Origin of the sequence: Streptomyces sp. B5E4, from assembly GCF_039871555.1 — a bacterium.
Classification (GTDB): domain Bacteria; phylum Actinomycetota; class Actinomycetes; order Streptomycetales; family Streptomycetaceae; genus Streptomyces.
Window position 1 is genome coordinate 230,687 of the sequence record NZ_JBDPMI010000001.1, and the last position, 403,016, is coordinate 633,702.

337 protein-coding genes and 9 pseudogenes (1 of these 346 cut by a window edge) are annotated in these 403,016 nt (G+C 73.8%); 189 read left to right on the forward strand and 157 right to left on the reverse strand.

Features of this window, described 5'->3' with window-relative positions:
- On the forward strand, positions 1-272 hold the end of the coding sequence (locus tag ABGA99_RS00900) for an MMPL family transporter (protein ID WP_347578891.1). It extends 1,933 nt beyond the left edge of the window; 272 of the gene's 2,205 nt are visible here — the last part of the coding sequence; its start codon lies off the left edge, out of view; it ends in the stop codon at positions 270-272.
- 294 nt (positions 273-566) lie between these two features.
- Positions 567-2,654 carry a helix-turn-helix transcriptional regulator gene (locus ABGA99_RS00905; RefSeq protein ID WP_347578892.1) on the forward strand — a complete coding sequence of 696 codons (2,088 nt, stop codon included), beginning with the start codon at positions 567-569 and terminating at the stop codon, positions 2,652-2,654.
- On the opposite strand, the gene ABGA99_RS00910 is transcribed toward ABGA99_RS00905, so the two are convergent.
- On the reverse strand, positions 2,603-5,008 hold the full coding sequence (locus ABGA99_RS00910) for a LuxR C-terminal-related transcriptional regulator (RefSeq protein ID WP_347581940.1): 2,406 nt from the start codon (positions 5,006-5,008) through the stop codon (positions 2,603-2,605). The genes ABGA99_RS00905 and ABGA99_RS00910 overlap by 52 nt on opposite strands.
- A gap of 613 nt (positions 5,009-5,621) precedes the next feature.
- Between ABGA99_RS00910 and ABGA99_RS00915 the strand changes: the two genes are divergently transcribed.
- Positions 5,622-6,512: an aromatic prenyltransferase gene (locus ABGA99_RS00915; RefSeq protein ID WP_347578894.1), complete on the forward strand. Its 891-nt coding sequence runs from the start codon at positions 5,622-5,624 to the stop codon at positions 6,510-6,512.
- An 18-nt stretch (positions 6,513-6,530) separates the two neighbouring features.
- Here ABGA99_RS00915 and ABGA99_RS00920 read toward each other — a convergent pair whose 3' ends face one another.
- Together ABGA99_RS00920 and ABGA99_RS00925 are read right to left on the reverse strand one after the other, a co-directional pair.
- Entirely contained in the window at positions 6,531-7,196 is a 666-nt protein-coding gene (locus ABGA99_RS00920) for a response regulator transcription factor (RefSeq protein WP_347578895.1), read from the reverse strand.
- A complete protein-coding gene (locus ABGA99_RS00925) occupies positions 7,193-8,323 on the reverse strand; it encodes a sensor histidine kinase (protein WP_347578896.1) in 1,131 nt (376 codons plus the stop codon). Before ABGA99_RS00925 ends, ABGA99_RS00920 begins: the two co-directional genes overlap by 4 nt.
- Before the next feature lie 290 nt (positions 8,324-8,613).
- Here ABGA99_RS00925 and ABGA99_RS00930 point away from each other — a divergent pair, with 290 nt between their 5' ends.
- The 11 genes from ABGA99_RS00930 (at position 8,614) to ABGA99_RS00980 (ending at position 20,814) form a co-directional block, all read left to right on the forward strand.
- On the forward strand, positions 8,614-9,885 hold the full coding sequence (locus ABGA99_RS00930; RefSeq protein ID WP_347578897.1) for an aspartate kinase: 1,272 nt from the start codon (positions 8,614-8,616) through the stop codon (positions 9,883-9,885).
- Between the two features lie 16 nt (positions 9,886-9,901).
- Complete coding sequence (locus ABGA99_RS00935; protein WP_347578898.1) at positions 9,902-10,732, forward strand: 2-amino-3,7-dideoxy-D-threo-hept-6-ulosonate synthase; 831 nt, start codon at positions 9,902-9,904, stop codon at positions 10,730-10,732.
- A gap of 54 nt (positions 10,733-10,786) precedes the next feature.
- Complete coding sequence (locus tag ABGA99_RS00940; RefSeq protein ID WP_347578899.1) at positions 10,787-11,890, forward strand: 3-dehydroquinate synthase II; 1,104 nt, start codon at positions 10,787-10,789, stop codon at positions 11,888-11,890.
- Positions 11,891-11,901: 11 nt separating this feature from the next.
- A complete protein-coding gene (locus ABGA99_RS00945; protein WP_347578900.1) occupies positions 11,902-12,762 on the forward strand; it encodes an amidohydrolase family protein in 861 nt (286 codons plus the stop codon).
- Complete coding sequence (locus ABGA99_RS00950; protein ID WP_347578901.1) at positions 12,759-14,078, forward strand: AMP-binding protein; 1,320 nt, start codon at positions 12,759-12,761, stop codon at positions 14,076-14,078. Before ABGA99_RS00945 ends, ABGA99_RS00950 begins: the two co-directional genes overlap by 4 nt.
- A gap of 10 nt (positions 14,079-14,088) precedes the next feature.
- Positions 14,089-15,294 carry an FAD-dependent monooxygenase gene (locus ABGA99_RS00955; RefSeq protein ID WP_347578902.1) on the forward strand — a complete coding sequence of 402 codons (1,206 nt, stop codon included), beginning with the start codon at positions 14,089-14,091 and terminating at the stop codon, positions 15,292-15,294.
- The gene (locus ABGA99_RS00960) at positions 15,294-16,079 is read left to right on the forward strand and encodes a 2,3-dihydro-2,3-dihydroxybenzoate dehydrogenase (RefSeq protein ID WP_347578903.1); all 786 of its coding nucleotides are present in this window, start codon (positions 15,294-15,296) and stop codon (positions 16,077-16,079) included. The genes ABGA99_RS00955 and ABGA99_RS00960 overlap by 1 nt, the downstream gene beginning before the upstream one ends.
- Positions 16,080-16,121: 42 nt before the next feature.
- A complete protein-coding gene (locus ABGA99_RS00965) occupies positions 16,122-16,823 on the forward strand; it encodes an SDR family oxidoreductase (protein ID WP_347581941.1) in 702 nt (233 codons plus the stop codon).
- Between the two features lie 189 nt (positions 16,824-17,012).
- The gene (locus tag ABGA99_RS00970) at positions 17,013-17,348 is read left to right on the forward strand and encodes a DUF485 domain-containing protein (RefSeq protein WP_347578905.1); all 336 of its coding nucleotides are present in this window, start codon (positions 17,013-17,015) and stop codon (positions 17,346-17,348) included.
- Positions 17,345-19,090 (forward strand): Na+:solute symporter, encoded by a 1,746-nt coding sequence (locus ABGA99_RS00975; protein WP_347581942.1) that lies wholly within the window; start codon positions 17,345-17,347, stop codon positions 19,088-19,090. The genes ABGA99_RS00970 and ABGA99_RS00975 overlap by 4 nt, the downstream gene beginning before the upstream one ends.
- Before the next feature lie 116 nt (positions 19,091-19,206).
- Positions 19,207-20,814, forward strand: coding sequence for an FAD-dependent monooxygenase (locus ABGA99_RS00980; RefSeq protein WP_347581943.1), 1,608 nt, complete (start codon positions 19,207-19,209; stop codon positions 20,812-20,814).
- Between the two features lie 141 nt (positions 20,815-20,955).
- On the opposite strand, the gene ABGA99_RS00985 is transcribed toward ABGA99_RS00980, so the two are convergent.
- The 4 genes from ABGA99_RS00985 to ABGA99_RS01000 all read right to left on the reverse strand — a co-directional run bounded on the left by ABGA99_RS00985 (position 20,956) and on the right by ABGA99_RS01000 (position 26,784).
- A complete protein-coding gene (locus ABGA99_RS00985) occupies positions 20,956-22,443 on the reverse strand; it encodes a vanadium-dependent haloperoxidase (protein ID WP_347578908.1) in 1,488 nt (495 codons plus the stop codon).
- 335 nt (positions 22,444-22,778) lie between these two features.
- Positions 22,779-24,302 carry a PQQ-dependent sugar dehydrogenase gene (locus tag ABGA99_RS00990; RefSeq protein ID WP_347578909.1) on the reverse strand — a complete coding sequence of 508 codons (1,524 nt, stop codon included), beginning with the start codon at positions 24,300-24,302 and terminating at the stop codon, positions 22,779-22,781.
- Between the two features lie 80 nt (positions 24,303-24,382).
- Positions 24,383-25,378: a hypothetical protein gene (locus ABGA99_RS00995; RefSeq protein WP_347581944.1), complete on the reverse strand. Its 996-nt coding sequence runs from the start codon at positions 25,376-25,378 to the stop codon at positions 24,383-24,385.
- A gap of 821 nt (positions 25,379-26,199) precedes the next feature.
- Positions 26,200-26,784 (reverse strand): LacI family DNA-binding transcriptional regulator, encoded by a 585-nt coding sequence (locus tag ABGA99_RS01000; protein WP_347581945.1) that lies wholly within the window; start codon positions 26,782-26,784, stop codon positions 26,200-26,202.
- Positions 26,785-26,938: 154 nt separating this feature from the next.
- On the opposite strand from ABGA99_RS01000, the gene ABGA99_RS01005 reads away from it, so the two are divergent.
- The 12 genes from ABGA99_RS01005 (at position 26,939) to ABGA99_RS01060 (ending at position 38,840) form a co-directional block, all read left to right on the forward strand.
- Positions 26,939-27,376, forward strand: a complete 438-nt coding sequence (locus ABGA99_RS01005; protein WP_347578966.1) for a TIGR02611 family protein — start codon at positions 26,939-26,941, stop codon at positions 27,374-27,376.
- A 552-nt stretch (positions 27,377-27,928) separates the two neighbouring features.
- Entirely contained in the window at positions 27,929-28,276 is a 348-nt protein-coding gene (locus ABGA99_RS01010; protein ID WP_347581946.1) for a hypothetical protein, read from the forward strand.
- 64 nt (positions 28,277-28,340) lie between these two features.
- Positions 28,341-29,120, forward strand: coding sequence for a GntR family transcriptional regulator (locus tag ABGA99_RS01015; protein ID WP_027740871.1), 780 nt, complete (start codon positions 28,341-28,343; stop codon positions 29,118-29,120).
- A gap of 214 nt (positions 29,121-29,334) precedes the next feature.
- Positions 29,335-29,952, forward strand: coding sequence for a glucose-6-phosphate isomerase family protein (locus ABGA99_RS01020; RefSeq protein WP_347581947.1), 618 nt, complete (start codon positions 29,335-29,337; stop codon positions 29,950-29,952).
- 2 nt (positions 29,953-29,954) lie between these two features.
- On the forward strand, positions 29,955-30,983 hold the full coding sequence (locus tag ABGA99_RS01025; RefSeq protein WP_347578915.1) for an ABC transporter substrate-binding protein: 1,029 nt from the start codon (positions 29,955-29,957) through the stop codon (positions 30,981-30,983).
- Positions 30,984-31,034: 51 nt separating this feature from the next.
- Positions 31,035-32,549 carry a sugar ABC transporter ATP-binding protein gene (locus ABGA99_RS01030; RefSeq protein WP_347581948.1) on the forward strand — a complete coding sequence of 505 codons (1,515 nt, stop codon included), beginning with the start codon at positions 31,035-31,037 and terminating at the stop codon, positions 32,547-32,549.
- A complete protein-coding gene (locus ABGA99_RS01035) occupies positions 32,546-33,751 on the forward strand; it encodes an ABC transporter permease (RefSeq protein ID WP_347578917.1) in 1,206 nt (401 codons plus the stop codon). The genes ABGA99_RS01030 and ABGA99_RS01035 overlap by 4 nt, the downstream gene beginning before the upstream one ends.
- Positions 33,748-35,238 carry a xylulokinase gene (gene xylB, locus ABGA99_RS01040; protein WP_347581949.1) on the forward strand — a complete coding sequence of 497 codons (1,491 nt, stop codon included), beginning with the start codon at positions 33,748-33,750 and terminating at the stop codon, positions 35,236-35,238. The genes ABGA99_RS01035 and xylB overlap by 4 nt, the downstream gene beginning before the upstream one ends.
- Entirely contained in the window at positions 35,235-36,251 is a 1,017-nt protein-coding gene (locus tag ABGA99_RS01045; protein ID WP_347581950.1) for an NAD(P)-dependent oxidoreductase, read from the forward strand. The genes xylB and ABGA99_RS01045 overlap by 4 nt, the downstream gene beginning before the upstream one ends.
- Positions 36,248-36,970: a bifunctional 4-hydroxy-2-oxoglutarate aldolase/2-dehydro-3-deoxy-phosphogluconate aldolase gene (locus ABGA99_RS01050; protein WP_347581951.1), complete on the forward strand. Its 723-nt coding sequence runs from the start codon at positions 36,248-36,250 to the stop codon at positions 36,968-36,970. Before ABGA99_RS01045 ends, ABGA99_RS01050 begins: the two co-directional genes overlap by 4 nt.
- The gene (locus tag ABGA99_RS01055) at positions 36,967-37,908 is read left to right on the forward strand and encodes a shikimate dehydrogenase (RefSeq protein ID WP_347581952.1); all 942 of its coding nucleotides are present in this window, start codon (positions 36,967-36,969) and stop codon (positions 37,906-37,908) included. Before ABGA99_RS01050 ends, ABGA99_RS01055 begins: the two co-directional genes overlap by 4 nt.
- A complete protein-coding gene (locus ABGA99_RS01060; protein ID WP_347578922.1) occupies positions 37,905-38,840 on the forward strand; it encodes an aryldialkylphosphatase in 936 nt (311 codons plus the stop codon). The genes ABGA99_RS01055 and ABGA99_RS01060 overlap by 4 nt, the downstream gene beginning before the upstream one ends.
- Before the next feature lie 104 nt (positions 38,841-38,944).
- Here the strand turns inward: ABGA99_RS01060 and ABGA99_RS01065 are convergent, their stop codons facing one another.
- Positions 38,945-39,643: a TetR/AcrR family transcriptional regulator gene (locus ABGA99_RS01065; protein WP_347581953.1), complete on the reverse strand. Its 699-nt coding sequence runs from the start codon at positions 39,641-39,643 to the stop codon at positions 38,945-38,947.
- A gap of 21 nt (positions 39,644-39,664) precedes the next feature.
- Between ABGA99_RS01065 and ABGA99_RS01070 the strand changes: the two genes are divergently transcribed.
- A complete protein-coding gene (locus ABGA99_RS01070; RefSeq protein WP_347581954.1) occupies positions 39,665-39,946 on the forward strand; it encodes a hypothetical protein in 282 nt (93 codons plus the stop codon).
- Here the strand turns inward: ABGA99_RS01070 and ABGA99_RS01075 are convergent.
- The 10 genes from ABGA99_RS01075 to ABGA99_RS01120 form a co-directional block, all read right to left on the reverse strand.
- Positions 39,943-41,097, reverse strand: a complete 1,155-nt coding sequence (locus ABGA99_RS01075) for an XdhC/CoxI family protein (protein WP_347578925.1) — start codon at positions 41,095-41,097, stop codon at positions 39,943-39,945. The genes ABGA99_RS01070 and ABGA99_RS01075 overlap by 4 nt on opposite strands.
- A gap of 14 nt (positions 41,098-41,111) precedes the next feature.
- Complete coding sequence (locus tag ABGA99_RS01080) at positions 41,112-43,298, reverse strand: xanthine dehydrogenase family protein molybdopterin-binding subunit (protein ID WP_347581955.1); 2,187 nt, start codon at positions 43,296-43,298, stop codon at positions 41,112-41,114.
- Positions 43,295-44,278 (reverse strand): xanthine dehydrogenase family protein subunit M, encoded by a 984-nt coding sequence (locus ABGA99_RS01085; RefSeq protein ID WP_347578927.1) that lies wholly within the window; start codon positions 44,276-44,278, stop codon positions 43,295-43,297. The genes ABGA99_RS01080 and ABGA99_RS01085 overlap by 4 nt, the downstream gene beginning before the upstream one ends.
- The gene (locus ABGA99_RS01090; protein ID WP_347578928.1) at positions 44,275-44,901 is read right to left on the reverse strand and encodes a (2Fe-2S)-binding protein; all 627 of its coding nucleotides are present in this window, start codon (positions 44,899-44,901) and stop codon (positions 44,275-44,277) included. Before ABGA99_RS01090 ends, ABGA99_RS01085 begins: the two co-directional genes overlap by 4 nt.
- 238 nt (positions 44,902-45,139) lie before the next feature.
- The gene (gene recQ / locus ABGA99_RS01095; protein WP_347578929.1) at positions 45,140-46,969 is read right to left on the reverse strand and encodes a DNA helicase RecQ; all 1,830 of its coding nucleotides are present in this window, start codon (positions 46,967-46,969) and stop codon (positions 45,140-45,142) included.
- A 63-nt stretch (positions 46,970-47,032) separates the two neighbouring features.
- On the reverse strand, positions 47,033-48,037 hold the full coding sequence (locus ABGA99_RS01100) for a proline racemase family protein (protein ID WP_347578930.1): 1,005 nt from the start codon (positions 48,035-48,037) through the stop codon (positions 47,033-47,035).
- 96 nt (positions 48,038-48,133) lie between these two features.
- The gene (locus ABGA99_RS01105; RefSeq protein WP_347581956.1) at positions 48,134-49,498 is read right to left on the reverse strand and encodes an NAD(P)/FAD-dependent oxidoreductase; all 1,365 of its coding nucleotides are present in this window, start codon (positions 49,496-49,498) and stop codon (positions 48,134-48,136) included.
- Positions 49,495-49,812, reverse strand: coding sequence for a (2Fe-2S)-binding protein (locus ABGA99_RS01110; protein ID WP_347578932.1), 318 nt, complete (start codon positions 49,810-49,812; stop codon positions 49,495-49,497). Before ABGA99_RS01110 ends, ABGA99_RS01105 begins: the two co-directional genes overlap by 4 nt.
- On the reverse strand, positions 49,799-50,995 hold the full coding sequence (locus tag ABGA99_RS01115) for an FAD-dependent oxidoreductase (protein ID WP_347578933.1): 1,197 nt from the start codon (positions 50,993-50,995) through the stop codon (positions 49,799-49,801). The genes ABGA99_RS01110 and ABGA99_RS01115 overlap by 14 nt, the downstream gene beginning before the upstream one ends.
- A 64-nt stretch (positions 50,996-51,059) precedes the next feature.
- Entirely contained in the window at positions 51,060-51,695 is a 636-nt protein-coding gene (locus ABGA99_RS01120; RefSeq protein ID WP_347578934.1) for an XRE family transcriptional regulator, read from the reverse strand.
- A 260-nt stretch (positions 51,696-51,955) separates the two neighbouring features.
- Between ABGA99_RS01120 and ABGA99_RS01125 the strand changes: the two genes are divergently transcribed.
- Positions 51,956-53,074, forward strand: coding sequence for an N-acetylmuramoyl-L-alanine amidase (locus tag ABGA99_RS01125; protein WP_347578935.1), 1,119 nt, complete (start codon positions 51,956-51,958; stop codon positions 53,072-53,074).
- 115 nt (positions 53,075-53,189) lie between these two features.
- On the opposite strand, the gene ABGA99_RS01130 is transcribed toward ABGA99_RS01125, so the two are convergent.
- The gene (locus tag ABGA99_RS01130; RefSeq protein WP_347581957.1) at positions 53,190-53,885 is read right to left on the reverse strand and encodes a hypothetical protein; all 696 of its coding nucleotides are present in this window, start codon (positions 53,883-53,885) and stop codon (positions 53,190-53,192) included.
- Positions 53,886-54,067: 182 nt separating this feature from the next.
- On the opposite strand from ABGA99_RS01130, the gene ABGA99_RS01135 reads away from it, so the two are divergent.
- The 3 genes from ABGA99_RS01135 (at position 54,068) to ABGA99_RS01145 (ending at position 58,907) form a co-directional block, all read left to right on the forward strand.
- Positions 54,068-56,380, forward strand: coding sequence for a serine/threonine-protein kinase (locus ABGA99_RS01135; RefSeq protein ID WP_347581958.1), 2,313 nt, complete (start codon positions 54,068-54,070; stop codon positions 56,378-56,380).
- A gap of 67 nt (positions 56,381-56,447) precedes the next feature.
- Entirely contained in the window at positions 56,448-56,903 is a 456-nt protein-coding gene (locus ABGA99_RS01140; RefSeq protein WP_347581959.1) for a hypothetical protein, read from the forward strand.
- Between the two features lie 543 nt (positions 56,904-57,446).
- Entirely contained in the window at positions 57,447-58,907 is a 1,461-nt protein-coding gene (locus ABGA99_RS01145) for a multicopper oxidase domain-containing protein (RefSeq protein ID WP_347581960.1), read from the forward strand.
- Between the two features lie 144 nt (positions 58,908-59,051).
- On the opposite strand, the pseudogene ABGA99_RS01150 reads toward ABGA99_RS01145, so the two are convergent.
- A pseudogene (locus ABGA99_RS01150) lies at positions 59,052-59,564 on the reverse strand (hypothetical protein); the annotation flags it as partial.
- Between the two features lie 169 nt (positions 59,565-59,733).
- Here ABGA99_RS01150 and ABGA99_RS01155 point away from each other — a divergent pair.
- From ABGA99_RS01155 to ABGA99_RS01175, 5 genes are all read left to right on the forward strand, one after another.
- Positions 59,734-61,218, forward strand: a complete 1,485-nt coding sequence (locus ABGA99_RS01155) for a glycoside hydrolase family 76 protein (protein ID WP_347581961.1) — start codon at positions 59,734-59,736, stop codon at positions 61,216-61,218.
- A gap of 64 nt (positions 61,219-61,282) precedes the next feature.
- Positions 61,283-62,347 (forward strand): cobalamin-independent methionine synthase II family protein, encoded by a 1,065-nt coding sequence (locus ABGA99_RS01160; RefSeq protein WP_347578941.1) that lies wholly within the window; start codon positions 61,283-61,285, stop codon positions 62,345-62,347.
- A gap of 357 nt (positions 62,348-62,704) precedes the next feature.
- Positions 62,705-63,589 (forward strand): universal stress protein, encoded by an 885-nt coding sequence (locus tag ABGA99_RS01165; protein WP_347581962.1) that lies wholly within the window; start codon positions 62,705-62,707, stop codon positions 63,587-63,589.
- An 83-nt stretch (positions 63,590-63,672) separates the two neighbouring features.
- Positions 63,673-64,770: a chemotaxis protein gene (locus tag ABGA99_RS01170; RefSeq protein ID WP_347578943.1), complete on the forward strand. Its 1,098-nt coding sequence runs from the start codon at positions 63,673-63,675 to the stop codon at positions 64,768-64,770.
- Between the two features lie 114 nt (positions 64,771-64,884).
- Complete coding sequence (locus tag ABGA99_RS01175) at positions 64,885-65,457, forward strand: dihydrofolate reductase family protein (protein ID WP_347578944.1); 573 nt, start codon at positions 64,885-64,887, stop codon at positions 65,455-65,457.
- A 55-nt stretch (positions 65,458-65,512) separates the two neighbouring features.
- On the opposite strand, the gene ABGA99_RS01180 is transcribed toward ABGA99_RS01175, so the two are convergent.
- Both ABGA99_RS01180 and ABGA99_RS01185 read right to left on the reverse strand, forming a co-directional pair.
- Positions 65,513-65,704, reverse strand: a complete 192-nt coding sequence (locus ABGA99_RS01180) for a DUF397 domain-containing protein (RefSeq protein ID WP_347578945.1) — start codon at positions 65,702-65,704, stop codon at positions 65,513-65,515.
- A complete protein-coding gene (locus ABGA99_RS01185) occupies positions 65,701-66,549 on the reverse strand; it encodes a helix-turn-helix transcriptional regulator (RefSeq protein ID WP_347578946.1) in 849 nt (282 codons plus the stop codon). Before ABGA99_RS01185 ends, ABGA99_RS01180 begins: the two co-directional genes overlap by 4 nt.
- Before the next feature lie 166 nt (positions 66,550-66,715).
- Between ABGA99_RS01185 and ABGA99_RS01190 the strand changes: the two genes are divergently transcribed.
- Positions 66,716-67,462, forward strand: coding sequence for a hypothetical protein (locus ABGA99_RS01190; RefSeq protein ID WP_347581963.1), 747 nt, complete (start codon positions 66,716-66,718; stop codon positions 67,460-67,462).
- A 285-nt stretch (positions 67,463-67,747) separates the two neighbouring features.
- The gene (locus ABGA99_RS01195; RefSeq protein ID WP_347581964.1) at positions 67,748-68,206 is read left to right on the forward strand and encodes a hypothetical protein; all 459 of its coding nucleotides are present in this window, start codon (positions 67,748-67,750) and stop codon (positions 68,204-68,206) included.
- 263 nt (positions 68,207-68,469) lie between these two features.
- Here ABGA99_RS01195 and katG read toward each other — a convergent pair whose 3' ends face one another.
- The 3 genes from katG to ABGA99_RS01210 form a co-directional block, all read right to left on the reverse strand.
- The gene (katG, locus tag ABGA99_RS01200; protein ID WP_347581965.1) at positions 68,470-70,701 is read right to left on the reverse strand and encodes a catalase/peroxidase HPI; all 2,232 of its coding nucleotides are present in this window, start codon (positions 70,699-70,701) and stop codon (positions 68,470-68,472) included.
- Positions 70,702-71,055: 354 nt separating this feature from the next.
- Positions 71,056-72,141, reverse strand: coding sequence for a magnesium/cobalt transporter CorA (gene corA / locus ABGA99_RS01205; RefSeq protein WP_347578950.1), 1,086 nt, complete (start codon positions 72,139-72,141; stop codon positions 71,056-71,058).
- Positions 72,142-72,255: 114 nt separating this feature from the next.
- Positions 72,256-73,614 carry a family 43 glycosylhydrolase gene (locus tag ABGA99_RS01210; RefSeq protein ID WP_347581966.1) on the reverse strand — a complete coding sequence of 453 codons (1,359 nt, stop codon included), beginning with the start codon at positions 73,612-73,614 and terminating at the stop codon, positions 72,256-72,258.
- 257 nt (positions 73,615-73,871) lie between these two features.
- Here ABGA99_RS01210 and ABGA99_RS01215 point away from each other — a divergent pair, with 257 nt between their 5' ends.
- The 8 genes from ABGA99_RS01215 to ABGA99_RS01250 all read left to right on the forward strand — a co-directional run bounded on the left by ABGA99_RS01215 (position 73,872) and on the right by ABGA99_RS01250 (position 84,444).
- Complete coding sequence (locus ABGA99_RS01215) at positions 73,872-75,074, forward strand: ROK family transcriptional regulator (RefSeq protein ID WP_347578952.1); 1,203 nt, start codon at positions 73,872-73,874, stop codon at positions 75,072-75,074.
- 16 nt (positions 75,075-75,090) lie between these two features.
- Positions 75,091-75,903 carry an ABC transporter permease gene (locus ABGA99_RS01220; protein ID WP_347581967.1) on the forward strand — a complete coding sequence of 271 codons (813 nt, stop codon included), beginning with the start codon at positions 75,091-75,093 and terminating at the stop codon, positions 75,901-75,903.
- On the forward strand, positions 75,900-76,679 hold the full coding sequence (locus ABGA99_RS01225) for an ABC transporter ATP-binding protein (RefSeq protein WP_347578954.1): 780 nt from the start codon (positions 75,900-75,902) through the stop codon (positions 76,677-76,679). Before ABGA99_RS01220 ends, ABGA99_RS01225 begins: the two co-directional genes overlap by 4 nt.
- 62 nt (positions 76,680-76,741) lie before the next feature.
- Positions 76,742-77,725: an aliphatic sulfonate ABC transporter substrate-binding protein gene (locus tag ABGA99_RS01230; protein WP_347578955.1), complete on the forward strand. Its 984-nt coding sequence runs from the start codon at positions 76,742-76,744 to the stop codon at positions 77,723-77,725.
- Positions 77,722-79,191 carry a sulfatase-like hydrolase/transferase gene (locus tag ABGA99_RS01235; RefSeq protein ID WP_347581968.1) on the forward strand — a complete coding sequence of 490 codons (1,470 nt, stop codon included), beginning with the start codon at positions 77,722-77,724 and terminating at the stop codon, positions 79,189-79,191. The genes ABGA99_RS01230 and ABGA99_RS01235 overlap by 4 nt, the downstream gene beginning before the upstream one ends.
- Positions 79,188-81,557, forward strand: coding sequence for a family 43 glycosylhydrolase (locus ABGA99_RS01240; protein WP_347581969.1), 2,370 nt, complete (start codon positions 79,188-79,190; stop codon positions 81,555-81,557). Before ABGA99_RS01235 ends, ABGA99_RS01240 begins: the two co-directional genes overlap by 4 nt.
- 143 nt (positions 81,558-81,700) lie before the next feature.
- On the forward strand, positions 81,701-83,323 hold the full coding sequence (locus ABGA99_RS01245; RefSeq protein ID WP_347581970.1) for a phosphodiester glycosidase family protein: 1,623 nt from the start codon (positions 81,701-81,703) through the stop codon (positions 83,321-83,323).
- Positions 83,324-83,424: 101 nt separating this feature from the next.
- A complete protein-coding gene (locus ABGA99_RS01250; protein WP_347581971.1) occupies positions 83,425-84,444 on the forward strand; it encodes an alpha/beta hydrolase family protein in 1,020 nt (339 codons plus the stop codon).
- Between the two features lie 79 nt (positions 84,445-84,523).
- Here ABGA99_RS01250 and ABGA99_RS01255 read toward each other — a convergent pair whose 3' ends face one another.
- Positions 84,524-84,925 (reverse strand): helix-turn-helix domain-containing protein, encoded by a 402-nt coding sequence (locus ABGA99_RS01255; RefSeq protein ID WP_347578960.1) that lies wholly within the window; start codon positions 84,923-84,925, stop codon positions 84,524-84,526.
- A gap of 110 nt (positions 84,926-85,035) precedes the next feature.
- On the opposite strand from ABGA99_RS01255, the gene ABGA99_RS01260 reads away from it, so the two are divergent.
- The 5 genes and pseudogenes from ABGA99_RS01260 to ABGA99_RS01280 form a co-directional block, all read left to right on the forward strand.
- Positions 85,036-85,881 carry an NAD(P)H-binding protein gene (locus ABGA99_RS01260; RefSeq protein ID WP_347581972.1) on the forward strand — a complete coding sequence of 282 codons (846 nt, stop codon included), beginning with the start codon at positions 85,036-85,038 and terminating at the stop codon, positions 85,879-85,881.
- Positions 85,882-86,034: 153 nt separating this feature from the next.
- Positions 86,035-86,883, forward strand: a pseudogene (locus ABGA99_RS01265) (helix-turn-helix transcriptional regulator).
- Positions 86,880-87,071: a DUF397 domain-containing protein gene (locus ABGA99_RS01270; RefSeq protein ID WP_347578962.1), complete on the forward strand. Its 192-nt coding sequence runs from the start codon at positions 86,880-86,882 to the stop codon at positions 87,069-87,071. Before ABGA99_RS01265 ends, ABGA99_RS01270 begins: the two are co-directional and overlap by 4 nt.
- Before the next feature lie 193 nt (positions 87,072-87,264).
- Complete coding sequence (locus ABGA99_RS01275; RefSeq protein WP_347578963.1) at positions 87,265-87,855, forward strand: hypothetical protein; 591 nt, start codon at positions 87,265-87,267, stop codon at positions 87,853-87,855.
- 887 nt (positions 87,856-88,742) lie between these two features.
- Positions 88,743-89,571: pseudogene (locus ABGA99_RS01280) on the forward strand (IS256 family transposase); the annotation flags it as partial.
- Between the two features lie 496 nt (positions 89,572-90,067).
- On the opposite strand, the gene ABGA99_RS01285 reads toward ABGA99_RS01280, so the two are convergent.
- Both ABGA99_RS01285 and ABGA99_RS01290 read right to left on the reverse strand, forming a co-directional pair.
- Entirely contained in the window at positions 90,068-90,460 is a 393-nt protein-coding gene (locus tag ABGA99_RS01285) for a carboxymuconolactone decarboxylase family protein (RefSeq protein WP_347576113.1), read from the reverse strand.
- Between the two features lie 367 nt (positions 90,461-90,827).
- On the reverse strand, positions 90,828-91,667 hold the full coding sequence (locus tag ABGA99_RS01290; protein ID WP_347576112.1) for an oxidoreductase: 840 nt from the start codon (positions 91,665-91,667) through the stop codon (positions 90,828-90,830).
- A gap of 170 nt (positions 91,668-91,837) precedes the next feature.
- On the opposite strand from ABGA99_RS01290, the gene ABGA99_RS01295 reads away from it, so the two are divergent.
- The 3 genes from ABGA99_RS01295 to ABGA99_RS01305 all read left to right on the forward strand — a co-directional run bounded on the left by ABGA99_RS01295 (position 91,838) and on the right by ABGA99_RS01305 (position 96,930).
- Entirely contained in the window at positions 91,838-92,383 is a 546-nt protein-coding gene (locus ABGA99_RS01295) for a TetR family transcriptional regulator (protein WP_347581973.1), read from the forward strand.
- A 2,095-nt stretch (positions 92,384-94,478) separates the two neighbouring features.
- Complete coding sequence (locus ABGA99_RS01300; protein ID WP_347576110.1) at positions 94,479-95,870, forward strand: glycerophosphodiester phosphodiesterase family protein; 1,392 nt, start codon at positions 94,479-94,481, stop codon at positions 95,868-95,870.
- Positions 95,871-96,132: 262 nt separating this feature from the next.
- Positions 96,133-96,930 carry a hypothetical protein gene (locus ABGA99_RS01305; protein WP_347576109.1) on the forward strand — a complete coding sequence of 266 codons (798 nt, stop codon included), beginning with the start codon at positions 96,133-96,135 and terminating at the stop codon, positions 96,928-96,930.
- A 57-nt stretch (positions 96,931-96,987) separates the two neighbouring features.
- Here ABGA99_RS01305 and ABGA99_RS01310 read toward each other — a convergent pair whose 3' ends face one another.
- A complete protein-coding gene (locus tag ABGA99_RS01310) occupies positions 96,988-97,821 on the reverse strand; it encodes a peptidoglycan DD-metalloendopeptidase family protein (RefSeq protein ID WP_347581974.1) in 834 nt (277 codons plus the stop codon).
- Positions 97,822-97,868: 47 nt separating this feature from the next.
- Entirely contained in the window at positions 97,869-99,137 is a 1,269-nt protein-coding gene (locus tag ABGA99_RS01315; protein ID WP_347581975.1) for a hypothetical protein, read from the reverse strand.
- 186 nt (positions 99,138-99,323) lie between these two features.
- Between ABGA99_RS01315 and ABGA99_RS01320 the strand changes: the two genes are divergently transcribed.
- From ABGA99_RS01320 to ABGA99_RS01350, 7 genes are all read left to right on the forward strand, one after another.
- On the forward strand, positions 99,324-100,328 hold the full coding sequence (locus ABGA99_RS01320; protein WP_347576106.1) for a winged helix-turn-helix domain-containing protein: 1,005 nt from the start codon (positions 99,324-99,326) through the stop codon (positions 100,326-100,328).
- 139 nt (positions 100,329-100,467) lie between these two features.
- The gene (locus ABGA99_RS01325; protein ID WP_347581976.1) at positions 100,468-101,049 is read left to right on the forward strand and encodes a phosphoesterase; all 582 of its coding nucleotides are present in this window, start codon (positions 100,468-100,470) and stop codon (positions 101,047-101,049) included.
- A complete protein-coding gene (locus ABGA99_RS01330; protein ID WP_347576104.1) occupies positions 101,046-102,611 on the forward strand; it encodes an alkaline phosphatase D family protein in 1,566 nt (521 codons plus the stop codon). Before ABGA99_RS01325 ends, ABGA99_RS01330 begins: the two co-directional genes overlap by 4 nt.
- Positions 102,612-102,908: 297 nt before the next feature.
- A complete protein-coding gene (locus ABGA99_RS01335) occupies positions 102,909-103,280 on the forward strand; it encodes a cell division protein SepF (protein ID WP_347576103.1) in 372 nt (123 codons plus the stop codon).
- A gap of 109 nt (positions 103,281-103,389) precedes the next feature.
- A complete protein-coding gene (locus tag ABGA99_RS01340; RefSeq protein ID WP_347581977.1) occupies positions 103,390-104,631 on the forward strand; it encodes an ATP-binding protein in 1,242 nt (413 codons plus the stop codon).
- Between the two features lie 114 nt (positions 104,632-104,745).
- Positions 104,746-105,684 carry a GNAT family N-acetyltransferase gene (locus ABGA99_RS01345; RefSeq protein ID WP_347581978.1) on the forward strand — a complete coding sequence of 313 codons (939 nt, stop codon included), beginning with the start codon at positions 104,746-104,748 and terminating at the stop codon, positions 105,682-105,684.
- Positions 105,685-105,735: 51 nt separating this feature from the next.
- Positions 105,736-106,530 carry an SDR family oxidoreductase gene (locus ABGA99_RS01350; protein WP_347581979.1) on the forward strand — a complete coding sequence of 265 codons (795 nt, stop codon included), beginning with the start codon at positions 105,736-105,738 and terminating at the stop codon, positions 106,528-106,530.
- A 98-nt stretch (positions 106,531-106,628) separates the two neighbouring features.
- On the opposite strand, the gene ABGA99_RS01355 is transcribed toward ABGA99_RS01350, so the two are convergent.
- A complete protein-coding gene (locus ABGA99_RS01355) occupies positions 106,629-106,850 on the reverse strand; it encodes a hypothetical protein (RefSeq protein WP_347576099.1) in 222 nt (73 codons plus the stop codon).
- Between the two features lie 74 nt (positions 106,851-106,924).
- Here ABGA99_RS01355 and ABGA99_RS01360 point away from each other — a divergent pair, with 74 nt between their 5' ends.
- From ABGA99_RS01360 to ABGA99_RS01375, 4 genes are all read left to right on the forward strand, one after another.
- Positions 106,925-107,329 carry a nucleotide pyrophosphohydrolase gene (locus ABGA99_RS01360; RefSeq protein WP_347581980.1) on the forward strand — a complete coding sequence of 135 codons (405 nt, stop codon included), beginning with the start codon at positions 106,925-106,927 and terminating at the stop codon, positions 107,327-107,329.
- A gap of 8 nt (positions 107,330-107,337) precedes the next feature.
- Positions 107,338-108,264 carry a homocysteine S-methyltransferase gene (gene mmuM, locus ABGA99_RS01365; protein ID WP_347576097.1) on the forward strand — a complete coding sequence of 309 codons (927 nt, stop codon included), beginning with the start codon at positions 107,338-107,340 and terminating at the stop codon, positions 108,262-108,264.
- 87 nt (positions 108,265-108,351) lie between these two features.
- Entirely contained in the window at positions 108,352-109,896 is a 1,545-nt protein-coding gene (locus ABGA99_RS01370; protein WP_347581981.1) for a 3' terminal RNA ribose 2'-O-methyltransferase Hen1, read from the forward strand.
- Positions 109,893-112,571: a polynucleotide kinase-phosphatase gene (locus ABGA99_RS01375; RefSeq protein WP_347581982.1), complete on the forward strand. Its 2,679-nt coding sequence runs from the start codon at positions 109,893-109,895 to the stop codon at positions 112,569-112,571. Before ABGA99_RS01370 ends, ABGA99_RS01375 begins: the two co-directional genes overlap by 4 nt.
- Positions 112,572-112,629: 58 nt before the next feature.
- Here ABGA99_RS01375 and ABGA99_RS01380 read toward each other — a convergent pair whose 3' ends face one another.
- A complete protein-coding gene (locus ABGA99_RS01380; RefSeq protein WP_347576094.1) occupies positions 112,630-113,679 on the reverse strand; it encodes an aldo/keto reductase in 1,050 nt (349 codons plus the stop codon).
- A 217-nt stretch (positions 113,680-113,896) separates the two neighbouring features.
- On the opposite strand from ABGA99_RS01380, the gene ABGA99_RS01385 reads away from it, so the two are divergent.
- The 4 genes from ABGA99_RS01385 (at position 113,897) to ABGA99_RS01400 (ending at position 119,516) form a co-directional block, all read left to right on the forward strand.
- Complete coding sequence (locus ABGA99_RS01385; RefSeq protein WP_347576093.1) at positions 113,897-115,138, forward strand: arginine deiminase; 1,242 nt, start codon at positions 113,897-113,899, stop codon at positions 115,136-115,138.
- A 74-nt stretch (positions 115,139-115,212) separates the two neighbouring features.
- Positions 115,213-116,211: an ornithine carbamoyltransferase gene (gene argF / locus ABGA99_RS01390; RefSeq protein WP_347581983.1), complete on the forward strand. Its 999-nt coding sequence runs from the start codon at positions 115,213-115,215 to the stop codon at positions 116,209-116,211.
- 153 nt (positions 116,212-116,364) lie between these two features.
- Entirely contained in the window at positions 116,365-117,192 is an 828-nt protein-coding gene (locus ABGA99_RS01395; RefSeq protein ID WP_347576091.1) for an enoyl-CoA hydratase family protein, read from the forward strand.
- Between the two features lie 5 nt (positions 117,193-117,197).
- Positions 117,198-119,516 carry a bifunctional salicylyl-CoA 5-hydroxylase/oxidoreductase gene (locus ABGA99_RS01400; RefSeq protein WP_347582078.1) on the forward strand — a complete coding sequence of 773 codons (2,319 nt, stop codon included), beginning with the start codon at positions 117,198-117,200 and terminating at the stop codon, positions 119,514-119,516.
- A gap of 52 nt (positions 119,517-119,568) precedes the next feature.
- On the opposite strand, the gene ABGA99_RS01405 is transcribed toward ABGA99_RS01400, so the two are convergent.
- From ABGA99_RS01405 to ABGA99_RS01420, 4 genes are all read right to left on the reverse strand, one after another.
- The gene (locus ABGA99_RS01405; RefSeq protein ID WP_347576090.1) at positions 119,569-121,020 is read right to left on the reverse strand and encodes a catalase; all 1,452 of its coding nucleotides are present in this window, start codon (positions 121,018-121,020) and stop codon (positions 119,569-119,571) included.
- A 32-nt stretch (positions 121,021-121,052) separates the two neighbouring features.
- Complete coding sequence (locus ABGA99_RS01410; RefSeq protein ID WP_347576089.1) at positions 121,053-121,880, reverse strand: alpha/beta hydrolase; 828 nt, start codon at positions 121,878-121,880, stop codon at positions 121,053-121,055.
- A 195-nt stretch (positions 121,881-122,075) separates the two neighbouring features.
- Positions 122,076-122,912, reverse strand: a complete 837-nt coding sequence (locus ABGA99_RS01415) for a PaaX family transcriptional regulator C-terminal domain-containing protein (protein WP_347581984.1) — start codon at positions 122,910-122,912, stop codon at positions 122,076-122,078.
- Between the two features lie 9 nt (positions 122,913-122,921).
- On the reverse strand, positions 122,922-124,559 hold the full coding sequence (locus ABGA99_RS01420) for an AMP-binding protein (RefSeq protein WP_347576087.1): 1,638 nt from the start codon (positions 124,557-124,559) through the stop codon (positions 122,922-122,924).
- 204 nt (positions 124,560-124,763) lie between these two features.
- On the opposite strand from ABGA99_RS01420, the gene ABGA99_RS01425 reads away from it, so the two are divergent.
- The 10 genes from ABGA99_RS01425 (at position 124,764) to ABGA99_RS01470 (ending at position 138,865) form a co-directional block, all read left to right on the forward strand.
- On the forward strand, positions 124,764-125,933 hold the full coding sequence (locus tag ABGA99_RS01425) for an acyl-CoA dehydrogenase family protein (protein WP_347576086.1): 1,170 nt from the start codon (positions 124,764-124,766) through the stop codon (positions 125,931-125,933).
- An 80-nt stretch (positions 125,934-126,013) separates the two neighbouring features.
- Complete coding sequence (locus ABGA99_RS01430; protein WP_347576085.1) at positions 126,014-126,412, forward strand: RidA family protein; 399 nt, start codon at positions 126,014-126,016, stop codon at positions 126,410-126,412.
- Positions 126,413-126,566: 154 nt separating this feature from the next.
- On the forward strand, positions 126,567-127,463 hold the full coding sequence (locus tag ABGA99_RS01435; protein WP_347576084.1) for a hypothetical protein: 897 nt from the start codon (positions 126,567-126,569) through the stop codon (positions 127,461-127,463).
- 36 nt (positions 127,464-127,499) lie between these two features.
- Positions 127,500-129,548, forward strand: coding sequence for an ATP-binding protein (locus ABGA99_RS01440; protein WP_347576083.1), 2,049 nt, complete (start codon positions 127,500-127,502; stop codon positions 129,546-129,548).
- On the forward strand, positions 129,535-131,142 hold the full coding sequence (locus tag ABGA99_RS01445) for a hypothetical protein (RefSeq protein ID WP_347576082.1): 1,608 nt from the start codon (positions 129,535-129,537) through the stop codon (positions 131,140-131,142). The genes ABGA99_RS01440 and ABGA99_RS01445 overlap by 14 nt, the downstream gene beginning before the upstream one ends.
- An 86-nt stretch (positions 131,143-131,228) precedes the next feature.
- Positions 131,229-132,053, forward strand: coding sequence for an SAM-dependent methyltransferase (locus ABGA99_RS01450; protein ID WP_347576081.1), 825 nt, complete (start codon positions 131,229-131,231; stop codon positions 132,051-132,053).
- A gap of 172 nt (positions 132,054-132,225) precedes the next feature.
- Positions 132,226-134,940 carry an aconitate hydratase AcnA gene (acnA, locus tag ABGA99_RS01455; RefSeq protein ID WP_347576137.1) on the forward strand — a complete coding sequence of 905 codons (2,715 nt, stop codon included), beginning with the start codon at positions 132,226-132,228 and terminating at the stop codon, positions 134,938-134,940.
- A 461-nt stretch (positions 134,941-135,401) separates the two neighbouring features.
- The gene (ngcE, locus tag ABGA99_RS01460; RefSeq protein WP_347581985.1) at positions 135,402-136,823 is read left to right on the forward strand and encodes an N-acetylglucosamine/diacetylchitobiose ABC transporter substrate-binding protein; all 1,422 of its coding nucleotides are present in this window, start codon (positions 135,402-135,404) and stop codon (positions 136,821-136,823) included.
- Between the two features lie 44 nt (positions 136,824-136,867).
- A complete protein-coding gene (locus tag ABGA99_RS01465; protein ID WP_347581986.1) occupies positions 136,868-137,899 on the forward strand; it encodes a sugar ABC transporter permease in 1,032 nt (343 codons plus the stop codon).
- A gap of 36 nt (positions 137,900-137,935) precedes the next feature.
- Positions 137,936-138,865 carry a carbohydrate ABC transporter permease gene (locus tag ABGA99_RS01470; protein ID WP_347581987.1) on the forward strand — a complete coding sequence of 310 codons (930 nt, stop codon included), beginning with the start codon at positions 137,936-137,938 and terminating at the stop codon, positions 138,863-138,865.
- Between the two features lie 81 nt (positions 138,866-138,946).
- On the opposite strand, the gene ABGA99_RS01475 is transcribed toward ABGA99_RS01470, so the two are convergent.
- Together ABGA99_RS01475 and ABGA99_RS01480 are read right to left on the reverse strand one after the other, a co-directional pair.
- Positions 138,947-139,981 (reverse strand): hypothetical protein, encoded by a 1,035-nt coding sequence (locus tag ABGA99_RS01475; RefSeq protein WP_347581988.1) that lies wholly within the window; start codon positions 139,979-139,981, stop codon positions 138,947-138,949.
- Positions 139,972-140,589 carry a hypothetical protein gene (locus ABGA99_RS01480; protein ID WP_347581989.1) on the reverse strand — a complete coding sequence of 206 codons (618 nt, stop codon included), beginning with the start codon at positions 140,587-140,589 and terminating at the stop codon, positions 139,972-139,974. Before ABGA99_RS01480 ends, ABGA99_RS01475 begins: the two co-directional genes overlap by 10 nt.
- 478 nt (positions 140,590-141,067) lie before the next feature.
- On the opposite strand from ABGA99_RS01480, the gene ABGA99_RS01485 reads away from it, so the two are divergent.
- The 7 genes and pseudogenes from ABGA99_RS01485 (at position 141,068) to ABGA99_RS01515 (ending at position 149,012) form a co-directional block, all read left to right on the forward strand.
- Positions 141,068-142,273, forward strand: coding sequence for an ROK family transcriptional regulator (locus ABGA99_RS01485; RefSeq protein ID WP_347576134.1), 1,206 nt, complete (start codon positions 141,068-141,070; stop codon positions 142,271-142,273).
- A gap of 130 nt (positions 142,274-142,403) precedes the next feature.
- Positions 142,404-143,513 (forward strand): sugar ABC transporter substrate-binding protein, encoded by a 1,110-nt coding sequence (locus ABGA99_RS01490; protein WP_347576073.1) that lies wholly within the window; start codon positions 142,404-142,406, stop codon positions 143,511-143,513.
- Positions 143,514-143,633: 120 nt separating this feature from the next.
- Entirely contained in the window at positions 143,634-144,425 is a 792-nt protein-coding gene (locus ABGA99_RS01495; protein WP_347576072.1) for an ATP-binding cassette domain-containing protein, read from the forward strand.
- Positions 144,422-145,756 (forward strand): sugar ABC transporter permease, encoded by a 1,335-nt coding sequence (locus ABGA99_RS01500; protein WP_347576071.1) that lies wholly within the window; start codon positions 144,422-144,424, stop codon positions 145,754-145,756. The genes ABGA99_RS01495 and ABGA99_RS01500 overlap by 4 nt, the downstream gene beginning before the upstream one ends.
- A gap of 217 nt (positions 145,757-145,973) precedes the next feature.
- Complete coding sequence (gene dxs / locus ABGA99_RS01505; RefSeq protein WP_347581990.1) at positions 145,974-147,932, forward strand: 1-deoxy-D-xylulose-5-phosphate synthase; 1,959 nt, start codon at positions 145,974-145,976, stop codon at positions 147,930-147,932.
- Positions 147,933-147,990: 58 nt separating this feature from the next.
- Positions 147,991-148,215 (forward strand): annotated as a pseudogene (locus ABGA99_RS01510) (PadR family transcriptional regulator); the annotation flags it as partial.
- A complete protein-coding gene (locus ABGA99_RS01515) occupies positions 148,212-149,012 on the forward strand; it encodes a transmembrane domain-containing protein (protein ID WP_347581991.1) in 801 nt (266 codons plus the stop codon). The pseudogene ABGA99_RS01510 and the gene ABGA99_RS01515, both read left to right, overlap by 4 nt.
- Positions 149,013-149,117: 105 nt before the next feature.
- Here the strand turns inward: ABGA99_RS01515 and ABGA99_RS01520 are convergent, their stop codons facing one another.
- The 6 genes from ABGA99_RS01520 to ABGA99_RS01545 all read right to left on the reverse strand — a co-directional run bounded on the left by ABGA99_RS01520 (position 149,118) and on the right by ABGA99_RS01545 (position 156,147).
- Positions 149,118-149,507: an NTP pyrophosphohydrolase gene (locus ABGA99_RS01520; RefSeq protein ID WP_347576068.1), complete on the reverse strand. Its 390-nt coding sequence runs from the start codon at positions 149,505-149,507 to the stop codon at positions 149,118-149,120.
- Positions 149,508-149,586: 79 nt separating this feature from the next.
- A complete protein-coding gene (locus ABGA99_RS01525; RefSeq protein ID WP_347581992.1) occupies positions 149,587-151,719 on the reverse strand; it encodes a 3-hydroxyacyl-CoA dehydrogenase NAD-binding domain-containing protein in 2,133 nt (710 codons plus the stop codon).
- Entirely contained in the window at positions 151,716-152,960 is a 1,245-nt protein-coding gene (locus ABGA99_RS01530; RefSeq protein ID WP_347581993.1) for an acetyl-CoA C-acyltransferase, read from the reverse strand. Before ABGA99_RS01530 ends, ABGA99_RS01525 begins: the two co-directional genes overlap by 4 nt.
- A 124-nt stretch (positions 152,961-153,084) precedes the next feature.
- On the reverse strand, positions 153,085-154,344 hold the full coding sequence (locus ABGA99_RS01535; protein WP_347576065.1) for an HRDC domain-containing protein: 1,260 nt from the start codon (positions 154,342-154,344) through the stop codon (positions 153,085-153,087).
- A 105-nt stretch (positions 154,345-154,449) separates the two neighbouring features.
- The gene (locus ABGA99_RS01540) at positions 154,450-155,142 is read right to left on the reverse strand and encodes a response regulator transcription factor (RefSeq protein ID WP_101420844.1); all 693 of its coding nucleotides are present in this window, start codon (positions 155,140-155,142) and stop codon (positions 154,450-154,452) included.
- Between the two features lie 309 nt (positions 155,143-155,451).
- Positions 155,452-156,147, reverse strand: a complete 696-nt coding sequence (locus ABGA99_RS01545; protein WP_347581994.1) for a DUF3000 domain-containing protein — start codon at positions 156,145-156,147, stop codon at positions 155,452-155,454.
- Between the two features lie 191 nt (positions 156,148-156,338).
- Here ABGA99_RS01545 and hemE point away from each other — a divergent pair, with 191 nt between their 5' ends.
- The 3 genes from hemE to ABGA99_RS01560 all read left to right on the forward strand — a co-directional run bounded on the left by hemE (position 156,339) and on the right by ABGA99_RS01560 (position 159,984).
- Positions 156,339-157,346, forward strand: coding sequence for a uroporphyrinogen decarboxylase (hemE, locus tag ABGA99_RS01550; RefSeq protein ID WP_347576133.1), 1,008 nt, complete (start codon positions 156,339-156,341; stop codon positions 157,344-157,346).
- A 126-nt stretch (positions 157,347-157,472) separates the two neighbouring features.
- Positions 157,473-158,207, forward strand: coding sequence for a TIGR04222 domain-containing membrane protein (locus ABGA99_RS01555; RefSeq protein WP_347581995.1), 735 nt, complete (start codon positions 157,473-157,475; stop codon positions 158,205-158,207).
- A gap of 154 nt (positions 158,208-158,361) precedes the next feature.
- On the forward strand, positions 158,362-159,984 hold the full coding sequence (locus ABGA99_RS01560; protein WP_347581996.1) for an alpha/beta hydrolase: 1,623 nt from the start codon (positions 158,362-158,364) through the stop codon (positions 159,982-159,984).
- Between the two features lie 22 nt (positions 159,985-160,006).
- Here the strand turns inward: ABGA99_RS01560 and hemQ are convergent, their stop codons facing one another.
- Entirely contained in the window at positions 160,007-160,753 is a 747-nt protein-coding gene (gene hemQ / locus ABGA99_RS01565; protein ID WP_347581997.1) for a hydrogen peroxide-dependent heme synthase, read from the reverse strand.
- Positions 160,750-162,195 (reverse strand): protoporphyrinogen oxidase, encoded by a 1,446-nt coding sequence (gene hemG / locus ABGA99_RS01570; protein ID WP_347581998.1) that lies wholly within the window; start codon positions 162,193-162,195, stop codon positions 160,750-160,752. The genes hemQ and hemG overlap by 4 nt, the downstream gene beginning before the upstream one ends.
- Before the next feature lie 256 nt (positions 162,196-162,451).
- On the opposite strand from hemG, the gene ABGA99_RS01575 reads away from it, so the two are divergent.
- Complete coding sequence (locus tag ABGA99_RS01575; protein WP_347581999.1) at positions 162,452-163,423, forward strand: DUF4349 domain-containing protein; 972 nt, start codon at positions 162,452-162,454, stop codon at positions 163,421-163,423.
- A 41-nt stretch (positions 163,424-163,464) separates the two neighbouring features.
- A complete protein-coding gene (locus ABGA99_RS01580; RefSeq protein WP_347576058.1) occupies positions 163,465-164,871 on the forward strand; it encodes an FAD-dependent oxidoreductase in 1,407 nt (468 codons plus the stop codon).
- Between the two features lie 179 nt (positions 164,872-165,050).
- On the opposite strand, the gene ABGA99_RS01585 is transcribed toward ABGA99_RS01580, so the two are convergent.
- Entirely contained in the window at positions 165,051-165,824 is a 774-nt protein-coding gene (locus tag ABGA99_RS01585) for a peptidyl-tRNA hydrolase (protein ID WP_347582000.1), read from the reverse strand.
- 66 nt (positions 165,825-165,890) lie between these two features.
- On the opposite strand from ABGA99_RS01585, the gene ABGA99_RS01590 reads away from it, so the two are divergent.
- Positions 165,891-166,568, forward strand: a complete 678-nt coding sequence (locus ABGA99_RS01590; protein WP_347576056.1) for an AIM24 family protein — start codon at positions 165,891-165,893, stop codon at positions 166,566-166,568.
- Between the two features lie 67 nt (positions 166,569-166,635).
- Here the strand turns inward: ABGA99_RS01590 and ABGA99_RS01595 are convergent, their stop codons facing one another.
- The 3 genes from ABGA99_RS01595 to zapE all read right to left on the reverse strand — a co-directional run bounded on the left by ABGA99_RS01595 (position 166,636) and on the right by zapE (position 170,348).
- Positions 166,636-167,565, reverse strand: coding sequence for a polysaccharide deacetylase family protein (locus tag ABGA99_RS01595; RefSeq protein WP_347582001.1), 930 nt, complete (start codon positions 167,563-167,565; stop codon positions 166,636-166,638).
- A 124-nt stretch (positions 167,566-167,689) separates the two neighbouring features.
- Positions 167,690-169,051, reverse strand: a complete 1,362-nt coding sequence (locus tag ABGA99_RS01600) for an alkaline phosphatase PhoX (RefSeq protein ID WP_347576054.1) — start codon at positions 169,049-169,051, stop codon at positions 167,690-167,692.
- A 103-nt stretch (positions 169,052-169,154) separates the two neighbouring features.
- Positions 169,155-170,348, reverse strand: coding sequence for a cell division protein ZapE (gene zapE, locus ABGA99_RS01605; RefSeq protein ID WP_347576053.1), 1,194 nt, complete (start codon positions 170,346-170,348; stop codon positions 169,155-169,157).
- 65 nt (positions 170,349-170,413) lie between these two features.
- Here zapE and ABGA99_RS01610 point away from each other — a divergent pair, with 65 nt between their 5' ends.
- The 4 genes from ABGA99_RS01610 (at position 170,414) to msrB (ending at position 173,700) form a co-directional block, all read left to right on the forward strand.
- The gene (locus ABGA99_RS01610) at positions 170,414-171,181 is read left to right on the forward strand and encodes a pyrimidine reductase family protein (RefSeq protein WP_347582002.1); all 768 of its coding nucleotides are present in this window, start codon (positions 170,414-170,416) and stop codon (positions 171,179-171,181) included.
- 106 nt (positions 171,182-171,287) lie between these two features.
- Positions 171,288-171,755 (forward strand): indole-3-glycerol phosphate synthase, encoded by a 468-nt coding sequence (locus tag ABGA99_RS01615; protein ID WP_347576051.1) that lies wholly within the window; start codon positions 171,288-171,290, stop codon positions 171,753-171,755.
- A 114-nt stretch (positions 171,756-171,869) separates the two neighbouring features.
- On the forward strand, positions 171,870-173,279 hold the full coding sequence (gene murC, locus ABGA99_RS01620) for a UDP-N-acetylmuramate--L-alanine ligase (protein ID WP_347582003.1): 1,410 nt from the start codon (positions 171,870-171,872) through the stop codon (positions 173,277-173,279).
- A gap of 1 nt (position 173,280) precedes the next feature.
- Positions 173,281-173,700 carry a peptide-methionine (R)-S-oxide reductase MsrB gene (gene msrB, locus ABGA99_RS01625; protein ID WP_347576049.1) on the forward strand — a complete coding sequence of 140 codons (420 nt, stop codon included), beginning with the start codon at positions 173,281-173,283 and terminating at the stop codon, positions 173,698-173,700.
- Positions 173,701-173,766: 66 nt separating this feature from the next.
- On the opposite strand, the gene ABGA99_RS01630 is transcribed toward msrB, so the two are convergent.
- The 8 genes from ABGA99_RS01630 to ABGA99_RS01665 all read right to left on the reverse strand — a co-directional run bounded on the left by ABGA99_RS01630 (position 173,767) and on the right by ABGA99_RS01665 (position 183,035).
- Positions 173,767-174,948 carry a hypothetical protein gene (locus ABGA99_RS01630; RefSeq protein ID WP_347582004.1) on the reverse strand — a complete coding sequence of 394 codons (1,182 nt, stop codon included), beginning with the start codon at positions 174,946-174,948 and terminating at the stop codon, positions 173,767-173,769.
- Positions 174,949-174,968: 20 nt separating this feature from the next.
- Positions 174,969-175,997 (reverse strand): 2-hydroxyacid dehydrogenase, encoded by a 1,029-nt coding sequence (locus tag ABGA99_RS01635; RefSeq protein ID WP_347582005.1) that lies wholly within the window; start codon positions 175,995-175,997, stop codon positions 174,969-174,971.
- Positions 175,994-176,662 (reverse strand): histidine phosphatase family protein, encoded by a 669-nt coding sequence (locus tag ABGA99_RS01640; RefSeq protein ID WP_347576046.1) that lies wholly within the window; start codon positions 176,660-176,662, stop codon positions 175,994-175,996. Before ABGA99_RS01640 ends, ABGA99_RS01635 begins: the two co-directional genes overlap by 4 nt.
- Positions 176,659-178,206 carry an FGGY family carbohydrate kinase gene (locus ABGA99_RS01645; protein WP_347582006.1) on the reverse strand — a complete coding sequence of 516 codons (1,548 nt, stop codon included), beginning with the start codon at positions 178,204-178,206 and terminating at the stop codon, positions 176,659-176,661. Before ABGA99_RS01645 ends, ABGA99_RS01640 begins: the two co-directional genes overlap by 4 nt.
- Positions 178,203-179,744, reverse strand: a complete 1,542-nt coding sequence (locus ABGA99_RS01650; RefSeq protein ID WP_347576044.1) for an FGGY-family carbohydrate kinase — start codon at positions 179,742-179,744, stop codon at positions 178,203-178,205. Before ABGA99_RS01650 ends, ABGA99_RS01645 begins: the two co-directional genes overlap by 4 nt.
- A 4-nt stretch (positions 179,745-179,748) precedes the next feature.
- A complete protein-coding gene (locus tag ABGA99_RS01655) occupies positions 179,749-180,999 on the reverse strand; it encodes a sugar ABC transporter permease (RefSeq protein WP_347582007.1) in 1,251 nt (416 codons plus the stop codon).
- On the reverse strand, positions 180,996-181,832 hold the full coding sequence (locus ABGA99_RS01660) for an ATP-binding cassette domain-containing protein (protein ID WP_347576042.1): 837 nt from the start codon (positions 181,830-181,832) through the stop codon (positions 180,996-180,998). Before ABGA99_RS01660 ends, ABGA99_RS01655 begins: the two co-directional genes overlap by 4 nt.
- A 126-nt stretch (positions 181,833-181,958) precedes the next feature.
- On the reverse strand, positions 181,959-183,035 hold the full coding sequence (locus ABGA99_RS01665) for a sugar ABC transporter substrate-binding protein (RefSeq protein ID WP_347576041.1): 1,077 nt from the start codon (positions 183,033-183,035) through the stop codon (positions 181,959-181,961).
- A gap of 396 nt (positions 183,036-183,431) precedes the next feature.
- On the opposite strand from ABGA99_RS01665, the gene ABGA99_RS01670 reads away from it, so the two are divergent.
- The gene (locus tag ABGA99_RS01670; protein WP_326800407.1) at positions 183,432-184,208 is read left to right on the forward strand and encodes a DeoR/GlpR family DNA-binding transcription regulator; all 777 of its coding nucleotides are present in this window, start codon (positions 183,432-183,434) and stop codon (positions 184,206-184,208) included.
- A gap of 27 nt (positions 184,209-184,235) precedes the next feature.
- On the opposite strand, the gene ABGA99_RS01675 is transcribed toward ABGA99_RS01670, so the two are convergent.
- From ABGA99_RS01675 to ABGA99_RS01695, 5 genes are all read right to left on the reverse strand, one after another.
- The gene (locus tag ABGA99_RS01675) at positions 184,236-184,772 is read right to left on the reverse strand and encodes a DUF5709 domain-containing protein (protein WP_347582008.1); all 537 of its coding nucleotides are present in this window, start codon (positions 184,770-184,772) and stop codon (positions 184,236-184,238) included.
- 2,749 nt (positions 184,773-187,521) lie between these two features.
- Entirely contained in the window at positions 187,522-188,814 is a 1,293-nt protein-coding gene (locus ABGA99_RS01680; protein WP_347582009.1) for a globin domain-containing protein, read from the reverse strand.
- A gap of 19 nt (positions 188,815-188,833) precedes the next feature.
- Positions 188,834-189,289: a GNAT family N-acetyltransferase gene (locus tag ABGA99_RS01685; RefSeq protein WP_347576132.1), complete on the reverse strand. Its 456-nt coding sequence runs from the start codon at positions 189,287-189,289 to the stop codon at positions 188,834-188,836.
- A gap of 96 nt (positions 189,290-189,385) precedes the next feature.
- Positions 189,386-191,452 (reverse strand): polysaccharide pyruvyl transferase family protein, encoded by a 2,067-nt coding sequence (locus tag ABGA99_RS01690; protein WP_347582010.1) that lies wholly within the window; start codon positions 191,450-191,452, stop codon positions 189,386-189,388.
- Positions 191,449-192,831 carry a hypothetical protein gene (locus ABGA99_RS01695; RefSeq protein ID WP_347582011.1) on the reverse strand — a complete coding sequence of 461 codons (1,383 nt, stop codon included), beginning with the start codon at positions 192,829-192,831 and terminating at the stop codon, positions 191,449-191,451. The genes ABGA99_RS01690 and ABGA99_RS01695 overlap by 4 nt, the downstream gene beginning before the upstream one ends.
- 279 nt (positions 192,832-193,110) lie before the next feature.
- On the opposite strand from ABGA99_RS01695, the gene prcB reads away from it, so the two are divergent.
- Positions 193,111-193,947 carry a proteasome subunit beta gene (prcB, locus tag ABGA99_RS01700; RefSeq protein ID WP_347576036.1) on the forward strand — a complete coding sequence of 279 codons (837 nt, stop codon included), beginning with the start codon at positions 193,111-193,113 and terminating at the stop codon, positions 193,945-193,947.
- Positions 193,948-194,046: 99 nt separating this feature from the next.
- Here prcB and ABGA99_RS01705 read toward each other — a convergent pair whose 3' ends face one another.
- The 3 genes from ABGA99_RS01705 to ABGA99_RS01715 all read right to left on the reverse strand — a co-directional run bounded on the left by ABGA99_RS01705 (position 194,047) and on the right by ABGA99_RS01715 (position 196,314).
- Positions 194,047-195,009 carry an aminoglycoside phosphotransferase family protein gene (locus ABGA99_RS01705; RefSeq protein WP_347582012.1) on the reverse strand — a complete coding sequence of 321 codons (963 nt, stop codon included), beginning with the start codon at positions 195,007-195,009 and terminating at the stop codon, positions 194,047-194,049.
- 36 nt (positions 195,010-195,045) lie between these two features.
- Positions 195,046-195,270, reverse strand: coding sequence for a DUF397 domain-containing protein (locus ABGA99_RS01710; RefSeq protein WP_347576034.1), 225 nt, complete (start codon positions 195,268-195,270; stop codon positions 195,046-195,048).
- A gap of 285 nt (positions 195,271-195,555) precedes the next feature.
- The gene (locus ABGA99_RS01715) at positions 195,556-196,314 is read right to left on the reverse strand and encodes a trypsin-like serine protease (protein ID WP_347576033.1); all 759 of its coding nucleotides are present in this window, start codon (positions 196,312-196,314) and stop codon (positions 195,556-195,558) included.
- Positions 196,315-196,528: 214 nt separating this feature from the next.
- Between ABGA99_RS01715 and ABGA99_RS01720 the strand changes: the two genes are divergently transcribed.
- The 3 genes from ABGA99_RS01720 (at position 196,529) to ABGA99_RS01730 (ending at position 199,512) form a co-directional block, all read left to right on the forward strand.
- Positions 196,529-197,119, forward strand: a complete 591-nt coding sequence (locus ABGA99_RS01720; protein ID WP_347576032.1) for a 3'-5' exonuclease — start codon at positions 196,529-196,531, stop codon at positions 197,117-197,119.
- Positions 197,120-197,307: 188 nt separating this feature from the next.
- Positions 197,308-198,609 (forward strand): SAV2148 family HEPN domain-containing protein, encoded by a 1,302-nt coding sequence (locus ABGA99_RS01725; protein WP_347576131.1) that lies wholly within the window; start codon positions 197,308-197,310, stop codon positions 198,607-198,609.
- 147 nt (positions 198,610-198,756) lie between these two features.
- The gene (locus ABGA99_RS01730) at positions 198,757-199,512 is read left to right on the forward strand and encodes an exonuclease domain-containing protein (RefSeq protein WP_347576031.1); all 756 of its coding nucleotides are present in this window, start codon (positions 198,757-198,759) and stop codon (positions 199,510-199,512) included.
- A 189-nt stretch (positions 199,513-199,701) separates the two neighbouring features.
- On the opposite strand, the gene erm is transcribed toward ABGA99_RS01730, so the two are convergent.
- Positions 199,702-200,598 (reverse strand): ErmE/ErmH/ErmO/ErmR family 23S rRNA (adenine(2058)-N(6))-methyltransferase, encoded by an 897-nt coding sequence (erm, locus tag ABGA99_RS01735; RefSeq protein WP_347576030.1) that lies wholly within the window; start codon positions 200,596-200,598, stop codon positions 199,702-199,704.
- Positions 200,599-201,085: 487 nt separating this feature from the next.
- Between erm and ABGA99_RS01740 the strand changes: the two genes are divergently transcribed.
- The gene (locus tag ABGA99_RS01740; RefSeq protein ID WP_347576029.1) at positions 201,086-201,847 is read left to right on the forward strand and encodes a nucleotidyltransferase domain-containing protein; all 762 of its coding nucleotides are present in this window, start codon (positions 201,086-201,088) and stop codon (positions 201,845-201,847) included.
- A 69-nt stretch (positions 201,848-201,916) separates the two neighbouring features.
- The gene (locus ABGA99_RS01745; protein WP_347576028.1) at positions 201,917-203,182 is read left to right on the forward strand and encodes an MFS transporter; all 1,266 of its coding nucleotides are present in this window, start codon (positions 201,917-201,919) and stop codon (positions 203,180-203,182) included.
- 60 nt (positions 203,183-203,242) lie between these two features.
- Here the strand turns inward: ABGA99_RS01745 and ABGA99_RS01750 are convergent, their stop codons facing one another.
- A complete protein-coding gene (locus ABGA99_RS01750) occupies positions 203,243-205,138 on the reverse strand; it encodes an ABC transporter ATP-binding protein (protein WP_347576027.1) in 1,896 nt (631 codons plus the stop codon).
- Positions 205,139-205,295: 157 nt separating this feature from the next.
- On the opposite strand from ABGA99_RS01750, the gene ABGA99_RS01755 reads away from it, so the two are divergent.
- Entirely contained in the window at positions 205,296-206,897 is a 1,602-nt protein-coding gene (locus ABGA99_RS01755) for a penicillin-binding transpeptidase domain-containing protein (RefSeq protein ID WP_347576026.1), read from the forward strand.
- An 81-nt stretch (positions 206,898-206,978) separates the two neighbouring features.
- Here the strand turns inward: ABGA99_RS01755 and ABGA99_RS01760 are convergent, their stop codons facing one another.
- A complete protein-coding gene (locus ABGA99_RS01760; protein ID WP_347576130.1) occupies positions 206,979-207,515 on the reverse strand; it encodes a DUF1707 and FHA domain-containing protein in 537 nt (178 codons plus the stop codon).
- Positions 207,516-207,661: 146 nt separating this feature from the next.
- Between ABGA99_RS01760 and ABGA99_RS01765 the strand changes: the two genes are divergently transcribed.
- On the forward strand, positions 207,662-208,144 hold the full coding sequence (locus tag ABGA99_RS01765) for an NUDIX domain-containing protein (RefSeq protein ID WP_347576025.1): 483 nt from the start codon (positions 207,662-207,664) through the stop codon (positions 208,142-208,144).
- A gap of 190 nt (positions 208,145-208,334) precedes the next feature.
- Here the strand turns inward: ABGA99_RS01765 and ABGA99_RS01770 are convergent, their stop codons facing one another.
- On the reverse strand, positions 208,335-208,955 hold the full coding sequence (locus tag ABGA99_RS01770) for a LysE family translocator (RefSeq protein WP_347576024.1): 621 nt from the start codon (positions 208,953-208,955) through the stop codon (positions 208,335-208,337).
- 99 nt (positions 208,956-209,054) lie between these two features.
- Between ABGA99_RS01770 and ABGA99_RS01775 the strand changes: the two genes are divergently transcribed.
- Positions 209,055-209,978, forward strand: a complete 924-nt coding sequence (locus tag ABGA99_RS01775; RefSeq protein WP_347576023.1) for a bile acid:sodium symporter family protein — start codon at positions 209,055-209,057, stop codon at positions 209,976-209,978.
- Here the strand turns inward: ABGA99_RS01775 and ABGA99_RS01780 are convergent.
- A complete protein-coding gene (locus ABGA99_RS01780) occupies positions 209,905-211,074 on the reverse strand; it encodes an alpha-hydroxy-acid oxidizing protein (protein WP_347576022.1) in 1,170 nt (389 codons plus the stop codon). The two genes, ABGA99_RS01775 and ABGA99_RS01780, sit on opposite strands and share 74 nt — an antisense overlap.
- Entirely contained in the window at positions 211,071-213,365 is a 2,295-nt protein-coding gene (locus tag ABGA99_RS01785; RefSeq protein ID WP_347576021.1) for an MMPL family transporter, read from the reverse strand. Before ABGA99_RS01785 ends, ABGA99_RS01780 begins: the two co-directional genes overlap by 4 nt.
- A gap of 320 nt (positions 213,366-213,685) precedes the next feature.
- On the opposite strand from ABGA99_RS01785, the gene ABGA99_RS01790 reads away from it, so the two are divergent.
- Positions 213,686-214,270 carry a hypothetical protein gene (locus tag ABGA99_RS01790; RefSeq protein ID WP_347576020.1) on the forward strand — a complete coding sequence of 195 codons (585 nt, stop codon included), beginning with the start codon at positions 213,686-213,688 and terminating at the stop codon, positions 214,268-214,270.
- Positions 214,270-214,764 carry a hypothetical protein gene (locus ABGA99_RS01795; protein ID WP_347576019.1) on the forward strand — a complete coding sequence of 165 codons (495 nt, stop codon included), beginning with the start codon at positions 214,270-214,272 and terminating at the stop codon, positions 214,762-214,764. The genes ABGA99_RS01790 and ABGA99_RS01795 overlap by 1 nt, the downstream gene beginning before the upstream one ends.
- 106 nt (positions 214,765-214,870) lie before the next feature.
- Here the strand turns inward: ABGA99_RS01795 and ABGA99_RS01800 are convergent, their stop codons facing one another.
- The 8 genes from ABGA99_RS01800 to ABGA99_RS01835 form a co-directional block, all read right to left on the reverse strand.
- Complete coding sequence (locus tag ABGA99_RS01800; protein WP_347576018.1) at positions 214,871-215,803, reverse strand: ABC transporter permease; 933 nt, start codon at positions 215,801-215,803, stop codon at positions 214,871-214,873.
- Positions 215,790-216,593 carry an ABC transporter ATP-binding protein gene (locus ABGA99_RS01805; protein ID WP_347576017.1) on the reverse strand — a complete coding sequence of 268 codons (804 nt, stop codon included), beginning with the start codon at positions 216,591-216,593 and terminating at the stop codon, positions 215,790-215,792. The genes ABGA99_RS01800 and ABGA99_RS01805 overlap by 14 nt, the downstream gene beginning before the upstream one ends.
- A 33-nt stretch (positions 216,594-216,626) precedes the next feature.
- Positions 216,627-217,745 carry an ABC transporter substrate-binding protein gene (locus ABGA99_RS01810; RefSeq protein ID WP_347576016.1) on the reverse strand — a complete coding sequence of 373 codons (1,119 nt, stop codon included), beginning with the start codon at positions 217,743-217,745 and terminating at the stop codon, positions 216,627-216,629.
- 184 nt (positions 217,746-217,929) lie between these two features.
- Positions 217,930-218,325, reverse strand: coding sequence for a rhodanese-like domain-containing protein (locus tag ABGA99_RS01815; protein WP_347576015.1), 396 nt, complete (start codon positions 218,323-218,325; stop codon positions 217,930-217,932).
- A complete protein-coding gene (locus ABGA99_RS01820) occupies positions 218,325-218,828 on the reverse strand; it encodes a cysteine dioxygenase family protein (protein ID WP_347576014.1) in 504 nt (167 codons plus the stop codon). The genes ABGA99_RS01815 and ABGA99_RS01820 overlap by 1 nt, the downstream gene beginning before the upstream one ends.
- A gap of 364 nt (positions 218,829-219,192) precedes the next feature.
- Positions 219,193-220,002: an ABC transporter ATP-binding protein gene (locus tag ABGA99_RS01825; RefSeq protein WP_347576013.1), complete on the reverse strand. Its 810-nt coding sequence runs from the start codon at positions 220,000-220,002 to the stop codon at positions 219,193-219,195.
- A gap of 3 nt (positions 220,003-220,005) precedes the next feature.
- The gene (locus ABGA99_RS01830) at positions 220,006-221,022 is read right to left on the reverse strand and encodes an ABC transporter substrate-binding protein (RefSeq protein ID WP_347576012.1); all 1,017 of its coding nucleotides are present in this window, start codon (positions 221,020-221,022) and stop codon (positions 220,006-220,008) included.
- Positions 221,023-221,102: 80 nt separating this feature from the next.
- Positions 221,103-221,984, reverse strand: coding sequence for an ABC transporter permease (locus ABGA99_RS01835; RefSeq protein WP_347576011.1), 882 nt, complete (start codon positions 221,982-221,984; stop codon positions 221,103-221,105).
- 328 nt (positions 221,985-222,312) lie between these two features.
- Between ABGA99_RS01835 and ABGA99_RS01840 the strand changes: the two genes are divergently transcribed.
- The 5 genes from ABGA99_RS01840 (at position 222,313) to ABGA99_RS01860 (ending at position 226,616) form a co-directional block, all read left to right on the forward strand.
- Positions 222,313-222,873: a GNAT family N-acetyltransferase gene (locus ABGA99_RS01840; RefSeq protein WP_347576010.1), complete on the forward strand. Its 561-nt coding sequence runs from the start codon at positions 222,313-222,315 to the stop codon at positions 222,871-222,873.
- A gap of 345 nt (positions 222,874-223,218) precedes the next feature.
- Positions 223,219-224,913, forward strand: a complete 1,695-nt coding sequence (locus ABGA99_RS01845; RefSeq protein ID WP_347576009.1) for a nitrite/sulfite reductase — start codon at positions 223,219-223,221, stop codon at positions 224,911-224,913.
- Positions 224,910-225,107 (forward strand): hypothetical protein, encoded by a 198-nt coding sequence (locus tag ABGA99_RS01850; protein WP_027741032.1) that lies wholly within the window; start codon positions 224,910-224,912, stop codon positions 225,105-225,107. Before ABGA99_RS01845 ends, ABGA99_RS01850 begins: the two co-directional genes overlap by 4 nt.
- Entirely contained in the window at positions 225,104-225,808 is a 705-nt protein-coding gene (locus ABGA99_RS01855) for a phosphoadenylyl-sulfate reductase (RefSeq protein WP_347576008.1), read from the forward strand. Before ABGA99_RS01850 ends, ABGA99_RS01855 begins: the two co-directional genes overlap by 4 nt.
- Before the next feature lie 52 nt (positions 225,809-225,860).
- On the forward strand, positions 225,861-226,616 hold the full coding sequence (locus ABGA99_RS01860; protein WP_347582013.1) for a sirohydrochlorin chelatase: 756 nt from the start codon (positions 225,861-225,863) through the stop codon (positions 226,614-226,616).
- A 653-nt stretch (positions 226,617-227,269) separates the two neighbouring features.
- On the opposite strand, the gene ABGA99_RS01865 is transcribed toward ABGA99_RS01860, so the two are convergent.
- Positions 227,270-227,560: a hypothetical protein gene (locus tag ABGA99_RS01865; RefSeq protein WP_347582014.1), complete on the reverse strand. Its 291-nt coding sequence runs from the start codon at positions 227,558-227,560 to the stop codon at positions 227,270-227,272.
- Positions 227,561-227,859: 299 nt separating this feature from the next.
- Positions 227,860-228,005, reverse strand: a pseudogene (locus ABGA99_RS01870) (transposase); the annotation flags it as partial.
- 20 nt (positions 228,006-228,025) lie between these two features.
- Between ABGA99_RS01870 and ABGA99_RS01875 the strand changes: the two are divergent.
- Positions 228,026-228,721, forward strand: coding sequence for an Hsp70 family protein (locus ABGA99_RS01875; RefSeq protein ID WP_347582015.1), 696 nt, complete (start codon positions 228,026-228,028; stop codon positions 228,719-228,721).
- Positions 228,722-228,838: 117 nt separating this feature from the next.
- Positions 228,839-228,946: pseudogene (locus ABGA99_RS01880) on the forward strand (ATP-binding protein); the annotation flags it as partial.
- A 163-nt stretch (positions 228,947-229,109) separates the two neighbouring features.
- Here the strand turns inward: ABGA99_RS01880 and ABGA99_RS01885 are convergent.
- The 3 genes from ABGA99_RS01885 to ABGA99_RS01895 form a co-directional block, all read right to left on the reverse strand.
- Complete coding sequence (locus tag ABGA99_RS01885; protein WP_347576005.1) at positions 229,110-230,129, reverse strand: peptidylglycine alpha-amidating monooxygenase; 1,020 nt, start codon at positions 230,127-230,129, stop codon at positions 229,110-229,112.
- A gap of 68 nt (positions 230,130-230,197) precedes the next feature.
- Positions 230,198-231,556 carry a GAF domain-containing protein gene (locus ABGA99_RS01890; protein ID WP_347576004.1) on the reverse strand — a complete coding sequence of 453 codons (1,359 nt, stop codon included), beginning with the start codon at positions 231,554-231,556 and terminating at the stop codon, positions 230,198-230,200.
- A gap of 281 nt (positions 231,557-231,837) precedes the next feature.
- Complete coding sequence (locus ABGA99_RS01895) at positions 231,838-233,493, reverse strand: acyl-CoA dehydrogenase family protein (protein ID WP_347576003.1); 1,656 nt, start codon at positions 233,491-233,493, stop codon at positions 231,838-231,840.
- On the opposite strand from ABGA99_RS01895, the gene ABGA99_RS01900 reads away from it, so the two are divergent.
- On the forward strand, positions 233,476-234,744 hold the full coding sequence (locus ABGA99_RS01900) for a YihY/virulence factor BrkB family protein (protein ID WP_347576002.1): 1,269 nt from the start codon (positions 233,476-233,478) through the stop codon (positions 234,742-234,744). The genes ABGA99_RS01895 and ABGA99_RS01900 overlap by 18 nt on opposite strands.
- 16 nt (positions 234,745-234,760) lie before the next feature.
- On the opposite strand, the gene polX is transcribed toward ABGA99_RS01900, so the two are convergent.
- On the reverse strand, positions 234,761-236,578 hold the full coding sequence (gene polX, locus ABGA99_RS01905) for a DNA polymerase/3'-5' exonuclease PolX (RefSeq protein ID WP_347576001.1): 1,818 nt from the start codon (positions 236,576-236,578) through the stop codon (positions 234,761-234,763).
- A gap of 215 nt (positions 236,579-236,793) precedes the next feature.
- Between polX and rsgA the strand changes: the two genes are divergently transcribed.
- Complete coding sequence (gene rsgA / locus ABGA99_RS01910) at positions 236,794-237,912, forward strand: ribosome small subunit-dependent GTPase A (RefSeq protein WP_347582016.1); 1,119 nt, start codon at positions 236,794-236,796, stop codon at positions 237,910-237,912.
- A gap of 70 nt (positions 237,913-237,982) precedes the next feature.
- Here rsgA and ABGA99_RS01915 read toward each other — a convergent pair.
- Both ABGA99_RS01915 and ABGA99_RS01920 read right to left on the reverse strand, forming a co-directional pair.
- Positions 237,983-238,165, reverse strand: a pseudogene (locus ABGA99_RS01915) (TetR family transcriptional regulator); the annotation flags it as partial.
- A 7-nt stretch (positions 238,166-238,172) separates the two neighbouring features.
- Positions 238,173-239,168 (reverse strand): helix-turn-helix domain-containing protein, encoded by a 996-nt coding sequence (locus ABGA99_RS01920; protein WP_347576128.1) that lies wholly within the window; start codon positions 239,166-239,168, stop codon positions 238,173-238,175.
- Positions 239,169-239,268: 100 nt separating this feature from the next.
- On the opposite strand from ABGA99_RS01920, the gene ABGA99_RS01925 reads away from it, so the two are divergent.
- On the forward strand, positions 239,269-241,572 hold the full coding sequence (locus ABGA99_RS01925; RefSeq protein WP_347582017.1) for a protein phosphatase 2C domain-containing protein: 2,304 nt from the start codon (positions 239,269-239,271) through the stop codon (positions 241,570-241,572).
- A gap of 33 nt (positions 241,573-241,605) precedes the next feature.
- On the opposite strand, the gene ABGA99_RS01930 is transcribed toward ABGA99_RS01925, so the two are convergent.
- The 3 genes from ABGA99_RS01930 to ABGA99_RS01940 form a co-directional block, all read right to left on the reverse strand.
- Entirely contained in the window at positions 241,606-244,740 is a 3,135-nt protein-coding gene (locus ABGA99_RS01930; RefSeq protein ID WP_347582018.1) for a glycoside hydrolase family 38 C-terminal domain-containing protein, read from the reverse strand.
- 94 nt (positions 244,741-244,834) lie between these two features.
- Entirely contained in the window at positions 244,835-245,863 is a 1,029-nt protein-coding gene (locus tag ABGA99_RS01935; protein WP_347582019.1) for a DUF2637 domain-containing protein, read from the reverse strand.
- A 112-nt stretch (positions 245,864-245,975) separates the two neighbouring features.
- On the reverse strand, positions 245,976-246,875 hold the full coding sequence (locus ABGA99_RS01940) for a (2Fe-2S)-binding protein (RefSeq protein ID WP_347582020.1): 900 nt from the start codon (positions 246,873-246,875) through the stop codon (positions 245,976-245,978).
- A gap of 183 nt (positions 246,876-247,058) precedes the next feature.
- Here ABGA99_RS01940 and ABGA99_RS01945 point away from each other — a divergent pair, with 183 nt between their 5' ends.
- Entirely contained in the window at positions 247,059-247,646 is a 588-nt protein-coding gene (locus ABGA99_RS01945) for a GntR family transcriptional regulator (RefSeq protein ID WP_347575995.1), read from the forward strand.
- 46 nt (positions 247,647-247,692) lie between these two features.
- Here ABGA99_RS01945 and ABGA99_RS01950 read toward each other — a convergent pair whose 3' ends face one another.
- On the reverse strand, positions 247,693-248,664 hold the full coding sequence (locus ABGA99_RS01950; protein ID WP_347582021.1) for an acetylxylan esterase: 972 nt from the start codon (positions 248,662-248,664) through the stop codon (positions 247,693-247,695).
- Between the two features lie 135 nt (positions 248,665-248,799).
- Positions 248,800-249,798 (reverse strand): LacI family DNA-binding transcriptional regulator, encoded by a 999-nt coding sequence (locus ABGA99_RS01955; protein ID WP_347582022.1) that lies wholly within the window; start codon positions 249,796-249,798, stop codon positions 248,800-248,802.
- A 139-nt stretch (positions 249,799-249,937) separates the two neighbouring features.
- On the opposite strand from ABGA99_RS01955, the gene ABGA99_RS01960 reads away from it, so the two are divergent.
- Genes ABGA99_RS01960 through ABGA99_RS01970 form a run of 3 tightly spaced genes read left to right on the forward strand, consistent with a single transcriptional unit; the run spans position 249,938 to position 253,845 of the window.
- Entirely contained in the window at positions 249,938-250,690 is a 753-nt protein-coding gene (locus ABGA99_RS01960; protein ID WP_347582023.1) for a sugar phosphate isomerase/epimerase, read from the forward strand.
- A complete protein-coding gene (locus ABGA99_RS01965; RefSeq protein WP_347582024.1) occupies positions 250,687-251,796 on the forward strand; it encodes a Gfo/Idh/MocA family oxidoreductase in 1,110 nt (369 codons plus the stop codon). Before ABGA99_RS01960 ends, ABGA99_RS01965 begins: the two co-directional genes overlap by 4 nt.
- A gap of 33 nt (positions 251,797-251,829) precedes the next feature.
- A complete protein-coding gene (locus ABGA99_RS01970) occupies positions 251,830-253,845 on the forward strand; it encodes an FAD-dependent oxidoreductase (protein WP_347575990.1) in 2,016 nt (671 codons plus the stop codon).
- A gap of 33 nt (positions 253,846-253,878) precedes the next feature.
- Here the strand turns inward: ABGA99_RS01970 and ABGA99_RS01975 are convergent, their stop codons facing one another.
- Positions 253,879-254,817 (reverse strand): LysR family transcriptional regulator, encoded by a 939-nt coding sequence (locus tag ABGA99_RS01975; protein WP_347582025.1) that lies wholly within the window; start codon positions 254,815-254,817, stop codon positions 253,879-253,881.
- A gap of 24 nt (positions 254,818-254,841) precedes the next feature.
- Positions 254,842-255,330 carry an Lrp/AsnC family transcriptional regulator gene (locus tag ABGA99_RS01980; protein WP_347575988.1) on the reverse strand — a complete coding sequence of 163 codons (489 nt, stop codon included), beginning with the start codon at positions 255,328-255,330 and terminating at the stop codon, positions 254,842-254,844.
- Positions 255,331-255,445: 115 nt separating this feature from the next.
- Here ABGA99_RS01980 and ABGA99_RS01985 point away from each other — a divergent pair, with 115 nt between their 5' ends.
- Positions 255,446-256,357 carry an EamA family transporter gene (locus ABGA99_RS01985; RefSeq protein ID WP_347575987.1) on the forward strand — a complete coding sequence of 304 codons (912 nt, stop codon included), beginning with the start codon at positions 255,446-255,448 and terminating at the stop codon, positions 256,355-256,357.
- Between the two features lie 96 nt (positions 256,358-256,453).
- On the opposite strand, the gene ABGA99_RS01990 is transcribed toward ABGA99_RS01985, so the two are convergent.
- Entirely contained in the window at positions 256,454-257,236 is a 783-nt protein-coding gene (locus ABGA99_RS01990; RefSeq protein WP_347575986.1) for a hypothetical protein, read from the reverse strand.
- Positions 257,237-257,699: 463 nt separating this feature from the next.
- Positions 257,700-259,499, reverse strand: a complete 1,800-nt coding sequence (locus ABGA99_RS01995) for a PucR family transcriptional regulator ligand-binding domain-containing protein (RefSeq protein WP_347582026.1) — start codon at positions 259,497-259,499, stop codon at positions 257,700-257,702.
- Between the two features lie 274 nt (positions 259,500-259,773).
- Between ABGA99_RS01995 and ABGA99_RS02000 the strand changes: the two genes are divergently transcribed.
- The 5 genes and pseudogenes from ABGA99_RS02000 to ABGA99_RS02020 all read left to right on the forward strand — a co-directional run bounded on the left by ABGA99_RS02000 (position 259,774) and on the right by ABGA99_RS02020 (position 265,481).
- Positions 259,774-260,673: an FAD binding domain-containing protein gene (locus tag ABGA99_RS02000; RefSeq protein ID WP_347582027.1), complete on the forward strand. Its 900-nt coding sequence runs from the start codon at positions 259,774-259,776 to the stop codon at positions 260,671-260,673.
- Entirely contained in the window at positions 260,673-261,152 is a 480-nt protein-coding gene (locus ABGA99_RS02005; RefSeq protein WP_347575983.1) for a (2Fe-2S)-binding protein, read from the forward strand. The genes ABGA99_RS02000 and ABGA99_RS02005 overlap by 1 nt, the downstream gene beginning before the upstream one ends.
- Positions 261,152-263,542 carry a xanthine dehydrogenase subunit D gene (gene pucD, locus ABGA99_RS02010; RefSeq protein WP_347582028.1) on the forward strand — a complete coding sequence of 797 codons (2,391 nt, stop codon included), beginning with the start codon at positions 261,152-261,154 and terminating at the stop codon, positions 263,540-263,542. Before ABGA99_RS02005 ends, pucD begins: the two co-directional genes overlap by 1 nt.
- 376 nt (positions 263,543-263,918) lie before the next feature.
- Positions 263,919-264,206: pseudogene (locus ABGA99_RS02015) on the forward strand (NCS2 family permease); the annotation flags it as partial.
- Positions 264,207-264,236: 30 nt separating this feature from the next.
- On the forward strand, positions 264,237-265,481 hold the full coding sequence (locus ABGA99_RS02020; protein ID WP_347582029.1) for an XdhC/CoxI family protein: 1,245 nt from the start codon (positions 264,237-264,239) through the stop codon (positions 265,479-265,481).
- On the opposite strand, the gene ABGA99_RS02025 is transcribed toward ABGA99_RS02020, so the two are convergent.
- Positions 265,451-265,981, reverse strand: a complete 531-nt coding sequence (locus tag ABGA99_RS02025; RefSeq protein WP_347582030.1) for a methyltransferase domain-containing protein — start codon at positions 265,979-265,981, stop codon at positions 265,451-265,453. The two genes, ABGA99_RS02020 and ABGA99_RS02025, sit on opposite strands and share 31 nt — an antisense overlap.
- Before the next feature lie 22 nt (positions 265,982-266,003).
- Complete coding sequence (locus tag ABGA99_RS02030) at positions 266,004-267,059, reverse strand: endonuclease/exonuclease/phosphatase family protein (protein ID WP_347582031.1); 1,056 nt, start codon at positions 267,057-267,059, stop codon at positions 266,004-266,006.
- A gap of 176 nt (positions 267,060-267,235) precedes the next feature.
- On the opposite strand from ABGA99_RS02030, the pseudogene ABGA99_RS02035 reads away from it, so the two are divergent.
- Positions 267,236-267,769, forward strand: a pseudogene (locus ABGA99_RS02035) (crosslink repair DNA glycosylase YcaQ family protein); the annotation flags it as partial.
- Here ABGA99_RS02035 and ABGA99_RS02040 read toward each other — a convergent pair.
- Both ABGA99_RS02040 and ABGA99_RS02045 read right to left on the reverse strand, forming a co-directional pair.
- The gene (locus ABGA99_RS02040; RefSeq protein WP_347575978.1) at positions 267,681-267,995 is read right to left on the reverse strand and encodes an SAV_915 family protein; all 315 of its coding nucleotides are present in this window, start codon (positions 267,993-267,995) and stop codon (positions 267,681-267,683) included. The pseudogene ABGA99_RS02035 and the gene ABGA99_RS02040 sit on opposite strands and share 89 nt — an antisense overlap.
- A gap of 243 nt (positions 267,996-268,238) precedes the next feature.
- Positions 268,239-269,405, reverse strand: a complete 1,167-nt coding sequence (locus tag ABGA99_RS02045) for a class I SAM-dependent methyltransferase (RefSeq protein WP_347575977.1) — start codon at positions 269,403-269,405, stop codon at positions 268,239-268,241.
- Positions 269,406-269,655: 250 nt separating this feature from the next.
- Here ABGA99_RS02045 and ABGA99_RS02050 point away from each other — a divergent pair, with 250 nt between their 5' ends.
- Positions 269,656-270,006, forward strand: a complete 351-nt coding sequence (locus ABGA99_RS02050) for a VOC family protein (RefSeq protein WP_347575976.1) — start codon at positions 269,656-269,658, stop codon at positions 270,004-270,006.
- Positions 270,007-270,028: 22 nt separating this feature from the next.
- Here the strand turns inward: ABGA99_RS02050 and ABGA99_RS02055 are convergent, their stop codons facing one another.
- Positions 270,029-270,883 (reverse strand): helix-turn-helix transcriptional regulator, encoded by an 855-nt coding sequence (locus ABGA99_RS02055; RefSeq protein ID WP_347582032.1) that lies wholly within the window; start codon positions 270,881-270,883, stop codon positions 270,029-270,031.
- 131 nt (positions 270,884-271,014) lie between these two features.
- On the opposite strand from ABGA99_RS02055, the gene ABGA99_RS02060 reads away from it, so the two are divergent.
- The 3 genes from ABGA99_RS02060 to ABGA99_RS02070 are packed head-to-tail and all read left to right on the forward strand — an operon-like array spanning position 271,015 to position 275,079.
- Positions 271,015-272,688: an AMP-binding protein gene (locus tag ABGA99_RS02060; protein WP_347582033.1), complete on the forward strand. Its 1,674-nt coding sequence runs from the start codon at positions 271,015-271,017 to the stop codon at positions 272,686-272,688.
- Positions 272,685-274,301 carry an AMP-binding protein gene (locus ABGA99_RS02065; RefSeq protein WP_347582034.1) on the forward strand — a complete coding sequence of 539 codons (1,617 nt, stop codon included), beginning with the start codon at positions 272,685-272,687 and terminating at the stop codon, positions 274,299-274,301. The genes ABGA99_RS02060 and ABGA99_RS02065 overlap by 4 nt, the downstream gene beginning before the upstream one ends.
- Before the next feature lie 28 nt (positions 274,302-274,329).
- Entirely contained in the window at positions 274,330-275,079 is a 750-nt protein-coding gene (locus ABGA99_RS02070; protein WP_347582035.1) for an MBL fold metallo-hydrolase, read from the forward strand.
- A gap of 6 nt (positions 275,080-275,085) precedes the next feature.
- Here ABGA99_RS02070 and ABGA99_RS02075 read toward each other — a convergent pair whose 3' ends face one another.
- From ABGA99_RS02075 to ABGA99_RS02090, 4 genes are all read right to left on the reverse strand, one after another.
- Positions 275,086-276,090 (reverse strand): MsnO8 family LLM class oxidoreductase, encoded by a 1,005-nt coding sequence (locus ABGA99_RS02075; RefSeq protein WP_347575971.1) that lies wholly within the window; start codon positions 276,088-276,090, stop codon positions 275,086-275,088.
- Between the two features lie 24 nt (positions 276,091-276,114).
- Positions 276,115-276,822, reverse strand: a complete 708-nt coding sequence (locus tag ABGA99_RS02080; protein WP_347575970.1) for a response regulator transcription factor — start codon at positions 276,820-276,822, stop codon at positions 276,115-276,117.
- A 29-nt stretch (positions 276,823-276,851) separates the two neighbouring features.
- On the reverse strand, positions 276,852-278,315 hold the full coding sequence (locus ABGA99_RS02085) for a histidine kinase (RefSeq protein WP_347582036.1): 1,464 nt from the start codon (positions 278,313-278,315) through the stop codon (positions 276,852-276,854).
- A gap of 116 nt (positions 278,316-278,431) precedes the next feature.
- Positions 278,432-279,211 carry a hypothetical protein gene (locus tag ABGA99_RS02090; RefSeq protein WP_347575968.1) on the reverse strand — a complete coding sequence of 260 codons (780 nt, stop codon included), beginning with the start codon at positions 279,209-279,211 and terminating at the stop codon, positions 278,432-278,434.
- A 168-nt stretch (positions 279,212-279,379) separates the two neighbouring features.
- Between ABGA99_RS02090 and gcl the strand changes: the two genes are divergently transcribed.
- The gene (gene gcl / locus ABGA99_RS02095; protein WP_347576127.1) at positions 279,380-281,158 is read left to right on the forward strand and encodes a glyoxylate carboligase; all 1,779 of its coding nucleotides are present in this window, start codon (positions 279,380-279,382) and stop codon (positions 281,156-281,158) included.
- 91 nt (positions 281,159-281,249) lie between these two features.
- On the opposite strand, the gene ABGA99_RS02100 is transcribed toward gcl, so the two are convergent.
- The 5 genes from ABGA99_RS02100 to ABGA99_RS02120 form a co-directional block, all read right to left on the reverse strand.
- Complete coding sequence (locus tag ABGA99_RS02100) at positions 281,250-282,173, reverse strand: 2-hydroxy-3-oxopropionate reductase (protein WP_347575967.1); 924 nt, start codon at positions 282,171-282,173, stop codon at positions 281,250-281,252.
- A gap of 60 nt (positions 282,174-282,233) precedes the next feature.
- Positions 282,234-283,055: a TIM barrel protein gene (locus ABGA99_RS02105; protein ID WP_347575966.1), complete on the reverse strand. Its 822-nt coding sequence runs from the start codon at positions 283,053-283,055 to the stop codon at positions 282,234-282,236.
- Positions 283,056-283,264: 209 nt separating this feature from the next.
- Entirely contained in the window at positions 283,265-283,873 is a 609-nt protein-coding gene (gene vanX / locus ABGA99_RS02110) for a D-Ala-D-Ala dipeptidase VanX (protein WP_347575965.1), read from the reverse strand.
- On the reverse strand, positions 283,870-284,910 hold the full coding sequence (gene vanA-Sc, locus ABGA99_RS02115; RefSeq protein ID WP_347575964.1) for a D-alanine--(R)-lactate ligase VanA-Sc: 1,041 nt from the start codon (positions 284,908-284,910) through the stop codon (positions 283,870-283,872). The genes vanX and vanA-Sc overlap by 4 nt, the downstream gene beginning before the upstream one ends.
- Positions 284,903-285,823 carry an NAD(P)-dependent oxidoreductase gene (locus tag ABGA99_RS02120; RefSeq protein ID WP_347576126.1) on the reverse strand — a complete coding sequence of 307 codons (921 nt, stop codon included), beginning with the start codon at positions 285,821-285,823 and terminating at the stop codon, positions 284,903-284,905. The genes vanA-Sc and ABGA99_RS02120 overlap by 8 nt, the downstream gene beginning before the upstream one ends.
- A 347-nt stretch (positions 285,824-286,170) precedes the next feature.
- Between ABGA99_RS02120 and murF the strand changes: the two genes are divergently transcribed.
- Positions 286,171-287,514, forward strand: coding sequence for a UDP-N-acetylmuramoyl-tripeptide--D-alanyl-D-alanine ligase (gene murF, locus ABGA99_RS02125; protein ID WP_347576125.1), 1,344 nt, complete (start codon positions 286,171-286,173; stop codon positions 287,512-287,514).
- Between the two features lie 113 nt (positions 287,515-287,627).
- Here the strand turns inward: murF and ABGA99_RS02130 are convergent, their stop codons facing one another.
- Positions 287,628-288,827 carry a peptidoglycan bridge formation glycyltransferase FemA/FemB family protein gene (locus ABGA99_RS02130; protein ID WP_347575963.1) on the reverse strand — a complete coding sequence of 400 codons (1,200 nt, stop codon included), beginning with the start codon at positions 288,825-288,827 and terminating at the stop codon, positions 287,628-287,630.
- Positions 288,828-289,020: 193 nt separating this feature from the next.
- Between ABGA99_RS02130 and ABGA99_RS02135 the strand changes: the two genes are divergently transcribed.
- The 4 genes from ABGA99_RS02135 to ABGA99_RS02150 all read left to right on the forward strand — a co-directional run bounded on the left by ABGA99_RS02135 (position 289,021) and on the right by ABGA99_RS02150 (position 293,198).
- A complete protein-coding gene (locus ABGA99_RS02135; protein ID WP_347575962.1) occupies positions 289,021-290,115 on the forward strand; it encodes a HAMP domain-containing sensor histidine kinase in 1,095 nt (364 codons plus the stop codon).
- Positions 290,116-290,237: 122 nt separating this feature from the next.
- The gene (locus ABGA99_RS02140; protein WP_347575961.1) at positions 290,238-291,485 is read left to right on the forward strand and encodes a histidine kinase; all 1,248 of its coding nucleotides are present in this window, start codon (positions 290,238-290,240) and stop codon (positions 291,483-291,485) included.
- Positions 291,486-291,537: 52 nt separating this feature from the next.
- A complete protein-coding gene (locus ABGA99_RS02145; RefSeq protein WP_347582037.1) occupies positions 291,538-292,539 on the forward strand; it encodes a sensor histidine kinase in 1,002 nt (333 codons plus the stop codon).
- Positions 292,536-293,198 (forward strand): response regulator transcription factor, encoded by a 663-nt coding sequence (locus ABGA99_RS02150; protein WP_347582038.1) that lies wholly within the window; start codon positions 292,536-292,538, stop codon positions 293,196-293,198. The genes ABGA99_RS02145 and ABGA99_RS02150 overlap by 4 nt, the downstream gene beginning before the upstream one ends.
- Positions 293,199-293,322: 124 nt before the next feature.
- On the opposite strand, the gene ABGA99_RS02155 is transcribed toward ABGA99_RS02150, so the two are convergent.
- Positions 293,323-293,991 carry a response regulator transcription factor gene (locus ABGA99_RS02155; RefSeq protein ID WP_347582039.1) on the reverse strand — a complete coding sequence of 223 codons (669 nt, stop codon included), beginning with the start codon at positions 293,989-293,991 and terminating at the stop codon, positions 293,323-293,325.
- A 313-nt stretch (positions 293,992-294,304) separates the two neighbouring features.
- Entirely contained in the window at positions 294,305-295,423 is a 1,119-nt protein-coding gene (locus ABGA99_RS02160) for an FAD-dependent monooxygenase (RefSeq protein WP_347582040.1), read from the reverse strand.
- A gap of 121 nt (positions 295,424-295,544) precedes the next feature.
- On the opposite strand from ABGA99_RS02160, the gene ABGA99_RS02165 reads away from it, so the two are divergent.
- The 6 genes from ABGA99_RS02165 to ABGA99_RS02190 are packed head-to-tail and all read left to right on the forward strand — an operon-like array spanning position 295,545 to position 299,572.
- Complete coding sequence (locus ABGA99_RS02165) at positions 295,545-295,817, forward strand: hypothetical protein (RefSeq protein WP_347575956.1); 273 nt, start codon at positions 295,545-295,547, stop codon at positions 295,815-295,817.
- The gene (locus ABGA99_RS02170) at positions 295,814-296,203 is read left to right on the forward strand and encodes a helix-turn-helix domain-containing protein (RefSeq protein WP_347575955.1); all 390 of its coding nucleotides are present in this window, start codon (positions 295,814-295,816) and stop codon (positions 296,201-296,203) included. Before ABGA99_RS02165 ends, ABGA99_RS02170 begins: the two co-directional genes overlap by 4 nt.
- Positions 296,204-296,259: 56 nt before the next feature.
- The gene (gene uraD / locus ABGA99_RS02175) at positions 296,260-296,772 is read left to right on the forward strand and encodes a 2-oxo-4-hydroxy-4-carboxy-5-ureidoimidazoline decarboxylase (protein WP_347582041.1); all 513 of its coding nucleotides are present in this window, start codon (positions 296,260-296,262) and stop codon (positions 296,770-296,772) included.
- A gap of 2 nt (positions 296,773-296,774) precedes the next feature.
- A complete protein-coding gene (uraH, locus tag ABGA99_RS02180; protein ID WP_347582042.1) occupies positions 296,775-297,176 on the forward strand; it encodes a hydroxyisourate hydrolase in 402 nt (133 codons plus the stop codon).
- A 3-nt stretch (positions 297,177-297,179) separates the two neighbouring features.
- On the forward strand, positions 297,180-298,154 hold the full coding sequence (gene pucL / locus ABGA99_RS02185) for a factor-independent urate hydroxylase (protein ID WP_347582043.1): 975 nt from the start codon (positions 297,180-297,182) through the stop codon (positions 298,152-298,154).
- A gap of 41 nt (positions 298,155-298,195) precedes the next feature.
- Complete coding sequence (locus tag ABGA99_RS02190; protein ID WP_347575951.1) at positions 298,196-299,572, forward strand: 8-oxoguanine deaminase; 1,377 nt, start codon at positions 298,196-298,198, stop codon at positions 299,570-299,572.
- Positions 299,573-299,660: 88 nt separating this feature from the next.
- Here the strand turns inward: ABGA99_RS02190 and ABGA99_RS02195 are convergent, their stop codons facing one another.
- The 4 genes from ABGA99_RS02195 to ABGA99_RS02210 all read right to left on the reverse strand — a co-directional run bounded on the left by ABGA99_RS02195 (position 299,661) and on the right by ABGA99_RS02210 (position 303,767).
- On the reverse strand, positions 299,661-300,431 hold the full coding sequence (locus tag ABGA99_RS02195; RefSeq protein ID WP_347575950.1) for an SIS domain-containing protein: 771 nt from the start codon (positions 300,429-300,431) through the stop codon (positions 299,661-299,663).
- Positions 300,432-300,495: 64 nt separating this feature from the next.
- Positions 300,496-302,097, reverse strand: coding sequence for a malate synthase A (gene aceB / locus ABGA99_RS02200; protein ID WP_347582044.1), 1,602 nt, complete (start codon positions 302,095-302,097; stop codon positions 300,496-300,498).
- A 166-nt stretch (positions 302,098-302,263) separates the two neighbouring features.
- Positions 302,264-302,917 (reverse strand): NTP transferase domain-containing protein, encoded by a 654-nt coding sequence (locus ABGA99_RS02205; RefSeq protein WP_347575948.1) that lies wholly within the window; start codon positions 302,915-302,917, stop codon positions 302,264-302,266.
- Positions 302,918-302,975: 58 nt separating this feature from the next.
- Complete coding sequence (locus ABGA99_RS02210) at positions 302,976-303,767, reverse strand: IclR family transcriptional regulator (RefSeq protein WP_347575947.1); 792 nt, start codon at positions 303,765-303,767, stop codon at positions 302,976-302,978.
- Between the two features lie 173 nt (positions 303,768-303,940).
- Between ABGA99_RS02210 and allB the strand changes: the two genes are divergently transcribed.
- Positions 303,941-305,302 (forward strand): allantoinase AllB, encoded by a 1,362-nt coding sequence (allB, locus tag ABGA99_RS02215; protein ID WP_347582045.1) that lies wholly within the window; start codon positions 303,941-303,943, stop codon positions 305,300-305,302.
- Positions 305,299-306,393: an allantoicase gene (gene alc, locus ABGA99_RS02220; RefSeq protein ID WP_347575945.1), complete on the forward strand. Its 1,095-nt coding sequence runs from the start codon at positions 305,299-305,301 to the stop codon at positions 306,391-306,393. The genes allB and alc overlap by 4 nt, the downstream gene beginning before the upstream one ends.
- Before the next feature lie 294 nt (positions 306,394-306,687).
- Here alc and ABGA99_RS02225 read toward each other — a convergent pair whose 3' ends face one another.
- The gene (locus tag ABGA99_RS02225; protein WP_347575944.1) at positions 306,688-309,396 is read right to left on the reverse strand and encodes a beta-N-acetylglucosaminidase domain-containing protein; all 2,709 of its coding nucleotides are present in this window, start codon (positions 309,394-309,396) and stop codon (positions 306,688-306,690) included.
- Between the two features lie 236 nt (positions 309,397-309,632).
- Between ABGA99_RS02225 and ABGA99_RS02230 the strand changes: the two genes are divergently transcribed.
- A complete protein-coding gene (locus tag ABGA99_RS02230; protein ID WP_347582046.1) occupies positions 309,633-310,604 on the forward strand; it encodes a sugar kinase in 972 nt (323 codons plus the stop codon).
- Between the two features lie 83 nt (positions 310,605-310,687).
- On the forward strand, positions 310,688-311,308 hold the full coding sequence (locus ABGA99_RS02235; RefSeq protein WP_347575942.1) for a 2-dehydro-3-deoxyphosphogluconate aldolase: 621 nt from the start codon (positions 310,688-310,690) through the stop codon (positions 311,306-311,308).
- A gap of 31 nt (positions 311,309-311,339) precedes the next feature.
- Here ABGA99_RS02235 and ABGA99_RS02240 read toward each other — a convergent pair whose 3' ends face one another.
- Positions 311,340-312,347, reverse strand: a complete 1,008-nt coding sequence (locus ABGA99_RS02240) for a Gfo/Idh/MocA family oxidoreductase (protein ID WP_347575941.1) — start codon at positions 312,345-312,347, stop codon at positions 311,340-311,342.
- 98 nt (positions 312,348-312,445) lie between these two features.
- On the opposite strand from ABGA99_RS02240, the gene ABGA99_RS02245 reads away from it, so the two are divergent.
- The 8 genes from ABGA99_RS02245 to ABGA99_RS02280 all read left to right on the forward strand — a co-directional run bounded on the left by ABGA99_RS02245 (position 312,446) and on the right by ABGA99_RS02280 (position 319,772).
- On the forward strand, positions 312,446-313,210 hold the full coding sequence (locus ABGA99_RS02245) for a GntR family transcriptional regulator (protein ID WP_347575940.1): 765 nt from the start codon (positions 312,446-312,448) through the stop codon (positions 313,208-313,210).
- Between the two features lie 164 nt (positions 313,211-313,374).
- On the forward strand, positions 313,375-314,376 hold the full coding sequence (locus ABGA99_RS02250) for a sugar ABC transporter substrate-binding protein (RefSeq protein WP_347575939.1): 1,002 nt from the start codon (positions 313,375-313,377) through the stop codon (positions 314,374-314,376).
- Complete coding sequence (locus ABGA99_RS02255; RefSeq protein ID WP_347575938.1) at positions 314,373-315,419, forward strand: ABC transporter permease; 1,047 nt, start codon at positions 314,373-314,375, stop codon at positions 315,417-315,419. Before ABGA99_RS02250 ends, ABGA99_RS02255 begins: the two co-directional genes overlap by 4 nt.
- Complete coding sequence (locus ABGA99_RS02260) at positions 315,416-316,276, forward strand: ATP-binding cassette domain-containing protein (protein WP_347575937.1); 861 nt, start codon at positions 315,416-315,418, stop codon at positions 316,274-316,276. The genes ABGA99_RS02255 and ABGA99_RS02260 overlap by 4 nt, the downstream gene beginning before the upstream one ends.
- A gap of 214 nt (positions 316,277-316,490) precedes the next feature.
- Complete coding sequence (locus ABGA99_RS02265) at positions 316,491-317,612, forward strand: ROK family glucokinase (RefSeq protein ID WP_326799238.1); 1,122 nt, start codon at positions 316,491-316,493, stop codon at positions 317,610-317,612.
- A gap of 65 nt (positions 317,613-317,677) precedes the next feature.
- Positions 317,678-318,220 (forward strand): hypothetical protein, encoded by a 543-nt coding sequence (locus ABGA99_RS02270; protein ID WP_347575936.1) that lies wholly within the window; start codon positions 317,678-317,680, stop codon positions 318,218-318,220.
- A gap of 21 nt (positions 318,221-318,241) precedes the next feature.
- Positions 318,242-318,886, forward strand: coding sequence for an MBL fold metallo-hydrolase (locus tag ABGA99_RS02275; protein ID WP_347575935.1), 645 nt, complete (start codon positions 318,242-318,244; stop codon positions 318,884-318,886).
- 94 nt (positions 318,887-318,980) lie between these two features.
- Positions 318,981-319,772, forward strand: coding sequence for an exodeoxyribonuclease III (locus ABGA99_RS02280; protein ID WP_347582079.1), 792 nt, complete (start codon positions 318,981-318,983; stop codon positions 319,770-319,772).
- A gap of 30 nt (positions 319,773-319,802) precedes the next feature.
- Here the strand turns inward: ABGA99_RS02280 and ABGA99_RS02285 are convergent, their stop codons facing one another.
- A complete protein-coding gene (locus ABGA99_RS02285; RefSeq protein WP_347575934.1) occupies positions 319,803-321,614 on the reverse strand; it encodes an SGNH/GDSL hydrolase family protein in 1,812 nt (603 codons plus the stop codon).
- A 177-nt stretch (positions 321,615-321,791) separates the two neighbouring features.
- Between ABGA99_RS02285 and ABGA99_RS02290 the strand changes: the two genes are divergently transcribed.
- Positions 321,792-322,238 (forward strand): DUF6278 family protein, encoded by a 447-nt coding sequence (locus tag ABGA99_RS02290; protein ID WP_347582047.1) that lies wholly within the window; start codon positions 321,792-321,794, stop codon positions 322,236-322,238.
- A 21-nt stretch (positions 322,239-322,259) separates the two neighbouring features.
- On the opposite strand, the gene ABGA99_RS02295 is transcribed toward ABGA99_RS02290, so the two are convergent.
- Both ABGA99_RS02295 and ABGA99_RS02300 read right to left on the reverse strand, forming a co-directional pair.
- A complete protein-coding gene (locus tag ABGA99_RS02295) occupies positions 322,260-323,006 on the reverse strand; it encodes a GntR family transcriptional regulator (RefSeq protein WP_347575932.1) in 747 nt (248 codons plus the stop codon).
- A gap of 133 nt (positions 323,007-323,139) precedes the next feature.
- Complete coding sequence (locus ABGA99_RS02300; protein WP_347575931.1) at positions 323,140-323,883, reverse strand: hypothetical protein; 744 nt, start codon at positions 323,881-323,883, stop codon at positions 323,140-323,142.
- A gap of 149 nt (positions 323,884-324,032) precedes the next feature.
- Here ABGA99_RS02300 and ABGA99_RS02305 point away from each other — a divergent pair, with 149 nt between their 5' ends.
- From ABGA99_RS02305 to ABGA99_RS02320, 4 genes are all read left to right on the forward strand, one after another.
- On the forward strand, positions 324,033-325,505 hold the full coding sequence (locus ABGA99_RS02305; protein WP_347582048.1) for a hypothetical protein: 1,473 nt from the start codon (positions 324,033-324,035) through the stop codon (positions 325,503-325,505).
- 129 nt (positions 325,506-325,634) lie between these two features.
- A complete protein-coding gene (locus tag ABGA99_RS02310) occupies positions 325,635-326,477 on the forward strand; it encodes a nitrilase-related carbon-nitrogen hydrolase (protein ID WP_347575929.1) in 843 nt (280 codons plus the stop codon).
- A gap of 68 nt (positions 326,478-326,545) precedes the next feature.
- Positions 326,546-327,772 (forward strand): aspartate aminotransferase family protein, encoded by a 1,227-nt coding sequence (locus ABGA99_RS02315; RefSeq protein ID WP_347576123.1) that lies wholly within the window; start codon positions 326,546-326,548, stop codon positions 327,770-327,772.
- A gap of 251 nt (positions 327,773-328,023) precedes the next feature.
- Positions 328,024-328,599, forward strand: a complete 576-nt coding sequence (locus ABGA99_RS02320) for a response regulator transcription factor (protein WP_347582049.1) — start codon at positions 328,024-328,026, stop codon at positions 328,597-328,599.
- Positions 328,600-328,761: 162 nt separating this feature from the next.
- Here ABGA99_RS02320 and ABGA99_RS02325 read toward each other — a convergent pair whose 3' ends face one another.
- The 4 genes from ABGA99_RS02325 to lanKC all read right to left on the reverse strand — a co-directional run bounded on the left by ABGA99_RS02325 (position 328,762) and on the right by lanKC (position 335,771).
- Positions 328,762-330,552, reverse strand: coding sequence for an ABC transporter ATP-binding protein (locus ABGA99_RS02325; protein WP_347582080.1), 1,791 nt, complete (start codon positions 330,550-330,552; stop codon positions 328,762-328,764).
- Between the two features lie 230 nt (positions 330,553-330,782).
- A complete protein-coding gene (locus ABGA99_RS02330) occupies positions 330,783-332,759 on the reverse strand; it encodes an ABC transporter ATP-binding protein (RefSeq protein WP_347582050.1) in 1,977 nt (658 codons plus the stop codon).
- A 95-nt stretch (positions 332,760-332,854) separates the two neighbouring features.
- On the reverse strand, positions 332,855-332,971 hold the full coding sequence (locus ABGA99_RS02335) for a SapB/AmfS family lanthipeptide (protein WP_018837057.1): 117 nt from the start codon (positions 332,969-332,971) through the stop codon (positions 332,855-332,857).
- Between the two features lie 22 nt (positions 332,972-332,993).
- Positions 332,994-335,771: a class III lanthionine synthetase LanKC gene (lanKC, locus tag ABGA99_RS02340; protein ID WP_347582051.1), complete on the reverse strand. Its 2,778-nt coding sequence runs from the start codon at positions 335,769-335,771 to the stop codon at positions 332,994-332,996.
- 277 nt (positions 335,772-336,048) lie between these two features.
- Between lanKC and hydA the strand changes: the two genes are divergently transcribed.
- From hydA to ABGA99_RS02355, 3 genes are read left to right on the forward strand one after another with little or no spacing between them, the layout of a single operon-like run.
- Positions 336,049-337,449, forward strand: coding sequence for a dihydropyrimidinase (hydA, locus tag ABGA99_RS02345; RefSeq protein WP_347575925.1), 1,401 nt, complete (start codon positions 336,049-336,051; stop codon positions 337,447-337,449).
- Between the two features lie 50 nt (positions 337,450-337,499).
- Entirely contained in the window at positions 337,500-338,519 is a 1,020-nt protein-coding gene (locus tag ABGA99_RS02350; RefSeq protein WP_347575924.1) for a TIGR03842 family LLM class F420-dependent oxidoreductase, read from the forward strand.
- Between the two features lie 9 nt (positions 338,520-338,528).
- Positions 338,529-340,088, forward strand: a complete 1,560-nt coding sequence (locus tag ABGA99_RS02355; protein ID WP_347575923.1) for an NCS1 family nucleobase:cation symporter-1 — start codon at positions 338,529-338,531, stop codon at positions 340,086-340,088.
- A 60-nt stretch (positions 340,089-340,148) separates the two neighbouring features.
- Here the strand turns inward: ABGA99_RS02355 and ABGA99_RS02360 are convergent, their stop codons facing one another.
- Positions 340,149-340,907, reverse strand: coding sequence for a Sir2 family NAD-dependent protein deacetylase (locus tag ABGA99_RS02360; protein WP_347582052.1), 759 nt, complete (start codon positions 340,905-340,907; stop codon positions 340,149-340,151).
- A 44-nt stretch (positions 340,908-340,951) separates the two neighbouring features.
- Positions 340,952-341,440 carry a VOC family protein gene (locus ABGA99_RS02365; protein ID WP_347575921.1) on the reverse strand — a complete coding sequence of 163 codons (489 nt, stop codon included), beginning with the start codon at positions 341,438-341,440 and terminating at the stop codon, positions 340,952-340,954.
- Positions 341,441-341,557: 117 nt separating this feature from the next.
- Between ABGA99_RS02365 and ABGA99_RS02370 the strand changes: the two genes are divergently transcribed.
- From ABGA99_RS02370 to ABGA99_RS02390, 5 genes are all read left to right on the forward strand, one after another.
- A complete protein-coding gene (locus ABGA99_RS02370; RefSeq protein ID WP_347582053.1) occupies positions 341,558-342,418 on the forward strand; it encodes an inositol monophosphatase family protein in 861 nt (286 codons plus the stop codon).
- Between the two features lie 101 nt (positions 342,419-342,519).
- A complete protein-coding gene (locus ABGA99_RS02375) occupies positions 342,520-343,935 on the forward strand; it encodes an NAD(P)/FAD-dependent oxidoreductase (protein ID WP_347575919.1) in 1,416 nt (471 codons plus the stop codon).
- A 189-nt stretch (positions 343,936-344,124) separates the two neighbouring features.
- Entirely contained in the window at positions 344,125-345,648 is a 1,524-nt protein-coding gene (locus tag ABGA99_RS02380; protein WP_347582054.1) for an AlkA N-terminal domain-containing protein, read from the forward strand.
- A gap of 5 nt (positions 345,649-345,653) precedes the next feature.
- Positions 345,654-346,139 carry a methylated-DNA--[protein]-cysteine S-methyltransferase gene (locus ABGA99_RS02385; protein WP_347582055.1) on the forward strand — a complete coding sequence of 162 codons (486 nt, stop codon included), beginning with the start codon at positions 345,654-345,656 and terminating at the stop codon, positions 346,137-346,139.
- A 143-nt stretch (positions 346,140-346,282) separates the two neighbouring features.
- Complete coding sequence (locus ABGA99_RS02390) at positions 346,283-347,410, forward strand: glycerate kinase (RefSeq protein WP_347576121.1); 1,128 nt, start codon at positions 346,283-346,285, stop codon at positions 347,408-347,410.
- An 83-nt stretch (positions 347,411-347,493) separates the two neighbouring features.
- Here the strand turns inward: ABGA99_RS02390 and ABGA99_RS02395 are convergent, their stop codons facing one another.
- Complete coding sequence (locus ABGA99_RS02395) at positions 347,494-348,453, reverse strand: LysR family transcriptional regulator (protein WP_347575916.1); 960 nt, start codon at positions 348,451-348,453, stop codon at positions 347,494-347,496.
- Between the two features lie 105 nt (positions 348,454-348,558).
- On the opposite strand from ABGA99_RS02395, the gene ABGA99_RS02400 reads away from it, so the two are divergent.
- Positions 348,559-350,562: a M4 family metallopeptidase gene (locus tag ABGA99_RS02400; protein ID WP_347582056.1), complete on the forward strand. Its 2,004-nt coding sequence runs from the start codon at positions 348,559-348,561 to the stop codon at positions 350,560-350,562.
- A gap of 117 nt (positions 350,563-350,679) precedes the next feature.
- Here ABGA99_RS02400 and pssA read toward each other — a convergent pair whose 3' ends face one another.
- From pssA to ABGA99_RS02445, 9 genes are all read right to left on the reverse strand, one after another.
- Positions 350,680-351,528, reverse strand: coding sequence for a CDP-diacylglycerol--serine O-phosphatidyltransferase (gene pssA, locus ABGA99_RS02405; RefSeq protein ID WP_347575913.1), 849 nt, complete (start codon positions 351,526-351,528; stop codon positions 350,680-350,682).
- Positions 351,515-352,168: a phosphatidylserine decarboxylase gene (locus ABGA99_RS02410; protein WP_347575912.1), complete on the reverse strand. Its 654-nt coding sequence runs from the start codon at positions 352,166-352,168 to the stop codon at positions 351,515-351,517. Before ABGA99_RS02410 ends, pssA begins: the two co-directional genes overlap by 14 nt.
- 166 nt (positions 352,169-352,334) lie before the next feature.
- Positions 352,335-353,552: an acyl-CoA dehydrogenase family protein gene (locus tag ABGA99_RS02415; protein WP_347582057.1), complete on the reverse strand. Its 1,218-nt coding sequence runs from the start codon at positions 353,550-353,552 to the stop codon at positions 352,335-352,337.
- Entirely contained in the window at positions 353,552-354,070 is a 519-nt protein-coding gene (locus tag ABGA99_RS02420) for a MaoC family dehydratase (RefSeq protein ID WP_347582058.1), read from the reverse strand. The genes ABGA99_RS02415 and ABGA99_RS02420 overlap by 1 nt, the downstream gene beginning before the upstream one ends.
- A gap of 1 nt (position 354,071) precedes the next feature.
- Positions 354,072-355,046 carry a CoA ester lyase gene (locus ABGA99_RS02425; protein WP_347582059.1) on the reverse strand — a complete coding sequence of 325 codons (975 nt, stop codon included), beginning with the start codon at positions 355,044-355,046 and terminating at the stop codon, positions 354,072-354,074.
- On the reverse strand, positions 355,043-357,067 hold the full coding sequence (locus ABGA99_RS02430) for a protein meaA (RefSeq protein ID WP_347575908.1): 2,025 nt from the start codon (positions 357,065-357,067) through the stop codon (positions 355,043-355,045). The genes ABGA99_RS02425 and ABGA99_RS02430 overlap by 4 nt, the downstream gene beginning before the upstream one ends.
- Positions 357,067-358,485, reverse strand: coding sequence for a crotonyl-CoA carboxylase/reductase (gene ccrA, locus ABGA99_RS02435; protein WP_347582060.1), 1,419 nt, complete (start codon positions 358,483-358,485; stop codon positions 357,067-357,069). Before ccrA ends, ABGA99_RS02430 begins: the two co-directional genes overlap by 1 nt.
- A gap of 372 nt (positions 358,486-358,857) precedes the next feature.
- On the reverse strand, positions 358,858-359,655 hold the full coding sequence (locus ABGA99_RS02440; RefSeq protein ID WP_347582061.1) for a TetR family transcriptional regulator: 798 nt from the start codon (positions 359,653-359,655) through the stop codon (positions 358,858-358,860).
- A gap of 80 nt (positions 359,656-359,735) precedes the next feature.
- Entirely contained in the window at positions 359,736-361,559 is a 1,824-nt protein-coding gene (locus ABGA99_RS02445) for a 3-hydroxybutyryl-CoA dehydrogenase (RefSeq protein ID WP_347582062.1), read from the reverse strand.
- A gap of 421 nt (positions 361,560-361,980) precedes the next feature.
- Here ABGA99_RS02445 and ABGA99_RS02450 point away from each other — a divergent pair, with 421 nt between their 5' ends.
- Positions 361,981-362,592 (forward strand): HEAT repeat domain-containing protein, encoded by a 612-nt coding sequence (locus tag ABGA99_RS02450; protein WP_018837082.1) that lies wholly within the window; start codon positions 361,981-361,983, stop codon positions 362,590-362,592.
- Between the two features lie 81 nt (positions 362,593-362,673).
- On the opposite strand, the gene ABGA99_RS02455 is transcribed toward ABGA99_RS02450, so the two are convergent.
- Positions 362,674-363,732: an Rv2578c family radical SAM protein gene (locus ABGA99_RS02455; protein WP_347582063.1), complete on the reverse strand. Its 1,059-nt coding sequence runs from the start codon at positions 363,730-363,732 to the stop codon at positions 362,674-362,676.
- A 309-nt stretch (positions 363,733-364,041) separates the two neighbouring features.
- On the opposite strand from ABGA99_RS02455, the gene ABGA99_RS02460 reads away from it, so the two are divergent.
- The 9 genes from ABGA99_RS02460 to ABGA99_RS02500 all read left to right on the forward strand — a co-directional run bounded on the left by ABGA99_RS02460 (position 364,042) and on the right by ABGA99_RS02500 (position 374,441).
- A complete protein-coding gene (locus ABGA99_RS02460; protein ID WP_347582081.1) occupies positions 364,042-366,540 on the forward strand; it encodes an MFS transporter in 2,499 nt (832 codons plus the stop codon).
- A 219-nt stretch (positions 366,541-366,759) separates the two neighbouring features.
- Positions 366,760-367,593, forward strand: a complete 834-nt coding sequence (locus ABGA99_RS02465) for a M55 family metallopeptidase (RefSeq protein WP_347575903.1) — start codon at positions 366,760-366,762, stop codon at positions 367,591-367,593.
- On the forward strand, positions 367,586-368,953 hold the full coding sequence (locus tag ABGA99_RS02470) for a M20/M25/M40 family metallo-hydrolase (RefSeq protein WP_347575902.1): 1,368 nt from the start codon (positions 367,586-367,588) through the stop codon (positions 368,951-368,953). Before ABGA99_RS02465 ends, ABGA99_RS02470 begins: the two co-directional genes overlap by 8 nt.
- Positions 368,954-369,058: 105 nt before the next feature.
- A complete protein-coding gene (locus tag ABGA99_RS02475; protein WP_347582064.1) occupies positions 369,059-372,037 on the forward strand; it encodes a prolyl oligopeptidase family serine peptidase in 2,979 nt (992 codons plus the stop codon).
- A 71-nt stretch (positions 372,038-372,108) separates the two neighbouring features.
- The gene (locus tag ABGA99_RS02480; protein WP_347575900.1) at positions 372,109-372,336 is read left to right on the forward strand and encodes a LapA family protein; all 228 of its coding nucleotides are present in this window, start codon (positions 372,109-372,111) and stop codon (positions 372,334-372,336) included.
- A gap of 214 nt (positions 372,337-372,550) precedes the next feature.
- A complete protein-coding gene (locus ABGA99_RS02485; RefSeq protein ID WP_347575899.1) occupies positions 372,551-372,898 on the forward strand; it encodes a hypothetical protein in 348 nt (115 codons plus the stop codon).
- A 10-nt stretch (positions 372,899-372,908) separates the two neighbouring features.
- The gene (locus ABGA99_RS02490; protein WP_347575898.1) at positions 372,909-373,481 is read left to right on the forward strand and encodes an endonuclease domain-containing protein; all 573 of its coding nucleotides are present in this window, start codon (positions 372,909-372,911) and stop codon (positions 373,479-373,481) included.
- 7 nt (positions 373,482-373,488) lie between these two features.
- On the forward strand, positions 373,489-373,860 hold the full coding sequence (locus ABGA99_RS02495; RefSeq protein ID WP_347575897.1) for a glyoxalase superfamily protein: 372 nt from the start codon (positions 373,489-373,491) through the stop codon (positions 373,858-373,860).
- Between the two features lie 26 nt (positions 373,861-373,886).
- Complete coding sequence (locus ABGA99_RS02500) at positions 373,887-374,441, forward strand: GNAT family protein (protein ID WP_347575896.1); 555 nt, start codon at positions 373,887-373,889, stop codon at positions 374,439-374,441.
- Between the two features lie 3 nt (positions 374,442-374,444).
- Here the strand turns inward: ABGA99_RS02500 and ABGA99_RS02505 are convergent, their stop codons facing one another.
- Both ABGA99_RS02505 and ABGA99_RS02510 read right to left on the reverse strand, forming a co-directional pair.
- Positions 374,445-374,792, reverse strand: coding sequence for a VOC family protein (locus tag ABGA99_RS02505; protein WP_027770346.1), 348 nt, complete (start codon positions 374,790-374,792; stop codon positions 374,445-374,447).
- A 77-nt stretch (positions 374,793-374,869) separates the two neighbouring features.
- Positions 374,870-375,670 carry a methyltransferase domain-containing protein gene (locus ABGA99_RS02510; RefSeq protein ID WP_347575895.1) on the reverse strand — a complete coding sequence of 267 codons (801 nt, stop codon included), beginning with the start codon at positions 375,668-375,670 and terminating at the stop codon, positions 374,870-374,872.
- Positions 375,671-375,832: 162 nt separating this feature from the next.
- Between ABGA99_RS02510 and ABGA99_RS02515 the strand changes: the two genes are divergently transcribed.
- The 3 genes from ABGA99_RS02515 to ABGA99_RS02525 all read left to right on the forward strand — a co-directional run bounded on the left by ABGA99_RS02515 (position 375,833) and on the right by ABGA99_RS02525 (position 378,544).
- Complete coding sequence (locus ABGA99_RS02515) at positions 375,833-376,075, forward strand: DUF6158 family protein (protein ID WP_101420675.1); 243 nt, start codon at positions 375,833-375,835, stop codon at positions 376,073-376,075.
- A 139-nt stretch (positions 376,076-376,214) separates the two neighbouring features.
- Entirely contained in the window at positions 376,215-377,516 is a 1,302-nt protein-coding gene (locus ABGA99_RS02520; RefSeq protein WP_347575894.1) for an aminotransferase class I/II-fold pyridoxal phosphate-dependent enzyme, read from the forward strand.
- On the forward strand, positions 377,513-378,544 hold the full coding sequence (locus tag ABGA99_RS02525) for an MBL fold metallo-hydrolase (RefSeq protein WP_347575893.1): 1,032 nt from the start codon (positions 377,513-377,515) through the stop codon (positions 378,542-378,544). Before ABGA99_RS02520 ends, ABGA99_RS02525 begins: the two co-directional genes overlap by 4 nt.
- Positions 378,545-378,594: 50 nt before the next feature.
- Here ABGA99_RS02525 and ABGA99_RS02530 read toward each other — a convergent pair whose 3' ends face one another.
- Both ABGA99_RS02530 and ABGA99_RS02535 read right to left on the reverse strand, forming a co-directional pair.
- Positions 378,595-379,230 (reverse strand): VTT domain-containing protein, encoded by a 636-nt coding sequence (locus ABGA99_RS02530; RefSeq protein ID WP_347576119.1) that lies wholly within the window; start codon positions 379,228-379,230, stop codon positions 378,595-378,597.
- Between the two features lie 2 nt (positions 379,231-379,232).
- The gene (locus tag ABGA99_RS02535; protein WP_347582065.1) at positions 379,233-380,015 is read right to left on the reverse strand and encodes an MBL fold metallo-hydrolase; all 783 of its coding nucleotides are present in this window, start codon (positions 380,013-380,015) and stop codon (positions 379,233-379,235) included.
- Positions 380,016-380,164: 149 nt separating this feature from the next.
- Here ABGA99_RS02535 and ABGA99_RS02540 point away from each other — a divergent pair, with 149 nt between their 5' ends.
- Complete coding sequence (locus ABGA99_RS02540) at positions 380,165-382,636, forward strand: phage holin family protein (RefSeq protein WP_347582066.1); 2,472 nt, start codon at positions 380,165-380,167, stop codon at positions 382,634-382,636.
- A 37-nt stretch (positions 382,637-382,673) separates the two neighbouring features.
- Here ABGA99_RS02540 and ABGA99_RS02545 read toward each other — a convergent pair whose 3' ends face one another.
- On the reverse strand, positions 382,674-383,630 hold the full coding sequence (locus ABGA99_RS02545) for a LysR family transcriptional regulator (RefSeq protein ID WP_347582067.1): 957 nt from the start codon (positions 383,628-383,630) through the stop codon (positions 382,674-382,676).
- Between the two features lie 251 nt (positions 383,631-383,881).
- Here ABGA99_RS02545 and ABGA99_RS02550 point away from each other — a divergent pair, with 251 nt between their 5' ends.
- Positions 383,882-384,307 (forward strand): hypothetical protein, encoded by a 426-nt coding sequence (locus ABGA99_RS02550; protein ID WP_347575889.1) that lies wholly within the window; start codon positions 383,882-383,884, stop codon positions 384,305-384,307.
- A gap of 16 nt (positions 384,308-384,323) precedes the next feature.
- On the opposite strand, the gene ABGA99_RS02555 is transcribed toward ABGA99_RS02550, so the two are convergent.
- The 3 genes from ABGA99_RS02555 to ABGA99_RS02565 form a co-directional block, all read right to left on the reverse strand.
- A complete protein-coding gene (locus tag ABGA99_RS02555; protein ID WP_347582068.1) occupies positions 384,324-386,435 on the reverse strand; it encodes a sulfatase in 2,112 nt (703 codons plus the stop codon).
- Between the two features lie 230 nt (positions 386,436-386,665).
- Positions 386,666-388,777: a sulfatase gene (locus tag ABGA99_RS02560; RefSeq protein WP_347575887.1), complete on the reverse strand. Its 2,112-nt coding sequence runs from the start codon at positions 388,775-388,777 to the stop codon at positions 386,666-386,668.
- Between the two features lie 146 nt (positions 388,778-388,923).
- On the reverse strand, positions 388,924-389,796 hold the full coding sequence (locus ABGA99_RS02565) for a helix-turn-helix transcriptional regulator (RefSeq protein WP_347575886.1): 873 nt from the start codon (positions 389,794-389,796) through the stop codon (positions 388,924-388,926).
- A 73-nt stretch (positions 389,797-389,869) separates the two neighbouring features.
- On the opposite strand from ABGA99_RS02565, the gene ABGA99_RS02570 reads away from it, so the two are divergent.
- On the forward strand, positions 389,870-390,178 hold the full coding sequence (locus tag ABGA99_RS02570) for a 4a-hydroxytetrahydrobiopterin dehydratase (RefSeq protein WP_347575885.1): 309 nt from the start codon (positions 389,870-389,872) through the stop codon (positions 390,176-390,178).
- Positions 390,179-390,210: 32 nt separating this feature from the next.
- Here ABGA99_RS02570 and ABGA99_RS02575 read toward each other — a convergent pair whose 3' ends face one another.
- The 4 genes from ABGA99_RS02575 to ABGA99_RS02590 all read right to left on the reverse strand — a co-directional run bounded on the left by ABGA99_RS02575 (position 390,211) and on the right by ABGA99_RS02590 (position 394,928).
- Positions 390,211-390,936 carry a tyrosine-protein phosphatase gene (locus ABGA99_RS02575; RefSeq protein WP_347582069.1) on the reverse strand — a complete coding sequence of 242 codons (726 nt, stop codon included), beginning with the start codon at positions 390,934-390,936 and terminating at the stop codon, positions 390,211-390,213.
- Between the two features lie 102 nt (positions 390,937-391,038).
- A complete protein-coding gene (locus tag ABGA99_RS02580) occupies positions 391,039-391,866 on the reverse strand; it encodes an aldo/keto reductase (protein WP_347582070.1) in 828 nt (275 codons plus the stop codon).
- Positions 391,867-391,973: 107 nt separating this feature from the next.
- Complete coding sequence (locus tag ABGA99_RS02585; RefSeq protein ID WP_347575882.1) at positions 391,974-393,797, reverse strand: long-chain fatty acid--CoA ligase; 1,824 nt, start codon at positions 393,795-393,797, stop codon at positions 391,974-391,976.
- A gap of 270 nt (positions 393,798-394,067) precedes the next feature.
- On the reverse strand, positions 394,068-394,928 hold the full coding sequence (locus ABGA99_RS02590) for an NAD(P)-dependent oxidoreductase (RefSeq protein WP_347575881.1): 861 nt from the start codon (positions 394,926-394,928) through the stop codon (positions 394,068-394,070).
- A 132-nt stretch (positions 394,929-395,060) separates the two neighbouring features.
- Here ABGA99_RS02590 and ABGA99_RS02595 point away from each other — a divergent pair, with 132 nt between their 5' ends.
- Positions 395,061-395,900 carry a helix-turn-helix transcriptional regulator gene (locus ABGA99_RS02595; protein ID WP_347582071.1) on the forward strand — a complete coding sequence of 280 codons (840 nt, stop codon included), beginning with the start codon at positions 395,061-395,063 and terminating at the stop codon, positions 395,898-395,900.
- Here ABGA99_RS02595 and ABGA99_RS02600 read toward each other — a convergent pair.
- Complete coding sequence (locus ABGA99_RS02600) at positions 395,890-397,335, reverse strand: lipase maturation factor family protein (protein WP_347582072.1); 1,446 nt, start codon at positions 397,333-397,335, stop codon at positions 395,890-395,892. The two genes, ABGA99_RS02595 and ABGA99_RS02600, sit on opposite strands and share 11 nt — an antisense overlap.
- Positions 397,336-397,537: 202 nt before the next feature.
- Here ABGA99_RS02600 and ABGA99_RS02605 point away from each other — a divergent pair, with 202 nt between their 5' ends.
- Positions 397,538-398,119 carry a M23 family metallopeptidase gene (locus ABGA99_RS02605; RefSeq protein ID WP_347575878.1) on the forward strand — a complete coding sequence of 194 codons (582 nt, stop codon included), beginning with the start codon at positions 397,538-397,540 and terminating at the stop codon, positions 398,117-398,119.
- 54 nt (positions 398,120-398,173) lie between these two features.
- Here the strand turns inward: ABGA99_RS02605 and ABGA99_RS02610 are convergent, their stop codons facing one another.
- From ABGA99_RS02610 to ABGA99_RS02625, 4 genes are all read right to left on the reverse strand, one after another.
- Complete coding sequence (locus ABGA99_RS02610; protein ID WP_347575877.1) at positions 398,174-401,077, reverse strand: BTAD domain-containing putative transcriptional regulator; 2,904 nt, start codon at positions 401,075-401,077, stop codon at positions 398,174-398,176.
- A gap of 281 nt (positions 401,078-401,358) precedes the next feature.
- Positions 401,359-402,225: a thioesterase family protein gene (locus ABGA99_RS02615; protein WP_347575876.1), complete on the reverse strand. Its 867-nt coding sequence runs from the start codon at positions 402,223-402,225 to the stop codon at positions 401,359-401,361.
- Positions 402,222-402,836, reverse strand: a complete 615-nt coding sequence (locus ABGA99_RS02620) for a TetR/AcrR family transcriptional regulator (RefSeq protein WP_347582073.1) — start codon at positions 402,834-402,836, stop codon at positions 402,222-402,224. The genes ABGA99_RS02615 and ABGA99_RS02620 overlap by 4 nt, the downstream gene beginning before the upstream one ends.
- A 46-nt stretch (positions 402,837-402,882) precedes the next feature.
- Positions 402,883-403,016, reverse strand: a 134-nt coding sequence (locus tag ABGA99_RS02625) for a formate dehydrogenase accessory sulfurtransferase FdhD (RefSeq protein ID WP_347582082.1), incomplete at its 5' end; no start/stop codon positions are given.

Sequence of the window (403,016 nt, forward strand, 5' to 3'; positions counted from 1 at the left end):
GGCTGGCGCGGACCGCCAAGGTCATCACCGCCGCCGCGGCCATCATGATCGCGGTCTTCACCACCTCCCTGCTCGGCCACGACGTGTCCGTCAAGCAGATCGGCCTGGGTATGGCCGTCGCGGTGTTCATCGACGCCACCATCGTGCGGATGGTGCTCGTGCCCGCGGTGATGGAGCTGTGCGGCAAGACCAACTGGTGGATGCCCGGCCGCCGGGCACCGGAGACGCCCCCGGCACCCCCGGCCGAGGTCGGGGAAGAGGCGAAGGTCTGACCTCTTCCCGTTACGCCGGGCGGGGAATCCCATAACCGGGATCCCCCGCTTCGGCATGGCGTATTTCCGGTATTTCCGCACGCCTTTTTGTCCCATGAATTGTTGCCCGGTCAATGGCAAGTAAAGGGTATGTCATCTTATGGAAAAGATGGGTACTCCCTTGAATCTTTCGCCAAGTCGGCACCAAGTGCAGACCAAGACCACGGGTTGAAAATCAAGGGGAACGCGAGTCGAGAGGAGGGCACTGTAACGGCTGAGTAAGTCCCGGGATATACCTGGATAGTCGGGGGCAATATGACTACGTGGTCGAAGAAGGGGACGAAGAAGCCGGAGACGATACCCGGAGACGCCGGACCTTACGGGCGTCCGCAGCCGGGGCCGGTGCACGCCGAGGCGAACGAACGGTTTCTGGGTGAGCTGCTCGGCGCCGATCCGGACGACGAGTTGCGCGTCCTGGCGGCGGCAGCCGGTGAGAACGGCCGATTACTGGCCGAGTTGGCGTACGGGCTGGTGGACGAGGGCCTGGTGGCTCTGTATGAAGGAACGGTTCGGCTCGTGGAGTCGCGGACTCCGCGCTGTGTACCGGCGTTTGTGAAGAGGGCGCTCGGCGAGCTGAGCCCCGGCTGCCAGGAGTTGCTGAAGATCGCCGCACTGCAGGGGCGGTCGTTCCTCCTTGAGGATGTCTCCCGGATGCTGAACCGCCCGCTCGCCACCCTGCTCGCGCCGCTGGACGAGGCGATGTCCGCGGGCTTCGTCGAGGCGACGGAGCGTCAATTCGTATTCCGCAGCGACTTCTTGATGCGCGGCGCGGTCGCCGCCATTCCCGCTCCCGCGCGCGGTGCGTTGCAGCGCGAGGCGAGGCACCATTCCGGACGCAGTGCGGAGGAAACAGACCGAAGATCGTGGGTACCCGAGTACCCGGCTCAGCGGTTCGCCGTGGTGGCGGAGGGCGACGGCGGCCCCTATTCACGGGCACACGGGCTGATCATGAAGGGAAGGGTGGTCGTCGGCACGGATCTCGCACAACGCACCCTCGCCGCCCCGGGAATTCCCGCCGCGGACCGGCTCGACGCCGAGGCGTCGGCGCTCCTGGGCGCCCTGCTCCTGGGCCGGGAGGAGGCCGGGAACCGGGCCCGGGAGATCCTGCGGGCGCGGACGGACGAGCCGGACGACGTCGCCGCGCTGATGGCGCTGACGACGCTGTCCCACCTGAGCTGGCGGGCCGGCGAACTGGCCGAGGGCATCAGGCTGGGCCGCGCCGCGGTCCGGTACTGCGGTGCCGCCGACCCCCTGTGGCGGCTGCACTTCCGCCTCGAACTGGCCGCCAAGCTCACCGACCTGCGCGAGTTCGACGAGGCCGAGGCGCTGGTCGACGAGGCCGAGGCCGGGCTGTACACGCTGTCCGCGGACGTCTGGCACGCCGCGCCGGCCGCGCTGCGGGCCCGGCTGTTCCTGGCGGCCGGCCGGTTCCGGGACGCCCGCCGGCACGCGGAGCTGGTCACCGCGGCGACGGAGCAGAACGCCGTCCCCGCGCTCGTGCCCCTCGCGTACGCCGTGCTGGCCGCCGTGTCCCTCTACACCGGCGACCTGCCGACAGCGACCGACCACCTGGAGCGGGCTTGCGCGGATCCCGCGCACGACCGGGAGATCCAGCGCTCGCCGCGGTACGCCTGGACGGAGGTGCGGCTCGCCGTCAGAAGGGAGGGGCCCCGCGCGGGCGTCGCCCTGCTGTCCGGCACATACGACCGGCTTCCGGCGGAGCGCCGGCTGTACGTCGAGGACCCGGCCGCCGCCGCGTTCCTCGTCCGGCTCGCGCTCGACACCGACGACGCCGGCCTGAAGCACACCGTGCTCGACACCGTGAACGGGCTCGCCGGGGACAACCCCGGCATCTCCGTCGTCAGCCTCAGCGCGCTGCACGCCAACGCGGTCGCCGAGCGGGACGCCTCGGGGCTCGCGCACATCGTGGCGCAGTCACCCGACCCCCTCTCCATCGCCCTGGCGACCGAGGAGCTCGCCAGGCTGCACGCCGGGCAGGCGCCGGCGCCCCGGCCGCGGGCCGTGCCCGGCCCGCCCGACGTCGCGGCGGTGGTCGCCGACGGCGCCGCCGGGCACCGGCACAACTCCTGCTGGGTCGTGCTGTCCGACATGGAACGGCGCATCGCCTACCTGGTCAGCGTCGGGATGACGAACCGGCAGATCGCCCGGCGCGTCCATCTCTCGGCGCACACCGTCAACTACCACCTGAGGAAGATCTACAAGAAGCTGGGCATCGGCACGCGTGTCGAACTCGCCCGCGAGGCCGCCACGTACTCCGGCGCCGCGGCCATCTACTCGATCACCGAGGACAAGCGCGGCTCGGGGCCCGCGGCGGCGAGCTGACGCGAGGCGGCCGTGCCCTCGGGCACGGCCGCCTCGTGCGCCAGGAACTGCTTGGTCAGCTCGACGCGGCTGTTGATGTCGAGCTTGGCGAAGACCCGCCGCAGATGGCTGTCGACGGTGTGGGGCGACAGGAAGAGCACGCCGGCCGCCTCCCTGTTGGTCCTGCCGTCGACGATGGCACGTACCACGCGCAGCTCCGCGCCCGTCAGGCTCTCCCAGCCCGACTTGGGCCGCTGCGTCCCCAGCGCGGCCCGCGCGTGCGGCACGCCGAGGCGGCGCAGCCTGCGCTGCACCCGGGCCGTGTCGCGCTGGGCGCCGCAGTCCAGATACAGATCCGCCGCAGCCGCGAGGAGCCGCGCGGCGACGTCCTTGTGCCGGCCCCCGTTCCCCCGGGCCGCGTCCTCCAGCGCGCCACCGGCCGCCAGCGGCCGGCCGGCGAGCCGGTACAGCTCGGCGGCGCGCTGGAGGGCGTCCGGGTCGTCGTCCAGGACGCCGTCCGCGTGCGCGGCGCCGGCGGCCAGGGAGGTCACGTCCGGGTTGTGCGCTGCCAGCCGCCGGGCGAACCCGGCCGCCTGCGCGGCCTCGTCGCCCAGCCCCATCTGCCCGGCCAGGCGTACGAGCGTCGCCGCCGCCGTCGGCGCCTCGGCGAACAGCAGCGGATCCGGCGCGGCGCCCTGCTCGGCGTCGAGCAGCGAGCGGACCGTCATCGCCGCCCGTCCGCTGGCCGCGTGGAACTGCGCCAGCGCCCAGTCCAGCCGCGGCTTCACGGCCGCCGCGGCGGCACCGGCGGGCCGCTCCGCCATCCGCAACTGCTGGCTGGCGGTGGCGAGATCGCCGCAGTGCATGCTGATCCGGGCCAGCACGAGCCGCGCGGGCAGCAGGTCCTCAGGCGGCGTCCGGTCGGCCAGGCCCAGCGCCGTCTCGGCCTCGGCGCGCGCCTCCTCCAGCCGGCCCGTCGCCGCCAGCAGTTCGGCGCGGTGGCCGTGCCACAGGCCCCGCGCCCACGGCCCGCCGTCCCGTCCGGCCTCCCGCCGGACGGCGTCGCAGACCGCCGCAGCCTCCTCGAAGGCGTCGGCGGCGACGAGGGCCCGGACCAGCCACGTCCACAGCGGGCGCGCGCACACCGCGCAGCCGGCCGCGGTCGCGGCCTCCGGCCGCCCGGCGGCGGGACGTTCAGGCGCGGTCACGGGGTGCGCGGCGCCCGCCGAACCGGCCGAACCGGACGTGTCGGCCGCGCCGGTCACGTCCGGCACGTCGACACCGGCGCGTACGGCGACCTCCGCGAGCCGCGCGGCTTCTGCGGTGCGCCCCGCGCCGGCGAGCAGCCGCAGGGCGCGCGCGAGGGTGCCGGGCGCCGCGTCGAAGCGGTCCGCCAGCGCCGCCACCACCCGTGCCACCGGGCCCGTGCAGCCGCACCCGGGCCGCTGCGGCGCGGCGGGGGAGTCCTCCGGCGGTACGGGGTACGGCTGTTCGCGGTGCCCGTCCGCTACGCCCTCCGGGGCGCCGGCCGGCACCGTCGCGGGCGCCGGGAGCGCCACCGCGGCCGGCTCCGGCCGCCGGAACACCGGGTGCCGCAGCGCCTCCGCGAGCACCCCGTGCGCGAACGCCAGCTTTTCCCCGTGCCGTTGCAGCAGCCCGGCCCGCACCGCCTCGTCCACTCCCGCCACCGGAGCCCCCGCCACCGGCGCGACCCCCGGCCCGCCGAGCGCCGCCGCGGCCTCGGCGGCGGTGAACGCCGCACCGACGCCCGCGCCGGCCACCAGCAGCCGCCCCACCGCCGCCGGCAGTTCGTCGAGCAGCCCCCGGACGACGCCGAGCACGTCGTCGGGCAACTCCTCGCCCAGCACCGCCGCCGTACCGTCCACGAACACCACCCGACCCGCGGTGACCAGCGCGTCGAACACGCCGGCCAGCAGCCAGGGGTTGCCCCCGCAGCGGGCCGCCCAGTCGAGCACGGAGGAGTCCGGCTTGGCGCCCAGCAGCCCCGTGCACAGCTCCGCCACCGCCTCGTTGTCCAGCGCCCCGAGGTGCAGCCGGACCGCGTCGCCGTCGATCAGCCGGTCGACGGCGTGCTGCGCGAGCGACCGTGCCGCCACCGACCGGCGCGTCAGCAGCCACAGCACCGGCGACCCCGCGAGCGACTGCACCAGCCCCCGGAGCGCCAGCCCGCCCATGTCGTCCACCAGGTGCACGTCGTCCAGCAGGACGACGACCGGATGCCGGTGCGCCGCGATCTCCACCAGCTCACCGACCCGGTCCATCAGCCGGAACGGGTTGCCGTCCGGCCGTACCAGGTCGTCCACGTCCCTCTCGGCCGACAGCACCCGCCGCAGGTAGTTCAGTAACAGGTGCACGGGCAGCGGCTGCCCTGCCCCACCGGCTACGCCCCCTGCCCCACCGGCTACGCCCCCTCCCCCACCGGCTACGCCCCCTGGCCGACCGGCTACGCCCCCTCCCCCACCGGCTACGCCCCCATTGGCGGGGGTGCCCCCACTGGCGGGGGTGCCCCCACTGGCGGGGGTGCCCCCATTCGCCCCGGCGCGCCCGGACACCACGGTCAGTCCGCGCTCCGCACCCTCCCGGGCGGTCGCCTGGAGCAGCCGGCTCCGGCCGATGCCCAGCGGCCCTTCGACGACGACGCAGCCGCCCGTGCCCCGCGCCGCGGCGTCCAGATGGCCGCCCAGCACGGACAGCGTGCCCTCTCGCCCTACGAGTGGTGCCATGATCGCTCCCGCGGTGCCGTGGAGAACCCTCGAACACGAGCCATGAGCCTTGCCGTTTATGGTCATCGAGCGGCATTGGCGGGTCAATGAAATCCGCCCCGACAACTCGGGTAGCCCCCACTACCCGTACGGGTAGTGGGCCGGGCCGCCCGGCGGGATTACTTTTTACGTATCCGATTTACGGTGCATTCGCAGCACCCCCGATACGTACAGCAATACATTCCTCGCCGACCAAGGGGTTCGTATGTCCGCAACCGCCGAGATGGACGAGCTGTACTCGGTCATCGAGCAGTCCGCCCGGACGCTCGGCGTGCCGTGCGCGCCCGCGACGGTACGCCCGGTCCTCGCCGCGTACGCCGACGCCTTCGGGCACGACGCGACCGTCGTCGCCTTCCGCGTCGCGACCGGCCGGCGGCACGCCGGCGAGCTGGACTGCCGCTTCACGACCCACCCCGAGCAGCGCGACCCGTACGCCGCCGCGCTCGCCGCCGGTCTCACCGGGCCCACCGACCACCCCGCGGGCGCCGTGCTCGCCCAACTGCGGGGGCGCTGCCGGGTCGACAGCCACGGCGTCGACTTCGGTGTCGTCGGCGGCTTCAAGAAGGTCTACGCCTTCTTCACCCCCGACGATCTCCAGGAGGTCGCCAAGTTCGCAGACCTGCCCGCCATGCCGCCCGCCCTGGCCGCACACGCCGGCTTCTTCGCCCGCCACGGCCTCGCCGACCGCGTGGGCGTCGTCGGCGTCGACTACCACCACCGCACCCTGAACGTGTACTTCAACGACGTGCCCGCGGGCCTCTTCGAGCCGGAGACCATCACCGCGACGCTCCGCGAGCTGGGCATGGCGCCGCCGAGCGCGCACATGCTCAAGCTCGGCCGGGAGGCGTTCGGCCTGTACGTCACCCTCGGCTGGGACTCGCCGGGCGTCGAGCGGATCTGCTACGCGGTGACCACCCCGGACCTGGCCACGCTGCCGGTCCGGGTGGAGCCGGAGATCGAGCGGTTCGTACGCGGCGTCCCGGCCGGAGACGGCGACCGCAAGTTCGTCTACGGCGTCGCCGTGGCGCCCGGGGGCGAGTACGACAAGCTGGAGTCGCACTACCGCTGGAAGCCCGGGACGATGGACTTCATCTGAGGGACCCGCCGCGGCCGGTCACCGGCCGCGCGGGGTCACCAGCCCGGACTCGTAGGCGATGACCACCAGCTGGGCGCGGTCGCGGGCGTGCAGCTTGAACATCGCCCGGTTGATGTGGGTCTTCGCGGTCAGCGGGCTGATCACCATGCGGTCGGCGATCTGGTCGTTGGACAGCCCCTGCGCGGCCAGCGCGACGGACTCGCGCTCCCGGTTGGTCAGCTCCTCCAGACCGCGGACGGCCGACGGGTCCAGCGGCGGCTGGGACACGTACTTGTTGATGAGCCTGCGGGTGATCGAGGGCGCCAGCAGCGCGTCGCCGCGGGCGGCCACGCGCACGGCGTGCAGCAGGTCCTCGGGCAGGATGTCCTTGACCAGGAACCCGGCCGCGCCGGCCCGCAGCGCGTTGAACACGTTCTCGTCCAGGCCGTAGTTGGTCAGGATCACCACGTGGATGTGGGCGAGCGCCGGGTCCGCGGCGATCTGCCGGGTCGTCTCGATGCCGTCCATCACCGGCATCGACAGATCCACGAGCGCGAGGTCCGGCAGGTGCGCACGCGCCAGCGCCAGGCCCTCCTTGCCGTCGCCCGCCTCCGCCACCACCTCGATATCGTCCTCGGCGTCGAGCAGGGCGCGGAACCCGCTGCGCAGCAGCGGCTGGTCGTCGAGCAGCAGCACACGGATCACGGGATTCTCGCCACGGGTAGTTCGGCCTGGACGGTGAAGCCGCCCTCGGTGCGCGGCTCGGCGCGCAGGCTGCCGCCGAGGGCGGTGACGCGCTCGCGCATCCCCAGCAGCCCGACGCCGGGCTTGGGCGCGGTGCCCGGCCGGGCCGTCCCGTCGTCGTCGATCCGGATGGCGAGGGCGTCGGGGCGGTAGGAGATGCGGATCGAGGCGGTGGAGGCCGCGGCGTGCCGGGCGGTGTTGGTCAGCGACTCCTGCACGATCCGGTAGGCGGTACGGCCCACCGCCTCGGGCACCTCGTGCCGCTGCCCCTCGATCGTGAGCGTCGTGTGCAGCCCTATCCCGTGGGTACGCTCCACCAGCTCCGGCACCCGGTCGAGCCCGTGCGCCGGGGCCTGTTCGGCCTCGTCGCGCAGCGTCTCCAGAGTCGCGCGCAGCTCCCGGGTCGCCTCCCGGCCCGCCTCCTGGATCGCGAGCAGCGACTCGGGGACGTCCTCGCCGCGCTTGCGGGCCAGATGGACGGCGACCTCGGACTGCACCTTGATGATGGAGATCTGGTGGGTGAGCGAGTCGTGCAGCTCCCGTGCTATGTGCAGCCGTTCCTCGCTGGCGCGCAGCCGCGCGGTCTCCTCGCGGGTGCGCTCGGCCTCGTCCGCCCGCCGCATCGCCTGCCGCAGCGCCTCGCCGGCGGCGCCGGCGGCGACCAGCCAGGCGAGTTCGAGCACGCCGCGGGCCTGCGCGTAGGCGTCGCCCGCGCCGTCGCCCGGGTAGGCCATCACGGCGTACGGGAGGCTGAGCACCAGCACGACGCTCACCCCGACCGTGACGATCCGGTGCCCGGAGCGTACGGCGGCGTAGACGGCGAACAGATAGGCCACCGCGGGCACGTCGAAGCCCGCGGCGTTGTAGCCCACCACGCACAGGGCGGTCACGGCGAGGATCGGCACGGGGGCCCGCGCACTGCCGGCCAGGGCAAGGCCGCTGGTCACGAGCAGCCCGTAGCCGAGCAGGTCGAGCTTCGTGGCGGCGTGGTCCCCGGAGAGCGCGGTGATCAGCAGCACGGCCGCCACGCAGACCGCGATCACCAGGCTTCTCGCCCGGGCCCAGACCTTGGACAGCCGGGCGCTCATACGAGCACCATAACGGCAGTTCCCGGCTTCCGCGTACTGCTTGCGGAGGAGTATCCGACTACCGCGGTCACAGTAGTTTGACGGGCGGTACGGCGACGGCGGCACCCGGCGAATTCCCGCGGCCCGCAATACCGTATGCGCACCGCCGCCATCGCGTATTCGCGGTAACGCCCGTTCGCCATGGCGTGACCCACTGAATTCGACGCCACTATCCGGGCGAGTAGTGGGCCGGGAGGAAAGCCGCGCTTACTGTCGTGCCATACCGGGTCGACGAAGGCGGTGAAACGGCGGTGGCTGTGCTCGTCCAGAAATACGGCGGTACCTCGTTGCAGACGCTCGACCGCGTCCGCCGCGCCGCACTGCGCATCGAGGAGGCGTGGCGGCGCGGCCCGTCGGTGGCCGTGGTCGTCTCCGCCCGCGGCGGCCGTACCGACGAACTCCTGCGGCTGGCGGCCGACGTCGGCGCCCCGGCCGCGTCCCGCGAACTGGACCAGTTGCTGGCCGTGGGCGAGGCGGAGTCGGCGGCGCTGATGGCCCTGACCCTGGGCGCCATGGGCGTGCCGGCGGTCTCGCTGACCGGCGCGCAGGCGGGTGTCCGCACCACCGACCGGCACGGCGACGCACTCGTCTCCGGCATCGGTGCCGAGCGGGTACGGGCGGCGCTGGCCGGCGGGCGGGTGGCCGTGGTCACCGGGTTCCAGGGCGTCGACCGCGCGGGCGACGTCGCGACCCTGGGCCGTGGCGGCTCCGACACCACCGCCGTGGCGCTCGCGGCGCGGCTGCGCGCGGCGAGGTGCGAGATCTACACCGACGTGGACGGCGTGTTCAGCGCCGACCCCCGGGTGCTGCCCGCCGCCCGCTGCCTGCCGTGGGTCGACCCCGGCGTGATGGCGGAGATGGCGTTCGCGGGCGCCCGGGTCCTGCACACCCGCTGCATCGAACTGGCCGCCATGGAAGGGGTCGAAGTGCGCGTGAGGAACGTGTCGTCGCAGGCGCCCGGGACGACGGTCGCCGAGCGGCAGGACGACCGCCCGCTGGAGACCCGGCGGGCGGTCGTCGCGGTCACCCACGACACCGACGTCGCGCGGGTGCTCGTGCACTGCCGCGACAGCCGCCGCGACCTCGCGCCCGACGTCTTCGACGTGCTGGCCGCCCGGGGGACCGTGGTGGACCTGGTGGCCAGGTCGGGCCCGTACGAGAACGAGTTCCGCATGGGCTTCACGATCCGCCGCAGCGAGGCCGGCCGGGTGCGCGACGCGCTGCACGAGGTCGCCGCCTCCTTCGGCGGCGGCGTGCACTTCGACATGGACGTCGGCAAGGTCTCCGTCGTCGGCATGGGCCTGCTCAGCCGGCCGGAGTACGCGGCCCGGCTGATGGCGGCGCTGGCCGCCGCCGGGATACCGACGAGCTGGATCTCCACCTCCCAGACGCGGCTGTCCGTGATCGTGCCCCGGGAGCGCACCGTCGACGCCGTGGAGACCCTGCACCGCGCGTTCGACCTCGCCGGACCGCCGCCGGACGGCGCCGCGCCCGCGGCTTCCGGCCGCTCCGCCACCGTTTGAGAGAGGCAGGACACAAGTGGCTGTACTCAACGCTTCGTTCGGCCGCGGGCTGCGCCTGCGACGCCTCTTCCGGCAGGGCGACGGGCGGCTGCTCGTCGTCCCCCTCGACCACTCCGTCACCGACGGACCGCTGCGCCCCGGCGAACTGGACCCGCTGCTGGGCGAGCTGGCCGGCACCGGCATCGATGCCGTCGTACTGCACAAGGGCACGCTGCGCCACCTCGACCACGGCTGGTTCGGCGGCATGTCGCTGATCCTGCATCTGAACGCGAGCACCAGGCACGCCCCGGACCCGGACGCCAAGTACCTGGTGGCGCACGTCGAGGAGGCGCTGCGGGCGGGCGCCGACGCCGTCAGCGTGCACGTCAACCTCGGCTCGCGCCAGGAGGCCCGGCAGGTCGCCGACCTGGCCGCGGTGGCGGGGGAGTGCGACCGCTGGAACGTACCGCTGCTGGCCATGGTCTACGCCCGCGGACCGGAGATCGGCGACGCGCACGCGCCGGACCTGGTGGCGCACGCCGCGCTGCTCGCCGCCGACCTCGGCGCCGACGTCGTCAAGACCGACTACGCGGGCACGCCCGAGGAGATGGCCGACGTCGTACGGGCCTGCCCGATCCCCGTGATCGTGGCCGGCGGCCCGCGCGCGGCCGACTCCGACGCGGTCCTGTCGTTCGTCTCCGACGCGCTGCGCGGCGGCGCGGCCGGGGTGGCGATGGGGCGCAACGTCTTCCAGGCCGAGAAGCCCGGCCGGATGGCCGCGTCGATCGCCCGGCTGGTGCACGGCCCCGGCCACGCCCCGGGCCGTACCGGCGCGACCGGGGGAGACCGGCTCGCCCTCACCACGTGACGCCCCGCCCGTTCCGCCCGATCCCCGCCGACCGACCGCTCTGAGGAGAGATCCGTGAAGCTGTGCTGGCTGGACATCCGTGCCGCCGACGGGGCCAAGGAGGCCATCGTCGAAGAAGCCATCCACCAGCGGGTCGACGCCATCGTGGCGGCCGACCCCGCCGACCTGGAGCCGCTGCCCCCGACGGTGAAGAAGGTGCTCTTCCCGCTCGGCAGGCCGCTGCCGGAGAAGCTGGAGCCCGCCGACCTCGTCATCGTCGACCCCGCCCGTCACGGCGACCCCGCCGCCCTCGCCCACGCCCACGCGGGCGTGGAGTTCGGCCGCTACGTCGAGATCACCGACGCCGCCAGCCTGGACGACGCCTGCCGGGCCGCGCGCCACGACCGGTGGAGCCTGCTGGACTTCCGCGACCCCACCAAGATCCCGCTGGAGATCGTGCTCGCCGCCGCGGCCGGGGCCGAGGGCAGCATCGTCACCCGGGTCGCCGACGTGGAGGAGGCGGAGATCGTCTTCGGCGTCCTCGAACACGGCTCCGACGGCGTGATGCTCGCCCCGCGCGCACCCGGCGAGGCCACCGAGCTGAAGGCCGCCGCGGTCACGCGGGCGGCGGACCTGGCGCTGGTGGAGCTGGAGGTCACCGGCATCCGCCGGGTCGGCATGGGCGAGCGGGCGTGCGTGGACACGTGCACCAACTTCCGGCTGGACGAGGGCATCCTCGTCGGCTCGCACTCCACCGGCATGATCCTGTGCTGCAGCGAGACCCACCCGCTGCCGTACATGCCGACCCGCCCGTTCCGCGTCAACGCCGGCGCGCTGCACTCGTACACGCTCTCCGCCGAGGGCCGCACCAACTACCTGAGCGAGCTGTCCTCCGGCGGCAAGGTGCTCGCCGTCGACTCCGCGGGCAGGACCCGCGTGGTCACCGTGGGCCGGGTCAAGATCGAGACGCGGCCGCTGCTCGCCATCGACGCGGTCGCGCCGTCCGGGGTGACGGTCAACCTCATCGTGCAGGACGACTGGCACGTACGGGTCCTCGGACCCGGCGGCGAGGTGCTCAACGTCACCGACCTGACCGCCGGCACGAAGGTGCTCGGGTATCTGCCCGTCGAGCAGCGGCACGTCGGCTACCCCATCGACGAGTTCTGCATCGAGAAGTGAGCGGTGCTGCGATGAGCGCACAGCCCGTGCTGGACTTCCACGTACGCCTCGCGCCCCGGCCGGGCGCCCTCGGGCGGCTGCTCGCGGCACTGGACGGCTGCGGGCTGGCGCGCGCGGTGGTCTGCGCCGGCGGCACGATCGACCTCGACACGCTCGCCCGCCAGCTCGTCGACGGCGGGCACGTCGAGACCGACGCCGACAACGACGCCGTGCTGGCAGCCTGCGCGAGCGCCGGTGAGGGCGTAGCCGGTGGGGATGGGGGTGCCCCCGCCAGTGAGGGCGTAGCCGGTGGGGATGGGGGTGCCCCCGCCAGTGAGGGCGTAGCCGGTGGGGGAGGGCGGCTGGTGCCCTTCTGGTTCGCCAACCCGCACCGCCCGCCCGGCGCGTACCGCGAGCGGGCCGCGGAGTTCCGCGGGCTGGAGATCTCGCCCGCCGTGCACGGCGTCGCGCTCACCGACCCGCGCGTCACCGCGCTGGTGGAGGTCGCCGCCGACAGCGGCCACCCCGTCTACACCGTGTGCCTCGCCCGCCCCGGCGCGGGCGTCGCCGACCTCGTCACCCTGGCCCGCCGGTTCCCGCGGACCGACTTCGTGCTCGGGCACAGCGGCATCGGCAACATCGACTTCCACGCGCTCGCCCTGATCCGCGACGAGCCCAACATCCTGCTGGAGACCTCCGGCGGCTACACATGCGTGGCCGAGGCGGCGATCGACCGGCTGGGCGCCGCGCGCGTGGTGTTCGGCTCCGAGTACCCGCTCCAGCACCCGGCCGTGGAACTCGCCAAGTTCACGGCGATCCGCACTCCGCCCGCGCAGTGGCGGCAGATCGCCTGGGAGAACGCACACCGACTACTGGGGGAGGAGAAACCGTGATCGACGCACCGGCGAGCCTGCCGCACATCGGCCAGTGGAACGGCCCCGAGGAACTGCGCGGACTGCAGGAGAAGCAGCTTCCGCAGACCGTCGCCTGGGCCGCCCGCTCGGCCTTCTACCGGCCCCGCCTGGCCGGCGCCGCCCACCTGCCCGCGACCGCCGCCGACCTCGCGGGACTGCCGCTGACGACCAAGCAGGACCTGCGGGACAACTACCCGTACGGCATGCTCGGCGTCCCGAAGGAACGGCTGGCGACCTACCACGAGTCGAGCGGCACCGCCGGCCGGCCCACGCCCTCGTACTACACCCGGGAGGACTGGCTCGACCTCGCCGAGCGCTTCGCGCGCAAGTGGATCGGCATCTCCGCCGCGGACGTCTTCCTGGTACGCACCCCGTACGCGCTGCTGCTCACCGGCCACCTCGCGCACGCCGCCGCCCGGCTGCACGGCGCCACCGTCGTGCCCGGCGACAACCGGTCGCTGGCCATGCCGTACGCCCGCGTGGTGCGCACCCTGCACGACCTGGACGTCACCCTCACCTGGTCGGTGCCGACCGAATGCCTCATCTGGGCCGCCGCCGCCGGCGCCGCGGGCCACCGCCCGGGCGCCGACTTCCCCGCGCTGCGCGCGCTGTTCGTCGGCGGCGAGCCGCTGACGACCGCCCGCCGCGAGCGGATCAGCCGGCTGTGGGGGGTGCCGGTGATCGAGGAGTACGGCTCCACGGAGACCGGCAGCCTCGCCGGGGAGTGCGAGTACGGACGCATGCATCTCTGGGCCGACCGGGCGCTGTTCGAGGTGTACGACCCGCAGACCGGGAACGTCGCCGCGGAGGGCACGGGGCAACTCGTCGTCACCCCGCTGTACCGCGAGGCGATGCCGTTGCTGCGCTACAACCTGGAGGACGACGTCGAGGTCGCGTACGACGACTGCGACTGCGGCTGGCACCTGCCCACCGTCCGCGTCCTCGGCCGGGCCGCCTTCGGCCACCGCGTCGGCGACGCGCGGGTCACCCAGCACCGGCTGGAGGAGGTCGTCTTCTCCCTCCCCGACACCTACGGCGTGTACTTCTGGCGCGCCCGCGCGGAACCGGTGTCGCTGCGCATCGAGATCGAGGTGCCACCGGAGCACCGCGTGCACGCCGAGGCGGCGCTCACCGCGGCCGTACGCGCCGAGTTCGGCGTCGACGCCGATGTCACCGGGCTGCCGCCGGGGTCGCTGATCCCGCGCGAAGCCCTCACGAACATGCCCGACGTGGTCAAGCCGCGCAGCCTGTTCGGCCCCGACGAGGACTGGAGCAAAGCGCTCCTCTACTACTGAGGAGGAAGGCATGTCGCAGATGAGGGTGGCCGTCGTCGGCGCCGGGATCGCCGGCCTCGCCTTCGCCGCCGCCCTGCGCCGCGGCGGGGTGGACTGCCACGTCTACGAGCAGGCGGACCGGCTCGCCGAGGTCGGCGCGGGGGTGCAGGTGGCGCCCAACGCGACCCGGCTGCTGCACCGCCTGGGCCTGCGCGCCCGGCTGCGGGCCGCCGCGGTCGTCCCGGAGGCGATCGAGATGCGGCGCTGGGACGACGGCCTGATGCTCCAGCGCACCCCGCTGGGCGACAGGTGCCTGCGCCGCTTCGGGGCGCCGTACTACACCGTGCACCGCGCGGACCTGCACGCCGCGCTGCTGTCCGGGCTGCCGCCGGACCGGCTGCACCTGGGCGCCCGGCTCGTCGCCGTCACCCAGGACGAGGCGGAGGCGCGGCTGCACCTGGCCGACGGGCGGACGGTCGCGGCCGACGCGGTGGTGGGTGCGGACGGCATCCACTCGGCGGTGCGTGAGTGGTTCGTCGCCGACTGGCCGCGCTACTCGGGGCAGACGATCTACCGCGGTCTGGTGCCCGCCGAGCGGGTGCCCCACCTGCTCGCCGAGCCGCGGGTGCGGCTGTGGTTCGGCCCTGACCAGCACTGCGTGTGCTACCCCGTCTCCGGCGGCCGGCAGATCAGCTTCGGCGCCACCGTGCCCGCCGCCGCCTGGGAGGTGGAGTCCTGGTCGGCCCGCGGCGACACCGAGGGGCTGCGGGCGGCGTACAAGGACTGGCACGAGGACGTCGTCCGGCTGCTCGACGCGGCGCGGACGGTGAGCAGATGGGCCCTGCACGACCGCGACAGCATCGACCGGCTCGGCTGGGGCCGGGTGGCCGTCATCGGTGACGCCGCACACCCGATGCTGCCGTTCCAGGCGCAGGGAGCGAACCAGGCGATCGAGGACGCCGTCGTCCTCGCCCGCTGCCTCACCGACGCGGGACCCGCCGCGGGACGGGACGGGCTGCGCGCCGCCGTGCGCCGCTACGAGCAGCTCCGCCTGCCCCGTACGACCCGGATCCAGCGTCAGTCCCGCGCCAACGCCGAGACCTTCCACCTGGCCGACGGCGCCGCGCAGCGGCGCCGCGACACCGGCTCCCTCGCGGAGCCGGGGCTGGACCGGCACCAGTGGCTCTTCGGCTACGACGCCGAGCAGGCACTCGCCACGACCGGCAGGAGAAGATGATGGAACTGACCGGAATCGAGTCGACCGTCGCCCTGGTCACCGGCGCGGCGCAGGGCATCGGCGCGGCCGTGGCCACGACCCTGGCCGCCGCCGGCGCGCACGTCGCGGCGGCCGACCGCAACGCGGAGAAGCTCGCCACGGCCGTCGCCAAGCTGGCGGCCGAGGGCGTGCGGGCGCGCGGCTACGACGTCGACGTGTGCGACAGCGCGGCGGTGGACGCCGCCGTCGCGCGCGTCGAGGACGAGCTGGGGCCCGTCGGCATCCTCGTCAACGCCGCCGGCGTCATGCACACCGGCCGCGTCGTCGAACTGCGGGACCGGCAGTGGGCGGAGACCCTCGCGGTCAACGCCGGGGGCGTGTTCCACGTCTCGCGCGCGGTGGCGCGGCGGATGATCCGCCGCGGGCGCGGCGCGATCGTCACGGTGGCGTCGAACGCCGCGGGCGTGCCGCGTACCGAGATGGCCGCGTACGCCGCTTCCAAAGCCGCGTCCGCCCAGTTCACCCGCTGCCTGGGCCTGGAGCTGGCGGGCCACGGCATCCGCTGCAACGTCGTCTCGCCCGGCTCGACGGACACCCCCATGCTGCGCGCGATGCACGACGACGACCCGGAGCTGCGGGAGGTCGTCGAGGGCATGCCGGCCGAGTACCGCGTGGGCATCCCGCTGCACAAGCTCGCCCAGCCGCGGGACGTGGCCGAGGCCGTCGCGTATCTGGTCTCCGACCAGGCGGGCCATGTCACGATGCACGACTTGTACGTGGACGGCGGCGCCTCCCTGCACGTATGACGCCGCCGTGCCCACCCGGCCCCCGAGGAAGGGAACAGCACCGTGTCGGATCGCACTCACGTCGTCGTCGTCGGCGGAACGTCGGGCATCGGGCGGCACTTCGCCCAGACCTGCGCCGACCGCGGCAGCGACGTCGTCATCACCGGCCGCGGTGAGGACCGCACCAGGGCCGCCGCCGACGAGATCGGCGGCCGCACCCGCGGGCTCGCGCTCGACCTGGCGGATCCCGGGGCCGCCATCGCCGCGCTGGCCGGGGTCGAGCGTGTCGACCACCTGGTCCTCACAGCGCTCGACCGGGACCAGAACACCGTGCGCGACTACCGCCCCGCCGCCGCCACCCGGCTGCTCACCGTCAAGCTCACCGGCTACACCGCCGTCCTGCACGCCCTCGCCCCCAGGATGCCGGAACACGGCGCGGCCGTCCTGCTCGGCGGCCTGGCCAGCCACCGCCCGTACCCGGGCTCCACCACCGTGACCACCGCCAACGGCGGCATCGCCGCCCTGGTGCGGACCCTGGCGTTCGAGCTGTCGCCGATCCGCGTCAACGCCCTGCACCCGAGCATCGTCGCCGACACCCCGTTCTGGAGCGACAAGCCGGCCGCGCGCGCCGCCGCGGAGCACAAGGCCCTCACCAAACGGCCGGTGACGATGTGCGACTGCACCCATGCGATCACGTTTCTGCTGGAGAACCGCGCGATCAACGGCGTCAACCTGAACATCGACGGCGGCGACGTCCTCATCTGACGACGCCTCTCCCGTATTTCGGAGAAGCCCCCGGACACGTGAATCCGCCGCTCGCGGTCACGCCAATGCGCGTGCCGCGCCGGAAGACCGCGTGAATGGGTCATGCCCGCCGGTGGACGACGCCCGAGAATGCAATGTGACCGCCACGTCAGGGCGTCCGCGTCCAGACGTCCCCGTCCAGGAGGTGTCATGAGTTCGACGGACTCGCCGGCGGGCGGCGACCGCTATGTCGCCGTACACGGCAGCGCCGGGTTCAAAACCCTGCAGCGTAAAACGAATTCGTTCCTCATCCGGGCGAGCGTGCTCTTCTTCGGATGGTGGTTCACCGGGACGTCGCTGGCCGCATTCGCCCCCGGATTCTTCCGGCAGGAGATAGGCGGCCCGGTCAATGTCGGGCTGCTGTTCATGTTCCTGACGTTCGTCGTCGTCGTGACGGTCTGCGCCGGTTATCTGCGCTACGCCGCGAACCGGCTCGACCCCTTGACCGACCAGGTCCGGGCGGAGTTGGAAGGAGAGCAGCGATGAGCACGATCCTCGCCGACCCGCCGCCGCCCATCGACAACACCTGGGCGGTGCCCGAGATCGCGATACCCGCGACCATAGCCGCCGCCGTGGCCGTGTACTTCGTCGTCAAGGCGGTACGCGACAGCGTGCGCACCCCCGACGACTTCCTCATCGCCGGCCGGCGGATCGGGCCCGTACAGAACGCCATCGCGCTGGCGTCCGCGCCGCTCATGTACTCCACCCTGTTCATCATCACCGGCCATATCGCGCTCAACGGCTACGACGCCGCGATGCTGCTGACCGCGTTCACCACCTCGATGGTGCTCGGCGTGCTGCTCTTCGCCTCGCCCATCCGCAACCTCGGCGGACACACCCTCGGCGACATCTTCGCGATGCGCGCGGAAGAACGCCAGGCGCGCAAGGCGGCGGCGGTCGTCACCCTGCTGATCTACGGGATGTTCACGATCATCAGCCTCGCGGCGATCGCCTTCATCTTCAACCGCTGGTTCGGGCTGGACAACGTCGCGGGACTGGGCCTCTCGGTCCTCGTCGTCGGCCTCGTCACCGTCCTGTACGCGTACATGGCCGGTATGCCGGGCGTCACCCGGCTGCTGGTGTTCAAGGCGATCCTCACCCTCACCGTCGTGGTGGTGCTGACCCTCCTGGTGCTCGCGAAGTTCAACCTGAACGTCTTCGACATCCTCGACAAGGCCGAGGCCAACCGCGAGGACGTCCCCGCCGGCTACGACCTGCTCGGCCCCGGCCGCGAGTTCGGCGAGGGCCAGCACCGGCTGGTCCACCTCTCCAAGCTCTTCTGCGTCGCCGTCGGCGTCGCCGCCATCCCCTTCCTGTTCATGCGCAACTTCGCCACGACCAGCGGCAAGGACGCCCGCCGCTCCGCCGGCTGGGCGTCCGTGATCGTCGTGGGCATCTACCTGTGCATGTCCGTCGTCGGCTTCGCCTCCGTGGCGGTGCTCGGCTCCGAGCGGATCGGCGTGATCAAGGCGCACCGCGACATCAGCCTGCCCAAGCTCGTGGACGAGGTGGGCGGACCCTTGATGGTCGGAGTGCTCGCGCCGATCGCCCTGCTGACGATCGTCGGCGTCTACGCGGCCCTGCTCATCAACGCGGTCACCTGTGTCACCAAGGACCTCAACGTCGTACGCGGCCGCAAGCCGGCCCCGGCCGACGAGCTGAAGGACATCCGCCGCAACACCCTGCGGATCGGCATCGTCTCCGTGCTCGTCGGCGTCGCGATGCTCCCGGTGCGCACCCACATCTTCATCCCGACCTCCATCGACCTGGCGGGCACCGCGATCCTCCCGGCCGTCGTCTACGCCCTGTTCTGGCGCCGGTTCAACACCTCGGGGCTCAAGTGGATCGTCTACGGCGGCACGGCCCTGCTGTTCTTCCTGGTGATCTTCTCCAACGGCGTGACGGGCCCGGACGACGCCATCTTCCCCGGCCACGACATCAAGTTCGTCGACATCGAACCCGGGCTGATCACCGTGCCGGCCGGGTTCCTGCTCGGCTACCTCGGCTCGATCGCCAGCAAGGAGCGCAACGACGCGGCCTTCGCCGAGATGCAGGTACGCGCCCTGACCGGCGGCCTCGCACCGGACGCCCGCAAGGAGGCGGCCCGCGGCGCGGCGACCGGGGCCGCCGGCTCCCCGAACGGGCAGCACCCGAACGGCCGGGGCCCCGGCACCGGCGGCCCGGACGACCACGGCAACCAGCCCCGTACGCCCAGCGAAGCCCGCTGAGCCCGCCGGGCCGCGCGGCCTGCCGAGCCCGCTGAACCTGCTGAGCCACCACCGAACGACAACTGCGACAGTGTGGGGCGGCCCGGGTGCCGCCCCACACGTCTGGGGAGGCATCCGTGGATCCCGCACCGGTACTCGTCGTGGGCGCCGGCCCGGTCGGCATGGCAACGGCTCTGGCGCTCGCGCGCCAGGGGGTCCGGTGCGTCCTCGCCGACCAGGGCTTCGAGACCTCCGTCCACCCCAAACTCGACTACGTGAACTCCCGCAGCATGGAGTTCTTCCGCCAACTCGGCCTCGCCGACGGCATCCGAGCCGCCGGCGTCGCCTCCCGGCACCCGGCCGACGTCATCTGGTCCACCGGGCTGGCCGGCCGGCCGCTCACCACCTGGGCACTGCCCTCCGTCGACGAGGAGCGGCGGCGCATCGCCGCGTACGACGACGGCACCCGGCCCGCCGAACCCGGCCAGCGGATCTCCCAGATCGACCTGGAGCCCGTGCTGCGCGCCCACTGCCGCCGCAGCCATCTCGTCGACCTCCGCCCCGGCCTGCGGTTCGACACCCTCACCCAGGACGACCAGGGCGTGACCAGCAATCTGCGCGACGTCATGACCGACGAGCGGATCCGGATCAGGTCCCGGTACGTGATCGGCTGCGACGGCGCGTCGAGCCGCGTCCGCGCCGTCCTCGGCATCGGCGAGGACAGCTTCGGCGTCCCCGGGCTGCCCGGCGCGTTCATGGTGCACTTCAAGAGCCGCGACCTGGCGTCCCTGCACCGGCACGGCCCGTTCTGGCACTACTTCGCCTTCCGCTACGTCGTCATCGCCCAGGACGAGAAGGACACCTGGACCGCGCACGTCAACGGCGCGCACCCGGACGAGTTCGCCACCCCGCCGGCCGATCCGGCGGGCTTCCTGCTGGCGACCCTGGGCACCGAGCTGAAGATCGACAAGGTGCTGCTGACCTCCCGCTGGCGCCCCGGCTTCATGCTCGCCGACCGCTACCGCGCCGGCCGCGTCCTGCTCGCCGGCGACGCCGCGCACCGCATGTTCCCCACCGGCGCGTACGGCATGAACACCGGCATCGGCGACGCGATGGACGTGGCCTGGAAGGTCGCCGCCCTGGTCCGGCACACCGGCGGCCCGGCGCTGCTCGACAGCTACGAGACCGACCGCCGGCCCGTCGGGCTGCGCACCATGCGCACCTCGCACCGGCACATCGGCGTGCACATGAAGGCCGGTCAGCTGCTGCGCGACGGCGTCCCGCCCGCCGCCGTGGCGGAGTTCCTGGACGGCGAGCGCGGCGAGAACGAGTACCGCGGCGTCGAACTCGGCTACCGCTACGACGACTCGCCCGTCGTCTGCCACGAGGACGGCCCGGCGCCCCCCTGGACGCCGGAGGCGTACACCCCGACGACCTGGCCCGGCAGCCGCCCGCCCAGCGTGCTGCTGACGGACGGGACCCCCCTGTTCGCCCTGTTCGCCACGGAGTTCACCCTCGTCGACTTCGCCGGCGACGGCCGCGCAGGGCCGCTGCTGCGCGCCGCCGCCGCGCAGGGCGTGCCCGTCCGGCACGCGGTGGTATGGGACGCGCGGGCCCGCGAGCTGTGGGAGCGGGACCTCGTCCTGCTCCGCCCGGACCACCACGTGGCGTGGCGCGGCAACCGGGCGCCCGCGGACCCGGGCGCGGTGGTGCGGCGCGTACGGGGCGCGGACCCGGCCCGCTGACCCGGTCCGCCGAAGGCCGCCGCCGGGAGGGCCCGTAGGGCCTTCCCGGCGGCCGCTCGTGGCGAACGGCGCCGGCCGCCGACGGGGTGGAGGTCACCCGCCGGCGGCCGGCGCCGGGTCTTCGCGGCGCTCGCGCGGCCCTCAGCCGCCGTTCACCTTCCGCTGGACGAACTCGTAGCTCATGTCGCCGATCTCGGGCGCGTACTGCTCCGCGGCCTCGACCGAGGACCGGAAGTTCTCACCCGCCCAGATCCGGCTCTCGCCGCAGTCGTCGGCGAACTCCGTCCAGCTGTTCCACTGCAGCGAGACGTCGGCGGCCGGGGTGACACCCGGCTCGACCAGCGAGGAACCCTTCGGGAAGGCGGCGGTCACCTTGATCTGGTCGGTGCCCGTGAACTGCCGCACCTGCGCGGCGAAGGCGAGGCAGAGCGCGGAGCTGGCGGACGGGTATTCGGGGTGGTCGGCGGAGAGGGAGTCCAGATAGCCCTGCCACTCGCGGCCGGTGATGTCGTCGACGGTGCCCTGCCCGGGCCCGCCCCACGCGGTCACCTTCCGGTCCCCGTACAGGTAGCCGATCGCGCTGCCCGGGCGCACCGAGTCGAACGTGCGCTTGTAGTGCCAGGTCGCGATGGTGACGTCGATGAACGCCACGTCCGACATGGTGATGTAGTGCACGGTCTGCTCGGTGTTCAGCTTGCCCGCCAGCACCACCGGCGTGCCCGCGTACTGGCCGAAGGTGAGCACCTTGTCGTTGAACAGCTCGGCGGTCATCTTCTGCTCGTCGGTCAGGTTCGCCGACGCCTTGAGCACCTCGTCCGCCTGCCGCTGGTAGGCGCGGCGGTTGTCGTGGTTGCTGTTCACCGGCGGGGAGACCTTGAACTCGGTGGGGCTGTCGTACGTGAACGGCTTCACCCTGCCGTAGTACGGGGTCGCGAACTGCTGGTCCTTGTAGACGTCCCGGGTCGAGGACGTGCCCGGCTGCCAGCGTGACGGATTGCGCAGCTCGTAGGCGGAGTTGACGGGCCTGTAGCCGGTGTAGTCCGCATAGGGCTTCTTGTTGTACGTGCGGCCGCCCATGCCGCCGTCCCGGTTGCTGCCGTCGTCCTGCCGCGCCGCCATCGCGTTCCTGGCCGCGAGGATGCCGATGCCGCTCGGCGTGGTCGGATCCGCGGCCGTGGCGTCGGGATCGAGACCCGCCGCGTCCATCATCTCGATCCACCGGTCCTTGTACTCCGGCAGCAGGGCGTTCAGCGAGGTGAACGCGGCGTATGTGACCGCGATGTTCTGGTTGCGCGTGGTGTGCTCGGACTCCGGGCGGCGCGGGATGTCGGAGAAGATGCCCTTCGCCGTGGGGTGATAAGGCGCGATGGCGTCGAACCACGGCATTTCGATGAGCATCGCGTGATCCACGGTCAGCGACACCGCGCGACCCGAACTCTCCTCGCGCGACACCCGCTGGAACTTCGGATACACGACTTCCATCAGCACGTTGTCATGGTCGATGTCGAAGCCGTCGTCCTGCGACGACGCCGGCACCGCACTCGTCAGGGTCCCCGTCAGCGCCGCCGCGGTGGCGATGGCCACCGCATATCCCAGGCGCCGGCTCCGCAGCCGTGTCACTTTCGCCACCGGACGATCTCCTTGTTCGTGCGTGGGGTGGATTCCGCAAATGGGCGCACCGTATTCGGCAAACGAATTGCACACTGATCAAGGAGGCTAGACCTGCGTTCACCCACCGGTCCACTGCTCGATCGGGTAGTGGGCACTACCCGTGCTGGAGCATGTGCGGATGTTGCCCGCGCGGCGGCCGCCGGGAAGAATTCCGCCCTGAATACGGTCCGGTCCGGCCGGAGTTCGGCCGGAATCCGGCCGGGGCGTGGAAACACCGCAAACGGGCGCGGGCGCCGGCCGGGCTGCCGGGCCCGGCGCCCGCGCCCGTTGCGTACGGGCCGGTCTCCCGCCGGCTACGGCAGCGCGGGGCCGCGCGTGCCGGTGACCTTCCAGACCTTGCCGTTCGCCTTCGCCAGCAGGTACAGCTCGCCCGCCGTGTCCTGCCCGAAGCGCAGGTCGACTCGGGTGTCGCCGGCCAGGTCCTGCGCCGTGACCGGGTCTCCGGTGGCGGCGTCGAAGAGCCGGAGCCGGTGGATCGTGGCCATCTCGGCGCCGCGGTTCATCTCGCTCGCCCTGGTGCCGAAGACGCGGCCGTCGACGAGGTCGCCGAAGACATAGGTGCCGCGCAGCTTGTCCAGGTCGTCACCGCGGTAGACGAAGCCGCCGGAGACGGCCCGGCCGACGTCGGAGGTGCAGTTCCAGTCGGCCGGCGGGTCGTGGTCGTAGGCGGCCACGGGGTAGGTGTAGCCGTACGTGGCGTCGTCGGGCGGCAGCGGCTTGTACGCGTTACACGGATCGGCCGGGTTCTTGTCGAAGACGAACGGGCCCTCGCGCTCGCTCCAGCCGAGGTTGTCCCCGGCCCGGACCTCGTAGACCGACTCGATGGCGTGCTCGCCGATGTGGCCGAGGTACAGCCGGTTCTCGCCGCCGGTGTCCCAGCTGAAGCGGTGCGGGTCGCGGAAGCCGTAGGCGTAGACCTCGCCGAGGGCGCCGGGGCGGTCGGCGAAGGGGTTGTCGGCGGGGACGCCGTACGCGCCGTTGGCGCTGTCGCTGCCGCGGGGGTCGATCCGCAGCAGCTTGCCGTGCGGCAGCGCGAGGTTCTGCGGCTCGGTGGTGCGCACGCCGGTGCCGCCGTCGCCCACGGCGAGGTACAGCTTGCCGTAGTCGGCGCCGCCCTTGCGGGCGGTGGGGTTGAAGGCGATCTGCTGGATGCCGTGGATACGGCCGTTGAAGCCGAGGCGCAGCACCTCGCGGCGGGTGCCGGAGAAGGTGCCGGCCCCCGGGTCGTCGGCGGTCCACTCGGTGATGATGCCGTGGTAGCCGGTGTTGGGCTGCGGGGTGAGGTCCGGCTGCTTGTCGGTGGTGGAGGCCAGTTCCGTGTGCACGGTGTAGAAGATGCCGTTGCGCGCGAAGTCGGGGTGGAAGGCCGCGTAGCCGAAGCCCTGGCCGAGGCCCTGACCGGAGAAGAACTGCGGCGCGAAGGTGGCGCCGACGTCGAGGTACGTGCGGGGCTGCTCGCCGTCCTCGACGAGGTACAGCTTGCCGTTGAGGTCGGGCACCGCCTTGCGGCCGGAGCCGTCGGGGAGTTCGGTGAGCGCGTTGATCCGGGCGTGCCGCATCAGCCGTGGGTCGGTCGGCGGGGGCGTCGGCTCCGACTCGGGGAACTGCGCGTACTCCTCGACGACGAGGCCGAGCTTGGCGGGTACGGGCTTGGGGAGGAGGTTGTCGCCGGGCGCGGCGGCGCCGGGGCTCGCGCTCGGCGCGGCGGTCGGCTCGGTGCGGGCCTCGGCGGGGGCGGTGAGGAGGGCGGTCGCGGCCACGGCCGCGGCGAGCGCGGGAGCGAGGAGGCGGGGCTTTCGGCGGGCGGGTCGGGGCATGCCGGGCTCCGTTCTGGGGGTGCGGTTGCGCGTGCGCTGCGTACGGGGGTGGCGGAGGACGTACGGGAACGGGTGGCCGCTCAGGGCCGGGGCGAGACCATCAGCCGGTACTGCGCCCGCACCTGCCCGTCGGTCAGTTCGCGGTCGAGGAACATCAGGCTGTCCATGCGGCAGTTGCAGGGATTGCCTTCCCGGGTGTTCTGCGGGTAGCTCCCGCCGATCTTGATACCCGCGGGATCCGTGGGCGAGGCGCGGTGCTCACCGGGCCCGCCGACCTGCCACGGGTCGCCGGGGTCGGTGGAGAAGCCGTCGAGGCGTTCGCCGTTGCGGAACAGCGCCATGGTGCCGTCGGAGTAGTCGAACGTCGCCGCCAGGAACACCCACTCGTCGGGCGGCAGCAGCCGGCGCCAGTCCTCGGCGGCGGCGAACGTCTGCGAGGCACCCTCGTCGATCCGGCGGCCCAGCGCCACGAGCCGCAGTTCGCCGTCCACCTGGATCAGCTCCAGCAGGGCCCGCACGCCGTGTCCGTCGGAGTTGCCGGCGAGCACGCCGGCCAGGCCGACGGCGCCGTAACGGTCGTCGGGGTTCGCGGTGTGGGAGTTGGGGGCGGGGTTGTCGCCGGTCATCTTGAACCAGCCCATGACGGTCGCGGCCTGGGCGCCGTTGAACGCGCGCATGCTCGGCACGCCCCCGGGGCGGTAGACGCCGGCCTTCCAGTCGTCGTTCCCTGCGGTGGCGGGGGAGACCTGGGCGGTCTGCAGCGCGGACCCGGCACCCGGGAACGCCTGGTCGGGCACGCGCATGCCGGCGCCGCCGTTGACGAGTGCGATGTCGGTGCCGGAGCGGCCCCGGTCGCGTTCGAGGGCGGGATCGCCGGGGACCGGATGGCCGAAGTCGTAGTACGCGACGAGGCCGGGCCCGAGCGCCGGCAGCACGACGGGCGCCCCCCGCCCCGCCGCCTCTGCCGCCTCCTCGCTCTGCACCGCCTGCACGGGCCCCGCCGCGAGGGCGGTCAGGGCCAGCGCCGCGGCCGCCGCGACGACCCGCGCGGCAACGCTCCCGCTGTGCTTCCGCATTGCGTCATCTCCCCTGCCAGAAGAGGACTCCAGGATTCTCGGTAAGCGCTTGCTGCGCGCCTTGCGGACCGTATCCGCGCGACGTGACCCCGTCAAGCGGTCGCGGCTCCGCCGCGGGCAACCGGGGGAGCCCGGCACCGGGCACTCCGCGGGGGCACGGGAGCAACAGGTGCTGATGCCGGTGGGGCCGGTGGGGGCGTGCCGGAACACGTTGCCGTAGCCCGGGTGAGCTGAGCAGCGGCGGATCAGACCCAACTCCCCGAGGGCGAAAGGGACCTGGGAGGTCGGGTGCCAGGTGCCTGGGCGCGGGGCGGTGTCACGGGCCGGCCGGGTGGTGCGACGAGGGCCGGAGGCAGAGCCGGGGCGCGCGGTGCCTTGGCCGCACCCCCGATGCCGCGGCCGGGCGGCGCCCGTTGGCCCTGCCCTTCTTCCCGGCCGTCCGAGCCGGCTCCGTCCCCCTGTTCCGGACAGCGTGCGGGAGCGGGACATGAGCAGCCCCACGGCGACGCCGAGGGCGCTGCCGGCGGACCACGAGACCACGCCCCGGCCGAGCGTCGCGGTGGCGTCGGAGCACAGGGTCTCGCGCAGGTTCGACGCGCTGTCCCACACCTTGCCGGGCGCGGGGAAACTTCAGCGGGTCGATGGCGTCGGTGGCGGTGGTGAACGGCCACCACAGGAACAGCGCCAGCGCGATCACGGCCAGCGGACAGCGCCGGTCCCGCCAGCCGCCGCGCGGAGCTCTTCGGCGTACGGGACGGCCGGTCCGGCGCCGCGGGCGGGCGTACGGGAGTCGTCTCAGGCAGCGTCATCGGCCGTCTCCCTCAGCAGATGGGCGATGCGCAGGCGCAGTTGCTGGAACTCGGCTCGCCGCGGACGTCGAGGTCCCGGGGCCGGTCGAAGGGGACCTCGACGATCTCGCGCACCTCCGAGACGACGCTGGTGGCGCCGGCTCCCGGCACCTCCGCGTCGACCAGCACGAAGGGGATCCCCGCCAGCATCTCGGCGGTGTCCGGGGCCGGCGAGGGCGCACCGGCGGCGTAGACGACGCCGTCGACGGCCCGCGACCGGATCATGTTCGGGTGGAGGCGCTCGCGCTCGACCTCGAAGGCGGTGTTGCCGAAGACGACGTGGTAGCCCTGCTCCAGGGAGACGTCCTCGACGACCTTGGCGAGGTCGGCGAAGAAGGTGTTGCTGATGTCCGGCACGATGAGGCCGACGATCTGGGAGGCGCCGCTCTTGAGCGTCTGCGCCGCGCGCCGTGGCACGTAGCCCAGCTCGGCCATCGCCTCCCGGACGCGCTTGAGCACGCTGGGGCTGACGGGCCGCTTGCCGGACAGGGCGTGCGACACGGTCGTCCTGCTGACGCCCGCACGGGCAGCGACATCCGCTATGACCGGTCGTGCCATCCCGTTAGGGGTGCGCGGCCGGCGGGATGGCGGGCGTACACCCTGGGGAGGAGAAGGCCCCCGTACGACGGTCCATCGGGTGGACGGCCGGGGGTGCCTCACCCCGTAACGTGTGCCCATGGATGTCGAGCGTGGCGATCAGGGGGACAAGAGAATGGACAAGGCCGACACCGACGCTCCGGTGGCGAAGCTGGACGAGCCGGAGAAGCCGGGCACTCCGGAGCACCGGGCATGGGGGTCCAAGGCGCCGAGCTTCATCCAGCGCTCGCGCGCGCTGCACGTGAGCTGGCAGGTCGGGGTCTTCATCGTGGGCCTGGCCATCGTCGGCGGCGGCATCATCCTGCTGCCGCTGCCGGGTCCCGGCTGGCTGGTGATCTTCGCGGGCATGGCGGTGTGGGCCACGGAGTTCGTGTGGGCGCAGATAGTCCTGCACTGGACGAAGCGGAAGGTCACCGAGGCCGCACAGCGCGCCCTCGACCCGAAGGTCCGCCGGCGCAACGCCATCCTGACGGCCGTCGGCCTGGTGATCTGCGGTGTGCTGCTCGGCATCTACCTGTACGAGTTCGGCTTCGAGATGCCCTGGAAGGTCTGACGGCCCCGGGTCGAACGGTCCGAGGCGCGCGAGCCCCGTCACGCACGGTCCCCGTCCCGCGCGCCTCTTCCCCGGCCCCGGCAGGCAGCCACCGCGCTGCGTGCCGGGGCCGGGTTCTCCATGGGCGCGGCCCCACGTGCTTCCCCGGGGTGCCGCGGGGTGACTGCGCCGCGGGCGCGTTCCCGCCGTGACGGCGCGACTCCTGCCAGTCCCGGTCCGCGTCCCGTGTGACTCGCCACGGGGTCCCGGCGAGCGGCTCACGCGTAGTGCGCTCCCGCGCCCCGCGGGCCCCGTCTCCCCTGCCTGTCCCCGGTCTTGGCGCGACGGCCGCCGGACGGGTGCGTCCTCGCCGCGACCGAGCGAGGTCCGTCAGGGGCGGTCCCCTCCGCGCCCCCGGCGGGCCGCTGCCCGGTTCCGTGCGTTCCCGGCGTGACGGCGCGACCCCCGTCAGCCCTCGGCCCCCGTCGCGCACCGCCCCGTCGCATCCCCCTTCCCGTCTCCCGTCTCCCTGCGCCCTTCCGTGCCCCGGCGGGCGCGCTGCAGCCGGAGCTGATGCCGAACGAGGACTACACGTTCGCCATCGAGCGGGACGCCACCGGCTACACCCTGGAGGCGAGCGGCAACTTCGCGCGCTCCGGCGAGCAGACGCTCCGCTTCCACCGGCCGTTCGTCGTGAACGACGCGCCGATCTGGCACTACAACACCAGGCCCGAGGAGTATGACGGCCGGTCCGACGGCGACCTGGTGCAGAACGACAAGAACGGCAGCACCACCTGGCCGGACCAGTGGCCGCAGGGCTCCGCCTATCCCGACTCGTTCGTGATCGGTGATCTCTACACCCACGTCTACGAGGGCAGCGCCGGCCTCACCGACCCGAAGACGTTCGTGCCGGCCGACTGAGGAGGCGAGGGAGAGGGGCGCCCGGCGGGCGATCGGGCCGAGAGGGTTGTTATCCTCTCATGACATGCAGTCAAGTATCGATCGTTCGTCGCTGCTCCCCTTCTACCACCAGCTCAAGCAGATTCTCCTGGGCGAGATGGAGAGCCGCGAGCTGGGCCCCGGCGACCGGCTGCCGGGGGACCACGAGCTGTGCGAACGCTACGGGGTCTCCCGGACCGTCGTCCGCCAGGCCCTGGCCGAGCTGGAGTCCGAAGGGGTCATCGAGCGGATCAAGGGCCGCGGCACCTTCGTCGCCCACCCCAAGACCCCCGAGGGCCTCGTCCAGTCCCTCACCGGGCTGTACGAGGACGTCGCCGCCCGCGGCGGCCACCTGCGCAGCCAGGTCCGCCGGCTCGAAGTGGTCCCGGCGGACGCACAGGTCGCGGGGGCGCTGGAGGTGCCGCCGGGGCATCCGGTGATCGTCATCGAGCGGCTGCGGTTCGTCGAGGAGGAGCCGTGGGTGCTCACGATCACCCACGTCCCGCAGGAGGTCGCCCCGGGACTGGTCGACGAGGACCTGACCCAGGAGTCGCTGTACGCGCTGCTGGAAGGCCGCTTCGGGGTACGTCTCGTGCAGGGCCGCCGCTCGGTGGAGGCGGCGGTGGCCTCCGCGGAGCTGGCCCGCAGCCTCGGCGTCAACCGGGGCGCCCCGGTGCTCGTCCTGCGCAGCGTCAGCGTCGGCGAACAGGGCCGCCCGGTGGAGAGCTTCGTCGCCTTCCACCGCGGCGACCGCAGCCGCTTCGAGGTGGAGCTGTCCCGCCAGTCGGGCGCCCCGCCCCGCCCGCTGATGATCGTCACCGACTGACGCTCCCGGGCCGTACCGTCCCGTACGGCCCGGACCCGACCCGACCCACGCGGCCGGTCTGCTCACCCGAGCGGGCCGGCCGCGACGCGTGCGCGCGGGGAGTGCGATCGTCTGCTGTAGGGGCCATTGACATCCTGACCGTACAGGATGTCAAATGACCTGGCCGTCACGCTGACGCCCCCGGAAGCAACCCGCACGACCCCAGGAGGAAACGGTGCCGTCATACGCATCGCCCCCCATCGAGCCGACGCTCCTCACCTTCGAGCCCGAGGCCGGCGGCATCAGCCCCTCGGGCCCGGTGCTCACCCGGCGCATGTCCGACCTCGACGGCCTCTTCGCCGACGGCGACGCCTGGCGCGCCGCGGTACGGGACGGCGGTGACCCCGTCGTCTACGACGTCGCCTCCTCGCCCGTACCGGAGGCGGAGGGCGAGCTGCCGCAGTCGATCACCACGATCCGGCCCGGCACGGTCGGGGGCGAGTTCCACATGACCAAGGGCCACCAGCACCCCAACCCGCAGGGCGAGATCTACCTCGGCCTCGCCGGCACCGGCGGTCTGCTGCTCTTCGACGGCGACCGGCCGCGGTGGATCGACATGTACCCGGGTGCCATCGGCTACATCCCGCCGGGCTGGGCGCACCGCAGCGTCAACACCGGCGGCGAGCCGTACCGCTTCCTGGCCGTCTACCCCGGCAACGCCGGGCACGACTACGGCTGGGTCCTCGACCACGGCATGGGCTACCGCGTCCGGCGCGCCCCGGACGGCGCCCCGCCGCTGCTCGTCCCCTTCACCGCTTCGTCCCCCAGCACGTCCCCTAGCAACCAGGAGTAGCCATGGCGCGCATCCGTTTCGTCTCCTCGGGGGTGGCCGCCGCGCTGGCCGTCGTCTTCGCGGCCGGCGGCGTCGCCGCCGGGAAGGCGGCGTTCGACGACTCCGGCTCCTCGTCGGGCGGCGGCGCCGCGGTCGGCGGCACCAAGGTCGACGTCATCACCAAGGCCACCGACTCCGACTTCTGGCAGTCGATGCTCGCCGGCTCCAAGCAGGCGGGCGACGACTTCGGCATCGATCTCGGGCTCTTCGGCCCGACCTCGGAGACCGATATCGAGGAACAGGTCAGCCTGGTGGAGAACTCCATCTCCCGGGGCGCCGACGCCATCGTGCTGGCCTCGAACTCCTCCACCGCGCTCAACGGCGCGGTGGACCGGGCCCGCGACGCCGGCATCAAGGTGATCACCGTCGACAACGCGATCACCACCGAGTCCGAGGGCTTCATCGGCACCGACAACGTCAAGGCGGGCGAGCAGGCCGGCGTGCGCATGTGCGAGCTGCTCACCGACAAGGGCCAGAAGGACGGCAAGATCCTCCACGAGAGCTCGGCCTCGGGCCAGCAGGTCCTGGTCGACCGGTTCAACGGCTTCAAGAGCGGTCTGGCCGCCGAGTGCCCCGACGCCGAGATCATTCAGACCTCCGTCAACGACAACGACCTGAACAAGGCCGTCTCCCAGGTCAACGATGCCCTCACCGCGACGCCCGACCTGGCCGGGGTCTTCGCCGACAACAACACCTCCGGCACCGGCGCCGCCAAGGCCGTCGCCGAGCGCAACGCCGGCGACCGCGTCGCGGTCGTCGCCTTCGACTCCGACCCCGCGGAGATCGCCGGCGTACGCGACGGGTCCATCGACGCGATCATCGTCCAGAACCCGTTCTTCTTCGGCTACCAGGGCGTCGTCGAGGCCGCGATGGCCGCCGGCGACAGCACCCCGCCGGTCCGGCTCGACCCGGGCGCCGTCGTCATCGACAAGTCGACCGTGGACGAGGCGCAGTTCGAGCAGCTTCTCAACCCGCCCAAGACCAAGGGCTGAGGGCCGGCCATGGCAACCCCCGAGTCGAGCCCCCTGGTCAGCCTGCGGGGCGTGGGTAAGAGCTATCGCGCCGTGACGGCGCTGGCCGCCGTGGACCTGGACATCGCACCGGGCGAGGTGCACTGCCTCGCCGGCGAGAACGGCGCCGGAAAGTCCACCCTGATCAAGGTGCTGACCGGCGCGGTGGCCCGCGACGGCGGCGCGTACCGGGTGCTCGGCCGCGAGATGCGCACGCACGTCACCCCCGCGGAGGCGCGCGCCGCCGGCATCGGCGTGGTGTATCAGGAGCTGAGCCTGATGCCCGAGCTGACCGTGGCGAGCAACCTGAGCATGTTCGGGATGCCCGGTCGGGCCGGCTGGGTCGACCGCCGCCGGCAGCGCGCGCAGGCCGGGGAGATGCTGGCCCGCGTCGGCCTGGCCGATCTGGACCCCCGCACGCGCGTGTCGGAACTGACCACCGCCACCCGGCAGTTGGTCGAGATCGCCCGGGTCCTCGGCCACGACGCGCGGCTCGTCGTCTTCGACGAGCCGACCACCGCGCTGTCCGCGCAGGAGGCGGACGCCCTGCTGGCCCGCATCGCCACGCTGCGGGACGAGGGCGTCTCGGTCCTGTACGTCACCCACCGGCTGGAGGAGATGTTCGCCGTCGGCGACCGGGTGACGGTGCTGCGCGACGGCCGGGTGGTCGAGACCCGGCCGATGTCGGACTACGACGAGGACTCCCTCGTGCAGTCGATGGTCGGCCGCCGGATCGAGAACCTGTACCCCGGCGAGCGCCCGGACCCCGGCGACGTACGGCTGGAACTGCGCGGCCTCCGGCCCGCCGGCTTCCCCGCGCCGGTGGACCTGACCGTACGCCGCGGCGAAGTCGTCGGCCTGGCCGGGCTGCTCGGCTCCGGGCGCACCGAACTGCTGCGGGCCGTCTTCGGCGCCGACCCGGTGCTCGGCGGCGAGATCCTGGTCGACGGCCGCCGGGTCGGCGCCACCTCCCCGCGCGCCGCCGCACGGGCCGGGCTCGGGCTGCTGCCCGAGGACCGCAAGGAGTCCGGGCTGCTGCCGGGCCTGAGCATCGAGAAGAACGTGGCCATCGCCAGCCTGCCGCGCACCGGCACCTTCGGTGTCCTGCGCCGCCGCCGGATGCGCGAGCACGTCACCGCCGCCTCCGCGGGTCTGCGCATCAAGCTCGGCGACTGGAGCGACCCGGTCTCCTCGCTCTCCGGCGGCAACCAGCAGAAGACGCTGGTCGCCCGGTGGCGGGCCACCGGCGCCAAGGTGCTGCTGCTCGACGAGCCCACGAAGGGCGTCGACGTCGGCTCCAAGGCCGACATCTACCAGGTGATCGCCGAACTGGCCGCGGACGGCCTGGCGATCGTGGTCGTCTCCTCCTACCTCCCCGAACTGCTGGGCCTGTGCGACCGCGTCGAAGTGGTGCGCCAGCGCCGGCTGGTGGGCTCGCTGCCCGCCGCGGAGGCCACCGAGGAGGCCGTGCTGCGGCTGGCGAGCCCCGTGGGCCCGGCGGCCGCCGCCCCCGCCGAACCTTCCGCACCGTCCCTGGAGAACCGATGACCGACCTCGCCAGAGCCACCGCCCCCGCCGCCGGCGGCGGCACATCCAAGGGCATCCGGTTCGGCAAACGCCCCGCCCGGCAGCCCGCCGACAGGGAGATCCTGCGCCTGGGCCAGGTGCTGGGCCGGACCTCCGGCGGCATCCCCGTGCTGCTGGTGCTGGCCTTCGCCCTGACCATGTCCACCGAGTCGTTCCTCACCGGCACCAACCTGGACAACCTCGGCCGGCAGGTGTCCATCTTCGCGATCATCGCCGTCGGCCAGCTCATCGTCATCCTCACCGCGGGCATCGACCTGTCCGTCGGCTCGGTCGTCGGCCTGTCCGGCATCGTCGCCGCCAAGGTGGTCTACGACACCGGCGGCGGACTGCCCCTCGTGGGCGCGGTGCTCCTCGCGCTGCTCGTCGGCGCCGCCGCCGGGCTGATCAACGGCGTGCTGGTGGCGTTCCTCAAGATGCCGCCGTTCATCGTGACGCTCGGCATGATGGGCGCCGCCCGCGGCGCGACCCTGCTGCTCAGCGACGGCCGCACCGTGCAGCCGCTGCCCGACGGCTTCGCCGAGATCGGCGGCGGCAGCCTGCTGGGCATCTCCCATCTGACCTGGCTGATGGTGCTCATCACGGTGTTCTTCGCGCTGCTGCTGCGCCGCACCGTCTGGGGCGAGTACGTCTACGCCGTCGGCTCCAGCGCCGAGTCCGCCCGGCTGACGGGCGTGCCCGTACGCCGCGTGCTCGTCAGCGCGTACGTGCTGTCCGGCACCCTGGCCGCCGCGGCCGGCGTGCTCCTCGCCTCCCGCCTCGGCAACGGCGTGCCGACCTCCGGCAACGGCTACGAACTCCAGGCCATCGCCGCCTGCGTGATCGGCGGCGCCAGCCTCTTCGGCGCCAAGGGCAGCGCGCTCGGCGCGCTCGTCGGCGCGCTGGTCGTCGGCATGCTCAACAACGGCGGCACGCTGCTGGGCATCGACCCCTTCTGGCTGCAGATCGTCATCGGCGTGCTGATCCTCGCCGCCGTCGCCACCGAGCACGTCCACAACCTGCGCCGCGGCGGCAAGGCCAAGCCGGTGGCCGACGGGCAGCCGCCGGGAGGACCGGAACAGCCGGGCGGGCCGGGACCGGCGGGCGGCACGGCGCAACCGGATACGGGGACCGCGGGCAACGAGACTGCCGGGGAGCCGACCCCGACGAAACGAGCGGCACCATGATCATCGCGCACGATCTCGGCACCACCGGTGACAAGGCCTCGCTGCACGCCGACGACGGCACCCCGGTGGCCGCCCTGACCGAGCACTACGGCACCGACTTCCGCGCCGGCGGGGTCGCCGAGCAGGACCCCGAGGTGTGGTGGCGGGCTGTGTGCGCCGCCACCCGGCGGCTGCTGGAGCACACCGGCGTACGCCCCGCGGAGGTCGCCGCCGTCGGGTTCAGCGGCCAGATGATGGGCGCGGTGCTGCTCGACTCCGCGTACCGGCCGGTGCGGCCCTCGCTGATCTGGGCCGACCACCGCAGCCAGGAGCAGGCCGACCGGCTGATCGCCGCGCTGGGTGCCGAGCGGGCGTACCGCCTGCTCGGCCACCAGCTCCACCCCACCTACTCCCTGACCAAGGTGATGTGGGTACGCGACCACGAGCCGGAGACCTTCGCCCGGGTGGCCCACGTCTGCCTGGCCAAGGACTACGTCGTGCACCGGCTGACCGGCGTGCTGGCCACCGACCGCTCCGACGCCTCCAGCACCAACGCCTACGACCAGCCCGCCGGCGCCTGGTCCGCCGAGGTGCTGGCCGCGGCCGGCATCGACCCCGCGCTCTTCCCCGAGATCGTGCCGTCCACCACCGTCGCGGGACCGCTGCTCCCCGAAGCCGCGGAGGCCACCGGGCTGGCCGCCGGCACCCCCGTCGTCCTCGGCGGCGGCGACGGCCCGCTGGCCGCCCTGGGCGCCGGGGTCATCGACCCCGCCGACGGCGCGTACACCTACCTCGGCTCGTCCTCCTGGGTCTCGCTCTCCGCGGAACGGCCGCTGCACGACCCGCGGATGCGCACCATGACCTTCGACCACGTCGTCCCGGGACGCTACGTGCCGACCGCGACCATGCAGGCGGGCGGCGCGTCGCTGGACTGGGTGGCGGAGGTGCTCCGTCCCGGCCAGGGCGGGGACCGCTTCCCCGACCTGCTCGCCGCGGCGGCCGACGCCGACACCGCGGGCCTGTACTTCCTGCCGCATCTGCTCGGCGAGCGCTCCCCCTACTGGAACGCCGCCGCGGCCGGCGCGTTCCTCGGCCTGACCCGCCACCACCAGGAGGCCCACCTGACCCGCGCGGTGCTGGAGGGCGTGGCGTTCAACCTCGCCACCTGCGTCGGCGCGTTCCGCGAGGCCGGGCACCCGGTCGACCGGGTGGACGCGATCGGCGGCGGCGCGGCCAGCGACCTGTGGCTGCAGATCCTCGCCGACGTCTGGGGCGCCACCGTGCGCCGCCGCAGCATCGTCGAGGAGGCCAACAGCCTGGGCGCCGCCGTCACCGCGGGCGTCGGCGCGGGCCTCGTCGACGGCTTCGCCGTCGCCCGCGACCTGTCCGAGGTCACCGCCGAGTTCACCCCGGACCCCGGACGGCACGCCGACTACCGGCGGCGGCACGCGCTGTTCCTGGAGGCGTACGAGCGGCTGGAACCGTGGTTCGCGAAGGAGAAGCGATGAGCGGGAGCACCAGAAGTACGGCCGGCACGGCACCCGTGGTGCTGGTGACCTCGCGGTCCTTCGGCAGCGGCACCGCGCCCGTCGAGGACGAACTCGCCGCCGCCGGGCTGCGCGTGGTGCGCGGCTCCACCGTCCACGACCCGGCCGAGCTGGCCCCGGTGCTGGCCGGCGCCGTCGCCTGGATCGCCGGCACCGCGCCGGTCACCGACGCCCATCTGGCCGCCGCGCCGGGGCTCAAGGTCCTCGCGCGCTACGGCGTCGGCGTCGACAGCGTCGACCTGGCCGCCGCCGCCCGCCGCGGCGTCACCGTCACCCACACTCCCGCCGCGAACAGCGACGCCGTCGCCGACCTGGGCCTCGCGCTGCTCCTCGCCGCGCTGCGCGGCGTCGCCGCCGGCGACCGGGCGGTGCGCGCCGGGTCCTGGCAGCCGCGCCGCGGCCGGGAGCTGGGCACCCTCACGCTCGGCGTCGTCGGCCTCGGCCGGGTCGGGCGCGGGGTGGCGCGGCGCGCCGCCGGGTTCGGCACGGAGGTGCTGGGGCACGACCCGTACCTGGACCCGGTGGTCTTCGAGGTGCTGGGCGTCCGGCGGACGCCGCTCGCGGAACTTGCCGGGCGGTGCGATGCGGTGAGCCTGCACGCCCCCGGCGGCACCCGGGTGGTCGACGAGCGGTGGCTCGCCGGGGCCAGGCCGGGGCTGATCGTCGTCAACACGGCGCGGGCCGACCTCGTCGACGAGCACGCCGTCGCCGCGGCGCTGCGGGACGGCAGGCTGGCCGCGTACGCCGCCGACACCCTCACGGGCGAGGGCGGCGCCGCCGCCGAAAGCCCGCTGCTGGCCGCGGAGTTCGCCGACCGGGTGGTCCTCACCCCGCACCTGGGCGCGCAGACCGTCGAGGCGGTGGACCGGATGGGCGCGGGTGCCGTACGGGCCGTCCTCGACGTGCTCGCCGGCCGCGTGCCCGCGCACCCCGTACCCCTGCCCGTACCCGCCACCGAAGAGAGCGCACCGTGACCACCCAGCAGCCCTCCGCCGACCCCGCCGACCCCGCCGCGCCCCCGTCCCCGCTCGCCGGCCTGCGCCGCGCCGGCGTCGTCGCCGTCCTCCGCGCGCCCACGCCGGACGGCGCGCTGGCCGCGGTGGCGGCGCTGGTCGACGGCGGCGTCACCGGCATCGAGATCACGTACTCCACGCCCGATGCGCCCGCGGTCATCGCCGAGGTACGCGCCCGCCACCCCGAGGCGCTGGTGGGCGCGGGCACCGTCCTCACCCCCGCGCAGGCCGCCGCCGCGGCCGACGCCGGCTCGGCGTTCCTGGTCAGCCCCGGTACCACGCCGGAACTGGCCGCCGCCATGCTGGACACGGGCCTGCCCGTGCTCTGCGGCGCCCTGACCCCCAGCGAGGTCATGACCGCCACCGCGCTCGGCGTGCACGCGGTCAAGGTCTTCCCCGCCTCCCTCGGCGGTCCCGGCTATCTCCGCGCGCTGCGCGGCCCCTTCCCGGACGTGCCGCTGGTGCCGACCGGCGGGGTGTCCGCCGGGAACCTGGCGGAGTGGTTCGGCGCCGGCGCGCTGGCCGTCGGGGCGGGCGGCGAACTGGCCTCCGCGGCGCACATCGCCGCCGGGCGCTGGGATGCGCTGACCGAACGGGCCCGGGCGTTCGCCGCGGCGCTGGCGAAGGTCCGCCGGGGGACGTCCGACGCGGCCGGCCCGGGTGCGGAGGCGGTCCGTTGAGCACACCGACCGGCACCGCCACCGCTGCGGACACCGCGGCCATGGCCTTCGTCGGCGTCAGCACCGGCGAGTCGTCCATCATGCGGATCTTCCCCGAGTGGGCCCGCCTCCTCGGCCTGCCCACCGCCCGGCTCGTCGGCTTCGACCTGCCGCCGGACGCGGAACCCGCCCGCTACCGGGCGGTCGCCGAGCGGATCAGACGCGACCCGCTGCTCCTCGGCGCGCTGATCACCACGCACAAGATAGGTGTGTACCGGGCGGCCGCCGACCTCTTCGACGAGCTGGACGACTTCGCCAGGCTCTGCGGCGAGGTGTCCTCCGTCTCCAAGCGGGACGGCCGCTTCGTCGGCCACGCCAAGGACCCGCTGACCGCGGGCCTGGCCATCGAGGAGTTCCTCGCGCCCGGCCACTTCGCCGCCACCGGCGGCGAGTTGCTGTGCCTGGGCGCCGGCGGCGCCGGCACCGCGATCGGCTACTACCTCGCCCGCCGCCCCGACGCCCCCGCCCGCATCGTCTGCACCGACCGCTCCGCCGACCGGCTCGCCGAGCTGGCCGACGTGCTCCGGCGCGGCGGCGCGGACCCCGCCCGGCTGCGTACCGTCGTCACCGAGGGCCACGCCGACGACCTGCTCGCGGCGGCACCGCCCGGCACCCTCGTCGTCAACGCCACCGGGCTGGGCAAGGACCGGCCGGGATCGCCGCTCTCGCCCGCGGCGCGCTTCCCGCGCGGGGCCGTGGCGTGGGAGCTGAATTACCGGGGCGCGCTGCCCTTCCTGCACGCGGCCCGCGGCCAGGCCGCGGAGCGGGACCTCGACGTCGTCGACGGCTGGCGGTACTTCATCCACGGCTGGTCCCAGGTGATAGCGGAGGTGTTCGGCCTGACCCTGGACGCCGCGACCGTCGACCGGCTCTCCGCCGCCGCCGAGGCCGTACGGTGAGCGTCCGCACCGTCCTCGGCGACCTGCCCGCGGACCGGCTCGGGCGGACCGACTACCACGAGCACCTCTTCCAGGTCTCGCCGCTGCTGCCCGGCGACGAGCTGGACGACGAGGCGCGCAGCGGGCAGGAGGCCGCGTACCTGCGGGCGGCCGGCTTCACGGCGATGATCGAGGCGACCCCGGTGGGCCTGGGCCGCGACCCGGCGGGCGTCGCCCGTATCGCGCGGGCGACGGGGCTGCACATCGTGCACACCACCGGCGCCCACCGCGAGCCGCACTACGCGCCGGGACACCCGCTGCTCGCCATGGCGGAGGCGGAGCTGGCCGCGCTGTTCACCGCGGAACTCACCGACGGCATGTACGCGGACGCGGACCTGACGGTACGGACCGGGCCCGCCGTCCGCGCCGGGATCGTCAAGGCCGGCGCCGGGTACTGGTCGGTGTCCCCGTTCGAGCACCGGGTGCTCGCGGCGGCCGGCGCCGCCCACCGGGCCACCGGGGCGCCGGTGATGGTGCATCTGGAGTACGGCAGCGCGGCGTTCGAGGTGCTGGCGGAGCTGGCCGGACACGGGGTGCCGGCGCACCGCGTCGTTCTCGCGCACGCCGATCGCAACCCCGACCCCGGGCTGCACGCGGAGCTCTGCGCGGCCGGGGCGTACCTCGGCTACGACGGCGTGGCCCGGCACCGCAACCACCCCGACTCCACCGTGCTGGCCTGCCTGCTGGCCACCGCGGAACGCGCGGGCCCGGACCGGCTCGTCCTCGGCGGCGACGTGGCCCGCCGCAGCCGTTACCGCGCCTACGGCGGCATGCCGGGCCTCGACTATCTGCCGCGCCGCTTCCTTCCGCGCGTCGCGGCCGGGGGCGGCGACGCGCTGGCCGACGCCGTCACGGTGGCCAACCCGGCGCGGCTGCTGGACTGGGCCGGCTGATCCGGCGCCCGCCCCACCGGGCTGGGCGCAACCTGAGACGGGATCAGAGCCCGGAGACGGCTCGCCGGTACGGGTTCGCGCGCGGAGCAGGGCGGACGCGGCGTTCAGTCCGCGGTGGCGATGCGGTCCAGCCACTCGGTGAGCAGGGCGCGTTCGGGGTCGGTCAGGGAGGTGGTCTGCGGGAGGGCGGCGCGCAGTGCGACCGCGTGGCCGACCACTCCGCCGCCGTCCGGCTGTGTGCGCCGGGGGGGATCGGTGGTGACGGTGGCGATGACCGACTCCCGGGCGAGGACCGAGAGGGACATGTCGCGCGTATTCTCGGGCTGCGAGATCAGCGTGAGCGTCACGCCACGCCCGGTGGAGTGGACGAGGAAGGCGGCCCGGTCCTCGCTCATCCGCAGACGCCCCGCTGCGGCGATGCGACTGATCATGCCGGCCAGGACCGCGGATGCCTCCCGTGCGGCCGAGGGCTCGGTGCCGGGCCGCTGGTCGCCGTAGATCAGGGTGTAGAACGCGGGGTTGGCCAGGCCGAAGCCGACGTGGAGATCCCATCCGCGGCGCAGGTCCGCCACCGGGTCGTCGGTCGGCTGTCCGGCGGTCTTGCTGCGCAGGTAATCCGCGAAGCCGTGGCTCGCGACGGCGTCCAGCAGTCCCTGCTTGTCCCCGAAGATGCGGTAGATGGCCGGGGCCTGGACGCCGGCCGCCGCGCTGACCGCACGGGTCGACACGGCGTCCCCGCCGCCCTCGGCGAGCAGGGCGGCGGCCGCCTCGATGATGCGGTCGCGATTGTTCCTCGTCTCCATGTTTCCAACGTTAACAGAAAAATGCTATCAATTATCTCGCCCCTCGGGGTCGCCTACGCCGGCGGCTCGCTCTGGATGGGCGCGCTCGGCGGGCAGCGGCTCTGGCAACTGCCGGTCGACGGCCCCCGGGCGGCCGGCGATCCGATCGCCCATTACGTCGGCGAGTACGGCCCCATCCGGACGGTCGGAACCGCGCCCGACGGCTCGCTGTGGATCACGACGTCGAACACCGACGGAGCCACCTGGGGCGGCACCGAGCCCCGGCCCGGCGACGATCGCATCCTGCGGATCGTCCTCTCCTAGCGGAAGCCCGGGATCCGTGCCGGTGCCGCCTCGCGGTGGAGGGGACCGGCGGTCCCGGACAGGCGGAGCCCGTGGTGCCCGTGGCGCAGCAGGAGTATTTCGGCCGCGATGGAGACCGCCGTCTCCGCCGGGTCGGCGCCGCCGAGGTCGAGTCCCACGGGGGAGCTGAGCCGCGCCAGCCGGCCGGCGGGAAGTCCCGCCGCCCGCAGTGCCGCGATGCGCTGGGCCACGCTGCGCCGGGAGCCCATGGCGCCGACGTAGGCCAGATCCGTCTCCAGGGCGGCCGTGAGCAGCGGTATGTCGAACTTCGGATCGTGCGTCAGCGAGACGACCACGGTGCGGTCGTCGATGCGCCGCTTCTCGGCTTCGTCGGCGAAATGGCGGTGCGGCCAGTTCACGACGACCTCGTCGGCGTCCGGGAAGCGCTCCGGGGTGGTGAACACGGGGCGGGCGTCGCAGACCGTGACGCGGTAGCCGAGCAAGGCGCCCTGGCGGGCGAGAGCCGAGGCGAACTCGCCCGCACCGTAGATCAGCATGCGGGGCGGGGGAGCAAGGCAGTTGACGAAGATCCGCGGGCCGTGCGCGCAATCCGCTCCGGCCGCACCGGGGCGGACGGTGGCGGAGCGGTTCTGGGCCAGCAGCCGGCGGGCCGCCGAGGCCGTCTGCGCGTCGAGGACGGGGCTGCCGGTGCTGCCCGCCGCGCCGTCGGCCCAGCAGACCAGGTGGCCCCCCGGTCGTGCTTCCGGCCACGACGGGTCGGCTTCGACGACGGTCGCCAGGGCGACGGGAGTCGCGGATCTCAGGTGCCCGAGGAGGACGTTCAGTTCGGGAAAGGACCGCCGGTCGACGCGCTCGACGAGGACCTCGATGGTGCCGCCGCACGTCAGACCGACGGCCCCGGCGTCGGAGTCGGCCACTCCGTAGCGTTCGAGCACGGCGGTGCCGTCCGCGACGGCCTGCTGGGCCAGGTCGTGGACGGCGCCCTCGACGCAACCGCCGGAGATGCTGCCGGTGACCCCGCCGTCCGGGGCGCAGATCATGATCGCTCCGGGCCTCCGCGGGGCGGAGCCGAAGGTGGACACGACCGTGGCCAGTCCGCACGGGGTGCCCGCCTCCCACAGCCGGTGCAGTCGCTCCCACAGGGCGTTCACCGTGTGCGCGCCCCTCACAGCAGCTTGTCCGGGGTGATGGGCAGGGCGCGGATCCGGCGCCCGGTGGCGTGGTAGACGGCGTTGCCGATCGCCGCCGTCATCCCGGTCCCCGGGGTCTCGCCGAAGCCGCGTGCCCCCAGTGCCTCCTGCTGTACAGGGTCGGGTTCGTCGAGGAACACCGTCTGGATGCGGGGGATGTCGGCGTTGACGGGCACCAGATAGCCGGAGAGGTTCGGATGGACGACCCGGGCCCGGTGGGGGTCGACCAGGGTGTGCTCGGTGAGGGCGAAGCCGACCGCGCAGACGGCGCCGCCGAGGGCCTGGCTGCGCAGGGTTCTGCGGTTGAGGACGCGGCCGGCGTCGTACGCCCCGGCCATGCGGGTCACCCTGACCCGCCCGGTCCTGGGATCGACGCGCACCTCGGCGAATTCCGCGCCGACCGAGTAGCCGGGAGGGATGGGCACGGGGTCGGTGGTGGCCTCGACCGCTCTGCCGTGCCGGGCGAGGACGGTACGGATGCGTTCCCGGCGCCGGGGTTCGCCGGTCACGTACAGGATCCCGTCCCCCGCGGTGACCTGCTCGGCCGCGACACCGTGCAGGGGGGAGCGGGGGTCGGCGACCGCGATGCCGATCAGCGATCGGCGGGCAGCGGTGCAGGCCCGGGCGACGGCGGCCCCCACGCCGGGGACGGTGGCGGACGCGACGGACATGAAGGCGAAGGGATAGTCGGTGTCGCCCAGTTCGAAGCCGACGTCGTCCAGGTCCAGACCCAGGGTCTGCGCGGCGATCTGGGTCATGACCGTGTAGGTCCCGGTGCCGATGTCGTGGGTGCCGGCCTGGACCACCGCCCGCCCCGCGGTGGAGAGGACCACCCGGGCGCCGGCGCCCGGCCTGCCGCCCGTCGTGTGCGCCGCGGTGGCCATGCCCCAGCCGATCAGGGTGCTGCCGTCGCGCATCGACCGCGGACGCGGATCGCGTTCGCTCCAGCGGAACATGGCCGCTCCGCGCCGGTAGCACTCGATGAGGTGCCTGCTGCCGAACGGTTCGCCGGTCTCGGGGTCGACGGCCGTGTGGTTGCGCAGCCTGAGTTCGACGGGGTCCATGTCCAGCGCGTAGCTCAGTTCGTCGAGGGCCGACTCCAGCCCGAAGGAGCCGACGGACTCCGGTGGCCGCATGAAGCTCGGCGCGGACAGGTCGAGCCGGACCGCCCGCTGGGCGACGTGCACGTGGGGGCAGGCGTACAGCACGCGGGTGGAGTGGCTGGTGGAGAAGATGCCCTGCTCGGTGCGGGTGACCTGGTGGGTGCTGACATGGTCGATGGCGGTCAGGGTGCCGTCCCGCCTGGCTCCGATCCGCAGGCGCTGGTGGGCTTCGCCGCGGTGCCCGTTGGAGGTGAAGGTCTGGGCGCGGGAGAGCACCAGCTTCACCGGGCGCCCCAGCTCCCGGGCGACGGCGGCGGTGAGCAGGGTGTGCGGCCAGACCGGGCCCTTGGCGCCGAAGCCCCCGCCCAGGAACGGCGAGAGCACACGCACGTTGCCGAGGGGGAGGTCCTCAAGCGCCTCGGAGACGCAGATCCTGGTGGCGTGGCCGCCCTGGGCGGACTCGTACACCGTCACCCGGCCGCCGTCCCAGACCGCGGTCGTCGTGGACGGTTCGAGGGGATTGTGGTGGTGCATGGGCGTGGTGTACGTGACGTCGACGCTGACGTCGGCGTCGGCCAGCCCTGCCGCCACGTCCCCGCGGGTCGTCTCGTTGGGGCCCGCCAGGCCGGGCGGAGGCACGAAGGCGTCGTCGAGCGCGTCGGCGACGGCGGAGCGGGGCCGGCGGGTGTCGTAGGAGACGTCGATGAGCGTGGCGGCGTGCTGGGCCTGCTCCAGTGTCCCGGCGACGACGTAGGCCACGGGCTGCCCGCTGTGGTGGATGTCCGTCTCCTGGAGGGGGATGGAGCTCTTGAGGTAGCTGAGGTACGTCGGCCGCGTGAGGCGCGGCATGTTCCGGTGGGTGAAGACGGCGACCACCCCGGCCGAGCGCTCGGCCTCTTCGGTGTCGATGCCGGTGATCCGACCGCGGGCGACGGTGCTCGTCGCGAGGAAGCCGTGCAGCGTCCCGCCGACCACGGCATCCGCGGCGTAGGTGGCCGTGCCGGTGACCTTGGCGCGACCGTCGATCCGGGGAACGGGACTGCCTACGATCCGGCTCATCGGTCGCCTCCCAGGGCGTCGAGGACGTCGGCGAGGGCGCGCTGCACCAGCTCGACCTTGAATCCGTTGTGCTCGCGCGGCTCGGCGCCGCGCACCAGATGCCGGCCGGCCGCGGCGACCGCGGCGCCGGTCAACGGCCGGCCGCGCAGGGCGTCCTCGGCCGCGGCCGAGCGCCACGGACGGGGCGCGACCCCGCCGAAGGCGAGCCGGACGTCGGTCACCACCCCCTCCCGGAAGGCCAGCGCGGCTGCCACGGAGACCACGGCGAACTCGAACGAGGCCCGGTCGCGCAGCTTCAGATACCGGGAGGTGCGGGCCGCGGGGGAGAAGGGAACCTCGACCCCGGTGATGATCTCGCCGCGGCGCAGGGCGGTTTCCCGGTGCGGGGTGGAGCCGGGCAGGAGGTGGAGGTCGGCCAGTGCGATCGAGCGCCGGCCCGCGGGTCCGAGGGTGAGCACGAGGGCGTCCACAGCGGTGAGTGCGACCGCCAGATCGGAGGGGTGCACGGCGATGCAGTGGGAACTGCCGCCGAGGATCGCGTGCCGGCGGTTCTGCCCGTCGATGGCGGGGCAGCCGCTGCCGGGCATGCGCCGGTTGCACGGGCTGCCGCTGTCCCGGTAGTACCCGCAGCGGGTGCGCTGCATGAGGTTGCCGCCGATCGTGGCACGGTTGCGCACCTGGGGGGACGCCGAGGCGAGCAGAGCCTGGGAGACCGCCGGGAAGCGTTCGCGGACCACCGGGTGATCTGCGACCGTCTGCATCCGGGCGGTGGCCCCGATGTGCAGCCGTCCGCCGCGCAGTTCGACGCCGGAGAGGGGGAGACCGCCCACGTCCACGACCAGGTCGGGAGCGAGGACGCCGTCCTTCATCAGGTTCGTCAGCTCGGTGCCCCCGGCGATGAACGCCGCTGCGTCGCGGGAGGCGACCAGGCCGGCGGCCTCGGACGGGCCCGAGGCGCGTACGTAGTCGAAGGGCTTCATCGTCCGGCCCTCCTGGCCGCGTCCCGCACGGCGTCGACGATGTTCGGATAGCAGCCGCAACGGCACAGGTTTCCGCTCATGTGCTCCCGGATCTCGTCGTCGGACCGGGCGTGGCCCTCGTCGATGCAGGCGACGGCGGAGAGAATCTGCCCGGGGGTGCAGAATCCGCACTGGAAGGCGTCCCGCCGGATGAAGGCCGCCTGCACGGGGTGGAGTTCGTCCCCGTCGGCCAGGCCCTCGATCGTCATGATCTCCCGGCCGTCCTCCATGACGGCGAGCGTCAGACAGGACGAGACACGGCGGCCCTCGACGAGGACCGTGCAGGCGCCGCACTCTCCCCGGTCGCAGCCCTTCTTCGTGCCGGTGAGCCCCAGCCGCTCGCGTAACGCGTCCAGGAGGGTGACCCGGGGCTCGACGGTGACCCGGTGCGCCTCGCCGTTGACGCGGAGCGTGATCTCGGCCGTCGGGTCCGGGGGAGCGGTGGCCCCGGCTTCCCCGGCGGCCGCGACCGCGGGGGCGGTCATGCCGCCCGCCGCGACCAGCTCGGTGGCGGCGACGCCGCCTGCTTTGAGCACGCTGCGGCGGCTGTGCCCGGCGGTGGTGATGTGCTCGTGCTCGGACATATGTCTGCATCTCCTGGATCGCCCCGACACGCTGTTTCCGTGGATAACGGAAGCATGTTAACGTCGGAACGGTCAAGGTGATAACTCAGAACTGTTTACATTGATACCGCCGTCGCGCGAGGGTCCAGGGCCGCTGTCCTTTGCTGCCCGCGCCCGCGCCCCTGCCCGTGCCCGTGCCCGTGCCCCTGCCCGGGATCCGGCTCGCCGGGACCCGGCCCGAGGCAGGGGCCGCCCGGTCTCAGCCGGCGTCGTCCTCCGCGACGACCGCCAGGATCTGCTCGCCGTACTTCGCGAGCTTGTTCTCGCCGACGCCGCTGACCGAACCCAGCGAGGCGAGCGAGCCGGGGCGCTCGGTGGCGATCTGCCGCAGCGTCGCGTCGTGGAAGATCACGTACGCGGGCACCCCCTGTTCCTTGGCGGTCGCACCCCGCCACGCGCGCAGCCGCTCGAAGAGCGACGCCGCCTCCGCCGGCATGTCGACGGCCTCGGCGCGCTTGGCCCCGGACTTCGCCTTCGCGGCCTTCGCCGCCCGCTTGGGCTCGCTGCGCAGCGGCACCTTGCGGCCCCGGTACAGAACCTCGTCGGCTTCCTCGGTGAGCACCAGCGTGCCGTAGTCGCCCTCGACGGCCAGCAGCCCTTTGGCGAGCAACTGCCGTACGACACCGCGCCACTCGTGCTCCGCGAGGTCGTCGCCGACGCCGAAGACGGAGAGGGTGTCGTGGTCGTGCTGGATGACCTTGGCGGTCTTGCGGCCCATCAGGATGTCGACGACCTGCCCGGCGCCGAACTTCTGCCGCCGCTCGCGGCGCAGCCGCACCACCGTGGACAGCAGCTTCTGCGCGGCGACCGTGCCGTCCCACGACTCCGGGGGCGCGAGGCACGTATCGCAGTTCCCGCAGGGGGATCCGCTCTGGCCGAAGTACGCGAGCAACTGGGAGCGCCGGCAGTCGATGCTCTCGCAGAGCGCGAGCATCGCGTCGAGGTGCGCGCTCGCCCGCCGCCGGTGCGCGTCGTCGCCCTCGGAGCCGTCGATGAGCTTGCGCTGCTGCACCACGTCCTGCAGCCCGTACGCGAGCCACGCGGTGGACGGCTGGCCGTCGCGGCCGGCGCGGCCCGTCTCCTGGTAGTACCCCTCGACGGACTTGGGCAGGTCGAGATGGGCGACGTAGCGCACGTCGGGCTTGTCGATGCCCATGCCGAACGCGATGGTGGCGACGATCGCCATGCCCTCCTCGCGCAGGAACCGCGACTGGTGCTCGGCGCGGGTCGCCGCGGGCAGCCCGGCGTGGTAGGGCAGCGCGTCGATCCCGTTGCGTACGAGGAAGTCCGCGGTGTCCTCGACGGACTTGCGCGACAGGCAGTAGACGATGCCGGCGTCGCCCGCGTGCTCGCTGCGCAGCAGCTCCAGGAGCTGCTTCTTCGGCTCCCGCTTGGGCACGATGCGGTACTGGATGTTGGGCCGGTCGAAGCTGGCCACGAAGTGCCGCGCCTGCTCCAGTTGCAGCCGGCCCGCGATCTCCGCGTGGGTGGCCTTGGTCGCCGTCGCGGTCAGCGCGATACGCGGCACGTCGGGCCAGCGCTCGGAGAGCGCGGACAGCGCGAGGTAGTCGGGCCGGAAGTCGTGGCCCCACTGGGAGACGCAGTGCGCCTCGTCGATGGCGAAGAGCGCGATGGTCCCGCGGTCGAGCAGCCGCATGGTGGACTCCACCCGCAGCCGCTCGGGCGCCAGATAGAGCAGGTCGATCTCCCCGGCGACGAACTCGGCCTCCACCATCCGCCGCTCGTCGGGATCCTGCGTGGAGTTGAGGAACCCGGCCCGCACCCCGAGGGCGCGCAGTGCGTCGACCTGGTCCTGCATGAGGGCGATGAGCGGCGAGATCACCACACCGGTACCGGGCCTGACCAGCGCGGGAATCTGGTAGCACAGCGACTTGCCGCCGCCGGTGGGCATCAGCACGAGGGCGTCCCCGCCGCCCACGACATGATCGATGATCTCCTGCTGCCCCTCGCGGAACGACTCGTAGCCGAAGACCTTGCTGAGGACCTGCAGCGCCTCGGTGGAACTCATCGGTCGAGTTTATGCCCCACCACCGACACCCCGCGGGGAGACCACCCGACCGGGCCCGGCCCGCTAGAGGGTGAAGCCGGCGGGGAAGGGGTCTTCGGGGTCCAGGAGGTACTGGGACATGCCCGTGATCCAGGCGCGGCCCGTGACCGTGGGGATCTGGGCGGGCAGGCCGGCGATCTCCGTCTCGGCTTCCAGGCGGCCCGTGAACAGCGTGCCGAGCAGCGACTCGTTGACGAAGTCCGCGCCCAGCTCCAGTTCCCCGCGCGCGTACAACTGCGCCATCCGCGCCGAGGTGCCCGTCCCGCAGGGGGAGCGGTCGAACCAGCCCGGGTGGATCACCATCGCGTTGCGCGCGTCCGCGGAGCCGCCCGCCGGCGGCGCCGTCAACTGGACGTGTTTGCAGCCCGAGATCCCCGGGTCGGCCGGGTGCACCGGCCGGTTCCGCTCGTTGATCGCGTCCATGATCGTCAGGCCCGCGGCCAGCATCCGCTCCTTCTCCGCCTTCGCGAACGGGATGCCCAGGCTCTCGACCGGCAGGATGGCGTAGAAATTGCCCCCGAACGCCATGTCGTACGTGACCCGCCCCACCCCCGGCACCTCGACCGCCGCGTCCAGCTCCAGCGCGAACGACGGCACGTTGCGGAACGTCACCGACTCCGCCCGGCCGCCCGAGACCGCGACCCGGGCGATCACCAGCCCCGCGGGCGTGTCCAGCCGGACCTCCGTGACCGGTTCCGTGACCGTGACCATCCCGGTCTCCACCAGCACCGAGGCCACCCCGATCGTGCCGTGCCCGCACATCGGCAGCAGGCCGGACACTTCGATGTACAGCACGCCGTAGTCGGCGTCCGGCCGGGTCGGCGGCTGCAGGATCGCGCCGCTCATCGCGGCGTGCCCGCGCGGCTCGTTCACCAGCAGTTGCCGGATGTCGTCCAGGTGCTCGGCGAAGTACGCGCGGCGCTCGGCCATCGTGGCGCCCGGCACCACCCCGACGCCGCCGGTGATCACCCGGGTCGGCATGCCCTCGGTGTGCGAGTCGACGGCCGTGAAGTAACGGGAGGCACGCACGTCACACCCCCGCCGGGTGGGCCGGGACGGCTGTGTCCCACGTGTGCTGCGGCATGGCGGTCTCCTTGAGGTGGCGGTGTCGCATACGGACGGCGGTCACGTTCCCGGCTCCGGGCCGGCGGGCGGCGGCTCCGCCAGCTCGCCCAGCCTCACCGGCGAGGCGATCGGGCGCCGCGCGAACGCCGCCGCGTCCGGCATGCCCGTCAGACAGGCGACGCTGGGGCCGCACACACGGCCCTGGCACGGGCCGAGCCCCGCCCTGCTGACCAGCTTCACGGCCCGTACCCCGAGCGCTTCGCGCTCCTGCACCGAGCGGCGCAGCTCGCCGTACGGGACCTCCTCGCAGCGGCACACGAGGGTGTCCTCCGCCAGCCACGTACGCCACCCGTCCCGCACCGGGTACGCCCGCGCCAGCGCCGCGGCGAACCTGCGCCCGGCCCGTACCCGGCGCAGCGCCGCCGCCGGGTGCGCCGGGCGGGCGCCGAGGAGCCGGGCCGCGGCGACGCCCGCGACCTCGCCCTCCGCGGCGGCCGGGTCCGCGCCGCCGACGCCCGTCAGCTCGCCCGCCGCGAACACCCCCGGCACCGACGTGGTCTGGGCGGCGTCGACCGCGACGAACCCGCCGTCGAGCGCGCAGCCCGCGGCGACGGCGGTCTCCACCTGCGGGACGAACCCGAAGCCGACGCACACCGCGTCGGCGGCCACCCGCCGCTCGCTGCCCGGTACGATCCGCCAGCCGGCGTCGAGGCGTGCGGTGGTGACCGCCTCCACGCGGTCCGTGCCGTGGGCGGCGACGACCGCGGTGCGGCGCCGGTACGGGATGCGGTGGCGGGCCAGCAGCGCCGCGTAGCCGGCGAGTTCGCCGGACTTGCGCCACCCGGCGACGGCGTCGGCGGGCCGGCGCAGCCAGGCCGTGACCGGCTCGGCGGCCTCCAGCACCCCGGCCACCTCGGCCCCGACCGCCGTCAGCGACGCGGCGACCGGCAGCAGGAACGGCCCGGTGCCGGCCAGCAGCACCCGCTCGCCGACGCGCACGCCCTGCCCCTTCGCCAGCGCCTGCGCGGCGCCGGCGGTGAAGACGCCCGGCAGGTCCCAGCCGGGGAACGGCAGTGCCCTGTCGTACGCCCCGGTGGCCAGCACCAGCGCGCGGGTCCCGACGCTGCGCCCGGTACGGCCCGGGCCGTCGGCGGGTCCGGTGCGCAGGTGCACCCGGTGCCCGCCTCCGGGCACGGGCTCCACCGCCCAGACGACGGTGTGCGGCAGATACTCGACGCCGGGCGGCGGCGCGAACCGGTCGCGGCCGGTGAGGGAGTTCTGCCGGTGGTACTGCCCGCCGAGTGCGGCGCCGGAGTCCACGAGCAGGACGCGGACGCCGAGCCGGGCCGCGGCTCCGGCGGCGGCCATCCCGGCTGGCCCGCCGCCGATGACGACGACGGGTCCGTTCACGTCGGGCTCGGTCACGCCGGCAGCTCCGCGCCGTCCTGGGTGCGGATGTCGTCGCCCTCGCGGACGAGGCGCTGGCAGGCGCGGACGTCGGGGGCGCCGTTGACGACGACGAGGCAGTCGTGGCAGACGCCGATCCCGCAGAAGACGCCCCGCGGGCGGCCGCCGCCGCGGGTCGTCCGCCAGGAGACCCGGCCCAGCGCCAGCAGCAGCCCGGCGACGGTGCGCCCCGACTCGGTGACCAGTTCCTCCCCGTCGACCCGCACGATCACCGGACCCTCGCCCCGCCCCGCGGGGGCTCCCGCTCCCCGCCCCCGGCTACGCCGACTCATCCGCCGCCTCCGCCTCCCTCATGACCCCCGGCCGGTCCACCCGGAACGGCTCCGCGTCCACCTCCGGCGTCCGCCCCGTGAGCAGATCCGCCAGCAACCGCCCCGTGCCCGCGGCCAGCCCGATGCCCGCGCCCTCGTGGCCCGTGGCGTGCCAGAGCCCGGGGCGGCGCGGGTCCTCGCCGATCACCGGCAGGTGGTCGGGGACGTAGGGCCGGAAGCCGCCGTACGCGCGGATCACCGGCACGCCGGCGAGTACGGGGAAGAGCCCGACCGCCTTGCGCGCCAGCTCCCGCAGCACCGCCACCCGCACCGTCTCGTCGAAGCCGGCCCGCTCCCGGCTGGAGCCGATGAGCACCGTGCCGGACCGCGTCGCCTCCACCACGGTCGACGTCTGCAGGTCGGCGGTGCCGCCGGCGACCGCGCCGACGTAGTCGGCGTCGTAGACCTTGTGCCGCACCGTGCCCGCCGGCAGCGCGGCTGTGACGAGTACCAGCCCGCGCCGCGGCAGCACCGCGACCGGCGCGCCCGCCGCCGCGGCGAACCGGCCGGCCCACGGGCCGCAGGCGTTGACGACCGCGCGGCACGGCACCGTGCCCCGGTCGGTGCGCACGCCCGTGACGGCGCCCCCGGCGCCGGTCACGACCCCGTGCGCGGTGACGCCGGCCCGTACCCGCCCGCCCCGCTCCCGGACCGCGGCCAGCAGCGCGGTCGTCGCGAGCACCGGCTGCAACTGGCCGTCCTGCGGGTAGTACACGGCCGCCGTGACGTCCGCGGTCAGGTACGGCTCCAGCGCCCCGGCCTCGGCGGGGGTCACCGGCTCCGCCCGTACGCCCGCGGTGCGCTGGGCGGCGGCGAAGTCCGCGAGCGCGCCGGCCGCCGCGGGCGTGGTGGCGACGACGAGGCCGCCCTTGGCCTCCCACTCCGCCTCCGCGCGGCGCGGGCCGAGCAGGTCGCGCAGTTCGGCGAGCAGATGAGGCCAGCGGCGGCGGGATTCCCGGGCGAGGGCCAGCTCGGGTCCCGGCCCCTTGTCGGAGACCAGGACGTTGCCCTCGCCTGCGGCGGTGGTGCCGCTCGCGGGTGCGCGGCGGTCCAGCACGGTCACCGAGAGCCCGGCGGCGGTCAGTGCCTCGGCGCAGGCGGCGCCGATCACACCGGCGCCCACGACCACGACGTCGTACGCCATCTGCCGCCCCCCTCCGTTCATTAAAACGAACGCCAACGAGCGTATGGAGGGCGCCGATCGGCGGTCAAGCCCCTGGTTCGGGGAGGCGTTGTGCGTTTTGTCGCGGCGCCGGCACGGCGCACGAGGCGACCGGGGGCACCGGGTGCGCGGCGGCCGGGTACTCCAGCATCAGCACCGAGAGCACCGGGCCTTCGACGGTCTCGTAGACGTGCGGGGCCGCGGCCGGGAAACAGACGTAGTCGCCGGGGCCCAGCTCGTACGGCGCCTCCGGCGGGCCCACCCGGAGCCGTCCGGAGGTGACGACGACGTGCTCGCGCCCCGGGTGGCCCGCCGAGTGCTGCACCTCGCCGGGGCGCACCCGCTGGTCGTACAGCTCGACGACCGTGTCGGTGAGGTCCATCCGGCGCAGCATCCGCAGGTCGACGGCGTTGCTGCTGAGCACGTCGAGGCCGGCCGAGCGCACCAGCAGCACGTCCGGGTCCTCGCGCTCGGTGAGCAGCGAGGACACGGGCACCTCCAGAGCGTTCGACAAACTGAACACCGTCTCGATGGTGGGGTTTCCGGTGCCGGACTCCAACTGCGACAGCGTGCCCTTGGCGATCCCGGAGGCGCGCGCCAGCCCGGAGAGGGAGAGCCCCGCCCGGGCGCGCAGCGCCCGCAGATTGGCCCCGAGCACCCGGCCTGCCTGTTCCCGTACCACCGGACCTCCTCGACAGTCGTGCGAGAGGCTACCCCGCGCCCGGCGAGGCGACGACGAGCGTCAGGGCTATTCGCGTATCGTCGTTTTCATTGGTCGGCCCTTTGGCGCGGGAGTTGGCCTCAATTCCCCGTGCAATAGGGGCCGTTGTTACTCAGGGGTTGTCGTGTGCATGCCTTGGATGTTTTCATGGCCGACCGGACAGCGCGCGCAGAATCCTTGATCCCCCCACATCCACCCCCCACCTGAAGAAGGAGACCAGGATGGCAGCACATCCGGGTTTCGACCGCCGCGCCCTGCTGCGCGGCGGACTGACCGCCTCCGCGGCCGGAGCGCTCGGCCTCGGCGCGGCGGGGCTCGCACACGCCGCGCCCAGGTCAGCGGCCACGGCCGCGTCGGCCGCGGCCCCCGCCTCGCTGCGCGGCGCCCGCGCGCTCGCAGCACCCGAGCCGCGTATCTACGGCACCGCGGAATGGGGTGCCCGACCGCCGAACTCCGAGATTGTGGTCCTCGACCACGTGCCGACGTACATCGCGGTCCACCACACCGCGGAACCGGGTAACAGCGAGGATTACTCGCTCGAACACGCCATGGAAATCTGCCGGTCCATCCAGAACTTCCACATGGACACCCAGGGATGGGGCGACACCGGCCAGCAGTTCACCATCAGCCGCGGCGGATACTGCCTCGAAGGCCGGCACGAGAGCCTGGACGTCGTGCGCGGCGGCACCCGGCACGTGCAGGGCGCCAACGTCGGCGGCCGCAACAGCGAGGTCATCGGCATCGAGAACGAGGGCCTCTACACCGAGGTCGACGTGCCCGCCGCGCTGTGGGACTCGCTCGTCGCGATGGTCGCCTGGATCGCCGGGCAGTACGGGCGGCCGGTGGAGAACATCATGGGCCACCGCGACTTCAACTCCACCGAGTGCCCCGGCGAGGTGCTCTACGGCCGCCTGCCGGAGCTGCGCGACGCGGTGGCCGGGGTGCTCGGCGCCCCGAAGCCCGAGCGGGCGGCCGTCTGGCCGCTGCTGCGCCCCGGCGACAGCGGCTCCGTGGTGCGCGCGGCGCAGCACCTGCTGCGCGCCCGCGGGTTCACCGGGCTGCCGGCCGACGGGATCTTCGGGCCGTCGACGAAGCGGGCCGTGGCCAAGCTGGCCGAGGACAGCGGCGTCGAGCGGCACTCCTGCTCGGCGCAGTTCCACCAGCGCAAGGACGAGACCGGCTACCTCGGCTCGGACATCTGGCCGCTGATCACCCCGCGCGGGCGCGCCGGGACGAACGGCGAGGTCGCCAAGGCCGTGGAGGCGCTGCGCGGCCGCGGGCGGCGGGCGCCGTCGGGCCGGGAGCTGGACGCGGCGGTGTGGAAGCAGTTGCTGTCCTGACGGCCTGATCGCGTACGGAACGGGCGCGGCCCCGCGCCCGTTCCGTACGGCCCAAAAACGGCGAGCGGCACCGCGACCGCCGCGCCCCCCGGCAACGGCGCGGCGGTCGCCGGTGTCAGCGGCGGCCCGTCACGAACGGGCGGAGCTCGTCGGCGAGCGCGTCGCTCGTCACCAACTGGAAGTCTTGGGCCGGATACAGGGCCGAGTCGGGGCACGTCTCCTCGGGCGTGGTCGTGCCGTCCAGCGCGAACTCCGTCACCTGCTCACCCGTCGCGGCCTCGAAGACCCGGAAGACGTAGCGCGCGCTCTGCACGTCGTACTCGCCGTCGCCGGAGTTGTGCGAGCCGCCGAGGTAGGTGCAGGTGCCGACCTTGCGACTCGGGTGGTCCCGGTCGTCGTACTGGCAGACCACCAGCCGGGTGTCGTCGGTCGCGAAGGCCGCCGTCCAGTCGCCCGGCAGCTGGGGCGGCTCGCTCTCGTCGACGGCGATGTCGTCCTTGAACAGCACGGCCGGATGCGGCCCGGGGCCCTTGTAGGCCGGGCCGCCGGGAAGGTACGCCTTCACCTTGCCGGCCTCGAACGGCTCCGTGAAGTCGCACGCCTCCTCGGCGCTCCGGACGGCCTGGTGCGCCGGCGGCGGAGGTGTGCGCGGCAGCGGATCGGGCGAGGGGGACGGGCGCGACGACGCCTTCGCGTCCCCGCCCCCGCGCCTGTACACGTCCCCGTCGCCTCCGGTGCAGGCGGCGGGCCCCGCCAGTCCGGCGACGGCGAACACCACGAGCCCGGCCGCCCCGCGCCGCGTACGTCCCACGATGCCCGCTCCTCCCGCCACGATCCGCCCGCACCCTACCGCCCCGGACCCGGGACGGGTCCCCGTCCGCAACGGTGATGCGCGCGCACCTGCCGCCAAGGTCAACTACTGGTGGCGTCTTGGTGGTTGGGTAGGGGCGGGTAGTGCCGGAGGGTGTGGTCCGGCACGGAAGGAGGAGCGCTGTGGAGCCGCTGGCGGCTGGGGATCCCGCGCGGGTGGGCGACTTCGTGCTACGGGGCCGCCTGGGCGCGGGCGGCATGGGGGAGGTGTTCCTCGGCCGGTCGCCCGGCGGGCGGGCGGCGGCGGTGAAGGTGGTGCACGCCCATCTGGCGCGGCAGCCCGAGTTCCGCAGCCGGTTCCGGCGGGAGGTGGCCGCCGCCCGGTCGGTCAGCGGGGCGTACACCGCGCCGGTGATGGCGGCGGGCCCCGAGGACGATCCGCCGTGGATCGCCACGCTCTACGTCCCGGGCCCCTCCCTGGCCGACGCCGTACGCGCGGCCGGGCCGTTCCCGGAAGCCTCGGTGTGGCCGCTGGCCGCCGGGCTGGTCGAGGCGCTGCAGGCCATCCATGCCGAGGGGCTGCTCCACCGCGACCTCACGCCCGCGAACGTGCTGCTGGCCGCGGACGGCCCGCGGGTGATCGACTTCGGGATCTCCCGGGCCCTGGACGCCACCGTGCTCACGGGGACCGGAGCGACCATCGGCACGCCGGGCTTCATGTCCCCGGAGCAGGCCCAGGACGGTGACGTCCGGCAGGCCGGCGACGTCTTCTCCTTCGGCGCCGTCCTGGCCTACGCCGCCGGCGGCGTCGAGCCGTTCGGCCACGGCGCGCCGTTGGGCGTCCTGCACCGCGTGGTCACGGCCGAGCCGCGGCTGGACGAGGTGCCCGAGCGGGTACGTACCCTCGTCGCCGCGTGCCTGGCCAAGAACCCGGACGACCGGCCCACCCCCGCAGAACTCCTCGCCCTGATAGCCGCGGACTGGGATCCGGGCGACGACTTCCCGGGCGCACCGCCGTGGCCGGACGCCGTGGCCGACCTCATCCAGGCCCGCACCGTGCCCCCCACCGCGCGCGCCACCGAGCCCGGCGACGGCCCGCCGCCCCCGCACGACGCGCCCACGGCCACCGCGCCCCCGCGCTATACCCCCACGGAGCCGGGCGCGCAGCCGCCGGAGCCGGAACCCCCGCCCGCCACCGCCGCCTCCGGTCGCGTACCGAAGGCCGACCGTCCCCGCGCGCTGCGCCGCCGCCACCGGCAGGCACTCAAGATCGGCAGGTCGGGCGAGCACGAGGAGTCCGCCCGGCTGCTGGCCGAGCTCGTCGCGGACCGCAGCCGGGTGCAGGGGCCCGACCATATCGACGTCCTGTACACCCGCCAGCACCACGCCGCGGCCGTCGCGGAGTCGGGCCGGGAGGCGGAGGCCGCGGGTCTGCTGGGCGATCTCGTCCCGGAGTTCGTCAGCCGGCTGGGACCGGACCACCGGAGCGTCGTGACCACCCGCCGGGCCCACGCCGAGGCCCTCGGGAACGCGGGCCGGCACGAGGAAGCCGTGCGCCTGCTGGCCGACGTCATCCCGGACTCCGTACGCGTGCGGGGCCCCGACCACCCCGACACCCTGCTCACCCGCCACCTGCACGCCTGCAACCTCGCGGACACGGGGGACTACGCGCAGGCCGCCCGGCTGTTCGCCGTTCTCCTCGACGACCGGATCCGCGTGCACGGACGCAACCACACCAAGACCCTGGTCGCCCGCATGATCCACGCCCACTACGTCGGAGAGGCGGGGGACCACGCGGAGGGCGCGCGTCTGATGGCCGGCCTCATCCCCGACCTGAGCCGGATACGCGGCCGCGACCACGCCGAAACCCTGGCCGCCCGCGGGAGCCGGGCCCGCCATGTCGGAGAGGCGGGGGAGCACGCGGAGTCCGCCCGCCTGTACGCGGAACTGGCCGCCGACACCGCCCGCGTCCTGGGACCCGACCACGACGACACCTTGCTGGTGCGCCAGCGCCACGCCTCGCAGCTCGGCACGTCGGGAGACCACCTGGAGGCGGCACGGCTGTACGCCGGACTGGCCGTCGACCGCGCGCGCGTCCAGGGCCCCGATCACTACGACACCCTGCTGGCCCGCCACCTGCGCGGGTGGGAGCTGGGCGAGGCGGGGGAGCACGCCGAGGCGGCGCGGCTGCTGGCCGAGGTCGCCGCCGACTGGGCGCCGGTCGTGGGTCCCGACCACGCCGACACCCTCAACGCCCGCCATTCGCACGCCCGTCACGTCGGTGCGGCCGGAGAGCACGCCGAGGCGGCCCGGCTGCTGGCCGCGGTCGCGACCGACTGGGCGCGCGTCGGGGGCCCCGACCACCCGGAAGCCCTGGCCGCCCGCGATTTCCAGGCGTACCACCTCGACGAGGTGGGGGAGCACGAGGAGGCCGACCGGCTGAGGGCCGAAGTCGCCGCGTACCGCGCCCGTACCGAGGGAGAGCCGGCGGCCTGACCCACCGCGCGGCGCCACCCCGGCCGGGATCGGGCCGCCGGTACCCGGCCGCCGGCATCCGGTTCGGGTGACCGGGACGGCCGGTCCGGCGACGGCGGGCGGAACGGTGGCCGGGCACCCACTTCAGGAAGAACTGCGACCGGTTGCCCGCCCCGAACTCCGCCGCGAGGTCCGGCACTTCCCGCCCGCGGACGACGTGGTGCAGCCGCGCCTTCTCCAGCGGCATGTTCACCGGCATCGCGACGCCGTTGTCCGCCGCCGCCGGCAGCACGCGCCGCTCGGCGGCACGCGTGCGTACGGAGTAGTGCACCTGGACGAAGTCGATGTCGCCCCGCTCGATCCAGTCGGCCAGCACGTCGAAGTACGCCGGCTCGTGGTGGGTGACCCCGAGGGCGCGGATGCGGCCCTCCTGTTCCAGGCGTGCAGCATCGGCAGGACGCAGTCGATGTCGACCAGGCTGTGCACCTGGACGACGTCGAGCGGCCGGCCGCGCGCCGCCGCCTCGGCCGACCGTCAGGAATGAGTAAAGAAGCCGTCAAGAGATGACCGGGCGGGGGCGGGTGGAGGCAAAAGTTCCGCCGGGTCCGCCCTCGGACGCCGGTGGGCCGCCCGCCGCTCGTCCCGCCGCCCACCTGCGCCGGGGCGCCGTTCGCCGCCGCCGCGCCGGCCGGATCCCGCGCGCGGCCCCGCCCGGCCTGCCTTCATGTCGTTGAAGAATAAATCAGTCTGCTTCGGGCTTTGCCGCCATCCCTCCTGCATGAAATCAAGTCAGTCCCAAGTGGGGCGTTCCATACTGCCGACGCGAGGTGCGAGTCGCTCACACCTCCCTGTCGATCCGTTACGGATCCCGCTGAACCCGTTGCGGGCCGGGCCCAAAGGCTCCCGGACCCGGCCCGCACCGGTGACCGCACGGACTGTCCACGGCCCGGGTGACACGGCCTCGGAACCGTCTGGACGCCACGAACCCCCCATCCCTCCCACACCCCCGAATTCCGGCCGCCACAACGCTGTGGCGATCAGGCGATCCGGGGCGCACACAGTTCACAGTTCACTGGAGGCAACTTTCATGGTGAGTCGGCGCAGGGTGCTCGCCGCGGGTATGGCGACCGCGTGCACGGGCGTGACCGGAGCGGCGTTGGTGCCGCTGGCGACCACACCGGCCGGGGCCGAGCCCGCCGCCGCGGAGCCGGCGGCGAACGCCGCGCTCGCTGCCACGCCCTTCACCCAGCCCATGCCGCGGCCCACGGTGCTGTCGCCGGTGTCGACGGGCGGCGGCGTCGACGTCTACGTCATGACGATGCAGCCGGCGACCGCGGAGATACTTCCCGGCATCCAGTCGCAGGTGCTCACGTTCAACGGCAACTTCCCCGGCCCGCTGATCAAGGCGCGCCGCGGCCGGCCCGTGGTCATCCAGCAGCGCAACCGGCTCGACGTGCCCGCCTCGGTGCACCTGCACGGCGGGGAGGTGGACCCGCAGCACGACGGCCAGCCGATGGAGACCATCGCCCCCGGCGCGGACCGTACGTACTACTACCCCAACACCCAGCCGCACGCCTCGCTCTGGTACCACGACCACGCCCACCACATCGAGTCGGAGAACGTCTACCGCGGGCTGTCCGGCCAGTACCTCCTCACCGACGAGGTCGAAGAGGCCCTGCCGCTGCCCACCGGGCAGTACGACCTGCCCATCGCCATCCGCGACGCCAACGTGGACGCGACCGGCCTGCACTACACGATGGGCGATCGGCAGCGCTCCACGATGATCGCCAACGGCAAGGCGTACCCGTACGTCCAGGTCGCCGCCCGCAAGTACCGCGTCCGGCTGCTCAACTGCTCCAACCAGCGCTTCATGGAGCTGCGGCTGGAGGACGGCAGCGAGATGATCCAGATCGGCTCCGACGGCGGGCTGCTGCCGCGCCCGTACCCCACCACCGCCATCCCGCTGTCCGCCGCCGAGCGCGCCGACGTCGTCATCGACTTCTCCCGCTACCCCGTCGGCAGCAGCGTCGTGCTGAAGAACACCGGCGGCTTCGGCAGCCCCGAACTCGTCGGCCAGGTACTGCGCTTCGACATCGTCCGGACGGCGAAGGACGGCAGCCGCGTCCCGGACGTGCTGCGCGAGCTGCCGCCGCTGCCGCAGCCGACCGCCGAACGCACCGTCACCCTGCGGATGGACGAGGACGGCCGGCCGCACCCGCAGGCGTACATCGACGAGAAGCTGTACGACCCGGCCCGGGTGGACCAGCAGATCCGGTTCGGCGCCAGCGAGATCTGGACCGTCAGGAACCTCAACCAGATCGCGTGGCACAACTTCCACATGCACCTCGTCCAGTTCCGTGTCCTGGAGCGCAACGGCCAGGCGCCGGGTCCGGGCGAGGCGGGGCTGAAGGACACCGTCAACCTGCGCCCGAACGAGACGATCAAGGTGCAGGCGACGTTCGACACCCACCGGGGCTCGTACGTCTACCACTGCCACATGCTCGACCACTCCGCGATGGGCATGATGGCGACGATGAAGATCGCCTGACCGAGGGGCCCGTCGACGCGCCGGCCGGGGGGCCCTCCCCGGCCGGCTCCGTCCTACGGTGCCCAGGGCGGTGCCACGGACCAGGTGGTGTCCTCGGTGAAGGTGGCCGGGTCGTCCCAGGGGTGGCCCGCGCGCGAGCTGAGTGAGCACGGGCCGCTGCACGCCGTCGACCTCGGCGAGGCCGACGGAGCGCATGCCGGCGTAGCTGCCCACGGTGTCGGCCGGGGTGCCGTCGGCGGCGAGGAGTTCCACGGTCACGTCGTAGAGGAACGGATCGTCGGGGGACCACAGCCGCGGGTCCGCTACGCGTACGGAGAACCGGCTGCCCGCCGGTCCGGTGGCGGTGCCGACGACGGTGCCGCCGTCGCGGACGGTGACGCGCCCGGTGTGGCCGGCGGGACCGGCGTCGCGGCCGGTGACGGCGAAGTCCCAGATGCCGTTGAGGTTGGCCCAGTCGGGGCGGGTGAGCTGGGGGCGCGGGTACTCGGGCAGCGGGGTGTCGACGGGGACGTCGCCGGTCCGGGGGGTGGTCATGGGCGGCGGCTTGGGCGTCCAGTCGGCGGCGCCGGCGCGGTCCCCGGTGGCGGCGGGCGCGGCGGTGAGGCCCGTACCGAGGAGGGCGGCGACGAGGGCGAAGACGGCGGCGGACGCCCGCAGGCGGCCGCGTAACCGGCGTGCTCGTGGGGGAGTGGGCACGGGGTTCTTCCGGCTCTACAACGTGATAAAGAAGGGGCTCACGTCGTGCGACACCACCACCCGGGCGCGCCGTCCAGACCCGGGGCCGACGTCATTGACGTAAACATGACATCCGGTCACTCTGGTGCCTATGAAGCGCTTAGCGACGCTGACGGCGACGGCGGCGCTGGCCGCCGGCTCCCTGGCCGCCGGCTCCCTGGCCGCCGTTCCCGCCCCCGCATCCGCGGCGCGGCCCGCCCCCGCCGCGACCGCACTCGCCCTGATCTGCAACGTTTACTGCGACGCCCGCGACCCCGCCCAGGCCGCCCGCGACCGTACCGCCGTCACCACGACCCTCTTCTCCCGCACCCTCGCGCTGCACGTGGACGACGACAGCGCGATGGGCTGGGCGACGATCGCCAACGGCAGCCCCGGCGACGAGGTCTGGCTCGACCGCTCCTTCGACGGCGGCCGCACCTGGGCCTCCGGCAGCCGGCTCGGCAACACGAGCATCCCCGCCGGCCAGCGCGGCTGGCGCACCGGCATGTACAACGTCGACGACTGGGCGAACCGCGGCGTCGGCGCCCTGCGCGCCTGCGGCAAGGCCGCCGACCGCCCCGACATCGCCTGCACCCCCTGGGCCCGCAGCACCTGGAACGCCTGGGACCGCAGAACCGCCGCCGCCACCGCGCAGATGTCCTTCTACGACAACGCCACCGGCCTCTTCGCCACCACCGGCTGGTGGAACTCGGCCAACGCGCTGACCGCCGTGATCGACAACATCCGCGTCAGCGGCATGCGCAGCTACGAGTACGCCATCGCGACCACCTACGACCGCCAGCTCGGTGCCCACCAGGGCCGGTTCCGCAACGACTACATCGACGACACCGGCTGGTGGGGCCTGGCCTGGATCGCCGCGTACGACCTGACCGGCGACCGCCGCTACCTCGACACCGCCCGCGCCGACGCCGACCACATGGCCGCGTACTGGGACGACCGCTGCGGCGGCGGCGTGTGGTGGAGCCAGGCGAAGACGTACAAGAACGCCATCTCCAACTCCCTCTACATCCACCTCAACGCGGCCCTGCACAACCGCATTCCGGGCGACAGCGCGTATCTGAAGCGGGCGCGCGACGGCTGGACCTGGTTCCAGGGCACCGGCATGATCAACGGCTCCTCCCTGGTCAACGACGGCATCGACCTGGGCACCTGCCGCAACAACGGCCAGCCCGTCTGGTCGTACAACCAGGGCGTGCTGCTCGGCGCCCTCACCGAACTCCACCGTGCCACCGGCGCGGACGCCCTCCTCGCGACCGCCCGACGCCTCGCCGACGCCGCCACCACGGCCCCCTCGCTGCACACCGCGGACGGCATCCTCCGCGACCCCTGCGAGTCGGGCGACTGCGGCGCGGACGGCCCGTCCTTCAAGGGCGCCCACGTCCGCGGCCTGGGCAAGCTCAACGCCGCCCTGCCCGACCACCCGTACACCGGCTACCTCGCCCGCCAGGCGGACCGCGCCCACACCGCCGACCGCAACGCGCTCGACCAGTACGGCCTGCGCTGGTACGGCCCCCTGGACAAGACGGACGCGGCCCGCCAGCAGAGCGCGCTGGACCTGATGAACGCGGCCCCCTAGCGGGGGCCGCCCCGCACACTCGTTCTCTCTTGCCGGGACACGGGGGGCTTCCTATGGTCCGCGCATGAGTATCCCCACTGAGCCGATCGGCAGCATCCCCCGGCCCCCAGCCCTGCAGCAGGCTCTCGGTGCGCATGCCCAAGGGCGGTTGAGCGACGAGGAGTTGACAGAGTTACAGCAGCAGGCCGCGGCGGACACGCTCGCCCGCCTGCAGGCGCTGGGCTGCCCGGTCCTGGTCGACGGCGAGCAGGCCAAGCCCAGCTTCGCCACCTATCCGATCGCGGGCCTGGCCACCCTCGCGCCGCACGGCGTCACCATCCCGTTCGCCGACGGCCACGTCCGCCAGTTCCCGCACCTGACCGCGGGGCCGTTCCGCTACGCGATCCGTGCGGAGTCGTATCTGCGCGCCGCCCGGCGGCACACCGGCCTCCCTCTCAAGCAGGCGGTCATCGCACCCTCGGCGCTCAGCCTGCTCTACCCGGCCGAACCCGTCGCCGGCTACTCCCGCGAGGCGTTCCTGAGCGACCTGGCCGACGAGGCCGAGGCCGACATCCGCGGCTGCCTCCAGGCGGGCGCGCACGCGGTCCAGCTCGACTTCACCGAGGGCCGTCTCTCCCTCAAGCTCGATCCGAGCGGCGCGCTCCTGGACGACCTGCTGGCCCTCAACAACGAGGTGCTGGGCCGGTTCGGCGAGACGGAGCGGGCCCGTCTGGGGGTGCACACCTGCCCGGGAGGGGACCACGATTCCACCCACAGCCTGGACGTCGACTACGCCGGACTGCTGCCCAAGCTCTTCGGGCTGAAGGCCGGCAACTTCTACATCCAGTTGGCCAGCGAGAGCGACCCCGAACGCGTCCTGCGCATCATCGCCGACCAACTGCGCCCGGGTATCCGGGTGTTCATCGGCGTGACCGATCCGATCAGCCCCGAGGTGGAGACGCCCGAGCAGGTACGTGACCGCGTGCTGCTCGCGGCCCGCCACATCCCCGTCGACCAGCTCGGCACCTGCGACGACTGCGGCTTCTCGCCGTTCGCCGACGACACCTCCACCTCGCGCGACCTGGCCTTCGCCAAGATCGAGGCGAGGGTGCGGGGGACCGACCTGGCGGCCGAGGCGCTCGGGCTCTGAGCCGGGCACCGACCCGGAGCCGCAAAGGGGCCGGGCCGTGCCGGCAGACCACGGTCCGGCCCCCGCGGCGCCCGCGGGGGCCGGACCCGCCGGAGGGGCGGTGCTGTCCGGCCGCCGCTCCGGGAACGGCTTCGAAGGCGACGGAGCGTCGCCCCCCGACCGGAGCCCGGACAGCTCCCTGATCCTCGCGATCGTCTCCTCCCCGGCCCCACCCACCTGCGGCGGGCCCCGGTGGCCGCGGTCACCCGACTGCGGGCGCAGCGCTGGTGTGTCCGGCGCCGGTGGCACAGGCTCGGGTCAGGACCCCGGGTGTGCGGCCCGCGGGAGGCGAGTGGCGCGGGAACGGAGAGTGGCGGGATGGAGACTGCGCCGGTCGTCGTGGGCGTGGACGGCTCCGCGGCGGGCCTCGACGCGGTCGCGGTCGCCGCGCGGGAGGCGAAGCTGCGCGGGTGCCCCGTGCGGGTCGTGCACGCGTTCCTCTGGCCGGCTTTCGGCGCCTATCCCGGCGCCGCCGCGATGCTCCCCGGGGACACCGCGCTGCGCAAGGAGGCCGAGAAGGTCGTCGACGACGCCGTGGCGCACGCCCGGACGTCGGAGCCCCGCGTCAAGGCCGACGGTGCCGTCGTGACCGGCGAGGTCATGGAGGCCCTGGTCAAGGAGACGAAGACCGCGCAGTTGGCGGTGGTCGCCGGCCGCGGCCTCGGTGCGTTCACCCGGCTGCTCGTGGGCTCGACGGCGGTCCATCTGTCCGCGTACGGCCACTGCCCCGTGCTCGTCGTACGGGGTGGCGGCGCCCGCCCCGACGGTCCGGTGCTGCTGGCCGTCGACGGCTCGCCGGCCGGGGCCGCCGCCGTCGAGTTCGCCTTCGCCGAGGCGGACCGGCGGCGCGCGGGACTCGTCGCGCTGCACGTCTGGAGCTCCTGGACCAGGTACTCGCCGCGGCCGGGCGGCCCGGCCCGGACCGAAGCGGACGGGCCGGCCGCGGCGGGCGACCGGGTGCTCGCCGAGGCGCTGGCGGGCGCCGAGAAGTCGTACCCGGACGTACCGGTCGAACGTACCGCCGTCGAGGGCTCGGCCCGCGAACTGCTCATCGAGGCCAGCAAGGACGCCGGCCTCCTCGTCACCGGCGCCCGCGGCCACGGCGGCTTCGCCGGGCTGCTCCTCGGCTCGGTCAGCCACGCGCTCCTGCAGCACGCGCGCTGCCCGGTCGCCGTCGTACGCGGCGCGGGTGAGCGCCCCTGACCCGGCTCCGACCCAGCTCTGAACTGGCCCTGACCGGCCCTGACACCCGCCGTACCGACGGCCGGAGGACCTGGAGAGGCACGATGGACACCTCGCTCACCCCCTCGGCGCTCGCGGAGCTGCGCGAGCGGCGCCCCTACCCCGCCGTGTCGATCACGCTGCCGACGCACCGGCGCGCGCCCCGCAACGCGGAGGACTCCGTACGGCTGCGCAACGTCCTCGCCGAGGCCGACCGGCAGCTCGACCGCGACCCCGGCGTGACCCGCGCGGCCCGCGAGGAGATCCGCGCGCAGCTCGCCGCGGCCGTCGAGGAGACCGACCTCTCCCTGGCACTCGACGGCCTCGTCATCTTCGCCACCGTGGCCGAGCACCACGTGTTCGCCCTCCCGCGCGCCGTCCCCGAACGGGTCGTGCTGGCCGACTCGTTCCTCACCCGCAACCTGGTGGCGGCCTACGCGGCGCAGCGCCCGTACTGGGTGCTGTCCCTGGCCGCCGACCGCGTCACCCTGTGGAGCGGCTCGGGCGAGCACGTCACCGAGGCCACCGCCGACGGCTTCCCGATGACCCGGACCCTGGAGAACCCGGACGCGGAGCGCGAGGAGCGGATCGGGGACACGCCCAGCACGTTCCGCGACGAGGAGGTCCGCATCTTCCTCCGCGACGCCGACGCCGCGCTGCACGCCGTTCTCGCCAAGGACCCCCGGCCCCTCTACGCCACCGGCGCGGACGCCGCCCTCGCCCTCCTCGCCGACACCGGCACCGCCGCTGCCACCGCCGTCCACATCCCCCACGGCGGCCTGGCCCAGGGCCCCCCGGACGCGGTCGCCAGGACCGTCGCCCCCGCCCGGGCCACGCAGGCGCGCCAGCACGCCGCCGCGGCCATCGCCGCCCTGGACGACGCCCGGGGCCGCCGGGCCTTCGCGGGCGGCGTGGACGAGGTGTGGTCGAAGGTCTCCGACGGCCGCGTCCACCGTCTCGTCGTCGAGGAGAACTACCGCATCACCGTCCGCTCGGCCGACGACGACCACCTCGTCCCCGCCGAGGACGACGACCCGCAGGCCCGCCACGACATCGTGGACGAGATCGTCGAGCAGGCGCTCGACACCGGCGCCGACGTCACGTTTGTCCCCGACGACGCCCTCTCCGACAACGGCCGTATCGCGGCGGTGCTGCGCTACTGAGCGGCATGCGTACGGCGAGCGATGACTTCCGGCCGTGGGTGCCGTCGTAAAGGATGACCGCAAGCGGCGCGGGGCCACCCGCCGCAGCCATCACCGGACCAGGAGCTACCGACAATGCGCACTCTCATCAGCACCGCCTTCGTCTCCCTCGACGGCGTCATGGAGGCCCCGGGCGGCGAGCCGGGCTACCGCAACTCCGGCTGGACCTTCAAGGAGGTCGACTTCCTCCCCGAGGCGTACGAGCTCAAGGGCCGGGAGCAGGAGGAAGCCGGCGCACTGATGATGGGCCGGGTCAGCTATGAGGCGTTCAGTCCGGTGTGGCCGGGCATGGAGGAGTTCGCCAGATACAAGGTCCTGCCGAAGTACGTCGTCTCCACCACCCTCGCCGAGGACGACCTCGTCACCGACTGGGGCGACATCACCATCCTGCGCTCCCTCGACGATGTCGCCGCGCTGAAGGAGACAGAAGGCGGCCCGATCATCGTCCACGGCAGCGCCACCCTGAACCACCACCTCTCCGACGCGGGCCTCATCGACCGCTACCACCTGCTGGTCTTCCCCCTGCTGCTGGGCGCGGGCAAGCGCCTGTACAGCGACACCTCCAAGGACACCCAGAAGCTGAAGCTGGTCGACCACGAGGTGTATGCCAATGGCCTGCAGAAGAACGTCTTCGACGTCGTCCACTGACGCCCACGCGCCACCGCCCGCGCTGCCGGACACGGCTGCACGGGCGGTGGGTACCTCAGAGTTCGACGGCCTTGGCGAAGGCGACGAAGTCGGCCCAGGCGGCGGGGGTCAGGGTGAGCTGACCGCCGTCCCGGTCCTTGGTGTCACGGACGTGGACGGCCCGCGGTGTGATCGCGACCTCGACGCAGTTGTCGCCCTGGGTTCCGCTGTAGCTGCTCTTGAACCAGTCCAGCTCAGTCCTGCTCATAGGTCTCCTCGCATCTGCTCCAGCAGCTCCACGCTAGCCTCGCGGTCAAGCGCCTGGGAACTCAGCCTTGAGTAGCGCTGCTGCAGCATACCGACGTCTGACGGCCTGCTGATCAGGTTGCTTGAGAGCTGCCCCTCGGAGTACCCGAGCCAACGGTGCTCGCTGGTCTCGGCGAGGTAGAGAGAGCCGTCGGGCCCCGCGTGGTTCTCCTTGCGCAGCGGCATCACCAGGATCTCGATGTTGCGTCGCTGGCCGAGGGAGACCAGGCGGTCGAGGAGCGTGCGGGTGACCTCTGTCCCGCCCATCCGCCGCTCCAGCAGCGATTGTTCGAGGACGAAGCCGAAGTAGGTGTTCGGCCGGTCGTCGAGAACGACCTGCCGGTCCAGCCGACCGGCCACTTGGCGCTCGATCTGCTCCTCCGTGAGCGGCGGCAGCCCGGTGTCCAGGATCGCCCGGATGTACGGCTCGGGTTGCAGCAGCCCCGGGACGGTACGGCACTCGTATGCGTACAACGTGAGAGCGTCCTCTTCGATCGCCGCCCAGTGTTGGAACCTTGACGACAGCCCCACCTTCCTTGTCAGACTCCTGCGCGCCGCATCCAGCATCCTCGCGGCGAACTCCCCCAGGGGCTTCTCGGACAGCGGGGGAAGCTGCTTCGGCGGAAACCGCCGTCCCTGCTCGATGCCCGCGATGTAGTGCTGGGAATACCCCACCTGCTCGGCCAACTGCTCCTGCGTCAGCCCCGCCTCGTCCCTGAGCACCTTCAATACCGCTCCGAACGTCTTCAGGGAGTCCGACACCTCCGGCTCGCCCCCATACAGCCCGCCATTGCCCACGCTCCCCATGCCCGGCCACCTCTCCCGTGTCACTGCCGGAACTCCAACCCCGCCATGATTACGTTCCGTCACTGATCCGGTCCAGTCGGTAACCCACCCATGAGCAGTTGTACGGGTTGAGTGGCAGCCCCGGATGTCACCGGCCGCCCCGAGCCCGGCCCTCTAGGCTTCCGCCATGACGCTCGGGTACTGGGAACGGCACAGCTTCGACGACCCGGCGGTGACGGCCGAGCGGGACGAACTGCTCAAGTCGGCGGACCGGAACCCGGATCCGTGCACCGCCTTCCTTGACCTGCTGCGTTCCGGGCGGCGGGACGCGGTGTGCACAGCGCTGGAGTACTTCCACTACCAGGACCGGCAAGCCCGGTGGGGCTTCGGCAATCCGCTGGACGAGTACGCCGCAGAGGTGCTGGACCGCGCCCGGTGGGTCCTGCGGGGGACGCCGCTGCCGGAAGCGCGAGGGCAGGACCGGGCCAGCGCGCTGTGGGCGATCCAGAACCACGCCGAGGCTGCGGACGCCCCGCTGATCACCGCGGCGCTGCGCGCCGTGAACGGTGACGTCGTCGACGACGGCGCCGTGTCCGCCGCCGGGCAGTGCCTCTACGCCTGCGATGTCCCCGAGGACCGCGAACTTGTCGCCCAGCTCGGTGCGATGGCTCTGGACGAGGATCGCCCGCTGCGAATCCGCGTGGCGTGCGCAAGGGCGCTGGGCTCGGCGGAGTCCGACCAGGCCGCCGAACTCGCGGTACGGCTGACCGGCCTCCCGGAACTCGAACTCCAGACGGCCGGCGCCCTTGTCCTCACCGCCCACCTCGACACGTACCGCCCCCTCCTCGAACGCCTGGTGGCCACCTGGTCCTCCCACACCCCGGAGGTGGAGGACATCCGCGTTGCCCTGGAGGAGGACCAGGTTGACGCGTGAGGTGCTCATAGCCCTCAGACCCCTTGTTCGTGGGCCCGGCGATTCTCGGCGCGGACGGTCCGACGGGGAGGTTCACGGACGAGGCGGGGGAACTGCGCTGTCAGGAGCAGGGGTTCGGGGGCCGGAGGGCGTGACCGGTACTACGGGGTGACACCAGCCCTAAGGGTCGGAGGGGGGGTTACCCCCACCAGGACCGGGGGGAACCCGGATCGTGCCGGGGCCGGATGATCCGTAACTTCGAGGGTGTCATCGCACCGGCGGTGCACACCGACCTCGGAGGACACCGTGATTCAGCTCCCCAGCCGCCCGGCCGTCGCGGCGTTCGCCCGGTTCGTGGTCTGCGGTGGCGGTGTCGGTCTGGCCTCCAGCGGTGCGCTCGTGCTCCTCGACGGCGCCATGCCGATGATGGTCGCCAACGCGCTGATCACCGTGGTCTCGACGCTGCTGGCCACCGAGCTGCACGGCCGGGTGTCGTTCCGCAGCGAGTGCGGGGGCTTGCGCGTCCACCTGCAGTCTGCGTTGACGGTCGCCGTCAGCTACGCCTTCACCACCGCCGCGCTGCTGGTGCTGCACGCGATGCAGACGAACCCCTCGGTCGTCACCGAACAGGCGGTCTACCTCTGTGCGTCGGCCCTGGCGGGCATAGGCCGCTTCGCGGTCCTGCGCGCCGTCGTCTTCGCCGACGACCGCCGCACCCGCCGGACCCCGGCCCTCGCCCGGACGTCGGTGACGATGGCCGCGTAGCGACTCGGCACGGTCGGGACCCGGCTCTCCAGGGGCGTCAGCCGGTCCGGTGCCGAAGTTCCAGGCCCGTGGGGCGCCGACCGGGGCGGATTCCGCCCAGGGTGTTGTCCCTTCGACCACCATCCGGTCCCACGACAGGTGCGTGATCCTCGGCGAGCGCATGGTCCCCGACGGAGAACCCGGGGCTCCCGAAAGCCGCCGGGCCGGCCCCCTCCAGAGGAAGGGGCCGGCCCGGACGGGTCACAGCAGGGTCGGACCGCGGTTCAGCTCCGGTCGAACCGGTCCAGGGTCATGACCTTGTCCCACGCCGCGACGAAGTCGTGGACGAACTTCTCCTTCGCGTCGTCGCTCGCGTACACCTCCGCCACCGCGCGCAGCTCGGAGTTCGAGCCGAACACCAGGTCCGCGCGCGTGCCCGTCCACTTGACCTCGCCGGTGGCCGGGTCGCGGCCCTCGAAGAGCTGGCCGTCGCCGTTGGCGGACGTCCAGGTGGTGTCCAGGTCGAGCAGGTTGACGAAGAAGTCGTTCGTCAGCGTGCCCGGGGCCTCGGTGAGGGCACCCTGCGCGGACTGCTGGTGGTTGGCGCCCAGGACGCGCAGGCCGCCGACGAGGACGGTCATCTCCGGGGCGGTCAGGGAGAGGAGGTTGGCGCGGTCGAGGAGCAGGTACTCGGCCGGCAGGCGGGTGTCCTTGCCCAGGTAGTTGCGGAAGCCGTCCGCGGCCGGCTCCAGCGCGGCGAAGGACTCGGTGTCCGTCTGCTCCTCGGTGGCGTCGGTACGGCCCGGAGCGAACGGCACCTGGACCTCGACGCCACCGTCCTTGGCCGCCTTCTCGACGCCCGCGGCACCGCCGAGGACGATCAGGTCGGCGAGCGAGATCCGCTTGCCGCCGGACTGCGCCGCGTTGAACTCCTCCTGCACGCCCTCCAGGGTGCGCAGCACGCGCGCCAGGCGGTCGGGCTCGTTGACCTCCCAGCCGATCTGCGGCTGCAGCCGGATCCGGGCGCCGTTGGCGCCGCCGCGCTTGTCGCTGTCGCGGTACGTCGACGCCGACGCCCACGCCGTGGAGACCAGTTCGGAGACCGACAGGCCCGACTCCAGCAGCCGGGCCTTCAGCGCCGCGACGTCCGCCGCGTCGACCAGCTCGTGCGTGACCTCCGGCAGCGGGTCCTGCCAGATCAGGTTCTCGGCCGGCACCTCCGGGCCGAGGTAGCGCACCTTCGGGCCCATGTCGCGGTGGGTGAGCTTGAACCAGGCGCGGGCGAAGGCGTCCGCGAACTCCGCGGGGTTGTCCTTGAAGCGCCGCGAGATCTGCTCGTACGACGGGTCGACGCGCAGCGACAGGTCCGTCGTCAGCATCGTCGGGGCGTGCCGCTTCGACGGGTCGTGGGCGTCGGGCACGGTGCCCGCGCCGGCGCCGTCCTTCGGCCGCCACTGGTTCGCGCCCGCGGGGCTCTTGAACAGCTCCCACTCGTAGCCGAAGAGAATCTCGAAGAAGCTGTTGTCCCAGGTGGTGGGGGTGTCGGTCCAGATGCCTTCGAGGCCGCTGGTGATCGCGTCGCCGCCCTTGCCGCTGGCGTGGCTGCTGATCCACCCCAGGCCCATGGCCTCGACCGGCGCGCCCTCGGGGGCCGGGCCGACGGCGTCGGCGGGGCCGTTGCCGTGGGTCTTGCCGAAGGTGTGGCCACCGGCGATGAGGGCGACGGTCTCCTCGTCGTTCATCGCCATCCGGCGGAAGGTCTCACGGATGTCGCGCGCCGCGGCGATCGGGTCGGGGTTGCCGTTGGGGCCCTCCGGGTTGACGTAGATGAGGCCCATCTGCACGGCGCCGAGCGGGTTCTCCAGCTCGCGGTCGCCGCTGTAGCGGCTGTCGCCGAGCCATTCGGTCTCGGGGCCCCAGTACACGTCCTCCTCGGCCTCCCAGACGTCCGCGCGGCCGCCGGCGAAGCCGAAGGTGGCGAAGCCCATCGACTCCAGCGCGACGTTCCCGGAGAGGATCATCAGGTCGGCCCAGGACAGGCTCTGGCCGTACTTCTGCTTCACGGGCCACAGCAGCCGGCGGGCCTTGTCGAGGTTGCCGTTGTCCGGCCAGCTGTTCAGCGGGGCGAAGCGCTGCTGGCCGGAGCCGGCGCCGCCGCGGCCGTCGTGGATGCGGTACGTACCGGCGCTGTGCCACGCCATCCGGATGATCAGCGGGCCGTAGTTGCCGAAGTCGGCCGGCCACCAGTCCTGCGAGGTCGTCAGCACCTCGGCGATGTCCCGCTTGACCGCCGCCAGGTCCAGGCTCCGGAAGGCCTCGGCGTAGTCGAAGTCCTCGCCGAGGGGGTTGGACGCGGGCTGGTTCTTGGTGAGGATCTTCACGTTCAGGCGCTCGGGCCACCACTGGCGGTTGCCGCCGCCCTGGGTCGGGTGCGGGGCGCGGCCGTGCGCGACGGGGCAGCCTGCCGCCCCCTGCGGGTCGGTGTCGGTGACGTGTGCTTCAGGCTTGTCGGCCATGAAAATCCTTCCGGACCGTGCGGTTGAGGGTGCGGTGCTCGGGAGCCGCGGGGCGGAGGAAGTGCGGAAGTGCCGGGGCAGCCGTGCGTGAACCGTGCCGTATGGCCGGTTTACGCCTGGACGCGACCCTCGAACCGGGCTCCGGGCAGCCGTGCGGTTCGAAACGGCGGCGTACGCGCATGTCGGAGTCTTCGTCTCCTGCCGTACGAGGTCTTCCTGTTTCCTGTGGCTGTCGCCGACTCCGATCCTACGGTGGACAGATTCTAAGTCAAGAAGGACGCCAACTTCGTATCGGATCGGAGTAGCGGCCACCCGTCGGATTCGGACAGCTTTCCCCGGACCCTGCCACGGGCCTCAGAGCCAGCCGTTGCGGCGGAAGCCCCGGTGTACCACGTAGCACGCCACTGCGATGACCAGCAGCGTCGCCGGATACCCGTAGACCCATTCCAGCCCCGGCATGTGGTCGAAGTTCATCCCGTACACCCCGCACACCATGGTCGGGATCGCGATGATCGCCGCCCATGCCGTGATCTTCCGCATGTCCTCGTTCTGCGTCACGGTCACCTGCGCCAGATGCGCCTGGAGGATGGAGTCCAGCAGCGCGTCGTACGACGTGATCTGGTCGGTGATCCGCTGCAGGTGGTCGGCCACGTCCCGGAAGTAGGCCCGGATCCCCGGCGCGATGTGCGGCATGGGGCTGGTGGCGAGGCGCTGCAGCGGCCGGTCCAGCGGGGCGACAGCCCGGCGCAGCTCCAGCAGCTCGCGCTTGAGCTGGTAGATCCGGCCCGCGTCGCCGCTGCGGGCGTGCTCGCTGAAGACGGCGGACTCCACGTCGTCGATGTCGCGCTGCACCGCGTCGGTCACCGCGAGGTAGTCGTCGACGACGTGGTCGGCTATCGCGTGCAGCACCACCGCCGGGCCCTGGGCGAGCTGCTCCGGCGACGCCTCCAGCGCCTCGCGCAGCGGGCCAAGCGAGCCGTGCGGCCCGTGCCGGATGGTGATCACGAAGTCCGGTCCGGCGAAGACCATCAGCTCGCCGGTCTCGACGACCTCGCTGGTCGCGGTCAGCTCCGCGTGCTCGACGTAGCGCACGGTCTTGAAGACCGCGAAGAGCGTGTCGTCGTACTGCTCGACCTTGGGCCGCTGGTGCGCGTGCACCGCGTCCTCGACTGCCAGCGGATGCAGCCCGAACAGGTCCGCGAGCCCGGCGAACTCCTCCTGCCGCGGCTCGTGCAGCCCGATCCACACGAAGCCGTGCCCGCGCCTGCGCACCTGCCGCAGCGCCTCGGCGGCCGGGCAGTTGCCCTGCTGCTGGCGCGCGCCGTCCAGATACGACACGCAGTTCACCACCGCGCTGCCGAGCGGCGAGCGGGCGTGGTGGCTCAGGTCCACGGTGCGCCGGGGTGCCCGGCGCACCACGTGGCGGAGGCTTTTGATCATCGACACTGCGGGCTCCTTCGGCGGACCGGTGCCAGTCTGCCACCGGTCCGCCGCGCCCCGGGCCCGGTGGCGGCGATCACCCGCGGGCCGGGGAGGGGGAGCGGGGGAGCGCGGTCAGTCCGCGGCCGTACGCCCCCGGCGGCGCTGCACGTAGATGCGCCCGTCGCGTCCGCCGGTCCACTCCAGGCGTACGACGCCGGGGACCGCGGCGTCGGCGATGCGGGCGGGGTCGGCCCAGTAGCCGAAGTTGGGGTTGCGGAAGAACGTGGCCCACAGTTGGCCGCCCGCGTCGGCGAAGAAGTTGTTGTGCCCGGCGCCCACGCCCGCGGTCCAGCGCTTGGAGTACGGGCCCTCGAGGCGGTCGGCAACGGCCACCACCGCGTCGTACTGGTACTGCACGCGGCCTGCCCCGCCCGGTTCGTACGCGTGCCGCGTGCTGCCGTACGCGTCGAGCGAGGCCCGGTTCCAGGCGGCGTGCAGCAGGAAGTACTTCCCGCGGTGCCTGAAGATGTACGCGCCCTCCAGATACGGCTCGGGGGAGTAGCGCTGCTGCTCGAAGCGCGGCAGGTCCGTCGTCGGGACGATGTCCTCCATGTCGTCTCGGAACTTCGCGTACAGGTCGTTGTGGAGGACGAGCCAGGCGTCGTCGCCCTCGCTGTACAGGCTGCCGTCGATGTGGTGGTACGCGCCCGGCTCGATGAACGACGGGCCGCCCTTGACCGGGTCGCCGAAGGGCTTGTCGAGATTGCCCTCGACCAGCCGGTACGGACCCTCCACGCCGCCCTCGCTCACCAGCATGAACGAGCCGACCAGACGCGAGTGGTCGCCCATGCACGCCACGATGTACCAGCGCCCGCGGAAGTAGTGCACCTCCGGCGCCCAGGCGTTGGCGCGCTTGCCGAACATGTCGTCGTGCCAGTACTCCTGCCACGGCGCGACGACGGTCCGCCCCGGCCGGTTCTCGCCGGCGAACTCCGGCGACCACACCTTGCCCTTCTCCGCCTCCGGCCGGATGCCGGTGGTGTCCGCCAGCCGCCAGGGCCCGCGCAGGGAGCGGGCCGTCCAGACGAAGATGCCGTCGTTCCACGGGCTCGCGGTCGTCAGCCCCGGGACGCGGGTGGTGCCGGTGGCGACGTACAGCGGACGGCCGCCGACGTCGAAGCAGTTGACGTACGTGTCGCGCATCCACACCACGCCGCGCTCCTCGTCGCGGGGGCGCAACTCCAGGGGAAGCACGAAGGAGTTGTCGTCGCGCGGCCACAGGTCGGCGCGGGTGTCGGCGAGCCCGTACGGCTCGGGGTCCGGCCAGTTCCCCGGGGCGCTGCCGCCACCGGCCGCCGGGGCGTCCGCGGCATCGGCGGAAGGCGCCGCGGACGCCGGTACGGGCGCCAGCGCCGCCACCGCTCCGACGGAGCCGGCGCCGGCCAGCAGGGACCGCCGGCCGATGGACGAACCGCTCGCTGAGTGGGTCATCTTCTCTCGTCCTCCCTCGTCGTGCCGCTCGCGCCGGCGGCCTGGCGCACAGCATGCGAACGCCCGAAGATTTTCGTCAACAGGTCGGAAAAATAATCCGGCCGGGCCTCGCGGCCGACCCTGCCCGCGCCCCGGAGCATCGCCGCAGGTCACGCACGATCCATCGTGCGGCAGGTGCAACGGAGTTTTGTGACGGGAGTCTTGCGGGGGTGTGTTTCTTTTTTCCGACCTGTTGACGAAAAACTCGGGGCGTCCCCATGCTGTCGGCCATGCACCCCTCCGCAGGCCCCCTCTCCCGCCTCCGCCGCGAGCACGAAGAGCTCGTGCTCTCCCTGCTGCGCAAGCACGGCCCGCTCAGCCGCGGCGAACTCGGGACCCGCTGCGGGCTGTCCCGCACCACGCTCTACGACATCGTCGGCGACCTCATCGCCAACGGCGCCGTCGTCGCCGCCGTGCCGCTGGCCGAGGAGCGGCGCCGGGGCCGGCCCGTGGAGAAGCTGTCCCTCAACCCCGACGCCGGGCAGGCCCTCGGCATCGACTTCGCCCGCCGCGCCGTCCACGTCGCCGCCGTCAACGTCGCCCACGAGATCGTCGGCTCCGCCAGCGAACAGCACGCCCCCGACCTGTCGTGGGAGGAGCGCGTACGGCTCGCCGAACGGCTCGTCGGCACCCTGACCGGTGGCGTGCTGCGTCTCGGCGCGCTCGACGCCATCGGCGTCGGCGTCGTCGGCCCCATCGGCGCCCCCGGCGACCTCACCGCCGGCGACCGGCGCCTCGACGTGCTGTCGGACCTGCTGCGCAAGAGCTTCGGCGTGCCCGTACTCCTGGACAACAACACCCGCCTCGCCGCACTCGCCGAAGCCACCTGGGGCGCCGCCGCCGACGACGCCGACGTCCTCTACCTGCGCGTCTCGCACGGCGTCGGCGGCGGCCTCGTCGTCGGCGGCTCACTGCACCGCGGCGCCTTCGGGCTCTCCGGCGAACTCGGCCACGTCACCGCCGTACCGGCCGGCGCGCCCTGCGAGTGCGGCGGCACCGGCTGTCTGGAGACCGTCGCCTCCGTCGGCGCCGTCCTGGACGCCTACCGCGCCGCCGGCGGCCGCGCCGACGACCTCGCCGCGTTCACCGCCGCCCTCTCCGCCGGCGACCCCGCGGCCCGCGCCGTCCTGGCCGTCGCCGGCGCCCACATCGGCACCGTGCTCGCCGCCGTCTGCAACGCCATCGGACCCGGCGTCATCGTCATCGGCGGCGAACTCGCCCGTACCGGCGAGGCGCTCACCGGACCCGTCGAGAAGGCACTCGGCGCCCACATCATGCCCGCCTCCCGCGACCGCGTGGTGCTGCGCCCCGCGACCCTCGGCGCCACCGGCGGCGCGCTCGGCGCCATCGCGCTGGTGCTGCACGAATCCCCCCTGCTCTCCCACTACCCCGCAGACGCCGGTCCCCAGGACGACGCGTGAGACGAACGAGGTACGTATGGCCGTGATCACCACACCCCGCAAACGGGCCGCCCGGCCACGCACGCGCCGCAGCGAGCGGCGCGGCCAGGTCCGCTCCCTCGTACTGAACCTCATCGCCCTCGCCGTGGGCGTGGCCGTCTGGGCGGTGCTGGCCGCGCTCAACGTCGAGAGCCTGCCCGGGCCGCTCGCCGTGGCGCAGAAGGCCGGCGACCTGATCGCCGACGGCACCCTCGCCGACGACCTGCTCGCCAGCCTGCGCCGCGTCTTCACCGGCTTCGCGCTCGGCACCGCGCTGGCGATCCCCGTCGGGTTCCTCATGGGCTGGTACCCCACGGCCCGCGGGCTGCTGGAGCCGTACGTCCAGTTCTTCCGCACCATCCCGCCGCTGGCGCTCATCCCGCTGGCGATCGTGCTCATGGGCATCGGTGAGACGCCGAAGGTCTTCGTCATCTTCCTGGCGGCGTTCCTGTCGTGCGTCGTCGCCGCCTTCCAGGGCGTGGTCGACGTCGACCGCACCCTCATCAACGCCGCCCGGGTCCTCGGCGCCTCCGACCGCGTGATCTTCCTTAAGGTCGTGATCCCGGCGTCGACCCCGTTCATCCTCGTCGGCATGCGCATCGGCCTCGGCGCCGCCTGGGCCACCGTGGTGGCCGCGGAGCTGATCGCCGCCCAGGAGGGCCTGGGCTTCCGCATGCAGCACGCCCAGACCTACTACGACCTCGACACCATCTTCGTGGGACTCATCACCATCGGCGTGCTCGGCCTGCTCATGGACCGGCTGCTGCTGCTCGCCGAGCGGCGTCTCACCGGCTGGCAGGAGCGCAGATGACCGAGAAAATCTCCTTCCGGGACGTCGTGAAGACCTTCCCGATGAAGGGCACCGACTTCACCGCGCTGAACGGGGTGTCCCTGGACATCGCCGACCGCGAGTTCGTCACCGTCGTCGGCCCCTCGGGCTGCGGCAAGTCCACCCTGCTCAACATGGCCGCCGGGCTCGCGGAGCCCACCTCGGGCGACGTCCTGGTCGACGGCGGCCCCGTCACCGGGCCGGGCCCCGACCGCGGCGTGATCTTCCAGCAGTACGCCCTCTTCCCCTGGCTGACCGTGCGGCGGAACGTCGAGTTCGGGCTGAAGCTCGCCGGCCTGGCGGCGGACGAGCGCCGGAAACGGGCCGGCAACGCCATCGAACTCGTCGGCCTCACCGACTTCGCCGACGCGCTGCCCAAGACGCTGTCCGGCGGCATGAAGCAGCGCTGCGCCATCGCCCGCGCGTACGCGGTCAACCCGCAGGTGCTGCTGATGGACGAGCCGTTCGGGGCGCTGGACGCGCTGACCCGGGTGCAGTTGCAGGACCAGCTCCTGGACACCTGGAGCCAGGACAAGCGCACCGTCATGTTCATCACCCACGACGTCGACGAGGCGGTCTACCTGGCCAGCCGGGTGGTGGTGATGGCCGCCCGCCCCGGGCGCATCCACCGGATCGTCGACGTCGGCCTGCCCTATCCCCGTACCGAGGAGATCCGGCTGTCGCCCGAGTTCGGCCGGATACGCAACGAGGTCTGGCACTCCGTCTACCACCAGGGCACCGCCCCGGCCGCAGCCTGACCCGCACCCCACGCCCGTACACCTCACAGGACTTCAGCACGACCCGAAAGGACCACTGCGCCATGCGTGCGACCCGTCGTACCCTCGCCCTCTCACTCACCGTAGCGCTTATATCACTCCCGGTCGCCGCCTGCTCCGGCGACAGCGGCGGCGGTGACGGCTCCACCGTCCGCTTCGGCTACATCAACGACTACAACGGCGCCAGCCTGCTGGCGATCGCCGAGAAGCAGGGCCTGTGGGAGAAGGCCGGCCTCGACGCCGAGGTCTCCGTCTTCAACAACGGCCCCATCCAGATCCAGGCCCTCGGCGCCGGCGACCTCGACTTCGGCTACATCGGCCCGGGCGCCATGTGGCTGCCCGCCTCCGGCAAGGCCGACGTCGTCGCCGTCAACACCCTCGGCTACGCCGACCGCGTCATCGCCCAGCCCGGCATCACCTCCCTCGCCGGCCTGAAGGGCAAGAAGGTCGGCGTCCCCGAGGGCACCTCCGGCGACATGGCGCTGGGCCTCGCCCTCCAGGAGGAGGGCATGTCCCTCGACGACGTCGAGAAGGTGCCGATGGACCCCGCGACGATCGTCTCCGCGTTCTCCTCCGGGCAGATCGACGGCGCCGGCCTCTGGTACCCGATGATCGACGAGATCAAGGCCAAGGTCCCCGACCTCGAAGAGGTCGCCAGCACCCGCGACTTCGAGGACAGCTACTTCCCCAACGCCTTCGTCGCCGGCACCGGCGTCGACCCGGAGCTGACCACCAAGGTCGTCGGGGTGCTGCAGGAGGCCAACGACTGGCGCTTCGAGAACCCCGAGGAGTCCGTCGCCGACACCGCCGCGATGCTCAAGCTCGACGAGGAGAAGGTCGAGGCCGACGCCGCCAACCAGGAGGTGCTGGCCACCAAGGACCTCGTCGCCAAGACCGAGGACGGCACGGTGGCCGGCTGGCTGAACGACCTCGCCGAGTTCTTCGTCGGCACCGGCCAGCTCGACCAGGCCCCCGACCCGGCGGAGTACTACCGCGGCGATCTCTACACGAAGGCGTCGACCAAGTGAACCTGCTGTTCCTGATGACCGACCAGCACCGCGTCGACACCCTGGGCTGTTACGGCAACCCGCACGTCGCCACCCCCCACCTCGACCGGCTCGCCGCCACCGGCACCCGGTTCGAGAGGTGCTACACCCCCACCGCCATCTGCACCCCCGCCCGCGCCAGCCTGCTCACCGGCCAGGCGCCGTTCCGCCACCGGCTGCTCGCCAACTACGAACGCAACGTCGGCTATCTGGAGGACCTGCGCGACGACGCGTTCACCTTCCCCGGCGCGCTCGCCGAGCGCGACTACCAGCTCGGGCTCGTCGGCAAGTGGCACGGCGGCACCCACCGCAACGCCGCCTCCTACGGCTTCGACGGACCCGACCTGCCCGGCTGGCACAACCCCGTCGACCACCCCGACTACCTCGCCTACCTCGACGAGCGGGGGCTGCCGCCGTACCGGATCTCGGAGCCGGTCCGCGGCACCACCCCCAACGGCAACCCCGGCAACCTGCTTGCCGCCCGGCTCCACCAGCCGGCCGAGGCCACCTTCGAGCACTACCTCGCCACCCGCGCCATCGAGCACCTGGAGACCTACGCGGCGACCGGCCGCCCGTTCTTCCTCGCCACCCACTTCTTCGGCCCGCACCTGCCCTACCTGCTGCCCGACGAGTACTACGACATGTACGACCCCGCGCTCGTCGAGCTGCCCCCCTCGATCGCCGAGACCTTCGAGGGTAAGCCTCCCGTGCAGCGCAACTACAGCGCCCACTGGACCTTCGACACCCTCCCCGTCGACGTCACCCGCAAGCTCATCGCCGTCTACTGGGGCTACGTCACGCTCATCGACCGGCAGATCGGCCGTATCCTCGCCCGCCTCGACGAACTCGGCCTCACCGAGGAGACCGCGGTGTTCTTCACCGCCGACCACGGCGAGTTCACCGGCGCCCACCGCCTCCACGACAAGGGCCCGGCGATGTACGAGGACATCTACCGCATCCCCGGCATCGTCCGGGTCCCCGGTGCCCCGCCGCAGGTCAGGGACGAGTTCGTGACCCTGACCGACTGCACCGCCACCCTCTTGGAGCTGGCCGGCTGCGACACCGCGCCCGCCGTCGACAGCCGCAGCCTGCTGCCGCTGGTCCGCGGCGAGCACCCGGAGTGGCCCGCGGAGCTGCTCGCCGAGTTCCACGGCCACCACTTCCCGTACCCGCAGCGCATGATCCGCGACGACCGCTACAAGCTCGTCGTCAACCCCGAGTCCGTCAACGAGCTGTACGACCTGGCGGCCGACCCGCACGAGCTGACCAACCGCTACGCGCACCCCGAGATGCTGCCCGTACGCCGCCGGATGCTGCGCCGGCTGTACGACCTGCTGCGCGAGCGCGGCGACAACTTCTACCACTGGATGACGCCGATGTACGACGTCGGCGCCCTCGACTACGACCCGACCCTCAGCGCATTCGAACCGGAAGGAACCACCGCATGAGACGGACGTGGACACGGACCGCGCTGCTGCTGTGCGCGCTCCTGGCGGGACTGCTGCCGCTGTCGTCGGCGACGGCCGCGGACCCGGCGCCCGCCCCGGACCCCGCTCCGTCCCCGGCCCTAAAGGGCGCGCCCGGGACGTACGCCAACCCGGTCACCGACGGTGTCGTCGACACCTTCCCCGACCCGGTGACGATCCGCGGAAAGGACGGCTACTGGTACGCCTACGGCACCCAGAACCCCGTGTTCCAGACCGGCGGTGAGCAGGGCGAGCGGATGCTGCCGATCCTGCGCTCCGCCGACCTGGCGACCTGGGAGTACGCCGGCGAGGTCTTCACCCCCGAAACCCAGCCCGACTGGCACCGCGGCTCGCGGCTGTGGGCCCCCGACATCCGCTACAACGACGGCCGGTACACCCTCTCCTACTCCGTCCCCGGCCGCGACACCGTCGGCGCCGCCACCGCGCCCACCCCGACGGGACCGTGGACGGACACCGGGCCCGTGCTGCCCGCGCCCAGCGGCTGCCCCACCGGCGGCATCGACCAGGCGCAGTTCACCGACCGCGACGGCAAGACGTATCTGTACTGGGGCAGTTACGACATCCTGTGCGTCGCCGAGATGAACGCCGATCGGACCCGCATCACCGGCGAGGTGACACAGGTCGCCCAGGGCCGGCGCATGGAAGGCGCGTTCGTCGTCCGCCGCGACGACTTCTACTACCTCTTCTACTCCGACGCCGGCTGCTGCGACGGCGCGTACAGCGGCTACCAGGTCAAGGCCGGCCGCTCCACCAGCCCCACCGGGCCGTTCCGCGACGACGAGGGCGTCGACCTGATGGCGCCGACCAGCAAGGGCGCCCTCGTCCTCGGCGCCAACGGCAACCGCTGGATCGGCCCGGGGCACAACGGGCTGGCCACCGACCTTGCCGGCCAGGACTGGCTCGTCTACCACGGCATCCCCGCCGACAACCCCGACCTCGACCGCTTCCCGGAGCTGCCCGACCGCCAGCTCACCCGGCGCCCGATGCTCATGGACCGGCTCGACTGGATCGACGGCTGGCCCGTCGTCCGCGCCGGCGCCGGGCCCTCCGAGGGCCCGCAGCGCGCCCCCGTCACCGACTGGGACGCCGGCGGCACCTTCGCCGGCGGCTCCCTCGACGGCTGGCGCACCGAGGGCGCCGGGACCGGCGGCTGGTCGGTGGCGGACGACGCCGACTCCGGCCCGTACGCGACCCACGGGGGCGGCGCCGAGGCGGCGTTCCTCGTCACCGACGGGACCGCCCCGCGGGACCTGCGCGCCGAGGCGGATCTGCGGGTGGCCTCCGCGGACGGGGCGGCGGGCCTGACCGTCGCCTACCGCGACCCGCGCAACCACACCACCGCCTGGCTCGACCGCGCGCGCGGCGCGCTGGTCACCGACGTCGTCGTGAACGGCCGCAGCCGCGGCGAGCAGGTGACGCCGCTGCCCGCCTCGTACGACTGGGACTCCTGGCACAACGTCACCGCCGAGATCCGCGGCGGCCGCATGAGCGTCGAGGTCAGCGGCGACCGGCTGCGCGACGCCGTCGCCGCCCAGGAGCGCAGGCTGCCCGGGGCCGCCACCAGGACCGGCGCGGTCGGCACCGCGGCGCGCGGCGGCGGCGCGGCGGCCGACAACGTCGGCGCGGCACGGCTCTACGAGCCGGTCACCGAGCGCGTACCCGAGCCCGCCACGGGGCGGCTGCTGCCCGGCCACAGCGACGAGTTCGACTCCGCCGCCGTGCCCGGCACCGGGCCCGGCTCCCCGTGGCGGTGGCTGCGCGGCCCGGCGGCCGGGGTGGGAGCGGAGGGCGGCGAGCTGGTGTGGCCCACGCAGAACGGCGAGCTGCACCTGAAGAACAACACCGCCTCCGTACTGCTGCGGGACGCGCCGGAAGGCGACTACACCGTCACCACCAAGGTCGACTTCGACCCCGCGCAGCCCAACCAGCAGGCCGGACTGCTCCTCTACGCCGACGACGACAAGTACTTCAAGATGACCCACTCCGCGCTGCCGCTGAACCGCGGCGGCGGCACGGTGCTCGACGTCAGCGAGTTCGGCAAGGAGGGCGGGCGCCCCACCACCTCACCGCCGACGCCCGTCGCCCACGCGCCCATGTTCGGCGGCCCCACCGCCGACACCATGTGGCTGCGGCTGTCGTACCGCCACGACGGGGACGACGGCGAGCACGAGGTGCGCGCGGCCACCAGCCGTGACGGCCGCACCTGGGTGCACAACGGCGTGTGGACACTGCCCGGGGACGAGCGGCTGCGGATCGGGCTGGTGTCGATGAACAAGGAAGGGGCGGTCGCGAAGTTCGACTACGTACGTACCCACCGGAGCCGGTGATCGCAGGCTGATCGGTCCCGACGTCTTGACGATCGGCCCGGCCGCGCTCACCGTTGCTGAGGCTGGTCCACCGGCCCCGCCGGCACCCCTGGTGCCTGCGGGGCCGCCTCGTGCGTCCCCCGTACGTCCTCGGAGAGGTCCTTGTGAACAGCAAAATGCTCGGCGCGGGCACGGTCCTGGCGCTCCTCGCCTCGGTCGCGGCGATGCCGTCGTCGTCGGCGTCGTCCGCACCCTCCGCCCCGGCGGCGGCCACACCGCTGCCCCTGGGCGACCCCGGCCTGACCGAGACGCGGACCACCGAGACGCTGCAGCCGGGCGTCACCCTCACCCGCATCGTGCGCGGCGCCGGCAGCCCGCAACTGCCGTGGACGGTCGAGGTGTCCATCCCCGGCGGCACCGGCTCGCCCGACCCCGACGCGCCGCCCGCCGCCCTGCGGGACCGGGCCAGTGCCGGGGAACTGGCCGCGAAGCTCACCGGCGACGGCTTCGCCGCCCGCGCCGAGGAGGTCACGACGCCCGCCGTCGCCGACTTCGCCGGGGGCACCCTCGGCTGGCGGGTCCGGGTCGGCGCGTTCGACGGGCAGAGTGCCGCCAACGCCGAACGGGCCCGGCTGGTCGCCGCCGGATACGCCGGCTCCGCCGCGTACACCGGCTGGGACGGCGACCCCGGCGTCCGCGGCACCTGGCGGGTGGACGTGCTGACCGTCGACCCGCGCGCGTTCCGCGGCGGCCTCGTCGCCTCGTACGGGCCGGACCTGGAGAACCGCGAGAAGACCAGCGAACTGACCGCCGCGGCGGGCGCGACCGCCGGGGTCAACGCCGGGTTCTTCGTCCTCGACCCGCGAGCCGGCGCCCCCGGCGACCCCGCGGGCGCCAGCGTCTACGACGGCCGCGTGCTCAGCGAGTCCGTGGGCACCCGGCCCGCGCTGGTGCTGCGCGACTCCGCCCGCGGCACCGGCGTCACCCGGCTCGGCTGGCAGGGCCGCGTCTCCGCCGGCGGCGGCGTGCTGCCGCTGGACGGCATCGACCGCGTACCGGGCCTCATCCGCAACTGCGGCGGCACCGATGACGACACCCCGACGGCCCTCCCGCGGCACGACGTGACCTGCACCGACGACGACGAAGTCGTCGCCTTCACCGAGGAGTACGGGGCCCGCACCCCCGCCGGCGACGGCACCGAGGCCGTGCTCGACGCCCGCGGCCGGGTCGTCGAGGTGCGCACGCCGCGCGGCGGCCCGCTGCCGGCCGGGGGCACCTCCGTCCAGGCCACCGGCGCGCACGCCGATGAACTGGCCGGCCTCGCGCGCCCCGGCGAGAAGCTGCGGATACGCCACGGGCTGCGCGACGACCGCGGCCGGACCCTCGCCACCCCGCCCGGCACGGCGGTCGTCAACGGCGGCCCCGAACTCGTCCGCGACGGCCGCACGCACGTCACGCCGGCCGCGGACGGCATGGTCCAGCCCGGCAACCCGAGTTTCTACTACGGCTGGATGCACAAGCGGAACCCGCGCACCCTCGCCGGTGTCGACGCCGCGGGACGCACCGTCCTCGTCACCGCCGACGGCCGCGCCACGGACTCCCTCGGCCTCAGCATCCCCGAGAGCGCCGACGTCGCCCGCGCCCTGGGGCTGCGCGACGCCGTGAACCTCGACGGCGGCGGATCGACCACGATGGCCGTCGGCGGCGAGGTGATCAACGACCCGTCCGACGCGGCGGGGGAGCGCCCGGTCGGCGACGCGCTGCTGATCCTGCCGCAGCGGCGCTGAGGTCGCTCTTCCACCGCGAGATCACGCACGCCTTTCCACCGCGAGAACCCGCACGTCCGAACCCGCACGTCCAGCGACCCACACCACCAACGGGAGCCGCCATGACAGCAGTTCAGACCGTGAGAAACCGCTTGCTGCTCATCCTCACCGCCCTGCTCCTCACCCTCGTCCCCGCCGCCCCGTCGCTCGCCGCGGCCGCCCCGGAGGCCCCGGAAGCCGCCGCGAAGGGCGGCGCCCGGGGTGACGCCGAGGTCGTCGGCGTCACCCGGGTCGGCGAGCGCCTGGTCGACCTGTCGGTACGGTCCCCTGCCCTCGGCGGCCGCACCGTCCCCGTACGCCTGCTGACGCCCGACGGCTGGGACCCGGAGGAGTCCGGGCAGAAGTGGCCCACCCTGTGGCTGCTGCACGGCTGCTGCGGCGACTACACCTCGTGGACGTCCGCGACCGACGTCGAGGAGACCGACGACCTGCGCGACGTCCTCGTCGTCATGCCCGAGGCCGGCTGGAACGGCTGGTACAGCGACTGGTGGAACTTCGGCGCGGGCGGTGACCCGGCGTGGGAGACCTTCCACACCGACGAGCTGCGCCGGCTGCTGGAGAGCGACTGGGGGGCCAGCGCGAACCGCGTGGTGGCGGGCCTGTCGATGGGCGGCCAGGGCGCGCTGATGTACGCGGCCCGGCACCGCGGCATGTTCCGGGCCGCCGCCGCCTACTCCGGCGCCGCGCACCCGCTGCTCAACGACGAGTCCGTCAACCGCATCATGGGCTTCTTCGCCGGCCGCGGCGACGACCCCCGCCGCGTCTGGGGCGACCCGGTCGACCAGCGCGCCATCTGGCAGGCCCACGACCCGTACTACCTGGCGAAGAAGCTGAAGTCGACGCCGGTCTACCTCTCCTGCGGCGACGGCACGGCAGGACCGCTCGACCCGCCCGGCGCCACGGACGCCCTGGAGGCGGACTTCAACCGGCAGAACCAGGCGCTGGCCGCCGAGCTGAAGCGGGTCGGCGCCAAGAAGGTGATCACCAACCTCTACGGGCCCGGCACCCACCGCTGGGCGTACTGGGAGCGGGAGTTGCACGCCTCCCTGCCGATGCTGCTGGGAGCGCTGAAGGTGCGCTGACGGGAGGCTCCGGATGCGGGCAGCGGGCCGCTTGCGGCGGCCCGCTGCCCGCAGCGGCCGGTGCGGACCGCGCTCGCGGTCAGGCGCGGGGAGACCCCGCGTCGTCGTAGCGACGCCGGGCCTGTTCGACGTGCGTGAGGTGGGTGCCGGCCCACTCGGCGAGGTGGGCGAAGAGGGGCGCGAGGCTGCTGCCGAGTTCGCTGATCTCGTATTCGACGCGCGGCGGCACCTCGGGGTGGTAGGTGCGGACGACCAGGCCGTCGCGCTCCAGTTGGCGCAGGCGCTGGGTGAGCACCTTGGGGGTGATGCCGTTGATGCGCCGCTCCAGTTCGACGAACCGCTGGCGGCCGAAGGCGTGGAGGGACCAGAGAATCGGCGTGGTCCACCGGCTGAACACGATGTCCACCACCGGAGAGACCGGGCAGGCCAGCACCGGGTCGGTCGCGGAGCCCGCTGCCGGCCAGTTCGTCTCGGTCTCCACGGCTTCCACCTCTCCGAGAGAGAGTCACTTTCTTCTAGGTACCTACTATATCGACGTTGTTAGCGTCCCCGTCATTGCACGAACCTCTGGGAAAGACGTGGGAGCAGACAATGATCGTGGTGACGGGTGCCACCGGGAACGTCGGCCGGCCGCTGGTGCAGGCCATGGTGGAGGCAGGGCAGGAGGTGACGGCGGTGTCCAGGGGGGTGACCCCGGTGGACCTGCCGGCGGGGGCCGGACACGTGCGGGGCGACCTGGCCGCGGCGGAGACCCTGCGGCCCGCTCTCCAGGGGGCCGAAGCCCTGTTCCTGCACGACGGCGGCGCAGGCGGCCACGGCCTCGACCCGCGGGCCCTCCTGGACGTGGCCAGAGGCGAAGGGGTCCGGCGGGTGGTGCTGCTCTCCTCACAGGGCGTGGCCACCCGGCCGGAGTCGCACTCGCACGGAGGCGTCATGCGGGCGATCGAGGAAGCGGTGCGCGAATCCGGTCTGGCCTGGACGATCCTGCGGCCCGGCGGCTTCGCGTCCAACGCCTGCGCCTGGGCGGAGTCGGTGCGTGCCGAGCGGACCGTCGCCGCGCCGTTCGGTGACGTCGGTATCCCGGTGATCGATCCGGCGGACATCGCGGGGGTGGCGGCCGTTGCGCTCGGCAAGGATGAACATGACGGACAGATCTACGAGTTGAACGGACCGGTCGCCGTCACGCCCCGGCAGCAGGCCGAGGCGATCGGAGCGGCCCTGGGCGAGCCGGTGCGATTCGTGGAGCTGACCCGGCAGGAGGCGCACCTACGGATGGCCGCGTTCCTTCCCGAACCCGTCGTGGAGACCACGCTTGCCGTCCTCGGCGAGCCCAACGCCGCCGAACTGCGCCTCAGCCCGGACGCCGAACGCATCCTCGGCCGCGCACCCCGCCCCTTCGCGGAGTGGGCCCGCCGCAACGTCGAAGCCTTCCGGTAGGAGGGGGCGAACGGGCCTTCGGCGCTTCCATGAGCCCGTACAGGACCCGCCCAACCGCCGGTTGGGCGGGTTACTCGCTGGGCTGGTGCAGTCGCGGTCCGTAACCATGGCGGTGCCGGAGTGCCGGCAGTGACACATGAGAGGTGGCCGGACATGGGGAAAGTCGGCAACGTCAGCCTGTACGGGGGCGAGTCGGAGGCGGCGGACAATCTCAAGACCTTCGGGGCGATGCTGAAGGTGCTCCGGGACGAGGCGGGGCTGACGCAGGAGGCGTTGGCCGACGGCCTGGGGTAGTCGGTGGAGCACATCTCCAAGATCGAGCGGGGCGGCCGGTTCCCGCCGAGGGGCCTGGACAGGCTGGCGGAGGAGGTGCTGGGCCCGCTGGCGGCGAGGCTGCTGAGGGAGACGCGCCTGAGCCTGACGAGGAAGGCGGGCCTGGCGTCGCGGTTCAGGCACTGGGCGGTGATCGAGCAGGAGGCGCTGACGCTGTACGCGTACGAGTGCCGCACGATTCCGGGGCTACTACAGCCCGAGCCGTACATCCGCGCCGTTTTCGAGGTCGTTCTTCCCCCGCTGGTCGAAGAACAGATCGAGCAGCGGGTCGCGGCAAGGCTGGAGCGGCAGGCCGTGCTTGACCAGCGGCCGAACACGTTCTTCGGCTTCATCCTGGAACAGGCGCTGCTGGACCGGCAGAGGGGCGGCGTGGAGGTCACCCGCCGCCTGCTCGACCACCTGCTTGCGACAGGCGAACGCCGCAACGTCGAGATCCAGGTGATGCCGCGACGCATGGAGAACCACGCCGGGGGAGACGGCTCTCTCTACCTCGCCGAAACCGTCGACCACAAGTGGCTTGGCTACTCCGAGGGGCAGCGGTCGAGCAATCTGATCAGCGACCTGGCCGATGTGGGTATGCTCCAGCGGCGCTACCGGAAGCTCAGTTCCCAGGCGCTCAGCCACGAAGCTACGGTGGACTTGTTGCAGCAGATGCGAGGAGACCTATGAGCAGGATCGGACCGGAGTGGTTCAAGAGCAGCTACAGCGGTGGCGATGGCGACAACTGCATCGAGGTCGCCGTCACTCCGCAGGCTGTCCTCGTCCGTGACACCAAGGACCGGGAGGGCGGTCAGCTCTCCGTGGCCCCCGCGGCCTGGGCCGACTTCGTCGCCTTCGCCAAGGCCGTCGAACTCTGAGCACCACCGTCCGTGCGGCCGTATCCCGGCCGCACGGACGGCACAGGCCGCAGCCTGCCGTGTCCGGCCGACCGGACCCCCGATCGAGCAAGAGGACTGCCTTTTCGCCTACGCGCAGTGCGGTCTTCGGTGTCAGCCCCGGGCGGTAGCGTGCGCCCCGCATGCAACCTCTCGATTCCGCACCGGGGATGACATGACCGACGCCTACTCGCCCGTTTCCGAACTGAACTTGCTCAAGGAGTTCTCCGACGGGCCTGGAGACGCCTACTTCTCGGACGGTTTCGAGTTCTACCGGTACGGCCGACCCGACGCCGGTCTGGTGGAGACGCTGAGCCCGGAAACGCGGGAGGAGGAGGCGCGAGGTCACCTCGACCGGCTCATCCCGTTCGCCCAGGCCACCGCCTCGGGTTCGTTCTACGCCCTGGGGCACTGCGACGACCGCGCCGACCTCGCCACGTTTCCCGTCGTCCGCTTCGGTGACGAAGGCGATCTCGACATCATCGACGGCCTGCGGAACCTGTTCCGGCTGCTTACGATCGACGACGAGTGGTTCTGCCCTTGGGACGAGGAGCGCGAGGCGGACCCCGACGAGGAGTACTCCCCGGGGCACGAGGCATACGTGGTATGGCTTGAGGAGACGTTCGGCCTGACTCCTCCTACTGATGCGGAAGCCGACGAGATCCTGGGGTCGGGCGGCAAGAAGTACGGCACCCGGTTCGTGGAAGAGTTCGCGTCCGAGAAGAACGACTTTGATCCCTTGCGCAAGGTATTCGCCGGCTCCTGAACGTGAATGCGTCATGCCGGCCGGCCATCCGCCTCGCCGGTCCAGGGGTCGGCCGGGGCGGCGGCGGGGGCCACCCGGTGAATGCCGCCGAGACGAACTCGCGGTAGCTCACCCGTCAAACAGCCTCGAAACGCCCATGCGGCTCGACTTTTGCTCATCGAGACGCACGAACCGCGGTGGAGGTCACCTTCCCACCCCCCCCGGGCGGCTGCCCGCGGCGAGGAAGTGAGCGGGCCACGAAGGTCGCCGGAGAAGCTCGCCCGGCGACCGGTGCCGCGATGTGTGCCGGGCCGGGTCCGGCACGGCCGGCCGGTGCCGCTGTGCGGGGGCCACGGTCCGGGGAGCCGACGGGTGCCGCGGTACGTGTGGTGGGCCGGGCCGCGGGTGCGGGGGTGCGCGTCTGGCCTGGTTCCGGGGGGAGCCTGCCGGGGTTGGGGTGCGTGTCTGGCCTGGTTGCGGGGAACCTGCCGATGCCACGGCCTGTGTCTGGCCAGGTACTGGGGAGCCCGCCGATGCCGCGGTACATGTCGTGGCCAGGCCCGGCGAGAGGGCTCGCGGGTACGGCGGTGCGTGCGGTGGGCCGGGCCCCCGGAGGGCCGGGTACGGCGGCGTGTGCAGCAACCGGGTACCGGGGGATCGGTGTCGTGGGCGCCGCTGTTCGCCCAGACCCCCACCTCCCCCCTCACGCCCGCCCAAGGGTATGCGCCTGCTCTGACATTGGGCCCGGGGCACCGGCGCCGGCGGTTTGCGTCCTGGGAAGTGGTCTCCGGGTTCGACCTGTTCCGGGGGTTTGTGGCGGGGTTCGGGTGGGTGCCTGCATAGTCGAGCGGTCACCGGCTGATCTTCGAAGTGTCGAAGCCTCGAAGGGGAGCAGCGCGATCAGCACGATGACCGCACCTGACAGTGTGCCCCTGCACGCCCTGACCGAGGACAACCTTGCCGCGGCGAGTCCGGATCTGCTGCGCGCGATACTCAAGACGTTCGCTGACGCGTCGATGTCCGCGGAAGCCGATGCGGCTTGCGGCGCCCCGTATGGGCAGGTCAGCGACGAGCGGGTCAACCAGCGCAACGGCTACCGCCCCCGTGAGGGGGACACCCGTGCCGGCACCATCGAGCTGGCTGTGCCCAAGCTGAGGCACGGCGGCTACTGCCCGCACTGGCTGCCGGAGCGGCGCCGACGGGCCGAGCAGGCCCTGATCAGCGTGGTGGCCACCGCCTACCTGCTGGGCGTCTCCACCCGCCGGGTGGAAAACCCGCCGAGACCATGGGCGTGACGCAACTGTCGAAGTCGCAGGTCTCGGCGATGGCCAAGCACCTCGACACCCAGGTCACCGCGTTCCGCAACCGGCCACCGGACCAAGGCCCCTACACCTTCGTCCGGGCCGATGCACTGACCCGGAAAGTCCGTGAAGGCGGCCGCATCGTCAACGTCCACGCGCTGATCGCGGTCGGTGTCAATGCCGATGGCCACCGCGAGATCCTCGGCCTGGACATCGCCACTGCCGAGGACGGCGCCGGCTGGCCGGCCTTCTGGCGCTCCCTGACCGCCCGCGGCCTATCCGGGGTCCAGCACGTCGTCTCCGACGCCCACCCCGGCCTGGTCGACGCCATCAGCGCCACTGGTCGAACAACCCACAAGAACGGCTGAACAAAGAGATCCGCCGCCGCACCGACGTCGTCGGCATCTTCCCCGACCGCACCGCCGCCATCCGCCTCACCGCCACCAGCCTGCCCCTCACCCAACCGAACTCACCCTGAAAAACTCAGTAACCTCAACAACCCCAGTGACACCGTTGATTGGACAGTCCCGCCCTCGGCTGCGATCGCGCGCCGCTGCTGCTCGTCGGCGCCCGTGCCCCTGGGCGTCGAAGAGGCGGCGGCGTACTCGGGTGGGAGGCTTGGGTGATCAGGCGCAGGCGGGCGCCGTGGGTGGATCCGGGGGCGCGACGTCGGCCTGCCGGTCGGCTCCACCACGGGTGCGCTCACCGAACAGCGCAGGGACGCTCTGGAGGCCATCGACCCGTCACGGTGTCCCGCCTGCCCCGTCGCCTGGCAGCGCTGCTACCGCCGGTGCCGCGCTTTGATCACCGTCGGCGTACCCGTCCCCACCCGGCCAGGCCACCCTCCAAGGCGAAGGCCTCGGCGCACGGGTCCAAGCACAACGGCTCGGCTGGGACCGGCTCCTGCCCGCACAGGCCTGGATGCTGGAGAATCAGACGGGGTTGGACGAAGCGTTCTCGGCGAAGACGGACAAGGCGACCTGGTATGTCTCGAAGGCGCGGGCCGCTCCAGCGTAGACGGAGAGGTGGATGAAGAGGTCGACGATCTCGTCTTGAGTGACGTCGTTGTTGAGCGCGATGCGCAGCTGCCCGCGCAGCGGTTCGAACGCGCCCAGCGTCGCGGCGATGGCGACGGAGACCAGGGATCGGTCGTGCGTCGACAGTGCGGTACGGGTCCATGAGTCCCTGAACGTGTGCACAGTCGCGACCTTGCGGAAGTCGGCTCCGGAGGCCGGTTCGCCGGGGCTCATCGGGAGTTCCAGGCGCTGTCCCAGGAGTTCGCTTGCGGTGTCCAGCGCCTGCTCGTAGACGTCGTCGGTACTCATCTCTGCTCCTCGTCGGTCGGTCGTGTGGTGGGCCTGCGGTCCTGGCCACCACGCGCCGTTCAGGGCCCGGCTACGGGTCAGGGTGGTTCCCCACTCGCTGGGGGTTGCTGCTCGCCGGGGCGGCGGGACGGCTGTTCGTCGCACGAGGCTGATTTCCACGCTCGCACCGTGTGCAATCGGTCTGCTCGGTCGGGTGAACCGTCCGGGCTACAGGGCGTGGATCGAATGGTCCCGTCCGGACTGCGACGGCGGGGCTCCCCCATGGTCTTCGAGCGGGCCCCTGGGTCGTGGGTGGATCGGGGAGCCGTGCGGGACGGGCCCTTCGCTCTCCGGCAGTCCGTCCCGCTGCCGCGCCCGCACAGTGCCGTCAGGTGGTGGGGTAGTCCGTGGAACGGCTGACCTCGGCCCACTTGCTGGCCTCGGCCAGACGGCCCTCCTCCGCGCTGATCGCGATCTCCAGGGCGTCGCTGCCGAGCAGCAGCCGGCGCGGGGGCTCCTCGGCGTCCACGGCGCCGATGATCGCGCGGGCCATGCGGTCCGGGTCACCGGGCTCGTTGCCGGCGTAGTCCGCGAACCGGGCCAGCCACAGGCCCACGGTCTCCTCGTAGTCGGGGGTCACGGGACCGGAAGGCTCCGCGGCACCCCCGGCCCAGCCGGTGCGGATGCCGCCCGGCTCGACGATGGTGACCTTGACACCGAACGGTGCCACCTCATTCGCCAATGCTTCGGAGAACCCCTCGACGGCGAACTTCGCGGTCTGGTAGGCGCTCAGACCCGGCGTACCACCCACACGTCCGCCGACTGAGGAGATCTGCACGATGTGCCCGGACCGCTGGCGGCGCATGACGGGAAGGACCGCCCGGGTCATGTTGACCACGCCGTACAAATTGGTATCGACCTGCGCGCGGAACTCCTCCTCGGGAAAGTCCTCGATCGAGCCGCTGGTGGCGTAGCCGGCGTTGTTGACGACGACGTCGACCGATCCGAACCGCTCCACCGCCGCGGCCACCACGCCCCGGGACTGGAACGCGGAGGTGACGTCCAGCGCCACCGCCTCCAGCCGGTCCGGGTGCTCGGCCCTCAGGGAAGCCAGCGCCTCCGGCTTGCGGGAAGTCACCACAACGTTGTCGCCGGCCCCCAGGGCCGCGAGCACCAGGGCCCTGCCCAGGCCCTGCGAGCCCCCCGTGATCAGCCAGGTCCGTGCCATGACGCGTGCCTCGTTTCGTCGCCTGCTTCACCGCCCCGAACGGGACAGCAACTCCACTGTAGAGAAAATTGGCCTAATTGCAACGTCAATGATGCGGTAAACTCGGGTATCGCATCTCGCATCGGGAAGTTAGTCAGCTAAGTGAAGCCCGCGTGTAGAATGGCGGCATCATGAGAGCTGACGCCGCGCGTAACCTGGCTGCCGTCCTCCATGCAGGAGCTCGACTCCTGGCGGAGGACCCGGGCGCCTCCATGGCCGCCATAGCCAGCGCCGCCGGGGTGGACCGGACGACCGTCCACCGCCGCTTCGCAAACCGTGAAGCCCTGCTCAGCGCCGTTTTCCAGGCCAAGCTCGACTCCGCCGAACGCGTTCTGGACGAAGCCCGCCTGGTCGAGTCCCCCCTGCCGGTCGCCCTCCACCGCTACCTGGAGGGGATCATCCCCGTCAGCCGCGAATGGCCGGTCGACATGCGCCTGATGATGCAGAAAGACCCCGCCGCCCGGGCCCGCCGGGAGGAGCAGAGTGCGCGCCTCGACGCCTTCATCCGCCGCGCGCTGGACGAGGGCTACCTACGAGCCGGCGTCGACGCGGCCTGGGCACGGACGATCCTGGACGAACTCGTCGACACCGTCGCCCACCGGTTCCCCGACCTGGAACCCCCGCAGGCCTCCGATCTTGTCGCCGCCACCTTCCTGAACGGCCTCGGCGCGACCTGAGACCATCACCCACCGCGGAACAGGGCAAGCCCGACGACCGCGACACCAGCATGCGGCTCCCCGCGTCCGACGGCGGCTCTGTACGTTCACGTGTACGCCGACACCCGGATCATCGATCCCGAGGAGGCCCGTGCCGTCCTCCCGACTGAAACCCGGGCCGGAGGGGCCGTCCGATCCCGATACACCCGAGAGAGTCCAGGCGACAGCCGACCACCCGAAGAGCGTCTCGGCCAGGTGGCAGTCCGCGTGCAGGATGCCCGAGCGGAGAAAACCGGTCGTAACTCGCGGTAATACCCCCCAATCCGGCCCGATCCGGGCCGTGAAGCCCATATTCCGCCCCGCCGGGCGCACCAACGGGCCCCACCCCTTACCTGCCGCCGCTAAGGCGGCCCGGACGGGGCACTTCCGGCGCAAAGTCGCCACAGACCGCCTGCTGAATGAGGGCACGCCCCGTGCGAGCCCGCCCAGGAGCCCGGAATGCGGGCCACCGGCACGAACTCGCCGCTATGAGCTCGCCAAAACGGTTCAAATCACCCACGAGGATGGAAGTTTGCCCCGCGGCACGCACAAACCCACCCCCAGCCCTCATTCCGCGGCCTGAAGTGTCCTGCGCGCACGTCACCGGGACGAACCCGCGGTAACCCACGCCCTCGACCGACCTAAAACGCCCACGCGCCCGGACTTTTGCCCACCCACGCGCACCCGCGACCCGCAGACCCGACGTCCAACGCGAAACCCCTACCCAGCACAGGGCTACCGCCCTCCGCTGCCGGGCGCATCGGCGTCCGGGACGGGCCCAGCTCCGGGGCTCCGGCCCCCGACCGCCGCACCCCCCGCGACAGGAGCGGACCCGGCACCGGCGCTCGGCCTCCCGGCACCGGCGCCTGGCCTCCGGCCACCAGCACGCCCGCGACCGGGGCACCCCGAAACCGGCCTCCGGCCCTCCGTCCGCCGGCCCGCCCGCGACCGGGACAGACCCAGCTCCGGGGCTTCGCCCCCGTCCACCGGGGCACCCGCGACCGCGGCAGGCCCGACTCCGGTGCCCGGCCCTCGTCTGCCGGGCAAGGCATCCGTAGTCCCTGCCGGAGGGTGCCCGCTCCCCCTGGGCCACCCTTAGCTGCTGGTCTGTCACGGCCGGAGTCCGCAGTTAAGGGTGGGGCGAAGCCCCATCGCGCAGCGACGTCCCCGGAGCGAAGCGGAGGGGGCGCCCTTGACGGCGGACGCAGGCCCGACAATCACCAAGCGGGGTGGCCCAGGGGGAGCCCCAACGACACCGCCCCACACCGACACGGGCACCCCCGACACCGCCCCGGTCACGGACGGACGCACACCCCGATGCGGGCCCCACCACACGCCGGCCCACCCGCGCACCACCGCCCACCCCGACACGTACCCCCGCACCCGCCTCGTCCACAACGACGGGCCAGCCGCCGGCGCCGGTGACCCGGGCTCACTGTCAGAGCGGGCGCATACCCTTGGGCGGGCGTGAGGGGACGCGGATGCGGCCCCGTGTTCATCGCCGTGCCCGCTTCTCTCCGGACCCGGCTGCCGTGCGCGCCGCCGTGCCCGCTCCCCGTGGGTCGGGTCCGTGGTACGCATCGCTGCACCGGCGGGCTCCCCGTAACCCGGCCCGCACTCACCGCCGCACCCGCGGACGCGGCCCTCGCGGCCCTCGCGGCCCTCGCGCCCATCGCGATACCCGTTCCCCTCGAACCTGGCTGCGGCGCGCCGCCGTGTCCGATCCCCCTGGCCCGGCCCGCGACCCGCATCGCGGCACCGGCGGGCTTCCGTAACCCGGCCCGCGCCCACCGCCGTACCCGCGGGCCCCGCCCCCGCACACCCCCCCTCAGCCCTCGCATGCACCCCCGTGCCCCCGGTACCCAGCCCGCACCGCGTGCTCCAGCCCGCCCCGCGGCCACCCCACCCGCCCCGCGGCCACCCCACACCGTGCATCCTCGCCTCAAAAGCCCCGTAAAGACGGCCCGCCCCATCCCCGAACCTCTGCTCGAGAACGCGCTGTTCAAAAAGATCGCCGCAGAAGTTCGCCCGGCTGCCGCCCGCCGGGCGGAGACTGGTCGCCATGATGAGAAGACCCATGCGACCCGTCCTCGCCGCCGCAGCGGCGATCGCCGTTGCCGTCGCCACCGCGCTGGCCGCGGGCCCCGCCGCGGCGGCCCGGCCGACCGACCTCGACCGGATCCACGACCGGCTCCTGCGCCACGGCTCCGACGCGCCACTGATGATCGCCGCCCACCGTGGGCAGTGGCGGGACGCCCCGGAGAACTCGCTGGAGGGGATCCGGCACGCGATCGCCGACGGCGCCGAGGTGGTGGAGATCGACGTACGCCCCACGCGGGACGGCCACCTGGTCCTCATGCACGACGAGACCGTGGACCGCACCACTGACGGCGCCGGCAAGGTCTCGGACCTGACCCTCGCACAGATCAAGTCCCTCCGGCTGAAGCAGGGCCTCGGCGGAGCCCAGGCGCCGCTGACCGACCGCACCGTGCCGACCTTCGAGGAGGCGATGCGCGCGGTCAAGGGCCGGGCGATGGTCAACCTCGACAAGGGGTGGCCGGTGCGCGAGCAGATGTACGAGGTGCTGCGCCAGACCGGGACCGTCGACCACGCCCTGTTCAAGGGCGGTCCGACCGTCGCGGAGGCCGCGGAGTTCATGGCCCGGGATCCCGAGATCCTCTACATGCACATCCTCGACGACGGCAACGCCGACGCGGTGGGTACGTTCCCGGGGCGCCAGCCGGTGGCGTACGAGATCGTCTTCGACGACCCCGCCGACCCCCAGGTGCAGCCCGCGAGCCTGGCGGCGATCCGCGAGCACAGCCGCGTGTGGATCAACACGATGTGGAAGGGGCTGGCCGTGGGCTACACCGACGAGGCGTCCCTGCGCGACGAGCGCCTCGGCTGGCGGACGGTCGTGGAGGACTACGCCGCGAGCATGATCCAGACGGACAACGTCGAGGCGCTCGACTACTGGCGCGACGGCGGCGACCTCGACCGCTACGATCGGCAGCCCGGCCACCGAACCGTGCGCGTGCAGGCCGAGGACTACGCTCCCGGCGGGGAGGGCGTCGGCTACCACGACCTCGACCCGAACCGCTGCACCGTGGCCCGCCCCGACGAGGGCGTCGACATCTGCGATCTGGAGGGCGCCATCGCGGTCAACTGGATCCGCGCGGGCGAGTGGCTGAAGTACGACGTGACCGTGCCCAAGTCCGGTGTCTACGACGTCTCGGGTCGCGTCTCCTCCCCCTACTCTCCCGCGGGAACCGTGACGCTCGAATGGGACGGCACGGCCGCCGCCCCGGTCGGCATCGTCAACACCACGCACCACGAGGCGTTCGCGCGGCAGCCGCTGCAGCGGCTGCACCTGGCGAAGGGCGCCCACGAGCTGGTGGTGCGCATGGACGAGGACGCCTACCAGAACTTCAACCTGGACTACCTGCAACTGGATCTCGTCCGAAAGTGACGCACTCGCCGCGCCTCCACGACGGGCGCGGGCGCGGCGCGGTCTACGCCCGCGCCGTGCGCGGTAAGCCGGCGCCGTAAGCGCCCGCCGCCCCCGCGCCCCGCCGTAAGCCGCGCGTCCCCGGCCCGCACCACCGTGCCCGGGTGCCCTCCCCGGGCGCGGCCTCTACCCTCTACGCTCGGACCGCCCGCAGCGGCTGCGCGCGGGCTGTGCGGGCTGTGCGGGCCAAGACGGCCGGGGACGGTACGGGACGGGGTGCGCGATGGCGGGTGCGACGGGCGGCGGGGAACGGGTGCGCACGTACCGCGGCTCCCTCGTATCGATGATCCTCCTCGCCCTGCTCTGCGCCGTCTTCGGCGGGCTGTTCGCGTTCTTCGGGCTGCTGCTGGTCATCGGCGCCGGCGCGCCCGCCGCCGTCGCGATCCCGTTCTGCGCCGCCGCGCTGGGCCTGTTCCTCCTCACCTACTGCGTCGTCCGCGGCGTGACGATCGTCGACGACACCGGCCTCACGCTCCGCTGGCTGCGCACCCGGCGGTTCGCGTGGCGCGACCTCGTCGCCGTGGAACTGGAGCACAACGCGCCCGCGTCGGCGGAGCGCAAGCGCCCCGTCATGGGCGTCGTCGTCTACCACCGCGACGGCCGAAGGCTGACCCTGCCCAACGTCATCGACACCCGCAGCCTGCTCGCGCATCGCGAGGCACAGGCGATCCGCGAGGTCTGGGAGCGCCACCGCGGCGCGGACTGGACGCCGCGGCCCGAGGTCACCACCCCCGCCCGGGCGAAAGCCGACGCCTCCGAGCGCAACGAGAACTCCCTCGTCGAGGCCATGGGCTACGGCTGGACCGCGGTCCGCGTGCTGGCCGGCTGCGTCCTGATCGTTGCCGTCGCCTTCCTGGCCACCGGCAACGCCGGGTCGTTCCCGGACGTCCCCGGCCCGGTCATCGCGGGCGTCTTCGCCGTGGTGGCCGTCACCCCCGTCGCGATCGCGCTGGCGGGCATGGCCCGTAGACGGCGTGCCCGGCGCCCCGGCGAGGAGGGCGACGAACCGCCGCCCTGGTGACACGGACCCGGCGCAGGAGCCGGCGCGGGACGCCGGCCCCTGCGGGACCCAGGGGGCTCAGCAGAGGGGCACGCCCGGGAGCTGCGCGGCCGGATGGTCGATGTAGATGTTGGAGACGAACCCGCGCTGGTCGCGCAGGCGGCTCCACCAGTCGTTCGTATAGCCCTCGGCGTTGACCACGTCGCCCTTCTTCTGGCACTCGACGAAGACGGGCGTCGGACCGGCGAGGGTCGTCACCACCGGGGCGCTGAGGTGCGCGTCAGCGCGGACGCGCACGCCGCTGCCCCAGGTGGAGAAGTTGGTGTTGCCGCAGTTGTCGCTGCGCAGGTGGTACTGGCCGTACGAGCCCGGATACGGCAGCGCGGAGCCGTTGATGCGGATGTCCTGGCCGACGCCGTTGAGGAGTTGCTCGTAGTGGATGTGGGCGCCCGAGGAGTTGCCGGTGCTGCCCGTGACGCCGATCTGCTGGCCCTGCGCGACGGAGGCGCCGTTGGCGACGGAGAACGACGCCAGGTGGAAGTAGTACGTCTTCCAGCCGCCGCCGTGGTCGATGACGATGTAGTTGCCTGCGCCGCCCGCCTGGTAGTGCCGGGTGGCGGTGCCGGCGGCGGAGGCGACCGTGGGCGTGCCCGCGGTGCTGCCGCCGTCGGAGCGGATGAAGTCCAGCGCGCGGCGCACCTCGGCGCTGTGATGGCTGTACGTCCACTGCTGGCCGCAGGGGAACGGGGCCTTGAAGTTCGGCGCCAGCAGGGGGCCGGGGTCGGCCTGCGCCGGCGCCGCCGCGGTCAGTCCCAGCAGCGTCAGCAGCGCCGCGACGACGACCGCCGCGGCCCGCCGCGCCGGCCTGCGGGCGGAAGCGGGGGCGGGGGAGGAGTGGGGTCTGCGAGGCATCGGGTCGCCTCCTTCGGTGGGGGTGGAGGGGGGTGGGGGTGGCGCGTTCAGCACTCGGGGACGCCCGGCAGCCAGGCGTCGGCGACGTCGATGAAGATGTTGGAGATGAAGCCGCCGTAGTCGGGCAGATAGGCCCAGGCGTCGTTGGTGTGGCCCTCGTACGTGATCTGCTCGCCGCGCTCCTGGCACTCCACCCGCACCTGCGTCGGCCCGGGCAGGGTGGTCAGCACCGCGGAGGAGGTGTTCGACTCCTGGCGGACCCGTACGTCGGTGCCCCAGGTGGGGAACCGCGTGCCGGTCTGGTCGCCGGTCCACAGGAACGTCACGTCGACCCAGCCGTTGTCGTTGAGGCCGACGTTGTAGAACGTGCCGTCGGCGAGGTCGATGCCCGCCGGGTTCGCGACCCGGCGGCCGAACTCGTCGCGCCCGCCGTTGTAGCCGTTCTGGTACGCCGCCTGCGCCTCCGGCATGCCCTGCGGCAGGTCCCGCCACGACTCGCGCACCGACGGCGGACTCCAGTAGTCGTCCCTGGTGTTCCACGGCCCCACGTCCCACACCGGGGCCGTCTCGCAGCGCGCCGGACCGCAGACCTGCACCGAGTACTCGGCGCTGCCCTTCGGGGAGAGCCCGCGCCGCGAGGGCAGGGCCACGAAGTGGTCGTCGGGCCGGATGACATGGCCGTTGGCGGTGGTGCCGCCCACCAGGCCCTCGCGGGTGGCGAACAGCCGGTACGTCAGCGGGGCGGCGGCGGCCCGGGGGCGCGGCGCCGCGTCGGTGTCGGCCCGAAGCCGCAGCGCCCGCACGGCGGGCGCGGCGCCGCCTGTGCCGCCGGCGCGCAGCGTCAGCCGGGCCTGGACCTCGGTGACCGCGAACGGCAGCCGGGCCGCGTCCGCCGCGCCCCCGCCCGCGGGCAGCCACTGTGTCCAGCCGCCGTCCGGCGCCCGGCCGCGGACGTCGACCGCGACGTCGGCGCCCGCCGGGACGCGGGCGTCGAGCTCGGCCCGTACCCGGTTGACGGGGCGTTCGAGGCGCTCCGGGGCGAGGACCTGGCTGCCCTCGCCGGGGACGGAGTGCAGGGAGGCGGGTGCGGCGGTCTGCGAGCGCAGCCGCAGATCGCCTTGTACGTACCGGACGTTGACGTCGTCCGCGCCGACGTCGCTCAGGTCGGCCCGCCAGGTGGCGGGCGGCGCGGGGCCGCCGGCCTCCGCCGTGCCGCCGGCCGCCCCGGCATACGCCGGGTGCGCGAGGACGGTCGCGCAGATCGCGCCGGTCAGCGCAATCCTGCGCCACCGGCTCCGTGTGGGTGTGCGCCGCATCTGGCTCCTTCCCGTGTTCCGTAGCTGCTCGCGAAGGTGCTGGCCGTGCGGCGACGCATCGTAGGCACCCCAGGACCCCCGTGCCGCACGGGTTTTCCGCCACCGTCGAAAACCCGAGTCCACCGCCGCCGGAACGGGGGCGGTCGCGCCGGAGACAGCGCAGGCCGCCCCTGGTTACCCTCGGGTATGGCCGGAAAGCTTCATGTCCACTTCAATGACCGGGACTTCCGCCACGTCCAGCTCGCCCGCACCGCCGACCCGATCTGGGAGGCGATCCTCGGGCTGCACGTGGCGTACACCCCCGCGCCCCGCCTCCCCGCCCGGCTGCGCCCCTGGCACCGCCGCGCCCGCAGCCGGCTGCAACAGCACGACCTGCGCCGCACCTGCCGGTTCGTCAACGGCATCGCACCCGCCGACGCCAGGTACTTCCCCGACTTCCTCACCCCCGCCGAATCCGAGGACGGCATCACCGCCGCCCTGCGCACTCTGCGCGCCACCCCCGCCACCCGCCTCGCCCGCGAGATCCGCCTCGCCGCCCGGCACCGCCCCCTGCCCTCCTGGACCCGCCGCCTCGCCGCCGGCGACCGCACCGTACTCGCCGACCTCGCCGACGCCTTACACCACCTCCACCACCACCTCGTCGCACCCGACTGGAGCGAGATCGAAGCCACCGTCGCCGCCGACCGCGCCCGCCAGCTCGAAGCACTCGAAGCCGGCCTGCCCGCCGTCCTCGCCACCCTCGAACCCTTCACCTGGACCGACCCCGTCCTCAGCGCCCCCTACCCCCTCGACTCCACCCTCCACCTGCACGGCCGCGGACTCCGCCTCATTCCCTCCTACTTCTGCCACACCACCCCCATCGCCCTCGCCGACCCCGGACTCCCGCCCGTCGTCGTCCACCCCGTACGCCGCCACCCCGCCCCGGCCGGCACCGCCGGCCCGACCCCCCACCGCGACACCGCACTCGCCGCACTCCTCGGCACCAGCCGCGCCCGCATCCTCGCCGCCCTCACCCCCACCGCCGTCCCCGCCACCACCGGCGGCATCGCCGCCCGCCTCGGCATGCCCGCCTCCTCCGTCAGCGGCCACCTCACCGTGCTGCGCCGCGCCGGACTCGCCGAAAGCGAACGCGCCGGCCCCCACGTCGTCCACCGCCTCACCGCCCGCGGCCGGCACCTCCTCGACGGGTGACCGCCCCAACCGGCGCCGAACCCGTGCCGTACCCGCGCCCGGCGCCATTCGCCGTACGTCTCCCGCAGGTTCACCCGCCGCTGCTGTGATACCTGCGCCCCACACCCCCCACCCCACCCCGACCACCAGGGAGGCAGGAGTGAACCTCGTCGTCAACGGCGACGCAGAGACCGGGCCCGGAGGCACCGCGGACCCCGTCACCACCGTCCACGGCTGGCGCCTCACCCAAGGCGCCCCCGCCCTCGTCCCCTACGACCTCGGCGGCGGCTACCCCACCCCCGGCGACCCCGGCCCCACCGACCGCGGCACCCGCTTCTTCACCGGCGGCAACAGCCCCCGCACCGCACTCCTCCAGGACATCGACCTCCCCCAGAAGGGCGCCACCGGCCACCCGGCCATCGACGCGGGCCGCGTCCGCTACACCCTCACCGCCTGGCTCGGCGGCTACGCCGGCCAACAGGACGGCGCCCGCCTCTCCGTCGAACTCCGCGACGCCCAGGGCACCCCCCTCGCCCTCAGCGTCCTCGGCCCCGTCACCGCGGAGGAACGCGCCGGCCGTACCGCCCTGCTGGAACGCACCGCCACCGCCCCCGTACCCCCCGGCGCCTGCACCGCCCGCCTCCTGCTCACCTTCACCCGCGCCGGCGGCACCGCCAACGACGGCTACGCCGACGCCGTCACCCTCACCCTCACCGCCACCCGCCGAGGAGGCCGCCCGTGACCGTCGACCGCCGCACCCTGCTCAAGTCCGCGGCCGCCGCCGGCGCCCTCGGCGCCGCCTGGCCGCTCACCGCCGGCCTCAGCCCCGCCCAGGCCCGCGCCGCCGCCGAGCAACTGGGCGCCACCTACGACGCCGCGCCCTTCACCCTCGGCGTCGCCTCCGGCGACCCGCAGCCCGACTCCGTGCTGCTGTGGACCCGGCTCGCCCCCGAACCCCTCGCCGCCGAACAGGACCTCCCCGACATCGTCGACGTCCGCTGGACCGTCGCGGAGGACCCGAAGCTGAGCCGCGTCGTCGCCCACGGCACCGCACCCGCCTCCGCCACCCTCGGCCACAGCGTCCACATCCCCGTCACCGGCCTCGCCCCCGGCCGTACGTACCACTACGCCTTCAGCGCCCTCGGCCGCACCAGTCGCACCGGCCGCACCCGCACCGCCCCCGCCGGCCCCGTCGGCCGCGTCCGCTTCGCCGCCGCCAACTGCCAGGCCTTCCACGACGGCTACTACGCCGCCCACCGCGGCATCGCCGCCGAGAACGTCGACTTCGTGATCCACCTCGGCGACTACATCTACGAACACGGCCAGGTCGGCGGTGTACCCGAAGACCACGTCCGCGACCACGACGGACCCGAGATCCTCACCCTCGCCGACTACCGCAAACGCCACGCCCTCTACAAAGGCGACCCCGCACTGCGCGACGCCCACGCCGCCCACCCCTGGTTCCTCACCTGGGACGACCACGAAGTCGTCAACGACTACAGCGGGAGCACCGGCTCCGCCCCCTTCGTACGCCGCCGTGCCGCCGCATACCAGGCCTGGTACGAACACATGCCGCACCGCGACTCCTTCGGCGACTCCGCACTCCCCGACCCCGAGATCCACCGCGTCCGCGACTGGGGCGGACTGCTCCAGCTCACCGTCCTCGACCTGCGCTCCCACCGCTCCGCGCAGAACCTGCCCGACGGCACCATCCTCGGCACCGACCAGAAGAACTGGCTCAAGCACCACATCGGCAACGCCCCCGACGGCTGGCACGTCTGGGCCAACTCGATCATGCTCAGCCAGCTCCGCGGCTCACCCGGCGGCCCGTACATGTTCACCGACCAGTGGGACGGCTTCCTCGCCGAACGCAAGGAAGTCCTCCAGCACGTCCACGCCGCCGGCCTCGAAGACCTCGTCGTCGTCACCGGCGACTGGCACTCCGCCTTCGTCGACGACATCCGCACCGACTACGACAACCCCGAATCGCCCCTCGTCGGCACCGAGTTCACCGCCCACTCCGTGACCTCCGGCGCGTACTCACCGGACTGGAACCGGACCAACGGGCCTGTCATGGGCGCCGCCAACCCGCACCTCAAGTACTTCGAAGGGAACCGCTACGGCTACGACGTCTACGACGTCACCCCCGAACGCTTCAGCGCCCACATGCGCGTCATCGGCGACCGCCGCGACCCGGACTCGCCCGTCACGACGCTCACCACGTTCCACGTCGACCGCGGCCGGACCGGCAGCTACGAGGACGAGGCGACGAAGAACTCCCCGGCCCAGTACCGCCGCGACTGACGCGCGCACGGGCACCACGCGCGGGCGGTCGGCACCCGGCCGGGACCCGTACGCCGCCGGCCGCACGGCGTACGGACCCGGCCGGGTTGCCGCCTGGGATCCCGCCCGATCGTCCGCCGTGCCCCACACCCGAGTCAATCCTCGGATTTGCTTGCGACGGGTCGAGCGGAACCTTGGAGCGACCCGGGACGTAAAAACCCGGATTCCCGTGTGTCCCTGCGCGGTCACCTGTTCGGCCCATCGATAGAATCGCCCGATGGCCGCACCGGGAGCACGCGGAACTGCAAAGGAGGCACGTTGACCGGACATGACGTCACCGACGAGCAGTGGCAGGGGCTCGCCGAAGTCGTCCCGCTGCGCGGCAACGAATGGCCCTCCTGGACCGGGCACCAAGCCCTCGACGACCCCGAAGTCGACGCCGACCAGCGGCAGTTCGTCGTCATCCGCTGCCAGGTCTTCGCCGACGCCCGGCGGGTGGCCGAGTACCTGATAGCGCAAGTCCCCGTCCTGCTCGACCTCACCGGCGCCGAGATCGACGTGGCCAAACGCATCCTCGACTTCGCCAGCGGAGTCACCTTCGGCATCCAGAGCAGCATGCACCGCGTCGACCGCAACGTCTTCCTGCTCGCCCCCGTCGGCACGGAAGTCGAACCGGTCGCCGGCCGCTGACGGCGCGCCCCGCCGACGCGCGGCACGCCGTCCTTACCCTGCCCGAACGGGCGAAGGTGCCGCTGCCGGAACGGTTCCGCTGACGGCGGGCTCAATACCGTCCGGGAGCATGACCTCCCCCACCGGGCACCCTCCCCGCGCCCCCCGCGACCTCCTGCGGGACCCGCCGCGGGACGCCCCGCGCCCCGCCCACACCGGGCGCCACCCCCACAGCGACCGCGCCACCCTCGGCGAACTGCGCGTGTCCGCCTTCAAATCGCACCGCGGCACCCGGCTCGGCCTCGGCCCTGTCACCCTCCTCACCGGCGGCAGCGGCAGCGGCAAGACCGCGGCCCTGGAGGCGTGCGGCGTACTGGCCAGGCTCGGCGCCGGAGCCACCCTGGAAGAGGCGTTCGCGCCGGTGTCCGGAGGCGCCGCGGCCTGCGTACCGCAGAAGGCCAAACCCGACGCCGCCGGCCGCCGCGGCGTCCGGCTCGGCTGCACCGTCCGCGGCCCCCTCGGCGACGTCCGACTCGACGTCGCCGTCCAGACCGAACCCGAACTGCGCATCGTCGGCGAACGCCTCACAGGCGGCGGACACACGCTGCTGGCCACCGCACTGCGCGACCCCCGGCGCGATCGCGTCCAGGCTTCGTGGCACACCGCGGGCCCCGCCCCCGTCACCCGCGCCCCCCTCCCCGACGACCGGCTCGGCACCGCCCTCTTACCGCTGCGCATCGGCGGCCGCACGGACGGCGAACAACTCGTGCTCGCCGCCGCGGAACAAGCCGTCCTCGCGCTCCGCTCCGTCTACCCCTGCGACCCGCACCCCGCCCGGATGCGCGCCGCCACGGCCGTACCGGCCGGCGGCGAACAGCTCGCCCCCGACAGCCGCAACCTCCCCGCGGTACTGCGCCGCGTACGCGACGAGTGCGGCCTCCGGCACGCGGCCCTCGTGGACGCCCTGCGCGGCGGCTGCGCGGGCCCGGTGCACGACCTGACCACGGAGGAGTACGGGGACGGGCTGGTACGGGCCGTGCTGCTGCGCGAACCGGGCCAGCGCAGCACACCGGTCGAGACGCTGGGCGACGGGGAGTTGCGCTACCTCGCGCTGGCGCTGGTACTGCTCACCGGTCCCGGGGTGCTGGCGGTCGACCCGGCCTCGGAGGTGCTGCCGGCGCGGCAGGTGCTGACGGTGCTGGCGGACGGACTCGACCGGTGCCTGGACGCGCGGCAGGCGAAGGAACTGGTGGCGCTGTCCGGGCGGATGGGCGAGCGCGGGCACATCCGGGTGGTGGGCTCGGTCAGCGACCCGTCGCTGGCGGAGGCGGAGTGCGCCACGGCGATGACGCTGCCGCAAAGGCGGCCCTGACGGGGGCAGGGCGTACGCACCCGACGGTCGTCAAGTATCAGATGTCAGATTCTGTCAGTCGTCGGGTGGAGAAATTGCGTTGCGGAGCACGGGCCGGGCCCGGACAGTTGGCGGATGCCCTTCACCGTACGGGCGGCGCGGCTCGATGACGCCCCCGCCATCTGTGCGCTCCTGAACGAGATCGACGTCCTGGAGGTCGGCCGCCCGGAGACGGACCTGCACACGGTCGAGGCGGACCTCAAGCACCCCGAGGCCGACCTCCCGCAGAACTCGTGGCTGGCCCACGCCGCAGACGGCACCCTCGTCGCGTACGGGCTGCTCTGGGACGAATCGTACGCCGAGCGCATCGACGTCGATCACTACGTGCTGCCCGGCCACCAGGACGCCGGGCTGCGGCTGCTGGAGCGGATGGAGGCGCGGGCGGCGGCGAAGGCCGCCGCCAACGGCGCCCGCCGCGCCGTCGTCCACCTGCACCTCAACACCGCGCCCACGATGGACACCGCGCTCCTCGGCGCCCGCGGCTGGCACGTCGTGCGCCGCTACCACGTCATGACCCGCGACGTCGCACCCGTCACCGACCCCACCCCGGTGCCGCCACCCGGCGTGCGCCTGCGCGACTGCACCGCCGAGCCCGACCGGCGCCGCACGCACGCGTTGCTCCAGCGGGCCATGTCCGAGCACTTCGACTTCCAGCCGCAGAGCTACGAGACATGGCTGGCCGACCCCGCCAACGCGAGCCTCGACTGGTCGCTCGCCTGGATCGTCCACGTCGACGGCCTCGGCGACGTCGGCGCCCTGCGGGCGCGCGACGACCGCGCGTCGATGGGCTGGATCACCACTCTCGGGGTCATGCCCGAAGCCCGTGGCCGCGGACTGGGCGGCATGCTGCTGCGGCACGCCTTCGCCGCCTTCGCCGGGCGGGGGCGGGACACCGTCGGGCTCGGGGTCGACACGGCGAACGAGTCCGGGGCGCCGGCGCTCTACGAGCGCCACGGCATGAGCGTGTACTTCGCGGTGAACACCTGGGAGACCACACTGCCCGCCGACGGCTGACGGAGCCCGCCCGGGCCGGTCACGTACGAACTACACCGAAACGGAGTGCACATGCCCCTCGACGCCCGGACCGCACTGGTCACCGGCGTGAGCCGCGAGCAGGGAATCGGGTTCGCCATCGCCCGCCGGCTGCTGGCCGAGGGCGCGCGCGTCTTCGCGCACGGCTGGACGCCGCACGACGACGAGATGCCCTGGGGCGCCGACCGCGGCGGCACCGCGGCCGTCACCGCCGCCCTCGGCGGCGAGGGCGGCCGGCTCGCCTACGCGCACGCCGACCTCGCCGAACCCGAGGCCCCCGCCGCGCTGCTGGCCGCGGCGGGCCAGCGGTACGGGATGGTGGACACCCTGGTCGTCAACCACGCCCGCAGCTCCACGTACGACCTGGAAGGGCTGACGGCCGCCGAACTGGACCTGTGCTGGGCGGTGAACGTCCGGGCCACGCTGCTGCTGGTGCAGGCGTACGCGGCACAGTACGACGCGGCGGCGGGGAAGGGGCGGGGCGGCGGCCGGGTCGTGCTCTTCACCTCCGGCCAGCATCTGGCACCCATGAGCCAGGAGGTCCCGTACGCCGCCACGAAGGGAGCGCTCCAGCAGTTGACGCTGACGCTTTCGGACGCCCTCGTGGACCGGGGCATCACCGTGAACTGCGTCAACCCCGGGCCCACGGACACCGGTTGGGCGAGTGACGAACTGGCCGCCCAGGTGGGCCGGGCGCTGCCGCGCGGGCAGTGGAACACACCGGCCGAGGCGGCGGCCGTGGTGCGGCTGCTCCTGGGCGACGACGCGGCGACGATCACGGGCAACACGGTCGACGCGGAGTCGGGTTTCCGGCGCTGGGTGTACTAGGTGTTCTGTCCGGGGCGGGTGCGCCACGGGCCGGTCGCGGCCGCGCGGCGGCGGTGGCCGCGGGGCTGTTCGGCACGGCGCCGCGGGGCCGTCCTCCCTCACGTCGAGACGTCGACCTCCACGTCGAACTTGAGGGTGGGCGGCTGCCCCTGGCCGATTCCCCGGTACGTCACCTTGCCGGTGGGCGTGTACCCGCGTGCCCACGCCTCGTCGATGACGAGCCGGCGCTCCTTCGGAAACGGCTCGCCGCGCCTGACGCGTTCGTTGAAGCGCCGGGCGCGGTCACGGTCGGCGTCGAGTTCGACGCGCAACAGCGTCATGGGTCACCGCTCCCAGAATCGTGTGGACGCCGGCGGACGACTTCGCCGTCGGCCCGGGTGGTAGACAGGGGCGCATGACCGACGACGTACAGGCACTGCAGAAGCGGCTCGTGGCGTTCGCCGCGGCCCGGGACTGGGAGCAGTACCACACCCCCAAGAACCTGGCCGCGGCGCTGAGCGTGGAGGCCGCGGAGCTGGTGGAGATCTTCCAGTGGCTGACGCCTGAGGAGTCCGCGCGGATCATGGCGGACCCGGACGCGGCGCACCGGGTGACGGACGAGGTCGCGGACGTGCTGTCGTACCTGCTGCAGTTCTGCTCGGTGGTGGGGGTGGACCCGCTGGCGGCGCTGGCGGCGAAGATCGAGCGCAACGAGCAGCGGTTCCCGGCGCCGCAGGAGGAGAGCGGACCGGGACCGGAGCCGGGGCGGGGGACGGAGTCGGAGTCGGAGTCGGGGTCGGGTGCGGGGGACGGGCGTTGAGACCCGGCGTGCCGTTCGCGGAGGCGGTGGCGCGGGCCGCGGAGAGCGGCCCGCCGCTGGTCCTCGACGGTGGTCTGTCGAACCAGCTCGAAGCGCAGGGCTGCGACCTCGGCGACGCGCTGTGGTCGGCCCGGGTGCTCGCCGAGGACCCGGCGCAGATCGAGGCCGCGCACGCCGCGTACGTACGGGCCGGGGCCGACGTGCTGCTGACGGCGAGCTACCAGGCGACGTTCGAGGGCTTCGCGCGCCGGGGCGTCGGCCGGGAGGAGGCGGCGCGGCTGCTGACGGGCAGCGTGACGCTGGCCCGGCGGGTGGCGGACGAGGCGCCGCGGCCGGTGTGGGTGGCGGCGTCGGCGGGCCCGTACGGGGCGATGCTGGCGGACGGCTCGGAGTACCACGGCCGGTACGGGGACGGCGTGGGCGTCGCGGAGTTGGCACGCTTCCACCGCCCCCGGCTGGAGGTGCTGGCCGCGGCGGAGCCGGACGTGCTGGCGCTGGAGACGGTTCCGGGTGTGACGGAGGCGACGGCGCTGCTGCGGGCGGCGGCGGGGCTGGGCGTACCGGTGTGGCTGACGTACACGGTCGCGGGCGGGGCGACCCGGGCGGGCGAGCCGCTGGCGGACGCCTTCGCGGTCGCGGCGGACGACGAGGGAGTGGCGGCGGTCGGCGTCAACTGCTGTGCGCCGGAGGACGTCGCGTACGCGGTGGAGACGGCGGCGCGCGTCACGGGCAAACCGGTGCTGGCGTACCCCAACAGCGGCGAGACCTGGAACCCGGAGACCCGCTCCTGGCGCGGCCCCGGCTCGTTCGAGGCCCCGGCCGCGGGGAGTTGGCGCCACGCGGGCGCCGCCGCCCTGGGCGGCTGCTGCCGCGTCGGCCCGCAGGCGATCGCCGCCCTGGCGGCGGAACTGCACGCGAAGGGCGCGGGCGGGTGAGCACCGCTCTCGCGGGTGAGCACCGCTCTCGCGCCCCCGCCAAAACCCGATGGCCCGCGCCCCGCCCCGCGCGACATACTCGCCCACGTGTTCCTGACCATCACCGCGACCGGCACCGACGCCGCGCCCGCCACCGACCTCGGCTTCCTCCTGCACAAGCACCCCGGCAAGGCGCAGGAGTTCGCCACCTCCCGCGGCACGGCCCACGTCTTCTATCCCGAGGCGACCCCCGCCCGCTGCACCGCCGCGCTGCTCCTCGAAGTGGACCCCGTCGGCCTCGTGCGCGCCGCGAAGGGCAAGGGCAAGGGCGGCAAGGGCAAGAGCCCCGACTCCGCCCTCGCGCAGTACGTCAACGACCGGCCCTACGCCGCGTCCTCCCTCCTCGCCGTCGCGCTCAGCCGCGTCTTCCGGACCGCCATGACCGGCGCCAGCCGCACCCACCCCGAGCGCGCCGCCCGGCCCCTTCCGCTGCGCATCGAAGTCCCCGCCGTCCCCGCCCGCGGCGGCCCCGAGCTCGTCGCCCGCCTCTTCGCGCCGATGGGCTGGCAGGTCACCGCCGACGTCGTGCCGCTGGACCCCGAGTTCCCCGCGTGGGGCGACTCGCGGTACGTGTCCCTCGTCCTCGACGGCGAGGTGCGGCTCGCCGACGCGCTGCGCCACCTGTACGTGCTGCTGCCGGTGCTCGACGACGCCAAGCACTACGGCGTCGCCCCCGACGAGGTCGACAAGCTGCTGCGCGCCGGCGAGGGCTGGCTGGAGGACCACCCCGAGCAGCGGCTCATCACCGGCCGCTATCTCTCCCGCCGCTGGTCGCTGGCCCGCGAGGCGCTGGAGCGGCTGGAGCTGGCCCGCCTCGCCGAGTCCGACGACGCCGAGCCGGAGGAGCTGGACAACGCCGTCGACGAGGCGACCGACACCGAGGAGAAGCCGGTGCCGCTCGCGGTGCAGCGCCGCGCCGCCATCGCCGAGGCGCTGCGCGCCGCCGGCGCGGCCCGGGTGCTCGACCTCGGCTGCGGGCAGGGCCAGTTGGTCAAGGAGCTGCTGAACGACCCGCAGTTCACCGAGATCGTCGGCGTCGACGTGTCCGCACGCGCCCTCGCGGCCGCCGCCCGCCGGCTGCGGCTGGAGCGCATGGGCGAGCGGCAGGCCGCGCGCGTGTCGCTGCTGCAGAGCGCGCTCACGTACACGGACCGCCGGCTCGCGGGCTACGACGCCGCCGTGCTCAGCGAGGTCGTCGAGCACGTCGACCCGCCGCGGCTGCCCGCCCTGGAGTACGCCGTCTTCGGCTCCGCACGGCCCGCGACCGTGGTCGTGACGACGCCCAACTCGGAGTACAACGTGCGCTGGGAGTCCCTGCCCGCCGGCCATGTCCGGCACGCGGACCACCGCTTCGAGTGGACCCGGGCGGAGTTCCGCGCCTGGGCCGGACCGGTCGCGGCGCGGTTCGGCTACGCGGTGGGGTACGAGGGCGTGGGCCCGGACGACCCGGAGGTCGGCCCCCCGACCCAGCTCGCGGTCTTCACCAGGACCGACACCCGCACCGCCACAGGCACGGGCACCGCCACAGGCGCAAGCACAAGTACTAGCACCGACACGAGCAACCGCACCGACACCCCGAAGGAGGCGTCATGAGCGACACCACCCCGGCACCCGGCACCGCCCCCCGCCGCCTCGGCGTCCCCGACCTCTCCCTCGTCGTCCTCATCGGCACCACCGGCTCCGGCAAGTCCACGTTCGCCCGCCGGCACTTCAAGCCCACCGAGGTCCTCTCCTCCGACTTCTGCCGCGGCCTCGTCGCCGACGACGAGAACGACCAGTCCGCCTCCGGCGACGCCTTCGACGTCCTGCACTACGTCGCCGGCAAGCGTCTCGCCGCCGGCCGGCTCACCGTCGTCGACGCCACCAGCGTCCAGCCCGAGGCCCGCCGCCAGCTCGTCCGGCTCGCCCGTGAGCACGACGTGCTGCCCGTCGCGATCGTCCTCGACGTCCCCGAGAGCGTCTGCCGCGAGCGCAACGCCGCCCGTCCGGACCGCGCCGCCATGGGCGCCCACGTCATCCCGCGGCAGCGCCGCGAGCTGCGCCGCGGCCTGCGCGGGTTGCAGCGCGAGGGCTTCCGCACCGTGCACCACCTGCGTGGCACGGACGACGTGGACGCCGCCCAGGTCGTGCGGGAGCGCCGCTACAACGATCTGGCCCACCTCACCGGCCCGTTCGACCTCATCGGCGACGTCCACGGCTGCGCGAGCGAGCTGGAGACGCTGCTGACGAGCCTCGGGTACGAGGACGGGGTGCACCCCGCGGGCCGTACGGCGGTCTTCGTCGGTGACCTCGTCGACCGTGGCCCGGACAGCCCCGGTGTGCTGCGCCGCGTCATGGGCATGGTAGCCGCGGGCAGCGCGCTGTGCGTGCCCGGCAACCACGAGAACAAGCTGGGCCGTCTGCTGCACGGCCGGAACGTCAAGGTGACGCACGGCCTCGCCGAGACCGTCGAGCAGCTGGAGCGCGCGGAGGCGGCGGAGCCCGGGTTCCGCGAGCGGGTGCGGACGTTCGTCGACGGGCTCGTCAGCCACTACGTCCTCGACGGCGGCCGGCTCGTCGTCAGCCACGCCGGCCTGCCGGAGAAGTACCACGGCCGCACCTCGGGCCGGGTGCGCTCCTTCGCGCTGTACGGGGACACCACGGGCGAGACCGACGAGTACGGGCTGCCGGTGCGCTACCCGTGGGCCGAGGAGTACCGCGGCCGCGCCGCCGTCGTCTACGGCCACACCCCGACGCCGGAGGCGTCGTGGCTCAACAACACCCTCTGCCTCGACACCGGTTGCGTCTTCGGCGGCAGGCTGACCGCGCTGCGCTGGCCGGAGCGCGAGCTCGTCGGCGTCCCGGCCGAGCGCGTCTGGTATGAGCCGGTCAAGCCGCTGGCCGCCGGAGCCGGCACCGCACAGGGGGCTGCGGGCGGCGACCGCCCGCTGGACCTCGCCGACGTGCACGGCCGCCGCGTCGTGGAGACCGGACAGCACGGCCGCGTCGCCGTACGGGAGGAGAACGCGGCGGCGGCGCTCGAAGTCATGAGCCGCTTCGCGGTCGATCCGCGGCTGCTGCTCTACCTGCCGCCGACGATGGCGCCCACCGCCACCTCCGCCGAGGAGGGGCACCTGGAGCACCCGGCGGAGGCGTTCGCGGCGTACCGCGCGGACGGCGTGGCGCGGGTGGTGTGCGAGGAGAAGCACATGGGCTCGCGCGCCGTGGCGCTGGTGTGCCGGGACGGGGGCGTCGCGGAGAAGCGCTTCGGCCTGCCGCCGGGCGCCGGCGTGACCGGCGCGCTGCACACGCGCACGGGCCGCCCGTTCTTCTCCGACGCGGAGACCACCGAGCAGGTGCTCGCCCGCGTCCGCGACGCGGTGACGGCGGCCGGGCTGTGGGAGGAGCTGGGGACGGACTGGCTGCTGCTCGACGCCGAGCTGCTGCCGTGGTCGCTGAAGGCGGGCGGGCTGCTGCGGCAGCAGTACGCCGCGGTGGGCGCGGCGTCGCGGGCGGTGTTCCCGGGTGCGCTGGCGGCGCTGGAGGCGGCGCGGACGCGCCTGGCGGCCACCGCGCCGCCGGCCCCGGCGGCACTCCCGGCCGCGGACACGGGCCCCGCCACCGCCGCGGACCCCGGCCCCGACCCCGACCCCGCCACCGCCCTCTCGGCCCTCCTCGACCGCCAGCGCGAGCGGGCCGTCGACGCCGAGGCGTTCTCGGCCGCGTACCGGCGCTACTGCTGGCCGGTCGACGGCCTCGACGGCGTGCGGCTGGCCCCGTTCCAGCTCCTCGCCGCCGAGGGCCGGAACCTGGCCACCGAGCCGCACGACGCCCAGCTCGCCCTGCTCGACCGGCTGGTGGAGCACGACGACAGCGGCCTGCTGCAGCGCACCGGGCGGCTGTACGTCGACACCGGCGACGACGCCTCGGTGGCCGCGGGCGTGCGCTGGTGGCAGGAGCTGACGGCGGCCGGCGGCGAGGGCGTGGTCGTCAAGCCGCTGCAGGCGCTCGTACGGAGCGGGGAGGGCCGGCTCGTTCAGCCGGGCGTCAAGTGCCGCGGCCGGGAGTACCTGCGCATCATCTACGGCCCGGAGTACGCCCGGCAGGAGAACCTGACCCGGCTGCGCAGCCGCTACCTGGGCCACAAGCGCTCCCTGGCGCTGCGCGAGTACGCGCTCGGCCTTGAGGCGCTCGACCGGCTGGCGGCGGGGGAGCCGCTGTGGCGGGTGCACGAGGCGGTGTTCGCGGTGCTGGCGCTGGAGTCGGAGCCGGTGGACCCGCGGCTGTGAGCCGGGGCGGCCCCGCGTCCCCGGGCATCGGACCGCGCGGGGCCGTGCGTCCGGCGCCTCAGGCGGCGGACCTGGCGTCCGCCGTACGGCGTCGCCGGGCCGGCTCGGTGAGCGACGGCGGGGTCCAGGCCCCGTCCGGGGGGTAGACGTCGGTGCCGGGCGGGACGATCTCGTCGATCCGGTCGAGCACGGCGTCGTCCAGCGCCACGGAGGCACCGGCCAGCGTGTGCTGGAGCTGCTCCATGGTGCGCGGGCCGATGATCACCGACGTCACGGCGGGGTGGGCGAGCGGGAAGGCGACCGCGAGCTCCGGCAGCGAGCAGCCCACCTCCGCGGCCACGTCGACGAGCTTCTCGACGACCTCCAGCTTCGCCGCGGTCAGCGGCGAGGACGGGTCGAAGCGGTTCGGGTTCAGGGTGGGACGGCCGGTGCTCAGATCGAGGGCCTGCCCCTTGCGGTAACGCCCGGTCAGGAAGCCGGAGGCCAGCGGGCTCCAGGTCAGCGCCCCCATCCCCAGGCGCTGCACCACCGGCAGCAGGTGCCGCTCCACGCCCCGGGCGAGCAGGGAGTAGGGCGGCTGCTCGGTGCGGAACCGCATGAGCCCCCGGCGCTCGGCGACGTGGTGGGCCTCGACGACCTCGTCGGCGGGGAACGTCGAGCAGCCGAACGCCCTGATCTTGCCCTGCCGGACGAGGTCGGTCAGGGCGGAGAGCGTCTCCTCGACGTCGGTGGTGTGGTCCCGGCGGTGGACCTGGTACAGGTCGATCCAGTCCGTCCGCAGCCGCCGCAGGCTCTCCTCCACCTCGCGGACGATCCAGCGCCGCGAACCGCCGCCCCTGTTGGGGCCGTCCCCCATCGGGAAGTAGACCTTGGTCGCGAGCACCACGTCGTCGCGCCGGCCCTTCAGCGCCTTGCCGACGATCGTCTCCGACTCCCCGGCCGAGTACATGTCGGCCGTGTCGACGAAGTTGATGCCCGCGTCCAGTGCGGCATGCGTGATGCGCACGCAGTCGTCGTGATCGCCGTTTCCGACGGAGCCGAACATCATCGTGCCCAGGCAGTACGGGCTGACCTCCATGCCGGTTCCGCCCAGAACGCGGTGGCGCATGCGGCTCTCCTCGCCTCGTCGGTGCTCGTCCTCACAACGGTGCGGACCCTACGAGCTGGAGTGCGCTCGAACGCAACAGCAATCCGCAACCGCGGGCGCCACCCGGGCGCGACCGCCGGTGCCGGTGCTGCGCGGTGACGCCGTCGACGAACCTCTGCCCCCCGTCACCTGATCCCGAATCGCTGCCCCGCGTCGCCCCGCGTGGCAGTCTGATCTCATGCCAGCGCCCTCATTCCGCGTCGACTCCGAGGCAGGCCGCCTGCGCCGCGTGATATTGCACCGGCCGGACATGGAGCTGAAGCGGCTCACGCCCCGCAACAAGGACGCCCTCCTCTTCGACGACGTGCTCTGGGTCCGCCGGGCCCGCGAGGAGCACGACGGCTTCGCCGACGTGCTGCGCGACCGCGGCGTGCAGGTGCACCTCTTCGGCGACCTGCTCGCCGAGACCCTCGGCCTCCCCGAGGCGCGGGCGCTGATCCTCGACCGGGTCTTCGACGAGAAGGAGTACGGTCCGCTCGCCACCGAGAAGCTCCGCTCCACCTTCGAGTCCATGGACTCCGCGGCGCTCGTGGAGGCGCTGGTCGGCGGGATGACGAAGCGGGAGTATCTGGCGGGGTTCGCCGAGCCCGCGTCGGTGCGCTTCCACGTGATGGACCCGGACGACTTCCTCCTCGGCCCGCTGCCGAACCACCTGTTCACCCGGGACACCTCCTGCTGGGTCTACGACGGGGTGTCGATCAACGCGATGCGCTGGCCGGCGCGCCAGCGCGAGACGGTCCACTTCGAGGCGATCTACAAGCACCACCCGCTGTTCGCGGGACCGCAGTCGGGCGCGTTCCACGTCTGGTCCGGGGGGCAGGAGGACTACCCGTCGACCATCGAGGGCGGCGACGTCCTGGTCATCGGCAACGGCGCCGTGCTCATCGGGATGAGCGAGCGCACTACGCCGCAGGCCGTGGAGCTGCTGGCGCGCGGGCTGTTCGCGGCGGGTTCCGCGCGGACGATCGTCGCGCTGGACATGCCGAAGGCGCGGGCGTTCATGCACCTCGACACGGTGATGACGATGATCGACGGCGACACGTTCACGCAGTACGCGGGTCTGGGCATGCTGCGCTCGTACACCATCGAGCCCGGCTCGGGCAGCGACGACCTGAAGGTCACCGACCATCCGCCGGAGCACATGCACAACGCCATCGCCGCCGCGCTGGGCCTGGACGGGATCCGGGTGCTGACGGCGACGCAGGACGTGCACGCCGCGGAGCGGGAGCAGTGGGACGACGGCTGCAACGTGCTGGCGGTGGAGCCGGGTGTGGTGGTGGCGTACGAGCGGAACTCGACGACGAACACGTTCCTGCGCAAGCAGGGCATCGAGGTGATCGAGATCCGCGGCAGCGAGCTGGGCCGGGGCCGGGGCGGGCCGCGGTGCATGAGCTGCCCCGTCGAGCGCGGCCCGGTCTAGGCCCGGGGCGGCGGCCACGGGGCGGTCTGTATAGTGATGCGTTCGTACGCATAGAATCTCAGGAGCGCGGAACCATGGCGATAGACCTCACCGGCCGGAGCTTCGTCAAGGAGCTGGACTGCACCGCCGAGGAACTGCGCCATCTCCTCGCGCTGGCCGCCGAGCTGAAGGCGGCGAAGCGGGCGGGCACCGAGGGCCGCCGGCTGGCCGGGAAGAACGTCGCGCTGGTCTTCGAGAAGACCTCGACGCGCACCCGTGCCGCGTTCGAGGTCGCGGCGGCCGACCAGGGCGCGTCGACCACGTACATGGACCCGGCCGGCTCGCAGCTCGGGCACAAGGAGTCGGTGAAGGACACCGCGCGCGTGCTGGGGCGGATGTACGACGCCATCCAGTACCGCGGCGCCGCCCAGACGGCCGTCGAGGAACTGGCCGCGTACGCGGGCGTGCCCGTCTACAACGGCCTGACCGACGAGTGGCACCCCACGCAGATGCTCGCCGACGTGCTCACGATGACCGAGCACCGCCCCGGGCCGGTCGGGGAGATCGCGTACGCCTACCTCGGCGACGCCCGCTTCAACATGGGCAACTCCTACCTCGTCACCGCCGCCCTGCTCGGCATGGACGTGCGCATCGTCGCGCCCGAGGCGTACTGGCCCGCCGACGGCGTCGTCACCGAGGCCCGCCGGCTCGCCGCCGTCTCCGGTGCGCGGATCACGCTCACCGCCGATGTCGCCGAGGGCGTGGCCGGCGCCGACTTCGTCGCCACCGACGTGTGGGTCTCGATGGGGGAGCCCCAGGAGGTGTGGGACGAGCGGATCGCGGCGCTGCGCCCGTACGCGGTGACGGCGGACGTGCTGCGCGCCACCGGCAACCCGGACGTGAAGTTCCTGCACTGCCTGCCCTCCTTCCACGACCTCGGCACGGCCGTCGGCCGGGAGATCCACGCGCGCCACGGGCTCACGTCGCTGGAGGTCACCGACGAGGTCTTCGAGTCGGCGCACTCCGTCGTCTTCGACGAGGCGGAGAACCGGATGCACACCATCAAGGCGCTCATGGTCGCCACCCTCGGCTGACGCCCCGCCGTCCTTCCGCCCGCTCCCGGGGCCGTTGCGCGGGACCCGTGTGCCGGCCGCCTTATCGCGCGGTCGTGACGACAGTCACGTACGGGTGATAACTTCGGCTTACCGCCACCGCCCGCCACCGTCTGCAGACAGGGGCCGCGCACGATGAGCCCGTTCACCGGATCCGCCGGCCGCACCGAGCAGTGGGAGCACCTGCGGGTCACCGAAGACGACGGCGTCGTCACCGTCACGCTCGACCGCCCCGAGAAGCTCAACGCGCTGACCTTCGAGGCCTACGCCGACCTCCGCGACCTGATCGCCGAGCTGGCCCGCACCGGCGGCACCCGCGCGCTCGTCCTCGCTGGCGCCGGCCGGGGCTTCTGCTCCGGCGGCGACGTCGACGAGATCATCGGCGCCACCCTGGCCATGGACACCGGCCGGCTGCTGGACTTCAACCGCATGACAGGACAGGTCGTACGCGCCCTGCGCGACGCCCCGTTCCCGGTGGTCGCGGCCGTGCACGGGGTCGCCGCCGGCGCCGGCGCCGTCCTCGCGCTCGCCGCCGACTTCCGCGTCGCCGACCACTCCGCGCGCTTCGCGTTCCTCTTCACCCGCGTCGGCCTCTCCGGCGGCGACATGGGCGCCGCCTACCTGCTGCCCCGCGTCGTCGGCCTCGGCCACGCCACCCGGCTGCTGATGCTCGGCGACGCCGTCCGCGCCCCCGAGGCCGAACGCATCGGCCTCCTCAGCGAACTCGCCGACGAAGGCCGCGCCGACGAGGCCGCCGCGGCGCTGGCCCGCCGGCTCGCCGACGGGCCCGCGCTCGCGTACGCGCAGACCAAGGCGCTGCTCACCGCCGAGCTGGACATGCCGCTGGCCGCCGCCGTCGAGATGGACGCCGCCACCCAGGCGCTGCTGATGAACAGCGCCGACTACGCCGAGTTCCACGCCGCGTTCACCGCCAAGCGGTCCCCGGCGTGGCAGGGGCGCTGAGCGCCGTGCGGACCGCGGTCATCGGCGGCGGGCCCGGCGGGCTGTACGCCGCGGCGCTCCTCAAGCGGCTCGACCCCGCCCGCGCGGTCACCGTCTACGAGCGCAACGCCCCGGACAGCACGTACGGCTTCGGCGTCGTGCTCTCCGACGAGACCCTCGGCGGCATCGAGCACGCCGACCCCGTCGTCTACGCGGCGCTGCAGCGGGAGTTCGTGCGCTGGGACGACATCGACATCGTCCACCGCGGCACCGTGCAGCGCTCCGGCGGGCACGGCTTCGCCGCGCTCGGCCGCCGCCGGCTGCTCGCGGTACTCCAGCAGCGCTGCCGCGACCTCGGCGTCGACCTGCGCTTTCGTACCGAGGCGCCGCCCGCCGCCGAACTCGCCCGCACCCACGACCTCGTCGTCGGCGCCGACGGCGTGAACAGCGCCACCCGCGAGGCGCACGCCGGCGTCTTCCGCCCCCGGACAGCCGAACACCGCTGCCGCTACGTGTGGCTGTCCGCCCCGTTCGCCTTCGACGCCTTCCGCTTCGAGATCGTCGAGACCGACGCGGGCGTCATGCAGTTGCACGGCTACCCGTACGCCGTGTCGGCCGCGTCGTCCGCGTCCTCGGGAGGGGCCTCCACCGTCATCGTCGAGATGCGCGAGGAGGTCTGGCGGCGCGCCGGGCTCGACGTGTGCGGCGAGGAGGAGACGGCCAAGCGGTGCGCCGCGTACTTCGCCGACGCGCTCGGCGGCCGGCCGCTGACGGGCAACCGCTCGCAGTGGACGGCGTTCCGCACCGTGGTCAACGACCGCTGGTGGCACGAGCCGTCGAGCGGAGGCGGTGCCGTCGTCCTCCTCGGCGACGCCGCCCACACCGCCCACTTCTCCGTCGGCTCCGGCACCAAACTCGCCGTCGAGGACGCCCTCGCGCTCGCCGCGTGCATCGAGGAGCAGCCGGACGTGCCCTCGGCGCTCGCGGCGTACGAGACCGAACGCAAGCCCGTCGTCGCCTCCACCCAGCGTGCCGCGCACGCCAGCCGCGAGTGGTTCGAGGACCTGGCCCGCCATCTCGGCCGCCCGCCCCGGCAGTTCGCGTTCGACCTGCTGACCCGTAGCCGCCGCATCACCCACGACAACCTGCGGCTGCGCGACCCCGGCTTCGTCGCCTCCGTCGAGCGCGAGGCGGGGGTGCCGCAGGGCACGCCGCCGATGTTCACGCCGTACACCCTCGGCGGTCTGACGCTGCGCAACCGCGTGGTGTGCTCGCCGATGGACATGTACGTCGCCGAGGACGGCCTGCCCGGCGACTTCCACCTCGTCCACCTCGGCGCCCGCGCGCTGGGCGGCGCCGGACTGGTGATGACCGAGATGGTCTGCGTCAGCCCCCGGGGCCGCATCACCCCCGGCTGCACCGGCCTGTGGTCGGACGAGCAGGAGGCCGGCTGGCGCCGCGTCACCGACTTCGTACGCGCCCACGCGCCCGGCACCGCGCTCGGCGTCCAGCTCGGCCACGCCGGCCGCAAGGGCTCCACGAAGCTGATGTGGGAGGGCATCGACGAGCCGCTGGCCGACGGCAACTGGCCCGTCGTAGCCCCCTCCCCGCTGCCGTACCGTGCGGGCCTGAACCAGACGCCGCGCGCGCTGGACCGCGCCGGCATGGACGAGATCCGCGAGGAGTTCGCCGCCGCCGCGCGGCGCGCCGCCCGCGCCGGGTTCGACCTGCTGGAGCTGCACTGCGCCCACGGGTACCTGCTCTCCGGCTTCCTGTCCCCGCTGACGAACAAGCGCACCGACGCCTACGGCGGCGACCTCGGCGCCCGGCTGCGCTACCCGCTGGAGGTCTTCGACGCGGTACGCGCCGTGTGGCCGGCCGACCGCCCCCTGACCGTGCGGATCTCCGCCACGGACTGGGCCGAGGGCGGCACCACCGCGGCCGACGCGGTCACGGTCGCCCGCGCGTTCGCCGCCCACGGCGCGGCGGCGATCGACGTCTCCACCGGACAGGTCGTGGCCGACGAGCAGCCGGCGTTCGGCCGCTCGTACCAGACGCCGTACGCCGACCGCATCCGCGCGGAGACGGGGATCCCGGTGATCGCGGTCGGGGCGATCTCCTCGTGGGACGACGTGAACTCCCTGATCCTGGCCGGCCGCGCCGACCTGTGCGCCCTGGCCCGCCCGCACCTGTACGACCCGAACTGGACGCTGCACGCCGCCGCGGAACAGGGCTACTCGGGGCCGGGCGCTCCGTGGCCGGCGCCGTACCGCGCGGGCAGCCGCAGGCCGCCGACGGGGCGCACCGACGGGCCGAAGCCGAGGCTGACGCTGGACGGCCGCTGACCGGGGCCGGCGCCGGCTGACCGCGGCGGGCGGGACGGCCCTGCCGCGGGTGTCAGACCTGGCGGACGCCGGCGGCGATCCTGTCGCCGGTGCGCAGGTCGATGCTGCGCCAGTACGCGACGGCGCGCTGCAGCACGGCCTGGCTGACGCCGTTGTGCAGGTGCCGGACGACGTTGCCGACCAGGCGGTCGCGTCCGGCGTCGTCCAGGACGTCGCGCACGAGCGTGCCGGGCTGGGTGAAGTCGTCGTCGTCCGCGTGCAGGGTGTAGGCGGCGCGGATCATCTCCGCGGTGTCCACCGTCCAGCGCGGCGGATGGTTGAAGCGCTCCTCGTCGGCGGCCGGGCCGCCGTAGGAGTTGGGGGCGTAGGGGCGGGCGACGTTGGCCGGGTGGTAGCGCATGGCGCCGTCCTTGGCGTACGAACGGACCTCGGTCTCCGACTGGTTGGGCGGCAGTTGCGCGTAGTTGGTGCCGATGCGGTAGCGGTGGGTGTCGGCGTAGGAGAACAGCCGGGCCTGGAGCATCTTGTCCGGCGACGGGCCGATGCCGGGCACCAGGTTGTTGGGTTCGAAGGCGGCCTGCTCGATGTGGACGAAGTAGTCCTCGGGGTTGGTGTCGAGCGTCATCCGGCCGACCTCGATCAGCGGGTAGTCGCCGTGCGGGACGGTCTTGGTCACGTCGAAGATGTTGAAGCGGTAGTCCGGCGCGTCGTCGTACGGGATCGCCTGCACGTACAGCGTCCACGACGGCGCCTCGCCGCGGGCGATCGCCCCGGCCAGGTCGCGGCGGTGGAAGTCGGCGTCCTCGCCGGCCAGCGCGGCGGCGTCGGCGTCGGCGAGGTACGCGACGCCCTGGTCGGTCTTGAAGTGGTACTTGATCCAGGTGCGCTCGCCTGCGGCGTTGGTCCACAGATAGGTGTGGGAGCCGTAGCCGTTCATGTGCCGGTAGCTCTTGGGGATGCCGCGGTCGCCCATCAGGTACGTCACCTGGTGCGCCGACTCCGGCGAGAGCGTCCAGTAGTCCCACTGCATGTCGTTGTCGCGCAGGCCCGAGTCCATGGTGCGCTTCTGCGAGCGGATGAAGTCCTGGAACTTGCTGGGGTCGCGCATGAAGAAGACAGGCGTGTTGTTGCCCACCATGTCGTACACGCCGTCGCGGGTGTAGAACTTCAGCGCGAAGCCCCGCGGGTCCCGCCAGGTGTCCGGGCTGCCCTGCTCACCGGCGACGGTCGAGAAGCGGGCCAGCATCCGGGTGCGGTGGCCGGGCTGGAAGACGTCGGCCCTGGTCAGCTCGCTGACGTCGCCGGTGACCTGGAAGGTGCCGTACGCCCCCGAGCCCTTGGCGTGCACCACCCGCTCGGGGACGCGCTCGCGGTTGAACTGGGCCATCTTCTCGATCAGATAGCCGTCCTGCAGGAGGATCGGGCCGTCGGCGCCGACGCTGAGCGAGTACTGGTCGCTTTCGACGGGGGTTCCGCTGTTGTCGGTACTGCTCGGGTCGCTCATCGTGCTGCTCCGGGTGGGGGGTTCGCAAGCCGTCACTTCTGGAGGAATGCCAGCAGGTCCTTGGTGAACTTCTCCTTGTCGCCCGGCACGAGCGCGATGCCGTGGCTGCCGCCTTCGTAGACCTTGAGTTCGGCGTCCCGGACGATCTCGGCGGTCTTGCGGCCGGTGGCGTCGATCGGCACGACCTGGTCGTCGTCGCCGTGGACGACGAGGGTCGGCACGTCGAATTTCCGGAGGTCCTCGTGGAAGTCGGTGGCCGCGAAGGCGTCGACGCAGGCGACGCCGCCCTCGATGGTCTCGGCCATGGCCATGTGCCAGAAGGCGTCCTTGTTTCCCTGGGTCGCCTTGGTGCCCTCGCGGTTCGCGGAGAAGAAGCCGACCGCGGTGTCCTGCCAGAACTGCGAGCGCTCGTGGAGAATCCCGGCCTTGATGTCGTCGAAGACCTTCTGCGGCACGCCCTCGGGATTGTCCGGGCCCTGCAGCATCAGCGGCGGGATCGCCGAGAGAAGCACCGCGGAACGCACCCGCCCGGTGCCGTGCCTGCCGATGTAGCGGGCCAGCTCGCCGCCGCCCATGGAATGTGCCACCAGGGTGACGTCCCGCAGGTCCAGTCCGGTGAGCAGGTCGTTCAGGTCGTCGGCGAAGGTGTCGAAGTCGTAGCCGTCGAAGACCGGCGTGGACCGCCCGTGCCCCCGGCGGTCGTGGGCGATGCCGCGGAAGCCGGCGTCGGCCACGGCCTTGAGCTGGTCCTGCCAGGCGTCGCCGTTCAGCGGCCAGCCGTGGATGAACACCACGGGGCGGCCCCGGCCCCAGTCCTGGTAGAAGATGTCGACACCGTCGCGCGTCGTGCAAACCGGCATGTCGGAAATCCCTTCCCGCGGGAGCAGCCGGGGGCGGACCGCCGCCCGGCGATTCGGAGGGGCATGACGTGAGGAATGCGCAGCCGCGAAGAAGCGCGGCACTGCCCCCTTCATCTTCGCGACCACACCGGACCCCCGCAATTCGGGCACGGCGGGGTACGGGCGGTTCAGCGGCTCATCGGGCCGGCCGGCCGGTCACGGTGTGTGCAGGGCGGCGCCGACGAAATGCGCCGCGGCGGTCCGCAGCCGGTCGTCCAGGGCCGCGAAGACCTCCGCCGCCCGGGCTCCCGGCCAGTCCGGGGGCAGGACCTCGGGGGGCAGTCCGGGGTCGGCGTAGGGGAGGTGGCGCCAGGCATCGAGGGCCAGCAGGTAGTCGCGGTACGCGTCCGGGCCCGCCGGCTGCTCCGCCGCCGGGCGGGCCGACCACCTCGCCAGCACCGGCTCGTGGGCGTCCAGGAACGCCTCGTGCAGCTTGGCCGTCGCCGGGAGGTCCCACCACCGCGCCACCGCCTCCGGCGTCGGCGTGAAGCCCTCGTGGGTGCCGCGGAAGAGGTCGACGTAGGGGGCGAGTTCGAGGCGGCGCAGGGTGTGGCGGGTCTCCTCCGCGACGTGCGACGGGGCGATCCACACGCCCGGGGCCGCCTGGCCGAAGCCCAGCCGGGCCAGCCGGGAGCGCAGCAGGTGACGCTTGCGGCGTTCCGACTCCGGTACGGAGAAGACCGCCAGCAGCCAGTCGCCGGGGCCCGCCGGGGCCTCGCGGCGGTAGATGCGGCGGTCGCCGTCGTCGAGGAGGGTGCGGGCGGAGGGCGACAGGGCGTACGCGGCCCCGCCTTCGTGCCGTACGGGCACCAGCAGCCCGCGCCGCTTGAGCCGGGAGACCGCGGAGCGCACCGCGGGCGCGTCCACGCCCACCGCGCCCAGCAGCCGGATCAGCGCCGCCACGGGCACGCGCCCGGCGTCCGCGCCGTCGCCGCGGCCGAACGCGCCGTAGAAGCTGACGATCAGAGACCGCGGGGTTCGTTCGGCTGCCACTCGATCACTCTAGCGATTCTGGGCCGCCCATCCGGCCTGCTCCTCCCGCAGCCGGTAGCGCTGCAGCTTCCCCGTCGGCGTCCGCGGCAGCGCGTCCGTGAACAGGATCTCCTTCGGGCACTTGTACGGCGTGATCTCGCCCTTCGTGAACTCCCGCAGCGCCGCCTCCGTCTCCGGCCCCCGCACCACGCCCTCGCGCAGCACCGCGTACGCCACGACCACCGTGCCCCGCTCCGCGTCCGGCCGCCCCACGACCGCCGCCTCGCGCACGTCGGGGTGGCGCAGCAGCGCGTCCTCGACCTCGGGTCCTGCGATGTTGTACCCGGCCGAGATGATCATGTCGTCCGCACGCGCCACATACCGGAAGTACCCGTCGGGCTCGCGCACATACGTATCGCCGGTGAGGTTCCAGCCGCCCCGCACGTACTCCCGCTGCCGCTCGTCGGCCAGATACCGGCACCCCGTCGGCCCGCGCACCGCCAGCAGCCCCGGCTCCCCGTCCGGCACCTCGGCCCCGTCGGCGTCCACGATCCGCGCCTCGTACCCGGGCACCGGCACGCCCGTCGTCCCCGGCCGGGCGTCGTCGTCGGCGGCGGAGATGAAGATGTGCAGCATCTCGGTGGCGCCGATGCCGTTGATGATCCGCAGCCCGGTGCGCTCGCGCCACTGCCGCCAGGTGGCCGCCGGCAGGTTCTCGCCCGCGGACACGCAGCGGCGCAGCGAGCCGATGTCGTGCGTGCCGAGCTTGTCGAGCATCGCCCGGTACGCGGTCGGGGCGGTGAACAGCACCGAGACCCGGTGCTCCGCGACCGCCGGCAGCAGCCGGTCGGGCCCGGCCTGCTCCAGCAGCAGCGCCGAGGCGCCGGCGCGCATCGGGAAGACCACGAGGCCGCCGAGGCCGAAGGTGAAACCCAGCGGCGGGCTGCCCGCGAACACGTCGTCGGGGAGGGGCCTCAGCACGTGCGCGGAGAAGGTGTCGGCGATAGCCAGCACGTCGCGGTGGAAGTGGACGCAGCCCTTGGGCCGGCCGGTCGTGCCGGAGGTGAAGGCGATGAGCGCGACGTCGTCGCCGGAGGTTTCCACGGGCGCGTACGTGTCGGGTTTGGCATCGGCCAGGCCCAGAAGGTCACCGGGCTCCCCGCCGCCGTACGGGACCACCGTCAGGTCCGCGACCTCGGCCCGGGCCAGGTCGTCGAGCGACCGGGCGTCGCACAGCGCGTGCCGTATCCGCGCGATCTCGCAGATGCCGCGCAACTCGTGCGCGCGCTGCGCGGCCAGCACGGTGACGGCGACCGCGCCCGCCTTCATGACGGCCAGCCAGCAGGCCACCAGCCAGGGCGTGGTGGGCCCGCGCAGCAGCACCCGGTTGCCGGGCAGCACGCCGAGGTCGTCGGTCAGCACGTGCGCGATCCGGTCGGTGCGGCGCTGCAGTTCGCCGTACGTCCAGGTCTCGCCGGCGGCGGTGTGCAGGGCGGGGCGGCCGGCGCCGAACCGCTCGACCGTGGCGTCGAGCAGCTCCGCGCCGCAGTTGAGCCGGTCGGGGTAGCGCAGGCCGGGGAGCGGGAAGACCAGGTCCGGCCACTGCCCGGGCGGCGGGAGGTGGTCGCGGGCGAAGGTGTCGGCATGGGCGGAAGGCTTGAGCTTCATGGCGGTACGCCCCCTAGGTCTGCCCTGCGGTACCCCAAGGAGCGTAGCGTTGGTGTGACGACAGTCAACTCTCCGCGATAACCGACCGGCCGGGCCCGTACGTGCACCGGACGCGCCTCGGCCACGCACCGGACGCCACCCGGCGCCCGCCCCGGCCGGGGGCCGACCCGGGACGCCACGTCTCCGGGAGAGAGGAGCGCCCGCATGGCGCAGCAGCAATCGCCGAAGCCGCAGCCCTTCGCGCTCGACCCCGCGCTGCAGGCGTGGTGCGCCGGGCTGCGCGCGTTCGCCGCGCGGCGGCTGCGCCCGCTGGCCGAGGCGGGCGAGCCCGGCCGGGTCAACCGGCCGCTCCTCGCCGCCCTCGGCGCCCCCGGTGACGACGGCGAACCCGGCCTGCTGAGCCGGGTGTTCCCCGCCGCCGGGCCGGTCTCTGCGCTCACGCTCTGCCTGCTGCGTGAGTCGCTGGCCCGTGAGTGCACCGAGGCCGAGACGGCGCTCGCGCTCCAGGGGCTCGGCGCGTACCCCGTCGTCCAGGCCGGGACACCCGAGCAGCGAGAGCGCTGGCTGCCGGAGGTGACCGCGGGCCGCGCGGTCGCCGCGTTCGCGCTGACCGAGCCGGAGGCGGGCTCCGACGCCGCGGCACTGCGGCTGGCCGCTGAGCCGGACGGGCCCGGCCGCTGGCGGCTGACCGGCGAGAAGAAGTGGATCTCCAACGCGCCGGAGGCCGATGTCGCCACCGTCTTCGCCCGCACCACGCCGGACGCCGGCGCCCGCGGCGTCACCGCCTTCCTCGTGCCCGCCGACCGCCCCGGGCTGACCGGCGAACCGCTCACCATGCTCAGCCCGCACCCCATCGGCACCCTGCGCTTCGACGGCGTCCCCGTCACCGCCGCCGACGTGCTCGGGGAGGTCGACGGCGGCTTCCGCACCGCCATGGCGACGCTCAACCTCTTCCGCCCCTCCGTCGGCGCGTTCGCCGTCGGCATGGCGCAGGCGGCGCTCGACGCGGCCCTGGACCACGCCGGCCGGCGGGAGGCGTTCGGCGGCCCGCTGAAGGATCTGCAGTCCGTCGGGCACACCCTGGCGGAGACGGCCACCCGCGTCGAGGCGGCCCGGCTGCTGGTGTACGCGGCGGCCTCGGCGTACGACGCGGGCGCGCCGGACGTCGCCCGGCGGGCGGCGATGGCGAAGCTGCTGGCGACGGAGACCGCGCAGGCGGCCGTCGACGCGGCGGTGCAGATCCACGGCGCCCGCGCGCTGGAGGCCGGGCATCTGCTGGAGCACCTGTACCGCGAGGTGCGCGCGCCGCGCATCTACGAGGGGGCGACGGAGGTGCAGCGGAGCATCATCGCCAGGGAGCTGTACCGCCGTTGACCCGAGGGCCTGCGGTCGCGGGCCACCGCCGCCGTACGCCCCTCCGCCCCGCAGGAACCACCGAAGGGACCCCCGCCGCCGTGTCCGTCCACCGCGTCAACCCCGCCGCCCTCGCCCGCCCCTCCGGCTTCAGCCACGCCGTCACCGCGACCGGCTCCACCCTCGTCTTCCTCGCCGGCCAGACCGCGCTCGACGGCGCCGGCCGGGTCGTCGGCGACACCCTCCCCGCCCAGTTCGAGCAGGCCCTCGGCAATCTCCTCACCGCGCTCGGCGCGTGCGCGGGGGAGCCCGCCCAGCTCACCCGCGTCACCGTCTACGCCACCGACCCCGAGGACTACCGCGCCCACGCCGCGGAACTGGGCCGCATCTGGCGCCGGCTGGCGGGCGACACGTACCCGGCGATGGCGCTCATCGGCGTCACCCGGCTCTGGGACACCGAGGCGCTGGTCGAGCTGGACGGCATCGCGGTGCTGCCGTGACGCCGGCGCGCAACCGCCGGGCAGGTCGCGGTCCTGCTACGAGACGGCCGCAGTGCGGCGACTGCACACGGCTACGAACTGGTGACCGGGCGGCATCGTAGGTAGATTCGTGCGCACCCCCAACCGCCGCACGCAGAACAGAGGTTACGCGCCGATGGCACACAGCCGGCCCGAGTTAGGCCGCTACGAGGCGCGCCTGCTGCTGTGGCTGCTGCGGGAATCCGGCCACCGTCCCGACGTGCCCGTGCGCACCGCCGCGTTCGGCCTGGAGCAGAACAAGCCCGCCCTCGGCGTCTCCGCCGTCATCTCCGCGCTGGCGGACCGCGGCCTGGTGGACGTCCACCAGTGGCCCGAACACGTCCCCGCCGACACCTCGCTCCGCCCCGCGGGCCACGAGCGTGCGCTGCGCCTGGAGCGCGAGCGCCGCGACCCCGGCGCCCGCCAGGCGTATGCCGAGGACGCGGTGCTGCGCTGGGCGTTCGAGCACCGCGGCGACGACGCGCTGCTGCTGCGCGACTTCTTCGTGGCCGACCACGTCTTCTTCCACGGCGACGCCCTCAGGGCCGACGAAGTCCTCGCCGCGGCCCGCTCGTTACGCGCGGCCGGTCTGCTCGGCCTCCTCGACGCCGGGCTCTCCGGCGACGTGGTGGCCGGGCAGGTCAAACTCACCGAACGCGGGCTGGACTGCGGCCACTCCGGCACCGGCCTCGCCGAGTTCCTGCGCCGCGAGCGCGACCGGCCGCCGCCGGCCGTCCACATCGGCAACGTCGAGGGCGACGTCCACGTCGTCAGCAACAGCACCGTCACCTTCGTCGGCAGGCTCGCCGACGAACTCGTCCACCGGGGCCCGGCGCTCGGCCTCGACGAGGAGCGGCTGCGGCTGCTGCTGCGGGATGCGACCGACATGCGCCGCGCGGCCGAGGAGGGGCGGCCGCGCCGGCTGCGGGCACTGTTCGAGCGGGTGCGTCACGAACTCGGCAGCGCCCCGGACACCACGGGCCGGCAGATGCTGCTCGAAACGGCACGACAACTCGGCGGCATGCTCGGGTAGCCGGGACGCCGTCGCGCAACGGGAGGGAAGGGGAGCTTGACCCTGTACGGACGTGACGCCGTGCTGCACGAACTCGTGCCCCGCATGGTGGGGCTGCACCACAGCAAGCGGAAGGCCATACGACAGGAGCCGCGCGGCGAGGTGCCCGCCGTGCTCCTCCACGGCGGCCACGGCAGCGGCCGCACCGCCGTGCTGGACGCGCTGCGCGAGGCGTACGCCGCCCGTGTGCCCGTCGCCGTCGTCGACTGCGCCGCCGTCCGCGACGACGACGCCGCCGTCTCCAACACCTCGCCCGTCGCCGAGCTGCTGACCGGCCTGGCCCGTGGCCTGAGCGGTCACTGCCCCGGCTTCGGCCGGCTGCGGCTGCCCCGGCTCCTCACCGGCCTGGTGGCCGTCAGCGCCTGGCACCGCGGCGAGCTGGACGAGCAGGCGTGCGCCCGCGAGCGCATCGAGGCGCTGCTCACCGACTGCGGGCTGGAGAAGGACCCGGAGCGGGCCCGCAACTGGCCCGGCGACGTCCTCGACCGCATCGGCGGCTGGGGCACCGACGAGCTGGGCCCGGTCGCCGCCGCGAGCGTCCACCTCTTCACCGACCGGTACCTCGGCTTCCGGGAGAACCGGGCGGTGCGCCAGTGGTACGACGGCCTGTCGGACGTGCCCACCTCGCAGCAGGACGACAACCACGTCCTCACCGCGCTGTGCCGCGCCTTCCACCTCGGCGAGGGCATGCAGCGCCGCATCGAGGTGCACCTGGTCGAGGCGCTGCTGGAGGATCTGCGCGCCGCGTACACGGGATGGCGGCACCTCAACGCCGCGCCCCGGCCGCTGGCCCTCCTCGACAACGTCCACACCCCCGCCGGCGCCGACCTGCTCGACCTGCTGCTCGCCCGGCGCGTCGCCGCCGGCGAGCGGCCCGACCCGCTCGTCGTGGTCGCCGCCGCCCTCGGCGAGCCGCGCGGCGACCGGTTCGCCGGCGCGGCCCGCTGGACCGCCGCGAACGTCCCCGGGCTGCGCGAGTGGCGCCGCGGCGGCGAGCCGGGCGACCCGGCCGCCGGGCTCGTCACCCTGCCGCTGCCGCCCCTGGACCCCGACGAGCTGCTGTCGATGATGCACGTCGGAGAGGAGCGGGCGGTCCGCCAGGAAGTGGCCCGCGCCGTGCACCGGTTCACCGGCGGCAGCCCGCTGGGCTGCCGGATCTTCTACGACGCCCTCGACGCCGCGCCGGATCCGGCTGCCATCGAGACCCACGAGCTGACCCGCTTGCGGCTCGCGGGGGAGCACGTCACGGAGCGGATGCTCGCCGCACTCGTCCCCGACGCGGCGCTGAGCGGATACCTCGTGCTGCTGTCCGTCGCGCACGACGCGGCCGCCGCCCGGGTGCTGGCCGGCGCGTATCTGACCCGCGACCACCAGATCGGCGCCGTCGAGGAGGTACGCAGCCACCTGCGCGCCGCACGGTGGCCGCAGACCGCCGGCCCGTTCGTGGCCGACGACTTCCTGCGCGCCGTGCTCGTCAACGAGCTGCGCCGCCGCCCGGCGGAGGCGACGAACCCGCCGCAGCCCTGGGCGGACCTGCACCGGCTGCTGCGCGGACACCACGAGGACCGCGGCGAGCACGCCACCGCCCGGCACCACGAGCTGGCCGCGGGCAGCCCCGGTGAACCCGCGCGCTGGCTCACCGCGGTTCTCCACCGCCCGGCGACGGACCGCTGGCTCGCCGACCTGTGGCACATCGCCACCGCCCCGCACCCGCCCGATCCCGCCTGGGCCGACGTGTGCCGGGCGACGGCGTCGGGCGAGCGGGACGACACGTTCGCCGGCACCGACTCCCTCGCCCGGTCCGTCAACCGGCTGCTGCACGCCGTGTGGTACGCCGCCGACCCGCTGTCCGTACCGGACGCGCACCTGTGCGCCCGGATCGGGCGGGAGCTGGACTTCCTGTCGTTCGAGCACCCCACGGGCGGCAGGGCGCTGTACTCCGCGTCGCAGGACTGGCCGGCGGCGCTCAAGGAACTACGCACGCCGGACTCGGCCGTGGGCCGCCGCGAGGGCGGCGAGGAGGGGAGGGGCCATGCCATTCCTTAGCCGGCCGCTGGGCCGCGCGGAGAAGGCGATCCTGGGGTTGCTGACCGTCGCGGCGATCACCGCGGCGACCGTGCTGGTGGTCCTCGGCCTCGGGGGCGAAGGGGACTGCGGCGACGGGCTCGTGGAGTCGGCGAACGGCGAGGAGTGCGTCGGCGTCGCCGACGCCACCGCCGAGTCGCCGGCCTTCGAGCCGGGCGCGGACGGGCCGGACGAGCGGATAGCGGAGCTCGTACGGCGGATCGGGCAGGAGAACACCAGGACGCGCGACCTGTGGGAGGAGCGGGAGGAGCCGTACGTGCGCATCGCGGTCATGCTGCCCTTCAACTCCACCGAGTCCAGCGCCATGACCCCTGAGGTCGTGGAGAACAGCATCGCCGGGGTGCTCACCGCACAGCTCGCGGCCAACCGCGGCGGCGAGGACCTCAACTACCAGCTGCTGCTGGCCAACGTCGGCAAGGACCTCTCGCAGTGGCGGCCGGCCGTCGAGGACCTCACCGCGCTCACCGCGAAGAGGGCACCGGCCGAGCAGGACTCCCCGCTCGTCGGGGTGATCGGCCTGCCCAACAGCGAGCAGGACACCGAGGACGCCGCCGTGGCCCTGTCGAAGGCGGACATCCCGGCCGTCAGCGGCGTACTCAGCTCGCCGCAGATCAGGGCCGACACCCTGTTCAAGACGGCGCCGTCCAACACCGAGTCCGTCGCCGCCCTCGCCGACTACCTCGAACAGCACCCGGGGCGGAACCCCGGCAAGCCCTCCGGCTACCTCGTCTGGGATTCGCGCGAGGAGGACGACTACGTCACCAACACCCGCGAGAACATGCGTGCGGTGTTCGGCGAGGAGTACCAGCTGGAGAACCGCAACTCGTCCTACGTCGGCATCATGGGCAACTACGAGGGCGCGCCGCGCCGCTTCTCCCCGGCCGCGCGGGGCATCTGCCGGCTGGAGGCCGACACGGTCTTCTACGCCGGCCGCGACTCCGATCTGCCGCACCTGATCACCCAGTTGTCCGACGAGCCGGAGTGCGACGACTTCGACGCCGAGATACGTATCCTGCGCGTGGCGACCGGTCTGCCGGACGGGCTGACGGGCAAGCGGGTGGGTGAGGACATGGCCGAGGCGCGGGTGGTCACGGTCGGCGCCTCGGCGACCGACGCGCCGTCGTGGCGGGCGGGCGAGGGGACGGGCGAGCGCTTCGTCACCTTCGCCGAGGGGTTCGCGAAGGTCAGCGGGCTGCCGGGCGAGGCACTGAACGACGGCTACGCGATCATGCACCACGACGCCTTCGTCGTCCTCGCGCAGGCCGTGTCCACCGCGCTGGAGGACCTGCGGCCGGACGGGGGCGACGAGTCGGACCGGCTGCCGTCCAAGCTCGACGTCTACAACACCGTCATCAACATGAAGGTGGTCTCGGGCGGTGACCCCTGCCAGGAGTGCGTGCGCGGTGCCAGCGGGATGTTCGGCTTCGACGTGGAGAAGGACAACTGGCCGGTGTGCAAGCCGGTTCCGATCATCGAGTACCCGCGCCCGGAGGGCGCGGACCGGCCGCGGCTCTACCGGACGTTCCAGGGCCCGGACGGCACGTGCCCGGCCTGACGAGGGCGTACCGGGGGAGACGGCGGCGTACCAGGGCGTACGACGGGACGGACGATGACGTACGACGCGAAAGGTGACCGCACTTCATGAACCTCTTACCCGGCGACGACGGGCCCGAGATGGACCTGCACACCGACCGCCCGCACTCCGCGCGGGTCTACGACTACCTCCTCGGCGGCAAGGACAACTACGCCCCCGACCGCGCCGCGGGCGACGCCTCGGTGCGGGCCTGGCCCAGCCTGCCGACCTCCATGAAGCAGACCCGGGTGTTCATGCACCGGGTCACCAGGACGCTGGCCCGCGACTACGGCGTACGGCAGTTCCTGGACATCGGCACCGGCATACCGACGTCGCCGAACCTCCACGAGGTGGCCCAGGAGGTCGCCCCGGAGTGCCGGGTGGTGTACGTGGACAACGACCCCATCGTCCTCGCCCACGCCCGCGCGCTGCTGCAGAGCACCAAGCAGGGCAGGACCGGCTACATCCAGGCCGACCTGCGCGATCCCGGGTCCATCCTCGGCGACCCCCAACTGCGCAGGGTGCTCGACCTCGACCGGCCCGTCGCGCTGTCGCTCATCGCCATCGTCCACTTCATCCTCGACGAGGACGACCCGCAGGGCATCGTCGCGCGGCTGCTGCGCGCGCTGGCGCCGGGCAGCTTCCTGGCGCTGACCGTCTTCACCGGCGACACCGACCCGGAACGCGTCGCGGGCGTCGGCCGCGAGTACAACGCGCGCGGCATCCCGCTGCAGATCCGCGACCGCGCCGAGGCGGAGCGGTTCTTCGCGGGCCTGGAGCCGATCGACCCGGGTGTGACGCTGGTCCACCACTGGCGGCCCGACGGCATCGGCGCGTCGGTGCCGAACTCGCACATCGCGATGTACGGCGGCGTGGCCCGCAAACCGGACTGACCCGTAAGCCGCGCCGGCCCGGGTACGCGACACGGGTGGGCACCCCGGCGGAGCCATGGAGTAAGGTTTATCTCGACATCGAGATATCTGCCGAAGGTGCCACCCTCAAGTCGCCCCGCTTCGGACGTAGCGGCAGGATTGCGGTGGAACGCGAATGACGAAGGAGACTGTCGTGTCGGCGAACAGCTTCGACGCCCGCAGCACGCTGCAGGTGGGCGGCGAGTCGTACGAGATCTTCCGGCTGGACAAGGTGACCGGTGCCGCCCGGCTGCCGTACAGCCTGAAGGTGCTGCTGGAGAACCTGCTCCGCACCGAGGACGGCGCGAACATCACCGCCGACCACATCCGGGCCCTGGGCGGCTGGGACTCCCAGGCGCAGCCGAGCCGGGAGATCCAGTTCACGCCGGCCCGCGTGATCATGCAGGACTTCACCGGCGTCCCCTGCGTCGTCGACCTCGCCACCATGCGCGAGGCCGTCAAGGACCTGGGCGGCGACGCCGCCCGGATCAACCCGCTGGCCCCGGCCGAGCTGGTCATCGACCACTCCGTGATCGCCGACAAGTTCGGCACTCCGGACTCCTTCCAGGTCAACGTGGAGCTGGAGTACGGGCGCAACCGCGAGCGCTACCAGTTCCTGCGCTGGGGCCAGACCGCGTTCGACGAGTTCAAGGTCGTCCCGCCCGGCACCGGCATCGTGCACCAGGTGAACATCGAGCACCTGGCCCGCGTCGTCATGGTCCGCGACGGCAAGGCGTACCCCGACACCCTCGTCGGCACCGACAGCCACACCACCATGGTCAACGGTCTCGGCGTGCTCGGCTGGGGCGTCGGCGGCATCGAGGCCGAGGCGGCGATGCTCGGCCAGCCCGTCTCGATGCTCATCCCGCGCGTCGTCGGCTTCAAGCTCACCGGCGAGCTGCCCACCGGCACCACCGCCACCGACCTGGTGCTGACCATCACCGAGATGCTGCGCAAGCACGGCGTCGTCGGCAAGTTCGTCGAGTTCTACGGCGCCGGCGTCTCCCAGATCCCGCTGGCCAACCGGGCGACGATCGGCAACATGTCGCCGGAGTTCGGCTCCACCGCCGCGATCTTCCCGATCGACGCCGAGACCCTCACGTACCTGAAGCTCACCGGCCGCGACGCGCAGCAGCTCGCCCTGGTCGAGGAGTACGCCAAGGCCCAGGGCCTGTGGCACGACCCGGCGCACGAGCCGGAGTACTCCGAGTACCTGGAGCTGGACCTCGCCACGGTGGTGCCGTCGCTCGCCGGGCCGAAGCGCCCGCAGGACCGCATCGAGCTGTCGAAGGCCGCCGAGCAGTTCCGCCTCGACGTGCGCAACTACGTCGAGGACGCCGACGAGCCGGGCAAGGAGTCCTTCCCCGCCTCCGACGCCCCCGCCTCCTCCAACGGCGTACCGACCCGCGTCACCCCGGTGACCGCGCCCGACGGCACGACGTACGAGATCGACCACGGCGCCGTCACCGTGGCTGCCATCACCTCCTGCACCAACACCTCCAACCCGTCCGTCATGGTCGGCGCGGCGCTGCTGGCGAAGAAGGCGGTGGAGAAGGGCCTGACCCGCAAGCCGTGGGTGAAGACCACGCTCGCACCGGGCTCCAAGGTCGTCATGGACTACTACGACCGGGCCGGCCTCACCCCGTACCTGGACAAGCTCGGCTTCAACCTCGTCGGCTACGGCTGCACCACCTGCATCGGCAACTCCGGACCGCTGCCGGAGGAGATCTCCAAGGCCGTCAACGAGCACGACCTGGCCGTCACCTCGGTGCTCTCCGGCAACCGGAACTTCGAGGGCCGGATCAACCCCGACGTGAAGATGAACTACCTGGCGTCGCCGCCGCTGGTCGTCGCGTACGCGCTCGCGGGCACCATGAAGACCGACATCACCCGCGAGCCGCTGGGCACGGACAAGGAGGGCAAGCCGGTCTACCTGAAGGACATCTGGCCCAGCGAGCAGGAGGTCGAGCAGGTCGTCGCCGCCGCGATCGGCGAGGAGATGTTCACCGAGTCGTACCAGGACGTCTTCGCCGGTGACGCGCAGTGGCAGGCGCTGCCGATCCCGACGGGCGACACCTTCGCCTGGGACGCCGAGTCCACCTACGTGCGCAAGCCCCCGTACTTCGACGGCATGGGCATGGACCCGGCGCCGGTCGAGGACATCGCGGGCGCCCGGGTGCTGGCCCTGCTCGGCGACTCGGTCACCACCGACCACATCTCGCCGGCCGGTGCCATCAAGGCCGACACCCCGGCGGGCCAGTACCTCACCGAGCACGGCGTGACCCGCCGCGACTTCAACAGCTACGGCTCCCGCCGCGGCAACCACGAGGTCATGATCCGCGGCACCTTCGCCAACATCCGGCTGCGCAACCAGATCGCCCCGGGCACCGAGGGCGGCTACACCCGCGACTTCACCCGAGCGGACGCGCCGGTCTCCTTCATCTACGACGCGGCCCAGAACTACGCCGCGGCCGGCACCCCGCTGGTGGTGCTGGCGGGCAAGGAGTACGGCTCCGGCTCGTCGCGCGACTGGGCCGCCAAGGGCACGGCGCTGCTCGGCGTCCGCGCGGTGATCGCCGAGTCGTACGAGCGCATCCACCGCTCGAACCTCATCGGCATGGGCGTCCTGCCGCTGCAGTTCCCCGCGGGCGCCTCGGCGCAGTCGCTGGGCCTGACGGGGGAGGAGACCTTCGGCTTCACCGGCATCACGGCCCTGAACGACGGTGCCGTCCCGGAGACGGTCAAGGTGACCACGGACACCGGCGTGGAGTTCGACGCGGTGGTACGGATCGACACCCCCGGCGAGGCGGACTACTACCGCAACGGCGGCATCCTCCAGTACGTCCTCCGCTCCCTCATCCGCGACTGACCGCGACCGGCCCCGAACAAACCCGGCCCCGCGCCCTCCCACCGGGAGGACGCGGGGCCCTTTTGCCGGCCTGTGCGGCGGACGGGTCCGAACGGGTGGGACCGGCTGCCGCGGACGGTGTTCCCGGGGCGCCGGGCGGGGGCTCCAAAAGGCTGGACCAATGGCGGTCGGGGGGTTGCGCGGCGGGTGGTCCGGCCGACCGGGTGCGGGTCGGCCTCGGGTGCGTTTCCCGCAGGTCTCAAGTCGGGAAATACTCTTGGTGAACCTTGTATTCGATCTTGATTAGGCGGCGCCGAGTGGACTATACCTGTCCGCACCCGGCGGCTCCCCCACCCTCCGGCGCACCACCCTGCACCACTCACGTAACACATGACCGCGGTAATCGGCTCCTGCACCATGAGGCACATCCCCACGGGGGACCGGTACACCGCCTGAGTCCTGGAGAGAGTGAGGACTTGAGCATGGGATCCAACTCGCATGTCGGTCGCCGCGATCTGATCAAGCGGGCCGTTGCACTCGGCCTGATCTCCGTCCCCACCGTCAGTGCTCTGTCGGCGTGTGCCAGCGGTGGCGACGACGACAGCGACGGCGGTGCGAAGGGCGACAAGACCGACAAGAACCCGCTCGGTGTGGACAAGAACGCCGAACTCGAAGTACTGATGTTCGACGGTGGTTTCGGCACGAAGTACGTCGACGACGACGCCACCGCGTACCAGAAGAACTTCGGCAAGGTGAAGACCGGCTCGACGGAGAAGATCCAGTCGAAGGTCCAGGGCCGCATGGCGGCCGGCGACCCGCCCGACCTCATCAACAACTCGGGCGACGAGGCCATGGACGTGCCCGCGCTCATCACGCAGGGGCAGCTCGCGGACCTCACCCCGCTGCTCGACGCCCCGTCCATCGACGACCCGAACAAGACGGTCCGCGACACCCTGCGCGACGGCACCGTCGAGATGGGCCAGTACGGTGACGAGAAGGTCTACCGGATGAACATCGCCTATTCGGTGTTCGGGCTCTGGTACTCGCAGAAGCTGCTGGACGACAACGGCTGGGAGTACCCGAAGACCTGGGACGACATGCTCGCCATCTGCGCCGACGCGAAGAAGCAGAACATCGCCGGCTTCGCGTACACCGGCGTCTACCCCCAGTACCTCGGCTTCAGCATGCTGCCGATGATCGGCAAGGTCGGCGGCGTCGAGGTGCTCGACGCGATCGACAACCTCGAACCCAACGCCTGGAAGCACGACGCCGTCAAGGGCGTCATGGAGGCGCACTACGAGCTGTACGACAAGGGCTACGTACTGAAGAACTCGCCCGGCAAGACCCACACCGACGTCCAGACCGACTGGACCGAGCGTGGCAACTGCATCTTCATCCCGAACGGCTCGTGGGTGGAGAACGAGTCCAAGGACACCACGCCCCCCGACTTCCAGATGGCGGTCGCCCCGTCGCCGAACCTCGACAGCTCCGACGCGATGCCGTTCGAGACCATCTGGGCGCAGGCGGGCGAGCCCTTCATCGTGCCGGCGAAGGGCAAGAACTCCGTGGGCGCCATGGAGTTCCTGCGGAACATGCTGAGCAAGAAGTCCGCGGCGGGCTTCACCGAGCTGGTGTCGTCGCTGGCCTGCGTCGAGGGCTCCGAGGAGGGCCTCCAGCTCGGCACCGGGCTGACCACCGCCGTCGGGCTCCTCGACGGCGCCGGTGAGAACTTCCTCAACCCCCGGTTCCCCGACTGGTATCCGACCCCGTACCGGGAGAAGATCGTCTTCGTCTGGGGCGACATGATGAAGGGCGGCATCAAGCCCGCCGAGGCCATCGACAAGATCCAGGGCATCGCCGACGAGACGGCCCAGGACGACAGCATCAAGAAGTACAAGCACTGAATCGGCGGATCCAGTCGGTGAGCGAGCGAGATGGGGGCGCCGGAATGACGGACGACGGCCTTGCCGCGACGAAAGTCGGGGAGCCCGGTGAAGCCGCGCGGCGGCCGGTGCCGGAGAAACCGCGGACAACGAGCTTCCGCAGCTCTCCGCGGTACCGGACCTACCTCAAGTACCGCTTCGTCACGGGATTCCTCATCGTCCCCCTCGGGCTGTACGCGGTGTTCGTCATCTCGCCGTTCATCCAGACCTTCTACTACTCGCTCACCGACTGGACCGGAGTCAGCAGTGACTTCAACATGGTGGGGTTCGAGAACTACTCCAGGCTGCTGGACGACTCGACCTTCTGGGCCGCCGTCCGCAACAACCTGATCCTCGCCCTCGCCGTCCCGTTCGTGACGCTCAGCCTCGGGCTGTTCTTCGCCTTCATGGTCACCGTCGGCGGCCGGCACAAGAAGGGCGAGGCGGTCTCCGGGGTCCGCGGCGCCAAGACGTACAAGATCGTGTACTTCTTTCCGCAGGCCCTGTCCATCGCGGTGATCGCGGCGCTGTGGGGCTACATCTTCAAGCCCGACGTCGGCCTGCTCGACCCCGTCCTGCCCGAGGCGCTGTCGCCGAACGGCGGTTGGCTGGCGGACTCGAGTTTCGCCCTGTGGGCAGTGATGATCGTGATGTGCTGGGCCATGGTCGGATTCTTCGTGGTCCTGTTCTCCGCGGCCATCGGGCAGATCCCCACGGAGATCTACGAATCCGCCCTGCTGGACGGCGCCAGCCGGGCGGTGACCTTCTTCCGCATCACCCTGCCGCTCATCCGCGACACCGTGCAGACCGGCTGGGTGTACATGGGGATCATGGCGCTCGGCGCGGAGTCGTTCGCCGTCGTCAACATCATCACCCAGGGACCGGGCGGACCCGACGACTCCACCATGGTGCTCGGCGTCTACCTCTGGAACACCGGCTTCGGCCAGTTGCAGGCCGGCCGGGGCGCGGCGATGGGCGTCGCGCTGTTCATCCTCACCATGATCCTCGCCGTGGCCGCGCTGTCCGTGGGCCGCCGCCGCGACCGCATCGAGTACTGAGCATCGAGTGCAGAGCACGATCCGGAAGGCCAGGTCATGACCACTGCGGAACCCACCGACCGCCCCGCCGCGCTCGACAAGGCGGACGTGGCGGACGACACGTCGCGGTCGCCGCTGCTGGAGCCGCGGAAGAAGATCGAAGGCGCCGTACTCAACGTCTTCTCCCACGGCTTCCTTATCCTGTGGACCGTGCTGGCCGCGGGCCCGCTGGTGTGGGCCCTGATGAACGCCCTGAAGGACTCGGGCGACATCCTGGCCAACCCGTGGGCGCTGCCCAGCAGCATCGACTGGGCGAACTGGTCCAACGCCTGGAGCCGGGCGCGCATCGGCCGGTACGCCGCCAACTCCCTCCTCATCGTGGCCATCTCCGTGCCGCTGACCATGCTCTTCGGGTCGATGGCCGCGTACGTGCTCGCCCGGTTCGACTTCAAGGGCGCGCGCATCGTCTACTTCACCTTCGTCGGCGGCATGGCGTTCCCCGTGGTGATGGCGCTCGTGCCGCTGTTCTTCGTCATGAAGAACCTCTCCCTGCTCGACACCCGGCACGGGCTGATCATGGTGTACATCGCGTACTCCATGCCGTTCACGATCTTCTTCATGACCACGTTCTTCCGCACCCTGCCCTCGTCGGTCTCCGAGGCCGCGGAGATCGACGGGGCCTCCCACACCCGGATCTTCTTCCAGGTGATGCTGCCCATGGCGAAACCCGGCCTGATCAGCGTGGGCATCTTCAACTTCCTCGGGCACTGGAACCAGTACGTGCTGCCCTTCGCGCTCAACCAGGGCGACGAGGACGACTACGTGCTCACCCAGGGCATCGGACTGCTCTTCGCCCAGGCCGGCTACCGCTCCGACTACGGCAGGCTCTTCGCGGGACTGGTGATGGCGGCGCTGCCGATCCTGATCGTGTACATCATCTTCCAGCGCCAGGTGCAGTCCGGGCTCACCGCGGGCGCGGTGAAGTAGGCCGCCGTGGTCCAGGGCGCGGGGCCGTAGGACGCGCCGGGCGGCCGGTGCGGGTCCACCGCACCGGCCGCCGCGCGGCGCTCAGCGTACGACCGTCTGGATCTCCTTGACGGTCACGTCGTACGTGCCGGAGGACATCCCCTCGGGCAGTTGCGGGTCGCCCGGCTCCGGCGGGCCGTCCGGGTTCGCCGAGGCGGTCCAGTGGACCTCCCAGGTGAGCGACGCCTCCAGCGGGTAGGTGCCCTCGCCTGAGGACTTGCGGTACGTCACGTTGCAGCCGGCGTCCTCCGTGTCGACGTCGTACCCGCCCGCGCCGCCGCTGAGGCCGTAGGTGCACGAGTCCGGCTCCGCGTACTCGGTGCCGGCGTCGATCCGCAGCTCCTTGGGCGTGGCCACGGTGGTGGCGGCGTACTCCACGCCGAGGAGGTTGATGCTGGCGGTGGTCGACACCCGCTGAAGCCCGGTGTCGCTCTGGAACGTGGCGTGCACCGGCAGGTTGACCTTCTGGAGCGCGAGGTCCGGCTTCAGCCTCACCGGCGGGGCGGGCAGCCTGGTCGCGTTGTAGGCGATCTCCGCGAGCATCTCGGGGCTGATGCTCACGCCGTCCTCCGGCACGTCCCCCTCGTCCACCCAGAAGGGGTTGCCCTGGAGGATGTCACACGCCTGGAACGCCTCTTCCCTGCCCATGTCCCGGTTGTAGACGACGGCCCACCAGGCGCCGTCCTTGTCCTTGTTCCACTCCTTGTCCTCCCACTCCTGGATCCAGTCGGCCTGCGCGCTCTCCGAGTGCGTCCAGGTGCCGGGCCCCCACTCCGCCATCTCCTCGGAGGTCATCACCGGCTCGTTCCAGCAGGGCGGGGGAGTCCAGTTGCCCTGGACGGGGGTCATCGGCGGGGCGGAGGGGTCGCCGCCGGTGGAGGTGGTCTTCACCTGGCTGGTCCACGCGCCGATGCCGTCGCCGCCGTCCGACTCGCCGCCCCCGCCGGTGCCCCAGCCGCCGCCCTGCGCGTACGCGGGCTGCGTCGTGGCCAGCATCATCGCGGTCACCCCGACCGCCGCCGCGAGGCCCATCCCCGAGCGGCGTACGACCGCCCCGCTCCCCGATCTCACCGACACGTTCCGTCCCCTTCCGTCCAGTCGGACTCGGCCACCGTCCAGGTGCCGTCGTCCGTGCGCGTGAGCGTCTGCCGGTACAGCCGCATCACCGCGGCGTTCTCGCCGCCCTCCGCGCCCACGCTCTTGCCGGTCTCCGCGTCGACGACGTAGCCGTCGCTCTGGTCCTCGCAGAACACGACCAGCGCGCTGCCGTCCTTGACCTGCTTGACCTCGCGGTCGAAGTACCGCCCGGTACCCGCGATGCGCTGCCCCTCGTCGGCGAAGCGCTCGAAGTCCTGCACGTAGGTCGTGTAGGCCGGATCCTGCCAGTACCGCTCGAAGTTGGCCGTGGCCTTCTGCTGCCCGTAGCTCTCCACCATGGCGCTGAGCGCGTAGCCCTGGTCGCGCAGCACCGCGTCCTTCTTCTCGTCGCCGGTGTCCGCGGGCTCCACGTCGGCCTTGAGGTCGTCGGGAAAGTCGAAGACGGGGGCGTCCGGGTCCTCTTCCGCGGGGGCGGTGGGGGATACGGAGTTGTTCTTCTCCGCGCCGACGATCTCGTCTCCGCCACCGTCGTCGGAGCCCCCGCAGGCGGTGAGCAGCAGCGCCGCGCCGAGGGCTGTGGCCGTCACCCGGCCGAGGGTGCGGTGCCGCATCGATGACCAACTCCCAGCGTCGTCAGGCTGACTGCGGCAGGGAGCGGTCCGGTCGGGGCTCGGAGAATCCGGTCTCACGAGCGGTCGTGCGTCCCCCGCGCGTCATGTTCGGAGCAACGTTATCGAGCCACGTCCCGGACGGACCACCGGCTGCTGCCAGTTCGCGACACAGCCGTTACGTGGGCACGCGGCCCGCCGGGCGCCGCCGGGCCCGGGGCGGGCGGTGGCCGACCCTGATCGCTCCGCCGGAGGTCCGGGCGCGCGGGGCGGCGGTACCGGCCCGGTACCGTGGATGTGTGCGGGTTACGGAATAGTCACGCCGTCAAGGTCTTGACGGCGGTAACCATGGCCGTCGAGCCTAGACTTCACAAGTTGTAGGCGATCCGGGTCCCATCGGCGTGGCCCGGGAGGTGGGGGGCCGTCGTGTCGCCCGCCGAACCAGGAGTGGATGGCCGTGGAGACTCCGGGCTCGCAGTCCTCGCTGCACCGGGCAAACCTTGAGCGCGTCGTGCGCGCCGTGCGACTGTCCGGTTCGCTCACGCAGGCGCAGATCGCGCGGAGCACCGGGCTGTCCGCCGCGACGGTCTCCAACATCGTCCGGGAGCTGCAGGAGAGCGGCACGGTCAGCGTCACGCCCACCTCCGCGGGCGGGCGGCGCGCGCGTGCGGTGTCGCTGAGCGGGGACGCCGGGATCGTCGTCGGGGTCGACTTCGGGCACACGCACCTGCGGGTGGCCGTGGGCAACCTGGCGCACCAGGTGCTGGCCGAGGAGTCCGAGCCGATCGACGTGGACGCCTCCGCCACCCAGGGCCTGGACCGCGCGGAGGCGCTGGTGAGCCGCCTGGTGGGGGCCACGGACGTGCCCGCGGACAAGGTCGTCGGCGTCGGCCTCGGGGTGCCCGGGCCGATAGACACCGAGACCGGTGTGCTGGGCTCCACCTCCATCCTGCCGGGCTGGACCGGCACGAACCCGCGTGACGACCTGCAGTCCCGCCTCGGCGTCCCGGTCTACGTCGACAACGACGCGAACCTCGGCGCCCTCGGCGAGCTGGTCTGGGGCAGCGGCCGGGGCGCCAAGGACGTGGCGTACATCAAGGTCGCCAGCGGCGTCGGCGCCGGCCTGGTGATCAACGGCCAGCTCTACCGCGGCCCCGGCGGCACGGCGGGCGAGATAGGCCACATCACGCTGGACGAGTCCGGGCCCGTCTGCCGCTGCGGCAACCGCGGCTGCCTGGAGACCTTCACCGCCGGCCGCTACATCCTCGGCCTGCTGGAGGCCAGCCACGGCCCCGGGCTGACCGTGGAGCGCATGGTGCAGCTCGCGCGGGACGGCGACCCCGGCTGCCGCCGGGTGATCGCCGACGTCGGCCGGCACATCGGCAGCGGCGTGGCCAGCCTGTGCAACCTGCTCAACCCCAGCCGGGTGGTCCTCGGCGGCGACCTCGCCGAGGCCGGGGAGCTGATCCTCCAGCCCATAGGGGAGTCCGTCGCGCGCTACGCGATCCCCAGCGCCGCCCGCCAGCTCGACCTGGCCTCCGGGGCGCTGGGCAGCCGCGCGGAGGTGCTCGGGGCGCTGGCTCTGGTGCTGAGCGAGATGGGCGACCGTTCGATCCTTGACGGCGCCGTGCCGGCCCTCGCCCCCGTTCTCACAGAGGGATGAGTTCACATAGAGAAACCAGGAGATCGTATCCTTCTCGTTAAGCATTTACTTCTTGACGGCATGGTTACGGGCGAGTTGACTACCTCACACCTCGGCCGCGAAGGCGCGGCCACGTCAGGGAGGTTCGACCGTGCACACCTATCTGCGCCGTGCGGCAGTCGCACTGGCCGCCGTAACCATGACCGTCGGCATCGCGGCCTGTGGCAGCGCCGATGAGGCCGACAACGACTCCGACAGCGGCGACAAGAAGAACGACGGGCCGTTGACGATAGGTCTCCTCCTGCCGGAGGACCAGACCGCGCGCTACGAGGACTTCGACCGGCCGCTGATCGAGAAGAAGATCGAAGAGCTGGCCCCCGGCACCAAGGTCATCTACAACAACGCCAAGCAGGACGCGACGACCCAGCAGCAGCAGGTCGACACCATGATCACGCAGGAGGTCGACGCCCTGATCCTGGACGCCGTCGACTACAAGTCGATCGCCTCCGGCGTCAAGGCCGCGGACGAGGCCGGCATCCCCGTCGTCGCCTACGACCGCCTCGCCGAGGGCCCGATCAGCGGGTACACCTCCTTCGACAACAACAAGGTCGGCCAGGTCCAGGCCGAGTCCCTGCTGGAGGCCCTCGGCGACGGAGCCAAGGACGGCGAAGTCGTCATGCTCAACGGCTCCGTCACCGACCCGAACGCCGCGATGTTCAAGGAGGGCGCGCACTCCGTCCTCGACGGCAAGGTCAACGTCGGCAAGGAGTACGACGTCAAGGAGTGGAAGCCGGAGAACGCCAACTCCGACATGAAGGGCGCCATCTCCTCGGTCGGCAAAGACAAGATCATCGGTGTCTACGCCGCCAACGACGGCATGGCGGGCGGCGCCATCACCGCCCTGAAGGCCGCCGACTTCGACCCCCTGCCGCCGGTCACCGGCCAGGACGCGGAGCTGGCGGGCGTGCAGCGCATCGTCACCGGCGAGCAGTACATGAGCGTTTACAAGCCGTACAAGCCGGAGGCCGACGCCGCCGCCGAGATGGCGGTCAAGCTGGCCCGCGGAGAGAAGATCGACTCCGTCGCGACCAGCACCGTGGACAGCGAGTCCGAGCAGGGCGTGCCCGCCGTGCTCATCGACCCGATCGCGCTGACCACGGACAACATCAAGGAGACGGTCGTCAAGGACGGCCTGTGGACGATCGAGGAGATCTGCGCGGGCAAGTTCGCCTCCGCCTGCAAGGACGCCGGCCTGCAGTGAGCCGCTGAGCCGGCCACCAGCCACCCGTGTGCCCGGGGACCCGCCACCCCAACTCCCGCTGCCGGCGGGGCCCCGGGCACCCGGGCCCTCCTCTTGTCCACGCCTATCCCCCTGTAGGAGATGGTTCACGTGTCCGCTACGCCCGTGCTGGCGTTGCGCGGGATCTCGAAGCGGTTCGGTGCCGTCCAGGCACTCACCGACGTCGATCTCGAGGTCCGCGCCGGTGAAGTGGTCGCCCTCGTCGGCGACAACGGCGCCGGAAAGTCCACTCTCGTCAAGACCGTCGCCGGCGTCCACGCCATCGACGACGGCACCATCGAGTGGGGCGGCCGCCCCGTTCGTATCCACAAGCCGCACGACGCCCAGAACCTGGGCATCGCCACCGTCTACCAGGACCTCTCGCTCTGCGACAACCTCGACGTCGTCGGCAACCTCTTCCTCGGCCAGGAGATCCGCACCGTCGGCGTCCTGGACGAGGTCGAGATGGAGCGCCGCTCCCGCGAGCTGCTCACCACCCTGTCCATCCGCATCCCCAGCGTCCGTATCCCCACCGCGTCCCTCTCCGGCGGCCAGCGGCAGACCGTGGCCATCGCCCGCTCGCTCCTCGGCGACCCCAAGCTCGTCATCCTCGACGAGCCCACCGCCGCCCTCGGCGTCGAGCAGACCGCCCAGGTGCTCGACCTCGTCGAGCGGCTGCGCGAGCGCGACCACGCCGTGCTGCTGATCAGCCACAACATGGAGGACGTCAGGGCCGTCGCCGACCGGGTCGCCGTGCTGCGCCTCGGCCGCAACAACGGCGTCTTCGACGTCGCGACCACGACGCAGGAAGAGATCGTCGCCGCCATCACGGGCGCCACGGACAACGCCGTGACGCGCCGCTCGGCGCGCGGAAGTGCGGAGGCATCGAAGTGAGCACCGAGGGGATCGAGAAAGAGGACTCCGCGAAGACCGACCTCGCGAAGTCCACCCCGTCCGCCGACACCCCGGCCGCCGACTCCTCGCCCGGCGTCGCCCAGGGGGCCGTCACCGCCGTCGACCCGCGGCTGCTCGTCCGCGAGCAGGGCTTCGCCGGCTATCTGACCGAGTTCAAGCGCCGTATGCGCGGTGGCGAGCTGGGCTCCGTCCCGGTCATCGTCGGCCTGATCATCATCATGGCGGTCTTCCAGGGTATGGACGACGCCTTCCTGTCCGCGCAGAACCTGTCGAACATCTCCATCGACATCGCCGGGCCCGGACTGATAGCCGTCGGCATCATCTTCGTGCTGCTGCTCGGCGAGATCGACCTGTCGATCGGCTCGGTCAGCGGTCTCGCCGGCGCGGTCTTCGCCGTGCTGGCCGTCCAGGAGGGGATGCCGGAAGTCCCGGCGATCATCCTCGCCGTCCTCGTCGGCACCGCGACCGGCGCCTTCCACGGCTTCTTCTTCGCCCGGATCGGCGTCCCGCCGCTCGTCGTGACCCTCGCCGGCCTGCTCGGCTGGCAGGGCCTGATGCTCTACATCCTGGGCAGCACCGGCACCATCAACCTCGACTCCGACGGCGTGGTCGGCAAGCTCACCACGTACTACTTCAGCGACGTCGCCGCCGCCTACGGGCTCGCGGCGGTCTCCGTCTGCGGCTACTTCGCCGCCGCGTACTTCGGCGCGAAGCGGCGCGAGGCGGCCGGGGTGCCGTCGCGCCCGCTGAGCGAGATCGTGATGCGTACGTCCGTCCTGGCCGTGCTCGCGTTCGTCCCGGCCTACGTGCTGAACCAGTACAAGGGCCTGCCGCTGGCGCTGCTCATCTTCCTCGTCGTGGTCGTCGGCGCGGACTTCGTGCTGCGCCGCACCGGCTTCGGCCGGCGGATCTTCGCCCTGGGGGGCAGCGTCGAGGCCAGCCGCCGGGCGGGCGTCAACGTCGACCTGATGCGGATCGCCGTCTTCTCCGTCTCCGGCACGCTCGCGGCGGTCGGCGGCCTCTTCATGGCCTCCACCATCGCCGCGGCGAACCAGGGCGCGGGGGGCGGCACGCTGCTGATGAACGCCATCGCGGCGGCCGTCATCGGCGGCACCAGCCTCTACGGCGGCCGCGGCAGCAGTTGGTCCGCGCTGCTCGGCGTGCTGGTCATCATGTCCATCCAGTCGGGCCTGGCGCTCAAGGGCATCGACGCGCCGGTGCAGTACATGATCACCGGCTCGGTGCTGCTGGCGGCGGTCGTCATCGACTCCGTCTCCCGCCGCACCCAGAAAACGGCCGGACGCGCCTGACCGGCGTCCCGCCCGCCACCCGCCGCACCCCCGTGCCGACCCCGGCACGGGGGTGTAGCTGTTGCGGTCCTGTGGCATACATCGCACTGTCGGATCAGCGACCGGACATCGGGAACATTAGACTCGACCGGACGTTTCGGGCCCGGCGCGTCCGCGTGGACCGCAGGGCCCGGGGCCGTACGGCCCGAAGGCAGGCTGCGACAGCAAGGAGGCACGGGTGGCACTGCTGGCCCGTATCAAGGGACCGCGCGACCTGGACCGGCTCGGTCCCGAGCAGCTCGACCGGCTGGCCGCGGAGATCCGCACCTTCCTCGTGGAATCCGTCGCCCGCACCGGCGGCCACCTCGGCCCCAACCTCGGGGTGGTGGAGCTGAGCATCGCGCTGCACCGGGTCTTCGAATCGCCCCGCGACCGGGTGCTGTGGGACACCGGGCACCAGTCGTACGTGCACAAGCTGCTCACCGGCCGCCAGGACTTCGGCAAGCTCAAGAAGAAGGGCGGCCTGTCCGGCTACCCCTCGCGGGCCGAGTCCGAGCACGACGTCATCGAGAACAGCCACGCCTCCACCGTCCTCGGCTGGGCCGACGGCCTGGCCAAGGCCAACGAGGTGCGCGGCCGGGACGCCGCCGTCGTCGCGGTCATCGGCGACGGCGCGCTGACCGGCGGCATGGCCTGGGAGGCGCTGAACAACATCGCCGCCGCCCAGGACCGCCCCCTCGTCATCGTCGTGAACGACAACGAGCGCTCGTACGCCCCCACCATCGGCGGCCTCGCGGACCACCTCGCCACCCTGCGCACCACCGACGGCTACGAGCGCTTCCTCGCCCGCGGCAAGGAGCTGCTGGACCGTACGCCCGTCGTCGGCAAGCCGCTGTACGAGACCCTGCACGGCGCCAAGAAGGGGCTGAAGGACTTCATCGCGCCGCAGGGCATGTTCGAAGACCTGGGGCTGAAGTACGTCGGCCCCATCGACGGGCACGACATCGCGGCAGTCGAGTCCGCGCTGCAGCGCGCCCGCCGCTTCGGCGGCCCCGTCATCGTGCACTGCCTGACCGAGAAGGGCCGCGGCTATCTGCCCGCGCGCCAGGACGACGCCGACCAGTTCCACCAGGTCGGCGTCATCCACCCGGACACCGGACTGCCGGTGGCCGCGGGCGGCGCCGACTGGACCTCGGTCTTCGCCGACGAGATGGTACGGATCGGCCATGAGCGCCCCGACGTCGTGGGGATCACGGCCGCGATGATGCGCCCCGTGGGCCTGCAGAAGTTCGCCGAGACCTTCCCCGACCGGGTCTACGACGTGGGCATCGCCGAGCAGCACGCCGCGGTCTCCGCCGCGGGCCTGGCCACGGGCGGGCTGCACCCGGTCTTCGCCGTCTACGCCACGTTCCTCAACCGGGCGTTCGACCAGGTGCTGATGGACGTCGCGCTGCACCGCTGCGGGGTGACCTTCGTCCTGGACCGGGCCGGGGTCACCGGCAGCGACGGCGCCTCCCACAACGGCATGTGGGACATGTCGATCCTCCAGGTCGTCCCCGGGCTGCGGATCGCCGCCCCGCGCGACGCCGACCAGGTACGCGCCCAGTTGCGCGAGGCCGTCGCCGTCGACGACGCCCCGACCGTCGTGCGCTACTCCAAGGGCGCCGTCGGCCCCGCGGTCCCCGCGGTCGGCCGGATCGGCGGCATGGACGTGCTCCACGAGCCGGCGGCCGGCACCGAGGGCGCGGGGCGCCCCGACGTGCTGCTGGTCTCCGTCGGCGCGCTGGCCCCGATGTGTCTGGAGGTCGCCGGGCTGCTCGACAAGCAGGGCATCACGACGACGGTCGTCGACCCCCGCTGGGTCAAACCCGTCGACGCGGCCCTGCCGGCGCTCGCCGAGCGGCACCGCGTGGTCGTCACCGTCGAGGACAACATCCGTACCGGCGGCGTCGGCTCCGCCGTCGCGCAGGCGCTGCGCGACGCGGGCGTGGACATCCCGCTGCGCGATTTCGGCATCCCGGAGCGCTTCCTCGACCACGCCTCCCGCAAGGAGGTCCTGGCGGACATCGGCCTGACGGCCCCGGACATCGCCCGTCAGGTCACCGGCCTGGTCGCCAGGCTCGACCGGCGCGTGGGCGAGGACATCGCGGCCCAGAACACCGGGGACGGCACGGTGTCCGAGGTCGCCAGGGACTGAGCGCACGGCACGGCAGACGAAGGGGCGGCCCGCCCGGCGGGCCGCCCCTTCGGCGAGGGCCGGACTCGGCCAGATCAAGGGGGGCACGCTGTACCCCGTGCTCAACCGGCTGGAGGAGGCCGGGCTGTTGGACGCGGAGTTCCGCGCCGCCGACCGCGGCCCCGGCCGCCGCTACGACAAGCTCACCGCCGAGGGCCGCACCGTCCTCGGCGAACAGGGCCGGCTCTGGCTCGCGTTCGACGAGTCCGTACGCGAACTGCTCGGCAAGGGGGGAGTCGCATGACGCCCGGACACGGGCAAGGGACGGGCACCGGCGAGGCGGCCGGGGGCACGGACACCACGGCCGCCGGTTATCTCGGCGAGCTCTCCGCCCGGCTGCGTGCCGCCGGGATGCCGCAGGACCGGGTGGCGGCCACCGTCGCCGACGTCCGGGCGTATCTCGCGGAGTCCGGGACTTCGGCGGAGGCCGAGTTCGGCCCGGTGGACGACTTCGCCGCGCAGCTCACCGGGGACGGCGGGCCGGCGGATCCGCCGCAGGAGGCGGCCGAGGAGTGGCGCTGGAGCGCCGGCACGTCGGTCGACGAGCGGCTGCTGAACGAGTACGGCGAGCAGGGCTGGGAACTGGTCCGCGTCGACGCCGCCGGCCGGTTCGTCAGCCGTCGCGACAAGGGCGGCCCGCAGGGCTGGGAGTACCGCAGGGAGGCGGTGCTCGGGGACCGGGACCGGGACCGGGTCGAGGCGCGGCTCGCGCCGGACGGCTGGGAGGCGTGCGGGACATGGGTGATGTACGCGTGGTTCAAGCGCCCCCGCGCGGCCAGCCTCGGCCCGGCGGCCGACCTGGCGGCGGTACCGCCCCCACCCGCACGCACGGTCTTCGTCACCTGGCGGCTGTACGCCGTCCTGGCGCTGGTCGCGGTCGCCGTGGCGGCGGCCGGGATCTACGAGGCGCTCGACGCGGGAGCTGCGGGGGAGGGGCTGAGCAGCGCGTCCGGCACGCTGGCCGGCGGTGTCGTCGGCGTGCTCGCCGTGCTGCTGCCGTTCGCCGGCTACGCGGCGTGGCGCAACCGCCGCAGGCGCTGACCCGCCCGCGGCGGCACGACGCGGGGCGGGCGATGAGGGCGGGGCGGCCCACGGCGCCGCGCGGGGCCGCTCGCGTGCGAGGCGTGCGGCACGCCGCTCCGCGCGCTACGGCCGTACCGTGCGCGGGCCCGCGGTGGCCGCTCCGTGACGGTGGACGCGCTCGCGCAGCGCGCGGTCCGCCGTGACCACCAGCACGCGGCGCTCCGGGTCCCGCTCGGCCGCCTCCGCGACGACCTCCACGATCCGGTCGTCCCCGCTGCCGTCCGCCGCCACGACCCGTACCCCCGGGACCTCCGCCACCCCACGGGCCGCGCCCTCCACGACGAGCACCACCTCCACCGGCCCCGGCAGCCCCGCCACGCCCGCCGAGGCGTACGGCACGAGCCCGTCGCGCAGCCGCTCCGCCGCCCCGCGCCGGTCGCGCCACCAGCCGTCGGGCACCGACCCGACGACGTTGGCGGCGTCCACGACGAGCAGGGGCAGGGATCGGTCCATGCCGACCAGCCTCCCACGCCCGTACGACACACCCGTGCCCCGGCCGCACACCGGCGGCCGGGGCACGGGTGACGCAGCGCTACTCCGGAACGCTCGCCACGCCCGGCGCCAGGAACCGGCCGCCCGTGACGCGCTCGCTGACGCCCGCCCGGTCCAGGTACGGCGTGATCCCGCCCAGGTGGAACGGCCAGCCCGCGCCGGTGATCAGGCACAGGTCGACGTCCTGTGCCTCGGCCACGACGCCCTCGTCCAGCATCAGCCGGATCTCCTGCGCGATGGCGTCCAGGGCCCGGTCGCGTACCTGCTCCTCCGTCAGCACCGTGTCGCCGATCTGGAAGAGCGCCGCCACCTCCGGGTCCAGCTCCGGCTTGCCGGAGTCATGGACGTACAGCGTCCGCTTCCCCGCCTCCACGACCCGGCCCAGGTTCGCCGACTGTGCGAAGCGGTCCGGGAACGCCGCGGCCAGGGTCCCCGCGACGTGGTGGGCGACCGCGGGGCCGACCAGGTCCAGCAGCACGATCGGCGACATCGGCAGCCCCAGCGGCGCCAGCGCCCTGTCCGCGACCTCCACCGGCGTGCCCTCGTCGACGGCGCCCAGCACCTCGCCCATGAAGCGGGTCAGGATGCGGTTGACGACGAACGCCGGGGCGTCCTTGACCAGCACCGCCGACTTCTTCAGCTTCTTGGCGACGGCGAACGCCGTGGCCAGCGAGGCGTCGTCGGTGTCCGCGGCCCGTACGATCTCCAGCAGCGGCAGGATCGCGACCGGGTTGAAGAAGTGGAAGCCGACGACCCGCTCGGGGTGCTTGAGCCCGGCGGCCATCTCCGTCACCGACAGGGACGAGGTGTTCGTCGCGAGGATCGCCGTCGGCGGGAGGACCTCCTCCAGTTCGGCGAAGATCCGCTGCTTGAGGGAGAGTTCCTCGAAGACCGCCTCGATGACGAAGTCGGCGTCGGCGAACGCCGCGGCGTTGTCGAGCGACCCGGTGACCAGCGCCTTGAGCCGGTTGGCCGCGTCCTGGTTCACCCGGCCCTTCAGCAGCAGCATGTCGATCTGCTCGTGGACCCAGCCCACGCCCTTGTCGATGCGCTCCTGGTCGATGTCCGTGAGCACGACGGGCACTTCGAGCCGCCGGGCGAACAGCAGCGCCAACTGCGAGGCCATCAGCCCGGCGCCGACCACGCCGACCTTGGTGACCGGCCGGGCGAGGCTCTTGTCCGGCGCCCCGGCGGGCCGCTTGGCGCGCCGCTGCACGAGGTTGAAGGCGTAGATCCCGGCCCGCAGCTCGCCGCCCATGATCAGGTCGGCCAGCGCCTCGTCCTCGGCGGCGAAGCCCTGCCGCAGGTCGCCGTTCTTCGCCGCGGCCATGATGTCCAGCGCCCGGTACGCCGCGGGGGCGGCGCCGTGCACCTTGTCGTCGGCGACGGCGCGACCGCGCTCGATCGCCGCGTCCCACGCCTCGCCGCGGTCGATGTCGGGGCGTACGACCTCCAGTTCACCGCCGAGGACGGCGGCGGTCCAGGCGAGGGACTGCTCCAGGAAGTCGGCGCCCTCGAAGATCGCGTCGGCGATGCCCAGGTCGTAGACCTGCTTGCCCTTGAGCTGCCGGTTCTGGTTGAGGCTGTTCTCGATCACGACGGTGACCGCGCGGTCCGCGCCGATCAGGTTCGGCAGCAGCGTGCAGCCGCCCCAGCCCGGCACCAGCCCGAGGAAGACCTCCGGCAGCGAGAACGCGGGCACGGCGGTGGAGACGGTGCGGTACGTGCAGTGCAGCCCGATCTCGACGCCGCCGCCCATCGCGGCGCCGTTGTAGTACGCGAACGTCGGCACGGCGAGGTCGGCCAGCCGCTTGAACACCTCGTGCCCGCCGCGCCCGATGGCCAGCGCCTCGTCGCGCTGCCCGAGCACCTCGACGCCCTTGAGGTCGGCGCCGACGGCGAAGATGAACGGCTTGCCGGTGACGCCGACGCCGACGATCCCGCCCTCCGCGGCCTCCTTCTCGACCTGGTCGAGCGCGGCGTCGAGGCCCGCGAGCGACTGCGGGCCGAAGGTGGTCGGCTTGGTGTGGTCGAAGCCGTTGTCCAGGGTGATCAGCGCGAACCGGCCCGCGCCGCCGGGCAGATCGAGGTGGCGTACGTGCGCCTGCGTCACGACCTCGTCGGGGAAGCGCTCGGCCGCGCCCTTGAGAAGTTCCACGGTGCTGCTGCTCACTTGCCTGCCCCCTCGAAGTGCGGGTTCTCCCAGATGACCGTGCCGCCCATGCCGAAGCCGACGCACATGGTGGTGATGCCGTACCGCACCTGCGGCTGCTCCTCGAACTGCCGGGCCAGTTGCGTCATCAGCCGGACGCCGGAGGAGGCGAGGGGGTGGCCGAAGGCGATGGCGCCGCCGTACCGGTTGACGCGGGGGTCGTCGTCGGCGATGCCGAAGTGGTCCAGGAACGCCAGCACCTGCACGGCGAACGCCTCGTTGATCTCGAACAGGCCGATGTCGGCGATGCCGAGGCCCGCCTTGGCGAGCGCCTTCTCGGTGGACGGGATCGGGCCGACGCCCATCACCTCGGGCTCCACGCCGGCGAAGGCGAACGACACGAGCCGCATCTTCACCGGCAGCCCGGCCGCGCGCGCCACGTCCTCGGCGGCGATGAGGGAGGCGGTGGCGCCGTCGTTGAGCCCGGCGGCGTTGCCCGCGGTGACCCGGCCGTGGGCGCGGAAGGGGGTCTTCAGCGCGGCGAGGTTCGCCAGCGTGGTGCCCGGGCGCATCGGCTCGTCCTGCGTGGCCAGGCCCCAGCCGGTCTCGCCGGCCGACCCCGCGGCGGAGCCGCTGTCGGATGCGGTGGTGCGGCGGACGGAGATGGGCACCAGGTCGGCCTGGATCCGCCCGTTCGCGTACGCCTTGGCGGCCTTCTCCTGCGAGTGCACCGCGTACTCGTCGGCGCGGGCCTTGGTCAGGTGCGGGAAGCGGTCGTGCAGGTTCTCCGCGGTCATGCCCATGAAGAGGGCGGACTCGTCCACGAGCTTCTCGGAGACGAACCGCGGGTTGGGGTCCACGGCCTCGCCCATCGGGTGCCGGCCCATGTGCTCGACGCCGCCGGCGAGGGCGATGTCGTACGCGCCGAAGGCGGTGGAGGCGGCGGTCGTCGTCACGGCGGTCATGGCGCCGGCGCACATCCGGTCGATGGAGTACCCGGGCACGGTCGGCGGCAGTCCGGCGAGGATGCCGGCGGTGCGGCCGATGGTCAGGCCCTGGTCGCCGATCTGGGTGGTGGCGGCGATGGCGACGTCGTCGACGGCGGCGGGGTCGAGGGCGGGGTTGCGGCGCAGCAGCTCGCGGATGCACTTGACGACGAGGTCGTCGGCGCGGGTCTCGTGGTAGATGCCCTTCGGGCCCGCTTTGCCGAACGGGGTCCGGACGCCGTCGACGAAGACGACGTCCCTTGCGGTACGAGGCACGGGCTCTCCTCCGGAGGGGATGCGGGTTCTCCGGGCCATGCTACTCGTGGGTAACAGAAGGTGCCCAGGGGGCACCCGAAGGTGTGCCTCACGCCACGCCTCCGGCCGCGTCCTGCCGGGTGCCTCAGTCGCCGACCGCTGCCGTCAGGAGGGGGGTGACCTGCTCGATCTGCCAGCGGCGGGCGCCCAGGTCGGCCAGGGCCGCCGCCACCGACTCCTCCGTGGGGTCCTTCGGCGGCTCCCAGCAGACCCGGCGCACCGTGTCCGGCGCGATCAGGTTCTCCTGCGGCAGGCCCAGCTCCTCCGCGCGCGCCGTCACCGCCGCACGCGCCGCCGACAGCCGCGCCGCCGCGGCCGGGTCCTTGTCCGCCCACGCGCGCGGCGGCGGCGGGCCGTTCAGCGGCAGCCCCGGCTGCGGCAGCTCGGACTCCGGCAGCGCGCGGGCGCGCTCCACCGCCGAGAGCCACTGCTCCAGTTGCCGCCGGCCCATGCGGTGCCCGAAGCCCGGCAGCGCGGCCAGCGCCCGCGTGGACGTCGGCATCGCGAGCGCGGCCTCCACGATGGCGGTGTCCGCGAGCACCTTGCCCGGCGAGATGTCGCGCCGCTGCGCGATGCGGTCCCGGGCCGTCCACAGCTCCCGTACGGTGCCGAGCTGCCGCCGGCGCCGTACCTTGTGCATGCCCGACGTACGCCGCCAGGGGTCCCGGCGCGGCTCCGGCGGGGGCGCCGCGGCGATCGCCGCGAACTCCTCCTCCGCCCAGCGCAGCTTCCCCTGCGCCGTCAGCTCCTCGACCAGCGCGTCGCGCAGATCCACCAGCAGCTCGACATCGAGCGCGGCGTAGCGCAGCCACGGCTCGGGCAGCGGCCGGGTCGACCAGTCGACGGCGGAGTGGCCCTTCTCCAGCGCGTACCCGAGGACGTTCTCGACCATCGCGCCGAGACCGACCCGGGGGAAGCCCGCCAGCCGCCCCGCCAGCTCCGTGTCGAACAGCGCGCCAGGACGCATGCCTATCTCGGCGAGACAGGGCAGATCCTGGGTCGCGGCGTGCAGAACCCATTCCGCATCGCCGATCGCCGCCGCGAGGCCCGAGAGGTCCGGACAGGCCACCGGGTCGATCAGCGCCGAGCCCGCGCCCTCCCGGCGCAACTGCACGAGGTAGGCCCGCTGCCCGTAGCGGTAGCCGCTGGCGCGCTCCGCGTCGATGGCGACCGGGCCGCGGCCCGCGGCGAACGCGCGGACGACGTCGGCGAGCGCCTCGGGGTCCTCGGTGACGGGCGGAATGCCCTCACGGGGATCGAGAAGGGGGACCGGCGCCGATCCGGAAGTCGGTGCTCCGGGTGCGGGGAGTCTGTCCTCTGCTGCGGTCTCTTGGGCGTCGGTCACGTGTCAAGGGTATCTGTGAGTCGTGCACGACAGCGCCCGTCGACGGAACGTTACGTCGACGGGCGCCGCGCGGCTGCCGGGAGAGGGCCCGTCACCGGGCCCCGGTCAGTGGATGATGCCGGTCCGCAGTGCCACCGCCACCATGCCGGCGCGGTCGCCCGTGCCGAGCTTGCGCGCGATGCGGGCGAGGTGGCTTTTGACGGTCAGCGCGGACAGTCCCATCGAGACGCCGATGGCCTTGTTCGACTGGCCCTCCGCCACCAGCCGCAGCACCTCGACCTCCCGGCCGGACAGCTCGCGGTAGCCGCCGGGGTGTCCGGGCGGACCGGAGTTGCCGCCGGCACCGGGGGAACCCGGTGGGCGGCGGTGGTGCAGCCGGCCGGCGGCGGCGCCGATGTGCGCGGCGTTGGGGCGGGTGGGCAGGCCCATGCCGGTGCGGGTGCCGGTGACGACGTAGCCCCGGACGCCGCCCGCGAGGGCGTTGCGTACGGCGCCGATGTCGTCGGCGGCGGAGAGCGCGAGGCCGTTGGGCCAGCCCGCGGAGCGCGCCTCGGAGAGCAGCGTGAGGCCGGAGCCGTCGGGCAGGTGGACGTCGGCGACGCAGATGTCGCGGGGGTTGGCGATCCGGGGGCGGGCCTCCGCGACGGACGACGCCTCGATCACGTCGCGCACGCCCAGCGCCCACAGGTGGCGGGTGACGGTCGAGCGCACGCGGGGGTCGGCCACGACGACCATGGCCGTCGGCTTGTTGGGGCGGTAGGCGACCAGGCTTGTGGGTTGCTCGAGGAGAACAGACACCAGGTCCCTCCAGACGGTGTGCGGGGACGGGGCCGGCTGGGAGAGCCGGGACGTTCCGTGTCGCGTACGGGGCGCGTACGGAAGGTCTCTCACGTCTTCGGCAAAAGCCCGGAGCGGCTTTAGGCAATGATCACGAATGAGTGGAGGAAAAAACGGACAATTCGGATGAGCGATCGACTGCGGGGCACGCGGCCGGTCGCGGCCGTCCGGCAGGGCGCGTACGGCCCCGCAGCCCTGCTGAGCCCGTACGTCCCGACTGCCCCGCCGCGCGCTCCTGCCCGCGTGCGGCCCCGCCCTCGGCCCCCGCGCTCAGCGCCGGCGCGAGCCGCGGCGCTGCGGCAGCGGCACGATCGGTGCGGTGTCCGGCTCCGGCGCCGCGGGCGGCGCGGCCGCCGGCGGCAGGCCCGCGCACTGGCACAGCATCTCCACCCACGCCGCCAGGTGCGCCGCCGCGTCCGGGGCGCCGTCCCCGGCCGCGCGCGACGGCTGCGGCGTCCAGGACGCCCGGATCTCGATCTTCGTCGTCGTGCCGCGCTCCGCGAGCCCGCCGAAGTGGTGCGAGGACGCGCGCGTGACCGTGCCGCTGGGCTCGCCGTAGCCCAGGCCGCGGGTGTCCAGCGCGCCGGTCAGCCAGGACCAGCACACCTCCGGCAGCAGCGGGTCCGCGGCCATCTCCGGCTCCAGCTCCGCGCGCAGCAGCGTGACGAAGCGGAACGTACCGCGCCAGGTGTCCTGCCCGTCCGGGTCGTGCAGCAGCACCAGCCGGCCGTCGGCGGGCTCGACGTCCTCCGTCGCGCCCTCCTCGATGTCCGCCTCCAGGGCATACGCGAACGGGGCGATGCCCCGCGGGGCACGCGTCGCCTGCAAGGTCACCTCGGGGCGTACCACAGCGGAGTCGAGCGCCTCGACGGCCCGCCGGAACGGGGGCGGCAGTGCTCCGCCCCCCGGCCGGCCGTCCGGGGGTCCATCGGGTTCGTCGACGAGGTGTCCAGGAGCCGCAACCATGCCCGGAAGACTAGGGGGCGCGGCGCGCAGAAGCGCTGCGGGACACCCGGGTGGCCGGATCTCGCCTCCCACGCGCGTGCGAAGATGCAGGGGTGAGTGCCGACAGCGCCCCCCGCCCCTCCGTCACGTCCGTCGCCGGTGCCGCTTCCGCGGCCACCGCCCCCGCGGGACCGGCCGCCGACTCCGCGTTCCTGCGCGCGTGCCGGCGCGAGCCCGTGCCGCACACACCCGTGTGGTTCATGCGCCAGGCGGGCCGTTCGCTGCCCGAGTACCGGCGGCTGCGCGAGGGCATCGCCATGCTCGACTCGTGCCGGCGGCCCGACCTCGTCACCGAGATCACACTGCAGCCCGTACGGCGGCACGGTGTGGACGCCGCGATCTTCTTCAGCGACATCGTCGTGCCGCTCAAGGCCATCGGCGTCGACCTCGACATCAAACCGGGCGTCGGGCCCGTCGTCGCCCAGCCGATCCGCAGCCGCGCGGACCTCGCGCGGCTGCGCCCGCTGGAGCCCGACGACGTGTCGTACGTGGCCGAGGCCGTGGGCATGCTGACCGCGGAGCTGGGCGCGACGCCGCTCATCGGCTTCGCCGGGGCGCCCTTCACGCTGGCCAGTTACCTGGTCGAGGGCGGTCCTTCGCGCAACCACGAGCACACCAAGGCGATGATGTACGGCGCGCCGGAGCTGTGGTCCGAGCTGGTCGGCCGGCTCGCGGGCATCACGGCGGCGTTCCTGCGGGTGCAGATCGAGGCCGGCGCCTCCGCCGTGCAGCTCTTCGACTCCTGGGCGGGCGCGCTGGCCCCCGCCGACTACCGGCGCGCGGTGCTGCCCGCGTCGGCGGAGGTCTTCGCGGCGGTCGCGGAGTACGGCGTGCCGCGGATCCACTTCGGCGTCGGCACCGGTGAGCTGCTGTCCGCGATGGGCGAGGCGGGCGCCGACGTCGTGGGCGTCGACTGGCGGGTGCCGCTGGACGAGGCGGCGCGCCGCGTCGGCCCCGGCAGGGCGCTGCAGGGCAACCTCGACCCGGCGGTGCTCTTCGCGCCCCGCCCGGCGATGGAGGCCAAGGCCGGTGAGGTGCTTGAGGCGGCGGCGGGGCTGGAGGGGCACGTGTTCAACCTCGGCCACGGCGTGCTCCCGACGACGGACCCGGACGCGCTGACGCGGCTCGTGGAGTACGTGCACGAGTCCTCGGCCCGCTGACACCCCCGCCGGCCGGTCCGCCCGTACGGCCCCGTGCGGGCCCCGGTCCGCAACACCCCGCTATCACGGCCGCGTTCGGAAAGATAGGGCTGGCGCCCCGTGCCCCCGATCGCGTAGAACACCGCCATGTGGGTGTGCTTCGCGCTCGTCGCCTGGGCGGCCGCGCTGCTGACGTGCGGGCGCCTCGTCCTCGTCGGTTCCGTCGCCGCGGCACAGCCGGAGCCCGAGCCGGCGCACGTCCGCGGGGCGCGTGAGCTGACCCTGTACGAGGCCGCCTTCCTCGCCGGCGGGCCGCGGCGGGTCGTGGACGTCACCCTGGTGTCGCTGGCGCGGGAGCGGCGGCTGCTGCTCGCCCACACCGGCTGGGCGACCGTCGTGGCACCCGAGGGGCGCGACGACGTCGAGCGCGCGGTGATCGCCGCCGCCGGGTCCGGCGGGCAGAACACGATTCCGGCCATCCGCGCCGCAGCCCGCTCCGCCGACGTACTGCGCGATCTGGACGACGGCCTCGCCGTGGCCGGGCTCGCTGTGCCCGCGCCGATCCGGTCCGCCGTGCGCGCCGCGGTGCGGCACGTACGCATCGCGGGGGTGGTGGTGCTCGGCGCCGGGACGGCCGCGCTGGCGCTGCAGCCGCCGGCGCAGGAGCCGATCGCGGGCTGGTTCGTGCTGCCGCTGATACTGGTCTGCGGCTGTCTGGCGATAGCCCGGCTGGAGGTCGGCGAGTACACGCGCTGGGCCACGCCCGACGGCCGCGGGCTGCTCGCCACCCTCGACGAGGCGGACTCGCTGCTCACCGACCTCGCCGTACGGGGGCCCGCCGCGCTGCCCGACCCGGAGATGCGCGCCGCGCTCGCGCGGTAGGCCGACGCGCCGCGACACCCCCGCCGGGGTCCTTTACATCAGCAACTCCGCCGAGAATTATCACTTTTACCCTCCTTTCTCCCCGCCGCGTACGCCGCATCGAGCGGCGGTTCGCCACGCCTCATCGCGCCTCGTCACGCCGGAAGGGCCCTTCGTGAGAGCAGCAGTGCTGTACGGAATCCTCGGTTCGCTCGCTCTCACCGGCCTCGCCGCGGCCCCCGCCGCCGACGCCGCCCGCTCCGGGACCGCCGTCCCCGTGTCCCGGGCGGCCGGAGGACCCGAGGCCCGCGGGGTCGCCGTCGCCGCCGCCCGCGCCGCCGAGGCCGGCGTCGAGTACGGCCCCTGTCCGGCGGCGGAGGGGCTGCCGGCGCCCATCGAGTGCGGCACCGTCGCCGTCCCGCTGGACTACGCGAAGCCCGGCGGCCGGCAGCTCAAGCTCACCGTCAGCCACATCGGTGCCACAGGGCCGCGCGCCGAGCGGCAGGGCAAGCTCGTCTTCAACCCCGGCGGCCCCGGCGGCTCCGGCACGTACTTCCCGCTGCTGAGCAGGTCCCCGGAGTGGCGGCGGCTGGCCGAGGCGTACGACTTCGTCGGCTACGCGCCGCGCGGCGTCGCAAGCTCCGGCGCTCTCTCCTGTCAGAACCCCGACGAGTTCCTGAAAGCGCCGTCGAACACCTCCGAGCGCCCCTCGGAGCGCGAGAAGCGGGCCCGTATCGAGAAGGCGCGGGCGTACGCCGACGGCTGCGCGAAGATCACGGGCCTGCGGCACTACACGTCGCTCAACAACGCCCGCGACCTCGACGTGCTGCGCGCCGCGCTCGGCGAGCGCAAGCTCACCTACCTCGGCGCCTCCTACGGCACCTACTTCGGCAGCCTGTACGCCGCGCTCTACCCCGACCACGTGCGCCGCATGGTCTTCGACAGCCCGGTCGACCCCGACCCGCCGCAGATCTGGTACGGCAACAACCTGCGCCAGTCCGCCGCTTTCGAAGAGCGCTGGACCGACTGGCAGCGGTGGGTCGCCAGGCACGACGACGTCTACCACCTCGGCCGCACCCGGTGGGAGGTGGCGGCCGCGTACGGGCGGGCCCGCGAGATGATCGAGAAGGAGCCGGCCGGCGGACGGGTCGGCACCGCCCAGATGCAGGCGGGCTTCCTGCGGGCGGCGTACGCCGACGGGTACTGGGCACCGGCCGCCACCGCGCTCGCGGACTACCTGGACGGCAGGCCGAAGACGCTGGTGGAGTTCGCGGCCGACGATCCGTCGGACAACAGGGCGGAGGAGAACGGCAACGCCGTCTACACCGCCGTCGAGTGCAACGACGCGCCCTGGCCCACGGACTGGGAGACCTGGGACCGCGACAACAGCCGGCTCGCGCGTGTGGCGCCCTTCGAGACGTGGGAGAACGCCTGGATGAACCTTCCGTGCGCGTTCTGGTCCGGCCCACGGCAGCGGCCCCTCGACGTCCGCACCGCCGCCGGCGAACTGCCGCCGCTGCTCCTTCTGGCCGCCGAGCGGGACGCGGCCACGCCGTACGACGGCGCGCGGGAACTCGCGCGGCGGCTGGGCGGCTCGGACCTGGTGACGGAGAAGGACGCCGGGTCGCACGGGCTCGCCGGCGGCGAGAACGCCTGCGTCAACAAGCACGTCGACACGTACCTGCTGACGGGCCGCACGCCCGGCGACGCGACCTGCGCACCGCACCCGGAGCCGAAGGCGAAGCGGGGCGGGAAGCGGTCCGTGGCGCCGGGGACGGGCGGCCCGGCGGTCGGCTGAGGCCGGCGCCGGGCGTCAGGCGTCAGGCGAGGGAGGCGACCAGCTCCGCGACGGGCTTGCGGCGGCCGGTGTAGAACGGCACCTCCTCGCGGACGTGCAGCCGCGCCTCGGACCCGCGCAGGTGGCGCATCAGGTCCACGATGCGGTGCAGCTCGTCGGCCTCGAAGGCGAGGATCCACTCGTAGTCGCCGAGGGAGAACGCGGGCACCGTGTTGGCGCGTACGTCCGGGAAGCCGCGGGCCATCTTGCCGTGGTCGGCGAGCATGCGGCGGCGGTCCTCGTCCGGCAGCAGGTACCAGTCGTAGGAGCGGACGAACGGGTACACGCTCACGTACGCGCGCGGGGTCTCGTCCGCGAGGAACGCCGGGATGTGCGACTTGTTGAACTCAGCGGGGCGGTGCAGCGCCATGTTCGACCAGACCGGGGTGAGGGCGCGGCCCAGGCGCGTGCGGCGGAAGAGGTTGTACGCCTCCTGCAGCGCCTCCGAGCTCTCCGCGTGCCACCAGATCATGACGTCCGCGTCGGCGCGCAGCCCCGACACGTCGTACGTGCCGCGCACGACGACGCCCTTCGCGGCGAGCTGCTCGAACAACTCGGTCACCTCGTCCGCGTAGCCGGCGCGGTCCTCGGGGAGGGTGTCGCGGAGCCGGAAGACGGACCAGAGGGTGTAACGGATGACCTCGTTGAGGTCCTTGGCCTTCTTGCCGGCGTTCGCGGAGCGGGACGGAGCCGCGGGCGCGTCCGCCGGCGGGGGGGTTGCGTCACTCATGCGGTCATTGTCCCAGGGCGCCCCAGCAGCTCGTCGGCGGCCCGGTGCGCACTGGCGATACAGGCGGGGATGCCCACGCCGTCGTAGAGCGCGCCGCACACCGCGAGCCCGGCGGGCAGCGCGCCGCGGATGCGCGCGACGCGGGCGTCGTGCCCGACCTCGTACTGCGGCAGCGCGCTCTGCCAGCGGCTGACGCGGCTCGCGACGGGGCGGGCGGCGAGCCCGGTGGCGGCGCGGAGGTCGTCCAGGGAGGCGGTGACGAGGTCGGCGTCGTCCCGTTCGAGGGTCTTCTCGTCGTCGATCCGGCCGACGGAGGTGCGCAGGAGGAAGAGGTCGTCGTCGCCGGCCCAGCGCCACTTGGCGGAGGAGAAGGTCGACGCCTTGATGGTCCGTCCGTCGACCGGCGGCACGAGGAAGCCGGTCCCGGCGGGCAACTCGGCCTCGGCCTCCCGGCGGGGGAGGGCGAGGGTGATCAGCGCCATGGAGGCATACCGCACTCCGTCGAACTCCGCGGCGGCCCGCGGCGCGAGGCCCCGCACCAGCCGGGCGCCGGCCGCGGCCGGGACGGCGAGCACGACGGCGTCGGCGTCGTAAGCACACCCTCCGGCGAGGACCCGCCAGCGGGCGGGGGCGGCCGGACGGCCGGGGACCCCCTGCCCCCGCTCCAGCGACGTGACCTCCGTGCCCTGGACGATCTCGCCGCCCGCCGCCCGTACCGCTTCGGCCACCGCGGTCGGCAGCCGGCCGACGCCGCCCTCGATGCCCGTGAAGACCGGCGCCCCGGCCGCGCCCGCCGCCGCGCCGCGGGCCTGCACCGCCCGGGCCGCGCCCAGCAGCGTCCGCTCCTCGCGCAGCGCCGCGAACAACTGCGGGACGGCGGCGCGCATCGACAGCCGGTACGCGTCGCCCGCGTACACCCCGCCGAGCAGCGGCTCCACCAGCCGGTCCGTGACCTCCGCGCCCAGCCGTTCGGCGACGAACGCGCCGATCGCCACGTCCTCGCCCGGCTCCGCGGGCGGCAGCTCCGCCTCGCGGGCGACCCGCGCCAGGCCCTCCGGCGACAGCACCTCCGCCGCCGCCAGCCGGTCCAGGTCGCCGGGGACGCCCATCACCTGGCCGCCGGGCAGCGGCCGCAGCCGCCCGCGGGTCCAGACCGCCGCGCCGCCCGCGGCCACCGGCTGCAGCGCGTCGGCGAGCCCCACCGCGCGGGCCAGATCGACCGCCTCCGGGCGGCGGGCGAGCAGGGCCTCCGCGCCGAGGTCGGCGGGCACCCCGGCCAGCTCGCCCGCGTGCAGCTTGCCGCCGAGCCGGGTCCCGGCCTCCAGCACCGTGACCCGCGCGCCGCCGGCCAGCAGCCGGTGCGCGGCGGCGAGTCCTGCGATGCCGCCGCCGACGACGACGACCCTGGGCGCCCCGTGCTCCGCGGGCTGTGCGCTGCTCATGGAAGCCACTGTGTCAGACCCCGCCGACACCCCCGTACGAGCCTGTGGACAACGCGCACCGACGCCGCGCAGACGGCTCCGGAGACGACCGCGAAGGAGCCCGCCGGGCGCCACGGGGTCCCGCGCCCGCGCGCGTTCGTGCCGGCACCGCGCCCTGCGCGTAGTCCGATCGTGACCCTTCCGGGACCCGCCGTACCGAACCTCCGCCCCCGCCGTTCCGTCGAATCAGCACACACCCGACACCTGGGGGGGTTCGATGACGCACGTACGTACCGGGACCAGACCCGCGCTCGCCGCCGCGCTGCTCGCCGCCGCGCTCGCCGTCGGCGGCTGTTCCGACAGCGGGGCGGACTCCGCTGAGGCCGGGGCCGCCCGGGACGACGCCAAGGCGGCGGCACCGCGCGAGGGCGGCGGCGCCGACTCCGGCGCTGCCGGTGACTCCGCCGCCTCGCCCGCACCCCGCGGCGGCGCCACCGCCGCCGACTCCGTCACGCTCGCGCCCCAGGCCCTCATCCGCACCGCGGAGATCACCGTACGCACCAGGGAACTGGCCGGCGCCGCGGACTCCGCGCGCACGCTCGCCGAGGGCGCCGGCGGCTACGTCGGCGACGAGTCGACCAGCAAGGAGCCCGGCGCGCCCGCGCGGGCCAGGCTCACCCTGCGGGTGTCGGCCGAGGAGTACGACGCCGTCCTCGGCGACCTCGCCGAGCTGGGCCGCGTCGTCCACCGCGAGGTGAAGGTGAAGGACGTCACCGACCAGGTCGTGGACGTCGACAGCCGGGTGCGGTCCCAGCGCGCGAGCGTCGACCGCATCAGGGACCTGATGGACGACGCCACCAAACTCGCTGACGTCGTCACCCTGGAGGGCGAACTCGGCAGCCGCCAGGCCGACCTGGAAGCGCTCCTCGCGCAGCAGTCCTCGCTCCAGGAGCGCACCGCGCTCGGCACGATCACCCTGGAGCTGCGCCGGCCCGCCGCCGCGCCGCCGGCCGACGAGGACGACGGCACCGGCGTCACGGATGCGCTGGCAGGCGGCTGGGACGCCTTCGTCACGGGGCTGCGCGGGGTGCTGATCGCGGTCTCCGCGTCGCTGCCCTTCGCCGCCCTCCTCGTCCTGCTCGTCCTGGCCTGGCGGTGGCTGCGCCCCCGGCTGCCGCGGCGGCACGTCAACCCGCCGCCCAGTCCCTTTCCCGGACAGCCGACACCCCACGGCAGCGAGTCGGAGTAACCAGACGTAGCGTGTCCTTCACGGCGACGAAAGGGAGCGTCATGGGGGCCAAGCAGCGGATGGTGGTCATCGGCGGCGATGCGGCGGGCATGTCCGCGGCGTCGCAGGCGCGCCGGATGAGGACGCCGGACGAGCTGGAGATCACCGCGTTCGAGCGCGGCCGGTTCACGTCGTACTCCGCCTGCGGCATTCCGTACTGGGTCGGCGGCGAGGTCGCCGAGCGGGACCAGCTCATCGCCCGCAGCCCGGAGGAGCACCGGCGGCGCGGCATCGACCTGCGGATGCGTACCGAGGTCACCGAGATCGACCTCGACCGGCAGTGCGTACGCACCCGGGCCCTCGACGAGGAGGGCGGCACCCAGGAGCGCTGGCACGGCTTCGACCACCTGGTCATCGCCACCGGCGCCCGCCCGCTGCGCCCCCCGCTGCCCGGCATCGACGCCCCCGGGGTGCACGGCGTGCAGAGCCTGGACGACGGCCAGGAACTGCTGGACCGGCTGGAGAAGCAGCAGGTGCGGCACGCGGTCGTGGTCGGCGCCGGGTACATCGGCGTGGAGATGGCGGAGGCGTTCTGCCACCGGGGCATCCACGTCACGGTCCTGGAGCGCGCCGAACAGCCCATGAACACCCTCGACCCCGACATGGGCACGCTGGTGCACGAGGCGATGAACGGCAACGGCATCACGACCGTCACCGGCGCCGAGGTCACCGAGATCCTCACCGGCACGGACGGCGAGGTGCGCGGCGTGGCCACGGCGCAGGGCGAGTACCCGGCGGACGTCGTCGTGCTGGGTCTCGGAGTGCGCCCGGAGACCGGGCTCGCGCGGGACGCGGGGCTGCCGCTGGGCGAGTCCGGCGGGCTGCTGACCGACCTGGCGATGCGGGTGCGGGGGCAGGAGAACGTATGGGCCGGCGGCGACTGCGTCGAGGTGCTCGACCTGGTGTCGGGCCGCGAGCGGTACGTCCCGCTGGGCACGCACGCCAACAAGCACGGGCAGGTCATCGGCCGCAATGTCGGCGGCGGCTTCGGCACGTTCCCCGGCGTGGTCGGCACGGCCGTCAGCAAGGTGTGCGATCTGGAGATCGCCCGTACGGGTCTGCTGGAGGCGCAGGCGAGCGAGGTGGGCCTGCAGTACGTGACGGTGACCATCCGGTCCACCAGCCGCGCCGGTTACTACCCGCGGGCCGCGCCGATGCACGTGAAGATGCTCGCGGAGCGGCGCACGGGGCGGCTGCTCGGCGTGCAGATCGTCGGCCGCGAGGGTGCGGGCAAGCGGGTGGACATCGCGGCGGTGGCGCTGACGGCGGGCATGACGGTCGAGCAGATGACGGCCCTGGACCTGGGGTACGCGCCGCCGTTCTCGCCGGTCTGGGACCCGGTGCTGGTCGCGGCGCGCAAGGCGGCGGCGGCGGTCGCGGAGGACGCGCGCGAGAGCGACGGCGGCTGACGGAACGGCGGCTGGTCGCCTCTCGGTCCGGCCTCCCGGACGGTACGGGCCGGGGCGCGCGCCTCCGGCGTCGCGCGCCGGTGTGAAGCGCCGTGCCGGGCTGACAGCCGTGCCGCGGTGGGCCGCGCGGCGGGCGCGGCGCCAGGCGCCTTACGCGCGCGTGCCCGTACGGCGGCGGGTCAGCCGGTACGCAGCGCGGGGTGGTCGGCGACGACCGTGCAACTGCCCGCGGCGATCTCCGTGTACCCGGCGTCCCTGACGACCGGCAGCCCGCTGACGACCAGCTCCGCCCAGCGCTCCGGCGCCGGGGTGCGGACGGCGAGGGGGAAGCCGGCGGCGCGCCAGGCCACGCGGTCCGCGTCGGGCAGCTCCCACCAGGCGAGTTGGGCGCCGTGGCCCGCCTGGGCCATGGCCTTGCCCGCGGTCATGTCGAGCCCCGGCGCGAGCCACAGCACCGGGACGCCGGCCGGGGGCGGGGCAGGGGGCTCGGGGTCGTCGAGGTCGGTGCCGGAGACCTGGAGCCGGGCGAGGTCCTTGGGCCAGCCGTCGAGCGGTACGGGCGGGAAGACCCGCACCTCGGCGGCGCCGGTCCCCCCGGGGCTCCCCGCGGCGCCCGTGCCGTTCCCCGCGGCCGCGGCCCGGCCCGGTGCCGACGTCACCGTGATCCCCGGCAGCGCCTCCGCCCGGCGCCACTCCGCGCCCCGCGCCCGCCGCACCACCTTGCGGATCCTGGCGTCCTGCCAGTCCCGTACCGCCTGGGCCCACGGGCCCTCGCCCGCGCTGCGCTCGTCCGCCAGCAGGATCAGCACCGCGCGCGCCGCCGTCTGGAGCGCGTCGGTGCGCGTGGGCGGACTGCCGCGCTCGATGCGGACGACGAGGGGGAGGACGAACTGCGGCAGCTCGTCGCGGCTCACCGCCTCGTGCGGGAAGGGGCTGGTCTCGGCGCTGGTCACGCGATCAAGTGTGCCAGGGGCGCAGCCCGCTTGGCGGAGGGAGGGATTCCGGCGGATCATGCCCGTATGCGCAGTGATTTGTTCGCGAAGGAAAACATGGCCGAGCCTGCGACACAGGTCGGCATGACTCTGCAGAACTCCAAGTCGATCAAGTACGCCGTCAACGGCGAGTGCCTGGCCCGCCAGGGCGCGATGATCGCCTACCGGGGCAACCTGCAGTTCGAGAAGAAGGGCCAGGGGGCGGGGCAGTTCCTCAAGCGCGCGGTCACCGGCGAGGGCCTGGCGCTCATGTCGGTGAAGGGGCAGGGGGAGTGCTGGTTCGCGCTCAGCGCGGCCAACTGCTTCATCCTGGACTTCGACCAGCCGAACGACAGCCTCACGCTCAACGGGCGCAACGTGCTGTGCTTCGACGCGACGCTGTCGTACGACATCAAGGTGGTCAAGGGCGCGGGTATGGCGGGCGGCGGGCTGTTCAACAGCGTGTTCACCGGCCAGGGCCGGCTGGGCGTGGTCTGCGACGGCACCCCGATCGTCATCCCCGTCTCGCCCGGCTACCCGGTCTTCGTCGACACCGACGCCGTCGTCGGCTGGAGCACCCAGCTCCAGACGGGGCTGCACCGCTCGCAGAGCTTCGGGTCGATGATCCGCGGCGGCTCCGGCGAGGTCATGCAGCTCCGGCTGGACGGCGAGGGCTTCGTCGTGGTGCGGCCGAGCGAGACCGGCACGGGGGCGCCCACCGGGTGACCCGGCGCGCCGCGGCGGCAGGAACGGCAGGAGTGCCGGCACCGCCGCGGCCTGTCCCGTACGGGCCTCAGGGCGCCGCCATCAGCTCCGAGACCCTGGCGAGGCCGTAGCCGCGCCGGCGCAGCTCCGGCACGATCTCGCGCACCGCCTGCTCCGTGACCGGCGCCGCGCTGCGCGTGACGTGCAGGACGACCACCGACCCCGGCCGCACCCGCGTCAGCACCTCCTCCGCCACCGCGCCCGGGTCGGTGGCGAAGGCGTCGCCGCTGGAGACGTCCCACTGCACGGCGGTCACACCCGTCGGGGCGAGGGCGCGCAGCGCTTCGTCGTCGTAACAGCCGCCGGGAAAGCGGAAGTACGGGACGGGCGCCGGCACGCCTGCGCGGCGCAGTTCGGCGAAGGTGCGCTCGACCTCGGCGCGCATGGCGCCGGGGTCGACCTCGGGCAGTCCGTAGCAGGGGGTGGCGAAGGCGCGGTGGCTGTAGGAGTGGTTGGCCACCTCGAAGAGGGGGTCGCGGCCGATGGCGCGGGCCTGGTCGGGGTAGCGGGCGGCCCAGGTGCCGGTCATGAAGACGGTCGCGGGCACCTTCAGTTGCCGTAGCGCGGCGATGAGCCCGGGGTTGTCGAACTGCTCGCCGGCATCGGCCCGGTCGTGCTGGTCGGCCATCATGTCGGCGTCGAAGGTGAGCGCGACGCGCTTGGCGCCCGCGCCCCGGCGCGCGCCGTGCCGCCACACCGGCGCGAGCCCCGCGCGGGCCGCCTTGGCCTCCCCGCGCGCCGCGCGCCGGGTCCCGCCCTGAGTCCCGCCCTCCGGCTCCCTCGGCGCTCGCGCCGTCCCGTATGCCGCCGGGTGGTCGCTGTACTCCCGTGCGGCGGGCGCGCCGACCGGCGCCGAGGGGGCCGAGGGCGCGGAGGGCTCGGCGCACGCCGGGAGGAAGAGGGCGAGCAGCGCGACGAGGGCCGCGCGGGCAGGGCGCGGGCGCCGGAAGTGGATCATGGGGGGAGCGTAAGAGCGCTCCCGGGGGCGCGCGCGCCGGAGCGAGCGCCCGGGTGAACGGGGTACGACACGCCGCGGCGCCGTGCCGATGCCGCCTTGTGCGGTGCGCCGGGTGCCGGGCGGGCTACCGCCAGGGTCCGGTGATGGCGAACGTGGTGCCGGGCGCGTAGCAGTTCACGTACATCGTCCGGCCGTTCGGCGAGAACGCGACGCCGGCGAACTCGCCGTACTCCGGGTCCTCCGCGCTGCCCGTGTTCTGCCGGTTGCGCGCCACCGCGAAGACCTCGCCGCGCCGCGAGACGCCGTACACGTGCTGCTCACCGCCGCCGTCCTCGCAGAGGAACAGGCCGCCCGAGGGTGACAGGGCGATGTTGTCCGGGGACTCGCCGGGGGTGTCGACGCCGTGGTCGGGGCCGAAGCGGATGACGAGCTTCAGCTCGTTGGTCCGCGGGGTGTAGCGCCACACCTGGCCGAAGTGGTCGCCGCCCGAGCCCTCGGAGGACTTGGCGAAGCTGGAGACGAAGTACACGGAGTTGCCGCCCCAGTAGCAGCCCTCCAGCTTCTGGGCGTGCGACATCGCCCGCCCGAAGTCCTGGTGGCGGATCGGGGTCTCGGCCGCCAGCGGGTCGGGGACCTCGATCCACTCGACGTTGTCGAACGTGGTGCCGATCTCCTCGACCACCGACAGGTCCGGCACGTCCGGCACCCGCATGGCCTGCAGTTCGCCGCCGGCCCGCAGGGAGCCGAGGCCGCCCTTGGGCTTCTTCGGCAGGAAGCGGTAGAACAGCCCGAACGGGTGCTGGAAGGCGTCCTCCGTCTCGTAGACGACGCCGTTGGACGGGTCGAAGGCGACGGCCTCGTGCTGGAAGCGGCCCATCGCGGCGAGCGGCTCGGCGCCGCTCTCGTGCGGGTCGACGGGGTCGACCTCGAAGATGAAGCCGTGGTCCTTGGTGTAGCCGTTGGTGCCGGCCTTGTCCTCGGTCTCCTCGCAGGTCAGCCAGGTGCCCCAGAGGCTGGGGCCGCCGGCGCAGTTGACCGCGGTGCCGGCGATGCCCACGCGCTCGCCTTCGAGTTCGCCGTTGCGGTCGACCTCCAGCACGGTGCAGCCGCCCATGCCCATCGGGTCGTACGTCAGGCCGTCGATGGCGGGGACGCGGTGGGATGCGGTGGGGCGGTTCTCGTGGTTGCGGACGAGCCGGACGTCGCCGCCGCGGGCGCGGAAGGCGGCCATGCCGTCGTGGTTGCTGGGCACGGCGCCCTCGCCGGAGAGCAGTTGGTCGCCCTCGCGGGAGAGCACCCGGTACTCGAAGCCCTTGGGGAGGTCCAGGAGGCCGTTGGGGTCGGGGACGAGCGGGCCGTAGCCGGCGTCCTTCGGGGCGTGCGCGGCGGCGGTGCCGGCATACAGCTCGGAGACGCTTCCGGTGAAGGCGATTCCGGCGCCCAGCGCGCCGGTACGGGCGAGAACCTGACGTCGTGTTGCTGCCATGCGGAAAGACCAACTCCCTGCTGACGGACAGGAAAACGGTGACCAGACCGTGTGTACCACTCGGTGAACTGAAAGTGAACCAGGTGAGGGGTGTGTGAAGGGTCTACTCCTGTGGCGGATGTGTGCCGTCACTGCCGCCGGCCGTCGCGGAGTCGTCCGCGGTGTCCCGTTCGTCCATGTCGGGGCGGGCGTCGCGGGCCAGCGCGGTGAGCCGGGATATCGCGCGAAAGTACTTCTTGCGGTACCCGCCGGCGAGCATGCCGTCGCCGAAGAGCCGGTCGAACGGCACGCCGGAGGCGAGCACCGGTATCTCCCGGTCGTACAGCCGGTCGGCGAGCACCACGAGCCGCAGCGCCGTGGCCTCGTCGGCCACCGGCCGTACGCCGGTCAGGCAGACGGTGCGTACACCGTCGGTCAGGGCGCCGTAGCGGCTGGGGTGGACCCGGGCGAGGTGGCCGAGGAGGTCGGGGAAGGCGTCGAGCGTGGCGCCGGGGACGGTGTGGGCGGCGCGGGTGACGGCCTCGTCCGGCAGCGGGGCGGGGGAGGCGGGCAGGCCGCGGTGGCGGTAGTCGTCGCCGTCGATGCGCAGGGGGCGGAAGCGGGCCGCCAGGCCCTGTATCTCGCGCAGGAAGTCGGCCGCGGCGAAGCGGCCCTCGCCCAGCTTGCCCGGCAGGGTGTTGGACGTGGCGGCCAGCGCGACGCCGGAGTCGACGAGCTTGCCGAGGAGGCTGGAGACCAGCACGGTGTCGCCGGGGTCGTCGAGCTCGAACTCGTCGATGCACAGCAGCCGGTGGTCCCCGAGGGTGCGTACCGTCTGCTGGAAGCCCAGCGCGCCCACCAGGTTCGTCAGCTCGACGAAGGTGCAAAAGCCCTTCCGCTCGGGCACCGCCTCGGTGGCGTGCCAGAGCGAGGCCAGCAGGTGCGTCTTGCCGACGCCGAAGCCGCCGTCCAGATACACCCCGCGCGGCCCGGCCGGCTCCTTCGGCGCCCGCCGCCACCACGGCCGCCGGCCTCCCCCACCGGCTACGCCCTCACCGGCGGGGGTACCCCCACCTCGGCGGACGGCGCCGCCGCCGAGCCCGGCGGCGAAGGCGGCGAGGGCGCGTACGGCCTCGGCCTGGCTGGGGCGGGCCGGGTCCGGGACGTAGGTCGAGAAGCGCACCGCGTCGAAGCGCGGCGGCGGCACCAGCTCGGCGACCAGCCGTTCGGCGGGCACGCGCGGCTCGCGGCCGGTGAGCGTGCCGGGGGCTATGCCGCCGGGCGTGTCGGCGGTGGAGGCGGAGGCGGAAGGGGGCACCTTCTCACTGTACGGCCGCCGCCTCGGCAAGCCGTACACCAGTACGTCATGCCACACTGCCGCATATGCGCCGCCTGCTGCCCGTGCCACCGGACCCGTCCGCCCTCGCCGACCGTGAGTGGTCCCTGGACGAGCTCGCGGACGCCTATGCCTATCCCGCGGGGGACGGCGTCTGGCTACGGGCCAACATGGTCAGCTCCGTCGACGGCGCCGCCGCCGCCGGCGGGCGCTCCCAGCCGCTGTCGTCCCCGGCGGACATGCGCCTTTTCGGCGTGCTGCGCGCGCTGGCGGATGTGATCGTCGTGGGTGCAGAAACGGTACGCCTGGAGGGGTACCGGCCGGTCCGCGTCCGCGAGGCCTTCGCCGCCCGCAGGGCCGCGGCAGGCCAGACCCCAGCGCCGCCCGTCGCGATCCTCTCCGCCTCCCTCGCCCTGGACTTCTCGCTGCCGCTGTTCACCGCGCCGGCCGTGCCGACGCTGCTGCTCACGGGCGCGCAGGCGCCCGCGGAACGGGTGGCGGCGGCCCGGGCCGCGGGGGTGGAGGTCGTGGTCGCGGGGGAGGGCCGGGGCGCCGCCCCGGCGGCGGCCGTCGCCGCGCTCGCCGAGCGCGGGCACCGGCGGCTGCTGACGGAGGGCGGTCCCTCGGTGCTGGGCGGCTTCGCCCAGGCGGGGGTGCTCGACGAGCTGTGCCTGACCCTGGCACCCCGGATGGCGCTCGGGGACGCCCCCCGGATCATGCGCGGCGCCGCCCCGCAGGCGGAGCCGCTGGGCCTCGGTCTGGAGTCGGTCATGGAGGAGGCCGGCTTCCTGTTCACCCGTTACCGTCGGTTCTGACAATCTGCGGAATATCCCGTTCCGCTTAGCCGTGCTGGGGCAGACTAGGTCGGCAGGATCGTTTCTGACGTGGTCTGTGTGCCTGTGCGGAAGAAGGGCGTTCATCGTGTTCACCACCGTCCTGATGATCGAGAAGCCGCTCGCACCCGTGGATGTGGAGATGGTCACCACGCTCCACGGTCAGGAGCCCGTCAGCTTCGTCGTGCTGCTGCAACCCCGCGGAGACCAGGGAGTGCTGTTGCGGGCGCTCGACGACGTGGCCCTCGGAGAGCTGGAGGACGCGGTCCGCGAGTCGGACGAGCCGGAGGGGCACGAGGCGCTGCCCACCGCCAAGCTGGCCCTGGAGCACTCCCTGCAGGCGCTGCGCGAGCAGGGCGCGGAGGCGGTCGGCGAGATCGTCGACCGGCACCCGCTGGACCTGCTGACGTCCGTCGTGGAACAGACGCGGGCGGACGAGGTCATCGTGCTCACCGCACCGCACCTGGTGGAGGAGTTCTTCCATCGCGACTGGGCCTCCCGGGCCCGGCACAAGGTCGGCGTGCCGGTGCTCAAGCTCTTCGCCCACGAAGGCTGACCCGGTCCGCGGGCCCGCGGGGCCACGGCCCGCTCGCCCCCGGCGGTGGCACCGGAATGTCGGTGCGGGGTGCGAGAATCGTCGCGTCCCGCCCGAGCCCAAGGAGCGCACCACATGACCCCGGGGATCCCGCCCACGCTGGAGAGTCCGCACTTCGTCGGCATCGGCGGCGCCGGTATGTCGGGCATCGCCAAGATCCTCGCCCAGCGCGGCGCCGCCGTCGCCGGCAGCGACGCCCGCGAGTCAGGCGCCGTCGCCGCGCTCCGCGAGCTGGGCGCCGTCGTGCACCTCGGCCACGCCGCAGAGCACCTGGACCCCGGCGCCACCGCCGTCGTCGTCTCCTCCGCCATCCGCGAGGACAATCCCGAGCTGGCGGCCGCCCGCGCGCGCGGGCTGCCCGTCGTGCACCGCTCCGACGCGCTCGCCGCCGTCATGGACGGGCTGCGCCCCCTCGCCGTCGCCGGCACCCACGGCAAGACGACGACGACCTCGATGCTCGCCGTCGCCCTGCGCACCCTCGGCCGCGACCCGTCGTACGCCATCGGCGGCGACATCGACGCCCCCGGCTCCAACGCGCACCACGGCACCGGCGACCTCTTCGTCGCCGAGGCGGACGAAAGCGACCGCAGCTTCCACAAGTACGCGCCCGAGGTCGCCATCGTCCTCAACGTCGAGCTGGACCACCACGCCAACTACGCCTCGCTGGAGGAGATCTACGCCTCCTTCGAGACCTTCGCCGCCCGTATCGTCCCCGGCGGCACCCTCGTCGTCTCCGCCGACCACCCCGGCGCCCGCGAGCTGACCCGCCGGCTGGCCGTGAGCGGCGTGCGCACCGTCACCTACGGCGAGTCACCCGACGCCGACGCGCGCGTGCTCTCCGTCGCCCCGAAGGGCCTGGCCAGCGAGGTCACCGTGGTGCTCGACGGCGCGAAGCTCACCTTCGGCGTCTCCGTCCCCGGCCGCCACTACGCACACAACGCCGTCGCGGCGCTGGCCGCCGGTGCCGCGGCCGGCGTGCCCGCCGCGGAGCTGGCGCCGGCGCTGGCGTCCTTCACCGGCGTCGGCCGGCGGCTGCAGCCGAAGGGCACGGCCGCGGGCGTACGGGTCGTGGACACCTACGCGCACCACCCCACCGAGATGAGCGCCGACCTGGAGGCCGTACGGGCCGCCGCCGACGACGGCCACGGCGGCCGCTCCGGCCGCATCCTCGTCGTCTTCCAGCCGCACCTGTTCTCGCGCACCCGCGAGCTGGGCACCGAGATGGGCCAGGCCCTCGCGCTCGCAGACGCCTCGCTGGTGCTCGGCATCTATCCCGCCCGCGAAGACCCCATCCCCGGCGTGACCAGCGAGATCATCATCGAGGCGGCCCGCGCGCAGGGTGCCGACGTCACGTCCGTGCCCGACATGGCCGCCGTCCCGGGCCTGGTCGCCGGAATGGCGAAGCCCGGCGATCTCGTTCTCACCATGGGGGCAGGGGACGTCACCGAGCTGGGACCCCGGATCCTGTCCCGACTGGAGGGCTGAGATGACATACAAGGTCGACAAGCCGGACGAGCAGTGGCGCACGGAGCTGTCGCCCGAGGAGTACCGCGTGCTGCGGCAGGCGGGCACCGAGCCCGCCTTTACCGGCGAGTACACGGACACCAAGACCGAGGGCGTCTACGAGTGCCGCGCCTGCGGCGCGGAGCTGTTCCGCTCCACGGAGAAGTTCGAGAGCCACTGCGGCTGGCCGAGCTTCTACGATCCGGCGCAGAGCGAGGCCGTCGAGCTGCTGGAGGACCGCTCGCTGGGCATGGCCCGTACCGAGGTGCGCTGCGCCCGCTGCGGCTCCCACCTGGGCCACGTCTTCAGCGGCGAGGGCTACCCGACGCCGACCGACCAGCGCTACTGCATCAACTCCGTCTCCCTGCGGCTGCTGCCCGCGGATGAGTCCGCAGGCCGGTAACGGCCGGGAGCCTCCCGGGCCCGCCCCCGATACATGCGGGCCCGGGAGGCGCGAGAGCGCCCCGCGTCAGTCCTCGACGCGCTCGAACGGGGTCGGGGTCTCCCCCGTCCAGCGGTAGAGGTAGACCTCGCCCTCCTGCTTGCGCACGCCGTCCACGGTCACGGCCCGGCCCTCGGCGACGTAGTAGCGGCCGTCGCCCAGTGCGTCGATGCCGTAGTTGCCGTGGAACTCCCAGCCGCGCACGCCCGTCGCCGGGTCGTTCAGACCCGCGTCGCGCAGCGTGAGCAGCTCGCCCTTCTCGGGCTCGGCCTGGCCCCTGATCTCGCCGTGCACCGGCTTCTTCGAACCGTCGACGGTGAAGAACGAGTAGTTCGGGAAGCCCTCCTTCACGCCGTCGTAGACCGCCATGATCCAGTTGCGGGTGTACGGGTCGTACTGGAGGTTCTGCACGCCGTAGGTGGTGTTGCCGGTGTACGCGAAGTACTTGCCGTCCGTGCCCTTCGGGCCGCTGCGGTGCGGGTCGGCCTGCGACAGCGGGCGCTCGTAGCGGCGCCAGTCGCGCACGTCGTACTCCAGGACCACCTGGTGGTCGTTGTCCGCGCGCGTGGTGTTGGAGTACACGCCGTACGCGACCATCAGCTTCTGCACCCCGCCGCGCTTGCCGAACTCCGGGCCGAAGGAGACGCCGTCGATACCGGAGCAGCCGTAGCGGTGGTCGGGGGTGTTCGCGGTGTCGCCGTCGAAGACGCCGTCGCCGTTCATGTCGGCGGTGAAGTCCTCGACGACCTCCTCCAGGTGGACGGCGGTCATCACGCCGTCGGTCTCGGCGTCCATGCCGACCCGGTCGATCTTGTCCACATCGAAGACGGCGATGTAGAACGCCTCTTCCGCCTTGTATTCGAGCGAGCCGTAGACGCGGCCGTCGCGGTCGCTGAGGTCGATGTCGCCGAGGTGGCCGGTGAGGCCCTCGACGGTGCCGACGACGTTGCCGTCGAGGTCGGTCTTGACCAGCATCTGCGTGAACGACCAGTAGACATAACCGCGTTCGGTGTCGACGGTGACACCCTGGACGTGGCTCGTCGGCCACGCCCCGCCTTCGATATGGGTGGGCAGGTGGGGCGGGAGCGGCTTCGCCGCGGGGGTGGCCTCGGTGGCGGCGAAGCCTGCCGGTGCGGCGGTGAGGAGGAGGGCGGGGACGGCTATGCCGGCGACGACGGCCGCTTTGGCCGTACGGAACTTGCCGCGCATGCGGGTTCCTTTCCACGGGTTCATCTGGTGAGCACTTCCGGATTCGCGCAGTGGATCAGGGGACGGCCCGTCAGGTGGTGGCCGACCTCTGCGGCGACCATGCCGGCCGCGTTGTGGGCGGTCTGGCGGCTGGCGCCGGCCAAATGGGGGGTCATCACGACGCCCGGGGTACAGGGCAGTCGCGAGTCGGTGGGCAGCGGTTCGACGGGGAACACGTCGAACGCGGCGCCGAAGAGCCGGCCTTCGTCGAGGGCGTCGCAGACCGCGTCGTAGTCGACGAGGGAGCCGCGGGCGCAGTTGACGAGGACGCCGCCGGCGGGCATGAGACCGATCAGCTCGCGGGAGATCAGCCCTTCGGTCTCCGGGGTGGCGCGGGCGTGCACGGTGACGAAGGCGGAACGATTCATCAGCTCGGGCAGCTCGACGAGTTCGTCCGGCGCGACGGCCGCCGCGTCGGCGAAGGGATCGGCGACGAGCACCCGGGCGCCGAAGCCGCGGGCGATACGGGCCACGCGGGAGCCGATGGCGCCGTACCCGACGATGCCGACCGTGCTGTCCTCCAGCTCCGGGCCGACGGCCTCGTAGCGGTAGTAGTCGCCGCGCCAGGCGCCGGCCGCCAGGTCCGCGTGGGTGGCGGGGATCCGGCGGGCGGCGGCCAGCATCAGGGCCACGGTGTGCTCGGCGGTGGCCGTCGCGTTACGGCCGGGGGCGTAGGTGACGGCGACGCCGTGGCGGGTGGCGGCGTCGAGGTTGGCGTTGACGGGGCCGCCGCGGCTGACGCAGAACAGCCGCAGGGCGGGGCTGGCCGCGAGGATCCGCTCGGTCAGCGGCGCCATCTGCGTCACGCAGATCTCGACGCCGTCCAGGGCCTCGATGAGCTGGTCCTCCGTGCCCGACGCCTCGCGGACCTCGGCCACCGGGCCGAACGGCTCGACGGGCCAGGGCAGGGTCAGCTCGCGGAACGCGGCGTCGGGGGCGACCGGGCGGAGCCGGTCGCGGAGCAGGTCGTTGCGGACGAAGTGGTCGCCGGCGGCGAGGATCGTGGTCACGCGGGTACTCCGGGGGTGACGGGGCGGTTCAGCGTCAGCAGCGAGGGGGTGCCGTCACTGAGGACCAGCTCGTTGAGGGCGCAGTTGGCCAGGCGGGGGAAGCGGCGGCGGTAGTCGCGCAGCGGCAGGTCGAGCAGCCGGCACAGGGTGAGCCGGATGGCGGTGGAGTGGGCGACGACGAGTATCCGGCCGTCGCCCTTCTTGCCGTCGGCCTGCTTGGCTTCGCCCTGCTCGCCGGTGTCGTGCTCCGCGCGCAGCTCGGCGAGGAAGGCGAGGTACCGCTCGACGACCGCCGCCGGATCCTCCCCGCCGGGGAAGTGGCTGGCGACCGGGTCGGCCTCGAAGGAGGCCACCGCCTCGGGCATCCGCTCGCGCATCTCGGCGCGGGTCAGCCCCTCGGCGACGCCGAAGTCCAGCTCGCGCAGCCGCTCGTCGAGGTGCAGCGGCAGTCCGGCGCGGGCCGCGCTGCCAGCCGCCGTCTGCCGGCAGCGCAGCATCGGCGAGGACCACACGGCCGTCAGCCCCGCCTGCGCCGCCCAGTCGGCGAGGGCGGCGGCCTGGTCGCGGCCGTGGTCGGTGAGGTCGATGTCGGTGGCGCCGGCGTACCGGTTCTCGCCGTGCCAGACGCTCTCCCCGTGCCGGACGAAGATGACGTTGAGGCTCATGACGCGGTCCTCTCTCGTGCGTGGGCCGCGACGACCTCGGGCAGCCAGCCGCGCCGGGCCAGCAGGTCGACGAGCCGGACGTAGCCCTCGTCGTGGGCGGATCGGTACGGGTCGCGGGGCTCGACGGTGCGGTCGGCCCGGACCATCGCGGCGGCGGCGCGGTCCAGGGCGCCGCCCGCGGCGGGGCTGCCGGCCTCGTCGCCGGTGCCGGTGCCGCTGCTGCCGTCGCCGTCGAGGGCGGCGGCGGCCAGGACGGCCATGCCGAGCGCCGGCTGCGCGTTGCGCGGCAGCGTCACCGGGCGGCGCAGGACGTCGGCGCGGAGCTGGTTCCACACCGGGTTGCGGGTCGCGCCGCCGGTGAGGACGACGGCCCCGGTGACGGGCGCGCCGAGCAGGTCGGCGTAGTCGAAGCAGAGCCGCTCGACGTACGCGGCCCCCTGCAGCAGCGCCGCGAAGTCCTCGGCGCGGCCCGCCGCCTCCCGGCTGCGGAACGCCGTCGCGTCGGGGGCGACGAACGGGAACCGCTCCCCGGGCGAGACCAGCGGGTAGCGCAGCAGCCCGGTCGGCAGCAGCTCCGCCGCCTCGGCCGTCAGCCGGTCCAGGTCGGCGTTGCCGAACTCCCGCGCCACCAGCCCGGCCCCGACGCTGGACGCGCCGCCGGGCAGCCAGGTGCCCGCGGGCGAGCGGTGCGAGTACATGACGCCCGCCGGGTCGTGGACCAGTTCCGCGGTCACGCCCTTGAGCACCAGCGTGGTGCCCATGACGGAGTTCCAGCTCCCCACCGCCGTGGCCCCGGAGCCCAGCTGGGCGGCGCAGCCGTCGGTCATCCCGGCGACCACCGGGGTGCCCGCGAGCAGACCGGTCTCCTCGGCCGCGGCGGCCGAGACCTCCCCGAGCACGGTGCCCGGCGGCACCAGCCCCGGCAGCACCTCGGCGGGGATGCCGAGGTCCGCGAAGACCTGCTCGGGCCAGCTCACGGTGGCCGCGTCCGCGCCGGTCTTGAGGGCGTTGCTCGTGTCGGCCGGTACGTCATGGCCGACGAGCCGGCGGTTGACCACGTCGTTCTGGTGGGCCAGCCGCCAGCCGTCCGCGGCGGCCCGGGGATGCCGGTCGAGCAGCCAGCGCAGCTTCGGCAGCCCCCAGGAGCGCTGCATCCGCCGGTAGCCGGCCCTGGTCCACTGCGCCTCGCCGGCCTCGTTGACCTTCTCGGCCTCCGCGGCGGCGCGCCCGTCGTCGTACATCAGCGCGGGCGTGACGGCGTGCCCGCCGCGGTCGGTCAGGGTGACGGTGCCGGAGGTGGCGTCGACGGCCACGGCACGGATCCGGCGCGGGTCCGCGCCCGCGGCGCGGGCCTGCCCGACCGCGGCGCAGACCGCGCGCCACCACTCGTCGGGGTCCTGCTCGTGGCGTCCGTCGCGCCGGTCGCTGGTCAGCGGCGCCGTCCCCGCACCGAGGAGGTGCCCCGCGGAGTCGGCGGCCACCGCGCGGACGCCCTGTGTGCCCAGGTCGATGCCGAGCCAGGCGTCCGGAGCCGGGTGGGTCATGCGCCGGCTCCACCGGAGTGCGCGGATCCGTTCCCGTCGGCCGTACGCTCCCGGCCCAGCGCCCACACCGGCCGGTGCAGCTCGCGCAGTTCCAGGAACTCGGCGTAGCGGCCGCCGGCGGCGGGGGCGGGGTCCGGTTCGTACGACGCGGCGATACGCACCTGATGCGCCGCCGCCGTCGCGAAGTCCGGCTCCCGGCCGGTGGCGACGGCGCCGGTCAGCCACGCCCCGCGGGCCCCGATCTCGGTGTCCGCGGGGATCGCCACGGGCACGCCCGTGACGTCGGAGATCAGCCGCATCCAGAACCTGCTGCGGGTGCCGCCGCCGCTGAGCGTCAGCAGGTCCGGCTCGGCGGGGGAGGCGGCGAGGCAGTCGCGGATCGCCAGGGTGACCCCCTCCACCACCGCGCGCGCCACGTCCTCGCGGCCGCTGTCCAGCGACAGGCCGGTCAGCGAGCCGCGGGCGGCCGGGTCGAAGAACGGCGCGCGCTCGCCGGCGGGGGAGAGGTACGGCATGAAGCGCACCCCCGCGGTGTCCGCCGACCCGCGCTCGGCCAGCTCCATCAGCTCGGCGGCCGAGGCGAGACCGAGGAGCTTCGCGCCCCAGTCGAGCATGTCGCCGCCGCTCATGGTCGGGAAGGCGCGCAGGTAGTGGCCGGGGACACCGAGCGGGACGGTGATGCCCACGGGGGTGTCCGACGGGCCGGGGGCGGGGGGCGCGTCCATGACGATCTCGGTGGAGAGCGTGGTGCCGAGGATGGTGCAGGCGCGGCCCGCGCCGACCGCGCCGGAGCCGATCGCGGTGGCGCAGATGTCGTACGGCGCGAGCACCACGGGGATGCCTTCCGGCAGCCCGGTCTCCGCGCCCGCGGCAGCGGCGAGGGGGGTGACGCGGTGGTCGTCGTCGCGCAGGGGCGGCAGCAGCTCGCGGGCCCACTCCAGCCCGTACAGCTCGAACAGCCGGTCCGACCAGGTGCGTTGCGAGATGTCCAGGAACGGCGCCGCGGCCTCCGACTCGTCCACGGCGGGCCGCCCGGTGAGCTTGTAGAACAGCCAGCCCCCGCACGTCAGCAGATGCCGGGAGCGGGCGAGGCGGTCCGGGTCGTGCGCGCGCAGCCACGCCAGCACCGCGTTCGGCATGCCCGTGGACAGCCGCGAGCCGCAGATGCGGAACGCCTCGTCCACGGTCCCGTCGCGCTCCCAGTCGCCGACGATCCCGGCGGCGCGGCCGTCGTTCCAGAGCACCGCGGGCCCGGTGGGCCGGCCCTCGCCGTCGATCAGCCAGGCCCCGTCGCCCTGCCCGGTCACCGCGACGAACGCGGGCGGCGCGGGCAGCGCGGCGACCACCTCCCGTACGGCGGAGGCCACCGCGTCCCACACGTCGGTCATGTCCTGCTCGGCCCAGCCCGGCCTGGGCCGCGTCACCCGGGTCGGGCGCCGGGCGACCGTCAGCTCCGCGCCGTCCGGGCCGTAGCCGACGACCTTGACGACGGTGGTGCCGGCGTCGATCGCGAGGGCGGTCGTGTCCGCATCCCCCATGTCGTCAGCCCCTTCCGTGTGCCTGCCGCGACCGGCGGGCCGCGGAGTCCAGGGCGACGGCGACGAGCAGCACCAGGCCCGTGATGATGAAGCGGTACGAGGAGTCGAGGTTGAGCAGCGTCAGACCGCTGGAGATCGACTGGATGACCAGCACCCCCAGCAGCGCCGCGAACGCCGAACCGCGGCCGCCGAAGAGGCTGGTGCCGCCGATGACCGCGGCGGCGATGGCGTTGAGGTTGACGTCCGCGGTGCCGGTCGACTGGTTCGCCGCCGCCAGCCGCGCCGCGGCCAGCACGCCGCCGGTCGCCGCCAGCGCGGAGCACATGACGAAGGCGGAGGTGTAGACGGCGCGGACGTTGATGCCGGCGCGGCGGGCCGCCTCCGCGTTGCCGCCGACCGCGTACAGGGACCGGCCGAACTTCGTCTTCGTCAGGACGTAGTGCACCATCAGCACCAGGCTGACGAAGAGCATGAACATCCAGGGGACGCCGCGGGTGCGGTTCAGGTAGAAGACCGTGAACAGCAGCGCCGCGGCCAGCAGCCCGGCCTGCAGCCCGAGCCACTGCATCGACGCGGACGACAGCCCGGCGCGCCGCCGGCTGCGGATTCGTACCCAGCCCACGGCGAGGAAGCCGCCGGCCGCCGCGACCGCGAAGACGTAGGCCAGCGCCTCGGGTACGAACCACACCTGCGCGAACTTCACCAGCGGCGAGTCGAACGGGATGTTGATGGCGTTCTGGTCGCGCAGCAGCCACAACTGCAGGCCCAGGAAGGCCAGCAGCCCGCCCAGGGTGACGACGAAGCTGGGCACGCCGAAGCGGTTCAGTATCTGGCCGTAGAGCCAGCCGATCACACAGCCGCCGGCGATCGCGACGGCCAGGGCCAGCACCATCGGCTGCTCGTGCTTGACCATGACGACGGCGGTGGCCGCGGCCGAGACGCCGCTGACCGAGCCGACCGACAGGTCGATCTGGCCGACGAGCAGTACGCAGACGATGCCCAGCGCGATGACGCCGAGCGGCACCATCTCGAAGGTCAGGTTCACCAGGTTGGTGCTGGACAGGAAGGTCTGGTTCAGGGACTGGAAGATGGTCCAGATGACCAGGATGCCGGCGACGACGGGCAGCATGCCCAGGTCGCCGTCGCGGGTGCGGCGGACGGCGGCGCGGACGCTGTCGCCGATGCCCTGGGGCATCGTCAGCCGCTCGTCCTGCAGGTCGGTGGTCTTGCTCGGCGGAGTGTCCAGGGATGTCACGGCAGTTCCTTCTCTTTCCGCGTCGCCGCGTCCGTCCGCGGTTCGCCGGCCGCGGCTCTCCGGGCCGCGCGCTGCGCGACCACGTTGTCCACCGCGCCGGTGATCGCGGCGACGACCTGCTCCGAGGTGACGGTGCGGGCGTCGAAGACGCCGTTGTTGCGGCCGAGGCGGAGCACCGCCACCCGGTCGGCCACGGCGCGTACGTCGTCCATGTTGTGGCTGATCATGACGACGCCGAGGCCGTTGCCCTTCAGCCGCTCGATGAGGTTCAGCACCTCGGCCGTCTGCGCCACGCCGAGCGCGGCGGTCGGCTCGTCGAGGAGGATCACCTCGGGCTTGCCCAGCAGCGCCCGGGTGATCGCCACCGTCTGCCGCTGGCCGCCGGAGAGGGCGGCCACCGGCACGTCGAGGGTGGGGATACGGGCCGACAGCTCCCGCAGCAGCTCCCAGGAGCGGGTCTCCATGGCGACGTCGTCCAGCATCCAGGGGCGTAGCTCCTGGCCGAGGAAGAGGTTCGCCTTGACGTCGAGGTTCTCGCAGAGCGCCAGGTCCTGGAAGACGGTGGCGATGCCGATGGCCTGCGCGTCGGCCGGGGAGCCGAGCGAGACCTCCCGGTCGTGGAAGGCGATGGTGCCCCCGTCGGGGGTGTAGACCCCCGACAGGATCTTCACCAGTGTGGACTTGCCGGCGCCGTTGTCCCCGACGACGGCCACCACCTCGCCGGCGGCCACGTCGAGGTCGATGCCGGTGAGCGCGGCGACGGCGCCGAACTGCTTGCTGACGCCGCGCAGGGACAGCACGGTGGGCGCGGCCGGGGCGGCGGGGGCTGTCATCGTGACCCTTTTCCTTTCGTTTCGCCGGGCGGATTCACCGGGCGGGATCACCGGGCGGGATCACCGGGTCGGTCGGCCGGGTCGGCCGGCCGGGGCCCGCCGGGTGGAGGGGCTGCGTGGCGTCGGTCAGCCGATGCCGAGGCTCGTGCAGTCCTTGGCGTACTCGCGGGTGCAGACGTCCTCGGCCTTCAGCACCCCGTCGGGGCCGAAGATGACCTCCTTGAGGTTCTCCTGCGTCACGACGGTCGGCTGGAAGAGCTGGGACGGCGTGTCGAAGAGCTGGGTGTCGGCCTTGGGCTTCTCGCCCTGCATGAAGGCGTACGTGACCTCGGCGGCGGCCTCGGCGACGGTCTTGATCGGCTTGGAGATGGTGTTGAACTGGTCGCCCGCGATGATCCGCTGAACGGCCGCAAGCTCGGCGTCGTTGCCGGTGACCGGCGGGACCTGGGCCTCGGCGGCCTTGAACGCGGCGATCGACCCGCCGCCGGTGCCGTCGTTGGCGGCGACCACGCCGGCGATACGGCCGGAGTACTGCGAGATCTGGCCGCTCACCCACTGCTGGGCCTTCTCCGGCGACCAGTCGGGGGTGTCGTACTCGGCGAGCAGCTTGTAGCCGCTGTCGTCGACGGCGTTGTGGATGCCCTTCTTGATCAGCCCGGCGGCGGCATCCGTCGGCGAGCCGTTGACCTGGAGGATGCCGCCCTCGGCGGACTCCTTGTCGAGGTGGTCGACGAGCGACTGGCCGATCGACTCGCCGATGGCCTCGTTGTCGAACGAGACGTAGAAGTCGGCGGGCTTGGTGGGGATCGGCCGGTCGTATGCAATGACCTTGACGCCCTGCGACTGCGCGGTCTGCACGATGGTCGCCGCGGACTCGGAGTCCACCGGGTCCAGGACGATGACCTTGGCGCCCTGCGCCATGGCGGAGTTGGCCTGCTGCTGCTGGAGGGCGGCGTCGCTGTCGGCGTTCTGGTAGATGACCTTGCACTCGTCGCAGAGCTCGCCCATGCGCTTCTTGAACAGCGGGGCGTCGTACTGCTCGTAGCGCGTGGAGGCCAGGTCGGGCATGAGGAACGCGACCTTGCCGGCCCCGGTTCCGCCGCCCTCGCCGTCGTCACCCGAGTTGCCGGGCTCCTCGGCGCAGGCCGTCAGTGCGCCGGTGGCGAGGATGCCGGCGAGAGCAAAACTGGCCAGTCGTCTCATGTTCCACTCCTTGCTCGTGTCCTTGCTCAGGGGCGCCGGGTGCGGTGGGGCGCTGTGCCGCTGTGCACGGTGTGTGTGCCCGTGCGCTTGGTGGGCGCTTGCTGTGCGCTGGAGGCGACGCACACGAAACTCGTATGTTTCATTCGTGTCAACGGGCCTCAGAAAATGAACAACGAACCCCGCTCATGCACCCCTTTGAGTGTTCGCTCGATCAGGGGCGGTTAACATCGAGTCGATGGTCGGCGCGGTGGGGGGCTATGACAGCGCAGGCAGTCGCGTCGCCATCCGCTGCGTACGGCACCTTGAGCGGTGCGTAGCGTCCGGATACGGGAATGTTCACTTCACAGAAAGAGAACAGGAGTTTCCATGGGGGCAGAGACCCGGCAGCCGGCCGACATGAGCGGGCGAAAGCCGCGGGAGCGGAGAGACCGCATCAAAGGCCGCGTCGTGGACGAAGGCTTCGTCCGTATCGAGCAGTTGGCCGACGAACTCGGCGTGACCCCCATGACCATCCGCCGGGACCTCGACCACCTGCAGAGCAGAGGCTGGCTCCGCAAGGTCCGCGGCGGCGCCACCGCCCAGCCGTCGACCGCCTTCCACGGCGACGTACGCCACCGCACCCAGGCGATGACGGCGGAGAAGAACGCCCTGGCCCGCGCCGCGCTGCCGCTGGTCAAGTCCGGCCAGTCGGTCATCATCGACGACAGCACCACGGCCCTGGCCCTGACCCGCCTGCTCACCCAGCAGGCTCCGCTGACGGTCATCACCAACTTCGTCCCGGTCACCCAGGTCCTCGCCGGCAGCCCGGGCATCGAGCTGATCTCCCTGGGCGGGACGTACTACCCGGCGTACGACGCCTTCCTCGGCCTGCGCACGGTCGACGCGGTGACCAGCCTGTACGCGGACACCCTCTTCGCGTCCACGACGGCGATCACCCGGGGCCACTGCTACCACCAGTCGCAGGAGACGGTGGCGGTCAAACGCGCCCTGATGGAGGCGTGCGCCCGCAAGATCCTCCTGGTCGACCACACCAAGTTCCGCCGCCGGGGCCTGTACCAACTCGCCCCGGTGACGGCCTTCGACCTGGTCATCGTCGACTCGGGGATCCCGCCGGCGGACCTGGACGCACTGCAGGCGGACGGGGTGGAGGTCCTGGTGGCCCACCCGGAGTGAGGTGGGGGCGGGGGCGGTGCTTGTTCTTCAGGGGCGGTCGTCGGGGGAGCGGGCTTGGTCTTCGGCTTCGGCTTCGTATGCGTCTTCGTTGACGACGTGGACGGCGGCTTCCTCGGCGGAGGCGGCGGCGCCGTTGATGCCGGCGTCGGAAGCGATCATGTCCTTCTCTCTGTCCTCGTGGGCACCCTCGTCGGGGGCGACGAGGCGGCCGGCGCGGCGGTCGCCGACTTCGTCGTCGATCAGCTCGCCGTCGGTGTCGGCGGCGTCGCCGAGCCCGTCGTCGTCGGGGAGGAGGGGCGGGTCGGGGATCTCCTCGGCGAGACGCTCGTCCAGGGACTCGCCGCGACGCTGCTCGGCGGCGGTGACACCGGTGTGCTCGACGCCGCGGGGCTTCTCGGGCGGGGAGTAGCCCTCGTCAAGGGGGTCGATGAACCCGTCGAGGGTGTCCTCGGGCGGCAGCAGCCCTTCGTCGTCCTGAGCCCCGTCACCGGGCGCACCGGAGGCGTAGGGCTGGTAGACCTCGTCGCCAGCGGCGCTGTCCTCTTCGCCCTCGCTGCCCGTCACACGCGCCTCCCGTGGAGAAATACCCGCTGGGGTCATACTCGGCGGGGCCCGGGGGCGGGGATACCTGGGCGGGGCGATCGGGTGGCGGAGAAGGCGGGGCGGGCCCGGGGCGGGCCGATGGCCTGGGGCTGGGGGTGGTGCAGGTTCGGGCTGGGCTTCGTTGCCGACGGCCCCGGGTGGGCGGGGTCGGGATGGCGGGTCTGGGCTGGCGTGGTCGTCGATGCGTCCGGTGTGCGGGGGCGAAGGGCGGTGCTGGGGCTGGTTCGGTCGAGGGTTTCCCCGGTGACGGGGGTGGGGCCCCGGGGGCGGGGTCGGGCTGATCGCCGATTCCTGCCGGGTGGGTGCCGGGTGCCGGGGGCCGGGGGGTGTGTTTGTTCTGTTCGCCGAGGTGTCCGGGTGGGTGTGGTGTTACCCCGGGTGGGGGTGCGTCTGCTTCGCGGGCGGGCGGGCTGTGTGGGGGAGGGGGCCCTGATGCCGGGGTGGCTCGGTTCGTGGGTTGGTGCGGTGTCGGGGGGCGTCGGGCGGGTGTGGTGCGTGGGGTGGGCGTCCGCCGGGGCGGTGGGCGTGCCGGGTGCTTGTGTGCGTGGGGTGGGGCGGTGACGGGGTTGGCGCCGGGGGTCGTTCGTGGAGCTGGGCGGTGTTGGGGTTGCCGGCGGGTGTGGTGCGTGGGGTGGGCCTGGTGCGGGGCTGGGGTGTTTGGAGCATTGCAGGGGGGCGGGCCCTGGCCATCCGCAGGTGGAGTCGCCGTGCGGGGTTGGCGTGACCCTCGTCCGCGGGGCGGACCTGCTTCGGGGGTGCGGTGTCGGGTTTTCGGTGTGGCGTGGGGTGGATGTAGTTCGGTGTCGGCCGGCGGGCCGGTGGGTGTGTGTCGATGGGTGAAGTTCGGGTTCCGGGGCCTGATTCGGGTCGGATCCGGGGGTGTTATACCGCGAGTTACGGCCCAATCTCTCCGCCCAGGAGTGGCGCACGGGGGTGGCTGGGTCTCGAAGTGGTCCTGTGCGTGTCGATGGGCGAAAGTCGGCCCGTGAGGGTGTTTTGCCCCGATTTCTTGAGGGTGTTGGCGTGAGTTTGCGGCAGTGGCGTTCATGCGGAGTGGCCGGGAGGCGGTTGGTGTGTCCGGGTGGGCGAATGTCGGGCCTGGTGGGTGTTTTGGGATGATTTCGGGGGTGGGTTGCCGTGAGTTTGTCTCAGCGGCATTCGTCCGGGGCCGCCCGGGCGGCTGTTGGCGCGCGTGGCGGCCGGTCCGTGCGCCCCAGTGCGCGAAAGTCGGTGCGCGTGGGCGTTTTGGGATAGTTCTGGGGGTGGGTTACCGCCAGTTCGTCTCGGTGGCGACCATTCCGCGTGGCCGAGGCCGGGTGGCCGAGGCCGGGTGGGTGCGGCTGAGGGGGCGAAAGTCGGCGATCTTGGCCTGACTCGGCCCGGATCGGGGGGTGTTACCGCGGGTTGCGACCGATTTCCTCCGCGGGGCAGCGGGTCGGCGGTGATCGCCGGGCGGATGTACGTGGTGCGGTGGGGAGTTGGGCCTTGTGTCCCCGGGGGGTCTGGTACCGGGGTGCGGGCCGGCCGGGGTTGTCGCGGGTGATCGCCGGTGGGTCGGCGCCCGGTTGTTCCGCGGAGCCGGCCTGCGTTCGAGGGGGGACCGATGCTCCAAAACCCACGTCGAGCGGTCCCCCTACGAGACCGCCCACCCTGACGCTGCCTCCCCCGGTGCGGGGCCATACGGCGGCGAGCGCTACCGGGCACCGGGCTGCCGCCCCCCGTCGGCCGGGAGTGCTGAACGCGGGCCTCGCGGCGCCGGTTTCCGCCTCGCGGCCGGTGCCGTCGGCGGCCCGGCCACTCCGGCGGCGGGCTCCCGCTGCGTCCGTGGCTGGGCGCCTACGTCGACGGGGCCGCCCGAACCGGCTTTCGCCCCGCGGCCTGGTCCTGCCGCCGCCCGGTATGCCCGGTACTGGGCCTGTGCCCGTCGTCTGGGCACATCTGCGAACGGTGCCGCCCGGCTGCGGCTGCCGCCCGCCTGTCCTGGTCTCCGTGAACGGTGCCGCCCGGCTGCCGCTGCCGCCGCCTGCCCCGGACTTCCTGAGCGGTGCCGCCCGGCTGCGGCTGCCCCTCGCCTGTCCTGGGCTTCCGCAATCGGTGTCGGCTGCCGCCTCGCGGCTCGGTGCAATCCGCCGGCCCAGGCCTGCCGCGTGCCGGGTCGCTCCCCAAATGCGGCCCTCCCGTCTCGGACGTGTGTCGGGCCACGCTCCGAGGCGCCGTCAGGGCTCCGCCCCGACCCCGCCCCGACCCCGGGCCGTGCGGTCTCCAACCCGGCGCCGGGGAACTACGTCCGAACTACGTCCGAACTACGTCCGAAGCCGCCATCGTCCGAAGCCGCCATCGGGCGTCGCCCGCGACGCCGCCCCCGTCGACGGAAACCTGGACCGCGACTACGCCGCAACCCTCTCAGCGCCAGGACCCTCTGCCCTGCACCGGCCCGTGGGTCCCAGGCCCCGTGTCGGGGTTGGTTCCCACGTCCCCATCGCGGCGCTGCCCCGAGCGCCGGGCATGTGGTCCCCGACCCCGCGCCGGGGCCGCGCCCACCTGGCCGCCCCGGCTTCGCCCCTCACCCCGGCGCGCTTTCCCGCCCTCACCCCGAGGGTCACGCTCCGAGGGCCGTGCCCCCAGCCCCGCCGGCGCCCCGCCCCCGGCACTCCGTCCCCGTCCTTGGCAGTAGCGAAGCCGCATGTGCCCCCGGACTACCCTCCCGCCCTCAGCGGTCCGCCGGGTTGATCCATTGCGGTTGCGACGGGTGCAAGAACCACGCCGAGTGCCCCGGCTCCCGCCCCGCGCGCTCCGGCGACGGTACGTGGTCGTGCGCGATCTGCTCCGGCGGGGTTCCGTACCCCCGTACCAACTCCCTCATGTCCCCTATGAATTGTGCCGGACCCGACACGTACACCCGGTGCTTCGGCCAGTCCCTGTGGGCCGACATGGCCTTCTCCAGGTGGCGGGCCGTCGCGCCCTGGCGTTCCGTGCGTTCCGGTGTGATCACCGTGATGTCCACCCACGAGTGGTGCTTCCGCAGGGCGTCCACGGCCTCCGGGTCGTACAGGTGCGCCGGGCTGCGGGCGACCAGGAACAGCCGGGCCGTGGTCGGGGTCCAGCGGCGCACCATGTCCTCCAGCAGCGCGCGGATCGGGGCCCAGCCCGTTCCCGCCGCGATGAAGGTCACCGGCTGGCCCGCCCGCTTCGGGAGGACCGCCGTGCCCGCCGGGGCGCCCAGCCGGAGGGTGTCGTTCGGGGCTATCCGATCCACCAGTAGCGGGCTCAGCAGGCCGCCGTCGACTCGGCTGACGTGCAGGTCGATCGTGCGGTCGGCGCGCGGGGCGCAGCCGATGGAGTACGGGCGCCACACCCGCGGCACCTGCGGCGCGGAGACGCTGACGAACTGCCCCGCGGCGTACGGCAGGGTCCGGTCCGGCAGGAGGGTGAGGACCGTGACTCCCGGGGCGGCCTGGTGGCGGGCCACGACCCGGCAGTCCCACCAGCGCGGCGCCTGCTGCTTGTCGGCCTCCTCGCTGCCGCCGATCATCGCCTCGGAGAGGATCTTGTACGCGCCGAGCCACGCCTGCTCGGTCTCCTCGTCCCAGGTGTTCGGCAGCCCGAAGCGCAGCGCCGCGATCAGGCTCTCGCCGACCGCCGCATAGTGCTCGGGGCGGGCGTCGAACTTGCGGTGGTCGCGTCCCAGCGTCGCGAGGTAGCGGGGCAGGTCCGGGTCGTCGAGGCGCTGTACGACGTGGGTGAGGGCGGCGAAGAGGCGGTCGCGCTGCTCGGACATGTCCGCGGGGAACAGGGCGCGGACCCCCGGATTGCGGGCAAACAGATGCGAATAGAAGTACTTGGCGACATGGTCGGCTCTGCGTTCAACTCGGGCAAAACTCGCCCGGATTCGCTCGTTTGCATCCACGCACACGGACGGTACTGACCCATGGGTCACTTCTTCAACACGGCATCGAACAAGTTTCCCAAGTCGCCACCGAATGTCTGTTCCGCCCGAGCTCACACCAAGGGAAACGAAGGTGTCAGACGCGTATCTCCAGCAATCGCCCGGGCCACACCGGCCGCCCGGCCCGCTCCACCGCGAACGTCCCGCTCGGCGTGAACCCCAGCCGCTCGTACTGCCGCGCCAGCGCCCCGCCCCCGCCCCCGAAGCAGTCCACCCGCAGCAGCCCCACGCCCCGCCGTACCGCCTCCGCCCGCGCGTCCGCCACCAGCGCGGCGCCCACCCCTGCGCCGCTCAGCGCCCGGTCCGTCACCAGCAGCCGGACGTACAACTCCGGCTCCCCGGCCGCCGGTACGAACGGCTGCGGCTCGTCGGCGAGCACGCACACTCCTGCGACCCCGCCCTCCGGCGTCTCCGCCACCCGCACCAGGAAGTCGCGCGCGTACTTCTCCATCTGCGCCACCCGCTCGGGCAGGCCGGAGAACGGCTCCGTGCCCCACTGGTCGGTCCGTCCCCGCACCGTCAGCCATGCCACCGCCCCGTCGAGCAGCGCGAGCATGGCGGGGACGTCGGCGGGGCCTCCTGTGCGTATCCTCATGCCCGGAATCTAACCGGGCCGTACGCCGCGCGCCTACCGCGTTTCCCCGTGCAGGCCCAGTGCCGGCCGCAGCTCCGCCAGGTTGTCCCGCGTCACCTTCCACAGCACCTGCTGCCGGTCCAGCACGTCCGCCACCGCCGCGCCGTGGTCGTCCAGCACCGCCTCCGCCCGCTCCACCAGCACCTCCGCCAGCCGCTCGTCGTCCACCCGCACGCCCCACTCCGGGCGGTCGATGTCGGCCAGGAAGTACGCCAGCTTCGGGTGCGAGACCAGGCTCAGCACGGGCGTACCGCAGCCGAACGGGATCATGCCCGCATGCCCGCGCATCCCGATGACCAGGCGCGTCCGCCGGTACGCGGCGCGTATCTCGTCGTTGCCGCGGTCGTACAGCGCCTCCACGGGCAGTGCGATCCCGTGTTCGCGGCGCAGGTCGTGCGCGAACTGCTCGTCCGCCGTCATGTGCGCCGCCACCCGTACGTCCGCCCGCTCGCGCAGCGCGCGCACCGCCCGCGCCATGGCGTCCAGGAACCGCGGATAGCCGTCGCCGAAGCGCATCCCCGCCCTGTCGTACGCGCAGTTGACCAGCACCGTGTCGGCGCGCTCCACCTCGGCGCCGTCCCAGCCCGGCTGCAGCAGCCGGGTCAGCGTGGTGGGGCAGGGCTGGTACGCGACCCGGTCGCGCAGCCGCTCCGGCAGCAGCTCGCGCACCCGCTCCACCGACCCGCGGTTGCGCAGCCCGAAGAACGCCGACCGCTCCACCAGCGCCGCGAGGCTCTCCCGGAAGCGGCTGCGGCGGTAGGACTGGCCGGGGAAGACGTTGTAGCCGACGGCGAAGACCGCCAGCGGCACGTCGATACGGGCCAGCAGCTCGTCCGGTACGTTCCACTGCCACGCGCTGTTGCCGTTCGGCCAGGTGTCGGGCAGGAACAGCCCGCCACCGCCGACGATCAGGCCCCGGCGCGCGTTGACCTCCGCCAGCGCCTCCTCGTCGAACAGCCGGTGCACGGGGACCGGGTGCCACCGGCGCGCGGAGGGGTCCTGGCCGAAGCAGAGCCGGACGGCCTCGGGGAGGATCTTGTCGCCGGCGTTCTCCTGTCCGGTGGCGTACGCGGCGGCGTGCGCGAGCTGCGTGGAGACGACCGACGCCTCGCCGCGGTGCGCCGCGAACTCCGGCAGCCCGTAGCCGCCTTGGAGCAGCGCCTTGCAGGTGCGGTTGGTCGGCTCGGCGTCCAGGCCCTCGCGCGCGTACGCCTTCGACCGCTCCTCGTCGCCGCGCAGCCAGGCCAGCCGGGCGAGCTGGCTGAACGCCTTCGGCGCCAGTTCGGGGGCCGCGGCGGCGAGCAGGAGGTGGGTCTCGGCCTCGTCGTAGCGGGAGACGGCCATGAGCGCGGTGCCCATCGTGTCGTGGAAGCGCGGCTGGTCGGCCTGCGGGCGGGCGGCGGACAGGGCCTCCACCGCCTCCTCGTACGCGCCGATCGTGCGCAGCCCGAGGGCGGTGCGGCGGGCGAGGTCGGTGGTGGGGCGCAGCCGGAGGAGGGGCGGCCCGTAGTGGAGGAGCAGGCCGGGGTGCTGGCGGTGGGCGGGAAGGGTGCAGTACGCGCGCCAGAACTGCTCGTCGGTCAGGTCGTAGCGGGCGCGGGTCCCGTCCGGCGGGTCGCGCAGGACGGCGAGGTCGGCGGCCACGAGCCAGCGGGGGTGCAGTTCTATGAGGTCGTCGTACGCGCCGGTGAGGTCGTCGTCTCCGCCGGGGCCGGCCCCCGTGCCGCCCTCGGCGGGGAGTTCGACGATCCGGGGATGCAGCCGGCGGGCCGCGGCCAGGACGTCGTCCGGCAGGCCGTCGTGGTGGAGCAGGAAGTCCTCGCAGACGCCGGGGTTGGCGAGGGCGAGGCTGCGGAGCAGGGCGGGCAGTCCGGCGGCGTGGCCGGGGTCGGCGGCGTCGGCCCGGCAGGTGAAGGCGACGCGGGGTGCGCGGCGGGCGGTGGCCGCCGCGGCCGGTGCGGGGTGGGCGGTCTCGCGGGGCAGGTGCGGGACCGGGCCGGGTATCGGGCGGGGGGAGACGGCCGCCGCGGCGGCGGGGGAGCGGGGGGCGGAAGGGATCATCGCAGGGCGGTCCTCGTCTTCGTACGGTCCTTCGCCCGGGACGCGATCCAGCGGCGCTCCTCCGGCCGCAGCCGGCCGACGCCGTGGACGTCGAGCCGCGGGCTGACGTCGAGGTGGTCCAGCAGCCGCAGCACGGTGAACGCGGCGCTGGTGTCCGGCCCCCAGCCGTCGTCGCCGAGCAGCGCCGGGTCCTGCAGCGGGCGGCGCAGCGACACGTCGCCGAGTCCGTCCTGCGCGCCGGGCACCGCGCGCCGGACCGCCTCCCGCCACGTCTCGCCGGGGTCGGCGAAGAGCAGTCGTACGCCGGCCGGCCGGTGCCACGACTCGCAGGCCGGGTCGGCGACGGCGTGCACGTCGGCGCGCTCGCCGCCGCGGAAGTCGTCGCAGCGGACGACGAGTTCGTAGTCGCCGGCCTCCTCGAACCGGCCGGGCCCGACGACGACGCAGGCCGTCTTCCCGGCGACGAGGCCGCGCAAGTCGGCGACGCCGACGGGGCGGGCGCCGGCGAGCAGCGGATCGGCCATGCGGCCCTGGTCGAGGATCCGGCAGTACGTCCCGTACAGCCCGGCGAGCTCGCGCACCCGCGCGTCCCCGGCCCCGTACCGGCCCATCTGCTCCGTGACGTACGCGGTGAACGCCTCCCGCACGACCGCGGGCGTCGCCTCGGCCCCGACGGCCGCGGCGAACGTCCGCCCGGCGGCGGGCGCCGCACCTGGCGTGGCCGTGGCCGCCGGCGAGCCCGCGGCGATTCCGCCCGGTCCGCCGGGTGATGTCGTCGCCGTGCCGGGCACCGCGCTCGCGCCGTCCCCGGCCGCCGCCGTGCCCCTGCCCGCGGCTGCCCCGACCGGCGCGGCTTCCACCGGACCGTCCCCGGCCGCATTCGCCGGGAACAGCCCCACCGCCGCCGCCAGGCACGCGCGCTTCTCGCGGGCCGTCGACAACAGCACCGGCGTCTCCGGGTGCGTGCTGCCCAGCGCCAGCGTCCGTTCGTACGCCTCCGTCGCCGCCGCCGCGTGGCCCAGCGCGTCCAGGGCCTGCGCGCGCAGCCGCCACGCGGCGCGGGACTTCGCGCGCAGCGAGACGCCCGTGTCCGCCAACTCCACCGCCAGCAGCAACTCCCGCTCGCCGCCCGTCTCCACCGCCCGGTCGCCGGCCCGCAGCAGGGTGTCGAACAGCTCCACGCCGACCGGCTCGCGGCGCGGCGGCGGGGCGGTGCCGAGCAGTTCGCCGAGCGCCGCGACCAGGGCCGTACGGGCGGGACCGGGGCCCACGCCGGGCGGCGGCGGATCTGCGGCGTCGTCCTCGGCCGCCAGTCCGGCCAGGTATCCGGTGCACACGCGGGCGCACTCCGCGAGCGCGAGCGCCTGTTCTGCCCGCACCCGGCGGGACGGTCTGGATCGCGGACTCTTCATCGTGCTCCCGGTTCGTGCGAACAGGGTGCGACTGTTCCGCAGCCGCCGACGTCCGGTTTGGCCACGTGGCAGACGTGAGATGAACACTGCGCGAAGCTCAGGTCGCCGGCGCAGACGGCGGCCCGGCAGGTCCCCGCGAGGGTACGGGTAGGGTCGGACGGTGCCTGGGCGGTACGTGCGGGGAGCGGCCCGCGGCCGGACAGGCGAACGGCCGGACGGATCGAAGAGCCGACGAAGGGAACCGCCGTGGAGCACCTGCCGCCCGAATTCCTCACCCCCGGCTCGTCGTCGTTCGTGGACTTCCTCGCCTCCCACGCCCCCGGCCGGCTCCCCGCCAACCGCCGGCTCCCCGGGACGGGCACCGGCTCGGCGGCGGTCGACATCCCCCACGGCACCACGATCGTCGCCGCCTCCTACGCCGACGGCGTCCTCCTCGCCGCCGACCGCCGCGTCACCCTGGGCAACGGCATGATCGCGCACCGGGACTTCGACAAGGTCTTCCCGGCCGACGAGTTCTCCGCGATCGGCATCGCGGGATCCACCGGCATGGCCGAGGAGATGGTCCGGCTGCTCCGCCTGGAGCTGGAGCACTACGAGAAGATCGAGACCGTCCCGCTCTCCCTGGAGGGCAAGGCCAACCGCCTCGGCACCCTCATCCGCGACAACCTCGGCCCCGCCATGCAGGGCCTCGCCGTCGTGCCGCTCTTCGCCGGGTACGACCCGCGCAGCGGGACCGCGCGGATCTACTCGTACGACATCACCGGCGGGCGCGCGGAGGAGAAGGGCTTCGGGGGGACCGGCTCGGGGTCGGTGTACGCGCGCGGGGCGCTGAAGAAGCTGTACCGCCAGGGCATGAGCCAGGACGACGCCGTGACGATGGCCGTGCAGGCGCTCTACGACGCGGCCGAGGACGACAGCGCCACCGGCGGCCCCGACGCCACCCGCCGGATCTACCCGCTCGTCTACACCGTCACCGCGGAGGGCTGCCGGCGGCTGGACGACGCCCGGGTCTCGGAGCTGTCGCTCGCCGTGCTGGAGGGCCGCCGCGGCCGCCCGGACGGGCCGAACGCACCGCTGGCGTAAGCCGGTACGCCGCCGCGGGCCTTACGGGTCCGCGGCGTCCCGCTGATCCCGGTCCGTGGCTCCGGTATCGCCGTACGCGCAGGCCCCCGGCCCGTACCCCTACACACTTCCCACCTCGGCCAGCAGCCGCGCCTCGCCCAGCACGCCCGCTCCGCCCTCCACGTCCCCGTGCTCCGCGCTCCACAGCGCCGCCTCCACCCGCCGGGCCACCGCCCACGCCGCCAGCCGCCCGGCATCCTCGCCCAGCTCACCGGCGAGCAGCGCCAGCCGGGCGGCGACCGTGCGGGGCGGGTCGGCGGTGGCGAAGGGGTCGTCGATCTGCTCCAGCAGGGGGAAGGGGTCGTAGCCGGGGTCGCCGGTCATCGGCTTGGCGTCGATGGCCAGCCAGGGGCGGCGGCCCGCGGCGAGGACGTTGCCCGGGTTGAAGTCGCCGTGGACGACCACCTCGCGCCCGGCGCCGCACGGCAGTTCGCGCAGCAGCCGGGCGCCGTGGGCGACGAGCCCCGCGTCGTAACCGGGGCGCAGCCGCTCCATCCGCTCCTCGACGAGGTCGGCCCACTCGGCGCACACGTCCGCCACCCGCTCCAGACCGCAGTCCGGCGGCACCGGGGCGCTCCACAGCTCGCGCAGCACCTCCGCGCCGAGCCGCAGCCGGTGTTCGGCGCCCGGCTCACCCGCCGTACCGAGTTCGGTGCCCGGCTTGCAGCGCTCCAGCAGCAGGGCGTAGTGCCCGGGGTCGTGGGCGAGGAGGCGGACGGCGCCGCGGCCGTCCCAGATCCGCAGGCCCTCGGCTTCGCCGGCGGCCTCGCGGTGCGGCCACGTCACCTTGAACACCGCGTCGGTGCCGTCCGGCAGCCGCGCCGGCGCCACCCACGAGCAGCTTCCGCCCTTGAACGGGGCGCCGAACCGCAGCGACCAGCGCGTACGCAACTTCTCCACCAGCTCCGGCAGTTCCGCCAGCCAGGCGCGTCCTGAGGCGTGCACGCGCATCTCGCTGAGGACCGGCAGGTCGGGCGGGAAGAGGGCCGGCGGGAGATCGGGGGCCTGCGCGGGGTCGTTCACCGTACGCACGCTACCTGCCGGGCGCCCGGCCGCGCGCTACGCCTCGAAGTGCCCCGACTTCACGCCGGCGACGAACGCCTCCCAGGCGTCCGCGGTGAAGACCAGGGCCGGGCCGTGCGGGTCCTTGCTGTCGCGCACCGGGACCAGAGCGGGGTGGAAGCCGTCCGCGACCTCCAGGCAGGCGGTCGCCGTGGAATCGCTGTAACTGGTCTTGCGCCACCGGGCGTCACTCAGGTCGAACCGGTCGTTCCATGCGGTCATGCCGCCCAGTCTTCCGTCCGCGACCGGAACGCGGCAAGGGATTGTCAGTTGGACAAAGCGGCACCCCGCCGCGGCCGGGATGTCCGCTGCGGAGCGCCGCGCCATGGGGGGCCGGGGAGGAAGTGGCCGTCCCCACGAAGAGGTCCGCCCACCCGCCCCGCGCGCAGTCAGGCGGGACAGGCGGGGCAGGTGGGCGGAGAGTGGACGGATGCGCCCGGTCCGGGCGTGCCGGCGTACGAACCGGGTGCATCCGTCCGGCTTCAGGTGCCGTGCGGCGGGTGGGCCTCAGACACCGGCGATGGACTGGATCCAGGAGCGGTACCGCGTGACGTTCGTGTACGCGGTGGTGGTCTGCCGGTCGCTGGTGGACGCGACGCCGACCTGGATGCCGTTCGCCATCATCGGACCGCCGGAGTCGCCGCCGGCCGTGATGCCGTTGCCGCGCCGGGCGCAGATGGCGTTGCCGCCGTAGGCGTCGCTGCAGCCGCCGGTGACCGTGACGTTGGCGACCTTCAGGTACTGCGACTGGCAGTTGATCTCGGAGCCGCACTGCGAGGTGGCGCCCCAGCCGTAGACCTGGACGCTCTGGCCGACCGTCACGGAACCGGGCTGGCCGAGTGTGGCGTACGTGGTGGAGACGGATCGGTCGAGCCGGACCAGCGCCAGGTCGGAGGAGTGGGTGTAGGTCTGCACACCGTTGGCGAGGGTGCCGCCGCTGGTCTGGTCGAGGCTGCCGATGCGGAAGGACAGCCCGCCGCCGCTGACGCAGTGCTTGGCGGTGAGGATCCAGGTCGGCGCGATGATCGTCGCGCTGCACGTCTGGCGGCCGTTGGAGAACAGCCGCGCGGCCCAGGGGCCGCTCTGGGCGTAGCCGCCGCCGATGATCTTCGTGGACGGCGGCCCTTCGGGCGTACGGGCCTGGGCGGCCGCGGGGACGTCGGCGCCGCGGGCGGACGGATGGTCCGCCGCGACCGCGGTGGCGCCGAAGGTGAGGGCGGCCACCAGGGCGGCGACGAGTGTGGGGAGTGTTCTGGTTATTCGCAAGGTTCCTCGTTTCCGAAGGCACGCGGGTTCGGGTGGGCCCGCGCGGGGAGGGCCAGGGAAGTACCAGGGGTCAGGATTCCGGAAACCGGGAGTTCGCGGTAATCACAACTTCCCATAACGCGCCGCGATGGAAGCGGGCGCGGCGTCCGCCCGCGGCGCCGGTCGCCCGAAAACGCCGCGCGGCGCACGGGCGCCGCGTGCTTGGCTGGTCCGCATGACCACGCAACTCCTCGACCGCGTCCTCGTCGTCGACGTCGAAGCCACCTGCTGGGAAGGCCCGCCGCCGGCCGGGATGAGCCCGGAGATCATCGAGATCGGGCTCTGCGAGCTGGACGTCAGGACCGGCGAACGGCTCGCCCGGCGATCGGTGCTCGTGCGGCCCGAGCACTCCGAGGTGAGCGACTTCTGCACCCGGCTGACCACGCTGACGCCGGAACAGGTCGCGGGCGGCGTCCCGTTCGCCGAGGCGTGCGCGCTGCTGCGGCGCGAGCACGGCGCACGGCAGCGGGTGTGGGCGAGCTGGGGCGACTACGACCGGCGGCAGTTCGAGCGGCAGTGCGCGGCCGGGGAGGTGGCGTACCCCTTCGGCTGGCGGCACGTGAACGCCAAGACGCTCTACGCGCTCGCCCACGGGCTGGGCCGCGAGCTGGGCATGGCCGAGGCGCTGGCGCACGCCGGCCGGGAACTGGAGGGCACCCACCACCGCGGCGTGGACGACGCGTGGAACATCGCCGGGCTGCTCGCGGACGTCCTGTGGGGCGGGCGCCCGGCCACCGCCGAAGTGCCGCCCGGCGGCGGGGCGTAAGCGGGCGCCCCGGGCCGCCGGAGGGTCGTCCGCGGGCCGTCCGGGGGCACTTGGCGGAGGCGTCGGGCCGTTCGCGGGTCGTTCACCGCCCGCCCGGGTGACAACCGCGAAACCCGGCACGGCAGTTGGGTTACCCCTGGCTCGATCAGGATGCGGCCCGGGGATCGTGGCAGTACGCTGCCGTGATCGTGGAGCTGGGCGCGGAAGGCGGTACGGGCGTGGGTGCGGGCGGTCTTGAGCTGCCCCCGGCAGGCGGTCCCGAGGATGAGGGCCGCGAGGGTGGCGGCCCGGCCGAGCCGCCACCCCCGCCCGGGACGGTGTCGCTGGCCCGGCCGATGGAGATCGGCGCGGAGATCGGCTGGGGCCAGGACGACTGGGACGAGGTACGCACCCGCGCGGCACGCGCGGGCCGGGCGTACATCTGGCTGAACGTCGTCGAGCAGCGGCTGCGCTCCGTCGTCGCCTCGGTACTGCGCCCCGTCTACGAGCCGGTGCACGGCGAGGAGTGGGTCGTCGCCGCGGCGGGTCCCGCGGGCCAGGAGTGGGTGCAGCGGGCGGTCGCGGTGCGGGAGGTCAGCCGGCGCAAGGGCTACCTGCTCGACCCGGCCGACGACAACGTCATCAGCTTTCTGACGCTGCCGCAGTTGCGTGAGCTGATGGTGCAGCACTGGCCGTGCTTCGAGCCGTACCTCGACGACCGGCGCGACCTGGAGCTGGCGCTCGACGAGCTGGAGGTCGCCCGCAACGTCGTCTCCCGCAACCGCGCGCTGTCCGGCACCGTGCTGGCACAGGCCGAGCGCGCGGCGAGCCGGCTGCTGCGCCTGCTCGGCGCCGACGACCAGCCGCCGTCCGCGGACCGGCTGCCGGTCGACGCGGTGGAGGACCTGGTCGGCGACCGGTACGCGGACGTGGTCGGCGTCCACCCCGACCGGGTCGGGCTGCAGCGCGCGCTGCCCGCGGAGGACCTCTTCGGCGGTGCCCGGCGGCTGGACGCCATCGGCATCGGGCTCAACCTCCTGGTGCAGAACTACTCCGGCCGCCGGCTGGGCCGGCTCGCGGAGGGCGGCTGCCGGATACGGCTGCTGTTCCTCAACCCGGCGAGCAGCACGGTGCGCCGGCGGGAGCGCGAACTGGGCATGAAGCGCGGCGAGCTGGCGCGGGCGGTGGAGACGAACATCATCCACATGCGCCGCGTCCGGTCCCGGCTGCGCCCCCAGGGCGGCGGGGACGCGGCCGGGGCGTTCGACATCCGGGTCTTCGACGAGACGCCGCGGTTCACGGCGTACCTGATCAACGGCGACCGGCCGGACGGGCTCGGCGTGGTGCAGACGTACCTGCGGCGGGCGCGCGGCGCGGAGGCGCCGGCGCTGGTGCTGCGGGCCGCCCGGCGGGAGCTGGTGCACGGGGAGGGCGGCGGCGAGCCGGGCCTCTTCGAGGTGTACCGGGAGGAGTTCGAGAGCTTCTGGACGGACGCGCGCCCGGTCTCCTGACGGCCGCCGCGCGCTCCTCCGCACCCCGTGTGGACGCCCCTTGTCCACGCGCCTTGAACGCACCCCGATATCCGGAATCTTGAGGTCCGGTATGTCAGTGGCGGGTGAGAGTGTGGAGTCACTGGCCACGGAGCAGGGAGGGCGCCCATGGGGTGGTACGGGGAGCTGCTGGTCGGCTTCGACCTGGAAACGACCGGGACGGACCCGGGGGAGGCGCGGATCGTCTCCGCCGCCGTTGTGGAGGCCGTGCGCGGCGTCCCGGCGCGCAGGCGGGAGTGGCTGGCCGACCCGGGTGTTCCGGTGCCGCCGGAGACGACCGCGATCCACGGGATCACCGACGAGCGGGCGACGACCCACGGCCGGCCCGCGGCGGAGGTCGCGGACGAGGTGGCGGACGCGCTCGCGGCGTACTGGGTGCGCGGCGTCCCGGTGGTGGCGTACAACGCCACGTTCGATCTGACGTTGCTGGCCGCGGAGTTGCTCCGCCACGGGCTCGCCCCGATGCGCGAGCGGCTGGGCGGCGGGGAGGAGGGCCCGGTGATCGATCCGTACGCGATGGACCGGACGGTTGATCCGTTCCGGGAGGGCAAGAGGACGCTGGAGGCGGTCTGTGTGGAGTACGGGGTGGTGCTCGGCCGCGCGCACGACGCCGCGGAGGACGCGCTGGCGGCGGTCCGGCTGGCGGTGGCGATAGCCGAGCGGTACGGGGACGTGGCATCGGCCGGCGCATGGGAACTGCACCGCGGCCAGGCGGGCTGGCACGCGGAGCGGGCGGAGGGCTACCGCCAGTGGCTCGCCCGCCAGACCCGTGACCCGGCGTCGGCACCGGGGCCGGACGCCGCGGCCCGGGCGGCGGAGCCGGTGCCGAAGAGGGGCTACGGCCCGGACGGGGCGGTGGCGTAGCGGAGCGGGAGCAGCCGGTGCGGAATCGATTCCCCGGCGCGGCACGGGCGTTGACGCCCGGCGCCCGCCGGGGGACGGGGGCCTGACGGCAGCGTGCGGCTGCTCCCGCAGGACGCCGGGCAACGCGGCCGCCCCCGCCCGCTGTGCGGGCGGGGGCCGTTGCCGCGCGCTGCCACGCGAACCCGGGCGTCAGTGCAGCGTCTTGTGCAGGGTCAGCCACTGCGCCGGGGTGACATAGGCCACGACCGTGTTCTTCGGGAGGGCCGCCGCGCGGAAGGCCGTCGTCAGGTGGCCCGTCGAGTGCCCCGCGCGGCGCAGGGACGCGTACAGGCTGCCGCCCGCGCCGCCGAAGCCCGCCTCGGCCATGCGGCGGTACGCCGCCTCCTGGCCCCGCGGCAGCAGCGGCTCCCGGCGGCGGTCGATCCGCAGCACCGCCGAGTCCACCCGCGGCACCGGCCGGAACGACTCCCGCGGCACCCGCCCGCGCAGCCGCCACTCGTGCCACGGCCAGGTGCGTACGGTCAGCAGGCTCCAACGGCCGTAGTCCCCGGTCCGCTTGCGGGCGTATTCGAGCTGGGTGACGAACGTCGCCGACTCCAGCCGCGGTGCGCGCAGACACCAGTCGACGATCCCGGAGGTCCGCGCGTAGGGGACGTTGCCCACCACCGCGAACGGCTCCCGCGGCGGCCGGGCGGCGAGGAAGTCCTGCCCCACGACGCGGACATGGGGGTGGGCGGCCATCCGGTTGCGCAGGCCGGGGAGCAGCCTGCCGTCGATCTCGTAGGCGATCAGCTCCCGGCAGTGGGGTGCCAGCGCCGCGGTCAGCGTCCCGGTGCCGGCGCCGACCTCGACGACCAGCCCGCTGCCGGACCCCGGCGCCGCGAGGCGCACCACGCGCTGCGCGACGGCGGGCCCCGCCAGGAAGTTCTGGGAGAGGGAAAGGGACCGGGAGCGGGAGCCGCCCCGGGTGTCGGTGCCCCGGCCCCCCTCCGGGGAGCCGCGGCGGCGGTTGGTGCGGGCGTTGCCGCCCGTGGTCGTGCGGGCGTCGGCGCGACGGTGCGTATCGGAGTCCGCGCGTGCGGACATGCGTCGGTGAGAGCGGGCCACAGCCTGCCGTCCTTCCGGGAAGAAGTGCGTTCCTGGACTGGCGGATGGCCCTGGCCGGGCAGCGCGACGTCGGCCCTCGGCGGGGCACGTGAACGTGACGGGAAAAGGCCCGGCGGGCGCGCTCAACGCGCGCGGATCGCGGGGGCTGCGACGGGGTCGCTCAGCGGGAATGCCGTCCCGGGCTGCCGGTCAGGGCGCCGGGACCACGCGAGGGCGATACGGCACGAGGGAGAAGGACGCGTGCCGCGAACCCGCGTGGCCACCGGTGCACAGACGGGTCATCCCGCCGGTGCCCGCGCAGCAGCAGCTCGCCACGGCGTCTCCTTGTCCCGGATTGCCTCGGATGCACTTCCGCCCCCACCCTAGCCGCCCACCCACCGCCCGCGCACACCGTTTCCCGGCCCCGGCCCCGCACGCTCGGTGCAGGGGCTGCTACGCTCCCGCCTGGGCCGGACCCGGGAGCGAGATGACCACCGCTGCCTTTCCCACCTCCCTGCACCGCACGGTGCTCGAGGTGGTGCTGACCGAACTGCGCGCGGACCCCGACGTCCGCGGCGTCCTGCTGTCCGGATCTCTCGCCCGCGGCACCGGGCGCCCCGATTCCGACCTCGACGTCCTCGTGGTCACCGCCCTCGACCCGGTACGCCGGGCCCCCTGGCGGTCCCGGCGCCGGCCGCTACCGGTCGACCTCGTGCCCCGCACCGCCGAGCAGTGGCGCTCCTGCTTCGCCCCGCACCGCGTCGGCGACGAGTCCTGGGGCTACGCCTTCCTCGACGGCGTCCCGTTGCACGACCCCGACGGCGCCGTGGCCCGGCTCATGGCCGACGCCGCGACCATCCACGCCGGCTACCGCACCCCCGCACCCGTCAAGGCGCACTACGCCGAGCTCTGGGCCCACGTCGTACCCAAGATGCACGCCGTCCGCCAGCGCGGCGACCCCGTGGAGACGGGCTGGGCGGCGGCCGTGATGACCAACGAGCTGATCCGCACCCTCTGGGCGGCCAACGACCTGCCCAACCCCTCGCTCGATCTCGGCACCTGCCAGCGCCACCTGGACGACCTCAAGGCCCCCGCCGGCGTCACCGACCTGATGCGCGCCGTGCTGCGCGCCGCCCCGCGGGACGCGCTGCGGCTGCAGTTGGAGCTGGTGGCGGACGTCCTGCCGCTGCTGGCCGCGCGCGACGCCGCACCCCCTCGGCCGGGGGCGAAGGGCGGAGCATACCGCTAGCGGGGCCGCCGGGGCGGGACGAACGCGCTCCGGTTTCGCCACGCCCCGGCGGCACGGCAAGCTCCCTCCATGGCATCCGCATCCCCCTGGCGCGTGCCCGCCTTCCGACGGCTGTACGCCGCCACCGCCGCCGATCAGATCGGCATCCAGGTCGGCCATCTGGCCCTTCCGCTGGTGGCGCTCGGTCTCGGCGCGAGCCCCGGTCGGATCGGCCTGCTGGCCGCGCTCGGCACCTCCGCATACCTGCTGATCGGGCTGCCCTGCGGGGTGTGGGTCGACCGGCTCGGCTGTGTGCCGGTGCTGGTGACCGCCGCCCTGGCGCGGGTCGTGCTGCTCACCGCCGTGCCGCTGGCCTGGTGGTTCGGCACGCTCACGCTGCCGCACCTGTACGCGGCCGTGCTGCTGGCCGGCTGCGCCACGGTCTTCTTCGACGTCGCCTCGCACAGTTGTCTGCCCGCGGTGGTCGGGCGGGAGGCGCTGGTCCGGGCGAACGCGGGCGTCGTCAGCCTCTATGCGGTCGGCAGCGTCGCCGGGCGCGGGGCGGGCGGGCTGCTCGTGGAGGTGCTGACGGCGCCGGTCGCGGTCGCGGCGCAGGCCGTCAGCCATCTCGCCGCGGCCATCTCGCTCACCGGGATCCGCGGCGGCACCTCGCGCCGTACGAGGCCGGCGCGCGCGGCGTCCTGCCGGCTGGCCGCCGAGATGCGCGACGGGCTGCGGCACGTGCTGGGCAGCCGCGAACTGCGCCCGCTCGCGCTCGGCGCCGCCCTCGCCAACCTCGGGGCGCAGACCGTCAACACCATGATCCCGGTGCTCTTCGTCCGCCAACTCGGACTGCCCGCCTGGCTGCTGGGCGGCTACTGGGTGCTCTGCGGCGCCGCGGTCTTCGTCGGCGCCCGGCTCGCCCGGCCGCTCGCCGCCCGGCGGGGGTGCGGGTGGACGCTGGCCACCGCGGGGCTGTGCGTCGCGCCGACCGCGCTGCTCGTACCGTTGCTGAGCCGGCCGCCGTGGCTGTGCCTGGCGGGGGCCGCGGGGATGGCGCTGGTGTCCGTGAAGATCGGCATCGACAACGTGCTGGGGCTGAGCCTGCGGCAGGGCCTGACGCCGGACGCGTTGCTGGGCCGGATGAACGCCACGTTCCGCTTCCTGCTGATGGGTTCGGTCGCGCTGGGCTCGGCGCTGTCCGGGGTGATCGGTGAGCTCGCCGGCGTACGGGCGACGCTGTGGACGGGGGCGGTGATCCTGGCGGTGGCGGCGCTGCCGCTGTACTTCTCACCGGTACGCGCCCGCCGCCACCTTCCGGGCGCGCCGGTCCCCGAACCCGACCCGGTCGCCTGAGACCACCGCACCGCCGCCGCGCCCGTACGTCCCGCGCACCCGCACCCGTACGCTCCTGCCCTACGCCTCCTGCGCCACCAGCTCCCCGGCCCCGCCGTCCTCCGCGAACTGCGTCCGGTACAGCTCCTCGTACCGCCCGCGGGCCGCCAGCAGCTCCGTGTGCGTGCCCCGCTCCACGATCCGGCCCGCCTCCACCACCAGGATCTGGTCCGCGGCCCGCACCGTGGACAGCCGGTGCGCGATGACCACCGCCGTGCGCCCGGCCAGCGCCTCCGCCAGCGCCTCCTGCACCGCCGCCTCCGACGTGGAGTCCAGGTGCGCCGTGGCCTCGTCCAGCACCACCACGCGCGGTTCCGCGAGCAGCAGCCGGGCGATCGTCAGCCGCTGCCGCTCACCGCCCGACAGCCGGTAGCCCCGCTCGCCGACGACGGTGTCCAGGCCCTCCGGCAGCGCGGCCATCAGCTCGTCCAGCCGCGCCTTGCGCAGCGCGTCCCACAGATCGGCGTCGCTCGCGTCCGGCCGCGCCAGCAGCAGGTTCTCGCGGACCGACTCGTGGAAGAGGTGCCCGTCCTGGGTGACCATGCCCAGCGTCGCCCGCACCGAGGCGGCCGACAGGTCGCGGACGTCCACGCCGCCGAGGCGGACCGTGCCGCCGTCCGTGTCGTACAGCCGCGGGATGAGCTGTGCGATCGTCGACTTGCCCGCGCCCGAGGAGCCGACGAGGGCGACCATCCGGCCGGGCTCCGCGCGGAACGACACCCCGTGCAGCACCTGCGCGCCGGCCTTGGTGTCCAGCACGGCGACCTCCTCCAGCGACGCCAGGGACACCTTGTCGGCGGCCGGGTAGCCGAAGTCCACGCCGTCGAACTCCACCGCCACCGGGCCCTCCGGCACCTCCCGCGCGTCCGGCCGCTCGGCGACCAGGGGCTTGAGGTCCAGCACCTCGAAGACCCGCTCGAAGCTGACGAGCGCGCTCATCACCTCCACCCGCGCCCCCGCGAGCGAGGTCAGCGGCGCGTACAGCCGGGTGATGAGCAGGGCGAGGGCGACGACGGAGCCGGCGTCGAGGCTGCCGCGCAGCGCGAACCAGCCGCCGAGGCCGTAGACGAGCGCGAGGGCGAGCGCGGAGACGAGGGTGAGGGCGGTGATGAAGAGCGTCTGCACCATCGCCGTGCGGATCCCGATGTCCCGTACCCGCGCCGCCCGCTGCCGGAACTCCGCCGACTCCCGGTCCGGCCGCCCGTACAGCTTGACGAGCGTGGCGCCGGCCGCCGAGAACCGCTCGGTCATCTGGGTGCCCATCGCGGCGTTGTGGCTCGCCGCTTCGCGCTGCAGCCGGGCGAGCCGGGCGCCCATGCGGCGGGCGGGCAGCACGAAGACGGGCAGCAGTACGAGCGCGAGGAGGGTGATCTGCCAGGACAGCCGCAGCATGACGGCGAGCGTGAGCAGCAGCGTCACCAGGTTGCCGACGACGCCGGAGAGGGTGTTGGAGAAGGCGCGCTGGGCGCCGAGGACGTCGTTGTTGAGCCGGCTGACGAGGGCGCCGGTGCGGGTACGGGTGAAGAACGCGACGGGCATGCGCTGCACGTGGTCGTAGACGGCGGTGCGCAGTTGGAGGATGAGCCCTTCGCCGATACGGGCCGACAGCCAGCGCGCCACCAGCCCGAACCCCGCCTCGGCGACGGCGATGGCGGCGATCAGCAGCGCCAGGGAGACGATCCGGCCCCGGTCGGCGTCGTTGACGATGGCGTCGACGACCTGGCCGGCGAGCAGCGGTGTGGCCACGGCCAGTGCCGCGGTCACCACGCTGAGCAGCACAAACCACTTCAGCAGCCGCCGGTGCGGCTGGGCGAACCGCCAGATCCGCCCGAGCCCGGCCCGCGACAGCGGGCGTGTGTCCCGCTGTGCGGTGACCGTGCTGTGGAGTGACTGCCAGGCGGTGGCCTGCATGTCCATCGGGTTCTCCCGTCTCGTGGAGCGCGGCCGGGTGCGGCGGCCTGCCCCGTAAAGCTAGAACTTCAACCTTGGTTCAGTGCAACCGCGGAGTGTCGCAGGCCGCGGGTAGAGTCATGGGCGGCCCTTGGGGAGGGGCCTCGACGGCAGGGGGACGCGCATGCGAACCGGAGCCAAGGTCGTTTTATGCCTGGTGCTCGCCGGAATGGCCGCACTGGCCGTGTTCGGTGTCACCCACATCTACCAGGCGGTCGCCGGCGGCGACGACGGCCCCGACGTGCCGACCGGCCCGCCCGGCGCGGCGGAAGTGCGCACCACCGCCCGTGACTTCCTCGCCGCCTGGGCCGGTCGGCGCCCGGGCGGCGCGGCCCGGCTGACGGACTACGCCGCCGAGGCCCAGCCGGTGCTCGGGGCGTACTTCACGGACGCCCGGGTGCGGAAGGTCACGCTGGAGCCGGGTGCGGCCAGGGGCGCCACGGTGCCGTTCTCGGTGACGGCGCGGATCGTGGCCGAGGGGCACGCGAAGACGTGGAGGTACGACTCCGAGCTGACGGTCGTACGCGGCCGGACGACCGGAAAGCCGCTGGTCGACTGGGACCCCTCCGTCGTGCACCCGGACCTGGCCGACGACAGCCGGCTGGTGACCCGGGAGGGCGAGACCCCGCAGGTGATCGCGGTCGACGCGGACGGCGGGACCCTGAGCGCGCAGAAGTACCCGTCGCTGGGCCCGGTCTTCGCCCAGCTGCGCGAGCGGTATGCGGGCAAGCTGCGCGGCGAGCCCGGCATCGAGGTGCTGATCGAGCCGACCGACGGCGCGGGGCGCGCCAGGCCGCTGCTCGGCATCTCGAAGGGCACGCCCGCGAAGCTGCCGACGACCCTGGACGCCGGGGTGCAGAAGGCGGCGGAGCGGGCGGTACGGGAGCACCGACGGGCCTCCGTCGTGGCCGTCAGGCCCTCCACCGGCGAGATCCTCGCGATCGCCAACGCCAGGGGCGGCGGGGAGTTCAACGACGCGCTGCAGGGCGCGACGGCTCCCGGCTCCACGTTCAAGATCATCACGTCGGCGGCGCTGCTGGCCGGGGGCGTCACGCCCGGGACGCCGGTGAGCTGTCCCCGGACCTACGCGCACGACCAGGGCATGACCTTCCACAACGTGGAGGGCGGCGCGATCGCGGACGCCACCTTCGCGCAGGATTTCGCACAGTCCTGCAACACGGCGTTCGTCTCGCTGAGCGACGAGCTGGCCGGCGACGAGCTGGCCGGCACCGCCCGCCGGTGGTTCGGCCTCGGCGAGGACGACTGGCAGACGGGCGTGGCGACGTTCGACGGCGCCGTGCCCGTGGCGGAGGGCGACGAGAAGTCCGCGGCGCTCATCGGCCAGGGCCGGGTGCAGATGAATCCGCTGAACATGGCGTCCGTCGCCGCGACCGTCGCCTCGGGCGGCTTCCGGCAGCCGGTGCTGCTCCCGCGCTCGTTCGACGACCGCGAGGTCGCCACCGCCGAGCCGCTGCCCGCGCCGGTGGCGGCGGACCTGCGGCGGATGATGGAGCTGACCGCGGCCGAGGGCACGGCCGCGGGCCTGGGACTGGGCGCCGGGGCGGGCGCGAAGACCGGCTCGGCGGAGGTCGACGGGCAGGAGCGGCCGGACAGTTGGTTCACCGCGTACAGCGGCGACGTGGCAGCGGCGGCCGTGGTGCCGGAGGGCGGCCACGGCAGCGAGGCGGCGGGACCGTTGGTGAGCGCGGTGCTGGCGGCGGGGTGAGCACGGAGGGCGTGGGCCGTACGGCGCGGGCGGCGGTACTACGCGCCCGGCCCCCGCGACCGCCGCGTGCGGGCGCCGCGGTCAGCGGGCCGTCAGCAGGTACCGGGTGTGGCCGAAGCCCAGCTGGTCGCCCGGCCGGACCGGCGCCTCGCCCGTCAGCCGGCGGCCGTTGATGAACGTCCCGTTCGTCGAACCGAGGTCCCGCAGCAGCCACACCCCGCTCGCGCACCGCAGCTCCGCGTGCATCCGCGAGACCGTCTCCTCCATCAGCCGCAGCCCGTTGCGCGGATCCCGCCCGATGCGCAGCGGGATCGCCCCCGGCGCCGGGAGCATCAGCGGCGGCAGCCGCTCCGCCTGCCATGCCTGCTTCACCCGCACCCCGAGCGACGACGCCTTGGCGACCGTGCCGAGTATCGCCCGCGTCAACCGCCCCTCGCGCGGCGGCAGATCAGCGGTCAGCGCCGCCAACTGCTCGTGGGAGTGAGCGGCGAAGGCCAGGTCCACGCGGGCCAGGAACGTGTCCTGCGACAGCCGGCCGTCCGCCGCGCCGTCGCGCAGCAACTCGATCGCCCTGTCCCGCTCTTCGTCGGAGACACGCGGGGTCCCCGCCGGGTACACGGGGAACGCGGAAGATGTGGGGTGGTCGGAGCCTGACACCTTCGAATTGTCGGGCTGAGCGGCAGCGGGTGTCCAGTACGCTTCCGTTCCCGTACGTACCCGTGACAAATGATCGACGCACCCGCCCCAGCCGTTAGGGTCGCGGTATGCGCACACCCCGCCGCGCCGCCCGCCTCGCGCTCCTCGACCCGGACGGCGCGATCTTCATGTTCCGCTACGACGACGTGGAGGCCGGCATCCACTGGGCCACCCCCGGCGGCGGCCTCGACCCCGGCGAGAACCCGCGCGCGGGCGCGGTGCGCGAGCTGCACGAGGAGACCGGCTGGACGGACGTCACGGCCGGCGAGCTGCTCTGCACCTGGGTGCACGACTTCACCCGCCAGGGCGTGCCGGTGCGCCAGCACGAGCACATCTACCTGGCCGCGGGGCCGCGCCGCGAGCCGACCGCCGCGGCGGTCGCGCGGCACCCGGAGGACCGGATCCTGGGCTGGCGGTGGTGGCCGCCGGCGGAGGTCGCCGAGCCGTGCGAGCCGCTGTGGCCGCCGCCGTTGGCCCGCCTGCTCGCGGAGCGCCGCGGCGGGCCGGTGGACCTCGGCTACCTCCCCGTCGCCCCTTCGCACCGCGCGTAGCACCGGATACGCGCTATCCGGCGTCCTCGGTCGTGACGAAGTCGCGGTCCGCCACCGACGTGCCCTCCGGCGTGCTCCGAAAGATCCAGTAGCCGGACTCCTCCTGCGGCGCACGGGTGCGTCACGTTCCGGTCAGGGTCGCATCCCGGCCCGTACGCCCCCCTTGCACCCACGCGCCCGCGAACCCCGCTCAGTGCTCCACGGCCAGCCGGATCCCCAGCGCCACCAGCACCGTGCCGGACACCTGCTCCAGCCGCTTGCGTACCCCCGCGCGCGACAGCAGCCCCTTCAACCGTCCCACGAACCACACGTACACCGCGTACCAGCCGACCTCGTACACCGCCCACAGTGCCGCGAACGCGACCGTCGTCGCCAACTGCGGCGCCGACGCCGGCACGAACTGCGGCAGGAACGACAACGAGAAGATGCCCACCTTCGGATTCGCCAGGTTCAGCAGCAGCCCCGCGCGGTACGCGCGCCACGACGTGACCTCCGGTCCCGCCCGGTCCGCGAACTCCGCCACCGCCCCCCGCCGAGCCGCACGCAGCGCCTGCACCCCGAACCAGATCAGCACCGCGGCTCCGGCCCAGCGCATCACGTCATACGCCATCTGCGAGGCCGCCAGCAGCGCCGTGAGGCCGAACGCGGCGACCGTGCCCCACAGGAAGACGCCCGTCTCGTTGCCGAGGACGGTCATCATCCCGGCGCGGCGGCTGTGCATCGAGTTGCGGATGATCAGGACCGTGCTGGGGCCGGGCGTGGCGGCGATCAGCGTGCAGGCCCCGAGGAAGGCGAGGAGAGTCGCGAGCATGCGCGCCATCCTGGGCCGGGCACAAGCGGAGGCGCCATCGAATTAACGGGACCATTCCGGCCTGGACATTGCGCCGCGCGACCCAGCAGGCTATTGCGCGTGAACTCCCCGGTAACGACCGTCATGATGCCCGTCGTCCTCGCCGTGATCATGTACGGCCTCGGTCTGGGCCTGACGCTCGCCGACTTCCGGCGGGTCAAGCACCACCCCCGGGCCGTCGCCGCGGCGCTGGTGTGCCAGGTGCTGCTGCTGCCCGCCGCCTGCTTCGGGCTGGTGCTGGCCTTCGACCTCGCGCCCGCGTACGCGGTGGGGATGATGCTGCTGGCCGCCTCGCCCGGCGGGGCCATCGCCAACTACTACAGCCGGCTCTTCGGCGGCGACGTGGCGCTCAACATCACGCTCACCGCGATCAACTCCGGACTCGCGCTGTTCTCCCTGCCGCTGATCGTCAACTTCTCGCTGGAGTACTTCGACGTCGGCGGCGACTCCCTCGGCCTGAACTACGACAAGATCCTCCAGGTGTTCGCGATCGTGCTGGTCCCCGTCGGGCTCGGCATGCTCACCCGGGCCCGCGCCCCGCGGGTCAGGGAGCGCATCGACCGGCCGGTGCGGGTGGCGTCCCTGTTCGGGCTCTTCCTGGTGATCGTCGGCGTGGCCTGGGCCGAACGGGACCGGATCGCCGAGTCGTTCGTGGACCTCGGGCCGATCACGTTCCTGTTCACGCTGCTCTCGCTGGCCGTCGGCTACGGCGCCACCCGGCTGGTGCGCGCGGCGCACCCGCAGGCCGTGGCGTGCTGCTTCGAGATCGGCATGCACAACGTGGGCCTGGCCATGACCATCGCGGTCAGCCCGACGCTGCTGGACAGCACCGCGATGGCCATGCCGGGCGCGGTGTACGCCGTCCTCAGCTACGTCGCCGCCACCGCCGCGGGCTACGCGCTGCGGGCCATCAGCCCGGAAGCCGGCGCACGTCGTCCGGGCGCAGTTCGGGCACCGAGCGGTGACCCGACAGCCCCAGGGTGAGGTCGAGGTCGGCGAGGAGGCTGCGCAGCACGTGCGTGACGCCCGCCTCGCCGCCGTGTGCGAGACCGTAGACGTACGGCCTGCCGTACAGCACCGCACGCGCGCCCAGCGCCAGGGCCTTGAGCACGTCGGCCCCGGTCCGTACGCCCGAGTCGAAGAGCACCTCGACCCGGTCGCCGACCGCCTCGGCGACCTCCGGCAGCACGTCGAGCGACGCGACCGCGCCGTCGACCTGCCGGCCGCCGTGGTTGGAGACGACGACGCCGTCCATGCCCGCGGCCGCGGCGCGGCGGGCGTCGTCCGGGTGCTGGATGCCCTTGAGGAGGATCGGCCCGTCCCAGTGCTCCCGCAGGAACGGCAGCCGGTCCCACGTCCGGTCCGTACCGGTGAACATCGGCACCCAGCGCAGCACCGCCGCGCCCAGGTCCTCCTCCGGCGGTTTCTCCAGACCCGCGCGGAACGCCGGGTCGGAGAAGGCGACGGCGGTGCCGACGCCGCGGATGAACGGCAGGTAGGCGGCGTCGAGATCGTGCGGACGCCAGGCCAGGGTCCAGGTGTCGAGGGTGACGACGAGGGCGGTGAACCCCGCGGCGCGGGCGCGCGCCAGGATGCTGGCGCACACCTCGTCGTCGTTCGGCCAGTAGAGCTGGTACCAGCGCGGGCCCGCGCCGCTCGCCTCCGCGACCTCCTCGATGGTGTACGAGGAGGCCGTGGACATCACCATCGGGATGCCGAGGGCGGCGGCGGCGCGGGCCGTGGCGAGTTCGCCGTCGGGGTGCACGATCGACTGCACCCCGACGGGCGCCAGCAGTACGGGCGCGGGGAGCGCGGTGCCCAGCACGGTGGTGGCCGGGCTCCGCTCGGTGGCGCCGGTCAGCATGCGCGGGACGAGGCGGACCCGGTCGAACGCCGACCGGTTGGCCCGGGCTGTGGCGCCCGAGCCGGCCGCGCCCGCGACGTACCAGAACGGACCGTCCGCCAGTCGCTCGCGCGCGGACTGCTCCAGCGCGGTGAGGTCGGTGGTGAACGGCGGCAGCTTGTCCGCCAGCCCGTTCAGATAGATCTCGTTCTGGTAGTTGCCGAACGGCAGGTTCATCGGCGGCTCCCTTCGACCAACGGAGAGTCTGCGGGAACCGGCGGCGGAACGCTACCCATGGGTACCGGCTGCGGCTCGGCGTGCTCCAGGTCGGGCAGCCGGCGAAGCGCCTTCGGGAAGTACCAGTTGCGCTCGCCGAGCAGCGCCATCACCGCGGGCAGCAGCACGCCGCGGATGATCGTCGCGTCGATCAGCACGGCCGTCGCCAGCCCCACGCCCATCTGCTTCATGGACTGCATCGACAGCGTGCCGAAGATCGAGAACACGGCGACCATGATGACGGCCGCGCTGGTCACCACGCCCGCGGTGGTGATCACCCCCTGCGAGATGGCGTCGGCGGTGCTCCGCCCCTGTGCCCGCGCCTCCTTGATCCGCGAGACCACGAACACGTGGTAGTCCATGCTCAGCCCGAAGAGGATGACGAAGAGGAACAGCGGCAACCAGGCGACGATCGCCCCGACGCCCTCGGCGCCGACCAGACCCGCGCCCCAGCCGTGCTGGAAGACCATCGTCAGCACGCCGTACGCGGCGCCCACCGACAGCAGGTTGAGCAGGATCGAGGTGACGGCGATCGTCAGCGACCGGAAGGCCATCAGCATCAGCAGGAAGGCGAAGGCCACCACGAAGAGGAAGACCGGCACCACCGCGCCGACGAGCTGGTCGTTGAAGTCCTTGCTCCCCGCGACCTGGCCGCCGACCGGCGCCTCGACGCCGTCCACCGCCTCCAGCGTCACCGGCCGGATCTCGTCGCGCAGCAGGGCGAGGCTCTTCTCCGCCTCGTCCTGGTCGGAGCCGCCGACGAGCGGCACCTCGATGATGGCGACGTTCTTCTCGTCGTAGACCTGGACGTCGATCGGGCCCTTGGACGCGCCCGTGTCCAGCGCCTGTTCCTCGAAGTCGACGAGGGCCTTGCGGACCTCGGGCGCGTTGATGTCGTCGGCCCTGACGACCACCTCGGCGGGGTCGGAGCCGCCCGGGAACGCCTTGTTGATCCGGTCGTAGGTCTGCACGATCGGCAGCGAGTCGCCGAACTCCTGGTCCAGCGTGAGGTTCGCGGTGTTCATGCCCACGGCCGGCAGAGCGATGGCCGCCAGCGCGCCGGTGGCCACGATCACCGCCGCCTTCGGCCGGCGCAGCACGCGCGTCAGCACGGCCCGCCACACCCGGCTCTCGCCGCCGGCGTTGGTCCTGCCGCGCTTGAGCCGTGCCAGGAACGGCACCCTGCCCTTCTCGACCCGCTCGCCGAGCAGCGACAGCATCGCGGGCAGCACGGTCACCGAGCCGACCATGGCCACCGCGACCACCATCAGCGACGCCACGCCCATCGCCGCGAAGTCGGCGAGACCGGTGAAGAGCATGCCGCACATCGCGACGATGACCGTGATGCCGGAGACCAGCACCGCGCGCCCGGAGGTGGCGGCGGCGATCTCCAGCGCGGTCCGCGCGTCCCGGCCCCTGGCCCGCTCCTCGCGTTCGCGGCGCAGGTAGAACAGGCAGTAGTCGACCCCGACGGCCAGCCCCACCAGCAGCATCACCGAGTCGGCGACGTCGCTCATCGGCTGTACGTGGCTGACCACGCCCATCAGGCCCATCGTCGCCACGATCGCGGTGATCGCCAGCACCATCGGCAGCAGCGCGGCCACGAACGCACCGAAGACGATCAGCAGGATGCCGAACGCGATCGGCACCGCCGAGTACTCCGCCTTCTTGAAGTCCTCACCGAAGGCGTCGTCGAAGGTCTTCTCCATGCTGGCGCCGCCGATCTCCTCGATCAGCAGGCCCCGTGACTCGTGCGCGTCCTGGACCTTCGCGACCGCGTCGGTGACCGGCTCCACCCGGTCCGCCGCGGTCTCCGGGTCGCCCTTCATCCGGAACTGGACCAGCGCGGAGCGCCCGTCCGCGGAGATCGTGTCGCTCTCGTACGGCGAGACGACGTCCGTCACCTCGCCGGTGCCCTCGACGGCCCGGACGACGTCCTCGACGGCCGTACGGAACTCGCCCGCCGACGCCTTCAGCTCACCCCGCGGCGACTGGACGAGCACGCTCTCGCCGACCGGCTCGTCCACACCCGCGTCTTCCAGGATCTTCGCGGACCGCCCGGTCTCGCCCGGGACCTCCTCGCTGTCGCTGACCTCCGCCCGCCCCGCCGCGGAGCCGGCGACCGTCGCCAGCACCACGAACAACACCCAGATACCCACCGCGGCCCAGCGGTGGGTGACGCTCCAACCGCCGACGGCCGCGGCGACGCCCTGACGCCGCTTCGTGTGCCTCGGCGCCCTCGGTGCCCCCATCGTCCTTCTCCCTCGTGCGCGGCGGCGGCACACTGCCCCCACCTGCCGATACGACGCTAGAGAAGGGCGGGCCCGGTCCCCATCGTGCTGGCTGGTGAACCCGATGGTGTTCAGCTCCACCGAAAGGAGGGGGGTTAACCCCACCCCGGAGGAGTCATGTCCCTTACACGCATATCGCGGGGAGGGCGTCCGGGGCGCCGCCGTCGGTCCGCCTCGGCAAACCGTCACAAGGAGAGCAAGTAGGAAGACGCCGGTTCCCGCGGCTCTCCCTACGCTGAGTCGCACACCCGTCCAACTGCCCAGAGCAGGGGAGTCGGTTCATGGCAACGAGCATCACCACCCGTTCCCGGCGGACCCTAGGCGACACGTCACGACTGAACACCAGCGGGCACAAGGCGGCGCTCGGCGTCTTCGTGTTCATCGTTCTGGCCCACTGGGCGGAGCACGTCGTCCAGGCCATCCAGATCTACATCTACAACCGGCCGGTTCCCGATGCGCGCGGGGTGCTGGGGATGCCGTTCCCCTGGCTGGTGACATCCGAGTGGATGCACTACGGCTACGCGCTGATCATGCTGGTCGGGTTCCTCCTGCTGCGCCCCGGCTTCACCGGCTCCTCACGGATCTGGTGGAACCTCACGCTCGGTATCCAGGTCTGGCACCACTTCGAGCACCTCATCCTCCTGCTGCAAGCGCAGACGGACAGCTATCTCGCGGGCCGTTCGGCTCCCACGAGCATCATCCAGTTGCTGATCCCCAGGGTGGAGCTCCACCTGTTCTACAACGCGCTGGTGACGCTGCCGATGGTGGTGGCCGTACTGCTGCACCGCAAGCCGGCCGCCGCGGAGGCCGCGGTGATGCGCTGCACCTGCGCCGTGCCCCGGGTGCCCCACGGCCATCCGGCGTGATGGCCCGGTTTCCGGCCTCCCGCCTGTGGTCCGGGCTGGTGCTGGTCATCGCCGCACTGCTGCTGTACGTGTCGCTCCCCAATCTGGGGCACGTGATACGGGCGGCCCGGGCGGACGGCGAGCCCGGGGTGTTCACGGCGCAGCACGTCGAGTGCGTCCGGCATCCGGGACACGAGAGCTGCACCTGGTCGGGCACGTTCCGGGCCCGGAGCGGCGGCCAGGCGGTGCAGACGACGTACTACGGCGCCGGACGCGACAGCATGCGACCGGGCGAGAAGCGGCGGGCCGTCGACGTCGGCTTCCCCGGACGCGTCTACAGCCCGGACGGCTCACGTGAATGGATCTTCACGGTGGCGCTGCTGCTGGCCGGCTTCGGCCTCCTGGGCTACCTGGGCCGCAAGCACCTCATGCCGCCGCCGCTGCAGGAAACTGCCGGTGCGGCCACGTCGCGGAGTCCGGCGGCCGAACGGCTCACGACCCGCGACGAGGTCTAGGTGTTCTGTACATCTGGGGCCTGGAGGTTCGAAGCGGGCCGAGAGTCGTCGTCGGCCAGGGCCGGCAGCGGTGGCACCACGTACCGTCGCTGCCGGCCCGGGGGGTTCAGCGCGCGACGAGCAGCCCTCGGTTGCGCAGCACCCGGCGCTCCAGCGGGCCGAACACCAGCAGCTCGATGGCGACGCCGACGATCAGGATCAGCAGGATCGCGTTCAGCACGATCGCCATGTCCTGGTAGCCGCGGCCCGTTTCCAGCAACTGGCCCAGGCCCACCCCGAGATCGGGGGAGGTGGCGATGATCTCGGCGGCCATCAGCGACCGCCAGGAGAACGCCCAGCCCTGCTTGAGCCCGGCCAGATAGCCGGGCAGCGCCGCGGGCAGCAGCACGTGCCGTACGCCGTGCAGACCGGTGGCTCCGATGACCTGGCCGGCGCGCAGATACAGCGGCGGGATCTGGCCGATGCCGGAGACCAGCCCGTTGGCGATCGACGGCACGGCGCCGAGCAGCACCACCGCGTAGATCATCGACGGGGTGAGGCCGAACCAGATGATCGCGGCGGGCACCCAGGCCACCGACGGCAGCGACTGCAGCCCGGTGAGGATCGGGCCGATCGCGGCGCGCACGAACGGCACCTTGGCGACGATCAGTCCGAGCGGGGTGCCGATGGCGATGGCGATGAGGAAGCCGAGCACGCCGCGGGACAGGCTCGTCCAGATGACGTCGAACAGCGTGCCCTCGTACCACTGGTCGGCGAGCGCGTCCCAGACCTGGACGGGGCCGGGCAACTGGTAGTCGGGCTTGACCTCCAGCACGTACAGCAACTGCCAGACGGCCACGACGAGGGCGACCGCGATGATCGGCGGCAGCACCTTCTGCACCAGCACCTGGCGCAGCGGGGTACGCGACGTGGTCCGGGTGTCCAGGGCGTCGAGGCCCGCTTCGAGCCCGGCGAGGCCGGCGGCGGAGTCCTCGCCGGTCTTCGCCCCGGTCTTCGCGCCGGATGTGCCGGTGCTGCCGGTGGTGTCAGTGCTTGCCATGGCGGCGGATCTCCCCTCGAAGCTCTTCGGTGATCTCCAGCGAGAGGTTGGCCACCTCGGTGTCCTCGATCCGGCGCGGCTGCGGGATGTCGATGGTCCACTCCCGGGCGATGCGCCCGGGGCGCGAGGACATGAGGATCACGCGTTCGGCGAGCTTGACCGCCTCGCGCACGTTGTGGGTGACGAAGAGCACGGAGACCTTCGTCTCCGCCCAGATGCGGGTCAGCTCGTCGTGCAGGACGTCGCGGGTGATGGCGTCGAGCGCGGCGAACGGCTCGTCCATCAGCAGCAGCCTGCTGTCCTGCGCGAGCGAGCGGGCCAGGGCGACGCGCTGGCGCATGCCGCCGGACAGCTCGTGCACCCGCTTGCCGTACGCGCCGCCCAGCCGGACGAGTTCGAGCAGCCGCTCCGCCTCGGTGTGGCGCGCGGCCTTGGCCAGGCCGCGCATCTTCAGCGCCAGCTCGATGTTCTTGCCCGCGGTCAGCCACGGGAAGAGCGCGTGCTCCTGGAACATCAGTGCCGGGCGCTGACCGCCGGGTATCGCGATGGTCCCGGCGGTCGGCGCGTCCAGCCCGGCGACCAGATTGAGCAGGGTGGACTTGCCGCATCCTGACGCGCCGAGCAGCGTGACGAACTCGCCGGGCGCGACGTCGAGGGTGACGTCGTCGAGCGCCAGGAGCTGTTCGCCGGGGCGCCCGAACGTCTTGGACACGTGCGTGATGCGGGCCGCGGGCCCGTCCCCGGCCTGCGCGGAGCCGGCCGGGGCGTCGTCGGTGATGGCAGTGGACATCTCTTGCACCTCCCGGAGGTGAGGCGGGCAGAGCTACTCGACGCCGAGGCCGGCGTCGTCGACGGCGGGCCGGCCCTCGCTCTTGAGCACCTTGTTGAGGATGGACAGGTCGTAGATGCCGTCGGTCTTCGCCTCGTCGAGGAGGCCCGACTTGACGCTGTGGTCGGCCTGGTCGCCGAGGGTGGTGGCGAGCGGGTCGTCGGTGACCTCGATGTCGCCGAAGGCGCGCTCGAGCACGTCGTCGGGCAGCGGCTTGCCCGAGTACTCCTCGATCCCCTCGTTGACCAGGGCCTTGGCCTCGTCCGGGTTCTTCTCGATCCAGGCGTTGGTCTTCACCGAGCCGCGGACGACGGCCTCGACCACGTCGGGGTGGTCCTTGAGGAAGGCCTGCGAGACGATCAGGTGGGTGGTGACGAACTTGCCGTCGTCCCACAGCTCCTTCTCGTTCAGCAGCACCTCGCCGCCCTTGGCGACCAGGTTGGAGGCGGTGGGCTCCGGCACCCAGGCGCCGTCGAGGCCGCCCTGCTGGAAGGTGGTGGGGATCTCCTTGTTGTCCTGGCGGATGACCAGCACGTCACCCTTGCCGGACTGCGGGTCGACCTCCAGGCCCTCGCCGGCGAGGTAGTTGAGCAGGGCCACGTCCTGGGTGTTGCCGATCTGCGGCGTGGCGATCCGCTTGCCCTCCAGGTCGTCCAGGGACGTGACCTTGTCGGGGTTGACGACGAGCGAGGCGCCGCCGGAGGTGGCGCCCGCGACGATGCGCAGGTTGCGGCCGTCCGCCTGGGTGTAGCCGTTGATGGCGGGGGAGGGGCCGATCCAGGTCATGTCGACGGAGCCGGCGTTGAGCGCCTCGATGGCGGACGGGCCGGCGTTGAAGATCTGCGGCTTGACGGCGGTGCCGCCCAGCTCCTTGGTGATCAGGCCGTCGTCGCCGAGGCCGACCAGGGGGGTCGCGTGGGTCACGTTGCCGAAGAAGCCGATGTTGATCTCGTCGAGACCGCCGATCTTCTCGCCCTGGGCGGCGGGGGCCGCGTCGTCGCCCTTGTCGTCGTTGTCGGAGCCGTAACCGCAGGCGGTCAGGGCGAGCAGGGGGAGGGCGGCGGTGCCGGCGAGCAGGCGTATGGCCGCGCGGCGGCGGCGTGGTGCAGACACGGGAGGGTCATCCTCTCGGGGTGTTCCGGGAATCAACATCGTCTTTCCGAGTATCCCTATTGACTTAGTAGGGATAAGCCCATCAGGGCAGCTCGGTCAAGGGGGTTCCTGAGGCGTGGACGAATCGCCCGGCATGCGGGCAGGGTTTTCGTGCGCCTTTGCACGCCTTTGTGCAGGTGAGGCGTTACGGGAGCGTGACCGGCAGTCCTGCCGCCCGCCACGCCTGGAAGCCGCCGATCAGATCGGTCGCCCGGGTCAGCCCGAGCGACCTGAGCGAGGCGGCGGCCAGCGACGAGGCGTATCCCTCGTCACACATGACAATCCAGTGCACCTGGGTACCGGTGGCCTCGGCCACCGAGGCGCCGCTGGCCGGATCGCAGCGCCACTCCAGATGGTTGCGCTCCACCAGCAGCGCCCCGGGCACGGTGCCGGAGGCGCGCCGCTGGAACTCGGGCCGGGTGTCCACGAGGACGGCACCTTCGTCGAGGGCGGCGTACGCCTGCCGGGGGGTGAGGCGGTGCAGCGTGGCGCGTACGGCGGCGAGCGTGCCGTCGATTCCGGCGGCGTCGGCGGGGGCCATCAGTCGGTCACCGGGTCGGTGCGGACCGGGTGCAGGCCGCCGCCGGGCAGCTCGGCGTAGTACGACATGGCCGACAGCGCCGGCGCGTAGGCGTGGATGCTGACGGCCGGTGCCGTGCCGGCGTTGGTCACCTCGTGGACGTACCGCGGGCCGAACGAGCGCAGCCCGCCGCCGGGCAGCTCCCGCACCTGCGGCGCGCCCGGCGGCGCGGGGAAGCTGCGCTCGGTGAGCACCCCCGCGACGACCGTGAACGCGCCCGCGGCGCCGCCGTGGTCGTGGATCTCGGTGCCCTGCCCCGGCAGCCAGGTCAGCAGCCAGACCTCGTGGCCGCCGGTCACCTCCAGCCGGGTGTGGAAGCGGGCCGCGGCGTCGAAGCGGACCGCGGGGCGCCAGCGGTCGGGCCGGCCGGCGAAGGCGCGGGCCAGCTCGCCGAGCGCGGCGGGCGTCGGGGCTGCGGGTGCGGCGGCAGGTGGAGCGGGGGAGAGGATCGGCGGGGTGGACATGGAGACCTCGTTCCGGGGATGCGTACGGGGCGGGCTGAAGGGCCGGGCGGAAACGGCCCGTTCGGAATCGAGCACCCGCGGCGTACACCCGGGTGCGGCCGTCTAGGGACGGCCGCGGGGACACAGCGCGCTCGCCACACGCACCAAGTCCACATGGTGGCGGGCGAAGAAGCGCTGGTCGGTGGGCATGCACGCACGATCGCAGACTTTCCGCCGCGCGCGCAATTCCCTTGCCCCGATACGGAATTGCCGACGTAATTCCGAAACAATGTGAAGCGATTGTTAAATCTGCCGTGAGCGGGGATACGCCGCCGCCCGGGGCCCGTCATGCGCGGGTCCCGGGCGGCGGCGTACCGGTGGCGGGCTAGTGGGCGCCGCCCAGGAGGCCGCGGATGTGGGCGGCCAGGGTTTCGAACTCCGGTGCCGACATGACCTTTCCGTAGTCCCGGGCCGGCGGCAGGTCCACCGGCATCGTCTCGATGATCCGGCCCGGGCGGGCGCTCATCACCTCCACCCGGGTGCCGAGGTAGACGGCCTCCGAGATGGAGTGGGTGACCAGCACGATCGTCGTGCCCGTCTCCCGCCAGATGCGGTTCAGCTCGACGTTCAGGTGCTCCCGCGTCAGCGCGTCCAGCGCGCCGAACGGCTCGTCGAGCAGCAGCACCGGCGGCTCGTGCAGCAGCGCGCGGCACAGCGCCACGCGCTGCTGCATACCGCCGGACAGCTCGTGCGGCAGGGCGTCCTCGAAGCCCTGCAGCCCCGTCAGCTCGATCAGCTCGTCGGCCCGGCGGGCCGCGGTCTGCTTGTCCATGCCGCGCATCTCGGCCTGCAGCAGGATGTTCTTCCGCGCCCCGCGCCACTGCAGCAGCGCGGCCCGCTGGAAGGCGAAGCCGATGTTGCGCTGCGGACCGGTCACCTGCCGGCCCAGCAGGCTGACCTCGCCCGTCGTCGGCAGTACCAGGCCGGCGATCATCTTCAGCAGGGTCGACTTGCCGCAGCCCGACGGGCCGAGGATGGAGACGAACTCACCGGGCTCGATCCGCATCGAGACCCCGTCGACCGCCGTGGTGCGACTGCGCTTCGTCGTGAACGTGCACGTCACATCGCGGATGTCGATGCTTGCGGACGCCGCCGCGTCGGTCGCGGCGGTCTTCTTCTGTTCGAGCTGCGGCACTGCTCACCCCTTAGCGGCGTACGACGCGTCCCAGTAGTCGGCGGGCTTCTTGGCCTCCTTCAGCATCCCGCCGTCCGACAGCAGATCGATAGTCTCCTGCCACGACTCCTCGGAGTTGACGCCGATTCCGCCGCCGTCGCCCGCCAGCAGCGGCAGCGTGTCCTTGAGCTGGTTGGCGAGCACGTTGTCCGGCGGCGGCTCGGTCGCGGCCTCGGACATGATCTTCACGGCCTCGTCCTGGTTGGCCTCGACCTCCTGCCAGGACTTGGTGGTGGCCCGGACGAACGCCTTGGCCAGCTCGGGGTCGTCGGCCAGCATCTCGTCGGAGGCGACGATGCCGGTGCCGAGGACGTTCATGCCGAAGTCGGAGAAGAGGATGTAGTCGACGGTCTCGCCGGTGGTGTTCTCGATCGTCGGGCCCTGGTCGTGGAAGAAGCCCATGATGGCGTCGACCTTGCCGGCGGCGAGCTGCGAGATCTTGTCCGCGGGCTGGACGTTGACGACCTTGACCTTCGAGGGGTCGACGTCGTTGGCCTCCAGCCAGCCGGGGAAGGTGGCGTACATCGCGTCGCCCGGCGTGCCCGCGACGGTCTTGCCCTCCAGGTCGGCCGGCTCCTTGATGTTCTCGTCGGAGACGAACTGCACGGAGGACGGGCCCTTCTGGAGGTACACCCCGAGGCTCTTGACCCCCATGCCCTCGCCGATGCCGGCCATCAGCGGCGGGGTGTCGGCCCAGCCGAAGTCGGTCTTGTTCTGCGCGACCTGCTGGATGGTGGCCGCGGAGCCGTTGCCGGGCTTGATCTCCAGGTCGATGCCCTCGTCGGCGTAGAAGCCCTTCTCCACGCCGTAGTAGAAGGCGGCGTGCTCCCCGTACGGCACCCAGTTGAGGGTCAGCGTGACCTTCTCGCCGTTGCCGTCGCCGCCTGAGTCGCCGCCGTCGTCGTCGGACGTGTCGGGGGCGCAGCCGGCGGCGGCGAGCAGCGCGCTCAGCAGGGTGAGTGTCGCCGCGGTGCGTTTCATGTCGTTGCCTTCCTGGGCGGTCCGGTAGTGCGGGATACGGGCTGCGGCGTCATGGACGCGAACGGGCGGGAAGGGCCCGCTCAGGTCGTCGCCATGGTCACGCTGGAGCCCTCGCGGCGGCTGGCGTGCCACGGGATGAGGAGGGACTCGGCGATCTCGATGACGACGAACAGCACCACGCCGATCATCGACATGAGGATCAGGTCCGCGAAGAGCAGCGCGGAGTTCAGGTTGCCGCTGGCGAGCAGCAGGATGTAGCCGAGCCCTTCGCTGGCGCCGACGAACTCGCCGACGACGGCGCCGACCACGGCGAGGGTCACCGCGACCTTCAGCCCGGCCATGAGCTGCGGCAGCGCGCCGGGGAAACGCACCTTGACGAAGACGCTCCACCGGCTTGCGCCCATCGTGGCGGAGAGGTCGAGCAGTTCGGGGTCGGTGTCGCGCAGCCCGGCGACGCCGGAGACGACGACGGGGAAGAAGGCGATCAGCACCGCCAGGATGATCTTCGGGGAGAGCCCGGTGCCGAACCACACGATGAGGATGGGCGCGATGGCGATCTTCGGGATGACCTGGGCGAAGAGGATGATCGGGTAGAGGGAGCGCTCGGCGGTCTTGGAGTAGACGATGAGCACGGCCGAGGCGATGCCGATGAGGGCCGCCAGCAGGAAGCCGATGACGGTCTCGTACAGCGTCACGTAGGTGTGCTCCGCCAGCATCGAGCGGTCTTCCCACATGACCTCGAAGACCGAGCCGGGGGTGGGGACGAGGTAGCGCTCGACCATCTCCCGCGCGGTGACGAACCACCAGACGAGGCCGATCACGGCGAGCACGATGAGGGGCCGCCACACGGCGGAGCCGAAGGCGGCGAGCTGGTTGCCGAGGCGCGCTCCGCGCCGCCCCGTCCGCTCGGGAGCGGTCGGGACGGCGGCGGGCGCCTTGATGTCGTCCTGTGCCGTTGTCACTCGAGATGCATCCAATCGAGGTTGAACACGTGGCCGTCGCCGGGGCAGTTCTCGCGGACGGGGGGAACGGCTCCCGGCGCCGCCCGGGTGGCGTCCGGGCGGTGACCGTGGCGGCCTGTTCCGAAGGTCGTCCGGCGGTCGTGCAGTGAAGGTGGTGCCAGGTGGTGCCGAGTGGTTCCTGGTGCGGTGCTACGACAGTGGCCAAGGCCACAGAAAGCGCTTGCCATAAGCTACGGGCGGCGCCCACCCGCGGGCAAGGGGTCGTGACGCAGATTCCTGCACCGCACCCGGCTCCGCAAGGCACCGCGCGCCGTGGTCTGATTCCCCTATGGAGAGCACCGCCCTCACCACCTGGTCACTGGAGCAGACCGCCGCGGACGATCTCACCCCGGCGACCGCACCGGCGGCCGTCGCGGCCGGCGAGCTGACCGTCGTACGCGCCGCCATCCCTTCCCCGGGTTTCAACCGTTATCTCTACGGGGCCGTCGGCGCCGACGTGTCGTGGACGGACCGGCTGGTGTGGGACGAGGAGCGCTGGCGCACCTTCGTCGAGCAGCCGGGGACCGAGACGTGGGTGGCGTACGAGCGCGGGACCCCGGCCGGATACCTGGAGTTGGAGGGGCAGCCGGAGGGGGTGGCGGAGATCACGTACTTCGGTCTGCTGCCCGCGTTCCGCGGCCGGCGCATCGGCGGGCACCTGCTCTCCGTCGGCACGGCGCGCGCCTGGGATCTGGCCGAGCGGTGGCCCGGGCGGGCGCCCACGCGCCGGGTGTGGGTGCACACCTGCAGCGATGACGGCCCGCACGCCCTGGACAACTACCGCCGGCGAGGCTTCCGGATCTTCGACGTACGCACCGAGGACAGCCCGGCCGGCGGGGTGCAGGAATAGGGCCTCAAACCCTCGTGTCCAAATAACGAGACCGGACTGTCCGCATGGCGGATTACTGTGGACGATTCGCGGCACCCCATGCCACGCTCTCTCCATGGATCGAGCTGGAGTCGCCCTGGTGAGTCGGCGTCACGTCGATCTCGGCCGTATGTCCAGCGCCATCTGTCCGGCGGGCTGAAAGTCACAGCACCGCCGACCTCCCGCCGCCGCCCAGCCGTCCCCACCGTCGCGGACGCACGCGCGCGCCCCTGCAGAGCCGCCCTGCCGAAGAACCGTTTGCGCAGGTCATGAGGGTCGTGCGCGCTCACGGCCGGCTCCTCCGCTTGCCTTAAGGACACCCCTGTCATGGCTAACTCCTCCTCGCGCCCCACGGCGGCCGGTCGCCGCAAGGCGGGCCGCCACCGCGGCGAAGGCCAGTGGGCGGCCGGTCACTTCACGCCGCTCAACGCCAACGAGCAGTTCAAGAAGGACGACGACGGTCTCAATGTGCGGACACGCATTGAGACGATCTACTCCAAGCGCGGCTTCGACTCCATCGACCCCGCCGACCTGCGCGGGCGGATGCGGTGGTGGGGGCTGTACACCCAGCGCAAGCCCGGGATCGACGGCGGCAAGACGGCGGTCCTGGAGCCGCACGAGCTGGACGACGAGCACTTCATGCTCCGCATCCGCATCGACGGCGGCCGGCTGACGGTCGCCCAGCTGCGGACGATCGGCGAGATCTCGCAGGAGTTCGCCCGCGGCACCGCGGACCTCACCGACCGGCAGAACATTCAGCTCCACTGGATCCGGATCGAGGACGTCCCGGAGATCTGGCGCCGGCTGGAGTCCGTGGGGCTGTCCACCACCGAGGCGTGCGGCGACGTCCCGCGCGTCGTCCTCGGCTCCCCGGTCGCCGGCATCGCGGCGGACGAGATCATCGACGGCACCCCGGCACTGGAGGAGATCCAGCGGCGCGTGGTGGGCAATCCGGCGTACTCGAACCTGCCCCGGAAGTTCAAGGGCGCGGTCTCCGGCTCGCCGCACCTCGACATCGTGCACGAGATCAACGACGTCGCCTTCGTCGGCGTCGAACACCCGGAACTGGGCCCGGGGTTCGACGTCTGGGTCGGCGGCGGCCTGTCGACCAACCCCAAGCTGGGGGTACGGATCGGCGCCTGGGCGTCGCTGGAGGACGTACCGGACGTCTTCGAGGGCGTCGTCGCCATCTTCCGCGACTACGGCTACCGCCGGCTGCGCAACCGGGCCCGGCTGAAGTACCTCCTCGCGGACTGGGGCCCTTCGAGGTTCCGCCAGGTGCTCCAGGACGAGTACCTGCTGCGCACGCTCCACGACGGCCCCCCGCCCGCGGCGCCCGCCGAGCGCTGGCGCGACCACATCGGGGTGCACCGGCAGCACGACGGCCGCTACTACCTGGGCTTCGCGGCCCGCGTCGGCCGCGTCGACGGCGGCACGCTGACGAAGATCGCCGAGCTGGCGGCGCAGCACGGCTCCGACCGGCTCCGTACCACCGTCGAACAGAAGATGCTCATCCTCGACGTCGAGGAGGACCAGGTCGCCCCGCTGCGCGAGGCGCTGGAGGCGCTGGACCTCCAGGTCGCGCCGTCGTCGTTCCGGCGCGGCACGATGGCCTGCACCGGCATCGAGTTCTGCAAGCTGGCGATCGTCGAGACGAAGGCGCGCGGCGCGTCGCTCGTCGACGAGCTGGAGCGGCGCCTGCCCGACTTCGACGAGCCGATCACCATCAACCTCAACGGCTGCCCCAACTCCTGCGCCCGTATCCAGGTGGCGGACATCGGTCTCAAGGGGCAGCTCGTCACCGACGAGGACGGCCGCCAGGTCGAGGGCTACCAGGTCCACCTCGGCGGCAGCCTCGGCCTCGACCCGGGCTTCGGCCGCAAGGTGCGCGGCCTGAAGGTCACCGCCGCGCAGCTTCCCGACTACGTCGAGCGCGTGCTCACCCGCTACACCGCCGGGCGCGAGGACGGCGAGCGCTTCGCCCAGTGGGCCGCGCGCGCCGGCGAGGAGGACCTCAAGTGAGCGGGCGGGCGGCGCCGTTCTACTGCCCGTACTGCGGCGACGAGGACCTGCGCCCGCCCGAAGAGGGGACCTCCCGCGGAGAAGGCACAGCGTGGGAGTGCAGGTCCTGCAATCGCGCTTTCAAGCTCTCGTTCCTCGGGCTGCTGGCCGACGGCCTGCGTCCCGACAGCGATGGAGGGAACCACAACCGATGACGGTCATCGAAGACGCGGATACCGATACCGCGGCGCTTGCCGAGCGGGCCGGCCGCGAACTGGAGGACGCCTCGGCGCTGGAGATCCTGCGCTGGGCGGCGGACACGTTCGGCAAGCGCTTCTGTGTCACCTCGTCCATGCAGGACATGGTCGTCGCCCACCTGGCGTCCCGTGCCATGCCGGGCGTGGACGTCCTGTTCCTCGACACCGGCTACCACTTCCCCGAGACGATCGGGACCCGCGACGCGGTCGCCGCCGTGATGGACGTGAACGTCGTCTCGCTCACGCCCCGGCTGACGGTCGCCGAGCAGGACGCCGAGTACGGCCCGCGGCTGTACGAGCGCAACCCCGACCTGTGCTGCTCGCTGCGCAAGATGCAGCCGCTGGAGGACGGCCTCGCCGCGTACGACTCCTGGGCCACCGGTCTGCGCCGCGACGAGTCGCCGACGCGCGCGAACACCCCTGTCGTCGGCTGGGACGCCAAGCGGCGCAAGGTGAAGGTCTCGCCGATCGCCCGCTGGTCCGAGGCGGACGTGCAGGCGTACGTCGCCGAGCACGGCGTGCTGACGAACCCGCTGCTGGCCGACGGCTACCCCTCCATCGGCTGCGCGCCGTGCACCCGCCGCGTCGCCCCCGGCGAGGACGCCCGCGCGGGCCGCTGGGCGGGCTTCGCCAAGACCGAGTGCGGCATCAACGTCTGAGCCCGCCGCCACCCAACCGAGCCCCAACCGGACCGTCCTAGCGTTGCGAGCCATGCATCCCGTACTGCTGATCGTCGCCCACGGCAGCCGCGACCCGCGGCACGCCGCCACCGTCGCCGCGCTCGCGGCGCGGGTGGCGGCGGCGCGGCCGCACGCGCGGGTGGAGACCTGCTATCTGGACCACTGCGCCCCCCGCGTGCCACGGGCGCTGCGGCGGCTGTACGACGAGGGCGTACGGGACGTCGTGGCGCTGCCGCTGCTGCTGGCCCGCGCCTTCCACGCCAAGTCCGACATCCCCGCCGTCCTGGACGAGGTACGGGCCGGGCTGCCGCGGCTGCGCATCGTCCAGGGCGGCGTGCTGGGCCCGGACGCGCTGCTGACGGCCGCGCTGGACCGCCGGATGGCGGAGGCGGGGCTGCACCTGCCCGCGGAGCGGGCCCGCACGGGCGTCGTGCTGGCCGCGGCGGGCTCCTCCGACCCGGAGGCGATCGCAAGCGTCGCAGAGACCGCGCGGGAGTGGCGGCGTACCGCCGGATGGTGCGCCGTGCGGCCCGCGTTCGCCTCCGCGGCACCACCCCGCACGGCCGACGCCGTCCGCGCGCTGCGCGCGGACGGTGCCGAGCGGGTGGCGGTGGCGCCGTACGTCATCGCCCCGGGCTTCCTGCCCGACCGCATCGTGCGGGGCGCCACCGAGGCGCGGGCGGACGTGCTCGCGCCGGTGCTGGGGGCGGCGCCGGAGCTGGCGCTGCTGCTGGCGCGGCGGTACGACGAGGCGTGCGCGGCCGCGCCGCTGCCGCTGTCCGCGTAACGCGCCGGGGGCACCCGGAAACTCGTTCTGCGATCAACACGGGTGGACGGCCGTCGCGTTTCCCGCTCGCGGCACCACAGAGCGAAGCCGATCAGCCGACATCGTCCAACAGCCGCCAACAGAACGGGCGCCGGGGGATTGCGACCAGAGGTGTCCCGGATCGCCGTCGGTGATGAACCGTGTCAGGGAGCGCTCCAGCAGGTCCATAGACCGCCGTAGGTCATCGGCCACCTTGTCGAGCTCCGGGTCGTCCTGCGACGCCGTCCGCGTCCGGTAAACCGCCTTATCACGGCCCGCGACGTAGGCCAGGCCGCCGCCATTCGAGCCGATGACCAGGCCATGAGCCTTCCGGTCTGTGCCGACGCCGACACTGCCGTGCTCCTGGGGCCGCAGTAGGACGTCACTTGCCGGATCGAGGAAGTAGCCGTTGCCGACGTCCGCCCTAATGACGTCGCCGATGCTGTCGTAGAAGGCAACCAGGTCAGCTTGAAGAGCCCCGGCATGATGCGATACGCCGGGGCTCTCGTGGTCCCGTCGTCTCCGATGAAGGAGACAGGCGGATCGTCAGTGCATAGCTCAACGTCGCCCGTGGCCCGGCACGATTTCCGCCAGGGACTGTCGGGAGGAACGAGTTGTGTCGACTACCTGCCGTTCTACCGGAGGGCGTAGAGGTACCAGAGACCTGATGTCTGCGGCTCGCACTTGGTGGTGACGCCTTCCCTCACGCTGAGCTCGCCGGCCGCGACGTTGCAGTTGTTGAAGCTGAAGTACCAGTCTACGTACTCCCACCCGGCAGCTTGCGCGGGGGAAGCTGTGTCGACAATGCTGACACCGCTCGGCTGCCCGGTGACCTGGGCGGTCTCGGCCTGAGCCGAGCCGGTTCCAGCCAGCGAGGCGGTACTTACCGCCAAAACAGAGATTCCGCCTACAATCAACTTGCGCATGATTCGTCTCCGATCTCACGATGCAGCGTTGCTGTGAATGATGCTCAGGCACAGTAGGGCCGCTTCGTCGGGACCGGTCCCGAGGCCGGCGCTGGAGGTCAGGAGCGGTTCGCCTCGGAGGCCAGAGGGTCCACGGCTTCGACCAGCACCGTCGCCTCGTAGCGGACGGGGCTTGTCATAGTCGTGTCTGCGGCGGCCGTGAATGGTGGGTTCGCCGCCGGCTGCCGCGAAAGATCGCGGAAAGAGCGGCCGAGTGGGACTGATAACGGCTCACACGGTGAGCTGAGTTGTCGGTGGGTGATGAGGCAGCAGGCGAGTTTGAGGATGCTTCGTGGATGTCGGCGCGTCGTTCCCAGCGGGTGCGCAGGTGTCGAAAGCCGAGGAGCCAGGCGAATGTCCGCTCGACGACCCAACGGTAGGTGCCCAATCCTGTGCCGTGCCGGGTGCCGGGTGCCGGGTGCCGGGTTGCCGCGGGGCGTTGAGACGCTCACCCGGGATCTGCTGGAACGCTGCCGGACGCCCGTCGAACGCGTCCTCGCCGACTCCGACCGCACGCTCGCCGACATCGACCAGGTCGTCCTGACGGGCGGCGCCGCCCGGATGCCCGCGGTGGGCGACCTGGTCCGCCGGCTCACGGACGGCCGTGAGCCCTACCGGGGCCTGGTCCCCGGGTCCGTCGCCGGCGGCGCCGCTCTTCAGGCGGGCATCATGACCGGTGACGTGAAGGACGTATTGCTCCTCGATCTCACCCCCCACTCGATCGGCGTCGAAACCGACGAGGGGACCACGACGAAGCTGGTCGAGCGGAACACGACGATCCCCACGAAGCGCTCCGAGATCTTCACCACGCACACGGACAACCAGACCACGGTGGTGCTCCACGTCGTGGAGGGCGAGCGGGGGGACCCGGCGCGCAACCGGACCCTTGCGGTCCTCGAACTCCCCCTGCCACCCGCTCCCCGCGGCGTGTCGCAGATCGAGGTGACGGCCGACTGCGATCCCAACAACATTCTCCACATCACGGCCAAGGAACTGGGCACGGGCAACAAGACGGCCGCCACCGTCGACCAAGCGACGATGGACCGGGCTGCCGCGCTCCTCCGCTCCTCCCGCTGGGCTGGCCTACGCGGTCTCGCCCCCGTGACTCACTCGGCATCCTGACCGGCTGTTCTCCATCCGCTCGGATGGTCGGCGGGGGTTCAACGACGAGGTCAGCCGGCGACCTCTGTCGGTCCACGACGAGCCTGACCGGCACCCGCCCCTTCACCACCAACGCACCAAGTGTTCGGAGACGAGATCCTGGCCACCGCGATCCCCGACCGCCTTCCGCACCACTGCGAGGTCGTCTCGATCTACGGCAACAACCACCGGCTCAAGAACCGCCTGGGCCTCGGCGTGGAGATAGACCTCACCCGCGAGCAGTTCGGCCCGGAGGAGATCGTCACCGAGGGCACGGTCGTCGCCCGTCCGCCGCAGATCGTGCGCCTGCGCGAGGAGTACGAGCTTCTCCGCGACCGGGTCACGGAGAAGCTCACGGCCGCGCGTGAGGTCAGCCCGACACCCGGCGCCACTTGCGGAGGCTTGTCAGTTCCCGGGGCGGGGTCAGTTTGCTGCCCACTTCTACGTACGAGACCTCCGCCGCGTAGACATCGCCCCGTGAGTCGACCGCGATGCCGTGCAGCCAGTTGAAGCTCGCCGGGGACTCGCCCGGGAGGTCCGCGCCGAAGCGGGTGATCTCGTGGCCCGCGGTGTCGAAGACACGGATCTTGTGACCGATGCCCGGGACGCCGTGCTGGATCGGGGGCGGGCCCTGTTCCGCCACGTAGAGGCGGGTGTCGGGGCCCGTGCCCGTGGTACAGACGGCCACCGCCTTGTGGGCGTGCCAGGTGGTGCGGAAGTCGCCGGTGCGGGAGAAGACCTGGACGCGGTGGTTCTCGCGGTCGCAGACGACCACCGAGTCGTCGTCCGCGAGCGTCAGCGCGTGCGGGAGGCTGAAGCTGCCCGGGTCCGTGCCGGGGGTGCCCCAGGAGGCGAGGTGGCGGCCGGTGGCGTCGTAGTGGTGGACGCGGGAGTTGCCGTAGCCGTCGGTGACGAAGACGTCGCCGGTGCGGGGGCATATCGCCACGTCCGTGGGGCGGTTGAAGGGCTCGCCGCTCTGGAAGCCGCTGGGCTCGCCGGTGCCGAGGGTCAGCAGCGTGGTGCCGCCGCGGTCGGTCTTGGTGATCGTGTTGCCGACGTCGTCGACGAGCCAGAGGTGGTCCTCGTGGTCGACGGTCACCGCGTGCGGCCGGGTGAAGCGGCAGCCGCGCCAGCGCGGCTGGGTGTTGCCGTACGGGTCCTCGTACAGCTCGGTGCCGAGATACGGGGTGTCGTTGCCCCACATGTCGGCAACGTTGCCATCCGGGTCGAAGACGAGCACCGGCATGTTGCCGCGGTTGAAGACGTAGACGCGGTCGGCCGAGTCGACGGCCACCGAGGTGGCTTCCCTGAGCCAGATCCCGTGCGGGATCTTCGCCCAGAGGGGGACGGGTTCGTAGACGGTGTCACTGGTCGCGGGCCCGACGGGCATCGCTTCCTCCCCTGCAGACGCATGGGCCGGTGATCATAACCCCCGTGGGCGAACTCAGCGTGGGGAACTCAGCGGCGGGCGGCCAGCACCGCCGGGGCCGTGGACTGGGGGAGCAGGTCGGCGGGGCGGGCGGGGAGCAGGAGTTGGACGTCGATCTCGTCGGAGAAACGATACGGCCGGTGCGCCAGCAGCCCGCCCAGCTTCCGGCGCAGCCGGGACAGCTCCGCCCGTACCGTCACCGTGCGCCCCGGGTCGCCGAAGAGTGCGTCGGCCAGCGCCGTGGAGCTGAACCCGTCGCGGTGCACCGCCAGCAGGTACAGCAACTCCGCGTGCCGCGGGCTCACCTGCTGCGACCACCGCCCCGCGCCGCCCAGCACCGCCAGACACGGCGACGACGGCCGGGTCAGGTCCAGCACCACCCGCGTCGGCGCCCGCGCGGTCCCCTCCGGCTCGACCCGTACCAGCCACCCGCCGCCCGGCAGCGGCTCCAGCCCACACCGCCCGAGCCCCGGCAGCACGCACGCGCCCGCCGCCGGCGACTTCGGCAGCGCCACCCGCTCCGGTGGCACCATCCCGGTGGCCGCCGCCGCCCAGCCGTGCTCGTCCACGGCCAGCGCCCGGCCGCCGATGCCGGCGAGGACGGGCGCCGCGACCGCCCGCAGCCGCCCCATCGCCGTCCAGTGCCGGTCCCGCAACTCGCCCTCCGCGACCCGGCCGACGGCGGTGACGAACGCCAGCGAGATCGCCGGCATCGTGCGCGCCGGGCCGGTGACGTTGACCACGCCCAGCACCCGCCCGTCGCGCGGGTCGGTCAGCGGCGCGGCGGCGCAGCTCCACCGGTGGCAGGTGCGGAGGAAGTGCTCGTCGCCGTAGACGCCCACGGGGTGACCCGTCGCCAGCGCGGTGCCGATGCCGTTGGTGCCCGCGGAGTCCTCGCTCCAACTCGCGCCCTCCGCCACCCCGATGCGGCTCACCGCCTTGAGCATCCCGCGCTCGCCTTCCCGCCACAGCACCACGCCGTCGGCGTCGGTGACCACGACGACGTGTTCGGGCTCGGTGTCCTCGGCAGGGATCAGCCCGTCGCGCAGCACCTCGCGCAGGACGCCGATGCCCGCCGTACGCCGCCGCCACTCCAGCTCGGCGACGCCCACCCGCCAGGGCCGGCCGCCCTCGCGGTCCAGGCCGCTTTCCTCCGCGCGACGCCATGAGTCGCCGATCAGCTCGCGCGGTACGCGGGCGGCCGGCGGCAGCCCCGGCAGGGGGACTGCGTACGCCTCGGCGGCCTGCCGGCCCGTACGACCGCCGCCCGTACGACCGCCCGCGGTCCCGCCCGCCAGCGCACGCCCCCAGCCAGCCCGCGGGCCACGCGCCGGGCTCCGCTGCCGGTGCCCCCGCCCGCCGCCGCCCGTTTCCGCACTGTCCGGCACAACACTCCCTGCTGGCACGCCCGTTCTGGCGCTTGGGGTCAATGGTGCCCGCACCACCGCCCCGCCGCACACCTCTTGGACCAAACTGATCAAAGCCGCGACAGCAAGCTGCAACGGTGTGCAACCTTTGCGCACGCGCGTGCGCGAGGAGTTGAGTGGGCCCGGGTTGACGAGCGGAGGGGGTGCCGAGTCGGCGCGGCACCGCTTTCCGACGCCCCGCCACGGCGGAAGGTCACCTCTCCACCCTGCGGGAGGGGCCTTCCGCTGTCGCGTCCCCCTCGTCAGGCCGCCGGGACCGGCCGGGCCCGGTCCACCACCGCCCGCAGATCCAGCCCGTGCGGCAGCGTCCCCAGCTCCGCACCCCACTCGCCGCCCAGCCGCGAGGCGCAGAAGGCGTCCGCGACCGCCGCGGGCGCGTGCCGTACGAGCAGCGCCCCCTGCAGCACCAGCGCCAGCCGCTCCGCCAGCCGGCGCGCCCGGGTCTCGACGCCCTCCAGGTCCGCCAGCTCCGTCAGCAGGTCCTTCACCGCCCGGTCCAGCCGGTGGTCCGCGCCGCGCGCCCGGCCGATCTCGGTGAGCACGGCGTCCACCGCCCGCGGCTCCCGCCGCAGCGCGCGCAGCAGGTCGAGCGCCTGGACGTTGCCGGAGCCCTCCCAGATCGAGTTCAGCGGCGCCTCGCGCAGCAGCCGCGGCATCCCGGACTCCTCCACGTACCCGTTGCCGCCCAGGCACTCCAGCGCCTCGGCCGCCACCGGCGTGCACCGCTTCGTCACCCAGTACTTCGCCGCCGGCACCGCCAGCCGCAAAAACGCCAGCTCCTCGTCCGTGCCCGCGTCGTACGCCGCCGCCAGCCGCAGCGCCAGCGCCGTCGCCGCCTCCGACTCCAGCGCCAGGTCCGCCAGCACGCTGCGCATCAGCGGCTTGTCGGCGAGCACCCCGCCGAACGCCGCGCGGTACGTGCAGTGGTGCACCGCCTGCGCCACCGCCTGCCGCATCACGGCGGCGGCGGCCGTCGCGCAGTCCACCCGGGTGGCGGCGACCATCTCGATGATCGCCGGGATGCCGCGGCCCTCCTCGCCGACCCGCCAGGCGAGCGTCGTACCGTCGAACTCGACCTCCGCAGAGGCGTTCGAGCGGTTGCCGAGCTTGTTCTTCAGCCGCTGGAGAAGAAAGGTGTTGCGGCTGCCGTCCGGCAGCACGCGCGGCAGCAGGAAGCAGGTCGGGCCGCCGCCACCGGCGCCGTCCGGCACCCGCGCGAGCACCAGGAAGGCGTCCGACATCGGCGCCGAGCAGAACCACTTGTGGCCCGTCAGGGCGTACGCACCGTCCCCGACAGGCTCCGCGCGCGTGGTGGTGGCCCGTACGTCCGAGCCGCCCTGCTTCTCCGTCATCCCCATCCCGGTGAGCGCACCCGCCTTCGCGGCGGCGGGTACCAGGTCCGGTTCGTACACCCGCGAGGTCAGCAGCGGCTCCCACACCGCCGCCAGCTCCGGCTGCGCGCGCAGCGCCGGCACCGCGGCGTGCGTCATCGACAGCGGGCAGCCGTGCCCCGCCTCGGCCTGCGTCCACACCAGGAACCCGGCCGCCCGCCGCACGTGCCCGTCCGGCCGCCCCCAGGCGTCGGTCAGCCCGGCGGCCACGCCGCGCGCCAGCAGCCGGTGCCAGGAGGGGTGGAAGGCGACCTCGTCGAGGCGGTGGCCGTAGCGGTCGTGGGTGTGCAGCACGGGCGGCGAGGCGTTCGCCTCGACGCCCCACCGCTGCACCTCGGCGGAGCCCGCCGCCCGGCCGAGGGCGGTCAGCTCCGCGTGCGCCCCGGCGTGCCGCTCGGGCGCGACGTAGCGCTCGACCGCCTCGGTGAGGGCCGCGTCCGCGGCGTAGACGTCGTAGCCGACCAGGGGCGGTGTCTGATTCGTCACCGTATGAGTACCTGCTGCCATGACAGCTACGGTAGGCAGGTGGGAGCAGAACGGGAAACGGGTGCGGAACAGGGCGGACGCGGCGAACCCCGCAGCCGGCTGGGCCGGGCCCGCGCCCTGTACCAGAACCTCCCCAAGCGCCGGGTCGCCTGGCTGCTGCTGAAGGACACCGTCCATTCCTGCATGCAGCACCGCGTCATCGGCCTCGCCGCCGAGGCCGCGTTCTTCAGCCTGCTGTCACTGCCCCCGCTGCTCCTCGGCCTCCTCGGTCTGCTGGGCTACTTCGACCAGTGGCTCATCGACGTCGCGACCATCCGGCACAACATCATCGACGCCTCCGACACCGTCCTGACCGCCAAGGGCGTCGACCAGATCGTCCGCCCGCTGCTCGACGACGTCACCCGCGGCGGGCGCCCCGACCTCATCTCCTTCGGCTTCGCGCTCGCGCTGTGGTCGGGCTCGCGCGCCGTGAACGTCTTCATCGACACCATCACGATCATGTACGGGCTCGAAGGCCACCGCGGCATCGTCAAGACGCGCCTGCTGGCGTTCGGGCTCTACCTCGTGGCGCTGGTCATCGGCGTCGTCGCGCTGCCGCTGATGGTGGCGGGGCCGGACGCGGTGGTGCAGTTGCTGCCGTGGAGCGAGACGGCCGTACGGGTGCTGTACTGGCCGGTCGTCGTGGTGCTGTCCGTCGCCTTTCTCACGACGCTCTACCACGCCGCCGTCCCCGTGCGCTCGCCCTGGCGGGAGGACCTGCCGGGGGCGCTGGTGGCGCTCGGCATGTGGCTGCTGGGCAGCGTGCTGCTGCGGCTCTACCTGCTGAACGCCGTGGAGGGCCCGACGATCTACGGGTCGCTGGCCGCGCCCGTCGCGGTGCTGCTGTGGTTCGGCGTCTCGGCGTTCGCGGTGCTGGTCGGCGCGGCCGTCAACGCCGCGTTCGACCGCGTCTGGCCGTCCGTCGCCACCGCCACCGGCCGGGCCGAGACCGCCCGCGCACGGGAGGAGGCGGCGGCCCGGCTGGTCGCGGCGGCCTCGGCGGAGCGGCAGGCGCGGCTGCGCGGGCTCGACGGGGACGCCTCCGCGGAGGAGCGGGCCCGGGAGCCGGAGCCGGAGCGGGCGGAGGAAGAGGAGGAGGCGGCGGAGGAGAGCCGCAGGGCCCGGGCGAAGAACCACCGGCCGGAGCCGCCGGAGCCGCCGGAGCCGCCGGAGCGGACCGGGCCGGGGGAGCCGTCGGCGCACGAGGAGAGCGAGCGGCACGAGGTGAAGTGAGCGCGGCGAGCGCCCCTCACTTCCCCTTCGCACGCAGGAAGCGGCGCAGCCGCGCCAGCGGCCAGGTGTTGATCACGTCCTTTGGCGTCAGCCAGCCCCGCTGGGCGATGCCGACCCCGTAGCGCATGTTCGCCAGGTCCGGCACCGAGTGCGCGTCGCTGTCCACCGCGAACTTCACGCCGTGGCCGCGGGCCCGCAGGATCAGCTCGTCCGGCAGGTCGAGCCGGTTGGGGTGCGCGTTGACCTCCAGCGCCGTGCCCGTACGGGCGCAGGCCGCGAAGATCGCGTCCCAGTCCGCCTCGACCGCCGGCCGCTTGCCCGCCTTGCGGGTGGTGGGGTGGCCGATGACGTGGACGTGCGGGTTCTCGACCGCGGCGAGGAAGCGCCGGGTCATCTCGTCCTTCGGCTGGGTGAAGTGCGAGTGCACCGAGGCCACGCACAGGTCGAACGTCTCCAGGAACTCGCCCGGCCAGTCGACCGAGCCGTCCGGCGCGATGTTCAGCTCCGTGCCGTGCAGCAGCCGCAGCCCGCCCGTGCGCCTCCGGTAGCGCGCGTCCAGCTCCGCCACGGTCTCGCGCTGGGCGAGCATCTTCTCCCTGGTCATGCGCTGCATGCGCAGCTCGGGGGCGTGGTCGGTGATCGCGTAGTAGGCGTAGCCGCGCTCCCGGGCGGCCTCGACCATCGCCTCCAGCGTGTCGATGCCGTCGGTGAGGTCGGTGTGGGTGTGCAGGTCGCCGCGCAGGTCGTTCTCCGTCACCACCTCCGGCAGCTCGCCGCGGGCGGCGGCCTCGATCTCGCCGCGGTCCTCGCGCAGCGGCGGCGGGATCCAGGGCAGGCCGAGGCGGGCGTAGACGTCCTCCTCGGTCGTGACCCGGACGCGGCGGTCACTGCGGGCGTGGAACAGTCCGTACTCCGACAGCTTCAGCTTCTTGCGCACGGCCATCTCGCGGATGCGGATGTTGTGCTGCTTGGAGCCGGTGAAGTACAGGAGTGCCGCGCCCCACGCGCCCGGCGGCACGACCCGCAGGTCGACCTGGACGCCGCCGGTGGTGCGGATGCTCGTCTTCGTCTCGCCGGTGCCGATGACCTCGCCGACCAGCGGCAGTCCGGTGAACGCCGCCATCAGCGGCGCGGAGTCGGTCGCGGCGGCGAGCACGTCGAGGTCGCCCACGGTCCCGCGGCGGCGGCGCAGCGAGCCCGCGTACGCACAGCGCTCGCAGCCGGTCACCTCGGCCAGCCGCGCGACGATGTCGTCGGCGAGCGCGAGCGCCGTGTCGACGGGGATCCGACCGGTGGCCGAGCGCAGCAGGTCGATGCCGTGGAGCAGCTTCTCCTCGCTCTTGGGCCCGAAGCCCTTCAGACCGCGGAGCCGGTGCTCGCCGATGGCGGCGGCCAGTTCGTCGACGGAGGACACGCCCAGCTCCTCGTACAGGGCCAGCGCGCGCTTCGGGCCGAGCGCGGGAATCGCGATCAGCTCGCGGACCCCGGCCGGGATCCGGCCGCGGGCCTCGTCGATCGCCGCCACGTGGCCCGTACGCAGGTACTCGCCGACCTTGCCGGCGATGGAGGCGCCCACTCCGGGGATCGCCTTCAGCTCCTTGGCGTCCAGCCCGGCCACGTCGGCGGAGTGGCCGGCGACCGCGCGGGCGGCACGCTCGTAGGCGCGCGCCTTGAAGGCGTCGCCGCCGGTGATGGACAGCAGGTCGGCGTACTCCTGCAGGAGCGCGGCGACCTCCTCGTTGGACGCCACGTCGGTCACCTCGGTCCACGTCGCGGAGGGTACGGGGGTACGGAGGCGGAACCGGTGCCCGGCGACGCCCGTGCGGACAAGCATGCCGCCGATCGCCGCGCCCCGCCGGACGAGCGCGGCGGGCGCCCCGCGGTGGCGGCGGGGAAAATCCCTGGCGTGACACGCGCGCGGCTGCATACGCTTTCAGCGCACCACGTGACCGGTATCGACCAGGGAGGTGAGGGCCATGACCGAAGCCGTCAGGGACGTAGTCCCCGCACGACAGCCGCACGCCCGCTCCTTTCTGAAGGGTCGCTCAGTTGACACACCTCCCCGCACCTCGCCGCCTGGCCGCCTACGGCTGGGATGAGGCCGCCGCCGACGCCTTCGCGCCGTACGAGTCCGAAGGACTGATCCCCGCCCGTATCGCACGGGTGGACCGCGGCTCCTGCATCGCCCTCACCGACGCCGGACCCGTCCGCGCCACCACCGCCCGCCTCGCCGCAGCCGACCGCGCCGCCGGCCGTACAGCCGACCTCACCCGGCTGCCCTGCACCGGCGACTGGGCGGCGCTCGAACCGGGCGAGCGGTTCGCCGTACGGGCCCTGCTGCCGCGCCGCACGGCCTTTCTGCGCTCGGCGTCGTCCAAACGCTCCGAGGGCCAGGTCATCGCCGCCAACGTCGACCACGCCGTCATCGCCGTCTCGCTGGCGGCGACGCGCGCCGCCGACATCGAACCGGCGCGCCTGGAACGGCTGCTGTCCCTGGCCTGGTCCAGCGGCGCGCAGCCGCTCGTCGCGCTCACCAAGGCCGACCTGGTCGGGGACCCGGTGGTCCTCGGCCACCTCGTCGCCGACGTCGAGGAACTCGCGCCGGGCACCGCGGTCCTCGCTGTCAGCGCCGCCACCGGCGCGGGCGTCCCGCAGTTGGCCGCCGCGCTGTCCACCGGCACCTCCGTGCTGCTCGGCGCCTCCGGCGCCGGGAAGTCCACGCTCGCCAACGCCCTGCTGGGCGAAGACGCCCAGCGGGTCCACGAGGTACGCGACGCCGACGGCAAGGGCCGGCACACCACCGTCTCCCGCGACCTGCTGCCGCTTCCCGGCGGCGGCGTCCTCATCGACACCCCGGGCCTGCGCGGCGTCGGCATGTGGGAGGCCGACGACGGGCTCGGCCAGGTCTTCGCGGAGATCGACGAACTGGCCGCCCGCTGCCGCTTCCACGACTGCACGCACACCGCGGAACCGGGCTGCGCGGTCGTCGCGGCGCTGGAGCACGGCGAGCTGCACCCGCGCCGCCTGGACAGCTACCGCAAGCTGCAACGGGAGAACGCCCGCATCGCGGCCCGCACGGACCTGCGGGTGCAGGCGGACCGGCGGCGGGACTGGAAGCGCAGGGACGCGGCGGAGCGCGAGGCGCGGGCGCGCAAGGGAAGAGGCTGAGGCGGGGCGCAGGCGCACCCGGGAGCCGGGGCGTCGCCCCGGCCCAGGGGCGGGCCCGCGCCGCCGTACGTCAGCGGGGCGGTTCTCCGGGGCCGCTCACCCCGGCGACGCCCAGCGCCGGGGCCAGTGCGGCGGAGTCCTCGGCGCCGTCGCCGCCGCTCCACCGCCGCAGCATGGTGTCGAAGGCGGCGAGGGCCGTCCCGGCGGCCAGTCGGGGGTACAGGTCGGTGCCGGGGTCGAGCCCCAGGCGCCGCGGCGGCTCAGGGTGACTGCTGGGCGCACCAGCCGCGTTCGCGGGCGTACCAGCCCAACTGCAGCCGCGTGTGCACCCCGGCCATCTCCATCAGCCGCTTCACGCGCCGCTGTACGGTGCGCAGCCCCAGGTCCAGTTGCTTGGCCGCGCTCGCGTCCGTGAGCCCCGCCAGCAGCAGGCCGAGGATCTGCAGGTCCACCTCGTCCGGCCCGTCCGGCGCCTGCTCGGTCACCGCCGCGCCGCCCGTGGTCAGCCGAAGCGGCAGCGCCTGCCGCCACAGGCTCTCGAAGAGGCCCGTCAGCGACTCCAGCAGCCCGCTCGCGTGCACCACCAGCGCGGCGGGCTCGCCCGCTTCGGCGAACATCGGCACCATCGCCGTCGCGCCGTCGGCGATCACCAGCTTCGTCGGCACCACGTCCGCGACCCGCAGCTCCTCGTTCCTGCGCAGCGCCTGCGCCGCCTCCGCCACCGTGCCGGGGGCCAGCAGCCGGGAGCGCTCCAGCACCACCCGGAACCGCACGCCGCGGCCCGCGGCCTTCTCCTCCGCGGTGTTGTCCTGGCTGCGTACGGCCAGCGGCTCCCGCGTGACCAGCGCGCACACCTCCTGCTCGGCGCCGAGCTGCAGTTGCAGGAACCGGTGCGCCACCGCGCCCGCGCCGGTCACCACCTCGACCAGGTCGTGTACGTCCGCCGGCTCGCCCGCCTCCGCGCGGTACTCCTCGGCGAGCAGGGCGGCGGCCAGCTCGGCGCGCTCCAGCTCGTGCCGCTGCTGGATCAGCAGCGCCCCCAGCGCGACCGACGGCGGCGCCGCCACCCAGCGCCCCGGCCGCGCCGACGACTGCGCCGCCAGCCCGTGCTGCTCCAGCCGCCGCAGCGTCCGCACCGCCTCCGGCTCGGGCAGCGTCAACCGCCGCGCCAGCTCGGGGACGTCGGCGGCGCCGAGTGCGACCAGCGCGCGGTAGGCCGACTCCTGCACGTCGTCGAGTCCGATGGCACCGAGCACCTGCACATCCTGACCGTACCGGTGGGTCGGGTGGAAGGCCCATGCCGTGATCTTGCGGGTCCGGCCATTGTCACGAGCGGCGGCGGGGAACAATAGGAGCATGGATCGCCAGGGGGAGACGGCGGGGGAACGCCGCACCGAGGACGAGTGGTGGCACGACCTGTACGAGGAGGGGGTACCGGACACGGGCCCGCAGCGCGCCGGGGACACCCTCGACGACCGCTTCGCGTCGGTGGCGCGCGCGGTGGACGAGGAGACGGACACCGCTCCGCGTGACCCGGCCCCGCCGGAGGCGGCGGGGCCGTCGCGGGCATCGGCGCAGGAGCCGTACGACCAGATGCAGGACCCCGACTACCCGCCGCCGCCCGCCTCTTCGGCCCCGCCGCCGTCGGTGGCGGGGGTCCCCGGTTTCACGGAGCGCGAGGAGTCGGCGGGCCGCGGCTGGGCTGACGACGTGTTCGCGGGTCTACGGGAGGACGGCAGGCCCGCCCCGCGATCGCCGGAGCGGGACCCGGAACCGGAACCGGCGGAGCCCTCGGGGCCGGCGGCGGGAGAGACCGACCCGTGGTGGGACTCGGTGGACCACGACCCGGAGCCCGGGGACCCTGCGGTCAGCGGTACTTCGCCGGCGGCCCCGGGAAAAACGGCCGAACGCGCCCCGGCGGAAGAGGCATTGCCGGACCGGGAGGAATCCGAGACGGAGCTGCGCGACGGGCCCGCCCCGGCGGACGCGCCGCCGCCCGGTACGGGGGAGACCGCCGAACCTGCCCCGGCCGACGCGGTGTTGCCGGGCACGGCGGACGCGCTGGAGCCCGCCCCCGCGGAAGCAGTGCCGTCCGGGCCCCGGGAACCTGCGGAGCCAGCCCCACCCGCGCCGGCGCCCCGCGCGTCGGCCGCGCCGGAGGCGGCGGAGCGCGGCTTCGGTGAGGCCGCGCCTCCCGCTCCGGGTCAACGCGCCCCCGAGGCACCGGAGCCACCCGCACCCGCCCCGCCCCCTGCCCGGCAGGAGCCCGCCACCGCGGCGGCGGAGCCCGGTGACGGGCACGCCGTGCCACTCGGGCACGGCCGACAAGGACCGGCGCAGCCGGCCCCGGGGCGGTCCGTGCCCTCGGCGGTTTCCGCGCGCGTGCCGCCACCGCGGCCGGCGCGGCCCGCCGCCGAACGTCCGGCACCGCCCACCCCTGCGGCGGCGGCCGAGTCCGGCCCGGGGCACGCGGCGCCCTCCGCAGCCGCGCAACCGGCGCCGCCCGAACCACTGCCTTCCGTATCGGCGCCACCTGCACCCGTGCCCCCTGCCCGGCCCGGGCGAACGGGCTCCGCGCCACCCGTGTCCCCCGACGCCGACGAACCCCCGCCCGCCACCATGCGGCTGCGGCAGGTGTCCGCGACCGACACCCTCACCGACGCCGACTGGGCCCGCGGCGGCCAGGACTTCGTCGGCGGCGGGCCGCCCGCCTACGAGGCCGAGCCGACCGCGTTGCCCGAGGTGGCGCCCGGGGCGCTGGGCGACCTGGTGCCCGACACCGTGCTCGACGGGGCCCGGTACGGGTCCTTCACGCTGCGTGCCGTCGCCACCCGCGGTGACAGCCCCCGCTACCGCGGGGAGCAGCGGCGTGACGCAATCCTCACCGCCCGGTTCGGCGGCGGGGACGACGCGCTCGTGTTCGTCGCCGTCGCCACCGGGGCGCGCGGCGTACCCCGTACGGACCGGGCCGCCGACTCGCTCGTCCGCTGGATGGGCGAGGCCGTCGGCAGGAGCCGGGCGCGGCTGTCCGAGGACATCAGGACCGGGCGCCGAGCCGCGCTGAAGGGCGGGCTGCACCGGCTGACCGGGCGGACGTACGGGCTGATGCGCGCGCAGGCCGAGGAGATCGGGGCGGATCCGGCCGGGTACACCGCCGGGCTGCGCTGCCTGCTGCTGTCCACCGATCCCGGCTGCCGCACCCGGGTGTTCTTCGGCACCGGCCCCGGCGGTCTCTTCCGGCTGCGCGGCGACGAGTGGCAGGACCTGGAGCCCGCCCCGCCGGAGGAGGAGGCCGCAGCACCGGCCCAGCCCCCCGCCGATCCCCGGCTCACCGTCGACCTCGGCGTCCAGCCGCAGCGCCCGGCCCCCGCCGGCCCTCCGCCGCCCGGTTTCGGCGCGCTCGTGGACACCCCCGACCCGGGCGAGCCCGCCCCGTTCGCCTTCCGCGCCTCCGAGGGCAAGCCCGGCGACGTACTGCTGCTGTGCAGCCCCGGGTTCGCCGAGCCGCTGCGCGGCGCCCCCGGGCTGGCGGCGGAGTTGGGGGAGCGGTGGCGCGGCGAGGAGGCGCCGCCCGGGCTCGCCGCGTTCCTCGCGGACGTCCAACTGCGCGCCAAGGGCTTCGCGGACGACCGTACCGCCGCGGCCCTCTGGGAGAGCTGAGCAGGGGGCCCGGCGCGGCCGGGCCCCCTTTCCTCACCGTACGGGCCGCATCCGCAGCGTCAGGATCTGGAAGGGGCGCAGCCGCAACGCCACCCCGCCGCCCTCCTCCCGCACCGCGTCCGACGAGTCGAGCGGGCGCTCCAGCAGATCCGTCACCTGGACGTCCCCCACCGCGAACGACGTCGTCAGCGTCCCCGACGCCCGCCCGCCGCGCGACTCGTACACCCGGACCACCACGTCCCCGCTCCGGTCCTCCGCCGGCTTCACCGACTCCACCGTGATCGCCGGGTCGCTCACCGACACCAGCGGCGCCCGCGCCGCCGTACGCGCCGTGCGCAGCGGCAGGTTCAGCGCCAGGCCCTGCTCCACCGCCGCCCCGACGTCCGCGCCGGGCAGCAGCGCGTAGCGGTAGCGGTGGACGCCGAGGTCGGTCTCCGGGTCAGGGAACTTCGGCGCCCGCAGGATCGTCAGCCGCACCGTCGTACCGAGGCCCGCCTCGTGCGCCTCGCGCGTCACGTCGTGGCCGTACGTGGCGTCGTTGAGCACCGCCACGCCGTAGCCCGGCTCGCCCACGTGCAGCCAGCGGTGCGCGCAGATCTCGAACTTCGCCGCGTCCCAGCTCGTGTTGGCGTGCGTCGGCCGGTGCACGTGCCCGAACTGGATCTCGGACGCGGACCGTTCCGCGTGCACGTCCAGCGGGAACGCGGCCTTGAGGACCTTCTCCTCCTCCCGCCAGTCGACCTCGGTGGTGAAGTCCACCCGCCCGCTGTCCGCCGCCAGGCTGATGTCCTGCACGATCCGCGACCGTCCGGTGGTCCGCACCACCCGCACCGCCGCACGCAGCGGCCCGGACTCGGTGACCTCCACCGACTCGGCGTCCACCAGGTCGGTGCGGGTGCGCCGGTAGAACTTGTCGATGTCCCAGGCGTCCCACTGGTTGGGGTGGTCCGGGTGGAGCTGGAGCAGGTTGGCGCGGGCGCCCGGCGCCAGCACCTCGCGGTCGGCGGTCAGGTCGCGTACGGACGTCAGCAGCCCGTCGCCGTCGACGACGACCCGCAGCAGCCCGTTGTCGAGCACGACGTGCCCACCGTCCGGCACCGCCGACACCTCGGCCGCGGTCGCCGCGCCCGCCGTACCCGCGCCCAGCCCCGGCGCGTCGACCCGCGCCAGCGACCGGCCGTCGCCCAGCGGCTGCGTCACCGCCTCCGGCGGCAGCGCCGCCGACTCCCCGGCGGCCAGCTCCACGACCTCCCTCCGGTCGTACGGCGACGCGTTCAGCACCGAGAACCCGTCCCCGCCGGCAGCGTCCAGCGCCGCCACCGCCGCGGCCGTGATACCCGTCAGCTCCTCCCGCACCGCCGCGTACGTCTGCGCCGCCTCCCGGTGCACCCACGCGATCGACGAGCCCGGCAGGATGTCGTGGAACTGGTGCAGCAGCACCGTCTTCCAGATCCGGTCCAGCTCCTCGTACGGGTACGCGTACGCCGGATCCGCCAGCGCCGCCGCCGTCGCCCACAGCTCCGCCTCGCGCAGCAGGTGCTCGCTGCGCCGGTTGCCGCTCTTGGTGTCGGCCTGGCTGGTGTACGTGCCGCGGTGGAACTCCAGGTACAGCTCGCCGGACCACACCGGCGCCGCCGCCCCGTACTCCTCCTCGGCCGCCGCGAAGAACGCCGCGGGGTTGGCCACCTCCACCCGCGGCGAGCCCTCCAGCGAGCGCAGCCGGCGCGCCTTCTCCAGCATCTCGCGGGTCGGCCCGCCGCCCCCGTCCCCGTACCCGAAGGGCACCAGCGACATGCTCGCCCGCCCCTTGTCGGCGAAGTTGCGCTCGGCGAGCGACAGTTCGGAGGCGTGCATGGTGGCGTTGTACGTGTCCACGGGCGGGAAGTGGGTGAAGACCCGGGTGCCGTCGATGCCCTCCCACCAGAAGGTGTGGTGCGGCATCTTGTTGGTCTGGTTCCACGACAGCTTCTGGGTGAGGAACCACCGGATCCCCGCCAGCCGCGCGAGCTGCGGGAACGCCGCCGTGTAGCCGAAGGAGTCCGGCAGCCACACCTCCTGGGTGTCCACGCCGAACTCCTCGGCGAAGAACCGCTTGCCGTGGATGAGCTGGCGCGCCAGCGCCTCGCCGCCCGGCATGTTGGCGTCCGACTCGACCCACATCGAGCCGACCGGCACGAACTGGCCGGTCTGCACGGCGGCGCGGATGCGCTCGTAGATCTGCGGCTGGTTCTGCTTGACCCAGGCGTACTGCTGCGCCTGCGAGCAGGCGAAGACCAGCTCCGGGTAGTCCCCGGACAGCGCCAGCTCGGTGACGTTCGCGAACGTCCGCGACGCCTTGCGCACCGTCTCGCGCAGCGGCCACAGCCAGGCGGAGTCGATGTGCGCGTGGCCCGTGGCGTACGCGCGGTGGGCGCTGGCCGCCGCGGGCTGCGCCAGCGCCGGGGCCAGCGTCTCGCGCGCGGCGGCGGCCGTGCCGGGCACGTCGTGCAGGTCGAGCACGTCGAGCATGCGGTCCAGGGTGTGCAGGATGTCGTGCCGGCGGCCGCGGTCCACCGGCAGCTCGTGCATCAGCTCCGACAGCACCTCGATGTCGAGGATCAGGTGCCACACGTCCTCGTTGAGCACGGCGAGGTCGGCGGAGCGGAAGGTGTACAGGGGGGCGTCGCCCGCGGTGCGCAGCTCGCCGAGCAGGGTGGGGGTGAAGTCCTGAAGCACCGCGGGGTTCGCGGCGGCCTCCAGCAGCAGCCGTACGGGCTCGCCGCCGGCGGCGGGGGAGGCGATGGGCACATGGCGGTTGCGCGGGTGGACGCCCTTGACGGGCGCCCCGGCCGCGTCGTACACCAGCCCCTCGGCCTGGAACCCGGGCATCTCGGCGCCGAACCCGGGGTCGATCACCGCCTCGACGCGCCGCCCCGCCCAGCCCGTCGGCACGGTGCCGGTCAGCCGGAACCAACTGGTCGACCACGGCGGCCCCCAGGGGGTGCCGACGGTGAACGGCTCGTACTCCTCCGGGGGGATCTTCAGTGCCTCGTCCGCCGGCACCGGCTCGCCCGGCCGGTGCCACACCGACAGCTCCAGGGGGACGCGTTCGGTGTACTGGGCGGGTCGGATGAACTGGCGCAGCGCGCGGTCCAGCCGGCCCTCTGCCAGCAGTCGGTCGTCGTGCATCGCGGCTCCTCACAGTCGTCGCTGTGATCTGCCTAACCTGCGCGCGGCCGACCGGGCAAGAGGACCCACCACCTCGATCGTCACGGGAGCGCCCTCAGCGGAGCTGGTTCTCCATGGCCGTGAGCTTCTGCTCCAGGGTGTCCAGCGGTGCCGCCAGCGCGTCGTCCTGGCCGGCGGGCCCGGCGAAGGACTTCCCCGGAGCCTGCCCGGCGCCCACCGCCGGCCTGCTCTGTGATGCCGGCCGCGACCGCAGCGGGAACCGCCTTCCCTCCGGGACCGGCTCCGGTGTCAGCGCCACCTGCGGCTCGGCCCGCGCCGCGGTCAGCTCGCCCGGGGCCAGCGTGCGGTGGTGCTTGCCGAGGGCCTTGAGCCGGGCCCGCTCCAGCCTGGCCTGCTCGCGCTCCTCGGCCCGCCGGCGCGCCTCGTCCCTGCTGTCCTGGCGCACCTCGTCGACGGCCTCGTCCAGTGTGCGTACGCCTTCGAGCAGCATCAGCGACCACGCGCGGAACGTCTCCCGCGGCGCCCGCAGCCACCGGACGAACCGGATCTGCGGCAGCGGCCGGGGTACGAGCCCCTGCTCGCGCAGCGCCGCCCTGCGGGTCTGCTTCAGCGCCCGGTCGAAGAGCACCGCCGCCGACAGCGACATGCCGGCGAAGAACTGCGGCGCGCCCGCGTGGCCCGTACCGCGCGGCGCGTGCACCCAGTTGAACCAGGCCGCCGCGCCCGCGAACGTCCACACCAGCAGCCGGGAGCCGAGCGCCGCGTCGCCGTTGCTGGCCTCGCGTACGGCGATGACCGAACAGAACATCGCGGCGCCGTCGAGCCCGAAGGGGACCAGGTACTCCCAGCCGCCGGACAGGCCCAGGTTCTGCCGGCCGAAGCCGACCAGGCCGTGGAAGGAGAGCGCGGCGGCGACCGCGGCGCAGCAGAAGAGCAGGACGTACGCGAGCGTGCCGTACATCGCCTCCTTGCGCCGCCGGCGCTGCTCGCCGGCCTCCCAGGAGTCCGCGGGCTCGTCGGCCTTCTGCCGGCCGCGGACCACGACGGCAATGGCCGCGAGCACGCCGAGCAGCAGCACGGCGGCCGGGAGGGCCCAGCTCAGCGGTATCCCGTTGAATCCCATCGGATGTCCCTTGCCTCGCCTGATGACGGGTGACTCGGGGACCGATACTCGCGGAATTCCCGCGCGATTCCGGAGGAAAGGAAATCAGCCACTCAAAGGGGTGGCTTCCGTGCTAAGAGCTTGCGACGAGGCGGGCGACGCGCTCCGTGTCGCAGGTGCGCGGGCAGGTGACGCAGGTGTCCTCGGGCCGCAGCGTGTAGTACATGCAGCAGCTCGCCCGGTCCCGGGTGGCCAGGGACTGCCCGGCGGGCCCGGTGAGGGTACGGAACCCCGCGCCGCCGGCGTACGGAGCCGTGGCCGCTCCGGTGCCGGGCAGGAGCTGCCCGGTCTCGGCCATCGCCCGCTCCTCCTCGCCCAGCAGGTTCCCCAGGTACCACAGGCCCTCGACGATCTCGTCCGTGGCCATCCCCCACAGCGCCCGCGGCCCGCGCCGCATCCGCGGCCCGAACGCGGCGAGCACCGGCTCCAGATGCCCGGCAACGGCCGCCCGCACGTCGGCGCGCAGCGCCTCCTCGCCGGCGACGACGCGGGCACCGGGCAGGCCGGCGGCCGGGTCGTCCGGCAGGCAGGCGAACGTGCCGCCGCGGACGGCGAGGCGCATGCGGCTGCCGTCGGCGTTGCGGTGCAGGGCCACGGCGTCCAGCGGGACGCGGGGCACGCGGCGCAGCAGGAACCAGGGGAGGGTGACCAGCAGGCAGGCGGACCAGGCGTAGCGGTGCAGGCCGAAGCTGGCGACCACGTCGGGGCGGGCGTCCTCGCCGTACGTGCGGCGGACCTGCTCGGCGTCCCAGGCGAGGAAGCCGTCGAGGTCGGGGCCGCCGGCGGCGAGGTCGGCGGCGGCCACCCAGCCGGAGCCGGCGGGCAGCGGGTCCGCGGGGCCGAGTTCGGTGACGGCCAGGAACGGCAGGACCTCGGTGAGCCGTGCGTACGCGGCGGTGACCGGAGTGCCGGCGAGCCGGGCGGGCGGGGCCCCGGCGTCGTCGAGCGGCTGGGGCACTGCGGGCGCGGACATCGTGCGGTGACCACCCTGGGCTCGGCGGGGCGTGGCGTGTTCTCGACCCGTCGGCGGGTTGAGGTAAGGCTAACCTTAACCCGCTTGATCGGGGAAGGGGCAAGCGGCACCGGGTTACCGTGGGGCGCGAGCGCCGCCCAGCGGGCGTACTTCTGTCGCGAATCGGGGGAAACAGTGGAGGACGTGCCGCACACACCGGCGGTACCGGGCCGACTCCGCCCCCCGGCCCGGGTGCGCCGGCACTCCGTACGCGGCCAGGTGCTCGACGCGCTGCGCGCCGCGGTCACCGGGGGTGAACTGCGGCCCGGCGAGGTGTACTCCGCGCCCGCGCTGGGCGAGCGGTTCGGCGTCTCGGCGACCCCGGTACGCGAGGCCATGCAGCAACTCGCCGCGGAGGGCGCGGTGGAGATACTGCCGAACCGCGGCTTCCGGGTCCTCGCGCCCAGCGAACGCGACCTGGCCGAGCTGGCCGAGGTGCGCGCGCTGCTGCTCGTACCGCTGCTGCACCGGCTGGCGGCCGGGCTGCCGCCGGAGCGCCGGGTGACGCTGAGCCGGCTGGCGGCGGACGACGCGGAGTTCCACGAGGCGCTGGTGGCGCTCTCCGGCAACCGCCAGTTGGTCCGCGTCGCGGGCGAGCTGCGGGCCAGGGCGCGGCCACCGGCGGCGCCGCAGGCCCGCCGGCAGGCGCTGGTCGACGCGCTCGCGGCGGGGGACACGGCGGCGGCCGAGGCGGTTCTGCGGGAGCTGCTGGGCGCTCCGGAGCGGCCCTGACGGGGCGTACGACCGCGGGTGACGCCGTACGCCCCGGACCCGGCCCCTACACCCGCAGCCAGGCCAGCGAGGTCACCCGGTGGTCGTTCCCGCCGCCCTCGTGGCCGTTCCACGGGTAGACCTCGATGTCCTTCGGCCCGCCCCAGTGGTTGTACGACGCGAAGACCGTCGACGGCGGGCACACCTCGTCCATCAGCGCCACCGAGTACAGCGCCGGCACCCGGGCCCGCGCCGCGAAGTTGAGCCCGTCGAAGTACGACAGCGTGCGGAACACCCGCTCGTCCGCGCCCCGCTGGGTGGCCAGGAACAGCACCAGCTCCTGGTACGGGTTCTTGTCGGTGATCGTGACCGCCCGGCGGAAGTGGTTGAGGAACGGCACGTCGATCATCGCCGCCCGCACCCCCGGGTGCAGCCCCGCGACCGCGGTGGCGATCGCGCCGCCCTGGCTGCCGCCGCTGACCGCGATCCGGTCGCCGTCCACCGCCGGATGCGCGGCGGCGGCGTCCACGGCGCGTACGGCGTCGGTGAAGACGCGGCGGTAGTAGTACTCCTCCGGGTCGAGCACGCCGCGCGTCATGAAGCCCGGGGTCTGCGCGTTGCCCGTGCCGTACGGGTCGGGGGTGGAACCGGCGTTGTCGCGGTGGGCGGCGCCCTGGCCGCGGGTGTCGACGACGAAGACGGCACGGCCGGCGGCGGGCCAGAACAGGTGGTCGTGCGGCAGGCCGCGCCCGCCGCCGTAGCCGATGTAGTGCATGACGCACGGCACCGGCCCGTCGGCGCCGCGCGGCAGGACGAGCCAGGCGGAGATCCGGTGGCCGCCCCAGCCGGCGAAGGAGACGTCGTGCACGTCGACCGCCGTCAGGCCCGTCGGATACGGGCGGAACTCCGGCGCCGGGCCGCCCGCCGCGTCCTGGGCCCCGGCGAGGGTGCGGGTCCAGAAGTCGTCGAAGTCGGCGGGCTCCTCGCGTTCGGGGCGGTAGTCGCGCAGCTCGTCGAGGGGCAGGTCGAACAGGGCCATGCGGATGCTCCAGTCGGTCGTGGCGGTGGTGGGGTGCGGACGGGGACGGGGGAGGGGGAACGGATCGGCGCGGACGCAACGTCGGTGTGCGGCGCGCGTACGGAACGTATCCGGGGCGGGGTGTGTCCGGCCCGCTCAGCCGCCCGGCGGCGGGCCGGTGGACGCGCGGACCGTCAGCGCCGTGGCCAGCTCCACCTGCTCGGGCTGCGCCGCCCCGCCCTCGCCGTGCAGCCGGAGCATCCGGAACGCGGTGGCCGCCATCGCCTCCAGCGGCTGTACGACGGTGGTCAGCGGCGGCGCCGCCCACGCGGCGACCGGGGTGTCGTCGAAGCCGGTGACGCTCATGTCCGCCGGTGCCCGCAGCCCCCGTTCGGCCAGCGCCTGCAGCACGCCGAACGCCTGCCCGTCGTTCGCCGCGACCACCGCCGTGGGCGGCTCGGGCAGGTCGAGCAGCGCCAGCGCCCCGGCGCGGCCGTCGGGAGCGAAGAAGTCGGCGTTGCGGACGAGCGCTTCTTCGACCGGCAGCCCGGCCTCCAGCAGCGCCGCGCGGTAGCCGTCGAAGCGGGCGCGGGCGGACCAGATCGTCAGCGGCCCGGTGAGGGTGGCGATGCGGCGGTGGCCCAGCTCGATGAGGTGGCGGGTGGCGGCGAGGCCACCCTGCCAGTTCGTACAGCCCACGGAGCGTACGCCCGCGCCCGGTTCGGCCGGCGGGTCGATGGCGACCAGCGGGATGCGCTTGGCCGCCAGCCGCGCGCGGGTCTCCGGCGCCGGGACCTGGTGGACGAGCAGGACGCCGTCGCTGCCGCGCGCCATGATGCGCTCCAGGGTGTGCCGCAGGACCTCGTCGCTGTCGGGCACGCTGTCGATGACGATCCGGCAGTCGGCCTCGGCGCCGGCCTCGACCGCGCCGGTGACCAGCGCGTCGGCCCACGGGCTGTTGAGGCTGCCGATGACGAGGTCGACGACGCCGGCGCCGCGGGACGGCCGGTACCCGTGGTCGGCGAGCAGCCGGGCGATCCGCTCGCGGGTGGCGGGGGCGACGTCGGTGCGGGCGTGCAGGACCTTGGAGACGGTCGACACCGAGACGCCGGCGCGGGCGGCGATGTCGCTGAGGGTGGCCTGTTCGGGCGGCATGGGCGGAGTCCTTTTCGAAAACTCTGGCCAGCCTGACCGTCGACTTCCGACCCTGTCAAGGGTGTTGACGGGGGTGGACCCGGCTTCTAGCGTCAATTGGCGAGCGAAAAATTGTCGAAAACGATCGCCGGAGGAGACCATGAGCCCGTCCCTGGGCGTGCAGCTCTACACCGTTCGCGACGAGATCGCCGCCGACCGCCCCGGCACGTTCGCCGCGCTGGCCGGCTTCGGCTACCGCCAGGTCGAGTGCTACGACGTACTGACCGACCCCGAGGCGCTGCGCGCCGACCTGGACACGGCGGGCCTTGCGGCCGGCTCCGTCCACGCGCACCTGCTCGCCGGGTCCGAGCAGGCCGAGGCCGCCTTCCGGGGCGCGCGCACGGTCGGCGCCGACACCGTCTTCGTGCCGTATCTCCCGCCGGAGCGGTTCGCCGACGCCGACGGGGTACGGGCCGTGGCCGGCGAGCTGGCCGAGGCCGCGAAGCGCGCCGCCGGGCACGGCCTCGCGCTCGGCTACCACAACCACGACTTCGAGCTGTCGCAGCACGTCGGCGGCGTCCCCGCGCTGGAGGTGCTGGCCGACCTGCTCGCCGGGCTCGACGCACCGGTGCAGTTCGAGGTGGACACGTACTGGGCGGCGGTCGGCGGCCAGGACGTACCCGCGCTGCTCGGCCGCCTCGGTGGGCGCGTCACGCACCTGCACATCAAGGACGGGCCCGTCACCAAGGACGACCCGATGACCGCCGTCGGCGCCGGCCGGATGCCCGTCGAGGCCGTGCTCGCCGCGGGCGCGGGCGCCCGCCGGCACATCGTCGAACTCGACGCCTGCGCCACCGACATGCTCACCGCCGTCCGCGAGAGCTTCGACTGGCTGGAGGGGAAGCGCCGATGACCGCAGGAGAGCCCCTGGGCGTCGCCGTCGTCGGCTGCGGCACGATCAGCGACCAGTACCTGACGAACCTCACCGCCTTCCCCGACCTGCGCGTGCTGTTCTGCGCCGACCTCGACGCGGAGCGCGCCGCCGCGCAGTCCGCCGCCTACGGCGTACCGGCGCACGGCAGCACCGAGGACGCCCTCGCCCACCCCGGCGTCGAACTGGTCGTCAACCTCACCCTCCCCGCCGCCCACCACGACGTGGCCGCGGCGGCGATGGACGCCGGCAAGCACGTGTGGAACGAGAAGCCGCTGACCCTCGATCCCGCCTCCGGCGCCGAGTTGGTCACCCGGGCGGCCGGGGCCGGGGTGCGGCTCGGGTGCGCCCCGGACACGTTCCTCGGCGCCGGGCTGCAGACGGCGCGCCGGCTCGTCGACGACGGGGCGATAGGTGTGCCGCTGAGCGGTCTCGCGCTGTTGCAGACCCCGGGCCCGGAGTCGTGGCACCCCAGCCCGGAGTTCTACTTCCTGCGGGGCGGCGGGCCGCTGTTCGACATGGGCCCGTACTACCTGACCTGTCTGGCCACGCTCTTCGGCCCGGCCCGGCGGGTCGCGGCGGTGGCCAGCAGGGCGCGCGAGACCCGGGTGGTCGGCTCCGGGCCGAAGGCCGGCACAAAGTTCCCGGTGGAGGTGCCCACGCATGTCGCGGCCCTCCTCGACTACGCCGCGGGCCAGACCGCCTCGCTGGTGGTCAGCTTCGACTCCCCGCTGAACCGGCAGGGGTTCGTGGAGATCACCGGCACCGAGGCCACCCTCGCGCTGCCCGACCCCAACCGCTTCGACGGCTCCCTGCGGCTGCGCCCCACCGGCGCGGCGGAGTGGACGGAGATCGAGGCGGCGGGTGCGACCGCCGGGCGCGGCATGGGCGTGCTCGACATGGCCAGGGCGCTGGCCGCCGGCGAGCCGCACCGCGCCTCCGGCGAACTGGCGCAGCACGTGCTGGAGACCATGGCGGCGGTCGAGAAGTCCGCGCGGGACGGGGAGTTCGTGCCCGTCGCGGGCGCCGGCTTCGCCGTGCCCGCGGCGCTGCCCGCCGACTGGGATCCGGGCGTACGGATGCGTTGACGTCCCGTCGGGGCGCGGGCACACTCCGGAACCATGGCAGAGAAAGCGCTTTCTCGACGTGGTTTGCTGGCTGCGGGCGGCGCGGGTCTCGCGCTGCCCGCCCTGGGCTCGGTGGCGTACGCCGGGGGCCGCGGCCCCGTCCGGGCGGACCTGGTGGTCTACGGCGGCACCTCGGCCGGGGTGATCGCCGCCGTGCAGATGCGCCGGATGGGCGGCACCGCCGTGGTGCTGGAGCCCACCCGGCACATCGGCGGCCTCACCACCAGCGGCCTGGGTGCCACCGACACCGGCAACACCGCCGCCATCGGCGGACTGGCCCTGGAGTTCTACCGCCGGGTGTACGCCAAGTACCACGGCACCCCCGTCACCGACGACTCGCCGGCCCGCTACACCTTCGAACCGCACGTCGCCTCCGAGGTCTTCGCCGACCTGCTCGCCGAGCACGACGTGCCCGTCGTCCTCGACGCCCGGCTGCGCTCCGTCGACCGCCGCGGCGACCGCATCCGCCTGCTCGTCACCGACGACGGCCGCGCCTACGAGGGCGGGGTGTTCGTGGACGCGACGTACGAGGGCGACCTGATGGCCCGCGCCGGCGTCGACTTCACCACCGGACGCGAGGGCAACGCCGCGTACGACGAGACGCTCAACGGCGTCCAGCACCGCGACAAGCACCAGTTCGTCCATCCCGTCGACCCCTACGTCACCCCCGGCAGCCCCGCCAGCGGCCTGCTGCCCGGCGTCGCCGCCGACCCGCTCGCGCCCGACGGCACCGCCGACGAGGCGATCCAGGCGTACTGCTTCCGCATGTGCCTCACCCAGGCCGCCGACCGCACCCCCTTCCCCAGGCCCGCCGGCTACGACCCGATGCGCTACGAACTCCTCCTGCGCTACGTCCAGGCCGGCTGGCGCGGCCCGTTCTACACCACCCACCAGATGGGCGGCGGCAAGACCGACTCCAACAACAACGGCGCGTTCTCCACCGACAACATCGGCTTCAACTTCGGCTATCCGACCGGCACGTACGCCGAGCGCGCCCGCATCCACGCCGAACACGTCGACTACCAGCAGGGCCTGATGTGGTTCCTCGCCAACGACCCGCGGCTGCCGGAGTCCGTGCGCGCCCAGACCGCCGCCTGGGGCCTGCCGCGCGACGAGTTCACCGGCTCCGGCGGCTGGCCGCCGCTGCTCTACATCCGCGAGGCCCGCCGCATGGTCTCCGCGTACGTCATGACCGAGCACGACTGCCGCGGCGCGGTGCGCGCCGCGGACTCCGTCGGGCTCGCCTCGTACACGATGGACTCGCACAACTGCCGCCGCCTCGTCGTGAACGGCGTCGCGCGCAACGAGGGCGACGTGCAGGTCGGGGTGCGGGCGCCCTACGGGATCAGCTACCGCTCGCTGACGCCGAACCGCGCGCAGTGCACCAACCTGCTGGTGCCCGTCGCGCTGTCCGCGTCGCACATCGCGTACGGGTCGATCCGGATGGAGCCGGTCTTCATGATCCTCGCGCAGTCCGCGGCGACCGCCGCGCGGATGGCGCTCGACCGCGGCGGCGTGGTCCAGCAGGTGCCGGTCGCGGCCCTGCAGGCGCGGCTGCGCGCGGACGGGCAGTTCCTGGAGTGGCCGCCGAGCGAGCCCGGCGAGATCGTCGTGGACAACGTCTCCGCCACCGGCGTCACCTCGGCCGGCACCTGGCTGAGCAGCACGTCGACCTCCGGCTACTACGGCTCGGACTACGTCCACGACGACAACGCGGGCAAGGGGACGGCCTGGATGCGCTTCCGGCCGGAGCTGCCGGCGGCCGGCGAGTGGGACGTCGCCCTGTGGTGGACCGCGTACAGCAACCGGGCGACGAACGTGCCGGTGGACGTCGAGCACACCGGCGGCACGACGACGTACACCGTCGACCAGCGCTCGGGCGGCGGGAAGTGGACGGTGCTGGGACGGCACACGTTCGCGGCGGGGACGGCGGCGGGCGTGCGGATACGCAACGACGCCACCGACGGCTACGTCATCGCGGACGCGGTGCGCTTCACGCCCGCGGGCTAGGAGCGCCGCGGCTCCCGCCGCGCGCCGCCCCGGTCAGCGGGACCACGCCGGCGCCCACGTTCCGGCGGTGTCCCCGGCCGCGTGCCGCGCGCTGCGGGCGCCGACGTAGTCGCGCAGCAGGGCCAGCCCGGGGTGCGCGTTGTGGGTGTGCCAGTGCAGCAGGTGCGGGTAGACGGGGGTCGGGTCGAGCAGCGGGATGCGGCACAGGTCGTAGTCGACGGGCCAGACGAGCGGGGTCCGCTCGCTGAGGAAGGTGCCCACCGTGGCGGATCCGGCGATCGTGTCGAGCAGGCTCTCGACGCCGAAGTCGGGCCCCACCGCGTCGATGACGAAGCCGAACTCCGCGGCCATGTCCTCGTAGTACGCGGCCCACTCGGTGCCCGGTGCGTTGCCCGGCATCCAGATCCGGTGCCCGGCGAGCTGCGCGGGGCTGACGGAGCGGGCGCCGGCGAACTCGTGCGCCGGGCCGGTGACGAGCTGCACCGGCTCGTACATCACGAACCCGACGGCGATGCCGTCGGGCAGCTCCCGGCCGGGCGGCGGCAGGGTGCGGAAGGTCGCGTCGATCGCGCCGTCGCGTACCGCGTCCACGGCGGGGCCGCCGCCGTAGACCGTGACGACGTCCAGCTCCACGTCGGGGTGCGCGCGGTGGAAGTCGCGCAGCAGCCCGGCGGTGGCGACCCGGCGCCCGACCACGTCCACGCGCAGCGCCCGGCTCCCGGGCCGTACGGAGGCCGCCGCCCGCCCCGCGGCCTGGAGCAGGGTGCGGGCGTGGGGCAGGAACGCCTGGCCGTCGATGGTGAGCCTCGCGCCGCGCGCGGTGCGGGTGAACAGCCGCACCCCGAGGTTCTTCTCCAGCCCGGCGATGCGCTTGGAGACGGCCTGCTGGGTCAGCATCAGCTCGGCCGCCGCCTCCTGGAACTGGCCGGTGTCGGCGGCGGCGACGAAGGTGCGTACGGCATCGAGGTCCACGCCCGGCAACCCTAGCCGCAGCCGCTACGGCACCCGGCCCCGTGCCCCGCCGCCGGCCCCGCCGGCCTCGTCCGCGTACGCGCCGAGCCCCGGTGTCCGCGGCGGCACCGCCGTGGACTGGACGATCGAGGTCGTCGTCTGCCCGTGCAGCAGGAAGCGGTCGAGCACCTCCTCGAAGGTGTCGAGGTCCGTCGCGTGCACCTTGAGCAGGAAGCAGTCCTCGCCGGTGATCCGGTGGCACTCGCTGACCTGCGGCAGGCTCCGCGCCAGCGCCGCGATCCGCGGCAACTGCCCCGGCCCCGGCCGCACCCGGACGAACGCCGCGACCGGGTAGCCCAGGGCGGCCGGGTCGACATCCAGGCGGTACCCGCGGATCACCCCGGACTCCTCCAGGCGCCGCACCCGCTCGCGGGCGGTGGGCACGGAGACACCGGTGCGCCGGGCCAGCTCGGCCATGGACAGCCGGGGGTCGGCGTCGAGTTCGGTCAGGAGCGAGCGGTCGAGTGCGTCCATGGTTTCACCTTGGCACGGCCGGCGCCCGTTTCGTACCCCGGAACTTCAAGCGATCCGCCGCCGGGCTTTCCGGTTCGCCATGGCCCGCGGGGTCCCGCGTTGCGACGATTCCTCCGTGGCCGACTCCCTGCCCCGCAGCCCCGCCGCCGCCTCCGGCGGCCGCCTTGCCCTGGCCGCCGAGCGGGTGCCGCCGCCGGCGTTCCTCGTCTCCTCCGCGGTCTTCCACTACCTCGGCCCGGCGTGCGCCGTCCTGCTCTTCGCCCGCCTCGACGTCCTCGGCGTCGCCTGGCTGCGGATCGCCTCGGCGGCGCTGGTCTTCGCCGTCTGGCGGCGGCCGTGGCGCGACTGGCGGGCCGCGACGCCGTACCAGCGGTGGCTGCTGGTGGCGATGGGCGCCGTGCTCGCCACCATGAACTGCACGTTCTACCTGGCCCTGGAGCGGCTGCCGCTGGGGACCGTCGGGGCGGTGGAGTTCCTGGGGCCGGTGGTGCTGGCCGCGGCGGGCGTACGGACCCGGCGGAACGTCGCCGCGCTGGCGCTCGTCCTCGCGGGCGTCGCGCTGCTGACCGACGTCCACCTGGTCGCGGAACCGCTCGGGCTGGCGCTGGCGTTCGGCAACTGCGCGCTGTTCGTGCTCTACGTCGTCCTCGGCCACCGGCTCGCGGCGGACGGCGGCGCGTCGGGGGTGGGGCGGCTCGGCGCCGCGATGCTGGTGGCGGCGGTGGTCGCGGCGCCCGCGGGGCTCGTGGAGGGCGCGGCGGTGGTGACGTCGCCGGTGCTGCTGGCGGCGGCGTTCGGGGTGGGGGTGTGCTCGTCGGTGATCCCGTACGTGTGCGACCAGCTCGCCATGGCGCGGGTGCCGCGGGCGACGTTCGCGCTGATGCTGTCGCTGCTGCCGGCGACGGCGGCCCTCATGGGCGTGGCCGTCCTCGGTCAGGTGCCGGGGGCGGCGGAGGCGGCGGGCATCGCGCTGGTCGTCGCGGGCGTCGCGGTGCACCGCGAACGGGATTCGGCCGCGGATGCGTAGCCGCGGGTACGGGCGGCGAAGACGGCCGGAAAACGACTGTCCCCACGGTCGCACACCCGCGCCGGCCCGCCCCCCGCCGGGATCCCGCGTGCCGCGTCAGTCCTCCGCCGGCGCCACCCGCCGCGGCTCCTCGCCCAACTGCTCCGCCAGCCACGACGGCACCCCGTCCAGCAAGCGCACCAGTCGCGTCGCCTCCGCCCGCAGCCGGCCCGCCTCCGGCTCCGACTCCACGTCCGCCAGCGCCATCAGCGCCGGCGCCGTACCGATCAGATAGCCCACCTCCTCGCGCAGCCGCAGCGACTCGCGGAAGCCGTGCCGGGCCTCCGCGAGGTCGCCGGCGTCGGCCGCGAGCGAGGCCAGATGGCGCCAGGTGAACGAGCACAGCAGCAGGTCGCCCTGCTCCACCGCGCCCGCGTGGGCGCGGCGGAACGCCGCCAGCGCCGCGGTCGCGTTCTTCGTCAGGTGCTGGGCGACGAGACCGCGCCGGAAGTCCAGCATGGGCCGGTACGGCGACGTCGGCGTCAGCAGCGCGGCGGCACGGCCGAGCGCCGCGCGGGCCTCGTCGGAGCGGTCGCGCTCCTGGAACAGCGTCGAAGCGTACGCGAGATAGCCCCGCTCGCACGCCGTGACCCCGCGGTTCTCCCCGTCGATCGACAGCGCCTCCGCGTTGCGCACCGCGTCCTCGGCGCGCTCCCAGCCGGCGGCCGTGAACATGCACTGCTCCACGAGCAGCGCCGCGCGCTGTCGCGCCGCCTCGGCGTCGGTCCCGGCGGTGTCGTCGAGGAGCGCCGCGGCGTCGTCCCAGCAGCCGCGCGAACGCAGCCGCCAGATCGCCCGCTCCAGCGGATCCTCCGACATCGCCGATTCCGACCGTGCCATGGCGGTATCCGCCACTTTTGCCTCCCCAACGCGCCGTCGAGCCAAGGAACAACGCAGCCCAGTGTGAGTCGAATCTCAGCACGAAGTCTGCCCTGGGCCAAGGGCTTGCGTGAACGACTTCACAAGATCTTGGCCAACGGATTGCCCGGGGCACGGGAGCGACGCGCGAAGGTGCCGCGCAGACGGCGGCGTTCAGCGCCTGGAGCCGCGGCACGTGCCGGGCCGGTGCCTCGTGGCCCGCGGCGCAGACGCTGCCCGGCCGGGCAGCGGCGGCGCGGAGCGCGTGCCGGGCCTCCTCCAGGGCGGCCGGCAGTCCCTCCGGGGAGCGCGCGGCGGCGCCGACGCCGAGGCGGCGGTCGTCGGCGAGCGCGGACCGGCGGCTCCCGTACGGCGGCGGGCAAGGCCGGCGCGCGCAGCCGGCCCGGTCCCCGCCGTGTGGAAAGGTGCCGCGCGAACGCGGCGTTCAGCGCATCCGCAGCGCGAGGAAGAAGTCGAGCTTGTCCTCCAGCCGCGCCAGGTCCCGGCCGGTGAGCTGCTCGATCCGGCCCACCCGGTAGCGCAGCGTGTTGACGTGCAGGTGGAGGCGGGCCGCGCAGCGGGTCCAGGAGCCGTCGCAGTCGAGGAACGCCTCCAGGGTCGTCACCAGCTCGGCCCGGTGGCGGTGGTCGTACGCGCGCAGCGGGTCCAGCAGCCGGGCGGTGAACGCGCGGCGTACGTCGTCCGGGACGAAGGGCAGCAGCAGCACGTGCGAGGCCAGCTCCTCATGGCCCGCGGCGCATACGCTGCCCGGCCGGGCGGCGGCGACCCGGCGCGCGTGCCGGGCCTCCTCCAGGGCGCCGCGCAGCCCCTCCGGGGAGTGCACCGCGGCGCTGACGCCGAGGGTGAGCCGGCCGTCGTCGGCGAGCGCGCGGGCCAGCGGCTCCCGGACGGCGGCGAGCAGTGCCGAGGCGCGCAGCCCGGTGGCGCCGGTCTCCGCCCCCGGACCGCCGGAGTGCCCCCGGCCGGGTCCGGCGCTCTCGGCGGCGCCCTTGCGGGCCCGGTCGCCCGCCGTGCCGGAGTCCGCGGTGCCCGGCTCCGGCGCCCCGTCCGCCCCCGTCCGCGCCGGGAGGGCCGGCAGCGGCACGAGCGCCACCGCCTCGTCGCCGGTGTGCGCCACGGCGATCCGGTCGGCCGGGTCCCGGTCCGCGCCCGCGAGCATCTCCTCCAGCATCGCCTGCGCCACCGGCCCGCCCGCGATCCCCGGCTGCCCGTACGGGACCTCCCACTCGACCCGGGCCACCACCACCTGCCACTGCGGCGCCGCCCCGGTCCCCGGCAGCAGCACCGGCACCGCCACCCGCAGCCGGGCGGCGATCTCCCCGGGCTGCGCCCCGGCCTGCACCAGCTCCAGCACCTCCTGCGCCAGCCGCCGCCGCACCGACCGGGCGGCGTCGCGCCGCTCCCGCTCCACGGCGATCAACTGCGTGACGCCGTGCACCAGGTCCAGCCGCTCCGGGGGCCACTCCCCGGCGTCGGCCTCCACCGCCAGCAGCCAGTCGGACAGCACCGTCTCGCGCAGGTCCCGGCCGCCGCCGACGGGGAAGAGCGAGTACGTCACGCCCCCGCCCGCCGCCGGCAGCGTCACCCGGTGCGGCCCCGGACGGCCACCGCGCAGCGCGCCCAGGTGCTCGCCGGCAAGTTGCGCCCGCAACTGCGCCGGCAGCCGCCCCCCGGCCGCCCCGGCCGCGGTGCCGGCGATCTGCCGGCCGGTGGGGGAGAGCACCCACGCGTGCAGGTCCAGATCGGAGCCCAGCAGGTCGAGCACCACGTCGGGGCCGCCGCCCGCGGGTCCGGACGACATCAGCCTGCGGTGCCGCTCGACGACGGCCGCCAGATCGCCGGCCCGCTCGCCGGAGACCTGCCGGACGACGTGCTCGGTGATGGTGGCGAACGCGACGTCCTCGTCCACCGCGAAGAGCGGCAGCCGGTGCCGCGCGCAGGCGCGCACCAGGTCCTCCGGCACCCCCGCGCCCGACAGCTCCGCCTCGCCCGCCGCGAGCCCGGCGACGCCGGCCGCGGCCAGGATCCGTACGAAGGGCTCCGAGTCCTGCGGCCCGTGCCGCCAGGCGAGCCCGGTGAGGACCAGCTCGCCGCCCGACAGATAGCGGCTCGGGTCCGTCAGGTCGGTGGTCATCACACCCCGCACCGTGCGGTCCAGCTCGTCCGTGCCGCCGAGGAGCCGCAGGCCCAGCGCCTCGGAGTCCAGCAGTGCCCGCAGCCTCATGCGCGTTCCCTTGCTGTCGGTCGTGCGTCGGCCCGCCCGCCCGTGCGCGTAGGCCGCCGGGCGGTCGTCGTGGGATGTCCCGCAGGGGGATGTCCCACAGGGAGAAGGATGCCCCGGCCTTCGTTCGAATCTACAAGAACCGGGTTCTGGCCTGCCCCTTGCTTCATGTTTTCCGTGACTGCACCCGGACGGCGGCGTTTCTGTGTACTTGGGCCACGTTCCGTCAACAGCTCAAGCACGCACCCGCACTTTCGAGGGAAAGCCGAGAGGATCCATGGACTTCCTGCGCCCCGCCGGCTGGGCGGAAGCGCTCGCCGCCAAGGCCGAGCACCCCGAGGCCGTACCGATCGCGGGCGGCACGGACCTCATGGTCGAGATCAACTTCGACCACCGCCGCCCGGAGTACCTGCTCGACCTCAACCGCATCGGCGAGTTGCAGGAGTGGGAGACGGGCGAGCGGAGCGTGCGGCTGGGGGCCTCCGTGCCGTACGCGCGGATCGTGGCGGAGCTGGGCGGGGCGCTGCCGGGTCTGGCGCGGGCGGCGCACACCGTGGCGTCCCCGCAGATCCGCAACCGCGGCGGCGTCGGCGGCAACCTCGGCACCGCCTCCCCGGCCGGTGACGCGCACCCGGCGCTGCTGGCCGCGGGCGCCGAGGTCGAGGTGGAGTCCGTACGCGGCAGCAGGCGGATCCCCGTCGAGGAGTTCTTCACCGGCGTCAAGCGCAACGCGCTCGCGCCGGACGAGCTGATCAAGTGGGTGCACGTCAAGAAGGCCACGGGCCCGCAGGAGTTCTCCAAGGTCGGCACCCGCAACGCCATGGTGATCGCCGTGTGCGCCTTCGGCATCGCGCTGCACCCCGACACCCGCACGGTCCGTACCGGCATCGGCTCGGCCGCGCCGACGCCCGTGCGCGCCACCGCCGCCGAGGAGTTCCTGAACGCGGCGCTGGCCGAGGGCGGCCACTGGGACAGCGGCAGGACCCTGCCCCCGGCGCTCGCCCGGCAGTTCGCCGAGCTGGCGGCGGGCGCCTGCAACCCCATCGACGACGTGCGCGGCAGCGCGCGCTACCGCCGGCACGCGGTCGGCGTCATGGCCCGCCGCACGCTCGGCTGGACCTGGGAGTCGTACCGCCGGGGCACGGCAGGACCCACACGAGGGGAAGGAGCCGCGTGATGCGGGTGACGTTCACCGTCAACGGCCGCGAACAGCAGGCCGACGACGTCTGGGAGGGCGAGAGCCTGTTGTACGTGCTGCGCGAGCGGATGGGCCTGCCAGGCTCGAAGAACGCCTGCGAGCAGGGGGAGTGCGGCTCGTGCACGGTACGTCTCGACGGCGTGCCGGTGTGCGCCTGCCTGGTGGCCGCCGGGCAGGCCGAGGGCCGCGAGGTCGTCACGGTCGAGGGGCTCGCCCGCGACGGGCTCTCCGCGATCCAGCAGGCGTTCGTCGACGCCGGCGCCGTGCAGTGCGGCTTCTGCACCCCGGGGCTGCTGGTCGCCGCGGACGATCTGCTGGAGCGCTGCCCCTGGCCGATGGCGCCGTCGGACGCCGACATCCGCGAGGGCCTGTCGGGCAACCTGTGCCGCTGCACCGGCTACGAGAAGATCCTCGACGCGGTCCGGCTCGCCGCCGCCCGCCGGGGCGAGGGGGCCTGATGTCCGACGTCACCCGCATCCCGGCCGGCCTCACCCGGGGTTCGCAGACCGCCGGCGGCATCGGCGAGTCCGAGCTGCGCCCGGACGGCACGCTGAAGGTCACCGGGGAGTTCGCGTACTCCTCCGACCTGTGGCACGAGGACATGATCTGGGGCCACACGCTGCGCTCCCCGTACGCCCACGCCGAGATCCTCGCCGTCGACACCTCCGCCGCCCTCGCCCAGGCCGGGGTCTACGCCGTGCTCACGTACGACGACCTGCCCGCGGAGCAGAAGAACTACGGTCTGGAGATCGCCGACACCCCCGCGCTCGCCGCCGGCCGGGTGCGCCACCACGGCGAGCCGGTGGCGCTGGTCGCCGCCGACCACCCCGAGACCGCCCGCCGGGCCGCGGCGAAGATCCGCATCGAGTGGCGGGAGTTGCCGCTCGTCACCGACGAGGAGTCCGCGCTCGCCCCCGGCGCGCCGGTGCTGCACCCCGACCGCACCGACGACCACGCGCGGCACGTACCGCACCCGAACGTCGTCCACCGCCAGCCGATCGTGCGCGGCGACGCCGCCGCGGCGGCCCGCCGGGCCGACCACATCGTCACCGGCGAGTACGAGTTCGGCATGCAGGACCAGGCGTTCCTGGGCCCGGAATCCGGCCTCGCGGTGCCCGCGGAGGACGGCGGCGTCGACCTGTACGTCGCCACCCAGTGGCTGCACGCCGACCGACGGCAGATCGCGCCGGTGCTCGGGCTGCCGGAGGAGAAGGTGCGCATGACGCTCTCCGGCGTCGGCGGCGCCTTCGGCGGGCGCGAGGACCTGTCGATGCAGATCCACGCCTGCCTGCTGGCGCTGCGCACCGGCAAGCCCGTCAAGATGGTCTACGACCGCTTCGAGTCCTTCTTCGGCCATGTGCACCGCCACCCGGCCAGGATCCGCTACGAGCACGGCGTCACCGCGGACGGCCGGATCACCCACGCCCGCTGCCGCATCGTCCTCGACGGCGGCGCGTACGCCTCCTCCACCCCGGCCGTCGTCGGCAACGCGGCGTCGCTGTCCATGGGCCCGTACGTCGTCGAGGACGTCGAGATCGAGGCGGTCGGGCTCTACACCAACAACCCGCCCTGCGGCGCGATGCGCGGCTTCGGCGCCGTCCAGGCGTGCTTCGGATACGAGGCGCAGATGGACCGGCTGGCCGCGGCGGTCGGCATGGACCCGGTGGCGTTCCGGCAGCTGAACGCCATGTCGCAGGGCTCGCGGCTGCCGACCGGGCAGCAGGTCGACTCCCCGGCGCCGGTGGCGGAGATCCTGCGCCGCGTGCAGGCCCGGCCGCTGCCGCCGGAGCGGCAGTGGGAGAGCGCGGACGGCGCCGCGGACGTACGGGCGCTGCCCGGCGGGCTGTCCAACACCACGCACGGCGAGGGGGTCGTCCGCGGCGTCGGCTACGCGGTCGGCATCAAGAACGTCGGCTTCTCCGAGGGCTTCGACGACTTCTCCACCGCCCGGGTGCGGCTGGAGGCCGTCGGTGGCGAGCCCGTGGTCACCGTGCACACCGCGGCGGCCGAGGTCGGCCAGGGCGGCATCACCGTGCAGGCGCAGATCGCCCGCACCGAACTGGGCGTCGCCCACGTGGTCATCGCCCCGGCCGACACCGGGGTCGGCTCCGCCGGCTCCACCTCCGCCTCCCGGCAGACGTACATGACGGGCGGTGCGGTAAGGAACGCCTGCGCGGCGGTGCGCGAGCAGGTGCTCGCCCTCGGCCGGCGCAAGCTCGGCACGTACCACCCCGCGTGGGCGACGGCCGAACTGCTGCTGGAGGGCGGCAAGGTCGTCACGGACGGCGGCGAGGTCCTCGCCGATCTGGCCGACGTGCTCGACGGCGAGCCGCCCGTCGACGTCGAACTGCCCTTCCGGCACCGGCCCACCGAGCCGTTCGACATCGAGACCGGCCAGGGCTTCGGCCACGTCCAGTACTCCTTCGCCGCGCACCGCGCGGTCGTCGAGGTCGACACCGAACTCGGCCTGGTCAAGGTCGTCGAGCTGGCCTGCGCCCAGGACGTCGGCAAGGCCCTCAACCCGCTGTCGGTCGTCGGGCAGATCCAGGGCGGCACGACGCAGGGCCTGGGCGTGGCGGTGATGGAGGAGATCGTGATCGACCCGGCGACCGCGCGGGTGCGGAACCCCTCGTTCACCGACTATCTGATCCCGACCATCCTCGACACCCCGGCCATCCCCGTCGACGTACTCGAACTGGCCGACCCGCACGCGCCGTACGGCCTGAGGGGTGTGGGCGAGGCGTCCACGCTCTCGGCCACCCCGGCGGTGCTCGCCGCCATCCGCCAGGCCACCGGCCTGGCCCTGACCAAGGCTCCCGTACGGCCGGAGCACCTCACCGGCACCTGAAACGGCACCCAACGCACCATCCGTTCCTCTTCGCCTCGGGCCGTCCCCCGGGTCGTGCAGCTCCACCGATCCCACATCCCGCAACCGCGGGCTGCCCCTGTGAACCCTGGGGGAACGCATGACCCACTCCTCCGTCGACCGGCGCGCGCCAGCGCCGGCCGGGCGACCCGGCACCGCCGCATCCGGCCGCACCTCGTGGCCCGACCGCTACTTCGGGATATCCCGGCGCGGCTCCACGGTCGCGCGCGAGGTGCGCGGCGGGCTCACCACTTTCATGGCGATGGCCTACATCCTGCTGCTCAACCCGCTGATCCTGGGAGGCGAGGACGCCGCGGGCCATGTGCTCGCCCCGTCCGGCCTGATCACCGCCACCGCGCTGGCCGCCGCGGCGCTGGTCGTCATCGGCGCCATGAGGACGGCGAACGCGCGGCACGTGGACTGGGCCGACCGGGGCGTGGCCGTGCCGGTGTTCCTGACGGTCGTGCTGATGCCGTTCACGTGCTCCATCACGGCGGGGGTGGCCGCCGGCGTCATCTCGTACACGGCGATCAGGGCCGCCCAGGGGAAGTGGCGCGAGCCGGGCGTCTTCATGTGGGTCCTGACCGCCGTGTTCGTCGTCTTCTTCGCGCTTCATCCGATCGAGCAGTGGATGGGTGTCAAATAGGACCAGCGGCCTTGTGAGGAGCTGATCAGGATGCTGGACATCGCTGCCGACCTCGCCCGGTGGTGCGCGGAGGGCCGCCCCTTCGCCGTCGCCACCGTCGTGGGCACCAGCGGCTCCGCGCCGCGCGGCCCGGGCGCCGCGCTGGCCGTGGACGCCGAGGGCACGGCGGTCGGCAGCGTGTCCGGCGGCTGCGTCGAGGGCGCGGTGTACGAGCTGTGCCGGGAGGTCCTGGAGACCGGCGAGGCGGTGCTGGAGACCTTCGGCTACTCCGACGACGACGCCTTCGCGGTCGGGCTCACCTGCGGCGGGGAGATCGACATCCTCGTCACGCCGGTCACGGCCGGCGGCGTGCTCCGTACGGCGCTGACCGCCGCCGCGGGCGGCGGGGCCGCGGCGGTCGCGCGGATCGTCGGCGGCCCGGTGGCCCTCCTCGGGCAGGCGCTGCTGGTACACCCCGACGGCACGTACGAGGGCCGCTTCGCGGGCCCGCTCGCCGACCTGCCCGCGTGGGACGGCACCGCGCTGGAGCGCACCGCCGCCGCCGAGGCCGCCGCGCTGCTCGACGCGGGGCGCACGGACACGGTGTCGGTCGGCGCGGCGGGGGCGCGCTGCGGGGAGCCGGTGACGCTGCTGGTGGAGGTGAGCGTGCCGGCACCGCGGATGGTGGTCTTCGGCGCGATCGACTTCGCGCACGCGCTGGTCCGCATCGGCAAGTTCCTCGGGTACCACGTCACTCTCTGCGACGCCCGCCCCGTCTTCGCCACGGCCCGCCGCTTCCCCGAGGCGGACGAGGTGGCGGTGCGCTGGCCGCACGAGTACCTGGCGGACGCGCTGGCCGCGGGGGAGCTGGACGGGCGCACGGTGCTGTGCGTGCTCACGCACGACCCCAGGTTCGACGTGCCGCTGCTGACGGCCGCGCTGCGGCTGCCCGTGGCGTACGTCGGCGCGATGGGCTCGCGTCGTACGCACCTGGACCGCAACCGGCGGCTGCGCGAGGCGGGCGTCACCGACCCCGAACTCGCCCGCCTGCACTCGCCGATCGGCCTCGACCTCGGCGCCCGCTCGCCGGAGGAGGTCGCGGTCTCCATCGCCGGGGAGATCGTCGCGGCCCGCCGGGGCGGCACCGGGCTGCCGCTGACCGGCGCGCACACGCCGATCCACCGGGAGCGGGGGCGGCGGGCCGGAGCGTCGCATGAAGCCGGCGGGCCGGGTGCGGTCGGCCGGGTGAGGCCGGCCGGGCAGGATCAGCCGGGCGGGGTCAGGGCCGTGACGTAGCCGCTCTCGACGGCCTCGTCCTGCGCGTCGGCGGTCACCGCGAGCCCGCCCGCGGTCAGCGTCCGCGCGGCCTGTGCGGCGACCTCCCGATGGGCCGCGGGGCTCCACGAGGGCAACCGGAAGAACACGAAGAGCCGCCCGCCGGGGCGCAGCAGCCCGGCTACCGCGCGGGCGGCGGCGGGGTCGGTCCACAGCAGCCGTACGTTGAACGCGTACGCGAGGTCGAAGGGCCGCCCGGCGGCGAGGTCCGCGGCGGGGAAGACGCCGGTCCTGAACTCCGCGAGCCCGGCGGCGACGTGGGCGGCGTTCCGCCGAACGGCCGCGGCGGTCATCTTCGCGGACCGGTCCAGGCCGACGAACCGCTGCGTCGCCTCCCGCGGTCCGGCGGCCGGCTCCGCGCAGACGTGCGACGCGGTCACCCCGTGCCCGCAGCCGATCTCCAGCACCCTGTCGCCGGGCCGTACGGACAGCGTCTGCGCGGCCCACTCGTGACGGTCCATGCGGGCCAGTATCGGCCACGGCTCAGCGCAACTGCAGCCCCACGAGCACCGCGCGGTGGTCGGTGCCGGCCAGCTCGGGGAACTCGATGTCCGCGGGGCTCAGCCGGTCGCTCACCAGGACGTGGTCGATCTGGGCGCCGAAGAGGGGCGTCGTCGACGCCGGCCAGGTGGGGGTGCGGGAACGGCCGAGCAGCATGGCGCTGTCCCGCAGGCCGGTGTCCAGGATGTCGCGGAACGCCTCGTGGTCCTGCGAGGAGTTGAAGTCGCCGCCGAAGACGGTGGGCACCTCTCCGCGCGCCGCGGCGGCGTCCCGCAGGTACCCCAGCTCGGCGCGCCAGGCGTCCATGGACCCGGGAGTCGGCGGCATCGGGTGAACGACCTGCAGCCGCACCCGCTCGCCCGCGACGCGCGCGGTGGCCGCGGGCATCGACAGCGTGCCGCGCACGCCGGGCTCCTCGGTCAGCGGGTACCTGCTGAGGATCGCGGAGCCCTCGGCGGGATCGCCGGCGTCGATGACGCGGTACGGGTACGCGGCCCGCAGCGCCGGACCGCGCAGGGCCTCGACGCAGCGGCTGTCGCACTCCTGGACCAGGGCGATGTCCGGCTCGTACGCGCGCAGCGCCGTGCGCAGGGCCGGCGTGGCGTCGCCGAACTTGAGGTTGGCGGAGAGCAGCCGGAACTCGGCCCTGGGCGGAGAGGACGGGGGATCGGCGGCGGACTCGTAGGGCCGTACGAACCAGCCGGTGGCGGCGACCACGACGAGCGCCCACACGACGCCGGCCCGGTTGCGGGCGAGCGCCATCAGCAGCAGCCCCGCACCCCCGGGCACGAGCAGCCAGGGCAGAAAGGCGGCAAGCTGCGGCAGGGGAGTCACGCCGTCGCCGCCGACGGCCCGGAACGCGAGAACGCAGGAGACGGCACACAAGGGCAGCCCTCCGGCGACGGCCGCGGCGAGCCGAAGGCGCCGGGAGGAGCGCCCGGCGGTTTCCCCGGCGTTCCGCGGGCGAGCGGACTCCGCGCCTGCCACCTGCCCGGCCCCGCCCCCGGCGCTCTCGCGCTGTCCGTCGAGCGTCCCCACCGTCTCCCCTGTCGTCGGCTGCGCCCCGATCCTCCCTCAGCCGCGCCCGCGTCCCGCACCGACCTCCCGCTCCGGCCGGGGCTGCGGACGGAAACCGGCCGCAAGGGTCCCTGGCATGGCCGGTATGACGACGAGCGGGCCCGCCACCCTCTCCACCCCCCGCCTCAACCGCGCCCTTGCGGCGCGAGTGGCCGGCCCACGAACCGCTTGCGGTGAAGGTCGCCGCGCGCATCCGGGTTCCGCTGGTCCAGGCGCCGCCGCGCGGGCTGTGGGGGAGGGGCGGGCAGGTCACGCACGCCACCGTCCGGTCCTGGCTGGGCGCCGAGCCCGACCCGGACCCGGACGTCGGACGGCTCGTGCTGCGCTCTCTCGCCGCCTTCGGGCCCGCGTCCTACGGGACGTGCAGACGTGGTGCGGAGTGACGCGGCTTCGTCCGCGGGCTGTGGCGGGTGACGCAGGACGACGGCGCGGCGACGATACACCTGGAGACGTTCGCCCCGCTGACGCGCGGTGAGCGGCCGGAGGCCGAGGCGGAGGCGGCGGGGGTGCTGGAGATGCTGGCACCCGGCAGCCGTCAGGAGTTGCGGGACCGCAAAAGCGCGCGGGTAGCCCCCCGGCCCGTCAGTGGGTCGCCGGCCTCTTCGGCGTCGGGGAGGCCGGCGGCGTGGGGCGCTGCCGGGGCCGCGGCTCGTCCTGCCGCGGCGGGGTGAAGTGGGCGTACGGGCGGCGGGCGGTGAGCAGGGGGTCGACGGTGATCCGGTCGGCGCCCAGCGGCGCGGTCAGCGCGCGTAGCGCCGGCTCGCCGAGGCGTACCCACTTCTGCTCCGGGCCCAGCGCGCGCACCAGCGCGGCCTGGCTCGTGAACGCCACCGCGGTGCGCGTGCCCAGCGGCGTACGGAACATCCGCAGCCGCATCCCGCCCTTTCCGTCCTCCACGGGAACGTACAAGTGAGGCCGGCGGCGGGGAGCGAGGGCGTGTCCGGAGGTGTCCACAGTATGACCGTACGGGGCCCTGCCCCGGCTGGCACCTGTGTTCCGCGATGCGAGACCACCCCACGGGAACCTCCCGGAACAACCACCGGTCAGAGGCGTCGAGACGGCGGTGCAGTGGGAGGCGCCCTGTCCACATGCCGGACTACTTCCGCGCGCGGCGACCCGTTCGCGCCCCGCCGCGCCCCCTCACTCCGCCGCCGTCAGCCGCCACAGCGACGTCACCTCCGCCGCCCGCGCCGCGTGCAGCGGGTCCGACGTGTCCGTCGCCCGGCGGTGCCGCGGGCGGGTGTCATGGCGGGCCGCCACCCGCAGGCCCGCCGCCTCGATCGCCGCCGGCAGCTCCCCGCGGCCGCGCAGCCCCAGGTGCACGGCCAGGTCGGACAGCACGAGCCAGCCCTCACCGCCCGGCTCCAGATGCGCCGCGAGGCCGGCGAGGAAGCCGTGGAGCATGCCGCCGCCCGGGTCGTAGACGGCGTGCTCCAGCGCGGAGGTCGGCTTGGCGGGCAGCCACGGCGGGTTGCAGACGACCAGCGGCGCGCGCCCCGGCGGGAACAGGTTCTCCTCCACGACCTCGACCTGCTCGGCCAGGCCCAGCCGGTCGACGTTGTCGCGGGCGCAGGCCAGCGCGCGCGGATCCGTGTCGGTGGCGACGACCCGTTCCACCCCGCGGCGCGCCAGCACCGCCGCGAGCACCCCGGTCCCGGTGCCCACGTCGAACGCCAGGGACTTCGCCGGCAGCGGGGCCTCGGCGACGAGGTCGACGTACTCGCCGCGCACCGGCGAGAAGACTCCGTAGTGCGGGTGCACCCGGGCGCCCAGCGCCGGTATGTCCACGCCTTTGCGGTGCCACTCGTGGGCCCCCACCGCGCCGAGCAGTTCGCGCAGCGCCACCGCGCCGGGCTCGGTCACGGGGCCGTACGCCCCGGCCACCGCCCCGCTCACGTCGGGTGCCCGGCGCAGCGGCACGGCCGCGCCCCGCGGCCCGGGTTCGAGGGGGACGAGCAGCATGCCGAGCACCCGCGCCCGGTGGCCCTGGGCCTGCCGGTGCCGGTGGAAGGCGTCCGCCGGGCCGGTCTCCCGGCCGCCCGCCGGTGCGGCCGGGCGCCGGCCGCGGCGGGCGGAGCGGCGGTCGATACGGCGGCCCAGCGCGGCGAGGAGCTGACGCCCGCCGTGATAGTCGCCCTGCCACAGGACGGCCGTGCCCTCGCACACCAGCCGGTACGCGATGTCCGCGCACATCCGGTCGTCCGCGGGCACCACGCGCCGCGGCGGCGGGGTGCCGCCGGCGGCGTACCAGCGGGCGGTCTGCGCGCGCCCGTCCGCGATCCAGCTCAGGTTGGGGTGTTCGGCCACGGGTCCATTTTCCCGCCTGGCCGCCGCGGCGTCGCCCTCGGGGAGGCACGTGCTGCCATGCGCCCCTGACGCATGCGCGCCGCCGTCCTCCGCACGGCCATGCGCGGCATGCCCGGAGGTGTGCGCCCCCGACGCCCGTCCGGCGCCCCCGACCGCCCGCCGGACGCCCCCCCGGGGCGCACGGGCCGCACGCGCGGTCCCACTGCCCGGCCCGGCGGCGCTGTCACAGCCGGCGGGTAGCCTCCGCGGCATGAGCATCAGGCGGGTCGTGCCCGACATCAAGTCCGAGTCCTTCGAGGCCAGCCGCACGTTCTACGAGCGGCTGGGCTTCGAGGAGGTGATGAACCTGGGGTGGGTGATGGCGCTCGCCGCGCCCGGCAACCCCACCGCACAGTTGATCTTCATGGAGCGGGACGCCTCCGCGCCCGTCGACCCCGACATGAGCATCGAGGTCGCGGACGTCGACGCGGCGCACGAGGCGATGCGCGCCGCGGGCGCCGAGATCGTGCACCCGCTCACCGATGAGGAGTGGGGCGTGCGGCGGTTCTTCGTCCGCGACCCCGACGGCAAGGTGGTGAACGTCGTCGCGCACCAGGGGTGACCCGCCCCGCAGACCCTGGGGGCTACGGCAGCAGCCCCGCCCGGCGGGCGGCGGTGACCGCCTCCAGCCGGGTGTGCGCCCCGAGCTTGCGCATCGCCGAGCGCAGGTAGCTCTTCACCGTCTCCGGCCGCAGCCCCAGCCGTTCGCCGGCCGCCGCGTTCGTCGCGCCCGTCGCGACGCACGCCAGCACGTCCAGCTCCCGCGGCGCCAGCACCGTCCGCTCGGGGTCCGCGCCGGCGGCCGGGGCGATCGTGACGGCCGCCGAGGCCAGCCGGTCGCAGAGCGCCAGCAGCTCCGCGCGCAGCGCCTCGTCGGCTATACGCGGCGCCAGCGTGCGCAGGTCACGGTGCGCGGTGCGGACGTTCTCCCAGGCCGCCGGGTCCGCCGCCCGCTGCGCGGTGGGCGTCGCGACGGCGAGCAGCCGGCGGGCCTCGTCGCGGACGGCGAGGGTCTGCTCCAGGTGGCGCGCCGTCTCCACCGCCGCGGTCAGCGACCGGTCGCCCAGCGGCAGCGAGTCGCGCAGCGCGCCGTAGAGCACGGCCCGCACCCGGCCGCGTACGACGACGGGCACCGCCAGCACCGAGCGCAGGCCCTCGGCGCCCACCGGGCCGTCGTACTCGTGGCTGATGGCGCGGGACGAGGTGTAGTCGGTGACCGCACAGGGCCGGGAGAAGGCGATGGCCTTGCCGCCGAGCCCGTTGCCCGTGGCCACCCCGAGTCCCTGCAGCGACAGCGTCACCGTGCCGCTCAGCTCGCTGATCCGCAGCTTGCGGCCGCCGTCCGTGAGCAGCCCGCCGAAGGCGACGGGCACGCCGCCGAACCGGCGCAGCCGGGCCAGCGCGCCGCGCACCTCCGCTGCGTCCGCGGTCTCCGGCATGTCGCTCGCTCCCTGGTGCTGATGGGGGATCGCCGGCGTGGCCGGCGGCAGGGCACCCCCGTATGGGGGTAGTGAGGCGTAGGTCACTCGCAGCACGATGCTAGCGAGCCGCCGCCGTACGAGGAGGACATGTGACGGCATCGAATCCGACCGAGGACTTCCGGTCCGCGCGGGACTTTCTGCTGGAGCGCAGGGAGGACTACGCCGCTGCCCGCGCGGGCTTCTCCTGGCCCAGGCCGGAGCGCTTCAACTGGGCACTCGACTGGTTCGACGCCATCGCCGAGGGCAACGAGCGCACGGCCCTCCACATCGTGGAGGAAGACGGCCGCGAGACCCGGTTGAGTTTCGCCCGGATGAGTGAGCGGTCGAACCGGGTGGCGAACTGGCTGCGTGCCCAGGGGGTGCGGGCCGGCGACCGTATCGTCGTCATGCTCGGCAACCAGGCCGAGTTGTGGGAGGCCGCGCTCGCCGCGATGAAGCTGCGCGCCGTCGTCATCCCCGCCACGCCCCTCCTCGGCCCGGCCGACCTCGCCGACCGCATCGGGCGCGGCCGGGCCGCCCACGTGCTCGTACGGGCCGCCGACGAGGCCAAGTTCGCCGAGGTGCCCGGGGACTACACCCGCATCTCGGTCGGCGGCAGCGGGGCGGGCTGGCTGCCGTACGAGGACGCGTACGAGGCCTCCGCGAGCTTCACGCCCGACGGGCCCACGGCCGCCGGCGACACCCTGATGCTCTACTTCACCTCCGGCACCACCGCGCTCCCCAAACTCGTCGAGCACACCCATGTCTCGTACCCCGTCGGCCACCTGGCGACGATGTACTGGATCGGCATCCGCCCCGGCGACGTCCACCTGAACATCTCCTCACCCGGCTGGGCCAAGCACGCCTGGTCCAATCTCTTCGCGCCCTGGAACGCGGAGGCGACGGTCTTCCTGTACAACTACACGCGCTTCGACGCCGGGGCGCTGCTGGCCGCCATGGACCGCGGCGGCGTGACAACTTTCTGCGCCCCGCCCACCGTCTGGCGGATGCTCGTCCAGTCCGATCTGAGCGGGCTCGCCACCCCGCCGCGTGAGGCCGTCGCCGCAGGTGAACCCCTCAACCCGGAGGTCATCGAGGCCGTCAGACGGGCCTGGAGGCTGACCATCCGCGACGGTTTCGGCCAGACCGAGACCGCGGTGCAGATCGCCAATTCCCCCGGGCAGCCCGTCAAGCTGGGTTCCATGGGCCGTCCCACTCCCGGATACGACGTCGTGCTCCTGGACCCCGTCAGCGGCAAGCCCGCCGACGAGGGCGAGATCTGCCTCGACCTGACCGCGCGCCCCGTGGGCCTGATGACCGGCTACGAGGGCGACGCGGCCCGCACCGCCGAGGCCATGGCCGACGGCTACTACCGCACCGGTGACATCGGCGCCCGTGACGCCGAGGGCTACATCACGTACATCGGGCGCAGCGACGACGTCTTCAAGGCGAGCGACTACAAGATCAGCCCCTTCGAGCTGGAGAGCGCGCTGCTGGAGCACGAGGCGGTCGCCGAGGCCGCCGTCGTGCCCGCGCCCGACCCGCTGCGGCTCGCCGTGCCCAAGGCGTACGTCGTGCTGGCCGCCGGCTGGGAGCCGGGCGCGGCCGCGGCGGAGGCGATCTTCGCGCACTCGCGCGCCGTGCTCGCCCCGTACAAGCGCATCCGGCGGCTGGAGTTCGCCGACCTGCCCAAGACCGTCTCCGGCAAGATCCGCCGCGTGCAACTGCGCGCGGCGACCGCCGCCGGATCCGCCGACGAGTACCGCGAGGAGGACCACACATGACCGCAGAGCCGTCCTACACCGGCGGCACCGGCACCACCGCCCTGCTGGGCGACACCATCGGTGCCAACCTGGACCGCGCCATCGCCGCCCACCCCGACCGCGAGGCCCTGGTGGACGTGGCCTCCGGGCGCCGCTGGACCTACGCGGAGTTCGGCGCCGCCGTCGACGAGGTGGCGCGCGGGCTGCTCGCCCGCGGCGTCGCCAAGGGCGAGCGCGTCGGCGTCTGGGCGGTCAACTGCCCGGAGTGGGTGCTCGTGCAGTACGCCTCGGCCCGTATCGGCGCCGTCATGGTCACCATCAACCCCGCCTACCGGGTGCACGAGCTGGAGTACGTCCTCAACCAGGCCGGCATCTCCCTGCTGGTCGCCTCGCTGGAGCACAAGTCCAGCGACTACCGGCGGATGGTCGAGCAGGTGCGCGGCAGTTGCCCCGCCCTGCGCAACGTCTTCTACATCGGCCACGCCGGCTGGGGCCGGCTGATCGAGGCCGGCCGCACGGTGCCCCCGGAGCGGGTCCGTGAGCGCGAGGCGCTGCTGTCCTGCGACGACCCGGTCAACATCCAGTACACCTCCGGTACCACCGGCTTCGCCAAGGGCGCGACCCTGTCGCACCACAGCATCCTCAACAACGGCTTCTTCGTCGGCGAGACCCTGGGCTACACCGAGCAGGACCGGGTCTGCATCCCCGTCCCGTACTACCACTGCTTCGGCATGGTCATGGGCAACCTCGCGGCCACCAGCCACGGCGCCTGCATCGTCATCCCCGGCCCCTCCTTCGACCCCGCCGCCACCCTCGCGGCCGTCGAACAGGAGCGCTGCACCTCGCTGTACGGGGTGCCCACCATGTTCGTCGCCGAGCTGGCCCTGCCCGACTTCGCCCTGTACGACCTGACGTCGCTGCGCACCGGGATCATGGCCGGCTCGCCGTGCCCCGTCGAGGTGATGAAGCGGGTGGTCAACGAGATGCACATGGCGGAGGTGACCATCTGCTACGGCATGACCGAGACCTCCCCCGTCGCCACCCAGACCCGGCGCGAGGACGACCTGGAGCGCCGTACCGCCACCGTCGGCCGCGTCCTGCCGCACATCGAGGTCAAGGTCGTCGACCCGGTCACCGGCGTCACCATGCCCCGCGGCACCACCGGTGAGCTGTGCACCCGCGGCTACAGCGTCATGCAGGGCTACTGGGAGCAGCCCGAGCGCACCGCCGAGGTCATCGACGCCGGCCGCTGGATGCACACCGGCGACCTGGCGCGGATGCGCGAGGACGGCTGCGTGGAGATCGTCGGCCGGATCAAGGACATGATCATAAGGGGCGGCGAGAACGTCTACCCGCGCGAGATCGAGGAGTTCCTGCACACCCATCCCAAGATCGCCGACGTGCAGGTGGTGGGCGTGCCGGACGAGACGTACGGCGAGGAGATCCTCGCCTGCGTGGTCCTCAGCGATCCGCGGCACGCGCTCTCCAGGCGCGAGCTGGCCCACTACTGCGAGAACCGGCTCGCGCACTACAAGATCCCGCGGCATCTGCGGATCATGGAGGAGTTCCCGATGACGGTCAGCGGGAAGGTGCGGAAGGTCGAGCTGCGGGAGCAGTTCAGTGCTGCGGAATAGGGGCGGCCCGCGGGTACTTGGCACTGCCATGACGATCTTGCACTACGTCGGCGGCCCCACCGCGCTGCTCCAGCTCGGCGGGATCCGGCTGCTGACCGATCCGACGTTCGACCCGCCCGGCGAGTACCCGGTCGGCGGGCGGCGGCTGGTGAAGACCGCGGGCCCGGCGCTCGCGCCGGCCGACCTCGGCCCGGTCGACGCGGTGCTGCTCTCGCACGACCAGCACCCCGACAACCTCGACCGGGCCGGGCGCGAGTGCGCCGCCGCCGCGCCGCTGGTGCTCTCCACGGCGTCGGCGGCGGAGCGGCTGCGCGGGCCGGTGCGGGCGCTGCCGGCGTGGGAGTCGTACGCCGTCGGTCCGGTCCGCGTCACCGCCGTGCCCGCGCTGCACGGCCCGCCCGGCACCGAGCATCTGACCGGCGAGGTCACCGGGTTCGTGCTCACCGGCGAGGGGCTGCCCACGGTCTACGTCAGCGGCGACAACGCCTCGCTCGACGTGGTCCGTACGATAGCCGCGCGGCTCGGTCCCGTGGACATCGCCGTGCTCTTCGCCGGAGCCGCGCAGACCCCGCTGCTCGGCGCCGCGCACCTCACGCTGACCAGCGAGCACGCCGCCGCCGCGGCCGCCGTGCTCGGGGCGCACGACGTGGTGCCGCTGCACTTCGAGCACTGGGGGCACTTCACGCAGGGCGCCGACTCGCTGGTCACCGCCTTCGAGGCGGCGGGGCTCGGACACCGGCTGCGGCTGCCGCGGCCGGGGGAGGCGGTGGAGCTGTAGACCTCGTCAACCCGCCGCGGGCGCCGCGATCTTCAGCTCCGCCAGCTTCCGGAAGGACTCCAGCCGGGCTTCCTCGTCGGGGGTGTGCAGGGAGACCAGCAGTTCGTCGGCGCCGCTGCGGGCGGCGAGTCCGCCGAGGGCGGCGGCCACCTGCGCGCCGGTGCCGGACACCTGGGACTGGCGGGCCTCGTCGAGATAGCGGGCCTCGCGCTCGGTGAGCGTACGGGCCCGTATCTCCTCCGGGTGCCTCAGCGGCGGGAACTCCCCGCGGGTACGGGACCAGACCGTCGCCCACGCCTCCGGCAGCAGCAGGTCGGCGGCCCGTTCCGCCGAGTCCGCCACCGCGGCGGCGACCGCCACGACGACGTACGGCTCGGCCCGCTGCGCCGAGGGCGTGAACGCCTCGCGGTAGCGCTCGACGGCCCGCAGCATCTTCTCCGGCCGCCGGCCCGCGCCGATCACCAGCGGCAGCCCGTGCGCGGCGGCGATGTCGGCGCCGCCGTCGATGGCCAGCACGTACGCCGGCACCCGCAGCCCCTCCGCCGGTACGGCGTGCACCCCCGGATACGCCGGCTGCTCGCCCTCGAACCACCGCAGCAGCTCCGCCAGCGCCGCCCCGAAGTCCTCCGCGTCCGCCATGCCGTGGCCCAGTGCACGCCGGATGCCGTCGGTGAAGCCCAGCGAGCGGCCGAGGCCCATGTCGATCCGGTCCGGGAAGAGCGAGCCCAGCACCCCGAACTGCTCGGCGACGACCAGCGGCCGGTGGTTGGGCAGCATCACGCCCCCGGTGCCGACCCGGATCCGGGAGGTGGCGGCGGCGACGGCGGCGGCCAGCACGGTCGGCGCGGAGCCCGCGACGCCGGGAACGCCGTGGTGCTCGGAGACCCACAAGCGGCGGAAGCCGTACCTCTCCACCTGCTGCGCGAAGCGGACGGTGCGGCGCAGCGCGTCGGCCGGGTCCTGGCCTTCGCGCACCAGCGACCGGTCGAGCACGGAGAGAGGAATGTCCATGATCGGTACAACACCGCGGACGGCTCAGGATTCCCTTGCGTCGTGGACGAGAAGGGCGATCTGCACGCGGTTGTTGAGGTCGAGCTTGGTGAGGATGCGCGAGACGTGGGTCTTCACGGTGGGCACGCTCATGTACAGCTCGGCGGCGATCTCCGCGTTCGACCGGCCGCGGCCGACCGCCACGGCGACCTCCCGCTCGCGCTCGCCGAGCGCGGCGAGACGGCGTCGGGCGCGCTCCCCGGACCGCCCGGGGCCGTCGGCGCCGGCGCCGGAGACCTGGGCGATGAGCTGCTGGAGCACCGCGGGCGACAGCGCGGGCTCACCGGCGGCGACCTTGCGTACGGCCGCGACGATCTCCCGGGGCGGGGTGTCCTTGAGGACGAACCCCGCGGCGCCCGCGCGCAGGGCCCGCAGCACGTGCGCGTCGGTGTGGAACGTCGTCAGCACCAGCACCTCCGGCGGCTCCGCGCACCGCCGCAGCGCCTCGGTGGCGGCGAGGCCGTCGAGGTGCGGCATGCGGATGTCCATGAGCACGACGTCCGGCGCGTGCGCGGCCACGAGCGCCGGCACCTCGCTGCCGTCCGCGGCCTCGCCCACGACGTCGATGTCGCTCGCTCCGCCGAGCATCAGCCGCAGCCCGGCCCGGACGAGGGGGTCGTCGTCGACGAGGAGCACGCCGACCCGGGGGGCGGGATCTGCGGGATCTGCGGGATCGGCGGTCTGGTCGGACACGCGCCCACCCTAGCGGGCGCGCCGGGGGCTCACTCCGTACGGGACGGGCGGCCCCAGGGAAGCCAGGCGCGCAGGTGGAAGCCGTCGCCGTCGACCGTGTGCGCCAGCCGCCCGCCGGCCAGCGACGCCCGCTCGCCCAGTCCGACGAGCCCCTGCCCGGCCCCCGGAATGGGCCCGGTGGCACCGGCGCCGGCTTCGGAGCCGCTGATCCGGTCGCCGGGTCCCGGCACCGCGACGGGCGTGCCGGCGAGACGGCCGGGCCCGCCCCGCGGCTTCGCCGCGAGAGCGGGAACCGGGGACCGGTCGGTGCCGGCACCACCGGCACCCCGCCCGGCCGCCGGGCGCGCGCCCACCGCGGGCAGGCCGTGCCCGGTGCGCTCCCCATCCTGCCCGCCGGCCGGCCGGCCGCCCGGCCGGACCGCCGCGGTCCCCAGGCCGTCCGCCTCCCCGGCTGCGCCCGGCAGCGCGTTGCTCACCTCCACCGTCAGGCCCTTCTCCGGGCTGCCCGTCAGCGTCACCGTCACCTTCGTGCCCGCCGCGTGCTTGCGTGCGTTCGTCAGGCCCTCCTGCACGATGCGGTACGCCGTGCGCCCCGTCGCCGCCGGGACCGCCTCCGGGGTGGTGACGTCCGGTTCGTACGCGATGCGCATGCCCGCCTCGCCGGCCTCCGCCACCAGCCGGTCCACGTCCCCGAGCGTCGGCTGCGGACGCCCGGCGCCCGCGCCGGAGTCCGCCGGTGCGCGCAGTACCCCGATCACGTCCCGCAGGTCCTGCAGCGCGTCGTGCGCGCTGTCGCGGATCACGCCCGCCGCACGGGCGACCTCCGCCGGCGGGGCGCCGGGATGGAACTCCAGCGCGCCCGCGTGCACGCTCAGCAGCGACAGCCGGTGCGCCAGCACGTCGTGCATCTCCCGCGCGATCTCCTCCCGCGCCCGCCGCTGCGCCTGCTCCGCGCGCAGCGCCGCGTCGGCCTCCGCCTGCTCGGCGCGCTCGCGCAGCGAGGCGACGAGCTGGCGCCGGGAGCGGCGGTACAGGCCCCAGACGACGGCCGCCGTGACCAGCGAGAAGTACGCCACCCCCGCGCCGGTCCGCGGATCCTCCGGGTCCGGGACGCTGGCGAGGAAGCCCACGAGCCGGGCGCAGACGAGGGCCGCGACCCAGCCGGTGGTGCGCAGCGGGCGGTGCGCCGCGACGGTGAAGACCGCCACCAGCGTCGGGCCGATGAAGAAGTGGCCGAAGGAGTCGGCGACGAGCATCGCCACCGCGAGCGGCACCGGCCAGCGGCGGCGCAGCAGCAGGGCCAGGCAGGCCACGCCGGCGGCCAGGGCCTCGGCGAAGATCACGTTCTCCGAGGCGCCGGCACCGTCCTCCGGCAGCGCGGAGTCGGCGGACAGGAACGAGAAGGCCCCGGCGAAGAGGACGAGGCCGGCGTCGGCGAGCCGGTCCCGCCGGGTGCTGCCGGCGGCGCGGGTCTCGGTGGCGGTACGGGGCATACCGGCCAATCTACGGTCGTCCGCCTGGTGTGGCGCCCCCGCCGACGGCGTCGAGACCTTCGTACGACCGCGGCGGCCCGGCCGCATACTTTGGTCGCCGCCCGCGGAGCCTCCTGTCAGCCGCGCCGTGCGGCGCCCGTGCGGATCAGCTCGTCCCCCGGGTCGTTGACCGGCTGCGGGGTGCCCGTGAGGTCCATCACGTACAGCGGGAGCCGCAGCTCGTCGGCCCGGGTGCGGGCCTCGCGGGTGTAGCCGGCGAGGGAGAAGAAGACGGCGAGCGCCGAGGCGTTCAGGCCGCTGAGCCACACGCACTCGACGTGCCGCAGCGCCGTCGGCGTCGTGGTCGGGTCGACGTGGGCGACCACGCCCGCGCCGCGCACGTCGACGCCGGAGGCGGGCCGGTCCTCGTTCTTCACCAGATCCGTGAAGCCCAGCCAGCGCAGGTACTGCGCGGCGGCCGTGACCGCGTCGCCGGTGTTGCGGATGGTCACCGGACGGAACGCCGGCCGCCGCGGCGCCGCTGCCGGGCGGGGCGGAGGGCCGGCCGGAGGGCCGGGCGCGGCCGGTGCGGCCGGTGCGGCCGCCGATGCGGGCGGGACCGGCGGCGCCGGGGCCGGCCGGGGTCGGCGGGACTGCGCGGGGGCCACCGGCAGCCGTACCACCGCGCCGCAGTCGCACGACAGTTCCGGCCGCGGCCATTCGTCGCGCCGGTCGCAGACGGGACAGCGCACCGTCACCCACGAGTCCCGCCACGTGCGGTGCTTCAGCTCCACCGGCACCCCGCCGTGCAGCAGCGGCAGCGTCAGCGGGGCGCCGCAGGCGCAGGGGAACGTGCTCGGGGTGTACGCGTGCTCGCGCCGGCAGGCCGGGCAGCGCACCGGCACGCTCTCTGGCATGGAAGTGCTCCTGGTTCGGGGCCGCGTGGTGGGTTCCGCACTCCAGCATCCCTTACGAATCCGGCTCTTGACGCCGACTTGCCCCGCTTCTAGATTGCTTCCATATAGTAAAACTCAAATTCCGTGATACGGAAAAGCCGAGAAGAGCAGGTGCACGCGATGCCTCGTATGACAGCCGCGCGCGCGGCGGTGGAGATCCTCAAGAAGGAAGGCGTCGAGGTCGCGTTCGGCGTCCCCGGAGCGGCGATCAACCCGTTCTACGCGACCCTCAGGGCCGCCGGCGGCATCGGCCACGTCCTCGCCCGGCACGTCGAGGGCGCCTCGCACATGGCCGAGGGCTACACCCGCGCCCGGGCGGGCAACATCGGTGTCTGCATCGGCACTTCGGGCCCCGCCGGCACCGACATGATCACCGGTCTGTACTCGGCGATCGGCGACTCGATCCCGATCCTGTGCATCACGGGACAGGCGCCGACGCCCGTGCTGCACAAGGAGGACTTCCAGGCCGTCGACATCGCGGCGATCGCCACCCCCGTCACCAAGAAGGCCACCACCGTGCTCCAGGCCGCCCAGGTGCCCGGCGTCTTCCAGCAGGCGTTCCACCTGATGCGCTCCGGCCGCCCCGGCCCCGTGCTCGTCGACCTGCCCACCGATGTCCAGCTCACCGAGATCGAGTTCGACCCGGACACGTACGAGCCGCTGCCCGTGCACCGCCCCGCCGCCACCCGCGCGCAGGCCGAGAAGGCCGTCGCGATGCTGTGCGCCGCCGAGCGCCCGCTGATCGTCGCCGGCGGCGGCGTCATCGGCGCCGACGCCTGCGCGTCGCTGGTGGAGTTCGCAGAGCTGACCGGCACGCCCGTCGTACCGACCCTGATGGGCTGGGGCGCCCTCCCCGACGACCACCCGCTCAACGCCGGCATGGTCGGACTCCAGACCTCCCACCGCTACGGGAACGAGAACTTCCTCGCCGCCGACTTCGTCCTCGGCATCGGCAACCGCTGGGCCAACCGCCACACCGGCTACCGGCTCGACGTCTACACCGAGGGCCGCACCTTCGTCCACGTCGACATCGACCCCACCCAGATCGGCCGGATCTTCGCCCCCGACTACGGCATCGCCTCCGACGCCGGCGCCGCGCTGCGGCAGTTCACCGACGTCGCCCGCGGACGGCGTGCCGCCGGCCGGCTGCCGGACCGCGCCGCGTGGGCCGCGGCCACCCAGGAGCGCAGGGCGCGACTCCAGCGCCGTACGCACTTCGACGACGTGCCGATGAAGCCGCAGCGGGTCTACGAGGAGATGAACAAGGCCTTCGGCCCCGGCACCCGCTACGTCACCGCCATCGGCCTCTCGCAGATCGCCGGCGCCCAGATGCTCCACGTCTACCGGCCGCGGCACTGGATCAACTGCGGCCAGGCCGGCCCGCTCGGCTGGACCGTGCCCGCCGCCCTCGGCGTCGCCACCGCCGACCCGGAGGCGCTGGTCGTGGGGCTCTCCGGCGACTACGACTTCCAGTTCCTCGTGGAGGAACTGGCGGTCGGCGCACAGCACCGCATCCCCTACGTGCAGGTGCTCGTCAACAACTCGTATCTCGGCCTCATCCGGCAGGCGCAGTTGGGCCTGGACATGAACTTCCAGGTCAACCTGGAGTTCGAGAACGTCAACTCGCCGGAGCTGGGCGGCTACGGCGTCGACCACGTCAAGGTCGCCGAGGGGCTGGGCTGCAAGGCGATCCGGGTCACCGAGCCGGGCGAGCTGGGCGCCGCGTTCGCGCGGGCGCGGAAGCTGGCGGCGGAGTACCGGGTGCCGGTGGTGGTGGAGGCGATCCTGGAGCGGATCACCAACATCTCCATGAGCACCACGGCGGACATCAGCGACGTCCGCGAGTGGGAGGAGCAGGCCACCGAGCCGTGGCACGCCCCCACGTCGATCCTGCCGCTGAAGAGCTGACGGCGGGCACCCGCGAGCCCCCGCCCCCGCCCCGGACGGGGGCGGGGGTCTGCGTTCTCGTCCTCGTACGGGCCGGACCTTCCCCGTACGGTCAGACCTCGCCGCCGGAGAGGCGCTCCACGCCGCGCAGCAGCGCGGAGTGGTCCAGGCCGCCGTCGCCCTGCGCGCGCAGCGCGGCGACGAGCTGGGCGACGACCGCGCCGACCGGCAGCGCGGCGCCGACGTTCCGGGCGGCGTCGGTGACGATGCCCATGTCCTTGTGGTGCAGGTCGATACGGAAGCCGGGCCGGAAGTCGCGGCCCAGGAAGTTGTCCTTCTTGCGGGCCAGCACGGTGGAGCCGGCCAGCCCGCCGCCGAGGACGTCGAGCGCGGCCGCCAGGTCCACGCCGGACTTCTCCAGGAAGACCACGGCCTCGGCGCACGCCTGGATGTTGATCGCGACGATCAACTGGTTGGCGGCCTTGACCGTCTGGCCCGCGCCGTGCGGGCCGCAGTGCACGATCGTCCTGCCCAGCGCCTCGAAGACCGGCCGGGCCCTCTCGAAGTCGGCCTGCTCGCCGCCCACCATGATGGACAGCACCGCCTCGATCGCCCCGGCCTCGCCGCCCGAGACGGGGGCGTCGAGCACCCGGATCCCGCGCTCGGCCGCGTTCTTCGCCAGATCCACGGAGGTCTGCGGGGTGATCGAGGACATGTCGATGAGCAGCGCGCCGCTCCTGGCGTGCGCCAGGATCCCGTCCGGCCCGTACGCGACGGCCTCGACCTGCGGCGACGCGGGGACCATCGTGATGATCACGTCCGCGTCCGCGACGGCCCCGGCGATCGAACCGGCCGCCGTGCCGCCGGCCTTGGCCAGCCGGTCGAGCTTGTCCTGCTCCAGGGTGTAGCCGGTGACCTGATAGCCCGCCGCGATCAGGTTCTCGGACATGGGGGAGCCCATGATGCCGAGACCGATCCAGGCAATCGAGGGCCGGTCAGTTCGGCCGGCCCTGTGGGCTGCGGAGTTGGTGGTCATGGGGGTGGTGCCTTTCTGCTCTGGCCGGGCGCGGGCGTACGGGGTCGGCGGGCAGACGGGTCAGCGGGGGAGCCAGCCGAAGGACTCGGCGCTCGGCCGGTCGCCCGGCTTGTACTCCAGGCCCACGTGACCGTCGTACCCGGCGGCGGCGAGCCGGTCCAGCAGCGCGGCCAGCGGCAGCGTCCCGGTGCCGGGCGCGCCGCGGCCGGGGTTGTCGGCGATCTGGACGTGTCCGGTGCGGCCTGCGTGGGCGTCGATGACCTGCTCCAGGTCCGCGCCGTTCATCGACAGGTGGTAGAGGTCCATCAGAAAACGGGCGTTGCCGAGGCCCGAGGCGGCGTCGACCTTGTCGGCCACCGCGACGGCGGCCGCCGCGTCGAGCAGCGGATAGTGCGGGGACTCGGGCCCGTTGAGCGCCTCGATCAGCAGGACGGCGCCCGCCCGGTCGGCCGCGTGGGCGGCGAGCACCAGGTTCTCCAGGGCGAGCAGGTCCTGCTCGGCGGCCGTGACGCCCTCGACGCGGTTGCCGTAGAGGGCGTTGAGCGCCGGGCAGCCGGTGGCGGCGGCGAAGCCGGCGGCCACGTCGAGGTTGGCGCGGAACCGCTCGGACTCCGCGCCGGGTACGGAGAGCGCACCGCGGTCGGGTCCCGGCAGCCGGCCGGCGTAGAAGTTGAGCCCGGTCAGCCGGGTTCCGGCCTTGTCCAGCGCGGCCCGCAGGGCATCCAGCTCCACCGCTTCCGGCACGGGCGCCTCTGGCCAGGGCCACCACAGCTCGACGGCGTCGAAGCCGGCCGCGGCGGCCGCGGCCGGGCGTTCGAGCAGCGGAAGCTCGGTGAACAGGATCGAGAGGTTCACTGTGAAGCGCCGGTCGCCGAAGACCATGGGGCCCGCTCTCCTTCCGAATCTCGGAAGTACCTTTCTGAATAACGGAAATGCTGCCGGTTCGCTACGAGCACTGTCAAGGTGTCGGCCCGTGATCCGTGAGCGAGTGTTCCGGCGAGGCCGGGCAGGGGCCAGGGCACGGGCGGGGCCGCGTGCGGCCGGGGAGGGCTTGCCGTGCGTTCGGTGGCCCGGCTCCGCGGGCGGCTCCCCTACCCCAGGGGAAAATCGAAATAGGTGTCGGGGTAGGGCTCGTCGTCGAGTGTGTAATGCCACCACTCGCACGCGTAGGAGCTGAAGCCGCACGTCTCCATGAGGGAACGGAGATGTGCACGGTTCCCGGCCTCGCCTTGCGTGATCCCTTGTGCTCCATGGTGGGAGAGGGGATCCATCAAGTCGTGGCCACCCCCCATGCGGGCGAGTTCACCGGTGTCCAGATGGTAGAGGGTGAGATCGACGGTGCTGCCCCGGCTGTGGCCCGACCTGGCAGCGACATAACCCCGCTCGAACATCTCGGCTCTGCCGATGTTCGGATAGTGCCGTTGCTTGGTGCGTCCGTCCTCCGGCTGTTCCGACCAGCGCAGAAAGCAGTCCACGGCCCGTTGCGGGCGGTAGCCGTCCCAGAGCAGCAGACCGAATCCACGGGCCGCTGCCTTGTCACGCACCCTGCCCAGGGCCGCGCCCAGATCCCTGGTGCCGGCGATGCGATTGACCAGGTATCCGTCCACCGGCTTCCCGGTGAAGTTGTCCCAGGTGGCGTACTTGGCATCCCACCGCAGCCCGGGTACGAGTTCGTCGAGAAAGGCGAAGTCGCCGTTCACCGGGTATGCCCTGTCAAGGCGAGCGCTATCATCCGGTCGATCACCTGGGAAAGCGGCAGCCCCGCGGCCGCCATCATCCTCGGGTACCGGCTGTAGGAGGTCAGGCCGGGAAAGGTGTTGACCTCGTTGAGGACCACGTCCCCCTCGTTCGTGAGGAACATGTCGACCCGCGCCAGCCCGCTGCAGCCCAGGGCGCGGTACACGGCCTTCGCGGTCTCCAGGACGAGTGAGCGCGACTCCGCCGAAATGTCGGCGGGAACGATGGGGGTGGAGTTCTCGGAGCCGCTTTCCGGATCCGCCTCCTGATGGATCTTGAAGAAGCCGTGCGAGAGTGCGATCCGGTCCACCTCGCCCGCGATCAGATCGGGACCGTCGCCCAGGATGGCGCACCCGACCTCGCTGCCGACCACCGCTTCCTCGATCAGCACCTTCGAGTCGTACTCCCGTGCCGTTTTCACCGCGCTCGGCAGTTCCTCCGGCCCGGAGACCTTGCTGACGCCGAAGGACGAGCCGGAGCGGGCCGGCTTGACGAAGACGGGATACGTCAGCCGGTCGGGGTCGACGGTGTCGTCCGCCGTGACGGTCCGGAAGTTCGGCGTGGCGATGCCCGCGCTCCTGACGATGCGATAAGCAAGTGACTTGTCCATGCACAGAGCGGAACTCTGGACGTCGCAGCCCGCGTAGGGGATGCCGGTCAGCTCCAGCAGGCCCTGTATCGCACCGTCCTCGCCGAGTTTGCCGTGCAGCACGGGCAGCACGACGTCCAGACCGATCCTTCCGTATCGTCCCTGCTCCAGCACGAGAAGGCCGCGTGTGCCGCGGTCCGGTGACAGCAGCGCCGGACGGCAGTTGCCGTCCTCCCAGTCCGGACCGGGACCGTCACAGAGCTTCCAGGCGCCGCCCTGTGTGATCCCGATGTAGAACGGCTGGTACTTCTCGGGATCGAGGTTCCGGGCGACCTCCTGCGCGGACTTCACGGAGACGGGGTGCTCTTCCGAGCTGCCCCCGAAGACGATGCCGACCTTCAGCCTAGCCACGCTTGTTCCTGCTTTCGAATTCAAGGCAGTTGGTGAGGGAGTTCTCTACCGTGTCGCTGAGGGCACGGTCGGTGTAGTAGGCGGTGTGCGGACTGACGAGCACGTTCGGGAGTTTCTGGAGCCGCGGCAACGGACCGCCTGCCATGGGTGTGTTCCGGCAGTCGGCGTAGAAGATCCCCTCCTCGCCTTCGAGGACGTCCAGCGCGGCACCGCCCAGCCTGCCGTCCTCCAATGCCGGAAGCAGGGCCTCGGTGTCGAGCAGTGCACCCCGTCCGGTGTTGACGACGAAGGCGCCGTGCTTCATGAGCCCGATGCGTTGACGGTCGAGGAGGTGGTGGGTGTCCGGCGTGAGCGGTGTATGGAGTGTCACCAGGTCGCTCCGCCGCAGCAGTTCATCGAGGGGAACGTAATCCGCGGCGGTGCCGGGACGGGTGTCGTGGGCCAGGATCCGGCAGCCGAAGCCCCGCAGCCGGTCCATGACCGCCGCGCCGATGCGTCCTGTCCCCACGACCCCGACGGTCATATCGCGCAGTTCTCTCCCGCGTACGTCAGGCAATCTGTAGTCGTGGACATCCGCACGGCGAAGGGTGGGTTTCGCGTGCCGCACCGCCATCAGCATGAGCATCAGGGTGTAGTCGGCGACGCTGTCGGGCGAATAGGCGACGTTCTCCACGGAAATCCCGACGCTCTCCGCGTACCCGACATCGATATGGTTGCATCCGATGCTTCTGGTGGAGAGGTAGGCGACGCCGGCCCGGCTGAGCGCAAGAAGAGTGGAATCGGTGATCCGGGTCTTGTGGTCGACGCTGATGCACCGGTTTCCGAGCGCGAGCTCCACAGTGGCTTCGGACACCGCTGCCGCCGTGAGCGTCGCCGCCACCCCCAGGCGGGGCGCCATCTCCCGGACCAGCATTTCCTCGTCGCGCCCGCAGCCGTAGAAGGTGATACCCGCCGTCGCGGTGGACGAGGGGGAACCGGACGTCCGCGAGGGGGTGCGGCGGGCCGCCGCTCGTGCTGGTTGGCTGTAGGTCATGCCTCCAGCCAACGAGAGGAGGTGTTGCCTGAGCGTATGCTCTTTCCCATATCCCGGCGATATGTTACCGCCGGGTCGGCGGCATATCGTCGGCATATCGAAATCCGCATACGCCCCCGCAACACTACGCTTCGTTGGCTGGAGGCGTGACCAACAGCGAACCAGCCTCCTCCTACCTCTATCTCTCCGGCCTCGCCCCCGCGCCCCGGCTCCCGCGTCGCGCGGGCATCATCCCGCTCAGTCTCCGCGAGATCGCCGCGGTCGTCGGCGGGACGGTCGAGGGCGACGGTGCCGTGACGGTGACCGCTCCGGCCGTGCTCGACGGCCGGCAGGCCGAGCCCGGCGGCCTCTTCGTCGCCGTCGCCGGGGAGCGCGTCGACGGCCATGACTACGCCGGGCAGGCCGGCCGGGCCGGCGTGGTGGCCGTGCTGGGTTCCCGGCCCACGCCGCTGCCCACCGTCGTCGTCGACGATGTCCAGGCGGCGCTGCAGACGCTTGCCGCCCACGTCGTGGCCCGGCTGCGCCATGGGCTGACCGTGGTCGGACTGACCGGCTCTCAGGGCAAGACCAGCACCAAGGACCTGCTGGCGGCCGTGCTGTCGTCCACCGCGCCGACGACCGCCACGATCGGCTCGCTCAACAACGAGCTCGGGGTGCCGCTGACCATGCTGCGGGCCGACATGGGCACCGGGTTCCTCGTCCTGGAGATGGGTGCCCGCCGCATCGGCGACATCGCCGCGCTCACCGGTCTGGTCGCGCCCGACATCGCCGTCGTCCTCAACGTCGGCCAGGCCCACCTCGGCGAGTTCGGCTCGCGCGCGGCCATCGCCACCGCCAAGGGCGAACTGGTGCAGGGGCTCGCCCCCGGCGGCACGGCCGTCCTCAACGCCGACGACCCGCGGGTCACCGCGATGCGCTCGCTCACCGACGGCCCGGTGCTGACCTTCGGCCGGGCGGAGCACGCCGACGTGCGGGTGCTCGACCTGGCGCTGGACGAGTGCGGCCGGCCGTCCTTCACGCTGCGGACCGCCGACGCCTCAGTCCGCGTCGCACTGCCGCTCGTGGGCGCCCACCAGGCGCTGAACGCGTCCGCTGCCGCGGCGGCGGGACTGGCGGCCGGCGTTCCCCTCGACGTCGCCGCGCAAGGGCTGGCCACCGCGTCGTTGTCGAAGTGGCGCATGGAACCCCGCGACCTCGCCGGCGGCGCGACGCTGCTCAACGACTCCTACAACGCCAACCCCGACTCCACCCGCGCGGCCCTGGACGCGCTCGCGGCGATCGAGGGCGGGCGCCGCATCGCCGTCCTCGGCGAGATGCTGGAGCTGGGCGAGGAGAGCCGGGCCGCACATCGCGCCGTCGGCGCGTACGCCGCCTCCCGGGCCGACCTGGTGGTCGCCGTCGGCGAGGCCGCCCGGCCGATCGCCGACGGCGCCGGAGAGCGGGCTGTGCTGCTGGCCGGCATCGCCGCCGCCGTCGACTGGCTGCGCGGCAACCTCGCCGCCGGCGACGTGGTGCTCGTCAAGGGCTCCCGCGGGGCGGGACTCGACGAGGTCGCCGCCGCGCTCACGTAGCCGGGCGGGGGCGAGCCGGGACATCCGCGCCGCCCCGCTGCCGCCCTTCGGCCCGCCGTGTCACGGCAGGTCGCGAGCCGTCTTCGGACCCGGCCCTGCGATGCGGCCGGAACTCATGCCCGCCCCCGCCGCCTGAGGGACTCGCGCCGCTTCAGATAGAGGTCGAAGGCCCGGTAGACCATCGGCCGCAGCGGCAGATCCCACTCGCCGACGTACCGTACGGCCTGACCGCCGGTGCCGGCCTTGAACTGGATCAGCCCGAGGTGCGGGTCGTCGGCGTCCAGGGTGGGGGTGATGCCGCGCAGGTCGTAGACGTCGCAGCCGGCCGCCAGCGAGTCGCGGATCATCGCCCACTGGCAGGCGTTGGAGCCGCGCACCTCGCGTTTGCCGGTGGAGGAGGCGCCGTAGGCGTACACCGCGTGGGCCCCGACGCGGACCAGGACGGCGGCGGCGACCAGGTCGCCCTGGTGCCGGGCCAGGTAGAGCCTGATGCGCTCGGGGTCCTCGGCGCTCAGCGCCGCGAACATGGTCTCGAAGTAGCGCAGCGGCCGCGGTGTGAAGCGGTCGCGCTCGGCGGTGTGGGCGTACAGGTCGTGGAACGCCCTGAGGTCCTCCGGGCCCTCGCCGACCGTGACCTCGACGCCCGCTTTGGCCGCCTTTTTGATGTTGCGGCGCCAGAGCTGGTTCATGCCCGCAAACAGGTCGTCCTCGGTCCTGCCGGTCAGCGGGATCTCGAACTTGAACTGCGGATGCCCGGTCCCGAAGCCGTCCTCGGGGCTCTGCGGCAGCCAGCCGGCGTCCCGGAGCCGGCCGGTCACGCGGATGCCGACCGGGTCGGCCCGGCTCCCCGACATCTCGGTGAGCCGCTTGACGCCCGGGTCGGTGATGCCCTCCTTGACCCGGCCCGCGTTCCAGGTGTCGGTACGCACCGGAGGGCCGAGCCGGATCGCGAACGCGCCGTGCGCCTTGAGATGGGCCGCCAGCGGGTCGAGCCACGCGGCGATCTCGCCGGTCCAGTCGACGACCGGGCCCTCGGGCAGGTAGGCCAGCGTGAAACGGTCGAGGCGCGGTACCGGGCGGTGCAGGACGAGCCCGGCGCCGACCAGCTCCCGGCCGTCGTACCAGCCGAGGGACTCGCTGCGCCACTCGGTCTTGACGCGGCCCCAGGCAGGGGTCTGAAGGAAGCTGGCCGACCGCTGTCGCCGCACGAACGCCAGGTGCTCGGCGGCGGTGATCGGCCGGACGGTCGGGCTCACGCCCGAGACTCCCGGCCCTTGTCGATGCGGGGTTCGGCCCGGCTCGCTGGAGGACATGCGGCCAGTCAAGACGGCGCGGTGTTGCCCGCACGTATGGGGTTTCCGATACGCCGACGACATGCTACCGGCAGGTAGCCCCGCGTTGCCGGAAGGGGGCGGTTTTCGATAACCGGACGATATGCACCGACTCCTAGCATGAGTGCCATGCACGTTCCGACAGCCGACGACCGGCCACATGAGAGGCGCGGCCGTGGATAGGCGGCCGGGTTTGAGCGTTCGCGTCAAACTCACCCTCAGCTACGCCGGATTCCTCATGCTCGCCGGTGCCCTGCTGCTCGCCGCCATCGGACTGTTCCTCCTGCGGAAGGGGTGGTTGCGGACCAACGCGGAGGGGGCATGGCGAGCAAGCCCGGGCACTGACTTCGTACGCGGCTTCGCCCCCACCGCCGCCGCGGTCATGATGTTCCTCCTGGTCTTCGGCCTCCTGGGCGGATGGATCCTCGCCGGCCGCATGCTCGCGCCGCTGACGCGCATCACCGACGCCACCCGCATGGCCACGAACGGATCGCTCTCCCACCGGATCCGGCTGCCGGGCCGCAGCGACGAGTTCCGCGAACTCGCCGACGCCTTCGACGCGATGCTCGTCCGGCTCGAAGCGCACGTCGCCGAGCAGCGGAGATTCGCGTCCAACGCCTCACACGAACTGCGTACGCCACTCGCGATCTCGAAGTCCCTCCTCGACGTGGCCCGCAACGATCCGACGCACGAACCCGGCAAACTCGTCGACCGTCTGCGCACCGTCAACGCTCGCGCGATCGACCTCACCGAGGCGCTGCTCGTCCTCAGTCGCGCCGAACAGAGGTCCTTCACCCGGGAACATGTCGACCTGTCCCTGCTCGCGGAAGAGGCCACCGAGGCGCTGCTCCCGCTCGCCGAGGAGCGCGGTATCACCATCGAGACCTCCGGTGACATCGCCCCGGCTTTCGGATCGACGGCGCTCCTGCTGCAGTTGACCATGAACCTCGTGCACAACGCGATCGTCCACAATGTGCCCGAACGGGGAATCGTCTGGGTGAAGACCCGCGTCCACCACACCGGTGCGGTGCTCACCGTCGAGAACACCGGCGAGCACATCTCCCCGGAGCTGGCCCCGACACTCACCGAACCGTTCCAGCGCGGCACCGAACGCGTCCACACCGACGGCGCAGGCGTCGGTCTCGGCCTGGCCATCGTCGAAACCCTCACCCACGCCCACGACGGAACCCTCACCCTCACCCCGCGCTCCGCCGGCGGGCTCCTCGTCACCGTGGACCTGCCGCCGGCCACCCCGCACGTCCCTACCTGACGAACCCGGCGGTTCCGGGGCGGCCCGAGACGTCACCGACCGTGCCGCGGCGCCTATCGTGCGTGAGGATGACCTACTCGGGAAGGAAGCGCACGGCACCCGGTGCCCTCTATGGTCCTCCCGTGCAGAGCGACGGAGGCGACGGAGGCACAGCACGGCACCACCGACCGCGGCGGCGCGGCCGGGTGGTGCCGCAGGACCTGCTCGCCGCCGCCGGATTCGCGGGCCTGACGGTGCTCACCGCGCTCGCGCCCCTGCCCCTCCGCTCGCATCCGCCCGGCTGGCTCATCGCCGCCGTCGCCGCGGCGACCGCCGTCGCACCCGCGCTGCGCCGCTCATACCCGCTGCCCGCCTGCTGCGTGAGCCTGGCGGTCGCGGTGGCGGCCTGGCCGCTGGGCTGGGGCGCCGCGGGGTTCGCCGCCGTCGCGTACACGCTCTATCCGGTGGCGCTCACCCAGCCGCGCCGCGACGTGGACGCCCGCGTGGTGGCCGCCCTCCTCGCCGGCGGGCCGCTGTGCCTGGCCGCCGCCGGGCTCCTCGGCGACGTACCCGTCCACCCCCAGACGCTCGGCTTCGCCGTGCTGCTGCCCGCCACCGCCTGGGTCGCCGCGCGCGTGGTGCGTGACCGGCGGCTCGCCGCGGCCCGGGCCGCGGAGGAACTGGCGCTGCGCGCCGTCGCCGGCGAACGGCTGCGCGTGGCCCGCGAGCTGCACGACGTCGTCACGCACAGCATCGGGGTCATCGCCGTCAAGGCATCGGTGGCCAACCACGTGGCCGCAGAACGGCCCGCCGAGGTCGTCGAGTCGCTGCGGGCCATCGAGTCCATCAGCCGCGAGGCGCTGGCCGAACTCCGCAGCATGCTGCGGCTGCTGCGCGTCGACACCGGCACCGCCACCGACCCCTGCCCGGACCCGGGCAACCTGGAGGCACGCAACCTGGACCCGACGCCCGGCGTCGCGCGACTCGGGGCGCTCGCCGAGCGGGTGCGCGCCGCGGGCGTCGCGGTGGAGCTGACGACCAGCGGGCTCGACGACGTGCCCGCCGGCGTGGGCCTGTCGGTCCACCGCATCGCGCAGGAGTCGCTGACCAACGTGGTCAAGCACGCCGGGGTGGCGACCTGCCGGGTCGATGTCGAGGCCGACGGCACGGACGTACGGATCGAGGTGACCGACGACGGCCGCGCCGCACCCGACCGGCAGGCGCGGCCGGACGGCGGCCATGGGCTCGTCGGCATGCGCGAGCGCGCCGCCATGTACGGCGGCGTGCTCGACGCGGGCCCGACGGCCGCCGGCGGCTACCGGGTGCCGGCCCGGCCGCCGTACGAGCCGGCGCCGGGAGGCGGAGTCCGGTTGGGCGTGCCGGGGCCCTGAGCCCGGGGAACGGGACACGCACAGGCAGCGGGGAGGAAGCGATGGTGACAGGGTGGAGACCCATGCCGAGGTGAGGGAGCGCCCTGAGCGCGGCGTCCAGGCCGCGTTGCGCCTGCTCGCCGCACGGATACGCGACGACGTGCGGCCGGCGGAGGCGGTCACGCTGGCCTGCGAGCTGGCGGTCGCCCACCTCGGCGCGGCCGGTGCCGCCCTGCGTACGCTGCGGCGCGGCGCCGCCGCCGGCTGCCGGGCCCTGGCGGGCGAGGCCGCCGCCCCGGCGGAGCGCCGGCCGCTGATCCACCAGGGCGAGGTCTACGGGGTGTTCAGCTGTTACGCGCCGCCGCGCGGCTGCGGCCTCGACACCTACGTCGACCAACTGTCGCCGATGGTCGCCGCACTGGTGCTGCGCGAGGAGCTGCGCCGCCGCGGCGACCAGGTTGTCGCCGCCCGCGAGGCCGAGCGGCACCGGCTCCGCCGCGACCTGCACGACGGCCTCGGCGGCAACCTCGCCAGCATCCGGCTGCGCCTGGAGACCGCGGCCGACCTGCTTGTGCACGAGCCCCGGGGCCGCCGACTCGTCGCCGACGCCGCCCGCACGGCGGCCGGCATCAACGCCGAGATCCGCTCGGTCATCGACGACCTGCGGCCCCCCGACCTCGCCGAGGCCGGGCTCGCCGGCGCCCTCGTCCGGCTCGCCGCCCGCCACGACGGCACGGGCACGGAGGTACGGGCCCGGGTGCCGCGGCGGCTGACCGCGCTGCACCCGGCGGTGGAGGTCGCCGCGTACCGCATCGCCGCCGAGGGGCTGACCAACGCGCTGCGGCACGCTGCGGCCCGTACCGTCCAGCTCGGGGTCTGGACCTCGGCCACGGCGCTGCGCCTGGACATCGCCGACGACGGCCAGGGGCGCCCGCCGCGGCGACTGCTGGGCCTGGGCATCGCGTCGATGGCACGGCGCGCGGAGGAGGTGGGCGGCACGCTGCGGATACTGCCGCGCACGGACCTGCCGCACGGGACGCTGGTGCGCGCGCTGCTGCCGGGAGGGACGGTATGACCGCGGTGCGGGTGTACGTCGTCGACGACCACCCGGTGTTCCGGGACGGGGTGCGGGTGGCGCTGGAGAACGTGCCGGACCTGGAGATCGCGGGCGAGTCGGGGGCGGGCGAGGACGCGCTGACGGCGCTGGCGGAGCCGGACGCGCGGGTCGACGTGGTGCTGATGGACCTCCATCTGCCGGGCTGCTCGGGGGTGGAGGCGACGCGGCAGCTCAACTCCCCGTGCCGCGGCGGGCCGTCGCCCCGGGTCCTGGTGATGTCGGCGTCGGTGGAGGACGACGCGGTGGTCGCGGCGCTGCGCGCGGGCGCGTACGGGTATCTGGACAAGGCCGCGTCGCGGGCGGAGCTGCTGGGCGCGGTGCGGTGTGTGGCCGCGGGCGGCGCGGTCTTCAGCCCGGCGGTGGCGGAGCGGCTGAGCCGGTACTTCTCGGCCCTGCACACGGTGCCGGCGGGGCGGGCGTTCCCGCAGTTGACGCAGCGGGAGCGGGAGGTGCTGGACCTGATCGCGCGCAGCTACAACAACCGGCGGATCGCGCGGGAGCTGGTGCTGTCGGAGAAGACGGTGCGCAACCACATCTCGAACATCTTCACGAAGCTGGGGGTGCAGGACCGGATCGCCGCGATGCTGCGGGCGAGGGAGGCGGGACTGGGGGAGTGACGGTGACCTGCGGTCGGCGGCGGGGCGGGGAGGGGGTGTCGGGGTGCAGGACCGGATCGCGGCGATGCTGCGGGCGCGGGAGGCGGGACTGGGGGAGTGACCCGAGGGTGAGGGACGGCGGTGGTCAGCGGCGGGTGGGGGTCACCAGACCGGTTTCGTAGGCGGTGATGACCAGTTGGATGCGGTCGCGCGCGTCCAGCTTCGACAGCAGGTGGCTCACGTGGGACTTCACCGTCGGCAGGCTCAGCCCCAGCCGGTCCGCGATCTCCCCGTTCGCCAGCCCGCGCGCCACCAGCACCAGCACCTCCTGCTCCCGCACCGTCACCCGCGTGAGATCCCGCGGCAGGTCGGGCAGCGGCTCCGGCAGCCGGCTGAAGTGGCGGATCAGGCGCTGCGTCACCGACGGCGCCAGCAGCGCCTGCCCGCGGGCCACGACGCGGATCGCGCGCAGCAGTTCGGCCGGCGGGGTGTCCTTGAGCAGGAAGCCGCTCGCGCCTGCGCGCAGCGCCCCGTACACGTACTCGTCGAGGTCGAACATCGTCAGGATCAGCACCCGCACCCCGGCCGTCGCCGGGGAGTCGCAGATCTGCCGTGTCGCCTCGATGCCGTCGACCTCCGGCATCCGTACGTCCATCAGCACCACGTCCGGCAACTCCGCCGCCGCCAGTCCGACCGCCTCCGCGCCGGTCGCCGCCTCGCCCACCACGCTGAGCCCGGGCGCCGTCTCGACCAGCACCCGGAAACTCCCGCGCAGCAGCGCCTGGTCGTCGGCGACCACGACTCGGATCGACATGTGTACACGCCCCGTCCCCGGCCCCCTGCGGGCGTGACGATACCCCGCGGTGCGTCACCGCATCGTCACGGGGGGTGCAACTCCGGCCAGAGCTGGGCCCCTTCCCCCGCCACGCGAAACGGGGGAAGGGGTCCTGACGGCCCGCGCGATGTGGCCGGGGCGGGCGGAGGGAGCCGGTGCGAGGCCCAGTCGCACCGCTCGCCGTGCCCGCCGCCTGCCGGCCGCTCGCGGCCGTGCGGCCCGGTGCCGACCTCCGGGCCGTCCTTCCCGGCGCCCCGCCCCCAAGACGGGGCGCCGGAGATCTCATCTGCCGTCAGCCCGCCAGGTGTTCCTCGATGTCGTAGACCTGCGCCCAGGTGACGTCCGGCACGGCGGCAGGACGGAAGGCGTTCGCGCGCGAGCCGAGCTGCACCCGGGTGGTGTGGGGCAGCCGCAGCGCCTCGTACCGGCGCAGCGCCTGCTCGGGAGCGGGGGCCGTGGCCAGGTGGTGCGCGAGGGCCACGGCGTCCTCCAGACACTGGCTGACGCCCTGGCCGTGGTACGGCAGCATCGGGTGCGCGGCGTCGCCCAGGAGGGTGACGCGGCCGCTGCCCCACCGCTTGAGCGGGGCGTGGTCGTACGGGGTCCACGACCGGATGCCGCCCGCCGCGGCCGTGATCGCCTTGACGTCCGCGGCCCAGCCGCCGAAGTCCGCCGCCAGCGCGGCGGGTTGGCCGCGCAGCGGGCGCCGCCCGCCCGTCCGGCTCCGGGACGGCACCACGGCGACGAAGCCGATCTGCTCGCCCTCCGACACCGGCGCGCCCACCATGCGCGAATCCGGGCCGAGCCACACCGTGACCCGGTCGCGGGCCAGCCCCGGCACGTCGTCGGCCTGCAGCGCACCGCTGTAGGCGGTGGTGCCGTGGTAGACGCGCCGCGGGGTGCCGATCAGCCGGGAGCGCACCAGCGAGCGCACGCCGTCGGCGCCCACCAGCACGTCGGCCGTCGCGCTGCCCCCGTCCGCGAACTCCAGTTCCACGCCGTCCGCCGACTCCTCGAAGCCGGACAGCCGGCGGCCCAGCCGGATGCGCTCCTGCGGCAGCCGGGCGAGGAGCAGGTCGTACAACTCGTCGGTGAGCAGTGTGCAGTACGGGGCCGCGAAGGCGCCCCGGCCCATTCTGCCGAGCGGCTGTCGCCAGGTCAGCGAGCCGCTCCACTCGCGGAACTCCCACGCGACCGGCTGCACGGCGAGCGCGAGCAACTGCGTGCCCAGGCCCCAGCGCTGCAGGATGCGGGTGCCGTTGGGCGCGAGGTGCAGTGCCGTCTCGTCCTCCACCAGCCGGGGCCGCTGTTCGTAGACGGCGACCTCCAGGCCCTGCCGGACGAGCGCCGCCGCGGCGGCGAGCCCGCCGAGCCCGGCGCCGGCGACAGCCACCCGCAGGTTCCTCGTCATGGGTTACCTCCCGGAATCACGCGGCTACGCTAGGCAACCCGCTGTCCCGGGCACCTGGGAGCGGCGCCCCGGCGCCGCCCGGCCGCCGCCGGTGCCGTGACCGGGCACGTATGCTGCTCGGATGCGACTCAGGGTGGAGTTCACGACCGAGCCGTTCGACCTGGAGGAGCCGCCGCCGCATGCGGTGGCCGCCCGGGATCTGGTGGAGACGGCGGGTCTCGACGCCGTGGACGTCGGCCCGTTCGGCAACAGCGCGGAGGGCGGCGCGGAGGTCGTGCTCGACGCGGTGGACGAACTGCTGCGCAGGTCGCTGGCGTCCGGCGCCACCCGGATCTCGCTGCAGGTGAGCGTCGTCGAGGGCGCACCGGAGGGACCGGGGGAGGGCAGCGCATGACCGTGCCTGCGGACCACCCGTTCGTCGCCGCGGTCAAGCCGCTGGTCGACGCGATGGGCGGGGAGATGGTCCCGCCGGAGGCGGCGGCGGGCGACGACGTCGTGCTGTCCTGGGAGGGCCGCCCGGCGGTGGCGGTGCGGCTGCCCCATCTGGCGGACTCGCTCGACCACATGCTCACGGAGCTGGAGCGCCGCCACGGCGTGCCGCTCGCGCAGCTCGACCGCAAGGCGAAGCAGCAGGTCGTACGGGGCCTGGAGACCCGCGGCGCGTTCTCCGTGCGGCACGGGGTGGAGACGGTGGCCGGCGCGCTGGGCGTCAGCAGGTTCACCATCTACAACTACCTGAACAGGGAGGCCCGGCAGGGCCCGCCGCCTGCGGACGGCTGACCCGGAAAATTCAACAAACTGTTGACGCGATGCGCCGGGGCTCATAGCTTGCGGCTGTGACTTCGCGCGTTCCGCCGGGCCTCGCCCGGCTCAACTCCGCCGGTGAGCAGGCCGTTGCCGCGCTGCTGCACGACGTGTGCGCGGCGGGCCCCTGGATCGCCGCCGTCGCCGCCGGCCGTCCCTACGAGGACCCCGCAGAGCTGTACGCCGCCGCGGAGGCGGCGCTCGCCGCGCTCGACGACGCGGGGCTGGCCGAGGCGATGGCCGGGCACCCGCCCATCGGCCGCCCGACGCCCGGCGACCCGGCCTCGGCGCGCGAGCAGCGGGGCGTGGCGGGAGCGCCGGCCGAGCTGCGGGCGGAGCTGCTGGAGCTGAACCTCGCGTACCGGCAGCGGTTCGGGCACGTCTTCCTGATCTGCGCGACGGGCCTCGGCGCCGGGCGGATGCGCGACGCGCTGCGCGCGCGCCTCGGCAACGCGCCGGAGCGGGAGCGGGAGATCGCGCGCGGCGAGCTGGGCAAGATCAACCGTATCCGGCTGACCCGTCTCGTCGAAGCAGAAGGAGCCTGACCATGAGCGTCGGCGCCACGTCCGTCTCCACGCACATCCTGGACACCAGCGTCGGCCGCCCCGCGGCCGGGGTCGCCGTCGAACTCTCCGTCACCACCGGCGGGACGGGCGGCGGGGAGACCGGAGGCTGGACCGCCCACGCCGCCTCCGCGACCGACGCCGACGGCCGCGTCCGGGACCTCCCGGCGCTGCCGGCGGGCGCCACCCGCGTACGGCTGGTCTTCGCCACCGGCCCGTACCTCAGCGAACAAGGAGCCGAGGACCGGCAGGACGCCCCCGCGCACCGGGACGGCGGCGCGTTCTTCCCGGAGGTGGCGGTGGTCTTCGCCGTCGCCCCCGGCGAGCACTACCACGTGCCGCTGCTGCTCACCCCGTTCGGCTACTCCGTATACCGAGGGAGCTAGCAGATGGCAGACCGCCCCCAGCCCGCCCGCGCCGCGCGCCCGGCGGTGCTCGGCCGCAACCAGTACGGCAAGGCCGAGACCCGCGTGGTCAAGGTCTCCCGCGACGGCGACACCCACCACGTCCGCGACCTCAACGTCTCCGTCGCACTGGCGGGCGACATGGACGAGGTCCACTACTCCGGCACCAACACCCACGTGCTCCCCACGGACACCACCAAGAACACCGTCTACGCCTTCGCCAAGCGGTACGGCATCGAGTCGCCCGAGGCCTTCGCGGTCCACCTCGCCCGGCACTTCACCGACACCCAGGAGGCGATCCACCGCGCCCGCGTCCGCGTCGAGGAGTACGCCTGGGAGCGGATCGACGCCCCCTCCCCCGCCGGCTACGCCCTCACTGGCGGGGGTACCCCCACTCGGCACTCCTTCGTACGCCGCGGCCGGGAGACCCGCGTCGCCCAGGTGACCTTCGACGGCGAGCGCTTCGAAGTCCTCGGCGGGCTCAAGGACCTGGTGGTCATGAACACCACGGCCTCGGAGTTCTGGGGCTACGCCAAGGACGCGTACACGACGCTCCAGGAGGACTACGACCGCATCCTCGCCACCGAGGTCTCCGCCTGGTGGCGGCATGGCTGGACCGGCAGCGCCGGCGCCGCGGCGCCGGCCTGGGACGAGTCGTACGAGCAGACCGTGCGGCACCTCCTGGCCGCTTTCGCCGGCACCTACTCGCTCTCGCTGCAGCAGAGCCTGTACGCCATGGGCGCGCGGGTCGTCGAACACCGCCCGGAGATCGAGGAGATCCGCTTCTCCCTGCCCAACAAGCACCACTTCCGCGTCGACCTGCAGCCCTTCGGGCTGAAGAACGACGCCGCCGACGGCGCCGTCTACTTCGCCGCGGACCGCCCGTACGGTCTGATCGAGGCGACCGTCCTGCGCGACGGCGCGGACGCCCGGATCCCCGACGACATGACCAACCTCTGACCGCCGCCACTCACCGGCCGGTCCAGGAAGCCGAGGAACCCATGGCAGCACGGCGCACCGTCGTCGAGAACTGCGCGATCGCCACCGTGGACGCGGCGGGCACGGAGTACGCCTGCGGGCACGTCGTCGTCGCGGACAACCGGATCGAGTCGGTGGGCGCGGGCCCCGCACCGGCCGGACTCGCCGGCGTGACGCGCCGGATCGACGCCACCGGCCATCTGGCCACGCCCGGACTCGTCAACACCCACCACCACTTCTACCAGTGGCTCACCCGCGGTCTCGCCCAGGACGCCAACCTCTTCGACTGGCTCGTCGCTCTCTACCCCACCTGGGCGCGCATCGACGAGCCGATGTGCCACGCGGCGGCGCAGGGCTCGCTGGCGATGCTCGCGCGCGGCGGCGTGACCACCGCGATGGACCACCACTACGTCTACCCCCGCGGCGCGGGCGACCTCTCCGGCGCCATCATCCGCGCCGCGGGTGAGACGGGCCTGCGCTTCACCTTCGCCCGCGGCTCGATGGACCTCGGCGAGACGGCCGGCGGCCTGCCCCCGGACTTCGCCGTCGAGACCCTGGACGGCGCGCTGGCGGGTACGGAAGCGGTGATCGACGCGTACCACGACGCGTCGTACGACGCGATGGTGCAGGTCGCGGCGGCGCCGTGCTCGCCGTTCTCCATCTCCACGGAACTGCTGCGCGAGGGCGCGGAGCTGGGCCGCCGCAAGGGCGTGCGGCTGCACACGCACGGCAGCGAGACGGTGGAGGAGGAGAAGTTCTGCCACGAGCGGTTCGGCATGGGCCCGACGCACTACTTCGAGTCCACGGGCTGGCTCGGCGACGACGTGTGGATGGCCCACTGCGTCCACATGACCGACGCCGACATCGCCGCCTTCGCCCGTACACGCACGGGCGTCGCCCACTGCCCGTCGTCCAACGCCCGCCTGGCCGCGGGCATCGCCCGCGTCCCGGACATGCTGGCGGCAGGCATCCCGGTCGGCCTGGGGGTGGACGGCAGCGCGTCCAACGAGTCCGGCGAGCTCCACACGGAGCTGCGCAACGCCCTGCTGATCAACAGGCTGGGCGCGCACAGGGAGAAGGCCCTGACGGCCCGCCAGGCCCTCCGCCTGGCCACCTACGGCGGCGCCCAGGTCCTGGGCCGGGCGGAGGCGATCGGCTCCCTGGAGCCGGGCAAGCTGGCGGACCTGGTCCTGTGGAAACTCGACGGCCTGGCACACGCGTCGATCGCGGACCCGGTGGCGGCCCTGGCCCTGGGCGCACCGGCGCCGGTGACGCTGTCGCTGGTCGACGGGAAGCCGGTGGTGGAGGAGGGCCGGCTGGTCACGGTCGACGAGGAGTCGGTGGCGGGGACGACGGGGGAACAGGCGAGAAGGCTGGCACGGCTGGCGTCGGGGGACTGAGGGCGCCACGGACTCCCGGCCGGGGGGACGGCCCCGGCCGGGACCGGGGGCGGAGGGGGCACGACCCCCCGCCCCCCCGCCGACCCCGTTACAGCTCCGGGATGCGGCCCCCGTAGCGCGTGAAGTTGCGCCGATTCGCCTCGTCCCCGCCCGGGACGTTCGCACTCACCCACCGGGGCAGCTCCACCCCCCGCACCGCCGCCCGCTCGTCCAGCTCCGCCAGCAGCAGCGCCCACGTATACGCCCCCAGCACCGTCGACACCGCCGCCGTGTGCGGCGACTCCGGCGGGTGCACCACGTCGCCCGGCGGTACGCGCGTGTCCAGCACCACCGTCGCGTGGTCCGCCAGCCGCGTGCTGGACCGCGCCGTCGCGCTCGCCGACGCCGGCATCGACGTCACCGCGACCACCGGCACCCCCCGCGCCATGCACTCCTGCGCGATCTCCACCGGATACGGGTTGCGGCCGCTGGTGGAGAAGACCACCACCACGTCCTGCGGCCCCGGCTTCACCCGCTCCACCGTCGCCCGCCCGGAACCCGGCCGCCGCTCCGCGGCGGTGCTGGCCGTCGCGCCGTTCAGCGGCAGGATCTCCGGGTCCCACACGGGCCGTACGCAGGCCAGCCCGCCCGCCCGGTAGAACGTCTCGCAGACCATCGCCAGCGAGTGCCCGGCCCCGGCCGCGTACACCAGGCCGCCCGCGGCGACGGCGTCCAGGATCAGGGTGGCGGCGTCCGCGACCGCCGTCCCCGAGGTCCGGTCGAGGTCGTCGAGCAGGCCGCGGAAGCGGCCGGCGACGGCAGCGCGGGCGGCGCCGGAGGCACCGCCGGAGTCGGGGGAGTCGTACGTCTCGTCGGTCATGGCAGCATGCGACCACGTACGCCCCCCGCTCCGCCAGAGGGGTCCGGCGGCCGCAGTGCCCGCGTCAGTCCAGCAGTTCGTATGCGGGCTGCGTCAGGAAGTCCGCGTAGTCCGCGTCCAGCGAGACCTGCAGCAGCAGGTCGTGCGCCTGCTGCCACCGCCCTGCCGCGAACGCCTCGGACCCCAGCTCCGCGCGGATGCCCGCGAGGTCGTCCGCCGCGATCCGCCGCACCAGTTCCTCCGTCACCCGCCGGCCGTCGTCGAAGACGACGCCCGCGTTGATCCACTGCCAGATCTGGGACCGCGAGATCTCGGCGGTGGCGGCGTCCTCCATGAGGTTGAAGATGGCCACCGCGCCCACGCCCCGCAGCCACGCCTCGATGTAACGGATGCCCACCTGCACGGCGTTGACCAGTCCCGGGTACGTCGGCCGCGCGTCCAGCGAGTCGACGGCGATCAGGTCGGCGGCGGCCACGGACACGTCCTCGCGCAGCCGGTCCTTCTGGTGCGGCCGCTCCCCGAGCACCGCGTCGAACGACTCCAGGGCGATCGGGACCAGGTCCGGGTGGGCGACCCAGGAGCCGTCGAAGCCGTCGTGCGCCTCGCGGTCCTTGTCCGCCTTGACCTTCTCGAACGCCGTCTTGTTGACCTCGGGGTCCCGCCGGGAGGGGATGAAGGCGGCCATGCCGCCGATCGCGTGCGCGCCGCGCTTGTGGCAGGTGCGGACGAGGAGTTCGGTGTACGCGCGCATGAACGGGGCCGTCATGGTGACCGCGTTGCGGTCGGGGAGCACGAACTTCGCGCCGCCGTCGCGGAAGTTCTTCACGATGGAGAAGAGGTAGTCCCAGCGGCCGGCGTTGAGACCGGAGGCGTGGTCGCGCAGCTCGTAGAGGATCTCCTCCATCTCGTACGCGGCGGTGATGGTCTCGATCAGGACGGTGGCCCGCACCGTGCCCTGCGGGATGCCGCAGTAGTCCTGGGCGAAGACGAACACCTCGTTCCAAAGGCGCGCTTCGAGGTGCGACTCGGTCTTCGGCAGGTAGAAGTACGGGCCCTTGCCGAGGTCGAGCAGCCGCCGGGCGTTGTGGAAGAAGTAGAGCCCGAAGTCGACCAGCGCGCCGGGCACGGGCCGGCCGTCGACGGTGAGGTGGCGCTCGTCCAGGTGCCAGCCGCGCGGCCGGGTGACGACGGTCGCCAGTTCCGCGGCGGGCCGAAGGGCGTAGGACTTGCCGGAGGCGGGGTCGGTGAAGTCGATGCGGCGCTCGTAGGCGTCGATGAGGTTGGCCTGGCCGCCGATGACGTTCTCCCAGGTGGGCGCGGAGGCGTCCTCGAAGTCGGCGAGCCAGACCCGCGCGCCGGAGTTGAGGGCGTTGATCGTCATCTTGCGGTCGGTGGGGCCGGTGATCTCCACCCGGCGGTCCTGCAGCGCGGGCGGGGCGGGGGCGACGCGCCAGGTGCCGTCGGCGCGGACGTCCGCGGTCTCGGGGAGGAAGTCGAGGGTGGCGGTGCGGGCGATGCCGGCGCGGCGTTCGGCGCGGCGGGCGAGGAGTTCGTCGCGGCGGGGGGTGAACCGGCGGTGGAGCTCGCCGAGGAAGGCGAGGGCGGCCCCGGTGAGGACGTCGTCCTGGCGGGGCGCGGGCTCGGCGGCGGCGACGACTGCGGACATGGCTGTCACTCCTTGGCGGCACGGCGTGCCGGGCGCAGCGGAACGTGGCGTGGGCGGCCGGAAGCGAATTCCGAACCCTTCTGGCCTGTGGAGAATAGTTTCCTTATCCCGGAAGTTCAACGGTCTGTTGACGTCGAGAGGCTTTTCGGTACGGGGCCGGTGGCGCTCAGTGCCGGCCTGCCCACGGCTCGTCGAGCAGCGCCAGATCCGCGGGCGTGTCGATGTCGTCGGGTGCCGCGACGTCGCCGCACTCCACCAGCGCCAGCTCGCCGCGGCGCGCGGCGCGGGCCAGCACGTCGCGGGCGCCCCGGTCGCCGGTGGCGCCCGCCGCGACCTCCGGCCAGCGCCGGCGGCCCAGCAGCACGGGGTGGCCGCGCACCCCGTCGTACGTGGCCGCGGCCAACTCGGCGCCCTGTTCGGCGTACGCGGCGGCCACACGGGCGACCGCGGCGGACCCGATGCGCGGCTGGTCCACCAGCAGCACCACCGCCGCCGCGGCGGCCGTCGGCTCCAGCGACGCCAGCCCGGCGCGCAGCGACGAGCCCATGCCCGACTCCCAGTCAGGGTTCGGCACCGGTACGCAGCCGGACAGCCGCGCCCCGGCCCGTACCGCCTCCTCCGCCGCCCCCAGCACCACGTGCACCGGCGCGCAGCCCGCCGCCCGCAGCGCTTCCGCCGCCCGCTCCACCAGCGGCCGCCCGTCCGGCCCGGCCGGCAGCAGCGCCTTGGGCCGCCCGCCGAGCCGCCGCCCCGCGCCCGCGGCGAGCAGCAGCCCGGCGACGGCGGGGGTCCGGCCGGGGGATCCGGCGGTCGCGTTCATCTGAAGTCCCTGTTCCCGGTGGTGTGTCGCGTCGCGATCGAGCCGACCCGCCGCGTGCTCAGTCCGCGCCGTGGGCCGCGTCCGTCAGGGCCGCCGACAGCTTGCGCGCGACCTCCTGCAGCACCGGCACGATCCGCTCCGTCGCCTCCTCCGTCACCCGGCCCGCGGGGCCGGAGATCGAGACCGCCGCCGCCGTCGGCGCGTCCGGCACCGCGACGGCCAGGCAGCGCACGCCCATCTCCTGCTCGTTGTCGTCCACCGCGTAGCCGTCCGCGCGGACGGCCGCCAGCGCCTTGAGGAAGACGTCCGGCGAGGTGATCGTCTTCTCGGTCGCCGCCGGCATACCGGTACGGGCCAGCAGGCCCCGTACCTCCTCGTCCGGCAGGTGCGCCAGCAGCGCCTTGCCCACCCCGGTCGAGTGCGGCAGCACCCGCCGCCCGACCTCGGTGAACATCCGCATCGAGTGCCGCGAGGGCACCTGCGCGACGTACACGGCCTCGTCGCCGTCGAGCAGCGCCATGTTCGCGGTCTCGCCTGTCTCCTCCACCAGCCGCGCCAGATGCGGCCGCGCCCAGGTGCCCAGCAGCCGGGACGCGCTCTCGCCGAGCCGGATCAGCCGCGGCCCCAGCGCGTAGCGGCGGTTGGGCTGCTGGCGTACGTAACCGGTGGCGACCAGGGTGCGCATGAGGCGGTGGATGGTCGGCAGCGGCAGCCCGCTGCTGCCGGCCAGCTCGCTCAGCCCCACCTCGCCGCCCGCGTCGGCCATCCGTTCCAGCAGGTCGAAGGCGCGCTCCAGGGACTGCACGCCGCCGCCGGCGGGCGGCCTGGGCTCATCGGTGCTGCGGGGCACGGTCGCGGTTCCTTCCCTCGGGTGCGACCGCAGCTTAACGGTCCGGAATCCGGCTTTCAGCATGTGGAATCCGTCGAACCGCCCGCGGACCGGCCCTTGACGGGGGCGGGCACCCGCGACGACAGTGCATTTCAACAGAACGTTGAAGTAGTGGGCCGCCGAGAGGAGACCGGGTGCCGGACGCCGAACTGGTGCTGCGCTCACGCCGCGTCGTCACCCCCGCGGGCGAGCGGCCCGCCGCCGTCGCGGTCACCGGCGGCCGGATCGCCTCCGTGCTGCCGTACGACACGGCCCTGCCGCCCGGCGCCCGCGCCGAGGACTGCGGCGACGACGTGCTGCTGCCCGGCCTCGTCGACACCCACGTGCACGTCAACGACCCCGGCCGCACCGAGTGGGAGGGCTTCGCCACCGCCACCCGGGCCGCCGCCGCCGGCGGCGTCACCACACTGATCGACATGCCGCTCAACAGCCTCCCGCCGACCACCGACGCCGGTGCGCTCGCCGTCAAGCAGGCCGTGGCCCGGCCCCGGGCGCACGTCGACGTCGGCTTCTGGGGCGGCGCGATCCCCGGCAACACCGCCGACCTCGCGCCGCTGTACGCCGCCGGCGTCTTCGGCTTCAAGTGCTTCCTCTCCCCGTCCGGCGTCGAGGAGTTCCCGCGGCTCGCCGGTACGGACCTGGAGCAGGCCGCCGCCGAGGCCGCCCGCCTCGGCGCGCTGCTCGTCGTCCACGCCGAGGACCCCGAGGTGCTCGACGGCGCCCCGCCCGTCCCCGGCCGCGACTACGCCGGCTTCCTCGCCTCCCGGCCGCGTGCCGCCGAGAACCGGGCCGTCGCCCGGGTCGTCGCGCTCGCCGAGCGCCACGGCACCCGCGTCCACGTCCTCCACCTCTCCTCCGCCGACGCGCTGCCCGCCCTGGCCGCCGCCCGCCGCGCCGGGCTGCCCGTCACCGCCGAGACCTGCCCGCACTTCCTCACCCTCACCGCGGAGGAGATCCCGGACGGCGCCACCGAGTTCAAGTGCTGCCCGCCCATACGGGAGGCCGGCAACCGGGACCTGCTGTGGGCCGGCCTCGCCGACGGCACGATCGACTGCGTCGTCTCCGACCACTCCCCGGCCACCGCCGAGCTGAAGACCGGCGACTTCGCCACCGCCTGGGGCGGCATCTCCTCCCTCCAACTCGGCCTGCCCGCCGTCTGGACCGAGGCGCGCCGCCGCGGCCACGGGCTCGCCGAGGTCGCCCGCTGGATGGCCGCGGGCCCCGCCCGGCTCGCCGGGCTCACCGCCAAGGGCGCCATCGAGCCGGGCCGCGACGCGGACTTCGCCGTCCTCGACCCCGACGCGGCCTTCACCGTCGACCCGGCGGGCCTGGAGCACAAGAACCGCGTCACCGCGTACGCGGGCCGCAGGCTGACCGGCGTGGTACGCGCCACCTGGCTCCGCGGCCGCCGCATCCACCACGGCGGCGTCCACACCGAACCCCGCGGCCGGCTCCTCGGCCGTACCGACCGGGACGAAAGGCAGCAGCAGGCATGACCGCCCAGATCCCCCGCTTCACCGGCGCCTCCGCCCCGTACGGCGGCGGCGACCCCTACGCCGACTACCGCACCGCGGAGTTCGCCTTCGCCACCCTGCCGGACCTCGCCGACCGGCGGCTGGGCGGCGCGGTGATCGCCGCGAACGACGAGTTCTTCGCCCCGCGCGAGAACCTGCTCCGGCCGGAGCGGGCGGAGTTCGACCCGGCGGCGTTCGGTCACAAGGGCAAGGTCATGGACGGCTGGGAGACCAGGCGCCGCCGCGGCGCCACCGCCGACGCCCCGCACCCGGCCGCGGACGACCACGACTGGGCGCTGGTACGTCTCGGCGCCCCCGGCCTCATACGCGGCATCGTCGTCGACACCGCCCACTTCCGCGGCAACCACCCGCAGTCCGTGAGCGTCGAGGGTGCGGAAGTCCCCGGCGCGCCGGCGCCGGAGGCGCTGCTCGCGGAAGGTGTGCGCTGGATCGAACTGGTGCCCCGCACGGCGATCGGCGGCCACGCCGCGAACGGCTTCGCGGTCGCCGGGGGGCGGCGGCTGACGCATCTGCGGCTGCGCCAGCACCCCGACGGTGGCATCGCGCGCCTGCGCGTCCACGGTGAGGTCGTCCCGGACCCGGCGTGGCTGGCGGCGCTCGGCACCTTCGACCTCGTCGCGCTGGAGCACGGCGGCCGCGTCGAGGACGCCTCGGACCGTTTCTACTCCCCGCCCGTCAACACCATCCGGCCGGGCCGGTCGCGGCAGATGGACGACGGCTGGGAGACACGCCGCCGCCGGGACACCGGCCACGACTGGATCCGCTACGCGCTCGCGGGCCGCGGCGAGATCCGCGCGGTGGAGATCGACACGGCGTACCTGAAGGGCAACGCGGCGGGCTGGGCGGCGGTGTCGGTACGGGACGGGGCCACCGGCGCCTGGAGCGAGATCCTGCCCCGCACCCGCCTCCAGCCGGACACCAACCACCGCTTCGTGCTGACCACGGCGGCGGTCGGCACCCATGCGCGCATCGACATCCACCCGGACGGGGGGATAGCGCGGCTGCGCCTGCACGGGAGCCTGACGCCGGCGGCGGACGGGGCCGGGGGGTGAAGGAACGGACGCCGCCGGCGTGCGGCGGCGGTTGACGGACACGCGCCGGGGCCGCCGGGCGGCTCCGGCGACCCGGCGACCTGCGGTCGCGGACCTGCGGTCACTCGACCACGTCCGACGGACCGATGGAGGTCCCGGCCGGGCCCACTCCACCGCCGCGGCCCGGCCCGGGTCCCGTCGGCCGTCCGCGGTCGTCGAACCGCGTGCGGGCACCCTCGGCCAAGCGCCCGCAAGGGCCCGGGGACCGCGGCGGCCCGGCGGCTGCGTCAGTTCGCCGCCGGGCCGCCGCCGTGCTCAGCTTCCGATCACCCCCACGTCCGTGATCTGCGGCACGGCGCCGCCGCCGGACCAGTGCAGCCGGACCTCCGCCACCGCCCCGCCCGGTACGCGGAGTTCGGTGTACGCGCCGGCCAGCATGCCCGCCGTACGCCACGGGCCGTCCGGCTCGTTGCGTACCTGCACCGTCGCGCCCGCGTTCGGCGCGCTCTGGGGGCGGAGCACGACCAGGGACTTCGCCGCGCGCGGCTCCGCGAAGCGGATGTCCAGCGACTCGCCGGCCTGCGGTGCCCGCGCGGCGCGGTAGACGGAGGCGGTGTTGCCGTCCGCGGCGGCGGCCAGGGAACTGCCCTCGGCAGCCGGCGGGCCGCCGGCCGTCGTGGTCGAGCCGCCGCCGGCGACGGTGAACTCCCGTACCACCAGCCAGTTGCCCTGCCCCGCCGTCGACCTGGCACGCACGTACCGCGCCTTCGTGCCCTCCGGCGCCGTCGCCTCGACGACCGGCTTGCCGGAGAAGGCCGCCAGCTCCGTCCACGTCTCGCCGTCCGCGGAGTACTCCAGCACGCCCTGCGCGAGATAGTCGTTCGGGCTGCCGGACTTGGCCATCGCCAGGGTCACCTCGCCGATCTCCCGCTCACCGTGCAGGTCCACGCTCACCCACGAACCGGCGCGCGGCGCCCCGTCGCTCCAGAAGAACGTGGAGTCGTCGCCGTCGGTCATCCGGTCCACGGTGTTGCCCTGGTACGTACCGAGGTTCGTCGCGCCCTTCGGCCGCGGGGGCAGCCCCAGCGAGCCGTCGTGCACCGCCGCGGCGTCCGCGACGAAGGCGTCGAGCACGCCCTCACCGACGACGACCTTCACCTCGCGCCCGCCGAGTCCCGTGTAGATGTGCGACTTCGCCCGGTCCACCAGCTCCGGCAGCCGCTGCCGCAGCTGCCAGGCGCGATCGCCGTCACCGTCGCGCGCGGCCTCGACCATCCTGAGGGCGGTGCGCGTCGCGGTGCCCCAGTCGCGGGTCGCGTCCAGCCAGGGCCCTGACTCCTCGACGAACGCCCGGTCCGGCAGCCGGTCGCGCAGCACGCCGGGTGCGGCCTCCAGGGCTGACAGCGCGTCGTCCAGGGCGTCTTCGTCGCCGCGGTCCCAGTACGCGGCGATGGCCGCCGACAGTTCCGGCGCCTGCCCGGGGTTGAGCGCCGAGCCGTACGAGGCGTCGGCGAAGGCCCGGAGCGCGGCGGTGGTGCGCCGGTCGCCGCCCGCCACCTCGGCGAGCGCCCCGGCCCAGGACTCCCGCGCGTCGTACGCGGCGTCGTTCCAGGCGAAGTCGGCGACCGTGTACAGCGCGATCTTCGACGCGGCGGCCTGGTTCATCGGGTTGGCGGTGATCCCGGCCAGCTCGCCCGGCAGCCCCTTCTCCCGGCCGTTGAACGGGCCGAGCAGCAGCCGCTCCTGCGCGTAGTCGTTGACCGGGTAGTTGTCCCAGGTCAGGATCGGGTGGCCGAAGACCTCGCGGGCGTCGCGCGCCTGCGCGACGGTCATCACGGGCGCGACGACGCCGATGCCGGTCCACTCCACCAGCACGTCCTCGTCCAACTGCTCGGCGAGCGCCTTCTTGTACGGGGACGGGGTGGTGTTGTAGTACTCCGTCGGCACCATCTGCAGCGGCTCGGCGCCGTCGTGGGTGCGGACGAACTCGCGGTTGACGCGGTTGAGCAGATGCGCCTGCGCCGCGCCCGCGGCGCCGCCGCCGGTGCCGAAGCGCTCCTCGTCCGCGGCGCAGTTCCAGTCGGTGTAGCTGATGTCGTCCAGCGGCACCGCGAAGGTGCGCACGCCGATGTCCCACAGGGTCTGGAACTTGTCGTTCAGCGCCTGCACGTCCGCGTCGGAGCTGTAGCAGACCGACAGGCCGGGGGAGAGGGCGTAGGTGAACTCGACGTGGTGGGCGCGGGCGCGCTCGACCAGCTCGGCGATGCGGGCGAGTTCGTCCGCGGGGTACGGCTCGCGCCAGCGCTCGCGCAGGTACGGGTCGTCCTTGGGCGAGTAGACGTAGATGTTCATCTTGTGCTCGCCGTAGAACGAGAGCTGGTCCAGGCGCGATTCGTGGGACCAGGGGACGCCGTAGAAGCCCTCGATGGCGCCGCGCCAGCCGGTGCCCGGCCAGTCGCGGACGGCGGTGCCGGCGACGCGGGTGCCGGGGGAGTCGCGGTGGGGGAGGAGCTGGCGCAGGCTCTCGGCGGCGTAGTAGGTGCCGGTGGCGTCCGTGCCGGCCAGCACGATGCCGTCGCCGCCGGGGGTGTCGCCGCCCGGCTCGGCGGTGCCGGCGGCCAGGACGTAGCCGTCGGCGGGCAGCCCGCCGGGGCCCTCGACGCCGAGGGCGCCGAGTGCGGCGGCGGAGGCGGGGTTGGCGTCGGGGCCGCCGAGGTAGACGGTCAGCCCGCCGCTCTCCGCCGGCGCGGTCGCGGTACGCCGTACGTCCTCGGCCCCCGCGTCGCGCAGCGCCTTCTCGGCGACGGCGAGCGCGGGCCCGTCGGGCTCGGACCCGGTGACGAGGGTGACGGTGCGGGTCACGGTGACGCTGTCGTCGCGCGCCTCGACGGAGCGCGGGGTCGGGCTGATGTCGCCGGCCCCGACCGGCGGCGGTGGCGCACCGGCGGCCGGCGGGACGGCGAGCGGGCTCAAGCCCAGGGCCAGGAGTACGGCGCCGACGACGGCCGGGCGGGGGACGGGCATCCGGAACCTCCGGGATCTCGGGGGGTGTAGTGCACACGTCACGCAGCGTCGAGCGTCGCCCCGACCCGCCCCGGAGGCAATGGACTTACCCGCGCTCCGGCATGGACTCACGTCCGCACCCGGCGCCCTGAGCGGCCCGTACCCGGGCCCGCGGCGGGCACCCCGCCATACCGGCGCGGGCGCCGGCCGGGATAACGTTCGGAGCACGAACGTGCCCCGTCACCGTGGAGGAACTGATGGCGGAACCCGCACCGGAGGTGCTGACCTGCGGCGAGGCCATGCTGCTGATGCTGGCCGAGCCCGGGATGCCGCTGGCGCGCGCCGTGAACTTCCGCCGCGCCATCGGCGGCGCCGAGTCGAACGTCGCCGCCGGGCTCGCCCGGCTCGGGCACCGGGCCCGCTGGTTCGGCCGCGTCGGCGCGGACCCCGCGGGGGAGGCCGTCCTCGCCCAACTCCGCGCGGACGGCGTGGACGTGTCGTACGCGGACGTCGACCCCGACGCGCCCACCGGCATGCTGCTCCGCGACAGCCATCCGCAGCGCGCCATCGACGTGCAGTACTACCGCGCCGGTTCCGCCGCCTCCCGGCTCGCCCCCGAGCACATCAGCCCCGAGGTCGTCGAGGGCGTGCGGGTGCTGCACATCTCCGGCATCACGCCGATCCTGTCGCCGTCCGCCGCCGAGGCGACGGTCAAGCTGATCGAACTCGCCCACGCGGCCGGTGCCTTGGTCTCCTTCGACCCCAACGTCCGCCGCAAGCTCGCCGGGCCCGAGCGCTGGGCCGAGGTCGTCGGCCCGCTGCTCGCCGAGGCCGACCTGCTGCTCGCCGGCGACGACGAGCTCGAAACGCTGACCGGCGAGCCCGCCGACGACGCCGCCGCCCGGCTGCTGCGCGGCCGTACGGACACCGTGGTGATCAAGCGCGCCGACCACACCGCCACCGCGCTCACCGCCGCCGGCGCGCGCGTCGACCAGCCGCCGTACGACGTACAGCTCGCCGACCCCGTCGGCGCCGGCGACGCCTTCGCCACCGGGTTCCTCTCCGCCCGGCTGCGGGACCTGCCGCTGGACCGCGCCCTCGCCGAGGGCGCCTGCGTCGCCGCCCTCGTCATCCAGACCGTGACCGACACCGACGGGCTGCCGACCGCCGCCGCCCGCGACCGCGCGCTCGCCGCGTTCACCGCAGGCGGCGACCCGGTCCACCGCTGAGCGCACGGCCCGTACGAGACGTACCGCCGTACCCGCACCGCGGAACCGCGCACCGCCCAGAGAGAACAGCCGGAGGAAACACCGTGTACCGCTGGGAGATCACCCGGGCCGCGCTGGCACAGCGGGTCGTCGCCATCGTCCGCAGCGACACCTACGACGGTGCCGCCGCCACCGCCGACTCGCTGCTGTCCGCCGGGATCAGCAGCCTGGAGATCTCGCTGACCACGCCCTTCGCGCTGGAGCTGGTCAGCTCGCTGCGCCGCGAGGTCGGCACGGAGGCGGTCATCGGCGCCGGCACGGTGCTGGACGCCGCCTCGGCGCGGCTGGCCGTCGACGCCGGCGCCCGCTACCTCGTCGCGCCCAACCTCGACGCCGACGTGGTCGCCACCGCGCACCGCTACGGCATCCCGGTCTTCGCCGGCGTCGCCACGCCCACCGAGATGGTGCGCGCGCTGGAGCTGGGCGTGGACGTCATGAAGCTCTTCCCGGCCTCGGCGCACGAGCCGGGCTGGGTCAAGGACGTACGGGCCGCGCTGCCGCAGGCCGCGGTGCTGCCGACCGGCGGGATCTCGATCGCCGAGGCGCCCGACTGGATCGCCGCGGGCGCGGTGGGCGTCGGCATGGGCTCGGCCCTGTCCGGCGGCGACCGCGAGGAGGTCGCCAAGCGCGCCGCCGACCTCCTGGCCCGCCTCGCCCCGGCCTGACGGCACCCGCCCGGGGCGGCCCCTCGACGCGCTACGGCGCCGCCGCGATCTCCGCCACCCGCACCGGACGGCGCTCCCGGCGGGACAGCTCGCACGCCTCCACCACGTGCAGCGCCGCCAGCGCCTCCGCCCCGTCGCACGGGTTGGCCAGCTCGCCGCGGACCACCCGGACGAACGCCGCCAGCTCCGCCTCGTACGCCGGCCCGAAGCGCTCCAGGAAGCCCTGCCACGGCTTGCCGCCCTGCGCCGGCACGCCCGGCTCGACGGAGGTGAGCGGCGTCCGCTCGTCCAGGCCCACCGCGATCTGGTCGCGCTCGCCCGCCAGTTCCATCCGGACGTCGTAGCCCGCCCCGTTGACGCGGGTCGCCGTCGCGGTGGCCAGCGTGCCGTCGTCCAGGGTGAGCAGCGCCGCCGCGGTGTCGACGTCGCCGGCCTCGCGGAACATCGCCGGGCCCGCGTCCGAACCCGCCGCGTACACCTCGGTGACCTCCCGGCCCGTCACCCACCGCAGCGCGTCGACGTCGTGGATCACGCAGTCCCGGTACAGCCCCCCGGACAGCGGCAGGTACGCGGCCGGCGGCGGCGCCGGGTCGGAGGTGGCGGTCCGTACGGTGTGCAGCCGCCCCAGGCGCCCGCCGCGCACCGCCTCCCGGGCCGCGGTGTACCCCGCGTCGAAGCGGCGCATGAAGCCCATCTGCAGCACGATCCCGGCCGCCGCCACCTCCGCGAGCGCGGCCCGGGTGCCCGCCAGGTCGACGGCGATCGGCTTCTCGCAGAACACCGGCAGGCCGGCCCGCGCCGCCGCGCCCAGCAGCTCCGCGTGCGCGGCGGTGGCGGCGGCGATCACCACGGCGTCCACTCCTGCGGCCAGGGCGTCGGCGGGCGTGGCCACCGCCTCGGCGTCCGTACGGGCCGCGACCTCGGCGGCCCGGCGCGGGTCCGCGTCGGTCACGACGAGGGAGGTGACGTCCGGGTGTCGCCGCAGCGCGGCCGCGTGGAAGGCGCCGATCCTGCCGGTGCCGAGGAGTCCGATGCGCATGGCCTCAAAATCTCCCGTGGCCAGCAGCATTGTCAATTGTCAGGACAACCTGACGTGAAGCCTTCCGGTGGCCCGGCCGGACCGTTACGCTCCGGAGCGTGACGAAGCGCGGCACAGGCCCCGTCCCGGCCCTCCGGCTCGGTGTGGACCGCAGCAGCCCGGTCCCGCTGTACTTCCAGTTGTCGCAGCAACTGGAGGCGGCGATCGAGCAGGGGGCGCTGACCCCCGGCAGCCTGCTCGGCAACGAGATCGAACTGGCGGCCCGGCTCGGCCTGTCCCGGCCCACCGTGCGGCAGGCCATCCAGTCGCTGGTCGACAAGGGGCTGCTCGTGCGCAAGAGGGGCATCGGCACCCAGGTCGTCCACAGCCAGGTGCGCCGCCCGCTCGGCCTGACCAGCCTCTACGACGACCTGGAGGCTGCCGGGCAGCGGCCCGCCACCCGGGTGCTGGGGGTGGCCGAGGTGCAGGCGCCCGCGGACGTCGCAGCGGCCCTCGGTATCGCCGAGGGCGCCGACGTCATCCGCGTGGACCGGCTGCGGCTGACCCATGGCGAGCCGGTCGCCGTGCTCTGCAACCACCTGCCCGCCGAGCTGGTCGGGCTGCGCGCGGAGGAGCTGGAGTCGACGGGTCTCTACCGGGTGCTGCGCGCCGCCGGCATCGCGCTGCACAGCGCCCGCCAGCGGGTCGGCGCCCGGCCCGCCACGGCCGCGGAGGCGGAGCGGCTGGGGGAGGAGGAGGGCGCGGCGGTGCTGACGATGGAGCGGTTCACGTACGACGACACGGGGCGCGGGGTGGAGTTCGGTTCGCACTTGTACCGGGCCTCGCGCTACAGCTTCGAGTTCCAGTTGCTCGACCGGGGCTGACCTGGCGGGGACCCACGGGGTGACTCGCGGGTAGCCGCGGGTCAGAATGATCGGACAAGGCATTGACTCGGCCCCCGCCCCCGGCTAGAACACCTCCAGCCGCCGCGCGGGCGGCGGGGGACGACCAGGGAAGAAAGGCGGGTACCCAGATGGCGCGCAGCCGTATGGCCCGTAGCACGCGTGTGTTCGCAGCGGCGGCGATGACCACCCTGCTGGCGGTCGCCGCCGCGGGCTGCAGCGACTCCGGCGGCAAGGACGCCGAGGAGAACGAGGGCGGCGGGGGCGGCGGCGGTGGCGTGAACACGCCGCGCATGGAGATAGCCATGGTGACCCACTCCGCGCCCGGCGACACCTTCTGGGACATCGTCCAGAGCGGTTCCAAGCAGGCCGCCGCCAAGGACAACGTCGAGTTCCTCTACGCCAACAGCGAGAAGGACGACGAGCAGGCGCGGCTGGTCCAGACGTTCGTCGACAAGAAGGTCGACGGCATCATCGTCACGCTCGCCAAGCCGGAGGCGATGAAGAGCGCGGTGCAGGCCGCCGTGGACGCCGGCATCCCGGTGGTGACGATCAACTCCGGCGCGGAGTTCTCCGAGGAGTACGGGGCGCTGAGCCACATCGGCCAGGAGGAGTCGGTCGCCGGCGAGGCGGTCGGCGAGGAGCTGAACGAGCGCGGCCGCAAGAAGGCCGTCTGTGTCATCCACGAGCAGGGCAACGTCGGCCTGGAGCAGCGCTGCGCCGGCGTGGAGAAGACCTTCTCGGGCTCGGTGGAGAACCTGACCGTGGACGGCGCGAGCAAGCCCGCGGTGCTCTCGGGGATCCAGGCGAAGCTGGAGGCGGACGGCGGCATCGACTCGGTCGTCACCCTCAACGCGGACGTCGCCGCGTCGGCGGTCGAGGCGAAGGGCGCCTCCGGCAGCAAGGCGGAGGTCGCGACCTTCGACCTGAACGCGGCCGTGGCGGCGTCGCTGGAGAGCAAGGAGCTCACCTTCGCCGTGGACCAGCAGCCCTATCTGCAGGGCTACCTCGCGGTCGACGAGCTGTGGCTGTACGAGACGAACGGCAACGTCATCGGCGGCGGCCAGACGGTGCTGACCGGTCCCGCCGTCGTCACCGAGGAGGACGCCCCCGACCTGAAGAAGTTCACGGAGCGCGGCACCCGATGACCACCACCCTTCCGGCGGACACGAAGGCGCCGGACGAACGCCTGCTGCACGCCTCCCCGCTGCACCGGCTCCTCGGCCGCCCCGAGCTGGGTTCGGTGATCGGCGCCGTCGCGGTCTTCCTCTTCTTCGCCGTGATCGCGGACAGCTTCCTGTCCAGCCTGGACACCGTGCTGTACGCGGCTTCCACCATCGGCATCATGGCGGTGCCGGTGGCGCTGCTGATGATCGGCGGCGAGTTCGACCTCTCGGCGGGCGTGCTGGTCACCTCCGCGGCGCTGACGTCGACGATGTTCGCGTACGAGATGACCGCCAACGTCTGGGTGGGCGTCTTCGTCTCGCTGCTGGTCACCCTCGCCATCGGCTTCTTCAACGGCTACATGCTGGTCCGCACCGGGCTGCCCAGCTTCATCATCACGCTGGGCACGTACCTGATGCTCTGGGGCGCCAACATCGGCATCACCAAGAGGATCCAGGGCACGGTCTCGACGAAGTCCATCGAGGACATGCAGGGCTTCGAGTCGGCGCGGGTGCTCTTCGCCTCGTCCATCGACATGGGCTCGTTCAAGCTCCGGGTGACGATCCTGTGGTGGATCGGGCTGGTGGCGCTGGCCACCTGGGTCCTGCTGCGTACCCGCTGGGGCAACTGGATCTTCGCGGTGGGCGGCGGCAAGGACGCGGCCCGCGCGGTCGGCGTCCCCGTCCACCGCACCAAGATCGGTCTCTACCTCGGCGTCGCGGTGGCGGCCTGGATCTCCGGGCAGCACCTGCTGTTCTCGTTCTCCGGCGTGGTCCAGTCCGCGGAGGGCCGCGGACTGGAGCTGCACTACATCGCCGCGGCCGTGATCGGCGGCTGTCTGCTGACCGGCGGCTACGGCTCGGCGATCGGCGCCGCGATCGGTGCGCTGATCTTCGGCATGGCCAAGCAGGGCATCGTCTACGCGCAGTGGGACTCGGACTGGTTCTGGTTCTTCCTCGGCGCGATGCTGCTGCTGGCCACGATCCTCAACTCCTGGGTACGCAAGCGCGCGGAGGCGGCCAGATGACGAAGGCCACGGACGACACGGCCGGGACCGGGGCGGCCGCCGGGGCCGCGGTGGGCCGGCCGCTGGTGGAGCTGGCGGACGTCAGTAAGTACTACGGCAACATTCGCGCGCTCGAAGGCGTCTCCCTTCAGGTGCACCCCGGCGAGATCACCTGCGTGCTCGGCGACAACGGCGCGGGCAAGTCCACTCTCATCAAGATCATCTCCGGGCTGCACCGGCACGACGCCGGCAGCTTCCGCATCGACGGCCGGGACTCCCGGCTGTCGAACCCGCGCGAGGCGCTGGACCGGGGCATCGCCACCGTCTACCAGGACCTCGCGGTGGTGCCGCTGATGCCCGTGTGGCGCAATTTCTTCCTCGGCTCGGAGCCGACGCTGGGCCGCGGCCCGCTGCGCCGGCTCGACGTGCCGAAGATGCGCGCCACCACCCGCGCCGAGCTGCTGCGCATGGGTATCGACCTGCGGGACGTGGACCAGCCCATCGGCACCCTGTCCGGCGGCGAGCGGCAGTCGGTGGCGATCGCCCGGGCGATCTACTTCGGCGCCAAGGTGCTGGTCCTGGACGAGCCGACGGCGGCGCTGGGCGTCAAGCAGTCCGGCGTGGTGCTGAAGTACGTCGCCGCCGCCCGCGATCACGGCCTCGGCGTCGTGCTGATCACCCACAACCCGCACCACGCCTACCTCGTCGGCGACCGGTTCATCCTGCTCAAGCGCGGCGCCATGGCGGGCAGCCACACCCGCGCCGGCATCACCCTGGACGAGCTGACCCGGCAGATGGCCGGCGGCAGCGAGCTGGAGCAGCTCAGCCACGAGCTGCAGCGGGCAAAACCCGAGCTGCAGCCGGAAAAAGGGGTCTGACCACGGCCGATTCCGTACGCCGCGGCCGCCGCCGTACCCTACGGCGGCGGTGCGCGGCGCCGCGGCCGCGCGCTGCCCACTCCGCCGTGCGGTGGAGGGGGCCTGTGAGGCAGAATCGGCACACGTCAGCGACTCCCGACAGGGGAAGGGGCCACCCCTTGCGATCACCCGCACCCACCGAGCCGCATCCCCGGCCCGGGCCAGGGGAGCGCCCGTGACGGCCGCCGAGAGGACACCGCACGGCAGCACCGCCCGCGCCACCGTGCTGCGCAGCGTGAGCCACCGCGAGCGGCGCTCGCACCTGACCGCGCCCCGGGTGCCCACCGTGGGCATCGACATCGGCGGCACCAAGGTCGCCGCCGGCGTCGTCGACGCCGACGGGCACATCCTGGAGCGCGCGACCACCGAGACACCCGACAAGTCCAAGAGCCCCAAGGTCGTCGAGGACGTGATCGTCGAGCTGGTCCTCGACCTCTCCGAGCGCCACGACGTGCACGCCGTCGGCATCGGCGCGGCCGGCTGGATCGACGCCGACCGCAGCCGGGTGCTCTTCGCCCCGCACCTGTCCTGGCGGAACGAGCCGCTGCGCGACGCGCTCTCCGAGCGGCTGCGGGTCCCCGTGATGGTCGACAACGACGCCAACGCCGCCGCCTGGGCGGAGTGGCGCTTCGGCGCGGGCCGCGGCGAGGACTACCTCGTCATGATCACGCTGGGCACCGGCATCGGCGGCGCCATCCTGGAGGACGGCCAGGTCAAGCGTGGCAAGTACGGGGTGGCCGGGGAGTTCGGCCATATGCAGGTGGTGCCCGGCGGGCACCGCTGCCCGTGCGGCAACCGCGGCTGCTGGGAGCAGTACAGCTCCGGCAACGCGCTGGTCCGCGAGGCCCGCGAGCTGGCCGCGGCGGAGTCCCCGGTCGCGTACGGGATCATCGACCGCGTCAAGGGCAACGTCGGCGACATCACGGGTCCGCTCATCACCGAGCTGGCCCGCGAGGGCGACGCGATGTGCATAGAGCTGCTGCAGGACATCGGCCAGTGGCTCGGCGTCGGCATCGCCAACCTCGCCGCCGCCCTCGACCCCTCCTGCTTCGTCATCGGCGGCGGCGTCAGCGCCGCCGACGACCTGCTCATCAAGCCCGCCCAGGACGCCTTCGGCCGCAGCCTGACCGGCCGCGGCTACCGGCCGGAGGCGCGGATAGTACGCGCCCGCCTCGGCAACGACGCCGGTCTCGTCGGCGCCGCGGACCTGGCCCGGCTGGTGGCCCGGAGGTTCCGCCGTACCAACCGGCGGCGGGTCGAGCGCTACGAGCGGTTCGCGCAGGTGGTCGGAAAGTGACCCTGCAGGACTCCGGCGAGCGTCCCGTGCGCCGGCACGACCCCGATCCCGCACACAATGGGCACATGCCCCACCGCCCCCCGCGCCGCGTCGCCCGTTCCTGGAAGGCGTACCTCGCCATCGCGCTGCTCGTCGGCATCCCGCTGGTCTACGGCTGGATCTCCACCCAGCAGAGCCGCGAGAGCGGCCGCGACAAGGCCGAGCGCGCCGCGTTCACCGACATGGAGCCGGGCTGGCCGCCGCGCCTGCTGCGCCGCATCTACCAGGTGCCCGTCCCCGGCGGTGCCGGGTACATCCGCTACTACGAGCAGAACGCGCTGCACGACAGCGCCCTGTACGTCGACTTCATCGCCCCGCAGGAGTCCGTGGACGAGTATCTGGAGACGACGTTCTCGCGCTCGGACGTACGGCCCCGGCCGCGGCTGAAGGACGGGCTCAACCCCATCACCCCCGCGCAGGCGGACAACGCCGGCTGGGACTTCACCGAGGGGGACTGGTCCGGGCTGAAGCTCAAGCAGCCCGGCGCGCGCCCGGACGTGTCCATCGTCGTCAACACCGCGGACCCCGAGAACCTCGTGGTGCGTACGGTGTCCACGACGGAGTACTGACGAGGAGTTGTCACCGGCATCATGGAATTGACGAAGAAGGGGCACTCCTGCGTCCGGCTGGTCAAGGACGGCGCGGTGCTCGTCATCGACCCCGGCGGGTACAGCGAGCCGGACGCGGCGGTCGGCGCGGACGTCCTGCTCGTCACGCACGAGCACCCCGACCACTTCGACGAGGGCCGGCTGCGCGCCGCGCTCGACGCCGACCCCGCGGCGCAGTTGTGGACGCTGCGCAGCGTGGCGGAGCAGGTCTCCGCGGCCTTCCCCGGGCGGGTGCACACCGTCGGCGAGGGCGACGTGATCACCGCCGCCGGCTTCGAGGTCGAGGTGCACGGTCAACTGCACGCCGTGATCCACCCGGACATCCCGCGGGTCACCAACGTCGGCTATGTCGTGGACGGTGCCGTCTTCCACCCCGGGGACGCGCTGACCGTGCCGGACCGGGACGTCGAGACGCTGCTGCTGCCGGTGATGGCGCCGTGGAACAAGGTCGCCGAGGTGATCGACTACGTCCGCGAGGTCGCCCCCCGCCGCGCCGTCGACGTCCACGACGCACTCCTGTCCGACCTCGCGCCGCAGCTCTACGGCCGCCTGCTGGGCCCGAACGGCCCGGGCACGGGCGGCGCGGAGCACATCCACCTGAAACGGGGCACGACCCTCACCGTGTAGTCCTCCGCCCCCGCCGGCCTGGAGGGGTACGGGCCGGGGCGACGGGAGCCCCGGGCCCGGTGTCAGAGGGGCGGGGTAGGTTGTGGGCATGGCTGTGCGCATCGCTACGTGGAACGTCAACGGCATCAATCCCCGGCTGCCCCGCATCCTGCAGTGGCTTGAGGAGACCGCGCCCGACGTGGTGTGTTTCCAGGAGCTGAAGTGCACGGAAGAGGCGTTCCCGGGCGCCGCGCTGGCCGATCTGGGGTACGAGTCGGCGATCCGCGCCGACGGCCGGTGGAACGGGGTGGCGGTCGTCTCCAGGACGGGCCTGGCCGACGTCACCGTGGACCTGCCGGACCAGCCGCAGTACGACGGCGCGAACGAGCCCCGCGCCCTGGGCGCGACGTGCGGTCGAGTACGCGTCTGGTCGCTGTACGTGCCGAACGGCCGCGACGTCGGCCACGATCACTACGCGTACAAGCTGCGCTGGCTGGAGGCCCTGCGGGCGATGGCCGCGGAAGAGGCCCCGGGCGAGCGGCCGTACGCCCTCCTCGGGGACTACAACGTGGCGCCCAAGGACGAGGACGTCTGGGACATCTCCCTCTTCGGCGGGCACACGCACGTCAGCGAGGCCGAGCGCACGGCCCTCGTCGAGCTGCAGAAGTCCGCCGGGCTCAGCGAGGTCTACCCGCGCGCGCTGAAGTACGACATCCCCTTCACCTTCTGGGACTACCGCCAGCTCGGCTTCCAGAAGAACAAGGGCATGCGCATCGACCACGTCTACGCCAACGCGCCGTTCACCGCCGCCGTCACCGACTCCTACGTCGACCGGGAGGCGCGGCGGCCGGGCAAGGACAAGAACCCGTCCGACCACGCCCCCGTCGTCGTCGACCTCGACCTCTAGGCCGTCACGGGCCGGGTGCGGCGAGCGGCGCTACGGGCGCGGCACGAGCAGCCCGAGGTCGATCGAGTCCGCCGCCGCCTTCAGCCCCGCGGGACCGGGGTGGAGGTGGTCGCCGCTGTCGTACGCCGGCAGCAGCCGCTGCGGCCGCTCGGGGTCGCGCAGCACGGCGTCGAAGTCGAGCAGCGCGTCGAACTCGGCGTCCGCTCCGCTCGCGTGGGCGCGGATGTAGTCGTTGACCGCGGTCCGCCGCGCGTCGACCGCGGGGCTGCAGTCGCCGTAGCCCTCGCACGGCGCGATGGTCGCGGCCACCACCCGCAGCCCGCGGGCCTGCGCCCGCTCGGAGATGCTGCGCAGCCCGGCGATCACCTCGTCCGCGCTGGTGCCCGCGCGGACGTCGTTGATGCCCTCGAAGACCACGACGGTACGGGCCGAGGTCTGCGCCAGCACGTCGCGCTCCAGCCGGTGCTGGGCGCTGACGCCCCCGACGTCGCTGCTCACGCCGTCGCCCTTGTACCGGTCCGTGACGATGCGGTTCGCGGAGATGCCGTGGTTGAGCACGCCGTAGCGGGGCACGTCGTCCTGAGCGCGCAGCCGGGCGGCGAGCACATCGGGCCAGCGCTGGTTGGTGCCGGTGCCGGAGCTGTGCCCGTCGGTGATGGAGTCGCCGAGCGTGACGACGGAGCCGGGGCCGCCGCGCACGTCGATGCCGGTGAGGAACGGCCAGGTGCCGATGGTGCCGGTGAAGGCGCCGGCGCCGGAGTCGGCGGTGCGGTTGCCGCTGCCGTCGGCGGTGATGTACGAGGTCTGCATGGCCAGTGCGTGCACCGGCGCGGCGCTGACCGTCTCCGGCAGATGGATGCTGACCAGCAGGTTCGACCCGGGCGGCACGGTGAAGCGGGCCGGGTCGCTGACCGCCTCGGCGCCGGCCGCGACCGTGGTGCCGGTCTTGCCGCCGAACGTCAGCGGCACCGGCCGGCCGGCGGTCGCGGCGCCCTCGCCCTGCACGGCGACGGTCGCCTGCCCGAACCGCACCGGCGAGGCGGCGAAGGTGTTGGCCAGCCGCACCCGGGTGGTGTCGCCGCCCGCGCCGGCGTGCACCACCAGGCGCAGCGTCCGGTCCTGCCACGGCCCCACGGCGGTGTACCCGGAGGTGCTGGCGGCCCAGCTCCCGGTCCAGCCGGTGGCTTCCGCCCGTACGGAGGCGGCGAAGACGTGCAGGTCGGACTCGGGACCCGGGTCGTCGGGCAGCGTGAGCGAGGTGATCGGCTTGCCGCGGGTGACCGGCACGGTCACGGCGTACAGCCGGGTGGCCTCGGCGCGCGGCCCCTCGGGGGTGTTGATCCGCGGCAGGGCCAGCGCCTTGGTGGTGAGCGGCCCGGTGCGCCAGTCCGGCGCGGTCAGGCTGTACGGGCTGGAGCTGCCGTCCGCGTACCGCACGGTGCCGGTGCCGGAGACCCCGGCGCCCGGGCCGCCGGCGGTGGACCCGGCGACGAGCAGGGAGACGGCGTTGCCCTTGCCGTGCAGCGCGACGGACTGGCCGTCGGCGACGACGTTGTCGGGTGCGCCGCGGCCGTAGCGCGGGAGCCGCAGCCCGGCCGCGTCGATGTCCAGCCTGCGTCCGGGCGTCCAGCCGGCGGCGGCCAGGTCCCGGGCGGAGAGGGAGCTGCCGGCGCCGTCGAAGTCCGCGGCGCCGGGGTCGGCGTCGTCGCTGACGGCGGTGTTGTCGAAGAGCTTGGCCAACGGCTGTGGCCCGCCGGGCCGTTCGGCGGCTTGGGCGGCCACCGGTACGGCGGTGGCGGCGAGTGTGAGCAGGGTGGCGGTGGTGACGAGGCGAATCCGCAAGGTGGCCCTCCGGGTCCCGGTTCGGCGTCTCGACATGACCAGTCATCTCAGGGGGGCGCAATGAAGCTAGAGAGACACGAGTGAACGGTCAAGACGGCGTTCCGGGAAACACCTGGTGAGCGAATCGGATCCGCGCGCCTGTGGTGCTGCCGCCTGCCCGGATGCGAGGCTGGGGGCATGAACATCTCCTTCCTCGACAACTGGCGCAGACGGCACGGCTCCGGGCCTGAGCAGCGGACGCCGCACACGGACACGTCGGTCGACCAGGAGGGCGTCACCGAGCTGCTGAGCGAATGCGAACTGCTGCGCGTCCAGGCGGAGTCGGCGGGCGTCGAGCTGGACGACACCCCGAGGTCGCTGGAGGAGCTGGACCAACTGCTGCCGCGCTGGCGGGACGACCCGGAGATCACGCCCTGGCTGGGCAGTGACGCGGGGCTCTACCTGGGCACGGTGATCGTACGGACGATCACGGACGCGCAGTGGGTGATCGACACGGAGGACGGCGCCCCGCTGGTGCGGCTGGCCTCGGGGCGGGAGATGGACGTGCTGGAGATCGGCGCCGAGTGGGCGGCGAACGGGGCGCCGGAGCTGTCCCAGATGTACGGCGAGGTCGCGGAGGGCTGACGCCCGCCGCGCGGCGGCGCGTCAGCCGGTGAACGCGATGTCGTACTGGAGCCGCCAGCGGTCGGCCCGCACCACCGCCTCGGAGGTCTCCACCGCCCGGCCGCGCTCGTCGTAGTGCGTGCGCTCCACGGTCGTCACGCACTGCCCGGGCGCGCAGCCCAGGGCCTCCGCCTCCGCCGTCGTCGCCGACCGCGAGCCGACCAGCTCCGCGGCCCGCACCACCCGGATCCCGATGGCCGCGAACCGGCCGCGCACGCCGCGCCTGGCGTACGGGCCGCGCTCGGGGAAGACCACGTCCGTGCCGTCCGTGAGCGCCAGCGGCTCCCAGCTCACGGCCAGCTGCACCGGCTTGCGGTCGGCCAGGTACTCGTACTGCGTGCACATCACCCGGTCGCCCGCCGGGATCCCGAGCCGCCTGGCGGCCTCCCGCGGGGCGGGCGCGGGCGTGGAGACCGCCTCCCAGGTCAGCGCCACGCCGTCGGGCACCAGCCGGGCGGCGAAGGGGGAGTCGACCGCTCCCGTGCTGCGCAGCAGGCTGCCCACGGGCGTGCGGTCGGCGACGAACACGCCGCGGCCGAACTGCCCCTGGGCGTAGCCGGCGGCCTTCAGCACCCGCACGGCGCGGTCCACGGTCTGATCGCTCGCCGCGTACGCGCGCTTGAGCTGGGAGCGCGACGGGATCTGCGCCCCCACGGACAGCTCGCCGCCGTCGATCCGCTCGCGCAGATCGTCGGCGATGCGCTGGTACACCGGCTTGGCGTCGCCCATACCCGGGGGCTCCTCTCCCGCAACTCGCCCGACAGGCTAGGTACTCAGGGAGCGAATGCGTACCTAGGTCGGCACCAGCGCCGCGGCGGCCGCCGGGCGCGCGCTCCGGCCGCGCGGGCGCGGCGGGGCGGGGTCACGACTTGCCGTGCTTCCCCGCCGGCTGGGCGGGCGGCGTCTGCGCCTGCTTGGTCACGTCCCCGACGAGTTCCACCACATCGGGTCCGTACGACTGCGAGTTGACGACCTTCAGCAACAGCACGAAAGAGCTGCTGCCGTACTTCCGGTGCAGCCGGCTCTCGTTCTTCACCAGATAGCGCATCGCCGCCTGGTTGGTGATGGAGCGCTGGCCGCAGGAGAGGAAGACGGGCCTGGCCTCCTGGCCGGCGGAGAGCCGGGCCAGGAGCACGTGCTCGCTGACCCCGTTCTCCAGCCGGTAGCGCTCCGTGCCCACCGCGAACGCACCGCGGTCGGGGCCCGGCTCGGGGTCGGTGTTGATCCGTACGCCCGGCAGCAGGGACTGCATGTGCGCGGCCATGCGGCGGTTGGATATCGGGGTGCCGACGCAGAACTCGGTGCGGTCGCCGAACGTCTGCTGCGCCGTGTCCTGCGCGACGACCTGGGCGTGCGCACCGCAGGACTTGATCACCGCGGACAGCTCCAGCAGGGCGAGCGCGTCGTGCTTGGCCACGCTCCAGTCCCCGCCGCCGGCGTCCCGGTTCACCACCACCAGGGCCTCCGAGTTGCGCGGCAGCCCGAAGAAGCGCTCCCGGCGTCGGTGGCGGCGCCCGCCGAGGGAGCCGCGCGCGTACCACCCGAGCGCGGCGCCGGCCAGGAGGCCGGCGGCGGCCGAGACGAGGACGAGGATGGGTTCGCTCATGACGGGGCATGCTAGCGGTCGTCCGCAACGTTGTTCGAGGCCGCCGTCCATCGGGTTCCGTTTACCGCCACTGCAAAGCCCCCGTAGCGCGGACGAAATAAAGCGGGTGTCGAATACCCGCCGTGGCGGAACAATCGCTGCCGCCGGAAATGGCGGAATTTGCACGATTCTTACGGCAGATCACGGGATGGCTGGACGAAGAGTCCGGCTGGTACGGAGTCTTTCGCCGCGGCGATCCCGACGGGCTGCGAGCCTGCCTGGACGGCTCCGTTTTGCCCCCGTGGGATGTCGTCGAGTCGCTTCTGCACGACCTGGCCGAGCACGGCGGCCGGCGCACGGCGGAGGCGGCGCTGCCGCGCGCCCGCGACCTGCACCGCGCCGCCGTCGCGGCCCACGACGCCCGCCGCCCCGACCGCGCCGCCCTGACTGCGGTGCTCCGCGCCCGGCTCGCGGAGCACCGCGCGGCGGAAGACGGCGCCGAGCTGCTGCGCGGCCGGCTGGCGGTGGAGCGCAACCCCTGGACGGCGCAGCAACTGGAGGACGAGCTGGCCTGGGTGCGCGACGACGCCGCCCGCGCGTCCGCCCGCTGTACGGAACTGCGCGGCCGGATCGAGGCGCTGGCGCGGCAGACGGCGGGGCGGGAGCCCGGGCCCCCGCACCCGGCGGCACTCCGGGGTGCCCGGTTCGCGGGAGCCGCCGCGGCGCCGCCGCCGGTGCTGCCCGCCCTGGGCGGCGCGTACGAGGGCGTGCCGCCGGGCGCCGCCGGGAGCGGTGCCGAACCTGCCGCGGGTGCGGCCGGTGCCGGTCCGCCGCCCGGTTCCGGCGGCGCCGGCGGGTCCGGCGCCGAGGCCGGCGCAGCCGTGACGCCCCCGCCCGGGAGCGCCCGGTTCCCGGGCCCCGGTGCCGAGAAGGCGGACGGCCCGCCCTCGGTCGGGGCCCCGGAGCCCGCCGCCGGTGCTGCCGCCCTGCCTTCCGTACCGCCGCCCCGTGGCGCCCGGTTCGCCGGCGCCGGGCCCGGGGGCGGCGGGCGGCGCCGGAAGGACGCCGCGGAGGCCGAGCGTGACGCCGCCCGGCGCGCCGCGGCACGACGGCTCGCCGGTGAGACCGCCGCCGCCGTGGCCGCCCTGCGCGACGCGGGCCGTACCGGCGAGGCGTACGCCCGGCTCAGCGCCGCCGCGGCGGGCCCGCCGGAGACGCTGCCCGACCTCGCCGCCGAACTGGAGCGCACCGCCGGCACCGCCGAGGTGGCGACCCTGCTGTGGGAGGCCGCCGCGCTGCCCCCCGAGCGGCTGACCGGGGCCGCGGACGCGTTCGCCGCCGCCGGCCGTGCGCGCGAGGCGCTGCAGCTCGTCCGGCACGCCGCCGCCCGGCCCGTACCCGAGCTGGCCGCGATCCTCTCCGCCCTCCACCGCGCGGGCCGCGACCGGGAGTCGGAGGAACTGCTCGACGCCTTCGCCGGCGCCCGCAGCACCGACGAGGCCGTCGAGCTGGCCGGGGCCGATCCCGGCCGGCTCGTGCCGCAGTTGCTGCGCGCCGCCCGCCGCGGGCCTGCCCAGCGGCACCGCCGGCTCGCCCTCGCGATGCGCTCCGCGGGTCTGCCCGGTGCGCCCGAATCCGCCTGAGCCGGGCCGTTCCGGCCTCCCGGCGTTCGGTGCGCCGCTCTTGCCAGCGCCACCGCGGCGACTTACGTTCAGAGATCCGCCCGGCTTCTACGTGCGTAGAGCCTCCGGCGTCCCGTCCGAGGAGCAGCCATGGCCAACGTTGTACGCGCCGCACTCGTCCAGGCGACGTGGACCGGCGACACCGAGTCGATGATCGCGAAGCACGAGGAGCACGCGAGAGCCGCCGCCGCCCGCGGCGCCCGCATCATCGGCTTCCAGGAGGTCTTCAACGCGCCCTACTTCTGCCAGGTGCAGGAGCCCGAGCACTACCGCTGGGCCGAGCCCGTGCCGGACGGGCCCACCGTCGTGCGCATGCAGGCGCTCGCCCGCGAGACCGGCATGGTCGTGGTCGTCCCCGTCTTCGAGGTCGAGCAGGAGGGCTTCTACTACAACACCGCCGTCGTCATCGACGCCGACGGCACGGTGCTCGGCAAATACCGCAAACACCACATCCCGCAAGTCAAGGGATTCTGGGAGAAGTACTACTTCAAACCGGGCAACGCCGGCTGGCCGGTCTTCGACACCGCCGTCGGCAAGGTCGGCGTCTACATCTGCTACGACCGGCACTTCCCCGAGGGATGGCGCGCCCTCGGCCTCGGCGGCGCCCAGCTCGTCTACAACCCCTCGGCGACCTCCCGCGGCCTGTCGGCGTACCTGTGGCAACTGGAGCAGCCCGCGGCCGCCGTCGCCAACGAGTACTTCATCGCCGCCATCAACCGCGTCGGCGTCGAGGAGTACGGCGACAACGACTTCTACGGCACGAGCTACTTCGTCGACCCGCGCGGCCAGTTCGTCGGCGACGTCGCGAGCGACAAGGAGGAGGAACTGGTGGTGCGCGACCTGGACTTCGGCATGATCGAGGAGGTCCGCCAGCAGTGGGCCTTCTACCGGGACCGCCGCCCGGACGCGTACGGGGACCTGGTGCAGCCGTGAGCGCCGCGAACGGCGGCGGCGTACACCGCGATCTGCTCGCCCGGCACCGGGCCGTCCTGCCCGACTGGATGGCGCTCTACTACGCCGAGCCCATCGAGATCACCCACGGGGAGGGCCGGCACGTCTGGGACGCCGAGGGCAACCGCTACCTCGACTTCTTCGGCGGCATCCTCACCACCATGACCGCCCATGCCCTCCCGGAGGTCACCAAGGCGGTCGCCGAGCAGGCCGGCCGCATCCTGCACACCTCCACCCTCTACCTCAACCGCCCGATGGTGGAGCTGGCCGAGCGCATCGCGCAGTTGTCCGGCATCCCCGACGCCCGGGTCTTCTTCACCACCTCCGGCACCGAGGCCACCGACACGGCCCTGCTGCTGGCGAGCACGTACCGCGGCTCCAACCAGGTGCTGGCCATGCGCAACAGCTACCACGGCCGCTCCTTCACCGCGGTCGGCATCACCGGCAACCGCGCCTGGTCACCCACCAGCCTGTCCCCGCTGCAGACCCTCTACGTCCACGGCGGCATCCGCACCGCGGGGCCCTTCGCCGACCTCGACGACGCCGCGTTCATCGACGCCTGCGTCGCCGACCTGCGCGACATGCTCTCCCAGACCCGCGGCGTCGCCGCCCTCATCGCCGAGCCCGTCCAGGGCGTCGGCGGCTTCACCTCCCCGCCCGACGGCCTGTACGCCGCGTTCCGCGAGGTGCTCGCCGAGGAGGGGATCCTGTGGATCACCGACGAGGTGCAGTCGGGCTGGGGCCGCACCGGCGACCACTTCTGGGGCTGGCAGGCGCACGCGGGCAACGGGCCGCCGGACATGCTCACCTTCGCCAAGGGGATCGGCAACGGCGCCTCCATCGGCGGCGTGGTCGCCCGCGCCGAGATCATGAACTGCCTGGACGCCAACTCCCTGTCCACGTTCGGCGGCAGCCCGGTCACCATGGCCGCGGGCCTGGCCAACCTCGGCTACGTGCTGGAGCACGACCTGCAGGGCAACGCCCGCCGCGTCGGCGGCCTGCTCATCGAGCGGCTGCGGGCCGCCGCGGCGGGCATCGCCTCGGTGCGCGAGGTGCGCGGCCGGGGCCTGATGATCGGCATCGAGCTGGCCACCCCGGGGCACGCCGCGGCGGTGCTGGAGCACGCCCGCGCGGGCGGACTGCTCGTCGGCCGCGGCAAGTCCGGTGAGACGCTGCGCATCGCGCCCCCGCTGTCCCTGACCGTCGCCGAGGCGGAGGAGGGCGCCGCGGTTCTCGAACGGGCCCTGCACGCCGCCGACGCGGAGACGGGCGGCTGACGCGGAGTTCACAAGCACGAGGGCCGGCCGCGGCGCGGAAGCGCGCGGCCGGCCTTCTGCATTCACCGGCGCCGATGGTCTGTCAAGGGCCCGGACGGGGGCGCGCGGTCGGTCTGTCCGCCGGGTTGTGCGCCCTGCTCGCACCACGATGTCCGGAACTACGCGCGCAAACCGGTGGTGTCTCCGTGTATTCATAAGCGGACCGACCGTGACCCCGTCGGGCTCGGTTCCGGGTGACGAGGGGGCGCTCAGTGATCCGCGTGCTGTTGATACACGACACGATGCTCATCAGATCGGCGCTGGCCGTCCTGCTGGGGGGAGAACAGGATCTCGACGTACTCACGACGTCATGGCGTCACGAGCGAAGACCGGCGGACGACTGGCAGGCGCAGGTCTGCGTGGTGGACGGCGACGGCGCGTGGTCCGGGCTTGCGGACACCGCCGCGGGAAGGGCGGTGATCCTCACCGAGGCGGGACGGCCGGGGCTGCTGCGGCGGGCCTCGCGGGCCGACGTGCGGGGCTACGTCAGCAAGGACTCGGCGCCGGAGCGGCTGGTCGCCGGCATCCGGCGGGTGGCGACGGGCGAGCGGTATGTCGACGAGGCCCTGGCAAGCGACTTCCTGAGGGCGGCGGACATGCCGCTGACCCACCGGGAGCTGGCGGTGCTGGCGGCCGCGGCGGAGGGGGCCCCGGTCGCCGAGATCGCGGCGGCCCTGCATCTGGCGGGCGGCACGGTCCGCAACTACCTCGCCGCGGTGATCCGCAAGACGGGCGCGCGCAACCGTGTCGACGCCATCCGCATAGCGGACAGCGCCGGCTGGCTCTGATGCGTCTTCCCGTCCACCCGGGCGCGGCCCGGGCGGACGGGAAGGACGGGCGGCGGGTCCGGCGGGTACGTACGTGCCGCCGGCCCGGCGGTTTCGTGCCGGGCCGGGCGGGCTGCGGGCGGCGGTTCCGCACCCGCGGCCGGCCGTGGGTGCCGGACCGGATCAGGGTCCCGGGCGCGTGGGTACGGGTCGCAGGGCGGCGGTCGTGCCGCCGGCGCCGGTCAGCTCGCGGTAGAAGGGCGAGCCCGCCAGCAGTTCGTCGTGCGTGCCCGCCAGCGCGGACATCCCGTCCAGCACCAGCACCCGGTCCGCCCGCGCCGCCGACGCGACACGGTGCGCGAAGACCACGAGCGTGCCGCCCGGCCGGCGCGCGAACGCCCGCTCCGCGACGGCCTCCGCGGCCGGGTCGAGGTGGCACGTCGCCTCGTCGAGCAGCGCGAGCCGCGGCGGCGCGAGGTGCGCGCGGGCGAGCGCGAGGAGCTGCCGCTCGCCGGCCGACAGCTCCGCGGGCCGCAGCGCCGCGTCCAGCCCGCCGAGCCGGGCCACGAGCGGCCCCGCGCCGACGGCGTGCACGGAGCGGCGCAGTTCCGCGTCGTCCACGGGGGAGGGGCACAGATAGGCGAGGTTGTCGCGGAGGCTGCCGCCGAACACGTACGCCTCCTGCGGCAGCAGCACGGGGCGGCCGGCCCGGCGCACCTCGCCCTCCCCGGGCGCCACGAGCCCGGCCGCCAGGCTCGCCAGCGTCGACTTCCCGATGCCGCTGGGTCCCACGACGGCCAGGTGCTCCCCGTCCCGGACGACGAGGTCGAGCCCGCGGATGACGGCGTCGGAGCGGGGCCCGTACCGGAAGGACACCCGCCGCAGTTCGAGCACGGCACCGGGGGCAAGGGGGCGGCGGGTGCCGGGTGCCGTGGAGGTGCCGGAGGGAGGGGCGGAGCCCGCCGTGTGCGGACGCCCGGTGACCTCGCCGGCCGGGACGCGCCCGCCCCCGCCGTCCCCGGCGGCCGGGTGCGGGGGGCCCGCGGCGTACAACCTGCCCGCCACCACCGTCAGCCGGGCGCCCGTGCCGCCGAGGCCGAAGACCAGCGACTGCAGCGCCGGGAGCAGCGCCTGGGTCAGGTACGCCAGCGCGCCCACCAGCGCGCCCGCCGTCACTCCGCGAGTCAGCAGCCACGGCGCGGCCAGCAGCAGGGCGAGCACCGGGAGCCGGCCGCCGACGCCCACGGCGACGTCCCGCATCGTGCCCCAGCGCGCCAGCGCCGTCGCGGCGGCCAGCTCGGCGTCCACACGGGCCCGTACGGCGTCGCCCGCGCGCCGCTCGCCGCCGCAGGCGACCACGTCGCGCAGGCCGTCCACGACCGACCCCAGCCCGGCGGCCAGCGCCTCGTCGGCGGCGAGGAAGTCCCGCTGGCAGCGGGACAGCGGGCGCAGCGACCAGCCGAAGACCACCAGGCCCGCCACCAGCGGCGGCAGCACCACGAGCAGCAGCGGCGGCGCCAGCGTCAGCAGCCCCAGCAACGCGGCGGCGGCGGTGACGACGAAGGACCGGGTCACCATCACGAGCCCCGCGAAGCCGTCGCGGGCGATCTCCACCTGATGGGTCAGCCGCGAGACCGCCGCCGGCCCTTCGGCCCGCGCCCGGCCCGCCGCGCGCTCCAGCGCTCCGGTGACGACGCGCCGGACGAGCGTGTCCCGCAGATCCTCGGTCAGCCGGGCGACGGCCCCGTACACCCGCAGCGTCCCGAACGCCCCGACCGCGACGCCCACCGCCGCGGCGGCGAGCCAGGCGAGCCCCACTCCGGGACGGTCGGCCAGGAACCCCCGGTCGACGGCCCGCGCGAGGGCGTGCCCGAGCAGGAAGGTCTGGAACGCCTCGACGGCCGACCACCCGGCCACCGCCCCGACGACCCGCCTTCGGCGCCGCAGGAACCGCAGCCCGGCGGGCACGAGCACCCGCAGCCCGGGCGCGGGGTCGGAGGGCCCGGCCTGCGGGGCGACGCGGCCCCGGTCTGCGGGGCGTTGCCCGGTGTCTCGGTCACGCATCGGTGGGCTCCTTGTGCGGCCGGGCAGGGTACGCGCGGGTGCGGTCACCCGCTGCCCGGGAAGTGGGGGCCGGACCGGGAGAGCCGGTGGCCGCAGCCGGGCCCGGGTCCGGTCCGGTGGGGCGGCGCCCGGTCCTGCGCTCACCCATCGGGCGGCTCCTGCGACCACAGGGCGCGGTACGCCGGGTCGGCGCACAGCTCCGCGTGCGGGCGCAGCGCCCGGACCCGGCCGCCGTCCAGCCATGCGACGAGGTCGGCGCGCGCCGCGGTCGCCGCCCGGTGTGCCACGACCAGCCGGCTCCGGCCCGTGCCGCTGCGGAGGGCGGCACCACCCCCCTGGGCACCGCCCTCCGCACCGCCCACGGCCCCGCCGTGCGGGTCGTCCGCCCCTCCCGCCGGACCGGGCGCGGCACCCGGCCCCGCTCCGGCCGGCGCCAGCAGCGCCCGCTCGATGCGGAGTTCCGTCGCCGCGTCGAGTCCGGAGAGCGCGTCATCCATGATCAGCAGCCGCGCGTCGCGGGCGAACGCGCGTGCCAGGCCCAGCCGTTGCAGCTCACCCCCGGACAGCGGCGCGTCCGCCGCCGGGGTGGCGTAGCCGGCGGGGAGGGCGCGTACGAAGGTGTCCGCGTCGGCGGCCCGCGCCGCCGCGGCCACCCGGCCGGCCGCGACCGGGGTGCGCGCGTCGGCGTACGCGAGGGCGTCCGCGACCGTGCCGCCGAGCAGCGCGGGGCGCGCGAACGCGTAGGCCACCGCCGCCCGCAGTTCGGTGCGGGCCAGCGCGGCCAGCGGCACGCCGTCGAGGCGTACGTCGCCCGCGTCCGGGTCGGTGAGCCGCCCCGCGACCGCGGCGAGCAGCGACTTGCCGGCGCCCGAACGCCCCACCACCGCGACCGTCGTCCCCGCCGGCACCGTCAGATCCAGCTCGCGCAGCACGGTCCGCCCGCCGCGTCGCACCGTGACCCCGCGCAGCTCCAGCCGCCCGCCGCCGTCCGCCGGTGCGGCGTCGTGTCCGTACGGGACCGGGGGCAGCCGCAGTACCGGCGTCAGCCGCAGCGCCGCCGCCCGGCTGCGTACGAGGGTGTTGACGTGGCCGACCAGGACGCCGATGCCGCCGGCGAGCATCGCGTACCGGCCCGCCGCCAGCAGCTCGCCCACGCTCAGCCGGCCGGCGCCGAGGCTGAGTCCGGCGACGGCGACGACGGCGAGCTGGAGCAGCGGCACGACGACGGCCGCCTGCGCCGTGGCGCGGCCCTGCACGTGCCACATCCGGTGGCCGTGCCGGCTCAGCTCCGGCAACGGGCCCAGCGCGCGGCGCCGTTCGCGGCCGACGGTACCGGCGGCGGCGATGGTCCGCGCCCCGGCCAGGGCCTCGGCCAGCCGCGCCGCGATGGCGGCCTGCGCCTCCTGGTAGCGCGTCACGCAGTCGCCCGCGCTGCGGACGAACGCGCGCAGCAGGAGGACCAGTACGGGTGTGCCGACGCCGAGGACCACGGCCAGCCAGGGGTCGATGACGGCCAGCGCGACGAGCGCGCCGACCGGGGTCAGCAGGGCGCCGAGGGTGGAGGCGGCGGCGGCCGGGGCGGCACCGGCGTGGGCGGCGTTTCCGGTGGCGCGGGTGACGAGGTCGCCGGTGGCCAGCCGGGCGGCGCGGTGCGGCTCGGTGGCCAGCGCGGCGCCGAGCAGGCGGCGGCGCAGCCAGGCGGTGGTACGGGCGGTGGTGACGCCGTTGAGCACGGTCTCGGCGGCGTCGAGGAGGATGGTCGCCACGGTCAGCGCGGCGCACAGGGCGAGGGCGCGGGGCGCGTCGGGGGAGTCGGCGAGCAGCCGGTCCAGGGCGATGCCGAGCATCGCGGGCAGGGCGAGAGCCGCGCCCGCGGCGGCTGTGGTGACCAGGCAGAGCGCGGCGGTGTACGCGCCGCTGTGCCGCCCGGCCCGGACGAACAGCCGCCGCGTCCCGCCCCCGGCGGAGCCGCCCGCGACCGTCTCGCCGTCGCCGTCGCCCGGCGGGCCCTCGTGCGCCGTGCCGTCGGCCGTCCGGGTGTCCTGCGCGCCGGTGCCCCCGGCGAACGATGCTCCGTCCTGCCCTTCCCCGCCCCGCACTTCTCCGATCTGCTCCATGCCGCTCTCCGTTTCGCCGTCCGCCACCCCGGCGAGGTGAGCGCACGGCCCCGGGCGCCGTCGTGTGCGCCCGGGGCCTCTTCGGTGCGGGAAGGTCAGAGGCAGAGCAGCACGCTGTGCGAGCTGTGCTTGCCGCACAGCAGGCTCAGGCTGCTGTCGCCGCCGCCGGTCTGCTCGGATGCCTCGAGGGCCTGAAGGTCGAGAAGCGCCATGATGTCTCCTTGATTCACTCGGTTACTGCCGGGACTTGCCGGATGGTGCTGGTACTCCGGCCCCGTCGTGGGGCCGGTCCGCCCGTCGTCCGCGCCGGTGCGCGGGCGACAGGAAGGGCAGGCCGGCGTCGCTCCCGGGCTGCGTCGCGGCGAGCGCGAGCAGGCAGCCGGCGGTGCCGGTGGCCAGGTCCATGGACAGCCGCATCATCTGGTCGCCGGGGAAGGCGAGCCCGCCGCCGTACGGCAGGGCGTACCAGGAGAGCGCGGCGGCCTGGGCACCGAGGTCCGCGGCGCGGACGCCGGGGGTCGCGGTGCGGCCGAGGTGCAGCAGCATCCCGGCCCGCCCCTGGAACAGGCCGGGTTGGGCGTAGTAGCGCATCCGGACGGCGGGCAGCACCGCGGCGCGCGCCGTGGCGAAGTCCTCGTCGTCGCGGTGCGCGAGGTAGTCGTCGAGCACGGTCGCGATGCCCGCGCTGCCGTCGCCGAAGTACGGCATGGTGCGGTGGCCTTCGTCGACGACGAGGCCGCCGGTGCGGTCCGTGCGGCAGCGGGCGAGGTCGCGGCGGAGCGCGCTCGCGGCGGCGTCCAGCAGCGCGGGGTCGCCGGTGCGCTCGTACAGCCGGACGAAGAACAGCGCGGGCCCGGTCCAGCCGCGCAGCAGCCCGGCCCGCTCGCCGCCGCGGACCGCCGGCGTACCGGCGGCGCCGCCGTCGGGCGCCGGGTCCGCCGCGGCGAGCCGCTCGGTCAGCAGCGTGGCCGCGCGCAGCGCGTGGTCGTGGAGGGACGGCTCGCCGCAGGCGGTCGCGAGGTGGTCGAGGACCAGGCCGGCGCCGGCGAGCCCGCCGTGCAGATGGGAGGCGAGCGCCTGCCAGTTCTCGGCGAGCACCTGCTCGACGAGGTCGAGCGCCCGCTTGCCGTGCCCGAGCCGCTCCAGTACGTACGCCACCCCGAGGAGCCCGTCATACAGCCCGAACGGCGTGCCGCGGGGCGGTGCGGCGGTCCGCTTCAGCAGCCATTCCTCGCCGGCCTCGCTGCGCGGCGCACCGGCCTCGGCCAGCGCGTACAGCACGCCGGCCGCGCCGAACGAGATCCCCAGGCCCCCGCCGTCGTTGAACTGGGCGACGTCACCGGGGAAGACGCGGTCCTCGCGCTCGGGGGTCGCGGAGGCGGCCAGCGCCCGGGCCATGGCCGTGCGGCTGCGCGGCCAGTCGTCGGGTTCGACCGGCAGCAGCGGTCCGCCGACCGCCCCCGCGCCGGATCTCGCCGCCGGGGCGGCCGTTCGGCCGGCGGTGCCGGCCCCGGCCGTGGCCCCGGCGTCCGCCGTACGCGCGCCCGTCCCGCCGGTGATCTCCTCGACCGCCTCCCGCAGGAACTCCTCCGGCAGCTCGGGGAACTGCTCCGCCGCCACCCGCGCCAGACGCGCCGCCTTGCGCCGGTCGACGGCCAGCAGCGTCGTCATCGGCAGGAACAGCGCGATCCGCAGGCAGGCCAGCGCGTAGCGGTCGATCGCGAAGCCCTCGCGGTCCGCCGGTGCCACGTATCCGGGGTGTGCGACGATCTGCCGCGGCCCGTCCGCCACCGGCGCCGCCGCCTCGAAGTCGACCAGGGCCACCGACACGTCGGTCTCGTCCCCCGCGTCGCCCGCCGCCGCGTCCGCCTCCGGCGCGACCATGATGTTGAACATGTGCAGGTCGTTGAAGACCAGCCCGCGCCCGTGCACCGCCGCGACGGCCCGTTCCACCGCGCCGTGCACCCGCACCGCCCAGCGGGTGTACGACGCCACCTCCGCCGGGTCCGGGTGCGCCGCCAGCAGGGGGTGGCGCTCCGCGAAGAAGGAGTTGAGGGTGCGTCCGGGCAGGAAGTCCATGACCAGGAAGCGGTGCCCGCCCAGCTCGAACCAGTCGCGGACGCCGGGCGCGACGCCCAGCCCGGCCAGCCGCTCCAGCGCGGCCTTCTCCCGCTCCAGCCGGGCCACCGCGTCGGCTCCGTCGGCGGCGAGGCCGGCGTGCGGCCGGGCCTCCTTGAGCACGACCTGCGCGCCGTCGCGCAGGTCGGTGCCCGCGTAGACGCCCCCGCCGTTGGAGAAGTGCAGGGCGCGTTCGATGCGGTACGGCAGGCCGGAGGTGGTCGTGGCATTGCGCGCGGCCAACTCGGGCGCCAGGAAGCCGGGCAGCGTCACCCAGTCGGGCACGCTGAACGCCGGGTCCTTGCGGTCGGGTATGAGCGTGCCGTCGGGCCCCTCGACGGCCGGGACCAGTGCCCCGTCGGCGCCGACGCAGTAGCGCGGGGCGAAGCCCCCGTAGCGCACGTGCAGCGGGCCGTCCTGCCAGCGCAGGTCGGTGAGGATGTACGGGCCGTCCTCCGCACTCAGTTGCCCGCCCAGTTCCCGCAGGAGCGTGTGCAGCATTTCGTCGTCACGCGGGTAGATCGTGGCGAACTTGCCGCTGATCGTGCGGCTGGCGTATTTGGAGTTGCGGAGATAGAGGAGTTGCTTTCCCGGCACGAACTTGAACGGAATTCCCCGGGGCACGCAGTAGTCCCAGATGCGCGTGCCGACGCGGTCGGCGTTGTCGAGGCGGGCCGAGACGTGGACCTTCCAGCCCTGCTCCGGCCAGTCACGATCGGCCAGAGGCTGCAACTGGCGCCAGTCTCCCGACCAGGCGTCGACCCATCCTCCGGGAGTGTCCCGGCGGGCGACGGAAAAGAGCGCGACCGATGCGTCGGCGCCCCCGGTCAGTCGGTCCGGAGTTTCGTAGAAATACTCGTCGGCCAGGCAGAACGCCTCGTATCGCTTGTCCATTTCCCCCCAAGGCCGTCTCCTTGACTGGCCCACGAAGGATTGCAGCCGGACGCGCACCGGCAGTAGTCACCGCTGTCATGAACAAGGCGTGCAGAACGCACGGGTACGGCGTGCGGCGGGCACGGTCCGCGCCCACGGCCCGCGCCACGCGGTCGCGAAGGGCGGCTGCCGCGGTATTGCCGAGCGCGGTGCCATGCTTCTACGGTCTTCGCACGCAGCTCGACTCTACGGGTGTAGACCCCTGGTGACGTCGCGTCGCCGGAATGGAGCAGAGGCCGTGAGCCGTACAGTCATCACCGGCGGGCTGGTCATCACCGCCGCCGACGAGATCCACGCCGACGTGCTCGTCGAGGACGGCCGCGTCACCGCCCTCGCCGCGCACGGCAGCGACGCCGCCGCCGGCTGGCGCGAGGGCGCCGCCGTGCTCGACGCCACCGGCAAGTACGTCATCCCGGGCGGGGTGGACGCCCACACGCACATGGAGCTGCCCTTCGGCGGCACGTTCGCCTCGGACACGTTCGAGACGGGCACCCGCGCCGCCGCCTGGGGCGGCACGACGACCATCGTGGACTTCGCCGTACAGAAACAGGGCAGCGCGCTGCGCGAGGGCCTGGACGCCTGGCACGCCAAGGCCGACGCCCAGTGCAGCATCGACTACGCCTTCCACATGATCCTCTCCGACGTCAACGAGCACACGCTCAAGGAGATGGACGGCCTGGTCGAGGAGGGCGTGACCTCCTTCAAGCTGTTCATGGCCTACCCCGGCGTCTTCTACAGCGACGACGGCCAGATCCTGCGCGCCATGCAGCGCGCCGCCGGCAACGGCGGGCTGATCATGATGCACGCCGAGAACGGCATCGCCATCGACGTCCTCGTCGAACAGGCCCTCAAGGCCGGCAAGACCGACCCGCGTTACCACGGCGAGGTACGGAAGGTGCTGCTGGAGGCCGAGGCCACGCACCGCGCCATCCAGCTCGCCCGGGTCGCCGGCAGCCCGCTGTACGTCGTGCACGTCTCCGCGGAGGAGGCCGTCGCCGAGCTGGCACAGGCCCGCGACGCCGGTCTGCCGGTCTTCGGCGAGACCTGCCCGCAGTACCTCTTCCTGTCCACCGACAACCTCGCCGAGCCGGACTTCGAGGGCGCGAAGTACGTCTGCTCCACTCCCCTGCGCCCCCGCGAGCACCAGGCCGCCCTCTGGCGCGGGCTGCGCACCGACGACCTCCAGGTCGTCTCCACCGACCACTGCCCGTTCTGCTTCACGGACCAGAAGGAACTGGGCCGCGGCGACTTCTCCAAGATCCCCAACGGGCTGCCGGGCGTGGAGAACCGGATGGACCTCCTCCACCAGGCCGTGCTCGACGGGCACCTCACCCGCCGCCGCTGGATCGACATCGCCTGCGCCACCCCCGCGCGGATGTTCGGCCTCTACCCCCGCAAGGGCACCATCGCCCCCGGCTCCGACGCCGACATCGTCATCTACGACCCCGAGGCCCGCCAGACGCTCTCCGCCGCCACCCACCACATGAACGTCGACTACTCGGCGTACGAGGGCAGGGAGATCACCGGACGCGTCGAAACCGTGCTCTCCCGCGGCGAAACGGTCCTCAGGGCACGCGAGTTCACCGGCCACGCGGGACACGGCCAGTACATCCCGCGCGGCACCTGCCAGTTCCTGTAGAACCAGCCACCAGACCCACACCTCCGGCATCGTTCCCCAAGGGGGCCTCCGTGGATTTCGGACTCGTGCTGCAGACCGATCCGCCCGCATCCGCCGTCGTCGGCCTCATGCGCCGCGCCGAGAACAACGGCTTCCGCTACGGCTGGACGTTCGACTCCACCGTCCTGTGGCAGGAGCCGTACGTCATCTACAGCCGCATCCTGGAGCACACCGAATCGCTCACCGTCGGCCCCATGGTCACCAACCCCGGGACCCGCACCTGGGAGGTCACCGCCTCCGCCTTCGCCACCCTCAACGAGATGTACGGCAACCGCACGGTCTGCGGGATCGGCCGCGGCGACTCCGCCATGCGCGTCGCCGGCCGCCCGCCCAACACCCTGGCCCGCCTCGGCGACGCCATCCGCGTCATCCGCGACCTCGCCGAGGGCCGCGAGGCCGTCGTCGACCGCGAGTCCGGCACGACGCTGCGCCTGCCGTGGGTCGAGGACGGCCGGCTGCCGGTGTGGATGGCGGCGTACGGGCCGAAGGCGCTGGCGCTCGCCGGGCAGGTCGCGGACGGCTTCATCCTCCAGCTCTCGGACGTGTACCTGACGGAGTTCATGGTCAAGGCCGTGCGCACCGCCGCCGCGCAGGCGGGCCGCGACCCGGACGACCTGACGATCTGCGTCGCCGCGCCCGCGTACGTCACGGACGGCACCCCCGAGGCGCTGGCCCACGCGCGCGAGCAGTGCCGCTGGTTCGGCGGCATGGTCGGCAACCACGTCGCCGACCTCGTCGACCGCTACGGCGAGCACTCCGACGTCGTCCCCGAGGCGCTCACGGCGTACGTCAAGCAGCGCCGGGGCTACGACTACTCCCACCACGGCCGCGCCGGAAACCCCTCCACGGACTTCGTCCCGGACGACATCGTGGACCGCTTCTGCATCCTGGGTCCCGTCGAGGCGCATCTGGAGAAGCTGCGCCGGCTGCGGGAGCTGGGCGTGCACCAGTTCGCGAGCTACGCGATGCACGACGCGAAGGAGTCCACCATCGACGCGTACGGGAAGTACGTCATCCCGGCGCTGGCCTGAGGGGGCACCATGACCGCCGACGCCGCGTCACCCTCCCACCCGCAGCAGCCGGCCGACGGCAGGGTGGAGCTGTCGCCCGCCGAGGACCTCGCCGGCAGCCGCTACGCCAACGGCGACCTGCTCCCCGTCCCGGCCGCGCAGCGCACGTGGACCACGTACAACTTCGCCGCCCTGTGGGTCGGGATGGCGGTCAACGTACCGACATGGACGCTGGCCGCGGGCCTCATCGCGCTGGGCATGGACTGGAAGCAGGCGGTCCTCACCATCGCCCTGGCGAACGTCATCGTGCTGCTGCCGATGCTGCTGACCGGCCACGCCGGCCCCAAGTACGGAATCCCCTTCCCGGTCCTGGCCCGCTCGTCGTTCGGCGTGGTCGGCGCCAACCTGCCGGCGCTGCTGCGCGGCGTCGTCGCCTGCGCCTGGTTCGGCATCCAGACGTGGATCGGCGGCCAGGCGATCTACTTCCTGGCCGGGAAGATCATCGGCGCCGGGAGCTGGTGGGTCGAGGCCGGCTCGTGGGGCGGCTATCCGTGGCCGCAGTGGCTCTGCTTCGTGCTCTTCTGGCTGATCGAGGTCGTCATCGTCCTCTTCGGCATGGAGGGGGTGAAGAAGCTGGAGAACTGGGCCGCGCCGCTGATGCTCGCGGGCGCGGTCGCGCTGCTGATATGGATAGCCGACCAGGCCGGCGGCTTCGGCCCGCTGCTGGACGAGCCGTCCGAGCTGGGCTGGGGCTCCGAGTTCTGGAAGGTGTTCTTCCCCGCGCTCATGGGCATGATCGGCTTCTGGTCGACGCTGTCGCTGAACATCCCGGACTTCACCCGCTTCGGCGCCGGGCAGCGTGCGCAGATCTGGGGCCAGTCGCTCGGACTGCCCACCACGATGGCCGCGTTCGCGCTGATTTCCGTGCTGGTCACGTCGGGCTCGCAGGCGGTCTACGGCAAGCCGATCTGGGAGCCGGCGGAGCTGGCCGCCCGCATGGACACCAAACTGGGCATCGCCTTCGCCCTGTTCGTCATCCTGCTCGCCACCCTGACCACGAACGTCGCGGCGAACCTGGTCAGTCCGGCGTACGACCTGTCCAACCTGGCGCCGAAGGCCATCAGCTTCCGCACCGGCTCGCTGATCGCCTGCGCGGCGGGGATGCTGATGTTCCCCTGGGAACTGATCGCCAACCCGGACATCTACATCTTCGTCTGGCTCGGCACCTACGGCGGCCTGCTGGGCGCGGTCGCCGGCGTCCTCATAGCCGACTACTGGCTGGTCCGCCGCACCGCGCTCGCCCTCCCGGACCTGTACCGGCGTGACGGCGCGTACTGGTACCGGGGCGGCTGGAACTGGCGCGGCATCCTGGCCTTCGGGGTCGGCGCCCTCCTGGCGGTAGGCGGCTCCCACACCGACGAGGGCGCGGCGGGCCCGTACCCGGAGGACGGCCTGATCCCCTTCCTGAAGCCGCTGGCGGACTACGGCTGGGCAGTGGGCCTGGGGGCGTCGCTGATCCTCTACACCCTGCTGATGCGAGCAACCCCGGCAAAGCCGCCCCCACCCCCAGCAACCCCGGCCCCGTACTGACCATCCCGGGGCGGCCTCCCGAGTGCGGCCTCACACACCGCGGGTGCGTGAGGCCGGGGACTACGCGGTCTCCGCCGTCAGGCGGGTCAGCAGTGGCGGCAGGGCGGTGCCGATGGGCTCGCGGACGACCTCGGCCGCGCGGTCGTCGTACGGGGTGGGCTCGGCGTTGACGACGATCAGGCGGGCGCCGTGGTCGGCGGCGAGTCCGGCCAGGCCCGCGGCGGGCTGGACCTGGAGGCTGGTGCCCACGGCGAGGAACACCTCGCACGCCTCGGCGATGGCGGCCGCCTCGCCCAGGACGCCGGGATCGAGCCGTTCGCCGAACATCACGGTGGCGGACTTGAGGATCCCGCCGCACTCAAGGCACGGCGGATCGTCCTCGCCGGCCTCGACGCGGGCCAGGGCGTCCTCCATGGGCCCGCGGGCCTCGCACTGCGTGCACACGACGCTCCGGGCGGAGCCGTGCAGTTCCAGGACCTTGCGGGCGGGCGTCCCCGCGAGCTGGTGCAGCCCGTCCACGTTCTGCGTGAGAACCCGCACGGGCACACCGGCGCGCTCCAGGCCGGCGATGGCCAGATGCGCCGCGTTGGGCTCGGCCTGGAGCGTGCGGTTCGTGCGCCGCATCTGCCACGAGCGCCGCCGGATCTCCGGGTCCGCCATGTAGTAGTCGTACGTGACGAGCTTCTGGGCCTCCGGGTCCCGGCGCCAGACGCCGTTCGGGCCGCGGTAGTCGGGGATGCCGGAGTCGGTGGAGACGCCGGCGCCGCTGAGGATCGCCACCAGGGGGCGCCGCCCCGTACTCTCCGTCGCCGCAGACATGCGGACAGGGTACGGGCGCCCACCCCCTGTCGCCACGGCGTTTCCTAGTTCGCGAAGCCGCCCTTCGGCTCGATGATCTCCAGGTTCGTGCCGTCCGGGTCGTTGAAGTACGCGACCTTCGTACCGAGCGCCGCCTCCGGCGTCACCTCGCCCGCGCGGAACGTGTAGTCCTCGCCCAGGAAGTCGTATCCGGCCGCCCGCATCCGCCCGTACACCGCGCCCAGGTCGTCCACCCGCAGACACAGGTGCATCGAGCCCGGCCGGTTCGCCATGCCGTTCGTGCGCTCTCCGACGGGGTCCTGGAACTGGATGAGGTCGATCCCCAGGCCGTCGAGGTTGATCGTGGCGTAGCGCAGGGTCGCGACCGGCAGCCCCTGCGACCGCCCGAACGGGACGCTGTCCATCGTCCCCGCCGCGACGGGCTCCCGTCCGGTGAGGGCGCCGTAGAACGCGATCGAGGCGTCCAGGTCCGAGACCGAGATGCCGACGTGGGCGGCGCGGGTGAGGTTCATCGGTGTGGCGGCGACAGCCATGGGAAAGCCCTCTCGAACGAAGCCTCGACCGTTTGGAGCAGATTCTCCAGGAATCTACGGAATCACGCATCCTCTCCGCGTTCCGCGTCCGGGGCCACCGCATGGTTCGATGGACATATGCTGGACGACTTCCCGGCCTCCGCCGATGCCCTCGACCGGGTCGAGGACGCCCTGCGCAAGGCGGCGGCCGAGGAGGTCATGCCCCGCTTCCGGCGGCTCGGCGCCGACGAGATCCTGCAGAAGGACGGCCCCCACGACCTGGTCACCGTCGCCGACCGGCACGCGGAAGTGCATCTGGAGCGCAGCCTGACCGCGCTGCTGCCCGGGTCCGTGCTCGTCGGCGAGGAGGGGACGCACGCCGACCCCGGCCGGCTCGCCGCGCTGCGCGGGGACGCGCCGGTGTGGATCGTGGACCCCGTCGACGGCACCCGGCAGTTCGTCCGCGGCGAGCCCGGCTTCTGCATGCTCGTCGCCCTCGCCCATCGGGGCGAGGTGCTGGCCTCCTGGACGTACCTGCCGGCCAAGGACGTCATGGCCGTCGCCCGCCGCGGCGGCGGCGCGCACGTCGTCGGCGGCGGGGAACTGCGCACCGGCGTGCCCGAGCCCGGGCAGGAGCTGCACGTCGCCGTCTCCCACCACGACTTCACCACCGAGGCGGAGAAGCGCGCCCTCGCCCGTCTCGACGTTCCCGGGGTACGGGCCCGGCCCTGCGGCTCCGCCGGCCACGACTACCTGTCCGTGGCCCGCGGCGAGATCGACGCCGTGGCGTTCTCCTGGGAGAAGCCCTGGGACCACGCCGCGGGCCTGCTGCTCGTCGCCGAGGCGGGCGGCGCCAGCGCTACGGTCGCGGGCGAGCCGTTCCGCGTGGCCGGCGGCAACGCCCTTCCGTTCACCGCGGCGCGGGACGCGGAAACGGCGCGTCATATCCTTGCCCTGCTGGCCGGACCGGGCCGAGGAGTCCCCGGGGCGGCGCCCTAGGGTCCCGCTGCCGGACCAGGCCGGCGCAGGGTGACGCGGCCCGGGATGTCCCACCGGAGGAGCCCTGACCCCAGTCAGCGACGACGGGAGTGGCGAGGCGGATGACGACGCTGGTCGACGTGGTGGTCGTAGGCGCGGGGCCCAACGGGCTGACCGCCGCCGTCGAACTCGCCCGACGCGGCTTCACGGTCGAGGTCTTCGAGGCCCGCGACACCATCGGCGGCGGGGCGAGCACCGCCGAGCTGACCCTGCCGGGCTTCCGGCACGACCCCTGTTCCGCCGCGCACCCCTTCGGCATCGGCTCCCCGGTCTTCCGCGAACTGCCGCTGGCCGACCACGGCTTGGCGTGGGTGCACAGCGAACTGGCCATGGCCCACCCCTTCCCCGACGGCTCCGCGGCCGTGCTCTCCCGCTCCGTCGGCGAGACGGCGATGTCGCTCGGCACCCGCGACGCCGGCGTCTACCGGCGGCTGGTCGAGCCGTTCCTCGGCAAGTGGGACACGCTGTCCTGGGACTTCTTCACCGCCTCGCTGCGCTCCGTGCCCCGCGACCCCGTCACCCTCCTGCGGCTCGGCCAGCTAGCCATGCCCGCGTCGCTGCTGAACCGCCGCTTCCACGGCGAGCACGCCCGCGGCATGATCGCCGGCCTCGCCGCGCACGCCATCGCCCCGCTGCACACGCCGATCACCGCGGCCATGGCGCTGACCTTCGCGCTCGCCGGCCACGCCGTCGGCTGGCCGGTGGCGCGCGGCGGCTCGCAGGCCATCTCCGACGCGCTCGCGGCGTACCTGCGCGAGCTGGGCGGCGAGATCCACACCGGGATCGAGGTCAAGCGGCTGGACGAGCTGCCGCCGGCGCGCGCGTACGTCTTCGACACCTCGCCGACCGCGCTGGCACGCATCGCCGGGCTCGGCGGGGCGTACGACGGGTTCCGCTACGGCCCGTCCGTGTTCAAGATCGACTACGCCCTGGACGGGCCGATGCCCTGGACCTCCGAGGAGGCGCGCCGCGCCACCACGGTGCACGTCGGGCCCACCGAAGGCGAGATCGGCGTGGCGCTGGACGCCGCGGTGCACGGCGTCGAGCCCGCCGCGCCGTTCCTCATCACCTGCCAGCCCACCATCGTCGACCACACCCGCGCGCCCGAGGGCAAGCACACCTTCTGGGTCTACGGGCACGTGCCCAACGGCTGGGAAGGCGACGCCACCGACGCCATCGAGCGGCAACTGGAGCGCTTCGCGCCCGGCTTCCGCGACCTGGTGCTGGCCCGCGCCACCGCCGGACCGCCGCAACTGGCCGCGCGCAACGCCAACTACGTCGGCGGCGACATCGCCTCCGGCGCGTTCTCCGGCATGCAGACCCTCATGCGCCCGCGCCTCGCCCGGGTGCCGTGGGCCACGGTCCACCCCCGCGTCTTCCTGTGCTCCTCCTCGACGTACCCCGGGCCCGGTGTGCACGGGATGGGCGGCCACAACGCGGCCCGCGCGGTCTTCCGCACCCTGACGCGGTCCCGTTGACGGGAGGCGGGTCTCCCGGTACGACCGGCGGGTCTCCGCGCGGCCGGCGGCTGTCGGACACCCTTGCCGGCCCACGCGGGGCGCGCTGACGGCGCCCGCTCGTGGCAGCCGCCCGAGCCGTACCGGCGGCCCCACCGTCATGTCGGATTCTCGCTAGCTTTCGCCCCCGCGGTGGACGACTCTGGAGACATGTTCACCGACACGGAGCGCTGCGTACGGGCCGTCCAGTCCAAGGACGCCCGCTTCGACGGCTGGTTCTTCACCGGGGTGCTGACCACCGGCATCTACTGCCGGCCCAGCTGCCCCGTCGTCCCGCCCAAGCCCCAGAACATGCGGTTCTACCCCAGCGCCGCAGCCGCCCAGCAGGCCGGCTTCCGCGCCTGCAAGCGGTGCCGCCCCGACACCAGCCCCGGGTCCCCGGAGTGGAACCACCGGGCCGACCTCACCGCCCGCGCCATGCGGCTCATCGCCGACGGCGTCGTCGACCGCGACGGCGTTGCGGGCCTCGCCGCCCGGCTCGGCTACAGCACCCGGCAGATCGAACGCCAGCTCCGCGCCGAACTCGGCGCGGGACCGCTCGCGCTCGCCCGTGCCCAGCGCGCCCAGACCGCGCGGGTCCTCATCGAGACCTCCCCGCTGCCCATGGCCGACATCGCCTTCGCCGCCGGCTTCTCCTCCATCCGCACCTTCAACGACACCGTCCAGGAGGTCTTCGCCCTCGCCCCCACCGAGCTGCGCCGCCGCGCCGCCCGCCCCCGCGCCGGCAAGGCCGGCACCGGCGGCACGAGCGGCACCGGCGGCGCCCCCGGGGTCATCAGCCTCCGGCTGCCCTTCCGGCAGCCGCTCACCCCCGACAACCTCTTCGGCCACCTCGTCGCCACCGCCGTCCCGGGCGTCGAGGAGTGGCGCGGCGGCGCGTACCGGCGCACGCTGCGGCTCCCGTACGGGCACGGCATCGCCTCGCTCACCCCCCGGCCCGGCCCTCATCCCTATATCTCAGCCCGCCTCGCCCTCACCGACCAGCGCGACCTGGCCATCGCCATCAGCCGCTGCCGCCGGCTGCTCGACCTCGACGCCGACCCCGTCGCCGTCGACGAACAGCTCGCCCGCGACCCGCAGCTCGCCGAGCTGATCGCCAAGGCGCCCGGACGGCGGGTGCCGCGCACCACGGACGGCGCCGAGTTCGCCGTACGGGCCGTCCTCGGCCAGCAGGTCTCCACCGCCGCGGCCCGCACCCACGCGGGGCGGCTCGTCACCGCGTACGGCACGGAGATCGAGGACGCCGAAGGCGGTCTCACCCACCTCTTCCCCGAACCCGGCGCCCTCGCCGGACTGGACCCCGCCGCCCTGGCCATGCCGCAGACCCGGCGCACCACCCTCACCGCGCTCGTCGCCGCCCTCGCCGCGGGCGACCTCGACCTCGGCGGCGGCAGCGACTGGGAACAGGCCCGCCACCAGCTCGCCGAGCTGCCCGGCATCGGCCCCTGGACCGTCGAGGTCGTCGCCATGCGCGCCCTCGGCGACCCCGACGCCTTCCCGGCCACCGACCTCGGTGTCCGCAAAGCCGCCGCCGGACTCGGTCTGCCCGGCAGCCCCGCGGCCCTCGTCCGCCACTCGGCCGTCTGGCGGCCCTGGCGCGCGTACGCCGTGCAGTACCTGTGGGCGGCGCCGCCCGCCGGCGACCACCCGATCAACCTGATGCCCACGGAGTGAAGGACATGCGCACGCACACCACCGTCGACAGCCCGGTAGGCCCCCTCACCCTCGTCGCCGAGGACGACAACCTCACCGGGCTCTACATGACCGACCAGCGCCACCGCCCCGCCGAGGAGACCTTCGGCGCCCCCGCCGACCCCGCGGACCCGCCGTTCGCGGCGGCGACCGCGCAGCTCACGGCGTACTTCGCGGGCGAGCGCACCGACTTCGACCTGCCGCTGCACCTGGCCGGCACGCCGTTCCAGCAGCGGGTGTGGGAACAGTTGCGGCAGATCCCGTACGGCCAGACGATCTCCTACGGCGAACTCGCCGAGCGCGTCGGCAACCCCGCCGCCTCCCGCGCCGTCGGCATGGCCAACGGGCGCAACCCCGTCGGGATCATCGTCCCCTGCCACCGCGTCGTCGGCGCCAACGGCAGCCTCACCGGGTACGGGGGCGGGATCGACCGGAAGAAGCAGTTGCTCGCGCTGGAGCGGCGGGAGGGCTGAGCGCCGGCAACCGCAGCCGTACGGGCCCGGGGACGGCGGATGCGCCGGACCCGGGCCCGATGGGCAATCCGGCGGGCTTGCGGATAGGGTCGCAGCGGCGTGACCAGGACCATAGCGAGGGGTGGCAAGTGACGCACGGATCGGTGACCCGGGTGCTGATCGCGGCCGACAAGTTCAAGGGCTCCCTCACCGCGGAACAGGTCGCCCAGCGGGTGACCGCCGGCCTGCGCAGGGTCGCGCCCGGCCTCGCCGTCGAGGCCCTGCCCGTGGCCGACGGCGGCGACGGCACGGTGGCCGCGGCGCTCGCGGCCGGCTTCGCACGCCGCGAGGTCCGGGTCACCGGGCCGCTCGGCGAACCCGTCACCGCGGCGTACGCGCTGCGCGAGGGCACCGCCGTCGTCGAGATGGCCGAGGCGTCCGGACTGCAACTGCTGCCCGCCGGCCACTTCGCGCCGCGCACCGCCACCACGTACGGCAGCGGCGAACTCCTGCGCGCGGCGCTCGACGCCGGGGCGCGGAGCATCGTCTTCGGCGTCGGCGGCAGCGCTACCACGGACGGCGGGGCGGGCATGCTCGCGGCACTGGGCGGGGTCTTCCTCGATGCGAAGGGGGCGGCGGTCGGCCCGGGGGGCGGGCCGCTGGCGGGGCTGGCGCGAGCGGACCTGAGCGGGATCGATCCGCGGTTCGCGTCCGTGGAACTGATCCTCGCCAGCGACGTCGACAACCCGCTCACGGGCCCGACCGGGGCACCGGCGGTCTACGGCCCGCAGAAGGGCGCGAGCGAGGCGGACGTCGAGGCGCTGGACGCGGCGCTGACGCACTACGTGCGGGTGCTGGAGGAGTCCGTGGGGCCGCGGGCGGCCGAGCTGGCCCGGGAGCCGGGCGCGGGGGCGGCGGGCGGCATCGGCTACGGGGCGCTGATCGGCCTCGGCGCGGAGTTCCGGCCCGGGATCGAGGTGCTGCTCGACGTCCTCGGCTTCGAAGCGGCGCTCGCGCGCGCGGACCTCGTGATCACGGGGGAGGGCTCGCTGGACCGCCAGACGCTGCACGGCAAGGCCCCGGCGGGCGTGGCGGCGGCGGCCCGCGCGGCGGGGAAGCGGGTGGTCGCGGTGTGCGGAGGGCTGTCGATCGACGAGACGGCGCTGCGGTCGGCGGGGATCGAGCGGGCGTACGCGCTGTCGGCGCTGGAGCCGGACGTGGACCGTTCCATGCGCAACGCGGGCCCGCTGCTGGAGTCGGTGGCCGCATCCCTGGCCCACGACTACATCTGACCGCCGGATCTCTCCTCCCCCAACCCCCTGCCCGAACCCCCCGGGGCCCCTCGGGGCACCACCCCGTGCTCCCCGCCCGTCCCTCACGTCCGTTCCGGGTGGACCTCCGGGTGGTCCTGCCACCACGCCCCGTACCGCGGGTTGTTCGCGAGTCCCGCCTCGTACGCCCGTGCCGCCGCGCGGTACAGCACCTGCGCCTGTTCCGCCGGGACCGCGCGGCGTTGCCATGCCAGGGTCAGGCGGCCCCTGATCGGGTCTCCCGTCAGGGGGCGCAGGACCACCCCCGCCGTCGCCGGGGCCGTGGGCTGGAAGACCGCCACCGCGCGGCCCGCCGCTATCAGGCGGCGGTTCAGGGCCGTGTCGCCGATGCGGTAGCGCAGCGCGGGGGTGAAGCCCGCGGTCGCGCAGGCCGTCTGGAGGGCCTCCGGGCCGCCGTCGTCCTGGCTCGTCATCGCCATCCACTGCTCCTCCGCCAGGTCGCCCAGCGCCACCCGCTCCCGGTCCGCGAGCCGGTGCCGCTCCGACAGGGCGATCCAGAAAGGCTCGCCGGCGACCAGCGTGCGGGCCGTGACGCCCTCCGGGAGCGGGGTGCGGTGGTCGTTGACCTCGCCGTAGAGGATCGCGTCGTAGTGGCCGGAGCCCAGGAGCCGGGTCAGCGCCGTGACCGAGTCCTCGCTGTCGACCGTCGTCCGCCGGTCCGGCAGCAGTTCGTCCAGCTCCTGCACCAGCGCGCCGAGCATCACCAGCACGATGCTCCCCAGCCGCAGCGGCCCGGCCGCCGCCGTGGCGCGGGCCCCGGCCGCCAGGGCCTCCATCTCGCCGAGCACCCGGTGCGCCTTGGACAGGACGAACTCGCCGAGCGGCGTGGGCAGTACGCCCCGCGGGGTACGCGTGAACAGCTCGCCGCCGGCCACCCGCTCGATGCGGCGGAGCTGGGCCGACAGCGCCGGCTGGGAGACGCCGAGGAGGCGGGCGGCGCCCGCGAGGCTGCCGGCCTCGGCGATCCGGCAGACAGCCTGCAGGTGCCGTAACTCCAGCTCCATTCCAGCAGCGTATAACCCGGGTATGGGGGCGGGTGGGATATCCCCGAACCGCCATGTGCACGCCGATACTCGCGTCACCGGTTTCCCTAGAGGGGAGCAACAGACGTGAAGTCCACAAGACTTGGCGCGGTCGTGGCGGCACTCGCCCTGACCGCCGGCCTGACCGGTGCCGTCACCGGCACCACCAGCGCCGCGCCGCCGCCACCCGAGCAGCCGGGCGGCAAGGCCCGCGCCCTCGCCGCCGCCGACCGCGCCGCGGACAGCGGGCTCGACGGGCTGCGCCACAGCCCCGGCGAGGAACTCGTCCGCACCAGGGTGACCCCCTGGGACGACGGGCTCTACTACGCCGCGTACGAACGCACCTACCTCGGTCTGCCGGTCACCGGGGGCGACGCCGTCGTACTCGCCGACAGCCGCGGGCGCGTCCTCGACGTGGCCGCCGCGCCGGCGCCCGAGCTGTCGCTCTCCCCGCGCGCCCGGATCTCCGCTGCCGCCGCCGAGCGGACCGCCACCGCGCGGGTCGCGCACCCGGAGAAGGCCACGGCGCCCGAACTCGGCGTGCTGCTCACGGACGACAAGGGTGTGCTGATCTGGCAGTCCACCGTCACCGGCACCACCACCGCCGGCGCCCCCAGCGTGCGCGAGGTGTACGTCGACGCCCGTACCGGCGAGGTCGTCGAGACCCGCGAGCAGGTCCGCGACGCCTCCGGGCAGGGCTACCACTACGGCACCGTCGACATCGACACCGCCGCCAACTCCATGACCGACCCGCTGCGCACCGGCTTCCAGTGCGGCGGCCAGAACGGCGCCCCGTACACCACCCCGCCGTGGGGCAACGGCGGCGCGAACGACCTGGAGAGCGCCTGCGTCGACATCATGTACGCGGCCCAGCAGGAGTTCGACATGCTCAAGGAGTGGACCGGCTACAACGGCCAGAACGGCCGCGGCGGCCTCGTCCCCGCCCGCGCCGGACTCAGCGTCGTCAACGCCTACTACGACGGATCCAAGACCACCTACGGCCGCAACCAGACCGGCACCAACCAGCTCACGTCCATCGACGTCGTCGCGCACGAGTACGGGCACGAGATCTTCGACCGCACCCCCGGCTCCAGCGGCTCGGGCAGCGAGAACGGCGGCATGAACGAGTCCACCGGCGACATCTTCGGCGCCCTCACCGAGGCGTACGTCAACAGCCCCGCCGATCCGCCCGACTACACCGTCGGCGAGAAGGCCCGCTTCTACGGCGACACCCGCCCCATCCGCAACATGTACCACCCGTCGCTGGTCAACAACGACCCCAACTGCTACACCCAGCTCGGCTCCGGCACCGAGGTGCACGCCGCGGCCGGCCCGCAGAACCACTGGTTCTACCTCCTCGCCGAGGGCTCCAGCCCCGGCGGCGGCAAGCCCAGCAGCCCGATCTGCACCGGCGGCCCCTCCTCCGTCACCGGCATCGGAGTCCAGAAGGCCGCGAAGATCTTCATGGGCGGGCTGCTGCTGAAGACCTCCGGCTGGAACCACCGCGCCGCGCGCGCGGCGACCATCACCTCCGCCAAGGCCGCCTACGGCGCCACCGAGTGCAACGCCGTCAAGGCGGCCTGGAGCGCCATCGCCGTGCCCGCGGCGGCCGGCGAGGCCGACTGCGGCGGCAGCCAGACGCCGGACTTCTCCCTCGCGCTGTCGCCGAACTCCGGCAGTGCCGAGGCCGGCGGCTCCGCCACCGCCACCGTGAGCACCACGACGACCGGCGGCGACCCGCAGAGCGTCGCGCTCAGCGCCTCCGGCGCCCCCTCCGGCGTCGCGGCGGCCTTCTCCCCGGCGACGGTGACCTCGGGCAACTCCGCGACCCTGCGGCTCGACGTCGCCGCCGGGACCGCCGACGGCACGTACCCGATCACGGTGACCGGCACCGGCAGCGCCACCCACACGGTGACGTACACCCTGACCGTCGGCTCCGACCCCGGGCCCGGCACCTGGGCGACCGGCACCTCCTACCGGGCCGGTGACACCGTCACGTACGCCGGCCGGAGCTACCGCTGCCTGCAGGCCCACACGGCCCTGCCGGGCTGGGAGCCGCCGAACGTCCCCGCGCTCTGGCAGCCCGTCTGACCCCGATCCAGGGCGGGCAGGCCGGAAAGCCGTCGCGGGCGGGGGAGCGGGCCCCCGGACGCGACGGTGCGGTCCGTTCTCGTACGCTACGGGCCCGCGGCCCGCGGCGTGCCCTGCTCAGCCCTGCGCGGCGGCGCGCGCCTCGCGGCGGCCGACGCGGAAGGTGTTCACCCGGCGGGCGGTGGCGAACAGCGGGATCGTCGCGGCCGTCACGATCTGCAGCGCGCAGCCCGTCTGGAGCAGCAGTTGCCCGTTCGGCGCGTCGAACGCCCACGCACCCAGGCAGGTCATGCTGATGAAGATCCACACGAGGGTGGCCACCGCGAGCCGGCCGCGCGGCTTGGGGTACTCCACCCGGCTCACCATCAGCCAGGCCACCCCGACGATCGCCAGCAGCGTCGGCACGAACGGCAGCTCCAGCAGCACCACCGAGATCACCGTGAGCGCCCCGAAGGGGCTCGGCATGCCCTGGAAGACGCCGTCCCGCACGGTCACGCACGAGAACCGGGCAAGCCGCAGCACCACCGCCAGCACCACCGCGACCGCGGCCACCGTGGAGACCCGCTGGTGCGCGTCGTCGGCGACCATGCCGTAGACCAGCACGAAGTACGCGGGCGCCAGCCCGAAGCTGATCAGGTCGGAGAGGTTGTCCAGCTCCGCACCCATCGCGGAGCTGCGCAGCTTGCGCGCCACCAGGCCGTCGAAGAGGTCGAAGACCGAGGCGAGCAGCATGAGGATCACGGCGGTGGCGGCGCTGTGCCGGGCGATGCCGCCGGCGTCCTCGCCCATCAGGTGGGGGACCAGCACGCCGGTGGTGGTGAAGTAGACGGCGAGGAAGCCGCAGGTCGCGTTCGCCAGCGTGAGGGTGTCGGCGATCGACAGTCGCGTCGACAGCGGCATGTCGTCGTCGTCCTCGTCGACCTCGGGGACCCAGCCGGCCTTCGTCTCCGGATCAATCACGGTCAAGGCGCGTCACCCCTGCGGTGGTGGCCTGGCCGACGTCCACGCCGGGCGCGATGCCCTGCGGCAGGTACACGTCGACGCGGGAGCCGAAGCGGATCAGCCCGACGCGCTCACCCTGCTCGACCTTGGTGCCGCCGGTCACGTACGGCACGATGCGGCGGGCGACCGCGCCGGCGATCTGGACCATCTCGACGTCGCCGAGCTCGGTGTCCAGATGCCACACGACGCGCTCGTTGTTCTCGCTCTCCTTGTTGAACGCCGGGACGTAGCCGCCGGGGACGTGCTCCACGGAGACCACGGTGCCGGCCAGCGGCGCGCGGTTCACGTGCACGTTCAGCGGGCTCATGAAGATCGCGACCCGGGTGCGGCCGTCGGGCCACGGCATGATGCTCTGCACCACGCCGTCCGCGGGGGAGATGACCCGGCCCTCGGCGATCTCGCGGTCGGGGTCGCGGAAGAACCACAGCATGCCCGCCGCCAGCGCGGTGGGGGGCACGGCGGCCAGTCGGGCGGGCCAGCGCCCGCTGCGGCGGGCGCGCACGGCGGTGACGGCGGCGGTGGCCAAGGTCGGCAGGAGCCACGGCGATGCGCCGCGCGCCAGGCGGATCCGGCGGCGCGGAACGTTATCTGGGCTGTGGGGCATGTTTGACCTTCGTAGCGGGAGGGGGCCGCGGTGATGGGGGACGGCGGCTTGTCGGGGATGCTATCGGTTGGCACCGGCAACTCGGCAAGCCGAAGCGAGCTTTCGCCCGCGGGGGCCCGTGACCGGCTGCCACGCCACCCCTGCCGCCTGCCCCGGAAGCAGTCCGTCAACCCTGGGACCCGTACTCCTCCAGTAGCCGCCGTCCAATGATCATTTTCTGGATCTCGGCGGTGCCTTCGCCAATGAGAAGCATCGGCGCCTCCCGGTAGAGGCGCTCGATCTCGTACTCCTTGGAGAAGCCGTAGCCGCCGTGGATGCGGAACGCGTCTTCCACGACTTCCTTGCAGTACTCCGAAGCGAGATATTTGGCCATTCCCGCCTCTAGGTCGTTACGTTCTCCGGTGTCCTTTTTGCGTGCCGCTCGCACCATCATCGCATGCGCCGCCTCGACCTTGGTAGCCATCTCGGCCAGTTTGAACTGGATCGCCTGGTGCCGGGCGATAGGGCGGCCGAAGGCCTGCCGCTGCCGGGCGTAGCCGATGCCGAGCTCGAAAGCGCGCTGGGCGACGCCGCAGCCACGCGCGGCGACGTTCACGCGGCCCACCTCGACCCCGTCCATCATCTGGTAGAAGCCCCGGCCGGCCCCCTCGGGGCCGCCGAGCACCCGGTCGGCCGGGACGCGCAGCCCTTCCATGATCAGCTCGGTGGTGTCGACACCCTTGTAGCCCATCTTGTCGATCTTGCCGGGAATGGTCAGCCCCGGCTTCACGGTGCCGAACCCCGGCTCCTTCTCCACCAGGAACGTCGTCATCGACCGGTGCGCGGGCGCCTCGGGCGGCAACCCCTCGTCCGTCCGGCAGAGCACCGCGACCAGGCTCGACGTGCCGCCGTTGGTCAGCCACATCTTCTGTCCGGTGAGCAGATAGTCGCCGCCTTCCCCGTCCCGTACGCCCTTGGACGTGATCGCCGCCACGTCCGAGCCGAGCCCCGGCTCCGACATCGAGAACGCGCCGCGCACCTCGCCGGCGGCCATCAGGGGCAGGAAGTGCTCCCGCTGCTCGGGGGTGCCGTGCTGCTTGATCATGTACGCGACGATGAAGTGGGTGTTGATGATCCCCGACACGCTCATCCAGCCGCGGGCGATCTCCTCCACGCACAGCGCGTAGGTGAGCAGCGACTCGCCGAGACCGCCGTACTCCTCCGGGATCATGAGGCCGAAAATGCCCAGTTCCTTCAGACCCTCGACGATCTTCGCGGGATACTCGTCGCGGTGCTCCAGCTCGGTGGCCACCGGCAGGATCTCCTTGTCGACGAAGTCGCGGACCGTGGCGACGATCTCCCGCTGGACCTCCGTCAGCCCCTCCGTCTGCGCCAGCCGTCCCATCACCGCTCCCCGCCGTGCTCGGCCGGCTCCGGGCGGCCCGGCTGCTCGCCGCCGCGCGCCGCGACGTACGCCCGGGTGGGCACCATCACCTTGCGCCGGAAGACGCAGACCAGGGTGCCGTCCTGCTTGTGGCCGTGGGTCTCGACGTGCACGATGCCGCGGTCGTCCTTCGACTTCGACGGCCACTTGGCCAGCACGGTCGTCTCGCCGTAGACCGTGTCGCCGTGGAAGGTGGGCGCCACGTGCCTGAGCGACTCGACCTCCAGGTTGGCGATCGCCTTGCCGGAGACGTCGGGCACGGACATGCCGAGCAGCAGGGAGTACACGTAGTTCCCGACGACGACGTTGCGGCCGAAGTCGGTGGTCCCGCCGGCGTAGTGGGCGTCGAGGTGCAGCGGGTGGTGGTTCATGGTCAGCAGGCAGAAGAGGTGGTCGTCGTACTCGGTGACGGTCTTGCCCGGCCAGTGCTTGTACACCGCGCCCGGCTCGAACTCCTCGTAGGTGCGTCCGAACTGCATGTCAGCCCTCCGGCGGGGTGAAGGCGGTGGTGCGGGTCATGCCGGCGGCGCGGCCCTTGCCCGAGATCACGAGCGCCATCTTGCGGCTCGCCTCGTCGATCATCTCGTCGCCGAGCATCGCGGAGCCCTTCCTGCCGCCCTCCTCCGAGGTGGAGTACTCGTACGCGTCGAGGATCAGCTCGGCGTGGTCGTAGTCCTCCTGGGACGGCGAGAAGACCTCGTTGGCGGCCTCGACCTGGCCCGGGTGCAGCACCCACTTGCCGTCGAAGCCGAGCGCGGCCGCGCGTCCTGCGATCTCGCGGAAGCCGTCGACGTCGCGGATCTGGAGGTAGGGGCCGTCGATGGCCTGGAGGTCGTGGCTGCGGGCGGCCATGAGGATCCGCATGAGGATGTAGTGGTAGGCGTCGGCCGGGTAGCCCGGCGGCTGCCGGCCGACGACCAGGGACTTCATGTTGATCGACGCCATGAAGTCGGCGGGCCCGAAGACGATCGTCTCCAGCCGCGGCGAGGCGGCGGCGATGGCGTCGACGTTCACCAGCCCTCTGGCGTTCTCGATCTGCGCCTCGATGCCGATGCGGCCGACCTCGAAGCCCATGGTCTTCTCGATCTGGGTGAGCAGCAGGTCGAGCGCCGTGATCTGCTCGGCGTCCTGGACCTTGGGCAGCATGAGGCAGTCCAGGTTCGGCCCCGCACCCTCGACGACGGTGATGACGTCGCGGTACGTCCAGTGCGTCGTCCAGTCGTTGACCCGCACCACCCGCGTCTTGCCGCTCCAGTCGCCCTCGTTGAGGAACTTCACGATGGTGTGCCGCGCGTCCGGCTTCGCCAGGGGCGCGCAGGCGTCCTCCAGGTCCAGGAACACCTGGTCGGCCGGCAGCCCCTGGGCCTTCTCCAGGAACCGGGGGTTGGACCCCGGGACGGCGAGGCAGGAACGCCGCGGCCGCAGCCGGTCGGACGGGGTGGGGGCGGGGCTCATGCGGGGGCCTCCTGGGGGTCGAGTTTGTTCGCGCGCCTGATCTCGTCGACGATACGGCCGATGATCTGCGTGATTCCGAAGTCCTTCGGGGTGAACACGGCCGCCACCCCCGCGGCGCGCAGCGCCTCGGCGTCCGCCGCCGGGATGATGCCGCCGACGATGACGGGCACGTCGCCGGCGCCCGCGCGGCGCAGCAGGTCCAGGACGTCGGGGACGAGTGCGGCGTGCGAGCCGGAGAGGATGGACAGCCCGACGCAGTGCACGTCCTCGGCGACCGCGGCGGCGGTGATCTGCTCGGGCGTGAGCCGGATGCCCTGGTAGACGACCTCGAAGCCGGCGTCCCTGGCGCGTACGGCGATCTGCTCGGCGCCGTTGCTGTGCCCGTCCAGGCCCGGCTTGCCGACGAGCAGCCGCAGCCGGCCGCTGCCCAGCTCCGCGGCGGTGCGGGCGGCCCGGTCCCGTACCGCGGTGAGCGCGGCCTCACCGCCCGTCTCCGCCGCCGGGACGGCGACCGGCGCGCCGCCGACACCCGTGGGGGCGCGGAACTCGCCGAAGACGTCGCGCAGCGCCCAGGCCCACTCGCCGGTGGTGACGCCGGCGCGGGCGCACTCCAGGGAGGCGGGCATCAGGTTGGCCGTACCCGCCGCGGCGGCCTTCAGCGCCGTCAGCGCCCGCTGCACGCGCGGCTCGTCGCGGGACAGCCGCCACTCGTGCATCGCGGCGACGACGCGCGCCTCCACGTCCGCGTCGACGGTCATGATCGCGGCGTCCAGGTCCGCGGTGAGCGGGCTGGGCTCCGTCTCCGTATGGCAGTTGACGCCGACGATCTTCTCCTCGCCCGACTCGATCCGGGCCCGCCGCTCGGCGTGCGAGGCCACCAGCCGCGCCTTGAGGTAGCCGGACTCCACCGCGGCGACGGCGCCGCCCAGCCGCTCGATGTACGCCATCTCGGCGGTCGCGCCCTCGACCAGCTCGGCCACCCGCCCCTCCACCACGTGGCTGCCGTCGAAGACGTCGGGGTACTCCAGCAGGTCGCTCTCGTGTGCCAGCACCTGCTGGATGCGCAGGCTCCACTGCTGGTCCCACGGGCGCGGCAGGCCCAGCGCCTCGTTCCAGGCGGGCAGTTGCACGGCGCGGGCGCGGGCGTCCTTCGAGAGCGTCACGGCCAGCATCTCCAGCACGATGCGCTGGACGTTGTTCTCCGGCTGCGCCTCGGTCAGGCCGAGGGAGTTGACCTGCACGCCGTAGCGGAAGCGGCGCTGCCGGGGGTCCTCGATGCCGTAGCGCTCGCGGGTGAGGGTGTCCCAGATGCGGGTGAACGCCCGCATCTTGCACATCTCCTCGACGAACCGGACCCCGGCGTTGACGAAGAAGGAGATGCGGCCGACGACGTCGCCCAGCTTCTCCGCGGGCACCTGGCCGGAGTCGCGGACGGCGTCCAGGACGGCGGTCGCCGTGGCCATCGCGTATGCGATCTCCTGCACCGGCGTCGCGCCCGCCTCCTGCAGGTGGTAGCTGCAGATGTTGATCGGGTTCCACTTCGGCATCTTCCCGACGGTGTACGCGATGGTGTCGGTGGTCAGCCGCAGCGAGGGCCCGGGCGGGAAGACGTACGTGCCGCGGGAGAGGTACTCCTTGACGATGTCGTTCTGCGTGGTGCCCGCGAGCTTCGCGACGCCCGCCTCGTCCAGGCCCTGTTCCTCGGCGACCACCTGGTAGAGCGCCAGCAGCCACATCGCGGTGGCGTTGATGGTCATGGAGGTGTTCGTGCGCTCCAGCGGGATGCCCGCGAAGAGGCGGCGCATGTCGCCCAGGTGCGAGACCGGCACGCCGACGCGGCCGACCTCGCCGCGGGCGAGCACGTGGTCGGGGTCGTAGCCGGTCTGGGTGGGCAGGTCGAAGGCGACCGACAGGCCGGTCTGGCCCTTGGCGAGGTTGCGCCGGTACAGCTCGTTGGACGCCTCGGCGGTGGAGTGGCCCGCGTAGGTGCGCATCAGCCAGGGCCGGTCCTTGGCCGCCATCACACGTTCCCGGCGTGCTCGACGGCCCGCTCGGGGGTGCTCGAGCGGCCGGGTGCCGCGGGCGGCTGCGCCCCGGGAGGCGGGACGCTGCGGAAGAGGTGGATCGCGTCGAGGTGCGCGGCGCGCTTCTCCTCGTCGCGTACGCCCAGACCCTCGGCGGGGGCCAGGCAGAGCACGCCGACCTTGCCCTGGTGCAGGTTGCGGTGGACGTCGTACGCCGCCTGGCCGGTCTCGGTCAGCGGGTAGGTCTTCGACAGCGTGGGGTGGATCCGGCCCTTGTCGACGAGGCGGTTGGCCTCCCACGCCTCGCGGTAGTTGGCGAAGTGCGAGCCGATGATCCGCTTCAGCGACATCCACAGGTAGCGGTTGTCGTACTCGTGCACGAAGCCGGAGGTGGAGGCGCAGGTGACGATGGTGCCGCCGCGGCGGGTGACGTAGACGGAGGCGCCGAAGGTCTCCCGGCCGGGGTGCTCGAAGACGATGTCGACGTCCTCGCCACCGGTCAGCTCGCGGATGCGCGCGCCGAAGCGCTTCCACTCGCGCGGGTCCTGCTCATGCTCGTCGCGCCAGAAGCGGTAGTCCTCGCCGCGCCGGTCGATGATCGCCTCGGCGCCCATGCGGCGGCAGATCTCCGCCTTCTCGGGGCTGGAGACCACGCAGATGGGCGTGGCCCCGCCGGCGAGCGCGAACTGCGTGGCGTACGAGCCGAGTCCGCCGCTCGCGCCCCAGATGAGCACGTTGTCGCCCTGCTTCATGGCGGCGCCGTTGCGGGAGACGAGCTGGCGGTAGGCGGTGGAGTTGACCAGCCCGGGGGCGGCGGCCTCCTCCCAGGACAGGTGGTCCGGCTTGGGCATGAGCTGGTTGGACTTCACCAGCGCGATCTCCGCCAGGCCGCCGAAGTTGGTCTCGAAGCCCCAGATGCGCTGCTCGGGGTCGAGCATCGTGTCGTCGTGGCCGTCGGCGCTCTCCAGCTCCACGGACAGGCAGTGCGCCACCACTTCGTCGCCCGGCCGCCAGGCGACGACGCCGGGACCGGTGCGCAGCACGACGCCGGCGAGGTCGGAGCCGATGACGTGGTACGGCAGGTCGTGGCGGCCGGCGAGCGGGGAGAGGCGGCCGTAGCGCTCCAGGAAGGCGAAGGTGGACAGCGGCTCGAAGATCGACGTCCACACCGAGTTGTAGTTGACGGAGCTGGCCATGACCGCCACCAGGGCCTCGCCGGGGCCGAGTTCCGGCACCGGCACCTCGTCCAGGTGCAGCGACTTGCGCGGGTCCTTCTGGCGGGTGGTGAGCCCTTCGAACATCTCCGTCTCGTCCTTGTGCACCGTCACGGCCCGGTAGGACTCGGGCAGGGGCAGGGAGGCGAAGTCGGCGGCGGTGCTGTCGGATGCCTGAATCGCGGCGAGTATCTCGTTCATGGTGCTGCCTCCGGCGAAGCGTGTCGGGGGACGCTTGAGGGACGTCGGGGGTGAGAGCTGTGCGGCGTTCGCGAGGCGGTTCGGCTCCTGCGGTGGTGCCGGTGTGCGCGGTACGGGCGCGGTGGCGCCCTCGCGCCTGTGACGAGGCGCGGGCCGGGTGCGCGAGCCGGGGCTCGCGGGGACAGCCGGCGCGCGCTCTGGTCGCGTACGCCGGTCACCCGGATGTCCCGTACCGTATGGCACGGCGTGCCAGGCTGCAAGACACTCGGTGCCAAAACTTCTCTCATGTGTTCGCGGCGATGCACGGATGAGCATGCGAAAGCTCCCCGGCCGACAGCGGCCGGGGAGCCCGTGGCAGGGGGAAACCCCTGGTCAGCTCTTCTTCAGCGCCTTCTCGATGGTGCGCATGACCTCACTCAGCGGCGCGTCCGTACGGGCCACCGCGACCAGCACGTCCGAGCCCTCGCCGCCCGCCGTGAAGACCGCAGGAGCGCCGGCCGCGGCCGCCTCGGCGCCGCCCAGGCCCGCGGGGCCGTGCGGCTGGCCGACGCCGGTGAACCGGGCCCGTACCACCGCGAAGGCGCGGTCGAGTTGGCCCTCCACGTCGCCCTCCGCACCCGCGCGCAGCCAGCGGCGCAGCACGTGGTTGTGCGCGGTGACCACGGCGGAGGCCGCGACCTCGGCGAGCAGCGGGCCGTCGTCGCCGTCCTGGTGCGCGACCTCGTCGAAGTGGCCCAGCAGATAGCGGGTGAACAGCCGCTCGTAGCGGGAGACCGAGGCGATCTCGCGCTCGCGCAGCGTGGGCACCTCCCGGGTCAGGCGGTAGCGCTCGACGGAGACCGCGGGCTGGGCCGCGTACATCCGCATGACCTCCCGGATACCGCGGCAGACGGTGTCCAGCGGGTACTCGTGCGGCGGCGCCGCGTCCAGGACGGACTTCACGCGCTCCAGCGTGTCGTCGTGGTCGGGGAAGATCGCCTCCTCTTTGGAGCGGAAGTGGCGGAAGAAGGTGCGGCGGGCCACGCCCGCCGCGGCGGCGATCTCGTCCACCGTCGTCGCCTCGTAGCCCTTGGTCGCGAACAGCTCCATGGCGGCGGCCGCGATGTCGCGGCGCATCTTCAGGCGCTGGGTGCTGGAGGTCGAACGGCTGGGCTTCGCAGGCTGGGACATGTAAGGAACGTACTCCATGCGTGGCCCCCGATTCGCCGTCGATTGCGGGAGGGGGCGGGCGGCGGGCGGCCGGCCGGTGCTCAGCGCGGGGCGGCGGCGTACTCGCGGAAGCCGCGGCCCGTCTTGCGGCCGAGACAGCCCGCGGCGACCAGGTGCTCCAGCAGCGGGGCGGGTGCCAGGCCGGGGTCGCGGAACTCGCGGTGCAGCACCCGTTCGATGGCCAGCGAGACGTCCAGACCGACGACGTCCAGCAGCTCGAAGGGGCCCATGGGGTAGCCGCCGCCGAGCTTCATCGCCGCGTCGATGTCGTCGAGCGAGGCGTAGTGCTCCTGGACCATCTTCACGGCGTTGTTCAGATACGGGAACAGCAGCGCGTTGACGATGAAGCCGGCCCGGTCGCCGCAGTCCACCGCGTGCTTGCCCAGCCGGGCGCAGACCGCGCGGACGGTGGCGTGCGCGTCGTCCGCGGTACGGACCGTGCGCACCACCTCGACGAGCTTCATCACCTGCGCCGGGTTGAAGAAGTGCATGCCGACCACGTCCTCGGGGCGCGACGTGGCGGCGGCGCAGGCGACGACGGGCAGCGAGGACGTGGTGGTGGCCAGCACCGCGCCGGGCCGCGCGACCTCGTCCAGAGCGGCGAACAACCGCCGCTTGACCGCCAGGTCCTCGGCGACCGCCTCCACGACCAGGCCGGCGCCGGCCAGCGCGTCCAGCTCGCCGGCGGGGGAGATCCGGGCAAGCGCGGCGTCGCGGTCGGCGGCGGCGAGGCGGCCCCTGGCGACGGAGCGGTCCAGCGACGCGGCGACCCGGGCCCTGGCCGCCGCCGCCTTCTCGGCGCTGCGGGCGGCGAGGGTGACCGCGTACCCGGCCCTGGCGCAGACCTCCGCGATGCCGCTCGCCATCGTGCCGGAGCCGGCCACCCCTATCTCCCCGACCGGCCGCGGCGGCGCGCCGGGCGCTGCGGCGGCGGCGGTGGCGGCGCCGGGCACGACGGTGCCGCTGCCGGGGGCGTCGTAGGCGTAGAAGCCGCGGCCCGCCTTGCGGCCGGTCAGGCCGGCGGCGGTCAACTGGCCGAGGACGGGAGCGGGGGCGTGCAGCCGGTCCTGCGAGGAGGCGTACATGGCCTCCAGCACCGTACGGGCGGTGTCGACGCCTATCAGGTCGAGCAGCTCCAGCGGGCCCATCGGCAGGCCACAGCCGAGCTTCATCGCCGCGTCGATGTCCTCGCGGGTGGCGTACCGCGACTCGTACATCGCCGCGGCCTGGTTGAGATAGCCGAAGAGCAGGCCGTCGGCGATGAACCCGGGCCGGTCGCCGACCGCGACGGGCTCCTTGCCCAACTCCCGCACCAGTGCGGTGACCTGCGCCACCGCGGTCGGCTCGGTGAGCACGGAGGAGACCACCTCCACCAGCCGCATCGCCTGGACCGGGGTGAAGAAGTGCAGGCCGAGGACGCGCTCGGGGCGGGCGGAGGAGGCGGCGAGTCGGGTGACGGACAGCGCGTTGGTGCCGGTGGCGAGCACCGTGCCGGGGCGGACGATGCCGTCCAGTTCGGCGATGACCCGCTGCTTGATCTCGTACGACTCGGGCACCACCTCGATGACCAGGTCCGCGTCCGCCGCGGCGCGCAGGTCGGGGAACGTGCGCAGCCGGGCCAGGACCCCCGCGCGGGCGTCCTCGGGGAGCCGGCCGCGGGCGACGGCGCGGTCCGTGGCGCGCTCCAGCGCCGCGACGCAGGCGCGGGCGGCGGCCGCGCTGACGTCGATGCCGACGACCTCGCGGCCCGCGCGGGCCAGCACCTCGCACAGGCCGGTGCCCATCGTGCCGAGGCCGACGACGGCCACGGTGGGGAAAGGAACCGGGGGGAACTCGGGGGACTCGGGGACAGGGCTGCGGTCCATCGCGGGACTCCAGTCGTGACGCGGGAGATGAGGGCCGGGGCCGCACGCACACGGCGGCCGGGCCGGGGCGGGGGGCCCACGGCGGGAACCGCGCGGGGCGGCGGGGCGCGCGGGGCGAGACCCGCGGCCGGCCCTGTCCCGGGGCCGGGCGTCCTCGCCACGGGCACCGGGGCGCCCGTCGCGCGTGCTGTCAGTTGCCGAACCGACTTCAGCTCTCGGCGGCTGCGTCACCAGACCGCCCGAGCAGGGGTGCTGCTCGTCCCCCGAGCTTAACTCGTGAGTAACCATGGGCGCCAGTGGGCGAATCAGGGAATGTACCCGTCAGCCGGGGCACACATGGAGTGAACCCCGATCGACCAGCCCGTCACCGACCGGTGGCGGGATACGTACCCTGAGTGCCGGCGAGGCAGGGGGCCGAGGCATGGACCAGGAGTATCTGGCGCTCACCGAACGGATCCGCGGCAGGCTGGAGGACCCGCCGGCGCGGGCCCGGTTCGAGCACATGACCGCGCTCGCGCGGCAGCGCACGACCACCGCCCACGAGGAACTGGCGCGCGTGCTGGAACTGCCCGGCGAGCCGCTGTGGGCCCGGGAGCTGGCGGCCTTCGCGCTGGGCACGGCGGGAGACCGGCGGGCCTTCGAGACGCTGGTGCTGCTGCTCAACTACCGCGATCCGGTACGGGCGGAGAGCGCGGCGTGCGCGCTCGCCCGGCTCGGCGACCCCCGCACCGCGCGGGCGGCGGCGGCCCTGGCGACGAACCCGCTGCGCACCGCGTACGCCCTGCACGCCATCCGGCTGCTGGTCCGGCTGCGCGCGCCGGAGTCGGCGCCCGCGCTGATCAGCACGCTGCAACGGCTGGTGCGCGAGCCGCAGCACCACTGGCCGATAGCGACGGCCTGCGTGGAAGGGCTGGGCGAGCTGGGCGACCAGCGCGCCATCCCGGCGCTCTCCGAGGCGCTCGGTTTCCCGCAGTTGTGGCGGGCGGCCACGGCGGCGATCACCCGGATCGGCCCGCGCACCCCGTCGCCGTGAGGCGGCGCGCGCCGCAGGAGGCGCGGGCCGCGGGCACGGCGGTACGGGCCGGGGCCCGGGGCGTCCCGCCGCCGACGGGCGTCAGAGCAGCGTCAACTGCGTGTTCTCCGGGCCCTCCGGCGGCGTGCCCGGCCCCTCCGCGGGCTCGATGTTGCGCGCGATGCCGGGGGCCGACGGGCCTATGCCCAGCTCCGTCGCGTACTCGTGCACCTGGCGGGTGATCTGGCGCTGATACCACTTGGGCGCGTACGACCCGCCCGCGTACATCGTGCGGTACCGGCGGACCAAATGCGGGTGGTGGCGCTCCAGCCAGGCCATGAACCACTCCCGTGCACCCGGCCGCAGATGCAGCACCAGCGGCGTCACCGACGTGGCGCCCGCCTCCGCCACCGCCCGCACCGTGGCGCGCAGGTGCCCGGGGGAGTCGCTCAGGAACGGGATCACCGGCGCCATCAGCACCCCGCAGCCGATGCCGTGCTCCGCGAGCGTGCGCACCACGTCCAGCCGGCGCTGCGGCGCGGGCGTGCCCGGCTCCACGGTCCGCCACAGCTCCTCGTCCAGGAAGCCCACGGAGACCGCGACCCCGACCTGCGTGACCTCGGCCGACTGCTTGAGCAGCGGCAGGTCGCGCAGGATGAGCGTGCCCTTGGTGAGGATCGAGAACGGATTGGCGAAGTCCCGCAGCGCGGCGAGGATGCCGGGCATCAGCCGGTAGCGCCCCTCGGCCCGCTGGTAGCAGTCGACGTTCGTGCCCATGGCGATGTGCTCACCGCGCCACCGGCGGCTCGCCAGCTCGCGGCGCAGCAGCTCCGCGGCGTTGACCTTCACCACGATCTGCGAGTCGAAGCCGCGGCCGGTGTCGAGGTCCAGGTAGCCGTGCGTCTTTCTGGCGAAGCAGTAGACGCAGGCGTGGCTGCAGCCCCGGTAGGGGTTCACGGTCCAGTCGAAGGCCATCCGCGAGGCGCCCGGCACCCTGTTCACGATCGAGCGGGCCCGCACCTCGTGGAACGTGATGCCGCGGAACTCCGGGGTATCGAAGGTGCGGGTCACGACGGCCGCCGTGCCGAAGAGGGCGGGCGGTGCCGTCCCCGTGGCCACGCCGCCGTCGGCGGCCTCGTCGGTCAGATTCTCCCAGCGCATCGGCACCTCCCGTTGATCTGCGACCGAGAATAGAACACACGTTCCCTTCCCGTCGAGTCCTCGATCGGGTGATCCCGGTCGCCGCCGCCCCGGACGCGCCGCCGGGCGGCCTCACCGGTTCGAGTGGATTCCCGCCGCGCGCCCGCCTGCCCCCGGCTCGGCCGGGCCGTCGCGAAAGCCGCTGATGAGCGCCCGATGAGCGTCCCGGGCAACAGAGTTGGCGCCCTCCCGCGCCACCGTGAGGGGGAGTGAATCGCGTTTGCCCCCGGATCTTGAACGGTGCGAAAAATGGTCCGGCGCAGGCGGACGATGGGGAGCTGGCACGTGGGGACGACCCTGGTGAACGACGAGCCGGTCACCGTGCCCGCGGCCGGCCCGGCGGCGGGACCGGCGGAGCCGGCGCAACGGCCGGGACGTACCGGAAAGGGCGGACCGCCGCCGACCGGGCGCGGTGCGGCGGGCGGCGCCGGCGACGGCGGGGAGCTGAGCCCCCGGCGCGTCCGGCTGGTGTTCCCGGCCCTGATGCTCGCGCTGCTCCTCGCCGCGCTGGAGCAGATGATCGTCGCCACCGCCCTGCCGAAGATCGTCGGCGAACTGCACGGCCTGGACCGGATGTCCTGGGCGATCACTGCCTATCTGCTCACGTCCACCATCAGCCTGCCGATCTACGGCAAGCTCGGCGACCTCTTCGGCCGCAAGGGCGTCTTCCAGTTCTCCATCGTGGTGTTCGTGATCGGCTCCGGGCTCGCCGGTGCGTCGGGCAGCATGGACCAGCTCATCGCGTTCCGCGCCGTCCAGGGAGTGGGCGCGGGCGGCCTCATGATCGGCGTGCAGGCGATCATCGCGGACATCGTCCCGTCCCGCCAGCGCGGCCGGTACATGGGCCTGATCGGCGCCGCCTTCGGTCTCGCCTCGGTCGCCGGACCGCTGCTCGGCGGGTTCTTCACCGACGAGCTGTCCTGGCGCTGGTGCTTCTACTTCAACGTGCCCTTCGGCCTGGTCACCCTGCTGGTGACCGGCCTGGTGCTGAAGCTGCCCAAGCCGGCGGCCCGGCCCCGGCTCGACGTCCTCGGCGGGCTCTTCCTCGCCGCCGCCTCCACCTGCCTGGTGCTGCTGACCAGTTGGGGCGGCCTGGAGCACGCCTGGACCTCCGACGTCATCCTCGGCCTCGGCGCGGGCGCCCTCGCCGCCACCGTCCTGCTGCTGGTCGTCGAGCACTTCGCCGTCGAACCCGTCATGCCGCTCCGGCTCTTCCGCGACAGCATCTTCAACGTCACCTCCCTGGTCGGGGTGGTGACCGGGGTGGCGATGTTCGGCGCGGCCAGCTACCTGCCGACCTTCCTGCAGATGGTCGACGGCGCCAGCGCCACCGAGTCCGGCCTGCTGATGCTGCCGATGATGATCGGCACCGTCGCCGCCTCCATCACCTCCGGCCAGCTCATCACCCGCACCGGCCGCTACCGCCCCTACCCGGTGGTCGGCTGCGCCGTCGCCGCCGTCGGCATGTACCTGCTCTCCCGCCTGGACGAGAACACCTCGCAGCTCTCGTACAGCATCTGGATGGCCGTCCTCGGCGTCGGCCTCGGGCTCGTCCTGCCCGTGCTCGTCCTCGCCGTGCAGAACGCGGTACGCCCCGCCGACCTGGGCGTCGCGACCAGCGCGCACAACTACTTCCGGCAGATCGGCGGCTCGGTCGGCACCGCCGTCTTCGGCACCCTCTTCTTCGACCGCCTCGCCGACGAACTGACCGGCACCCTGCCCCCGCCGCCCCCCGGTGCCTCGCTGCCGGAGGCGGAGTCGATCACCCCCGAGGCCGTCCACGCGCTCGACGCCGAGCTGCGCGACGGTTACATCCGCGCCTACGCCGAGGCCATGCCGGGCATCTTCCTGTACCTGGTGCCCGTGCTCGTCCTCGGCGTGGTGTTCGCCTTCCTGCTGAAGGAGAGACCACTGGTGTCCCAGAACCTCCCGGGGCCGGGCCCCGTCACGGACGAGTACCCGGCGGTCGACACCACCGTGCCCGCCGCCCGCGGCACCGTCCCGGCGGGCGCCGGCGTGCCGGTGTGCGGCAGCGTGCAGCACCAGGACGGCACCACCGTGCCGCGCGCGGCGCTCACGCTCATCGACGGCGCCGGCCGGCAGGTGGGCCGCGACGCCAGCCGCGACGACGGCCGGTACGTGCTGCCCACCCCGGGGGCAGGCTCGTACGTCCTGGTGGCCGCGGCCGGCGGACACCAGCCGCAGGCCGTCACGGTCACCGTCGGGGACCGGCCGGTCGAGCTGGACCTCGTCCTCGGCGGCGCGGGACGCATCTGCGGCACCGTCGCGGCGGCCGACGGCACGCCGCTGGGGAACGTCGTCGTGACGCTCACCGACGCGCGCGGGGAGGTCGTCGCCTCCGCGCGCAGCAGCCACGACGGCTCGTACGCCATCGGCGAACTGGTCGCCGGCGAGTACACGCTCGCGGCGACCGCGCCGGGCTTCCGGCCCGCGGCGCTGCCGGTCTCGGTGCAGGCGGCGCGGGAGACGCGGCAGGACGTCGAGCTGGCCGGCGGGGCGGTGCTGCGCGGCACCGTACGGGCGTATGGCGGGCGGCCGGTGGAGGACGCCCGGGTCACGCTCCTGGACGCCGCGGGCAACGTCGTCGACACCGGCACCACGGGCCCGGACGGCGCGTTCCGGTTCGTCGACCTGTCGGCGGGCGAGTACACCGTCATCGCCGCGGGGTACCCGCCGGTGGCCACGGTGCTGCGCGTGGAGGGCGGCGGCCGCACGGAGCGGGACCTCCAGCTCGGGCACGGCGACTAGCCGCCGCGCTCGGCCGGGGCGGAGGACCCGTGCCGGCGGGCGCTCGCCGGGGACCCGGGACCGGTCGTCGCGAGTGCGCTTCCTCCGGCTGGCGGAGAGCCGGGGCTGTCGTCGAAGTGGCTGGTCGCGGGGCGTTCCGGGGGAGTTGAGGCGGTCTAGACCTCTGTACGTATCCACAGGGGTTTCACCGCTTCGTCCGACCGCGTACCGTGGCTCGGCATGAAGGTCTTGATCAGCGCCGACATGGAGGGGGCCACCGGCGTCACGTGGCCCGCCGACGTGCTTCCCGGCGGCCCGCAGTGGGAGCGCTGCCGGCCCATGTTCACATCCGACGTCAACGCCGCCATCGAGGGCTTCTTCGCCGGCGGCGCCGACGAGGTGCTGGTCAACGAGGCGCATTGGACGATGCGCAATCTGCTGCTGGAGCGGATCGACGACCGCGCCCAGATGCTCACCGGGCGGCACAAGTCGCTGTCCATGGTCGAGGGCGTCCAGCACGGCGACGTCGACGGCATCGCGTTCGTCGGCTATCACACGGGCGCCGGCACCGAAGGCGTCCTCGCGCACACGTACCTGGCCAACTCCATCACCGGCGTCTGGCTCAACGGCGTGCGGGCCAGCGAGGGCCTGCTGAACGCGCACGTGGTCGCCGAGTTCGGCGTTCCGGTCGTGCTCGTCACCGGCGACGACAAGACCGTCGAGGACGCCAAGGGATACGCGCCCGCGGCACCCGGCGTCGCCGTCAAGGACTACGTCTCGCGGTACGCCGCGGTGTGCCGCACCCCGGCCCGCACCGCGGCGGACATCCGGGCGGCGGCCATCGAGGGCGCGGCGCTCGCGGTGCGGGCGGAGCCGGTGCGCGGCGGGCCGTTCACGGTGGAGCTGGAGTTCGACGCGGAGCATCTGGCCGGCGCGGCCACGGTGGTGCCGGGCGTGACGCCGACCGGTGAGCGGCGCGTGGCGTACACGACGGAGACCATGTACGAGGGCATCCGCTGCTTCAAGGCCGTCACCACGCTCGTCTCGGCCGCCGTGGAGGAGCAGTATGGCTGATGTGATCCCGCACGCCGCGACCGCCGGGAACCCGGGCCCGGACGACGCGGCGCTGGACGAGGTGGTGCGCTTCACCTCCGACCTGATCCGCATCGACACCACGAACCACGGCGGCGGCGACGGCGTGGAGCGCCAGGCCGCGGAGTACGTCGCGGAGCGGCTCGCCGGCGCCGGCATCGAGCCCACCCTGCTGGAGAAGGCCCCCGACCGGACGAACGTCGTCGCCCGCATCGAGGGCACAGAACCCGGCGCCGACGCGCTGCTCGTCCACGGCCATCTCGACGTGGTGCCCGCCGAGCCCGCCGACTGGAGCGTCCACCCCTTCTCCGGCGAGGTCCGCGACGGCGTGGTCTGGGGCCGCGGCGCCATCGACATGAAGAACATGGACGCGATGGTCCTCGCGGTCGTACGGGCCTGGGCCCGCGCCGGCGTCCGCCCCCGCCGCGACATCGTGCTCGCCTTCACCGCCGACGAGGAGGCCAGCGCCGAGTACGGCTCCGGCTATCTCGCCGAGGAGCACGCCGCGCTCTTCGACGGCTGCACCGAGGGCATCAGCGAGTCCGGCGCGTTCACCTTCCACGCCGGCGACGGGTTGCGCCTCTACCCCGTGGCCGCCGGCGAGCGCGGCACGGCCTGGCTGCGGCTGACCGCCCGCGGCCGCGCCGGCCACGGCTCGAAGGTCAACGCCGACAACGCCGTCTCCCGGCTGGCCGCCGCCGTCGGCCGCATCGGCGAGCACCGCTGGCCCGTGCGGCTCACCCCCACCGTCCGCGCGGCGCTCGTCGAGACGGCCGCGGCGTACGGCGTCGTGGTCGCCCCCGGGGAGCTGGACGACCCCGGCTTCGACGTGGACGAGCTGCTCGGCAAGCTCGGCCCGGCCGCCGCCCTCGTCGCGCCCACCGTGCGCAACAGCTCCAACCCCACGGTTCTCGAAGCGGGCTACAAGGTGAACGTCATCCCCGGCAGCGCCACCGCCCAGATCGACGGCCGGATGGTGGCCGGCGGCGAGGAGGAGTTCGCCCGCACGCTCGACGAGCTGACCGGACCGTACGTGGACTGGGAGTTCAGCCACCGCGAGGTGCCGCTCACCGCCCCCGTCGACGCGCCCGTCTACGCCGCGATGCGCGCCTCCCTGGAGCGCTTCGACCCCGGGGCGCACGTCGTGCCGTACTGCATGTCGGGCGGCACCGACGCCAAGCAGTTCTCCCGCCTGGGCATCACCGGCTACGGTTTCTCGCCGCTGAAGCTCCCCGCCGGCTTCGACTACCAGGAGCTGTTCCACGGCGTGGACGAGCGGGTGCCGGTGGAGGCGCTGCACTTCGGCGTGCGGGTGCTGGACGACTTCCTCAGATCGGCCTGACGGCACCGAGTCCCGGCAAGCGCGCGGGAAGCAGGCAACGACCAGCGGGCGCGCCGGCCTGAGCGCCGGTGCCCCGACCCTCAGCGGAAAGAGACGACGCCGCCCGTGACCACCGCCCCGTACGGCACCTGGCCCTCCGCCCTGACCGCCGCCCTCGCCGCCAGCCACGACGGCCGCCCGGAGTATCTGGGCGTAGTCGGCGACGAGGTGTGGTGGACCGCCCCGCGGCCGCGCGAGGGCGGGCGCCGGGCCCTGGTGCGGCTGCGCCCCGACGGCACCGAGGAGTCGGTGCTGCCCCCGCCGTGGAACGTGCGCAACAGGGTCATCGAGTACGGCGGCCGGCCCTGGGCCGGCGCGCCGCGCGCCACCGGCGGCCCGCTGATCGTCTTCACCCACTTCGCCGACCAGCGGCTGTACGCGTACGAGCCGGACGGCGGCGGCGAGCCCCGCCCGCTCACGCCCGTCTCCCCCCTCGGCGGCGGGCTGCGCTGGTGCGACGCGGTCGTGCTGCCGGAGCGCGGCGAGGTGTGGTGCGTGCTGGAGGAGTTCACGGGGCAGGCCCCCACCGACGTACGCCGCGTGCTCGCCGCCGTGCCGCTCGACGGCTCGGCGGCGGCCGACCGGTCGGCCGTGCGCGAGCTGACCGACGACCGGCACCGCTTCGTCACCGGCCCCCGTCTCTCCCCGGACGGCCGGCAGGCCGCCTGGATCGCCTGGGACCACCCGCAGATGCCCTGGGACGGCACGGAGTTGCGCGTCGCCGACGTCACCGGCGACGGCCGGCTGGCCGGGGTCACCACGGTGCTCGGCGCCCAGACCGGCTCGGAGGCGGAGTCCGTCGCGCAGGCCGAGTGGCTGCCGGACGGCACGCTGGTGGCCGCCACCGACCGCAGCGGCTGGTGGAACCTGCACCGGGTCGACCCCGCCACCGCCGTGACCACCGAACTCTGCCCGCTGCCCGAGGAGTTCGCGGACGCGCTGTGGAAGGTCGGGCTGCGCTGGTTCGCCGTCCTCGGCAGCGGCCTCGTCGCCACCCTGCACGGCACCGGCGGCACCTGCCTCGGCGTCCTCGACCCCGCCACCGGCGAGCTGGCCGACGTGCCCGGCCCCTGGTCGAACTGGGCCGCGGCCCTCGCCGTCGCCGGCGAGCGGGTCTTCGGCCTGGCCGCGAGCCCCGTCACCGGATACGAGGTCGTCGAGCTGGACACCGCCACCGGCTACGCCCGTGTCGCGGGCAACGCCCACCGCGACGCCGTCGATCCGGCCTACCTGCCGCGGCCCGTGTCCCGTACCTTCACGGGCCCCGGGGGCCGCGAGGTGCACGCCCACGTCTACCCGCCGCACCACCCGGAGCTGACCGGCCCCGAGGACGAGCTGCCGCCGTACGTGATCTGGGCGCACGGCGGCCCCACCGGGCACGTACCACTCGTGCTCGACCTGGAGATCGCCTACTTCACCTCGCGCGGCATCGGCGTCGCCGAGGTCAACTACGGCGGCTCCACCGGCTACGGCCGCGCCTACCGCGAGCGCCTGCGCGAGCAGTGGGGCGTGGTGGACGTCGAGGACTGCGCCGCCGTCGCCCGCGCGCTGGCCGACGAGGGCACCGCCGACCCGGCCCGGCTGGCGATCCGCGGCGGCAGCGCGGGCGGCTGGACGACCGCCGCGTCCCTCACCTCGCCGCTGGCCGAGGGGCTCTACGCGTGCGGCACGATCGTCTATCCCATCCTCGATCTCGCCGGCTGGGCCACCGACGAGACGCACGACTTCGAGTCCCGCTATCTGGAGTCGCTGGTCGGCCCGCTCGCCGAGGTGCCCCAGCGGTACCGCGAGCGTTCCCCGGTCCACCACGCCGACCGGATCACCGTGCCGTTCCTGCTGCTTCAGGGGCTGGACGACGTGATCTGCCCGCCGGTGCAGTCCGAGCGGTTCCTGGCGGCGCTCGCGGGCCGGGGCGTGCCGCACGCGTACGTCACCTTCGAGGGCGAGGGCCACGGCTTCCGCCGCGCCGACACCCTGACCCGGGCGCTGGAGGTGGAGCTGTCGCTGTACGCGCAGACGTTCGGCTTCGCGGCGCCGGACGTGCCGGTCGTGGACCTGGGCGCACCCGTGCCCCCGGCCGCCGCGGCCGCACGCCCGGCCGCCCCGGGCACCGGGTCCGCCACCGCGCTGGTCCGCCCGCGCCGGCTGCGGCCCGGCGACCGGGTCGCGGTCGTCGCGCCCAGCGGCGGGTTCCCGCGCAAGGAGCTGGACGCCGGCGTCGAGGTGCTGCGCGGCTGGGGCCTGGACGTCGTCGTCCACCCCACCGCGTACGGCGAACACGACGCGCTGTCCTACCTGGCGGCCGACGACGCCGCCCGCGCCCGCGACTTCGAGCGCGCCTGGTGCGACCCCGAGGTCGCCGCGGTCTTCTCGGGCAGGGGCGGCTACGGCGCCCACCGCATGCTCGACCACGTCGACTGGGCCGCCCTGCGCGCCGCGGGACCGAAGGTCTACGTCGGCTTCAGCGACGCCACCGCCCTGCACGAGGCCGTCGCCACCCACCTCGGCGTGGCCACGCTGCACGGGCCGATGCCCGCCTGGACCCCGTTCGCCGCGGACGACACCACCCGCGAGCACCTGCGCCGCTCCCTCTTCGAGCCGGCCGGCGTGCAGCGCCTGACCAGCCCCGGCGCCCGCGCCCTCGTCCCCGGCAGGGCCCATGGCGTGACCCTCGGCGGCTGCGTGAGCCTGCTGGCCGCCGGCCTCGGCACCCCCGGCGCCCGCGCGGGCGCCGCCGGCGGCATCCTGCTCATCGAGGACGTCGAGGAGGCGGACTACCGGCTGGACCGCATCCTCACCCAGCTCCGCCGCAGCGGCTGGCTGACCGGGGTCGCCGGCGTCGTCTGCGGCACGTGGGCGGACTGCGGCCCGTACGAGGCGGTCCGCGCCGTGCTCGCCGACCGGCTCGGCGACCTCGGGGTGCCGGTGCTGGAGGGCCTGGACTTCGGCCACGGCGTCCCCGCCCTCACCGTCCCGCTCGGCGTCCCCGCCGTCCTCGACGCGGACGCCGGCACGCTGACCCTCGACACCCCGGGGCTCGCCTGAGCCGCCGGTGACGTTCGCCCGAACGGCCCGGCCGCCGGGCGCCCTCCCGGCCACCGGCCCAGGCTGGGCTCATGGCTCATACCTCGGCACGGACCGGCGGCGCCCGGCAGGCGCTCACGCCCCGCAGGGTGGCCGCGATCGTGCTGGCCGCCCTCGGCCTGGCGTTCATCTTCCAGAACACCAGGCGCGCCCGCATCCAACTGCTGTTCTGGGAGGTCACCACGCCGCTGTGGCTGGCGCTGCTGGCGGTGGCGGTCATCGGCATGATCGTGGGGTGGATGGTCCGGCGCCGCAGGTGACGCCGGCGCCCCGCGGGCTCAGCCGGCGCCGAGCAGCGCCGCGCGCAGCGCCCGTACGGGGGCGGTGGCGGCGTCCTGCGTACGGTGGGCGAGCGCGAGGGTCAGCTCCCAGCGCGGCAGGTCGGAGACGGGCAGTTCGACGAGCGCGCCGGCGGCCAGGTCCGGGCCGCTGGCCGCGCTCGCCGGCCTCGGCCGCGAGGGCTACCGGCGCATCGTGGAACGGCAGCTGGACCTCACCCGGCACCTCGCCGCGGAGCTGGCCGCCGCCGACGGCTTCGAGCCGGTGGGCGACGTGCAGACCGCCGTGTGCTGCGTGCGCTATCTGCCCGCGGCGGTACGGGAGGCACCGGCCGCCACCCGGGACGCGGTGCAGCGGGCGCTCCAGCAGCGCGTCGAGCGCGGTGGCCGGGCGTGGGTGGCGACCACGGAGCTCGACGGGCGGCGAGCGCTGCGGATCGACGTCGACGGGTTCCGCACCCGCCGGGAGCACGTGGACGAACTCGTCGCGCTGCTGCGGGCGGAGGGGCCGTGGGCGGCGGCCGATGTCAGTGCCGGGCCGTAGCGTCGGGACCATGAGCAGCACGCCACCGCCGGGCCGCGAGGTCCCCGCCTGCCACGAGTGGACGCCGCCCGGCGCGCCGGGCGGCGCGGCCCACGCGCCCGGCGCCGTGCCCGCGGCCGCGTCCAGCGGATCCGCCGCCGGTCCGGGCGGGGCGCTCGCGGTGATACGGCGGTGGCAGGACGGCCGGTGCGCGGTCTGCGGGCTGCGCCCCGCCCGGCTGGTCATCGACCACCACCATGTCTCCGGGCTGGTCCGCGGCCTGCTCTGCGACTCGTGCAACGTCGCCGAGGGCCGCCGCACGTCGTCCTACGCCGAGCCCTACGCCTCGTACCGCCGCCGCCCGCCCGCGCTGATCGTCGGCCTCACCGAGCGCTATCCCCACTGGCGCCCGAACGCCTACCACTACCTGCTCGGCGATCCGCCCGACGACCCCGCGCTCGCCGCCCGCGTCCTCGGGCACCTCATACGCCACCCGCCCCGGCGCCCCACCGGACGCCCCGTCGAGATCCCCGGGCTGCCCGGCCACTACCTGGTGGGAGACGGGATGCGCCGTCTCGCCGAGCGGCTGGCGGCGGAGGCATAGTGGAGTCATGACTGTCCTGTTCCGGCGTACGGCACCGATCTTCCGCATCTTCGACATCGCCAAGGCCCGCGAGTTCTACGTCGACTACCTGGGCTGCACGGTCGACTGGGAGCACAGGTTCGCCGACGGCTTCCCGCTCTACATGCAGGTCTCCCGCGGCGACCTCGTCCTCCACCTGAGCGAGCACCACGGCGACGCCAGCCCCGGCGCCACGGTCTACGTCGAGGTCGACGGCGCGGGCGAACTGCACGCCGAGCTGAAGGCCAAGGACTACCCGTACCTGAAGCCCGGTCTCGAAGAGGACGCCGGGATCGGCACGATCCTGGAGCTGACCGACCCGTTCGGCAACCGGCTGCGCTTCGTCCAGCCGCTGGGCTGACCGGCGGCGGGGCGTACACTCGCCCGGTGCCCGAGAACGACGTCATCGCGGCCGGCGCCCGCACCGTGATCCGCATCCCGCGCCCCGCGGACGAGGCGGAGTTCCTCACCCGTGCGCGGGCCAGCGCCGAGCTCCACCACCCGTGGGTGTCCCCGCCCGCCGCCCCCGCCGACTACCGTGCCTACCTGGAGCGGCTCACCGAGCCGCAGACCGAGGGCTTCCTCGTCTGCGAGCGGGAGTCCGGCGCCCTGGCCGGCTTCGTCAACATCAACGCCATCGTCCGCCGCGCCTTCCTCTCCGGCGCCCTCGGGTACGCGGCCTTCGTCCCGTACGCCGGCCGCGGGCACATGTCCGAGGGCATCGGCCTCGTCGTCCGGCACGCCTTCACCCACCTCGGCCTGCACCGCCTGGAGATCAACGTCCAGCCGGGCAACGCCGCCTCCATCGCGCTGGCCAAGCGCGCCGGCTTCCGGCTGGAGGGCTTCTCGCCGGACTACCTGTTCATCGGCGGCGCCTGGCGCGACCACGAACGCTGGGCCCTGACCGCGGAGATGACCGACGCCGGCGGCGCCCCGCGGTAGCGGTCAGCGGCGGCGATCGACGTACTCGAAGATGCTGCCGTCGGGGTGGCGCGCCACCATGTTGCGCCCGATCGGTGTCTCCGAGGGGCCCGCGACGATCTCGGCGCCGACCGACCGGAGCGTCGCGTACGCCTCGGCGACGTCCTTGACCGCCAGCGTCGCGGTGATTCTGCGCAGCACGTCGAGGGTCTGCGGCGGACCGGACATCAGCAGGAAGCAGCCGACCGCGGCGACGGAGACGCCCGCCTGCGAGAAGTGCTGCGCCTGTTCGCCGGTCAGCCTCTCGTACGTGTCGACGGCGGACTCCAGGTCGTCCACGCAGATGCGCAGTGAGGTGCCGAGGATCTCCATGGGGAGAGTCTAGGGGCGGCGAAGCCCGTTGCGGCGCCGGGCCGTTGGCGCGGGTACGCGCCGGGCCCGCCGCGCCGTCACGGCACCCGGCAGAGCACCTCGCCGTGCAGCACCGCGAACCACGCGCCGGGCCCCGCGCCCCACTCCCGCCAGCCTGCCGCGATCCGCGCCAGCGCCGCCGGGTCCGCGTGCCCGCCGTCGACCGCCAGGCGGGCGTACGACGACGCCACCGTGCGGTCCGCCCACGACTCGCTCCACCAGGCGCGCTCCTCCTCCGTCGCGAAGCACCACGCGCTCGCCGAGGCCGTCACGTCCTCGAACCCCGCCTCGCGGGCCCAGCCCAGCAGCCGCCGCCCCGCGTCCGGCTCGCCGCCCGAGGCGCGGGCCACCCGGCGGTAGGTGTCCAGCCAGTCGTCCAGGGCGGGCACGTCCGGGTACCAGGTCATCGCCGCGTAGTCCGCGTCCCGTGCGGCGACGAGCCCGCCGGGGCGGCACACCCGGCGCATCTCGGCCAGCGCCCGCACCGGGTGCGCGAGGTGCTGGAGCACCTGGTGGGCGTGGACCACGTCGAAGGAGTCGTCCGGGAAGTCGAGCGCCTCGGCGTCGGCGACGGCGAACTCCACGTTCGTCACGCCCCGTTCCGCCGCCGCCGCGCGCGCCTGCGCCAGGGTCCCCTCCTGCGCGTCCACGGCCGTCACCCGGCCCTGCGGCACGAGGGCGGCGAGGTCGGCGGTGATCGTGCCGGGGCCGCAGCCCAGGTCGAGGAGGTGCAGGTCCGGGCGCAGCTCGCCGGTCAGGTACGCCGCCGAGTTGGCGGCCGTGCGCCAGCGGTGCGAGCGCAGCACCGAGTCGTGGTGTCCATGCGTGTAAACGGCCATGGCGGCAGCGTAACCGCCGTCTCGTATGACGAGAAGCATCGTCTCGCTATACGGGCAATAGGGTCGTACCCCGCGACTGTGTGTGCGTCCCCCGGGTAGCAGCGGGGCAGGGATTGCCCGATCCTGGGAGACGGAGACCGCCGGCGCGAAGGAGAGCCGCAGATGGGCGAGAGCGACCGGCGCCGGGGCGGTATCGCCCCCGCGCGGCTGACCGACCAGCAACTGATAAGGGAGCTGGAGACCATTCACCGCACCCGCCACGACACGCTGCTGCACGGTTCCGCGGCGGCGCTCGCCATGCACAACACCCGCATGGCGCAGCTCGAAGGCGAGTACCTGAGCCGGCACCCCGAGCGCTCCGTTGCGCTGGGCCGCACCCGCGAGGGCGCGCGCGAGCGCGGCTGAGGGACCGTGCGGACGGGACGCACCCCTCACCTGACCAGGCGCGCAGCACACCGCCCCGGCGGCCGCCGGATCTGGGACAGTGAGAGGGATTCGCACTCTTGTGAGCGCCCGACGGGTGCGTGACGGCGGGAGGTGGCGCATGCAGCAGGACGTCCCCGACGCCGGTCTGCCACCCCCCGCAGAACTCGTCGACGGCTTCGCCGCCGCCGCCACGGCCGCCCCGGGGCCGCCCGGCGGCGGGCCGGAGCTGCGCGCCGCCGCCGCGGGCTACTGGCACCGCCGCGGCCTGGCCACGGAACCCGGGCAGACCGCCGCCGCACCCGGCGGCCCCGCGCTGCTCCTCGCCCTGGTCGCCGCGGTCGGCGGCGAGGTGCTGCTGCCCCGCCCCTCCGCGGCCTGGTACGCGGCGCAGCCGGCGATCCTCGGCCACGCCGTGCACCGCGTTCCCACCACCGCCGAGTCCGGCGGCGCCCCCGATCCGATCGCGCTGCTGGAGACCGTGCGGCGGGTACGGGCCGAGGGCGGCGACCCGCGGCTGCTGGTCCTCTCCGTCGCCGACGACCCCACCGGCACCGTGCCGCCGCCGGAGCTGGTGCACGAGGCGTGCGAGGCGGCGGCCCGGGAGGGGCTGCTCGTCGTCAGCGACGAGACGTACCGCGACACGCTGCACGACCCGCACGCCACCGTGCTCGTCAGCCCCGCCGAGATGCTGCCCGACGACGTCGTCGTCCTCGCCGACCTCGGCGGCACGCTCACCCCGCCCGGCTGGCCGGCCGCCGTCGCCCGCTTCCCCGCCACCCGCGCGGGCGCCGCGCTGCACGCCGCCGCGCTGGCCGTGCTCGGCACCGCGGTGCCGCCGCTGCCGCCGCCCGTCGAGGCCGCCGCCGCGGCGGCGCTGGCCGAGCCGCCCGCGGTCACCGGCCGGCTCGCCGCCGGCGTCCGGCTGCACGCGGCGCTCACCGCGGCCGTACGGGACGTGCTGACCGCCGCGGGCGCGCTGGTCCGCCCGCCGCAGGCCGGCTACCACCTGTACGCGGACCTCGAAGCCCTGCGCCAGGACCTGGCCCGCAGCGGCGTCGTGGACGCCGTGGACCTGGAGGCCGCCGTCGTCCGGGCGCTCGGCCCCGGGGTCCGCGCCCGCGCGATCGGCGGCGCGCAGCGCTTCGGCGACGACCTGACCGCGCTGCGGCTGCGGGTGACGACGGCGCCGCTGCTCGGCGACGCCGGCGGTGCGCACGCCGCCGCCCTCGCCTCCGCCCGGGCCCGGCCGCCCGCTGCCGCCGCGACCACCCTGACCCCCGCCGCGCCCGTCGGGGCAGCCCCGGCCGCCCCCGGAGCCCGGGGGGCCAAGCAGCCGGATCCCGCGGAGTGGCCGCAGGTGGCCGAGGCGCTGAGATCCCTCGGATCGGCCGTCACCGAGCTGACAGGAGCCCGCCGTTGACCAGCCAGTCACAGCGCACGGGAGCCACCAGCCCCGCCGCACCGACCGGGCGCACCGCCGTGAAACCGCGCACCCTCGGCGAGATCCGCCGCTGGCCGCGGTCGTTCACCGACCGCCTCAACGCCCCCCTCCCCGGCATCGGCATGCTCGCCCGGCTGGCCCGCACCGGCCAGTTCCGCCCGTCGGCCACGACCCTCGAAGAGATCCCCGAGCTGCCCTACGAGCCGGGGCCGCTGCCCGCCGCGGGCCCCGCCACCGTCGCCGTCACCTGGGCCGGGCACGCCAGTTGGGTGCTGCGCATCGGCGGCCTGACCGTGCTCACCGACCCGCTGTGGTCCCGGCGGATCCTCGGCACCCCCGCCCGCGTCACCCCCGTCGGGGTGCGCTGGGAGGACCTGCCGCCCGTCGACGCCGTCGTCGTCTCCCACAACCACTACGACCACCTCGACCGCCCCACCCTCAAGCGACTGCCGCGCACCACCCCGCTGTTCGTGCCCGCCGGGCTCGCCCGCTGGTGCCGCCGCCGCGGCTTCACCCGGGTCACCGAGCTGGACTGGTGGGAGGCCGCGGAACTGCCCGCGCCCGGCGGGCCCGTGCGCTTCGACTTCGTACCGGCACACCACTGGAGCAAGCGCACGCTGACCGACACCTGCCGCTCGCTGTGGGGCGGCTGGGTGCTCACCGACGGCGCGGGCCGGCGGGTCTACTTCGCCGGCGACACCGGCTACGGCCACTTCTTCGAGGAGATCGGCCGCCGGCTGCCCGGCATCGCCCTCGCGCTGCTGCCCATCGGTGCGTACTCGCCGCGCTGGATGCTGGGGCCGGTGCACATGGACCCCGAACAGGCCGTGCGTGCCTGCGGGGACGTCGGCGCACGGCGGATGGCGCCGATGCACTACGGCACGTTCCTGCTGTCGTCCGAACCGCCGCTGGAGCCGCTGCGGCGGGTGCGGGCGGCGTGGGAGCGCACGGGCCGGCCGCGGGCGGAGCTGTGGGATCTGCCGGTGGGGTCGTCGCGGGTGCTGTGACGGCGGCACGGGTGTACGGCGCGTACGCGGGGCGCGCGGGCCGCGTACGGCTACGCCCCCTGCCCCCGGCCCCGCAGCCGGCGCCACACCGGCGGCGCCACGCTGATCAGCACCGTCAGCGCCACCGCCGCCGCCACCCCCTGCCATGGCTCGGGGAAGAGCGAGCCGCCGAGGACGCCGATCAACTGGTACGTGGCCGCCCACGCCAGACAGGCCGGGAAGTTGCCGCGCACGAACGTGCGCAGCGGCATCCGCGCCAGCAGGCACGCCAGCATCACCGGGATCCGCCCGGCGGGCAGCAGCCGCGACAGCACGAGCACCGTGATCCGGTGCCGCTCCAGCTTCCGCTGCGCGCCGGCGAGTTGCTCGGGCGCGACGCGGTCGCGCAACCGGTCCAGCCAGCGCGAGCCGTTGCGCGAGCGCACGCCGCGGCTGCCCAGCCAGTACAGCGCGACGTCGCCGAGGAAGGCGGCGATCGAGGCGGTGGCGAACACCAGCAGCAGCGCGTACGCGGCCTCGTGGTGGAAGGCGACGACCGCGGCGGAGCTGACCACGGCGCCCGTCGGCACCACGGGCACCAGCGAGCCCACGAGCACGAGCAGGAACAGCGACGGGTAGCCCACCGCCTGTTGCGCGGGGGCCACGTCCCGGGCGGCGGCGAGCAGCGCGGGCGGCGCGTTCGGCAGCCTCAACGGGCCGCCTCCAGCCGCATGCTCTCGCCGTGCCCCAGCAGGTGCACCGCCACCTCGGGGGCCAGCGCCGCGGCCCGGCGGACGAAGTCGTGGCCGGGGGCGTGGAACTCGTGCGGGCGGACGGCGTCCATGCCGATCGGCCAGTACGTGCCGTAGTGCACCGGCACCGCCGCGCGCGGCGCCAGCTCCGCCAGCGCCTCGGCGGCGCGGCCGGGGTCGAGGTGCCCGTGGCCGAGGAACGGACCCCAGCCGCCGACGGGCAGCATCGCCACGTCGCACGCGCCGACCGCGCGGGCCATGCCGTCGAAGAGGCCGGTGTCGCCGGCGAAGTAGGTGCGGGCCTCGCCCTCGATGACATAGCCCAGCGCGGGCGCGGTGCGCGTCCCGTACGGCCAGCGGCGGCCGTCGTGCGCGGCGGGCACGGCGCGTATCGTCAGCGGCCCGGCGGCGACCTCGTCCCCCGGCCGCACCTCCGTCACCGGCAGCCCCCGCGACGCGGCGAGCCGCCCCAGCCCGGGGACCGCGCCCCGGGCCCCGTACGGCACGACGAGCCGGCTGCCGGGCGCGAGCCGGGCAAGGGACGGCAGGTGCAGGTGGTCGGAGTGCAGGTGGGAGACGACCACGATGTCGGCGATCGCGGCCGCGGGCGGCGGAAGTGCGCCGCGGCGCCGCCGCAGGTGCATCAGCCGCGGTACGAACAGCGGGTCGGTCAGCACCCGCACCCCCGAGTCCCGCACGGTCGCGGTGGCATGTCCCCACCACGTGATCTCGACCGGCAACGCCCGCTCCCTCCGCCGCCGCCACCTGCTCCGGCCCCACCGAGGGTACGGCGTCCCGCACGTCCCGTGCGGCGCCGCGGTGCCGGACGGAACGGGTTGCCGCCCGGCTGTGGAAGGCTGGTACGACAGGAGCGGAGGTGAGACAGCGCATGGCAGAGCCGCGGAAGGCACCCGGCGGGTACTCCGGGCCGGGGGAGGAGCCCGCGTCCGGGGAGGAGGCGGGGGAGGGCACCAGACCCCGCCCGGACCCCCGGTCCGGGCCACACGCCGGGTCCCGTAGGGACCCGGACCCCCGCTCGCGTACGGAGCCGGATCCCGAGCCCCGTACGGAGCCGGACGACCCGTCCCGTACGGACGCGGACCACCGGTCCCGTACGGACGGAGACTCCGCATCCCCGACGGACCCCGGCCCCGGCTCCCGCGCGGGCCTGACCGCGCTGCGGGCCGCGACCACGCGCAAGGGCAGGCGCGCCGCCGCCCGCGGCCTGGGCCGGATCGTCGTGGTGTGGGCCGTCGGCACGGTGACCATGCTCATCCTCGCCGGCGCCCTGCCCGACTTCCGGCTCCAGTCGCCCGACGGCGACAGCGCCACCCACATCGCCGTCACCGCCGCCGTCGGGGCCGGCGTCTTCGGCGTACTGTCCGCACTGGTGTGGCCCGTGCTCGTCCGGGCCCTGCTCCTGGTCCCCGCCTTCGTGCTCGGCCTGCTCGTCTTCTTCCTCAACGGCTCCCTGCTGCTGATCGCGCTCAGTCTCAACCCCACCGGCCGCGGCGAGGCCAACCCGGAGACCGCCGTCGTCGTCGCCGCGGTGATGTCCGCCGCCTCCTCCGCCACCAGCACCGCGCTCACCGTCCGCGACGACGGCGCCTACCGCCGCCGGCTCGCCCGGCTCGCCTACCGCCGCGGCGCCCCCGCGGTGTCCCCGGACGCCGCCCCCGGCATCGTCTTCCTCCAGCTCGACGGCGTCGGCCACGACGTGCTGCACGCCGCGCTGCAGGAGCGCGAGCGCGCCGGCGGGCGCAGCCTCGGCGGGCAGCGGCTGCTCGCGCACCGGCTGCCGCCGGTGATGGAGACCGTCGCCTCCTGGCACGGCACCAGCCACCGGCTCATCCCCTGGCGCACCGACTGGTCCAGCCAGACCGGCGCCAGCCAGCTCGGCATCCTGCACGGCACCAACGAGGACGTGCCCGCCTTCCGCTGGTACGAGAAGGAGACCGGCGAGGTGATGGTCTGCAGCCATCCCTCCACCGCGCAGGAGCTGGAGCGCCGGGTCGCCGCCCGCGCCGCCGACCCGGCCGCGCCCGGCGGGCTGCTGGCCACCGGCGCGCCCGGCGACACCGCCAGCCGCGGCAACCTGTTCACCGGCGGCGCCACCCAGCTCGCCCTGGTGCTGTCGGTCGCCGTCCGGCGGAAGAAGAAGACCCGCTCCCGCGCCGGGTACTTCGCCTACTTCTCCGACCCCGCCAACGCCTCCCGCACCTTCGCCTCCTTCGTCGCCGAGGCCGGCCGCGAGGTGTTCCAGTCGCTGCGCTCCCGGCTGCGCCGGGAGACGCCGCGCGTCGGCCGCGGCGGGCTGTACCCGTTCGTCCGCGCCTTCGCCACCGTCGTCTCCCGGGACGTCGTCGTGACCGCCGTCATAGGGGACATGCTCGCGGGGCGCACGGCGGTCTACGCCGACCTCGTCGCGTACGACGAGGTGGCGCACTACTCGGGGCCGCAGCACCGCGACACCCAGCAGGTGCTGCGCCGCATCGACCGCTCCATAGCCCTGATCGCCAAGGCCGCCGAGCACGCCCCGCGCCCGTACCGCATCGTGCTGCTGTCGGACCACGGCCAGAGCCACGGCCCTACCTTCGCCGCCGCCTACGGCCTCACGCTGCAGGATCTGGTACGCGCCGGCTGCGGGCTGCCCGTCTCGCGGCGGGTCGGCAAGACCGGGAGCGGCGCCGAGGCACGCACCGCCGCCCGCGCCGCGCTGCGCCGCCCGGAGCGCCCCGAGGACGGGCACCACGGCGAGGGGCGGCGCGGCCTGGAGCCCGTGGTGCTCGCCTCCGGGAACCTGGGGCTGGTGTCCTTCCCCGAACTGCCCGGCGTGGTCGGCCGGGAGACGATCGAGCGCCGCCACCCGGCGCTGCTGCCGGCGCTGACCGAGCACCCCGGGGTGGGCTTCGTCCTGGTGCGCTCCGAGGAGCACGGTCCCGTGGTCCTCGGAGCCGACGGTGCGGAGCACCACCTGGAGACCGGCAAGGTCGTCGGCATCGACCCGCTGCTGCCCTTCGGGCCCGGCGCCGCCGAGACGGTGCTGCGCACCGCGCGCTTCCCGCACGCCGCGGACATCATGGTCAATTCCTCGTACGACCCGCAGACCGGCACCGTGCACGCCTTCGAGGACCAGATCGGCTCGCACGGCGGCCTCGGCGGCGAGCAGAGCCGGGCGTTCCTGTTCTGGCCCGAGGGGCTGACGCCGCCGGTGCCGGTGGGGGAGACGCTGGCGGGCGCCGAGTCGGTGCACCGGGTGCTGCGCCGGTGGATCGGCGAGTGCGGCGGCCCGGTCGTGCGCCGGGCGGCGCCGGCCGAGGTGCGGGCGGAGCCCGTGGCGGAGGACCAGCGCGCCGGGTGACCGCGGCCCCGCGGCCCGTCAGCCGGCCTACGGTCCGTCAGCCGGCGGTGCCGTACTCGGGGTGGGCGGCCAGCCACTTCGCGTAGACCGGGTTGCGCCGCGCCGCCTCCGCGTGCGCCGCCCGCGCGTACATGAGCACGGCGGGCGCCGTGCCCGCCGCCGGCGACTCCGGGTGCCAGCCGATGAGATGACGCCAGCTCAGCGGCGTCCCCGTGATCGGCACGGTGGTGATCCCCGGCGTCGGCGGCATGGTCGCCCGGCACAGCCCCACGGCGCGGCCGACCTGCACCAGGTGCGCACAGGAGACCGTGTCGGTCTCCAGGATCGGCGTCGGCGTGAAACCGGCCCGCGCGCACGCCGCCGAGAAGCAGTCCCCGAAGCACCCCTCGCCGGGCACCGTCGTCCACCGCTCCTCGCGGAACCGCTCCAGCTCCAGCTCCGGTTCCGCCCCCGCCGGATGGTCCTCGGCCAGCATCAAGTACACCGGGTCCGTGCCCACGAGCCGCCACTCCAGGTCCTCGGCGGGCGGCGGGCTCTCGCCGCAGACCCCGATCAGCGCGAAGTCCAGCCGCCCGGAGGACGCCATCTCGCTGATCTCCTGCACCGACCAGGAGGTGTACGTGCTCACCGGCTCGTCCGGGTAGAGCGCCGCCAGCCGGTCCACCAGCGCCCCCAGCAGGGGCCCGTGCGTACCGCCGAGCCGGAAGCGGTGCATGTCCTCCCAGGCGTTGGCGAACCGCACCGCCTCCTCCTGCAGCTCCCGCACCGCGGGCAGCAGCACCTGCGCCCGGTCGAGCACCAGCTCGCCGAGCGCCGTGGGCCGGGCCCCCGCCCGGTCGCGTACGAACAGCGGGCCGCCCAGGGCCCGTTCGATGCGTTTGAGCTGCGCGCTGATCGCCGACTGCGCGAGCCCGAGCCGGCCGGCGGCCCGGGTGAGGCTGCCCGTCTCCGCGATGGCGCGCACGAGCTTGAGATGCCGAAGTTCCAGTTCCATCGCCGTCTCATCTCAGGCCGGGCACGGGCCGCTTCCGGGAAACGTAGGGCCACGGACGCGGCACCGCAATAGCGCCGAAACCGGCGGTCGCCCGCCCGGGGTCCGGACCGTGGGAGCCGGACATTACCTCGCCGGTAATCGACGTGCGGGGCGGGGGCGGGCACCGTGGGGGTATCGGAGCCCGGACCGGCGCACTCCGGCCCGGGTTCCGGCTCTGACCAGTATCGACAACGTCCGGAGGGTGATCCGTCATGTCCGCAGCCGTCTCCCCGACCGCCGCCACCACCCCGCAGATCACGCTCCGCCGCTGGCTCGGCCTCGACGCCGTCGTCACCGGCGCCAACGGGCTGGCGTACCTGGCCCTTTCGGGGCCCGTCTCCGACCTGCTGGGCGTGGACCGCGGGCTGCTCCTCGTGCTCGGCGCGGTGCTCGTCGTCTACGCCGTCGACGTCGCCTGGATCGCCCGCAAGCCCGTGCCCCCCGCGCGACTGGTGGCGCTGGTGGTCGACATCAACGTCGCGTGGGCGGTGGCGAGCGTCGTCGTCCTGGCCACCGGGGTCCTCGACCCGACGACCGCGGGGTACGTGTGGATCCCGCTCCAGGCGGCGGTGGTGCTGGGCTTCGCCGTCGTGCAGTACGGGCTGCTGCGCGGCATCCGGGCCGCGACCGGGCGCTGACCGGCCCGTCGCCGTCTCAGCGCACCAGCAGCGCCACGATCTTCCAGTTCGCGGTGTCCGGCGCGCTGACGCGCAGTTCGGTCATCCGCCCCGACGCCCCGCCGTCGAGGACGAACTCCTCCCACTGGTACGCGCCCGCCGGCACCTGCGGTCCCGGCGCGATCACCTCCGTCCCGTCCGCCGCGACGATGATCCCGGGCGTGGCGAAGTCGTCGTCGCCGCGCAGCACGGAGACCGTGCGCCGGCCGGCGGGCAGCTGCAGTCGAAGCAGCGCCGCGGGCTGGTTGTTGACCATGTCGCGGCGCAGCACGTCCGGGGCGCTGCGGTCGCGGGACAGGGGCGCCGGTGCGCCGCCCGCCCAGCCGTAGCCGGCGGACTCGGACCAGGAGGAGTCCGGGGTCAGGGCGCGGTAGGAGGGGGTGACCGGGGAGCCGACCGGGCCGGCGTCGAGCGCGAGGGCGACGTCGTCGCCGTGCGGTACGGCGTAGCCGCGCACCGGCTCGCCCGTCACGGCCCTTCCGTCGATCTCGACCCGGGGCGTCAGTTCGTACGTGGCCAGCCGCCCGGCGGGGGCGGCGACCGCGGCAGGCGGGGTGACCTCGACGTCGAGCACCGGGTCGGTGCCGAGGTCCACGACCTCCCGTACGGTCGTCGTGGTCCAGCCGTCGGGCGCCGCCACCGACACGGCGACCTCCGCGACGGGCTCGCCGCCGGGGCGCAGCGCGCGGGTCAGCCGTATGCGTACGGCGTTGGGGCGCTCCGCGAACAGCGGCAGGTCGGCGGTGAGTTCCACCGGCGGGCGCTGCTCCCGCGCGATGTCCTCCTCCAGCGCCGTCAGGAACTCCTGCAGCCGCGCGGTCACTTCCGGCCGGCGTGCCGTCAGGTTCACCGACTCCCGCGGGTCCGCGTCGAGGTCGTACAGCTCCGGCAGATAGCGCTGGTCCGAGCCGCGCCGCCGGACGTGCAGCTTCCACCGGCCGTCGCGTACGGCCGCGGCCCGCGCGCTGAGGAAGAACGGCACCGGCGCGCGCTCGCGCAGCCGGGCGCCGCGCAGCGTCGCCGTGAGGTCGGTGCCGTCCAGGGCCACGCCCGGCTCCGGCTCGACGCCGGCCAGCGCGCACACCGTCGGCAGCAGGTCGAGGAAGGAGACGACGTCGTCCGACTCCCGGCCGCGCGGCACGGTGCCCGTCCAGCGGGCGATGAACGGCACCCGCACCCCGCCCTCGAAGACCTCGAACTTCCGGGACCGCAGCCCGCCCGACGAGCCCTCGAACCAGGGGCCGTTGTCCCCGGCGACGACGATCAGGGTGTCCCGGTCCAGGCCGCGGTCGGCGATCGCGTCGAAGAGGCGGCCGAGGTGGTGGTCGACGGATTCTATGGCGTCGCCGTAGAGGCCGCCGCGGGAGCGGCCCTCGAACTCCGGTTCCACGGCGAGCGGCAGGTGGGGCATGGTCTCGGCGAGGTAGATGAAGAACGGCCGGTCGCCGGCGCGGTCGATGACGTCGATCGCCTCGTCGGTGAACCGGCGCGTCAGCGTCGCCAGGTCGGCGTCGCTGTTCAGCGTCTCCACGGGCTCTTCGTCGCGCCAGACCTCGGTGGGGTACGTGTCCGCCGTGTACATCGCGTCGACGCCGAAGAAGGAGTCGAAGCCGTGCCGCGCGGGGTGGTGGGCGTCGAGCCGGCCGAGGTGCCACTTGCCGATCGCCGCGGTGACGTAGCCGGCGGTGCGCAGGTACTCGGGGAGGGTCCGCTCCGCCGTGCCCAGCCCGTGCGGGTCGTCGCGGCTGAGCACGTCCGGTATGCCCGTGCGCGGCGGCACCCGGCCGGTGAGCAGCGCGGCGCGCGAGGGGCTGCACACGGGCGCGGCGCAGTAGCCCTGGGTGAAGCGGGTGCCCTGGCGGGCGAGCCGGTCCAGCCGCGGGGTGCGGATCAGCGGGTGGCCGTAGCAGCTGAGGTCGCCGTAGCCGAGGTCGTCCAGGAGGACCATGATGACGTTCGGGCCGCCGCCCGCGGGCCGGGCGGGCTGTGCGGCCGCGGTCCGCAGGTGGGGCCCGCCGACCGGGACGGATAACGCGCTCGTACCGAGCGTCGCTGCCGATCCTGCGAGGACATCGCGACGGCTGACCAAGACGGACTCCCTTCGGACGCCGGCGCGTGGGAGACCGGCAGGTGCCGCTGATCCTCGGACTTCGGCGGCCCCTGCGTCAAATAAGAGCGTATTACAGGTTTATGAAGGCGCACGGGAGGGGGTGTCCGGGCGTCATTCGGGCACGTCAGGGGCGGAGCCGCCGCGTTGACCGGCCGGTACCACCCGGCGCCGGCGACCCGGCCGGCCACCCCTGCGACGACCTACCCGGGTCAGTGCACCACCAGGGCCACGAGCGTCCACCTGTTGCCCCCGGTGCCGCTCAGCCCCAGCTCGATCGTCCGGCCCTCGGGCCCGCCGTCGAGGATGAACTCCTCCCACCGGTAGGCCCCCGCGGGCAGCCGCGGGCCCGGCTCGACCACCGTCTCGCCGTCCGCGGCCACCGCGAACCCGTGCGTGGGCCGCTTGTCGTCGCCGCGCAGCAGCGAGATCCGGCGCCGGCCCGCGGCCAGCCGCAGCCGCAGCACCGCCGCCGACCGGTCGCGGACCACGCCGCGGCGCAGCGGGTCGGGGCCCGCGTGGGCGCGGGACTGCGGCGGCGCGGAGACCCAGCCGAATCCGGCCGCCCGGTCCCAGGCGGTGGCCGGGGTCAGATGGCGGTACGAGGGCAGCGCCGGCCGGCCGTCGGGGCCGGCGTCGAGCGCAAGGGCCGCGTCGCGGCCGTGCGGCACGGCGTGCACCTGTACGTCGGCACCCGTCACGGTGCGGCCGTCGACGACGACTCGGGGCGTGAGCCGGTGGCCGCGCAGCCGCCCGGCGGGGGCGCCGGCCGCCGGCGGCGGGGTGACCTCGATCTCGATCACCGGGGCGGCGGCGAGGTCGACGGCCTTCCGTACGGTCGTCGCCGTCCAGCCCTCCGGCACCCCGACCGTCACCGCGACCTTCGCCCGGTCGCCGCCGTCCGGCAGCAGCGCGCGCGACAGCCGTACCCGGACCGTGTTGGCGCGGCCCGCGAACAGCGGGGGCTTCGCGGTGAGCGCCACCGGCGGGCGCCGCTCCGCGGCCACGTCCTCCTCCAGCGCGGCCAGGTACGTCCGCAGCCGCTCGGTGACCTCCGGCCGGCGCGCGGCCACGTTCGCCACCTCGCGCGGGTCGGCCTCCAGGTCGAACAGCTCGGGCAGGAAGCGCTGGTTCCGGCCGGCCCGGCGCACGTGCAGCTTCCAGCGGCCGTCGCGTACCGCCGCCGCGTGCCGGCCGAGGAAGAACGGCACCGGCGGGCGCTCGCGCAGCCGCTCGCCGCGCAGCACCGCGCGCAGGTCGGTGCCGTCGAGCTTCACCCCGGCCTCCGGCGCGACGCCCGCGAGGCCGCAGAGCGTCGGCAGCACGTCGAGGAACGACACCACCTGGTGCGACTCCCGGCCGCGCGGAACGGTGCCCGTCCAGCGCATGAGGAACGGCACCCGCACCCCGCCCTCGTAGAAACCGGGCTTGCGGCCGCGCAGCCCGCCCGTGGAGCCCTCGAACCAGGGGCCGTTGTCGCTGGCGACAATGACCAGGGTGTCCCGGTCGAGACCGCGGTCCGCCAGCGCGCGGAAGAGGCGGCCGAGGTGGTGGTCGACGGATTCTATGGCGTCGCCGTAGAGGCCGCCGCGGGAGCGGCCGTCGAACTCCGGTTCCACGGCGAGCGGCAGGTGGGGCATGGTCTCGGCGAGGTAGATGAAGAACGGCCGGTTCCCGGCGCGGTCGATGACGTCGATCGCCTCGTCGGTGAACCTGCGCGTCAGCGTCGCCAGGTCGGCGTCGTCGCGCAGCGTCCCCACCGGGGCGCCGTCACGCCAGATCTCGGTGGGGTACGAGTGCTCGGAGAACATCGCGTCGACGCCGAAGTACGAGTCGAAGCCGTGCCGCGACGGGTGGTTCTCGTCGAGCCGGCCGAGGTGCCACTTGCCGATGGCGGCCGTGTGGTAGCCCGCCTCCCGCAGATAGCCGGGGAGCGTCTTCTCCCGGGCGCGCAGCCCCTGCGAGTCGTCGCGGCTGAGCACCTTGCGCACGCCGGTGCGCGGCGGTACGCGGCCGGTGAGCAGCGCGGCGCGCGAGGGGCTGCACACGGGCGCGCCGGAGTAGCCCTGGGTGAAGCGGGTGCCCTGGCGGGCGAGCCGGTCCAGGTGCGGGGTGTCGATCAACTCCGAGCCGTAGCAGCCGAGATCGCCGTAGCCCAGGTCGTCCAGGACGATCAGGACGACGTTCGGGCCGCGGCCCGGCGGCCGGGTCGGGTCGGGATCGGCGACCGCCGCGCGGGCGTTGGGGGCGCCGGCGGACAGCGGTAAAGCGGTCGCGCCGACCGCGACCGCGGAGGTGGCAAGGACTTCGCGACGGCTGGCCATGACGGGCTCCCTTCAGGCGCCGGCGCGCTGGAAGGGACCGGCAGTTCACGCCGATCTTGCGTGACGGGGGACCTTCCGTCAAATAAAGGCCAACTAAAGGTTTATGAAAGGTTGTGGGTGGGAACTGGCGTGCGCCCTCGGGTACGTCAGGAGCCGAGCTGCTGGCGCAGGTACTTCGTCGTCTCCGGATCGGCGGGCAGCAGCGTCTCCAGCGCCAGCTCCGAAACCGTCACGTCCATGGGCGTGTTGAAGGTGGAAATGGTGGAGACGAACGACAGCAGATGCCCGTCGTGCGCGACCCGCAGCGGCAGCGCGAACGGCGCCCGGCCGCCGACCTCCTCGACCTCCTCGTCGCCCGCCTCCGGCGGGAGCGGGTAGGCCGCCACCTCGTCGTACAGCTCCTTGAGGGCGGGCGAGCGCACCAGCGAGAGCTGGCGGTCCATCTGGTGCAGCAGATGGGCGCGCCACTGCGGCAGGTTGCGGATCTTCTTCGCCAGCCCGTCGGGGTGCAGCGTCAGCCGCATCGCGTTCAGCGGCGGGCGCAGCAGCTCCTCCGGCACCTCGTCCAGGACCAGCAGGATGCCGCGGTTGGCGGCCACCACGTTGTACGCGCCGTCCACCACGACCGCCGGGAACGGCTCGTGCGCGGCGACGAGTTGTTCGACGCCCTGGCGCAGCTCGGCCATCGCCGGGTCGTCCAGCGGCGTCTCGGGGTAGTGGGGCGCGTAGCCGGCGGCGAGCAGCAGCGCGTTGCATTCGCGTACGGGCATGTCCAGGTGCTCGGCGAGCTTGAGCACCATCGCGCGGCTCGGCCGCGATCTGCCGGTCTCGACGAAGCTGATGTGGCGGGCCGAGGAGTCCGCGCGCAGCGCCAGCTCCAGCTGGCTCAGCCCGCGGCGCTCGCGCCAGCCGCGCAGCAGGGCGCCGGCGGTGGCGGCGCCGTCGTCGGGGCCGCCCGTACGGGGCGTACCGCCGACCGGCGGCGTGCCTGGGGTGACGGGGAGGCCGGGGGTCGTCATGTCATCGACGGTAACCGAGCGCCGCGGGGTACTGTCGGCCGGGAACCGCCCCGCCGCGAAGGGAGCCCCTCGCATGGCCGTCGAACCGCTTTCCCCACAGGACGCCGAGGACCGGCTCGCCCGGCTGCCGGGCTGGTCGGTGGCCGAGGGCGAGCTGCTGTCGCGCACGTACCGCTTCGACTCGCATCCGCCCGCCGCGGCGATGGTCGCGGACGTCTCCCGGATCCAGGAGGAGCTGGGGCACCACGCGATGCTCACCCTCGGCTACAACACCCTCGACATCGCCGTCAACACCCACAGCGTGGGCGGCCGGGTCACCGAACTGGACTTCGACCTCGCGCGCCGGGTCGAGGCCGTCGCCCCGGAGCACGGCGCGAGCTGACCCCGCCGCACCGTCTCCCTCTCCGTGCCGGCTCACCCCGGGGCGAGCAGCCGCTCCCGGGCCGCCGCGACCGCCGCGTCCGGCAGCCCGGCCTTGGCGAGATAGGCCGCCGCGTCGAAGGTCGCGTGCGTGTCGGTGATGACCTGCGTGGCGGTACGGCCCGAGCGGGCCTGGATCTCGGTGATCTCCAGCGTCTGGTCCGGGTAGCCCAGGGCGGCCGCCGCCCGCCGGTGGTTGGGCCCGCTGAGCAGGTAGTCGGCGGCGATGTCGGCCGCGGCCACCCCGGCGAGCGCCAGCAGCACGAACGAGGCGAACCCCGTGCGGTCCCGGCCGGCGGTGCAGTGCACCACGACGCCGCCCGGCGGGGCCGCGGCGACCTCGCGGACGACGGACGCCGCCACCTTCGGCACGTACTCCAGATACGCGGCCCAGGTCAGCGGCGTCCCTTCGAGATGGCCCCACTCGCGCCACCAGCGCACGTTCCCCGCCAGCTCGTCCACGGGTACCCGGACCAGCCCGATCGTCTCCGGGCGGGGCAGGCGGGGCCGGTGGTCGATGTCGTTGCGCAGGTCGATGACGGTACGTACGCCGTGGTCGGCGACCGCGGCCCAGCCCGCCTCGGTCAGCCCGTCCAGGTTGTCGGCGCGCACCAGCGCGCCGTGCCGGGTGCGGCGGCCGCCGTCCGCGGGCAGCCCGCCGAGGTCGCGTACGTTGAAGCAGCCGTCCCAGTCGAGCTCACGTCCGGCCCGTGCACCCATCTGACTCCCCCTTGATGATCGACTTCCGGTCGTCCCCTCAGACGCGGTTGCGGGTGCAACGGTTCCGAGCGGGACGACCGGCGGCCTGCGGGCGAGGGTGTGTCAGTTCACGTCGTCGGGGTCGTCGCCGATGCGGTTGCCCGCGTCCAGGCCCGCGACGGCGGCCATGTCGGCGTCGTCCAGCTCGAAGCCGAAGACGTCGATGTTCTCCCGGATCCGCGACGGGGTGACGGACTTGGGGATGACCACGTTGCCCAGTTGCAGATGCCAGCGCAGCACGACCTGCGCCGGGCTGCGGCCGTGCTTCTCGCCCAGCCCGCGCAACACGGGGTCGTCCAGCAGCCCCTTGCCCTGGCCCAGCGGCGACCACGCCTCGGTGGCGATGCCGTGCGCGGCGTGGAAGGCGCGTACGTCCGCCTGGGCGAAGTCCGGGTGGAGCTCGACCTGGTTCAGCGCGGGTGCGACGGTGCCCTCGTCGAGGACCCGCTGGAGGTGGGAGGGGTGGAAGTTGGAGACGCCGATGGCGCGGGCGCGCCCGTCCGCGTAGATCTTCTCCAGGGCCCGCCAGGTCTCCGGGTACTTGTCCTGGGCCGGGGCCGGCCAGTGGATCAGGTACAGGTCGACGTGGTCCAGGCCCAGCCGGCGCAGCGAGTCGTCGAACGCGCGCAGGGCGGCGTCGTAGCCCTGGTCGGAGTTCCACAGCTTGGTGGTGACGAACAGTTCCTCGCGCGGGACGCCGGACTCGGTCAGGGCCTTGCCCGTGCCCTCCTCGTTCCCGTAGATGGCGGCCGTGTCGATGCTCCGGTAACCGGCATCGAGCGCGGTGCGCACCGCGGTCTCGGCCTCGGTGTCGGGCACCTGCCAGACGCCGAAGCCGAGCTGCGGCATCGCGACGCCGTTGTTGAGGGTGATGGTCGGAACGTTGCTCACGTGGGATGTGTCCCTCTTCGTCGAAAAGTTCGTACGGGCGGTCGTCCTCCCGACGCTAACCGCGATCGCCCGCCGTGGCATTCCCTCGATCACCATCCGGACCGGGCCTACGTCTGGTAAAGGGCGTCGACCTCGTTCGCGTACGCCTTCTCGATCGCTTTCCGCTTCAGCTTCAGCGACGGCGTCACCAGCCCGTGCTCCTCGGTGAACTGCACGGCCAGGATCCGGAACGTCCGGATCGACTCCGGCGGCGACACCTGGGTGTTCGCCGCCACCACCGCCCGCCGGATCTCGGCCTCCAGCTCCCCGTCCCGGACCAGCTCGGACGGGGTCATCGACGGCCGGCCGCGCATGAGCTGCCAGTGCGCGACGCCGTCCGGGTCCAGGGTGACCAGCGCCGCGACGTACGGCCGGTCGTTGCCGACCGCCAGGCACTGCGAGACCAGCGGATGCGCCCGCACCCGCTCCTCCAGCGGCACCGGCGAGACGCTCTTGCCGTTCGACGTCACCAGCAGCTCCTTCTTCCTGCCGGTGATCGTCAGGTAGCCGTCCTCGTCGAGGCTGCCCAGGTCGCCGGTGGCCAGCCAGCCGTCGCGCAGCGCGTGCGCGGCGCCGGGGCGGTCGCCGACGTAGCCGGTGAAGACCTGCGGGCCGTGCAGCCAGACCTCGTCGTCGGGGGCGATGTAGACGGTGATGCCGGGGATGGGGATGCCGACCGTGCCGTAGCGGGGGCGCTCGGGCGGGTTGGCGACCGCGGCGGCGGTGGTCTCCGTCAGGCCGTAGCCCTCGATGACCGTGATGCCCGCGCCGGCGAAGAACAGCCCGAGGCGGCGCTGCATCGCCGAGCCGCCGGAGAACACGAAGCGGGCCCGGCCGCCGAGCGCCGCGCGCATCTTGGCGTAGACCAGCTTGTCGAACACCTGGTGCTCCACCCGCAGCGCCGGGCCCGGCCCGCGGCCCGCGTCGAAGGACGACTCCTCCCGGGCCCGGGCGTGCCGGACGGCGACGTCGGCGGCCTTGTCGAAGACCGCGAGCCGGCCCTCGGTCTCGGCCTTGCGGCGGGCGGCGGCGTACATCTTCTCGAAGATGTGCGGGACGGCCAGGATGAGGCTGGGCCGGAACGCCCTGAGGTCCGCGAGCAGCACCGGCGCCGACGGGTCCGGCTGGTGGCCGAGCTTGACCCCGCCGCGGACGGCGGTGACCTGGATCATCCGGCCGAAGACATGCGCGAGGGGGAGGAAGAGCAGGGTCGCGGCGGGCTCGCCCTGGTACGGGCGGAAGAGGGCCTCGTAGCGCAGCAGGATGTTGTCGGCCTCGGCCATGAAGTTGGCGTGGGTCAGCTCGCAGCCGCGCGGGCGGCCGGTGGTGCCGGACGTGTAGATCACGGTGGCGGGGGAGTCCGGGGTGACGGCGAGGCGGTGCCGCTCCACGACGTCGTCGTCCAGGTGCGCGCCGCCGGCGGTCAGCTCGTCGATGGCGCCCTCGTCGATCTGCCAGAGCATCGTGAGCCGGGGCAGCTTGTCGATCACCGAACCGACGGTCATCGCGTGGTCGGCGTGCTCGACCACGCAGGCCACGGCGCCGGCGTCGTGCAGCATCCAGTACGCCTGGTCGGGGGCGGAGGACGGGTAGACGGGCACGGCCTGGGCGCCGATCGACCAGAGGGCGAAGTCCAGTTGGGTCCACTCGTACCGGGTCCTGCACATGATCCCCACCCGGTCGCCGAACCGCAGCCCCGCGGCCAGCAGCCCCTTGGCGAGGGCGAGCACCTCGTCGCGGAACGCCCCGATCGTCACGTCCCGCCAGGCGCCGTCGACCTTGCGGGCGAAGGCGACCTGCCCGGGATCCTGCGCGGCCCGCTGGAAGACCGCGTCCGCCAGCCCCCCCGACTTCGGTGCGTCTGCCAGGGGAGGCACGGTGAACTCGCGCAAATCTTTACTCTCCTCAGACGGTGGGGCGCCCGGCGCGGCGACCGTACCCGAGGAGGCCCCTGATCTGCGGTCCTCCATCACCTCTGCACGGAACCTCTGCGAGGGGCGCACGTCACCGGGCCGACGGGAAAGACGGCGAGTCCAGCATGGCGCGGCGCACGGGGACGCGGGGCTCGGACGGGAAAAGTGCGGAGGCCCGGTCCGTACCGCCGTGGGTGACGGCGGCGTACGGACCGGGCCCTGCTTCTCCTGTGGCGCCCCGCGGCCCTCCTACAGCGCCCCCGCGTCCCGGGCCGTCCACAGCGACGGGTACAGCGGCCGGAAGCCCAGCTCCGCGCGGATCCGGGCGTTCGAGACCACGCCGTGCCAGGGGTCGTCCGCCGTCCGCCCGGCCATCCCCTCCGGGACCGGCGCGCCGACCAGCTCCAGCAGCTCCAGCGCGCTGACCGGCGCGTCGTCGGCGACGTTGTAGACCCGCCCGCCGAGTCCGGGAGCGCTCAGCACCCGCCACAGCGCCCGGGCGACGTCCGCCTGGTGCACCATCTGGATCCGCTGGTGCGCGGCCATGTGCGGGGTCCAGCGCAGCGAGGCCTCGATATGCCCGTCGCCCTCGCCGTAGACGAACGCCAGCCGCGCGACGCGCACGTCGAGGCCGCGGTCGCGGTGGAGTGCGAGCAGGCCCTGCTCGGCGGCGGTCTTCGACCGCGGGTACGCACCCGCCAGCGGGCCGTCCCCGCGGGGCTCGTCGCTCTCCACGGCGGGGCGGCCGCGGCCGGCGCCGTAGACGAGGTTGGTGCTGGTGAAGACGAAGCGGCGCACGCCCTCCGCGGCGGCCTCGGCGCCGAGGGCGAGCGTCGCGTCGCGGTTCACGGCGTACGCCTCCTCGTCCGGTACGTCGCGGAACGCCGCGGCGACGTGCACCACGTCCCGTACCCCGGCCAGCGCCCGGCGCCGGTCGCCGGGCTCGCGCAGGTCGCCGACGACGAGCCGGGCGCCGCGCCGGGCGAGCGGCGCGGCGCGCTCGGCGTCGCGCACCAGCAGCCGTACCTCCTCGCCGCCCGCCCACTGCAGCAGCCGCGGGACGAACCGCTGCCCGACCGCACCCGTCGCTCCCGTCACCAGCACGCTCATGGTCACTCCGTTCCTCGTAGGTGGCCGTCCCCGCCACCCTGCGGCCGGCGTGCCCGTAGCGGGAGAGGCGGCTTCATCCGGGGACGGGCGGTCCCTGGCTGCGGGGGCGCCCCTGCGGCACCCTTGGTGCGCATGGACAGAACGGAGCTGGCCGACTTCCTGCGCCGCAGCCGCGCGCGGCTCACGCCCGCGGACGTGGGCCTGCCGCCCGGGGCGCGGCGCCGCACGCCGGGCCTGCGCCGCGAGGAGGTGGCGCAGCTCGCCGGGATGTCCGCCGACCACTACACCCGGCTCGAACAGGCCCGCGGCTCCCGCCCGTCGCGCCAGATGCTCGCCGCCGTCGCCCGCGGGCTGCGGCTCGGCGACGACGAGCGCGACCACCTGTTCCACCTGGCCGGCGAGGAGCCGCCGCGCGCCCGCGGCGCGGGGGCGCACGTCCGCCCCGGGCTGCTGCTGATCCTCGACCGGCTCACCGACACCCCGGCGCAGGTGCTCGCCGACTGCGGCGACGTGCTGGCGCAGAACGCGATGTCGCGCGCGCTGTCCGGGGACACCGCCGACCGCGCCGGGGACGGCCGCAACATCGTCTGGCGCTTCTTCACGGAGCCCGACGGCCGCGCGCTCATCCCGCCGGAGGACCGCGAGCACGTCGCCCGCCGCGCCGTCGCCGATCTGCGGGCCACCGTCGCCCGGCGGCCGGACGACGCCCGGGTGGCCGGGCTGGTACGGCGGCTGCGGGCGCGCAGCGCGGAGTTCGCGGCGCTGTGGGAGGCGCACGACGTCGCGGTGCGGCGCCGGGAGGTCAAGCGGTTCGTCCACCCGGTGGTCGGGCTGCTGGAGCTGGACTGCGAGGTGCTGCTGAACCCGGAGCACGACCAGCGGCTGGTCGTCCACACGGCGCGGCCGGGCAGCGAGTCGTACGAACGGCTGGAGCTGCTGCGGGTGGTGGGGCTGCAGCGGCTCACGGGCTGAGGCCGCTGCGCTCCCGGGCGGTCAGCGGCGGGGCGTACTCGCGTACGAACTCCCGCCGCCACCACGCCCCGGTGCGGCGCAGCTCGGCCCAGTCGGTGTACTCGTACCGGTACAGCCGGGCGCGGACGCTGCCGGGCGGGCCGTCGGGGAACGGGTTGTGGCGCAGCAGCCGGAGCGTGTCGCGGTCGCCGTCGAGCAGCCGGTGCAGGAAGGTGCCGAACCACCGCTCCGCGTACGCGGGGGAGAGCGCGGCGAACCACATCAGCCAGTCGAGCCGCAGATGGTACGGCGCGAACTGCCGCGGCAGCCGCCGCGGATCGCCGGGCTTGCCCCTGAACCCGTACTCCCGCCACTCGCTGGCCTCGGTGGGCCGGGTCTCCACCGTGCCCTCGACGACGATCTCGTGCCGTACGCGGGTGATGCTGCCGAAGGCGCCGTAGGTGTTGACGAGGTGGAGGGAGTTGAACGAGGCGTTCATCCGCTGCCGCCGGGAGAGCAGGTTGCGGGCGGGCCACCAGCTCAGCGCGAGCACGAGGGCGGTCGCGGTGAAGACGGCGACGGTGAACCAGATCGGCGTGGCGCCGAACTCGGGCGGCCCGGGCAGCGGGGTGTGAGCGGCGACGAGCCGTCCGTCGATCGCGGTGAGGGCGATGAGGACGGTGATCCAGTTGAGCCAGGCGAAGTTGCCGGAGAGCACCAGCCAGAGCTGGGTGACGACGATGGCGGCGGCGGCGAAGGAGGCGACCGGCTGGGGGGTGAAGAGCAGGACGGGAAGGCCCAGTTGGGCGACGTGGTTGGCGGCGGCCTCGACGCGGTGCAGGGGCCGGGGCAGATGGTGGAAGAACCAGCTCAGCGGCCCGGGCATCGGCTGTGTCTCGTGGTGGTAGTAGAGGCAGGTCAGATTGCGCCAGCACCGGTCGCCGCGCATCTTGATCAGCCCGGCGCCGAACTCGACCCGGAAGAGCAGCCAGCGCAGCAGGAAGAGGACCAGCACCGGCGGACCGACGGTGTCGTTGCCGAGGAAGACCGCGAGAAACCCGGCCTCCAGGAGCAGCGACTCCCAGCCGAACGAGTACCACGCCTGGCCCACGTTGACGATCGACAGATACAGCACCCACAACAGCGCCCACAGCAGCATCGACGCCCACAGCGGCACCGCGTCCGCCGCCCCGCCGGCCACCGCGGCGGCCAGGACGGCACCACCCCAGGCCACCCCGGCGAACAGCCGGTCGGAGTAGCGCACGTGAAACAGACTCGGCGCCCGCCGGAACGGCACCCGGGCGGTGAACCGCGGCACGGGCAGCATGCCGCGCGCGCCGATGAGCGGCCGGAACTGCCGCGCCGCGGCGACGAAGGCGACGAGGTACAGCAGGGCGAGCCCGCGCTGGAAGACCAGCCGGCTCAGCCAGTACCCCTCAGAAGAAAACCACTCCACGACGCCATGCGTACCACCGACTCCGCCGCGGTCACACCCCGCCGCGCCGCCGCGCCGCGGTCACGGCCGACGCGTTCGGCGTTCGCGTCCGCTCCGTCGCCGCGGCCATGCCGGCGACCGTACGCGCACCGCCCGCCCCCTGTGTATCCGCTTTGTATCGGCGCCCCCTTCAATCACCGGGTCAGCGACGAAGGGGATAACCATGCGCAGACGTTTGCACCGACTGTTCGCCGCGGTGGGCGTGGCCGCCGCCGTGGCCGTCGCGATGCCGGCCGCCGTCGCGGCGCCCCAGGCCGGCACGTCGTCAGAGACGGCGACGCCACTGGCCCGGCCCGGCTTCAGGATGCCGTTCATCTGCGGCCAGACCTGGCGCGGCAACAACTGGAACGGGCACAACCCGGCGCACTCCATCGACTGGAACCACTACGACGCCAACGGCAACCCGGACGACTTCGGCCGCCGCGTGCTCGCCAGCGCGGGCGGCACGGTCGTCGACTCGTACTACTCCACCGGCACCGGCTACGGCAACACCATCGTCATCGCCCACGGCGACGGCTGGCGGACCCGGTACGCGCACCTGAAGGACCGCAACGTCGCGCGCGGCGCGACCGTGTCGCGCGGTCAGGTGATCGGGACGGTAGGCGCCTCGTCCGCGACCTCCACCATCTCCCCCCACCTGCACTACGAGCAGATCCACAACGGCTCCGTCGTCGTCTCGGTCGTCCAGGGCATCACCTGGTACGACTACCTCGACCGGCGGCTGACGAGCACGAACGGCTGCTGACGCGCCCACCTGGAGCGAATGCGGCCGGTTACCGCCGCATTCGCTCTACGCGCGTCATCCCGGGCCGGCGTGCAGCGACCGCAGCTTCGCGTGCACCACCTCGGCCCGATCGTGCGCCTCCAGCCGCCGCCAGGTGGACAGGGAGCGGTGGAAGTAGTGCCGGGCGGTCTGCACCCGGCCCGTCGCGCGGTGCAGCTCCCCGAGCAGGCAGGCGAGACTCGCCTCCGCGCGCCGGTCGCCCAACTGCCGCTGTACGGCGAGCGCGTCGGCCAGCAGCGCCGACGCCTCGCCCGCGTTGCCGCGGCGCAGGCACAGTTCGCCGATGCTCTCCTGCACGTAGGCGGCGCAGTGCGTGTCGGCGAGGTCGCCGAAGATGTCCAGGGCCCGCTCCAGCTCCGCCCGCGCCAGGTCCGGTTCGCCGCGCAGATCGTGCAGCACGGCGATGCGGCGGCGGACCTGCGCCTCGCGGTGGCGGTCGCCGAGGTCCCGGGCCAGCTCCAGCGCTCCGTCCAGCCACGACGCCGCGGCCCGCGGGTTCTTGCGCTCCAGCCATACGGAGGCGATCGCGTTGCGGGCGACCGCCTCGCCGTGCCGGTCGCCGGCCTCCCGGAACCCGCTCAGCGTGTCGGTGAACGTCGCCAGTGCCGCATCGAGGTCGCCCAGGATCCGGTGCACGGATCCCTCTCCGGCCGCCGCCACCGCCTCGCCTGCGGGGTGGCCGACCGCCCCGAATATCGTGCGTGCCCAGACGAAGGAGTCGAGGGCGTCGGCGTAGCGGTCGCGGTAGAGGTGGAGTTGCCCGATGTTGCGGAGCAGCGCCGCGGCCCGCGCGTCCGACGGGGCCGGTATCGCGTCGAGCACCAGTTGGTGCGTGCGCAGCCAGTCGCCGTAGTAGCCGCGCAGGTCGAAGAAGCTCGCCAGCTCCAGCGCGAGGTCGGCGGCCTGCGTGACGCGGCCGAGCCGCAGCGCGGATTCCACCGTGGCGACGAGGATCCGGCGTTCGGTCTCGAACCACTCGACGGGCGCGGCCCGTACCGCCCGCGTGATCTCCGCGCCCGCCCCGGCCGGCTGCCCCGCCGCACCGAACACGCCGAGGAACCGCGTGGGCATCGCCGCGTTCGCGGCGCGCGCGAGTGCGGTCAGGGCGTCGACGATACGGAGCTGCTGCCGCCGGCGCACCGTGAAGGTGTCCGCGTCGGCCAGCTCGCGCGCGTAGCAGCGCAGCAGGTCGTGCATGCGGTAGCGCGGCAGCCCGAGCGCGTCGGTCCCCACGGCCTCGATCAGGTGCCTGTCGGCCAGAGTGGCCAGCGCTTCTGCGGCGTCCTCGGCGGCGCCGCCCGTGGCGACGGCCACGAGCCAGCCGCCCACCGGCTCGGCCGGCAGCCGGCCGAAGGCGCGGAAGGCCGTGGCCGCGGCCTCCGGCAGGTGCCGGTAGCTCAGCTCCGCGCTCGCCCGCACCTCCAGCTCGCCCGCCTGCAGTTGGTCGAGCCGCCCGCGCTCGTCCTGCAGGAGATCGGCCAGCGTCGCCGCGGTCACGGATCGCCGGCCCGCCAGCCGCGACCCGGCGATCCGTACGGCCAGCGGCAGCGAGCCGCAGCCGGCGAGCACCCGGTCCGCGCCGGCCGCGTCGGTGACCAGCCGGTCCGGTCCGGCGATCGTGCTCAGCAGGGCGCGGGCCTCCTGCTGTTTCAGCTCGCCGAGCGAGAAGTGGTGCGCCGGCAGGTCGGGCATCCGGCGGCGGGAGCTGACGAGCACGGCCGAGCCTCCGGTGCCGGGCAGCAGGGGGCGTACCTGCGCGCCGTCGGCCGCGTCGTCGAGAACGATGAGGAAGCGCCGCTGCGCCAGGCGCGAGCGGAGCAGGGCGGCCCGTTCGCTCCGCTCGGCGGGGACGGTGCTGTCGACGACACCGAGGCCGCGCAGCATCTCGGCCAGGACGTCGGCGGGGTCGCGCGGCCGGTCGCTCAGCCCGCCGAGGTCGACGAAGAGCTGGCCGTCGGGGAACGCCGCGCGGGCCCGGTGCGCCACGTGCACCGCCAGCGCGGACTTCCCCGACCCCGGCGGCCCCGACACCGCCACGACGACCGGCCGCCGGTCGGCCGCCGCCAGCAGCTTCTCCAGTGCGGCGATCTCCGCCGTCCGGCCGGTGAAGTCCGGTACGTCCATGGGCAACTGGTACACGGGCGTGACCGCCACCGCGCGGCGCCGCCCGGCGTAACCGTTGACCTCCTCGCCGACCGCCCGCAGCGGCCTGCTCGGCTCGGTGCCGAGTTCGGCGGCCAGGACGCGCTCGGCCTCGGCGTAGGCGGAGCGGGCCTCGGTCGTACGGCCCGAGTCGTGCAGCGCCCGTACGAGCATCCGCCACAGGTCCTCCCGCAGCGGATCCTCGGTGAGCCGGGAGCGCAGCTCGGCGAGGAGGAGCGCGTAGTCCCGCAGGCGCAGCCGGACCCCGAGGCACTCGTCGACCGCGGTCGCCCGCAGCTCCTCCAGCCTGGTGACGCCCGGGTCCCAGACCACGCTGGCCGGTACGTCCTGCAGTACGCCGCCGCGCCAGAGGCCGAGCGCCGTCTCGTAGCCGTGCAGGGCGGCGACGTCGTCGCCCCGGTCGCGGGCCGCGCGCGCCCGGTCCAGGTGCCGCTCGAAGAGCAGCATGTCGACATCGTCCGGCGCGACGTCGAACGCGTAGCCGGACGGCTCCGTCCGCAGCCCCGCGGCAGAGATCCCCGCGGCGGACAGCGCCCGGCGCAGATTGCGCACGTACGTGCGGACGTTGGCCACGGCCGACGGGGGCGCCCCGCCCGGCCACAGCACCTCCGTCAGTACGTCCACGGAGACGAAGCGACCGGGCTGCAGCAGCAGCGTGGCGAGTGCCGCCCTCGGCTTCGGCCCCCCGATCCGGATCGGGACACCTCCCGCCCACACACGCAGCGGCCCCAGGAGTCCGAACGTCGGCTCCCCCATCCACGTACCTCCGTGTCGGCGGCCAGGCGTCGGCGTTGCGCCCCCGGAACGGAGGCGCGTCGCCGACGGCCTCGACAGTCATGGACATGACGCAGTGTGTCAACCCCGCCCCGGCCCGCCGGACGTGGCGGGAGAGCGGGGCGGGGCAGGCGCGGACACCGGCACCGACTCCCCGGCCTCGAACGGGTTTCGCCCTTCCCCGCCAGGGCCGGCACCACGAAGGCGACCAGTTCGGGCGGCGATGTCCGACCGAAGCGCCGGCCCTCCCGGGCGGGCCCGGGTCAGGACTGCCGGGGGAGGCGGGCCAGTTGGCGGGACTGGGCTACCAGGCGGTCGGCGGAGTCCCAGATTTCCGCGTCCTCCTCCATGTAGCCGCCCGCGACGTTGCGGGTCGTGTGGATCATCCGGAGCCAGCCCGGTGCCGGGCTCGCGCGTACGTGGGCGGTGAGTTCCAGCGTCGGGGCCCAGCCGATCGCGCCGAGGTCGAGGCTCACCGGGGGGAGGACGTCCACCGCCGTCAGGAGGAGCAGGGGGTCGGGGTCGCGGGTTTCGGGAAGGCGGAACCAGCCCTTCATTTCGCCGCGGCCCGAGGGGGCGCCGACCGCCCAGCCCACGCAGGACGGGTCCAGGCGGAGGTCGGTGCGGGTGAGCATCGGGGACTCCGCGCGGAACTCCGGCGGGGCCGCGTGGCTTCCTATGCACTGCTCCAACGGCGCCAGCTCGGGCGGCTTCGCAGAGGTCCGGACGTCGTCGGGCTGGTCGGCCAGGGTGCCGTACGCGGCCAGCACGCGCAGCCGGGAGACCGGGGCGGCGGTGTCCGGGTCCTGCTGGAGGAGTTCCGCGCCGCCGTGGGAGACGGAGTTGCCGCGGCGGACGGTCTCGGTGCGGACGACCGCGGGGCCCGCGGTGGCCGTGGAGAGATAGTACGCGGAGACCGACAGCGGGTCCGGGTGGCCGGGGCGGTCGTCGCGGGGAGTGCCGAGTTCGGCGGCCAGGGCGCGGGCGGTCACCGCGAGCAGCACGCCGCCGTTGATGCCCTGGCCGACCTTCCACGCGCCGGGCAGGTCCGTGTCGTACGTGCCGGGCTCGCCCGGCCGCGCGTGGACGGCGGTCTCCCGGTCGAAGTCCGGGGGAGGGGTGGTGGTCATGGCGTGGTTCGCTTTCGTCGTGCGGTGGGTGGGCCGATCTCGAACGCCTCGCAGAGGCCGTCGAGAACGTCGTCGATGCTCGCCGCGCCGGTGGCCAGCGGCAGGGAGCCCCAGGACCACAGTTCGACGGTGCCGTGCAGGGCGGACCACAGGGCGCCGGTGAGCAGCCGCGGGTCGGCGTCGGCCCGCCAGCCCTCGGCCTGCCGGTCCTCGACGAGGCGGACGAGGTTCTCGAAGCCGCCGAGCGAGGCACGGCCCAGCTCGCGGTCCTGCGGGTCGAGCAGGTCGCGGCGGAACATCAGCGCGAACATCTCGGGCCGGGCCACGGCGTACTCCACGTACGCGCGCGCGCCCGTGCGCAGCCGCCGGGCCGGGCTCGCGTCCGGCGGCAGCTTCGCCAGCGCCTCACCGGCCCAGTCCTGCAGTTCGTGGAACCCCTGGGTGGCGACGGCCGACAGCAGCGCCGCGCGGTGGGGGAAGTGCTTGAGCGGGGCGCCGTGCGAGACGCCGCAGCGCCGGGCGATGGCGCGCAGGGTGAGGGCGTCGACGCCTCGCTCGTCGAGCAGTTCGAGCGCGGCCTGGAGCAGGCGCGCACGGGTGTCCGCGGTCATGGTGGACAGTGTCTACCATCGAGGTGGACACTGTCTACCCGCGGTGTCAGAGCGCGATGCGGTGTTCGCCTGCGTACACGTTCATGGTGTCGCCGCGCAGGAAGCCGACCAGTGTCATGCCGGTCTCCGCGGCGAGGTCGACGGCCAGGGACGACGGCGCGGAAACCGCGGCCAGGACGG

Bases quoted from the DNA above. Each gene is read 5' to 3' on its own strand.
- ABGA99_RS02315 (WP_347576123.1), top strand. From the start codon at position 326,546: ATGGCGCTCTACTACGCCGAGCCCATCGAGATCACCCACGGGGAGGGC.
- ABGA99_RS00960 (WP_347578903.1), top strand. From the start codon at position 15,294: ATGGAACTGACCGGAATCGAGTCGACCGTCGCCCTGGTCACCGGCGCG.
- ABGA99_RS01720 (WP_347576032.1), top strand. From the start codon at position 196,529: ATGACCACGCAACTCCTCGACCGCGTCCTCGTCGTCGACGTCGAAGCC.
- ABGA99_RS02330 (WP_347582050.1), bottom strand. From the start codon at position 332,759: ATGGAGCAGATCGGAGAAGTGCGGGGCGGGGAAGGGCAGGACGGAGCA.
- ABGA99_RS02250 (WP_347575939.1), top strand. From the start codon at position 313,375: ATGGCCCGTAGCACGCGTGTGTTCGCAGCGGCGGCGATGACCACCCTG.
- ABGA99_RS02605 (WP_347575878.1), top strand. From the start codon at position 397,538: ATGCGCAGACGTTTGCACCGACTGTTCGCCGCGGTGGGCGTGGCCGCC.
- ABGA99_RS01225 (WP_347578954.1), top strand. From the start codon at position 75,900: ATGACCGAGAAAATCTCCTTCCGGGACGTCGTGAAGACCTTCCCGATG.
- ABGA99_RS01160 (WP_347578941.1), top strand. From the start codon at position 61,283: ATGAGTATCCCCACTGAGCCGATCGGCAGCATCCCCCGGCCCCCAGCC.
- ABGA99_RS01230 (WP_347578955.1), top strand. From the start codon at position 76,742: ATGCGTGCGACCCGTCGTACCCTCGCCCTCTCACTCACCGTAGCGCTT.
- ABGA99_RS01750 (WP_347576027.1), bottom strand. From the start codon at position 205,138: ATGGACATGCAGGCCACCGCCTGGCAGTCACTCCACAGCACGGTCACC.
- ABGA99_RS01375 (WP_347581982.1), top strand. From the start codon at position 109,893: ATGAGCGACACCACCCCGGCACCCGGCACCGCCCCCCGCCGCCTCGGC.
- ABGA99_RS02395 (WP_347575916.1), bottom strand. From the start codon at position 348,453: ATGGAGCTGGAGTTACGGCACCTGCAGGCTGTCTGCCGGATCGCCGAG.
- ABGA99_RS01960 (WP_347582023.1), top strand. From the start codon at position 249,938: ATGAGCCCGTCCCTGGGCGTGCAGCTCTACACCGTTCGCGACGAGATC.
- xylB (WP_347581949.1), top strand. From the start codon at position 33,748: ATGATCATCGCGCACGATCTCGGCACCACCGGTGACAAGGCCTCGCTG.
- ABGA99_RS01310 (WP_347581974.1), bottom strand. From the start codon at position 97,821: ATGCCTCGCAGACCCCACTCCTCCCCCGCCCCCGCTTCCGCCCGCAGG.
- ABGA99_RS01125 (WP_347578935.1), top strand. From the start codon at position 51,956: ATGGCAGCACATCCGGGTTTCGACCGCCGCGCCCTGCTGCGCGGCGGA.
- ABGA99_RS02075 (WP_347575971.1), bottom strand. From the start codon at position 276,090: ATGGACATTCCTCTCTCCGTGCTCGACCGGTCGCTGGTGCGCGAAGGC.
- ABGA99_RS02130 (WP_347575963.1), bottom strand. From the start codon at position 288,827: ATGTCCTCCAGCGAGCCGGGCCGAACCCCGCATCGACAAGGGCCGGGA.
- ABGA99_RS01925 (WP_347582017.1), top strand. From the start codon at position 239,269: ATGGATCGCCAGGGGGAGACGGCGGGGGAACGCCGCACCGAGGACGAG.
- ABGA99_RS02480 (WP_347575900.1), top strand. From the start codon at position 372,109: ATGGCTCATACCTCGGCACGGACCGGCGGCGCCCGGCAGGCGCTCACG.
- ABGA99_RS02370 (WP_347582053.1), top strand. From the start codon at position 341,558: ATGCTGGACGACTTCCCGGCCTCCGCCGATGCCCTCGACCGGGTCGAG.
- ABGA99_RS01210 (WP_347581966.1), bottom strand. From the start codon at position 73,614: ATGACCCACTCAGCGAGCGGTTCGTCCATCGGCCGGCGGTCCCTGCTG.
- ABGA99_RS01990 (WP_347575986.1), bottom strand. From the start codon at position 257,236: ATGGCACGGTCGGAATCGGCGATGTCGGAGGATCCGCTGGAGCGGGCG.
- ABGA99_RS01385 (WP_347576093.1), top strand. From the start codon at position 113,897: ATGCCAGCGCCCTCATTCCGCGTCGACTCCGAGGCAGGCCGCCTGCGC.
- ABGA99_RS01465 (WP_347581986.1), top strand. From the start codon at position 136,868: ATGACGGACGACGGCCTTGCCGCGACGAAAGTCGGGGAGCCCGGTGAA.
- ABGA99_RS01015 (WP_027740871.1), top strand. From the start codon at position 28,341: ATGCAGTCAAGTATCGATCGTTCGTCGCTGCTCCCCTTCTACCACCAG.
- ABGA99_RS01950 (WP_347582021.1), bottom strand. From the start codon at position 248,664: ATGGCCCTGTTCGACCTGCCCCTCGACGAGCTGCGCGACTACCGCCCC.
- ABGA99_RS02565 (WP_347575886.1), bottom strand. From the start codon at position 389,796: ATGACGACCCCCGGCCTCCCCGTCACCCCAGGCACGCCGCCGGTCGGC.
- ABGA99_RS01670 (WP_326800407.1), top strand. From the start codon at position 183,432: ATGAGCGGGCGAAAGCCGCGGGAGCGGAGAGACCGCATCAAAGGCCGC.
- ABGA99_RS02195 (WP_347575950.1), bottom strand. From the start codon at position 300,431: ATGACCGACGAGACGTACGACTCCCCCGACTCCGGCGGTGCCTCCGGC.
- ABGA99_RS01170 (WP_347578943.1), top strand. From the start codon at position 63,673: ATGGACACCTCGCTCACCCCCTCGGCGCTCGCGGAGCTGCGCGAGCGG.
- ABGA99_RS01275 (WP_347578963.1), top strand. From the start codon at position 87,265: ATGACCGACGCCTACTCGCCCGTTTCCGAACTGAACTTGCTCAAGGAG.
- ABGA99_RS01175 (WP_347578944.1), top strand. From the start codon at position 64,885: ATGCGCACTCTCATCAGCACCGCCTTCGTCTCCCTCGACGGCGTCATG.
- ABGA99_RS01820 (WP_347576014.1), bottom strand. From the start codon at position 218,828: ATGTCCACCCCGCCGATCCTCTCCCCCGCTCCACCTGCCGCCGCACCC.
- uraH (WP_347582042.1), top strand. From the start codon at position 296,775: ATGAGCGTCGGCGCCACGTCCGTCTCCACGCACATCCTGGACACCAGC.
- ABGA99_RS01590 (WP_347576056.1), top strand. From the start codon at position 165,891: ATGCGCAGTGATTTGTTCGCGAAGGAAAACATGGCCGAGCCTGCGACA.
- ABGA99_RS01855 (WP_347576008.1), top strand. From the start codon at position 225,104: ATGACGGTCATCGAAGACGCGGATACCGATACCGCGGCGCTTGCCGAG.
- ABGA99_RS01660 (WP_347576042.1), bottom strand. From the start codon at position 181,832: ATGACAGCCCCCGCCGCCCCGGCCGCGCCCACCGTGCTGTCCCTGCGC.
- ABGA99_RS02570 (WP_347575885.1), top strand. From the start codon at position 389,870: ATGGCCGTCGAACCGCTTTCCCCACAGGACGCCGAGGACCGGCTCGCC.
- ABGA99_RS02065 (WP_347582034.1), top strand. From the start codon at position 272,685: ATGACCGCAGAGCCGTCCTACACCGGCGGCACCGGCACCACCGCCCTG.
- ABGA99_RS02415 (WP_347582057.1), bottom strand. From the start codon at position 353,552: ATGGGACGGCTGGCGCAGACGGAGGGGCTGACGGAGGTCCAGCGGGAG.
- ABGA99_RS01495 (WP_347576072.1), top strand. From the start codon at position 143,634: ATGGTTCACGTGTCCGCTACGCCCGTGCTGGCGTTGCGCGGGATCTCG.
- ABGA99_RS00990 (WP_347578909.1), bottom strand. From the start codon at position 24,302: ATGCCCCGACCCGCCCGCCGAAAGCCCCGCCTCCTCGCTCCCGCGCTC.
- ABGA99_RS01515 (WP_347581991.1), top strand. From the start codon at position 148,212: ATGACGCCCGGACACGGGCAAGGGACGGGCACCGGCGAGGCGGCCGGG.
- ABGA99_RS01090 (WP_347578928.1), bottom strand. From the start codon at position 44,901: ATGTCCGAGCACGAGCACATCACCACCGCCGGGCACAGCCGCCGCAGC.
- ABGA99_RS01435 (WP_347576084.1), top strand. From the start codon at position 126,567: ATGGCACACAGCCGGCCCGAGTTAGGCCGCTACGAGGCGCGCCTGCTG.
- ABGA99_RS01425 (WP_347576086.1), top strand. From the start codon at position 124,764: ATGGCGCAGCAGCAATCGCCGAAGCCGCAGCCCTTCGCGCTCGACCCC.
- ABGA99_RS01640 (WP_347576046.1), bottom strand. From the start codon at position 176,662: ATGAGCCTCAACGTCATCTTCGTCCGGCACGGGGAGAGCGTCTGGCAC.
- gcl (WP_347576127.1), top strand. From the start codon at position 279,380: ATGACAGCCGCGCGCGCGGCGGTGGAGATCCTCAAGAAGGAAGGCGTC.
- ABGA99_RS01840 (WP_347576010.1), top strand. From the start codon at position 222,313: ATGGAGAGCACCGCCCTCACCACCTGGTCACTGGAGCAGACCGCCGCG.
- ABGA99_RS01955 (WP_347582022.1), bottom strand. From the start codon at position 249,798: ATGCCGCCCGAACAGGCCACCCTCAGCGACATCGCCGCCCGCGCCGGC.
- ABGA99_RS02190 (WP_347575951.1), top strand. From the start codon at position 298,196: ATGGCAGCACGGCGCACCGTCGTCGAGAACTGCGCGATCGCCACCGTG.
- polX (WP_347576001.1), bottom strand. From the start codon at position 236,578: ATGCTTGTCCGCACGGGCGTCGCCGGGCACCGGTTCCGCCTCCGTACC.
- ABGA99_RS01420 (WP_347576087.1), bottom strand. From the start codon at position 124,559: ATGAAGCTCAAGCCTTCCGCCCATGCCGACACCTTCGCCCGCGACCAC.
- ABGA99_RS02255 (WP_347575938.1), top strand. From the start codon at position 314,373: ATGACCACCACCCTTCCGGCGGACACGAAGGCGCCGGACGAACGCCTG.
- ABGA99_RS01000 (WP_347581945.1), bottom strand. From the start codon at position 26,784: ATGGCACGACCGGTCATAGCGGATGTCGCTGCCCGTGCGGGCGTCAGC.
- ABGA99_RS01045 (WP_347581950.1), top strand. From the start codon at position 35,235: ATGAGCGGGAGCACCAGAAGTACGGCCGGCACGGCACCCGTGGTGCTG.
- ABGA99_RS01360 (WP_347581980.1), top strand. From the start codon at position 106,925: ATGACCGACGACGTACAGGCACTGCAGAAGCGGCTCGTGGCGTTCGCC.
- ABGA99_RS01070 (WP_347581954.1), top strand. From the start codon at position 39,665: ATGCTATCAATTATCTCGCCCCTCGGGGTCGCCTACGCCGGCGGCTCG.
- ABGA99_RS01115 (WP_347578933.1), bottom strand. From the start codon at position 50,995: ATGGCGTACGACGTCGTGGTCGTGGGCGCCGGTGTGATCGGCGCCGCC.
- ABGA99_RS01405 (WP_347576090.1), bottom strand. From the start codon at position 121,020: ATGAGCGACCCGAGCAGTACCGACAACAGCGGAACCCCCGTCGAAAGC.
- ABGA99_RS02225 (WP_347575944.1), bottom strand. From the start codon at position 309,396: ATGCCCGTCCCCCGCCCGGCCGTCGTCGGCGCCGTACTCCTGGCCCTG.
- ABGA99_RS01270 (WP_347578962.1), top strand. From the start codon at position 86,880: ATGAGCAGGATCGGACCGGAGTGGTTCAAGAGCAGCTACAGCGGTGGC.
- ABGA99_RS01980 (WP_347575988.1), bottom strand. From the start codon at position 255,330: ATGGACGCACTCGACCGCTCGCTCCTGACCGAACTCGACGCCGACCCC.
- ABGA99_RS02425 (WP_347582059.1), bottom strand. From the start codon at position 355,046: ATGAGCCCCGCCCCCACCCCGTCCGACCGGCTGCGGCCGCGGCGTTCC.
- ABGA99_RS00925 (WP_347578896.1), bottom strand. From the start codon at position 8,323: ATGAGCGCCCGGCTGTCCAAGGTCTGGGCCCGGGCGAGAAGCCTGGTG.
- ABGA99_RS02150 (WP_347582038.1), top strand. From the start codon at position 292,536: ATGACCGCGGTGCGGGTGTACGTCGTCGACGACCACCCGGTGTTCCGG.
- ABGA99_RS01010 (WP_347581946.1), top strand. From the start codon at position 27,929: ATGCCGAACGAGGACTACACGTTCGCCATCGAGCGGGACGCCACCGGC.
- ABGA99_RS00995 (WP_347581944.1), bottom strand. From the start codon at position 25,378: ATGCGGAAGCACAGCGGGAGCGTTGCCGCGCGGGTCGTCGCGGCGGCC.
- ABGA99_RS02275 (WP_347575935.1), top strand. From the start codon at position 318,242: ATGGAATTGACGAAGAAGGGGCACTCCTGCGTCCGGCTGGTCAAGGAC.
- ABGA99_RS01320 (WP_347576106.1), top strand. From the start codon at position 99,324: ATGGCCGGAAAGCTTCATGTCCACTTCAATGACCGGGACTTCCGCCAC.
- ABGA99_RS02310 (WP_347575929.1), top strand. From the start codon at position 325,635: ATGGCCAACGTTGTACGCGCCGCACTCGTCCAGGCGACGTGGACCGGC.
- ABGA99_RS01940 (WP_347582020.1), bottom strand. From the start codon at position 246,875: ATGTCCGCGCCCGCAGTGCCCCAGCCGCTCGACGACGCCGGGGCCCCG.
- ABGA99_RS02430 (WP_347575908.1), bottom strand. From the start codon at position 357,067: ATGGCGGCCAAGGACCGGCCCTGGCTGATGCGCACCTACGCGGGCCAC.
- ABGA99_RS02090 (WP_347575968.1), bottom strand. From the start codon at position 279,211: ATGCCAGAGAGCGTGCCGGTGCGCTGCCCGGCCTGCCGGCGCGAGCAC.
- ABGA99_RS01770 (WP_347576024.1), bottom strand. From the start codon at position 208,955: ATGCTCGCGACTCTCCTCGCCTTCCTCGGGGCCTGCACGCTGATCGCC.
- ABGA99_RS01780 (WP_347576022.1), bottom strand. From the start codon at position 211,074: ATGAACCTGCCGTTCGGCAACTACCAGAACGAGATCTATCTGAACGGG.
- ABGA99_RS01830 (WP_347576012.1), bottom strand. From the start codon at position 221,022: ATGAAACGCACCGCGGCGACACTCACCCTGCTGAGCGCGCTGCTCGCC.
- ABGA99_RS01785 (WP_347576021.1), bottom strand. From the start codon at position 213,365: ATGGGGGCACCGAGGGCGCCGAGGCACACGAAGCGGCGTCAGGGCGTC.
- ccrA (WP_347582060.1), bottom strand. From the start codon at position 358,485: ATGAACGAGATACTCGCCGCGATTCAGGCATCCGACAGCACCGCCGCC.
- ABGA99_RS02420 (WP_347582058.1), bottom strand. From the start codon at position 354,070: ATGCAGTTCGGACGCACCTACGAGGAGTTCGAGCCGGGCGCGGTGTAC.
- argF (WP_347581983.1), top strand. From the start codon at position 115,213: ATGGCGATAGACCTCACCGGCCGGAGCTTCGTCAAGGAGCTGGACTGC.
- ABGA99_RS01250 (WP_347581971.1), top strand. From the start codon at position 83,425: ATGACAGCAGTTCAGACCGTGAGAAACCGCTTGCTGCTCATCCTCACC.
- ABGA99_RS01445 (WP_347576082.1), top strand. From the start codon at position 129,535: ATGCCATTCCTTAGCCGGCCGCTGGGCCGCGCGGAGAAGGCGATCCTG.
- ABGA99_RS02595 (WP_347582071.1), top strand. From the start codon at position 395,061: ATGGACAGAACGGAGCTGGCCGACTTCCTGCGCCGCAGCCGCGCGCGG.
- ABGA99_RS01285 (WP_347576113.1), bottom strand. From the start codon at position 90,460: ATGAGTACCGACGACGTCTACGAGCAGGCGCTGGACACCGCAAGCGAA.
- ABGA99_RS00915 (WP_347578894.1), top strand. From the start codon at position 5,622: ATGTCCGCAACCGCCGAGATGGACGAGCTGTACTCGGTCATCGAGCAG.
- ABGA99_RS01795 (WP_347576019.1), top strand. From the start codon at position 214,270: ATGGCCCGGTTTCCGGCCTCCCGCCTGTGGTCCGGGCTGGTGCTGGTC.
- ABGA99_RS01710 (WP_347576034.1), bottom strand. From the start codon at position 195,270: ATGACCGCATGGAACGACCGGTTCGACCTGAGTGACGCCCGGTGGCGC.
- ABGA99_RS00905 (WP_347578892.1), top strand. From the start codon at position 567: ATGACTACGTGGTCGAAGAAGGGGACGAAGAAGCCGGAGACGATACCC.
- ABGA99_RS02610 (WP_347575877.1), bottom strand. From the start codon at position 401,077: ATGGGGGAGCCGACGTTCGGACTCCTGGGGCCGCTGCGTGTGTGGGCG.
- ABGA99_RS02000 (WP_347582027.1), top strand. From the start codon at position 259,774: ATGGACTTCCTGCGCCCCGCCGGCTGGGCGGAAGCGCTCGCCGCCAAG.
- ABGA99_RS02205 (WP_347575948.1), bottom strand. From the start codon at position 302,917: ATGAACGCGACCGCCGGATCCCCCGGCCGGACCCCCGCCGTCGCCGGG.
- ABGA99_RS01690 (WP_347582010.1), bottom strand. From the start codon at position 191,452: ATGATCCCTTCCGCCCCCCGCTCCCCCGCCGCCGCGGCGGCCGTCTCC.
- ABGA99_RS02025 (WP_347582030.1), bottom strand. From the start codon at position 265,981: ATGGACCGTCACGAGTGGGCCGCGCAGACGCTGTCCGTACGGCCCGGC.
- ABGA99_RS00945 (WP_347578900.1), top strand. From the start codon at position 11,902: ATGAGCGCACAGCCCGTGCTGGACTTCCACGTACGCCTCGCGCCCCGG.
- ABGA99_RS02540 (WP_347582066.1), top strand. From the start codon at position 380,165: ATGGCAGAGCCGCGGAAGGCACCCGGCGGGTACTCCGGGCCGGGGGAG.
- ABGA99_RS01065 (WP_347581953.1), bottom strand. From the start codon at position 39,643: ATGGAGACGAGGAACAATCGCGACCGCATCATCGAGGCGGCCGCCGCC.
- ABGA99_RS01815 (WP_347576015.1), bottom strand. From the start codon at position 218,325: ATGGCCCCCGCCGACGCCGCCGGAATCGACGGCACGCTCGCCGCCGTA.
- ABGA99_RS02445 (WP_347582062.1), bottom strand. From the start codon at position 361,559: ATGGACCGCAGCCCTGTCCCCGAGTCCCCCGAGTTCCCCCCGGTTCCT.
- ABGA99_RS02490 (WP_347575898.1), top strand. From the start codon at position 372,909: ATGAGCAGCACGCCACCGCCGGGCCGCGAGGTCCCCGCCTGCCACGAG.
- ABGA99_RS01190 (WP_347581963.1), top strand. From the start codon at position 66,716: ATGACGCTCGGGTACTGGGAACGGCACAGCTTCGACGACCCGGCGGTG.
- pucL (WP_347582043.1), top strand. From the start codon at position 297,180: ATGGCAGACCGCCCCCAGCCCGCCCGCGCCGCGCGCCCGGCGGTGCTC.
- ABGA99_RS02055 (WP_347582032.1), bottom strand. From the start codon at position 270,883: ATGCCGGAGACCGCGGACGCAGCGGAGGTGCGCGGCGCGCTGGCCCGG.
- ABGA99_RS01800 (WP_347576018.1), bottom strand. From the start codon at position 215,803: ATGGCAAGCACTGACACCACCGGCAGCACCGGCACATCCGGCGCGAAG.
- ABGA99_RS01215 (WP_347578952.1), top strand. From the start codon at position 73,872: ATGCTGTCGGCCATGCACCCCTCCGCAGGCCCCCTCTCCCGCCTCCGC.
- ABGA99_RS01220 (WP_347581967.1), top strand. From the start codon at position 75,091: ATGGCCGTGATCACCACACCCCGCAAACGGGCCGCCCGGCCACGCACG.
- ABGA99_RS01145 (WP_347581960.1), top strand. From the start codon at position 57,447: ATGGTGAGTCGGCGCAGGGTGCTCGCCGCGGGTATGGCGACCGCGTGC.
- ABGA99_RS01645 (WP_347582006.1), bottom strand. From the start codon at position 178,206: ATGACCCACCCGGCTCCGGACGCCTGGCTCGGCATCGACCTGGGCACA.
- ABGA99_RS02590 (WP_347575881.1), bottom strand. From the start codon at position 394,928: ATGAGCGTGCTGGTGACGGGAGCGACGGGTGCGGTCGGGCAGCGGTTC.
- ABGA99_RS02160 (WP_347582040.1), bottom strand. From the start codon at position 295,423: ATGACGAGGAACCTGCGGGTGGCTGTCGCCGGCGCCGGGCTCGGCGGG.
- ABGA99_RS02495 (WP_347575897.1), top strand. From the start codon at position 373,489: ATGACTGTCCTGTTCCGGCGTACGGCACCGATCTTCCGCATCTTCGAC.
- ABGA99_RS02545 (WP_347582067.1), bottom strand. From the start codon at position 383,630: ATGGAACTGGAACTTCGGCATCTCAAGCTCGTGCGCGCCATCGCGGAG.
- ABGA99_RS01865 (WP_347582014.1), bottom strand. From the start codon at position 227,560: ATGCGCAAGTTGATTGTAGGCGGAATCTCTGTTTTGGCGGTAAGTACC.
- alc (WP_347575945.1), top strand. From the start codon at position 305,299: ATGACCGCCCAGATCCCCCGCTTCACCGGCGCCTCCGCCCCGTACGGC.
- ABGA99_RS01935 (WP_347582019.1), bottom strand. From the start codon at position 245,863: ATGGGATTCAACGGGATACCGCTGAGCTGGGCCCTCCCGGCCGCCGTG.
- ABGA99_RS02575 (WP_347582069.1), bottom strand. From the start codon at position 390,936: ATGGGTGCACGGGCCGGACGTGAGCTCGACTGGGACGGCTGCTTCAAC.
- ABGA99_RS02465 (WP_347575903.1), top strand. From the start codon at position 366,760: ATGAAGGTCTTGATCAGCGCCGACATGGAGGGGGCCACCGGCGTCACG.
- ABGA99_RS01185 (WP_347578946.1), bottom strand. From the start codon at position 66,549: ATGGGGAGCGTGGGCAATGGCGGGCTGTATGGGGGCGAGCCGGAGGTG.
- ABGA99_RS02515 (WP_101420675.1), top strand. From the start codon at position 375,833: ATGGGCGAGAGCGACCGGCGCCGGGGCGGTATCGCCCCCGCGCGGCTG.
- recQ (WP_347578929.1), bottom strand. From the start codon at position 46,969: ATGAGTTCCACCGAGGCGCTGCAGGTCCTCAGCAAGGTCTTCGGCTAC.
- ABGA99_RS02105 (WP_347575966.1), bottom strand. From the start codon at position 283,055: ATGGTCTTCGGCGACCGGCGCTTCACAGTGAACCTCTCGATCCTGTTC.
- hemG (WP_347581998.1), bottom strand. From the start codon at position 162,195: ATGAGCAGCGCACAGCCCGCGGAGCACGGGGCGCCCAGGGTCGTCGTC.
- ABGA99_RS02455 (WP_347582063.1), bottom strand. From the start codon at position 363,732: ATGCGCTGGGAGAATCTGACCGACGAGGCCGCCGACGGCGGCGTGGCC.
- ABGA99_RS01025 (WP_347578915.1), top strand. From the start codon at position 29,955: ATGGCGCGCATCCGTTTCGTCTCCTCGGGGGTGGCCGCCGCGCTGGCC.
- ABGA99_RS02440 (WP_347582061.1), bottom strand. From the start codon at position 359,655: ATGTCCCAGCCTGCGAAGCCCAGCCGTTCGACCTCCAGCACCCAGCGC.
- ABGA99_RS02335 (WP_018837057.1), bottom strand. From the start codon at position 332,971: ATGGCGCTTCTCGACCTTCAGGCCCTCGAGGCATCCGAGCAGACCGGC.
- ABGA99_RS01730 (WP_347576031.1), top strand. From the start codon at position 198,757: ATGGGGTGGTACGGGGAGCTGCTGGTCGGCTTCGACCTGGAAACGACC.
- ABGA99_RS02620 (WP_347582073.1), bottom strand. From the start codon at position 402,836: ATGACCGCGGACACCCGTGCGCGCCTGCTCCAGGCCGCGCTCGAACTG.
- ABGA99_RS00970 (WP_347578905.1), top strand. From the start codon at position 17,013: ATGAGTTCGACGGACTCGCCGGCGGGCGGCGACCGCTATGTCGCCGTA.
- ABGA99_RS01295 (WP_347581973.1), top strand. From the start codon at position 91,838: ATGAGAGCTGACGCCGCGCGTAACCTGGCTGCCGTCCTCCATGCAGGA.
- ABGA99_RS01545 (WP_347581994.1), bottom strand. From the start codon at position 156,147: ATGGTTGCGGCTCCTGGACACCTCGTCGACGAACCCGATGGACCCCCG.
- ABGA99_RS01595 (WP_347582001.1), bottom strand. From the start codon at position 167,565: ATGATCCACTTCCGGCGCCCGCGCCCTGCCCGCGCGGCCCTCGTCGCG.
- ABGA99_RS01580 (WP_347576058.1), top strand. From the start codon at position 163,465: ATGGGGGCCAAGCAGCGGATGGTGGTCATCGGCGGCGATGCGGCGGGC.
- erm (WP_347576030.1), bottom strand. From the start codon at position 200,598: ATGTCCGCACGCGCGGACTCCGATACGCACCGTCGCGCCGACGCCCGC.
- ABGA99_RS00975 (WP_347581942.1), top strand. From the start codon at position 17,345: ATGAGCACGATCCTCGCCGACCCGCCGCCGCCCATCGACAACACCTGG.
- ABGA99_RS02360 (WP_347582052.1), bottom strand. From the start codon at position 340,907: ATGTCTGCGGCGACGGAGAGTACGGGGCGGCGCCCCCTGGTGGCGATC.
- ABGA99_RS01410 (WP_347576089.1), bottom strand. From the start codon at position 121,880: ATGCCGGTTTGCACGACGCGCGACGGTGTCGACATCTTCTACCAGGAC.
- ABGA99_RS02290 (WP_347582047.1), top strand. From the start codon at position 321,792: ATGAACATCTCCTTCCTCGACAACTGGCGCAGACGGCACGGCTCCGGG.
- ABGA99_RS02305 (WP_347582048.1), top strand. From the start codon at position 324,033: ATGGCGGAATTTGCACGATTCTTACGGCAGATCACGGGATGGCTGGAC.
- ABGA99_RS01005 (WP_347578966.1), top strand. From the start codon at position 26,939: ATGGACAAGGCCGACACCGACGCTCCGGTGGCGAAGCTGGACGAGCCG.
- ABGA99_RS01970 (WP_347575990.1), top strand. From the start codon at position 251,830: ATGGCAGAGAAAGCGCTTTCTCGACGTGGTTTGCTGGCTGCGGGCGGC.
- ABGA99_RS01900 (WP_347576002.1), top strand. From the start codon at position 233,476: ATGAGTACCTGCTGCCATGACAGCTACGGTAGGCAGGTGGGAGCAGAA.
- ABGA99_RS02005 (WP_347575983.1), top strand. From the start codon at position 260,673: ATGCGGGTGACGTTCACCGTCAACGGCCGCGAACAGCAGGCCGACGAC.
- ABGA99_RS01240 (WP_347581969.1), top strand. From the start codon at position 79,188: ATGAGACGGACGTGGACACGGACCGCGCTGCTGCTGTGCGCGCTCCTG.
- ABGA99_RS02085 (WP_347582036.1), bottom strand. From the start codon at position 278,315: ATGCCCCGTACCGCCACCGAGACCCGCGCCGCCGGCAGCACCCGGCGG.
- ABGA99_RS01080 (WP_347581955.1), bottom strand. From the start codon at position 43,298: ATGAGCCGGATCGTAGGCAGTCCCGTTCCCCGGATCGACGGTCGCGCC.
- ABGA99_RS01965 (WP_347582024.1), top strand. From the start codon at position 250,687: ATGACCGCAGGAGAGCCCCTGGGCGTCGCCGTCGTCGGCTGCGGCACG.
- ABGA99_RS01650 (WP_347576044.1), bottom strand. From the start codon at position 179,744: ATGGGGGATGCGGACACGACCGCCCTCGCGATCGACGCCGGCACCACC.
- ABGA99_RS02050 (WP_347575976.1), top strand. From the start codon at position 269,656: ATGAGCATCAGGCGGGTCGTGCCCGACATCAAGTCCGAGTCCTTCGAG.
- ABGA99_RS02560 (WP_347575887.1), bottom strand. From the start codon at position 388,777: ATGGCCAGCCGTCGCGAAGTCCTTGCCACCTCCGCGGTCGCGGTCGGC.
- ABGA99_RS00955 (WP_347578902.1), top strand. From the start codon at position 14,089: ATGTCGCAGATGAGGGTGGCCGTCGTCGGCGCCGGGATCGCCGGCCTC.
- ABGA99_RS01860 (WP_347582013.1), top strand. From the start codon at position 225,861: ATGCATCCCGTACTGCTGATCGTCGCCCACGGCAGCCGCGACCCGCGG.
- ABGA99_RS02520 (WP_347575894.1), top strand. From the start codon at position 376,215: ATGCAGCAGGACGTCCCCGACGCCGGTCTGCCACCCCCCGCAGAACTC.
- ABGA99_RS02410 (WP_347575912.1), bottom strand. From the start codon at position 352,168: ATGCCCCACAGCCCAGATAACGTTCCGCGCCGCCGGATCCGCCTGGCG.
- ABGA99_RS02155 (WP_347582039.1), bottom strand. From the start codon at position 293,991: ATGTCGATCCGAGTCGTGGTCGCCGACGACCAGGCGCTGCTGCGCGGG.
- ABGA99_RS01995 (WP_347582026.1), bottom strand. From the start codon at position 259,499: ATGAGGCTGCGGGCACTGCTGGACTCCGAGGCGCTGGGCCTGCGGCTC.
- ABGA99_RS01805 (WP_347576017.1), bottom strand. From the start codon at position 216,593: ATGTCCACTGCCATCACCGACGACGCCCCGGCCGGCTCCGCGCAGGCC.
- ABGA99_RS01885 (WP_347576005.1), bottom strand. From the start codon at position 230,129: ATGCCCGTCGGGCCCGCGACCAGTGACACCGTCTACGAACCCGTCCCC.
- ABGA99_RS01470 (WP_347581987.1), top strand. From the start codon at position 137,936: ATGACCACTGCGGAACCCACCGACCGCCCCGCCGCGCTCGACAAGGCG.
- ABGA99_RS02295 (WP_347575932.1), bottom strand. From the start codon at position 323,006: ATGGGCGACGCCAAGCCGGTGTACCAGCGCATCGCCGACGATCTGCGC.
- ABGA99_RS02170 (WP_347575955.1), top strand. From the start codon at position 295,814: ATGACCGTGCCTGCGGACCACCCGTTCGTCGCCGCGGTCAAGCCGCTG.
- ABGA99_RS01110 (WP_347578932.1), bottom strand. From the start codon at position 49,812: ATGAGTCGGCGTAGCCGGGGGCGGGGAGCGGGAGCCCCCGCGGGGCGG.
- ABGA99_RS02470 (WP_347575902.1), top strand. From the start codon at position 367,586: ATGGCTGATGTGATCCCGCACGCCGCGACCGCCGGGAACCCGGGCCCG.
- ABGA99_RS01350 (WP_347581979.1), top strand. From the start codon at position 105,736: ATGCCCCTCGACGCCCGGACCGCACTGGTCACCGGCGTGAGCCGCGAG.
- ABGA99_RS01610 (WP_347582002.1), top strand. From the start codon at position 170,414: ATGCGCCGCCTGCTGCCCGTGCCACCGGACCCGTCCGCCCTCGCCGAC.
- ABGA99_RS01575 (WP_347581999.1), top strand. From the start codon at position 162,452: ATGACGCACGTACGTACCGGGACCAGACCCGCGCTCGCCGCCGCGCTG.
- ABGA99_RS02505 (WP_027770346.1), bottom strand. From the start codon at position 374,792: ATGGAGATCCTCGGCACCTCACTGCGCATCTGCGTGGACGACCTGGAG.
- ABGA99_RS02120 (WP_347576126.1), bottom strand. From the start codon at position 285,823: ATGCTGGTCCGGGAGATGGCGCCCCGCCTGGGGGTGGCGGCGACGCTC.
- ABGA99_RS01520 (WP_347576068.1), bottom strand. From the start codon at position 149,507: ATGGACCGATCCCTGCCCCTGCTCGTCGTGGACGCCGCCAACGTCGTC.
- ABGA99_RS02355 (WP_347575923.1), top strand. From the start codon at position 338,529: ATGACCGCCGACGCCGCGTCACCCTCCCACCCGCAGCAGCCGGCCGAC.
- ABGA99_RS02385 (WP_347582055.1), top strand. From the start codon at position 345,654: ATGCGCACGCACACCACCGTCGACAGCCCGGTAGGCCCCCTCACCCTC.
- ABGA99_RS01085 (WP_347578927.1), bottom strand. From the start codon at position 44,278: ATGAAGCCCTTCGACTACGTACGCGCCTCGGGCCCGTCCGAGGCCGCC.
- ABGA99_RS01630 (WP_347582004.1), bottom strand. From the start codon at position 174,948: ATGCGCGGCAAGTTCCGTACGGCCAAAGCGGCCGTCGTCGCCGGCATA.
- ABGA99_RS01755 (WP_347576026.1), top strand. From the start codon at position 205,296: ATGCGAACCGGAGCCAAGGTCGTTTTATGCCTGGTGCTCGCCGGAATG.
- ABGA99_RS02240 (WP_347575941.1), bottom strand. From the start codon at position 312,347: ATGCGCATCGGACTCCTCGGCACCGGCAGGATCGGCGCCTTCCACGCG.
- ABGA99_RS01555 (WP_347581995.1), top strand. From the start codon at position 157,473: ATGTGGGTGTGCTTCGCGCTCGTCGCCTGGGCGGCCGCGCTGCTGACG.
- ABGA99_RS01845 (WP_347576009.1), top strand. From the start codon at position 223,219: ATGGCTAACTCCTCCTCGCGCCCCACGGCGGCCGGTCGCCGCAAGGCG.
- ABGA99_RS02165 (WP_347575956.1), top strand. From the start codon at position 295,545: ATGCGACTCAGGGTGGAGTTCACGACCGAGCCGTTCGACCTGGAGGAG.
- ABGA99_RS01340 (WP_347581977.1), top strand. From the start codon at position 103,390: ATGACCTCCCCCACCGGGCACCCTCCCCGCGCCCCCCGCGACCTCCTG.
- ABGA99_RS02450 (WP_018837082.1), top strand. From the start codon at position 361,981: ATGGACCAGGAGTATCTGGCGCTCACCGAACGGATCCGCGGCAGGCTG.
- ABGA99_RS01790 (WP_347576020.1), top strand. From the start codon at position 213,686: ATGGCAACGAGCATCACCACCCGTTCCCGGCGGACCCTAGGCGACACG.
- ABGA99_RS01290 (WP_347576112.1), bottom strand. From the start codon at position 91,667: ATGGCACGGACCTGGCTGATCACGGGGGGCTCGCAGGGCCTGGGCAGG.
- ABGA99_RS02070 (WP_347582035.1), top strand. From the start codon at position 274,330: ATGACGATCTTGCACTACGTCGGCGGCCCCACCGCGCTGCTCCAGCTC.
- ABGA99_RS01895 (WP_347576003.1), bottom strand. From the start codon at position 233,493: ATGGCAGCAGGTACTCATACGGTGACGAATCAGACACCGCCCCTGGTC.
- murC (WP_347582003.1), top strand. From the start codon at position 171,870: ATGACCCCGGGGATCCCGCCCACGCTGGAGAGTCCGCACTTCGTCGGC.
- ABGA99_RS01035 (WP_347578917.1), top strand. From the start codon at position 32,546: ATGACCGACCTCGCCAGAGCCACCGCCCCCGCCGCCGGCGGCGGCACA.
- ABGA99_RS02615 (WP_347575876.1), bottom strand. From the start codon at position 402,225: ATGACCACCACCCCTCCCCCGGACTTCGACCGGGAGACCGCCGTCCAC.
- hemQ (WP_347581997.1), bottom strand. From the start codon at position 160,753: ATGAGTGACGCAACCCCCCCGCCGGCGGACGCGCCCGCGGCTCCGTCC.
- ABGA99_RS01355 (WP_347576099.1), bottom strand. From the start codon at position 106,850: ATGACGCTGTTGCGCGTCGAACTCGACGCCGACCGTGACCGCGCCCGG.
- ABGA99_RS01765 (WP_347576025.1), top strand. From the start codon at position 207,662: ATGCGCACACCCCGCCGCGCCGCCCGCCTCGCGCTCCTCGACCCGGAC.
- aceB (WP_347582044.1), bottom strand. From the start codon at position 302,097: ATGTCCGCAGTCGTCGCCGCCGCCGAGCCCGCGCCCCGCCAGGACGAC.
- ABGA99_RS01165 (WP_347581962.1), top strand. From the start codon at position 62,705: ATGGAGACTGCGCCGGTCGTCGTGGGCGTGGACGGCTCCGCGGCGGGC.
- ABGA99_RS01315 (WP_347581975.1), bottom strand. From the start codon at position 99,137: ATGCGGCGCACACCCACACGGAGCCGGTGGCGCAGGATTGCGCTGACC.
- ABGA99_RS01450 (WP_347576081.1), top strand. From the start codon at position 131,229: ATGAACCTCTTACCCGGCGACGACGGGCCCGAGATGGACCTGCACACC.
- ABGA99_RS02510 (WP_347575895.1), bottom strand. From the start codon at position 375,670: ATGGCCGTTTACACGCATGGACACCACGACTCGGTGCTGCGCTCGCAC.
- ngcE (WP_347581985.1), top strand. From the start codon at position 135,402: ATGGGATCCAACTCGCATGTCGGTCGCCGCGATCTGATCAAGCGGGCC.
- ABGA99_RS01345 (WP_347581978.1), top strand. From the start codon at position 104,746: ATGCCCTTCACCGTACGGGCGGCGCGGCTCGATGACGCCCCCGCCATC.
- ABGA99_RS02270 (WP_347575936.1), top strand. From the start codon at position 317,678: ATGCCCCACCGCCCCCCGCGCCGCGTCGCCCGTTCCTGGAAGGCGTAC.
- ABGA99_RS01745 (WP_347576028.1), top strand. From the start codon at position 201,917: ATGGCATCCGCATCCCCCTGGCGCGTGCCCGCCTTCCGACGGCTGTAC.
- ABGA99_RS01930 (WP_347582018.1), bottom strand. From the start codon at position 244,740: ATGCACGACGACCGACTGCTGGCAGAGGGCCGGCTGGACCGCGCGCTG.
- ABGA99_RS02375 (WP_347575919.1), top strand. From the start codon at position 342,520: ATGACGACGCTGGTCGACGTGGTGGTCGTAGGCGCGGGGCCCAACGGG.
- katG (WP_347581965.1), bottom strand. From the start codon at position 70,701: ATGGCCGACAAGCCTGAAGCACACGTCACCGACACCGACCCGCAGGGG.
- msrB (WP_347576049.1), top strand. From the start codon at position 173,281: ATGACATACAAGGTCGACAAGCCGGACGAGCAGTGGCGCACGGAGCTG.
- ABGA99_RS02230 (WP_347582046.1), top strand. From the start codon at position 309,633: ATGGCGGAACCCGCACCGGAGGTGCTGACCTGCGGCGAGGCCATGCTG.
- ABGA99_RS01300 (WP_347576110.1), top strand. From the start codon at position 94,479: ATGCGACCCGTCCTCGCCGCCGCAGCGGCGATCGCCGTTGCCGTCGCC.
- lanKC (WP_347582051.1), bottom strand. From the start codon at position 335,771: ATGGACAAGCGATACGAGGCGTTCTGCCTGGCCGACGAGTATTTCTAC.
- ABGA99_RS01600 (WP_347576054.1), bottom strand. From the start codon at position 169,051: ATGGCAGCAACACGACGTCAGGTTCTCGCCCGTACCGGCGCGCTGGGC.
- ABGA99_RS02550 (WP_347575889.1), top strand. From the start codon at position 383,882: ATGTCCGCAGCCGTCTCCCCGACCGCCGCCACCACCCCGCAGATCACG.
- ABGA99_RS01665 (WP_347576041.1), bottom strand. From the start codon at position 183,035: ATGAGACGACTGGCCAGTTTTGCTCTCGCCGGCATCCTCGCCACCGGC.
- ABGA99_RS02100 (WP_347575967.1), bottom strand. From the start codon at position 282,173: ATGACCACCAACTCCGCAGCCCACAGGGCCGGCCGAACTGACCGGCCC.
- ABGA99_RS02460 (WP_347582081.1), top strand. From the start codon at position 364,042: ATGGGGAGCTGGCACGTGGGGACGACCCTGGTGAACGACGAGCCGGTC.
- corA (WP_347578950.1), bottom strand. From the start codon at position 72,141: ATGATCAAAAGCCTCCGCCACGTGGTGCGCCGGGCACCCCGGCGCACC.
- ABGA99_RS01180 (WP_347578945.1), bottom strand. From the start codon at position 65,704: ATGAGCAGGACTGAGCTGGACTGGTTCAAGAGCAGCTACAGCGGAACC.
- ABGA99_RS01380 (WP_347576094.1), bottom strand. From the start codon at position 113,679: ATGCGCCACCGCGTTCTGGGCGGAACCGGCATGGAGGTCAGCCCGTAC.
- ABGA99_RS02300 (WP_347575931.1), bottom strand. From the start codon at position 323,883: ATGAGCGAACCCATCCTCGTCCTCGTCTCGGCCGCCGCCGGCCTCCTG.
- ABGA99_RS02365 (WP_347575921.1), bottom strand. From the start codon at position 341,440: ATGGCTGTCGCCGCCACACCGATGAACCTCACCCGCGCCGCCCACGTC.
- ABGA99_RS02260 (WP_347575937.1), top strand. From the start codon at position 315,416: ATGACGAAGGCCACGGACGACACGGCCGGGACCGGGGCGGCCGCCGGG.
- ABGA99_RS01260 (WP_347581972.1), top strand. From the start codon at position 85,036: ATGATCGTGGTGACGGGTGCCACCGGGAACGTCGGCCGGCCGCTGGTG.
- ABGA99_RS02020 (WP_347582029.1), top strand. From the start codon at position 264,237: ATGCTGGACATCGCTGCCGACCTCGCCCGGTGGTGCGCGGAGGGCCGC.
- ABGA99_RS01305 (WP_347576109.1), top strand. From the start codon at position 96,133: ATGGCGGGTGCGACGGGCGGCGGGGAACGGGTGCGCACGTACCGCGGC.
- ABGA99_RS01155 (WP_347581961.1), top strand. From the start codon at position 59,734: ATGAAGCGCTTAGCGACGCTGACGGCGACGGCGGCGCTGGCCGCCGGC.
- ABGA99_RS01395 (WP_347576091.1), top strand. From the start codon at position 116,365: ATGAGCCCGTTCACCGGATCCGCCGGCCGCACCGAGCAGTGGGAGCAC.
- ABGA99_RS01740 (WP_347576029.1), top strand. From the start codon at position 201,086: ATGACCACCGCTGCCTTTCCCACCTCCCTGCACCGCACGGTGCTCGAG.
- pucD (WP_347582028.1), top strand. From the start codon at position 261,152: ATGTCCGACGTCACCCGCATCCCGGCCGGCCTCACCCGGGGTTCGCAG.
- ABGA99_RS02380 (WP_347582054.1), top strand. From the start codon at position 344,125: ATGTTCACCGACACGGAGCGCTGCGTACGGGCCGTCCAGTCCAAGGAC.